The organism is Streptomyces sp. NPDC004111 (assembly GCF_042874215.1).
In the GTDB taxonomy this organism is placed as follows: domain Bacteria; phylum Actinomycetota; class Actinomycetes; order Streptomycetales; family Streptomycetaceae; genus Streptomyces.
In genome coordinates this window covers 1-372,879 of the sequence record NZ_JBIAMU010000004.1, presented here as the reverse complement: position 1 = coordinate 372,879, position 372,879 = coordinate 1, and the positions used below count along the sequence as shown (strand labels likewise).

Annotated in this window: 337 protein-coding genes, 4 tRNA genes, 3 pseudogenes and 1 riboswitch; of the genes and pseudogenes, 151 read left to right on the top strand and 193 right to left on the bottom strand. The window is 72.4% G+C overall.

The window, feature by feature from the left end:
* Positions 1 to 152: 152 nt before the first annotated feature.
* The 5 genes from ACFYVL_RS11385 to ACFYVL_RS11365 all read right to left on the bottom strand — a co-directional run bounded on the left by ACFYVL_RS11385 (position 153) and on the right by ACFYVL_RS11365 (position 8,204).
* A complete protein-coding gene (locus tag ACFYVL_RS11385) occupies positions 153 to 2,105 on the bottom strand; it encodes a PQQ-binding-like beta-propeller repeat protein (protein ID WP_389243191.1) in 1,953 nt (650 codons plus the stop codon).
* 455 nt (positions 2,106 to 2,560) lie between these two features.
* The gene (locus ACFYVL_RS11380) at positions 2,561 to 4,336 is read right to left on the bottom strand and encodes a PQQ-binding-like beta-propeller repeat protein (protein ID WP_389243189.1); all 1,776 of its coding nucleotides are present in this window, start codon (positions 4,334 to 4,336) and stop codon (positions 2,561 to 2,563) included.
* A gap of 314 nt (positions 4,337 to 4,650) precedes the next feature.
* Positions 4,651 to 6,456 carry an ABC-F family ATP-binding cassette domain-containing protein gene (locus tag ACFYVL_RS11375; RefSeq protein ID WP_389243187.1) on the bottom strand — a complete coding sequence of 602 codons (1,806 nt, stop codon included), beginning with the start codon at positions 6,454 to 6,456 and terminating at the stop codon, positions 4,651 to 4,653.
* A 175-nt stretch (positions 6,457 to 6,631) separates the two neighbouring features.
* Entirely contained in the window at positions 6,632 to 7,498 is an 867-nt protein-coding gene (locus tag ACFYVL_RS11370; protein WP_389243185.1) for a hypothetical protein, read from the bottom strand.
* 127 nt (positions 7,499 to 7,625) lie between these two features.
* Complete coding sequence (locus ACFYVL_RS11365; protein ID WP_389243183.1) at positions 7,626 to 8,204, bottom strand: TetR/AcrR family transcriptional regulator; 579 nt, start codon at positions 8,202 to 8,204, stop codon at positions 7,626 to 7,628.
* A 95-nt stretch (positions 8,205 to 8,299) separates the two neighbouring features.
* On the opposite strand from ACFYVL_RS11365, the gene ACFYVL_RS11360 reads away from it, so the two are divergent.
* Positions 8,300 to 8,800 (top strand): FBP domain-containing protein, encoded by a 501-nt coding sequence (locus ACFYVL_RS11360; protein ID WP_389243181.1) that lies wholly within the window; start codon positions 8,300 to 8,302, stop codon positions 8,798 to 8,800.
* Between the two features lie 56 nt (positions 8,801 to 8,856).
* Here ACFYVL_RS11360 and ACFYVL_RS11355 read toward each other — a convergent pair whose 3' ends face one another.
* From ACFYVL_RS11355 to rsmI, 6 genes are all read right to left on the bottom strand, one after another.
* Positions 8,857 to 9,801 carry a 4-(cytidine 5'-diphospho)-2-C-methyl-D-erythritol kinase gene (locus tag ACFYVL_RS11355; protein ID WP_389243179.1) on the bottom strand — a complete coding sequence of 315 codons (945 nt, stop codon included), beginning with the start codon at positions 9,799 to 9,801 and terminating at the stop codon, positions 8,857 to 8,859.
* On the bottom strand, positions 9,798 to 10,673 hold the full coding sequence (gene rsmA / locus ACFYVL_RS11350) for a 16S rRNA (adenine(1518)-N(6)/adenine(1519)-N(6))-dimethyltransferase RsmA (protein WP_389243178.1): 876 nt from the start codon (positions 10,671 to 10,673) through the stop codon (positions 9,798 to 9,800). The genes ACFYVL_RS11355 and rsmA overlap by 4 nt, the downstream gene beginning before the upstream one ends.
* A gap of 222 nt (positions 10,674 to 10,895) precedes the next feature.
* Entirely contained in the window at positions 10,896 to 12,536 is a 1,641-nt protein-coding gene (locus ACFYVL_RS11345; RefSeq protein WP_389243176.1) for a ubiquitin-like domain-containing protein, read from the bottom strand.
* 199 nt (positions 12,537 to 12,735) lie between these two features.
* Positions 12,736 to 13,605: a TatD family hydrolase gene (locus ACFYVL_RS11340; RefSeq protein WP_389243174.1), complete on the bottom strand. Its 870-nt coding sequence runs from the start codon at positions 13,603 to 13,605 to the stop codon at positions 12,736 to 12,738.
* A gap of 129 nt (positions 13,606 to 13,734) precedes the next feature.
* Positions 13,735 to 14,178, bottom strand: a complete 444-nt coding sequence (locus ACFYVL_RS11335) for a hypothetical protein (protein ID WP_389243172.1) — start codon at positions 14,176 to 14,178, stop codon at positions 13,735 to 13,737.
* A gap of 130 nt (positions 14,179 to 14,308) precedes the next feature.
* Entirely contained in the window at positions 14,309 to 15,253 is a 945-nt protein-coding gene (rsmI, locus tag ACFYVL_RS11330) for a 16S rRNA (cytidine(1402)-2'-O)-methyltransferase (RefSeq protein ID WP_389243170.1), read from the bottom strand.
* Positions 15,254 to 15,314: 61 nt separating this feature from the next.
* Between rsmI and ACFYVL_RS11325 the strand changes: the two genes are divergently transcribed.
* From ACFYVL_RS11325 to ACFYVL_RS11310, 4 genes are all read left to right on the top strand, one after another.
* Positions 15,315 to 17,075, top strand: coding sequence for a dolichyl-phosphate-mannose--protein mannosyltransferase (locus tag ACFYVL_RS11325; RefSeq protein WP_389243168.1), 1,761 nt, complete (start codon positions 15,315 to 15,317; stop codon positions 17,073 to 17,075).
* Positions 17,076 to 17,261: 186 nt separating this feature from the next.
* The gene (locus ACFYVL_RS11320; protein WP_389243166.1) at positions 17,262 to 18,896 is read left to right on the top strand and encodes a penicillin-binding transpeptidase domain-containing protein; all 1,635 of its coding nucleotides are present in this window, start codon (positions 17,262 to 17,264) and stop codon (positions 18,894 to 18,896) included.
* Between the two features lie 119 nt (positions 18,897 to 19,015).
* Positions 19,016 to 19,528: a YbaK/EbsC family protein gene (locus ACFYVL_RS11315; protein ID WP_389243164.1), complete on the top strand. Its 513-nt coding sequence runs from the start codon at positions 19,016 to 19,018 to the stop codon at positions 19,526 to 19,528.
* Positions 19,525 to 20,376: an EamA family transporter gene (locus ACFYVL_RS11310; protein WP_389243162.1), complete on the top strand. Its 852-nt coding sequence runs from the start codon at positions 19,525 to 19,527 to the stop codon at positions 20,374 to 20,376. Before ACFYVL_RS11315 ends, ACFYVL_RS11310 begins: the two co-directional genes overlap by 4 nt.
* A gap of 63 nt (positions 20,377 to 20,439) precedes the next feature.
* Here ACFYVL_RS11310 and ACFYVL_RS11305 read toward each other — a convergent pair whose 3' ends face one another.
* The gene (locus ACFYVL_RS11305; protein ID WP_389243160.1) at positions 20,440 to 20,847 is read right to left on the bottom strand and encodes a PPOX class F420-dependent oxidoreductase; all 408 of its coding nucleotides are present in this window, start codon (positions 20,845 to 20,847) and stop codon (positions 20,440 to 20,442) included.
* A gap of 92 nt (positions 20,848 to 20,939) precedes the next feature.
* On the opposite strand from ACFYVL_RS11305, the gene ACFYVL_RS11300 reads away from it, so the two are divergent.
* Together ACFYVL_RS11300 and ACFYVL_RS11295 are read left to right on the top strand one after the other, a co-directional pair.
* Positions 20,940 to 21,503, top strand: coding sequence for an RNA polymerase sigma factor (locus ACFYVL_RS11300; RefSeq protein ID WP_389243158.1), 564 nt, complete (start codon positions 20,940 to 20,942; stop codon positions 21,501 to 21,503).
* Complete coding sequence (locus tag ACFYVL_RS11295) at positions 21,488 to 22,549, top strand: CU044_5270 family protein (protein WP_389243156.1); 1,062 nt, start codon at positions 21,488 to 21,490, stop codon at positions 22,547 to 22,549. The genes ACFYVL_RS11300 and ACFYVL_RS11295 overlap by 16 nt, the downstream gene beginning before the upstream one ends.
* 44 nt (positions 22,550 to 22,593) lie before the next feature.
* On the opposite strand, the gene ACFYVL_RS11290 is transcribed toward ACFYVL_RS11295, so the two are convergent.
* Entirely contained in the window at positions 22,594 to 23,214 is a 621-nt protein-coding gene (locus ACFYVL_RS11290; protein ID WP_389243154.1) for a hypothetical protein, read from the bottom strand.
* A 331-nt stretch (positions 23,215 to 23,545) separates the two neighbouring features.
* On the opposite strand from ACFYVL_RS11290, the gene ACFYVL_RS11285 reads away from it, so the two are divergent.
* On the top strand, positions 23,546 to 24,439 hold the full coding sequence (locus ACFYVL_RS11285) for a D-alanyl-D-alanine carboxypeptidase family protein (protein ID WP_389243152.1): 894 nt from the start codon (positions 23,546 to 23,548) through the stop codon (positions 24,437 to 24,439).
* Positions 24,440 to 24,601: 162 nt separating this feature from the next.
* On the top strand, positions 24,602 to 25,438 hold the full coding sequence (locus ACFYVL_RS11280) for a hypothetical protein (RefSeq protein ID WP_389243151.1): 837 nt from the start codon (positions 24,602 to 24,604) through the stop codon (positions 25,436 to 25,438).
* A gap of 96 nt (positions 25,439 to 25,534) precedes the next feature.
* On the opposite strand, the gene ACFYVL_RS11275 is transcribed toward ACFYVL_RS11280, so the two are convergent.
* The 4 genes from ACFYVL_RS11275 to ACFYVL_RS11260 form a co-directional block, all read right to left on the bottom strand.
* A complete protein-coding gene (locus ACFYVL_RS11275) occupies positions 25,535 to 26,707 on the bottom strand; it encodes a serine hydrolase domain-containing protein (RefSeq protein ID WP_389243149.1) in 1,173 nt (390 codons plus the stop codon).
* Between the two features lie 114 nt (positions 26,708 to 26,821).
* On the bottom strand, positions 26,822 to 27,577 hold the full coding sequence (locus ACFYVL_RS11270) for an energy-coupling factor ABC transporter ATP-binding protein (protein WP_389243147.1): 756 nt from the start codon (positions 27,575 to 27,577) through the stop codon (positions 26,822 to 26,824).
* Positions 27,578 to 28,339, bottom strand: coding sequence for a cobalt ECF transporter T component CbiQ (gene cbiQ, locus ACFYVL_RS11265; protein WP_389243145.1), 762 nt, complete (start codon positions 28,337 to 28,339; stop codon positions 27,578 to 27,580). It lies immediately after the preceding gene.
* 1 nt (position 28,340) lies between these two features.
* A complete protein-coding gene (locus tag ACFYVL_RS11260; RefSeq protein ID WP_389243143.1) occupies positions 28,341 to 29,426 on the bottom strand; it encodes an energy-coupling factor ABC transporter permease in 1,086 nt (361 codons plus the stop codon).
* A 241-nt stretch (positions 29,427 to 29,667) separates the two neighbouring features.
* Between ACFYVL_RS11260 and ACFYVL_RS11255 the strand changes: the two genes are divergently transcribed.
* Positions 29,668 to 30,102 carry an SsgA family sporulation/cell division regulator gene (locus tag ACFYVL_RS11255; RefSeq protein WP_389243141.1) on the top strand — a complete coding sequence of 145 codons (435 nt, stop codon included), beginning with the start codon at positions 29,668 to 29,670 and terminating at the stop codon, positions 30,100 to 30,102.
* Positions 30,103 to 30,273: 171 nt separating this feature from the next.
* On the top strand, positions 30,274 to 33,627 hold the full coding sequence (locus tag ACFYVL_RS11250) for a S41 family peptidase (protein WP_389243139.1): 3,354 nt from the start codon (positions 30,274 to 30,276) through the stop codon (positions 33,625 to 33,627).
* Between the two features lie 33 nt (positions 33,628 to 33,660).
* Here the strand turns inward: ACFYVL_RS11250 and ACFYVL_RS11245 are convergent.
* From ACFYVL_RS11245 to ACFYVL_RS11235, 3 genes and pseudogenes are all read right to left on the bottom strand, one after another.
* A pseudogene (locus ACFYVL_RS11245) lies at positions 33,661 to 34,524 on the bottom strand (SDR family oxidoreductase); the annotation flags it as partial.
* Complete coding sequence (locus tag ACFYVL_RS11240; protein WP_389243440.1) at positions 34,521 to 35,465, bottom strand: alpha/beta fold hydrolase; 945 nt, start codon at positions 35,463 to 35,465, stop codon at positions 34,521 to 34,523. The gene ACFYVL_RS11240 and the pseudogene ACFYVL_RS11245, both read right to left, overlap by 4 nt.
* Positions 35,466 to 35,494: 29 nt before the next feature.
* Positions 35,495 to 37,018 carry a flavin-containing monooxygenase gene (locus tag ACFYVL_RS11235; RefSeq protein ID WP_389243137.1) on the bottom strand — a complete coding sequence of 508 codons (1,524 nt, stop codon included), beginning with the start codon at positions 37,016 to 37,018 and terminating at the stop codon, positions 35,495 to 35,497.
* Between the two features lie 284 nt (positions 37,019 to 37,302).
* On the opposite strand from ACFYVL_RS11235, the gene ACFYVL_RS11230 reads away from it, so the two are divergent.
* Complete coding sequence (locus tag ACFYVL_RS11230; RefSeq protein ID WP_389243438.1) at positions 37,303 to 37,914, top strand: MerR family transcriptional regulator; 612 nt, start codon at positions 37,303 to 37,305, stop codon at positions 37,912 to 37,914.
* Between the two features lie 28 nt (positions 37,915 to 37,942).
* Here the strand turns inward: ACFYVL_RS11230 and ACFYVL_RS11225 are convergent, their stop codons facing one another.
* The gene (locus tag ACFYVL_RS11225) at positions 37,943 to 38,740 is read right to left on the bottom strand and encodes an exodeoxyribonuclease III (protein ID WP_389243135.1); all 798 of its coding nucleotides are present in this window, start codon (positions 38,738 to 38,740) and stop codon (positions 37,943 to 37,945) included.
* Positions 38,741 to 38,795: 55 nt separating this feature from the next.
* Between ACFYVL_RS11225 and ACFYVL_RS11220 the strand changes: the two genes are divergently transcribed.
* Positions 38,796 to 39,281 (top strand): GNAT family N-acetyltransferase, encoded by a 486-nt coding sequence (locus tag ACFYVL_RS11220; RefSeq protein WP_389243133.1) that lies wholly within the window; start codon positions 38,796 to 38,798, stop codon positions 39,279 to 39,281.
* A gap of 119 nt (positions 39,282 to 39,400) precedes the next feature.
* Here ACFYVL_RS11220 and ACFYVL_RS11215 read toward each other — a convergent pair.
* The 7 genes from ACFYVL_RS11215 to galU all read right to left on the bottom strand — a co-directional run bounded on the left by ACFYVL_RS11215 (position 39,401) and on the right by galU (position 45,143).
* Positions 39,401 to 39,474: transfer RNA gene (locus ACFYVL_RS11215), tRNA-Ala, on the bottom strand.
* Positions 39,475 to 39,549: 75 nt separating this feature from the next.
* The gene (glpR, locus tag ACFYVL_RS11210; protein ID WP_389243131.1) at positions 39,550 to 40,803 is read right to left on the bottom strand and encodes a gephyrin-like molybdotransferase receptor GlpR; all 1,254 of its coding nucleotides are present in this window, start codon (positions 40,801 to 40,803) and stop codon (positions 39,550 to 39,552) included.
* Positions 40,804 to 40,933: 130 nt separating this feature from the next.
* Positions 40,934 to 41,524 carry a GNAT family N-acetyltransferase gene (locus ACFYVL_RS11205; RefSeq protein ID WP_389243129.1) on the bottom strand — a complete coding sequence of 197 codons (591 nt, stop codon included), beginning with the start codon at positions 41,522 to 41,524 and terminating at the stop codon, positions 40,934 to 40,936.
* A 26-nt stretch (positions 41,525 to 41,550) separates the two neighbouring features.
* Positions 41,551 to 42,057, bottom strand: a complete 507-nt coding sequence (locus ACFYVL_RS11200; protein ID WP_389243436.1) for a molybdenum cofactor biosynthesis protein B — start codon at positions 42,055 to 42,057, stop codon at positions 41,551 to 41,553.
* Between the two features lie 209 nt (positions 42,058 to 42,266).
* Complete coding sequence (gene moaC, locus ACFYVL_RS11195) at positions 42,267 to 42,746, bottom strand: cyclic pyranopterin monophosphate synthase MoaC (RefSeq protein ID WP_389243128.1); 480 nt, start codon at positions 42,744 to 42,746, stop codon at positions 42,267 to 42,269.
* Positions 42,747 to 42,833: 87 nt separating this feature from the next.
* Positions 42,834 to 44,237, bottom strand: coding sequence for a gephyrin-like molybdotransferase Glp (gene glp / locus ACFYVL_RS11190; RefSeq protein WP_389243126.1), 1,404 nt, complete (start codon positions 44,235 to 44,237; stop codon positions 42,834 to 42,836).
* Positions 44,238 to 44,240: 3 nt separating this feature from the next.
* A complete protein-coding gene (galU, locus tag ACFYVL_RS11185) occupies positions 44,241 to 45,143 on the bottom strand; it encodes a UTP--glucose-1-phosphate uridylyltransferase GalU (protein ID WP_389243124.1) in 903 nt (300 codons plus the stop codon).
* A gap of 87 nt (positions 45,144 to 45,230) precedes the next feature.
* Here galU and ACFYVL_RS11180 point away from each other — a divergent pair, with 87 nt between their 5' ends.
* A complete protein-coding gene (locus ACFYVL_RS11180) occupies positions 45,231 to 45,854 on the top strand; it encodes a 5-formyltetrahydrofolate cyclo-ligase (RefSeq protein WP_389243122.1) in 624 nt (207 codons plus the stop codon).
* Between the two features lie 25 nt (positions 45,855 to 45,879).
* Here the strand turns inward: ACFYVL_RS11180 and ACFYVL_RS11175 are convergent, their stop codons facing one another.
* Positions 45,880 to 48,735, bottom strand: coding sequence for a penicillin acylase family protein (locus tag ACFYVL_RS11175; protein ID WP_389243120.1), 2,856 nt, complete (start codon positions 48,733 to 48,735; stop codon positions 45,880 to 45,882).
* Positions 48,736 to 48,920: 185 nt separating this feature from the next.
* On the opposite strand from ACFYVL_RS11175, the gene ACFYVL_RS11170 reads away from it, so the two are divergent.
* The 6 genes from ACFYVL_RS11170 (at position 48,921) to mscL (ending at position 54,750) form a co-directional block, all read left to right on the top strand.
* Positions 48,921 to 50,480, top strand: a complete 1,560-nt coding sequence (locus ACFYVL_RS11170; protein WP_389243434.1) for a potassium/proton antiporter — start codon at positions 48,921 to 48,923, stop codon at positions 50,478 to 50,480.
* Between the two features lie 348 nt (positions 50,481 to 50,828).
* Entirely contained in the window at positions 50,829 to 52,055 is a 1,227-nt protein-coding gene (locus ACFYVL_RS11165; RefSeq protein ID WP_389243432.1) for an MFS transporter, read from the top strand.
* 66 nt (positions 52,056 to 52,121) lie between these two features.
* A complete protein-coding gene (locus ACFYVL_RS11160) occupies positions 52,122 to 52,481 on the top strand; it encodes an FmdB family zinc ribbon protein (protein WP_389243119.1) in 360 nt (119 codons plus the stop codon).
* 80 nt (positions 52,482 to 52,561) lie between these two features.
* The gene (locus ACFYVL_RS11155) at positions 52,562 to 53,395 is read left to right on the top strand and encodes an S-methyl-5'-thioadenosine phosphorylase (protein WP_389243117.1); all 834 of its coding nucleotides are present in this window, start codon (positions 52,562 to 52,564) and stop codon (positions 53,393 to 53,395) included.
* 149 nt (positions 53,396 to 53,544) lie between these two features.
* Entirely contained in the window at positions 53,545 to 54,126 is a 582-nt protein-coding gene (locus ACFYVL_RS11150; RefSeq protein WP_389243115.1) for an RcpC/CpaB family pilus assembly protein, read from the top strand.
* A gap of 153 nt (positions 54,127 to 54,279) precedes the next feature.
* Positions 54,280 to 54,750, top strand: a complete 471-nt coding sequence (mscL, locus tag ACFYVL_RS11145; RefSeq protein ID WP_389243113.1) for a large conductance mechanosensitive channel protein MscL — start codon at positions 54,280 to 54,282, stop codon at positions 54,748 to 54,750.
* A 22-nt stretch (positions 54,751 to 54,772) separates the two neighbouring features.
* On the opposite strand, the gene ACFYVL_RS11140 is transcribed toward mscL, so the two are convergent.
* The 9 genes from ACFYVL_RS11140 to pflB form a co-directional block, all read right to left on the bottom strand.
* The gene (locus tag ACFYVL_RS11140) at positions 54,773 to 54,976 is read right to left on the bottom strand and encodes a hypothetical protein (RefSeq protein WP_389243110.1); all 204 of its coding nucleotides are present in this window, start codon (positions 54,974 to 54,976) and stop codon (positions 54,773 to 54,775) included.
* 52 nt (positions 54,977 to 55,028) lie between these two features.
* Positions 55,029 to 56,459: a NarK family nitrate/nitrite MFS transporter gene (locus ACFYVL_RS11135; protein ID WP_389243107.1), complete on the bottom strand. Its 1,431-nt coding sequence runs from the start codon at positions 56,457 to 56,459 to the stop codon at positions 55,029 to 55,031.
* A gap of 5 nt (positions 56,460 to 56,464) precedes the next feature.
* Complete coding sequence (locus tag ACFYVL_RS11130; RefSeq protein ID WP_389243105.1) at positions 56,465 to 56,899, bottom strand: hypothetical protein; 435 nt, start codon at positions 56,897 to 56,899, stop codon at positions 56,465 to 56,467.
* Positions 56,896 to 57,621, bottom strand: a complete 726-nt coding sequence (locus tag ACFYVL_RS11125; RefSeq protein WP_389243103.1) for a Rieske (2Fe-2S) protein — start codon at positions 57,619 to 57,621, stop codon at positions 56,896 to 56,898. The genes ACFYVL_RS11130 and ACFYVL_RS11125 overlap by 4 nt, the downstream gene beginning before the upstream one ends.
* The gene (locus ACFYVL_RS11120; protein WP_384342690.1) at positions 57,618 to 58,217 is read right to left on the bottom strand and encodes a 4Fe-4S dicluster domain-containing protein; all 600 of its coding nucleotides are present in this window, start codon (positions 58,215 to 58,217) and stop codon (positions 57,618 to 57,620) included. The genes ACFYVL_RS11125 and ACFYVL_RS11120 overlap by 4 nt, the downstream gene beginning before the upstream one ends.
* A 6-nt stretch (positions 58,218 to 58,223) precedes the next feature.
* Positions 58,224 to 60,512 carry a molybdopterin oxidoreductase family protein gene (locus tag ACFYVL_RS11115; protein WP_389243430.1) on the bottom strand — a complete coding sequence of 763 codons (2,289 nt, stop codon included), beginning with the start codon at positions 60,510 to 60,512 and terminating at the stop codon, positions 58,224 to 58,226.
* Positions 60,513 to 60,583: 71 nt separating this feature from the next.
* Positions 60,584 to 61,762 (bottom strand): MFS transporter, encoded by a 1,179-nt coding sequence (locus ACFYVL_RS11110; protein ID WP_389243101.1) that lies wholly within the window; start codon positions 61,760 to 61,762, stop codon positions 60,584 to 60,586.
* A 45-nt stretch (positions 61,763 to 61,807) separates the two neighbouring features.
* On the bottom strand, positions 61,808 to 62,635 hold the full coding sequence (gene pflA, locus ACFYVL_RS11105) for a pyruvate formate-lyase-activating protein (protein WP_389243099.1): 828 nt from the start codon (positions 62,633 to 62,635) through the stop codon (positions 61,808 to 61,810).
* A 120-nt stretch (positions 62,636 to 62,755) separates the two neighbouring features.
* Positions 62,756 to 65,029 (bottom strand): formate C-acetyltransferase, encoded by a 2,274-nt coding sequence (pflB, locus tag ACFYVL_RS11100; protein ID WP_389243097.1) that lies wholly within the window; start codon positions 65,027 to 65,029, stop codon positions 62,756 to 62,758.
* Positions 65,030 to 65,329: 300 nt separating this feature from the next.
* On the opposite strand from pflB, the gene ACFYVL_RS11095 reads away from it, so the two are divergent.
* Together ACFYVL_RS11095 and ACFYVL_RS11090 are read left to right on the top strand one after the other, a co-directional pair.
* On the top strand, positions 65,330 to 66,532 hold the full coding sequence (locus ACFYVL_RS11095) for a low temperature requirement protein A (RefSeq protein WP_389243095.1): 1,203 nt from the start codon (positions 65,330 to 65,332) through the stop codon (positions 66,530 to 66,532).
* Between the two features lie 510 nt (positions 66,533 to 67,042).
* Positions 67,043 to 67,810, top strand: a complete 768-nt coding sequence (locus ACFYVL_RS11090) for a DUF6227 family protein (protein WP_389243093.1) — start codon at positions 67,043 to 67,045, stop codon at positions 67,808 to 67,810.
* Positions 67,811 to 68,001: 191 nt separating this feature from the next.
* Here ACFYVL_RS11090 and ACFYVL_RS11085 read toward each other — a convergent pair whose 3' ends face one another.
* The 4 genes from ACFYVL_RS11085 to ACFYVL_RS11070 all read right to left on the bottom strand — a co-directional run bounded on the left by ACFYVL_RS11085 (position 68,002) and on the right by ACFYVL_RS11070 (position 74,017).
* Positions 68,002 to 70,146 (bottom strand): fructose-specific PTS transporter subunit EIIC, encoded by a 2,145-nt coding sequence (locus tag ACFYVL_RS11085; protein ID WP_389243091.1) that lies wholly within the window; start codon positions 70,144 to 70,146, stop codon positions 68,002 to 68,004.
* A gap of 142 nt (positions 70,147 to 70,288) precedes the next feature.
* The gene (gene pfkB, locus ACFYVL_RS11080) at positions 70,289 to 71,236 is read right to left on the bottom strand and encodes a 1-phosphofructokinase (protein WP_389243089.1); all 948 of its coding nucleotides are present in this window, start codon (positions 71,234 to 71,236) and stop codon (positions 70,289 to 70,291) included.
* Positions 71,237 to 71,327: 91 nt separating this feature from the next.
* Complete coding sequence (locus tag ACFYVL_RS11075; protein ID WP_389243087.1) at positions 71,328 to 72,089, bottom strand: DeoR/GlpR family DNA-binding transcription regulator; 762 nt, start codon at positions 72,087 to 72,089, stop codon at positions 71,328 to 71,330.
* A gap of 224 nt (positions 72,090 to 72,313) precedes the next feature.
* Positions 72,314 to 74,017, bottom strand: a complete 1,704-nt coding sequence (locus ACFYVL_RS11070) for an MFS transporter (RefSeq protein ID WP_389243085.1) — start codon at positions 74,015 to 74,017, stop codon at positions 72,314 to 72,316.
* Between the two features lie 63 nt (positions 74,018 to 74,080).
* Here ACFYVL_RS11070 and ACFYVL_RS11065 point away from each other — a divergent pair, with 63 nt between their 5' ends.
* Entirely contained in the window at positions 74,081 to 75,061 is a 981-nt protein-coding gene (locus tag ACFYVL_RS11065) for a helix-turn-helix transcriptional regulator (protein ID WP_389243083.1), read from the top strand.
* Between the two features lie 270 nt (positions 75,062 to 75,331).
* Here the strand turns inward: ACFYVL_RS11065 and ACFYVL_RS11060 are convergent, their stop codons facing one another.
* Positions 75,332 to 76,330, bottom strand: coding sequence for an RNA polymerase sigma factor RpoD/SigA (locus tag ACFYVL_RS11060; protein WP_389243081.1), 999 nt, complete (start codon positions 76,328 to 76,330; stop codon positions 75,332 to 75,334).
* A 511-nt stretch (positions 76,331 to 76,841) separates the two neighbouring features.
* Between ACFYVL_RS11060 and ACFYVL_RS11055 the strand changes: the two genes are divergently transcribed.
* A complete protein-coding gene (locus ACFYVL_RS11055) occupies positions 76,842 to 77,858 on the top strand; it encodes a questin oxidase family protein (protein ID WP_389243079.1) in 1,017 nt (338 codons plus the stop codon).
* 28 nt (positions 77,859 to 77,886) lie between these two features.
* On the opposite strand, the gene ACFYVL_RS11050 is transcribed toward ACFYVL_RS11055, so the two are convergent.
* Positions 77,887 to 78,669: a dioxygenase gene (locus tag ACFYVL_RS11050; RefSeq protein ID WP_389243077.1), complete on the bottom strand. Its 783-nt coding sequence runs from the start codon at positions 78,667 to 78,669 to the stop codon at positions 77,887 to 77,889.
* Positions 78,670 to 78,713: 44 nt separating this feature from the next.
* Between ACFYVL_RS11050 and ACFYVL_RS11045 the strand changes: the two genes are divergently transcribed.
* Complete coding sequence (locus ACFYVL_RS11045; protein WP_389243075.1) at positions 78,714 to 79,253, top strand: MarR family winged helix-turn-helix transcriptional regulator; 540 nt, start codon at positions 78,714 to 78,716, stop codon at positions 79,251 to 79,253.
* Between the two features lie 172 nt (positions 79,254 to 79,425).
* Here the strand turns inward: ACFYVL_RS11045 and ACFYVL_RS11040 are convergent, their stop codons facing one another.
* Together ACFYVL_RS11040 and ACFYVL_RS11035 are read right to left on the bottom strand one after the other, a co-directional pair.
* A complete protein-coding gene (locus ACFYVL_RS11040; protein ID WP_389243073.1) occupies positions 79,426 to 80,979 on the bottom strand; it encodes an MFS transporter in 1,554 nt (517 codons plus the stop codon).
* Positions 80,980 to 81,090: 111 nt separating this feature from the next.
* Positions 81,091 to 81,759, bottom strand: coding sequence for a TetR/AcrR family transcriptional regulator (locus tag ACFYVL_RS11035; protein ID WP_389243071.1), 669 nt, complete (start codon positions 81,757 to 81,759; stop codon positions 81,091 to 81,093).
* A gap of 287 nt (positions 81,760 to 82,046) precedes the next feature.
* Here ACFYVL_RS11035 and ACFYVL_RS11030 point away from each other — a divergent pair, with 287 nt between their 5' ends.
* Complete coding sequence (locus ACFYVL_RS11030; protein WP_389243069.1) at positions 82,047 to 83,492, top strand: M6 family metalloprotease domain-containing protein; 1,446 nt, start codon at positions 82,047 to 82,049, stop codon at positions 83,490 to 83,492.
* 156 nt (positions 83,493 to 83,648) lie between these two features.
* Positions 83,649 to 83,721: transfer RNA gene (locus tag ACFYVL_RS11025), tRNA-Arg, on the top strand.
* A gap of 63 nt (positions 83,722 to 83,784) precedes the next feature.
* Here the strand turns inward: ACFYVL_RS11025 and ACFYVL_RS11020 are convergent.
* From ACFYVL_RS11020 to ACFYVL_RS11010, 3 genes are all read right to left on the bottom strand, one after another.
* Positions 83,785 to 85,353, bottom strand: a complete 1,569-nt coding sequence (locus ACFYVL_RS11020) for a DEAD/DEAH box helicase (protein WP_389243066.1) — start codon at positions 85,351 to 85,353, stop codon at positions 83,785 to 83,787.
* 345 nt (positions 85,354 to 85,698) lie between these two features.
* Positions 85,699 to 85,902, bottom strand: a complete 204-nt coding sequence (locus tag ACFYVL_RS11015; RefSeq protein WP_189825182.1) for a cold-shock protein — start codon at positions 85,900 to 85,902, stop codon at positions 85,699 to 85,701.
* A 517-nt stretch (positions 85,903 to 86,419) separates the two neighbouring features.
* A complete protein-coding gene (locus ACFYVL_RS11010; RefSeq protein WP_389243064.1) occupies positions 86,420 to 89,878 on the bottom strand; it encodes a D-alanyl-D-alanine carboxypeptidase in 3,459 nt (1,152 codons plus the stop codon).
* 216 nt (positions 89,879 to 90,094) lie between these two features.
* On the opposite strand from ACFYVL_RS11010, the gene ACFYVL_RS11005 reads away from it, so the two are divergent.
* The 3 genes from ACFYVL_RS11005 to ACFYVL_RS10995 all read left to right on the top strand — a co-directional run bounded on the left by ACFYVL_RS11005 (position 90,095) and on the right by ACFYVL_RS10995 (position 92,503).
* On the top strand, positions 90,095 to 90,856 hold the full coding sequence (locus tag ACFYVL_RS11005; RefSeq protein WP_389243062.1) for a GPP34 family phosphoprotein: 762 nt from the start codon (positions 90,095 to 90,097) through the stop codon (positions 90,854 to 90,856).
* A 363-nt stretch (positions 90,857 to 91,219) separates the two neighbouring features.
* Positions 91,220 to 92,095, top strand: coding sequence for a helix-turn-helix domain-containing protein (locus ACFYVL_RS11000; RefSeq protein ID WP_389243060.1), 876 nt, complete (start codon positions 91,220 to 91,222; stop codon positions 92,093 to 92,095).
* A gap of 201 nt (positions 92,096 to 92,296) precedes the next feature.
* Entirely contained in the window at positions 92,297 to 92,503 is a 207-nt protein-coding gene (locus ACFYVL_RS10995; RefSeq protein ID WP_389243058.1) for a DUF397 domain-containing protein, read from the top strand.
* A gap of 151 nt (positions 92,504 to 92,654) precedes the next feature.
* On the opposite strand, the gene ACFYVL_RS10990 is transcribed toward ACFYVL_RS10995, so the two are convergent.
* Entirely contained in the window at positions 92,655 to 93,494 is an 840-nt protein-coding gene (locus ACFYVL_RS10990) for a hypothetical protein (protein WP_389243056.1), read from the bottom strand.
* Between the two features lie 107 nt (positions 93,495 to 93,601).
* On the opposite strand from ACFYVL_RS10990, the gene ACFYVL_RS10985 reads away from it, so the two are divergent.
* Entirely contained in the window at positions 93,602 to 94,387 is a 786-nt protein-coding gene (locus ACFYVL_RS10985; RefSeq protein WP_389243054.1) for an SDR family oxidoreductase, read from the top strand.
* A 32-nt stretch (positions 94,388 to 94,419) separates the two neighbouring features.
* Here the strand turns inward: ACFYVL_RS10985 and ACFYVL_RS10980 are convergent, their stop codons facing one another.
* From ACFYVL_RS10980 to ACFYVL_RS10965, 4 genes are all read right to left on the bottom strand, one after another.
* Positions 94,420 to 95,562, bottom strand: coding sequence for an ADP-ribosylglycohydrolase family protein (locus ACFYVL_RS10980; RefSeq protein ID WP_389243052.1), 1,143 nt, complete (start codon positions 95,560 to 95,562; stop codon positions 94,420 to 94,422).
* 134 nt (positions 95,563 to 95,696) lie between these two features.
* A complete protein-coding gene (locus ACFYVL_RS10975) occupies positions 95,697 to 97,139 on the bottom strand; it encodes a flotillin family protein (protein WP_389243050.1) in 1,443 nt (480 codons plus the stop codon).
* A gap of 73 nt (positions 97,140 to 97,212) precedes the next feature.
* A complete protein-coding gene (locus ACFYVL_RS10970) occupies positions 97,213 to 97,728 on the bottom strand; it encodes a hypothetical protein (protein ID WP_389243048.1) in 516 nt (171 codons plus the stop codon).
* A gap of 192 nt (positions 97,729 to 97,920) precedes the next feature.
* Positions 97,921 to 100,545 (bottom strand): bifunctional FO biosynthesis protein CofGH, encoded by a 2,625-nt coding sequence (locus ACFYVL_RS10965; RefSeq protein ID WP_389243046.1) that lies wholly within the window; start codon positions 100,543 to 100,545, stop codon positions 97,921 to 97,923.
* 96 nt (positions 100,546 to 100,641) lie between these two features.
* Here ACFYVL_RS10965 and ACFYVL_RS10960 point away from each other — a divergent pair, with 96 nt between their 5' ends.
* On the top strand, positions 100,642 to 101,094 hold the full coding sequence (locus ACFYVL_RS10960; protein WP_389243044.1) for an SSI family serine proteinase inhibitor: 453 nt from the start codon (positions 100,642 to 100,644) through the stop codon (positions 101,092 to 101,094).
* A 22-nt stretch (positions 101,095 to 101,116) separates the two neighbouring features.
* Here the strand turns inward: ACFYVL_RS10960 and ACFYVL_RS10955 are convergent, their stop codons facing one another.
* A complete protein-coding gene (locus ACFYVL_RS10955; protein WP_389243042.1) occupies positions 101,117 to 101,944 on the bottom strand; it encodes a TIGR03619 family F420-dependent LLM class oxidoreductase in 828 nt (275 codons plus the stop codon).
* Positions 101,945 to 102,052: 108 nt separating this feature from the next.
* Between ACFYVL_RS10955 and ACFYVL_RS10950 the strand changes: the two genes are divergently transcribed.
* Together ACFYVL_RS10950 and ACFYVL_RS10945 are read left to right on the top strand one after the other, a co-directional pair.
* Positions 102,053 to 102,415, top strand: a complete 363-nt coding sequence (locus tag ACFYVL_RS10950) for a hypothetical protein (RefSeq protein WP_389243040.1) — start codon at positions 102,053 to 102,055, stop codon at positions 102,413 to 102,415.
* 20 nt (positions 102,416 to 102,435) lie between these two features.
* Entirely contained in the window at positions 102,436 to 104,010 is a 1,575-nt protein-coding gene (locus tag ACFYVL_RS10945) for a CehA/McbA family metallohydrolase (RefSeq protein ID WP_389243038.1), read from the top strand.
* A gap of 218 nt (positions 104,011 to 104,228) precedes the next feature.
* Here ACFYVL_RS10945 and ACFYVL_RS10940 read toward each other — a convergent pair whose 3' ends face one another.
* The 7 genes from ACFYVL_RS10940 to ACFYVL_RS10910 form a co-directional block, all read right to left on the bottom strand.
* Entirely contained in the window at positions 104,229 to 105,818 is a 1,590-nt protein-coding gene (locus ACFYVL_RS10940; protein WP_389243036.1) for an APC family permease, read from the bottom strand.
* Between the two features lie 217 nt (positions 105,819 to 106,035).
* Positions 106,036 to 107,508, bottom strand: a complete 1,473-nt coding sequence (locus ACFYVL_RS10935) for an aldehyde dehydrogenase family protein (RefSeq protein WP_389243034.1) — start codon at positions 107,506 to 107,508, stop codon at positions 106,036 to 106,038.
* A complete protein-coding gene (locus ACFYVL_RS10930) occupies positions 107,505 to 109,247 on the bottom strand; it encodes an amidohydrolase family protein (RefSeq protein ID WP_389243032.1) in 1,743 nt (580 codons plus the stop codon). Before ACFYVL_RS10930 ends, ACFYVL_RS10935 begins: the two co-directional genes overlap by 4 nt.
* A 191-nt stretch (positions 109,248 to 109,438) precedes the next feature.
* The gene (locus ACFYVL_RS10925) at positions 109,439 to 110,563 is read right to left on the bottom strand and encodes an LLM class flavin-dependent oxidoreductase (RefSeq protein ID WP_389243030.1); all 1,125 of its coding nucleotides are present in this window, start codon (positions 110,561 to 110,563) and stop codon (positions 109,439 to 109,441) included.
* A 144-nt stretch (positions 110,564 to 110,707) separates the two neighbouring features.
* Complete coding sequence (locus tag ACFYVL_RS10920) at positions 110,708 to 111,493, bottom strand: SDR family NAD(P)-dependent oxidoreductase (RefSeq protein ID WP_389243028.1); 786 nt, start codon at positions 111,491 to 111,493, stop codon at positions 110,708 to 110,710.
* A gap of 51 nt (positions 111,494 to 111,544) precedes the next feature.
* Complete coding sequence (locus tag ACFYVL_RS10915) at positions 111,545 to 112,492, bottom strand: TIGR03619 family F420-dependent LLM class oxidoreductase (RefSeq protein ID WP_389243026.1); 948 nt, start codon at positions 112,490 to 112,492, stop codon at positions 111,545 to 111,547.
* 90 nt (positions 112,493 to 112,582) lie between these two features.
* Positions 112,583 to 112,906, bottom strand: a complete 324-nt coding sequence (locus ACFYVL_RS10910; RefSeq protein ID WP_389243024.1) for a YkvA family protein — start codon at positions 112,904 to 112,906, stop codon at positions 112,583 to 112,585.
* A 207-nt stretch (positions 112,907 to 113,113) separates the two neighbouring features.
* Between ACFYVL_RS10910 and ACFYVL_RS10905 the strand changes: the two genes are divergently transcribed.
* A complete protein-coding gene (locus tag ACFYVL_RS10905) occupies positions 113,114 to 113,995 on the top strand; it encodes an NAD(P)-dependent oxidoreductase (protein WP_389243022.1) in 882 nt (293 codons plus the stop codon).
* 40 nt (positions 113,996 to 114,035) lie between these two features.
* On the opposite strand, the gene ACFYVL_RS10900 is transcribed toward ACFYVL_RS10905, so the two are convergent.
* Entirely contained in the window at positions 114,036 to 114,581 is a 546-nt protein-coding gene (locus ACFYVL_RS10900; RefSeq protein WP_389243020.1) for a GNAT family N-acetyltransferase, read from the bottom strand.
* Between the two features lie 191 nt (positions 114,582 to 114,772).
* Here ACFYVL_RS10900 and ACFYVL_RS10895 point away from each other — a divergent pair, with 191 nt between their 5' ends.
* Positions 114,773 to 116,608 carry a protein kinase gene (locus tag ACFYVL_RS10895; RefSeq protein ID WP_389243018.1) on the top strand — a complete coding sequence of 612 codons (1,836 nt, stop codon included), beginning with the start codon at positions 114,773 to 114,775 and terminating at the stop codon, positions 116,606 to 116,608.
* A 136-nt stretch (positions 116,609 to 116,744) separates the two neighbouring features.
* On the opposite strand, the gene ACFYVL_RS10890 is transcribed toward ACFYVL_RS10895, so the two are convergent.
* Positions 116,745 to 117,974, bottom strand: a complete 1,230-nt coding sequence (locus ACFYVL_RS10890; RefSeq protein WP_389243016.1) for an amidohydrolase family protein — start codon at positions 117,972 to 117,974, stop codon at positions 116,745 to 116,747.
* A 375-nt stretch (positions 117,975 to 118,349) separates the two neighbouring features.
* On the opposite strand from ACFYVL_RS10890, the gene ACFYVL_RS10885 reads away from it, so the two are divergent.
* The 3 genes from ACFYVL_RS10885 to ACFYVL_RS10875 all read left to right on the top strand — a co-directional run bounded on the left by ACFYVL_RS10885 (position 118,350) and on the right by ACFYVL_RS10875 (position 122,423).
* The gene (locus tag ACFYVL_RS10885) at positions 118,350 to 121,370 is read left to right on the top strand and encodes a BTAD domain-containing putative transcriptional regulator (RefSeq protein ID WP_389243428.1); all 3,021 of its coding nucleotides are present in this window, start codon (positions 118,350 to 118,352) and stop codon (positions 121,368 to 121,370) included.
* Positions 121,371 to 121,564: 194 nt separating this feature from the next.
* Entirely contained in the window at positions 121,565 to 121,714 is a 150-nt protein-coding gene (locus tag ACFYVL_RS10880) for a hypothetical protein (protein ID WP_389243014.1), read from the top strand.
* Between the two features lie 298 nt (positions 121,715 to 122,012).
* Positions 122,013 to 122,423 carry a hypothetical protein gene (locus ACFYVL_RS10875; protein ID WP_389243012.1) on the top strand — a complete coding sequence of 137 codons (411 nt, stop codon included), beginning with the start codon at positions 122,013 to 122,015 and terminating at the stop codon, positions 122,421 to 122,423.
* 54 nt (positions 122,424 to 122,477) lie between these two features.
* Here the strand turns inward: ACFYVL_RS10875 and ACFYVL_RS10870 are convergent, their stop codons facing one another.
* Positions 122,478 to 124,094 carry a FadD3 family acyl-CoA ligase gene (locus ACFYVL_RS10870; protein ID WP_389243010.1) on the bottom strand — a complete coding sequence of 539 codons (1,617 nt, stop codon included), beginning with the start codon at positions 124,092 to 124,094 and terminating at the stop codon, positions 122,478 to 122,480.
* A 112-nt stretch (positions 124,095 to 124,206) separates the two neighbouring features.
* On the opposite strand from ACFYVL_RS10870, the gene ACFYVL_RS10865 reads away from it, so the two are divergent.
* The 5 genes from ACFYVL_RS10865 (at position 124,207) to ACFYVL_RS10845 (ending at position 128,131) form a co-directional block, all read left to right on the top strand.
* Positions 124,207 to 125,355 carry a lipid-transfer protein gene (locus tag ACFYVL_RS10865; RefSeq protein WP_389243427.1) on the top strand — a complete coding sequence of 383 codons (1,149 nt, stop codon included), beginning with the start codon at positions 124,207 to 124,209 and terminating at the stop codon, positions 125,353 to 125,355.
* 6 nt (positions 125,356 to 125,361) lie between these two features.
* A complete protein-coding gene (locus tag ACFYVL_RS10860; RefSeq protein ID WP_389243008.1) occupies positions 125,362 to 125,832 on the top strand; it encodes a Zn-ribbon domain-containing OB-fold protein in 471 nt (156 codons plus the stop codon).
* On the top strand, positions 125,829 to 126,626 hold the full coding sequence (locus tag ACFYVL_RS10855; protein ID WP_389243006.1) for an enoyl-CoA hydratase/isomerase family protein: 798 nt from the start codon (positions 125,829 to 125,831) through the stop codon (positions 126,624 to 126,626). Before ACFYVL_RS10860 ends, ACFYVL_RS10855 begins: the two co-directional genes overlap by 4 nt.
* 139 nt (positions 126,627 to 126,765) lie before the next feature.
* Positions 126,766 to 127,767, top strand: coding sequence for a DUF1648 domain-containing protein (locus ACFYVL_RS10850; protein ID WP_389243004.1), 1,002 nt, complete (start codon positions 126,766 to 126,768; stop codon positions 127,765 to 127,767).
* Between the two features lie 4 nt (positions 127,768 to 127,771).
* Positions 127,772 to 128,131: a GntR family transcriptional regulator gene (locus tag ACFYVL_RS10845; protein WP_389243002.1), complete on the top strand. Its 360-nt coding sequence runs from the start codon at positions 127,772 to 127,774 to the stop codon at positions 128,129 to 128,131.
* Between the two features lie 96 nt (positions 128,132 to 128,227).
* Here ACFYVL_RS10845 and ACFYVL_RS10840 read toward each other — a convergent pair whose 3' ends face one another.
* The 3 genes from ACFYVL_RS10840 to ACFYVL_RS10830 form a co-directional block, all read right to left on the bottom strand.
* Complete coding sequence (locus ACFYVL_RS10840; protein WP_389243000.1) at positions 128,228 to 128,833, bottom strand: hypothetical protein; 606 nt, start codon at positions 128,831 to 128,833, stop codon at positions 128,228 to 128,230.
* Between the two features lie 376 nt (positions 128,834 to 129,209).
* Positions 129,210 to 131,624 (bottom strand): PQQ-binding-like beta-propeller repeat protein, encoded by a 2,415-nt coding sequence (locus ACFYVL_RS10835; protein WP_389242998.1) that lies wholly within the window; start codon positions 131,622 to 131,624, stop codon positions 129,210 to 129,212.
* A gap of 273 nt (positions 131,625 to 131,897) precedes the next feature.
* Entirely contained in the window at positions 131,898 to 132,725 is an 828-nt protein-coding gene (locus ACFYVL_RS10830) for a VOC family protein (RefSeq protein ID WP_389242996.1), read from the bottom strand.
* Between the two features lie 253 nt (positions 132,726 to 132,978).
* Between ACFYVL_RS10830 and ACFYVL_RS10825 the strand changes: the two genes are divergently transcribed.
* Complete coding sequence (locus ACFYVL_RS10825; protein WP_389242993.1) at positions 132,979 to 133,626, top strand: TetR family transcriptional regulator; 648 nt, start codon at positions 132,979 to 132,981, stop codon at positions 133,624 to 133,626.
* Between the two features lie 124 nt (positions 133,627 to 133,750).
* On the opposite strand, the gene ACFYVL_RS10820 is transcribed toward ACFYVL_RS10825, so the two are convergent.
* Positions 133,751 to 134,242 (bottom strand): nitroreductase family deazaflavin-dependent oxidoreductase, encoded by a 492-nt coding sequence (locus ACFYVL_RS10820; protein WP_389242991.1) that lies wholly within the window; start codon positions 134,240 to 134,242, stop codon positions 133,751 to 133,753.
* Positions 134,242 to 135,483: an acyl-CoA dehydrogenase family protein gene (locus ACFYVL_RS10815; protein WP_389242989.1), complete on the bottom strand. Its 1,242-nt coding sequence runs from the start codon at positions 135,481 to 135,483 to the stop codon at positions 134,242 to 134,244. Before ACFYVL_RS10815 ends, ACFYVL_RS10820 begins: the two co-directional genes overlap by 1 nt.
* A gap of 146 nt (positions 135,484 to 135,629) precedes the next feature.
* Here ACFYVL_RS10815 and ACFYVL_RS10810 point away from each other — a divergent pair, with 146 nt between their 5' ends.
* The 4 genes from ACFYVL_RS10810 (at position 135,630) to ACFYVL_RS10795 (ending at position 140,064) form a co-directional block, all read left to right on the top strand.
* A complete protein-coding gene (locus ACFYVL_RS10810; protein ID WP_389242987.1) occupies positions 135,630 to 136,841 on the top strand; it encodes an acetyl-CoA acetyltransferase in 1,212 nt (403 codons plus the stop codon).
* A 214-nt stretch (positions 136,842 to 137,055) separates the two neighbouring features.
* Positions 137,056 to 138,300 carry an FAD-dependent monooxygenase gene (locus ACFYVL_RS10805; RefSeq protein WP_389242985.1) on the top strand — a complete coding sequence of 415 codons (1,245 nt, stop codon included), beginning with the start codon at positions 137,056 to 137,058 and terminating at the stop codon, positions 138,298 to 138,300.
* Between the two features lie 30 nt (positions 138,301 to 138,330).
* Positions 138,331 to 139,068, top strand: coding sequence for a pyridoxal 5'-phosphate synthase (locus ACFYVL_RS10800; RefSeq protein ID WP_389242983.1), 738 nt, complete (start codon positions 138,331 to 138,333; stop codon positions 139,066 to 139,068).
* A 147-nt stretch (positions 139,069 to 139,215) separates the two neighbouring features.
* Positions 139,216 to 140,064 carry a DUF2785 domain-containing protein gene (locus ACFYVL_RS10795; RefSeq protein WP_389242982.1) on the top strand — a complete coding sequence of 283 codons (849 nt, stop codon included), beginning with the start codon at positions 139,216 to 139,218 and terminating at the stop codon, positions 140,062 to 140,064.
* Here ACFYVL_RS10795 and ACFYVL_RS10790 read toward each other — a convergent pair.
* Both ACFYVL_RS10790 and ACFYVL_RS10785 read right to left on the bottom strand, forming a co-directional pair.
* Complete coding sequence (locus ACFYVL_RS10790; protein ID WP_389242980.1) at positions 140,054 to 140,488, bottom strand: Zn-ribbon domain-containing OB-fold protein; 435 nt, start codon at positions 140,486 to 140,488, stop codon at positions 140,054 to 140,056. The two genes, ACFYVL_RS10795 and ACFYVL_RS10790, sit on opposite strands and share 11 nt — an antisense overlap.
* A pseudogene (locus ACFYVL_RS10785) lies at positions 140,488 to 140,936 on the bottom strand (DoxX family membrane protein). The gene ACFYVL_RS10790 and the pseudogene ACFYVL_RS10785 overlap by 1 nt, the downstream one beginning before the upstream one ends.
* Before the next feature lie 223 nt (positions 140,937 to 141,159).
* Between ACFYVL_RS10785 and ACFYVL_RS10780 the strand changes: the two are divergent.
* Complete coding sequence (locus tag ACFYVL_RS10780) at positions 141,160 to 142,362, top strand: flavin-containing monooxygenase (RefSeq protein WP_389242978.1); 1,203 nt, start codon at positions 141,160 to 141,162, stop codon at positions 142,360 to 142,362.
* Between the two features lie 215 nt (positions 142,363 to 142,577).
* A complete protein-coding gene (locus tag ACFYVL_RS10775; RefSeq protein WP_389242976.1) occupies positions 142,578 to 143,342 on the top strand; it encodes a hypothetical protein in 765 nt (254 codons plus the stop codon).
* Between the two features lie 122 nt (positions 143,343 to 143,464).
* Here the strand turns inward: ACFYVL_RS10775 and ACFYVL_RS10770 are convergent, their stop codons facing one another.
* Together ACFYVL_RS10770 and ACFYVL_RS10765 are read right to left on the bottom strand one after the other, a co-directional pair.
* A complete protein-coding gene (locus ACFYVL_RS10770) occupies positions 143,465 to 144,214 on the bottom strand; it encodes an ABC transporter permease (RefSeq protein ID WP_389243425.1) in 750 nt (249 codons plus the stop codon).
* A 58-nt stretch (positions 144,215 to 144,272) separates the two neighbouring features.
* Positions 144,273 to 145,409, bottom strand: a complete 1,137-nt coding sequence (locus ACFYVL_RS10765) for an ATP-binding cassette domain-containing protein (RefSeq protein WP_389242975.1) — start codon at positions 145,407 to 145,409, stop codon at positions 144,273 to 144,275.
* Positions 145,410 to 145,493: 84 nt separating this feature from the next.
* Here ACFYVL_RS10765 and ACFYVL_RS10760 point away from each other — a divergent pair, with 84 nt between their 5' ends.
* The 3 genes from ACFYVL_RS10760 to ACFYVL_RS10750 all read left to right on the top strand — a co-directional run bounded on the left by ACFYVL_RS10760 (position 145,494) and on the right by ACFYVL_RS10750 (position 149,788).
* On the top strand, positions 145,494 to 146,243 hold the full coding sequence (locus ACFYVL_RS10760) for a TetR/AcrR family transcriptional regulator C-terminal domain-containing protein (protein ID WP_389242973.1): 750 nt from the start codon (positions 145,494 to 145,496) through the stop codon (positions 146,241 to 146,243).
* Positions 146,244 to 146,493: 250 nt separating this feature from the next.
* Positions 146,494 to 148,737, top strand: coding sequence for an acetate--CoA ligase family protein (locus ACFYVL_RS10755; RefSeq protein ID WP_389242971.1), 2,244 nt, complete (start codon positions 146,494 to 146,496; stop codon positions 148,735 to 148,737).
* A gap of 244 nt (positions 148,738 to 148,981) precedes the next feature.
* Positions 148,982 to 149,788, top strand: a complete 807-nt coding sequence (locus tag ACFYVL_RS10750) for an enoyl-CoA hydratase/isomerase family protein (RefSeq protein ID WP_389243423.1) — start codon at positions 148,982 to 148,984, stop codon at positions 149,786 to 149,788.
* A gap of 127 nt (positions 149,789 to 149,915) precedes the next feature.
* On the opposite strand, the gene ACFYVL_RS10745 is transcribed toward ACFYVL_RS10750, so the two are convergent.
* Positions 149,916 to 150,986, bottom strand: coding sequence for a hypothetical protein (locus ACFYVL_RS10745; protein ID WP_389242969.1), 1,071 nt, complete (start codon positions 150,984 to 150,986; stop codon positions 149,916 to 149,918).
* 120 nt (positions 150,987 to 151,106) lie between these two features.
* Between ACFYVL_RS10745 and ACFYVL_RS10740 the strand changes: the two genes are divergently transcribed.
* Entirely contained in the window at positions 151,107 to 151,811 is a 705-nt protein-coding gene (locus ACFYVL_RS10740) for a flavin reductase family protein (RefSeq protein ID WP_389242967.1), read from the top strand.
* Between the two features lie 27 nt (positions 151,812 to 151,838).
* On the opposite strand, the gene ACFYVL_RS10735 is transcribed toward ACFYVL_RS10740, so the two are convergent.
* Both ACFYVL_RS10735 and ACFYVL_RS10730 read right to left on the bottom strand, forming a co-directional pair.
* Positions 151,839 to 152,666 (bottom strand): hypothetical protein, encoded by an 828-nt coding sequence (locus tag ACFYVL_RS10735; protein WP_389242965.1) that lies wholly within the window; start codon positions 152,664 to 152,666, stop codon positions 151,839 to 151,841.
* Positions 152,667 to 152,700: 34 nt separating this feature from the next.
* Positions 152,701 to 154,161: an MFS transporter gene (locus ACFYVL_RS10730; RefSeq protein WP_389242963.1), complete on the bottom strand. Its 1,461-nt coding sequence runs from the start codon at positions 154,159 to 154,161 to the stop codon at positions 152,701 to 152,703.
* A 59-nt stretch (positions 154,162 to 154,220) separates the two neighbouring features.
* Between ACFYVL_RS10730 and ACFYVL_RS10725 the strand changes: the two genes are divergently transcribed.
* Complete coding sequence (locus tag ACFYVL_RS10725; RefSeq protein ID WP_389242961.1) at positions 154,221 to 155,435, top strand: GlxA family transcriptional regulator; 1,215 nt, start codon at positions 154,221 to 154,223, stop codon at positions 155,433 to 155,435.
* A gap of 1,317 nt (positions 155,436 to 156,752) precedes the next feature.
* On the opposite strand, the gene ACFYVL_RS10720 is transcribed toward ACFYVL_RS10725, so the two are convergent.
* From ACFYVL_RS10720 to ACFYVL_RS10710, 3 genes are all read right to left on the bottom strand, one after another.
* Positions 156,753 to 157,802 (bottom strand): Zn-dependent alcohol dehydrogenase, encoded by a 1,050-nt coding sequence (locus ACFYVL_RS10720; protein WP_389242959.1) that lies wholly within the window; start codon positions 157,800 to 157,802, stop codon positions 156,753 to 156,755.
* The gene (locus ACFYVL_RS10715) at positions 157,799 to 158,971 is read right to left on the bottom strand and encodes an acyl-CoA dehydrogenase family protein (RefSeq protein ID WP_389242957.1); all 1,173 of its coding nucleotides are present in this window, start codon (positions 158,969 to 158,971) and stop codon (positions 157,799 to 157,801) included. The genes ACFYVL_RS10720 and ACFYVL_RS10715 overlap by 4 nt, the downstream gene beginning before the upstream one ends.
* Before the next feature lie 202 nt (positions 158,972 to 159,173).
* A complete protein-coding gene (locus tag ACFYVL_RS10710) occupies positions 159,174 to 160,091 on the bottom strand; it encodes an SDR family oxidoreductase (protein ID WP_389242956.1) in 918 nt (305 codons plus the stop codon).
* An 86-nt stretch (positions 160,092 to 160,177) separates the two neighbouring features.
* Between ACFYVL_RS10710 and ACFYVL_RS10705 the strand changes: the two genes are divergently transcribed.
* Positions 160,178 to 161,104, top strand: a complete 927-nt coding sequence (locus tag ACFYVL_RS10705; RefSeq protein ID WP_389243421.1) for a cyclase family protein — start codon at positions 160,178 to 160,180, stop codon at positions 161,102 to 161,104.
* Between the two features lie 191 nt (positions 161,105 to 161,295).
* Here the strand turns inward: ACFYVL_RS10705 and ACFYVL_RS10700 are convergent, their stop codons facing one another.
* The 4 genes and pseudogenes from ACFYVL_RS10700 to ACFYVL_RS10685 all read right to left on the bottom strand — a co-directional run.
* The gene (locus ACFYVL_RS10700; RefSeq protein ID WP_389242954.1) at positions 161,296 to 161,832 is read right to left on the bottom strand and encodes an ATP-binding protein; all 537 of its coding nucleotides are present in this window, start codon (positions 161,830 to 161,832) and stop codon (positions 161,296 to 161,298) included.
* 451 nt (positions 161,833 to 162,283) lie between these two features.
* Entirely contained in the window at positions 162,284 to 163,204 is a 921-nt protein-coding gene (locus ACFYVL_RS10695; protein WP_389242952.1) for an acyl-CoA dehydrogenase family protein, read from the bottom strand.
* Between the two features lie 9 nt (positions 163,205 to 163,213).
* Positions 163,214 to 164,362 carry an acyl-CoA dehydrogenase family protein gene (locus tag ACFYVL_RS10690; protein WP_389242950.1) on the bottom strand — a complete coding sequence of 383 codons (1,149 nt, stop codon included), beginning with the start codon at positions 164,360 to 164,362 and terminating at the stop codon, positions 163,214 to 163,216.
* A pseudogene (locus ACFYVL_RS10685) lies at positions 164,362 to 164,544 on the bottom strand (amidohydrolase); the annotation flags it as partial. The gene ACFYVL_RS10690 and the pseudogene ACFYVL_RS10685, both read right to left, overlap by 1 nt.
* 169 nt (positions 164,545 to 164,713) lie before the next feature.
* Between ACFYVL_RS10685 and ACFYVL_RS10680 the strand changes: the two are divergent.
* Entirely contained in the window at positions 164,714 to 166,309 is a 1,596-nt protein-coding gene (locus tag ACFYVL_RS10680; protein ID WP_389242948.1) for a class I adenylate-forming enzyme family protein, read from the top strand.
* 94 nt (positions 166,310 to 166,403) lie between these two features.
* Here the strand turns inward: ACFYVL_RS10680 and ACFYVL_RS10675 are convergent, their stop codons facing one another.
* A complete protein-coding gene (locus ACFYVL_RS10675) occupies positions 166,404 to 166,934 on the bottom strand; it encodes an EF-hand domain-containing protein (protein ID WP_389242946.1) in 531 nt (176 codons plus the stop codon).
* A gap of 116 nt (positions 166,935 to 167,050) precedes the next feature.
* A complete protein-coding gene (locus ACFYVL_RS10670; RefSeq protein WP_389242944.1) occupies positions 167,051 to 167,425 on the bottom strand; it encodes an STAS domain-containing protein in 375 nt (124 codons plus the stop codon).
* Positions 167,426 to 167,674: 249 nt separating this feature from the next.
* Between ACFYVL_RS10670 and ACFYVL_RS10665 the strand changes: the two genes are divergently transcribed.
* Complete coding sequence (locus tag ACFYVL_RS10665) at positions 167,675 to 168,271, top strand: sigma-70 family RNA polymerase sigma factor (protein WP_389242942.1); 597 nt, start codon at positions 167,675 to 167,677, stop codon at positions 168,269 to 168,271.
* Positions 168,268 to 169,728: a zf-HC2 domain-containing protein gene (locus ACFYVL_RS10660; RefSeq protein WP_389242940.1), complete on the top strand. Its 1,461-nt coding sequence runs from the start codon at positions 168,268 to 168,270 to the stop codon at positions 169,726 to 169,728. The genes ACFYVL_RS10665 and ACFYVL_RS10660 overlap by 4 nt, the downstream gene beginning before the upstream one ends.
* Before the next feature lie 42 nt (positions 169,729 to 169,770).
* On the opposite strand, the gene purU is transcribed toward ACFYVL_RS10660, so the two are convergent.
* The 4 genes from purU to ACFYVL_RS10640 form a co-directional block, all read right to left on the bottom strand.
* Positions 169,771 to 170,688: a formyltetrahydrofolate deformylase gene (gene purU, locus ACFYVL_RS10655; protein ID WP_389242938.1), complete on the bottom strand. Its 918-nt coding sequence runs from the start codon at positions 170,686 to 170,688 to the stop codon at positions 169,771 to 169,773.
* Between the two features lie 32 nt (positions 170,689 to 170,720).
* Positions 170,721 to 171,167 carry a hypothetical protein gene (locus ACFYVL_RS10650; protein WP_389243420.1) on the bottom strand — a complete coding sequence of 149 codons (447 nt, stop codon included), beginning with the start codon at positions 171,165 to 171,167 and terminating at the stop codon, positions 170,721 to 170,723.
* Positions 171,168 to 171,342: 175 nt separating this feature from the next.
* Positions 171,343 to 172,941, bottom strand: a complete 1,599-nt coding sequence (locus tag ACFYVL_RS10645; protein WP_389242936.1) for a hypothetical protein — start codon at positions 172,939 to 172,941, stop codon at positions 171,343 to 171,345.
* Positions 172,942 to 173,651: 710 nt separating this feature from the next.
* Positions 173,652 to 175,040 carry a transcriptional regulator gene (locus ACFYVL_RS10640; protein WP_389242934.1) on the bottom strand — a complete coding sequence of 463 codons (1,389 nt, stop codon included), beginning with the start codon at positions 175,038 to 175,040 and terminating at the stop codon, positions 173,652 to 173,654.
* Between the two features lie 335 nt (positions 175,041 to 175,375).
* Between ACFYVL_RS10640 and ACFYVL_RS10635 the strand changes: the two genes are divergently transcribed.
* From ACFYVL_RS10635 to ACFYVL_RS10625, 3 genes are all read left to right on the top strand, one after another.
* A complete protein-coding gene (locus tag ACFYVL_RS10635) occupies positions 175,376 to 176,062 on the top strand; it encodes a bifunctional DNA primase/polymerase (protein WP_389242931.1) in 687 nt (228 codons plus the stop codon).
* Between the two features lie 79 nt (positions 176,063 to 176,141).
* A complete protein-coding gene (locus ACFYVL_RS10630; RefSeq protein WP_389242929.1) occupies positions 176,142 to 177,014 on the top strand; it encodes an ABC transporter ATP-binding protein in 873 nt (290 codons plus the stop codon).
* Positions 177,011 to 178,657 carry a transporter gene (locus ACFYVL_RS10625; protein WP_389242927.1) on the top strand — a complete coding sequence of 549 codons (1,647 nt, stop codon included), beginning with the start codon at positions 177,011 to 177,013 and terminating at the stop codon, positions 178,655 to 178,657. The genes ACFYVL_RS10630 and ACFYVL_RS10625 overlap by 4 nt, the downstream gene beginning before the upstream one ends.
* A 72-nt stretch (positions 178,658 to 178,729) precedes the next feature.
* Here the strand turns inward: ACFYVL_RS10625 and ACFYVL_RS10620 are convergent, their stop codons facing one another.
* Together ACFYVL_RS10620 and ACFYVL_RS10615 are read right to left on the bottom strand one after the other, a co-directional pair.
* Positions 178,730 to 179,608, bottom strand: a complete 879-nt coding sequence (locus tag ACFYVL_RS10620; RefSeq protein ID WP_389243418.1) for an alpha/beta fold hydrolase — start codon at positions 179,606 to 179,608, stop codon at positions 178,730 to 178,732.
* A 544-nt stretch (positions 179,609 to 180,152) separates the two neighbouring features.
* Complete coding sequence (locus ACFYVL_RS10615; protein ID WP_389242925.1) at positions 180,153 to 180,845, bottom strand: metal-dependent transcriptional regulator; 693 nt, start codon at positions 180,843 to 180,845, stop codon at positions 180,153 to 180,155.
* Positions 180,846 to 181,064: 219 nt separating this feature from the next.
* On the opposite strand from ACFYVL_RS10615, the gene ACFYVL_RS10610 reads away from it, so the two are divergent.
* Entirely contained in the window at positions 181,065 to 181,820 is a 756-nt protein-coding gene (locus ACFYVL_RS10610) for an SIS domain-containing protein (protein ID WP_389242923.1), read from the top strand.
* Positions 181,821 to 181,956: 136 nt separating this feature from the next.
* Here ACFYVL_RS10610 and ACFYVL_RS10605 read toward each other — a convergent pair whose 3' ends face one another.
* Positions 181,957 to 183,369 (bottom strand): PAS domain-containing protein, encoded by a 1,413-nt coding sequence (locus ACFYVL_RS10605; RefSeq protein ID WP_389242921.1) that lies wholly within the window; start codon positions 183,367 to 183,369, stop codon positions 181,957 to 181,959.
* A gap of 400 nt (positions 183,370 to 183,769) precedes the next feature.
* Positions 183,770 to 184,396 (bottom strand): pyridoxamine 5'-phosphate oxidase, encoded by a 627-nt coding sequence (gene pdxH / locus ACFYVL_RS10600; protein WP_389243416.1) that lies wholly within the window; start codon positions 184,394 to 184,396, stop codon positions 183,770 to 183,772.
* 349 nt (positions 184,397 to 184,745) lie between these two features.
* On the opposite strand from pdxH, the gene ACFYVL_RS10595 reads away from it, so the two are divergent.
* Positions 184,746 to 185,846 (top strand): citrate synthase 2, encoded by a 1,101-nt coding sequence (locus ACFYVL_RS10595; protein WP_389242920.1) that lies wholly within the window; start codon positions 184,746 to 184,748, stop codon positions 185,844 to 185,846.
* Between the two features lie 196 nt (positions 185,847 to 186,042).
* Here ACFYVL_RS10595 and ACFYVL_RS10590 read toward each other — a convergent pair whose 3' ends face one another.
* The 11 genes from ACFYVL_RS10590 to ACFYVL_RS10540 all read right to left on the bottom strand — a co-directional run bounded on the left by ACFYVL_RS10590 (position 186,043) and on the right by ACFYVL_RS10540 (position 201,191).
* Positions 186,043 to 186,624, bottom strand: coding sequence for a TetR/AcrR family transcriptional regulator (locus tag ACFYVL_RS10590; RefSeq protein WP_389242918.1), 582 nt, complete (start codon positions 186,622 to 186,624; stop codon positions 186,043 to 186,045).
* Positions 186,612 to 187,355, bottom strand: a complete 744-nt coding sequence (locus tag ACFYVL_RS10585) for an enoyl-CoA hydratase family protein (RefSeq protein ID WP_389242916.1) — start codon at positions 187,353 to 187,355, stop codon at positions 186,612 to 186,614. The genes ACFYVL_RS10590 and ACFYVL_RS10585 overlap by 13 nt, the downstream gene beginning before the upstream one ends.
* Positions 187,352 to 188,929: an AMP-binding protein gene (locus ACFYVL_RS10580; protein ID WP_389242914.1), complete on the bottom strand. Its 1,578-nt coding sequence runs from the start codon at positions 188,927 to 188,929 to the stop codon at positions 187,352 to 187,354. Before ACFYVL_RS10580 ends, ACFYVL_RS10585 begins: the two co-directional genes overlap by 4 nt.
* A 59-nt stretch (positions 188,930 to 188,988) precedes the next feature.
* Entirely contained in the window at positions 188,989 to 190,158 is a 1,170-nt protein-coding gene (locus ACFYVL_RS10575) for an acyl-CoA dehydrogenase family protein (RefSeq protein WP_389242912.1), read from the bottom strand.
* Positions 190,155 to 192,101, bottom strand: a complete 1,947-nt coding sequence (locus tag ACFYVL_RS10570; RefSeq protein ID WP_389243414.1) for a biotin carboxylase N-terminal domain-containing protein — start codon at positions 192,099 to 192,101, stop codon at positions 190,155 to 190,157. The genes ACFYVL_RS10575 and ACFYVL_RS10570 overlap by 4 nt, the downstream gene beginning before the upstream one ends.
* A 35-nt stretch (positions 192,102 to 192,136) precedes the next feature.
* A complete protein-coding gene (locus ACFYVL_RS10565) occupies positions 192,137 to 193,741 on the bottom strand; it encodes an acyl-CoA carboxylase subunit beta (RefSeq protein ID WP_389242910.1) in 1,605 nt (534 codons plus the stop codon).
* Positions 193,738 to 195,489 (bottom strand): acyclic terpene utilization AtuA family protein, encoded by a 1,752-nt coding sequence (locus ACFYVL_RS10560; RefSeq protein ID WP_389242908.1) that lies wholly within the window; start codon positions 195,487 to 195,489, stop codon positions 193,738 to 193,740. Before ACFYVL_RS10560 ends, ACFYVL_RS10565 begins: the two co-directional genes overlap by 4 nt.
* Positions 195,486 to 196,280: a TIGR03084 family metal-binding protein gene (locus tag ACFYVL_RS10555; RefSeq protein WP_389242907.1), complete on the bottom strand. Its 795-nt coding sequence runs from the start codon at positions 196,278 to 196,280 to the stop codon at positions 195,486 to 195,488. Before ACFYVL_RS10555 ends, ACFYVL_RS10560 begins: the two co-directional genes overlap by 4 nt.
* 204 nt (positions 196,281 to 196,484) lie before the next feature.
* Positions 196,485 to 197,183 (bottom strand): hypothetical protein, encoded by a 699-nt coding sequence (locus ACFYVL_RS10550; RefSeq protein ID WP_389242905.1) that lies wholly within the window; start codon positions 197,181 to 197,183, stop codon positions 196,485 to 196,487.
* A gap of 147 nt (positions 197,184 to 197,330) precedes the next feature.
* Positions 197,331 to 198,188 (bottom strand): DMT family transporter, encoded by an 858-nt coding sequence (locus ACFYVL_RS10545; protein ID WP_389243412.1) that lies wholly within the window; start codon positions 198,186 to 198,188, stop codon positions 197,331 to 197,333.
* Between the two features lie 171 nt (positions 198,189 to 198,359).
* Positions 198,360 to 201,191 (bottom strand): FAD-binding and (Fe-S)-binding domain-containing protein, encoded by a 2,832-nt coding sequence (locus ACFYVL_RS10540; protein WP_389242903.1) that lies wholly within the window; start codon positions 201,189 to 201,191, stop codon positions 198,360 to 198,362.
* Between the two features lie 195 nt (positions 201,192 to 201,386).
* On the opposite strand from ACFYVL_RS10540, the gene ACFYVL_RS10535 reads away from it, so the two are divergent.
* The 7 genes from ACFYVL_RS10535 to serC all read left to right on the top strand — a co-directional run bounded on the left by ACFYVL_RS10535 (position 201,387) and on the right by serC (position 208,362).
* Positions 201,387 to 203,072, top strand: coding sequence for a sensor histidine kinase (locus ACFYVL_RS10535; protein ID WP_389242901.1), 1,686 nt, complete (start codon positions 201,387 to 201,389; stop codon positions 203,070 to 203,072).
* Positions 203,069 to 203,512 carry a roadblock/LC7 domain-containing protein gene (locus tag ACFYVL_RS10530; protein WP_389242899.1) on the top strand — a complete coding sequence of 148 codons (444 nt, stop codon included), beginning with the start codon at positions 203,069 to 203,071 and terminating at the stop codon, positions 203,510 to 203,512. Before ACFYVL_RS10535 ends, ACFYVL_RS10530 begins: the two co-directional genes overlap by 4 nt.
* Positions 203,509 to 203,889, top strand: a complete 381-nt coding sequence (locus ACFYVL_RS10525) for a DUF742 domain-containing protein (RefSeq protein WP_389242897.1) — start codon at positions 203,509 to 203,511, stop codon at positions 203,887 to 203,889. The genes ACFYVL_RS10530 and ACFYVL_RS10525 overlap by 4 nt, the downstream gene beginning before the upstream one ends.
* A complete protein-coding gene (locus ACFYVL_RS10520) occupies positions 203,882 to 204,535 on the top strand; it encodes an ATP/GTP-binding protein (RefSeq protein ID WP_389243411.1) in 654 nt (217 codons plus the stop codon). The genes ACFYVL_RS10525 and ACFYVL_RS10520 overlap by 8 nt, the downstream gene beginning before the upstream one ends.
* On the top strand, positions 204,532 to 205,806 hold the full coding sequence (locus ACFYVL_RS10515; protein WP_389242895.1) for a cytochrome P450: 1,275 nt from the start codon (positions 204,532 to 204,534) through the stop codon (positions 205,804 to 205,806). Before ACFYVL_RS10520 ends, ACFYVL_RS10515 begins: the two co-directional genes overlap by 4 nt.
* Positions 205,803 to 207,092 (top strand): cytochrome P450, encoded by a 1,290-nt coding sequence (locus tag ACFYVL_RS10510; protein WP_389242893.1) that lies wholly within the window; start codon positions 205,803 to 205,805, stop codon positions 207,090 to 207,092. The genes ACFYVL_RS10515 and ACFYVL_RS10510 overlap by 4 nt, the downstream gene beginning before the upstream one ends.
* A gap of 151 nt (positions 207,093 to 207,243) precedes the next feature.
* Positions 207,244 to 208,362, top strand: a complete 1,119-nt coding sequence (gene serC / locus ACFYVL_RS10505) for a phosphoserine transaminase (protein ID WP_389242891.1) — start codon at positions 207,244 to 207,246, stop codon at positions 208,360 to 208,362.
* 152 nt (positions 208,363 to 208,514) lie between these two features.
* On the opposite strand, the gene ACFYVL_RS10500 is transcribed toward serC, so the two are convergent.
* Positions 208,515 to 209,369: an ABC transporter permease gene (locus ACFYVL_RS10500; RefSeq protein WP_389242889.1), complete on the bottom strand. Its 855-nt coding sequence runs from the start codon at positions 209,367 to 209,369 to the stop codon at positions 208,515 to 208,517.
* Entirely contained in the window at positions 209,366 to 210,409 is a 1,044-nt protein-coding gene (locus ACFYVL_RS10495) for an ATP-binding cassette domain-containing protein (RefSeq protein ID WP_389242887.1), read from the bottom strand. The genes ACFYVL_RS10500 and ACFYVL_RS10495 overlap by 4 nt, the downstream gene beginning before the upstream one ends.
* Before the next feature lie 103 nt (positions 210,410 to 210,512).
* On the opposite strand from ACFYVL_RS10495, the gene ACFYVL_RS10490 reads away from it, so the two are divergent.
* On the top strand, positions 210,513 to 211,331 hold the full coding sequence (locus tag ACFYVL_RS10490) for a TetR/AcrR family transcriptional regulator (RefSeq protein WP_389242885.1): 819 nt from the start codon (positions 210,513 to 210,515) through the stop codon (positions 211,329 to 211,331).
* 600 nt (positions 211,332 to 211,931) lie between these two features.
* Here the strand turns inward: ACFYVL_RS10490 and ACFYVL_RS10485 are convergent.
* Positions 211,932 to 212,954, bottom strand: coding sequence for a WD40 repeat domain-containing protein (locus ACFYVL_RS10485; protein ID WP_389242883.1), 1,023 nt, complete (start codon positions 212,952 to 212,954; stop codon positions 211,932 to 211,934).
* Between the two features lie 109 nt (positions 212,955 to 213,063).
* Here ACFYVL_RS10485 and ACFYVL_RS10480 point away from each other — a divergent pair, with 109 nt between their 5' ends.
* Positions 213,064 to 213,771, top strand: coding sequence for a GDSL-type esterase/lipase family protein (locus ACFYVL_RS10480; protein WP_389242881.1), 708 nt, complete (start codon positions 213,064 to 213,066; stop codon positions 213,769 to 213,771).
* A gap of 173 nt (positions 213,772 to 213,944) precedes the next feature.
* A complete protein-coding gene (locus ACFYVL_RS10475; RefSeq protein WP_389242879.1) occupies positions 213,945 to 214,208 on the top strand; it encodes a hypothetical protein in 264 nt (87 codons plus the stop codon).
* A gap of 20 nt (positions 214,209 to 214,228) precedes the next feature.
* Here the strand turns inward: ACFYVL_RS10475 and ACFYVL_RS10470 are convergent, their stop codons facing one another.
* Entirely contained in the window at positions 214,229 to 214,702 is a 474-nt protein-coding gene (locus ACFYVL_RS10470) for a hypothetical protein (protein WP_389242877.1), read from the bottom strand.
* Between the two features lie 123 nt (positions 214,703 to 214,825).
* On the opposite strand from ACFYVL_RS10470, the gene ACFYVL_RS10465 reads away from it, so the two are divergent.
* Positions 214,826 to 215,323 (top strand): peptidylprolyl isomerase, encoded by a 498-nt coding sequence (locus tag ACFYVL_RS10465; protein ID WP_389242875.1) that lies wholly within the window; start codon positions 214,826 to 214,828, stop codon positions 215,321 to 215,323.
* 247 nt (positions 215,324 to 215,570) lie between these two features.
* Here the strand turns inward: ACFYVL_RS10465 and ACFYVL_RS10460 are convergent, their stop codons facing one another.
* Positions 215,571 to 216,791, bottom strand: a complete 1,221-nt coding sequence (locus ACFYVL_RS10460) for an alpha/beta hydrolase family protein (RefSeq protein WP_389242873.1) — start codon at positions 216,789 to 216,791, stop codon at positions 215,571 to 215,573.
* A 60-nt stretch (positions 216,792 to 216,851) separates the two neighbouring features.
* Entirely contained in the window at positions 216,852 to 217,421 is a 570-nt protein-coding gene (locus ACFYVL_RS10455) for a carboxymuconolactone decarboxylase family protein (protein ID WP_389242871.1), read from the bottom strand.
* Between the two features lie 16 nt (positions 217,422 to 217,437).
* On the opposite strand from ACFYVL_RS10455, the gene ACFYVL_RS10450 reads away from it, so the two are divergent.
* On the top strand, positions 217,438 to 218,016 hold the full coding sequence (locus tag ACFYVL_RS10450; RefSeq protein WP_389243409.1) for a MarR family winged helix-turn-helix transcriptional regulator: 579 nt from the start codon (positions 217,438 to 217,440) through the stop codon (positions 218,014 to 218,016).
* 86 nt (positions 218,017 to 218,102) lie between these two features.
* Entirely contained in the window at positions 218,103 to 219,101 is a 999-nt protein-coding gene (locus tag ACFYVL_RS10445; RefSeq protein ID WP_389242869.1) for an aldo/keto reductase, read from the top strand.
* Between the two features lie 200 nt (positions 219,102 to 219,301).
* Here ACFYVL_RS10445 and thpR read toward each other — a convergent pair whose 3' ends face one another.
* Positions 219,302 to 219,889, bottom strand: coding sequence for an RNA 2',3'-cyclic phosphodiesterase (gene thpR / locus ACFYVL_RS10440; RefSeq protein WP_389242867.1), 588 nt, complete (start codon positions 219,887 to 219,889; stop codon positions 219,302 to 219,304).
* A 72-nt stretch (positions 219,890 to 219,961) separates the two neighbouring features.
* Positions 219,962 to 220,696, bottom strand: coding sequence for a TetR/AcrR family transcriptional regulator (locus ACFYVL_RS10435; protein WP_389242865.1), 735 nt, complete (start codon positions 220,694 to 220,696; stop codon positions 219,962 to 219,964).
* Between the two features lie 291 nt (positions 220,697 to 220,987).
* On the opposite strand from ACFYVL_RS10435, the gene ACFYVL_RS10430 reads away from it, so the two are divergent.
* Positions 220,988 to 222,436: an APC family permease gene (locus ACFYVL_RS10430; protein WP_389243407.1), complete on the top strand. Its 1,449-nt coding sequence runs from the start codon at positions 220,988 to 220,990 to the stop codon at positions 222,434 to 222,436.
* Between the two features lie 162 nt (positions 222,437 to 222,598).
* Positions 222,599 to 224,257, top strand: coding sequence for an amidohydrolase (locus ACFYVL_RS10425; RefSeq protein WP_389242863.1), 1,659 nt, complete (start codon positions 222,599 to 222,601; stop codon positions 224,255 to 224,257).
* Positions 224,258 to 224,491: 234 nt separating this feature from the next.
* Here ACFYVL_RS10425 and ACFYVL_RS10420 read toward each other — a convergent pair whose 3' ends face one another.
* The gene (locus ACFYVL_RS10420) at positions 224,492 to 225,829 is read right to left on the bottom strand and encodes an MFS transporter (protein ID WP_389242861.1); all 1,338 of its coding nucleotides are present in this window, start codon (positions 225,827 to 225,829) and stop codon (positions 224,492 to 224,494) included.
* A gap of 60 nt (positions 225,830 to 225,889) precedes the next feature.
* On the bottom strand, positions 225,890 to 226,327 hold the full coding sequence (locus tag ACFYVL_RS10415) for a MarR family winged helix-turn-helix transcriptional regulator (RefSeq protein ID WP_389242859.1): 438 nt from the start codon (positions 226,325 to 226,327) through the stop codon (positions 225,890 to 225,892).
* Between the two features lie 142 nt (positions 226,328 to 226,469).
* On the opposite strand from ACFYVL_RS10415, the gene ACFYVL_RS10410 reads away from it, so the two are divergent.
* Positions 226,470 to 226,652 carry a toxin-antitoxin system HicB family antitoxin gene (locus ACFYVL_RS10410; protein WP_389242857.1) on the top strand — a complete coding sequence of 61 codons (183 nt, stop codon included), beginning with the start codon at positions 226,470 to 226,472 and terminating at the stop codon, positions 226,650 to 226,652.
* 18 nt (positions 226,653 to 226,670) lie between these two features.
* Here ACFYVL_RS10410 and ACFYVL_RS10405 read toward each other — a convergent pair whose 3' ends face one another.
* Positions 226,671 to 228,134, bottom strand: coding sequence for an NCS2 family permease (locus tag ACFYVL_RS10405; protein ID WP_389242855.1), 1,464 nt, complete (start codon positions 228,132 to 228,134; stop codon positions 226,671 to 226,673).
* Positions 228,135 to 228,334: 200 nt separating this feature from the next.
* Between ACFYVL_RS10405 and ACFYVL_RS10400 the strand changes: the two genes are divergently transcribed.
* Together ACFYVL_RS10400 and ACFYVL_RS10395 are read left to right on the top strand one after the other, a co-directional pair.
* The gene (locus tag ACFYVL_RS10400) at positions 228,335 to 228,613 is read left to right on the top strand and encodes a DUF2530 domain-containing protein (protein ID WP_389242853.1); all 279 of its coding nucleotides are present in this window, start codon (positions 228,335 to 228,337) and stop codon (positions 228,611 to 228,613) included.
* 182 nt (positions 228,614 to 228,795) lie between these two features.
* Positions 228,796 to 231,222 carry an HAD-IC family P-type ATPase gene (locus ACFYVL_RS10395; RefSeq protein ID WP_389242851.1) on the top strand — a complete coding sequence of 809 codons (2,427 nt, stop codon included), beginning with the start codon at positions 228,796 to 228,798 and terminating at the stop codon, positions 231,220 to 231,222.
* Between the two features lie 109 nt (positions 231,223 to 231,331).
* Here the strand turns inward: ACFYVL_RS10395 and ACFYVL_RS10390 are convergent, their stop codons facing one another.
* Both ACFYVL_RS10390 and ACFYVL_RS10385 read right to left on the bottom strand, forming a co-directional pair.
* Positions 231,332 to 234,475, bottom strand: coding sequence for a sacsin N-terminal ATP-binding-like domain-containing protein (locus ACFYVL_RS10390; protein ID WP_389242849.1), 3,144 nt, complete (start codon positions 234,473 to 234,475; stop codon positions 231,332 to 231,334).
* Between the two features lie 235 nt (positions 234,476 to 234,710).
* Complete coding sequence (locus ACFYVL_RS10385; protein ID WP_389242847.1) at positions 234,711 to 235,724, bottom strand: DUF3027 domain-containing protein; 1,014 nt, start codon at positions 235,722 to 235,724, stop codon at positions 234,711 to 234,713.
* 277 nt (positions 235,725 to 236,001) lie between these two features.
* Here ACFYVL_RS10385 and ACFYVL_RS10380 point away from each other — a divergent pair, with 277 nt between their 5' ends.
* The 4 genes from ACFYVL_RS10380 to ACFYVL_RS10365 all read left to right on the top strand — a co-directional run bounded on the left by ACFYVL_RS10380 (position 236,002) and on the right by ACFYVL_RS10365 (position 239,666).
* Positions 236,002 to 237,405, top strand: coding sequence for an MFS transporter (locus tag ACFYVL_RS10380; RefSeq protein ID WP_389243405.1), 1,404 nt, complete (start codon positions 236,002 to 236,004; stop codon positions 237,403 to 237,405).
* 209 nt (positions 237,406 to 237,614) lie between these two features.
* Complete coding sequence (locus ACFYVL_RS10375; protein ID WP_389242845.1) at positions 237,615 to 238,121, top strand: DUF2771 domain-containing protein; 507 nt, start codon at positions 237,615 to 237,617, stop codon at positions 238,119 to 238,121.
* A gap of 17 nt (positions 238,122 to 238,138) precedes the next feature.
* Positions 238,139 to 238,828, top strand: a complete 690-nt coding sequence (locus ACFYVL_RS10370) for a futalosine hydrolase (RefSeq protein WP_389242843.1) — start codon at positions 238,139 to 238,141, stop codon at positions 238,826 to 238,828.
* Positions 238,779 to 239,666, top strand: coding sequence for a 1,4-dihydroxy-6-naphthoate synthase (locus ACFYVL_RS10365; RefSeq protein WP_389242841.1), 888 nt, complete (start codon positions 238,779 to 238,781; stop codon positions 239,664 to 239,666). Before ACFYVL_RS10370 ends, ACFYVL_RS10365 begins: the two co-directional genes overlap by 50 nt.
* 186 nt (positions 239,667 to 239,852) lie before the next feature.
* On the opposite strand, the gene ACFYVL_RS10360 is transcribed toward ACFYVL_RS10365, so the two are convergent.
* Positions 239,853 to 240,236, bottom strand: coding sequence for a cold-shock protein (locus ACFYVL_RS10360; RefSeq protein WP_389242839.1), 384 nt, complete (start codon positions 240,234 to 240,236; stop codon positions 239,853 to 239,855).
* Positions 240,237 to 240,427: 191 nt separating this feature from the next.
* Between ACFYVL_RS10360 and ACFYVL_RS10355 the strand changes: the two genes are divergently transcribed.
* Entirely contained in the window at positions 240,428 to 240,685 is a 258-nt protein-coding gene (locus ACFYVL_RS10355; protein ID WP_389242837.1) for a hypothetical protein, read from the top strand.
* A 138-nt stretch (positions 240,686 to 240,823) separates the two neighbouring features.
* Here the strand turns inward: ACFYVL_RS10355 and ACFYVL_RS10350 are convergent, their stop codons facing one another.
* Positions 240,824 to 241,516, bottom strand: coding sequence for an HAD family hydrolase (locus ACFYVL_RS10350; protein ID WP_389242835.1), 693 nt, complete (start codon positions 241,514 to 241,516; stop codon positions 240,824 to 240,826).
* Between the two features lie 93 nt (positions 241,517 to 241,609).
* On the opposite strand from ACFYVL_RS10350, the gene ACFYVL_RS10345 reads away from it, so the two are divergent.
* The 4 genes from ACFYVL_RS10345 (at position 241,610) to ACFYVL_RS10330 (ending at position 245,764) form a co-directional block, all read left to right on the top strand.
* Positions 241,610 to 242,704, top strand: a complete 1,095-nt coding sequence (locus tag ACFYVL_RS10345; RefSeq protein ID WP_389242833.1) for a FecCD family ABC transporter permease — start codon at positions 241,610 to 241,612, stop codon at positions 242,702 to 242,704.
* On the top strand, positions 242,701 to 243,786 hold the full coding sequence (locus tag ACFYVL_RS10340) for a FecCD family ABC transporter permease (RefSeq protein ID WP_389242831.1): 1,086 nt from the start codon (positions 242,701 to 242,703) through the stop codon (positions 243,784 to 243,786). Before ACFYVL_RS10345 ends, ACFYVL_RS10340 begins: the two co-directional genes overlap by 4 nt.
* On the top strand, positions 243,783 to 244,730 hold the full coding sequence (locus tag ACFYVL_RS10335; protein WP_389242829.1) for an ABC transporter ATP-binding protein: 948 nt from the start codon (positions 243,783 to 243,785) through the stop codon (positions 244,728 to 244,730). The genes ACFYVL_RS10340 and ACFYVL_RS10335 overlap by 4 nt, the downstream gene beginning before the upstream one ends.
* Before the next feature lie 80 nt (positions 244,731 to 244,810).
* Positions 244,811 to 245,764 carry an ABC transporter substrate-binding protein gene (locus ACFYVL_RS10330; RefSeq protein ID WP_389242827.1) on the top strand — a complete coding sequence of 318 codons (954 nt, stop codon included), beginning with the start codon at positions 244,811 to 244,813 and terminating at the stop codon, positions 245,762 to 245,764.
* 168 nt (positions 245,765 to 245,932) lie between these two features.
* Here the strand turns inward: ACFYVL_RS10330 and ACFYVL_RS10325 are convergent, their stop codons facing one another.
* Positions 245,933 to 247,099 carry a hypothetical protein gene (locus tag ACFYVL_RS10325; protein ID WP_389242825.1) on the bottom strand — a complete coding sequence of 389 codons (1,167 nt, stop codon included), beginning with the start codon at positions 247,097 to 247,099 and terminating at the stop codon, positions 245,933 to 245,935.
* Positions 247,100 to 247,332: 233 nt separating this feature from the next.
* On the opposite strand from ACFYVL_RS10325, the gene ACFYVL_RS10320 reads away from it, so the two are divergent.
* The gene (locus ACFYVL_RS10320; protein ID WP_389242823.1) at positions 247,333 to 250,107 is read left to right on the top strand and encodes a helicase C-terminal domain-containing protein; all 2,775 of its coding nucleotides are present in this window, start codon (positions 247,333 to 247,335) and stop codon (positions 250,105 to 250,107) included.
* Positions 250,108 to 250,152: 45 nt separating this feature from the next.
* Here ACFYVL_RS10320 and ACFYVL_RS10315 read toward each other — a convergent pair whose 3' ends face one another.
* Positions 250,153 to 250,707, bottom strand: coding sequence for a VanZ family protein (locus ACFYVL_RS10315; RefSeq protein ID WP_389242821.1), 555 nt, complete (start codon positions 250,705 to 250,707; stop codon positions 250,153 to 250,155).
* A 232-nt stretch (positions 250,708 to 250,939) separates the two neighbouring features.
* Between ACFYVL_RS10315 and ACFYVL_RS10310 the strand changes: the two genes are divergently transcribed.
* Positions 250,940 to 252,595 carry a DNA repair helicase XPB gene (locus ACFYVL_RS10310; RefSeq protein WP_389242819.1) on the top strand — a complete coding sequence of 552 codons (1,656 nt, stop codon included), beginning with the start codon at positions 250,940 to 250,942 and terminating at the stop codon, positions 252,593 to 252,595.
* 156 nt (positions 252,596 to 252,751) lie between these two features.
* Here the strand turns inward: ACFYVL_RS10310 and ACFYVL_RS10305 are convergent, their stop codons facing one another.
* The gene (locus ACFYVL_RS10305; RefSeq protein WP_389243404.1) at positions 252,752 to 253,954 is read right to left on the bottom strand and encodes a glycosyltransferase 87 family protein; all 1,203 of its coding nucleotides are present in this window, start codon (positions 253,952 to 253,954) and stop codon (positions 252,752 to 252,754) included.
* A gap of 337 nt (positions 253,955 to 254,291) precedes the next feature.
* On the bottom strand, positions 254,292 to 254,576 hold the full coding sequence (locus ACFYVL_RS10300; protein WP_389242817.1) for a hypothetical protein: 285 nt from the start codon (positions 254,574 to 254,576) through the stop codon (positions 254,292 to 254,294).
* Positions 254,577 to 255,284: 708 nt separating this feature from the next.
* Between ACFYVL_RS10300 and ACFYVL_RS10295 the strand changes: the two genes are divergently transcribed.
* Complete coding sequence (locus ACFYVL_RS10295; RefSeq protein WP_389242815.1) at positions 255,285 to 257,390, top strand: HelD family protein; 2,106 nt, start codon at positions 255,285 to 255,287, stop codon at positions 257,388 to 257,390.
* Positions 257,391 to 257,485: 95 nt separating this feature from the next.
* On the opposite strand, the gene ACFYVL_RS10290 is transcribed toward ACFYVL_RS10295, so the two are convergent.
* Positions 257,486 to 258,184 (bottom strand): copper homeostasis protein CutC, encoded by a 699-nt coding sequence (locus ACFYVL_RS10290; RefSeq protein WP_389242813.1) that lies wholly within the window; start codon positions 258,182 to 258,184, stop codon positions 257,486 to 257,488.
* 52 nt (positions 258,185 to 258,236) lie between these two features.
* The gene (locus ACFYVL_RS10285; RefSeq protein ID WP_389242811.1) at positions 258,237 to 258,470 is read right to left on the bottom strand and encodes a hypothetical protein; all 234 of its coding nucleotides are present in this window, start codon (positions 258,468 to 258,470) and stop codon (positions 258,237 to 258,239) included.
* 237 nt (positions 258,471 to 258,707) lie between these two features.
* On the opposite strand from ACFYVL_RS10285, the gene ACFYVL_RS10280 reads away from it, so the two are divergent.
* Positions 258,708 to 261,011, top strand: coding sequence for a heavy metal translocating P-type ATPase (locus ACFYVL_RS10280; RefSeq protein WP_389242809.1), 2,304 nt, complete (start codon positions 258,708 to 258,710; stop codon positions 261,009 to 261,011).
* An 81-nt stretch (positions 261,012 to 261,092) separates the two neighbouring features.
* On the opposite strand, the gene ACFYVL_RS10275 is transcribed toward ACFYVL_RS10280, so the two are convergent.
* Together ACFYVL_RS10275 and ACFYVL_RS10270 are read right to left on the bottom strand one after the other, a co-directional pair.
* A complete protein-coding gene (locus ACFYVL_RS10275) occupies positions 261,093 to 261,758 on the bottom strand; it encodes a maleylpyruvate isomerase family mycothiol-dependent enzyme (RefSeq protein WP_389242807.1) in 666 nt (221 codons plus the stop codon).
* Positions 261,759 to 261,796: 38 nt separating this feature from the next.
* Positions 261,797 to 262,624 carry an oxidoreductase gene (locus tag ACFYVL_RS10270; protein ID WP_389242806.1) on the bottom strand — a complete coding sequence of 276 codons (828 nt, stop codon included), beginning with the start codon at positions 262,622 to 262,624 and terminating at the stop codon, positions 261,797 to 261,799.
* A gap of 110 nt (positions 262,625 to 262,734) precedes the next feature.
* Between ACFYVL_RS10270 and ACFYVL_RS10265 the strand changes: the two genes are divergently transcribed.
* Positions 262,735 to 263,658: a LysR family transcriptional regulator gene (locus ACFYVL_RS10265; protein ID WP_389242804.1), complete on the top strand. Its 924-nt coding sequence runs from the start codon at positions 262,735 to 262,737 to the stop codon at positions 263,656 to 263,658.
* Positions 263,659 to 263,719: 61 nt separating this feature from the next.
* Positions 263,720 to 264,397, top strand: coding sequence for a hypothetical protein (locus ACFYVL_RS10260; protein ID WP_389242802.1), 678 nt, complete (start codon positions 263,720 to 263,722; stop codon positions 264,395 to 264,397).
* Here ACFYVL_RS10260 and ACFYVL_RS10255 read toward each other — a convergent pair.
* From ACFYVL_RS10255 to ACFYVL_RS10245, 3 genes are all read right to left on the bottom strand, one after another.
* A complete protein-coding gene (locus ACFYVL_RS10255) occupies positions 264,387 to 264,797 on the bottom strand; it encodes a VOC family protein (RefSeq protein ID WP_389242800.1) in 411 nt (136 codons plus the stop codon). The genes ACFYVL_RS10260 and ACFYVL_RS10255 overlap by 11 nt on opposite strands.
* 120 nt (positions 264,798 to 264,917) lie before the next feature.
* A complete protein-coding gene (locus tag ACFYVL_RS10250) occupies positions 264,918 to 265,124 on the bottom strand; it encodes a hypothetical protein (protein WP_389242798.1) in 207 nt (68 codons plus the stop codon).
* Positions 265,121 to 265,363, bottom strand: coding sequence for a hypothetical protein (locus tag ACFYVL_RS10245; protein ID WP_389242796.1), 243 nt, complete (start codon positions 265,361 to 265,363; stop codon positions 265,121 to 265,123). Before ACFYVL_RS10245 ends, ACFYVL_RS10250 begins: the two co-directional genes overlap by 4 nt.
* A gap of 177 nt (positions 265,364 to 265,540) precedes the next feature.
* On the opposite strand from ACFYVL_RS10245, the gene ACFYVL_RS10240 reads away from it, so the two are divergent.
* The 5 genes from ACFYVL_RS10240 to ACFYVL_RS10220 all read left to right on the top strand — a co-directional run bounded on the left by ACFYVL_RS10240 (position 265,541) and on the right by ACFYVL_RS10220 (position 269,349).
* Positions 265,541 to 266,383: a helix-turn-helix domain-containing protein gene (locus ACFYVL_RS10240; protein ID WP_389242794.1), complete on the top strand. Its 843-nt coding sequence runs from the start codon at positions 265,541 to 265,543 to the stop codon at positions 266,381 to 266,383.
* Positions 266,365 to 266,574 (top strand): DUF397 domain-containing protein, encoded by a 210-nt coding sequence (locus ACFYVL_RS10235; RefSeq protein ID WP_389242792.1) that lies wholly within the window; start codon positions 266,365 to 266,367, stop codon positions 266,572 to 266,574. Before ACFYVL_RS10240 ends, ACFYVL_RS10235 begins: the two co-directional genes overlap by 19 nt.
* 145 nt (positions 266,575 to 266,719) lie before the next feature.
* The gene (locus ACFYVL_RS10230; RefSeq protein WP_389242790.1) at positions 266,720 to 267,541 is read left to right on the top strand and encodes a S1 family peptidase; all 822 of its coding nucleotides are present in this window, start codon (positions 266,720 to 266,722) and stop codon (positions 267,539 to 267,541) included.
* 290 nt (positions 267,542 to 267,831) lie between these two features.
* Positions 267,832 to 268,731 (top strand): hypothetical protein, encoded by a 900-nt coding sequence (locus ACFYVL_RS10225; RefSeq protein ID WP_389242787.1) that lies wholly within the window; start codon positions 267,832 to 267,834, stop codon positions 268,729 to 268,731.
* A 6-nt stretch (positions 268,732 to 268,737) separates the two neighbouring features.
* Positions 268,738 to 269,349, top strand: coding sequence for a GNAT family N-acetyltransferase (locus ACFYVL_RS10220; RefSeq protein ID WP_389242785.1), 612 nt, complete (start codon positions 268,738 to 268,740; stop codon positions 269,347 to 269,349).
* Here ACFYVL_RS10220 and ACFYVL_RS10215 read toward each other — a convergent pair.
* Complete coding sequence (locus ACFYVL_RS10215; RefSeq protein ID WP_389242783.1) at positions 269,346 to 269,579, bottom strand: hypothetical protein; 234 nt, start codon at positions 269,577 to 269,579, stop codon at positions 269,346 to 269,348. The genes ACFYVL_RS10220 and ACFYVL_RS10215 overlap by 4 nt on opposite strands.
* 180 nt (positions 269,580 to 269,759) lie before the next feature.
* Between ACFYVL_RS10215 and ACFYVL_RS10210 the strand changes: the two genes are divergently transcribed.
* Positions 269,760 to 271,073 (top strand): Cmx/CmrA family chloramphenicol efflux MFS transporter, encoded by a 1,314-nt coding sequence (locus ACFYVL_RS10210; protein ID WP_389242781.1) that lies wholly within the window; start codon positions 269,760 to 269,762, stop codon positions 271,071 to 271,073.
* Positions 271,074 to 271,172: 99 nt separating this feature from the next.
* Positions 271,173 to 271,925 carry a DUF4232 domain-containing protein gene (locus ACFYVL_RS10205; protein WP_389242779.1) on the top strand — a complete coding sequence of 251 codons (753 nt, stop codon included), beginning with the start codon at positions 271,173 to 271,175 and terminating at the stop codon, positions 271,923 to 271,925.
* Positions 271,926 to 271,935: 10 nt separating this feature from the next.
* Here the strand turns inward: ACFYVL_RS10205 and ACFYVL_RS10200 are convergent, their stop codons facing one another.
* Complete coding sequence (locus ACFYVL_RS10200) at positions 271,936 to 273,165, bottom strand: serine hydrolase domain-containing protein (RefSeq protein ID WP_389242777.1); 1,230 nt, start codon at positions 273,163 to 273,165, stop codon at positions 271,936 to 271,938.
* 308 nt (positions 273,166 to 273,473) lie between these two features.
* On the opposite strand from ACFYVL_RS10200, the gene ACFYVL_RS10195 reads away from it, so the two are divergent.
* Positions 273,474 to 274,283, top strand: a complete 810-nt coding sequence (locus ACFYVL_RS10195) for a helix-turn-helix domain-containing protein (RefSeq protein WP_389242775.1) — start codon at positions 273,474 to 273,476, stop codon at positions 274,281 to 274,283.
* Here ACFYVL_RS10195 and ACFYVL_RS10190 read toward each other — a convergent pair.
* Together ACFYVL_RS10190 and ACFYVL_RS10185 are read right to left on the bottom strand one after the other, a co-directional pair.
* A complete protein-coding gene (locus ACFYVL_RS10190) occupies positions 274,280 to 274,543 on the bottom strand; it encodes a DUF4031 domain-containing protein (protein WP_389242773.1) in 264 nt (87 codons plus the stop codon). The two genes, ACFYVL_RS10195 and ACFYVL_RS10190, sit on opposite strands and share 4 nt — an antisense overlap.
* Positions 274,540 to 274,911, bottom strand: a complete 372-nt coding sequence (locus ACFYVL_RS10185; RefSeq protein ID WP_389242771.1) for a hypothetical protein — start codon at positions 274,909 to 274,911, stop codon at positions 274,540 to 274,542. The genes ACFYVL_RS10190 and ACFYVL_RS10185 overlap by 4 nt, the downstream gene beginning before the upstream one ends.
* A 202-nt stretch (positions 274,912 to 275,113) precedes the next feature.
* Between ACFYVL_RS10185 and ACFYVL_RS10180 the strand changes: the two genes are divergently transcribed.
* From ACFYVL_RS10180 to ACFYVL_RS10170, 3 genes are read left to right on the top strand one after another with little or no spacing between them, the layout of a single operon-like run.
* The gene (locus ACFYVL_RS10180) at positions 275,114 to 276,049 is read left to right on the top strand and encodes a MurR/RpiR family transcriptional regulator (RefSeq protein ID WP_389243402.1); all 936 of its coding nucleotides are present in this window, start codon (positions 275,114 to 275,116) and stop codon (positions 276,047 to 276,049) included.
* A 50-nt stretch (positions 276,050 to 276,099) separates the two neighbouring features.
* A complete protein-coding gene (gene murQ / locus ACFYVL_RS10175) occupies positions 276,100 to 277,062 on the top strand; it encodes an N-acetylmuramic acid 6-phosphate etherase (protein WP_389242769.1) in 963 nt (320 codons plus the stop codon).
* Positions 277,063 to 277,102: 40 nt separating this feature from the next.
* Entirely contained in the window at positions 277,103 to 278,644 is a 1,542-nt protein-coding gene (locus ACFYVL_RS10170) for a PTS transporter subunit EIIC (protein ID WP_389242767.1), read from the top strand.
* 95 nt (positions 278,645 to 278,739) lie between these two features.
* On the opposite strand, the gene ACFYVL_RS10165 is transcribed toward ACFYVL_RS10170, so the two are convergent.
* Positions 278,740 to 280,164: an alanine/glycine:cation symporter family protein gene (locus ACFYVL_RS10165; protein WP_389242765.1), complete on the bottom strand. Its 1,425-nt coding sequence runs from the start codon at positions 280,162 to 280,164 to the stop codon at positions 278,740 to 278,742.
* 135 nt (positions 280,165 to 280,299) lie between these two features.
* On the opposite strand from ACFYVL_RS10165, the gene ACFYVL_RS10160 reads away from it, so the two are divergent.
* Both ACFYVL_RS10160 and ACFYVL_RS10155 read left to right on the top strand, forming a co-directional pair.
* Positions 280,300 to 280,677 carry a type II toxin-antitoxin system RelE/ParE family toxin gene (locus ACFYVL_RS10160; protein ID WP_389242763.1) on the top strand — a complete coding sequence of 126 codons (378 nt, stop codon included), beginning with the start codon at positions 280,300 to 280,302 and terminating at the stop codon, positions 280,675 to 280,677.
* A complete protein-coding gene (locus ACFYVL_RS10155) occupies positions 280,674 to 281,009 on the top strand; it encodes a helix-turn-helix domain-containing protein (protein WP_389242761.1) in 336 nt (111 codons plus the stop codon). The genes ACFYVL_RS10160 and ACFYVL_RS10155 overlap by 4 nt, the downstream gene beginning before the upstream one ends.
* A gap of 108 nt (positions 281,010 to 281,117) precedes the next feature.
* On the opposite strand, the gene groL is transcribed toward ACFYVL_RS10155, so the two are convergent.
* The 4 genes from groL to thrC all read right to left on the bottom strand — a co-directional run bounded on the left by groL (position 281,118) and on the right by thrC (position 285,372).
* Complete coding sequence (gene groL, locus ACFYVL_RS10150; protein WP_389242759.1) at positions 281,118 to 282,740, bottom strand: chaperonin GroEL; 1,623 nt, start codon at positions 282,738 to 282,740, stop codon at positions 281,118 to 281,120.
* A gap of 338 nt (positions 282,741 to 283,078) precedes the next feature.
* The gene (locus tag ACFYVL_RS10145) at positions 283,079 to 283,282 is read right to left on the bottom strand and encodes a cold-shock protein (RefSeq protein ID WP_005315736.1); all 204 of its coding nucleotides are present in this window, start codon (positions 283,280 to 283,282) and stop codon (positions 283,079 to 283,081) included.
* 474 nt (positions 283,283 to 283,756) lie between these two features.
* A complete protein-coding gene (locus tag ACFYVL_RS10140) occupies positions 283,757 to 284,032 on the bottom strand; it encodes a MoaD/ThiS family protein (RefSeq protein WP_389242757.1) in 276 nt (91 codons plus the stop codon).
* Between the two features lie 53 nt (positions 284,033 to 284,085).
* On the bottom strand, positions 284,086 to 285,372 hold the full coding sequence (gene thrC, locus ACFYVL_RS10135; protein ID WP_389242755.1) for a threonine synthase: 1,287 nt from the start codon (positions 285,370 to 285,372) through the stop codon (positions 284,086 to 284,088).
* Between the two features lie 15 nt (positions 285,373 to 285,387).
* A riboswitch (SAM riboswitch) is annotated at positions 285,388 to 285,515 on the bottom strand.
* Between the two features lie 164 nt (positions 285,516 to 285,679).
* Between thrC and ACFYVL_RS10130 the strand changes: the two genes are divergently transcribed.
* Both ACFYVL_RS10130 and ACFYVL_RS10125 read left to right on the top strand, forming a co-directional pair.
* Entirely contained in the window at positions 285,680 to 286,669 is a 990-nt protein-coding gene (locus ACFYVL_RS10130; protein WP_389243400.1) for a glucosyl-3-phosphoglycerate synthase, read from the top strand.
* Positions 286,670 to 286,769: 100 nt separating this feature from the next.
* A complete protein-coding gene (locus ACFYVL_RS10125; protein ID WP_389242753.1) occupies positions 286,770 to 288,164 on the top strand; it encodes a trehalose-6-phosphate synthase in 1,395 nt (464 codons plus the stop codon).
* A 64-nt stretch (positions 288,165 to 288,228) separates the two neighbouring features.
* On the opposite strand, the gene ACFYVL_RS10120 is transcribed toward ACFYVL_RS10125, so the two are convergent.
* The 4 genes from ACFYVL_RS10120 to ACFYVL_RS10105 form a co-directional block, all read right to left on the bottom strand.
* Positions 288,229 to 288,302, bottom strand: a tRNA-Met gene (locus ACFYVL_RS10120).
* A 68-nt stretch (positions 288,303 to 288,370) separates the two neighbouring features.
* Positions 288,371 to 289,234 (bottom strand): trehalose-phosphatase, encoded by an 864-nt coding sequence (gene otsB / locus ACFYVL_RS10115; RefSeq protein ID WP_389242751.1) that lies wholly within the window; start codon positions 289,232 to 289,234, stop codon positions 288,371 to 288,373.
* A 78-nt stretch (positions 289,235 to 289,312) separates the two neighbouring features.
* On the bottom strand, positions 289,313 to 289,678 hold the full coding sequence (locus tag ACFYVL_RS10110; protein ID WP_389242749.1) for a DUF3263 domain-containing protein: 366 nt from the start codon (positions 289,676 to 289,678) through the stop codon (positions 289,313 to 289,315).
* A 118-nt stretch (positions 289,679 to 289,796) separates the two neighbouring features.
* Positions 289,797 to 291,023 (bottom strand): ABC transporter substrate-binding protein, encoded by a 1,227-nt coding sequence (locus ACFYVL_RS10105; RefSeq protein ID WP_389242747.1) that lies wholly within the window; start codon positions 291,021 to 291,023, stop codon positions 289,797 to 289,799.
* Between the two features lie 319 nt (positions 291,024 to 291,342).
* Here ACFYVL_RS10105 and ACFYVL_RS10100 point away from each other — a divergent pair, with 319 nt between their 5' ends.
* The 5 genes from ACFYVL_RS10100 (at position 291,343) to ACFYVL_RS10080 (ending at position 296,877) form a co-directional block, all read left to right on the top strand.
* A complete protein-coding gene (locus ACFYVL_RS10100; RefSeq protein ID WP_389242745.1) occupies positions 291,343 to 292,251 on the top strand; it encodes an SIS domain-containing protein in 909 nt (302 codons plus the stop codon).
* Between the two features lie 144 nt (positions 292,252 to 292,395).
* On the top strand, positions 292,396 to 293,403 hold the full coding sequence (locus ACFYVL_RS10095) for an ROK family protein (protein WP_389242743.1): 1,008 nt from the start codon (positions 292,396 to 292,398) through the stop codon (positions 293,401 to 293,403).
* The gene (gene nagA / locus ACFYVL_RS10090) at positions 293,403 to 294,566 is read left to right on the top strand and encodes an N-acetylglucosamine-6-phosphate deacetylase (protein ID WP_389242741.1); all 1,164 of its coding nucleotides are present in this window, start codon (positions 293,403 to 293,405) and stop codon (positions 294,564 to 294,566) included. Before ACFYVL_RS10095 ends, nagA begins: the two co-directional genes overlap by 1 nt.
* A gap of 148 nt (positions 294,567 to 294,714) precedes the next feature.
* Positions 294,715 to 295,953: a 1-phosphofructokinase family hexose kinase gene (locus ACFYVL_RS10085; RefSeq protein ID WP_389243398.1), complete on the top strand. Its 1,239-nt coding sequence runs from the start codon at positions 294,715 to 294,717 to the stop codon at positions 295,951 to 295,953.
* A gap of 72 nt (positions 295,954 to 296,025) precedes the next feature.
* The gene (locus ACFYVL_RS10080) at positions 296,026 to 296,877 is read left to right on the top strand and encodes a ketose-bisphosphate aldolase (RefSeq protein ID WP_389242739.1); all 852 of its coding nucleotides are present in this window, start codon (positions 296,026 to 296,028) and stop codon (positions 296,875 to 296,877) included.
* Positions 296,878 to 296,949: 72 nt separating this feature from the next.
* Here ACFYVL_RS10080 and ACFYVL_RS10075 read toward each other — a convergent pair whose 3' ends face one another.
* Together ACFYVL_RS10075 and cdgB are read right to left on the bottom strand one after the other, a co-directional pair.
* On the bottom strand, positions 296,950 to 297,945 hold the full coding sequence (locus tag ACFYVL_RS10075; RefSeq protein WP_389242737.1) for a carbohydrate-binding protein: 996 nt from the start codon (positions 297,943 to 297,945) through the stop codon (positions 296,950 to 296,952).
* A 143-nt stretch (positions 297,946 to 298,088) separates the two neighbouring features.
* Positions 298,089 to 299,768 carry a diguanylate cyclase CdgB gene (cdgB, locus tag ACFYVL_RS10070; RefSeq protein WP_389242735.1) on the bottom strand — a complete coding sequence of 560 codons (1,680 nt, stop codon included), beginning with the start codon at positions 299,766 to 299,768 and terminating at the stop codon, positions 298,089 to 298,091.
* 403 nt (positions 299,769 to 300,171) lie between these two features.
* On the opposite strand from cdgB, the gene ACFYVL_RS10065 reads away from it, so the two are divergent.
* The gene (locus ACFYVL_RS10065) at positions 300,172 to 300,672 is read left to right on the top strand and encodes a flavin reductase family protein (protein ID WP_389242733.1); all 501 of its coding nucleotides are present in this window, start codon (positions 300,172 to 300,174) and stop codon (positions 300,670 to 300,672) included.
* 77 nt (positions 300,673 to 300,749) lie between these two features.
* On the opposite strand, the gene arfB is transcribed toward ACFYVL_RS10065, so the two are convergent.
* Entirely contained in the window at positions 300,750 to 301,178 is a 429-nt protein-coding gene (gene arfB / locus ACFYVL_RS10060) for an alternative ribosome rescue aminoacyl-tRNA hydrolase ArfB (RefSeq protein WP_389242731.1), read from the bottom strand.
* Positions 301,179 to 301,371: 193 nt separating this feature from the next.
* Here arfB and ACFYVL_RS10055 point away from each other — a divergent pair, with 193 nt between their 5' ends.
* The 3 genes from ACFYVL_RS10055 to ACFYVL_RS10045 all read left to right on the top strand — a co-directional run bounded on the left by ACFYVL_RS10055 (position 301,372) and on the right by ACFYVL_RS10045 (position 304,961).
* On the top strand, positions 301,372 to 301,947 hold the full coding sequence (locus ACFYVL_RS10055) for a TerD family protein (protein WP_389242729.1): 576 nt from the start codon (positions 301,372 to 301,374) through the stop codon (positions 301,945 to 301,947).
* A gap of 349 nt (positions 301,948 to 302,296) precedes the next feature.
* A complete protein-coding gene (locus tag ACFYVL_RS10050; protein ID WP_389242727.1) occupies positions 302,297 to 303,082 on the top strand; it encodes a DUF4232 domain-containing protein in 786 nt (261 codons plus the stop codon).
* A gap of 229 nt (positions 303,083 to 303,311) precedes the next feature.
* Positions 303,312 to 304,961, top strand: a complete 1,650-nt coding sequence (locus tag ACFYVL_RS10045; RefSeq protein ID WP_389242725.1) for a M4 family metallopeptidase — start codon at positions 303,312 to 303,314, stop codon at positions 304,959 to 304,961.
* Positions 304,962 to 304,964: 3 nt separating this feature from the next.
* On the opposite strand, the gene ACFYVL_RS10040 is transcribed toward ACFYVL_RS10045, so the two are convergent.
* The 4 genes from ACFYVL_RS10040 to ACFYVL_RS10025 form a co-directional block, all read right to left on the bottom strand.
* Positions 304,965 to 306,434 carry a M1 family metallopeptidase gene (locus ACFYVL_RS10040; protein ID WP_389242723.1) on the bottom strand — a complete coding sequence of 490 codons (1,470 nt, stop codon included), beginning with the start codon at positions 306,432 to 306,434 and terminating at the stop codon, positions 304,965 to 304,967.
* 192 nt (positions 306,435 to 306,626) lie between these two features.
* Positions 306,627 to 307,772, bottom strand: coding sequence for a hypothetical protein (locus ACFYVL_RS10035; protein WP_389242722.1), 1,146 nt, complete (start codon positions 307,770 to 307,772; stop codon positions 306,627 to 306,629).
* The gene (locus tag ACFYVL_RS10030) at positions 307,769 to 308,395 is read right to left on the bottom strand and encodes an ankyrin repeat domain-containing protein (RefSeq protein WP_389242720.1); all 627 of its coding nucleotides are present in this window, start codon (positions 308,393 to 308,395) and stop codon (positions 307,769 to 307,771) included. The genes ACFYVL_RS10035 and ACFYVL_RS10030 overlap by 4 nt, the downstream gene beginning before the upstream one ends.
* A gap of 118 nt (positions 308,396 to 308,513) precedes the next feature.
* Positions 308,514 to 309,071 carry a heme-binding protein gene (locus tag ACFYVL_RS10025; RefSeq protein WP_389242718.1) on the bottom strand — a complete coding sequence of 186 codons (558 nt, stop codon included), beginning with the start codon at positions 309,069 to 309,071 and terminating at the stop codon, positions 308,514 to 308,516.
* 428 nt (positions 309,072 to 309,499) lie between these two features.
* Between ACFYVL_RS10025 and ACFYVL_RS10020 the strand changes: the two genes are divergently transcribed.
* The 3 genes from ACFYVL_RS10020 to ACFYVL_RS10010 are packed head-to-tail and all read left to right on the top strand — an operon-like array spanning position 309,500 to position 311,976.
* Positions 309,500 to 310,783, top strand: coding sequence for a sensor histidine kinase (locus ACFYVL_RS10020; protein WP_389243396.1), 1,284 nt, complete (start codon positions 309,500 to 309,502; stop codon positions 310,781 to 310,783).
* Positions 310,780 to 311,415: a response regulator gene (locus tag ACFYVL_RS10015; protein WP_389242717.1), complete on the top strand. Its 636-nt coding sequence runs from the start codon at positions 310,780 to 310,782 to the stop codon at positions 311,413 to 311,415. The genes ACFYVL_RS10020 and ACFYVL_RS10015 overlap by 4 nt, the downstream gene beginning before the upstream one ends.
* 57 nt (positions 311,416 to 311,472) lie before the next feature.
* Positions 311,473 to 311,976 carry a hypothetical protein gene (locus ACFYVL_RS10010; protein ID WP_389242715.1) on the top strand — a complete coding sequence of 168 codons (504 nt, stop codon included), beginning with the start codon at positions 311,473 to 311,475 and terminating at the stop codon, positions 311,974 to 311,976.
* A gap of 176 nt (positions 311,977 to 312,152) precedes the next feature.
* On the opposite strand, the gene ACFYVL_RS10005 is transcribed toward ACFYVL_RS10010, so the two are convergent.
* On the bottom strand, positions 312,153 to 312,827 hold the full coding sequence (locus ACFYVL_RS10005; RefSeq protein WP_389242713.1) for a pentapeptide repeat-containing protein: 675 nt from the start codon (positions 312,825 to 312,827) through the stop codon (positions 312,153 to 312,155).
* Positions 312,828 to 312,987: 160 nt separating this feature from the next.
* On the opposite strand from ACFYVL_RS10005, the gene ACFYVL_RS10000 reads away from it, so the two are divergent.
* Both ACFYVL_RS10000 and ACFYVL_RS09995 read left to right on the top strand, forming a co-directional pair.
* Positions 312,988 to 314,229 (top strand): NAD(P)-binding protein, encoded by a 1,242-nt coding sequence (locus ACFYVL_RS10000; RefSeq protein WP_389242711.1) that lies wholly within the window; start codon positions 312,988 to 312,990, stop codon positions 314,227 to 314,229.
* Positions 314,230 to 314,308: 79 nt separating this feature from the next.
* Positions 314,309 to 315,322 carry a zinc-binding dehydrogenase gene (locus ACFYVL_RS09995; protein WP_389242709.1) on the top strand — a complete coding sequence of 338 codons (1,014 nt, stop codon included), beginning with the start codon at positions 314,309 to 314,311 and terminating at the stop codon, positions 315,320 to 315,322.
* An 81-nt stretch (positions 315,323 to 315,403) separates the two neighbouring features.
* On the opposite strand, the gene ACFYVL_RS09990 is transcribed toward ACFYVL_RS09995, so the two are convergent.
* From ACFYVL_RS09990 to ACFYVL_RS09980, 3 genes are all read right to left on the bottom strand, one after another.
* Positions 315,404 to 315,874, bottom strand: a complete 471-nt coding sequence (locus ACFYVL_RS09990) for a GNAT family N-acetyltransferase (protein WP_389242707.1) — start codon at positions 315,872 to 315,874, stop codon at positions 315,404 to 315,406.
* Positions 315,871 to 316,773: an aminoglycoside phosphotransferase family protein gene (locus ACFYVL_RS09985; RefSeq protein WP_389242705.1), complete on the bottom strand. Its 903-nt coding sequence runs from the start codon at positions 316,771 to 316,773 to the stop codon at positions 315,871 to 315,873. Before ACFYVL_RS09985 ends, ACFYVL_RS09990 begins: the two co-directional genes overlap by 4 nt.
* A gap of 87 nt (positions 316,774 to 316,860) precedes the next feature.
* Complete coding sequence (locus tag ACFYVL_RS09980) at positions 316,861 to 318,015, bottom strand: hypothetical protein (protein WP_389242703.1); 1,155 nt, start codon at positions 318,013 to 318,015, stop codon at positions 316,861 to 316,863.
* 233 nt (positions 318,016 to 318,248) lie between these two features.
* Here ACFYVL_RS09980 and ACFYVL_RS09975 point away from each other — a divergent pair, with 233 nt between their 5' ends.
* The 3 genes from ACFYVL_RS09975 (at position 318,249) to ACFYVL_RS09965 (ending at position 321,033) form a co-directional block, all read left to right on the top strand.
* Positions 318,249 to 319,658: an NAD(P)/FAD-dependent oxidoreductase gene (locus tag ACFYVL_RS09975; RefSeq protein WP_389242701.1), complete on the top strand. Its 1,410-nt coding sequence runs from the start codon at positions 318,249 to 318,251 to the stop codon at positions 319,656 to 319,658.
* A 159-nt stretch (positions 319,659 to 319,817) separates the two neighbouring features.
* The gene (locus tag ACFYVL_RS09970; RefSeq protein ID WP_389242699.1) at positions 319,818 to 320,609 is read left to right on the top strand and encodes a hypothetical protein; all 792 of its coding nucleotides are present in this window, start codon (positions 319,818 to 319,820) and stop codon (positions 320,607 to 320,609) included.
* Positions 320,610 to 320,619: 10 nt separating this feature from the next.
* Positions 320,620 to 321,033, top strand: a complete 414-nt coding sequence (locus ACFYVL_RS09965) for a hypothetical protein (protein ID WP_389242698.1) — start codon at positions 320,620 to 320,622, stop codon at positions 321,031 to 321,033.
* Between the two features lie 149 nt (positions 321,034 to 321,182).
* On the opposite strand, the gene ACFYVL_RS09960 is transcribed toward ACFYVL_RS09965, so the two are convergent.
* Positions 321,183 to 321,256 (bottom strand) — tRNA-Thr (locus ACFYVL_RS09960).
* A gap of 182 nt (positions 321,257 to 321,438) precedes the next feature.
* Between ACFYVL_RS09960 and ACFYVL_RS09955 the strand changes: the two genes are divergently transcribed.
* The 3 genes from ACFYVL_RS09955 (at position 321,439) to ACFYVL_RS09945 (ending at position 324,161) form a co-directional block, all read left to right on the top strand.
* Entirely contained in the window at positions 321,439 to 322,578 is a 1,140-nt protein-coding gene (locus tag ACFYVL_RS09955) for an ABC transporter ATP-binding protein (protein ID WP_389242696.1), read from the top strand.
* 327 nt (positions 322,579 to 322,905) lie between these two features.
* The gene (locus tag ACFYVL_RS09950; RefSeq protein ID WP_389242694.1) at positions 322,906 to 323,322 is read left to right on the top strand and encodes a hypothetical protein; all 417 of its coding nucleotides are present in this window, start codon (positions 322,906 to 322,908) and stop codon (positions 323,320 to 323,322) included.
* 95 nt (positions 323,323 to 323,417) lie between these two features.
* Complete coding sequence (locus ACFYVL_RS09945) at positions 323,418 to 324,161, top strand: NDP-sugar synthase (RefSeq protein ID WP_389242692.1); 744 nt, start codon at positions 323,418 to 323,420, stop codon at positions 324,159 to 324,161.
* Positions 324,162 to 324,270: 109 nt separating this feature from the next.
* Here the strand turns inward: ACFYVL_RS09945 and ACFYVL_RS09940 are convergent, their stop codons facing one another.
* The 7 genes from ACFYVL_RS09940 to ACFYVL_RS09910 form a co-directional block, all read right to left on the bottom strand.
* The gene (locus tag ACFYVL_RS09940) at positions 324,271 to 325,929 is read right to left on the bottom strand and encodes a DoxX family membrane protein (RefSeq protein WP_389242690.1); all 1,659 of its coding nucleotides are present in this window, start codon (positions 325,927 to 325,929) and stop codon (positions 324,271 to 324,273) included.
* Positions 325,930 to 326,085: 156 nt separating this feature from the next.
* Positions 326,086 to 327,042, bottom strand: coding sequence for a 23S rRNA (guanosine(2251)-2'-O)-methyltransferase RlmB (gene rlmB / locus ACFYVL_RS09935; protein ID WP_389242688.1), 957 nt, complete (start codon positions 327,040 to 327,042; stop codon positions 326,086 to 326,088).
* A gap of 139 nt (positions 327,043 to 327,181) precedes the next feature.
* Positions 327,182 to 328,582, bottom strand: a complete 1,401-nt coding sequence (gene cysS, locus ACFYVL_RS09930) for a cysteine--tRNA ligase (RefSeq protein ID WP_389242687.1) — start codon at positions 328,580 to 328,582, stop codon at positions 327,182 to 327,184.
* A 113-nt stretch (positions 328,583 to 328,695) separates the two neighbouring features.
* Positions 328,696 to 329,100, bottom strand: coding sequence for a PPOX class F420-dependent oxidoreductase (locus tag ACFYVL_RS09925; protein ID WP_389242685.1), 405 nt, complete (start codon positions 329,098 to 329,100; stop codon positions 328,696 to 328,698).
* Between the two features lie 122 nt (positions 329,101 to 329,222).
* A complete protein-coding gene (gene ispF, locus ACFYVL_RS09920; RefSeq protein ID WP_389242683.1) occupies positions 329,223 to 329,723 on the bottom strand; it encodes a 2-C-methyl-D-erythritol 2,4-cyclodiphosphate synthase in 501 nt (166 codons plus the stop codon).
* On the bottom strand, positions 329,713 to 330,492 hold the full coding sequence (gene ispD, locus ACFYVL_RS09915) for a 2-C-methyl-D-erythritol 4-phosphate cytidylyltransferase (RefSeq protein ID WP_389242681.1): 780 nt from the start codon (positions 330,490 to 330,492) through the stop codon (positions 329,713 to 329,715). Before ispD ends, ispF begins: the two co-directional genes overlap by 11 nt.
* 302 nt (positions 330,493 to 330,794) lie before the next feature.
* Entirely contained in the window at positions 330,795 to 331,277 is a 483-nt protein-coding gene (locus ACFYVL_RS09910; RefSeq protein WP_003953493.1) for a CarD family transcriptional regulator, read from the bottom strand.
* A gap of 598 nt (positions 331,278 to 331,875) precedes the next feature.
* Here ACFYVL_RS09910 and ACFYVL_RS09905 point away from each other — a divergent pair.
* Positions 331,876 to 332,571, top strand: coding sequence for a DUF461 domain-containing protein (locus tag ACFYVL_RS09905; RefSeq protein WP_389242679.1), 696 nt, complete (start codon positions 331,876 to 331,878; stop codon positions 332,569 to 332,571).
* Positions 332,572 to 332,690: 119 nt separating this feature from the next.
* Here ACFYVL_RS09905 and ACFYVL_RS09900 read toward each other — a convergent pair whose 3' ends face one another.
* Both ACFYVL_RS09900 and ACFYVL_RS09895 read right to left on the bottom strand, forming a co-directional pair.
* The gene (locus ACFYVL_RS09900; RefSeq protein ID WP_189822183.1) at positions 332,691 to 333,371 is read right to left on the bottom strand and encodes a response regulator transcription factor; all 681 of its coding nucleotides are present in this window, start codon (positions 333,369 to 333,371) and stop codon (positions 332,691 to 332,693) included.
* Entirely contained in the window at positions 333,368 to 334,714 is a 1,347-nt protein-coding gene (locus ACFYVL_RS09895; RefSeq protein ID WP_389242677.1) for a sensor histidine kinase, read from the bottom strand. Before ACFYVL_RS09895 ends, ACFYVL_RS09900 begins: the two co-directional genes overlap by 4 nt.
* A 215-nt stretch (positions 334,715 to 334,929) precedes the next feature.
* Between ACFYVL_RS09895 and phoU the strand changes: the two genes are divergently transcribed.
* The gene (phoU, locus tag ACFYVL_RS09890; RefSeq protein ID WP_389242675.1) at positions 334,930 to 335,607 is read left to right on the top strand and encodes a phosphate signaling complex protein PhoU; all 678 of its coding nucleotides are present in this window, start codon (positions 334,930 to 334,932) and stop codon (positions 335,605 to 335,607) included.
* 189 nt (positions 335,608 to 335,796) lie between these two features.
* Here phoU and ACFYVL_RS09885 read toward each other — a convergent pair whose 3' ends face one another.
* Together ACFYVL_RS09885 and ACFYVL_RS09880 are read right to left on the bottom strand one after the other, a co-directional pair.
* On the bottom strand, positions 335,797 to 335,946 hold the full coding sequence (locus ACFYVL_RS09885; RefSeq protein WP_389242673.1) for a hypothetical protein: 150 nt from the start codon (positions 335,944 to 335,946) through the stop codon (positions 335,797 to 335,799).
* A gap of 163 nt (positions 335,947 to 336,109) precedes the next feature.
* Positions 336,110 to 336,871, bottom strand: coding sequence for a phosphoglyceromutase (locus tag ACFYVL_RS09880; RefSeq protein WP_389242671.1), 762 nt, complete (start codon positions 336,869 to 336,871; stop codon positions 336,110 to 336,112).
* 188 nt (positions 336,872 to 337,059) lie between these two features.
* On the opposite strand from ACFYVL_RS09880, the gene ACFYVL_RS09875 reads away from it, so the two are divergent.
* Entirely contained in the window at positions 337,060 to 338,439 is a 1,380-nt protein-coding gene (locus tag ACFYVL_RS09875) for an MDR family MFS transporter (RefSeq protein WP_389242669.1), read from the top strand.
* A gap of 25 nt (positions 338,440 to 338,464) precedes the next feature.
* Here ACFYVL_RS09875 and ACFYVL_RS09870 read toward each other — a convergent pair whose 3' ends face one another.
* Together ACFYVL_RS09870 and mshA are read right to left on the bottom strand one after the other, a co-directional pair.
* Entirely contained in the window at positions 338,465 to 338,971 is a 507-nt protein-coding gene (locus tag ACFYVL_RS09870) for a YbjN domain-containing protein (RefSeq protein ID WP_389242667.1), read from the bottom strand.
* Positions 338,964 to 340,316: a D-inositol-3-phosphate glycosyltransferase gene (mshA, locus tag ACFYVL_RS09865; RefSeq protein WP_389242665.1), complete on the bottom strand. Its 1,353-nt coding sequence runs from the start codon at positions 340,314 to 340,316 to the stop codon at positions 338,964 to 338,966. Before mshA ends, ACFYVL_RS09870 begins: the two co-directional genes overlap by 8 nt.
* Before the next feature lie 262 nt (positions 340,317 to 340,578).
* On the opposite strand from mshA, the gene ACFYVL_RS09860 reads away from it, so the two are divergent.
* From ACFYVL_RS09860 to ACFYVL_RS09850, 3 genes are all read left to right on the top strand, one after another.
* Entirely contained in the window at positions 340,579 to 341,427 is an 849-nt protein-coding gene (locus ACFYVL_RS09860) for a class I SAM-dependent methyltransferase (RefSeq protein WP_389242663.1), read from the top strand.
* Between the two features lie 357 nt (positions 341,428 to 341,784).
* A complete protein-coding gene (locus ACFYVL_RS09855) occupies positions 341,785 to 342,840 on the top strand; it encodes an NlpC/P60 family protein (protein ID WP_389243394.1) in 1,056 nt (351 codons plus the stop codon).
* Between the two features lie 616 nt (positions 342,841 to 343,456).
* The gene (locus ACFYVL_RS09850) at positions 343,457 to 344,884 is read left to right on the top strand and encodes a PP2C family protein-serine/threonine phosphatase (RefSeq protein ID WP_389242661.1); all 1,428 of its coding nucleotides are present in this window, start codon (positions 343,457 to 343,459) and stop codon (positions 344,882 to 344,884) included.
* A gap of 40 nt (positions 344,885 to 344,924) precedes the next feature.
* Here ACFYVL_RS09850 and ACFYVL_RS09845 read toward each other — a convergent pair whose 3' ends face one another.
* The 3 genes from ACFYVL_RS09845 to ACFYVL_RS09835 all read right to left on the bottom strand — a co-directional run bounded on the left by ACFYVL_RS09845 (position 344,925) and on the right by ACFYVL_RS09835 (position 346,566).
* On the bottom strand, positions 344,925 to 345,260 hold the full coding sequence (locus ACFYVL_RS09845) for a DUF2516 family protein (protein WP_389242659.1): 336 nt from the start codon (positions 345,258 to 345,260) through the stop codon (positions 344,925 to 344,927).
* A gap of 173 nt (positions 345,261 to 345,433) precedes the next feature.
* On the bottom strand, positions 345,434 to 346,051 hold the full coding sequence (locus ACFYVL_RS09840; RefSeq protein ID WP_389242657.1) for a hypothetical protein: 618 nt from the start codon (positions 346,049 to 346,051) through the stop codon (positions 345,434 to 345,436).
* A 23-nt stretch (positions 346,052 to 346,074) separates the two neighbouring features.
* Entirely contained in the window at positions 346,075 to 346,566 is a 492-nt protein-coding gene (locus ACFYVL_RS09835) for a helix-turn-helix domain-containing protein (protein WP_389242655.1), read from the bottom strand.
* 128 nt (positions 346,567 to 346,694) lie between these two features.
* On the opposite strand from ACFYVL_RS09835, the gene ACFYVL_RS09830 reads away from it, so the two are divergent.
* From ACFYVL_RS09830 to ACFYVL_RS09815, 4 genes are all read left to right on the top strand, one after another.
* Entirely contained in the window at positions 346,695 to 347,105 is a 411-nt protein-coding gene (locus ACFYVL_RS09830) for a VOC family protein (RefSeq protein ID WP_389242653.1), read from the top strand.
* 41 nt (positions 347,106 to 347,146) lie between these two features.
* A complete protein-coding gene (locus ACFYVL_RS09825) occupies positions 347,147 to 347,395 on the top strand; it encodes a hypothetical protein (RefSeq protein WP_389242652.1) in 249 nt (82 codons plus the stop codon).
* 243 nt (positions 347,396 to 347,638) lie between these two features.
* Positions 347,639 to 348,013, top strand: a complete 375-nt coding sequence (locus ACFYVL_RS09820) for a helix-turn-helix transcriptional regulator (protein ID WP_389243392.1) — start codon at positions 347,639 to 347,641, stop codon at positions 348,011 to 348,013.
* 10 nt (positions 348,014 to 348,023) lie between these two features.
* Entirely contained in the window at positions 348,024 to 348,458 is a 435-nt protein-coding gene (locus ACFYVL_RS09815) for a VOC family protein (protein WP_389242650.1), read from the top strand.
* A gap of 103 nt (positions 348,459 to 348,561) precedes the next feature.
* Here the strand turns inward: ACFYVL_RS09815 and ACFYVL_RS09810 are convergent, their stop codons facing one another.
* Positions 348,562 to 349,107, bottom strand: coding sequence for a cupin domain-containing protein (locus tag ACFYVL_RS09810; RefSeq protein WP_389242648.1), 546 nt, complete (start codon positions 349,105 to 349,107; stop codon positions 348,562 to 348,564).
* Between the two features lie 149 nt (positions 349,108 to 349,256).
* A complete protein-coding gene (locus ACFYVL_RS09805; protein ID WP_389242646.1) occupies positions 349,257 to 349,634 on the bottom strand; it encodes a MerR family transcriptional regulator in 378 nt (125 codons plus the stop codon).
* Positions 349,635 to 349,698: 64 nt separating this feature from the next.
* Between ACFYVL_RS09805 and ACFYVL_RS09800 the strand changes: the two genes are divergently transcribed.
* Together ACFYVL_RS09800 and ACFYVL_RS09795 are read left to right on the top strand one after the other, a co-directional pair.
* On the top strand, positions 349,699 to 350,961 hold the full coding sequence (locus ACFYVL_RS09800; RefSeq protein WP_389242644.1) for an MFS transporter: 1,263 nt from the start codon (positions 349,699 to 349,701) through the stop codon (positions 350,959 to 350,961).
* A 131-nt stretch (positions 350,962 to 351,092) separates the two neighbouring features.
* Positions 351,093 to 351,731 (top strand): histidine phosphatase family protein, encoded by a 639-nt coding sequence (locus ACFYVL_RS09795; RefSeq protein WP_389242642.1) that lies wholly within the window; start codon positions 351,093 to 351,095, stop codon positions 351,729 to 351,731.
* Between the two features lie 25 nt (positions 351,732 to 351,756).
* Here the strand turns inward: ACFYVL_RS09795 and ACFYVL_RS09790 are convergent, their stop codons facing one another.
* The 5 genes from ACFYVL_RS09790 to ACFYVL_RS09770 all read right to left on the bottom strand — a co-directional run bounded on the left by ACFYVL_RS09790 (position 351,757) and on the right by ACFYVL_RS09770 (position 357,744).
* Entirely contained in the window at positions 351,757 to 352,392 is a 636-nt protein-coding gene (locus ACFYVL_RS09790; protein ID WP_389242640.1) for a TetR family transcriptional regulator, read from the bottom strand.
* On the bottom strand, positions 352,389 to 354,665 hold the full coding sequence (locus tag ACFYVL_RS09785) for a phosphotransferase family protein (protein ID WP_389242638.1): 2,277 nt from the start codon (positions 354,663 to 354,665) through the stop codon (positions 352,389 to 352,391). The genes ACFYVL_RS09790 and ACFYVL_RS09785 overlap by 4 nt, the downstream gene beginning before the upstream one ends.
* A 196-nt stretch (positions 354,666 to 354,861) precedes the next feature.
* Positions 354,862 to 355,722 carry a GntR family transcriptional regulator gene (locus ACFYVL_RS09780; protein WP_389242636.1) on the bottom strand — a complete coding sequence of 287 codons (861 nt, stop codon included), beginning with the start codon at positions 355,720 to 355,722 and terminating at the stop codon, positions 354,862 to 354,864.
* Positions 355,723 to 356,053: 331 nt separating this feature from the next.
* Positions 356,054 to 356,881: an HAD family hydrolase gene (locus tag ACFYVL_RS09775; RefSeq protein ID WP_389242634.1), complete on the bottom strand. Its 828-nt coding sequence runs from the start codon at positions 356,879 to 356,881 to the stop codon at positions 356,054 to 356,056.
* Positions 356,881 to 357,744 (bottom strand): winged helix-turn-helix domain-containing protein, encoded by an 864-nt coding sequence (locus tag ACFYVL_RS09770; RefSeq protein ID WP_389242632.1) that lies wholly within the window; start codon positions 357,742 to 357,744, stop codon positions 356,881 to 356,883. Before ACFYVL_RS09770 ends, ACFYVL_RS09775 begins: the two co-directional genes overlap by 1 nt.
* Before the next feature lie 203 nt (positions 357,745 to 357,947).
* Between ACFYVL_RS09770 and ACFYVL_RS09765 the strand changes: the two genes are divergently transcribed.
* Positions 357,948 to 358,145 carry a hypothetical protein gene (locus tag ACFYVL_RS09765; protein ID WP_389242630.1) on the top strand — a complete coding sequence of 66 codons (198 nt, stop codon included), beginning with the start codon at positions 357,948 to 357,950 and terminating at the stop codon, positions 358,143 to 358,145.
* A 121-nt stretch (positions 358,146 to 358,266) separates the two neighbouring features.
* On the opposite strand, the gene ACFYVL_RS09760 is transcribed toward ACFYVL_RS09765, so the two are convergent.
* Positions 358,267 to 359,112 carry a winged helix-turn-helix domain-containing protein gene (locus ACFYVL_RS09760; protein ID WP_389242628.1) on the bottom strand — a complete coding sequence of 282 codons (846 nt, stop codon included), beginning with the start codon at positions 359,110 to 359,112 and terminating at the stop codon, positions 358,267 to 358,269.
* 235 nt (positions 359,113 to 359,347) lie between these two features.
* Between ACFYVL_RS09760 and ACFYVL_RS09755 the strand changes: the two genes are divergently transcribed.
* Positions 359,348 to 359,533: a hypothetical protein gene (locus ACFYVL_RS09755; RefSeq protein WP_389242626.1), complete on the top strand. Its 186-nt coding sequence runs from the start codon at positions 359,348 to 359,350 to the stop codon at positions 359,531 to 359,533.
* Positions 359,534 to 359,626: 93 nt separating this feature from the next.
* Here ACFYVL_RS09755 and ACFYVL_RS09750 read toward each other — a convergent pair whose 3' ends face one another.
* The 3 genes from ACFYVL_RS09750 to ACFYVL_RS09740 form a co-directional block, all read right to left on the bottom strand.
* On the bottom strand, positions 359,627 to 360,997 hold the full coding sequence (locus ACFYVL_RS09750) for a GNAT family N-acetyltransferase (protein WP_389242624.1): 1,371 nt from the start codon (positions 360,995 to 360,997) through the stop codon (positions 359,627 to 359,629).
* Positions 360,998 to 361,021: 24 nt separating this feature from the next.
* Positions 361,022 to 361,993, bottom strand: a complete 972-nt coding sequence (locus ACFYVL_RS09745; protein ID WP_389242622.1) for an asparaginase — start codon at positions 361,991 to 361,993, stop codon at positions 361,022 to 361,024.
* 79 nt (positions 361,994 to 362,072) lie between these two features.
* Entirely contained in the window at positions 362,073 to 362,690 is a 618-nt protein-coding gene (locus tag ACFYVL_RS09740; RefSeq protein ID WP_389242620.1) for an ABC transporter substrate-binding protein, read from the bottom strand.
* 138 nt (positions 362,691 to 362,828) lie between these two features.
* Here ACFYVL_RS09740 and dtd point away from each other — a divergent pair, with 138 nt between their 5' ends.
* Both dtd and ACFYVL_RS09730 read left to right on the top strand, forming a co-directional pair.
* A complete protein-coding gene (dtd, locus tag ACFYVL_RS09735) occupies positions 362,829 to 363,254 on the top strand; it encodes a D-aminoacyl-tRNA deacylase (RefSeq protein ID WP_389242618.1) in 426 nt (141 codons plus the stop codon).
* 46 nt (positions 363,255 to 363,300) lie between these two features.
* Positions 363,301 to 364,032, top strand: a complete 732-nt coding sequence (locus tag ACFYVL_RS09730; RefSeq protein WP_389242616.1) for a hypothetical protein — start codon at positions 363,301 to 363,303, stop codon at positions 364,030 to 364,032.
* Between the two features lie 6 nt (positions 364,033 to 364,038).
* Here the strand turns inward: ACFYVL_RS09730 and ACFYVL_RS09725 are convergent, their stop codons facing one another.
* Genes ACFYVL_RS09725 through ACFYVL_RS09715 form a run of 3 tightly spaced genes read right to left on the bottom strand, consistent with a single transcriptional unit; the run spans position 364,039 to position 366,107 of the window.
* The gene (locus ACFYVL_RS09725) at positions 364,039 to 365,004 is read right to left on the bottom strand and encodes a YgfZ/GcvT domain-containing protein (RefSeq protein ID WP_389242614.1); all 966 of its coding nucleotides are present in this window, start codon (positions 365,002 to 365,004) and stop codon (positions 364,039 to 364,041) included.
* Between the two features lie 35 nt (positions 365,005 to 365,039).
* Positions 365,040 to 365,477: a Fur family transcriptional regulator gene (locus ACFYVL_RS09720; RefSeq protein WP_389242612.1), complete on the bottom strand. Its 438-nt coding sequence runs from the start codon at positions 365,475 to 365,477 to the stop codon at positions 365,040 to 365,042.
* Positions 365,478 to 365,534: 57 nt separating this feature from the next.
* Complete coding sequence (locus ACFYVL_RS09715) at positions 365,535 to 366,107, bottom strand: FABP family protein (RefSeq protein WP_389242610.1); 573 nt, start codon at positions 366,105 to 366,107, stop codon at positions 365,535 to 365,537.
* A 274-nt stretch (positions 366,108 to 366,381) separates the two neighbouring features.
* On the opposite strand from ACFYVL_RS09715, the gene ACFYVL_RS09710 reads away from it, so the two are divergent.
* Positions 366,382 to 366,648, top strand: a complete 267-nt coding sequence (locus tag ACFYVL_RS09710; RefSeq protein ID WP_389242608.1) for a DUF3099 domain-containing protein — start codon at positions 366,382 to 366,384, stop codon at positions 366,646 to 366,648.
* A 28-nt stretch (positions 366,649 to 366,676) separates the two neighbouring features.
* Here the strand turns inward: ACFYVL_RS09710 and ACFYVL_RS09705 are convergent, their stop codons facing one another.
* From ACFYVL_RS09705 to ACFYVL_RS09675, 7 genes are all read right to left on the bottom strand, one after another.
* Entirely contained in the window at positions 366,677 to 367,039 is a 363-nt protein-coding gene (locus tag ACFYVL_RS09705; RefSeq protein WP_389242606.1) for a DsrE family protein, read from the bottom strand.
* Positions 367,040 to 367,307: 268 nt separating this feature from the next.
* On the bottom strand, positions 367,308 to 367,595 hold the full coding sequence (locus tag ACFYVL_RS09700; RefSeq protein WP_389242604.1) for a DUF1416 domain-containing protein: 288 nt from the start codon (positions 367,593 to 367,595) through the stop codon (positions 367,308 to 367,310).
* Positions 367,596 to 367,641: 46 nt separating this feature from the next.
* On the bottom strand, positions 367,642 to 368,481 hold the full coding sequence (locus ACFYVL_RS09695) for a sulfurtransferase (protein ID WP_389242602.1): 840 nt from the start codon (positions 368,479 to 368,481) through the stop codon (positions 367,642 to 367,644).
* 168 nt (positions 368,482 to 368,649) lie between these two features.
* Entirely contained in the window at positions 368,650 to 368,736 is an 87-nt protein-coding gene (locus tag ACFYVL_RS09690; RefSeq protein ID WP_384346055.1) for a putative leader peptide, read from the bottom strand.
* Between the two features lie 182 nt (positions 368,737 to 368,918).
* Complete coding sequence (locus tag ACFYVL_RS09685) at positions 368,919 to 369,614, bottom strand: DUF2993 domain-containing protein (protein WP_389242600.1); 696 nt, start codon at positions 369,612 to 369,614, stop codon at positions 368,919 to 368,921.
* A gap of 83 nt (positions 369,615 to 369,697) precedes the next feature.
* Complete coding sequence (locus ACFYVL_RS09680; RefSeq protein ID WP_389242598.1) at positions 369,698 to 371,143, bottom strand: hypothetical protein; 1,446 nt, start codon at positions 371,141 to 371,143, stop codon at positions 369,698 to 369,700.
* A 7-nt stretch (positions 371,144 to 371,150) separates the two neighbouring features.
* A complete protein-coding gene (locus tag ACFYVL_RS09675) occupies positions 371,151 to 371,405 on the bottom strand; it encodes a MoaD/ThiS family protein (RefSeq protein ID WP_389242596.1) in 255 nt (84 codons plus the stop codon).
* Between the two features lie 540 nt (positions 371,406 to 371,945).
* On the opposite strand from ACFYVL_RS09675, the gene ACFYVL_RS09670 reads away from it, so the two are divergent.
* Positions 371,946 to 372,749, top strand: a complete 804-nt coding sequence (locus ACFYVL_RS09670; RefSeq protein ID WP_389242594.1) for a winged-helix domain-containing protein — start codon at positions 371,946 to 371,948, stop codon at positions 372,747 to 372,749.
* Positions 372,750 to 372,879: the final 130 nt, after the last annotated feature.

Genomic DNA, 372,879 nt, shown 5'->3' with positions numbered 1-372,879 from the left:
CGGCGTGTGCAACCACACCTCTTGTTGTCGGTTGGCCCGCCCCCGCGGGGGGGGGGGGGGGGGGGGGGGGGGGGGCGGCGCCGGGGGGGGCCGCCCGGGGGGGGCCCCCCCCCCGGCGGCCCCCCCCCCCGACTTGGACCGGTCGGTTCCGGTCAGTGTCCGAAGACGATCGCCAGGTGCTTCTTGCTCGAGTTGCTTTCGCTCAGCAGGTCGTGCGACATGAAGAGCCTGCCGTTCGCGTACCTGAGGTTCTTCAGGTCGAAGGAGAACTCGCGCTCGGCCTCCATCACGGAGCGGTCGGACGGGTTGTCCAGCAGGACCGTCTGCTTGAGGGAGCCGCCGTCGATGCTGACGATCTGGCCGCCCTTGTCGTACGGCGGGGTCTTGTAGACGATCAGGTTTCCGCCGTCCATCTGCAGCGGGTACATCGAGTAGCGCTCGCCGGCGTCGATGCGGTCCGAGGTCGGCTTGCCGGTGGCGAGGTCGAAGGAGACGATCTCGTTGGTGCGGCCGGTGTCGGCGGAGCCGCGGTGCTCCAGGGTCGGCAGGTAGACCTTGTTGTTGCCGACGGCGATCTGCGCGCAGTTCTCGATGTCGTCGAAGTCGCAGTCCGGGTCGTACTTCTCGCCGTCGACCGGGATGCGGGCGAGCTGCTTGCCGGTCTTGGCGTCCACCGAGAAGATGTCGGACATCCCGGAGGTGCCCTCGGCGGAGTCGTTGACGTCGGCGGAGACGACCAGCGGGTTCACCGAGAGCACGTTGGCCTTGTCGGAGCCCGTGGGCATCGTGAAGGTGCTCAGCGGGTTGCCGTCGGCCGGGTTCAGCGTCTGGACGAGGATCTTCGGGGAGTCGTACTCACCGCAGTAGCGGAGCGCGACCAGGCCCTTGGGGCCACCCGCGTATCCCTTGTCCTTGCAGTTGTCACCGGTGGGCTTGGGGCTCCACAGCTCCTTGCCGGTGAGGTCGAACGCGCCACCGCCGTAGAGGGTGGCGGCGGCGACCGTGTTGCCGCTGATGGTGACGTTCTCCATCCGGGCGGGGCGGTCGCCGTTCATGAACTGCTTCTGCCAGAGCAGCTTGCCGCCGACCAGGTCGATCAGGCCGACCTGGTCGCACTGCGCGACCTTCATGTCCGGCTTCTTGGCGCTCTCGAAGAGGATGGCGCCCTTGGTGTTGTCGGCGGTGTTCCAGCGGGAGCTGCCGCAGACCGCGCCCGGGAGGTCGATCTTCCAGAGCTGGGTGCCCTTGTCGATGTCGTACCCGACGACGCTCTTGAGGTGCGGCTTCGCGTACACCTTGTCGGTGATCCAGGAGCCCTTGAACGAGGTCAGGTCCTTGACCGCCGGAATCGGGATCTGGAACTTCACCTTGGACGCCGCGTTGCCCGGGACCTGCTCCTTGCCGGGGCCGTCCGGGGCCTTGGGGGCGGCCGGGTCCTCCTTGCCGCCGCTCTTGCCGCCCTCGGCGGTGCCCGTGGTGCCGCCCGCGGTCTCCTGCGGGTCGTCGCCGCTGGTCGCCTTGTAGACGACGGCGCCGCCGACGATCAGTACGAGTGCCACCACTGCCGCGATGATGATCTTGAGCTGGGTGGTCAGACCGCCACCGCCGCCGTTCGGCGCGGGCGGCGGGGTGGGCGCCTGGGGCGGGTACATGCCGTACGCCGTGGGCTGCTGGCTCGGGTCGCCCTGGCCGCCCGGGTAGCCGTACGGCTGCTGGCCGCCCGGGGGCGGCGGCGTCTGGGCGGAGTGCATGGGCTGGGTGGGCGGCTGGCCCGGGTAGCCGTACCCGGCGGCCGGGGGCGGCGGGGTCTGCGGGGCCTGGGGAGCCTGCGGCGGCTGGCCGGGGGCCTGCGGGTAGCCGTAGCCCGGCTGCTGGCCGGGGGGCGGCGGGGTGGGGGCACCGAACCCGGGCGCGGGCGCAGTGGGCGCGCCGAAGCCGGGGGCGGTGGGGGTCGGGGCCTGGGCCGGAGGCTGGGGGGCCTGGGGAGCCTGCGGGGCCTGGGGGGCCTGGTCCGAGGTGGGGCCGGGCTCCGGGTTCTTGGCGAAGGGCGAGGGAGCGGGGGCTCCGTCACCCTTCGGGGGTTCGTTGGGCGGCGGCTGAGTCATCGGGTTCTACCTCTGGGGGTGGGAACGGTTGGCTGGGCGGTGCATCAAGTTGTTGGGGGGGAGGTGCGCCCCTTCAGGGGCGCGGGGGCCGTGTCGCTGTGCGGTGTGAAGGCCACGCGCCCTTCAGGGGCGCGGGGAACTGCGCGAGCAAGCCTCCACTCACCCGCGCGTGCGCACTGGCCCCTGGCGGGCCCGCCACCGGGGTCCGGGGCGGAGCCCCGGTTTCGGGAAGGGGCGGGGTGGGGTGAGGCCCCGCGCAGCGGCCACTCCGGTACGGAGCCGGGGCCGGGCGGGGCCGGAGGGTTCGGCTCCGCCGGGGGCCGCCCCCTTGCCCGCCCGTCCCGCCCCCGGGGGGCGGCCCCGCCGCCCAAGGGGGCGGGGGCAAGAGGCGCGGCCCCGCCGCCCAGGGGGCTCGGGTGGGCGGCCCCGCTGCCCGAGGGCGGCGGGGCCATGGGTTAGTTGCCGAAGGCGAGGAGGGTCTTGGGCTGTTCGTCGTCCTTGCCGGAGACCCGGTCCGGCGCCAGGAAGAGCCGCCCGCCCTCGTACGAGATCCGCTTCGAGTAGAAGGAGTTCTCCAGGCTGGCCACCGTCTGCGGGTTCTTCAGCACCGATGCCGGGCTGCCTCCCGCCGCGGCAACCTTCACGATCTCGCCGGCCTTCTCGTACGTCGGCTCGGCGTAGGAGAAGACGCTGCCGCCCTCGGTCTTGATCGGCAGCAGGGTGCGGCCTTCGAGCTTCGAGACCCACTTGCGCTTGCCGGTGTTGACGTCGTACGCCCGGATCTCGTTGGAGCGGCCCGCGCCGATGCCGGTGGACTCCGCCTTGCTCGCCACGTACAGCGTGGTCGCGTCGGCGGTGACGCCGGTGCAGCCCTGCAGCGCGCGGTCCAGGATGAGCCAGCCGCACTGCGGGGAGGGGAGCTCGCCCGTCATCTGGGCGGCGGGGGTGCCGTTGGCCTTGAAGAAGGAGACGTTGCCCGCCTTCTTCTCCTTGTTCTCCATGTAGAGGACCAGCGGCTCGACGGAGAAGACCCGCTTGACCTCCCAGCCCGCAGGAACCTTCCAGCCCCACTTGCCCTTGCCGGTCGTCGGGTCGACCTCGCGGACCTGCCCGGTGGCGTCCTTGCCGGTACCGCAGTCGTCGACCGCGATCAGCTTGGTGCCGTTGGACGCGAACGCGTCCGCACCGCACGCGCCGAACTTCAGGTCGCCGAACAGCTTCGAACCGTCGCTGACCCGGAAGGCGCTCACGACACCCATGCGCGCGATGGTGACCGTGTCACCGGCGACCACGAACTCCGGGCTGGTGAGGATGTCGAAGAGGTTCTCCTGCGGGACCTCCTTGCGCCAGCCGGCCTTGCCCGCCTTCAGGTCGACCTGCTGCATCTGGTTGCACTTGGCCTTCTCGGTGTTGTTGTCCTCCACACCGATGACGACCTTGTCGCCCGTGCCCTTCTGCTGGGGCGCCCCGCACACCTTGTTCGGGAACTGCAGCTCCCAGCGCTTCTTGCCGTCCGCGGCCCCGTACGCCGTCATCGTCCTGTAGTACGTCTGGATGACGGTGTCGCCGACGAACCAGGTCGGCATCACCTTGCCGCCGTCCCTCGGCAGGTCGACCGCGTTGACGTGGGTCCACAGGACCTTGGCCTCGCCGGGCTTGCGGCCCGCGTTGAGGTCGGTGCCGGCGTCGCGGCCCGGGGTGTCGCCGCCGGGGCCGCTGCCGTCGCCCCGGTCGGGGGTGGCGCTGCCGCTCGGCTGGGAGGTGCTGGTCGGCTTGGCGACCGGCTCCGGCTCGTCGTCGCCCGACACCAGGTAGATGCCGCCCGCGATCACGATCAGCGCGGCGACGGCCGCGCCGATGATGAGCATCATCTTCTGCTTCTGCGGACCGCCCCCGCCGGGAGCGGGGGGCACCGGGGCGCCGGGGTAGGTCGGCTGGCCCTGCTGCGGGTAGCCGTAACCGGGCGGCGGCGGGGTGCCGGGCTGTCCCGGGTAGCCGTAGCCACCGGGCTGGGTCGGCTGTGCGTACGGATTGTCGGCGGCGGGCGGCGGCCCCTGCGGGTAGCCGTAGCCCGGCTGTCCCGGGGGCGGCGTGCCCGGCATCTGCGGCGGACCCGGCGGCGGCTGCGGTGCTCCGGGAGGCGGACCCTGCGGAACCCCGCCCTGCGGGTTCTGCGGGTCCTGCGGGGCGCCGTAGCCCCCCTGCGGCGGCTGGTTGGGCGGCTGAGACATCAGCACATACCTCTTCACACGGGTGGTCCGCTGCCCGTTCGGTCTCCCCCGCGATTCCGGACGGCGTTACCTCCGGAAAGGAGCGAATCGGACTTGGATCCCGCAGATCTACGTCAGTCGAGCGGGGCTTCTTTCTATCACTGGAGTCACCTCGAACAAGGGGCCGGTCCTCCCCTGTTCCCAAGGGAGGACCGGCCCGTGATGCGCTCGTTATGAGCCCTCTACGCCTTCTCTACTTCCGCGACGGCGACAGACGTGGCCCCCCGTGCCCCACGGGCGCGCAGCCCGTGACGACGCCGTGGCGGCCGTCCGGCTCAGGCGTCCTCGGCCAGTTCGAGCCAGCGCATCTCCAACTCGTCGCGCTCCTCGACCAGTTTGCGCAGTTCGGCGTCGAGCTCGGCGACCTTGGCGAAGTCCGTGGCGTTCTCGGCGATCTGCGCGTGCAGATTCGTCTCCCGGTCGGACATCTTCGCGAGCTGGCGTTCGATCTTCTGGAGTTCCTTCTTCGCGGCCCGTACGTCGCCCGAGGACTTCTCCGGCTTGGCGGCGGGGGCGGCGACGGGCGCCGCGGCGACGGCGGAGGCGATCACCTTCTGGCGGCGCTCCAGGTACTCGTCGAGGCCGCGCGGCAGGTTGCGCAGCGTGGCGTCGCCGAGGAGCGCGAACACCTTGTCGGTGGTGCGCTCGATGAAGAACCGGTCGTGCGAGATGACCACCATCGAGCCCGGCCAGCCGTCGAGCAGGTCTTCGAGCTGGGTGAGGGTCTCGATGTCGAGGTCGTTGGTCGGCTCGTCGAGGAAGAGCACGTTCGGCTCGTCCATCAGCAGGCGGAGGATCTGGAGCCGGCGGCGCTCACCGCCGGAGAGGTCGCCGACCGGGGTCCACTGCTTCTCCTTGGTGAACCCGAACTGCTCGCACAGCTGGCCCGCGGTCATCTCGCGGCCCTTGCCGAGGTCGACCCGGTCGCGGACCTTCTGCACCGCCTCCAGCACGCGGAGGTTCGGGTCGAGTTCACCGACCTCCTGGGAGAGGTAGGCCAGCTTGACGGTCTTGCCGACGACGATCTTCCCGGCGGCGGGCTGTACGTCGCCCTGGGTGCGGGCGGCCTCCGCCAGTGCCCGCAGGAGCGAGGTCTTGCCCGCGCCGTTGACGCCGACGAGGCCCACGCGGTCGCCGGGGCCGAGCTGCCAGGTGAGGTGCTTGAGCAGCACCTTGGGTCCGGCCTGGACCGTCACGTCCTCCAGGTCGAAGACGGTCTTGCCGAGCCGGGCGTTGGCGAACTTCATCAGCTCGGAGGTGTCGCGCGGCGGCGGTACGTCGGCGATCAGCTCGTTGGCCGCCTCGATGCGGTACCGCGGCTTGGAGGTACGGGCCGGGGCGCCGCGGCGCAGCCAGGCCAGCTCCTTGCGCATCAGGTTCTGCCGCTTGGCCTCCTCGGTGGCGGCGATGCGCTCGCGCTCGGCACGGGCGAAGACGTAGTCGCTGTAGCCGCCCTCGTACTCGTGCACCGCGCCGCGCTGCACGTCCCACATGCGGGTGCACACCTGGTCGAGGAACCAGCGGTCGTGGGTGACGCAGACGAGGGCCGAGCGGCGGGACTGGAGGTGCCCGGCGAGCCAGCTGATGCCTTCCACGTCGAGGTGGTTGGTGGGCTCGTCGAGGACGATCAGGTCCTGGTCGGCGATGAGTAGCTTGGCGAGCGCGATGCGGCGGCGCTCACCGCCGGAGAGGGGGCCGATGACGGTGTCGAGGCCCTGTCCGAAGCCGGGCAGGTCGAGGCCGCCGAACAGGCCGGTGAGCACGTCGCGGATCTTCGCGCTGCCCGCCCACTCGTGGTCCGCCATGTCGCCGATGACCTCGTGGCGGACGGTGGCGGCGGGGTCGAGCGAGTCGTGCTGCGTGAGGACGCCGAGGCGCAGGCCGCCGACGTGGGTGACGCGGCCGGAGTCGGCCTCCTCCAGCTGGGCGAGCATCCGGATGAGGGTGGTCTTGCCGTCGCCGTTGCGGCCCACGACGCCGATCCGGTCCCCCTCCGAGACGCCGAGGGAGACGCCGTCGAGCAGGGCACGGGTGCCGTACACCTTGCTGACTGCCTCGACATTGACCAGGTTGACGGCCATGAGTGGGTGCTCCAGGGGGCGGGGGACGAATAGACCTCCCAGCGTAGTCGGAGGTGGGTGGGACGGGGGACGGCGGGCGCCCGGGGTACGGGCAGGGGTCCGGTGCGGGGGTGCCGGCGGCGGCTCGCGCGGGTTCCCGCGCCCGTGGAGGGGCGTGGGAACCCGCGCGGCCGGCTCAGGAGTGCCGGCCGTCGGCCCGGCGGCGCCGTACCGCGAAGGCCGTGCCCGCGGCGGCCACCGCCACCGCACCGCCGATCGCCGCCAGCATCCCCGGCGAGCCGCCCCGCCCGCTCTCCTCGGCACCCGCCTTGACGGCCCCCGACGGTGTGGAGGTCATCCCGGGCCCGGTCGGCCCGTCCGTGCGCGTACCGGCACCGGCACTGGCGCCGGTACGGGTGTCCGGGGCGGCACTGGTGTCCGGGGCCGCACTCGTACTCGCGGACGCCGAGGCCGGGGAGGAGGCGGAAGCCGGGGAAGAGGCTGACGCGGACTCGGACGCCGGTGCGCTCGGTTCCGCCGACGGCGACTCGCTCCCGTCCGGGACCGGGACCGGCGCCGCCGCCCCCAGCATCCTGCCGTCGGGCGCGACCAGCCCCCACACCTTTCCGTCCGGTCCCTTGATCCCGTTGCCCTTGGTGTCGCCCGGCTTCGCGTCGTCCTTGAAGTAGTAGAGCGGCTTCTCGTCGAGGACGACCTGCTTCGTCCTGCCGTCGCTGCCCGCGAGGTCGATCTGGTTGGTCTCGGCGGTGACGTCCGCGGACTTCGTCGGGTAGCCGGTGGCGGCGGGCCAGTTGGCGGCACAGTCGCCGGTGCAGTGGGACTCGTCCTTGGTGTCGCCCGCCCAGGCGTACAGCGCGTTGCCGTTCCTGTCGGCCAGCGCCTTGCCCTCCGAGGTGTCGATGACGGTCAGTTCCACCGGGTCGGTCGGGGTGTCGAGCGCCGCCGCGACACCGCCGCCGAGGGCGAACAGCAGCGTGGTGGCCGCGGCGGCGGCCGATATCCGCGACACGTGGCGGGAGGTGCGGTGCGGTGCGTGGTGCATGGGCTTCGTCCTGCCTCGGGTCGGTGCCACAGGTACACGCACCAGCAGAACCCCGTACCCCACCCACGGCTTGCCGGGTACGGCCGTACGGGGGAGGAGGCACCGCCTGCCGGTGCCCGCGGCCCGCTCACTCCCCGGGCCACCCCGCCAGCGCCACGTGCAGCGCCTCCACGATCCGGCCCCACGACTCCGGCACCCCGCGCGCCGCCGCGAACCCGCCCGCCGCCTCCAGCTGGGCGAAGCCGTGGAAGGTGGCCCGCAGGAGACGGACCGCGTCGGTCGCCGCCGGCTCGGTGAGGCCGTAGCCGCGCAGGACCGCGTACGTCGTCTCCGCGCACCGGCCGGGACCGGTCGCTCCCGTGCGCGCGACCTGCTCCGGGTCCACCCTCACCTGGGTGGCCGCGTACCGCCCCGGGCGTTCGCGGGCGAAGTCGCGGTACGCGTCGGCGTACGCGAGCAGCGCGTCCCGGCCCGCCCGGCCCGCCACCGCCGCCTCGACCCGGTCCGCGAACTCGCCCGCCGCCAGCAGGGCCACCCGTACCCGCAGGTCCTCCAGGCCCCGTACGTGCGAGTACAGGCTCGCGTCCTTCACGCCGAGGCCGCGGGCCACCGCCGACACCGTCAGCCGCTCGAACCCCACCTCGTCGGCGAGGTCCGCCGCCGCCCGCACCACGCGTTCAGCGGTCAGCCCGACCTTCGCTGCCACGCCGCACCACCTTCCCTCCCCCGGCCGTACCGGCCTTGCTCCTAAACCGATTATTCATTTGCCTAGGCCACCTAGGCAGCCGTACCGTCGCTTCCATGAGGGAAGCCACCGAAAACGACATCAGGTCGTCGTTCGTCAACTGTTCCAAGGGCGAGGCCAAGCGGCTGCCCCTGCCCCGCGACCTGGCGGAGCGGCCCTGGGCGGACCTGGACTTCATGGGCTGGCGGGACCTGTCGGCGCCCGACCGCAGCTATCTGGTCACCGAGGACCCGGCCGACGGCAGGCTGTTCGGCGTGACCTTCCGCTTCCCGTCCCGGCAGCGCGGGTTCCTGCACCGCAGCATGTGCGCGGTCTGTCTGACCACGCACCCCGGCAACGGCGTGTCCCTGATGACCGCCCCCAAGGCGGGCCTGGCCGGCCGCCAGGGCAACTCGGTGGGCCTCTACATGTGCACCGACATGGCCTGCTCGCTGTACGTGCGCGGCAAGAAGCTGCCGGAGCCGGGCGGCCGGTTCGAGGAGTCGCTCACCGTGGAGCAGCAGATCGAGCGGACCCGCACCAACCTCTTCTCGTTCCTGGCGAAGCTGACCGACTAGCGGCCGACCGGGCCGGCAGTCGGAGTTCCGGGACCGGCGGGTCCAGGAACGGCAGGTCAGGAAGCGGCCTCGGGGCCCGGAACGGTCGCGCCCAGAACGGTCGCGCCCGGGGCCGGTGCCTCGGCGGGCCGGGCCGCCACGCACGTGCCCGACGCCAGCAGCGCGTCCGCGACCCGTCGCGCCGCCTCCGCGTCCTTGACGAGGAACGCCGTCGTCGGCCCCGACCCGGAGACCAGCGCCGCCAGCGCCCCCGCCTCCGTGCCCGCGGCCAGCGTCGCGGCCAGGGAGGGGCGCAGCGACAGCGCGGCGGCCTGGAGGTCGTTGCTCAGCGCGGCGGCCAGCGCCGTCGCGTCGCCGGTGCGCAGGGCCGCCAGGAGCGTGTCGGAGGCGGCCGGCTCCGGTACGTCCGTACCCGCGGTGAGCCGGTCGAACTCGCCGTACACCGCGGGCGTCGACAGACCGCCGTCCGCGACCGCGAACACCCAGTGGAACGTGCCGCCGACCTCCAACGGGGTCAGCTGCTCGCCCCGCCCCACGCCGAGCGCCGCCCCGCCCACCAGGCTGAACGGCACGTCGCTGCCCAGCTCCGCGCAGATCTCCAGGAGCCGTTCCCGCGGGGTGCGGGTGCCCCACAGCGCGTCGCAGGCCAGCAGCGCGCCGGCCGCGTCCGCGCTGCCGCCCGCCATGCCGCCCGCGACGGGGATGTCCTTGGCGATGTGGAGGTGGACGTCGGGGGCCAGGCCGTGGAGTGCGGCGAGGGCGACCGCCGCACGGGCCGCCAGGTTCGTGGCGTCCAGCGGGACCTGGTCGGCGCCGGGTCCCGTGCAGGTGACGCGCAGCGCGTCGGCGGGGGTGGCGGTCACCTCGTCGTACAGGCCGACGGCGAGGAAGACGTTGGCCAGCGGGTGGAACCCGTCGGGGCGCGGCGCCCCGACCGCGAGCTGCACGTTGACCTTGGCGGGGACCCGGACGGTGACCCCCGTGTGCCCGGTGGCGCTCATGCCTTGGCCTCCGCGATCCGCGCGAACTCCTCCACCGTCAGCGCCTCGCCCCTGGCCTGCGGCGAGATGCCCGCCGCGACCAGTGCCGCCTCGGCGGCCGGGGCCGAGCCCGCCCAGCCCGCGAGGGCGGCCCGCAGCGTCTTGCGGCGCTGCGCGAAGGCGGCGTCGACGACGGCGAACACCTCCTGCCGGGTGGCGGTGGTGCGCACCGGTTCGGCGCGCTTCACGAGGGAGACCAGGCCGGAGTCGACGTTGGGCGCGGGCCAGAAGACGTTGCGGCCGATGGACCCGGCGCGCTTCACCTCGGCGTACCAGTTGGCCTTGACGGAGGGCACGCCGTACACCTTGTTGCCGGGCTTCGCGGCGAGCCGGTCGGCCACCTCGGCCTGGACCATGACGAGGGTGCGCTCGATGGTCGGGAACCGCTCCAGCATGTGCAGGAGCACCGGGACGGCGACGTTGTACGGGAGGTTGGCGACCAGCGCGGTCGGGTCGGCCGGGAGCTCGTCGACCTGCATCGCGTCCGAGTGGACGAGGGAGAACCGGTCGGCCCTGCCGGGCATCCGCGCCTGGATGGTGGCGGGCAGCGCGGCGGCGAGCACGTCGTCGATCTCGACGGCGACCAGCCGGTCCGCCGTCTCCAGCAGCGCCAGCGTCAGCGACCCGAGCCCGGGGCCGACCTCCACGACGACGTCGTCCGCGCGCACCTCGGCCGTGCGCACGATGCGCCGGACGGTGTTGGCGTCGATGACGAAGTTCTGGCCGCGCTGCTTGGTGGGGCGTACGCCCAGGGCGGCGGCCAGCTCACGGATGTCGGCGGGACCGAGGAGGGAGTGCGGCGCCTGCTCGGCGAAAGGTTCAGAGGTGCTCACCGCTCAAGCCTACGGTCCCCCACCCCACCCAAGCCCCCTTGGTCCACCGGGCCACCCCCACCCGAGCCCCTTGGGCAACCGGGCCGCCCCCGCCCGAGCCCCCTTGGGCGGCGGGGCCGCCCCCCGGGGGCGGAACGGGCGGGCAAGGGGGCGGCCCCCGGCGGAGCCGCACGAACCCGCCCCGGACGCCCCCGGCCCCGTACCCCGACCCCGCCCCACCCCCTACAGCTTCTTCCCGCAGTGCGGCCAAGGACTGGCCCCCCTCTGCACATAAAGCTTCTTCGCCCGAAAAGTCTGCTCCGAAGCCGGCGCCTCGTGCGCCGCCCCCGACCCGCCCAGCGACTGCCACGTCTGCCGGTCGAACTGGTAGAGCCCGCCGTACGTCCCCGTCGGGTCCGTCGCCCCCGGCCGTCCCCCGGACTCGCACTGCGCGAGCCCCTCCCAGTTCAGGTGGTCCGCGCCCTCGACCGCCGTCGGCATCGGCTTCGTACCGACCTTGACCACCTGGTCGACCGGCTCGCGCGCGATCTCCTCGGAGTACCTCTTGGGCTTCTGCTTCACCCCGTTGACGGTGCGCAGCACGTAGGTGACCCGGCGCGCGCCCTTCACGCCCGGCCGGACGACCTCCTCCGTCCCCTTGAAGACGGTCGGGTCGTCCTTGCGGATCACCCGGAAGTCGATCGGTTCCTCGACCACCTCCCGGGACCCGGTGATCCGCATGACGGTCACCGTCTGCCCGTCGCGCGGGAAGCTCTCCAGCGGTACGGAGGTGGTGTCCTGGTTGGCGAGCGAGATCCCGGCCTCCTCGACCGCCTCCCCCACGGTGGCCGCGTTGGTGCGGATGGTGCGCTCGCGGCCGTCGGCCATCACCGTCAGGGTGCGCTCGGTGCGCACGTCCAGCGCAAGGCCCCTTCGGGAGATCGGCGAGGAGCGGGAGGCGGAGAGGTACGCGCCCTCCGCGCGCACCCCGAGCTGGCGCAGGGCGCCCTCGACGGTCTGGGCGGTGGTCCACACCTGGCGGCGTTCGCCGTCGAGGTTGAGCGTGACGGGGCGGCCGTAGCGGACCACCACCTCGTCGCCGCTGGCCAGGGTCTGGCCGCGGCCCGGGGCCACCAGGTCGTGCTCGCCGACGGCCACGCCCTCCTTCTCCAGGAGTTCGGTGACGTCGTCGGCGAAGGTGTGCAGGGTGCGCGGGGCGCCGTCGACGATCAGCTCGATCGACTTGTCGTTGGCGACGAACGCGGAGGTGCCGCCCGCGAGGAACGCCACCACCAGCGCCTGCGGCACCAGCTTGCGCAGGGTGTCCGGCCGCTCGCTCCCGCCGCCGCTGCCCGCCGGGGCCCCCTTGCGGCGGCGCGCGGCCCGGCGTCCGTCGGCACGTCCTTCGGCCCGTGCGCCGGCCCGCCCGCCGGCCCGGCCGCCCGCACCCGCGGCCCCGTGGGCGTCCGAAGCCCCGGCGTCCGCTGTCCGCTCCGCGTCCTCGTGCTCGTGCTCGTCCGGATCGGCCCCCGGGGCAACGCCGGTCCGGGAGTCCGGGTGCGCGTCCGGGCCGCCGCCCGGAGCGGCGCCGCCGAGGTCGGGTTCCGAGGCCGGGCCCGGAATGCCACCCGGATGGTCCTGCGCCCAGGTCCCGCCCCCGTGCGGCGACCCCTCGTAGCCGTACGCCGACCCGTAGGCCCCGTACGCGTCCGCCGTCCCTGGGTTCTCGTACGAATCGCGGCCCTCGTACGTCCCGTAGGACGGCTGGTACGTGTCGTACGGCGGGTGCGCCGACCCGTACGGGGCGTCCCCGTACGACTCGCCGTACGGCGCTTCCCCGTACTGCTCCCCGTAGGACAGCGCACCACTTTGCGTATTGCTCACGTCGCTCCCGGTCCGCCCGACCGGCGGGCCGGAGAGGTCCGGGCCGCCTTGCTGCGGGCCGGGACACTAGCGGAGCGGCCGTCACTCTCCAAAGCGGCGCAACTACGCAGGGTTGCTCGACGAACCTCCGTACGAACCCGGGACGCGCCGGTACCGGGGCCGGGACACGGCAAGCGCTTGCGCGCGTCCCCCGGGCGGATCAATAGGCGAACGCACGCGCCGTATTCACTGAGATGGCGGTTGCCATGGCGTCCTCGTCGATGCCCTTGACCGCCGCCATCGCCCGGACGGTGACCGGAACGAGATACGGCGCGTTGGGCCGGCCGCGGTACGGGGCCGGGGTCAGGAACGGGGCGTCCGTCTCGACCAGGACCAGTTCCAGCGGGGCGACGGCGAGGGCGTCGCGCAGCGGCTGGGCGTTCTTGAAGGTGACGGTGCCGGCGAAGGACATGAAGTAGCCCTTCTCGGCGCAGATCCGGGCCATGTCCGCGTCGCCGGAGTAGCAGTGGAAGACGGTCCGCTCCGGGGCGCCCTCCTCCGCCAGCACGCGCAGCACGTCGGCGTGGGCGTCGCGGTCGTGGATGACCAGCGCCTTGCCGTGCCGCTTGGCGATCTCGATGTGGGCGCGGAAGGACCGCTCCTGGGCGGCCATGCCGTCCGGGCCGGTACGGAAGTGGTCGAGGCCCGTCTCGCCGACGCCGCGCACGTGGTCGAGGGCGGCGAGCCGGTCGATCTCGGCGAGCGCGTCGTCGAGGGCGGTGTCCCCGCCGCCGGGGCGGGCGCCCTGCCGCGACCAGCCGTCGGGGTCGCCGAGGACGATGCGGGGGGCCTCGTTGGGGTGCAGGGCGACGGCCGCGTGGATGTTCTCGTGGTGGGCCGCCGTCTCGGCGGCCCACTGGGACCCCTTCACGTCGCAGCCCACCTGGACCAGGGTCGTCACCCCGACGGAGGCGGCCTTCGCGAGGGCCTCTTCGACGGTGGTGTCCTGCATGTCCAGGTGGGTGTGCGAATCCGCGACCGGGACGCGCAACGGCGGCGGCGGGGGCGGCGCGGTCTCTTTGTCGCTCATGCGGTCGATCCTACGAAAGCGGCGCACGCGCACGGCTCACGGCCACCGCATCCCGCGCGCGGCCGACCGTCTCCCGCTCCCGGCGACGCGGTCTCCCGCCGACGCGCGCCGCCCGCCCCCTCTCCCCCCTTAGTGCTTGCGGAAGGGGTGCAGCAGGTCCGAGAGGTGCCAGTGGTGCGGCTCCGCCTGCCGCGGAACCTCGGCCTCCGTCTCCCCGGCCGCGAGCGGACCGGCCACCGGAGCCGCCGCCGGGGCCGTCTTCGCCGGGCGGCGCTGAAGGGCCTGGATGGACGACACCTGGCCGGAGCGCATGATCCGCACGACGGTGCCGCCGCAGTTCAGGCAGGAGGGCCGGGACAGCGGCGAGGGCACCCGCTCCCCGTTCGCACGGTAGACGACGAAGGGGTGGCCGGAACCGTCCGTGTGGTGCTCTATCTCGTACGCCTGCTCCCAGCCGTGGCCGCACTTCATGCACGCGAAGGCGTACGCCTCCTGCACGGTCCCCGCGAGGGATCCGGTGGTCGAGGTCTGTGCGGTCATGCTGCCGGCCGCGCTTTCGGCGATCTCGCTCATGCCAGCTCCTTTCCACTCACCATCCAGTGGACGCCTTTTCGGACCAAAGCGCGACAGGCCTGCCAAAACGTAAGGAGCATTTGACGCCGACCTGAGAAATCAGGTCACCCTCAGGCATTTGCTTTGCATTTCAAGAGCTTCCTTTACTCTCACCACCCCCCGCGCGAGCCGCATTCTTTGCCGCCACGACGGCATCGAACACCTCGCGCTTGGGCAGCCCGGCGTCGAGGGCGACGGCGGCGATGGCCTCCTTGCGCCGCTCCCCCGCCTCCTCCCGCACCCGCACCCTGCGCACCAGTTCCTCGGCGTCCAGTTCGGCGGGCCCGGCCTCGGGGGCTCCCTCCACGACGACGGTGATCTCGCCGCGCACCCCCAGGGCCGCCCACTCGGCGAGCTCCTTCAGCGGGCCGCGCTTCACTTCCTCGTACGTCTTGGTCAGCTCGCGGCAGACGGCGGCCCGCCGCTCCTCGCCGAACACCTCGGTCATCGCGGCGAGGGTGTCGTCCAGCCGGTGCGGCGCCTCGAAGTAGACGAGCGTCCGCCGCTCGTCGGCGACCTCGCGCAGCCGGCCGAGCCGCTCGCCCGCCTTGCGCGGCAGGAACCCCTCGAAGCAGAACCGGTCGACCGGCAGCCCGGACAGCGCGAGCGCGGTGAGCACGGCGGAGGGGCCGGGCACCGCGGTGACCCGGATGTCCTTCTCCACGGCCGCCGCGACCAGCCGGTAGCCGGGGTCGGACACCGACGGCATCCCGGCGTCCGTCACCAGCAGCACCCGGGCGCCGCCCTCCAGCGCCTCCACCAGTTCGGGGGTGCGGGCCGACTCGTTGCCCTCGAAGTACGACACGACACGCCCCGTCGTGTACACACCGAGCGCCTGGGTGAGGCGCCGCAGCCGCCGGGTGTCCTCGGCGGCGATCACGTCCGCGCTCTCCAGCTCCTTCGCCAGCCGCGGCGGCGCGTCCGCCACGTCCCCGATGGGGGTCCCGGCAAGAACGAGGGTTCCCCGGCCGGCGGACCCGGAGGTGGACGCGGGGGCGGGCGCGGGGGCGGGCGCGGGTGCAGTCGATCCAGTCACACCGCCCATCCTCCCAGGGTGGACGGGCGACTCGCACAGCCTCGTTACCTACCATGACCCGGTGACGAGTACCGCGCCCCAGACCCAGCACGGGCGGGCCCCCCAGGAGGACCCGCCCAACTGGCAGCGACGGCTGCGCCGGTTCGGCTACGTGCCGCGCCGTCAGGTGAGCCTGCGGGACCGCCTCGTACCGCCGTACGCCCGCCCGCCCGGCCCCTACCTCTGGTCGGTGCTGCGGATCGGGCCGCACCTGGCCGACCGGCTGGTCCGGCTCGCCCCGTGGGGCGGCCCGCTGCTCGTGACGCTCCTCGCCGCCCTGACCCGGTTCTGGAACCTGGGCAGCCCCAAGGCGGTGATATTCGACGAGACGTACTACGCGAAGGACGCGTGGGCGCTGGTCAACCAGGGGTACGAGGGCAGCTGGCCGAAGGACGTCGACAAGTCGGTACTGGCGAACCCGGACGCGGTACCCATTCCGACCGACCCCGGGTACGTCGTCCACCCCCCGGCCGGGAAGTGGCTGATCGGCTGGGGCGAGCAGCTCTTCGGGTTCACGCCGTTCGGCTGGCGGGTGGCTGTCGCCGTGCTCGGTGTGCTCTCCGTGCTGCTGCTGTGCCGCATCGGGCGCAGGCTGCTGCGCTCGACGTTCCTGGGGTGCCTGGCGGGGCTGCTGCTGACCGTCGACGGGCTGCACTTCGTGATGAGCCGCACCGCGCTGCTCGACCAGGTGCTGATGTTCTTCGTGCTGGCGGCCTTCGGATGTCTCCTTGTCGACCGTGACTGGTCACGTCGCCGGCTGGCGGACGCGCTGCCCGTCGGCGACGACGGGGCGCTGCGCCCCGACGCGCACATCGCCGAAACGCTCCGCCTGGGCCTGCGCCCCTGGCGGCTGGCCGCCGGGCTCTGCCTGGGGCTGGCCTTCGCGACCAAGTGGAGCGGCCTCTACACGCTGGTCGTCTTCTGTCTGCTGACCGTCGTGTGGGACGTCGCCGCCCGCCGCACGGCCGGCGCCCACCACCCGTACAGGGCGGTGCTGAAGCGGGACGTGCTGCCGGCCTTCGTCTCCACGGTGCCGGTCGCCCTCGGTACGTACCTGGTCTCCTGGACGGGCTGGCTGGTCACCGACAAGGGCTACTTCCGCGACTGGGCCAAGGGGCGCGCCGGTCTCTCGCCGGACCACGTCGGGCCGGTTTCGCTGCCGCAGTTCGACATGACGTGGGTGCCGGAGTGGCTGCGCAGCCTGTGGCACTACGAGAGCGAGGTCTACTCGTTCCACATCCAGCTGACCTCGGGCCACACCTACGAGTCGAACCCGTGGTCCTGGATCGTGCTCGGCCGTCCCGTCTCGTACTTCTACGAGTCCCCGCGGCCCGGCACGGACGGCTGTCCGGTCACGGAGACGGAGAAGTGCGCCCGCGAGGTGCTCGCGCTGGGCACGCCGATGCTGTGGTGGGCGGCGGCGTTCGCGCTGCTGTACGTGCTGTGGCGCTGGTTCTTCCGCCGCGACTGGCGGGCCGGGGCGATCCTGGCGGGCGTGGTGGCCGGCTGGTTCCCCTGGTTCCTCTACCAGGAACGCACGATCTTCTTCTTCTACGCGGTCGTCTTCGTCCCGTTCCTGTGTCTCGCGGTGGCGATGATGATCGGCGCGATCCTCGGCCCACCGGGCTCGGACGAACGCCGCCGTTCGATCGGTGCGATCGGCGCCGGGGTCCTGGTCCTGCTGATCGTCTGGAACTTCATCTACTTCTGGCCCATCTACACCGGCACCACGATGCCGATCGACGCGTGGCGGCACCGGATGTGGCTCGATACGTGGATCTAGCCGGGCGGCCGGGCCCGGCGTCCCGGGGACCAAAACCGGATGCCCCTGCCACGTACCAGTCCCATAACGCCCGGCGTACCAGTCCCATAACACCCGGCACCCCTGTCTCTGCCGCCCCGTAGAGTCACTCCCCGATGACTCCCGGGCACCGTGCGCCCGGGGACTCCTGGGGAGGGGACTGCGGACATGCGCAGTGGAGCCAAGGTCGCCGTCGTGGGCGGCGTGTTCGTACTGGTCGCCGGTGGCGTCGGATACGGGGGCTACCAGCTCCTGTCCTCCGACTCCGACGGCAAGGACGGCGGCACGCGGGCGGGCGCCGGTGCCGCGCCGGCCCGCACCGGGCCGCCGACCGCCGACGAGGTGAAGTCCACGGCCAACGACTTCCTCACCGCCTGGGCGAAGGCGGACTCCGCCACCGCCGCCCAGCTGACCAACAACGCCACCATCGCCACCACGGTCCTCTCCGCGTACTCCGAGGAGGCCCGCATCACGGGCCTGAAGATCACCCCCGGTAACCCGGTGGGCGCCAAGGTGCCCTTCACCGTCACCGGCAAGGTCGTCGCAGACGGGCAGCAGAAGCCGCTCAGCTACGCCTCGTCGCTGACCGTCGTACGCGGGAAGACCACCGGCCGGGCGCTCGTCGACTGGGCGCCGGCCGTCGTGCACCCGGACCTGAAGAAGGGCGAGACCCTCAAGACGGGTACGGCGTCCGCCCCGCCCATCAAGGCCGTCGACCGCAACGGCAAGGAGCTGACGAAGGAGAAGTACCCCTCCCTCGGCCAGTTCCTGGACCAGCTGCGCAAGAAGTACGGCGAGCAGTCGCACGGCAAGCCGGGCATCGAGCTGTACATCGCGTCCGAGAACCCGGACGCCCCGGCCCGCACCCTCCTCACCCTCTCCAAGGGGGAGCCGGGCAAGCTGGAGACCACCATCGACGCGGACATCCAGGCCGCGGCCGAGAAGGCGGTGAAGAAGTTCCCGGGCGGTTCGGCCGTCGCACTGAACCGCGGTACGGGGGCGATCCGGGCCATCGCCGACAACACGGCGTCGGGCTTCCCCGCCTCGGTCAGCGGGACCACCGCCCCCGGCTCCACCCTGAAGGTCCTCACGGCGGCGATGCTCCTGGAGAAGGGCATCGTCACGCCCGCCAAGACGGTCGACTGCCCGGCGGACGTCAACTACTACGGCACCCACGTCAACAACCTCAACAAGAAGGGCTACGGGAAGATCCCCTTCTCCCAGGCCTTCGCCGTCTCCTGCAACAGCGCCTTCATCAAGCAGATCGTCGAGGTCAAGGACGACGGCGCGCTGCCCGCCTTCGCCTCCTCCTACTTCGGCGTGGGGGCGGTCTGGAAGACCGGCATCGCCACCTTCGACGGCAAGATGGCACCCGAGGAGAGGGGGCCCGCCGCCACCCAGTACATCGGGCAGGGCAACACCCGGTTCAACCCGCTGAACATCGCGTCGATCACCGCGACCGCCACCACCGGCACCTTCCACCAGCCGTACCTGGTCGCACAGGACCTCGACGACCGCGAGTTCGCGAAGGCCCCCAACTCCCTGTCGCCCGCGACGGTCTCCGGCATCCGCTCGATGATGAGCCTCACCGCCACCAGCGGTACGGCACAGAAGGCGATGTCGTCCGTCAGCGGCAACAAGGGCGCCAAGACCGGCTCCGCCGAACTGGACAACCAGAAGGAGTCCAACAGCTGGTTCACCGGTTACGCCGACGACCTCGTGGCGGCGGCGGCCGTACCGGCCGGCGGTCACGGCGGCGACGCGGCGGGGCCGATCGTGGCCGAGGTCCTCAACGCCCGTTGACGACCGTCAACGACAGTTGATTTATCGACAGTTACTGACCGATCACCGTCGGGTCCCCGGCCACCCACCCCTCGGAACCCGGTCGCACGGCCCGCACGCCGCGCAGTAGCGTGCGGGCCATGAGCACTACCGATCCCACCCCCGTCCACCCCCTGTTCACGGCGGCGCTCCGCGAGGCCCATCTCACCGTCGAGACCCGCCGCTTCCCGGACGGCGTGCGCACCGCCGCGCAGGCCGCCGCCGCGGTCGGCTGCGCGCCGAGCGAGATCGTCAAGTCGCTGGTCTTCACGGCGGACGGGGTGCCGGTCCTGGTCCTGATGGACGGCTCCTCGCGCGTCGACGTCGAGCGGGTACGGGCCGAACTGGGCGCGGCGGAAGTGAAACGGGCGGACGCGGCACTGGTCAGGTCGACCACCGGTTACGCGATCGGCGGCGTACCACCGTTCGGCCACGTCACCAGGACCCGGGTGCTGGCGGACCGGGGGCTGCTGGCGCACCCGGTGGTGTGGGCGGCGGCGGGCGACCCGCACACCGTGTTCCCGATGGAACCGTCCGCACTGATCGCCCAGGCCGGCGCGACCCTCACCGACGTGCGCGAGGACACCACCCCCGCCGGCGGGGCCGCCACGTGACCCCTCTCGTCTGCGCGGCGGTGCTCGTCGCCGCCGTCACGCACGCCAGCTGGAACGCGATAGCCCACCACATCAAGGACCAGCTCCTCTCCTTCACCCTCATATCGGGCGGCGGCCTGCTGATCGGCGCGGTGGCGGCGCTCTTCGTCCCGCTCCCGGCGGCGGAGGCGTGGCCCTACCTGGTCCTCTCCGCCGCGCTGCACGTCGCGTACATGCTGCTGCTGATGCGGTCGTTCACGCTCGGCGACTTCGGCCAGATGTACCCGATCGCCCGGGGCAGCGCGCCGCTCGCGGTGACGGTCCTGGCGGCGCTCTTCGCGAACGAGATCCCCGGCGGCTGGCAGCTGACCGGCGTCGCGGTCGCCTGCACCGGCCTCGTGGGAGTGGCCCTGTGGGGCATCCGCGGGTCCGGCAGGAAACCGCAGTGGACGGCCATCGGCGCGGCACTCGCCACCGGCCTGGCCATCGCCTCGTACACGACGGTCGACGGCCTCGGCGTCCGCGCCTCCGGCACCTCGCTCGGTTACATCGCCTGGCTGATGATCCTCGAAGGGATCTCCATCCCGCTGTACACCCTGTACCGGCGCCGCGCCCGTCTGGCCGCCCAGCTGAAGCCGTACGCGGTCCGCGGGTTCTGCGGCGCGGCGCTGTCGGTCGTCGCGTACGGCCTGGTCCTGTGGGCCCAGACCCGCGCCCCGCTGGCCCCGATCGCGGCCCTGCGCGAGTCGAGCATCATCGTGGGCGCGGCCATCGGCTCGCTGTTCTTCAAGGAACGATTCGGCGCCCCGAGGATCGCGGCGGCGGGCCTGATGGTGGTGGGCATCGGCCTGATGCTGCACGCGAGCTGAGCCCCCGGCCGGGGGGATGCCCGGTGGCGGCCACCGGGTGCACGACGGTGGCCGCCACCCCGGCTACGCCCCGAGGCCGACCACCTTCCGCGGGGTGATGCGCAGCGTCAGCCGCACGGCCTCCGCGGGCAGTCGCAGGTACTCCTCGCCCGCCCCCGGCCCCTCGTACTTCTCGGCCAGTTCGACGGCCAGCCGCCGCCCCTCGTCCTCCGCGACCGCGGCCGAACCCCGTACCTCGACGTAGGTGTCGGTGTCGGACGCCGCGTACACGGTCAGGCTGACCCTCGGGTCGCGGCGGATGTTGCGCACCTTCAGCCGCCCGTCCTGGGTGGAGACGAGCAGGTCGTCACCGTCGCGCCCCACCCAGACCACCGAGGTCTGCGGACTGCCGTCGGCGTTGATCGTGGCGAGGACGGCGACGTTCGGGCCGTCGAAGAGCTTGCGGGCCGTGGCGTTCAGAGAAGTCGACATGCACGTGAGCATACGAACACCGCTTCCCGTCACAGAAGTTCGGTGCGGTGTGTAAGTCCGCGCGGGCCCCCGACACAAGGAAGGTGGAGGGGATGGTGATTCCGATCGACGACGCACAGTCGTACACGGACTCCTACCGGCTGCACTTCGCGGCCGTCGAGTCGTACGTGCGCAGGCGGGTGGGTGCCGACGCCGTGCAGGACGTGGTGGCCGAGGTCTTCACCGTGGCGTGGCGGCGGTGGCACGAGGCGCCCCGGGAGCGGCTGCTGCCGTGGCTGTACGGGGTGGCCCGGCTGACGCTGGCCAACGCGTACCGCGACGAGCGGCGCCACCGGGCGCTCGCGGACAGCCTCACCAGGACGGCGGCGGAACAGGTCGCGGACGACCACGCGGCGGACGTGTCCGCACGCCTGGTGGTCGCGGCGGCGTTCGAGACGATGCGCCCCGCAGACCGGGAGGTGCTGCGGCTGGACGTCTGGGAGGGGCTGGCGCCGCGGGACGCGGCGCTGGTGCTGGGCTGCACGACGGCGGCCTTCCACGTACGTCTGCACCGCGCGCGGCGCCGCTTCCGGCAGGCTCTCGCGGTCACGGAGATCACCGAGGCCCCTCGGCGGCACACGTCAGTTCTCACGGAAGCGGAATGGGGGACCAGGTGAAGGACCACGCGTACCGGACGCTGAAGTCGATCGACCCGGCCGCGGGCACGGACCCGGGCGGGACCGCGCGGGACGGCTGGCGCGCCACCCGCCGCGAGCGCGACCGGGTCCTGGAGCAGGTGCTGCGCACCCACCGCGACATGCCGTCGGCCGCCTCCCGCCCGGCCCGCAGGTGGCGGTGGTCGCTGGGCGGGCTGGCGGTCGCCACCTCGCTCGCGGTGGCGGTGTCGGCGTACACGATGGTCGGCCCCGACCCGCAGCCCGCGCACGCGCTGACGCCGGCCCCCCTCGGCTACCGGGTCGACGACCGGTCGCCGCGGACGGTACTGGGCACGCTCGCCGCCGCCGCCCGCAGGGACACGTACACGCCGCCGGCCGGCGCCACGGTGCGCACCGTGCACGAGAGCTGGTCGCTGTCGACCCGGATCGACGGCTTCCAGGTGCGTTCGGCGATCGTCCCCGAGGAGCGGGAGACCTGGGTCGAGCCCGACGGCTCCCAGCGGTGGAAGGCGCGGACGAAGCCTCCGCAGTTCGCGAACCCCGAGGACGAGGAGGTCTGGGAGGACGCGGGGTCCATCGGTGAGAGCCCCCTCACCTCCGAAGGCTCCTCGCCCTCGCGGGGTTCGGTCCGGCCCGCCCCCGAGGACGCCCGGGGCATGGACAGGTGGCTCCTCGCCGACCATCGGAATCCTGGCAACCCCGAGAAGTCCTCAGGATCGGGCGAACTCTTCGACTCCGTGTCCGCCCACCACCTGACCGAGTTCTGGAACGGACGGCAGCGGGCCGCCCTTCTCGACGTGCTCGCTTCGCGGCCCGACGTCAAGTACCGGGGAACGGTCACGGACCGGGCGGGCCGGACCGGCCGGGCCGTGTACGTCGATTCCGACTACGGCGGCCTGCCCACCCGGCACACCCTGATCTTCGCCCCCGCCGACGGCAGGCTGCTCGCGTACGAGGAAGAACTCACCGAGACCGCCGGCGCGCTCAACGTGAGCGTTCCCTCGGTGACCCTCTATGTGAACTACCTGAGCGCGAAGCCCGAGTGAGGACCGAGTGAGGACCGGCCGTGCGGCGGCCGGTCACCCTCGCGCTAGGCGGCGAGGAAACAGTCCGCCGCGTTGTCGGCATTCGCCCGTGCGTCGGTGGTGTGCGGTGCCTCCACCCACAGCGGGTCGATGCAGGAGTTGTCGTCACCGGCACGGGTCCTGCCGTAGACCCGGATGTTCATCTCGCCCTTGTTCGACCACGACGAGGTCATGTTGACGAACCCGTAGTCGCTGAAGTTCACGAACCTGGTCTTGGGCATGTTCCAGGCCAGCCGGCGGCCTTCCCAGTTCGGGTACTGGTAGAAGCAGTACCAGTCGTTCCCGAACACCTCGGTGGGGCAGTTGTCCGCGGCGAGTGCCGTGCCTTCGCGCTCCCTCGTGGACTCGGGCAGGCCCGCCGCTCGTGCCTGGAGCCTCTGTGCGGCGGGGCTGCTCACCGGGGCCCGCCGCTCGCCGGGGAGGGCGAAGGTCATGATCGCTTCGCCGTCGTGCCAGGCGATCTCGTTGCGGCTGATCTGGACGCCGCCCTCCGACTCCGCGAGGACCTTGTCGATCTCCCGCTGCAGCCCGTCGACCGCCGCGGTCGCGGACGCCTGGGTCGAGCCGAAGACCGTGGCTCCCACCACGACGGCGACACCGATGGAACGTGCACTCCTGCTGAGCATGAGTCCCTCCCCGGCCACGGGCCACGCGCCCGGCAGCCACGATATCCTCACGTGTGCGAGTGTCGGACGTCCAGACGATTTCACCCCAATCACAGGTGTCTCGTTTTCATCAACTGACGCATTTTTCAAGGTGGTTGCGCTTGTACCCCGACGTCACACAGGGGCCACCGACGCCATGACGGCAGCGACGCCGCCCCTCGGGTCCACCCCGCGCCGGTAAGAGAAAGGTAAAGACCCGGGTTTCCGTACATCCATTTGCCCTTCACATGCGTCACACACGCAGGCGACCTCCTCATGTGGCCGCCACTTCAGGGCATTTGGAGCATTTACCTTGAATACTGGCATCAAGGCGATCTGTCGCATATCGGCGACTCTCGTCACCGCCGGGTCGGTCATGGCGGCCGGGGCGTTCGTCGCTCCGGCGGCGCAGGCCGCCGCGCCCAAGGCGCCGTCGATCGTCGCCAAGGGCGGCTTCCTGATGGACGCCGCCTCGGGGCGCACGTACTTCGGGAAGTACGCGGACACCCGGCTGTCCACGGGTTCCACGACCAAGATCATGACCGCTCGGGTGGTGCTCGGCGTCAAGGGCCTCAACCTGGACACCAAGGTCACGATCGACAAGGCGTACAGCGACTACATCGTCAGCCGGGGCGCCTCCTCGGCACGGCTGATCGTCGGCGACAAGGTCAGCGTGCGGCAGCTGCTCTACGGGCTGATGCTGCCGTCCGGCTGCGACGCGGCGTACGCGCTGGCGGACAAGTTCGGTGCGGGCAAGACGCGGGCGGCGCGCGTGAAGTCGTTCATCGGGAAGATGAACGCGACCGCGAGCAGCCTGGGCATGAAGAACACCCACTTCGACTCGTTCGACGGCATCAGCAACGGCGCCAACTACTCGACGCCGCGCGACCTCTCGAAGCTGGCCGCGAACACGCTGAAGAACAACCACTTCCGCGCGATCGTGAAGACCAGGTCGACCACCCAGCGGGTGACCACCAAGAACGGTGGCTACCGCAACATGTCGTGGACCAACACCAACAAGCTGCTCGGCAGCTACAGCGGTGCCATCGGCGTGAAGACCGGCTCCGGCAAGCAGGCCAAGTACTGCCTGGTCTTCGCCGCCACCCGCGGCAAGCGCACGGTGGTCGGCGCGGTCCTCGCCTCGACCAACGAGGTCAACCGGACCGCGGACGCGAAGAAGATCATGGACTACGGCTTCAGGCTCTGACCGGCCGGAATTCCGGCGCGGGAGTCGGCCGAGTCCTCGACCTGGGAATCGGCCGCGGAGGCCGGGGAATCGGCTGACCGGGGGTCGGTGAGCCGACCGGGCAACGGGCCGGTGAGCCTCTTGGGCAGCGGGCCGGTGTGTACGGAGGGTTAGGCTCCGGGGATGTTTCCCGGGAGAACAGCCCCCCGTACGCACCGGCCCGTTCGTCTGCCGCGACGGTCGCGGCTGCTGGCGGGCGCGCTCGGCCTGCTCCTCGCCGTACCCCTCCTCGTCGCCCGCGACGGCGTGCGGGTGAGCACGCAGGACGTTCGGAGGTTCGTGGGGTACGGGCTACTGCTGCCCGCCGACTTCCCCCGGGGCGTCAAGTTCGCCGACAAGCCGCCGTACGGGGGCCCCACGCCCGCCCTGCTCCCGGTGCCCGCGTCCACCGCCCCGAACTGCCACCGCGACCAGAGCGTCCTGGACGACTTCCGCCGACGCGCCGAACGGGACCAGGGCTTCCCCGGCGCCGCCGCCCGGTACTCGACCGGCGACTACGGCGGGATCGCGATGCATGTCGCCCGGCTCCCGGAGGACGGGTTCCGGCGCCTGGCACGGGCCCTGACCGAGTCGCCGCGCAGTTGCGACGGCGTCACGATCCCGGACGACGTGGACGAGCACGGCGGCGGCCGACAGTATGCGATCACCGTCCACGAACGCTTCCGGAAGCTCCCCGCCGTCGGCCACGGTGTCGTACTGGAGCTGGAGCGGTACCTGGAGCCCGGCGCGCCCGCCGACTGGGCGGGCGACGCCGCATGCGTGTACCTGGTCAGGGACGGGGACTACGCCGCTCTGATCACCTCGCGGACCCGTGGCGGCGGTCCGGAGGAGGACAACTACGCACGGCTGTCCGCCAGGACGCTGAACCGGGCCGTCGAACGGCTGCACGGGCTGCACTCCTCCGGCCCGGTGACCCGGCCCGGCCGGCCGCCCGTCGTACGGGCGGAGGGCAGTGGGTGAGAGAACGCGGCGGGCAGCACGTGAAGGAACGCTGCGGACAGCAGGTGAAGGGACGCCGCGGGCAGCAGGTGAGCGACCCGGGTGTGCCGCCCCGGCTCAGGACTTCGCCGCCGCCAGGCTCGCCTTCACCGCGGCGATCAGCGCGGACGCCCGCGGATCCGCGGTGACACCCTTGCGCAGGCCGTTGGTCACGTAGCCCAGCGCGATGCCGGACTCCGGGTCGGCGAAGCCGAGGGAGCCGCCGCGGCCGGGGTGGCCGAAGGAACTGGGGCCCAGCAGCGGGGACGCCGAGCCGTGCAGCATGAAGCCGAGGCCGAAACGGGTGTTGACCACCAGGACGCGGTCGGGGCCCGCCGACTCCTCGGTGCGCGCGAGGGTGAGGGTCGCGGGGGCGAACAGCCGCGGGCCGTCGTCGAGGGGGCCGAGCATCGCCGCGTAGCAGCGGGCCAGCGCACGGGCGGTGGATATGGCGCCGGACGCGGGGAGTTCGGCGGCCCGGTAGGCGGGGTCGTTCTCGTCGGGGAGCGGGTCGATGGCGCCGAAGGCCCGGCTGGTGAGGGAGGCGGGGTCGGCGTAGGCGTCGCTGACGGCGCGCTTGGGGCGGAGCTTGAGGCCGCCGGGGTTCGCGGGCTCCTCGATGCGGTCGAGGCGGCCGACCCGGTGGGCCTCCTCCTGCGGCAGCCCGATCCAGAAGTCGAGGCCGAGCGGGCGGGCGATCTCCTCGGCGACCCAGCGGCCGATGGTGCGGCCGGTGACGCGGCGGACGAGTTCGGCGATCAGGAAGCTGTACGTCTGGGCGTGGTAGCCGTGGTCGGTGCCGGGCTCCCACTGCGGGGCCTGGGCGGCGACCGCACGCGCCCCGGACTCGCCGTCGCAGGCCTCGGCGGGCGTCAACGGGCGGTCCAGGGCGGGTATCGCGGCCCGGTGCGAGAGGAGGTGGCGGACCAGGACGCGTTCCTTGCCGGCCGCCTTGAACTGCGGCCAGTAGGTGCCCACCGGTGCGTCGAGGTCGATCTGGCCGCGCTGGTGGAGGAGGAGCGGGACGGCCGCGGCGATGCCCTTGCCCGCCGAGCGGACGACCTGCGCGGTGTCCAGCGCCCACGGGTCGCCGCCGTCGACGTCGCGGGTGCCGCCCCAGAGGTCGGCGACCTTGTGGCCGTGCCGGTAGACGGCGACGGCCGCGCCGCGTTCACCGCGCTGCTGGAAGTTGGCGACGAACGCGTCCCTGACCGGCTCGAAACCGTCCGCCACCGTGCCCTGGACGTCCACGCACACCACTCCCACTCACACCTGGCACCGACTTGTCCCGCCCCCATATGGTGCAACGCTTCGACCTGCGCCGCTGTCCCGGCCCCCACGTACCCCCCAGGGGCGCCGCCGCCGCTAGGGCACCCGTACCGAACCCGGGTCGAAGCCGAACGGCAGCTCCAGGCGGTGGGCGCGCATCAACCCCTCGTCGAGCAGGAGGTCCTGGGTGCGGCCGTCCGCGGCGACGACGCCCTCGCTCAGCACGACCGCGCGCGGGCAGAGTTCCAGCGCGTACGGCAGGTCGTGCGTGACCATGAGGACCGTCACGTCCAATTCACGCAGAATGTCGGCCAGTTCGCGGCGCGACGCCGGGTCGAGATTGGACGACGGTTCGTCCAGTACGAGGATCTCGGGATGCATCGCGAGTACGGTCGCCACCGCCACCCGGCGGCGCTGCCCGAAGGAGAGGTGGTGCGGGGCACGTTCGGCGAACTCCGCCATCCCCACCCGCTCCAGCGCCTCCCGGACCCGGGCCTCCAGCTCCGCGCCCCGCATTCCGCTCGCGGCCGGACCGAAGGCCACGTCCTCACGGACGGTGGGCATGAAGAGCTGGTCGTCGGGGTCCTGGAAGACGATGCCGACGCGGCGGCGGATCTCCGCGAGGTTCCGTTGGGCGACGGGGAGGCCTGCCACCTCGACCTTTCCCGCACCTGCGGCGAGGATGCCGTTGAGGTGCAGGACGAGGGTGGTCTTGCCCGCGCCGTTGGGGCCGAGCAGCGCGACCCGCTCCCCCTGGCCGATTGTCAGGTCGACGCCGAAGAGGGCCTGGTGGCCGTCCGGGTAGGCATAGGCGAGCCCACTCACCGACAGCGAAGGCTGTTTCGTACTCATTCACCACACCCATCCCGTCACACACACCAACAGCGCCGCCCCCGGCAGCGCCGCCGCTCGTATCCACTGCTCCCGTGACGCGGTGACCTCGTCGATCACCGGCATCACTCCCGTGTACCCGCGGCTCATCATCGCCAGGTGCACGCGCTCGCCCCTCTCGTACGACCGGATGAACAGCGCGCCCGCCGACTTGGCGAGCACTCCCCACTGACGTACGCCCCGGGCCTCGAACCCCCGCGACCTGCGCGCGATCGACATCCGGCGCATCTCGCCGCCGATCACCTCGCCGTAGCGGATCATGAAGGACGCGATCTGCACGAGCAGCGGCGGGAGCTTCAACCGCTGGAGCCCGAGGAGCAGTTCGCGCAGGTCGGTGGTGGAGGCGAGGAGTACGGAGGCGGCGACGCCGAGGGTGCCCTTGGCGAGCACGTTGAACGCACCCCACAGCCCGGAGACGCTCAGCGACACCCCGGCGACCTGCACGCGGGCGCCTTCCGCGACGAACGGCATCAGCACCGCGAAGGCGACGAACGGCACCTCGACCAGCATCCGCGTCAGCACGTGCCGGACCGGCACGCGGGCCACGTACGCGACCCCGGCAAGCAGCACCGCGTACAGCGCGAACGCCCACACCGCCTCGCGCGGGGTGGCGACGACCACCACCACGAAGGCGAGGACGGCGACCAGCTTGCAGTGCGGCGGCAGCGCGTGGACCGGGCTGTGACCGCGCCGGTAGAGGGCGTGCGCGTGACCGGCGCCCATGTCAGCCGGAAACCTTGCCGGAAGTCGACTTCTCGACAGACTCGGGTGCACGTCGCTTGCGGACCGCCCAGAAGACGCCGCTGCCGACGGCGACCGTCACCCCCACGCCGATGACTCCCGCGAGACCGCCGGACAGTCGCGCGTTGTCGACATTCCTGACGCCGTAGTCGGCGAGCGGCGAGTCGGCGGCGGCGTGCTCACGGACGTTCTTGTCGATGCCCTGGTCGGCGGCGACCTTCTCCAAGCCGTCGGGGCTGGCGGACGCGTAGAAGGAGACGACCCCGGCGAGCACGAGGGCGGTCACCAGCCCGGCCCCCCAGATCCTGCGGGCCGACCGGGCGGTGGCGGGCGCGGGCGCGGCGGCCGGTGCGGGGGCGCCGTCGGCGGCGGGCGCGTCGATCAGCTCACCGCCGACCCGCAGCTTCAGCGGCGCGGCCAGGCCGCGGGCGCCGTGCACCAGGTCGGGGCGCACGGCGAGCACCGAGCTGACGGTGAGCGCGGTGATCGCGGCCTCGCCGATGCCGATCAGCACGTGGACGCCGACCATCGCGGTCAGCACCTTGCCGACGGACACGTCCGTGGTGCCGCCGACCGCGTAGACGAGGGTGAAGAACGCGGCGGCGGCCGGCACCGAGAGGAGGGCCGCGACGAACGCGGCGACCGTCACCGACCTGCGGCGCCCGCGGGGCAGCACCTTGAGGAGGCCGCGGAAGACTCCGTACGAGACGAGGACGGTGACCACGCCCATCACCGTGATGTTCACGCCGAGCGCGGTGAGGCCGCCGTCGGCGAACAGGATCCCCTGCATCAGCAGCACCACGGATATGCAGAGCACACCCGTGTACGGGCCGACCAGGATCGCGGCGAGCGCGCCGCCGAGGAGGTGCCCGCTGGTACCGGCGGCCACCGGGAAGTTGAGCATCTGGACGGCGAAGACGAAGGCCGCGACGAGGCCCGCCAGCGGAGCCGCCCGTTCGTCCGCCAGCTCGCGCCGCGCCCCGCGCAGGCTCACGCCGACGGCGGCGGCGGCCACCACTCCGGCAGCCGCGGACACGGGGGCATTGATGAATCCGTCGGGTACATGCATGAGCGGTACTCCCAGGTCTTCCCGCACGGAAATGGGCAACCGTTCGATGATAGGGACTTATTGCAAAGCGGTTGCAAAAGTCCCGGAGGTACAAATACCCACTCCCGGCGCGAAGCAAAATATGGGACATTGGATAGCAAATAAGGTCAATATCAGTTTTTGTGCGTAGGACGACGACGCGCAGCGCCCGGTGACGGCCGCGCGCGGCACGCCAGGACGACGACGTGAAGGAGGCGGGCCGATGTCCCGCACCGCAGGCGAACCGGCCGCAGCAGGGGAACTCGCCGTGTCGGAGCCCGCGAGGTCCGCCTTCGAAGTGCACCTGCGCGGCCGGCTGATCACCGACGCCGCCATCAGCCCGCGCATTCCGGTCGCACTGCGGCACGACCCGGCGGACGACCCGCGCGCGGTGAGCGTCGTACTGCCGACCTCGGACCCCGCCCCCGGACCCGACGGCGGCTCCGACGGCGGCCACCGCCACGACCGCACCGTGTGGACCTTCCCCCGCGCCCTGCTCGAAGCGGGCCTGCGCACCCCCGCCCAGCAGGGTGACGTACGGATCTGGCCGTGCGGCCGGGTCCAGGCGGTCCTTGAACTGCACGCGGCCCGCGGGGTGGCGCTCGTCCAGCTCGACAGCGCCCCGGTGGTCCGCTTCCTGCGCCGCACCTACGCCTGAGGGACCGGCCGCCGCCGCGGTGAGCCGGCCGGCGCCCCGGGCAGTAGGCCGCCGCCCCGGGCAGCCGGCCGGCGCGGCTTCCGTCCCCAGGACGCAGCAGTCGAAGACTTCGCTGTTAAAGATCCGCCCTTACGAGTTGCCGGGGCCCTGGTGCGCGGAAAGCATTGGGGCATGCGAGCGCCCACGAACGACGACGCCGAGCAGCCCTCCGGTCACCGACCGCCCGGTGCGGACCGCCCCGGCCCGGAGCCCGCCGGACCCGCACCTTCCGCCCCCGGGTACCTCCGTTTCCCGCACCTGCACGGCGACAGCATCGCCTTCGTCACCGAGGACGACCTGTGGGTGGCGCCGCTCGCCGCCGAGGGCGAGAAGCCGGGCCGGGCGTGGCGGCTGACCGCCGACCGGACCCGCGTCGGCCACCCGCGCTTCTCGCCGGACGGCAGCCTCCTCGCGTACACGACCTGGCGCAGCCTCGACCCCGAGATCCACGTGGTGCCGGTCGAGGGCGGGCCCTCGCGGCGGCTGTCCTACTGGGGGTCGGTCGACGCACGCGTGTGCGGCTGGACGCCGGACGGGAACGTGCTCGCGGTCTCCTCGCACAACCAGCCGTTCTCGTACTTCTCCTGGGCGTACTCGCTGCCCACCGACGGCAGCCCCGGCGGCAAGCTCCCCTGGGGGCCGGTCTCCGACATCGCGGTCTTCGACGGGCTGCCCGAGTGCGACGGCGAGCGACGCACCCTGCTCCTCACCGGCACCCCGCCGCACGAGCCGGCCGCCTGGAAGCGCTACCGGGGCGGCGCGACCGGCCGCCTGTGGCTGCACGGCGAACGCCTGCTGCCCGACCTGAACGGACATCTGGACAGCCCGATGTTCGTCGGTGACCGGATCGCGTTCCTTTCCGATCACGAAGGCATCGGCAACCTCTACTCCTGCCGCACGGACGGCGGTGACCTACGTCGACATAGCGACCATGACGCCTTCTACGCCCGGCACGCCTCCTCGGACGGCTCGCGGGTGGTCTACCAGTGCGCGGGCGAACTGTGGCTGGTCGACGACCTCTCGCCGGACGCCCGCCCCCGGAAGCTGGAGGTCCGGCTCGGCGGCCCGCGCACCGGGCGGCGCGGCTACCAGGTCCCGGCCTCCGGGCACGTCGGCGGCCTGGCGGTGGACACCACAGGACGGGCGAGCGCGGTGTCGGTGCGCGGCAGCCTCTACTGGCTGACCCACCGCGACGGCCCGGCCCGCACCATCGCCGACACCCCCGGCGTACGGGTGCGGATGCCGGAGATGCTGGGCGCCAGCGGGCAGGTCGCGTTCGTCACCGACACCGAGGGCGAGGACGCCGTCGAGATCGCCTATCTGCCGCGCGCGGCCGGCGCCCGCGCCCCGCGCCGCCTCGCCTCCGGCCAGCTGGGCCGCGTGCACGAGATGGTGGCCGACCCCGACGGCGAGCGCGTCGCCCTCGCCTCCCACGACGGCCGGCTGCTGCTGCTGAACGTGACCGAGGGCGAGGAGTCGCTGACCGAACTGATCCGCTCGATCAACGGTCCGGTCCGCGACCTCGCGTTCTCCCCCGACGGCGCGTGGCTGACCTGGTCGCACCCGGGCATCGGCCGCTCACTGCGCCAGATCAAGATGGCGCGGATCAACGACAGCCTGATCGTGGACGTCACCAACGGCCGATTCGAGGACGAGAACCCGGTCTTCACCAGCGACGGCCGCTACCTGGCGTTCCTGTCCTGGCGCGGTTTCGACCCGGTGTACGACGTGCACACCGGCGACCTCTCCTTCCCGCTCGGCTGCCGCCCGTACCTCGTCCCCCTCTCCTCCGCGACCCCCTCCCCCTTCGCCCTCTCCCCCGACGGACGGCCGGCGGCGGGCGGCCTGGACCCGGACGAGGCCGCCGAGGGCGACGGCACGGTGACCGTCGAGGTCGAGGGCCTGCCCGCCAGGGTCACCCCGTTCCCGGTCGCCGCCTCCAAGTACTCCTCGCTGTCGGCCGTGAGCAGCGGCGGCCTGGTCTGGCTGCGCTGGCCGATCTCCGGCGCGCTCGGCGAGACATTCGCCAACCCGGCCGACACCTCCGGCCGCCCCACCCTCGAACACTTCGACCTCGCCAAGGCCCGCAAGACCGAACTCGCCGACGACCTGGAATGGTTCGCGATCAGCGGCGACGGTACGCGGCTGGTGATCGTCGAGGACGGTGAACTGCGTGCCGTACCCGCCACCGAACGCGCCGACGGCGACTCCACCGTCCACCTCGACCTGCGCCGCATCCTGCACGACGTGGACCCGGGCGCGGAGTGGCGGCAGGCGTACGCGGAGGCCGGGCGCATCATCCGGGCGTACTTCTGGGAACCGAGGATGGGCGGCATCGACTGGGACGCGATCCTCGACCAGTACCGCCCGCTGGTCGAACGCGTCGCCTCCCCCGACGAGTTCGCCGACCTGCTGCGCGAGGTCCTGGGCGAGCTGGGTACGTCGCACGCGTACGTCGCCGCCGCCCGCCGCAACGAGGGCCCGCCGCACTACCAGCGCGCCATGGGCCTGCTGGGCGCCAACTTCTACGTGAAGGAAGGCAACTGGACCCTGTCGCGCATCCTCCCCGGCGACTCCTCCGACTCCAAGGCGCGCTCCCCGCTCGCCGGCACCGGCATCAGGGTCGGCGCGGTCCTCACCCATGTCGACGGCCGTCCGGTGGACCCGCTCGCCGGCCCGTTCCCGCTGCTCGCGGCGGCAGGCGGTACGACGGTCGAACTGACCTTCCTCCCCGAGGTCCCCGAAGGCACCGAGGCCCGCCCGCGCCGGGTCGCCGTCGTCCCCCTTGTCGACGAACGCCCCCTGCGCTACCAGGACTGGGTGGCCAAGCGCCGTGAGGTCGTACGCGACCTGAGCGGCGGCAAGTGCGGCTATCTGCACATCCCCGACATGGGCGGCTCGGGGTGGGCGCAGTTCAACCGCGACCTGCGCCTGGAGGTCTCCCGCCCCGCGCTCATCGTCGACGTGCGCGGCAACGCGGGCGGCAACATCAGCGAGCTCGTCATCGAGAAGCTCACCCGCCGCATCCTCGGCTGGGACCTGACCCGCGACGCCCAGCCCGTCTCGTACGCCTCCAACGCCCCGCGCGGTCCGGTGGTCGCCCTCGCCGACGAGGCCACCTCCTCCGACGGCGACATGATCGCCGCCGCGTTCCGCCTGCTGTCGCTGGGTCCGGTGGTCGGTCAGCGCACCTGGGGCGGAGTCGTCGGCATGACCGGACGTCACCCGCTGGGCGACGGCACGGTCATCACGGTCCCGATGAACGCGGCCTGGTTCGACGAGTACGGCTGGGCGGTCGAGAACCACGGCGTCACCCCGGACGTGTCCGCCCTGCGCACCCCACTGGACTGGGCGGAGGGCCGCTACGCCCAGCTCGACGACGCGGTGCAGGCCGCCCTGGACCTCCTCGCGGCCGCCCCCGCCGCCACCCCGCCCGACTACTCCGACGTCCCCGACAAGCGCCGCCCGAAACTGCCGCCGCGCTAGCGGGCGTCCGCGGCCCAGTTCCGCCGAGGGGTGCCGGGTCGACTCGTCCGCCGCGCCGCCGGCGCCCACCAGACCCTTGTCGACCTCGCCGAGGCGCGGCTCGAAGCGCTTCATCTCCCGCTGGCCGACCGTCCCGATGATCCCCGGCAGGTAACCGCGCACGGACTGCATCCCGCGCAGCCACCACTGCGCGTACACGTGTGCGGAGCGCCGCTCGATCCCGGCCACGATCCGGTCGACGGCCGGCCCCAGCGGGTACGTGCGGTTGGCGGGCCACGGCAGCCGCTGCCGCAGCTCGCGCATCACATCGTTCTGGTCGGCCCCGCGCACCATGTCGGTGTCCGTCCAGGAGAGGTAGCCGACGCCGACCCGCACTCCCTTGTACCCGACCTCCGCCCGCAGACAGTGCGCGAACGCCTCCACCCCGGACTTCGACGCGCAGTACGCGCTCATCATCGGCGCCGGCGTGATCGCCGCCAGCGACGCGATCTGCAGGAAGTACCCCCGGCTCTCCATCAGTACGGGCAGGAACGCCCTCGCCGTCACCGCGCCGCCCACCAGGTTGACCTCGATGACGCGCCGCCACGCCTCCGGGTCCGAGTCGACGAAGGGGCCGCCGGACGCGACACCGGCGTTGGCGACCACGATGTCGACCTTCCCGAACCGCTCCTTCACCTCCTGCGCTACCCGCGCCATCGCCTCGTGGTCGGTGACGTCCGCGTACCACCAGTCGCTCTCGGTGTGCAGCCGGCCGGTCACCTCCTTCAGCTGCTCGGGCTCCAGGCCGACGAGGGCGACGTTCGCACCCCGCGCGGACAGCTTCCTCGCCAGCAGCTCACCGACGCCCCGCGCCGCACCCGTGACGACGGCGACCTGACCCTCAAGGCTGTAGCTCACGCGACTTCCTCCTCCACGCCGGCACCCCTGTTGACGCCCTTGACGACATATCGATTCATCAGTTCCCGGAGCCTGTCGGTGACCAGCTCCGGCGCCTCCACCGGCGACATGTGGCCCACCCCGGTGAGCACCGTCAGCCCCAGCGAGTGCGGCAGCGCGGCCTCGATCTCCCGCGCGTGCACCAGCGGCGTCAGCCGGTCGTCGGTGCCCGCCACCACTGCGGTGGGCACCCGCAGGCCACGTACTCCCGCGGAGAGTTCGACCTCCGCCAGTACGTGCGACCAGGCCACCCGCGCTCCCCGCGGGCACGCGTGCACGATCCGCGCACACCGCGCGACCCTCGCGGGCGACGCCCCGCGGCCCATCGTGGCGTACTTCAGCACGGCCCGGGACACCGGCGTGACCGGCCCGAGCGGCGCCCTCGCACCGAGTACGGCACGGGTCAGCCGCGTCCGCAGCCCACCCGCCCGCAGCGGTACCACCGTCGCCTCGGCGACCAGCCGCGCACTGCCCGTGCTGCACAGCAGCACCGCCGCCGCGTGCTCCACGACACCCGGCCGGCCGGCCGCCGCCATGATCGTCATGCCGCCCATGGAGTGACCCGCCAGCACCGCCCGCTCACCGGGGGCGAGCGTCGCAGCGAGCACGGCCTCCAGGTCGTCGGCGAGCACGTCCGTCGAGTACGTGAGGGACGCGGGCGAGCGCCCGTGACCCCGCTGGTCGTAGGCGACGACCCGGAACTCCTGGGCCAGGTCCCGGATCTGCGCGTCCCAGAAGCGGGTGGAGCACGTCCAGCCGTGCGCCAGCACCACCACCGGCGCGTCGGCCGCCCCGTACACCTCGACGTGCAGCCGCGCCCCGTCGGCGGAGGTGACGGTCAGCTCCCTGCCGACGAGCCCGGGGACCGGACCGGAGCCACGACCGGCCCCCGCGCCCCGCACACCACGCTCCCCACCCGCCTCACGCCCGCTCACGCGACCGCCTCCGCGACCTCGGCGGACTCACCGGCGGGGAGTCCGGCCCGCACCACCTCGTACTCCGCGAGGTTGACCTCCCGGGTCGCCCGCCGGAACTCCGAGGTCGTGCCCGGCCACACGGTCGTGTTGCGGCCGTTGGCGTCCAGGTACCAGCTGTCGCAGCCACCGGTGTTCCACACGGTGCGCTTCATCCGCTCCTGCACCCGGCGGTTCCACGCCCCGACCGCCGACGGCCGCACGGACAGCGCCACCCGCCCGCCGAGCACGTTCAGCTGACGCATGTAGTCGGCCATGTAGTTCAGCTGCGCCTCGATCATCAGGATCATGGACGAGTTCCCCAGGCCGGTGTTCGGGCCGATGATCGTCATCCAGTTCGGGAACCCGGCGGCGCTCGCACCGCGCAGCGACTCCATGCCGCCCTTCCACGCCTCGGCGAGGGTGATCCCGTCGGCGCCCACCACCCGGTCGGCGATCGGCATGTCGGTGACGTGGAAGCCGGTGCCGAAGATGATCGCGTCGACCTCCGTCTCCGTACCGTCGGCAGCCACCAGCGTCGACCCGCGCACCTCACCGAGGCCGGAGGCGACGACGTTCACGTTGTCCTGCGCGAGCGCCGGGTAGTACGTGCTGGACAGCAGGATGCGCTTGCAGCCGATGCGGTACGAGGGCGTCAGCTTGGCCCGCAGCGCGGGGTCCTTGATCGCCTTGGCCATGTTCGCCTTGGCGAGGTTCTCCACGAACCCCAGCTCGCCGGGACGCTTGGTGAACGCCGACACCTGCAGCTCACGGATGCCCCACAGCAGCCGCCGCCGGGCGGTGCCGGTGACCGGCACCTTGCGGTGCAGCCACCGCTCCGCCCCGCTGATCTCGCGGTCCATGCGCGGCATCACCCACGGCGGCGTCCGCTGGAACAGCGTCAGTTCGCTCACCTCGGGCTGGATCGCCGGCACGATCTGGATCGCCGACGCGCCGGTCCCGATCATCGCGACCCGCTTGCCCCTGAGGTCGTAGTCGTGGTCCCAGCGGGCCGAGTGGAAGACCTTGCCGGGGAAGGAGTCGAGGCCGGGGATGTCGGGCGTCTTCGGGTCGGACAGCGGCCCGGTCGCCGAGACGACGACGTCGGCGACGAGGGTCCGGCCGTTCGCCGTCTCGATCTTCCACCACAGCTTCTCGGCGTCCCAGGTCATCATCGTCACCTCGTGGTTGAGGCGGATGTGCGGACGCAGCCCGAAGGTGTCGGTCACCCGCTCCAGGTACGCCCTGATGTGCTCCTGGCCGGAGAAGGTGCGCGGCCACTCGGGGTTGGGCGCGAAGGAGAACGAGTAGAGGTGGGAGGGCACGTCGCACGCGCACCCCGGGTAACTGTTGTCCCGCCAGGTTCCCCCGACCGAGTCGGCCCGCTCCAGGACGACGAAGTCGGTGATCCCCTCGCGCCGCAGCCGGACGGCGGCCCCCAGGCCACCGAACCCGGACCCGATCACCGCCACTCGTACATGCTCGTGCTCGAACTCGGCCATGCCCGACGCCTCCCGCACTCACTTGCTCATCTCACGACTCTGCCAGCAATCACTGGCACGGTTCGGAGCGTAAGGCAGTGGCGTACTGATCGGTAGGGGTAGGACACGACAAGTTACCCGGGGTACGACATAGGCTTCCGGGCGTGGCAGAGGCAGAGAGGTCCCGGAAACCGGGCGAACGGCGCACGGAAGACGACGGACAGCGACACCCGGACGGCGTACCGCGGCACACGGACGGCGGCGGCACCGAACACACCGACCCGGCCGGACCCCGCGAGTACCGCATGGAGGAACTCGCCGCGGCAGCCGGCATTCCGGTACGCACGCTGCGCTTCTACCGGGAGCGCAAGCTCATCCCGCCGCCCCGCCGCGAGGGCCGTATCGCCTGGTACAACCACCACCACCTGGCCCGCCTGCGCACCATCGCCGCCCTGCTCGAACGCGGCCACACCCTCACCGGCATCGCCGACCTCGCCGACACCTTCGACAGCGGCCGCGACGTCGGCGAACTCCTCAGCCTCGGCGAGGTCACCGAGGAGACCCCGGTCCGCCTCACCCCCGAGCAGCTCGCCGACTACTTCGAGGGCGAGGTCACCCCCGAGAACCTCGCCTCCGCCATGGCACTCGGCTACCTCGCCATCGACGGCGACGAGGTCGTGCACGTCAGCCGCCGGCTGCTCGACGTGTCGGCGGCCCTGGTGCGCGAGGGCATCCCCCTCGCGGAGGTGATGGCGGCCGGCCTCGCGGTCCGCGAGCACGCCGACGTACTCGCCCAGATCTTCATCGACCTGGTCACCACCCACGACGCCGACCCACAACGCCTGCGCCCCCTGGCCAAGAGCGTCGTCGAAGCCGAACTCTCCATGGCCCTCGACCGCCACCTGCGCAAGACCTGAACAGGAGGAACAGGCCCGCCCCGCCGCCCTACTCCTTGTAGACCACCGTCACCGGCGCATGGTCGCTCCACCGCTCGCCGTGGCTGGCCGCCCGCTCCACACGCCCCTCCACCGCACGCCCCGCGAGCCCGCCGGTCGCCACTTGGTAATCGATCCTCCATCCTGAATCGTTGTCAAAAGCGCGTCCGCGGTACGACCACCACGAGTACGGCCCCTCGACATCCGGATGCAGCTTGCGGACGACGTCGACGTACCCCGCCTCCTCGAAGACCCGTCCGAGCCACTCCCGCTCCTCGGGCAGGAAGCCGGAGGACTTGCGGTTCGCCTTCCAGTTCTTCAGGTCCGCCTCCTGGTGCGCGATGTTCCAGTCACCGCACACCACGACCTCACGCCCGTCCGCCGCCGCCCGCGCCTTCAGCGCGACCAGGTAGAGCATGAATTCGTCCATAAAGCGATATTTCTCGTCCTGCTTCTCGGTCTCGACCTCCCCCGACGGCAGGTACAGGCTCGCGACCGTCACCCCCGGAAGGTCGATCTCCACGTACCGGCCGCTCGCGTCGAACTCCGCGCTCCCGAAGCCGATCTGCACCCGCTCCGGCTCCTGCCGCGAGTACACCGCGACCCCGGCCCGCCCCTTGGCCTGTGCGGGCGCGAGCACCACGTGCCAGCCCTCGGGCGCCCGCACCTCGTCCGGCAGCTGGTCGGCCTCGGCCCGTACCTCCTGGAGGCACACCACGTCGGCCCCGGTCTCCGCCAGCCACGGTACGAAGCCCTTCTTGGCGGCGGCCCGCAGGCCATTCACATTCACGCTGGTCACAGTGAGCATCCAAAAACCCTACCGACCCTCCGCACCCTTCCCGCGCGCTCGTACGCTCGTACGCATGGAATTCCGTCCCGTCGCCTACGACCACCCCGACGCCGTGAAGCTCAACGCCGACGTGCAGCTCGAATACGCCGAGCGTTACGGCGAGGGCGACCTCACCCCGCTCGACCCCGCGATGTTCACGCCCCCGCGGGGCCTCTACCTGATCGCGTACGACGACGAGGGCTTCCCCGTCGCCACCGGCGGCTGGCGCGCCCAGCGGGCGGGCGAGGAGAACTACGCCGACGGCGATGCCGAACTCAAGCGCATGTACGTCGTCCCCGCCGCCCGCGGCAAGGCGCTCGCCCGCCGCATGCTGGCCCTCCTGGAGACCGACGCCCTCGCGGCCGGCCGCACCCGCATGGTCCTGGAGACCGGCACCGAACAGCCCGAGGCAGTCGCCCTCTACCTGTCCAGCGGCTACACGGCCGTCCCCCTGCCCGACCGCTTCGGCCTCTACCGCCGCACCGACGAGAGCCGCTGCTTCACCAAGCCACTGGTGTAACTCGCATCACACACGACAAGGGGCCGGTCGCCGGACCGGCCCCCATCTCCCCTGCGCACGCGGCACATACGAAAGATCCCGCCCGATCTTCCGATCGGACGGGATCTTTCTTGTTGTTGTGGACCTGTGGGGATTTGAACCCCAGACCCCCTCGATGCGAACGAGGTGCGCTACCAGACTGCGCCACAGGCCCTTGCAACGAGTGAAACTCTAGCACCTCTTCGGGGGTGCTTGGAAATCCGCTCCGGCGCCCCCACCTGCGACGGGCTCACTCATTGGCTGCCCGGGGCCGTTCACCCTCGTCGTACTGGTCGAAGAGCGGGGTGCGCCCGCGGTCGCGGGAGCGGCGCCCGGCCTGCGGGCGCTGCCGGCCCGCACCGGAACCGGAGTCCGCGGCCGCCGGGGCGTCCGCGGCGGGGGCAGCCGGGTCGGCGGTGCTGGAGCGGGCGGAGCTCCAGGTGCCGGGGGCGCCCAGGTCGAGGTCGCCGGTGGCACGCGGCGCGACCGGGGCGGTGACGTACGTCGGCAGCGGGACCGGCACCGGCTCCCAGCTCTCGCCGCGGGCGGCACCGCGCTCGCGCTCGCGCTGCTGGTCGACCCACTCCGCGTGGTCGGTCTGCTCGACCAGGGCCCGGCGGCCGGCCTCCTGCGCGGAGAGCGCGGGTGCGGGCTCCGGCTCGGGCCGCTCGTCGGGGTCGGTGCGGTGGTGCTGCTGGTCGGGGGCGGCCGACTGCTGCTGCGGGGCGGGGCGGCGGACGTGCTCGGTGCGCCGCTCGCGCAGCCGCTGGGCGGCGAGTTCGGCCCGGCGCCGGTCCATGGTGAAGGCGAACCGGCGCTTCTCCTGACCGCGCAGGTGCACGATGTACGCGCTCAGCAGCACGGCCGGGATGCCGGGCGCCCACAGGTAGCGCAGTCCGCCGACCGCGGCGACGATCGCGCCCAGCGTGAAGGCGGCGAAGAGCAGCACGGTGGTGCGCCGGCGGCGGGCGAGCACCTTGCTGCGGCGGGCCCGCTCGACGGAGGACGGCGAGGGGCTCGCGGGGGCGGCCCGCCCGGGGTGCCGGGACTTCTCACGCGCGGGGTGCTGGTCGCGGGCGGGCTCCCGGGCGGCTTGGTCGCGGGCCTGGTGGTCGCGCGCCTGCTGGTCGCGGAGGTGGGACTTCACCTGCTCGCGCGACTGCTCCCTGGCGGCCGGGCGTTCGACCCTGGACCGGGGTGCCGCGAAGGCGCGGACGTCGGCCGAATCGGTCGCCGGGTCCGCACTGCTGGTGTCGTCGGGGTCGCCGTTCTCCGTGCCGTCCCTGCCGCCCGTGCCGTCCGCGTTCGCCGGGTCGCGCTGCTGGAGTTCCTTGGCGTACCGGCGCTCCATGGCCGCGCGTCCGGACAGCAGCCGGATGGCGGTGCTGAAGCGTTCGGTGGGCCGGGCCTCGTTGAGTTCGTCCTGCCTGCGGAGCCACATCGGCACCAAGTAGGCGGCCCAGGCCCCGACAATGACTGCGTAGATCAGGCCGCTGCTGCTCACACCTCACACCGTAGAGGGGGCTGGAGGGGGCCATCTGCCAATTGGGCCGGTGTGTCGGACGTATCTGTCTGATATTCCGAACTTTTTTGACGTTCGGCATTGCAGCCGCGATCGAATTCGAACATTTACTTCATTTCTGGGACGCGGAACGTCGTCGCCACCGACTGAGCACACCCTCCGGAACCTCTTCCGAGGTCAGCGCGAAGACCAGATGGTCGCGCCAGGCGCCGTCGATGTGCAGATAGCGCGGGCGCATGCCCTCCTCGCGGAAACCGAGCTTTTCCACGACGCGGCGGCTGGGGCCGTTCTCCGGGCGAATGCAGACCTCTATGCGGTGCAGGCCGACGTTGCGGAAACAGTGGTCGACGGCGAGGGCGACGGACGTCGGCATCACCCCGCGCCCGGCCACGTCCCGGTCGACCCAGTAGCCGACGTGCCCGGAGCACATCGACCCCCAGGTGATGCCGGCGACGGTCAGCTGGCCGACAAGTCGACCTTGGTACTCGATGACGAACGGCAGCATGCGGCCCGCGTTCGCCTCCGCCCGCAGGTGACGGACCATCTGACGGTACGTCGGCCGGTGCGCGACGGGGCCCAGCGGGGCGGGCGGCGGGATGGTCGCTTCCCAGGGGCGCAGCCAGTCGCGGTTGCGCCGGTTGACCTCGCGCCAGGCCCGCTGGTCGCGCAGCTTTATCGGGCGGAGGGTGATGTCGCCGTCCACCAGCTCTACGGGCCAGGCGGAGCCGTTCAGTTGATGCTCCCGGTGGGCCGCGGGTGGTCGCCGCCCCGGAGCTGGTCGACGGCGTGCAGCAGGATCCGGTCGAGGACGGCGAGCCCGTCGCGGACGCCGCCGGTCGAACCCGGGAGGTTGACGATCAGCGTCCTGCCGCCGCCCGCCACCCCGGCGAGCCCCCGGGAGAGGGACGCGGTCGGGACGTGCGGGCGGCCCTCGGCGCGGATGGCCTCCGGGATGCCGGGGACCTCGTGGTCCAGCACGTTGCGGGTGGCGTCGGGGGTGCGGTCGGTGGGCGAGATGCCGGTGCCGCCGGTGGTGACGATCGCGTCGTACTCCGCCTCGATCCCGTCCCGCAGGGCCGCTTCGACCGGGGCGCCGTCGGGCACCACGCGGGGGCCGTCGACCGTGAAGCCCATCCGGGTCAGGCCCTCGGCGACCAGCGGGCCGCCCTTGTCCGCGTAGACACCGGCGGAGGCGCGGTTGGAGGCGGTGATGACCAGCGCCCGGTAGGGGCGCACGTCGGGTCCCGCGTGCGCCGGTGACCCCGGTTCCTGCGGCTGGTAGCCGAACTCCGACACCGGCCCCGCCACCGCACCGGGGTGCACGTGCGCCTCGGAGGCGGGGGTGTCGGCGTCGGTGGGCGCGTCGGGGGCGAGCACGGTCACCGGGTGGCCCGCGGTGAAGCGGTCGTCGGCGGCCGGCCGCGGGGCCGCGGAGTGCGAGGTGGTCATGAGCGGCTCCAGTCGCCGGACTTGCCGCCGGTCTTCTCCTCGACACGGACGTCGGTGACGATCGCGCCCTTGTCGACCGCCTTCACCATGTCGACCACGGTGAGGCCCGCGACCGCGACCGCGGTCAGGGCCTCCATCTCGACACCCGTACGGTCGGTGGTCCTCACGGTGGCGGTGATCTCCACCGCGTCGTCGGTGACCGTCAGGTCCAGCTTGACGCCGGAGAGGGCGAGCGGGTGGCAGAGCGGGATCAGGTCGGCGGTGCGCTTGGCGCCCATGATTCCCGCGATGCGCGCGGTGGCGAGGGCGTCACCCTTGGGGACGCCCTCGCCCCGCAGCAGTTCGACGACGCGCGGCGCGACCAGGACGCGTCCGCTCGCGCGTGCCGTGCGGGTGGTGACGTTCTTCTCCGAGACGTCGACCATCCGGGCCGCACCCGCCTCGTCGATGTGCGTCAGCCTGCTGTCCGTACTCATGTGATCCGCCTCGCGTTCCGGCGCCGGTCGTTGCCTCGGCAGTCGTTGCCACGGCGCAGCGGCAGACACCGTACCGCCACCGGAGGGTCACTGGGCGAGCAGGACCACCTCGACCTCCGTACCGGGTTCGACGCTCACCGTCTCCTCGGGGACGACCAGCAGGCAGTCCGCGTGGGCGAGGGCGGCGATCAGGTGGGAGCCGGAGCCTCCCACGGGCCTGACCGTGCCCGCCTGCGCGTCGTGCACCCCGCGCAGGAACTGGCGCCTGCCGGCCGGAGAGTTGAGCGGACCGTCCGCATCGAGGGTGGCACGGGCGGTGGGCCGGTGCACGTCCGGCAGGCCCATCAGGGCCCGGACGACCGGGCGGACGAACAGTTCGAAGGAGACGTACGAGGAGACCGGGTTGCCGGGCAGGGCGAGGAGCGGGGTGTGGTCGGGGCCGATCGAGCCGAATCCCTGGGGCTTGCCGGGCTGCATGGCCAGCTTGCGGAAGTCGACACCGCTGCCCGCCTCGTCCTCGTCGCCGACGGAGGACAGCGCCTCCTTGACGACGTCGTACGCGCCGACGCTGACGCCCCCGGTGGTGACCAGGAGGTCGGCGCGCACCAGCTGGTCCTCGATGGTGGCGCGCAGCACGTCGGCGTCGTCGGTGACGGCGCCGACCCGGTAGGCGATGGCTCCGGCGGCGCGGGCGGCCGCGGTGAGGGCGAAGCTGTTGGAGTCGTAGATCTGTCCGGCGGCCAGCTTCTCGCCGGGCTGGACCAGTTCGGACCCGGTGGACATGACGACCACGCGCGGGCGGGGCCTGACCAGGACGGTGGCCCGGCCGATCGCCGCGAGCAGGCCGATCTGGGGCGGGCCGAGGACCGTACCCGCTTCGAGGGCGATGTCGCCGGCCTTCACGTCGCTGCCCGCCGCGCGCACGTGGGCGCGTGCCTCGGCGGGGCGGTGGACGCGGACCTCGCCGGTGGAGTCCTCCGGGTTGGCGCCCGCGGCCCGCATGGCGGTGGCGGGCCCGCCGCCGCTGCCGCCGTCGGTCCACTCCACGGGGACGACGGCCTCGGCGCCCGGCGGCAGCGGGGCGCCGGTCATGATGCGGGCGGCCTCGCCGGGGCCGACCGTGGGCAGTCCCCCGCCCCCGGTGTCCTCGGCGTCGTCATCGTCGAGGTCGCCGGATCCACCACCGGAGCCCGCCGCGACGTCGCCGATCACGGTGAGCACGGCGGGGAACTCCGTGCTCGCGTCGGCGATGTCGGCGACCCGTACCGCGTACCCGTCCATCGAGCTGTTGTCGAAGGGCGGGAGGGCGAGCGGGACGACGACGTCCTCGACGAGGACGCAGCCCTGGGCGTCGGGCAGTTGGAGCTCGATGGGCTCCAACGGGCGGATCGCGCCGAGGACGTCGTCCAGGTGCTCGTCCACCGACCAGAGGTGGTCGGGGCCGCCGTCGCTGCTGTGGGCGTCGGCGGGCGGTGCTTCGGTGGTGCTCACTTGCTACATCTCCTCGGTGACGTAACTGCGAAGCCAGGTCTTGAAGTCCGGGCCCAGGTCCTCACGTTCGCACGCGAGTCTGACAATCGCCCGAAGATAGTCGCCGCGGTCCCCGGTGTCATAGCGCCGGCCCTTGAAGACCACGCCGTGGACGGGGCCGCCGACCTTCTCGTCGGCCGCCAGCTTCTGCAGGGCGTCGGTGAGCTGAATCTCGCCGCCGCGGCCCGGCTCGGTCTCCCGCAGTATCCCGAACACGGCGGGGTCCAGGACGTACCGGCCGATGATCGCCAGGTTGCTCGGCGCCTCGGCGGGCTCGGGCTTCTCGACGAGCCCGGTCACCTTGACGACGTCGCCGTCGGTGGTGCCCTCGACGGCCGCGCAGCCGTACAGGTGGATCTGGGCGGGGTCGACCTCCATGAGGGCGATCACGCTGCCGCCGTGCTGTTCCTGGACGTCGACCATGCGGGCGAGCAGAGGGTCGCGGGGGTCGATCAGGTCGTCGCCGAGGAGGACCGCGAAGGGCTCCTCGCCGACGTGCGGGGCGGCGCACAGCACGGCGTGGCCGAGGCCCCTGGGGTCGCCCTGGCGGACGTAGTGCATGGTCGCGAGGTCGCTGGACTCCTGGACCTTGGCGAGGCGGCCGGCGTCGCCCTTCTTGGTGAGGGCGGACTCCAGCTCGTAGTTGCGGTCGAAGTGGTCCTCCAGGGGGCGCTTGTTGCGCCCGGTGACCATCAGTACGTCGGAGAGGCCGGCCGCCGCCGCCTCCTCGACCACGTACTGGATGGCCGGCTTGTCGACGACCGGGAGCATCTCCTTGGGGGTCGCCTTCGTCGCCGGGAGGAAGCGGGTGCCGAGTCCCGCCGCCGGGATGACAGCCTTACTGATCCTTGGGTGAACCTGAGTCATGTCGGAACGATATCGGCTGGCTCGGGACGGAAGTTCGGCTTCCAGCCTTTTGTTGCCGTACGAGCGAAATGTGAAGGTGAAGTGACCGTGAGTGAAGCGGAGAGGGCAGCAGACGCGACGGCCAAGGCCGCGCTGCGCCGTGAACTTCTCGGCCGAAGGCGCCTCTTGACCGGTGAGGACGCACAGGAGGCGGCCGCGGTTCTCGCCCGCCGGGCCCTGGAGCTGCCCGAACTCGCCGACGCCAAAACGGTCGCCGCGTACGTCTCGGTCGGCCGCGAGCCAGGCACGCGCGACCTGCTCGACTCGCTGCACGCGCGCGGGGTGCGAGTGCTGCTGCCGGTGCTGCTGGCCGACAACGACCTCGACTGGGCGGTGTACGAGGGCCCCCGGGCACTCGCCCCCGCCGGGCGCGGCCTCCTGGAGCCGACCGGCCCCCGGCTCGGGGTGGACGCCGTGCGGGACGCCGGGGCGGTGCTGCTGCCCGGCCTCGCGGTCGACGGGCGGGGAATGCGGCTGGGCCGCGGCGGCGGGTCCTACGACCGCGTACTGGCGCGGCTGGAGCGGGCGCGGGAGGAATCGCCGGACGCCGCCGCGGGTGCCCGGCTGGTGGTGCTGCTGTACGCGAACGAGGTGGTCGCGGAGGTTCCGGTGGAACCCCACGACCACCCCGTGCACGCGGTGGTGACGCCGGCCGGCGTGCGCCGGTTCTGAGCCCCGGCGCGCCCCTGGCCCCGCCCTACTGGGAGGGCTTGTCGCTGCCCTGCCCCGGCTTGAGGAGCAGGGTCTCGGTGGTGCTCTTGTCGACGGCCTGCTTGCTGAACGACCAGTCGAGCAGGTCGCCCTTGGCCCACATGTCCGTCTGGTCGCTGTAGTTCGAGCTGTACGCGTGCCCGGAGGCGCCCGTCAGGTTGATCCAGCGGGACTTGTCGAGGTTGCCGAGGTTGACGACCATGCGCATCGACGGGACCCAGACGACCTCGTAGCCGCCGGCCGCGTTCCAGCCGGTGGCGTTGACCGCGGCCTCGCCGCCGCCCAGGTTCCAGGGGCCGCGGTTGAGCAGGTGCTGGATGAAGCCGGGGCCCTCGGTGCCGAGGGTCTGGTTCTTCAGCGTGAGCTGGTGCAGGCGGCCCCAGTTCCACGTCTTGATGTTCTTGCCGAGCTTGGCGGTCAGCTCCCAGCGGGCGTCCTCCATGGCCCGTGCGAACAGCTCGTCACGGGTCGTGGTGGCCTTGTCCGTACGGGAGGCGGGCGAGGACCACCACGCGTTCTTCTCGTCCTTGACCAGCTTGCGGACGACCTCGAACCAACGGTCGCCGCCGTCGGGCTGCGCCGAGTCGGGCTCGCGCTCGCCGCACTCGCGCTTGGGCTTGGCGAGGTCGTCGACCAGGCCGGAGCCGTCGCGCACGTACAGGCAGGAGCCCTTGACCCGCAGTTCCTTCGGCATCTTGTTGCCGAAGGCGAGCCGCAGGATGTTGCGCCACACGCCGTTGAAGTAGGCGGCGGCGGCCGAGTCGGACTCCTGGGTGTAGTCCCAGCCTTCGAGGAGCTTCTGCGCCTCACGGACGTACGGGTCGGAGACGTCGATCTTCAGCAGGTAGGGCGTCAGCAGCTTGGCGATCTCGCTGCTGTTGTCCATCTGCATGGTGCGCATGTCGTCCGAGCTGATCTTGCCGCCGTCCTTGGTCTTGGACTCGATCAGGTCGTTGATGCGCTGGCTGCGGGCGCCGTAGCCCCAGTCCTCGGTCAGCAGGTAGGGGTACTTCTTGCTGTCGATGACGGCCTGGTTGGCGGTGACGATGTAGCCGCGCCTGGGGTTGTACTCCCACGGCAGCTCGTCCTGCGGGATGAACCTGTCCCAGCCGTTCTTCGGGTCCCAGCCGGCGGCGGGCATCCGGCCGTCCCGGCCGCCGGTGCGGATCGGGATGCTGCCGGGGGCCTGGTAGCCGATGTTGCCCGCGGTGTCGGCGTAGATGAGGTTCTGCGACGGCACCTCGAAGTGGGCGGCGGCTGCCCGGAAGCTCTTGAAGTCCTTGGCCTTGTTGAGCTCGAAGACGGCGTCCATGGACTTGCCCGGCATCAGGGCGGTCCACTTGAGGGAGACCGCGTAGCCGTTGCCGCGGTCGGGTGCGGCGTTGTCGACGGGGGCCTTCTGGCCGACCGACTCCATCTCGCTGTTGCGGTCGGAGACCAGCGGACCGTTCTCCGTGGAGCGGACGGTGATCTTCTTCGGTTCGCCGCCGGCGACCTTGATGGTCTCCTCGCGGGTCCGGAACGGCTTCTCCTTGCCGTCGTACAGGTACGTGTTGTTGACGCCGACCTTCTCCAGGTAGAGGTCGGTGACGTCGGCGCCGAGGTTGGTCATGCCCCAGGCGATGTCCTGGTTGTGACCGATGATCACGCCCGGCATGCCGGAGAAGGTGTAGCCCGCGACGTCGTACTGGCACTGCGCGGAGACCTCGCGGCAGTGCAGGCCCATCTGGTACCAGAGGGACGGCATCTGGGGAGCGAGGTGGGGGTCGTTGGCGAGCAGCGGCTTTCCGGTGGTGGTCTTCGAACCGGAGACCACCCAGGAGTTGGAGCCGATGCCGTTGCCGTTGGGGCCGAGCAGGGCGGGGATCTTGTCGAGGGCGTCGGAGATGCGGGCGAGCTGGGTGTTGACGCCCTGGGCTGCGTTGACGCCGGGGTTGGCGGCGTTGCCGGTGCCGGTTCCGGTTCCTGTGCCTGTGCCCGTGCCTCGGCCGGTGCCCGTACCCGTGCCCGGGTTCGTGCCGGTGCCGGTTCGGGTGCCCGTGCCCGTGCCGCCGTTTCCGGAAGCTGAGCTGCTGCTTCCCGTCTTGGCCTTGTTCTCCTCGACGATCGGCTTGTGCCGGTCGAAGGGGTAGGCCGGGTACAGCTCGTTGATCTGCTTCGCGTCGAGGCGGCTCATCATCAGCGAACGGTCGATCTCGTCCTGCATGTTGCCGCGCAGGTCCCACGCCATCGCCTTGAGCCACGCCACCGAGTCGACCGGGGTCCACTCCTCCGGCGTGTAGTCGGTGGTGAAGCCGAGGGCCGCGTACTCGACGGAGATGTCCTTGTTGGCGCGGCCCTTGAGGTACTGGTTCACACCCGCCGCGTACGCCTGGAGGTACTTCTTCGTCTCCGCCGACAGCTTGGTGTCGTACTCCTGCTGGGCGACCTGTCGCCAGCCGAGCGTGCGCAGGAAGGCGTCGGTCTCGACCTGGCCCTCGCCGAACATCTCCGAGAGGCGGCCCGACGTCATGTGCCGGCGTACGTCCATCTCCCAGAAGCGGTCCTGGGCCTGGACGAAGCCCTGGGCGCGGAAGAGGTCGGTGTCCGAGGAGGCGTAGATCTGGGGAATTCCGTTGGCGTCGCGCTTGACGTCGACCGGTCCCGTCAGGCCGTCGAGCGTCATCTCACCGCTGGTCTGCGGGAACGAGGCTCGCACGGTGCTGACGCTCCAGTACGCGCCGTAACCGATGCCCGCGACAATCGCCAGCACCAGCACGATCACGAGCAGGCGGGCGCGACGCCCCTTCTTCTTCTTGCCGCCGGAAGCGGCTCCGGAAGGGGCTGTTGTGGTGGCGGGCATCGCTGTCCTTCGAGGGGCAGGGTGGTCCTGGAGTGCTGGAGCAACCATAGGCGCAGGCCCGTACCGCTCCCGACTCGGTCTCCGGAACCCCGGGAACAGCGGTTCTGGGCGAGTGCGGGAAAGGCGTTAAGAATGCGTCAAAGATTAGGTAAGGTAATGAAACTACCTCGCCGCCGGCAGGAACGATCCCGCAGGCCCCAGGAAAGGATCGGCCCCTGACTGTCCACCAGCTCAACGAACTCCTGCTCATCAGCGCGGTAGTCCTGCTCGTCGCGGTCGCGGCGGTGCGGATCTCGTCGCGCAGTGGGCTCCCCAGCCTGCTGATATACCTCGGCATCGGCATCGCGCTGGGCCAGGACGGCATCGGCAAGGTCGCGTTCGACAACGCCGAGCTGACCCAGGTGATCGGCTATGCCGCACTGGTCGTGATCCTGGCCGAGGGCGGCCTCGGCACGAAGTGGAAAGAGGTCAAACCGGCGTTGCCGTCGGCCGTCGTGCTCTCGACGGTCGGTGTCGCGGTGAGCGTGGGGATCACCGCGGCCGGTGCGCACTACCTGGTGGGTCTTGACTGGCAGCAGTCGCTGATCATCGGCGCGGTGGTGTCGTCGACGGACGCCGCGGCCGTCTTCTCCGTACTGCGGAAGGTTCCGCTGCCCTCGCGGCTGACGGGTGCGCTGGAGGCGGAGTCGGGGTTCAACGACGCCCCGGTGGTGATCCTGGTCGTCGCCTTCTCCACCACCGGACCGGTGGATTCCTGGTACGTCCTGATCGGCGAGATAGCCCTCGAACTCGCGATCGGTGCCGCCATCGGCCTCACCGTGGGCTGGCTCGGCTCGCTCGGCCTGCGCAGCGTGGCCCTCCCCGCGTCCGGCCTGTACCCGATCGCCGTGATGGCGATCGCGGTGACGGCGTACGCGGCCGGCGCCATGGCACACGGCAGTGGCTTCCTCGCGGTCTACCTGGCCTCGATGATCATGGGCAATTCCAAGCTGCCGCACTGGCCGGCCACCCGCGGTTTCGCGGACGGACTCGGCTGGATCGCACAGATCGGCATGTTCGTCCTGCTCGGCCTGCTGGTCACCCCGCACGAGCTGCTCGACGACATCTGGCCCGCGGTCGTGGTCGGCCTGGTCCTGACGATGGTCGCGCGACCCGCGTCCGTACTGATCAGCCTGCTGCCCTTCCGTACGTCACTGCGCGAACAGATCCTGCTGTCGTGGGCGGGACTGCGCGGGGCGGTGCCCATCGTGCTCGCCACCATTCCGATGGTCGGCGGCGTCGAGGGCAGTGACCAGATCTTCAACATCGTCTTCGTGCTGGTCGTCGTCTACACCCTGGTACAGGGGCCAACCCTGCCGTGGGTGGCCCGCAGGCTGCGTCTCAAGGAGGCACCGGAGGCCGCCGCCGACCTGGGCATCGAGTCGGCGCCGCTGGAGCGGCTGCGCGGTCACCTGCTGTCCGTCGCCATCCCGGAGAAGTCCCGGATGCACGGCGTGGAGGTGGGTGAGCTGCGGCTTCCCGCGGGGGCGGCCGTCACCCTGGTCGTCCGCGACGGGACCAGTTTCGTCCCCATGCCGACGACCGTGCTGCGGCGCGGCGACGAGCTGCTGGTGGTGGCGACCGATCCGGTACGGGACGCCGCCGAACGGCGGCTGCGGGCGGTCGGCCAGGGCGGCAAGCTGGCGGACTGGCTGGGCACGGGCGGGGAACCGGTTCCACGGCCCGTGGCCCGCAAGAACCTCTGAAGGAAAGCCCCCGGACCGAGTTTCCCTGTAGCATGAAGGTGAATTGATCGACCAACTCTGCCTGACGCAGAGCTGGCGCGACCGCACGGCGGCCTGTTTCCCTGCGCCAAGGGGACGCCTGGTATCTACCGCCGGTCCTGCGCAAGAGGACAGCTCTCGGCAGCTCCCGCACGCGCGCGTGCCCCTCGTACGGCTCCCGTACGCGGACCCACGGCGCGTGTGCGGGGAGCGCTACCAGGCGGCAGAAAGGCAAGGGCCGTGACGCACACGGTCACGACCGACACCTCCGAGGGCCACGGCGCGAAGGACTCCGGCCCGGAGGGCACCAAGCGTCCCGGTTACGGGCAGCTGCTCCGTACCCCCGGGGCATGGACGTTTCTCATTCCGGGCTTCCTGGCCAGGCAGCCCTTCGCGATGCTGACCATCGGCATCGTGCTCCTGGTGCAGCACACCACCGGTTCGTACGGCACCGCGGGCATCGTGGCCGCCGTGACCGGTGTCTCCATGGCGCTGTTCGCCCCGCAGAGCGGCAAGCTGGCCGACCGCTTCGGCCAGCGGGCCGTGCTGCTGCCGGGCGTCCTGCTGCACGCCGCGTCCGTCGGCGCACTCACCGCGCTCGCGCTCGCCGACGCCCCGCTGTGGGCGCTGTTCGTGGCGGCCGTACCGGCCGGTGCGTCGGTGCCGCAGGTCGGGCCCATGGTGCGGGCGCGCTGGGCGGCCAAGCTGGACGGCTCGCCACTGATGTCGACGGCCGCGGCCTTCGAGTCGGTGACCGACGAGTTCACCTTCGTGGTCGGCCCGGTGCTGGCCACCGCGCTGTGCACCGGCGTGCACCCGGCGGCCGGGCTGATCGCGGAGGCGACGCTCACCCTGGCGGGCGGCCTGTTCTTCGCCGCGCAGAAGCGCAGCCAGCCGGTACCGAGCCGCAGCGGCGGCGGCGCGCACGAGAAGCACGCCTCCGCGCTGTCCATCCCCGGTGTACGGGTGCTGGCGGTCGCCCTCCTGGGCATCGGCTCCGTCTTCGGCGGCATGCAGGTGTCGATGACCGCGTTCGCCGCGGAGGCCGGCAACCCGGGTATCAACGGTCTCCTGTACGGAATCTTCGCGGGCGGCAACATGCTGGCGGGCATCGTCTGCGGCACCGTCGCCTGGAAGATCGGCCCGCGCCGCCGGCTGCTGGCCGGTTACATCGGTCTGACGCTGTTCGCCTCGGGGCTGTGGGCCGTGCACTCGGCGCCACTGCTGGCCGGGCTCGGACTGCTGGTCGGCCTGTGCATCGCGCCCGCGCTGATCACCGGCTACACGATGGTCGAGACGCTGGTTCCGGCCACCGCCCGCACCGAGGCCTTCACCTGGCTGACGGGTGCGGTGGCGTTCGGGCAGGCCATGGCCGTGACGGTGGCCGGGCGGCTGACGGACGCCTTCGGTTCGTCCGCCGGATTCCTCGTGCCGCTGGGTGGCACGGCGCTGGCGCTGATCGTGCTGGTGACGCTGCGCTCGCGGCTGCTGCCGCCGTCGTCGGGACGGGTGGCGGCACGTGGTGTCGGTCACCGCGTGCCGGTCACGGTGGACTGATTCCGCGGAATACGTCACTATGGACCGTCGTTAGCACTCATCGAGTGAGAGTGCCAGGAGGATCAAGTGCCGACCTACCAGTACCAGTGCACCGCATGTGGCGAAGGCCTTGAGGCAGTGCAGAAGTTCACCGATGACGCACTGACCGTGTGCCCGAACTGCCAGGGGCGCCTGAAGAAGGTCTTCTCCGCGGTCGGCATCGTCTTCAAGGGCTCCGGTTTCTACCGGAACGACAGCCGTGGCTCCTCGTCGAGCAGCACGCCGGCGTCGTCGTCCTCGAAGTCGGGCGCTTCGTCCTCTTCGGGCGGTTCGGACTCCAAGCCCGCGGCGTCGTCGGCATCCTCGACGTCGTCCAGCGGGTCGTCCTCGTCGGCTTCGTCGTCGAGCTCGTCCAGCAGCTCCTCGGGGTCGTCCTCGGCTGCCTGAGTGCCTCAGTTTTCCCGGAGTCCCCGCCGTTCCTGACGGCGGGGACTCCGGCATTTGCGGGCGCGGCTAGGGTGACGGCCATGGTGAACGCAGAGATCGGCGTGATTGGCGGCTCGGGCTTCTACTCCTTCCTGGAGGATGTGACCGAGGTACAGGTGGACACCCCCTACGGCAGCCCCAGCGACTCGCTGTTCCTGGGCGAGATCGCGGGACGGAAGGTGGCGTTCCTCCCCCGGCACGGGCGCGGCCACCATCTGCCGCCGCACCGCATCAACTACCGGGCCAACCTGTGGGCGCTGCGCTCGGTGGGCGCGCGCCAGGTGCTGGGGCCGTGTGCGGTGGGCGGCCTGCGGGCGGAGTACGGGCCGGGCACGCTCCTCGTACCGGACCAGCTGGTGGACCGTACGAAGGCCAGGGCGCAGTCGTTCTACGACGGCGAGACGCCGGTGGGAGGGAAGCTGCCCGAGGTGGTGCACATGTCGTTCGCCGACCCGTACTGCCCCGAGGGGCGCAAGGTGGCGCTGGCCGCGGCGCGCGGGCGGGACTGGGAGCCGGTGGACGGCGGCACGCTGGTGGTCGTCGAGGGGCCGCGTTTCTCGACCCGCGCGGAATCGGTGTGGCATGCGTCGATGGGCTGGTCGGTGGTCGGCATGACCGGGCACCCGGAGGCGGTCCTCGCCCGCGAGCTGGGCCTCTGCTACACGTCGATGACGCTGGTCACGGACCTGGACGCGGGTGCGGAGACCGGTGAGGGCGTCTCGCACGAGGAGGTGCTGAAGGTGTTCGGCGCCAATGTGGACCGGCTTCGTACCGTGCTGTTCGACGCGGTGGCGGGACTGCCGGCCAACGCTTCGAGGGACTGCCTGTGTGCGCACGCGCTGGACGGCATCAAGACGGGCGTCGACCTGCCGTGAGCGGCGTGGCCGCCGTATATCCCCCGCCGGGGTGAGCGGGTTGTCCACAGGCTGAGGTCTGTCCACAGCCCTCAGCAGGATCATTGCCGGACGTGGATCGTGAGGGGTGCTCAGACCGAGCGCCCGTTGCGACCAGGTGGTGATGCTCCATGTCCCCGACCACTCCTTCCGTTCCCTCTCTGCCGCCGCTGCCGCAGGCCCTGCCCGCGCCCGAGCCGCAGGGGGTGCCGGAGTTCGCGCCGTTCCGGGTACGGGGCGGTGGCAGCTGGCACCGGCTACGGCGTGCGGTGCGGCGTCGGCGGCGGGTGATGGCGGCCGGGCTCGCGGTGACGGCCGCCGCACTGGCCGTGTCGGCGCCCCGTGGCCATGAGCGTCCGGTGGCGCTCACGGAGGCCGTTCAGGCCGCCGAACCGTCCGGGCGGGCGCTTCCGCGGGCGGCTCCGCGGGTCGAGCTGGTGTCGGCGCCGGTGCGGATCGCGGATGCGGCGACCGTGGGGTTGTTGCGTCCCGGGGACCGGGTCGATGTCATCGCCGCCGCCGACTCGCCCTCCGCTGGCGGGAGTTCCGCGACGCGGGTGGTGGCGGCTGGGGCGCGTGTGACGCAAGTGCCGGGCGGGCGGGAATCTTCCTCCGCCGACGGGGCACTTGTGGTGCTGTCCGTTCCACGGGCCACCGCCGCCCGACTGGTGGGGGCGGGCGCGACGTCACGTCTGGCGGTGACGCTGTGCTGACGTTTCGCGTGGTGCTTCGTCGTGTGCCGAATTGCACTGACGAACAGTGGGGTCACCGATACGAGTTGACGGATTGGACAGCGGCGACCCGTGCTGCCGTAGGTTTCGGAGGAATTTGCTCCGCCCCCTGCACATGCGAAAAGAGGCTCACTTGTGAGCAACGAGAAGACCAGCCTGCTGGAAGGCTTCAAGGCCTTCCTGATGCGCGGCAACGTGATCGATCTCGCGGTGGCCGTCGTCATCGGCGCCGCGTTCACGAACATCGTGAACTCGATCGTCAAGGGCGTGATCAATCCGCTCGTCGGCGCCTTCGGCACGAAGGACCTGGAGGGGTACAGCTCCTGCCTGAAGGGCACCTGCGCGAAGGGCGCGGACGGCACGATCGACGGCATTCAGATCATGTGGGGGTCGGTGCTCAGCGCGGTCCTGAGCTTCCTGATCACCGCGGCGGTCGTCTACTTCCTGATGGTGCTGCCGATGGCGAAGTACCTGGCCATGCGCGCCGCGAAGGAGAAGGCGAAGGAGGCCACCGAGGAAGTCATGGAGGCCACCGAGATCGAGGTGCTGAAGGAGATCAGGGACGCCCTGGTCGCGCAGCGCGGCTCGGGGCACAGCAACCCGTAGCGCCGCGGTTGCCGCTGTCGGATCAGATGTGGTGCGGCGGCTTCTCGTCGAGGAAGCGGGCGAGGTCCGTCGTGCCGCCGCTGGAGGTGGGCCGGTCGCCCCAGCCCCGGTCCGTGTCGTCCGACGACTGCTGGTCCAGCGGGTCGTCGAAGACCAGCTTGGGCTTGGGCCGCGCTTCCGGTTCGGGGCGGGCCGGGGCGGGGGCGGCGTGGTCGGAGGTGTTCATTCCTCCAGAGTACGGCGGTGACGCCCCCGGCCCGGCAGGGCCGACGGTCCGGTCAGCTGGGAGCCTCGGCGCCCTTGCGGGCGTAGAACCACCAGCAGACGACCAGGCACGTGACGTAGAACCCCACGAACACCCACAGGGAATTCACCACGGGGAAGTTCGCGAACATGGCGGGGATGAAGAAGAAGCCGTAGGCGGCGATGGCGGAGCTGAAGCCGGTGACCGCGCCCGATTCCATCTCGGACTGCTTGAGCGCCGCCGCCCTGGCCTCTTCGCCCTTGCCCTCCGCGTCCTTGAGGTGCTGGTCGCGGAAGATCACGGGGATCTGCCGGAAGGTGGAGCCGTTGCCCAGGCCGCAGAAGAGGAACGCGACCAGGAAGCCGGCGTAGAAGACCCAGAAGTTGCCGTTGTCGCCGCCGTGCGGGAGGGCGCTGATGACGACGACCAGCGCGATGCCCATGCCGACGAAGGACAGCATGGTGACGCGGGCGCCGCCCATCTTGTCCGAGAGCCAGCCGCCGCCCCAGCGGGCGAGCGCGCCGATGAACGGGCCGATCCAGGCGTACGTCGTCGCCGAGTAGTCCGGGTTGATCGGCGTGAACGTGGTGTTGATCAGGTTGGGCAGGGCCGCGGCGAAGCCGATGAAGGAGCCGAAGGTTCCGACGTACAGCCAGGTCATCAGCCAGTTGTGCTTCCGCTTGAAGATGATCTTCTGCTGGCTGAACGGGGCGGCCGCGGTCCTGAGGTCGTTCATCAGGAACCAGGCGAGCAGCGCCATGATGACCAGGAGCGGCACCCAGAGGAACGCGCCGTTCTGCAGCCAGACGTCCTCGCCGGTCTTCTTGCTCTTCAGCGGGCCGCCGGCCGGGGCGAACAGCACCGCGGCGGTGATGACCAGCGGGGCGACCAGTTGGACGACGGAGACTCCGAGGTTGCCGAGGCCACCGTTCATGCCGTTGGCGTTGCCCTTTTCCCGCTTGGGGAAGAAGAAGCCGATGTTCGCCATCGACGAGGCGAAGTTGGCTCCGCCCAGGCCGCAGACCGCGGCGATCAGGCACATCTCCCAGTACGGGGTGCTCGTGTCCTGGAGCGCGAAGCCGAGCCAGAGCATCGGGGCGATCAGGATGATCGTGGAGAACGCGGTGAACTTCCGCTCTCCGTAGATCGGCCCGATGAACGTGTAGAGGATCCGGAAGGTGCCGCCGGTGATGCCGGGGATGGCGGTCAGCCAGAAGAGCTGCGACTTGGAGTAGTCGAAGCCGACGTCGCCGAGCTTGACGACGGTGACCGACCAGACCTGCCAGACGACGAAGCCGAGCATCAGCGCGGGGACCGACACCCACAGGTTGCGCTTGGCGACCTTCTGGCCGGTGGTCCGCCAGAAGGTCTCGTCCTCGGGGCGCCAGTCGTTGATCGTCGTCCCGGGTCTGTACGTGTCGGTTCCCGGCCCGCTGCCGGGCCCTGCGGGGGTTGCTGTCGACATGGGAATCACCGGTCCTTGGGGTCGAGGAGCCAGAGGAGGAGGACGGCCAGGAAGGACAGACACAGGAAGCCCGCACCCCACCAGGCGGTACCGGTGTCGCCCTTCATCCACTCGTTGACGGTGATGGTCAGTGCCCAGAGCTGACCGATGACCACCGACAGGGCGAGCACCAGGCGGGCGGAGAGCTTGGCCGAGCGTTCCGGCTCCTGCTCGGTTCCCGCGCCCGGTCCGGGGCCGGTGTGACGGACCCGGGGGTCGCCGTAGCCGCTGGTGGGTCGGATCTGCGGGTAGCGCTCGTGGACCGGGCGGTTGAGGCGCGGCTCGGCGCTGCCGGGGTGGTAGTCGGGGCGGCGCGGTACTCCGGCGGCCGGGACGGGTTCCGGTGCGGAGTGCGGGCCCGGTCCGGGGCCGGGGTTCGGGGGCGGGGCCGGGGTGGTCATGTCTGCCTCCCCTGTCGGAGGGGCTCGGAGGGTGTCTTCGGGCGGGCGGCGGCGCCGGGGCAGCCGATGCGGGCCGCGAATTCGGGGCGTTCGTCGAGGATCTGGCGGCACAGGCCGGCTTCGACGCTCTCTCCGGAGCGGGTGGTGCCGATCGCCCAGATGCTGCCGTCGATCTCCTCGATGACGACCACCTTGGGCAGCCCGCGGGGCGGCGGGCCGGCGGTGACCTCGCCGGTTCGCGCGTCGAAGACGCCTTCGTGGCAGGGGCAGTAGAGCTCGCCCTCGGTGCCGCGTTCCTTGCGCCACAGGACGGCGCAGGCGAGGTGGGTGCAGACCGCCGAGTAGCCGACGAGGGAGCCGTCCTCCAGGCGGACGGCGACGGCGCGGTCCTCGTCTCCGGGGTAGCGGAAGGAGATCGACTCGCCAGGCGGCAGTCCGTCGGCGATGCGCTTGGCCTTCGGTACGCCGTCGCCCTCGGGTTCGCCGTGCCGGTGCAGCACTCCCCCGGCGACCGCCAGGCCGCCCACGGCGAGGCCGCCGGACACGGTGGCGACGATGCGCAGGTAGTCGCGCCGGGTGGTGAGGGAGTCGGCGCTGAGCCGGTCGTGGAGGGCGGCGCGTGCGTCGTCGCCGTTGGCTTCGCCGCCGCCCGGAGCGTCGGTTCCGGCAGCGCCGGCGGCGGTGTCGGTGGTTCCCGGTGGTGGGGGCTGGACGGTACTCATCGGACGTCGACTCCGTTCACCTCGACGACCGGGAGCCCGCCGGGCACCGGCCACTGGACCTTGTCGGCGGGGACGACCATCGCAACCCCGGTGGAGACCATCACGTCGCCGAACGCGAAGGAGTCGGCGACCTGGACGCCGGGGCGTTCGGCCTGGAGCTCTTCGAGGGTTCCGTAGAAGAGGGCACCGGTCGGGCAGACGGTGGCGCACATGGGGGCGAGGCCGTAGGCGGTGCGGTCGTAGCAGAGGTTGCACTTCATCTGCAGCTTGGCTTCGAGGTCGATCTTGGGGACGCCGAAGGGGCAGGCGTTGACGCAGTTGGCGCAGCCGATGCAGCGGGTGGTGTCGGCCTGCTGCACCACGCCGTCGGCGGTCACCAGGATCGCGTCGGCGGGGCACACCTCGGCGCAGGGCGCGACCGGGTCCTCGCAATGCATGCAGACCGTGGGGAGGGAGGCGACGGACTGGCCCGGGTCGGTGTAGTCGAGGTGGATCATCGACTTGCCGCGGTGCGAGTCGCATTCGCGGCAGGCGGAGACACAGGCCTGGCAGCCGATGCAGCGACCCGGATCAATGAAGATCGTTTTACCCATCATGGCTGGTCAGCTCCTCTCTTCTGCGGTTGCCCGGCCCTGTGGGGCGGTGGGCGGCAGGGGGTCGGTGCGGGACACCTGGGTCTCTGGGTACGCCTGGTGGCCGGGGGCCACCGGCGGCGCGGGCACCTCGTCGATGTGCTCGGCGGGCTCGATGCGGCAGGCGCAGACCTTGTACTCGGGGATCTTCGAGCGGGGGTCCAGGGCGTCGATGGTGAGGATGTTGGCGGCCGTCGGGGCGGGCCAGTGGTACGGGATGAAGAAGGTGTCGGGGCGGATCGCCTCCGTGACGAGTGCCGGGTGGACGGAGCTGCCGCGGCGGGTGACGACGCGTACCGGGTCGCCGTTGCGGAAGCCGTGCGAGGGGTGCACCTCCACCCAGGGGCGCGGGGTCTGTTCGACCAGTGCGCCGAGCCGGCGGGTCTGGTTGCCGGAGAGGAAGTGGGCGACGGTGCGGCCGGTGGTGAGCGACATGGGGAACTCGTCGTCGTACGGGTCCATCGGCAGGTGCCACTCGACGACCTGGAGGTGGATCTTGCCGTCGGGGTGGTACGTCCTGCCGTCCTCGAAGAGGCGGGGGGTGCCCGGGTGCGCGGTGTCCGGGCAGGGCCAGGCGATGCCGCCGGTGTCCTCCAGCCGCTCGTAGGTGATGCCGTAGTAGTCGTTGACGGTGCCGGCGGATGCGACGCGCAGTTCCTCGAAGACCTCGCGGGAGCCGGCGAAGGCGAACTTGTCGCCGGCGCCCAGGCGCTGGGCGAGCTGGCACAGCACCCAGGTGTCCGTGCGTACCCCGGCCGGGGGTTCCTGGGCCTTGTTGTGCTTGACGACGCGGGCCTCCGCGTTGGCCATCACGCCCTCGTCCTCGGCCCAGGTGGTGACGGGGAAGACGACGTGCGCGTTGGCGGCAGTCTCGGAGAGGAAGAAGTCGAACTGGGCGTGGAACTCGGTGGCGTCGTACCCCTCCTTGACCACTCGGTAGTTGGGGAGGGAGACGAAGGGGTTGTTGCAGACGCCGATGAGGCCGCGGATCTCGCCGCGCTGCATCTGCCAGACCATCTCCATCATGGAGGTGCCGGCGGGCGGCAGTTCGGACTCCTCGATGCCCCAGATCTCGCAGATCTGGCGGCGGTGCTCGTCGTTCATGATCGAGCGGCCGCCGGGCAGCATGTCGGACTTCTGGCCGTGTTCGCGGCCGCCCTGGCCGTTGCCCTGGCCGGTGATGGTGCCGTAGCCGGCGCCCGGTTTGCCGATGTTGCCGGTGGCGACGCACAGGTTGATGACGGACAGGCAGTTCTCGACGCCCTGCGAGTGGTGCTCGATGCCGCGGGCGTGCCAGGCCATCGCCTTGCCCGCGGTCGCGAACACGCGGGCGACCTGCTCGATCTGGGCGGCCGGGACGCCGCAGATCTCCGCGGAGCGCTCCGGCGGGTACTCGGCGACCTTCGCCTTCACCTCCTCCCAGCCGGTCGCGGACGCGGCCAGGTACGCCTCGTCGACGAGGTTCTCCCGTACGACGACGTGCAGGACGGCGTTGAAGAACGCCGAGTCCGTGCCGGGTTTGAGGGCGACGTGGATGTCGGCGGTGCGCGCGATGGCCGTCTCGCGGGGGTCGACGACGATCAGCGTCGCCCCGCGGTCGCGCGCGCCCCACAGGTACTGGGTCATCACCGGGAAGCACTCGCCGACGTTGGAGCCGGCGATGAGCAGGCAGTCGGTGAGGAGGATGTCGGAGAAGGGGTTGCCGGCGCGGTCGATGCCGAAGGCGAGTTTGTTGGCGCCTGCGGCGGAGACCATGCACAGGCGGCCGTTGTAGTCGACATGTCGGCTCTTGAGGGCGACCCTGGCGAACTTGCCGACCAGGTACGTCTTCTCCGAGAAGAGGCTCGCGCCGCCGAGCATGCCGAAGGCGTCGTTGCCGTACGTCTGCTGGATGCGGCGCACCTCGGAGGCGGTGAAGTCCAGGGCCTCCTCCCAGGAGACCTCCCGGAACTCCTCGTCGCGGGAGCGCCGCATCAGGGGCGCGGTCAGCCGGTCGGGGTGGTTGATCTGCTGGTAGGCGTTGATGCCCTTGGGGCACAGCCGCATCCGGTTGATGTCGTGGTTGCGGGGTTCGACGCCGAAGACCTTGCCGCCCTTGTCGACCCGCAGGTACATGCCGCACTGCACGCCGCAGAAGCAGCAGTGGGTGGGGACCAGGGTTTCGCCGTTCTGGTCGGCGTGCCACTGGTCTGCGGGGATGCCGCCCGCGTCGCGGAATCCGCGGGTGCCGGGCGGCGCGATGGAGGGGTCCAGCGGGATCCGCGGCCGACTGTGCGGCGCGGCCTGCTGGGCGGTGCGGGAGGCGGGCTGCGGAGCGGGCTGCGGGGACGTCACTTGAAGCCCTTCTTGACGTGCGAGAGGTAGGCGTTGCCGCGCAGTTCGCGCTTGCAGCGCGGGCAGTACTCGGCCCATTGGGCGAAGTCGAGCTTCAGGTCGCGCATGGTCGCTTCGAGGTTCTCGACGTACGGCGCGGTGTCGATCGGGGTGCCGCAGCGGCGGCAGTGGAAGACCTCGTCCTTCTGCCGGGCGGTGTACTTGAACAGCTGCATGCCGACGGCGGCCGGCCGCTGCACGATGTGGAAGAACTTCCCGAAGGGGATGTAGATGAGCGTGAAGACGACCGACACCATGTGCAGGATCGCGAGGAACTCGTAGCCGCCGCCGTGCAGGAAGATCGACGAGAAGGTCAGCAGCAGGCCGGTGACGGAGATGACGATGAGCGCGATGAGCGGCACCAGGTCGTAGGCGAAGCGCTGGCCGGTCATCGCGCCGCGGTCCTTCATCCGGCGCCACAGGAAGTACGAGGCGCCGGGGATGACCAGCACGGCGGCGATGTCCAGGCCGTGGAACATCAGCCAGCCGATGATGTTCGCGGAGTTGAAGCCGAGGACCTTGAAGCCCCAGATCCGCATCTCGTAGCCGGGGCCCGAGCCGGTGCCGGAGGTGAAGGTGAACCACCCCCAGGTGAGGGGGAAGGTGATCGCGGCGGCCAGGATGCAGCCCCAGAAGATGAGCTGGTGGGCGGCCCAGCGGGCGTGCGAGCGGGCGCCGAGGAACTTCTGGAAGCCGAGGTAGGTGGCGATCATCTTCGGCAGGGCGGTGGGTGCCTTGCGGAAGTTCTCCGCCGAGAAGAGGCTGCCCCAGCCCTTCTTGAAGAGGCGGCGGGCGCCGGGGGCGGAGACCCACACGGTGTAGCGGTAGGCGACGCCGAAGGCGAGGAAGACGGTGGCGACCGCGTACGGGAGCAGGGCGGAGTCGAAGTCCCTCAGCATCCGGCTGCCGAAGAAGATGGCGAGGATGAGCAGGAGGGACACGAGCGCCCCGGCGAGGGTGGCGCGGCGGGCCACGGAGGGGCCGGAGGGCGGGGCCGGGGTGGGTGCTGCCGCTGGCCCCGTGCCGTTCCGTTCCGCCACCCCGGCGGCCGCGCCGCCCGCGGCTGTGGCGGTGGCGCCCTCACCGTCGGGGCTGGGGGGCGGAGGGGGCGGGGGGAAGGTGGGAGGCTCGGTCACACGCCCAAATTAGGGCGAATGTGAAGGTTCTGCTGGTTGGGGGACTCAGATGGCGTACAAGCCGTGTGCCGTGAAGATCTCCCGCGCCGCGGCCACCTGCTCCGGCCCGGGGCTCGGCGTGTCGTGCAGGGTGAACTCCTTGCCGAGGGCCTCCCACTTCGCCTCGCCCAGCTTGTGGAAGGGCAGTACGTCCACCCGCGAGACCACCCCGAGGGAGGCGGCGTAGGCGGCGACGCCCTCGATGTTGGCCGGGTCGTCGGTCAGTCCGGGCACCAGCACGAAGCGGACGTGCACCTCCTTGCCCAGGGCGGCGAGGCGCTCGCCGAAGGCGAGGGTGGGCGCCAGTTCGCGGCTGGTGACCTTCCGGTAGGTCGCCGGGTCCCACGACTTGATGTCGAGCAGCACCAGGTCCACGTCGCGCAGCAGCGCGTCGGTGGCGCGGGCGCCGAGGTAGCCGGAGGTGTCGAGCGCGGTGTGCAGGCCGAGCTCGTGCTTGAAGCGGTGGAACAGCTCGCCCGCGAAGACCGGCTGGAGGAGGGGTTCGCCGCCGCTGATGGTGGCACCGCCGCCGGCCGCCCGGATGAACGTCGTGTACTTGGCGGCCTCCGCGACGATGTCGTCCGCCGCGTACCGCTTGCCGTTGCGCATCCGCATGGTGTCGGGGTTGTGGCAGTAGAGGCAGGCGAGCGGGCAGCCGGAGAGGAAGGTGACGAAGCGGGTGCCGGGCCCGTCGACGCCGGTGGACAGGTCCCAGGAGTGCACGGTTCCGCTGATCGGCCGCATGGTGGCGGCACCTGCCGGGGTGGCGCCCGCGGAAAGGGCCGGGGCGGTGGCTCTCACCGGAATGTCGGTTCCGAGCAGTACAGCGGTCATGGCAGGACCTCCTGGGAGGGAAGGCGGTAGGGGTTTCGTACGGCGCCGGGACCGGGTGCGGTCAGGGGGGACTGGTCCTGGCGCCGTACAGCTGGTGGGCTCCGGGCGGAGCCGGGGCTCCTAGAGGGAGCCGTGGAAGGTGCGGTTGATGACGTCGAGCTGCTGCTCGCGGGTCAGCCGCACGAAGTTCACCGCGTACCCGGAGACCCGGATGGTGAGCTGCGGGTAGTTCTCCGGGTGCTCCATGGCGTCCTCCAGCATCTTCTTGTCGAGCACGTTGACGTTCATGTGGAAGCCGTTGCTCGCCATGAAGCCGTCGAGCACGCCGGCCAGGTTGTCGACCCGCTCCTGGGCGGTGCGGCCGAGCGCGTCCGGGGTGATGGTGTTGGTCAGCGAGATGCCGTCCTCGGCGTCGTCGTACGGCAGCTTGGCGACCGACAGGGCGGAGGCGATGTAGCCGTGCTCGTCGCGTCCGTTCATCGGGTTGGCGCCCGGGGCGAACGGGGTGCCGGCGCGGCGGCCGTCGGGGGTGTTGCCGGTCTTCTTGCCGTAGACCACGTTCGAGGTGATCGTGAGCACGGACTGGGTGTGGACGGCGTCGCGGTACGTCGGGTGCTTGCGGATCTTCTTCATGAAGTCCTCGACGATGCGGCGGGCGATCTCGTCCGCGCGGTCGTCGTTGTTGCCGTACGCCGGGTACTCGCCCTCGATCTCGTAGTCGACGGCCAGACCGGTCTCGTCACGGATGACCTTGACCTTGGCGTGCTTGGCTGCCGACAGGGAGTCCGCGGCCACCGACAGACCGGCGATGCCGCACGCCATGGTGCGCAGGATCTCCTGGTCGTGCAGGGCCATCTCGATGCGCTCGTAGGCGTACTTGTCGTGCATGTAGTGGATGACGTTCAGGGCGTGCACGTACGTCTTGGCCAGCCACTCCAGCATCGCGTCGTAGCGCGTCGCCAGCTCCTCGTAGTCGAGGTACTCGCCGGTCATCGGCTCGAAGCCCTCGACGACGAGCTTGCCGGACTTCTCGTCCCGGCCGCCGTTGATCGCGTACAGCAGCGCCTTGGCGACGTTGACGCGGGCGCCGAAGAACTGCATCTGCTTGCCGACCGCCATGGCCGACACACAGCAGGCGATGGCGGTGTCGTCGCCGTACTTCGGGCGCATCAGCTCGTCGGACTCGAACTGGATCGCCGAGGTGTCGATGGCGACCTTCGACGCGTACTCCTTGAAGCCCTTGGGCAGGTGCTGCGACCAGAAGACCGTCAGGTTCGGCTCGGGGGCCGGGCCGAGGTTGTAGAGGGTCTGCAGGGCGCGGAAGGTCGTACGGGAGACCAGCGGGCGGCCGTCCTCGCCGATGCCGGCCATCGACCAGGTCACCCAGGTCGGGTCGCCGGAGTACAGCTCGTTGTACTCCGGGGTGCGCAGGAAGCGCACGATGCGCAGCTTGATGACGAAGTCGTCGATGAACTCCTGCGCCTGCTCCTCGGTGATGAGGCCCTTGTCGATGTCGCGCTGGAGGTAGATGTCGAGGAAGTTGTCGATGCGGCCGATCGACATGGCCGCGCCGTTCTGCTCCTTCACGGCGGCCAGGTAGGCGAAGTACAGCCACTGGACGGCCTCGCGGCCGGTGGTCGCCGGGCCGGAGATGTCGTAGCCGTAGGAGGCGGCCATCGACTTGAGTTCCTTGAGCGCCTTGATCTGCTCGGAGATCTCCTCGCGGTCGCGGATGACGTGCTCGGTGGCCCACTCCTCGCCGAGGCGCGCCTTGTCGGCCTCCTTGGCCGCGATCAGGCGGTCCACGCCGTACAGCGCGACGCGGCGGTAGTCGCCGATGATGCGGCCGCGGCCGTAGGCGTCGGGCAGGCCGGTGATGATGCCGGAGGAACGGCAGGCGCGGATCTCGGGGGTGTACGCGTCGAAGACGCCGTCGTTGTGGGTCTTGCGCAGGTGGGTGTAGATGTCGCGGACCTCGGGGTCGGCCTCGTAGCCGTACGCGTTGAGGGCGGTCTCCACCATGCGCCAGCCGCCGTTGGGCATGATCGCGCGCTTGAGGGCGCCGTCGGTCTGGAGGCCGACGATCAGGTCCTTGTCGGCGTCGATGTAGCCCGGGGCGAAGGCGTCGATGCGCGACGGGGTCTTCACGTCGACGTCGTAGATGCCCTTGGAGATCTCCTCGGGGAACATCGACAGGAGCTTCTCCCACACGGCGGTGGTGCGCTCGGTGGGGCCTGCAAGGAAGGCCGCGTCGCCCTCGTAGGGGGCGTAGTTCCGCTGGACGAAGTCGCGGACGTCGACCGCCTCGCGCCACGGGCCGTCCTGGAAACCGTCCCAGGCCGCCACGGCCTCCCCGGCTTCCCCGCCGACTGTCGCTTCCTGGGTCGCAGTCATGACCACACCTTTCGCTCGTGGCTCGCGTGACGCCTGTGCCGCGTCGCGAATTCCGCTTACTTCATTTGACTCCCGTACACGGCTTCCGGCAGCCCGCATTGGTCCTCAAAACGGGACCATAGGTCCCGACTTCCCTCTCCGAAGCCCTGGTTTAACCGCGCTGACCTGGTCTTTCGTGAAGGACCAAAGCCACATCTTCGCTCGTGAAAACTTTCACAATGTTTTCCCCCGAGGTAATGCGGAGCAACTCTCCGCCGCGTTCCGCGCGCGCCGCGTTGCCTCTTCTGGTCTCGTGTACACATGACCGAGAAGACCACCGTCGGCAGCGGCCTGCTGCGCCGGATGACGTCGCGCAGCCCCGACGAGGGACACCGCGCGGCCACCCCCCTGGAGCTGTTCTTCGACCTGTGCTTCGTCGTCGCCGTCGCCCAGGCGGGGGTGCGGCTGGTGCACGCGGTGGCCGAGGGGCACTTCGCGTCGGGCGTCGCCGGCTACTTCTTCGTCTTCTTCGCCATCTGGTGGGCGTGGATGAACTTCACCTGGTTCGCCTCCGCCTACGACAACGACGACGTGTTCTACCGGGTCGCCGTCCTGGTGCAGATCGCGGGCGTCCTGGTGCTGGCCGCCGGAGTGCCCCGCGCCTTCGACCACGGCAACTGGGCGGTCGCCATCGCCGGCTACGTGGTGATGCGCCTGTCGATGACCTGCCAGTGGCTGCGCGCGGCCCGGCACAACTCGGGTGCGGAACGGTCCATGGCGCTGACGTACGCCGCCGGGCTCACCGTCGTCCAGCTCGGCTGGCTCGCCCTGCTCCTCGTCCCGGCGGACGCACGCCCGTACCTCTTCGTGGTGCTGGCACTGGCCGAGCTGAGCGTGCCGCCGCTCGCCGAGCGGCGTTACCGCAGCTCCTGGCACCCGCACCACATCGCCGAGCGGTACGGGCTGTTCACCATCATCGTGCTCGGCGAGTCCCTCACCGCGGCGACCATCGCCGTGCAGAACGCGCTGGACGAGCACGACGAACTGGGCGAACTGCTGTCGATCGCGGGCGGCGGCCTGCTGATCGTCTTCGCCGCCTGGTGGATCTACTTCGCCAACCCCGCGCAGGAGCGGCTCACCTCCATGAAGCGGGCCCTCCAGTGGGGGTACGGCCACCTGTTCATCCTGGGGTCGGCGGCGGCGATCGGCGCCGGCATCGAGGTGGCGGTGGAACAGGTGACGGGCAAGGCCCACATCTCCGCCGTGGCGGCGACCGCCGCGGTGACCATCCCGACGGCGCTGTACCTGCTCACCGGCTGGTACCTGCAGGCCAGGCACTTCAAGCGGGACGCCGCCGAGCTGGCGCTGATGCCGGTGACGGTGTTCGTCGTGCTCGCGTGCACCTTCCTCGGCACCTGGGGAGTGCTCGCGGCGGGCCTCGTGATGGCACTGTCCGTGACGATCGGGACGCTGCTGTCCGCGCGGCCGGAGTCCGACACCCTGCGCAAGCCGCACCTGACGTGACCTGACGCGTCCGCGGCGACCGGCAGCCCGGCCCCGCTCCCCCGGCCTCCTGGGCCCCGGTCGGCGCGGAGGGCAGGGTTGTACGCCCGGGGCTCCCCGGTGTGCGGGGCGGGCTCGCGGAGACACCGTCCGCCGGTACTCCGATTCCGTACGCCCCCGCCGGGCGGCTTCGCCACGGCCGGCCGCCGCCGGGACTCCTGGCGCGCACCGCCGGGCGGCGGCCGACGGGTTCCGCGGCGCCCGCGGGCGCACCAGAACCGCCGCCCCGAACCTCCCCCCTCCCCCGGCAGCCCCGGCCCCGCCCGCCACTTCGGACAACTCCCGCACCGCCCGGCCCCCACACCCTCTCCGGCCACGGAACCAACCGCCGAACTGACCGAATTCCGGGCCGCTTTACGGGAACCTCCCGTACGCCGTCCTACGTTTTCACCAAACCGGGGCGCGATGTCAGACCCTTTGGCTACTTTGAGTGCAGGAAGCGTTACACGCGGCGACGGCCTGGAGAAGCCCTTGAACGATTCGGACGAGTACGAGAGCGACGGCCTCGAAACCACCGAGGACCACCTCGGGCTGCTCCTGGGCCGCGCGCTGAACTCCTTCGACCTGCCCGACGCGACCGTCGAGCGGCTCGAATCGGCGCTGGCGCACAGCTCCTCGCTGCGCTCCTCGCACCACAGCGCCGGGCTGCGCCGCGCCCTGCACCGGCACACCTTCCTGCTCACCGACGGCTCCTCCCTCACCCTCTGGGAGCTGGTGCACAACGCGGGCCGCGACCGCGGCATCGAGCACGAGCTGTACACCGGGATCGAGGAGGCGCGGCTGGCCGCCAACCGGCTGCCCGGCGCGGCCGGTTCGCGCGCCGACGACCTGCCGCTCTTCCCGGAGTACGCGGAAGGTCCCGACGCCATGGCGGAGCTGCTGGCCCAGCCGCGCAAGGAGGCCCGGCGGGCCTTCGTGCCGGACCGGTCCGCCGATCACGCGCGCCGGGTCCTGCGCCGCGCGGAGAACGCGGACCGGCCGGGCGAGGAGACGGCACGCCGGCTCGCGGACGCCCTGGCCCACGAGATCACGCAGGTCTACGGACGGCAGTACCGCATCAAGGACAGGGAGGTGGGATTCACGCTGTACGAGCACGCGTTCCTGCTGATGGACGGCAGCGAGGCCAGCGTGTGGGAGGTCGAGCACACGGCGACGCCCGACGGACGCCACATGTGCGAGGTCTACGACGCCCAGCAGACGGCCCGCCAGGCGATGGAGCTGCGCGGGCGGGTGTGCTGAGGCGGGCTTGGTACGCCGCGGCGGGGACGAGCGCACCGGGCCGGTCCCGTACGAGGCGGGCCAGTACGAGACTCGCCCCTGCGCGGCTTGCCCGTACGCGGCCGGTCCCCACGCGAGGAAGTCCCGCCCCGTCGTACTGACACGGGGCAGGACTTCCGCACGTACTCGCCTCGTTGGGCGGGCGGTGGGGCTCAGACCGTGGCCGCGGTCCGCTGCTCGGCCGGTGCGGCCGACGTGTCCCCGGCCGCGGTCGTCGTCGCGGCCTCGACGGGCTTCCTGCGCATCCCCTTGAACAGGATGACGAGGGCCGCGCTGACCGCCGTACCCGCGACGATCGCCACCAGGTAGAGCCACGGGTTGCCGATCAGCGGGACCACGAAGATGCCGCCGTGCGGGGCGCGCAGCGTGCTGCCGAACGCCATCGACAGTCCACCGGTGACCGCGCCGCCCGCCATCGCGGCGGGGATGACCCGCAGCGGGTCGGCCGCGGCGAACGGGATCGCGCCCTCGGTGATGAACGAGGCGCCCAGCACCCAGGCCGCCTTGCCGTTCTCCCGTTCGGTACGGGTGAAGAGCCGGCCGCGCACGGTCGTCGCGAGCGCCATGGCCAGCGGCGGGACCATGCCCGCGGCCATCGCGGCGGCCATCACCTTGAGGCTGCCGTCGTTCGGGGTGGCGAGACCGCCGACCGCGAAGGTGTACGCCACCTTGTTGAACGGGCCGCCCATGTCGAAGCACATCATCAGGCCCAGGACGATGCCCAGGATGATCGCGTTGCTGCCGGACAGACCGGACAGCCAGTCGGTGAGTGCCGTCTGCAGCTTGGCGATCGGCTCACCGATCACCAGGAACATCAGGAATCCCACGACGATCGAGGAGATCAGTGGGATCACCACCACCGGCATGATCCCGCGCAGCGCCGCCGGGACGCGCACCCGCTGGATGGCCATCACCACGGCGCCCGCGATCAGACCGGCGGCCAGACCGCCGAGGAAGCCCGCCTTGATCGAGACGGCGATCGACCCGCCGACGAAGCCGGGGACGAGTCCGGGCCGGTCGGCCATGCCGTAGGCGATGTATCCGGCGAGCACCGGCACCAGGAAGGAGAAGGCGAGGCCGCCGATCTGGAACATCAGCGCGGCCCAGCTGGTGCGGTCGCCCCAGGCGAAGTGCTCCATCACGGAGGGCGCCTTGTCGATCTGGTAGCCGCCGAGCGCGAAGCCGAGGGCGATCAGCAGACCGCCGGCCGCGACGAACGGCACCATGTAACTCACACCGCTCATCAGCCACTTGCGCAGCTTCGCGCCGTAGCCCTCCCCCGGCTCGCCCGCCTCTTCGACGGGGGTGCCCTTGGGGGCGGCGGAGGTGGTCTCGCCGCGGGCGGCCTTCTGCCGGGCCTCGGCGATCAGTTCGTGCGGCCGGTTGATGCCCGCCTTCACCCCGACGTCGACGGTCGGCTTGCCCGCGAACCGCTCGCGGTCCCGTACCGGCACGTCGTGCGCGAAGATCACCGCGTCGGCGGCGGCGATGACCGCGGGGTCGATGCGGGTGAAGCCGGAGGAGCCCTGCGGTTCGACGGTGAGTCGCACCCCGTCGCTGTTGCCCGCCTGTTCGAGGGCCTCGGCCGCCATGTAGGTGTGCGCGATGCCGGTGGGGCAGGAGGTGACGGCGACGATACGGAAGGGGGCTTCTGCGGCTGCTGCGGCATCGTCTGCGGCGGGGGCACCGCTCGGTGCGGACGCGGTTTCCGGGGCCGAGGTGGCCGCCGGGTCGGACGGGGCCGACGGGGCCGATGTGGCGTCCGCAGCCGTGGCGCCGGTGGCCGCGGGTGTCACGTCCTCCCCCGCCCCTGTCGCCTCTGCCGCCCCTGCCGTCGCGTTCCCCGCTGCCGCCGGCTCGTCGCCGCGGATCAGCGCGGCGGCATCCTCCGGCGTGCCCACGGCGCGCAGCGCGTCCGTGAACTCCGCGTTCATCAGCTGTCTGGCCAGGCTGGAGAGGATCGTCAGATGGGCGTCGTCCGCTCCGGCGGGGGCGGCGATCAGGAAGATCAGGTCGGCGGGCCCGTCCGTGGCGCCGAAGTCGACACCCGCGGCACTGCGGCCGAAGCCGAGCGTCGGTTCGGTGACGTGCGCGCTGCGGCAGTGCGGAATGCCGATGCCGCCCTCCAGGCCGGTCGGCATCTGTGCCTCCCGCGCGGCGACGTCGGCGAGGAACCCGTCCAGGTCGGTCACCCGGCCGAGCGCCACCATCCGGGTCGCGAGGAGGCGGGCGGCCTCCTCCTTGGTGTCAGCGGCCAGGTCGAGGTCGACCAGGTCCGCGGTGATCATCTGGCTCATCGCGGGCTCCTTCGCACGGATGGGAGGGCAGATACGGAAGGGGCGGCAGGGGAAAACGGTGCTGCGGACACAGCGGGTGGTGCGGGTTCGGGGGGTGCGTCCGCCGGCCGGGCGGGTGCGCGGGCGGCGGTCGTCGGGCGCGTCATGCGGCCGGTTCCGTCAGTACGCGGTCCAGCGGTACGTCGGCGGTGACGGTGACCGCCGCCGGGTCCAGGTCGGACGGGGTCGGCATCACACTACCGGGCAGCTGCACGGCGGCGGCCCCGTGCGCGACGGCCGACGCGAGAGCCCCGGGGCCCTCGCCGCCCGCCGCCAGGAACCCGGCGAGCGAGGCGTCGCCGGCGCCGACGTTGCTGCGTACGACCTCGACCGTGGCGGTCGCGAAGTGCACACCGGCGCCGTCCACCAGGAGCTGGCCGTCCGCGCCCAGGCTGGCGAGTACGGCGCCGGCGCCGAGCGCGCGCAGTTCCTCGGCGGCCTTGACGGCGTCGCCGACGGTCGTGAGGGGGCGGCCGACGGCTTCGGCGAGTTCCTCTGCGTTCGGCTTGACCACGTCGGGGCGTTCCCGCAGGGCGGCGAGGAGCGAGGGGCCGGAGGTGTCGAGGGCGATGCGGGCGCCCGCCGCGTGCGCGCGGGCGACCAGGTCGGCGTACCACTGCGGGGACAGGCCGCGCGGGAGGCTGCCGCAGCAGGCGATCCAGTCGGCGTCGGCCGAGTGGCCGCGGACGGCGGCGAGGAGGGACTCGGACTCGGCGGCGGAGAGTTCGGGGCCGGGTGCGTTGACCTTGGTCAGGGTGCCGTCGGGTTCGGCGATGCTGATGTTGGAGCGGGTCTGCCCGGACACCCGTACCGGTGCGACCTCGATGCGGTCGGCGGCGAGGAGTTCGGCGACGAGGGCGCCCGGGGCGCCGCCCAGCGGGAGGACCGCGACGGTGCGGTGGCCTGCGGCGGCCACGGCGCGCGAGACGTTGACGCCCTTGCCGCCGGGGTCCATGCGGTCGGTGGTGGCGCGCAGGACCTCGCCGCGCGTCAGGACGGGGACCTCGTAGGTGCGGTCGAGGCTGGGGTTGGGGGTGACGGTAAGGATCATCGTCGGCTCACTCGTGGTTTCGCTCGGGTGCCGGTCCGGGTTGGTCGGCGGGGTCGGCCGCGGTTCGCGCGGGCCGGGGCTCGGTCGTACGTCAGACACAGAGCACCTCCACGCCCGCCGCCGCGAGGGCGACCTCGTCCGCCGGGTTGAGGCCGGTGTCGGTGATGAGCAGGTCGATGTCCGTGAGGTCGCCGAAACGGGCGAAGTGCTCCTGCCCGTGCTTCGCGGAGTCCGCGAGCAGCACCACCCGGCGGCCGGCGGCCACCAGCGCGCGCTTGACGGCGGCCTCGGCGAGGTCGGGGGTGGTCAGTCCGTGGGCCAGGGAGAAACCGTTGGTGCCGAGGAAGACCACGTCGGCGCGGATCTCGTCGTACGCCCGCAGCGCCCAGGCGTCGACTGCGGCGCGGGTGCGGTGCCGGACCCGGCCGCCGACGAGGTGCAGGTCGATGCCGGGGTGGTCGGCGAGGCGGGCGGCGGCGGGCAGCGAGTGGGTGACGACGGTGAGCGCGCTCTCCAGCGGGACGGCGCCCGCGAGCCGGACGGCGGTGGAACCCGCGTCGAGCACCACGCTCCCCTCGTCGGGCAGTTCGGCGACGGCGGCGCGGGCGATGCGGTCCTTCTCGTCGGCGGCGGTGGACTCGCGCTCGGCGAGGTCGGGTTCGAAGTCGAGGCGGCCCGCGGGGATCGCCCCGCCGTGCACCCTGCGCACCAGACCGGCCCGGTCGAGGGCCTTGAGGTCGCGGCGGATGGTCTCGGCGGTGACCTGGAAGGTGTCCGCGAGGGACAGTACGTCGACCCGCCCGCCGTCCCGTGCGAGACGGAGGATTTCCTGCTGGCGCTCCGGTGCGTACATGTGGGTTTACGTCCGTTCGATGCCCGAACCTGTGGTTTCTCTGGCAGAGTACGCCCCCGATCCCCGCAAGTAAACACAACCGGGCCCATCCCGGGCACAAACGGACTTTGGTCCTGCCCGAACGGAAAAGCCCGCCCCCGCACTCCTCGGTGCGGGGGCGGGCTTTGGGCGCCTCGACGCCGGGCCGGCCGGGCCGCCGGTGACCGGCGGGCCGCCGACGGCCGTCACGACGTCAGCGCGGGCTCCTTCGATACGTCGCCGGGCTCACCGGCAACGGAAACGGCACCACTCCCGGCACCCCCTCCGGCCCCGCCGGGACCCTCAGCCCCACCGGTCTGCGGCACCTCGTGGCCGGCCGCCTTCTTCGGCAGCGCGAACATCAGCAGGAAGATGGCCAGCAGTACCGCGACCGTCCAGCCCAGCGCGTTCTCGAAGGCCTCGACGTAGGCCGGGCCGACCGGCGGCAGTCCGAAGCGCACCCCGTCGAGCCGGTCGTCGACGACGCCGAAGAAGACCACCGACACCAGGCCGATGCCGAACGCGTTGCCCGTCTGCCCGGTCGTGTTGATCAGCCCGGACGCCGAACCCGCGTGCTCCTTGGGCACCTCGGACAGCACCGCGTCGGTCAGCGGCGCCACGATCAGGCCCATGCCGAGGCCCATCACGATCAGCGGCAGCGCCATCTGCCAGGAGGTGATGTGCGCACCGAAGTGCCTGGCCTCCCAGATGTAGATCAGCATGCCCGCGGCCATGGTCAGCGCGCCGGTCTGCAGCACCTTGCGGCCGAAGCGCGGCACCAGCTTCTGCACCGAGACACCGGCCGCCACCGACACCGCCACGGAGAACGGGATGCCGGTGACGCCCGCGCGCAGCGCGCTCCAGCCCAGCCCGATCTGCATGTACAGCGTCCACACCATGAAGAAGATGCCGCTGAAGACACCGAAGGTGAGCTGCACGGCGATACCGGCGGCGAAGCTCTTCACCTTGAACAGCGACAGTTCCACCAGCGGCGAGCCGTCGCGCCGCGTCTTGTACTTCTCGTACGCGACGAACACGGCGAGCACCAGCAGGCTGCAGCCCATGGACACATAGCCCCACACCGGCCAGTCCAGCTCCCGGCCGCGGGTCAGCGGGTAGATCAGCGCGAGCAGCGCGAGGGTGACCAGCACGACGCCCGGCAGGTCCAGGCGCAGCGCGCGCGGGGCCTTGGACTCGGTGATGAACTTGCGGCCCAGCAGCAGGCCCGCGATGCCGACGGGCAGGTTGATCAGGAAGATCGGGCGCCACTCCAGGCCGAACAGGTTCCACTCGGTGAGCAGCGCGCCGAGCAGCGGCCCGGTCACCGCGCCGAGGCCGACGATCGCCCCGAACAGCCCGAAGACCTTGCCGCGTTCGTGCGCCGGGAAGGTGGCGTGCACGATCGACAGCACCTGCGGGACCATCAGCGCCGCCGTCGCGCCCTGCAGGATGCGGGAGGCGACCAGCACGTCCGGGTTGGCGGCGAACCCGCAGAGCGCGGAGGCCAGGGTGAAGCCACCGATGCCGATCAGGAAGAGCCGCTTGCGGCCGTAGATGTCACCGAGGCGACCGCCGGTGATCAGACCGGCGGCGAACGCGAGCGCATAGCCGGCGGTGATCCACTGGATGGCGCTGAAGGTGGCGCCCAGGCTGTTCTGGATGCTGGGGATCGCGATGTTGACGATCGTGACGTCCACCAGGTCCATGAAGGCGGCGGTCATCACGATGGCCAGCGCGAACCAGCGGCGGCGGTCGGTGGGAGCCGCCCCGGGGCCGGTCGCGGCGGCTCCCGGCGCGGGCTCCGGCGCGGCATCCGGGGCGGTGCCGGGTGCGGCCTTCGTTACGGCGACAGAGGGTGCGGCGGGTATCGGGGACGCCGCCGGAGTCCCCGACGGGGGTGCTGAAGTCATGTCGAAGACGTTAGTCCTCATGTAGGTCACACTGTGGCCCAGTTGCCCGTCATCCTGGGTGTTATGACGGACACACCGGCACGGCTGCTGCAATTGCTCTCGCTGCTCCAGACGCCCCGCGAATGGCCCGGGAGCGAACTCGCCGATCGGCTGGAGGTGTCCCGCCGTACGGTGCGCAGGGACATCGACCGGCTCCGTGACCTGGGCTATCCGGTGCAGGCCACGATGGGCGCGGAGGGCGGGTACCGACTGGTCGCGGGCAAGGCGATGCCGCCCCTGGTGCTCGACGACGAGGAGGCGGTGGCCATCGCGGTCGGGCTGCGGGCCGGTGCCGGGCACGCGGTGGAGGGCATCGAGGAGGCGTCGGTACGGGCGCTGGCAAAGCTGGAACAGGTCCTTCCGTCCCGGCTGCGCCACCAGGTCGCCACCCTCCAGGCCGCGACGATCCCGCTGACCAGCGGCGACGGGGCGAGCATCGATCCGCTGACACTGACGGTGATGGCGGGGGCCGCGACCGGGCACGAGCGGCTGCGGTTCGGCTACCGCGCGGGCGACGGTACGCCGAGCAAGCGGCTGGTCGAGCCCTACCGGCTGGTCAGCACCGGGCGCCGGTGGTACCTGGTCGCGTACGACATCGACAGAGAGGACTGGCGGACCTTCCGGGTGGACCGGGTGAGCGAGCCCTTCGCGACGGGGGCGCGGTTCGTGCCGCGCGGGCTGCCGACGGGCAACGCCGCCGACTTCATCCGGCAGTCGATGCACGCGCTGGGCAACGGGCGGCAGGAGCCGGTGCGGCTGGCGGTGACGTTCGAGGCGCCGGCCGAGTTCGTGGCGGCGCGGCTGCCGGCCTCGCTGGGAACCCCGGTGGCGACCGGCGAGCACAGCTGCCGGATGGAGGCGGACGTCCGGGACTCACTGGAGTGGCTGGGGGTCCGACTGGCCATGGTGGACTGCGAGTTCGCGGTGGAGCAGCCGCCGCAGCTGGTGGACTTCCTGACCTCGCTGGGCGCGCGCATCGGCAGGGCGGTGACCCCGCCGGAGTGACCCCGCGGGAAACCACCGGGCGACCGGACGACCGCACGGCCGCAACGCCGCCCGAGAGGCCCCGTACGGAATCCACGGAGGTGGCGGACGCGCGCACGTACGGAACCCGCAGGCGTCAAGGCCCCTCGAACGTACGGAACCCGCGGGCGTCGAGGGCCCGCGGGCATGCTGATGGGGAGCCCCGGCGCCGGGGGGAGTGCGCCGGGGCTTCTTCCCGGGTAGGACGCAGCGGCCGGTTCGCCCCCGCGTCGTGGTGTGTGGGCCGGGCGGTTACGCCGCCGCGTCGAAGCCCGTGTCGTGGGCCATCTTCTTGAGCTCCAGCAGGGCGTGCTTCTCTATCTGCCGGATCCGCTCGCGGGTCAGCCCGTGCTCCTTGCCGACCTCGGTGAGCGTGCGCTCCCGGCCGTCCTCGATGCCGTACCGCATCTTGATGATGGAGGCGGTGCGCTGGTCGAGCTTGCCGATCAGGTCGTCCAGTTCCTCGCTGCGCAGCATGGAGAGCACCGACTGCTCGGGCGAGATCGCCGAGGTGTCCTCCAGCAGGTCGCCGAACTGGGTCTCGCCGCCGTCGTCGACGGGCATGTTGAGCGAGACCGGGTCGCGCGCCCAGTCCAGTACGTCGCTGACGCGCTGGGGCTTGCTGTCGAGCTCGGCCGCGATCTCCTCGGGCTCCGGGTCGCGTCCGTTCTCACGGTTGAACTCGCGCTGCACGCGCCGGATCCGGCCCAGCTCCTCCACCAGGTGGACGGGCAGCCGGATGGTGCGGGACTGGTCGGCTATGGACCGGGTGATGGCCTGACGGATCCACCAGGTCGCGTACGTGGAGAACTTGAAGCCCTTGGCGTAGTCGAACTTCTCGACGGCGCGCACCAGGCCCGCGTTCCCCTCCTGGATCAGGTCGAGGAGCGGCAGACCGCTGCGCGGGTAGCGGCGGGCGACCGCGACGACGAGGCGCAGGTTGGACCGGATGAACAGGTCCTTGGCGCGCTCCCCCGCCTCGTACAGCGCTTCCAGCTCCTCGCGGGAAGCGGCACCCGCCTCCTTGGAGTCGGCTATTTCGCCGTCGAGGATCTGGCGTGCGTACACACCGGCCTCGATGGTCTGGGACAGCTCCACTTCCTTGGCGGCGTCGAGCAGTGGCGTCCGTGCGATCTCGTCGAGGTACATGCCGACCAGGTCGCGGTCGGCGATCTCCCCGCCTACGGCGCGAACGCTGCTTGCCCGGGTCGTTCCGGTCGAGGACCGACGGGCGACGGCACGGGTTGCCATGCTTGGTGCTCCCTTGCGTGAGTAGGTCGCGTGTGGTGCGGCTGTGGCTGCCGGGATCCCTCTCGGGTTCCCCGCTTCCATTCGATCCAACGGCTGGAATCCGGACAGAATTCCCCTCGGCCGCACTCAATTTCGTGATCTTGCAGTATCCTGTCGCCCCGCCGGGGCAAAAACTTGGTCCAAATCACCATGAAAACGCAGGTCAGGGCAGGTATTGAGGACGGTCCGACGGTGCGCGGCGGTCTTTATGGCCCCTTCACCGGTGAGACGTCCATCACCTTCCGGGCGGCCACTTTCGTGCCCTGCCGGTCGCTCCCGGCCGCCCTTCGACCGTGAAGACGGCGCGGGCCCCCGCAAGGTTGCTCAGGATGCCCCCTCTGCCCCGGATCCGGCATGGATCCGGCGTGCGCGGCGAACGGGCCCCGGGCGCCAGGTACCCCCGTTCCTCCGCCGCACGCCCTAGGTCCCGAGCCCGTTACCGAGCGCCGGGCGGGCGCCTAGTGTCCGGCGCATGGACACCACAGGCACGTACGACGAAGCACTCGTCCGGCTGCACGGCACGGGGCCCGAGCGGCTGGGACGGCTCTCCAACCACGCCCCCATGGCGGTGGAGGCGCTCGCCGCGCACGGCCGCGCGGGCGATGTGCACCGCTGGCTCGACCTGTACGCGGACAAGCTGGAGGAGTTCCCGGGCAGCCACGCCCGGGTGACCGACGACAACTGGCAGGAGGCGCTGGGCGATCCGCGCCGGGCAGCCGACTGGATCGCGTACTTCGAGCGGCTGCTCGCCGAGCGGCCCTGGCGGGACGTGCTGGCCGAGTGGTGGCCGCGGCTGCTGCCCGGCATCGCCGGCGGCTCCGCGCATCCGGTGATCCGGGTCGGGCACGCGGTGCGCAACCTGCGGGACGACGACGGGCGGACGGCGCCCAGGCTGACGGAGCTGGCGCACGGCCTGGGCTACTGGGCGGCCCGGCACCACCGCGCCCCCGAACCGGCGCCGCTGCCGGGAGCGGTCACCGCCGCCGCGGCCCTGGGCTCCGTACCGCCCGTCGACGTACGGGAGGGGAGCTTTCCCGACCGGCTGGCGCGCGTGGCGCGCGTGCCCGTGTGGGCGGCGGCTCCGGCGACGCCCGAGGAGGCCCGCGAGAGGCTGACCGAGCTGGTGCGGGCCGCGGTGCACCGGTACGCGACCCACGGGCACGGCGAGGAGACGATGCTCGTGCACGCCTCGACGGCCCCCAACGCCGTCCTGCGCGTCCTGCCCGCGCTGCCGCGGTCCCTGTGGGTACCCAGCCTGCACACCGCGTGGCGGGTGACGGCCGCGGTGACCGCGATGTACGCGCCCGACGAGCCGGTCGCCTACCGGCCCCGGGCGGCCGGGCTCACCGCGATGGAGGTCTTCGAGCGGGCCGCCGAGCACGGTGACGAGCACGTGGTGAAGTTCGCCGACACCGCCCTCGACGTCGGTGACGAACGCGCCCTGTCGGCGGCCCTGTACGCGGTGGAGATCAGCGAACCGCTGGTCTAGCGCGGCCCGTGGCGAGCGGCCCCGGCCCTCAGCCGAACTGCACCGACCGCTTCGCCAGCCCCATCCAGAACCCGTCGATCACGCTGCGCGCGCCGGCCAGTTCGTCCTCGGCCGCGCCGAGCGTGACGAACAGCGGGGCGAAGTGCTCGGTGCGCGGGTGGGCCAGGGTGCCCGCCGGGGACTTGTGCTCGAAGTCGAGCAGCGCGTCGACGTCGGCGGCGGCCAGCGCCCGCTGCCCCCAGTCGTCGAACTCCGCCGACCAGGAAGGCACCCCGGGGCCGGTGTGCCGCAGGGCCGCCAGGTTGTGGGTGAAGAAGCCGCTGCCGACGATCAGCACCCCCTCGTCCCGCAGCGGCGCCAGCCTGCGCCCGACCTCCATCAGACGCTGCGGGTCGAGCGTCGGCATCGACACCTGGAGCACCGGAACGTCCGCCTGCGGGAACATCTCCACGAGCGGCACGTACGCCCCGTGGTCCAGCCCACGGTCCTCGACGTCCTGCACGGGCAGCCCGGCGCCGCGCAGCAGGTTCCGTACGGACTCGGCCAGCTCGGGCGCGCCGGGGGCGGCGTACCGGACGGCGTAGTAGTGCTCGGGGAAGCCCCAGAAGTCGTAGACGAGGGGGACCGTCCGGGTGGCGCCGAGGGCCAGCGGCGACTCCTCCCAGTGGGCCGAGACGACCAGGATGGCGCGCGGCCTGGGCAGGTCGGCGGACCAGGCGGCCAGTTCGCCGGGCCACACTGGATCATCGGCGAGCGGCGGAGCTCCGTGGCTGAGGTACAGGGCGGGCATGCGCGCGGTGGTGGATGTCATGCGCTCTAGTTTAACTTTCAATGAGGGGCTTTACAGTGGAGCGCATGAGCACATCGAAGAAGGCGGCCCGCAGCACCCGGGCAGGGGTCGGCGCCGCCACCGGACCGCGCTGGCTCAGCGACGAGGAGCAGCGCGTCTGGCGCGCGTACATCCATGCCACCACCCTCCTCGACGACACCCTCGACCGCCAGTTGCAGCGCGACGCCGGCATGCCCCACATGTACTACGGGCTGCTCGTGCAGCTCGCGCAGGCGCCCGGCCGCAAACTGCGGATGACGGAGCTGGCGAAGAACGCGAAGATCACCCGCTCCCGGCTCTCGCACGCGGTCGCCCGGCTGGAGAAGAACGGCTGGGTGCGCCGCCAGGACTGCCCCTCGGACAAGCGCGGCCAGAACGCGTTCCTCACGGACGAGGGGTACGAGGTCCTGCGGGAGGCCGCTCCCGACCACGTGGAACTCGTCCGCCGGGCGATGTTCGACCGGTTGAGCGAGGAGCAGGTGCGGCAGCTCGGCGAGATCATGTGCAGCATCGCCGAGGGCCTGGAGCCCACGGGCACGGGCGCGGACCTGCCCTGGCTGCGGTAGCCCTCTTGCCCGGCTGCGGTGACACGTACCAACGACGTATCCGCACCGCACCGGACGAGGCGGTACGGAGCATCCGGACAGCACTCCGCCCCGGCCCCGCCGCGAGAAGCGGCGGAATCGGGGCGGGGAGTGCCGGCGGAACCGGGACCGTGACCGCCGGCCGAACCGGGTGTCAGTGCGCCACGACGGGGATCCGTACCTCGTCCTCGGCGCCCTGGCCGTCGCCGGACGACACGGTCGTCACTCCGGGCCTGCCCGCCGTGATCAGCGTGAAGGCGATGCCCGCCGAGACGACCAGGATGCCGACGGCCCACCAGATGGCACTGGAGTAGCCGTGCACGGCGGCCTGCGCCCCGAGCAGCTTCGCGGGCAGCCCGTCGGCCGCGTGCGTGAGGGCGTAGTCGCGGGTGGCGCTCACCGCGACGGTGCTCAGCAGCGCGGTGCCGATCGCGCCGCCGACCTGCTGCGAGGTGTTCACCATGGCGGAGGCGACACCCGCGTCGCGCGGCTCGATGCCGTGGGTGGCCAGCGACATGGCCGGCATGAACGCCGTACCCATGCCCAGACCCAGCAGCAGCTGCGCGGGCAGGATCAGACCGGCGTACGAGGAACCGATCTCCAGCTGGGTGAGCAGCAGCATGCCGGTCGCGGCCAGCAGGAAGCCGGGGCCCATCAGCAGGCGCGGCGGCACCCGGGTCATCAGCCGGGCGCCGACCTGGGTGGAGCCCGTGATCATGCCCGCGATCATCGGCAGGAACGCGAAGCCGGTCATGACGGGCGAGTAGCCCTTGATGACCTGGAGGTAGTACGTGAGGAACAGGAACAGTCCGAACATCCCGATGACGGCGAGCCCCAGCGACAGGTAGACCCCGCCGCGGTTGCGCTCCAACAGGACGCGCAGCGGCAGCAGCGGGTGCTTCACCTTCGCCTCGACGGCCACGAAGGCGGCCAGCAGGACGACCGCGGCGGCGAACATGCCCAGGGTCATCCCGGCGCTCCAGCCGTCGGTCTCGGCGCGCGTGAAGCCGTAGACGAGGGAGACCAGGCCGAGGGTGGAGAGGACCACGCCGGGGAGGTCGAGCGGCGAGCGGTTGCGGCCGCCGGCCGGCTCACGGATGAAGAAGTACGCGCCGACGGCGGCGACCACGGCGAAGGGGATGTTGACGAAGAACGTCCAGCGCCAGTCGAGGTACTCGGTGAGGAACCCGCCGAGGATCAGGCCGACGGCACCGCCGCCGCCCGCGATGGCACCGAAGATGCCGAACGCCTTGGCGCGCTCCTTCACGTCGGTGAACGTCACGGCCAGCAGTGACAGTGCGGCCGGCGCGAGGAGGGCGCCGAAGACGCCCTGGAGGGCGCGCGAACCGAGCATCATCGCCTCGCCGGTGGCGGCACCGCCCAGTGCGGAGGCGGCGGCGAAGCCGGTCAGGCCGATGACGAAGACGCGCTTGCGGCCCCACAGGTCGGCGAGACGTCCGCCGAAGAGCAGCAGTCCGCCGAAGGCGAGGGCGTAGGCGGTGATGACCCACTGCCGGTTGGCGTCGGAGATGCCGAGGTCCTGCTGGGCGGACGGCAGGGCGATGTTCACGATCGTCGCGTCGAGGACGACCATCAGCTGGGCGAGCGCGATGAAGACGAGCGCCTTCCAGCGGTTGGGGTCGGCGGCGGGCGCGGGCGCGGGTATCGCGCCGTCCCGCTTGGCGAGGGAGGGGCCTGTTTCAGGCATGGGAGTAGCCACCTTGGGGTGCGAAAGACAGAAAACGGACATGAGCGGCACCCGTGGGGCACTGCCGGTACGTGGTGTGCGGTGGTCCTCGGCGGGGGCGCCGGGACGGGGTCACTGAGGTCGGCGGAGGTCTTCCAGGGTCGCCGGGCTGCCGGGCAGCTCGGATCGTGCGGGTGCTTCCAGACCGTCGAGGAACAGCTGCAGATGACGGTGGACGAACTGGTCGAAGTTGATGCAGCCGCTGCCGGGCAGCGGCCGGGTGAGCTGGGACAGCGCCACCATGAGGTCGCCGACGGCGACGTCGGAGCGGAGCCGGCCGGCCGCGCGGGCGCGGCCCATCAGGTCCTCGACGGCCACTTCCAGGCGTTCGCGGCCGGCGAGCAGGTCGGCGTGCTGCGAGTCGAAGCCCTCGGAAAGCATCGGGCACAGTGCGCCGATCCGTTCGTCGGCGGCCTCGTGGACGAAGCGCCGCAGGGCGCCGAAGGCGTCGCCCCGCTCCTCGGCGATCTCCATGACCGCCGCTTCGGCGCGCTCGGCGGTACGGGCCAGGACCGACACCACCACTTCGTGGATCAGGTCCTCGCGGTCGGGGAAGTTCCGGTAGAGCGTGGCGTTTCCGACCACGGCACGGCGGGCGATCTCGTCGAGGGGCACGTCCGGTCCGTGCTCGACGAACATCTCGCGCGCCGCGGTGACGATGCGTTCCCGGTTGCGCAGTGCGTCGGCACGCGGGCGCGGGACGCGCCGCTGCGCGACGGAGGCACCGGTTTCGCTGACCACCACAACTCTCCCTTCGACTGCCGCTTCCGTACGGGGACGGGGCGGCCCGTACGAAAACGGGGAGGGCTTCCCCACTTTCTGCGGACTCACCTTCAAACGGGGAGACGCTCCCCGTTTATTTCCACCTGCCCCCACTTCCTTCATGTGACCTGAATCACAAGCCGCACCACCTTCGGCCCACCCAACGCGCGCCCCTCCGCCCGTCACCGGAGGGTGAGCGAACAGGAGCAGTCAGGACTGTCCGGGACGGAACGGACAGGGCTGCGTGGAGCGGAAGGCGAAAATCCATGCAGCAGCCGCGCCCCCGCCCCGGCATAACCGGCGGCCCCCGCACCGGCCACGGAACCCCGGCCGGCGGCCCTCTTCCCGGCGGCCGTCGCGGCGGCCCCCGCTCCACCCGCGCCCCGCGCCGCGTCCTCGGCCTCGCCGCCCTGGCCACGCTCGCCCTCACCGTCGTGACCAGCGCGAGCACCCCGCTCGGCGACTCCCGCCACGCCTCCTCGGGCCCGGCCGGAAACCTCCGGGCCGCCGAGGGCTCCGCACGGTCCGTCCGTACGCAGCCGGAGCCCGCGGGGCCGCCCGGCTCGACGGAGGCACTGGAGGCCGCCGTGCAGCCGTGCCGCATCACCGGCACCCGCGGCGTGCAGATGTCGGAGGGCATGCCCACCGCGCCCGGCTACACCCGGTCCACCGGCGAGGTGCGCGCCCTCAACCTGATGATCGACTTTCCGGACGCGCCCGGTCAGGGCACCGCGCTGGCCCGCTTCCAGGAGTTCGCGCCGCAGACCGCCGCCTGGTTCGACGCCAGCAGCTACGGCCGGCTGCGATACGTGCCCCGGGCGCCGATCACCGACTGGCTGCGGATGCCGCTGCCGTTCGCCGAGTACGGGATAGAGCGCGGCGCCCCGTTCGAGCCGGGCTACCAGCGGCTGGTGCAGGACATCGTGACGCTCGCAGACCCCCGGGTCGACTTCTCCGCGTACGACCTGGTGAACATCCTGGTCACCCCGAACGCCGGCCCCTCGGCCCTGGACACGGTCCTGTCCGTCACCTTCTCCGGCAACAGCGAGGCTCCGGTCGCCGACGGCGTCCCGCTGGCCAACACCTCGTTCGTCTACAGCCGCCAGGACGACGGCTCGGGCAGCTACGCGGAGACCGGCTTCCGCGTCCTGCCGCACGAGAACGGCCACGTCTTCGGCCTGCCCGACCTCTACACCCCGGACGGCGGCGGCGCGGTCGGCCACTGGGACATCATGTCCGAGGACTGGGGGGCCAACAACGACCTTCTGGGCTGGCACAAGTGGAAGCTCGGCTGGCTGGACACCCGGCAGGTCGGCTGCGCCGCCCGCCGCGGCACCACCGACCTCACCCTCGCCCCGCTGGCCGCCCCCACCGGTGCCCGCAAGCTGGCCTTCGTACCGCTCTCCGAGACCTCGGGGTACGCGGTCGAGGTGCGCACCCGCGCGGGCAACGACGACGCGGTGTGCAAACCGGGCGTGCTCATCTACCGCGTGGACGCGGACGTGGACACCGGCAACGGCCCCATCACGGTCGCCGACAGCGAACGCAACAGCGGCGGCTGCACCCGCCGCCCCAACGTCCATCTGGAGCTCTCCGACGCTCCGTTCACCCCCGGCACGTCCTTCACCGACAAGGCGCGCGGCATCCGCATCGACGTGCTCGACGCGGACGAGGCCACCGGCGACCACCGCATCCGCGTCACCCGCTCCTGACCCCCGCCCGACCCGCCGCCGGACCAGCGGCCCCACCCCATCCCCCCACGCCCGCCCCATCCGCTAGGCTGTGCTGGGCCGCTCACAGCAGCAGCCCTGGCTCTTGCCCCGCGCAAGGGATCTCCCACCCGGAGGCCCCACGCACCCGCAAGACCGGCCTCCGTAGCTCAGGGGATAGAGCACAGCTCTCCTAAAGCTGGTGTCGCAGGTTCGAATCCTGCCGGGGGCACAGCCCGAAGCCCCCCGACCGCGACCGGTCGGGGGGCTTCTCGGTGTCCGGGGGCGGTACCGGTTACGAGGACCTGCGGATCGCCGCCGCCTTGCGGGCCGCGGCCATTTCCGCGGACTCGCGGCGGCCCCGCGAGGGGGCCGGGGAGCGGCGGGAGCGGGTCGGGCGGCTGCGGGGCTGGTCGGGGGTGGCGGCGCGCTGGGCGGTGGCGCGGACCGGGACGCCGGAGGGGGCCTGGGCACCGGTGATGCGGGTGAGTTCGGCGTCGCCGGAGCGGACCGCGGCCGTGTACGGGGTGACGCCCGCCTCGCGCATCAGCCGGGCGAAGTCGCGGCGCTGGCCGGGGGTCACCAGGGTGACGACGCGCCCGGACTCGCCCGCGCGGGCGGTACGGCCGCCGCGGTGCAGGTAGTCCTTGGGGTCGGTGGGGGGATCGACGTTCACGACGAGGTCGAGGTCGTCGATGTGGATGCCGCGGGCGGCGACGTTGGTGGCGACCAGGACGGTGATCTCGCCCTTCTTGAAGCGGTCCAGCGTGCGCGTGCGCAACGGCTGGGACTTGCCGCCGTGCAGGGCCGCCGCGCGGACGCCGCTGGCCAGCAGGTCGGTGGTGAGGCGGTCCACCGCCTGCTTGGTGTCCAGGAACATCAGGACGCGTCCGTCGCGGGCCGCGATCTCGACGGTGGTGGCGTGCTTGTCGGCGCCGTGCACTTCGAGGACGTGGTGCTCCATGGTGGTGACCGCCCCGGCCGACGGGTCGACGGAGTGGACGACCGGGTCGTCGAGGAAGGTGCGCACCAGCTTGTCGACGTTGCGGTCGAGGGTGGCGGAGAAGAGCATCGTCTGGCCGTCCTCCCGCACCTGCTGGAGGAGTTCGGTGACGTCGGGCATGAAGCCCATGTCGCCCATCTGGTCCGCCTCGTCGAGGACGGTGACGCGGACCTGGTCGAGGCGGCAGTCCCGGCGCTCGATGAGGTCCTTGAGCCGGCCGGGCGTGGCGACGACGACGTCGGCGCCGCGCCGCAGCGCGGAGGACTGCCGGCCGATGGACATGCCGCCGACGACGGTGGCCATGCTCAGCTTCAGGACCTCGGCGTACGGGGTGAGCGCGTCCGTCACCTGCTGGGCGAGTTCCCGCGTCGGTACGAGGACCAGGGCGAGCGGCGCCTTGGGCTGCGCCCTGCGTCCGTACGAGGCCGTGCGCACGAGCATCGCGAGGCCGAAGGCGAGGGTCTTGCCGGAACCGGTGCGGCCACGGCCCAGCACGTCGCGTCCGGCGAGCGAGTTGGGGAGCGTCGCGGCCTGGATCGGGAACGGCTCGGTGACCCCCTCGGCGGCCAGCGCCCGCTGCACCGCGTCCGGCATGTCGAGTTCGGTGAAGGCGGCGACCGGGGGAAGGCCCGGGGTGACCGTCACGGGGAGGGCGAATTCGCCCTTCAGGGTTACCGGGCGGCGGGAACGGCCGCCGTTTCCGGAACCCGGACGGCCACCGGCCGCGTAACTGCCGCCCGTACGGCCGCCGGAGCCCGAGCCGCGCTTCGAGGCGCCGCCACTACCACTCCCGCCGCCATTTCCGCGCTTTCCGGCACTCGTGTCGCGATTCCCGCCGAAGCGGGCATAGTTCGTACTCAACGGAGAATCCTCCTCGATACCGGCACGTATCGAGGAAATCCCGGACCCACCGCAAAGCGGGCCGCATTTCAAGAACGAGCCGAAATGAATGAAAAACAGAAGACGGCCCGGGGCCCTGTCGCACGTTCCGGCGGGACGGCCCGGGGGGCCGGGGGCGAACCCGTGGAACGGCGATCCTGCACAGCTGGGACGATCTTGCGTTCCCGGGGGCCGCGGCCCGGAGGCCGCGTCGCTTCAACAACGAGTGTGACCCATGCATTCCCGGACGCAAAAACGGGCTGGGACCCGCACCCGAGGTGCAGGTCCCAGCCGCGCTGTCACCACTGATCAGGCCGAGGCCAATGATCAGGCGGGGACGATGTTCTCCGCCTGCGGGCCCTTCTGGCCCTGCGTGACGTCGAAGTTCACCTTCTGGCCCTCCTGGAGCTCACGGAAGCCCGAGGTGGCGATGTTGGAGTAGTGGGCGAAGACGTCGGCGCCGCCGCCGTCCTGCTCGATGAAGCCGAAGCCCTTTTCAGAGTTGAACCACTTCACGGTGCCAGTAGCCATGTCAAATCTCCTTCGGGGTAAAGACCCGAGGAACACACACTGTGCGTGCTCCACGTCGCGCGATGATGACCCCGTCCGGGAGAAGAGCACCGGAAATACAAAAGAAAAGTGCGCCCACCGGAAAACGAGTGAATTCCGGGGAGAGCACTTGTAAGTCTTTTCGGGAACCACAACTGCAACTGTGAATAACCGTAGCACGCCGAGAGCATTCCGGCACGGCGAGTATTCACCCGACTTCGCTCCGGTCGCTTCCGTGTGTTCACATCGGCGGTCCGGGGCGCAGTGCGGAGGGAATGTACCCCGGCGATCAGGACGGCAACCGCTCCGGCACGAAGACTTTGCCCGACGATCACTTTCCGGGGCGGCGAGTTCACCCGGGAAACGCGCCGGGCGGGCCGCTCGTGCGGCCCGCCCGGCGTCCCGGGCGCCGTCCCCGGGGTGTCGTCGGCGAGGTGTCCCGGCCGATCTGTCCCTGTCGATGTGTCCGGGCCGAGGTATCCGGGTCGAGGTGTCCCGGTCAGCCCAGCCGGCGCAGCTTCGCGCCGAAGCCCGGTTCCACCAGGTCCGACTTGAGTGCCACCGGCGCCTTCACCTGGCCGGGGCCGGTGCCGACGGTGACCTCGCCGACCACGTCACCGGCCTTCGCCGCGTGCGGCACGCTCTTGCCCTCCGCCGCACCGGCCGCCAGTTCGACCTTCAGACCGGGCCAGCCGACCGCCTTCAGGTCCTTGGTCGCCACGACCGGCGTCTGTCCGCCGAGTCCGTCGTCCACGAACCCGACGACGTCGCCCTTCTTGACGACCGTGGCCGAGGTGACCGTCTCCTGCGCCTTCTCGATCAGCTTCAGGCTGCCGAAGATGGCCTTGTCCAGCTTGTCGTTCAGCACGGCCCCGGTCGTCTGGTTCATGACCGCGCCGATGATCCGGCGCTCCTTGCCGTCGATCATCGTGCTCGCCGTGAACAGCAGGTTGCCGCCCGCCGGAGTGGTCGAGCCCGTCTTGATGCCGTTGACGCCCGGCTTCAGCAGGATCTTGTTGTTGTTGTAGATCGTGCCCGGCAGACCGGGGATCTTGACGTCCGGCATGTCCACGATCTTGCGGAACACGTCGTTCTCCATCACCGCGCGGCCCAGCTTGATCTGGTCGACGGGGGTGCTGACGGTTCCCTTGTCGAAGCCGCTGGAGTCGGTGTACTTCGTGTTGGTCATGCCGAGGTCCTTGGCGGCGGCGTTCATCTTTTCGAGGAACTTCTCCTCCGAACCCGCGTCCCAGCGCCCGAGCAGCCGTGCCACGTTGTTGCCCGACGGGATCATGAGCATCATCAGCATCTGGCGCTGCGTGTACTCCTGCCCCTTCTTGACCTTCGCGGTGGACTCGTCGCCCTTGTTGCCGTCGTCCTCGGCGGCCTGGTCGACGGTGATCTTCGGACCGTCCTGCTTGCCCGTGATCGGGTGGTCCTTGAGGATCACGTACGCCGTCATGGCCTTCGCCATGCTCGCGATCGGGGCGGCCTTCTGCGCGCCCTCCGTGCCCATGGAGCCGACGCCCTCGACCTCGATGGCGGACTGGCCCTCGCCGGGCCACGGCATCTCGATCTTCCCGCCCTCGAAGGTGTACGACGGCGAAGCGGTCAGCGCGATCTTCGGGTCCGGCAGCGGACGGACCATCTGCACGACCGCGAAGACCACCAGCAGGAGCAGGACCAGCGGGGTCCAGATCTTGAGCCGGCGGACGGTGGTGCGGACCGGGGTCTCCGGCGGGGCGGGCTTGTTGGTCAGCTCGGCGAGCAGGTCCAGCGGCGGCTTGGGCGGCAGCGGCTGCTGCTTGGTCAGCTCCGCCTCCGGGAAACCGCCGGGCGCCCGGCCCTGACCGGCCTGCGCGGGAGGCATCGGCGGACCGTCGGGACGCGCCTGCGCCCCGGCCGCCGCACCCACGGAACCGGTGGCCCCGGGCCGGCGCGGCGGCTTCGGCGACCGTACGTCGTCGGGCTTCAGCGGTACGAAGGTGCTGGTGCGCTCCGTGTCCGACTCGGGCCGGGACGTCCGGGAACTCGGTCCGCCCTGCGGGGACTTGGGCGCCTTCGGGTCGGTGGCGGGCAGCTTGAGCATCGCCGTCGGCTGGTCGACCTTGGGCGCCGAGGGGCGCATGGTCTTGAAGACGGCGGTGGCCTGGTCGACGCCGTTGCCGTCATCGCCCGGACGGTCACCACCGGCGGCCCTGCCGGACTTGGCCGGGGTCCCGGACCCGGACTTGCTCCCGGCACCGGAACCGGACCCGCCCTTCGGCTCGGACTCGGCCTGCGCCCCGGTCCCGGAACCGGACTTCGCCGCGGAGCCGGAACCCGACTTGGCGTCGCCCCCGGACTCCGCCGACTCCCCCGCCCCGGCCGACTTCACGGCGGCGGACGCGGCGACAGCGGAAGCGGCTCCCGCGGCCCTGCCGGACGCGGAGGTGGATTTGCCGGACGCGTCGCCGGACTTGCCGGATTCGTCGCCGGACTTGGCCGCTGCCGACTTGGCGGACGCGGAACTGCCGGATGCGGACCCGGCGGACCCGGACCAGCCGGTCGCCGACTCGCTGGACCGGGACGTGGCCCCGGACTCCGGGGCGGACCCGGCCGGTTCGGACGCGGCGGAGCCGGACCTGCCGGACGCCGACGCACCGGACGAGGACGGGGACCCGGACTCGGCCGACCGGCCCGACGCCGCTCCGCCGGACGCGGACCCGGCGCCCTTCCCCGAAGCCGACCGGCCCGACGCGGACTCAGACGCAGACTCGGACTCGGACTCGGACTCGGACTCGGACTCGGCAGAGTCGGTGCCGGAGGCCGAGTCGGGACCGGTGTTCGCGGACCGGTCCTTCGCGGACTTCGCTTCCGGCTTCTCCTCGGCCGTGGACGGCTTGCCGCCCGTGCGCTCGGCGTCCTTGCCGTCGGCTCCCGCGGCAGCCCTGGCGGCCCATGAGGGGGCCTTGCCGGACGGCTTGGACGCGGTCCTCTCCTCGCCCTCCGCTTCCGCGGCGGAACGGTCCTGCGCCGCACTGTCGGCCGTACCGGCCTCGCGAGCCGCGCGGGCGCCCGAGAACGCGGCAGCCGCGATGGCGGCGGAGTTGGCCGCACCGGACTCGTCCCCGGCGAAGTCCGCGTCGGCGTCCGGGGCGGAGTCCGCTCCGGCGTCCGCAGCCGTGTCCGTGCCCGCGTTCCGCTTCGGGGTCTTCGCGGCACCCGCACCAGCGGCCGGGCCGCGGTCGTCCGCAGCCGTCGCGTCGGCGTTCCCGTCCGTCACCGGGCCGTCCCCGGAGTTGTCCCCGGAGCCGTCCTCGGAGTCGTCGGCCGTGGCCACCCACGCCGCAACCGCGGCGCGCAGCCGGGAGTCTCCCGGCTCGGAGCCCTCCACGGGCTCCTCAGCGGCCTGGGAGCGGGATTCCGCTTCCTGCCCCGCCAGGTCGCCCTCCGTGCCCTTGGCGCCCCTCTCGGAGCCCTCCGCGGCGTCCGCCTCGTCCGAGCCGCCGACCGCGCCGCGCGCGCCCGTGGCACCGGCGCCCGCGCCGGCCCCCGCGGCCCCGCCGCCGTCCGCCGCCGGTACCTCGGCACCGGATTCCGCTTCGGCACCCCGGGAAGCACCGGCGGACCGGTCGTCCGGGGCCGTGCCGTCCGCGGCGTCTTCGGCCGCACCGCCGTCGGCCGCGGCGTCCGCCGCCCCGGACCCCGTGCCCGTAACCCTCGGGCGGGTCCTGAAGACGCCCGTGGGCCGGTCCACCTCGTGACGGTCGCGGCCCTCGACGGCTTCCGCCGTGTCCGCGCCCGCCGTCTCGTGGGTGACCTCGTCCGCTTCCGCAGCCGCCTTCGCGTCCGGTGGAACCGACTTCGACGCCTCCGGCGTCCTCTCACGGAACACCGCGAGCCGGGGGTCGCGTTCGCCCGCCGTCTCCCCCGACGACTTCCGCTGCTCCGACCTGTCGGGGGACTCGCCCGCCACCGATGCCTCCTCAACGCGTACGTCTACGCCACACACACCGCAACGGGGCCCGCCCCCGCTGTCCGATCCATGAACCAGTGTCCTGCTACGGGCACCGGCCCCACGTGCTAGACGAGAACGACATACCTACTGGTTCCCGCTCAAAGCACCCAGGCACTCTCGACAGATGAATGTGAGAGGGGTCACCCTGTCATTCATCCACGCGGGGAGGCATGGATGGGCAGGAGCCGCAGAACAATTCCGGAGGAGCTTCTGTTGCTCGCTCTGGACCCGGCAACGGGTACCACAGCGCAGCCGCAGTCGCTCGACCTCGGCCTGGCCGGGGCACAGCTAGTGGAGCTGGCTCTGGCAGGACGGATAGCCCCTGACGGGGATCGTATCGCCGTGGTGATGCCACGGCCGACCGGAGATCCGACACTGGACTCCGCACTGGAACTGCTGCGCCGACGCGGCAGCCCGGTCCGGGCGGTCCACTGGATTGGCGGGCCCCGACTGGGGCTGCGCCAGATCTATCTCGCGCATCTGGAGCGGTGCGGCATGGTGCATGCCGTGTCGGGTCAGATGTGCGGGGTGCTGCCGACGACTCGCTACCAGGCGACGGACACGGCAATCAGCCGGGACATCCGAGCCCGGCTGGACAGCGCGATCCGCACCGGCGTACCGCCGGACCCGCGGACCGCGGCGCTCGCCGCTCTGGCCCACGCGGTCGGTCTCGGCAAGCATCTGTATCCCGGCAACGAGGGCCGGTCGTCGAGGTCCCGTCTGCGGGACCTGATCCGGCACGACCCGATGGGCGGTCTCGTGGCGCACGCCGTGATGGACGTCCAGAACGGGGTGGCCGCCGCGCCACGTCGCGCCGCACCAGGTTCGTCCGCGGGTCCGGGCAGTCCGGCCGGCAGTGGTGGCGGAGCACGTCAGACCGCCTCCGTACCCGTGCAGCCGCACCGCGGCAGCATGGCGCGGGCCGTGGCGCACTGACACGTCGCCGACGGCGGCACCGGCGCGATCGGCGCGCCCTGCGCGGTCGGCGTCGTTCCGCAGGAGCACACGCACACGCACACGCACCAACCGCATCACCGCACCACCGCCGCACCCCACGCGCGGGGCAGTGGACCGGCCGTCCGGACGAGGGCCGGGCCGCCGCCCCGCGCGTGTTCGGCTTCCGCGGCGCGCGTTTCCCGCCCCCGGCGCGGGTTTCCGGCCACGGCGGCCCTCCGGGCTCCTGCGGATGCGTGCCCGTCGCGGCACCCTGTGTGTCCATTCGGCAGCGCGGCCAGGCCGGTTGGTGGCAGTCTGCTGAACAGTAGATACGCGCAGCACGCAGCCGGAGGTGCAGTTCCCGTGGCGTCCCCCAATGTCAATCCCACCGTCAGGCGACGCCGACTGGGCCAGGAGTTGCGTCGCCTCCGAGAGCTCAAAGGCATGACGGCGGAAGGCGTCGCCGAGCGGCTCCTGGTCTCCCAGTCGAAGATCAGCCGGTTGGAGAACGGCCGCCGCAGCATCAGCCCGCGCGATGTGCGCGACCTCTGCGGGGTGTACGAGGTGGAGGACCCCAGGGTGGTCGAGTCGCTGATGCAGATGGCCAAGGACTCGCGCCAGCAGGGCTGGTGGCACGCGTTCGGCGACATCCCGTACAGCGTCTACATCGGTCTGGAGACCGACGCCGACAACCTGCGGGTGTACGAGCCGCAGATCGTGCCCGGTCTGCTCCAGACGCCGCAGTACGCGGAGGCGGTCATCTCCGGCGCGCTGCCCGAGAACCCGCCCGAGGAGTGGGCGAAGCGGGTCGGCGTACGGCTGCGCAGGCAGGAGCGCGTCACCACCAGCACGTCGCCGCTGCGGCTGTGGGCGGTGATCGACGAGGCGGCGCTGCGCCGGGTCGTCGGCGACCGGCACCTGATGCTGGCGCAGCTGGAGCATCTCCAGGAGCTGGCCCGGCTGCCCCATGTGACCATCCAGGTACTGCCGTTCAGGGCGGGCGCCCACACCGGGCTCAGCGGTCACTACGCCATTCTCGAATTCCCCGAGACGTCCGATTCCAGCGTGGTCTACATCGAGGGCGTGACGAGCGACCTCTATCTGGAGAAGACGCCCGACGTGCAGAAGTACACGGGAATGTACGAGCACCTGCGGGCCAAGGCGCTGAGCGTCGAGGACTCGCACCTTTTCATCGAGAAGATCGCCAAGGAGTACGCGAGCGCGGAGCGCGAGGGATAGCCCGCACGAACCGCTCAACACGGGTACGGCCAACGGAGGTTGCGAACCGTACACCTTCCGCATGGGCCAGTGGAAGATCCGCCGGAATATGCCATCCAGTCGAGTGAACGTCCCCTGTGCCCGGAAGAGTTCCGGCGTAGCGTCGATCACGCCAAGCAAGAGCGTTGGCAGCTCACAACGACTGGTGAAGGCGGAACGGACATGGCAATTCTCAAGGGCGCGACGGCCGAGTGGACGAAGTCCTCTTACTCCGGCGGAAACGGCGCGTGCGTCGAAGTGAAGTCCCCGGTTTCGCACGCCATTGACGTGCGTGACTCGAAGGCACCCGAGGGCCCCTCGATCTCCTTCGTCCCGGGCGCGTGGATGTCGTTCATCGCCGAGGTCGGCCAGGGTTCCCTCGGACGTTGATCCCCTTGTCGCCGCGTGCGGCACGCAGTTGATCCGCGTGTGCCGCGGGCACCGACAGAGCAGCGCAACGGAGCCCTCTCGACCGGCCCGCCGTCCTGGCCGAGGGGGCTTTTCCACTCTCCGGTTCCGGCTCCCGATCGTTTGAACCGCCCTACCGAAGTTCGTCGACGTACCGGTCCGTCCCCACCATGGTGGGGATGAACGGTGCCACCAGTTCCACCCGTCCGAGCCCCGCCCCGGCCACCGCTTCGCCGAGTCCGCCGAAGCGTTCCTGCCAGTGTTCGCGAGGATCCTCCTCCAGGAACCACAGCAGCGTGAGCCGGGTGTCGACGCCCTCGACCTGCTTGACGTACGTCATCCGGTCGCCGGGCAGCGGGGTCGGCCGGAAGACCGTGACCATCGCCGCCGGTGAACCGGCGAGCTGCTTGGGCAGGTGCGCCGAGCGCAGCCACTCCACCAGTTCCGCCCGCCGCTGGGGGCTCTCGGCGTCGATCACCTCCAGCACCAGGCCCCGGTAGGGGTGGTCGAGGACGTGGAAGTCGCGCGGTCCCGCGGCTCCGTCGCGGTAGACGGTCGCCTCGTGGTCCTGGAACGCGGTGAAGACATGGGTGCGGGCCTGATGGACCCGGCCGTCCCGGTTGAGCCGCTTGTTGATGCCGACGGTCCACTTCATGTGCTCGTCGTAGCGGCCCTCGGTGATCCAGTACGTGCTGAGGTAGCAGCCGGCGGTGACGGGGTCGGCGACCGCCGACTCGGCCGGGTAGCGCAGGAGTTGCAGGTCGCGGGTGGCGACCCAGCGGCGCCCGGCGTACATCCACGGCATGGCCATCGCGCCCGCCACGAAGTGGTCGTCCTCGTACCAGCGGTTGTAGGCGTACTCCTGGCCCGGGTGCGGCTCGACCATGGTGATCAGGGCGTGGCCGGGCCGTACTCCGTAGGGCCCGACGGCCGCAAGTTCCGCGTAGGTCTCGCTCCGGGTGTCCTCGCTCATGCCCGTCCCCTCCGGCTGGGTGTCCGCACGGGTGTCTTCCCACCCGTACCGAAGACACCTACTCTGACGGTCCGTCAGACATTCGGCCAGAGTCCGGAGGCAACCGCGTGAAGCTCGTCGAGGGAAAGACCGTCGTCGTCTCCGGGGTGGGTGCCGGGCTCGGTCACCAGGTGGCCGCGGCGGTGCTGCGCGACGGCGGCAACGCCGTGCTGGGCGCGCGCACCGAGGCCAACCTCGCCAAGGCCGCCGCCGAACTGGACCCGGACGGCACACGGACCGCGTACCTGCCGACCGACATCACCGACGAGCAGGCCTGCGCGCGGCTGGCCGCCCTGGCGGTGGAGCGCTTCGGCGGCATCGACGCGGTGGTCCACGTCGCCGCGTACGACACCCACTTCGGCGGTCTCCAGGACGCCGACTTCGATGCCTGGCAGCAGGTCCTGGACGTCAATCTGCTCGGCACGCTGCGGATGACGCGCGCCTGCCTGCCCGCGCTCAAGGAGCGCGGCGGCTCGGTCGTCCTCATCGGTACGCAGTCGGCGATCGCCAGCCCCAGCGAGGTGCGGCAGGCCGCGTACGCGGCGTCGAAGGGGGCGCTGACCTCGGCGATGTACTCCCTGGCACGTGAGCTGGGGCCGTCACGGATCAGGGTCAACACGGTGCTGCCGGGCTGGATGTGGGGCCCGCCGGTGCAGGGCTTCGTGGCGTACGCGGCCCAGGCCGAGGGTGTCGAGGAGGCGCGGGTGCGGGAGCGGCTGGACGCGCGGATGGCGCTGCCGGAGATGGCGACCGACGCGGACGTAGCGGACGCGGTGCTCTTCTTCGCCTCGGACCGGGCGCGGGCGATCACGGGACAGCAGCTGCTGGTGAACGCCGGGGAGCTGATGCGCTGAGCGCCGGGAGTTGCCCGCCGGGCGCGGGTCGCTCAGGCGCGCGGGTATCTGGCCAGCCAGCCCGGGGCGCTCGCGGTCGGGCCGTGCAGGGCCGGGCCCTGGGTCATCTCCATCGCGAAGTCGTCGGCGAGCTCCAGGACGGTCGGCCGGCCCTCCAGTTCCGCGAGCCAGCCCGGCGGCAGCGCCGTCTCGCCGTGCAGGGCGCCCAGCAGGGCCCCGCACAGTGCGCCGGTGGTGGCGGAGGCCCCGTCGTGGTTGACCGCCAGCCGCAGTCCGTGCCGGATGTCCTCGCCGACGAGCGCGCAGTACAGGGCGACCGCGAGCACTCCCTGCGGGGTGCGTGCGTCGCCGAGCTCCGCCACCCGCTCCGGGGTCGGCGTGCCCCGGCGCACCGCCCCCAGCGCGGTGTGCAGCGCGTGCGTGACGGGCTCGTGGCCGGGGCGGGTGGCCAGCAGGGCGAGGGTGCGCTGGACGGCGGTGGCGGGGCCCTCGCCGCGGGCCAGCCCGTGCACGAGGACGGCGAGCGCGCCCGCGGCGAGGGTGGAGGCGGGGTGGCCGTGGCTCTGGGCGGCGCACTCGACGGCGAGCTGGAGCACCAGTTGCGGCTCCCAGCCGACGAGCAGCCCGAAGGGGGCGGAGCGGGCGACCGCCGCCGGGTCGGTGGAGTCCGGGTTCCGGGGGTTTTCGAGGGTGCCCATCGTCGGTTCGCGGAAGGCGTTGAGGCATTCGCGGCCGGGCGACCTGCGGGCGTACAGCCACTCCTCGCGGGCCAGCCAGCCGTCCTCGGCGCGGCGCTCGTCGGGGCCCCAGTCGTGCTGGGTGGCGGACCAGCGCAGGTAGGCGCGGTGCAGGTCGGTGGGCGGGTGCCAGGCGCCGGTGTCGCGGCGGACCTGGGCGCGGACGAGTCCGTCGACGGTGAAGAGGGTGAGCTGGGTGGCCGCGGTGACCGCGCCCCGCCTGCCGTACGCGGGTGCCAGGTCGAGGAGCCCGGCGACGCCGTGAATCTCCCGTACGGCGCTCAGCGGCAGGGCGTCGACGGGGGCGCCGAGCGCGTCGCCGATGGCTCCGCCGAGCAGTGCGCCGCGCACCCGGCTGCGGAAGTCCTGCTGCTCCGCGCGGCCCCAGACGGGGTTCGCGGGGGTGGCAGTGTCGGCGGGGACGGCTGTACTGCTCATGGCGCGACACGCTACTTGATCGGTATCCGATCGGCTTGTGACTCCTCAGGTCCCTTACAGGTCCCCACCAGCCACAAGTCGGTCATAGCCGCAGAGCCCGTGTCGAAACCCGACACGGGCTCTGCGGTTCGGGGTCAGTCGGTGATGGAGATCTGACCGTTGCCGGGGTCCGCCGCGGCGGGCTGCGCCGGTACCCGGTCGCCGCCCTTGCCCTTGGCGGCGACCCCCTTCAGGAGTTCCGCGAGGTCGACGCCGGTGGTGGAGCTGAGCAGTTCCATGCCCTGGGCGACGTTGTCGGTGACGGTGCGGGAGAGGCGGGAGGCGCCGTCGGTGGAGATCACCGTCATCTTGTCGACCGCGCTGAGCGGCTCGGACGCCTTGGCGACGACCTGCGGCAGCGCCTCGACGAGCATCTGGATGACGGCCGCGTCGCCGTACCGCTCGAAGGCGTCGGCCTTCTTCTGCATGGCCTCGGCCTCCGCCGAACCCTTCGCGGCGATGGCCGCGGCCTCGGACTCGCCCTCGATCCGGACGGCCTCGGCGAGCGCGGCACGGCGCAGCTTCTCGCCCTCACCGGTCAGCCGGGAGCGCTCGGCGTCCGCCTCGGCCTCCTTGACCTGGCTGATCCTGCGGGCCTCGGCCTCCTGCTCGGCCTGGTAGCGGGCGGCGTCGGCGGGCTTGCGGACCTTGGTGTCGAGTTCGCGGTCGGTCAGGGCGGCCTGGCGCTGGGCGACCTTCTCCTGCTCGGAGAGGACCTCCTGCTGGCGGGCGGCCTCGGCGAGCGGACCGGCGGCGTTGGCCTTGGCGGCGGCGGCCTCGGTCTCGACGCGGATCTCGGCCTGCTTGAGGTAGTAGGTCCGCTCGGCGACGGCGATCTCCTCGGCGGCCTTCAGCCGGGCCTGCTCGGAGGCGCGCTTGGCGATGGCCTCGGCGATGTCGGCCTCCTGGCGGGCGCGGGCGGCCTCGGGCCGGCCCAGGTCCTCCAGGTAGGAGCCCTCGGTGGTGATGTCGTGGATCTGGAAGGCGTCCAGGACCAGGCCCTGCCCGGAGAGGCTGGCCTCGGCCTCCTCGGCGACCTGGCCGGCGAACGCGGCCCGGTCCCGGATGATGTCCTCGACCGACATCCGGCCGACGATGGCGCGCAGCGCGCCGGAGAGCACTTCCTGGGTGAAGCTGACGACCTGGCCCTGCTGCTGGAGGAAGCGCTGGGCGGCGGCCCGGATCGCGTCCTCGTTGCCGCCGACCTTGACGATGGCGACGCCTTCGAGGTTGGCCTTCACACCGCGCAGGGTGACCGCGCCGCGCACCGAGATCGGGATCTGCCGGCTGGAGAGGTCGAGGGTGGACTTCTGCTGGACGAACGGGACGACGAAGACGCCGCCGCCCACCACGACCTTCTGGCCGCTGTTGTCGGTCACGACCCGGCCGGTCACCGGGTCGGTGGACTTCTTGCCGCGCCGCCCGGTGATGATGAACGCCTCGCTCGGCCCCGCGACCTTGTAGCGCGTGACGACGACGAGACCGAGCAGGACGAGGAGTACGACGACTCCGACGACCGCGATGACGACTGGGCTCATGGGCAATCCCTCGTGATGGTTGAGCGGTTGTGTGCGTGCGGGAGGGGGCGCCGGTCCGTGGGGAGGCGGGCGCTCAGCGCTCGACGGGGCGTACGGAGACGGAGGTGGACGACAGCGTCGCCTCGACCCACACGTCGGCGCCCCGGAGCACCGGTTTCTCGCTCTTCGCCGCGTACTTCACCGGCTGGCCGCCGAGGTGGACGAGCACTTCGCCGTACCCGCCGGCCGGGATCGCGGTGACGACCGATCCCGGAGTGCCGACGAGGTCCTCCCCGCGTGGTGTCGCGTCGGTCTGATCCCGCATCAGAGCGCGGCTGAACTTCCAGGTCAGCCAGGCCGCTACGACCCCGGCGACGGCGCCGACCCCCGTTGCGGCGCCGGCACCGAGGCCGGTGGTGCCCAGTGTGATCGCACCACCGAAGCCGAGCATCGCGGTGAATCCGGCGACGACCGGCAGGGAGAGCCATCCGTCGAACAGCCCCTCCAGTGCGGAGAAGCCGTGGAACAGACCCTCCAGCAGTCCGTCGAAGACCAGCGCGAGGAGCAGGAGCACCACACCCGCGATGCCGAGACCCAGAAACAGTGTCATTCCCGCTCCTTCCCCCCGTGCGCGCCGGTTCCTTGACGTAACCGAAGGGTCGCACATCGCACTGACATCCGTCGTTGCCGGATCCCGGCAGTCTTTACGCGTTCTTAATGCCGGACACCCGTGGAACCGCGGTCGCACGAAGGGCGTCGTCGCTGCTGCGACGACGCCCTCCTGTCCCGTCCGGTTGCGCCGTCAGTCGCCCAGTACCGGCAGCAGTTGCGGGAGATGGCCGTCGGAGGCGTGCGCGGCGGCGATCCGCTCCTCGGGCACCTCGCCGTAGAGCGTCGTACGGGGCCGGGAGGGCCGGCCCGCGGCGTCGGCGATGGCGACCAGGTCCTGGATGGAGCGGTACGAGCCGTAGCTCGACCCGGCCATCCGGGAGATGGTCTCCTCCATCAGCGTGCCACCGAGGTCGTTGGCCCCGGACCGCAGCATCTCCGCGGCGCCCTCGGCGCCGAGCTTGACCCAGCTGGTCTGGATGTTGGTGATGTGCGGGTGGAGCAGCAGGCGGGCCATGGCGGTGACGGCCCGGTTGTCGCGGACGGTGGGGCCCGGCCGGGCGATGCCGGCCAGGTACACGGGCGCGTTGGTGTGGATGAACGGCAGCGTCACGAACTCCGTGAAGCCGCCGGTCTCCTGCTGGATGCGGGCCAGCGTGCGCAGGTGGCCGAGCCAGTGCCGGGGCTGGTCCACGTGCCCGTACATCATCGTGGAGGAGGACCGCAGTCCCACCTCGTGCGCCGTCCTGACGACCTCGATCCATTCGGCGGTGGGCAGTTTGCCCTTGGTGAGGATCCAGCGGACCTCGTCGTCGAGGATCTCGGCGGCGGTGCCGGGGATCGACCCGAGGCCCGCCTCCTTCGCGGCGGTCAGCCACTCGCGGAAGGAGAGCCCGGTGCGGGTGGCCCCGTTGACGACCTCCATCGGCGAGAAGGCGTGCACGTGCATGTCCGGCACGCGGTCCTTCACGGCCTTCGCGATGTCGAAGTACGCGGTGCCCGGCAGGTCCGGGTGGATGCCGCCCTGCATGCACACCTCGACGGCGCCGACGTCCCACGCCTGGGCGGCCCGGTCGGCGACCTGGTCCAGGGAGAGGGTGTAGGCGTCGGCGTCGGTGCGGCGCTGCGCGAAGGCGCAGAAACGGCAGCCGGTGTAGCAGACGTTGGTGAAGTTGATGTTGCGCGTGACGATGTACGTCACGTCGTCGCCGACCACGTCCCGGCGCAGGGTGTCCGCGATCCGGCAGAGCGCGTCGAGCGCCGGGCCGTCCGCGTGCAGCAGCGCCAGCGCCTGGGCGTCGTTCAGCTTCGTGGGGTCGTCGGCGGCCTGCGAGAGCGCGGCCTTCAGTTCGCCGTCGACGCGGCTGACGTCGCCGGACAGCTGCGAGGGCACCATGCCGGGTGCCGCCGCCTCGCGCAGCGCCTCCCAGTCGCCGTACACGGCGTCGAAGTCGTCGCGCCGGTCGCCGGTGCGGCCCTCGGTGTCGATGGTGTGGTGCAGATCGGTGCGCCCGCTGGCGGTGAACGCCTCGTCGGGCTCCTGCCAGGGCAGGCCGGTGGGCGTGACGTCCGTGCGGGCGAGCCCGGTCTGCGGGTCGGCGAGCGCGCCCACGTGCGGCAGCAGCCGCGGGTCGAGCCACGGCTCGCCGCGCCGGACGAACTCCGGGTAGATGGTGAGCCGTTCGCGCAGTTCGAAGCCCGACTCGCGGGTGCGTTCGGCGAGTTGGTCGATGTGCGGCCAGGGGCGCTCGGGGTTGACGTGGTCGGGGGTGAGCGGGGAGACGCCGCCCCAGTCGTCGATGCCCGCGCCGATGATCAGCGCGTACTCGTCGTCCACGAGGTTCGGCGGGGCCTGGATGCGGGCCGAGGGGCCGAGTATGTGCCGGGCGACGGCAATGGCCGCCGCCAGTTCCTCCAGCTCGGCGTCCGGCATCCGCCCCATCGCGGTGTCCGGCTTGGCCCGGAAGTTCTGGACGATCACTTCCTGGATGCCGTGGTACGCCCGTGCCGTCCTGCGCAGCGCGAACAGCGAGTCGGCGCGCTCCTCGTAGTTCTCGCCGATGCCGATGAGGATGCCGGTGGTGAAGGGGACGTTGGAGCGGCCCGCGTCCTCCAGCGCGCGCAGGCGGACCGCGGGCTCCTTGTCCGGGGAGCCGTGGTGCGGGCCGCCGGGCTCCGACCACAGCCGGGTCGCCGTGGTCTCCAGCATCATGCCCATCGAGGGCGCGACGGGCTTGAGCCGCTGGAGTTCGGTCCAGGACATGACGCCGGGGTTCAGGTGCGGCAGGAGTCCGGTCTCCTCCAGGACCCTGATGGCCATGGCGCGCACATAGGCGAGGGTGTCGTCGTACCCCTCCGCCGCCAGCCACTCGCGCGCCTCCGGCCAGCGCTCCTCCGGCCGGTCGCCGAGCGTGAACAGCGCTTCCTTGCAGCCCATTTCCGCACCCGCGCGGGCGATCTCCAGCACCTCGTCCGGCGACAGGTACATGCCGTGCCCGGCCCGGCGCAGCTTGCCGGGGACGGTGACGAAGGTGCAGTAGTGGCACTTGTCGCGGCAGAGCCGGGTGAGCGGGATGAAGACCTTCTTGGAGTACGTGATGACGCCCGGCCGTCCGACGGCGTCGAGTCCCGCGTCCCGCACGCGCGCCGCCGACGCGCAGAGGTCGGTGAGGTCGTCGCCGCGCGCCTGGAGGAGGACGGCGGCCTCGGCGGCGTCGAGGGCGACACCGTCCCGGGCACGTTTGAGGGCGCGGCGCATGGAGTTCTCGGTCGGGGGCGTTCCGGTCGGTCCGGTGGGCTGCGCTGCGGAGCTCGTCATCCCCCGAGGATACGTTCGATGCCTGCGTGACATTCGGGACGTGGGGGCGTTAGACGCAGCACACCGAGCTGTCCCTTCCGTCCTTCGGAGACCCGTATGCTGCGCCGTACCGCCGTCCTCGCCCTGCCCGTGCTGGCCCTGCTGACCAGCGCCGCTTCCGCTTCCGCCGTCGCGCACCCGGCGCCCGGCGCGGCGGGGCGGGCCGGGGACCACCTGACCGTCACGCTCACCGGAACGGGTCCCTCCGACGGGGCGTACGAGCTGTTCTGCCACCCCGCGGCCGGCACCCACCCCGAGCCCCAGGAGGCCTGCGACAGCCTCGACGGGGCGACGGTGTGGGGCAAGGACCCGTTCGCACCGGTGCCGCCGGACGCGCTCTGCACGGACGTCTACGGCGGCCCGGAGACCGCCCGCGTCACCGGCGTCTGGGCGGGCCGCCCGGTGGACACGGACTACCGGCGCACCAACGGCTGCGAGATCGCCCGGTGGGACGCGATGCGCCCGCTGCTGCCGCCCACGTCGGGCATGGGCGACGGCGCGGTGCGGTAGGGGCGCACGGGGTGGGCGTGGTTCAGAGGTAGCGCGCGTACTCGTCGAGCGTGCGCAGCACCTCGTCCTCCCCGGCGGGCGGCAGCTGGAGCACCACTTCCCCGATGCCCAACTGCCCGTAGTGCTCCAGCTTGCCGGGGGTCGGCAGCACCGCGTACGGCACGACCTGGAGGTCCGCCGCGTCGCGCCCGGCCGCCTCCCACACCTGGCGCAGCGCCGGGATCGCCTCGCCGAGGCCGCGCCCGCCGATCGGCATCCAGCCGTCCGCGTACTGCGTGATGTGGTCGAACATCTTCGGCCCGGCGGCCCCTCCGACGAGCACGCGCGGGGCGCCGCCGTGCGGCTTGGGGTGCGCCTCGCTGGCCTGCACCGAACCGAACTCGCCCTTGTAGGCGGTCGGTTGTTCGCTCCACAGGGCGCGCATCAGCGCCATCCGGTCGCGCGCGAGGTCGCGCCGGGTCGACCACCGCACCCCGTGGTCGGCGGCCTCCTCCTTGTTCCAGCCGAAGCCGACGCCGAGGGTGAACCGGCCGCCGGACAGGTGGTCGAGGGTGGCGATCTGCTTGGCCAGGTCGATCGGGTCGTGCTGGGCGAGCAGGGTGACGCCGGTGCCGAGCCCGAGCCGCTCGGTGACCGCCGACGCCTGGCCGAGCGCCACGAACGGGTCGAGGGTCCGCCCGTACTCGCGCGGCAGTTCGCCGCCCGACGGGTTGGGCGTCTCCCGGCTGACCGGGATGTGGGTGTGCTCCGGGAGGTAGAGCCCGGCGAAGCCGCGCCGCTCCAGTTCCGTCGCCAGCCGTACCGGTGTGATCGTCTCGTCCGTCAGAAAGATGGTGGCAGCGATCCGCATACAACCTCCTGTGTCGAGCGCCTGTTGGCGGTCACACGGTAGGGCGTACGGTGCCGAAAGCCGAGAGGTCCACGAGGACCCGGCACGGACGGGGAAAGGCGCGCCACCATGCGCATGCACACCAGGACCACCACCACATTCCTGCTGGCCGGCACGTTGCTGCTGGCGGCACCCGCGATGTCGCTGTCTACGGCGGCGGCGACGCCCCGCACGGCGACGGCGAGCGCGGCGAGCACGGGAAGCACGGCGGGCGCGGTCACCGGCCACGCCGGCGCGCACCCGGGCACCGCCGTCGTGACGCGGGCGCAGAGCGGCCTCGCCGACAGCGCCACCGTCTCGAAGTCCAAGCCGAAGAAGAAGAAAAAGAAGAAGAAGGGCTTCGGCGCCGGGCTCATCATCGGCGTGCTCGTGGTGATCGTGCTGGTACTGGTCATCCTGTGGCTGGTCCGCCGCAACCGGCGCAGCACCTGAGTGCGCCAGAATCCCGGCCCATGACTCCATCCGATGTCCCGGCCGAATCCCCTGCCGCCGATGCCGCGGAGAGCCCCGCCGCGGGCTCCGCGCCGACGAGCCGCCGCGCCCTGTTCACCGTGGGTGCGGCGGCGGCGCTCACTCTCGGGACGGTGAGCTTCGCGCGGGCGGCGCCGGGCGGCGGAGCGGGTGCCGCGCCGGGCGACGGGCCGCTGAGCCGGACCGTGTCGGGGACGCTGCCGCCCGGGGCGCCGGACTTCGTGCACCTGCCCTTCGAAGTGCCGCGCGGAATCGGCGAGTTGCGGGTCTCCTACCGCTACGAACGGCCGCCCGTGCCGCCGGGGACGCCGGGCAACGCCCTCGACATCGGCGTCTTCGACGAGCGCGGCACGGCACTGGGCGGCCGGGGGTTCCGGGGCTGGTCGGGCGGTGCGCGCACGGAGTTCTTCCTCCGGGGTGACGCGGCGACGCCCGGCTATCTGCCGGGCCCGGTCCGCCCCGGCACCTGGCACGTGGCGCTGGCGCCGTACACGGTGGCGCCGGGCGGGCTGCCGTACTCGGTGACGATCACGCTCGTGCCGGGGCCGACGGCGCCCACGCCCCGGCCGGTGTACCCGCCACAGCGGGCGGCGGGACGCGGGCGGGCCTGGTACCGGGGCGACTGCCATCTGCACTCCGTGCACTCGGACGGCAGACGCACGCCCGCGGAGATCGCCGCGCTGGCCAGGGCCGCCGGACTGGACTTCATCACCACGACGGAGCACAACACGCCCTCCTCGCACCGGCACTGGGACGGGCTGTGGGGCGACGACCTGCTCGTGCTGACCGGCGAGGAGGTCACCACGCGCAACGGGCACGTGCTGGCGCTGGGCACCGCGCCGGGCACGCACGTCGACTGGCGGTACCGGGCGCGGGACAACCGGTTCGGGCACTTCGCCCGGGAGATCCGGCGGGCGGGCGGCCTGGTGGTGCCCGCCCACCCCCATGCCACCTGTCTGGGCTGCGCCTGGCAGTTCGGGTTCGCGGAGGCGGACGCGGTGGAGGTGTGGAACGGGCCCTGGACGCCGGACGACGAGGTGTCGTTGCAGGCGTGGGACAGGACGCTGGGCCGGGGCGGGCGGTGGGTGCCCGCCATGGGCAACAGCGACGCGCACCGCGATCCGGACCGGGTGGGGCTGCCGCAGACGGTCGTCCTGGCGGACGGCCTGTCGCGCGGGGCGGTCCTGGAGGGGATCCGGGCCGGGCGGTCGTACGTCGCCGAGTCCGCGGACCTCTCCGTCGACCTGCGCGTCACGGGGGCGCGGGGGCGGTCGGCGGGGCTCGGCGAGCGGCTGTCGGTGGCGGCGGGCGAGGCGGTGACGGTACGGCTGGCCGTGACGGGGGCCGGGGCGGACTGGACGACGCACCTGGTGACGGATCAGGGGACGGTGTGCGGTGGGGGTCCGGGCGGTCTCTCGTGGACGACGAGCGGGTCGTACGCGGGGTATGTGCGGGCGGAGGTGAGGCGGCCGGTGCCGGTGGGGGTGCCGGGGGTGGGGTTGCCGGGGGCGGTGGCGGCGTTCACGAATCCGGTGTTCGTGGGGGTGGGGCGGTAGGCGGGGGCCTCCGGGGGCGGTACGGGGGGTGTGCGGTACGGGGCGGGGGCCGGGCGGGGCCGGGTGGTGCGGCTCCGTCGGGGGCCGCCCCCTTGCCCGCCCGTTCCGCCCCCGGGGGCGGCCCCGCCGCCCAAGGGGGCGGGGGTGGGTGGGAAAGGGCGGCCCCGCCGCCCGAGGGGGCTCGGGCGGGGCGAGGGGGCGGGGGCGGGGCGAGGGGGTTAGTCCTGGATGGTGAGGGAGGGGGTTTCTTTGGTGAGGATTTCGCCGCGGAAGAAGGCCGGGCTGCGGCGCTGCATCACCAGCATGATCAGGAAGCCGACCAGGAGCAGGCCGACGCCGATCACGAAGACCGAGCCGACGCCGAAGACGGAGGAGCCGCTGCCGTAGGCCGGGTCCCACATGTCGTACAGCGTCTTGGCGAAGACGCCGGTCAGCAGGGTGCCGCCGAGGACCGGGAAGACCCCCTTGAAGAGCGCGTCGCGCGCGGACTTCGTCAGGTCGCGGCGGAAGTACCAGGCGCAGGCGAACGACGTCAGCGCGTAGTAGAAGCAGATCATGAGGCCGAGCGCGTAGATCGTGTCGACCAGGACGTGCTCGCTGACCAGGGTCATCACCGTGTAGAAGATGCCGGTGGCCACGCCCGCGTGGACGGTGGCGCGCCCCGGGCTCTTGAAGCGGGGGTGCACCCGGGAGTACGAGGCGGGCAGGGCCTCGTACGCGGACATCGCGAGGACCGTGCGGGCGACCGGGATGAAGGTCGTCTGGAGGCTCGCGGTAGCGGAGGCCAGGACGGCGACGAAGAGCAGGATGCCGAGGACCGGGCCCATCACGGGGCCGGCGAGGGCGGCGAAGACGTTGTCGGAGGTGTCCGGGTTGCCGAGGCCCAGACCCTTGTCGCCGGAGCCGACGGCCATCTGCGCGGCGACGGCGGTGGCCAGGTACGAGCCGACGAGGACGACCATCGCGATGAGGGCGGCGCGGCCGGGCGTCTTCTCGCTGCCGGTGGTCTCCTCGTTGGCGGTCAGGCAGGCGTCCCAGCCCCAGTACATGAAGATCGAGAGCGAGAGGCCCGCGGTGAAGGCGGCGAAGGAGCCGACCGAGAAGGGGTTGAACCAGGACCAGGAGAAGTCGAGGCCGCCCGCGAACCCGGGAAGGTCGCTGCCCGCCTTGCTGAAGGCCATCGCGACGAAGAGCGCGAGGACGACGAGCTGGAGGCCGACGAGGGCGTACTGGACGCCCTTGGTGGCGGTCATGCCCCGGTAGCTGACCAGGGTCGCCAGGGCGATCAGGGCGAGGCAGGTGAGGATGTGGACGGCCTTGTTGTCCTCCAGGGCCGCGATCCGGTCGCTGCCGGTCAGCTCGCCCGCCAGCAGCCAGAAGTACGAGGTGGCGACGCCGGCGAGGTTGGAGAGCACGATGATCGTCGCGACCACCAGGCCCCAGCCGCACATCCAGCCGACCCGGGGGCCGAAGGCCTTCACGGTCCAGGTGAAGGAGGTGCCGCAGTCGGGCATGACCCGGTTCAGCTCGCGGTACGCGAAGGCGACCAGCAGCATCGGCAGGAACCCGGCGAGGAAGATCGCGGGCATCTGGAGGCCGACCTCGCCGGCCGTGGAGCCGAGCGTCGAGGTCAGACAGTAGACGGGGGCCACGGTGGAGATGCCGATGACGGCGCTGCCGAGGAGGCCCACGGAGTTCCCGCCGAGGCCCTTGTCGCGTACGCCGTCGCCGGAGCTGTCGGGGGCGCCCCCTCGGGAGACGCCCCTTACCGGGTCTCCGGTCTGCGGCTTCGTTTCCACCTGAGTCATGAACAGGACGTTAAGTCCTGCGGTTTCCACATCCGGAGGACAAAAGTCCGTTACGAAATCCTTGAGTTGAGAGGTACAAATACCTCATGGATCAAGGATATCCAGGGACCAAAGGCCGGATCACCTTCCGAACATCGGCGTGGACCTCTCCTTTCGCCATGCGAAAACCGCAGCTCAACCCGATTTGTCCCGTTTCCAAATTTTCCCGTGCGTTCTCTCACCCCGGCCAGACCACCGCCTGGGTCTCGCTGTACGCGTGCAGGGCGTAGGACCCCACGTCCCGGCCCACCCCGCTCTGCTTGAAGCCGCCGAACGGCGCCTCCATGTTCCGCCCGATGCTGTTGATGCCGACGCCGCCCGCGCGCAGCCGCCGCGCGACCCGGAAGGCGCGGGCCACGTCCCCGGACCACACGTAGTCGATCAGCCCGTAGTCGCTGTCGTTGGCGAGCGCGACGCCCTCCTCCTCGTCGTCGAAGGGCACGACCACGACCACCGGGCCGAAGATCTCCTCGCGGACGATCCGCATGTCGTTCGTGCAGTCGGCGAAGAGGGTCGGCGCTACGTAGAAGCCCTTGTCGAGGCCGGCCGGGCGCTCGCCGCCCGCGACCAGCCGGGCGCCCTCCTTCTTCCCCAGTTCGACGTACGACTCGACCCGCTCGCGGTGCGCGGCCGAGATGACCGGTCCGACGACGGTGCGCGGGTCGGCCGGGTCGCCCACCTTCAGGTACCCGATGTACGCGGTCAGCTTCTCCAGCAGCGCCTCGTACACCGGCCGCTGGACGATCACCCGGGTCGGGGCGGTGCAGATCTGCCCGCTGTAGAAGGAGAAGGTGGTACCGATCCCCATCGCCGCCGAGTCCAGGTCGGCGTCGTCGAAGACGAGTGCCGCGCCCTTTCCGCCCAGTTCCATCAGCTGGCGCTTCATGCCGCGCCCGCAGACCTCCGCGATGGCCCGGCCCACCTGCGTACTGCCGGTGAAGCTGACCATGTCGACGGACGGCGAGTCCACGGCCGTCTCCCCCACCGCGACCGCACGGCCGCCCACCACATTGACCACCCCTGGCGGAACTCCCGCCTCCGCCAGTGCCTCGGCCATCCGGAACACGGAGAGCGGGTCCTGCGGGGCCGGCTTGACCAGCACGGTGTTGCCCATGGCCAGGGCCGGGGCGATCTTCCCCGAGGGGTTGGCCCAGGGGTTGTTGTACGAGGTGATGCAGGTGACCACCCCGACCGGCTGGCGCACCTCCAGCGCGCCGAACACGCCCGCCCTGCCCATCGGGCCCGCCTCGTTGATCTGCGGCGGGATCGCGGTCTCGGTCGGCTCCAGCGCCCCCTTCGCGTACCGCCGGAAGCGCGCCTCGCCGACCGCCACCTGCATGCCGCGCGCGGTCCCGGCCGTCGCCCCGGTCTCCGCCTGCGCCAGGGCGGCGTACGGGGCCGCCTCGCGCCGGATCACCCCGGCCGCGCGGTCCAGGATCGCCGCCCGCTCCTCCGGCTTCGTACGGGACCAGGAGGCGAACGCCTCGCGGGCCGCGTCGGCGGCCTCGCGCACCTGGCCGGGGCTCGCCTCGGGGGCGAGTCCGACGACCTCCTCGGTGGCGGGGTTGATCACCTCGTAGTGCCCGCCCCGGGGCTCCACCCACTCGCCGCCGATGTACAGCCGCTGCTCGTCCGTCGCCCGGTCCGTCACTGGGTGGACACCGTCCTCGTGTCGCGGCCCGAGCGCAGCACCGTGCCCGGCACCGCGCCCGTCACCTGGTCGTCCCGTATCGTCTCGACGCCGTTGACCCGCACCGAGACGATCCCGAGCGCCTTGGAGTCCAGGCGCGGGCTGTCGCCGGGCAGGTCGTGGACGAGGGTGGCGGGCCCGGCGTCGATCCGCTCGGGGTCGAAGAGGACCAGGTCCGCGTGGAACCCCTCCTCGATCCGCCCGCGCCCGCGCAGCCCGAAGAGCCGTGCCGGGTCGTCGGTGAGCATCTTCACCGCCTCTTCGAGACCGACCAGCTTGCGCCCGCGCAGGCAGTCGCCGAGGAATCGGGTGGTGTACGGGGCGCCGCACATCCGGTCCAGGTGCGCCCCGGCGTCGGAGCCGCCGAGCATGACGTCCTCGTGCTCCCAGGTCTCGCGGCGCAGCGCCCAGGAGGCCGGGTCGTTGTCGGTGGGCATCGGCCACAGCACGGTGCGCAGGTCGTCGTTGGCGCAGATCTCGACGAGGCACGCGAAGGGTTCCAGGCCGCGCTCGGCGGCGATGTCGTTGACGACGCGCCCGCTGACGCCCGCGTTGGCCTCGCTGTAGGTGTCGCCGATGACGTACCGGCCGAAGTTGGCGAGCCTGCGGAAGACCCCGGCCTCCTTGGAGCGGGCGCGCCGCAGCATCTCCGCGCGTACGTCCGCATCGCGGAGTTTCGCGATCCGCTCGGGCACGGGCAGGGCGAGGACGTCGCCCCAGCCGGGGATGAGGTTGAGGGCGCAGAAGGTGCCCAGCGACATGTTCATCGGCGTGAGGATCGGCATCGTCAGGGCGACGATCCGGCCGCCGGCCTTGCGGGCGCGCTCGCTGGGTATCAGCTGGCGGGGCACCCGCTCGGGGACGGCGGCGTCGATGGTGAGCACGTTCCAGTTCAGCGGGCGGCCGGCCGCGGCGCTCATCTCGACGAAGAGGTCGATCTCGTCGTCGTCGAACTGGTCGAGGCAGCCGGCCACGATGGCCTCGATCTGGGTGCCCTCGTGCTCGCCGACCGCGCGGGACAGGGCGAGGAGTTCGTCGGGGCGGGCGTGCCGGGAGGCGACGGGTTCGCCGTCCCCGTCGGAGTGGGTGGAGGACTGGGTGGTGGACAGGCCCCAGGCGCCGGACTCCATGGCGTCGTGGAACAGCCGCAGCATGGCGTCGAGTTCGTCGGGGGTGGGGGCGCGGTCGCTGACGGCGTCGGCGCCCATCACGTACCGGCGCAGCGCGCAGTGCCCCACCATGAAGCCCGCGTTGACGGCGATCCGCCCTTCGAGGGCGTCGAGGTACTCGCCGAACGAGGACCAGTTCCAGGGCGCGCCCTCCTCCAGGGCGACCAGCGACATGCCCTCGACCTTGGACATCATCCGCCGCGTGTAGTCGGCGTCCTCGGGCCGGTCGGGGTGCAGCGGGGCGAGCGTGAACCCGCAGTTGCCGCCCGCGACGGTGGTGACGCCGTGGTTGAGGGAGGGAGTGGCGTACGGGTCCCAGAAGAGCTGGGCGTCGTAGTGGGTGTGGGGGTCGACGAAGCCGGGCGCGAGGACGAGGCCGGTGGCGTCCTCGGTGGTCGCCGCGTCCTCGGTGACGGTCCCCGGCTCGGCGACGACGGCGATGCGCCCGTCCCGGATGCCGAGGTCGGCGGTGCGGGAGGGGGCGCCGGTGCCGTCTACGAGGGTGGCGTTGAGGATGAGGTGGTCGAGCATGTGCGTCCCTTCTTGGGGAGGGGTTCTCCGTGCGTCGCGCGGCGCTCGCGCGGGCGGGCGGGTGCGGTTCGCCGGCTTCGGTGTCCGCGGCTTCGACGCGGCCGTTCGCGCGGTTCCCCGCACCCCTGAAGGGGCGCGGGGAACCGCGCGGCCTACCGGCACCGCACCCGGGAGGGGGTTGCCCCCGCCCGTCAGCCCGCCTGGCCCCGCATCCGCGTCGTCCGGTGCACCGGATCCGTGTCGATCTTCGGAATCACGTGCTCCCCGATCAGCCTGATCGTGTTCTTCGTGTCCTCGGGCGACACCCCGATCGGCAGCCCGAACGACAGCTGGTCGGCCCCCGCCTGCTCCCACCTCTTGCACTGCGTGAGCACCTCGTCCGGGTCCCCGCAGATCATCAGCTCCTCGGCGATCAGCAGCTCGATGATCTCCTCGGTGTACTCCGGCAGCAGCTCCGGCCACTCCGGGATGCCCTCGGGGCGGGGGAAGGTGTCGTGGTAGCGGAAGAGCAGCGACTGGAGGTAGTTGAGGCCGCCGCTCACCGCCACCTGCACCGCCTTCTCGTGGGTCTCCGCGCAGATCGCGGTGGACGTCACCATCACGTTGTCGTTGACGAACGCGCCCACCGGCTCGGCGTCCTTCACCGCGTTCTTGTACGACTCGACGACCCACTCCATGTCGGAGACCTTCTGCACGCTGAAGCCCAGCACGCCGAGCCCCTTCTTCCCCGCCATGGCGTAGGAGGCGGGCGAGCCGGCCGCGTACCACATGGCCGGGTGCCCCTTCCCGTACGGCTTGGGCAGGACCTTGCGCGGCGGCAGCGACCAGTGCTTGCCCTGGAAGCCGACGTACTCGTCCTGCAGCCACATCTTGGGGAACTCGGCGATCGTCTCCTCCCAGATCTCCTTGGTGTGGTTCATGTCGGTGATGCCCGGCATGAAGCCGAGGATCTCGTGCGACCCGGCACCGCGCCCGCTGCCGAACTCGAAGCGTCCGCCGCTGAGGTGGTCGAGCATGGCGACCTTCTCGGCGACCTTCACCGGGTGGTTCACCGGTGCCAGCGGGTTGAAGATGCCCGATCCGAGGTGGATGCGTTCCGTGGCGTGCGCGAGGTAGCCGAGGAACACGTCGTTGGCGGAGAGGTGCGAGTACTCCTCCAGGAAGTGGTGCTCGGAGGCCCACGCGTACTTGAACCCTGACCTGTCCGCCTCGATGACGTACTCGGTCTCCTCGATCAGAGCCTTGTGCTCTGCCTCGGGGTCGACCTTGGCGCGCGCGGCGGGCACGTAACCCTGTACGAAGAGACCGAACTCCACGGAAGTTCACCGTCCTTGGGGTGTCGAGTGGTGTGCAATCACTCTTGATCTGACGCATCGTCAGATTTTGATATGGCCGACTGTTCCACCGGCGGGGTGCGCCGTCAATGCCTGACGCTTCGTCAGAAATGGCCGGGGCGGCGCTCAGAGGATGCTGACGCCCGCCAGCCAGCCGCCGTCGATGACGAAGGGCTGTCCGGTGATGTACGAGGAGTCGTCCCCGGTGAGGAAGAGGGCCAGCTTGGCGACCTCCTCGGGCAGGCCGATCCGCCCGAGCGGCACCAGCTTCCGGTAGAGCCCGGCGACGGCCTCCCGCGACTCCTCGGGGTCGGCGGCCGGGTCCAGCGCCGACGGGTTGGTCATCGGGGTGTCGACGGCTCCCGGGCACACGGCGTTCACCCGGATCCCCTTGCCCGCCAGCTCCATCGCGGCGACCCGCGTCAGCCCGAGGATGGCGTGCTTGGTCGCGGCGTACGCGCCCACGTACGCCATGCCGGTCAGCGCCGTGTACGAGGCCGTGTTGACGATCGTGCCGCCGCCGGCCGCCTCGATCTCGGGTGCGACGGTGCGGATGCCGAGGAACGCGCCCACCTGATTGACCTGGATGATCTGCTGGAACTCCTCCAGCGGGGTGCTCACCAGCTCGTTGAAGCGCAGGATCCCGGCGTTGTTGACCAGGCCGTCGATCTTCCCGAAGGCGTCCTTGGCGGCGGTGACGGCCGCCGCCCAGTCCTCCTCGCTGCTCACGTCGAGGTGGACGTAGCGGGCCACGTCCTCGCCCAGCTCGGCCGCCAGCGCCTTGCCCTGGTCGTCGAGCACGTCACCGAGCACGACCCGCGCGCCCTCCGCCGCGAACAGCCTGGCCTCCTGCTCGCCCTGCCCGCGCGCGGCGCCGGTGACGACGACGACACGTCCGTCCAGTTTGCCCATGTGCGTGTCCCTCCTACGGGTCGACCGCCGATCGGCCGCCGGCCGCGCCGGCTACCGGTCGAGGTGCGGAGCCACTTCGGCGGCGAACGCCGCCATCTGGTCGGTGAGTTCGGCTCGGCCGCGGCTGCGGAACCGGACCTGGATCTGGTGCACGCCCATCGCCGCGTACGCGCGCAGCGACTCGGCGAGCGCCTCGGGCTTGCCGCTCAGGGTGCGGCGTCCGACGTCCCAGCCCGCGTCGCCGACGTACAGGGGCTCGGCGATGGCGCCGATCTCCAGCGGGCCGGTGATCCCCGCCTCCTCCCGCAGCCGCCCCAGCTTCGCGATCTGGGCGGGCAGCCGGTCGCGCGGGTCGCCCTGCGGCAGCCAGCCGTCCCCGCGCACGGCGGCCCGGCGCACGGCGGCGGGCGAGGACCCGCCGACCCAGACCGGCACCCGCTCGCGCGCCGGGCGGGGCAGCTGGCCGAGCCCGCTGAACGCGTACCGCTCCCCCGCGAACTCCGGGAACTCCTCGGGGCCCAGCGCCGCCCTCAGCGCGTCGATGGATTCGTCCAGCACCGCGCCCCGCCCGGCGAAGTCGGCGCCGAGCGCGTCGAACTCCTCCTGGACGTGCCCGGCGCCGACCCCGAGGATCAGCCGTCCGCCGCTGAGGTGGTCGAGGGTGGCGTACTGCTTGGCGAGCGCGAGCGGGTGGCGCAGTCCCAGCACCGCGACGTGGGTGAGGAGCTGGACGCGGTCGGTGACGGCCGCGAGGTGCGCGAGGGTCGCCACCGGGTCGTACCAGACGGTGCTCATGCCCTCCGCGAGCCGTCGCGGGATGGCGACGTGGTCGCAGCAGGCGAGGTACGCGAAGCCGTCCCGGTCGGCCTCCCTCGCCACCGCCACCAGGTCGTCGGGGCCGGCGGTCGCCTCCCACGCCTCCGCGTAGATCCGGCTCTGCGACTGGATGGGGAGCTGCATTCCGTACGACAGCCGGCCTTCGGGCAGGACTCGAACCATGAGGACCCCTCGTACGGTCGACCGACGCAACCTGACGAGTCGTCATACTCATACCTGACGGACCGTCAGGCAAGGGGTCCGGCGCCCCGACTATTTCTCCAGCCGCTTCTCCTGCTGCCGCTCGCGCCGCCCCGGCCGCACGCCCGCCTTCTCGGCCGCGGCCTGCAAGGACTGGAGGGCGACCAGCATGATGCCGATGTCGTCCAGATAGACGGGGTCGGGGATCAGGTCGACGGGACTGATCAGATAGACCACCGCCGCCCAGAACAGGAACTTGTTCTCCACCGGGATCCCGGCGTCGGTCAGCAGCTTGCGCGCCTTGACCATCCTCACCAGCACGAACACCGCGCCCACCAGCGTCGCGAGGGCCAGCACCCCCACCACGACCAGCACGATCGTCAACCCGTCACTCATGCGGACTCCTTGCGTCGGCGGGCGGCCCCTCTTCCTCCCGTGTACCCGAACACCGCCCGCACGATCGCTCCACACGCCGGACACCAACGGGTGACACCACCACGCACCTCGGGGTAACCACCCACTATTTAGTGCGTACTTGAGGGCTCCGGGCAGCGATACGAAGGTGGAGGCAGCCCACTCGGGCACATACCTCAAGGAGCTTCTGTGAGCAGCAAGGCACCCGTCACCGTTCTCGGCCTGGGCCTGATGGGCTCGGCGCTGGCCGGGGCACTGGTCGCGGCCGGGCACCCGGTCACCGTGTGGAACCGCACCCCCGCGAAGGCGGACGCGCTGGTGGCGCGCGGGGCGGTGCGCGCCGATTCCGTACGGGCGGCGATCGAGGCCAGTCCGCTGGTCATCGCCTGTCTCCTCGACTACGACTCCCAGCGCGCCGTACTGGAGCCCGCCGCGGGCGCCCTGCACGGCCGCACCTTCGTCAGCCTCACCAACGGCTCGCCCGCCCAGGCCCGCGACACCGAGGCGTGGGTGCACGCGCTCGGCGGCGCGTACCTCGACGGCGGCATCATGGCGATCCCCTCGATGATCGCCGGCCCCCGGGCGTTCATCCTCTACAGCGGGGCGCAGGACCCCTTCGACGCGCACCGGCCGGCGCTGGAGGTGCTGGCCGAGGCGAAGTACCTGGGCACGGACGTGGGCACCGCCTCGCTGTACGACCTGTCGCTGCTGACCGGCATGGACATGATGTTCGCGGGCTTCTTCCACGCGGTCGCGATGGCCACCTCCCACCAGGGGACCACCGCCGTCGGCTTCACGGAACTGCTGGTGAACTGGCTGACGAGCATGCTCCACTCGCTGCCCTCGATGGCCGCCGACATCGACTCCGACGGCCCGCCCGCCTACGAGCAGACCCTCGAACTCATCCTGGCCGCCGCCCGCAACATGGGCGACGCTTCCCGCGAGGCGGGGGTGCGCACGGACTGGTTCGACCGCACGGTGGCGGACGTGGAGTCCCGCATCGCACAGGGCCGCGCGGCCCACTCGGCGCCGGAGGCGGTGCGGCTGCTGCGGGTGGGGTCGTCGGGCTGAGGCCCCGGCCGGACCAAGAGGGCCGTCGGGCTCGCTCCCCTCAGCCCACCCGCCGGGACAGCACCATGCCCGGCCAGGTGCCGGCGAGGAAGGGGTGGGTGGCGGTGAAGCCGCAGCGCTCGTAGAAGGCGACCAGTTCGCCGCCGCCGCCCGCCCAGCAGTCCACCCGCAGCAGGTCGACGCCCGCCTGCCGGGTCACCTCGACGGCGTGCTCCAGCAGTACTGCTCCGATGCCGAGCCCGGCGCGCTCCCGGTCGGAGACCAGCAGCCGGACGTACCGCTCGGGTTCCTCGGCCGTGGGGATGGCCGTCACCTGCGGGTTGGGGCCGGTGGCGATCACCAGGGTGCCGACGGGGACGCCGTCGAGTTCGGCGATGTACGGGTCGTTGTCGGTGGTGTACCGCTGGACGCGTTCCACGCCGCCGGGCTTCTGCGAGTACGGGGTGGTCCCCCACTGCTCGGTGTTGCCGCGCGCGTTCATCCACGCGACCGCGCCGTCGAGCATGTCGAGCACGGCGGGGACGTCGGCGGGGCCGCCGGGACGGATGCGGATGCCGGTTTCGGTGATGTTCGTGGGGGAGCTCATGGGTGCAGCCTAGGCGCGCGGGAGAACGGCCGCCCGGACGGCCGCCCCCGCCCTGCCCGGACCAAAGGCACTCAAGAGGGCCGCAGTTGAGCCGGGCGCGGCACCTGTGATCACCGGGTGGCCGCGCGTCCCCGCAGGCATACTGAACGCGCTGGGGGCGGCGGATCTCGACGGGGAGCGTGGGGCGGCACATGGCGTGGGGAGCGGGCGGCGCGGAACTTCCGGAGCGCATCGGTCAGTACGTCGTGGAGCGCGAGCTGGGCGCGGGCGGCATGGGGACGGTGTACCTGGCCAGGTCACGCGGCGGTCGCAGCGTGGCCGTGAAGGTGGCCCGGCCCGACCTGGCGGCCGATCCGCACTTCAGGGCGCGGTTCCGTGCCGAGGTGGCGGCGGCCCGGAAGGTCGGCGGATTCCACACGGCGCCGGTCGTCGACGCCGACCCGGACGCGCCCGCCCCCTGGCTGGCGACCGCCTACATCGCCGGGCCCACCCTGTCGGCGCTGCTGGCCGAGCGCGGCCCGATGGACGAGCCCCGGCTGCGCGGGCTGGGCGCCGCGCTGACCGAGGCGCTGCAGGCCGTCCACGCCTGCGGGCTGGTCCACCGCGACCTCAAGCCGGGCAACATCATCATGGCCGACGACGGCCCCCGGGTCCTCGACTTCGGCATCGCGCGAGCGGTGGAGTCGACCCGGCTGACCTCCACCGGAGCGGCCTTCGGCACCCCCGGCTACCTCGCCCCCGAGCAGGCCCAGGGCCGGGAGGTGGGCGGCGCGGCGGACGTGTTCGCGCTGGGGGTGGTGCTGGTCGCGGCGGCGGGCGGCAGCGCGTTCGGCGAGGGCGCGCCGATGGGGCTGATGTACCGCTCGGTGCACGAGGAGCCGGACCTGTCCGCCGTGCCCGAGGGGATGCGGGAGGTGGTGGCGGACTGTCTGGCGAAGGACCCGGCGAAGCGGCCCTCGCTGAACCGGCTGCTGGACCTCTTCGCCCCCGAGACGGCACCGCAGGCGGCTCCGGACGCCGCAGCCCGGGACGCCGCGGACCCGGACGCCGCAGACCCGGACGCCGCAGACCCGCACCCGCCGACCGTGCGGGCGCCCGCTGCAACTGCGGGGCCGGTCGGGCCGGGCACCCCGGCTACGTCCGTCACGCCTGCTGCGTCCGTCACGCCTGCCGCGTCCGTCACCACGGCTGCATCCGTCACGTCTGGCGCGTCCGTTGCGCCTGCCGGGCCGGGCACGGCACCGGTACGTCCCGGGCCCGGCCCGGCGGCCGACCCGCGCGGGACGGCCCCGGGCTCCACCGAAGCCGCACCCGGTCCCTCGAACGCCGGATCGTCGCCCGGCCAGGCCCTCGCGGGTGCCGCGACCGTGGCCGCCCCGCGCCCCGCGTCCGGTCCCTCCGACGGGGGTCCGGGAGCGGCGCCCGCTCCCCCGCCGAGGAAGCCCACCGCCCGGTACGTCGCCGGGGCGCTCGCCACCCTGCTCGTGGCCGGCGGCGCCCTGACCGCGTACCTGCTGCGGGGCCAGGGCGGCTCCGACAGCACCTCTTTCCCTCAGGCGAAGTACAAGCTCACGATGGGTTCGTCGGTGCTGGGCGGCAAGTACACGCTGAGCGGGTACCCGGTCGAGAGCAAGGACCCGCTTCCCGACACCGACAAGAGCAGGGGCGTACGGAGCGTCAGCGGCTCCTACTCCGGGAGTTCGGACACCCTGCCGTTCACGGAGCTGACGGTCTCCGGCACGTACGGCCAGTTCAAGAACCCGTTGGCGCACCGGGACTCCGAGCTGGCGGCCGACATCACGCCGAACGAGGAGACCGTCACCGAGCGCAAGAAGGTGCGCGTGCCCGGGTCGAAGATCGAGTTCAGCTGTCTGCGGCTGTCGTCGACGACGGCCGTCACCACCCTGTGCGCCTGGGGCGACTCCAACACGGCGGCGCGCGTCACGTTCGCCGGCTCGTACGGGCTCAAGGAGACGGCGGCGGCGACCCGCAAGGTGCGCGAGGACCTGCTGGAGTCGCTGGGCTGAGGACGGCGGCCCCGGGCGGCACCCCGGGACCGCGCGCAAGAATCCCCGGGCCACGCGGGACAGCCCCGCGCGGGGACACGACCCCGGGTGCCATGGGGTCGCACCCGGGGGCCCGTCCCGCGCTCCGTACGGCGGGTTACGCGCTGCCCGCCCCCGGCCACAGGCCGTCCGGTGTCAGGCCCAGCAGGTCGATCGCGTTGCCGCGCACGATGCGGTCCACCACGTCCGGTGCCAGGTGTCCCATCTGGGCCTCGCCGACCTCCTTCGACTTCGGCCACGTCGAGTCCGAGTGCGGGTAGTCCGTCTCGTACAGGACGTTGCCGACGCCGATCGCGTCCAGGTTCTTCAGGCCGAACGCGTCGTCGAAGAAGCAGCCGAAGACGTGTTCCGCGAAGAGTTCGGACGGGGGGCGGTGCACCTTGTCCGCGACGCCGCCCCAGCCCCGGTTCTCCTCCCACACCACGTCCGCGCGCTCCAGGATGTACGGGATCCAGCCGATCTGCCCCTCCGCGTACATGATCCGCAGCCCGGGGAAGCGTTCGAACTTGCCGCTCATCAGCCAGTCGACCATCGAGAAGCAGCAGTTGGCGAAGGTGATCGTGGAGCCCACGGCGGGCGGGGCGTCCGGCGAGGTCGACGGCATCTTCGAGGAGGAGCCGATGTGCATGGCCACGACCGTGCCCGTCTCGGCGCAGGCCTCCAGGAACGGGTCCCACTCGTCGGTGTGGATGGAGGGGAGGCCGAGGTGCGGGGGGATCTCGGAGAAGGCGACCGCGCGGACCCCCCGGGCGGCGTTGCGGCGGACCTCGGCCGCCGCCAGCCGGGCGTCCCAGAGCGGGATGAGGGTCAGCGGTATCAGCCGGCCCCGGGCCTGCGGGCCGCACCACTCCTCCACCATCCAGTCGTTGTAGGCCTGCACAGAGAGCAGGCCCAGTTCGCGGTCCTTGGCTTCTGTGAAGGTCTGGCCGCAGAAGCGCGGGAAGGTGGGGAAGCAGACCGCCGACTGGACGTGGTTGACGTCCATGTCGGCGAGGCGCTCGGGGACGGAGAAGGAGCCGGGGCGCATCTGCTCGTAGGTGATGACTTCGAGTTTGATCTCGTCGCGGGAGTAGCCGACGGCCGTGTCGAGGCGGGTGAGCGGGCGGTGCAGGTCCTCGTACACCCACCAGTCCCCGATCGGCCCGTCGTCGCCCTTCTGGCCCATGACCGGGGCGAACTTGCCGCCCAGGAAGGTCATTTCCTTCAGGGGGGCGCGGACGATGCGCGGCCCTACGTCGCGGTACTTGCGCGGGAGCCGGTCCTGCCAGACGCCGGGGGGCTCCACCGTGTGGTCGTCCACCGAAATGATCTTCGGGAAGCTGTCCATGTGCATCTCCACCCATCTCCCTGCGCGCGCCGGGGGACTCAGAGGTACGTCGAACGTCGGCAATGTCCGTCACCGTACCGCCGATCTGACGATCCGTCAGGTGGGGGCGAGTGCACTTTCTGCGCACGGACCGTGCACGGAACACCCCAGCCCGCCCCCGAAACTTGAGGTTCCTCTGAGGTTTGTGTACTGACGCACCCCGCATGAGCAAGGCAGACTGAACTAGTACGACAAGTGCCGTAAGGGGCGGTACGAGGCCGGAAGACGCACTTCCGCCCGGCGTACCGGCACGGATTCGGCAAGGGTTCGGCAATGGTCCGGCAAGGGAACGACACAGGCTCGGCAAGGGCGAGGGGGAGTGCGATGGACGACAGCATGTCGAAGGGTTCCGGGGGGACCGAACGCGAGGACACCCCGGCCGCCGGAGGGCTTGAGGGCGAGGACGCCCCGGCCCACGGAGAACCCGCGACGGCTGCCGCCCCGCCCACCGGGGTGCGCTTCAGCGTGCTGGGTCCCGTCCGGGCCTGGCGGGACGGCGCGCACGTGCCGGCCGGTTCGCCGCAGCAGCGCGCCCTGCTCGCCCTGCTCCTGCTGCGCGACGGCCGCACCGCCACCGCCGCCGAACTCATCGACGGCATCTGGGGCGCCGAGCCGCCCTCGCAGGCGCTGTCGGCGCTGCGCACGTACGCCTCCCGGCTGCGCAAGGCGCTCGGCGCCGACGTGCTGGTGAGCGAGTCCGGCGGATACGCGATCCGGCCCGCCGCCGACGCGCTGGACCTGGCGGTGGCGCAGGAGCTGGCCGCCGACGCGGAAAAGGCGCGGGCGAGCGGCGACCGCTGCCTGGCGCGGACCCTGTTCGGCAAGGCGCTGGGGCTGTGGGACGGCGAGGCGCTGGCCTCCGTCCCCGGCCCTTACGCGGAGTCGCAGCGGGTGCGGCTGGAGGAGTGGTTCCTCCAGCTGACCGAGGCGCGGCTGGACCTGGACCTGGAGGTCGGCTGCCACTCCGAGGCCGTACCGGAGCTGACCGCGCTGACCGCCGCCCACCCGCTGCGCGAGAGACTGCGCGAACTGCTGATGCTGGCGCTGTACCGGTGCGGGCGGCAGGCGGAGGCGCTGGCCGTCTACACCGACACCCGCCGGCTGCTCGCCGACGAACTGGGGGTCGACCCGCGGGCCGAACTCTCCCGCCTCCAGCAGCGCATCCTGGCCGCGGACGCGGAACTCGCCCAGCCCGCCGAACCCACCACGGCCGCCGCCCCGGCGACGGTGCGCCCCGCCCAGCTGCCCGCGTCCGTACCGGACTTCACCGGCCGCGACGCCTTCGTCCGCGAACTGGGCGAACGCCTCGCCAGCGCCGAGACGAGCGTCATGGCGGTCTCCGCCCTGGCCGGCATCGGCGGCGTCGGCAAGACGACACTGGCGGTCCACGTGGCCCATGCGGCACGGCCGCACTTTCCGGACGGGCAGTTGTACGTCGATCTCCAGGGAGCGGGCTCGCGCCCGGCCGAGCCGGAGGCCGTGCTGGGCGCGTTCCTGCGCGCGCTCGGCACCCCGGACTCGGCGATACCCGACTCCCCCGACGAGCGGGCCGCGCTCTACCGCTCGACGCTGGACGGACGACGGGTGCTGGTGCTCCTCGACAACGCGCGGGACGCGTCGCAGGTCAGACCGCTCCTTCCGGGTACGGCGGGCTGCGCGGCACTCGTCACCGCGCGGACCAGGATGGTGGATCTCGCAGGCGCCCACCTGGTCGACCTGGACGTGATGTCACCGGAGGAGGCCCTCCAGCTCTTCACCCGGATCGTGGGCGAGGAGCGGGTACGGGCGGAACGCGAGGCGGCGCTGGACGTGGTCGGCGCCTGCGGCTTCCTGCCGCTGGCGATCCGCATCGCGGCGGCGCGGCTGGCGGCCCGGCGGACCTGGACCGTGTCCGTACTGGCGACGAAGCTGGCGGACGAGCGGCGGCGGCTGGACGAGCTGCAGGCGGGCGACCTCGCGGTGAAGGCGACCTTCGAGCTGGGCTACGGGCAGCTGGAGCCCGCCCAGGCACGGGCCTTCCGGCTGCTGGGACTCGCCGACGGCCCGGACATCTCGCTGGCCGCCGCGGCGGCGGTGGTGGGACTGCCGGTGCACGAGACGGAGGACCTGCTGGAGGCCCTCGTCGACACCTCGCTCCTGGAGTCGGCCGCCCCCGGCCGCTACCGCTTCCACGACCTCGTGAGGCTCTACGCGCGTGCGTGTGCCGAGCGGGACGAACAGCTGCCGGAGGAGAGGGAGCTGGCACTGTCGCGGCTGCTGGACTTCTATCTGGCGACAGCGGCCGGGGTGTACGCGCTGGAGCGTCCCGGCGACCGGCTGGTGGACCACCTGGCGGAGACCTCGTACCCCGGCCTGGTCTTCGCCGACCGCCGCGCGGGCGAGGACTGGCTCTACGCGGAGGCGGACCCGCTGCTGGCATGTGCGCACCAGGCGGCGGGCTCGGCCACGGGCACCGCGTCGCTGCGCCGGGCGGCCGACCTGATGTGGGCCGCGCTCGACCTCGGGGAGTCGGGGGCCAACGTCAAACAGTTCGAGTCCACCGCGCGGGTACTGCTGGCGGCGACCCGGCAGAGCGGGGACGAGCGGGCACAGGCACGGGCACTGGTGGCGCTGACGGTCGTGCACCACGCCTCGGGGAGGTTCACCGAGGCGGACCAGGCGGCGGCGGAGGTCGTCCTGCTGTCGCCGGAGGACCAGGACCCGCTGCCGCGCTGCTGGGCCTCCAACGTGCGCGGCATCCTGGCGTACTACCAGAACCGCTTCCCCGACGGGGAACGGCACCTCACCGAGGCGATCGCAAGTTTCCGCAGCATCGGCGACCGGCCCGGCGAGGCGAGCGCGCTGTGCAACCTCTCCCGCAACCACCTCGCCACGGGCCGCACGTCGAGCGCCGTCGCGCTGGCCCAGCAGGGCATCGACATCTACGTGGACATGGGGCACTCCCTGCGCGGTGCGAACGCGCGGTACGCGCTGGGAATGGCGCTGACGGAGGACGGGCGGCACGACGAGGCGACGGCCCAGCTCAACGAGAGCCTGGAGGTGTTCCGCAGCTGCCGTCAGCGGCTGTGGGAGGGCATGACCATCTTCCGGCTCGCCGAGCTGGACCTGGCGTCGGGTCAGCCCGCCCCGGCAGCGGCGAAGGCCGAACAGGCGCTGTCCGTGCTGTACGACATCGGCGGCGAGTGGCGGCGTGCCAACGTACTGAGCCTGCTGGGCCGCGCCCTGCACGGAGTGGGGCAGCCCGGCCGGGCGCAGGTGTGCTGGCGCGAGGCACTGGGCGTCTTCGAGGCCTCGGGCGCCGAGGAAGCCGGGGAGGTCCAGGCCCTGCTCGCCTCCGTCGCACAGCCGGCCGGCTAGCCATTCATCGTTTGTTTATCGCCGTACGGCATCGTCGTCCTTGCCGCATCCGTCGCGTCGGGGGGCAGACGGGCGGCGGCGCCGGGAGGTGCCCGCACAGGGGGTGCGGATGTCTCCTACCGAGCCCTTCCCCCGTGCCCTCGGGCAGGGAAGGGCTCACCCGACCGCTCGAAAACCCATTTTCAGGAGAAGCCATGAGCGACGCCAAGAAGCCCGACACCACGACTCAGGGCGACCAGCACACCACGTCGGAGCCGGTGAAGACGCAGCGCGACCAGCACACCACCACCGAGCCGGCCAAGACCCAGGGTGACCAGCACACCACCTCGGAGCCGGCCAACTAAGAACCGCACCACCGCACGGGGGACCCCGGGGGGGGACACGGGGGCACGGGGGAACGGCCGCGGCGGCGCGGAGGGGGAGCCGTCGCGGCCGTCGTGTTTTCCGCTGCCCGGACCCGCGGTGACCGGCCCAGCATCCGTGTGACATACACGTACAGATCAGACGCAACCAGTACCGCCTTTCCACCCTCCTCCCGTACGAGACAGCAGGATCAGCGCGCGACGAAACCCCAGGCCAGGAGCCCGTTCACCGGCCCGGGGCAGCCGGACCGCACGTCCCGCAAGACCCGGAAGGACCGGAATGACCGCCGACCGCCCCGCCGCGCGAGCAGCTGCCACCGCCGAACAGACCACCGGCGAGCGGCCCGGCTCCGCCGCGGTACCGCTCCTCCCCCGCCCCGACCGCAGCACGGCGGGCCTGCGCGGAGCGGTCGCCCTGCTGACCCCGCACCAGCTGCCGGAGCTGGAGCGCCAGATGGAGGAGTCCCTCTCCCTCTCGGCCCGCACGGGCAGCCTGGCCCCCCTGACCCAGTTCCTGGACGCCTGGGCGGTCACGGTGGAAATAGCCCGCATCCCCTCGGCGGCGTCCCGGCTGCGGGAGGCGGAGTACACGGCACGGGCGGTACGACCGGACGACCCGGCCTGGCGCACGGCGATGCAGGAGATCCAGGACCTGCACGACGCGGCCAGGGAGTCGCTGGGGCTGGGCTGAAGCGCCCTGCGCCCCAGCCCGCGCTCCGGCACACTCCCCGGCCCAGGACCAAGTTCAGCCCCCCGTCCGCCCCCTCAGCTCCCCCTTCACCACTTTTCCGCTCGCGTTCCGCGGTAGTTCGGTGACGAATTCGATCTCTCTGGGGACCTTGTAGTTGGCCATTTCGCGGCGGGACCAGGCGATCACGTCGTCGGCGGTGAGGGTGGTGCCGGGGCGGCGGACCACGTAGGCCTTGCCCACTTCGCCCAGGCGGGGGTCGGGGACGCCGATGACCGCCGCGTCCGCTATCTGCGGGTGCAGGCCGAGGAGCTGTTCGATCTCGGCGGGGTAGGCGTTGAAGCCGCCGACGATGAACATGTCCTTGATCCGGTCGGTGATGCGGAGGTTGCCCTCCTCGTCCAGTACGCCCACGTCCCCCGTGCGGAGCCAGCCGTCGGGGGTGAGGGCGGCGGCGGTGGCGTCGGGGTCCTCGTAGTAGCCCTGCATGACGTTGAAGCCGCGGACCAGGACCTCGCCCGGGGTGCCGGGCGGGGCCGGGGTGCCGTCGGCGGTCTCGACCCGGATCTCGGTGTCGGGGATCGCGCGGCCGGAGGTGTGCGCGATGGTCTCCGGGGCGTCGCCGCGGCGGCACATGGAGACGAAGCCGGAGGCCTCGGACAGGCCGTACGCGGTGAGCACGGTCGCGATGCGCAGCTCCGTGCGGAGGCGTTCGACGAGCTGGAGGGGGACCACCGCGGCTCCGGTGACCACCAGGCGCAGGGCGCTCAGGTCGTGGGAGCCGCGCGAGGGGTGGTCCAGCAGGGACTGGTGGAGGGTCGGGGGGCCGGGGAGGACGGAGATGCGCTCGGCGGCGATGTTCGCGAGCACGGTGTCCACGTTGAACACCGGTTGCGGGATCATCGTCGCGCCCCTGGTCAGACAGGCGATGACGCCGGCCTTGTAGCCGAAGGTGTGGAAGAACGGGTTGACGACGAGATAGCGGTCGCCCTCCCGGAGCCCCGCGAGTTCGGCCCAGATGTCGTACGCCCGCAGCGTCTGCTCATGGGTGATCACCGCACCCTTGGGACGGCCGGTGGTGCCGGAGGTGAAGATGAGGTCCGAGGGGTCCTCGGCGGCGATCTCGCCCGCGCGGGCGCGGACCGTCGCACCGCTCACCTGCTCACCGCCCGCGAGGAAGTCCTTCCAGGTCAGAAAGGCCGACGGGGCCGCGTCGTCGGCGAGGACCACCACGTCGGTGAGGTCGGGAAGGCCGGGCAGGGGCCGCTTCCCGGGCCCCTCGGCCGCCGCCCTGCGCAGCGAGGCGACGTACGACGTGCCGAGGAAGGTGCCGGTGACGAAGAGGAGCCTGGCCCCGGACTTGCGGCAGATGTACGCCGCCTCCGCGCCCTTGAACCGGGTGTTGAGCGGCACCAGGACCGCCCCCGCCGTGACCGCCCCGAGGGCCGAGACGATCCAGTCGAGGCTGTTGGGCGCCCAGATCGCGACCCGGTCCCCGCGCCGGACACCGCGGGCCAGACAGGCCGCCGCCGCCCGCTCGACGCGCTCGCCCAGTTCCGCGTAGGAGATCCGGGTGCGGCCGTCGACCACGGCCTCGCGGTCCCCGTGGTCCGCGGCGGCCTGCTGGACCAGCTCCGGGATGGTGTTCCACTGCATCTGCTTGCCACTTCGCATCGCGAGTACTCCCTACCACCACTAGCTGACTATCCGTCAGATTAGCTGTAGCCTGACGCGCTGTCAGCAGTCAGGACGCTCGCGGAGGTGGCCCCGGATCATGACGGCACGCATGACAGGACTCAAGGACGCGACGGCGATAGTCGGGATCGGACAGACCCCCTTCGCCAAACAACTCCCCCAGAGCGAAAAGGAGTTGTCCTGCCGGGCGATCCTGGCCGCGCTCGACGACGCGGGCATCGACCCGGCCGAGGTGGACGGCCTCGCCTCGTACACGATGGAGGAGACGGACGAGGTCGAGGTGGCCAAGGCCATCGGGGCCGGGGACCTCACCTTCTTCTCCAAGGTGGGCTTCGGCGGCGGCGGTTCGTGCGCGACGGTCGCGCACCTGGCCTCCGCCGTCGCCACCGGCCAGGCGAGCGTCGGGGTCGCCTGGCGCTCCCGCAAGCGCGGGAGCGGGCCGAGGCCCTGGCGCAACACGACGGTGCAGCTGCCGACCCCCGCCCAGTGGACCCGCCCGTTCGGCCTGCTGCGCCCGGCCGACGAGATCGGCATGCTGGCCCGCCGCTACATGCACGAGTACGGCGCCACCCGCGACCACCTCTTCAACGTGGCCCTCGCCTGCCGCAACCGGGCGAACCAGAACCCGGCCGCGATGATGTACGAACGCCCGCTGACCCGCGACATGTATATGACCTCCCGCTGGATCAGCGAGCCGCTCTGCCTCTTCGACAACTGCCTGGAGACCGACGGCGCGCTGGCGTGCGTGATCGTGAGCGCCGAGCGCGCCGGGGACTGCCGCCGCAGGCCGGTGTACGTGCACTCCGCCGCCCAGGGCCTGCCCGCCCAGCACCACGGGATGGTCAACTACTGGAACGACGACCCGCTGACCGGCCCCGCCTGGACCGCCGCCCGCCAGCTGTGGAAGCAGGCCGACTTCGGCCCCGAGGACGTGGACGTGGCGCAGATCTACGACGCGTTCACCCCGCTCATCCCGCTCTCCCTGGAGGGGTACGGGTTCTGCGGGCGCGGCGAAGGGGCCGCGTTCACCGAGGGCGGCGCGCTGGAGAGCGGCGGCCGGCTGCCGATCAACACCGGCGGCGGCGGGCTCAGCGAGGCGTACGTGCACGGCTTCAACCTCATCAACGAGGGTGTGAAGCAGTTGCGCGGCACCTCCACCGCCCAGGTTCCGGACGCGGCCACCTGCCTGGTCACGGCGGGCGAGGGCGTCCCCACTTCCGCTCTGCTGCTGAGGAGTTGACCTGCGATGAGCGTTGCACACGAAGGCCGGGACACCGTCCACGAGGGCCTGCTGAGCCCCGTCCCGGACGACGACGGCGCGCCCTTCTGGGAGTACGCCGCCCGGCGCGAGCTGCGCGTCCAGTCCTGCGCGGACTGCGGGGAGCTGCGCTTCCCGCCCCGCCCGTGCTGCCCGCACTGCCACTCCTTCGCGAGCGACTGGCAGCTGATGAGCGGGCGGGGCACGATCTGGTCGTACGTCGTCCCCCATCCGCCGCTGCTGCCCGCGTACGCCGCCCAGGCCCCGTACAACGCGGTGATCGTGGAGCTGGCGGACGCGCCCCGCGTGCGGCTGGTCGGCAACGTGGTCGCCGAACCGGACGCACGACTGGACTCGGTCGATCCGCAACGGCTGCGGATCGGGGCGAAGGTGCAGGTGGCCTTCACGCGGCTGCCGGACGGGACGACGGTGCCGCGCTGGCTGCTGGAGCGGCCGTGAGCGGGGCCGCGGCGGGCACGTCGTCCGGTGTGCGGGTGGAGCGGGACAAGGAGAGCGGGGTCGCGGTCGTCACGCTCGACCGGCCGGACAGGCTCAACGCGATCGACCTGGCGACCGCCGCCGAACTGGCCGCCGTGTGGCGGGAGTTCCGCTACGACGACACGGTACGGGCGGCCGTGCTCACCGGCGCGGGCGACAAGGCGTTCTGCACCGGCATCGACCGCACGGTCGAGGTGCCGCAGCCGTCGTCCCCGTACTCCGTCGACGACCCCCTGCTGACCATCGGGCCCAAGGCCAACGACCTCTGGAAACCGGTGGTCGCGGCGGTGCGCGGGATGGCCTGCGGCGGGGCGTTCTACCTGCTGGGCGAGGCGGAGTTCGTGGTGGCGGGCCGGAGCGCCACCTTCTTCGACCCGCACACCACGTACGGCATGGTCAGCGCGTACGAGACGGCACTGCTTGCACAGCGGATGCCGTACGGCGAGATCGCCCGGATGGCACTGCTCGGCACGGCGGAACGGATGTCGGCGGGGCGGGCGTACGAGGTCGGCCTCGTCTCCGAACTGACGGCGGACGGAGAGGAGTTGGCCGCCGCCCTGCGCTCGGCCGAGGTGATCGCAGGCTGCCCGACGGAGGCGGTGCAGGGCACGGTGCGGGCGGTGTGGGCGACGAAGGAGGCGGCGATGGCGCAGGCGTTCGCGCGGGCACCGCAGCTGATCGCGCTGGGGAACCTGCCGGCGGAGCGGCAGTCGGAACTGTTCGGGAACCGGAAGGGAGATTTCCGCATTCGCTAGGGACTCGGCGGCGCAGCACCGCGGCACCGCGACATCACAGCATCACGGCGCCGCCCGACCATTGTTCGCCTTGGATGCGAACAACTCCTTTCCTCACCTCCAGTTGTTCTAGTAGTATGCAAACAACTGGAGGTTCACCATGACCCTGCGCACGACTTCGGGACGCCTGCGTCTCCTGGCCCTGGGCGTCGCCCCGTACGTCCTGGCCCTGCTCGTCCACCTCACCGTGTTCCTGGCCGCCCGCGACCGGCTGCCCGACCCCATGGCCAGTCGTTTCGACGCCTCGGGCAGGCCGGTCAGCTATCTCTCCGTGCCCGTGGCGGTGCTCACCGGCATCGGGATGTTCACCCTGCTCGGCGCGGTCTTCGCCTTCGTCGCGCTGAACGTCGCGAGGGGGCGCTCCCGCCCCGGGGGCCTGCGCGGGCTGCTCGCCGTCGGCTGGGGTCTGGCGGCCTTCCTCGGCTATCTGCTGCCGGTGAGCACCGCCGTCCAGCGCTCAGTGGCCGACGCGGCCGACGCCCGCTTCCCGCTGTGGCACCTGGCGGTGGCGCTCGGTGTCGCGCTCGCCGCTGCGGCCGTCGGCTTCCTGCTGGCCCTCGCGCTGCCCGACTCCCCCGCCCAGGACGGCCCCACCACGACGACCGGCCGGATCGACCTGGCGGACGGCGAGGTGGCCAGCTGGTCGCACCGGCTCGGCTCGGGCCCCGCCGTGCTGTCCGCCACGGCCGCCGTCGTCGCGGGGGCGGTGTGCGGCGCGGTGGGGTACTGGCCGGCGGCCGTGCCGCTGCTGCTGGTCGGCGCCCTGATGCTGCTCTTCGTGTCCGCGTACGTGGTCGTGGACCGCCGGGGCCTCACGATCGCCCCCGCGGTGCTGCACCGGCCCGCGCTGCACATCCCCCTGGGCGGCATGAGCACCGCCGACCTCCGCGACATCGACCCCGTCGCGGACTACGGCGGCTGGGGCTACCGGATCAGGCACAATCGCACGGGGCTCATCGTGCGCTCCGGCGAGGCGATAGTCGTCCGGCGCACCAACGGACGGGAGTTCGCGGTCACCGTGGACGACTCGGCGACCGGGGCCGCCCTCCTCGCCACCCTCATCGAACGCCGCGGGACCCACGGGCCCCGAGAAAGCCGCTGACCACATGCTGTTCACACTGGATCCCGCCTCGTCCGTACCGCTCGGCGACCAGATCGCCGCCTCGGTGCGCGGCGCGATCGCCGACGGCACGGTCGAACCGGGCGAACGCCTGCCCGCCGCCCGCGTCCTCGCGGACTCGCTGGGCATCAACGTCCACACGGTGCTGCGCGGCTACCAGCGGCTGCGCGAGGAGGGCCTGATCGAGCTGCGCCGGGGCCGGGGAGCGGTGGTGGTGGACGCGCCGGTGGCACCGGGAAGGGCCCGGCTGCTGGAGCGGATCGGCGACCTGGTCGACGAGGCGCGCAGGCTGGGCATGCCGGAGGAGGACCTGCTGGCGCTGGTACGGGCCAACCTGGCCGACTGAGGACTGGGGGCGGCGGTACACGCACGAGGGCCCCGGTCGCGGCTTGCACAAGCCGCGGCCGGGGCCCCTTCGCGTACCGGACCGGCCGCTCCCGGATCAGGAGCTGCTGCGGGTCACGTTGTTGACCTCGCAACGGCCGATCAGGGACTCGGTGTCCTTCTTCACGTACGGGGTGGCGAAGTCGCGCGACTCGTTCTGGCCCGGGGCGACGAAGAGGATGCTGCCGCTGCGGGTGCCGACGGTGGTGCCGCTGTTCGTGAACTTCACCGTGAAGCGGTAGGTGTAGGTCTGCGAGGAGCTGCTGTTGGTGGCGGAGATGCGCGCCACCAGGCCGCGCGACGGGTCGTACTTGCACTCGGAGATGCGCAGGTCGCGGGAGGCGTTGCCGCTGCCGCCGACGCCGGGGACGGAGCCGACGGTGCCGCTGCTGGAGGAGCTGCTGTCCGAGCTGCCGCTGGAGGACGTGCTGGAGCTGCCGCTGGACGAGCTGGAGCCGTCGTAGCCGCCGGTGGACGCCTGGTAGTCGCCGCCGCTCGACGAGCTGGAGCTGGAGCTGGAGTCGCTGCCCCCGCTGCTGGAGCTGCTGGAGCCGTGGCTGCTGGAACCGCCGCTGCAACTTCCGCCGTGCGAGCCGCGGGCGCCGGTGAGCGCGACCACTGCGATACCGAAGACGGCCACTGCACGGACATGGCGAAGCTTCATGCTTCCAACCCCCGTTGGTTTGGTGCGGTTTGGGACATTCCGGCAGGAATAAATTTCCCGTAAGGACGAGTGCATGACACCCTAGCAGCGCCAGCGTTGCGGCGTAGCCCCGAACCCGGCGGGCCGGGCAGGGGCCCTGACAAGGGCACGGGATCTTCTCAACGGGGTCACAGACGCAGGGCGACACCCCCTCGGTTCCCAGGCCCCTTCAGGGGCGCGGGGAACTGCGCGAGCAACAAACAACGCACCCGCAGGCGAACGACAGCCCCGCGGCCGGCGGCCTGGGGAAGGGGCGGGGCACAGCCCGCCGCAGGCCGGGGCGGCACGGCCCCGGGCCGAGATCCGGGGCCCGGGAGTGGGGGGCGGGCGGCCCGGCCTATCGTGCCGTGCGCCCCGTGGCCGTCCCCTTCACCGCGTCCAACGCGTACACACACCGGTCCTTGCTGCAGGCGTACACGATCCCCGCCTCCGCCACCGGCGACCCCGTGATCTCCCCGCCGGTCTTCAGCTTCCAGCGCAGCTGTCCGCCCGCCGCGTCCACCGTGTACAGACAGTGGTCGGCGGAGCCGAAGTGGACGCGGCCGTCCGCGACCACGGGCGCGCCGACCACCTCCCCGCCCGCCGCGAACCGCCACTTGGGCGTGCCGGTGACCGCGTCGAGCGTGTAGAGCGCGCTGCCGCTGCCGACGTGGACGTGGCCCGCGGCGACCAGTACGGGTTCGATGGACTGCCGGGACTCCGTCGCGATCCGCCACCGGTCCTTGCCGGTGGAGGCGTCCAGGGCGTACACCGTGCCGAGGTAGTCGGCCAGGTAGATGCCGCCGCCCGTGACGGCGGGGCCGGGGGCGAAGGCCGGGGCGGACAGGAAGACCGCCGGGGCCTCGAAGTGCCACCGCACGTGGCCCGACGCCAGGTCGACCGCGAGGACCCGGGTGCCGGCGGAGATGTAGGCGTACCCGTCCTCGGCGGGGGTGACCCGGACCGGGGCTCCCCCGCAGGACGCCGCGTCCCCGATGGGGTACGACCAGCGTTCGATGCCGGAGCGCGCGTCCAGCGCCCGCAGCCTGGCGTCCTGCCACACGAAGACCGTGTCGTCGTGGACGGCGGGCCCGGCCTCCGGGGTCTCGAAGTCGGTCTGGGCGCCGGTGATCTCCCAGAGCTTCTGGCCGTTGGAAGCCTCCCAGGCCTGTACGCCGCCGCCGCGCGTGCCGGTGACGACGGTGCCGCGGGCCGCCTTCAGGGAGTACACCCAGGCGTCGGTCTGCAGCCGCCAGCGCTCGGAGCCGTCGGTCGCGTCCAGGGCGTAGAGCGTGGGCCCGTCGGAGGCGTGTATCCGGCCGCCGGAGACCGCCATCGCCCAGGCCACGTCCCGCGTCTTGAACTGGCGGCGGCCCGAGGCCACGTCCAGCGCGTGCACCTCGAAGGAGGTGACGTACACCAGGTCGCCGGCGACGGCCGGTGTCCCCCACACGTCGTTGGACATCCGGAACCGCCAGGGGCGCCAGCCGGTCGCCGCGGGGCCTTCGGGGGACGCGCCGGGCGCGCCGCCGGGCGGGGGCGACGCGGGCGGTGCGTGCGCCGGGGCCGGTACGCCGTTCAGTCCGCCGGTCATCCCGCCCGGCGGGCGCACCCATCCGGTGGCGGGCCCGGTGGCCTCGGCGACCGCGGCGGCAGCGGCGGCGCCCTGCCCGTCGGCCACCCGGGGGCCGGGACCGATCGGCACCTGCGCCCCGGCGAGCCGGACGGGGCCGTCGGCGTAGGAGGGCGGGGGCGGCGACGCGTGCCCGGTGCGGGGGTCCGCGTAGGAGGGCGGGGGCGGATAGGGCGGCGGGTTCTGCGGGCGCGGCGGCGGCGAGGGGTCGCGCCGGGGTGCGGCGACCGGGGCGGCCGGGGCCCGGCCGCCGCCCCTGCGCTCCTCGATCATGGCGGTGGCCCGGGACGGCAGCCAGGCCGACGCGGTGCCGCTGTCGTCGCCGCCGGAGGAGAAGAGGTGCGGGGCGAGCTGGGCCTGGAGGTCGGCGGGGCTGGGGCGCAGTGCCGCCTCCATGCCCATGCAGGAGTCGATCAGCGGACGGAGTTCGTCCGGGAGTCCTTCGAGGTCGGGACCCTCGCGCAGCAGCATGAAGACGGTCTCGACGGGGTTCGCCCCGTGGAAGGGGGCGTGCCCGGTGGCGGCGAAGACGAGGGTGGAGCCGAGCGAGAAGATGTCGCTCGCCCCGGTGACGCTGCGGGAGTCCCTGGCCTGCTCGGGGGACATGTAGGCGGGGGTGCCCACGGCGACGTTCGTCATGGTCAGGCGGGTGTTGGAGACGCCGGACGCGATGCCGAAGTCGATGACGCGCGGACCGTCCTCGACGACGAGGACGTTGGAGGGCTTCAGGTCGCGGTGGACCAGGCCCGCGCCGTGGATGGACTGGAGGGCCTCGGCGATGCCGGCGGCCAGCCAGCGCACGGCGTTCGCGGGCATCGGCCCGCACTCGTTCACTATTTCTTCGAGGGAGGGGGCGGGGACGTACGCCGTCGCCAGCCAGGGCACCGCCGCGCGCGGGTCGGCGTCGACCACGGCCGCCGTGTAGAAGCCGGAGACCGCGCGGGCCGCCTCGACCTCCCGCGTGAAACGGACCCGGAACAGCTGGTCCTCGGCGAGCTCCGTACGCACCGTCTTGATCGCCACCCGGCGCCCGGACGCGGACCGCGCGAGATAGACGAGCCCCATCCCGCCGGCACCGAGCCGTCCCAGGACCTCGAACGGGCCGATCCGCCGCGGATCGTGCTGCGTCAGCTGCTCCACTTGCCTGCCACCTCCCCGTGCACCGGCCGCAACGCACAGCCCTGTGCAGCGTCTCATCCGCTGGGCACCCCCAGCGGTGCGCTCCCCTGATTCTTCCTGTCTCCCGGCGTGGTGGCTAACCCGGGGCCGGAATGGAGTGTTTCCCCCTAATTCGCCCCTTTCTCCTGATAAACGGCTTCCTTTCCCCGGTGCGCTTCTCCCGACGCCCTCTCCCGGCGCTCTTCATCCCGCAGTCCTTCTCCCGGCACCCTCCCCCGGTGCATTCCCCGTTTCCTACGCCCGCCCGCCCCCGGGGTCCTGCTCCGGCGCCTCCAGCACGGCGAAGACGGCGCCCTGGTCGTCGACCGCGATGGCCATCCGGCCGTAGGGGATGTCGAAGGGCGGGTGCGTGACCCGCCCGCCGAGCCGCTGGACCTCGGCCGCGGTCCGGTCGCAGTCCTCGACGGCGAAGTACGAGAGGAAGTGCGGCGGCAGCTCGGCGGGGAACGCCCCGGAGATGACGGACCGCCCGCCGATCATGACGCTCTCGTCGCCCGGCTCGCTGCCCTCGGGCGCCCAGGCACGGTAGTCCGCCCCGGTCTCCTCGGTGAGGTCGGTGCCCCGGAAGCCGAAGACCGACTCGTAGAAGGCGTCGACCCGCTCCTTGTCCGCCTCGCGCACCAGGACCTCGGTCCAACAGAAGGAGCCCGGCTCGGCGGTCTTCTCGAAGCCCGGGTGGGTGCCCGCCTGCCAGACGCCGAAGACCGCGCCGCCCGGGTCGGCGATCTGCGCCATGGTGCCGAACGGGCCGACCGGCATGGCGTCCATGACGACCTGTCCGCCCGCCTTCTTCGCCCGGGAGACGAGGGCGGCGGCGTCCGGGGTGGCGAAGTAGACGCCCCAGGCGGTGGGCATCCGGCCGTCGGACTTGGGGGCCAGGGCGGCCACGTTCCTCCGCTCCTCGCCCTCGCCGGAGTACGCCTGCGTGTAGTAGCCGTACTCCTTGCCGGCCGGATCGTCGAAGGTCCAGCCGAACAGTTCGCCGTAGAAGCGCTTGCCCGCGGCGACATCGGGGAGCGTCGCGTCGATCCAGCAGGGCACGCCTTCTGCGAATGCGGTCATGGACCGATCCTTCCCGCTCACGGAGATCCCCGCCCGGGGATATCCACCGATGTTGTCCACAGGCTGTTGATAACACTATTGGGGGATGCCGTGGAGCGCCCTCCCACATACCGCCATCCGGTACGAACACCCCAGGAGTGGCCCACAACCCCACGCACCACTCACAACCGGCCGGACACATGGCCAACTCTGGCCGGAAACCCATTTGCACTCGCCGAATCGCGCTCCGATCACCCCTCGGTAAGCTGACGGCATGACAGGACAAGTACGCACCGTCGACGGCCGCGTGGCCGGTCGACGCGGTCAGGCGACGCGGCAGAAGCTGCTCGACTGCCTCAGCGAAATGCTCAGCTCGTCCCCTTACCGGGACGTCAAAGTCATCGATGTGGCACGAAAGGCCGGGACTTCGCCCGCGACCTTCTACCAGTACTTCCCCGACGTCGAGGGCGCCGTCCTCGAAATCGCGGAGGAAATGGCAAAGGAGGGGGCCGGGTTGACCGAACTGGTCTCCGGCCGCTCCTGGGTCGGCAAGGCGGGCTGGCAGACCGCCGAGGATCTGGTCGACGGATTCCTCGACTTCTGGCGCAAGAACGACGCGATCCTGCGGGTCGTGGACCTCGGCGCCGCGGAGGGCGACAAGCGGTTCTACAAGATCCGCATGAAGATCCTGAACTCCGTCACCAACTCCCTTACGGACTCGGTGAAGGAACTCCAGGCCAAGGGCAAGGTCGACAAGGACATCAGCCCGGCGGCGATGGCCGGTTCCCTGGTCGCGATGCTCGCGGCCGTGGCCTCGCACCAGAAGGGCTTCACCACCTGGGGCGTCAAGCAGGCGGAACTGCGGCCGAACCTGGCGCAGTTGGTGCATCTCGGAATTACGGGCAAGAAGCCCACGAAGTAGGCACCGTACGCAAGTACGCGCAGGTACACGAAGGCACCCGTACCGGACGAACCCCACCAAGTCCTGTCACCCGATGGCGGATCACGCATGTGGTCCGCCATCGGCGTACCCGGACCCGCCGCCCTCAGCGCCGCTCGATCCTGAACAGCCGGATCTCCCGCTCGATGCGCTGCTGGTACGTGGCGTACGGCGGCCAGAAGCCGAGCACCGCGCGCCATGCCCGCGCCCGCTCCTCCCCCGCGAGCAGCCGGGCCCGCACCGGGATGTCCCGGCCCTGCCAGTTGATGTCGGCGTCGGGGTGGGCGAGCAGGTTCCCGGTCCAGGCGGGGTGGCCGGGGCGGCCGAAGTTGGACCCGATCAGGATCCAGGTCCCCGCTTCCGGTTCCGGCATGCAGGCCAGCGGGGTCGCCCTCGGCAGCCCGGTCCTCGCACCGCGCGCCGTGAGGATGACACCGGGCAGCATGCGCGCGCTGAGCAGCACCTTTCCCTTGGTGAGCCGGTGCACGGCGCGGTCCATCGCGGGGATGACGTGCGGTGCGACCCGTGCGAAGGCCCGCGTCGAGGACACCTTCCGGATCAGCTTCACACCGGCGCTCGCGCCGGTCGCCGTGGCCATCAGACGGCCTCCGCCCTCGTGCCGTGGCCGCCGTCCGGGCCGCCTGGCCCGTCGCCCTCCCGCGACCGCGGCGGGCCGAAGATGCCCGCCCGGTCCGCGGCATGTCCGCGCAGCCGGTGCACCGGGCCGAACAGCAGCTCGTCGGCCGCCGCCCGCTTGAAGTACAGATGCGCGTCGTGCTCCCAGGTGACACCGATCCCGCCGTGCAGCTGGATCGCCTCCGAAGCCGCGGCCCGCAGCGCCTGAAGGCCCTGCGCGAGGGCCAGCGGGCCGCCGCCCGCCGGGTCCCAGGCCGCGTAGCAGGCGGCCGAGCGGGCCGCCGCGACCTGCACGTACACATCGGCGAGCCGGTGCTTCACCGCCTGGAAGGAGCCGATCGCCCGCCCGAACTGCTCGCGCGCCTTCACGTACTCCACGGTCCGCTCCAGGGCCCGGTCCGCGGCCCCGACCGCCTCGGCGGCGAGCACCGCGGCGGCACCCCGGCCGGTCTCGGCCAGCGCCCGCGCCACCGCCTGCTCCGCGTCCTCGTCGCCGAGCAACTCGGCCTCCACGTCGCGGAACTGGAGGACCGCCTGCGGACGGGTCTCGTCCAGCGACACCTGCCGCACCCGGGCGAGCCCGGCCGCGTCCGCCGCGCGCACCACGAACAGGAGGGTGCGGCTGCGCGCGAAGCCGCCGGTGTGCGCGGCGACCACCAGCAGAGCGGCGCCGTGCCCGTCGAGCACCTGATCGGCCTGCCCGTACAGCGCCCAGCCCTGCGCGGTGTGCCGCGCCTGCACGCCGCCGGAGCGTCCGCCGCCGGCCCACTCGTGGGCGGTGTTGTCGCCGGTCAGCCCGAGTGCGAGGGACAGTGCGCCGCCGGGGACGGCGAGCGTCGCCGAGGTGCGGCCCGCGGCGATGCCGGGCAGCAGGGCGGCGCGCTGGGCCTCGGTGCCCAGCGCCCCGATCAGCGGTGCGGCGAGCACCGAGGTGGCGAACAGCGGGGAGGGCAGCAGCGCCCGACCGGTCTCCTCGCAGGCCAGGACCAGGTCGGCCCAGTCGGCGCCCGCTCCCCCGTGTTCGGCGGGCAGCGCGAGCCCCGGCAGTCCCAGTTCCTCGGCGAGCTGCCGCCAGAGCTCGCGGTCGTACCCCTCGGCGGTCGCTGCGGCGGACTTCACGTCGTCCGGGCCGCAGCGCTTGGTGAGCAGTTCGTGCAGGGTGCGGCGGATCTCGTCCTGTTCCGCGGTGAAGGCGGCGTCCATCTCGTGTGCTCCTCCCCTGATCTGACGGTGCGTCATGTTAGGGCCGGACCCCCTCAATGCCCATAGCCGCGTGCGTACTTGCCCACCGATGGCCGGTCCCTCACCGAGCCGGATCCGGCCGCCATATCTGATGTACCGTCAGATTCATGACTGCTTCCCCGCACACGCCGCGCGACTCCCGCCAGGACCGGAAGGGCGGCCGACGCCGCAGGGTCGCCGTCGCGGGGGTGGCCCTCGCCGACTGCGGCCGGGTCGACGAGGCGACCCCGTACGCCCTGCACGCCCAGGCCGCCCGCCGCGCACTCGCCGACTCCGGCCTGGACCGCTCCGCCATCGACGGCTTCGCCTCGGCCGGACTCGGCACGCTCGCCCCGGTCGAGGTCGCCGAGTACCTCGGACTCAGGCCCCGCTGGGTGGACTCCACCTCGGTCGGCGGCGCCACCTGGGAGGTGATGGCCGCCCACGCGGCGGACGCCATCGCCGCGGGTCACGCCAACGCGGTGCTGCTGGTGTACGGGTCGACGGCGCGCGCGGACATCAAGGCGGGCCGCCGGACCTCGAACCTCTCCTTCGGCTCGCGCGGCCCGCTCCAGTTCGAGGTGCCGTACGGGCACACGCTCGTCGCCAAGTACGCGATGGCCGCACGCCGGCACATGCACGAGTACGGCACGACCCTGGAGCAGCTCGCCTCGGTGGCCGTACAGGCGCGGGCGAACGCCGCGACCAATCCGGACGCGATGTTCCGCGACCCCATCACCGTGGACGACGTGCTCGACGGGCCGATGATCGCGGACCCCTTCACCAAGCTGCACTGCTGCATCCGCAGCGACGGCGGCTGCGCGGTGCTGCTGGTCGCCGAGGAGTACGTACCGGACACGGCGAAGGCGCCCGTGTGGGTGCTGGGGTCGGGGGCCGCGGTGTCGCACACGACGATGTCGGAATGGGACGACTTCACCGTCTCCCCGGCGGCACGGAGCGGCCGGCTCGCCTTCGCCGAGGCCGGGTTGACGCCCGCGGACGTGGATGTGGCCGAGATCTACGACGCGTTCACCTATATGACGCTGGTGACGCTGGAGGACCTGGGGTTCTGCGCGAAGGGTGAGGGCGGGGCGTTCGTGGAGAAGGGGCGGCTGCTGCGGGACGGCGAGCTGCCGGTGAACACGGACGGCGGCGGCCTGTCCGCCTGCCATCCCGGGATGCGCGGACTGTTCCTGCTGGTGGAGGCGGTACGGCAGCTGCGGGGTGAGGCGGGCGAGGGCCAGGTGCGCAAGGCGGGCGGGCGACTGCCGGAGGTGGCCGTCGCCTCGGGGACGGGCGGCTGGTTCTGCTCGGCGGGGACGGTGCTGCTGGGGCGGTGACGGGGGCGGGGGCGCGCGTTCCGGGGGGCTCCCACTCCGGAGTGGGAGCCCCCCGGAGAAACGGACGCACACCCCCCACCAATCGGAATCCCACCCTCCGAATAAATCTATACAGCCGTCATAGACAAGCGTCTTACACACTCGTACAGTCGAGTTGTCGGCCGGTGGAGCACATCCGCCCCGGCCGGACCGACCCGACCACGAGGAGCCCGACATGACGCGCACCAGGAAGCCCGCCCGCACCGTCCTCATCTCCGGCGCGAGCATCGCCGGCCCCGCCCTCGCCCTGTGGCTGCACCGGTACGGATTCGTGCCGACGGTCGTCGAGCGCGCCCCCGAACTCCGCTCCGGCGGCTACAAGGTGGACCTGCGCGGCACCGCCGTCGAGGTGTGCAAACGAATGGGCATCATGGACGAGGTCCGCGCCCGCTCCACGGACATGCGCACGGGGTCCTACGTGGACGCGGAGAACCGGGTGGTGGGCGAGATGCCGGCCGAGTTCTTCGGCGGGCGGGCCGGGGACGACGACGAGATCATGCGCGGCGACCTGGCCGCGATCCTCCACGAGCGGACCCGCGCGGACGTCGAGTACCTCTTCGGCGACTCGATCGCCTCCCTCGCCGAGGACGAGGACGGCGTCCTGGTCACCTTCGAGCACGCGCCGCCGCGCCGCTTCGACCTGGTCGTCGGCGCGGACGGCATGCACTCCCACACCCGCCGTCTGGTCTTCGGCGACGAGGCGCGGTTCGCCCGGCACCTCGGCGCCTACATCTCGATCTTCACCGCGCCCAACGACCTGGAACTGGACCGCCACGAGGCGTACCACGCGCTCCCGGGCAAGCTGGTGTGCGCGTACAGCTCGCGGGGCCAGACCACCGCGAAGAACATGTTCGTCTTCGCCTCGCCCGAGCTGGCGTACGACCACCGGGACACGGCGGCCCAGAAGCGGCTGCTGGCCGACGCCTTCGCCGGGGACCGGGGCTGGGAGATCCCCCGGCTGCTGACGAACGCCGAGTCGGCCGACGACTTCTACTTCGACTCGATCGGCGTGATCGAGACGGACCGCTGGTCCAGGGGCCGGGTGGTGCTGCTGGGGGACGCGGCGCACTGCGCGTCCCCGGCGTCCGGCCAGGGCACGGGTCTGGCCCTGCTCGGCGCGTACCACCTGGCGGGTGAACTCGCGGCGGCACAGGGCGACTTCGAGCCGGCCTTCGCCGCGTACGAACGCCACATGCGGCCGGGCGTCGAGCACTGCCAGCGGTTCGCGGAGAAGTTCGTCGGCGAGATGACGGTCGACCGGAAGTGGAAGATCCGGCTGCGGATGCTGATGATGCGGATGCTGCCGAAGATGCCCTGGCGCAACCTCGTCGCGAAGAAGATCACCCAGGACGTGCAGCGGATGGCGCACGCCGTACCGGTCAAGGAGTACGCGCGGGTGTCCGGCCTCCAGCGGGCCTGACCCCGAACGCCCCAGGGGCACAATCGGCCCATGACGACACACGACGAACCCGGCGCTACGGACGGCGGGCGAGGGGCCGGTGCTCCGGCCCCCGGGCCCGACGACACGGCCGCCCGCGAGTTCCGCGCCCTGCTGCACACGCTCCGGGTCTGGGACGGCGCGGCCCTCCCGGACTTCGACCCCGACACGGCGCCCGACGCGCCCCTGCCGCTGTTCCGCGCCTGGCTGCGCGAGGCGGCGGCGGCCGGCCAGGCGGAGCCGCACACCATGAGCCTGGCCACCGCCGACGGGGACGGCCGCCCCTCGGTCCGTACGGTCATGCTGCACGACGCCGACGAGAGCGGCTGGCACTTCGGCACCCACAGCACCAGCCGCAAGGGCCGCGAACTGGCCGCCCGGCCGGACGCGGCACTCGGTTTCTACTGGCCGGTCCAGGGCCGCCAGGTCCGCGTCGAGGGCCGGGTCGTCTCCGGCACCCCCGAGGAGAGCGCGGCCGACCTGCACGCCCGCTCCACCGGCGCCCTGGCCGCCGCCCTCACGGGCCGGATGAGCGAGGTGCTCGGCTCCCGCGAGGAACTGGCCGAAGCCTCCGAAGCCGCCTGGACCCGCGCCCAGGCCGACCCCGGGGCCCTCTCCCCGACCTGGACGCTCTACACGCTGGCCGCCACGCATGTCGAGTTCTTCCAGGGCGACCCCCGCCGCCAACACGTCCGCCTCCACTACCGCAGAACCACCACGGGCTGGACCCGCGAACTGCTGTGGCCTTGAGGGGGGATAAAGGGGGGTGGGTGGTACGGGCCGGGGCCTGGCGCCCGGGAGGACTTGGTGTTCCGGGGGGCTTGGCGTTCCGGGGAGGCTTGGCGTGCGGGCGGAAAACCCCTGCGGGTTCAGAAGGACGCGCACCATCATGGGCCCATGATCGACAAGTCGTACTGGACCGCCCTGCGGGAGCGGGACTTCGCCTTCCCCAGGGACACCGCGACCGCCGCGCTCGTCCACGCCCTGAAGGAAGCCCTGGCCTCCCCCGACCCCGAGCTCCGCGACGCGCTGGCCTACAGCGCCGCCGCCACCTGGATCGGGGCCGGGGAACTGGACTCCGCGTTGGAGGCACTGGGCGACGCGATGGCCGAGCGGCTCGCCACGCATCCCGAGGTGCAGGCCCGCACCTTCGCGCCGCTCGTGCTGGACTCGATACTCGAACGCACGACGGCCGCACCCCCCGGCCTCGTACGGCCTGCCGCCGTCGACCGCTGGTACCGGGCGTTCGCCGACTGGTACGCGGCCGAACGGGAGACGGAGGGCTGGAGCGACTCCCTCGGCTGGCTGCACGCGGTGGCGCACGGCGCGGACGCCGCCGCCGCGTTCGGCGGCCACCCGGACTGCTCCCCCGCGCGCCGCGAGGAACTGCTCGCGCTGTGCGCCCGCCGTATGACGGCGGACGACGACCGCTGCTCGTACGCACAGTCCGAGGACGCCCGGCTCGCCCGCGCGATCACCGTCGTGCTGCTGCGCCCCGGGCTCACCGCCGAAGCCGCGGTCTCGTGGCTCGACATCGTGGAAGGGGCGCTGGCCGCACCGCGTACGGGCAGGCCCGCGCAGCGGTACTTCAACACCCTCGCCACCCTCCAGAGCGTGCACCTGCACCTGGCCGTGGGCCTTGCCGGGGGCGGGCTGCCGCCGCACGCGGAACCGGTGCGCCTGCGGGTGCTGGAGGTGCTGCGCGGGCGGCTGGGGTGGCTGGGCCGAGGGGCCGCTACCGGGTGATGCGGAAGACCGGGACCGCGTACTGTGCGGGGCCCGGGTCGCACGGGCGGAAGGTCACTTCCAGTTCCGCGCCCACCTTCAGGTCTTCCTCCGCGCAGTCCACCAGCTCCGTCATCATCCGGGGCCCCTCGGCGAGGTCGACGACGGCGGCGACGTACGGGACGCGCTCCCCGAAGGGCGGCAGGTCGTTGCGGTGCACGACCGACCAGGTGTAGAGCGTGGCGCGTCCGCCCGCCCGTTCCCAGGCCACGTCCTCGCTCCAGCAGTACGGGCAGAACTCGCGCGGGTAGTGGTGTGCGCGCCCGCAGTCCGCGCAACGGCGGATCAGCAGCCGGCCCTCGGCCGCCGCCGTCCAGTAGGGGCGGGTGAAGGCGTCGATGTCGGGGGTGGCGGCGGTCGTCGCCGCCGTCCTGGGCGTGGTCATCAGAACAGTCCGATCGCGTGGTCGAGGGGCCAGGTCTGCCAGGGCATGGCGAGGAGGGCGACCAGGGAGATCGGCGCCATCATCGCGTTCTGCCCCTGCTCGGCCCAGTCGTGGATCATCAGGACGAGGTAGAGGAGGTTGAGGAAGAGCCCGCCGACGAGCGCGACCGGGGTGAGGAAGCCGAGCACCAGGCCGAGCCCGAGGGCGAGTTCGGCGTACACACGAGGTAGGCCATCGTTTTCGGCCGAGGTGCGACGACGCTCTCGAACCCCCTCCGCACCACGGGCCACTTGTGCTTGCCCGCGACGTCGGCGGCCCAGGCGATCCCCGTCCCGCGCTCGAACCAGCCCTTCTTGTCCTTGTGGCGCCAGCTCTCCAGCCACCACAGCCCCGGTCCGATACGCAGCACGGCCAGCCACTCCGCGCCGCCGAGCCAGATGGTCTGCACAGGGACGGCCCCCTCCACTCATTTCTGACGGTACGTCAGTTCAGCGGACGGGGCGGCAGGACGCAAGAGGGGTGCAGTGCCGACGAGTTCACCGGTACGGCCGGGACCCACTCGTCCGCGCGTTCGCCAACACACTCCTACGCCACCCTGCGTAATCAATTCGCAACCGATTCCACCCTTGACCGAGACCCATCAAGCGACGGCGCGGTTACGCTCACGACTCATGTCTCCCCTCTCCAACGATCCCGGCATCGCCACCACCAACGACCGCCCCGTGTACGTCGTCGGCGGCGGCCCCGGCGGGCTGGCCGCCGCCGCGGCACTGCGCGCGCGGGGCGTACGGGCCGTGGTCCTGGAGAAGTCCGACCGGGTCGGCGCCTCCTGGCGCAACCACTACGACCGGCTGCGGCTGCACACCACCCGCGCCCTGTCCGGGCTGCCGGGGCTGAAGATGCCGCGCTCCTTCGGCCGCTGGGTCTCGCGCGACAACGTGGTGCGCTACCTGGAGAAGTACGTCGAGCACCACGAGCTGGAGATCGTGACGGGCGTCGAGGTGTCCCGCATCGAACCGGCCGCGGACGGCGGCCCCGGCTGGACGCTGCACGCCACCGGCGGCCGGGTGCTGACCGGTTCGGCGGTGGTGGTGGCCACCGGCTTCAACCACACCCCCCGGCTGCCCGAGTGGCCGGGCGCCGACGCGTACCCGGGCACGCTGGTGCACGCGGCCTCGTACCGCAACGCCGAGCCGTACGCGGGCCGCGACGTGCTGGTGGTCGGCGTCGGCAACACCGGTGCGGAGATCGCGGTCGACCTGGTCGAGGGCGGCGCCTCCCGGGTGCGGCTGGCGGTGCGCACCGCGCCGTACATCCTGCGCCGGTCCACCGCGGGCTGGCCCTCGCAGCGCACCGGCATCCTGGTGAGACGGCTTCCGGTGGGGCTGGTGGACCGGGCCGGCGACGTGGTCTGCCGCGTCTCGGTCCCCGACCTCACCGAGCACGGCCTGCCCCGGCCCACCGCGGGCCTCTACTCGCGGGTGAAGCAGGGCGCCATCCCGGTGCAGGACGTGGGCCTGATCGCCGCGATCCAGGCGGGCCGGGTCGAACCGGTCGCCGCCCTGGAGTCCTTCGACCCGGAGTCGGGCGAGGCGGTGCTCGCGGACGGCACGCGGCTGGCCCCCGACGCGGTGGTCGCCGCGACCGGATACCGGCGCGCACTGGAGGACCTGGTCGGGCACCTGGACGTACTGGACGCCCGGGGCCGCCCGACCGTCCACGGCGCGGCCACCGCCCCGAAGGCCCCCGGCCTCCACTTCACCGGCTTCACCAACCCGATCTCCGGCATGTTCCGCGAGATGGCCATGGACGCGGACCGGATCGCGCGGGCGGTGTCCCGCGGCCTCGCGACGCGCTCCCGGGGCGGGTCCTAGCCCGTACGGCGGAGGCGCCCGGTACCCGTGAACGATGTCCGGGGAAACGGGCGCGGGCGAAGGTCGAGGTGAGGGTCACCGCGTGCACCACGGGTCACGCGGCCACTCACCCACCGGCCAACTCGCCTTCCGTACCGTCCGATCGGAGCCCCGCCGTGCCGAACCCCGCCGTGCCCAGCCCCGCCGTACCGAACCCTGCCGCGCCGAATCCCGCCGTGCGGAACCCTGATGCGGCGAACCCTGCCAGGCTGAGCCCCGCCGGGCCGAGCCCCGAAGTGCCGAGCCGCGCTCTTCTGAAGCGGGCCCTGCGCGTCACCGCCGTCGTGGGCCTGGTGGCCGCCGTCGCCGCGCCGGTCGCGGTGGCGGCCCCCGCGCCCGTACCGGAAGCGGGCCCCACGACGCCCCCGGCCGCAACCGCCGCACTCACCCCCGGCACCACTGGGACCTCTGGCACTGCTGGCACCACTGGGACCGCCGGCACCGCCGGCTCCCCTGCCCCGATCACCGCACCCGGCGCCCCCGGAACGGCCCGGGTCTCCGCCCTCAAGGGGGAGGCGAGGGTGGGTTACGAGGTCGGCGAGGACGAGGTACGGGTGTCCGTGAACGCCCGTTCCACCTACGGCCCCGGCAGCATCCCCACCCGCTCGTGGGGCACCTTCCGCATCTCCCACCGCCAGCAGGGCAAGCTCGCCTGGGGCGAGTTCGCGGTGGACTGCCTCACCACCGGCGGCCCCAACGCCACCGTGACCGGCCGCCTGGTCCGCACCAGCCCGGACCACCCGTGGACGAAGCTCCTGGAGCCGCACACCCGCATGGGCGTCAGCCTCTCCGTCCCCGCGCGGGGCACCTCGTACGTGGGCCTCTCGGGCGCCACGGCCAAGGGCAGTCCCCTGCTGACCCGTTGCATGGCCCCGGCCGCCGACATGCCGGTGATCGAGGGCGGCTACACCCTGCGGGACAGGAAGCAGTCCGCCCGCTGAGGGCCGACGGCCGGTGGGACAGACCGCTCCCGCCCCCTCCCACCTGCTGGGACGGACCGCCCGCTGTCCGGGACGCGCCGACCGCCTTGTGCGGGCGGCCTCGGCGCCTGGCGCACTCCGTCCTAGGCCGTCCGCCGCCTGAAGAGCGCTCCGGTCAGCAGCATCGCCACGGCCAGGATCCCTCCGCACCAGGCGAGCGCCACCCACGGTGTGCCGCCCGCCGGTTCTCCGAGCAGGAGTGCGCGGAGGGATTCGATCATCGGGGTCACCGGCTGCTCCTCGGCGAACCCGTGCAGCCAGACCGGCATCGTGGCCACCGGGACGAAGGCGCTCGACGGGTACGGCAGGAACATCATGAAGAACGTGTAGCCGTTGGCCGCCTCGGGCGTACGGGCGAGGAGGCCCGCCGCCGCCGAGAGCCACGACACCGCGACGATCCACGCGGCCAGCAGGGCGACCGCCGCGGCCCACCCGGCGGGGCCTGCCGAGGGACGGAACCCGATCGCCAGGGCCACCGCGAGAACGATCGCCGTGGCCAGCAGATTGCGGGCGACCGAGGCGGCCACGTGCCCGGCGAGCAGCGGGAGACCACCGATGTCCAAGGCACGGAAACGGTCGACGATCCCGGTCTTCATGTCCTCGGACACCGAGACCGCCGTGGACGCCGACCCGAAGCCCGCGCACAGGAGCAGCACTCCGGGCACGACGTAGGTGACGTACGTGGTGGACGTACCGGTGTCGATGGCGCCGCCGAAGAAGACCACGAAGGTCAGCATCAGCATCACCGGGAGGACGATCGAGGTGATGAGCGCGTCGACGTTGCGGCGCGAGATACGGATCGAACGCCCGGCCAGGACGCTCGCCCGGGTCAGCACGCCCAGCCGGACCGGGGCGCTCGCGCGCGTCGGGGTGCCCGTGCGGGTCAGGGCCTCAGACATGGGTGGTCTCCGTCGGTGGCGTCAGCGGGGACGCCGACTCGGTGAGCGCGAGGAAGACGTCGTCGAGGGTGGCGGTGTGCAGGGCGAACGAGGCGATGTCCGCACCGTCCGGGTCGAGGGCGTCGAGGAGGCTCCGGACGTGGGCGGCGGTGCCGTCCGTGGGGATGCCGACCAGGAGGGCGGCCGGGTCCTGGTGGGTGGCGATGCCCAGTGCGGCGACGCGGTCGTGGGCGGCCCTGCTGGCAAGGGTGAGGTCCAGCCGGTGCCCGCTGACGTGCGACTTGAGTTCGGCGGCGGTGCCTTCCGCGACGATTCGCCCGCCGTCGATGAGGGCGATCCGGTCGGCGAGGCGGTCCGCCTCCTCCAGGTACTGGGTGGTGAGGAACACGGTGGTGCCGCGCCCGCTCAACTCCCGGACCATCTGCCAGAGTTCCTGGCGGCTGCGCGGGTCGAGGCCGGTGGTCGGCTCGTCGAGGAAGAGCACCGACGGGTCGGTGACCAGGGAGGCCGCCAGGTCCAGGCGCCGGCGCATACCGCCGGAGTAGGTGCGCACGAGACGGTCGGCGGCGTCGGTGAGCGAGAAGCGGTCCAGGAGTTCACCGGCGCGGGCGCGGGCGGCGGCCCTGCCGAGCCCGGCCAGCCGGCCGGTCATCCGGAGGTTCTCGCGTCCGGTCTGCGCCTCGTCCACGGCGGCGAACTGCCCGGTGAGGCTGATCCGCCGACGGGCCGCGCGGCGTCCCTCGCGGGTGCCGACGTCGTGCCCGGCGACCCGGGCGGTACCGGAGTCGGCGGTGGTGAGGGTGGCGAGGATGCGGACGGTGGTGGTCTTGCCCGCACCGTTCGGCCCGAGGAGCGCGAACACCTGCCCGGCCGGAACCGCCAGACCGACGCCCCGCAGAACGGGTGTCGCCCCGTACGACTTGGTGAGCCCGGTGGCGAGGACGGTGACCCCGCGCTCGGCGGCCGTCGCGGACGAGGCGGACGAGGCGGAAGCGGAGTCGCGGACGGGGTCGGAGGTGGGGGCGGGTCCGGAGGTGGAGGCGGGGTTGGAGGCGGATGCCACACCAGGGGGCGGCGGAGACGACGGGGACGACGGGGTGGGCACGGCGAGCACGGTGACACCTTCCATCTATTGCGTAAGTCATACGCTTTACTGCGTAAGGGTTACGCATATCTAGGATGGCGGTCAAGGCCGAGGAGGAGGAGCCCCACCGTGAACGAGAGAGACACCGGGCTGCCCGCAAGCCTGGAATCCCTGTGGGGCCTGCGGGAACGCCCGACGAAGGGTCCGCGCCCCACCCTGTCCCTCGGCCGCATCGTGGACGCGGCGGTCGCCGTCGCCGCCGCCGAGGGCGTCGCCGCTGTCTCGATGGGGCGGATCGCGAAGCACCTGGGCTCCTCCCCGATGTCCCTCTACCGGTACGTCGCGGCCAAGGACGAGCTGTACCCGCTGATGGTGGAGTCGGTGACCCCCGAACCCCCGGCCCTCGACGCGGAGACCGACTGGCGGCAGGGGCTGATCCACTGGGCCTCCCGACTCCGGGACGTCTACCGCGAGAACCTCTGGGTGCTGCGCATCCCGGTCTCCGGACCCCCCGTCACCCCGCGCCAGGTCCAGTGGATGGAGCAGGCCCTGGGCGCCATGTCCGCCACCGGTCTCGACGAGGGGGAGAAACTCTCGGTGGTGACGCTCCTCGCCGGCTTCGTGCGGCACGAGACCACGCTGATCGCCGACCTGACCGAGACCTACCGCACCTCCGGAGTGACCGCCGAGGAATCCCTCGCCCGGTACGGCAAGCTGCTGCGCACCGTCACCGACCCGGAGCGCTTCCCCGCCGTGAGCCGACTGCTCGACTCCCGCGAACTGGAAGGGCCGGCGGACCCCGACTACGACTTCCGGTTCGGCCTCAACCGGATCCTCGACGGCGTCGAGGCCCTGATCACCCAGCGCCCCCGCCCCTGACCCCACCCGTTACCCGCCACCGCCCTCACCCCTGGCTCCGCACCCGCCCCGGACACCCCCCACGCAACTCCCGTGCGGGCACGGGTTGGCCGGCTCCGCCATGCGGGCATGAATAACGGAGCGACACCCCCGGAACGGACGGGCGAGTAACCCGCATCTTCCGCACTGTTCCTGACGGACCGTCAATTCAGTAATCTGACTATGCGTCAGTGATTTGACCGTCCCCCAACGGGCAGGAGCGGGCTCAGCGATGCTTGGATCAACGCACGGCACCCTCACCTCCGGTCTCCGCCATCGCGTGGTGGCCTGCGGCGACGAGTCCCGGTCGGCCGCCGTCCACGGCACGGCCCCACGGGCTACCCCCACCGCCGACGACCGGGACGTCAGCGGCCGGCCGCTGCACGCCCCCGTCCCCGACCTCGACCGCTTCTTCCGCCCGGAGTCCGTCGCGGTCGTCGGCGCCTCCGATGCCGAGGGGCGCCCCAACACCGGCATCACCCGCCAGCTCATCGCCTGGGCGGAGCGCGTCGGGGCCCGCCTGCACCCGGTGCATCCCACCCGCGACTCCGTGTTCGGTCTGCCCTGTGCTCCCTCCCTCGCCGACCTGCCCGAGCAGGTCGATCTCGCCGTACTCCTGGTCAAGGACCCCCTTCCGCTGGTCGAGGAACTCGTCGACGCCAAGGTCAGGTTCGCGGTCGCCTTCGCCTCCGGCTTCGCCGAGACCGGGGAGGAGGGCGCTCTCGCCCAGGCCCGGCTGGCCGCCGCCGTCTCGGCCACCGGGTCCGGGCTGCGTCTCCTCGGCCCGAACACCAACCTCAATGCCTTCGAGAACTTCCGCGACGACCTCGAAGGCCCCGCCATCGCGCTGATCACCCAGTCCGGCCACCAGGGGCGGCCCGTCTTCTCCCTTCAGCAGATCGGTGTGCGGCTCTCGCACTGGGCACCCACCGGCAACGAGGCGGACCTCGAAACCGCCGACTTCATCTCGTACTTCTCCTCACGTCCCGAGGTCGGCGCCATCGCCGCCTACATCGAGGGCCTCAAGGACGGCCGCTCCTTCCTCCTCGCCGCCGACCGGGCGGCCCGCAACAAGGTGCCCGTGGTCGCCGTCAAGGTCGGCCGCACCGAGACCGGGGCCCGGACCGCCGCCTCGCACACCGGGAAGCTGACCGGTGCCGACGACGTGGTGGACGCCGCGATGCGGCAGTTCGGGGTGATCCGGGTGAACGGACTGGACGAACTCCAGGACACCGCCGCCCTGCTGGCCCGCGCCCGCGCTCCGCTGGCCGACGGCGTCGCCGTGTATTCGATCTCGGGCGGCACGGGCGCGCACTTCGCGGACCTGGCGACGGCGGCGGGGCTCCGGCTGCCGACGCTGTCCGCCGCCAAGCAGGCGGAGCTGCACGAGTGGATACCGGAGTACCTGGGGGTCGCCAACCCCATCGACAACGGCGGCCACCCGGTCGGCGACTGGCGCGGCCGGAAGATCATCGACGCGATCCTCGCGGACCCGTCGGTCGGCGTGCTGATCTGCCCGATCACCGGCCCCTTCCCGCCCATGAGCGACAAGCTGGCCCGGGACCTGGCGGAGGCCGCCGAGGCCACCGACAAGCTGATCTGCGTGGTGTGGGGGTCGCCGGTGGGCACCGAGGCCGCCTACCGCGAGACCCTCCTCGGCTCGTCCCGGCTGGCCACCTTCCGCACCTTCGGCAACTGCATCACCGCCGTGCGCGCCTATCTGGAGCACCACCGGTTCACGGCCGGCTACCGCTCGCCGTTCGACGAGGCGCCGCGCACACCGTCCCCCTCGTTCCGCAAGGCGCAGGCACTGCTGCGCCCCGGCGAGCAGCTCAGCGAGCACGCGGCGAAGCAGCTGCTGCGGGCGTACGGCATTCGCGTACCGCGCGAGCAGTTGGTGACCAGCGCGGCGGCGGCGGTCCGCTCGGCGGCGCAGGTCGGCTACCCGGTCGTCATGAAGGCCTCCGGCCCGCAGCTCGCCCACAAGACCGAACTCGGCCTGGTCAAGGTCGGTCTGACCTCCGCGAGCCAGGTCCGCGACGCCTATCGCGAGCTGACCGACATCGCCGCCTACGAGGGCATCCCGCTCGACGGAATCCTGGTCTGCCAGATGGTGGAGCGGGGGGTGGAGATGGTCGTCGGGGTGGGCCACGACGCACTCTTCGGGCCGACGGTCACGGTCGGGCTCGGCGGGGTGCTCGTCGAGGTGCTCGGGGACGCGGCGGTGCGGGTCCCGCCGTTCGGCGAGCCGGACGCGCGCGCGATGCTCACCGAGCTGCGGGGCCATCCCCTGCTGGAGGGGGTCCGGGGGTCGCCCCCGGCAGACGTGGACGCGCTCGTCGAGGTCGTCCTGCGGATCCAGCGGATGGCGCTGGAACTCGGCGACACACTGGCCGAGCTGGACATCAACCCGCTGATGGTCCTGCCGCGCGGGCAGGGCGCGGTGGCGCTGGACGCGCTTGCCGTGTGCCGGTGACAGGGGGATCCCCGTCACCGGCACGCTCCACCCGCACGGCACGCCCGTACCCCCGCCCGCGTACACCGCACGCGCCTTCCCACGTGTCTTCGCACGCGCCTTCCCCTGGAGCCGTACACCCATGACTTCCTCCTCAGCACAACCGACGGGCCCGACCGGTCCGACGGACTCGGCCAACTCTCGGAACGCCACGGGAACGACGGACTCACCGAGTCCGACCGACCCGTCACTCTCCGTGCGTTCATTGATACTCCAGGCCACTGACAACGGGGTCTCCTGGATCACCCTCAACCGCCCCGAAGCCATGAACGCCATCACCGCTGACCAGCGAGAACGGATAATTTCGCTGCTTTCCGAGGCTTCCGCCGACCCCGAGATCCGGGCGGTCGTACTGACCGCCACGGGCAAGGGGTTCTGCGCCGGGGCGGACCTGCGGGGCGGCTCGGGCAGTGGCGGGAAGGGGTCGTCGGCCCCGGCCCGCGACCGGGTGCCCGGCGACGTGGCCCGGGTCATCCGGCTCGGCGCCCAGCGCCTGATCACCGCCGTCCTGGACTGCGAGAAGCCGGTGATCGCGGCGGTCAACGGGACCGCGGCCGGCATCGGCGCCCATCTCGCGCTCGCCTGCGATCTCGTCATCGCCGCCGAACAGGCCTCCTTCATCGAGGTGTTCGTGCGGCGCGGGCTGGTGCCGGACGGCGGCGGCGCCTATCTGCTGCCCCGGCTGGTCGGTCCGCAGCGGGCGAAGGAGCTGATGTTCTTCGGCGACGCGTTGCCGGCCGCCGACGCGGAGCGGCTCGGCCTGGTCAACCGGGTGGTACCGGCGGACGACCTGGAGAAGACGGCCCGCGCCTGGGCGGAACGCCTGGCCACCGGCCCCACCCGGGCCCTCGCCCTCACCAAACAGCTGGTCAACGCGTCCCTGGACGCGGACCGCGCGACGGCGCTGGCCGCGGAGGCCGCCGCCCAGGAGATCAACATGACGACCTCCGACGCCAACGAGGGCGTACGGAGCTTCGTGGAACGACGGACTCCGCGTTATCGGGGGCTCTGAGCCCCGTCATAGGGGGCTCGGAGACCCTCGTTGTCGGGGCGGCTCGGAGCAGCCTCCCCGTGGCCCCGGGCGGGCGCACACGGCGGACGCCCCGAGCGATCGGGGCGGCGCGGGCCCCTGACTCCGGTCACCCGCCGCGCTTCCGCAGGATCACCATCAGCCCGGCGTCCGGGTCCCCGAGCGAGGAGAAGAGTTCCGGCACCTGGGCCGTTCCCGTGATCTGCCAGACCACCGGTCCGGGACACCCCTCCAACTCGACCTCCACCCGGTCCCGTTGCGGACCGCGCGCGTCCGCCGCCGTGGTCTCCGGCCGGAACCTCCACGTACCCACCCCGTCGCAGTGCCGCACTCCCGACGCGTCCTGCTCACCCAGCGCACCCGCCCCACCGGACTCCCCCGGCCTACCGGACTCCCCCGACTCACCAGGCCTGTCCGCCCCGTCCGACCCGTACACCTCGTCCGCCCCGTACACCTCGTCGTACGGCATCCGTACGGCGGTCGCCCGTCCGTCCGCGCCGAGCCGCAGCAGCCCCGCGCCGCCCTGCTCGCCCCAGTCCCCGACGTACGCGGCCCGGTCGAGCCGCGGCGGTTCGTACGCGGGGCGGGTCGCCCCGTACGCCAGGAGCGGTACGCACACGCACGCGGTGACCGCGGCGACCCGGCCGACCAGCGCCTTCGCCGTCACCGGCCTGCGGCGGTCCCTGCGGCGGAAGTACCCGACCCCCAGCAGTGCCAGCCCCGCGGTGGCCGCGATCCATCCGGCGATCGGGAGGAGCGCGGCGGGCCGTTCGGGGTCCAGGTCGGCAGAGAGCGGCGCGAGGGGCACCGTCCCGAGGACGGGGAAGACGTGGCAGTTGAACGCCGCGTAGAGCAGCCCGAGCACGGCCAGCGGCGGCAGTGCCCACGCCCACAGCGGCCCGCCGAACCGTTTCACCGCGAGGCGGGCGCACGTCTCCACGGGCAGCACGAGCAGGCACGCGTGGAGCACCGCGAGAAAGGTGAACAGCACGAGGAGGACCAGGGGGCCCAGGGCGGCCGGGCCGCCGCCGACCGTCGGGTCGTAGCGGTCGTCACTCGCGTGCCGGACCGCTTCCACGGCCCCGTAGACGGCCGTCAGCCCCATGGTCACCACGGTGGCCGCCACGCAGCCGAGGGTGGTCCACGTGTCGCTCAGAACTCCGTCGTCCGTCCGCCCCATGGGGTGAAGATATGGCACCCCTCGCGTGAAGAACCGGCCGGGTGGGCAAGGACGTTCGGGGCCCGTCGCACGGCATCCGCCCTTCCCATCTGACGACTCGTCAGTTTCAATGGAGAGGTGATGGGACACGCCGGGATGGCCGCCACCGCCGTCCGATACCTCAGGTCCGTCGGTGCCGCCACGGTTGCCGAGCCGGTCGAGCCGCTGCCACGCCCCGATCTACGGGCCGTGGGGGCGGACGAGCGGCTTCCGCTCGATCCGGGCGAATTCCGGCGCGTGCTCGGGAACTTCGCGAGCGGGGTCACCGTTGTCACTTCACCGGGAACGTCGGGACCGGACGGTGAACCACCCGCCGGGTTCGCCTGCCAGTCCTTCGCTTCCCTGTCGCTGGACCCGCCACTGGTCGTCTTCATGGTGGCCCGTACGTCGACGACCTGGCCCCGCATCGCCCGCGCCGGGGTCTTCTGCGTCAACGTACTGGGTTCGCACCAGCGGGAGTTGTGCCTCGGCTTCGCCCGCAGCGGTGCGGACAAGTTCGCCGGCGTGGAGTACGACCCGGCGCCGGTGACCGGGTCGCCACGGTTGGCCGGGGTGCCCGCCTGGGTGGACTGCACCATCCAGACCGTGCACACCGGGGGCGACCACCTGATCGTGGTGGGTCGGGTGGAAGCGCTGGGAGCGGTGGACGCCGGCGCGACCGAGGCTGCGCCGCTGCTGTTCCACCGGGGCGCGTTCGGGGGCCTCGAAGGCTCCGGGGGCTCCGGGGGCTCCGGGGGCTCCGGGGGCTCCGGGGGCTCCGGGGGCTCCGGGGGCTCCGGGGAGTAAGCCCTAGGGAGCGCCCTCGGGGAGCGGCTACCAGGTGGTCTCGGCCGTCGTCTTTGCGCCGCCGAAGACCTTCACATGGCCGTGGTCGCCGTACTTGGCCCGGCGCCAGTCCGCGAAGGCCTTGGCCTGGGCGTCGCAGGTCTCCTGCTCGGGGCCGCAACCGGAGGCGATGCGGGCCTCCATGACCTTGCTCGTCTCCGGCAGCCGGATCTTCACCATCCGGATGCCCTCGATCAGGGCGTCGTCCGCCTTGGACGGGGTCTGCCGCACATGTGCGGTGAACTCGCCCTTCATGCCGTACCAGCGGTGCGCGCCGACCGTCGGTACGCCGTCGATCCGGGGCGGGCCCGACTGCGACCCGGTCCCCGCATCCGGCCCCCAGCACTCGCTCGGCCCTTCCGGGAGCCCGTCCCCGGAGGCGGCGGGGTCGGAGGTGAGGTCCTCGCCCGCGCCCCCGCCGTCCTCCGAGGTCAGGTCCTCCCCGGTGCCGCCGGTGTCGTCGGAGGTGAGGTCCTCACCGGCGTCCGCGCCGTCGTCCGAGGTGAGGTCCTCGCCCGTGCCGCCGATGTCGTCCGAGGTCAGGTCCTCCCCCGCGCCCCCGGTGTTGTCCGAGGTGAGGTCCTCGCCCGTGCCGCCGATGTCGTCCGAGGTGAGGTCCTCGCCCTCGCCCGGGGCACCGGCCGACGTGGTGTCCGGGGTGCTGCCGTCGGGGCAGACGATGCCGGTTGCCTTCGCATCGCCGGCCGTGCCCGCGCGTTCGGTGCCGCAGGCCGTCAGGGTCGTACCGCACAGGACGGCCACCAGCAGCGCTGTCGCGGCGGCTTTGGTGGGAGGGCGGCCGTGGGTTGCGTTCATGCTGGTTTCCCCCTGTTTCCCCTGGTCAGGGTTGCTATCCTGCCAGGTTTGCGGCCTTCTGGGGGGTCCTGCGGATGACCAGGGCCATCAGGGCCGCCGCCGCGCACAGCGCGCCGGAGGCGTACCAGACCACGTCGTACGAGCCGAAGAGGTCGCGGGCCACCCCGCCGAGGAAGGCGACGACCGCCGCGCCCACCTGGTGCGAGGCCAGCACCCAGCCGAAGACGATCGCACTGTCCTCGCCGAAGTACTCGCGGCACAGCGCGATGGTCGGCGGGACGGTGGCCACCCAGTCCAGGCCGTAGAAGACGATGAAGAAGATCATCGGTGGATGGACGGTGGGCGCGAGGAGCATGGGGAGGAAGAGGAGGGAGATGCCGCGCAGCGCGTAGTAGACGGCCAGCAGGCGGCGGGCCTCGAACCGGTCGGTGAACCAGCCCGAGGCGATGGTTCCGATCACGTCGAAGACGCCGATGACGGCCAGCAGTCCGGCCGCCGCCGTGACCGGCATGCCGTGGTCGTGCGAGGCGGGCACGAAGTGGGTCTTGACCAGGCCGTTCGTCGACGCACCGCAGATCGCGAAGGTACCGGCGAGCAGCCAGAAGGGGCCGGTACGGGCCGCCTTGAACAGGACGGTGACCGCACGCCGGGCCGCGCCCTGAATGGGTGCGGGCTTCGGAACGAAGGACGTGGCGCCGTACGGGGCCAGCCCCACGTCCGCCGGGTGGTCGCGCAGCAGCAGCCATACGAAGGGGACGACGGCGAGCGCGGCGAGGGCGACGGTGATCGCGGCGGGCCGCCACCCGTCGTGCTCGACCAGCCAGGACAGCAGCGGGAGGAAGACCAGCTGGCCGGAGGCTCCGGCGGCGGTGAGGATCCCGGTGACCAGGCCCCGGCGGGCCACGAACCAGCGGTTGGTGACCGTCGCGGCGAAGGCGAGCGCCATCGATCCGCTGCCGAGCCCCACCAGCACGCCCCAGAACAGGACCAGTTGCCAGGCAGCGGTCATCACCACGGTCAGCGCGGAGCCGACGGCTATCACCGTCAGCGCCGCCGCGACCACCTTCCGGATGCCGAACCGGTCCATCAGCGCGGCGGCGAACGGTGCGGTCAGCCCGTAGAGCGCGAGGTTCACGGACACCGCGAAGCCGATCGTGCCGCGCGACCAGTCGAACTCGTCGTGCAGCGGCTCGATCAGGAGCCCCGGCAGCGAGGCGAAGGCCGCGGCGCCGATGATCGTCACGAAGGCGACCACCGCCACGAACCAGGCCCGGTGGACCCGCGGCCGGGGCACCGCCCCACCCTGCTCCACGGGCCCTCCGGCGGCCACCGGTCCTTCTTCGACCGGCGGAGCGTCAACGGCGGCATCCACCTCCGCCCCAGGAGCGGCTCCCGCCCCGGGTATCGCATCGGAAACGGGGACGGCGTCCGGCACGGGCGGTACGTCCTGAACGGGCTGCGCGGGAGGCGTTGTCTGCGTCACGTCCCCCAGCATCCGCATCACGATCACCCCGAACGAGTGGCCCGAAGGACAGCATTCGCTACGATCGGGCCATGACCTCAGACCGCCGCGCCGACGGCCGGACCAACCGCCGGACCGACCCCCGCGCCGACCGCCAGGCCGACCCCCGTGCCGACCGCCGAGCGGACCTCGCCACCGGCGACGCCAAGGACAGCGGCGCGAGCTCCCCGCAGCGCCCCCGTCCGCTGCACCGCATCGCCGTCCTCGCCCTTCCCGAGGTCATCCCCTTCGAGCTCGGCATCCCGCACCGCATCTTCGGCCGCGCCTACGGCCCCGACGGCGCGCCCCTCTACGAGGTCGTCACCTTCGGCACCACGCCGGGCCAACTCATGCCCACCCAGGCCGACTTCTCCCTGTACGTCGAGCACGGCCCGGAGATCCTCGCCACCGCCGACACGGTGATGGTCCCGGCCGCGTACGAGCCGTCGTCGCTCTTCGAGGACGGTGTGCTCCCGGACGAGATCGCCGACGTGTTCCGCCACGTACGCCCCGGCACCCGCATGGCCTCCATCTGCACCGGTGGTTTCGTCCTCGCGGCGGCCGGCTACCTCGAAGGCCGCCCGGCCACCACCCACTGGCACTGGGCGAACCGCTTCCAGCGCCTCTTCCCGTCCGTCCGGGTCGATCCCGAGGTGCTGTACGTCGACGACGGCGACGTCCTCACCTCGGCGGGCGTCGCCGCGGGCATCGACCTGTGCGTGCACATGGTGCGCCGGGACTTCGGGGCCGCAGTCGCCAACGACGTGGCGCGGCGCAGCGTCGTACCGCCGCACCGGGACGGCGGGCAGTCGCAGTACATCCAGCGCCCGGTGCCGGAACCGCAGTTGGCGACCACGACGACTGCCCGCGCCTGGGCGCTGGGCCACCTCCACGAGCCGATCCAGCTCCGCGACATGGCCGAGCAGGAGTCCATGTCGGTACGGACCTTCACCCGGCGGTTCCGCGAGGAGGCGGGCGTGAGTCCCGGTCAGTGGCTGACCCAGCAGCGGGTCGAACGGGCCCGCCATCTGCTGGAGTCGAGCGACCTGTCCATCGACCAGGTCGCCCACGAGTCCGGTTTCGGCACCGCGCAGTCGATGCGCCAGCACCTACAGGCCGCGCTCGGCGTCCCGCCCACCGTCTACCGCCGCACCTTCCGCACGAACCTCACCGACCCCGGCAGCACCGGCGCCCAGAGCACCGGCAACACCACCGGAACCACCGGAACCACCGACGCCACTGCCACCACTGCCACCGCCCCTAGTTGACCTCCGCCGCTCCCCCACCGCCGACACCAGCGTGAGGACGAGGCACAGTCCCGCACCCGTCAGGATCGCGGTCGACGGTGCCGCGACGCTCTGCACCGCGCCCGCCAGCACCGCGCTCGTGGCGTAGCCCGCGCCGACGGCCGCGTACATCATCGAGTAACCGGCGGCGAAGGCGCTCGTGGGCAGGGCGTTGCGGAGCGAGAGGCTGCGGGCGATCTGGACGCAGGACTGGAGCAGCCCGGCCAGCACCAGACCCGCCGCGATCCAGCCGAGGCCCGGGGCCAGCGCGCTCGCGCCCACCACCAGCGCCACCCACACCAGCACCACCAGGGACTGCCGCTCGGGGCTGCCGGGCCAGGTGCGCAGCCCGTACAGGTACGCGCCGATCGCCCCGGCCAGCGAGTACCCGGCGAGCACCGGGCCCGCCCAGCCGATGGCCACGCCGCGCTGTTCCAGGAGTGCGGGGAGCACGAGTTCCGCGAGGGCGAGCAGGGAGAGGCCGGCGGCGCCCGTCACGTACAGCGGCCAGGCGGAGGCGAGCGTACGGGCCATGGACACCCCCTGCCGGTCCTTCTCGTCGGCGGGCCACCCGGCCGGCAGCCCCCACAGCCCGGCCACCGCGACGGCCATGAGCACGGCGGCCAGGTACATCGGCACGACGGGGTCCACGCCGATCGCCAGGGCGGTGGCGACAGCGGGCGAGGCGGCCCACACCCCGTAGTTGAGGATCGCGTCCGCGCTGAACGCCTGCGCCACCGCCGACTCCTCCACGAGTGAGGTCAGCAGGGCGCGCAGCCCGCCGGGCACGGCTCCCGGAGCGGCTCCGGCCACCGCGGCCAGCACCCCGAGCACCACCGGGTGCGCCTGCGCGCAGACGCCCAGTCCGGCGAAGGCGAGCGCGCCCACGCCGAGCCCGGCGGCGAGCGCGGGGCGGGCCCGCCGGGGCTTCAGCCGGGGCCCCAGCAGGGAGGCCCCGACCACTTCGCCGATCACGTACACCGCGGCGAGCGCGGCGCCCACGCTGTATCCGCCCGGCCTCTCGCGCACCAGCAGCACCACGGCGAGCGGCGCCATGGCCACCGGGAGGCGGGCGGTGACGGTGACGCCCGCCAGGACGAGCACGGGCCGGGTCGCGAGGGCGCGGTAACTCATGGTCCGACCCTAGAACCCGCCCCCGGCCGCACCCCAGCCCTTTTCCGCGCCGCGGCCCCGGCCCCGGACCCGGCCCGCACAACGAATCCGCACCACACCCCGCCCCGGACCCGGACCGCGAAGCGAATCCGCACCACGAAACCGCCCCCGCCCCCACCCCTCCCGTCAGAAGGTCAGCACCCCCCGTGCCACCCGCCCGTGGTGCGCGTCGTCCGCGGCCTTCGCGAAGTCCTCGATCGGGTACGTCTCCGTCACCAGTTCGTCCAGCAGCAGCCGCCCCTGCCGGTACAGCTCCGCGTACAGCGGCACGTCGCGCTGCGGCCGGGACGAGCCGTACCGGCAGCCCAGGATGGACTTGTCGAGGAACATCGCGGCGGGCAGGAAGCTCGCCTCCTCCTTGGGCGCCGTCATGCCGAGCAGGACCGCCTGCCCGTGCCGGTCGAGCAGGTCGATCGCGCGGCGGATCAGGGAGGTGCGGCCGACGCACTCGAAGACGTGGTCCGCCCCGGTGGGCAGGATGTCGCGCACCTCGTCCACCGAGGTCAGGAAGTGGGTCGCGCCGAACCGGCGGGCCGGTTCCGCCTTGGCCTCGTTGGTGTCGACCGCGACGATCGTGGAGGCGCCGGCGATGCGTGCGCCCTGGATGACGTTGAGGCCGATGCCGCCGGTGCCGATGACCACGACGCTTTCGCCGAGGCCGACCCTGGCCCGGTTGAGGACGGCACCGACGCCGGTGAGGACGCCGCAGCCGATGAGTGCGGCGGAGGTGAGGGGGATGTCGGAGGGGATCTTCACGGCCTGGACGGCCTTGACCAGCGTGCGTTCCGCGAAGGCCGAGTTGGCGGCGAACTGGAAGAGCGGGGTGCCGCCGCGCGAGAAGGGCTGCCCCGGCATCCCGATGGCCTTGCGGCACATGGTGGGCCGCCCCCGGTCGCACTCCGCGCACGCCCCGCAGCCCGCGAGGGTGGACAGGGCGACGTGGTCGCCGGGCGCGACGTGGGTGACCCCGGCGCCGACCGCCTCGACCACTCCCGCGCCCTCGTGGCCGAGCACGACGGGCACCGGGAAGGGGATGGTCCCGTCGGTCACCGACAGGTCGCTGTGGCAGAGCCCGGCGGCGCCGATCCCGACCAGCACCTCGCCGGGTCCCGGGTCCCGTATCTCCAGGTCGTGGACCACCTCGACCTGTTTCCCGTCGAAGACGACACCCCTCATCGCGATCCCCTCGTTTCCTTCGGCAGGCCGAGCACGCGCTCGGCGATGATGTTGCGCTGGATTTCGTCGGAACCGCCGTAGATCGTGTCGGCGCGGGCGAAGAGGAACAGCCGCTGGGTGCGGTCCAGCGGGTACGAGGGGTCCCAGGCGCCCGCCGCGACGGTCGCGCCCGCCCCCCGTACCTGCATCGCCAGTTCGCCGAGCCGCCGGTGCCAGCGTCCCCAGAGCAGCTTGGCGACGCTGGGGGCGCCCGGGTCGTCGGCGCCCGAGGTGCCCAGGGTGCGCAGGGCGTTCCAGCGCATGACGCGCAGTTCGCTCCACTGGCGTACGAGGGCTTCGCGCAGCACCGGGTCGGTCACCCCCACCGCCAGTACTTCGCCCAGTTCGGCCTCGAAGCCGATCTGCTGGGCGAGCGTGGAGACACCGCGCTCCAGCCCGAGCAGGGCGGTCGCGACGGCCCATCCGTTGCCCTCGCCGCCGACCACCTCCTCGGCCCGCGCCCCGTCGAAGAAGACCTCGTTGAACTCGGCCGTCCCGGACATCTGCCGGATCGGCCGCACCTCCACCCCCTCCTGCCGCAGGGGTACGAGGAGGAAGGACAGGCCGCGCTGCCGGGCCGAGCCCGCTTCGGTACGGGCGAGGACGAAGCACCAGTCGGCGTCCTGGGCGAGCGAGGTCCACACCTTCTGCCCGGTCACCCGGTATCCGTCGCCGTCCCGCACCGCGGCGGTGCGCACCGCGGCGAGGTCGGAGCCGGCGCCGGGCTCGCTGTACCCCTGGCACCAGAGTTCCTCGCCGCGCGCGATGCCGGGCAGGAAGCGGTCCCGCTGGGCCGCGGTGCCGTGCGCGAGGAGGGTCGGGGCGAGCAGGTTCTCCCCGATGTGGCCGATCCTGGCGGGGGCCCGGGAGCGGGCGTACTCCTCGGCCCAGACGACCTGCTGGACGAGCGTCGCCCGGCGCCGTGCGTAGGCGGGGGCGTCCCAGCCGATGCCGATCCAGCCGGCCGCGCCCAGCTCCCGCTCCCAGGCGCGCCGGGCGTCCGTCGCCTCGTGCTCGCGCCCCGGGCCGCCCGCGCCCAAGGCGTGCGCGTAGGGCCCCAGCCGGTCGGCCAGCCAGGCGCGCGCCTCGGCCCTGAAGTCCGAATCGGCCGCGCCGAACGCGAAGTCCATTGCCACTCCCAGCTGTTGAGGACGAAAACCGCACCGACGGGAACCGCACCGGCCGAACCGGCACCGACGGGCACCGCCCCGGCAGGGGACGGCCCAGCAGGGGACGACCCTGCAAGGGACGCCGCGACAGGGGACGCCCCGGCAAGGGACGCCCCAGCAGGAGACGCCCCGGCAGGGAACGGCCCCGCGGCGAAGGCCCCCGCTATCCCGCGTTCGGCCGCTCGCCCCGGCTCGCCGCCTCCCGCATGGCCTCCAGCTGGGCCAGCATCGGCATCGGGTCCGTACCGACCGTTCCGGGCAGGAAGTCGGCGAGGGTCTCGGGGGTCCAGGAGCCGGACTCGGCGTAGGCGGCGCGCAGTTCCCTGGGCTGCGCCCAGACCGCGATCTTGGGTCCGGCCACGGTGTAGACCTGCCCGGTGACGCCCGCGTCCCTGGCCCGTTCGGAGAGCAGGTAGACGACCAGTGCGGCCACGTCCTCCGGCTCGCCGATCTCCTTGAGTTCCATGGGTACGTTGGCGGACATGCGGGTCCGGGCGACCGGGGCCACCGCGTTGGCCGTCACTCCGTACTTGTGCAGGCCGAGGGCGGCGCTGCGGACCAGGGAGATGATGCCGCCCTTGGCCGCGCTGTAGTTGGCCTGGGCGACGCTGCCCTGGTGGTTGCCGCTGGTGAAGCCGACGAGGGTGCCGGTGCCCTGGCGGCGCATCACGGCGGAGGCGGCCCGGAAGAGGGTGAAGGTGCCCTTGAGGTGGGTGGCGACGACCGGGTCCCACTCCTCCTCGGACATGTTGAAGAGCATCCGCTCGCGCAGGATTCCGGCGACGCAGACGACTCCGTCGATACGTCCGTACTCGGTCAGGGCGGTGTCGACGACCCGCTGGCCGCCCGCCATGGTCGAGATGTCGTCGGCGACCGCGACCGCCGTGCCGCCCGCCGCCTCGATCTCCTTGACGACGCCGGCCGCGACCTCGCTGGTGGGCTCGGAGCCCTCCATGGAGACGCCGTAGTCGTTGACGACCACCCGTGCGCCCTGGGCCGCGCACGCGAGGGCCACCGCCCGCCCGATCCCGCGTCCCGCTCCGGTCACCGCTATGACCTTGCCGGTCAAGAAGTTCCCCATCACCACGCCTTCCCAAGGTTTCTGACGGACCGTTAGATTTTAGAACCACCCCGATGCCCCGGCACAAGACCCAGGAGGCTCCGCAAATGCCGCTGCCCGCCGAGTTCCACGAGATCGCCAAGCGCGTCAACAACTGGGGCCGCTGGGGTGCCGACGACGAGATCGGCACGCTCAACCTCATCACCGACGAGGTGGTACGGGCCGCCGCGCGCACGGTCCGCAGCGGACGGCGGGTGCCGCTGGCGCTGCCGCTCCAGCAGGACGGCGTACAGACCGGGATGATTCCCGGCCGGGTGAACCCGCTGCACTCGATGGTGCAGATCAACCAGGAGCTGTTCGGCCCGGGAACGGTCGCCACCAGCGACGACGCGGTGACCATGGGCCTCCAGGCGGGCACCCACTGGGACGCCCTCACCCATGTCTCGCACTCCGGCCGCCTCTACAACGGCCGCCCCGCCGACTCGATCACCCCGCACGGCCGGTCCGCCTTCAGCGGCATCGACAAGGCCCGGCACGTGGTGTCGCGCGGCGTGCTGCTGGACGTGGCGCGGGCACGGGAGGTGGAGCGGCTGGAGGGGGGCCACGCGGTCACGCCCGAGGACCTGGAGGCGGCGGAGGAGCTGGCGGGGCTGAAGGTGCGCGCCGGGGACGTGGTCCTGGTCCGCACCGGCCAGCTGCAGGTGTACCTGTCCGGGGACAAGCACGGGTACGGCTACCCGTCGCCCGGCCTCTCGGTGCGGACCCCGGAGTGGTTCCACGCGCGGGACGTGGCGGCGGTCGCCAACGACACGCTGACCTTCGAGATCTTCCCGCCGGAGATCGAGGACCTGTGGCTGCCGGTGCACGCCCTCGACCTGGTCGAGATGGGGATGCTCCAGGGCCAGAACTGGAACCTGGAGGAGCTGTCGGCGGCGTGCGCGGAGGAGGGGCGGTGGGCGTTCCTGCTCTCGGCGATGCCGGAGCCGTTCGTCGGCGGGACGGGGACGCCCGTTGCCCCGGTGGCGATCCTCTAGCGGTTGCGCCCGCGGCGGGGACCGTGCAGGGGGTGGCCCCCGCCAGCGGCAGCGGCCACCACCCCGATCCGACCCGCATTCGCCGAGGTCCGGCCCCGCACCCTCGGCGTCCCCTCGCAACGAATCGTCTACTCAAGCAAGGGTGAGCAGGCGCTCACCAGGCGTCAACACCGACCCGGCCAAACGCCCCGCTATGCCAGATTTGTGACGGCGCACGACGGCTCGTACAGGCCGTTCCCCGGATTCTCGGCGCGCGCCCCCGCGGGCTCGACAGCCTGCCGGTCGACCTCGCACCAGATCCGTTTCCCGGTGCCCTCGGCCTGCCAGCCCCACCGGTCGGCCAGACCGTCGACGAGTTCCAGGCCGCGCCCGTTGGTGTCCTCGCCCTCCGCGTGGCGCGGCCGGGGCGGGCACGCGCTGACGTCGGCGACCTCCACCCGTACCGTGCAGCCGACGAACGCCCCGGCCGGCCCGCCGGGGGCGGCGCCGGAGCCCGCTTGGGGCGCGCGCCCCAGATCCCCGGGGAACAGCATCCGGAGCACCGCCGGGCAGCCCGTGTGCACGACTGCGTTGGTCACCAGCTCCGAAATGAGCAGGACCAACGTCTCGGCCAGCGGCTCGTCGGCCGCTATTCCGGAACCGACCAGCCGTGACCGCGCCCACCGCCGGGCCCGGCCCACTTCCGCGGGGTCGGCCCCGACCTCCAATTGCACCTGAAGCACCTGCACCGCTCACACCATCCGAACCGGCGGACACAACGCCTCGCGTCTCCACAGGGTCACGGAACGTGATTCCCTTGTGCGACAGCATGGTTGACGTACAGTCACCGCAACAAGCGCTTCAGGCATATTCCAGCGCGAAGGAGTACGCATCCTGCATACTGTGCGACGCACGCTGCGGAGAGTCGAACGTGAGCGCTTGTGGCGCCGTAGTCCGACGCGAGGGACGGTGACCTCGACGCGCTTCGCCCGATCCGGAGCCGCCGTACAGACCGCACCGGGAATCCCGCGCTCCACCACCACTCGCATCTGACGGAGCGTACCGGAGCCCGGGGCCGACTCCGGCCCGTGACGGCTCCCTCGAAGGACACAACCCGATATCGACACAGGGTGACTTCTTCTGCTTGAACAATGATCCGTTCTGCTGAATCTCCGCCCCGATCCGCCCGGTTGATCCCGATCACACCTGATCAGCGGGTTGTCCGGCCGGTTCCGTGAGCAGTGCGTCGGCCAGTTCCCGCTCCAGCCGCGCACGCGAGGGGCCCCGCGCCGCCCGCACCCATGCTCGTTTCAGGTGCAGGTGTACGTCGGACTCCCAGGTGAAGCCCATGCCTCCGCACACCTGGAGGCAGTCGCGGGCGTTGTGCTCCGCGGCCTCGTCGGCGAGCAGCTTGGCCGCCGCGATCTCGGCGCCCGCCCCGGTGACCGCCGCCGCGTGGACTGCGGTGCGGGCCATCTCGGACCGCACCAGCATCTGTGCGCACAGGTGTTTCACGGCCTGGAAGGCGCCGACGGCCTGCCCGAACTGTTCGCGCGTACGGGCGTGTTGGACGGCCAGCTCGACCGTGCGGGCCGCGCTGCCCGCCTGTTCGGCGGCCGTGAGCAGGATCGATTCGGCGGACGGCTCCGGCGGGGCCGCCGCCCCGGCCGGGACCCGGTGCAGCGGGGTGAGCGGGTCGACCGTACGCACCGGGCGCACCGTCCGCGCCAGGGCTTCGCGCTCCAGGTCCCGTACGACGTCGGCGTCCGCGAAGTGCGGGATCAGTTCGCCCACTTGGGCGGTGACCACCACCTCCCCCTCCGCCGCGCCCTTCACGGTGCCCGCCGCCAGATGGGTGTCCACCAGCGGTCCCGGCAGCAGGGCGCGGCCCGCCTCCTCGAAGAGCAGCACCGCCTCCGGGAGGCCGAGCCCGACCCCGCCCTCGGCCTCGGGCAGCCGCAGCGCGAAGAGGCCCGCGTCGCCGAGCGCGCGCCACAGGCCGCGGTCGAGGGTGCCCCGCTCCAGGGCGGCGCGCAGTTCCTCCCGGGGGAAGCGGCGGGCCAGCAGGTCCCGCAGGCCGTTGCGCACGGCCCGCTGGTCGTCGGTGGGTCGGAAGTCCACGGGGGCTGCTCACCGGCCTTTCGGGAGGCCGAGGATGCGCTCGGCGACGATGTTCTGCTGGATCTGGGAGGTGCCCGCGGCGATCGTGTAGGAGAGCGAGGAGAGCCGGTCGAGGTTCCAGCCGTGCGGGTCGTCGAGGTCGAGGGCGGCCGCGGGGCCGAGGACGTCGGCGGCCGTGTCGTAGAGCTGCTGGCGGGCGTGCGAGTAGCGCAGCTTGAAGACGGAGCCGCCGACGCCGGGCACGCCGTGGGCGCCGGCCTCGCTGACGTTGCGCTGGGTGAGGCGCCACAGGACGCCGAACTCGGCGTTCAGACGGCCGAGCCGGCGCCGGATCGCGGGGTCGTCCCAGCTGCCGTTCGCCACGGCCTCGCGGGCCAGCAGGCCGAGGGTGCGGCGGCAGGCGACCACCTCGCCGACGAACGCGGTGCCACGCTCGAAGGAGAGGGTGACCATGGTGACCCGCCAGCCGTCGTTCTCCGCGCCGATCCGGTTGCCGACCGGGACACGGACCTCGTCGAGGAACACTTCCGCGAACTCGGTGGACCCGGCGAGCGTGCGCAGCGGCCGTACCGTCACGCCCGGTGCGTCCATCGGCATGGCGAGCCAGCTGATGCCCTTGTGCTTGGGGGTCTGCGGTGTGACGGGCGTGGTGCGGACGAGGAGTTCGCACCAGTCGGCGACCTCCGCGTGCGAGGTCCAGATCTTGGACCCGGTGACCACGTAGCTGTCGCCGTCGCGGACCGCCCTGGTGCGCAGTGCGGCCAGGTCGGAGCCCGCGTCCGGCTCGCTGAAGCCCTGGCACCAGACCTCGTCGCCGCGCAGGATCGGCGGCAGCCAGCGCTCGCGCTGTTCCGCGGTGCCCTCGGCGGCGATGGTGGGGCCCGCGTGCAGCAGCCCGACGAAGTTGGCGCCGACGTAGGGGGCGCCGGCCCGTTCGGTCTCCTCCAGGAAGATCAGGTGCTGGGTGGGGGTGGCCTCGTGCTGGAGGTCGGCGTACCCGGCGTCGTACAGCATCCGCTGCCAGCCGGTGTCGTACGCCCGCCGGCCGGGCCAGTCGCGGGGGTCGGGGCGGGGCGGCAGCGCGGGCAGCACCCGCGCGAGCCAGCCCCGCAGCCGCACCCGGAACTCCTCCTCCTCGGGCGTGTACGTCAGGTCCATCAGCGCTGCCGGTCCCGGTCGAGGCCGAGGCCGAGCATCCGGATCGCGTTTCCGCGCATCGGCTTGTGGACGGTCTCGTCGTCGGGACCGTGCTTGTCGCGGAAGAAGCGGCAGAGGATCTGCCGGTTGCAGGACGAGGACGGCGGCTCGGGAATCAGGTCACGTACGCCGCCCCGGGCACGGTCGACGCTGATGTTGCGAGGCAGTTCGGTGTGGCCCATCCGGCAGTCCCCTTCGCGTATCTGATGACCCGTCAGAATTTAGGCTAGCGGCGCACCCCTGGACCGACAAGGCACGGCGCCCTACGCTCACGGCTAGTTCTGACGAGTCGTCAGCTTCCGGGAGAGCGCAGTGACTTCACCGCACACCGCCAAGGACGCCGAACGGACCGCCCACGAGCTGGGCGCCTCCCGCACCCTCTGGGAACTGGTCCGCCGCCGGGCCGTACTCACCCCCGACCGCCCGGTCCTCCTCCAGGAGGACCGCACCCTCACCTTCGGCGAACTGCGCGAGCGCTCCGAGCGCGTCGCCGCCGGGCTGTACGGCCTCGGCGTGCGGCCCGGCTCCGTGGTGGCCTGGCAGCTGCCCACCCGGATCGAAACGGTGCTGCTCTCCCTCGCGCTGGCCCGCCTCGGCGCGGTGCAGTCCCCGGTGATCCCCTTCTACCGGGACCGCGAGGTGGGCTTCGCGCTGCGCGAGTCGGGGGCGGAGCACTTCGTGGTGCCCGGTGAGTGGCGGGGCTTCGACCACGCCGCGATGGCGCACCGGCTGTCACTGGCGCTGCCGCGCCCGCTGCTGGTCCTCGCCGCGTACGACGAACTGCCCGACGGCGACCCCGCGGTGCTCCCGCCGCCGCCCGCCGACGGCACCGGGGTCCGCTGGATCTACTGGACTTCGGGCACCACCTCCGATCCGCGCGGCGTGCTGCACACCGACCGCTCGCTGATCGCGGCCGGTTCCTGCCTGGCGCACGCGCTGCGGCTCACCCCGTCCGACGTCGGCTCGGTGGCCTTCCCGTACGCCCACATCGGCGGCCCGGACTACCTGGTGATGCTGCTGCTGTACGGCTTTCCCGCGGTGCTCTTCGAGCAGTTCGCGCTCCCCGGAGCTTTGGCCGAATATCGCCGTCTCGGGGTGACGGTCGCGGGCGGCTCGACGGCCTTCTACACGATGTTCCTCGCCGAGCAGCGCAAGGACCCCGGCCAGCCGCTGATCCCGTCCCTGCGGCTGCTGGCGGGCGGCGGCGCGCCCAAACCGCCGGAGGTCTACCACGCGGTCGTACGGGAACTGGGCTGTCAGCTCACCCACGGGTACGGGATGACCGAGGTGCCCATGATCACAATGGGGGCGCCGGACGACTCCCCGGAGCACCTGGCCACGACCGAGGGCAGGCCGCCGGAGGGGATGTCCGTGCGGATCACGGACCCCGAGGGCAAGCCGGTTCCGGCCGGGGTGGACGGCGAGATCCGGCTGCGCGGGGAGGCCGTCTGCCAGGGGTACCTGGACCCGGCGGCGACGGCCGGCGCCTTCGACGACGAGGGCTACCTGATCAGCGGTGACCTGGGACATCTGACGGCTTCCGGCCATCTGGTGCTGACCGGGCGGCTCAAGGACGTCATCATCCGCAAGGGTGAGAACATCTCGGCGAAGGAGATCGAGGACCTGCTGCACGAACACCCCGCCGTCGCCGAGGCGGCGGTCGTCGGGCTGCCGGACCCGGAACGCGGCGAGCGGGTGTGCGCGGTGCTGGAACTGCGCGCCGGTGAGGGCCCGCTGACGCTCGCGGACGTCGTCCCGTACCTCCGGGAGGCGGGCCTGGCCACGTACAAGCTGCCGGAACAGCTGGAGGTGGTGGACGCGATGCCGCGCAACGAGACGCTGCGCAAGGTCCTCAAGTACCGGCTGAGGGAACGCTTCACCGGAACCGGGGAAGGCGCGGGGACCTGAGGGGCGGTCCGTCGGGACTCCGGAAGCTGAAGTCCCGGAACCGGAACGGGGTCCGCCCCGTTCCGGTTCGATGTGTGGTGGTCAGCCGGGCGCGCTACTGCGGGTCCGGGCCGTCCACCGTGTAGTACAGGGCGAAGGCTTGGAGGGTCTCGTCCTCGGTGATGCGGCCGTCGTTGTCGGAGTCCAGCGCACCGGCCACCTGCTCGGCGACCTGCGTGTCGGCGCCGAGCACGCGCAGCAGCCGGGTGGCCGCCGCGACGGTCACCCCGTCGCCCTCGCCGTCCGACGACGCGGCGATGTCGATCGCCGCGTGCAGGAAGGGCCTGGCGATCTCGGCGAACCTCTTGGGGTTGTCCCGCAGGCGCTTGACCGCGCCCGTCACGAACTCGTCGCGGGTGACCCGCTGGTCGCCGTCCACGTCGGCGATTCCGGCCATCCCCTGCCAGAACGCCTCGGCGCCGCTGTAGAGGGCCTGTCCCTTGTCGCATCGGGCGGTTGTGTTGAATTCGGCAAGGATGGCGGCAGCCGCGGCACTGAAGTCCTCGCGGTCGATGTAGCCGTTGCCGTCCTGGTCGAAGGAGGCGAAACGGGCCGCTGTCTTGCGCTCGTACTCTGCGCTGTCCATGCAGGTGAGCGTACGACGTGGGCGCGTGGACGAGGCAAGTTATGCGGGGAATTCATCCGCGGGGACGGCGGCGGGCGCCGGGCCTGCGGCGGGAAGTGCCGCCGGTGCGGGCCCGGTCAGGCGGACAGGGACTCCGCGGAGTCGTCCACCGCCGTCGCCACGTCCGGGAAGACCTCGAACAGCCGCCGTACGCCGAGGGCCGCGAGCACCCGGTTCACATGGCTGCCGTCCACCGCGCCGCGGGCCGGCAGGATCAGGCGCAGGCTGCCCTGGCAGGAGCGCATCAGTCTGCGGGCCGCGATCAGCACGCCGACCCCGCTGGAGTCGCAGAACAGCACGTCGGAGAGGTCCAGCACCACACGGTGACGGCCGTCCGCGACGGCGTGGTGCACGTGCTGGCGTACGGCAGGTGAGGTCACCAGGTCCAGTTCGCCGGAGATGTGCAGCACGGCCCAGCTGCCGTGCTCTGCCTCTGTCACCTTCAGCGTCACGCGTCGGACCTTTCACCTAACCGGAAGTCAACCTTCCTCATCGCGGCTTCCCTACCGCCCTCCCATGAAACACCGCGTGTCTGTGAGCTCCGTACGCAGGAGGTACGTAATGACCGGATCACTACCATCCCGGACCGCGCCGGGGGCGCACTTGTCGCAAAGGGGCGTGCGCTGTCCGATCCCCGCACTACATTCGAAAGGGCAGGGGTTTCTTCGCGGGGAATGTCGTGCTGGGGGGTTGGGAAGCGGATGCCGAAGGACGCACCGCCGCGCTGGGACCGCAGGATGCAGCAGCGGCTGGCGCGGGGAGAGGCGGCTGCGCTCGGCGAGCTGTACGACCGGTTCGCCTCGCTGGTGCACAGCCTCGCCCAGCGGGTGCTGGACGACGAGGACGCGGCGGACCAGATCACCCGTGACGTCTTCGGGCACGTCTGGGAGAACCCGCAGGCGTACGACCCCAAGGAAGGTTCCATGCGGGCCTGGATCGCCAGGCTCACCAACCGCCGTGCCGTGCACCGGCTGCGCCAGTCCGAAGCGGCGGCGCTCGCGGAGGGCGGGGGCACGGTCGAGGAACTGGAACTGAAGGTGCACCGGGCGGCGGCGGTGGCCCGCGCCGACTACATCGTCACCTCGATGCCCGCGCCCCTGCGGGAAGCCCTGGAGCTGGCGTACTTCCAGCGGCGCGACTACCGGCAGACCGCCCGCCAGCTCGGCGTCACCGAGGACGAGGCCCGCCGCCGGCTCCGGCTCGGCCTCCAGCTCCTCTCCACGGCCAACACGGCCACCACCGGCTACCCGGCCGGCAGCGTCCCCGGGCCGGGCACGGAGCACGGGAGCACCCGGTGAGCCCCACCCCCGACCGGCCCGGCAACGGCGACGACCCGACCCAGGACGCCACTGACGACACCCGCGCGGCGGGCGGCACGGACGGCACGGACGGCAGCACCGGCGCGGACGGCACCGACGGCACCACCGGCGCGGCGGACGGCACGGACTCCGGCACCACCGGTGCGGCGGGCACCGAGGACTCCGGCACCATCGCGGCCGACAACGGCGACGGCGACGGCACCGACGACGGCAGCGGCAGCGGCCTCAGCGAAAGCGACGGCGACCTGAGCGCCCCCGGCGCCGTCCCGGACCTCGGCGACCCCGGCCCCGGCGCCGACATCGCCCCCGACCCCGACCCCGACAGCAGCGGTCTGCGTCACCACCGCACCCTCAAGTCCCTCCTCGGGGCCTGGGCGCTCGCCGCCTGCTCCGTCGAGGAGACGCGGGCCGTCGAGGAGCACCTCACCGAGTGCGCGCCCTGTGCGGACGAGGCGCTGCGGCTGCGGGACGCCGTCGGGCTGCTCCAGGCCGAGCGCGGCCTGGACCTCGACCCGCAGCTCCGCTCCCGGGTCCTGGACACCTGTCTGGGCCGCCGCCCCGCCCGTATCCCGGTGCCCGCCTGGGCACGGCCGTACGACGCGGAGACGGCCCGGCTCGACGCCCTGCTCTCGGACATCGACCCGGCCGAGTGGCACGCGCCGGTGCAGCTGCGCTGGTTCGCGGGCGAGCAGCCGGTCCGCCGCAAGGCGACCGTCGCCGCGGTGATCGGCCATCTGATGGCCGTCGACGGGCTCGTGGCCACCGCCCTCGGCCTCGACGACCCGCTCGCCCCGCACGCCGGTGCGGACCCCGACCCCACCAGCCGTACGGAGGCCTACTGGCAGGGCTCCCACCAGCCGCCCACCCGGGTGGTCCGCACCCCGTGGCGCGAGCAGAGCCACACCCTGCTGCGCACCGCCTCCTTCGCGGGCGGCGGGGCCGCCGACCTGGAGGTGTCCTACGGGGCGTTCTCGCTGCCCCTGAAGGACGCGCTGCTGGAGCGGGCCTTCGAGTGCTGGGTGCACGCGGACGACATCGCACGGGCGGTGGACTACCCGTACGAGCCGCCGTCCGGCGCCCATCTGCACGAGCTGATCGACCTGGCCGCCCGGCTGCTGCCCACCACGCTCGCCGCCCGCCGCCGGGCCGGTCTCGCCCCGCCCGCGCAGGGCCTGGTCACGGCGGGCTCCCCGGGCCGGACCCTGCACCTGGAGGTGGAGGGTCCGGGCGGCGGCGACTGGTGGATCGCGCTCGACTCCCCCGCGGCGGTCGGCTCGCCAGACCACAAGGTGGCGCACATCGCGCTGGACGGCGTCGAGTTCTGCCAGCTCGCCGCGGGCCACGTGTCGCCGCAGGAGGCGGCGGCCGGCCAGCTGGGCGACAAGGAGGCGGTACGGGACGTGCTGTTCGCGGCGGCCTCGCTGTCCCGCCTCTAGCCGGGCCGCGGCCGGCCGGGCGCCGTACGGGTGGAAGCCGTCCTAGTTGAAGACGACCGTACGGTGCCCGTTGAGCAGCACCCGGTGCTCGCTGTGCCACTTCACCGCGCGGGCCAGCGCCTGGCACTCCACGTCGCGGCCGATCGCCACCAGCTGCTCCGGGGTGACCTCGTGGCCGACCCGCTCGACCTCCTGCTCGATGATCGGGCCCTCGTCGAGGTCGGCCGTCACGTAGTGCGCGGTCGCACCGATCAGCTTCACACCGCGCGCGTGCGCCTGGTGGTAGGGCTTGGCGCCCTTGAAGCTCGGCAGGAAGGAGTGGTGGATGTTGATGATGCGGCCACTGAGCTGCTTGCAGATGTTGTCGGAGAGGACCTGCATGTAGCGGGCCAGCACGACCAGCTCGACGTTCTGCTCGGCGACCAGGTCGAGCACCTGCTGCTCGGCGGCGGCCTTGGTGTCCTTCGTCACCGGGATGTGGTGGAAGGGGACGTCGTACGAGGCGACCAGCTCGCGGAAGTCGGGGTGGTTGGAGACGACGGCGGCGATCTCGACCGGCAGCGCGCCGATCCGCGAGCGGAACAGCAGGTCGTTCAGGCAGTGCCCGAACTTGCTGACCATCAGCACGATCCGCATCCGGTCCTCGGCCCGGTGGATCTCCCAGTCCATCCGGAAGGAGTCCCCGACGGCGGCGAAACTGGCCCGCAGCTTCTCCACGGTGACCGGCGACTCGGCGGAGAAGGCGACCCGCATGAAGAACAGTCCGGTGTCGTGGTCCCCGAACTGCCGGCTGTCCTCGATGTTGCAGCCGGTGATGAACAGGTAGCTGGACACGGCGTGCACGATGCCCTGTTTGTCCGGGCAGGACAGGGTCAGCACATAGTGGTCGGAAGCGGCGGGCGCGGATCCGGGGCCGGGCGTGGGGCCGGCCTGGGGATCGGGCGTGGGGTCGTCTCTCATGACCCCAGAGGATCGCACACCGGGACGGATCCTCAGGAAGGGTTCGTCAGCAGCCGAACGGCCTCCAGCGAGCGCGGCGCGGTGTCCGGATCGTCCCCGTCGCTCAGCGCCATCCGCACGTGCGCCTCACGGGCCGCCCGTACCGCCTCCGGCCAGCCGTGATGGGCCATGTACGCGGAGACCGGGGCGTCCGCGCCGACCTGGTGCATGATGCGCAGGACCCGGAGCACGGCGACGTCCACGAGGGCCGCCTCGCCCGAGTCCCTGAATATCGCGCCGACGTACTTCTCGGCGGACCAGTTGTCGAGCCAGGTGTCCTCGACGAGGCGGTACACGGCATCGGTGATGTCCCCGTACCCCTCGACGCCGGCGAGCCAGCACTCCTGGTGGAAGACGGGGTCGGAAAGCATGTGCAGCGCGGAACGCACCTGAGTGCGCCAGCGCCACCACGGCATGTCATTCAGCGGCATGCCGCCCATGGTGGTGGAGCGACGGCCGCGACGGGAAGGGTTCGCTGAAGCTTGCACGATTGCCGATCGTACGGGGGTACGAATCCAACTCGGACAAGCCCCCGCGATTCGGCCTCGATGCCCCGGGGGTGCGGCGCCGGACGGATGACGAATCACACATCCGGCGTCGGTGGCCCCGGCGGGCTCAGAGCTCCGTCGGCTGGTGCTTGGTGAGGCCGTACTTGCCGGCGATCTCGTTCCACGGTCCGACGGCGGCCTGCTTCGCCCGGGACGCGTTGCCGCTCTCGCGGTCGCCCGCCCGGCGCTCCCCGGTCGCCTTCGCCCTGCCCTTGCCGCAGAACTTCTTCTTGTCGCCCCCGACCTTGTCCGCCCAGTCCGCGTAGTGGTCGTCCGCGGCGGCGGAGGACTGCCAGGCCTTGGTCAGCGAGGCGGTGAGCGACGCGTGGTCGGCCAGCTTGTCCACCTTCAGGGCCTGGAGGCGGGTCACCAGCCCGCGGCGCTCCTCGGCGGCGCCGCGCAGGTCACTGGCGGCCTTGGGCAGGCTGTCGCACTTGCCGATGGCGGCGACGGCGTTGATGACGGCGGCACGGCTGTTGTTGCTGTCCGCGAGCAGCTTGTCGAGCGCCTCCGCCTGGGCCTTCGCCGGGTCGGCGGCCTTCTCGGCGGGCGGCTTGGCCGGCAGCGAGCTGTCCGAGGAGACGGTCTTGGTGTCCGCGTCCTTGGTGTCCCCGTCGCCGCCGAAGTTCAGCAGCGCGCCGATGCCGAGCCCGATCACGGAGCAGCCCACCACCACGGCGGCGATCATCGGCACCGCGCCGACCTTGCGCCGCCGGGGCTCGGCGTCCCCGCCGGGCTGCTGGTACTGCTGGTAGCGCGCCTCCTCCTGCTCGGCCTCCTGCTGCCGGGGCGGCAGGAAACGCGGCATCTGCTGGGTGGAGGACGGCGGCTCCGCCGCCTGCGGGGCGGGCTGGGGCTGGGCCTGCGGGGCCTGTGTGCGGAAGAGGCTGTCGAACTCGGCGGGCGGCTGCCGCTCGCCGGGCGCGGCCTGCGGTGCGGGCTGGACGGGCTGCGCGGGCTGGGCCGCGTACTGGGAGTCCGCCGGCACCGGCGGCAGGTACTGGGTGGCGTCCGCGTCCGACCCGGCGGGCGGCTGGAGGGCCTGCTGGCCGAGGAACTGGGTGCCGTCCAGGGGCGCAGCCGGAGCGGTGGCCGGAGGCACCGGGGACACCGGGTTCTCCGGCGGAAGGGCGCCGGGGCCCTGCACGACGGGCGGTATGAACTGGGTGGCGTCCGCGTCACCGCCGGGTGCGGCGGGCATCTCCCAGGAGGGCTGGGCGGACTGCGGGTCCGCGAAGGGCTGCGGGTCCGCGAAGGGCTGCGGGGTGTAGGAGTGGCCGGTGTAGTGCTCACCGGCGGGCTGCTGCGGGATCTGGTGCGGCAGCGGGTGGGCCTGGTGGGGCGGTGCTTGGTGCTGCACCTGCTGCTGGTGCTGCTGCGGTGCTTGGTGCTGCACCTGTTGCTGGTGCTGCTGCGGGGCCTGCGATCCCGTCATCTGCTGCTGTCCGGCGGGCTGTTGGGCCGCCGGGCCCCAGGGCTGGTCCCAGCTCTGGCCCGGCGGCGGAGTCACCTGGCCGGTCCCCTGCCCCGGCGCGGCAGGCCACGAAGGCTGCTGCGGGGGCAGTGCCTGGGAGTACTGCGGGTGGGCCGGGGGCAGTCCCGCGCCCTCGTGTGCGGGGCGGCCAGCGGGATGCTGCGGCTCATCACCCTGTTCGCTCTGCGTCAACGGAGGCTCCTGCCATCGGACCTAGGGGGTCCTCGCCTCAACAGCGAGGGACGGAATCACCGGTTCACGCTACCGGGTGATTCAGGGCCTGTGCCACGTCCCCATGATCGCTGGTCAGCGGTGGCGGGATGGGGGGTGGGGGCTGTAACGAATTGCCGTACGTTGACGCTGATATGGGGCCGGGATTACCCACCGGCCCGACCGCCCCCTACATCCGGCCACCACCGACCGAAGTCCCGCCTGCGGCGGCCGATGCCCCTCCCCGCCCCTTCCCTAAACCGCTCGCCGCGGGGCTGGGGAGTTTTTCTGCGGATGCGTCGTTGGTTGCTCGCGCAGTTCCCCGCGCCCCTGAGTACTCAGGGGCGCGGGGAACTGCGCGGTCGGCCACATCGAAGCCGCGGACGGGCACTCGGCCCCGGAGGGCCCGCCACCCGGGGTCCGGGGCGGAGCCCCGGTTTCGGGAAGGGGCGGGGTGGGGTGAGGCCCCGCGCAGCGGACCCCCGCCCGACGCCGGGCAGCACCGCAGGCCTGACGCACGGCCGCACCGGGCCGTCAGCCACGCCGGGCAGGGCCACGCCGGGCAGGGCAGGGCAGGGCCGGGCAGGGCCGGGTGGGGCCACGCCGGGCCGGGCAGGGCCGGGTGGGGCCGGGTGGGGCCGCGCCGGGGCCGTCCCCAGGGGCCCCGTGCCCGCCCCCCGGGACCGCGAGGACTACGCCGCCTGGGATTCCAGTTTCGCGCCGAACTCCCGCACCGCCGCCTCCTCCCGATACGGCTCCAGCCGCTGCTGGAAGTCCTCCAGGTACTCCGCCCCCCGGTTCGACCTCAGCGTCCCCAGGAGTTCCACCGCCCTCGCTCCCGTGCGGCACGCCTCCTCGATCTCGCGCTGCTGCACCTGTGCCGAGGCCAGCAGGACGAGGCCGATGGCGCGGCGGCGCACCTTGCCCTCGGGGTGGCCGGCCACGCTCTCCCGTGCGCGGCGGGCCGCCGCGTCCGCCTGGCCGAGGTCCCGGTGGCAGTGGGCCAACTCGTCCGCCAGGTATGCCTGGTCGAAGTGGGCGATCCACACCGGGTCGTCCCCCGAGTCCCCCTCGTCGTACGCCAGCTCCATCGCCGCCTGCGCCTTCGCCGCGATCGCCCCGCAGGTCCGTTCGTCGCCGAGCAGTGCGTGGCCGCGGGCCTCCGCCGCGTAGAACATGGCCTCCGTGCGGGGCGTCACCCGCCCCCGCGCGCCCTCCTGCGCCGCACGGGCCAGCTGGGCGATCTCGCGCGGGTTCCCGAGCTGGGCCGCCAGGTGGCTCATGGAGGCGGCCAGTACGTAGCCGCCGTAGCCCCGGTCGCCGGCCGCCTGGGCCAGCCGCAGCGCCTGGATGTAGTAGCGCTGGGCGAGTCCGGGCTGGCCGGTGTCCACCGCCATGTATCCGGCCAGCTCCGTCAACCGGGCGACCGCCGCGAAGAGTTCGCGGCCGGTGGCCTCCCGGTAGGAGCCCGAGAGCAGTCCGGAGACCACGCTGTTCAGGTAGTGCACGACGATCGGGCGCACATGGCCGCTGCCGAACTTGTGGTCCAGCTCCACCAGCGCGGCCGTCGTCGCCCGTACCGCCGCGACGTCGCTCGCGCCGACCCGGGACCCGGCCGTGCGCGCCACCTGGTGGTCGGCGCCGGTGATCAGCCAGTCCCGGCTCGGCTCCACCAGCGCCGACGACGCCACCGAGGAGCCGGAGAGGAAGTCCCGGCGGCCCACGTCGCTGCGCCACAGCTCGCAGACCTGCTCGATCGCGCCGAGCACGGTGGGCGAGAACTGGAGCCCGATGCCGGAGGCCAGGTTCTTGCCGTTGGCCATGCCGATCTCGTCGATGGTGACCGTGCGGCCCAGCTTGCGGCCCAGCGCCTCGGCGATGATGCCCGGAGCCCGGCCCCTGGGCTGCTGGCCGCGCAGCCACCGTGCCACCGATGTCTTGTCGTAACGCAGATCGAGTCCGTGCTCGGCGCCGCACATGTTGACCCGTCGGGCCAGCCCGGCGTTGGAGCACCCGGCTTCCTGGATGAGCGCCTGGAGACGTTCGTTCGGCTGTCGGGCGATGAGCGGCCTGGCTGCCATGTGTACCCCCTGGTGCGGGCGCCGGTGAAGTCAGCGCGGAACCCCTGCGAGGTCCCGCGCGGAGATCACTGCCCTGCGAATATGCAAAGAATGCGAGTGATGCGCATAGATGCAGTAGATGAGGTGGATGACGGCATAGATGCGGAGAGATGACGGAAGACAGAGGTATTGGCCGGTACTTCCGCGCTTCCACGTTGGTGGCTTCCCGCTCCCCGCACCGGTCCCACCTGCGCGCCCCCGCCCGTGCACCGGTGCGCCCCATATGCAGGATCGATGCGCCATCTCCCGCGCGGGCGCGCCCGTAACCGGAGTTGGTGCGCACAGTTGAGTTGTTCGTGGAAGAGACCATCGGAGTCACGGACGTCGACGCAGCCCAGATCCCCCAGCAGCGCGGAGATCAACTGCTGGACAGTGCCGTGCGGTACGCGGAAGAACGGCACTGGGACGTGTTCCCCGGCACCTGGCTGGAGGCCGAGGAAGGGGTCGAGCGCTGCTCCTGCGGCGACGCGGCGTGCGCGGCCCCCGGGGCGCACCCGGTGAAGGGCGACTGGGCGACGCAGGCGACGGGCAGCCCGGTGGCGGCGCGGCGGATGTGGCAGAAGAGCCCGAAGGCCTCGATCCTGCTGCCCACGGGGCGCACCTTCGACGCCATCGACGTGCCCGAGACCGCGGGTTTCCTGGCGCTGGCCCGGATGGAGCGGATGGAACTCACCCTCGGCCCGGTGACCAGCACCCCGGACCGCCGGCTGCTCTTCTTCGTACTGCCCGGCGCGGGCGCCAAGATCCCGGATCTGGTGCGGAAGTTGGGCTGGGTGCCCAGCACGCTGGACCTGGTGGCCCGGGGCGAGGGCGACTACGTGGCGGCCCCGCCGACCCGGATGGGTGCCATGGGTGCCGTGCAGTGGGCGCGCCGCCCCACCCCGGCGAACCGCTGGCTGCCGGACGCGGAGGAGCTGATCAACCCGCTTGCCTACGCCTGTGGCCGCGAGGCCGCCGCGGCCCGCAACAGGGCGCGCGTCTAGGGGCCCCGCACACCGGTCACAACTGCCGGTCAGGCCCTAGGGTGGACCCGTATCACGGGGACCACGAAAGGCAAACGGCATGCCTGACCAGGCATTCGAGCAGGCGGGCGGAGCGCGTACGGCGCCGCCCGCCGCAGTACGCGTCCAGGGGTTGTGGAAACGGTTCGGCGAGCAGGTGGCCGTGGCCGGAATCGACCTGGAACTGCCCGCGGGGAAGTTCATCGGCCTGGTCGGGCCGAACGGGGCGGGGAAGACCACCACGCTGTCGATGGTGACCGGGCTGCTGCGCCCCGATCAGGGGACCGTCGAGATCGGCGGCCACGACGTGTGGCGCGACCCGGTGGAGGTCAAGTCGCGGATCGGCGTGCTGCCGGAGGGGCTGCGGCTCTTCGAGCGGCTGTCGGGGCGCGAACTGCTCGCCTACAGCGGCCGGTTGCGCGGACTGCCCGGGGCGGAGGTCGACAAGCGGGCCACCCAGCTGCTGGACGTCCTGGACCTGGCGGGCTCGCAGCACAAGCTGGTCGTCGACTACTCGACCGGTATGCGCAAGAAGATCGGTCTCGCGGCAGCCCTGCTGCACAACCCGCAAGTGCTGTTCCTGGACGAGCCGTTCGAGGGCGTCGACCCGGTGTCGGCGCAGACCATCCGGGGCGTGCTGGAGCGGTACACGGCGTCCGGCGCCACGGTGATCTTCTCCAGCCACGTCATGGAGCTGGTGGAGTCGCTGTGCGACTGGGTGGCCGTGATGGCCGCCGGCCGCATCCGCGCGCAGGGCACCCTGGCCGAGGTGCGGGGCGACGCGCCGACCCTGCAGAACGCCTTCCTGGAGCTGGTCGGGGCGAACGGCCGCGACGCCGGGGAGAGCCTGGACTGGCTGGGCGGGGGCGGCACCGGACCGGGTGCCGGGGCCGCCGATTCCGGGTCCGGTTCCGGGGCCGGTGCTGCGCGATGAGTGCGGTGGTCACCGGTTCCGCTCCCGGGGCCGACGCCGGGCCGGGAGCCGTGTCGGCGGGGCTGACCCCGCTGTTCGTACGGCTCAAGCTCGCGCTGCTGAAGAACGGGCTGCGGCAGTCGTCCGGGCGCAAGGCCGCGTTCATCACCACCGGAGTGCTGGTGGTGCTCTTCTCCGCGCTCCAGCTGTTCGGGCTGATCGCACTGCGCGGGGTGTCCGCGGCGCCCACGGTGACGCTGCTGCTGGCGCTGCTGCTGGCGCTCGGCTGGACGTTCATGCCGCTGTTCTTCCCCAGCGGTGACGAGACCCTGGACGCGTCGCGGCTGGTGATGCTGCCGTTGCGGCCGAGGCCGCTGGTGCGGGCGCTGCTCGCGGCGTCGCTGGTGGGCATAGGGCCGCTGTTCACGGTCTGCCTCGCGGTGGGCTGTGTGATCGCGGTGGCGCACGGGGTCGCGGGGGCCGTGGTGGCGGTGCTGGCGGCACCGCTGACCGTGCTGACGTGCGTGGCGCTGGCCCGTACCGTCGCGACGGCCAACGTACGGCTGCTCACCAGCCGGCGCGGCCGTGACCTGGCGGTGCTCAGCGGCCTGGTCATCGCGGTCGGCGTCCAGTTGGTGAACTTCGGCTGGCAGCGGCTGAGCCGGACCGGCGGCAGCCTGGAGGTGCTCGATCCGGTCGCCGACGTGGTGCAGTGGGTGCCGCCCGCCTCGGCGGTCGGCGCGGTGCACTCGGCGAGCGAGGGCGCGTACGGGCGCGGGGCGGTCCAGCTGCTCATCACAGCGGTGTTCCTGCTGTGGCTGCTGTGGTCGTGGGAGCGCGGGCTGGTCAAGCTGATGACCACCCCGGACGGCTCGACCCTCCAGGCCGCTTCGGGGCCGGCCCGCAAGGAGTCCAAGGCCGGACTGCTCTCGCGGCTGCTCCCCGACGGACGGACCGCGGCCACCGCGCAGCGGCTGCTGCGCTACATCTGGCGCGACCCCAAGACGAAGGGCGCCTGGGTCTCCTCGCTGGTCATCGGCCTGATCGTGCCGGTGTTCAACGCGCTCCAGGGGACCGGGTCGGTGTACTTCGCGTGCATCGCGACCGGGATGCTCGGGATGCTGACCTTCAACCAGTTCGGATCGGACACCTCGGCGTTCTGGATGATCGCCATGTCGATCTCGACGGTGCGCGACGCGTACGAGGAACTGCGGGCGCGGATGCTGGCGCTGCTGGCCATCACCGTTCCGTACACCGTGCTGGTGGTGGTCGTGACGGCCGCGATCGTCGGGGACTGGAGGTCGCTGCCCGAGGTACTGGGGATGGCGCTGGCCCTGCTCGGGGCGATGCTCGCGGCGGGCATGGTCGCCTCGGCCACCTACCCGTACTCCGTACCGCAGGACAGCACGCACAAGAACGTGTCGGCCGGGCAGGGCTCGCTGGCGTGGATCTCGCTGCTGGGAGGAATCTTCGTGTCGGCGGTGGCCTGCGCGCCGCTGATCGTGCTCACGGTGTGGCTGCACCTGAGCGACGGTCCGACGTGGCTGCTGCTGCCGATCGGCGTGGTGTACGGCGCGCTGGTGGGCTGGGCGGGGCTGAAGGCCGCGGCGCCCCGGGTGGCGCGGCGGCTGCCGGAGATCCTGGCGGCGGTCAGCAAGGGCTGAGCGGCGCGGGGCGAGTGACCGGGACGGGGCGTCCGCTGCGGCGGGCGCCCCCTTCCGTGGGGGCGGGGCCGGTCAGGGGGCCGAGGGGATGAAGTCCGCGGACTCCTCCAGGAAGGGTTCGATGGCGGCGCGCCAGCCCTCCGGCTGGTCGTAGTGGACCAGGTGTCCGGCGTCCTGGACCTCCGCGTAGCGGCCCCGGGGCAGCACCCGGACCATTTCCTGCGCCTCCGCCCGGCCCAGTTCCCCGTCCAGGCCGCGGACGACCAGGGTCGGGCAGGACACCTGCGACAGCTCGTCCCAGTGCGCCTCGTGCACCCAGGTCGCGCGGGACATCAGCATCTGGCGGCGGGAGAACACCGGACGCCAGCCGTCCGCCCGCTCCGCCATCACCTCCGCGAAGAACTCCCCGCGCGCCGGACTCGGCCGCTCCACCCACGGGTCGTCCTCACCGAACCACTTCCGTACGTCCGCGAGCCGGGCGAAGGGCACCGGCCAGGCCTTGAACCAGTCCTCCCACTCCCGCTGGGAGGCGGCCCCCAGGGCCGAGGCGCGCATGTCGCAGACGACCAGGGCGCGGACCAGGTCCGGCCGCTTGGCGGCGAGCTGCCAGGCGGTGAGGGCGCCCATCGAGTGGCCGATCAGGGTCACCGGGGCCAGACCCAGCTGTTCCACGGCCGCCTCCGCGTCGGCGACGTACGCCTCACGCGTGAACGGGCCCTCGGCCGGTTTCTCGCTGCGGCCGTGGCCGCGCTGGTCCAGGGCCACCGCGCGGTGGCGCTCGGAGAGCCAGCGGGCGGTGTCCGCCCAGTGCGAGGAACGGCCCATCAGTCCGTGCAGGAGTAAGACCCCGGGGGCCTGCTCCGGCCCGGCGCCGGCCTTGGGCGGGTCGGCGAACTCCCAGGCGGCAAGGCGTACGCCGCCGGCTCCGGTCACGTCGATGCGCCGCACCATATGGCCTGGCACCCCCTTCTTCGTCCGGTCTCTTCCGGTTCCGGGTGATCGTCGCTGCCTGCCACACCAAGCTATCGAACTCCCATTCGAAAATGCTGGTTCGCCGCGCAAGACCCCACTTTCGAGTGACAGCGCTCAAGGATTGGCTCGCGCTGCCGAGGGGAGATCTTCTGCGGGAGGCGGGCCGCTCGGGGAAGACGGTCCGCGGGAGTCGACCTAGGGAGCTCGGGGCTCCAGGTCGACGCAGGGGAGGACAGGCCCCGGCGCCTCAGGGCGCCGGGGCCCTCCTTGTGCGGTGCGCGCGCCACAGGCCGTGCGTACGACGGGTTGCGCATTCCCGCCTCCTCCCGGCAGCGCTGCGGGCCCGGACGGCAACAGCCCGTGCTCACCTCGTGTGCCCCGGTTCGAGTGCCGCAGACACAGCGTGGCACGCGATCTGCCCGGCCGCTGGCATTCCGGCACGAAAGGGGAAGCCAACTCCCCCACTCATGAAGGAAGTTGACCTTTGGCGCCCCGGAGCGGGCTCCGGGGCGCGAACGGGTCCCTAGCGCTTGGCGACGAAGACGTGCGACGCCGTGTCCGCGTCCAGCTCGGCGGCCTCGCCGCTGCTGCCGACCAGCACGCCGCCGGGCGACTCCGTCACGCTGACCACCGAGCCGGGCTGCACGCCCGCGCGGCGCAGCGTGTACATCAGCTGGGCGTCGGTCTGGATGGGCTCGCCGATCCGCCGCACGACCACCGTCTTGCCCTCCGCGCCCGGCGAGAGGTCGCTGAGGCTGACCATGCCGTCGTTGAGGAACGGGTCCGCCTCGGACTTCTCGCCCAGCTCCTCCAGACCGGGGATCGGGTTGCCGTACGGGGACTCGGTGGGGTGGCGGAGCAGCTCCAGCACCCGGCGCTCGACCGCCTCGCTCATCACGTGCTCCCAGCGGCAGGCCTCCGCGTGCACCTGCTCCCACTCCAGGCCGATCACATCGACGAGCAGGCACTCGGCCAGCCGGTGCTTGCGCATCACGCGCGTGGCCAGCCTGCGGCCCTCCTCGGTGAACTCCAGGTGGCGGTCGCCCGCCACCGTGACCAGGCCGTCGCGCTCCATCCGCGCCACCGTCTGGCTGACCGTCGGGCCGCTCTGGTCCAGGCGCTCGGCGATACGGGCGCGCATGGGGACGACGCCCTCCTCCTCAAGTTCGAGGATGGTGCGGAGATACATCTCCGTGGTGTCGATCAGTCCGGACATGTGTGCCCCTCGATGCTGTGACAGAAAATCGTCCTGCGCTGGCGGTGTCCGGCGGATTTCCGCGGGACACCTCGGCCCGGTTCCAATTCTGACGCATCGCACTGACAACCGTGCCGCGACGGGGCGACGCCGTATTGACAGGCCACTGGTCCAGACCGCAACGTGATCGGCGGCGCGGACGCCGCCTCGGTTCGTCACCCCTGGAAGGGCCCCACAGCGATGAGCGAGAACAAGCTGGCCGATCAGTTCTTCGACGCCGCGATCGGCCTTCTGCACCGGGTGCGCGACGAGGAGGCGGCGGGCATCGCCGCCGCGGGCGCCGCCATGGCGGACACCGTCGCCGCGGGCGGCCGGCTCTTCGCGTTCGGCGCCGGGCACTCCTCGCTGGCCGCGCAGGACGTGGTGTACCGGGCGGGCGGCCTCGCCCTGATGAACCTGCTCGCGGTGCCCGGCGTCGTCGGCGTCGACGTCATGCCGGCCACCCTCGGCTCCGCCCTGGAACGCGTGGACGGGCTCGCGGGCGCCGTGCTGGACAGCAGCCCGGCCAAGCCCGGGGACGTCCTGGTGGTGGTCTCCCTGTCGGGCCGCAACGCGCTGCCCGTGGAGATGGCGATGAACGCGCGGGCCCTGGGGCTGAAGGTCATCGGCGTGACGTCGGTGGCGTACGCGACGGACACCAGGTCGCGGCACAAGTCCGGCACCTTCCTCAAGGACCACTGCGACATCGTGCTGGACAGCAAGATCGCCGTGGGGGACGCGGAGCTGACGGCGGACGGTGTGGAGGCGCCCTTCGCGCCCGCGTCGACCGTGGTCACCTCGGCCCTCATGCAGGCGGTCGTGGCGACGGCGGCGGGTGAGCTGGCGCGGCGGGGGATCGAGCCGCCGATGCTGCGGTCGGGGAACGTGGACGGTGGGCACGAGTGGAACGGGCGTGTGATGAGTGAGTACGGGGACAGGATCTTCTTCCGGCACTGAGTGGGGTGCGGGTCTGCCGGGGGCGTCCGGGGCGGGGTGTTCGGCTCCGCCGGGGGCCGCCCCCTTGCCCGCCCGTTCCGCCCCCGGGGGGCGGCCCCGCCGCCCAAGGGGGCGGGGGGTGGGGCGGGCAAGGGGGTCAGGGGGTGGGGTGGAGGAGTTGGGAGAGGTCGATGGCGGTGGCTACGCGTAACGCGATGTTCTCCGCGTAGGTCGCGTCCGGGCGTTCGAAGGCCGGGCGGGTGGGGCCGCGCAGGAAGGTGACCGTGCCCAGGTTCCGGCCGCGGCTGCGCAGCACCATGCACAGCGCGTGCACCGTGTCCTCGGGCCACTGGCGCTCCGCCGCCCAGGCCCGCGCGTCGGCCCGCGCTCCCGCGCTCGCCCGCACCGCTCCCGACCGGTCGAGGGCCTGGAGGGCCGGGTGGCCCTCCCCGTACCGGACCGGTATCCCCGCCTCCGCGTTGTCCTGGGTGCACGGGCCCGGCTCTCCGGCGGGCGTGGCCGCGACCCGTACCAGCCGGGTTCCCGCCAGTACGTCGATCAGGGCGTGGTCGGCGAACCCGGCGAGCCCGTAGTCGACGTGGGCGGTCGCGGCCTCCATGGGGTCCTCGCACTCGGCGGCCGTCCGGGCCGCCCGGTACAGCTGGTTGCCGCGGAAGCGGAGCCTGGCCGCCTCCTGCTCGGCGGTCTTCGCCTCGGTGACGTCCTGGAAGATCCAGGCCACACCGAGCGGAACCGGCTCCTCCGCGAGCGGGGAGGCGAGCCGGAGGAAGCCGCTGCGCCAGCAGCGCCGCCGCTCGCCCTCCGCGGTGCGCAGGGTGACCCAGAGGTCGACCGGGGCGGGCGGGGTGCCCTCGGCCAGTACGTGCTGGAGGGCGCCCTCCAGTTCGTCGGCGCCCTGCACGACGGTGTCGCCCAGCGGCCTGCCGAGGAGCGCGGTGCGGGTGCCGCCCAGGGCGCGGGCGGCGTGCACGTTGACGACGGTGGGGCGCAGGTCCACGTCGAGCAGCACCACTCCCCACGACGCGTCCTCGAAGAGCACCTCGCTGAGCGCGATGGCGCGCTCCAGGTCGATCTGGGCGTGCACCTCGCCGAAGGCGCTGTAGACCCCGGCCGGTTTCCCGTCGGCGCCCGTCACGGCCGCCGACTGCATGCGCACCAGCACCCGGCTGCCGTCCTTGCGCAGCAGGGCGAACTCGTGGACCTGCCGGCCGCCGCCGCGCATGGCGGCCATCAGCTGCTGGCCGACCTCGTCGGCGTCCGCGCTGCGCACCGCCCAGCCGGCGAATCCGCGCCGCCCCACCGCGTCCCCGGCGCTCCAGCCGAGGATCCGCTCGGCCTCGCGGTTCCAGTGGGTGACGGTGCCGTCCGCGGCGAAGGCGCAGAGGGCCGCGTCCATTCCGTCGAGGAGGGCGGCGAGCAGCTCGGCGCCCGCCACCGCACCCGTCGCACCAGCCGTCCCCGCCGTGTCCCCGGGCCCGGTGGCCGGACCCGCCCCCGGTACCGACTCCGGCTCGGGATCGGTGGTCCCACTGCTCAGAGAAGCACTCACCCGGCACCCCCGCAGGTGGTCGTCCGTGCCGCTGTCCGCCCTGCCGCACGTCGGAGGATCATTCAACTCGAACGTGACGCAGCCCACACCCCCTTCGGGGAAATCGCCGGGGAAACGACGTGCGCCGTTAATTCGGTTGAAGCGCTCCGGCAGCACTCCTAGTGTGTGGCTCACGCTGAAAGGAGGTGATTCGGAAGTGATTTCTTTCCGGACTCGTGAGGTGGCTGCGGGCTAGTTGCCCGTACGTCGCACTCAGTGCGGTACCGGCGCAGCCGGTCCAATCCCAAGCAGTCACCGCCCCGCGGGCTCGCCGGTAAGTCCGGCCGGCCTCCTCCTCGGAGGGGACCAGAGCCCGCGGGGTTCTGCGTTTTCCGGGGCCCCGGCCCCGGCCGGCGGGCGGCTACGGGTTGAGGCGCTCCACCGACCAGGCCCCGGCGCCGTCGCTGACGTACCGCAGCCGGTCGTGCAGTCGGTTCTCGTGGCCCTGCCAGAACTCGACGGTCCGCGGCACCACCCGGAAGCCGCCCCAGTGCGGCGGCACCGGCACCTTCTCGCCCTCGGGGTAGCGCTCCTCCAACTTGGCGTACGCGGCGGTCAGTTCGTCGCGCGAGCCGATCACCTGGGACTGCTCGCTGGCCCAGGCGCCGAGCTGCGAGCCGTGCGGGCGGGTGCGGAAGTAGGCGGCCGTCTCGGCGCGGGAGACGCGTGCCGCGGTGCCGGTGACGACGACCTGGCGGGCGATCCGGTGCCAGGGGAAGAGCAGCGAGAGGTGCGGGTTGGCGCCGAGTTCCTCGCCCTTGCGGGAGCGGTAGTTGGTGAAGAAGACGAAGCCCTCGCGGTCGTAGGCCTTCAGCAGCACGGTCCGCGAGCTGGGGCGGCCGTCCGGGGTGGCGGTGGAGACGATCATGGCGTTCGGCTCGTCCAGGCCGCCCTCGACGGCCTGCTGGAACCAGCGGGCGAACTGGTCCATGGGTCCGGGCGCGAGGGAGTCCTCGGTGAACGGCTCGGTGCGGTACTGCTCGCGCATCACCGACGGATCGGAGGTCACGGGCGGGTCGGGCAGTGCGTAGGAGTCGCCGGCGGAGGCTGCGGCCTCGGCGGCGGGGTCGACGCCGGGCCCGTCGGAATCGGGAAGTGTGTTCGGCACGGGACCATCCTGCCGCAGTCGGCGCAGCCCCAGTCTTCCCACCCTCAACTCCGGTTAATCCTCCTGGAAGTGGGTCGGGGAGTGTGCCTGTTCTCACGCTTCCCCGCATCGGCTGAACCCGCCAAAATCCCCGGTGGAGAGCCTGTTGCTTCCCTACAGCGGGAGTATCGTTCCTGCCTCCCGTCGCTTCCCGCGCACGCCATGCGTACAGATCTTGAGGAGCCGCCTGATGTCCGACTTCGTACCCGGACTCGAAGGAGTCGTCGCGTTCGAAACGGAGATCGCCGAACCGGACAAGGAGGGCGGTGCCCTTCGCTACCGGGGTGTCGACATCGAGGACCTGGTGGGTCACGTCTCCTTCGGGAACGTGTGGGGCCTGCTGGTGGACGGCGCGTTCAACCCCGGCCTGCCGCCCGCGGAGCCGTTCCCGATCCCGGTGCACTCCGGGGACATCCGGGTCGACGTGCAGTCGGCGCTGGCGATGCTCGCCCCCGTCTGGGGCCTGAAACCGCTGCTGGACATCGACGAGGCGACCGCCCGGGACAACCTGGCGCGGGCCGCCGTGATGGCGCTGTCGTACGTCGCCCAGTCGGCGCGCGGGCAGGGCCTGCCGATGGTGCCGCAGAGCGAGATCGACAAGGCCGAGTCGGTCGTCGAGCGCTTCATGATCCGCTGGCGCGGCGAGCCGGACCCCAAGCACGTCAAGGCGGTCGACGCGTACTGGACCTCGGCGGCCGAGCACGGCATGAACGCCTCCACCTTCACCGCCCGCGTCATCGCCTCCACCGGCGCCGACGTCGCCGCCGCGCTGTCGGGTGCGGTGGGCGCCATGTCGGGCCCGCTGCACGGCGGCGCGCCCTCGCGCGTGCTCGGCATGATCGAGGAGATCGAGCGCACCGGGGACGCGCGCGCGTACGTGCGCCAGGCCCTGGACAAGGGCGAGCGGCTGATGGGCTTCGGGCACCGGGTGTACCGCGCGGAGGACCCGCGCGCACGGGTGCTGCGGCGCACGGCGAAGGAACTGGCGGCCCCGCGCTTCGAGGTGGCGGAGGCACTGGAGAAGGCCGCGCTGGAGGAACTGCACGCACGGCGCCCCGACCGGGTGCTGGCCACGAACGTGGAGTTCTGGGCGGCCATCGTGCTGGACTTCGCGGAGGTCCCGGCGCACATGTTCACGTCGATGTTCACCTGCGCGCGGACGGCGGGCTGGTCGGCCCACATCCTGGAACAGAAGCGGACCGGACGCCTGGTGCGGCCGTCGGCCCGGTACGTGGGACCGGGGGCGCGGAATCCGCGTGAGGTGTCGGGGTTCGAGGACATCGTGGGCTGAGTGGTGAGCGGGGGCGTGTCCGGTGCTGCGGGGCCGGGGGCGTCCGGGGCGTCCGGGGCGGCTGGGTGCGGCTCCGTTGGGGGCCGCCCCCTTGCCCGCCCGTTCCGCCCCCGGGGGGGCGGCCCCGCCGCCCAAGGGGGCGGGGGCGGGTGGGAAGCGTGCGGCCCCCGCCGCCCAAGGGCACGGTGGGGCGGGGTTAGTCGGTGAGGGCGGATTGGAGGAGGGTGGTCCATTGGGTGACCACCCGGTCGCGGCGGGCCGTGTCGTCGGTGAGGAGGTTGGCGAGGCCCAGGCCCCGGGCCATGTCGAGGAAGCCCTGGACCAGCTCGCGCACGCCGGGGCGTGACTCGTCGGCGTGCAGCAGTTCCACCGCGATGCGGTGGGTCTCGCGGCCGACCCTCGCCTCCAGTTCGGTGACCCGCGCGTGCAGCTGTTCCTCGTGGGAGGCGGCCACCCACAGGTGCAGGGCGGCCCGGAACAGCGGGCCGGTGTACAGCTCGACGATGGCCGGGACGACCGCCGCCATGTGCTGTCCGGGCAGCGCCCGCAGCGCGGTGGAGCGCTCCTCGGCCACGTACTCCACGGCCGCCGTGAACAGGTCCTCCCGGGTCGGGAAGTGGTGCTGGGCGGCGCCCCGGGACACCCCCGCCCGCTCCGCCACGACGGACACCGTGGAGCCAGCCCAGCCGCGTTCGGCCAGGCAGGAGACGGCGGCCTCCAGCAGTCGCTGCCGGGTGGCGCGGGAGCGGTCCTGTTTGGGGGCGGTCACAGTAGCCATGCGGGGTCCCGTCGTTCGAGGTGCGCGGTCACGCCCTCGCGCGCCTCGGCGGACGCGAACAGCGCTGCCGAGCGTTGTACCAAATCTTCCGCATCCCGGTCGAAAGCGTCCCGCATACCGGCCGTAAGCAGCCGTTTCGACTCCGCGAGTCCCTGCGGGGAAGCCCTCCGCAAGGACTCCAGTACGGGGTCGAGCACGGCGTCCACGTCCGGTGCCGCCTCGGTCAGCAGGCCGATCTCGCGGGCCCGCGCCCCGCCGAACACCTCCCCGGTGAGGAAGTAGCGGGACGCGGCGCGCGGCTCCAGCCGGGTGAGCAGCGGGATGGAGATGACGGCGGGCGCCACCCCGATCCGTACCTCGGAGAAGGCGAAGTCGGAGTCGAGGGTGGCGAAGGCCAGGTCGCACACTGCGAGCAGGCCGAGCCCGCCCGCCCGCGCGTGTCCGTCGACGCGGGCGAGCACGGGTTTGGGCAGTTCGGCGATCTGCCGCAGCAGCGCGACGAAGGCGTAGGGGCTGGCCGGTGTCTTCAGGTCGGCGCCCGCGCTGAAGGTGTTGCCGGTGTGCGCGAGCACCACGGCCCGTACCGCGGGGTCCTTCCCGCAGCGGTCCAGGGACCGGGCCAGTTCGCCGACCAGGGACGCCGAGAGGGCGTTGCGGTTGGCGGGTGAGTCGAGGGTGAGGGTGGTGATCCCCCGGTCGTGCGTGGTGGGTGCCAGGGCCTGCCGTGTCACTGTCGTCGCTCCCTTTCTCGCAGCTCGCGCCGCAGGATCTTGCCGGAGGCCGCCCGGGGCACTCCGTCGGTGAACTCGACGCGGCGCACCTTCTTGTACGGGGCCACGCGCGCGGCGACGTAGTCCAGGACGTCGTCCTCGGTCAGCCCGGGGGCGTGCGGCTGCCGGACGACGTACGCCTTGGGGACTTCGTTGCCGTCGCCGTCGTATACCCCGATCACGGCGGCATCCGCGACGGACTCGTGGGTGAGGAGCAGCGCTTCGAGTTCGGCGGGGGCAACCTGGTAGCCCTTGTACTTGATGAGTTCCTTGACGCGGTCGACGACGAACAGCCAGCCGTCGGCGTCGACGCGCCCTATGTCGCCGGTGTGCACCCACCCCTCGGCGTCGATCATGGCGGCGGTCTCCTCGGGGCGGCCGAGGTAGCCCTTCATGCGCTGCGGGCCGCGGACGGCTATCTCGCCCTCCTCGTCCACGCCGAGGTCCTTGCCGGGTTCGGTGAGGGACAGGATGCGCATCTCGGTGCGCGGGATGAGCTTGCCGACGGTGCCGGGCGGCGGGTTCTCGGCGTCCAGCGGCACCACGTGGGTGCCGGGCGAGAGTTCGGTCATGCCGTACGCCTGGAGGACGGGGCGGATGCCGAGCCGGTCGGCGCAGGCCTTCGCGAGGGCGGCGTCGAGCGGGGCCGCCGCGCTGACGACGTACTCCACGGACGACAGGTCGTAGCGGTCCACGGCCGGGTGCTTGGCGAGGGCCAGGACGATCGGCGGGGCGACGTAGAGGGCGTTGATGCGTTCGTCCTGGATCGTCTTCAGGTACTGCTCCAGGTCGAAGCGCGGCAGCGTGACGACGGTCGCGCCGTGCGACAGGGGGATGTTGACGAGGGCGGTCTGTCCGTAGATGTGGAAGAAGGGGAGCACCGCGAGCACCCGGTCGCCCGGCTTCATCGGGATGAAGGGGTGCAGCTGCGCCATGTTGGTGGCGATGCTGTGGTGGGTGAGCATGACGCCCTTGGGGGCGGCGGTGGTGCCCGAGGAGTACGGCAGTACGGCGACGTCCGTGCGGGGGTCGATGTCGACCCGCGGTTCGGGGTCGGTGCAGGCCAGCAGGTCGAGTACGGAGCGGTGTCCGGGCGCGCTGTCGCAGACCAGTACTTCCTCGACTCCGCCTGCGAGTTCGGCGGCCCGGCGGGCGGTGTCCAGCAGCGCCGAGACGGTGACGAGCCAGCGGGCCGAGGAGTCCCGCAGCTGTTTGGCGAGCTCCTCGGCGGTGGACAGCGGGTGCGCGGTGGTCACGGTGGCCCCCGCGCGGGTGGCGGCGAAGAACACCGCGGGGTAGGCGATCGTGTTGGGGCTGTGCAGGGCGAGCACGTCGCCCTTGCGCAGTCCGGAGGCGGCCAGTGCGGCGGCGATCCGGCGGTGGAAGGTGTCGAGCTGGGCGTAGCTGAGGGTGGTGCCGTTGGTCCCGTCGACGAGGGCGGGGGCGTCCCCGTGCCGGGCGGCATCGCCGAGGACCGCCTCGTGGACGGGAAGTTCTACGTCGGGCACATCGGCGTACTCGCTGTGGAACACCATGGTGGACGGTCCCCTTCGACGCGGTGGTGCGACGGTGTGGAGAAGCAGGATGCGCGCTGTCAGTACGACTTGGGGAGACCCAGGGACTGGTGGGACACGAAGTTGAGGATCATCTCCCGGCTGACCGGGGCGATCCGGGCGACCCGGGCGGCCACGATCAGGGAGGCGAGTCCGTACTCGCGGGTGAGGCCGTTGCCGCCCAGGGTGTGCACCGCCTGGTCGACCGCCTTCACGCAGGCCTCGCCGGCCGCGTACTTGGCCATGTTGGCGGCCTCTCCGGCGCCCATGTCGTCGCCCGCGTCGTAGAGGGCGGCGGCCCTGCGCATCATGAGGCGGGCGAGTTCGAGTTCGATGTGCGCCTGCGCGAGGGGGTGGGCGATGGCCTGGTGGGCGCCGATGGGCGTCTTCCAGACCGTGCGCTCCTTGGCGTAGCCGACGGCCCGGCCGAGCGCGTACCTGCCCATGCCGACGGCGAACGCGGCGGTCATGATGCGTTCCGGGTTGAGCCCGGCGAACAGCTGGAGCAGGCCCGCGTCCTCGTCGCCGACGAGGGCGTCGGCGGGCAGCCGCACGTCGTCGATGACGAGTTCGAACTGCTTCTCCGGGGCCTGGAGTTCCATGTCTATCCGCGCGCGCTGGAAGCCGGGGGTGTCGCGTTCGACGATGAACAGGCAGGGCTTGAGGCTGCCGGTGCGGGCGTCCTCGGTGCGGCCGACGATCAGGGTGGCGTCGGCGATGTCGACGCCGGAGACGAAGACCTTGCGGCCGTTGAGGACCCAGCCGTCGCCGTCGTCGGCCCTGCGGGCGGTGGTGGTGATGCGGTGGGAGTTGGATCCGGCGTCGGGTTCGGTGATGCCGAAGGCCATGGTGCGGCTGCCGTCGGCGAGGCCGGGCAGCCAGGCGGCCTTCTGGGCCTCGGTGCCGAAGCGGGCGATGACGGTGCCGCAGATGGCGGGCGAGACGACCATCATGAGCAGCGGGCAGCCGGCGGCTCCCAGCTCCTCCAGGACGATGGACAGTTCGGTGATGCCGCCGCCTCCGCCGCCGTACTCCTCGGGGAGGTTGACGCCGAGGTAGCCGAGTTTGGCGGCCTCGGCCCACAGGGCGTCGGGGTGGGCGCCGTCGTCGACGACGCGGGTGAAGTAGTCGCGGCCGTAGCGCTTGCCGAGGGCGGCGACGGCGGCGCGCAGGTCCTGCTGTTCCTGGGTCTCGATGACGTCGGTGCTCATGCCTGGGATTCCTCCGTTGCGTCGGTGTCCGGCCGTGCGGCGGGGTCGGCCGGCACGTCGGGGTCCGTCGTGACGACGGCGAGCAGGGTGCCGACCTCGACCTGGCGGCCGGGGGCGGCGTGGAGCGCGGTGAGCGTGCCGGCGGCGGGAGCGGAGATCCGGTGCTCCATCTTCATCGCCTCCAGCCACAGCAGGGGCTGTCCCGCGGTGACCCGGTCCCCTTCCGCGAGCCCTTCGGCGACCCGTACGACCGTCCCCGGCATGGGGGCGAGCAGGGAGCCGGGGGCGGTGCGGGCGGCGGGGTCGGGGAAGCGAGGGGCGAGGTCGAGGGTGTGGGCGCCGGCGGGGGTGTCGACGTGGACGCGGTCGCCGTGCGCGGTGACCTCGAACCGCTGCCGCACGCCGTCCACTTCGAGGACGACGAGGTTGGGTGTCGCGGTGACGACCCGGTCCACGCCGTCGACGGTGTAGCCGTCGCGCCCGCTGCGGTAGCGGACCTCGTGGCCGCCGTAGGTCTTGCTCTGCGGCTGCGAGGGCACGTTGCGCCAGCCGCCGAAGCGGCCGGAGCGGCCGGCGGCGTCGGCGAGTGCGGCGGCCACGGCGGCGAGCCGGCCGCCGGGGGCGGGCCGGGTCAGGGCGTCGAGGTGGCGGTCGTAGAAGCCGGTGTCGAGGCGGGCGGCCACGAAGTCGGGGTGGCGCAGGGAGCGGACGAGGAGGTCCCGGTTGGTGACGGGGCCGTGCAGCCGGGTGCGGGCGAGCGCGTGGGCGAGTCTGCGCACGGCCTCGTGGCGGGTGGGGGCGTGGGCGACGACCTTGGCGAGCATGGGGTCGTAGTGGATGCCGACGGTGTCGCCGCCGGTGTACCCGGTGTCCAGGCGCAGGCCGGGGCCCGCGGGGACGTCCAGGGTGTGCAGCTCACCGGTCTGCGGCTGCCAGCCGGCCGCCGGGTCCTCGGCGTAGAGGCGGGCCTCGACGGCGTGGCCGGTGGCGGCCGGGGGTTCGGCGGGCAGCGGTTGCCCTTCGGCGGTCCGGAGCTGGAGGGCGACCAGGTCGATGCCGAACACGGCCTCGGTGACGGGGTGTTCGACCTGGAGGCGGGTGTTCATCTCCAGGAAGTACGCCCGGCCGCCCTCGTCGACGAGGAACTCGACCGTGCCCGCGCCCCGGTATCCGACGGCCCGTGCGGCGGCGGTGGCGGCCTCGTGGAGGGTCGTGCGCAGGGCGTCGGGGAGGGCGGGTGCGGGGGCCTCCTCGATGACCTTCTGGTGGCGGCGCTGGAGGGAGCAGTCGCGGGTGCCCAGCGCCCACACGGTGCCGTGGTCGTCGGCGAGCACCTGCACCTCGACGTGCCGGCCGCGTTCGACGTACGGCTCGGCGAAGACCTCGCCGTCGCCGAACGCGGACCGCGCCTCGGCGGCGGCAGCGGTCAGCTCGGCGGGCAGGTCGGCCAGTTCGCGGACGATCCGCATGCCGCGTCCGCCGCCGCCGGCCGCCGCCTTGAGGAGCAGCGGCAGGTCGTCCTCGGTCGCCTTCGCCGGGTCGACGGGGGCGAGCAGCGGCACTCCGGCCGCGGCCATCAGTTCCTTGGCGCGGGTCTTGGACGCCATCGCCTCGATGGCCGCGGGGGGCGGGCCGACCCAGACGAGGCCCGCGTCCTGGACGGCGCGGGCGAAGTCGGCGTTCTCGGAGAGGAACCCGTACCCGGGGTGCACGGCGTCCGCGCCGGCCGCGAGGGCGGCCTTCACGACGAGGTCGCCGCGCAGATAGGTGTCGGCGGGCGCCGCGCCCGGCAGCCGTACGGCGGTGTCGGCGGTGCGTGTGTGCAGCGCGTGGGCGTCCGGGTCGGAGTGCACGGCGACGGTGGCGATCCCGGCCTCCGCGCAGGTGCGGAAGACGCGGCAGGCGATCTCGCCGCGGTTGGCGACGAGGAGGGAGTTGATCATGGGTGCCTCACGTCCGGGGCTGGTCATGGGGGGCCTCACATTCGGAAGACGCCGAAGCCGCCGCGTACGCCCTCGACCGGCGCGGTGTGGACGGCGGACAGGCACAGGCCGAGGACGGTGCGGGTGTCGCGCGGGTCGATGACCCCGTCGTCGTACAGCCGCCCGGACAGGAACATCGGCAGCGACTCCGACTCGATCTGCTGCTCGACCATGGCGCGCAGTCCGGCGTCGGCCTCGTCGTCGTACGGCTGTCCCTTGGCGGCGGCGGAGGCGCGGGCGACGATCGACAGGACCCCGGCGAGCTGCTGCGGCCCCATCACGGCGGACTTGGCGCTGGGCCAGGCGAACAGGAAGCGGGGGTCGTAGGCGCGCCCGCACATGCCGTAGTGCCCGGCGCCGTAGGAGGAGCCCGTCAGTACGGACAGGTGCGGCACCCTGGAGTTGGCGACGGCGTTGATCATCATCGCGCCGTGCTTGATGATGCCGCCCTGCTCGTACTCCTTGCCGACCATGTAGCCGGTGGTGTTGTGCAGGAAGACCAGCGGGATGTCGCGCTGGTTGGCGAGCTGGATGAACTGGGCGGCCTTCTGCGACTCCGCGCTGAAGAGCACCCCCTGGGCGTTGGCGAGGATGCCGACGGGGTAGCCGTGCAGGGTCGCCCAGCCGGTGACCAGGCTCGGCCCGTACAGCGGCTTGAACTCGTCGAAGTCGGACCCGTCGACGATCCGGGCGATCACCTCGCGCGGGTCGAAGGGCACCTTGAGGTCGGCGGGCACGATCCCGGCCAGCTCCTCGGCGTCGTACTTGGGCGGCAGGACGGTGAGCGGGTCCGGATCGGGCTGCGCCTTGCGCCAGTTGAGCCGGGCGACGATACGGCGGGCCTGGCGCAGCGCGTCCGGTTCGTCCACCGCGTAGTGATCGGCGAGCCCGGAGACCCGCGCGTGCATCTCGGCGCCGCCCAGCGACTCGTCGTCGCTCTCCTCGCCGGTGGCCATCTTCACCAGGGGCGGCCCGCCGAGGAAGACCTTGGAGCGCTCCTTGATCATCACGGTGTGGTCGGACATGCCGGGCACGTACGCGCCGCCCGCGGTGGAGTTGCCGAAGACGACGGCGACGGTCGGGATGCCGGCGGCGGAGAGCCGGGTGAGGTCGCGGAAGAGCGCGCCGCCGGGGATGAAGATCTCCTTCTGCGACGGCAGGTCGGCGCCCCCCGACTCGACGAGGCTGATGCACGGGAGCCGGTTCTCGAACGCGATCTGGTTGGCGCGCAGGGCCTTCTTCAGGGTCCAGGGGTTGGAGGCGCCGCCGCGCACGGTCGGGTCGTTGGCGGTGATCAGGCACTCCACCCCCTCGACGACCCCGATGCCGGTGACCATGGACGCGCCGACCGGGTAGTCGCTGCCCCACGCGGCGAGCGGCGACAGCTCCAGGAACGGGGTGTCCGGGTCGACGAGCAGCTCGATGCGCTCGCGGGCGAGCAGCTTGCCGCGCCCCCGGTGCCGGGCGACGTACTTCTCGCCGCCGCCCGCGAGGGCCTGGGCGTGGGCGGCTTCGAGTGCGTCGAGCTTGTCGAGCATGGCGGTGCGGTGGGCGGCGTACTCGGGTCCTGCCGTATCGAGGCCCGAGGCGAGCACGGTCACAGGAGTACCTCCGGGATGTCGAGGTGCCGGGAGCGCAGCCACTCGCCGACGGCCTTCGCCTGCGGGTCGAAGCGGGCCTGGGCGGCGACGCCTTCGCCGAGCAGGCCTTCGAGGGTGAAGTTGAGGGCCCGCAGGTGGGGCAGGACGGTGCGGGTGACGGGCAGTTGGGCCGCTTCCGGCAGCAGGTGCCGCAGCCTTTCGACGGTCAGTTCGTGGGCCAGCCACCGCCAGGCCTCGTCGGTGCGCACCCACAGCCCGACGTTGGCGTTGCCGCCCTTGTCGCCGCTGCGGGCGCCGGCGACGAGGCCGAGGGGGGCGCGGCGGGTGGGCCGGGCCCGGTGCGCGGGCAGCGGCCTGGGAAGCTCCGGTTCGGGTACGTCGGCCAGGTCGAGCGTCCGTACCGGCCCGGGGACCGCCAGCTCGCTCCCGTCGGGCAGCACGGCGGTGTGGCCGGTGCCCGCGGCGTCGACGGTGTGCGCCTCGAAGATCCCGTACGGCGTCCCCCTGCCGGGCGGGGCGGTGACGTGGAATCCGGGGTAGCTGGCGAGGGCGAGTTCGACGGCCGCGCCGCTCACGGCCCGCCCGACGGCGTCCTGTTCGGCGTCCCTGACGACCAGCCGCAGCAGGGCGCTCGCCGTCTCCTCGGTGCCGGCGTCGGCCCGGTCGGTCCTGGCCAGCTCCCAGCGCACCTCGGCGGGCCGCTTGGTGCCGGGGGCGTCGAGGGCGTCCTCGATCTGCCCGCGCACCAGGGCCGCCTTCTCCTCGATGTCGAGCCCCGTCAGCACGAACACCACTTCGTTGCGCCACCCGCCGAACCGGGTCACCCCGACCTTGAGGGTGGGCGGCGGTGCCTCGCCGCGCACCCCCTCGATCCGCACCCGGTCCGGCGCCTCGCGCTCCAGCCGTACGGTGTCGAGCCGGGCGGTGGTGTCCGGCCCCGCGTAGCGGGCGCTCCCGGTCTCGTACAGCAGCTGGGCGGTGACGGTGCCGATGTCGACGACGCCGCCGGTCCCGGGGTGCTTGGTGATGACGGACGATCCGTCGGCCCGGATCTCGGCGAGCGGGAAGCCGGGCCGCCGCACGTCGTGGGCGCCGAAGAAGGAGTAGTTGCCGCCGGTGGCCTGGGTGCCGCACTCCAGGACGTGTCCGGCGACGACGGCGCCCGCCAGCCGGTCGTACTCCTCGGGCCCCCAGCCGAACCAGTGCGCGGCGGGTCCGGTGACCAGGGCGGCGTCGGTGACGCGTCCGGTGACGACGACGTCCGCGCCGGCGTCCAGGCAGGCGGTGATGCCGGCGCCGCCGAGGTAGGCGTTGGCGGTGAGGTCGCCGTACTCCGACGCGCGGCTCCACCGTCCGCCCGCCAGCAGGTCGTCGCCGTGGACGTGGGCGACCCGCACCGGCAGCCCGAGCCGCCGGGCCAGCTCGCGCACGGCGGCGGCGAGGGCGGCCGGGTTGAGCCCGCCGGCGTTGGTGACGATCCGTACGCCCCGTTCGTGGGCGAGCCCGAGCCCTTCCTCCAGTTGCTTGAGGAAGGTGCGGGCGTAGCCCCGGGCGGGGTCCTTCATCCGTTCGCGGCCGAGGATGAGCATGGTCAGCTCGGCGAGGTAGTCCCCGGTGAGGAAGTCGAGTCCGCCCCCGGTGAGCATCTCGCGCACGGCGGCGAAGCGGTCGCCGTAGAACCCGGAGGCGTTCCCGATCCGCAGCACGTCGCGGGGTCCCGCGGCGGGGGAGCCGCCGGGCCCGCTCACGAGGCGTCCCCCTTCGGCGCGCGGCCCTTCCCCGGCGGTCCGGCGAAGGCCTGCGCGATGTCCAGCCAGCGGTCGGCGTCGGTGCCCTCCGCGTGCAGGGCGAGGTCGTCCCGGTGCGCCCGCTGCGTGACCAGCAGGCAGAAGTCGAGCGCGGGCCCTTCGACCCGCTGGGCCGCGTCCGCGGGCCCGTACGCCCACAGCTCTCCCCCGGGGCCGGCCAGTTCGACCCGGAACTCCTCCGCCGGTGCGGGGATGCCGCGCACCAGGTAGGCGTAGTCCCTGGCCCGTACGCCGATCCGGGCGACCTGGCGCAGCCGGGCGGTCGGGACCCGCCGCACCCCGAGGGCGTCGGCGATGTCCTGTCCGTGCGCCCAGGTCTCCATGAGCCGGGCGGTGGCCATCGACGCGACGCTCATCGGCGGCCCGTACCAGGGGAATCGCGTCCCGGCGGGGGCGGTGCGCAGCGCCTGCCCCAGCCGTTCGCGGCCGTCGCGCCACCCGGCCAGCAGTTCGCGGGGCGGCAGCGCGGCCCCCTCCTCGGCACCGGCGTCGACGAATCCGTACGGATCCCGCTCCGCCTTGCCGACCTCCTCCCGGAAGGTCTCCGGGTCGGTCGCGGAGAGCAGGGCGACGGCGTCGGTCCAGGCGAGATGGGCGATCTGGTGGGCGACGGTCCAGCGCGGCGCGGGAGTGGCCAGCCGCCACTGGGCGTCCGTCAACTCCCCTACCAGTGCGTCTACTTCACTGCTCTCGTCGCGCAAATCGTCCAGCACGGCGTCGAGTTCGGACACGTAACGCTCCCCTCGGGGCGTGAATGCGTGTCCGGAGCATGGCAGGCGGACGAGAAACAAGCAAGCATGCTTGAATGATGAGCGGCCGATGACGCCGGGTCGCCGAGGGACGGCCACCGGGGCGGGCGCCCCGTACGCACGAACCCCGCCCCGCGCCCGGGGGGGCGGCACGGGCACGGGGCGGGGCGGTTCAGGGGGCGGTGGTCAGCGCGCGGCGGCCGGTACCGGCTCGAAGTCGGGGTTGGTGCGGCAGCCGAGGTTCTCGTAGGTGTTGACCTTGGTGGCCGGGTCGGTCCTCACCAGGTGGAACTTGCAGGCGCTCCTGATGCGGCTGCCGTCGATCCCGCCGGGGAAGTCGATCTCCTTGTTCCACAGGTACGGCGACTGATAGCCGTTGAGGTGGGCGGTGGCGTTGACGTCGATGCCGCCCGGGGCCTCGATCTCGTAGACCCAGCCGGTCCTGGCCGTGCCGTACGTCGCGAACTTCTGCGCCACCCACTTCTCGCAACTGGTGCTGACGTGCGCGGTGTTCTGCCCGCCGCCCTTGACGATGTACTCGGCCAGCGGCGTCAGCGTCTCGCCGCGCGGGGTGAAGCCGTCCTCGAAGAGCTGCGACACGTTCTCCCGGGTGTCGCCGCGCCACAGGGTGTTGGTGTCGTGGCGCCACTCCCAGTTCTCCCGGGCCGCGGCGCGGCGGACGGCGGGGGTGATGGCGGGCGAGGTGGTGGTGCGCCACCAGTCCGTCGCGCGGTACCGCCCGACGGGCCCGCACGGGCCGGTGTCGGGGGCGGGAGCCGCGGTCGCGGCGGCCGGGGGCGCGACGGCGCCCGCGGGGGCGGTGAGGGTCAGCGGAACGACGGCGAGCGAGGCGGCGGCGGTGAGGCGCAGAGCGGCCTTCAGCATGGTGGGAGCCCATCAGACGGTCGACAGAACGGGCTCTTTCTACAACGGACAACGATCAAGAAACCGGGCGAAGCGATTCACCCTCACTCCCCTGGGGGAAGCATCCCGCCGGTACGGGGCGGACCGCACCGCACCGCGCCACCTGCGCTACGCCGAAGGCACCTTCCGCCGCGCCTGGCTCCGTACCGCCCCCACACTCGCCCCGATGACCAGCGCGATGGCCAGCGCGTCCAGCAGCGAGAGCGCCTGGTGCAGCACGAGGAAGCCGGCTCCGGCGGCGATGGCGGGCTCCAGGCTCATCAGCACCGCGAACGTCGGCGCGGGCATCCGCCGCAGGGCGATCAGTTCGAGGGTGTACGGCAGTACGGACGACAGCAGCGCGACCGCCGCGCCGAGCCCGAGCGTCACCGGGTCGAAGAGCTTGCTCCCGGCGCTGACCACGCCCAGCGGCATGCTGATCACGGCGGCCACGCCCAGTGCCAGCGCGAGGCCGTCCGCCTGCGGGAAGCGCCGCCCGGTGCGCGCGCTGAAGACGATGTACGCCGCCCAGCAGGCACCCGCGGACAGCGCGAAGGCGGCGCCCGCCAGGTCCAGCCCGCCGAACCCGGCGACCCCGAGCAGCGCGACGCCCGCCAGCGCGAGCGCGGCCCACAGCACGTTGATCCACTGCCGGGTGGCGAAGACGGACAACACGAGCGGCCCGAGCACCTCAAGGGTCACCGCGGCACCCAGCGGGATGCGCTCGGCGGCCTGGTAGAACAGCCCGTTCATGCCGGCCATCGCCACGCCGAAGACGAGCACCGTGCCCCAGTCGGCCCTGGTGTACCCGCGCACCTTGGGCCGGCAGATGACGAGCATGGCCAGCGCGGCGAGCGCGAGCCGCAGCGCGACGACCCCGGCCGCCCCGGTGCGGGGCATGATGAGGACCGCGAGCGAGGCCCCGAACTGCACGGACAGCCCGCCGGCCACCACGAGCGCCACGGGACCCAGCCCACCGCTGCGCATCCGGCCGCGCAGCCGCTGTCCGCCCTTGCCGGCCGCGAGGACCCCGGCCTCGGCGTCGACGCTGGCTCCGGCGGGAGCCTGAACCTCGTTCACTGTGATGCACCTCTTGTTCACTGGGCTGTACCCCTCATGGTGGCATGCCCGGCGACCCGCTCCGCACGGGTTTTCCTCCTACAGCCCGTCCGCCAGCACCTCCGCCAGGTGGCGGGCGCGGGCCCCTTCGCCCAGGTGGTCCAGCTGGGTCCGGCACGAGTAGCCGTCGGCCAGCACCTCGCCCCCTTCCGGGAGGCCGCGGACGGCCGGGAGGAGCTGGTCCTGCGCGCAGGCCACGGAGACCTCGTAGTGGCCCCTCTCGAAGCCGAAGTTGCCCGCCAGGCCGCAGCAGCCGCCCGCGAGGGGGCCGGTCAGCCCGGCCTTCTCGCGCAGGCGGCGTTCCGCTCCGTCGCCGAGGACGGCGTGCTGGTGGCAGTGGGTCTGGCCGGTGACCGGGCGGTCGAGCCGGGGCGGGGTCCAGTGCGGGGCGTACTCCTCCAGGGCCTGGGCGAAGGTGCGGACGCGGGCGGCGAGGCGGGCGGCCCGCGGGTCGTCGGGGAGGAGTTCGGCGAGGTCCGTCCGCAGGGCGGCGGCGCAGCTGGGTTCCAGGACGACGACGGGCAGGTCGGCGTCGAGGGCGGCCAGTGTGCGGCGCATCACCGTGCGGGCGCGGTCCAGCTGGCCCGTGGAGACGTAGGTGAGGCCGCAGCACAGGCCCGCGCGCGGCAGCCGCACCCGCAGGCCCGCCGCCTCCAGGACGCGTACCGCGGCGATGCCCACCGACGGGGAGAGGTGGTTGGTGAAGGTGTCGGGCCACAGCAGGACGGTGGGGGAAGGGGAGGAGAGGGGGGTGCGGGGGCGGGTGCGGGCCCAGTGGCGGAAGGTGCGGGGGGCCAGCGGCGGGATCGGGCGTTGCGGGGCGATGCCGGCCAGGTGTTTGACGAGGGAGGCGAGCGGCCGGACGGCTGCCGCCGCGTTGGCCTGGCGGGCCAGCGGGGACGCCAGCCGCAGCCATTCCGGCAGCCGGCCCAGGGCGTAGTGGGCGGGCGGGCGCGGGCGGCCCCGGTAGTGCTGGTGGAGGAACTCCGCCTTGTACGTGGCCATGTCCACACCCACCGGGCAGTCCGTGCGGCAGCCCTTGCAGGAGAGGCAGAGGTCCAGGGCGTCCGCGACCTCGGCGGACCGCCAGCCGTCCGTGATCACCTCGCCCGCGAGCATCTCGTGCAGCAGCCGGGCGCGGCCCCGGGTGGAGTGCTCCTCCTCGCCGGTGGCCCGGTAGGAGGGGCACATCACGCCGTCCCCGGCGACGCTCCCGGTACGGCACTTGGCGACCCCGACGCAGCGCCGCACGGCGGCCGAGAAGTCGCCGCCGTCGTGCGGGTAGGCGAAGGCCAGGCCGGGGACGGGAGCGGACGGCAGGACGGCGAAGCGGAGGTTCTCGTCGAGGCGGGCGGGCCGGGCGAGCATGCCCGGGTTCATACCGGCCTCCGGGTCCCAGAGGTCCTTGAAGCGGCCGAAGAGGGAGACCAGTTCGGGGCCGTACATCCGGGGCAGGAGTTCGGCCCTGGCCTGGCCGTCGCCGTGCTCGCCGGAGAGGGAGCCGCCGTGTGCGACGACCAGGTCCGCCAGTTCCTCGGAGAAGCGGCGGAAGGCGGCGACGCCGGGGGCGGTCAGCAGGTCGAAGTCGATGCGGACGTGGATGCAGCCGTCGCCGAAGTGGCCGTAGGGGGTGCCGCGCAGCCCGTGCTCGGCCATCAGCGCCCGGAAGTCGCGGAGGTAACCGCCCAGGCGGGCGGGCGGGACCGCGCAGTCCTCCCAGCCGGGCCAGGCCTCCGAGCCGTCCGGCATCCGGGTCGCCGTTCCGCTGGCGTCCTCGCGGATCCGCCACAGGGCGCGCTGCCCGGCCGGGTCGGCGACGACGGTGCCCGCGACGGCGTCCGCGCCCCGGACGATCTCCGCGGCGCGCTCCCGTGCCTGTGCCGCGTCCGCGCCGCCCGTCTCGACGAAGAGCCAGGCGGCGCCGCGCGGCAGCAGTGCCCGCTCGCGCTCGGGGACCAGGTCGGCGGCCATGCCCTCGACGGTCAGCGGCCCGTACGGCAGGAGGCCCGGTGCCGCCTCGGCCGCCGCGCTCTCGTCGGGGTAGCCGAGCACGGCCAGGGCCCGTGCGCGCGGCGCCTCCACCAGTGCCACCACCGCCTCGGTGACCACGCCCAGGGTGCCCTCGCTGCCGCAGAAGGCGCGGGCGAGGTCGACGCCGTTCTCCGGGAGGAGCGCGTCCAGCGCGTAGCCCGAGATGCGGCGCGGGAGTTCGGGGAATCCGGTGCGCAGCAGGGCGAGGTGCTGCTCGGTGAGGGCGCGCAGTGCGGTGCGCAGGGACTTCGGGGCGGCCTCCCAGCCGCCGCGCGCGAGGGTCAGTTCCTCTCCCCCGTACGTCCGCACGGTCAGCTCGCGCACCTGGTCGGCGGTGGTGCCCCAGGCCACCGAGTGCGAGCCGCAGGAGTTGTTGCCGATCATGCCGCCGAGGGTGCACCGGCTGTGCGTGGAGGGATCGGGGCCGAAGGTGAGCCCGTACGGGGCCGCGGCGGAGCGCAGTTCGTCGAGTACGACGCCGGGGCGGACCGTCGCCGTGCGCGCGGCCGGGTCCAGGTCGAGGATCTGGCGCAGGTGGCGGGTGGTGTCCAGGACGACGCCGGTGCCGGTCGCCTGGCCGGCGATGGAGGTGCCGCCGCCGCGCGGGACGACGGGCACGCCGTGCTCCCGGCAGACCGCCAGCGCGGCGGCGACGTCGTCGGCGTCGCGCGGGGCGACCACTCCCAGCGGGACCCGCCGGTAGTTGGAGGCGTCCATGGTCATCAGGGCGCGGGCGGCGGCGTCGAAGGACACCTCGCCGCGTACGGCCTTGCGCAGATCCGCCGCCAACTCGGTCGCCGCGGAGGCCCGCCCGGTCGTCTCGATCCGTTGTTCAGCCATGGATCCAGCATGCACGGTGCCACGTATCGGACCGAGTTGGGCGACTTGTCCCCCGCACCTGTAAGAAATACGAACAGAAACTTTCCCAACTGATCATCAACTCTCTTATAGTGGGCACGCCTTAAGGCGGACTTTTCGCTTCCGCTCGACCGCCCTGCCGACCTGCCGCTCTCCCCCCAAGAGGCCTGCTTCCTCATGTCCACGCGCCGAGCGTCCGCACTCGCCCTGTCGATCTCGGCGGCCCTCAGCGGCCTGCTGCTCCTGTGGGCGGTGCTGGCCGCCCCCGAGGAGGTGCGGGCGCCGCTGGCCTGGGGCGGCGGGGCCGCCGCCGTCCTGCTGACGGCCGCCGTCACCGTCGCCGCACGCGCCCTCGTACAGGCCCGCGGCGTGCGCGCCGACTTCGCGCGCCGAGGGGCCCGACGGGACGAGGACGCCCGGCGGTTCACCCAGGAGACCGTCCCCGAGCTGGTCGCGAGGCTGCGCGCCGGGGACTCCGCGGACACCGCGCTGGCCGCCACCACGAGGACCCTGGGGGAACTGGACGACGCGCACGCCCGGTCGCTGCTCACCACGCTCGCCACCGAGGTCGGCCGCGGCGAGTCCGCCCGCGCCGCCGCGATGGCCGCCTGCGCGAACGCCGCCGGACGCATGCAGGCCCTGTCCACGAGCATGCTCGCCGACCTCCGCGAGATGGAGCACCGGCACACCGACGAGGACGTACTGGGCGACCTGCTGCACCTGGACCACCGCACCGCCCAGGCCGGCCGCCTCGCGGACAGCATCGCGATCCTGACCGGGGCGCGCTCCGGCCGCCGGTGGGCGAAGCCGATCGTGATGGAGTCCGTACTGCGCGGCGCGATGGGCCGCATCAACGGCTACCAGCGGGTCCGGCTGCACTCCACCAGCGAGGTCGCCGTCGCCGGCCACGCGGCCGAGGGCGTGATGCACGCGCTCGCCGAACTCCTCGACAACGCCGCCAACTTCTCGCCGCCCACCGCCGAGGTCCACGTGTACGTGGAGGAGGTCCCGGCCGGGCTCATCATCACCGTCGAGGACAGCGGCCTCGTGATGAGCGACGTCCAGCTGCGGCGTGCGGAGCGCGCGGTCTCGGCCGCCGAACCGTTCGACCTGACCGGCCTCTCCGGCACCCGGCTCGGCCTCGCGGTGGTCGGCTGCCTGGCCCGCAAGCACCAGCTGAAGGTGTCCTTCCGGCCGTCCGCGCGCGGCGGCACCGGCGCGCTGATGCTGCTGCCGCAGGAGCTCCTGACCCAGCCCGCCACCCCGGTCCAGCGGTACGACACCGGCTCGCTCCGGCGGCCCTCCCCGGCGGAGCTCGACGCCCCGGCGGCCGGGCAGCGGGACGCGGCGCCCGGCACGCGGGACGAGGCCCCGGTACGCGCCGACGACGCGCGCGCGGTGCGCGCCGCCGAGGGCGAACTCCCGGTCCGTGAGCGCGAGACCACCGCGGGCCACTCCCTGGCCGACCGCCCCGCCCCGCCCGGCGAACTGCCCGCCGAGCGGCCCCACCGCCCCGCGGCGGAAGCCCCGGTCCCGGCCCCGGCACCCGTCCCGGCCACCCGCCCGGCACCCGCCGCCCCGATCGCCGAGTCCTCCTCCGAGACCACCGGCGGCATCCCCCAGTTCGGCGAGAGCGGCCTGCCCAAGCGGCGCCGGGGCCGGACCCTCGCCGCCGCGCACCCCTCGGGCCCCGACGCCCCGGCCAGGCCCACCGCGGCGCCCGCCGACCGCAGGGCCGCCACGGCCCGCTTCAGCACGTTCCGCCAGGCCGTCCAGGGCCAGCCGCAACCCCCGGCGGCCCCGGCCCCGACCGACCCCTCCCCCACCGCCACCCCGCACCCGGAAGGCAACGAGAACCGATGACCGCCACCACCGACGAAAAGCTCAACTGGCTGCTGGAGAGCCTCCTGGAGCGCACCCCCGGCGCCCGGCACGCCCTCGTCCTCTCCCGCGACGGCCTCAAGCTCTGCCGTACCCCCGAGCTCTCCGTCGACCGGGCCGACCAGCTGGCCGCCATCGCCTCCGGCATCCAGAGCCTGACGCACGGCGCCTCGATGGAGTTCGGTGACGGCAGCGGCGGCGTGCGGCAGGCGATGGCCGAGTTCTACGGCGGCATCCTGTTCATCGTCGAGGCGGGCGCGGGCGCCCATCTCGCGGTGGTCGCCGACGAGGACTCCGACGTCGGCCTGATCGGCCACAACATGAGCGAACTCATCGAGCAGCTCGGCGAGCACCTGAGCGCCGAGCCGCGCGCCACCGCCGCCGGGCCGGACAGGAACGCCGACAGCACCCTCTCCGCATGAGCACGCCGGGCCAGGCACGCGCGCCCCGTCCCGGCCGTGACGACTCCCCCGACCGGCTCTACACCGTCACCGGGGGCCGCAGCCGCACCCACTCGGACGCGTTCGACCTGGTCACCCTGGTCGTCGCGGAGTGCGACCCGACACCGGGCATGCAGTCCGAGCACGCGGCGATCCTGCGGATGTGCGACTACCCGATCGCCGTCGTGGAGATCGCCGCCGAACTGGGCCTGCCCGTCGGCATCACCCGCATCCTCCTCGCCGACCTGCTCGACACCGGCCGGATCAGCGCCCGTCACCCGCGCTCGGCACCGGAATCCGCTCAACTCCCCGAACCCGAACTCCTGGAGCAGGTGCTCGTTGGCCTCCGAAATCTCTGATGCGAGGACCCCGGCCGCGGACCCCACCGCGCCCGGCAGGTCCCACCTGTCCCGTACCGCCGACAACGGTCTCAAGATCGTCATCGTGGGCGGCTTCGGTGTCGGCAAGACCACCCTGGTCCGCTCCGTCAGCGAGATCCGTCCCCTCAACACCGAGGAGACGATGACGCGAGCCGGCGAGGGCGTCGACGACCTGGCAGGCGTCAGCACCAAGTCCTCGACCACCGTCGCCTTCGACTTCGGCCGGATATCGGTCAACGACCGTACGGTCCTCTACCTGTTCGGCGCCCCCGGCCAGGAACGCTTCTGGTTCCTCTGGGACCGCCTCTTCTCCGGCACGCTCGGCGCGGTCGTCCTGGTGGACACCCGCAGGCTCGCCGACTCCTGGTACGCGATCGACCGGCTGGAGCACCACGGCACCCCGTTCGTGGTGGCCCGCAACGACTTCGGCGGACCGCAGCACACCGACGCCCAGGTCCGCGAGGCGCTCGACCTGCCCGCCGACGTACCGATGGTCACCTGCGACGCCCGGGACCGCGAGTCCAGCAAGAACGTGCTGATCACGCTCGTCGAGTACCTGCACGCCCGGTCGACCGCCGCCCGCGGGCCGTCCGTACCCACTCCGCGAGAAGGCGCAGCCCTGTGACGACCACCCCGCCCCCGGGCTGCCCCGCCCACGCCCCCGGCTCCGGGGCCGTCCCGCTCTCCGGGCCGCGCTTCCAGACCGACCCGGTCGCCCTCTACCGCGAGATGCGCCGCGAGCACGGCCCGGTCGTGCCGGTCACGCTGCCCGGCGACATCCCGGCCTGGCTGGTCACCGGCTACCGCGAACTGCACCAGCTCACCTCGGACCCGGCGCTCTTCTCCCGGGACTCCGAGCTGTGGAACCAGTGGGACCGCATCCCCGCGGACTGGCCGCTGCTGCCGATGATCGGCCACCGCCAGCCCTCGATCCTCTACACGGTCGGCGAGCGCCACACCCGCCGCGCCCAGGTGATCAGCGACGCGCTGGAGGGGGTCGACCCCTTCGAACTCAAGCGGTACGCCGAGCAGTTCGCGGACGGACTGATCGACGCGTTCTGCACCAAGGGCGAGACCGACATCATCAGCCGGTACGCGATGCTGCTCCCGGTCCGGGTGCTGGCGAAGATCTACGGCATCCCCGACGAGCAGGGCCCCGGCCTGGTCGAGGCGCTCAACGACATGATCGACGGCCGCGAGCGGGCGCTGGCGGGCCAGCAGCACATCACCCAGACCATGACCGGTCTGCTCGCCACCAAGCAGGCGACGCCCGGCCAGGACGTGACGTCCCGGATGCTCGCCGACGCCGACGCCCTGGGCCCGGACGGCTTCAGCCCGATGGAGGTCCTCCAGGACCTGATGGTGATGATGGCCGCCGGCCACCAGCCGACCGCCGACTGGATCGGCAACACGCTGCGCCTGATGCTCACCGACGACCGCTTCACCGCCTCCCTGTCCGGCGGCCGGCACAGCGTCGCCGAGGCCATGAACGAGGTCCTCTGGGAGGACACCCCGACGCAGAACGTGGCGGGCCGCTGGGCCGCCCGGGACACCCGGCTCGGCGGCCGTGCCATCGCCGCGGGCGACCTCCTGCTGCTCGGTCTGGCCGCCGCGAACGGCGACCCCCAGGTCCGTACCGACGCGTCCGTGCTGACCGGCGGCAACAACGCGTTCTTCTCCTTCGGCCACGGCGAGCACCGCTGCCCGTTCCCTGCCCAGGAGACCGCCGAGGTCATCGCCAGGACCGCCGTGGAGGTGCTCCTGGACCGGCTGCCGGACATCGACCTGGCCGTACCGGCGGCCTCCCTCACCCGTCGCCCGTCCCCCTGGCTGCGCGGACTGACCGCGCTGCCGGTGACGTTCACGCCCACTCCCGCCCTTGGAGGCACCGTATGACCGAGACGACCGGAGCTTCCGGCGCGCTGTCCTGCCCCGTGACGGGTGCGACCGCGGCCGGTCCCGCCGCCGAACCGATAGCCCTCGACCCGTTCGTGGGCGACCTCGTCGGCGAGGGCGCCCGGCTGCGCGAGGCCGGTCCGCTGGCCCGTGTGGTGCTGCCCGGCGGCGTCCCCTGCTACGCGGTCACCCACCACGCCGAGGCCCGCGCGCTGCTCACCGACTCGCGCGTGGTGAAGGACATCGAGCACTGGAACGCCTGGCAGCGAGGCGAGATCGCGATGGACTGGCCGCTGATCGGCCTGGTCAACCCGGGCCGCTCGATGCTCACCGTGGACGGCCCCGAGCACCGAAGGCTGCGGCTGCTGGTCGCGCAGGCGCTGACCGTGCGCCGGGTCGAGCACCTGCGCGGCAGCGTCGAGGCCATCTCCAACGGGCTGCTGGACGCCCTCGCCGAGCAGCAGCCGGGCACGCCCGTCGACCTGAAGGCCCTGTTCGCGGCGCCGCTGCCGATGAAGGTCGTCACCGCGCTGATGGGCGTCGAGAAGGTGGTCAGCCCGCGGCTCACCGCGGTCTTCGACCGGTTCTTCTCCAGCGAGACCGAGCCGGGCGAGATGCCCAAGGTGCTGGCCGAGATCGACACGATCTTCACCGAGGTCGTCGCGGAGAAGCGCGCCAACCCGGGCGACGACCTCACCAGCGCGCTGCTCAGCGCGTCGGAGGAGGGCGACCGGCTCACCGAGGAGGAGATCCTCAACACGATCAAGGTCATGATCATCGCCGGTCACGAGACGACGATCAGCCTGATCCTGCAAGCCGTGATCGGCCTGGAGACCCACCCCGAGCAGCGCGCCAAGGTGCTGGCCGGCGAGGTCCCGTGGGAGAACGTCATCGAGGAGACCCTCCGCTGGTCGACCCCGACCTCCCACGTCCTGCTGCGCTACGCCACCGAGGACATCCCGGTCGGTGACGCGGTGCTGCCCAAGGGCGAGGCGCTGGTCATCTCCTTCGGCGCGATCGGCCGCGACGAGCGCGTGCACGGCGACACCGCCGAGGACTTCGACATCACCCGCGAGACCGTGAAGCACATCAGCTTCGGTTACGGCCCGCACGTGTGCCCGGGTGCCGCCCTGTCCCGGCTGGAGGCGGCCGTCGCCCTCCCCGCCCTGTACGCCCGCTTCCCCGACCTGACGCTCGCGGTCGACGCCTCCGAGCTGCGCAACAAGCCGGTCGTGACGCAGAACGACCTGGTCGAGGTCCCGGTCCACCTGCACAAGCAGGCCTGACGGGTCCCTTCGCGGGGCCCGTGCGCGGGAACCCCGCGAAGGCGTTCGCGGGATCTCTCGTACGAACGCACACCACGAGCCGGAGTGTCGGTCGTCTCATCCGCCGGACGGATGTCACTACCGCCCCCCGGAAGCGGCTACGCTCCGGCTCGTGGCTGATATCCAGATTCCCGCTGACATCAAGCCCGCCGACGGCCGTTTCGGCGCGGGCCCCTCCAAGGTACGGACGGAGGCGCTCGACGCGCTTGCCGCCACCGGCAGTTCACTGCTGGGTACGTCCCACCGCCAGGCCCCGGTCAAGAACCTGGTCGGTTCGGTACGGGACGGCATCCGCGCCCTCTTCTCCCTGCCCGAGGGGTACGAGGTCGTCCTCGGCAACGGCGGCTCGACGGCCTTCTGGGACGTCGCCACCCACGGCCTGATCGAGTCCAGGTCGCAGCACCTCTCGTTCGGCGAGTTCTCCTCGAAGTTCGCGAAGGCCGCCAAGCAGGCGCCGTGGCTGGCGGACCCCTCCGTCATCGCCGCCGACCCGGGCGACCACCCCGAGCCCGTGGCGGAGGCGGGTGTCGACGTCTACGCGTACACCCACAACGAGACCTCCACGGGTGTCGCGGCCCCCATCAAGCGGGTCGCGGGCGCGGACGAGGGCTCCCTCGTCCTGGTGGACGCCACCTCCGGCGCCGGCGGTCTGCCCGTCGACATCACCGAGACCGACGTCTACTACTTCGCCCCCCAGAAGTCCTTCGCCGCCGACGGCGGTCTGTGGCTCGCCGCCTTCTCCCCGGCGGCCCTGGAGCGCGCGGCCCGCGTCCACGCCTCCGGCCGGCACGTCCCGGAGTTCTTCTCGCTGCCCACGGCGATCGACAACTCCCTCAAGAACCAGACGTACAACACGCCCGCCCTCGCCACCCTCTTCCTGCTCGACGAGCAGCTGAAGTGGATCAACGGGCAGGGCGGTCTGGACTGGGCGGTCTCCCGCACCGGCGCCTCCTCCACGGCCCTGTACTCCTGGGCGGAGAACTCCAAGTACGCCACCCCGTTCGTCACCGACCCGGCCAAGCGGTCGCAGGTCATCGGCACGATCGACTTCGCCGACGAGATCGACGCGGCGGCCGTCGCGAAGGTGCTGCGCGCGAACGGCGTCGTCGACACGGAGCCGTACCGCAAGCTGGGCCGCAACCAGCTGCGGATCGCGATGTTCCCGGCGATCGACCCGGCGGACGTGCAGGCGCTGACGGCGTGCGTCGACTACGTCATCGAACAGCTCTGACACCGCCCAGCGGCACCTGAGCAAGCGGCCCCGCCCCCCGATCGGGGGGCGGGGCCGCGGTTCGTCGTACCCGGGACCGCGGTTCGTCCTGCGCGGGGCCGCCGTTCGCCCTGTGCGGGGCCGCCGTTCGCCCTGTGCGGGGCGGGCGGCCGTTACCTGCTCAGGCGCTGGAACCTGCGTACGGCCAGCGGCAGGAAGAGGGCCGTCACCAGGACCGGCCACACCACCGCCATCAGCAGCGCGTTCTCCTCCACCCAAGTGCCCCCGCTGGCAACCGGATTGCCGAAGAGTTCACGCGCCGCGGTGACCGTCGAGGACACCGGGTTCCAGGCCGCGACCGTGCCCAGCCACCCCGGCATCAGGGACGGGGCCACGAAGATCGACGAGATCATCGTCAGCGGGAACGCCACCGCGTACAGCCCGCCCGCCGCTTCCGGCGTGGGGATCAGCAGGCCCAGCCACACCCCCACCCAGATCAGGCTGAACCGCAGCAGCAGGAGCAGTCCGAAGGCCGCCAGGGTCTCCCCGGGCGTCCCGTCCGCCCGCCAGCCGATCAGCAGTGCCGTCACGGCCAGGATCGCGAGTTCGGCAGCGGCGATGACCAGGTCGGCGAGACCGCGCCCGGTGGCGACCGCCGAGGGGGCCATCGGCATGGACCGGAAGCGGTCCACCACCCCCTTGGACGCGTCGTTCACCATCGCCATCGTCGTCCCCATGAATCCGAACGCCATCGTCGAGGCGAACATCCCCGGCATCAGGAACTCCCGGTAGTCGCCGCCGCCGGGCACGGCCATCGCCCGGCCGAAGACGAATCCGTACAGCAGCACGGAGACGATGGGGAAGCCCAACTGCCAGAGGATGGAGACCGGTTGGCGCTGGTAGTGGGTCAGGCTGCGGCGGGCGACGTTGAGGCCGTCGGCCACCGCCCAGCGCAGCCGGCCGATTCCGCCGGACGCGTCCGGCACGTCCAGATCCACATCCACGGTGCCCGTGTGCAAGGTGCTCATGCGGCTGCCTCCCCCGTCTTCGTACCGCTCTCCGTACCGCTCTCCATGCCGTCCTCCGTACCGCTCACCGAACCGCTCTCCGTGCCGCTCGCCGCCGCGCCGTGGCCGGTCAGCCGCAGGAACACGTCGTCCAGGCTCGGCCTGCGCAGACCGATGTCCGCCACCGCGACCCCCTCGTCCTGGAGGGTCCTGGCCACCTCGGTCAGCGCGGCCACCCGGTCGCCGACCGGCGCGTGCACCCTGAGCGCCGTACCGTCGCTCTGCGGTTCCGCCCCGGACACCGCGGCCACCACCTTCACGACCGCTTCGAGGTCCTGCGCCGATTCCGCCACCACCTCGATCCGGTCCCCGCCGACCCGGCTCTTCAGCCCGTCGGGGGTGTCGTCGGCGATGGTGCGGCCCCGGTCGATGACGGTGATGCGGGAGGCGAGCCGGTCGGCCTCCTCCAGGTACTGGGTGGTGAGCAGGACGGTCGTACCGCCCGCCACGAGCTTCCGTACGGAGTCCCAGACCTCGTTCCTGCCGCGCGGGTCGAGGCCGGTGGTCGGCTCGTCCAGGAACAGCACGTCCGGGGCCAGGATCATCGAGGCCGCCAGGTCGAGCCGGCGGCGCATGCCACCGCTGTATCCGCCGACGCTCTTGTCCGCGGCCTCCGCGAGGTCGAACCGGTCCAGCAGTTCGACGGCCCGCAGCCGGGCGCGCCGCCCGCCGAGGTGGAAGAGCCTGCCGAACATCTCCAGGTTCTGACGTCCCGTCAGCACCTCGTCCACGGCGGCGTACTGACCGGCCAGACCGATCCTCGCCCGCACCCTTCGCGGATCGCGGGCGACGTCGAGCCCGGCGACCTCGGCCCGCCCCCCGTCGGCCCTCACCAGCGTGGCGAGCGTGCGGACCGCGGTGGTCTTGCCCGCCCCGTTCGGCCCGAGCAGGCCGTGCACCGTGCCGGACCGCACCTCCATGTCGAAGCCGTCCAGCGCGCGCTTGTCGCCGTACACCTTGCGGAGCCCTTCCGCACGTACGGCGCATTCGCCCTCGGTCATGGCGTACCCCTTCCCCTCAAACTGGGTACACCGTACCCTAATTCGAGTACGGCGTACCCAGTTTTGCGCCGTGGGAGTTCCCGACGAGAAATAAGGTGAGGTCATGACAGACACGACGGACCCGCACGGGACGGACCGCACGGAGGAAGCCACCGGCCCGGACGGCACGCAGGACCCGGCCGCCACCCGCGTCGCGGCGCTGCGGCCCAGCCTGGAGCTGCTCTGGGGCACCGGCGCGCGCCCGGCCCGCGGCCCCAAGCGCGGCCTCTCGCTGGAGACCATCGTCGAGACGGCGGTCCGCATCGCCGACACCGAGGGCCTGGAGACGCTGTCCATGCGGCGCCTCGCGAACGAGCTGGGCACCGGGGCGATGTCGCTCTACCGGTACGTCCCCGGCAAGACCGAGCTGCTCGACCTGATGCTGGACCGCGTCCAGGGCGAGAGCGCCGACACGCACAACCCCGCCGCGGCAGCGGACTGGCGCGAGGCCGTCTCACTGCTCGCGCACGGCCACCTCGCCCTGTACCGGCGCCACCCGTGGCTGCTGAGGGTCAGCCAGACGCGGGCGCTGCTGGGCCCGAGAACGCTGCGCGGCATGGAGGTCTCGCTGACCGGGCTGCGGGGCATGACCGGCATCACCGACCCCGAGGTGATCTCGGTGATCATCGCGGTGCAGAGCTTCGCGATGGGCATCGCGCGTACGGAGATCGAGGCGCGGGAGGCGGTGGAGGAGACGGGGCTCGACCACGAGACGTTCTGGCGCAGCCAGCAGCCGTATCTGGAGCGGGCGATGGTGAGCGGGGAGTATCCGGTGATGGCGTCGCTGTCGGAGGACGCGTTCGCCGACTTCGACCACTTCGGCTTCGGTCTGGAGCGCATCCTGGACGGAATCCAGTCCCTCATCACCCAACGCCACCAATAACCCCCACCCCTTTGGACAGCGGGCCCGCCCCACCCGAGCCCCCTTGGGCGACGGGGCCCGCCGCCGCCTCCTTGGGCGACGGGGCCGCCCGCTCGCTCCCCCGCCCCCTTGGGCGGCGGGGCCGCCCCCCGGGGGCGGAACGGGCGGGCAAGGGGGCGGCCCCCGGCGGAGCCGAACCCCTTCCGGCCCCGCCCGGCCCCGGCCTTGGTCCCGCTCCGTACCGGAGTGGCCGCTGCGCGGAGCCTCACCCCACCCCGCCCCTTCCCGAAACCGGAGCTCCGCCCCGGACCCCGGGTGGCGAGCCGAGGAAGGGTGGGTGCGCACCGCGCGGGAGGAGTGGGGTTGCTCGCGCAGTTCCCCGCGCCCCTGAGGGTGGCGAGCCCGCCAGGGGAGAGTGCGCACGCGCGGGAGGAGTGGGGCTGCTCGCGCAGTTCCCCGCGCCCCTGGCGGTGGCGGGCCCGCCAGGGGCCAGTGCGCACCGCGCGGGCGGGTGGGGCCTGCTCGCGCAGTTCCCCGCGCCCCTGAGGGTGGCGGGCCCGCCAGAGGAGAGTGCGCACGCGCGGGAGGAGCGTGGTTCCCCGCGCCCCTGGAAGGGCGTCCCTACTTCCCGCCCCGCTTGCCCCTGAGGCTCGCCCAGGCCAGGAGGGCCACTCCCAGGACCGCCAGGACCGCCATTCCGCTCGCGGACAGGCCCTCGCCGTCGGCCGGTGCGGGGGTGGCCCCCGTGCGGCCCGGGGGCGGGGTGGCGGAGCCGTCCGGGGAGGAGGGGGCGGACGGGTCCACCTCCAGCCTCGTCACCGCGCTCCGCTCCCCCTCCGCCCCGAAGAGCAGCCCCTTGCCGTCCAGGGTGTACGTCACGGACTCCGACTGGCCCTGGTAGCCGATGCCCAGCGAGCTGCCCTCGCCGAGGTCGCGGCCACCGTCCTTCCAGTCGTACACGTCGGCCCCCAGGTACGACCTGAGCACCAGCCGCTTTCCGTCCGGGGAGAACGCCCCGTCCGTCACCCACGGCACGTCCGCGATCTTGCGGAAGACGTTGGTCCGCCCGGTGGTCAGCTTCTGCGGCCCCTCGTAGAGGCCCGCCCCGCTCTCCTCCTTGCTGGCGATGTACGCCCGGCCCGTCGTCGGGTGCACCATCAGGGCCTCCGCGTTGCGCGCGCCGTCCGCGTACTTCACGTCGTACTGCGCCGCGTCCACCGTCTGGTCCTTCAGCACCTTCGGCTCGGGGAAGCGGTAGATCCACACGTGGTCCCACTTGCCGCCCAGGTTGTCGCCGATGTCACCGACGTACACCGCCCCGTCGGGCCCGACCGAGATCGCCTCCATGTCCCGCGGCTTGCCGACCCCGCGCAGGGTGATCCGGGCGACCGTCTCGCCGGTCCTCCCGTCGACGGCGTACACGTAGGGGCCGTCCTGGTCGTTGTGCGTCCAGTACACGCCGGGGTGTGCGCGGCTGGCCGCCAGGCCGCTGGACTCGGTGATCCGCGGGTCCTTGATCACGAACCCGCCGTCCTCGTCCGCCGCGGCGCCGGGCGCACCGGCCAGTACGGCCGCGAGGGCGGCGACCACGGCAACGGACCACGTACGGCCACGAGAAGCACGAGAGGCACGAGAAGAGCGCATGCGGTCCAGTCTCCCAAGCCGTCCGCCCCGCGCGGCCGTCCCGCCGCCCCGGCTCCGCGTGTCCAGCATCACGGTGCGGCCCCCGCGGAAGATCCCCGATGATGATCGGATGCGCAGCTTCCTCTTCGTCGGCGACTCCATGACCATCGGCTGTCCCGGCGACTTCACCTGGCGCTACCGCATGTGGCAGCACCTGGAGGCGACGCTGCCCGGGGAGTACGAGATCGTCGGCCCCCGGGAGACGCTCTACGACCCCGCCACCGCGGCCCCCACCTCGCTCGCGTACGCCGCCGAGGACTTCCCGGCGCCCGCCCGCCGCCACCTGGCCGGCTGGGGCGAGGGCTGGCTGCACATGGCGCCCGCGATCCGCGCGGCCGTCGAGTCCACCGGCGCGAACACGCTGCTGGTCTCCCTCGGCCTGATCGACCTCGGCTTCTACACCAACGCCGAGCAGACCGCCGAGAACCTCGACCTCTTCCTCACCGAGGCCCGCGCCGCCGACCCGCGCGTCGCGATCGTCGTGCACCCGGTCATCCCGAACGTCCGCGCCGAGCGGGACGCCCCGTTCGCCGCCGCGTGCGCCCGCTTCAACGAACTCCTCGCCAAGACGGTCGCCGACCGCGACGAGTCCCGCTCGCCCCTCCTGCTGGCCACGCCCCACCCCTCGTACGACATCCGTGACGACACCTACGACGGCACCCACCCGGGTCCGACCGGCGAGCGGAAGCTGGCCGCCGCCTTCGCGGACGCCATGCGCCAGGCGTGGGGAGTGGGGGACCAACTCACCGACGTTAGAGGGACGTTGGCCGTACGTTAGGCGGCTTTGGCAGAGTTCCCCGGGTGCCGGGCCCCGGCGCCCGCGGTCCGACGCGCGTGGTACGCGTCCCCGTGGACGCCCCGGCAGGTGCGCCGCGACACGCCCCCGATCGCGGCGCACCACTCACCCCCGAGGCCCGGCCCCGGCCCGGTGTGCCGCATACTCCTCGCACCATGAACTCGCCCCCACCGCCCGGCACTCCCGGCGCTCCCGGCCCCTCCGGCACACCCCGCACCCGCCGCGGCGCGCCCCGCGCCCGCGCCGTCCAGCCGGAGATCACGTACACCAACTGCCGCCGCTGCGGCACCGAGATAGCGGGGCTGGACGGCCGGTACGCGTGCGGCGTCTGCGGCTGGGCGAACCACTACTCCGAGGGCTACCACCCGCTGCCCACCGCCCGCGACGACCCCGACTGGACGGGCCCCAACTGCCGCTGAGGCGGGGCGGACCCGGCACGTCAGCGGAAGCGGGCGGAGAGCCAGGGCGACAGCATGTCGCGCGGCACCATCTCCTTGTACGTCTCGTCGCCCGGCAGCGGGACGATCAGCCAGTAGCCGGGCGGGAAGATGCGGCCCTTCACGTACGCCAGGCCGCCGTAGACGGAGCGCAGGAAGGCGGGCACGGACTCCCGGGGCACGTCCGGCACCTCCACCTCGTCGACCACCACCTTCGCGTCCCCGTCCGCGTACAGCCGCACGCTCACCGCGGGCGATCCGCTCAGCTCCACGTACGCGTCGTGCGGCAGCGCGCCGCCCGGGTCGGTGACGGCGAAGACCCCGGCGTCGGTGCGCCGGCTGACCTGGTCGGCCCCGATGTCGTCACTGACCCGCACGCTCCGCCCGTACTCCGCGGCGATCTCCCGGACGGCCGCCACGGCCGCCTCGGTGGACGCCGGTCCCGGTCCGCCCGGTCCGCCCTGTTCGCCCGCCATGCCTCGACTCCTCTCCCACGAGCACACCCCCGAGCAGCTCCAGGTAGACAACCGTATAGACTCTGACCTGCGTCGATGGAGCCCGGGTCGCTCGCTTTCGCCAAGGGATGTCAGGATTGTCCCATGGCACTTCAGACGTACTTCGACATCACCATCAACGACGAGCCCGCGGGCCGCATCACCTTCAATCTCTTCGAGGACGTCGTCCCCAAGACGGTCGAGAACTTCCGCGCCCTGTGCACGGGCGAGAAGGGCTTCGGCTACGCCGGTTCCGGCTTCCACCGCGTCATCCCGGAGTTCATGCTCCAGGGCGGCGACTTCACGCGCGGCGACGGCACCGGCGGCAAGAGCATCTACGGCGAGAAGTTCGCGGACGAGAACTTCCAGCTCAAGCACACCAAGCCGGGTCTGCTGTCGATGGCCAACGCGGGCCCCGACTCCAACGGCTCGCAGTTCTTCATCACGACGATCGTGACGTCCTGGCTGGACGGCAAGCACGTCGTCTTCGGCGAGGTCGCCAACGAGGAGAGCATGGAGCTGGTCAAGAAGATCGAGGCCCTGGGCTCGCAGAGCGGACGCACCAAGGCGAAGATCACCATCGCCGCCGCCGGCCAGCTCTAGTCGGCCGCCCCGCCGTCACGGCCCCACCCGTACGGCACGCGGCACGGCGCACACCCGTCGCACCGCACCCGCTTCGCCCGGAGGGCCCGGCGCCACGCACCCGTGGCACCGGGCCCTCCGGCGCGTTCCCCGCCATCCCGGCCCGCCGCCCCCTCGGCGGCCCCGGACGGCCCGCACCCGGTCTGCCGCCCCGGGCGCCCCGGCGGGTCCGCGCCCGTCGGCGCCGGTCCGCATCCCGCCGCCCCGGCTACGGCGCGTGGAAGGTGACCTCCGGGTTGTCCGCGGTGGGCCCGTCCAGGACGGGGGCCCGCATACCGCGCAGGTGGCGGTCGAAGAAGGCGCCCGTGTAGGTCACGGTGATCTCGCCCGAGCGCTTGCCCGACAGCGGGGCGCCCGGGTCGACCACCCCGGCCTGCCCGCCGAGCACCGGTACGTCGTTGAACGAGAAGTGACCGGTCCCGGCGACCGTCAGCCAGCGCTTCCAGCCGTCCATCCGCCCCCACGCCTCGCGCCACTTGCCGCCGCCGTCGGGGCGGTGGGTGGCGTCGGTGCCGAGGAGGAGGAAGGGGCGTCCGTCCATCCCGGCGCCGGGGAGGTCGTCGAAGAAGCCGCCGTCGAGGTTGGCCCCGGCCTTGATGCGGGGGTCCCGGGCCATGGCGACGGCGGCACTGTTGCCGCCGATCGAGTGCCCGGCCATGCCGATCCGCCGCGCGTCGACCCGGTTCCCGAAGGCCCTGCCGAGCTCGCCCTCGCCGCCGAGCAGGCGGTCGAGCAGGAAGGAGACGTCGGCCGCCCTGCCCTCGGGCACCCGCCCGGTGATCCTGCCGTCGCAGGCGGTGCAGGGGAGCGTGCGGTCACCCGGGAAGGTGGTGCCGAACGACTCGTACGCGTGGTCCACGAGCGCGACGACGTACCCGCGGCTGGCCAGCTCCTCGGCGAGCACGGTGAGCGTGCCGCGGTGCAGGGTGAAGCCGGGCGAGAGCACGACGAGCGGGTGCCTGCCGTCCAGCGGGCGGGCGTCGGTGCGGGAGTTGGTGCGCGCCCCGCTGACCGTGGCGGCCGGGAAGTCGGGCCGGTTGATCCCCTCCACCAGCGCCTCCGCCTCCCGCTCGCCGAGGTACGGGGCCGGTCCGCTCCCGGTGCCCGGCCGCGCCGGGTAGTGCACCGACACCATCAGCTCGCGCGCCCCGGCGGCCGGCTCCCACGGGTCGCTCCGGCCGGTGTCCACGAGGTGGAACACCTGCTTGCCGACAGCGAAGGCGCCGGTGGGCTCGGGCAGCCGCAGCGTCCGCGCCGTCGCGGAGCCGGCCGGCGCGCCGCCCCGCCCGGCGCCCACGAACGCGCCGCTCGCCCCGGAGGCGTCGGGTGCGCCCGCTCCCGCGGAGGCCGCGGGGGCGGCGAGGGCGAGGGCCGCGACGGCTGCGGCGGAGGCGACGAGGCGGCGGTTGCGCTTGCTGTTTCGGCTCATGGAAGGACCGTACGAAGCGCACCCCGGGCCCCGCCCCTGCCGAAAGTAAGGAGCGGCCCCCTACGAAACAGCTGCTTCCGCTTCCTCTTCTCCTTCGGAGGTCCCGTGCTCCACGAGCCGGTTGGCGAAGGTCGACAGGGTGTAGGTGCCGATGCCGAGGACCACTTCGAGGGCGTTGCGCGGGGTGTACCCGTGCGCGTAGAACGCCTCCAGCTGGTCCGCGCGCACGTCACCTGCCGTGTCCATGACCGCGTGCGTGAACACCCGTACCGCCTCCCACTCCGGCTCGGCCAGCGGCCTCTGCTCGGCGAGGGCGGTCACCAGGGCGGCCGGGGCCCCGAGCTTCTCCAGCTTCCCGGCGTGCATCCGTACGCAGAAGCCGCACTCGTTGCGGGCCGCGACGGTCATGATCAGCACCTCGCGGGCGACCGGTTCCATCGTCACGCTCTCGAACAGGGCGCTCAGCCGCAGGAAACCGTTGAGCAGCTCGGGCGAGGCGGCCTGCTTGGCCACCAGCGGCGGCAGGAATCCGAAGTTCTGCACCACCCCTTCCATGGCCCGCCGGGATGCGGCGGGGGCGGAGTCGACGGTGTGCGCGGCGAAGCGCGGCGAGGTACGGGTGTCGGGCACGGAACCATCCCCTAAAATCGACAACATGGTTGACGAAAAGAAGGTAAACCGGGTTGTCGATTCTGGCAAGGGCACCGTCCCGGACCGGGAGCCGTCGCGACGGCAGCCCGCCGGGCCCGCCGCCGCCCCTGTCGACCCCCCGGGCCACGAGCTCCCGCTGCTGCTCGTCGCGGGGTTCCGGACCCTGATCGACCGCCTGCACGCCGAACTCGCGACCCAGGGCCACCCCGACGTACGCCCCGCCCACGGCTTCGCCATGCAGGCGATCGGACCGGCCGGGGCCACCGCGTCCGAGCTGGGCCGCCGGCTGGGCGTCTCCAAACAGGCCGCGGGCAAGACCGCCGACCGGCTGATCGCCCTCGGCTACGCGACGGCGGCCCCGGACCCGGCCGACGCCCGCCGCAAGGTCCTGCGGCTGACCCCGCACGGCATCGACGCCCTCACCCGCTCGGCGGCGATCTTCGCCGCCCTCCGCGCGGAGTGGGCGCACACGCTCGGCCCGGACCGCGTCCGCGACCTGGAGGACATGCTCCGCACGGTGGTGCCCCCGGCGGACCGCTTCCAGCTGGACACGGCGAGCTGGCTGAGCGGCTGACCGGTCCGCCGGGCGGCGGCACCACGCCCCCGCCCGCCCTCCGCCCCCTTGCATGGAGTCCGCTCCAAGGCGTTGGCTTGTGTCCCATGAAGTACACACAGCTCGGACGCACCGGACTCAAGGTCAGCCGTCTCGTCCTCGGCACGATGAACTTCGGTCCCCAGACGGACGAGGCCGACAGCCACACGATCATGGACGCGGCCCTCGCCGCGGGCGTCAACTTCTTCGACACCGCGAACGCCTACGGCTGGGGCAACAACAAGGGCCGCACCGAGGAGATCATCGGGTCCTGGTTCGCCCGGGGCGGCGGCCGTCGCGACAAGGTCGTGCTCGGCACGAAGGTCTACGCGAACATGGCCGGGGACGGCGAGGCCCCCTGGCCCAACCACGACAAGCTGTCCGCCGTGAACATCCGGCGCTCCGTCGAGGCCAGCCTGAAGCGGCTGGGGACCGACTACATCGACGTGTACCAGTTCCACCACGTCGACCGCTCGACCCCCTTCGAGGAGATCTGGCAGGCGGTCGACGTCCTGATCCAGCAGGGCAAGGTCCTCTACGCCGGTTCGTCGAACTTCGCCGGCTGGCACATCGCCCGCGCCAACGAGACCGCCCGCCGGCTCGGCTCCTACGGGCTGGTCAGCGAGCAGTGCCTGTACAACCTCGCCGAGCGGCGCGCCGAGATGGAGGTGATCCCGGCGGCCCAGGAGTACGGGCTCGGGGTCATCCCGTGGTCGCCGCTGCACGGCGGCCTGCTGGGCGGGGCGCTGCGCAAGGAGCGCGAGGGCGGCGGGGCGCGCACCGCGTCGGGCCGGGCCGCGGACGAGCTGGCGAAGCCCGCCGTACGGGCCCAGGTGCAGGCGTACGAGGACCTGCTGGAGAAGCACGGCGTCGAGCCCGGCGAGGCGGCCCTCGCCTGGCTGCTGACCAGGCCCGGGGTCACCGGACCGATCGTCGGCCCGCGCACCGCCGACCAGCTCGCGTCCGCGCTGCGGGCGGTCGAGCTGGAGCTGTCGGCGGAGGTGCTGACGTCCCTCGACGAGATCTTCCCCGGGCCGGGGGCCTCGCCGGAGGCGTTCGCCTGGTGAGCCCGGCGGGCCTGGTGGGCCGGTGAGCCCGGTGGGTCACCGCCGCCCGGCCGGGCGGCGGGGGACGGTCCGGGTCAGTTGCCCGCGATGGACGCCGCCGCGATGACGACGAACATGAGGACCAGGACGCCGGCCATGATCTGGTTGCGGATTTTGGGATTCACGGTATCGAGCGTAACCGCAGTGCCCGGCGGACCGGCTCACCGGCCCAGGGGCCAGGCGGCGACGGTCTCGTAGCGCGGCCGGCCGCCGCCCGGTCCGTGCTCGGGCAGGTTGCTGCGTACGAGAGCCAGCTCGTCCACCGTCCACGGGGTGCCGGCGAAGGGGGCGAGGGCGGCGAGGTAGGGACCGAGGTCCGGCTCCGCCGCCCGCGCCCGCTCGCCGTGCCTGCGGGTGCGGGCCAGGGTGAGGTGGGGCCGGAACGGAAGTCCGGTGTCCGGCTCGGTACCGGCCTCGCGGGCGGCGTCGGCGGCGGAGGCCGCGAGCCGCCGGAGGGCACCGGTGTCGCCGCCCGCACCGGCCCACAGGGCCCGCCCGCCGAAGTGTCCGCCGCCCTTGAGCGACAGCCGGAACGCCCGCGCCTCCCCCGCCGCACGGGCGAGCGCGCGCTCGAGCGGGGCGACCCGCTCCTCCTCGACCTCCCCGAGGAAGGCCAGCGTGAAGTGCCACCCTGGCCGCCCGGTCCAGCGAAGCGCCCCGGCACCCTCGATCGCGGTCAACCCATCGACGAACAGGCCCAGTTCACCGACGGCGGCGGGCGGCGGCAGCACCGCGACGAAGAGTCTCATGCGGCCATTGTGGCCACCGGGGCGTCCCACGACACGCGCCCGTGGTGATCGCGGACCCGACCCGGCGGCGGGTCAGCGGCCCGCCCGGTGGGCGAGATGGGTCCCGATGGCGTCCAGCACCAGGTCCAGCGCTCCCTCGAACGCCGAACCGGCCATCACCGGCAGGTGCTCCCGTACCGCGAAGAGGTGCGGGTACTCCTGCGGCGAGACGCCCTCGTACACACTCGACGCCCACGCCTCCGCGTCCGCCTCCTGCTGCTCGGGACGCAGCCCCTGCACCGCCGCGTCCAGGGCGGCGTGACCCAGGACGGTGTCGATGAAGGCGTGGTAGTGGCGCACCGCGGACGCGTCGTCGAAGCCCGCCGTGCGCAGCAGGCCCACTCCGGTGTCGATGGCCCGCTGCTCGTGCGGCCTGCGCGTCACGCGGAAGCCGCTGAGCAGGGCGACCCTCGGGTGGCGCTGTGCCGAGCGGTAGGCCCGCAGGCCGAACTCCCGCAGTGAGGAACGCCAGCTGGCGGGGTCCGGGTCGGGGGTGAAGCCGGCCATCGTCTCGCCGATCAGCCGGTCGCCCAGCGCGAGGTGGAGGTCCTCCACCGAGCGGAAGTAGCGGTAGACCGCGCTCGGGTCCGCCCCCAGCGCCTGGCCCAGCTTGCGCATGGTCAGCGCTTCTGCGCCGTGCTCCTCGACGAGGGCGAGCGCCTTGTCGACGATGGAGTCCGCGGACAGGACCGCGCCGGAGCGGGTCGGCCGCCGGCGTTTGCGTTCCGTGGGGATCCGGGTCCCGCCGTCGCCGTTCGCCGCCGCCACTGTGCCGTCCCCTCGCCCCGCGCCTCGCCCGCGCCCGGTCCGCGCCGCACACCCGTGCCTCGTACCGCGCCGTGCCGTCCGCCTTCTGCCGTCCGCCAGTTAACCACCGCGGCACCGGACCGCATTACGTCAACGCCATTGACATAAGCCTGACGGCGCCTGTTTCATCGGCGCACACCACCAGCCGCCATGACCCCCGCAGGAGTGTGCGCCGTGCCCCCGAACACGCAGCAGCCACCGTCGCCGACGCAGCCGCCCGCCCTGCGCCGCTCCCTCGGCGTCAAGGACGGCATGGCCATCGCCGCCTCCAGCACCGCCGCCACCACCAGCATCGGCATCGGCATGGGGACGCTCGCCGCGTACGCGGGACGCCAGACGCCGGTCCTGCTGCTCCTCGCGTTCCTGCCGATCGCGGGCATCGCCCTCGCCTACTCCCGGCTCAACCGCACCGAGCCCAACTGCGGCAGCAGCTACACCTGGGTGGGCCGCTCGCTCGGCCCCTGGCCCGGGTTCCTCACCGGGTGGGTCGTCCTCGTCGGCACCATGATCTTCATGGCCTACACCGGGGCCGTGACCGGCTCGGTCATCCTGCAGTTCCTCAACAAGCTCGGCCTCGAATCCGCCTTCGGCATCGCCCTGGACCCGTCCTCCACCGGCATCAGCACCGTCGTCGGCCTGGTCGCGCTCGTCGCCGTCACCGTCACCGCGATCACCGGGGTGCGCGGCGCCACCCGGCTCCAGCTCGCCCTGCTGGTCTTCGAGTACGTCGTCCTGGTCGTCTTCTGCGGCTGGGCGATCGTCGTCGGCGACCAGCCGTTCTCGCTGTCCTGGCTCAACCCCTTCGAGATCGGCTCCGGCCAGTCGCTGGCCCAGGGCCTGGTGCTGGCCGTGTTCATCTTCTGGGGCTGGGACGCGGCGTTCAGCGTCAACGAGGAAAGCAAGGACCCGCGCGACGCGGCCCGGGGCGGCTTCATCGCGCTCCTCACCATGCTCGGGCTCTTCCTCTTCGCCTCGATCGCCTTCCAACGCGTCATGAACACCGGCGAGTTGGTGGAGAACGGCCCGCAGGCCCTCACCTTCCTCGGCTCGCACCTCGCCGCCGAGCCCTGGGCCTCGCTGCCGCTGGCCGCCCTGATGTGCTCGGCCTTCGCCTCGCTCCAGTCCAGCGTCATCCCCACCGCGCGCGGCAACCTCGCGATGGGCCGCGACCGTACGCTCGGGAGGATGTGGACCCGGATCCACCCGAGGTTCGGCACCCCCGCGATCGGCACCCTCGTCCTGATGGCCATCGCGGCCGGGATCTCCGTGCTCGCGGTCGGCATCCCCAAGCTCAACGACATGATCCTCACCGCCGTGAACTCCATCGGCCTGACCGTCTCCCTCTACTACGGGCTGACCGCCATCGCCTGCGCGGTCCGCTTCCGCGGCTCGCTGCGCGCGGGCCCCCGGGAGGCGCTGGCCGCCGTGCTCGTGCCCGCCGCGAGCGGACTGGCCCTCTTCGGCCTCGGCGGCTACCTGGCCTACACCTACGCCACGATGAGCGACCACTTCGAGGCCAGCCCGGACAACGGCTGGTTCATGCTGACCATTCCGGCCGTGGTCGTCGGGTCCGGCCTCGTGGCCGCGGCCGTCGCCAAGTGGGTACGGAAATCCCCGTACTTCACCCCCGAGGGACGCGGCCGGGGCACCGACCCGGACGCGGTGGTCCTGCCGATGGACCGCACGGCCACCCCGCTCTGAGGCAACCGTCCGCCACCCACGAGGCTCCTCGGGTACGGGACCCCCGAAGGCCCCGCACTCCGGGCCCAGGACCCCGCGCCGACACACGCCCCCACACACACCCACGACACCCGCGCCGACCGCACACCCCCGCACCACCCCGAACCGCAAGGAGCACCCCGTATGCCGACCTTCGACCAGCCCGCCGACCTCGTCCTCACCGGCGGCCCCGTGCACACCGTGGACGCGGCGCGCAGCCGGGCGACCTCCGTCGCGGTGCGCGGCGGCCGGATCGTCGCCGTCGGCCACGACGAGGTGCGCGATCTGATCGGGTCCCGCACCCGGGTCGTGGACCTGGCGGGCAAGCTGCTGCTCCCGGGCTTCCAGGACGCGCACGTCCACCCGGTCGGCGGCGGCGTCGAGGCGGGCCAGTGCGACCTGACGGGCGCGGTCACCGCGGACGAGTACCGGGAGATCATCAGCGGGTACGCCGACGCCCACCCCGACGCGGAGTGGATCACCGGTGGCGGCTGGTCGATGGAGGCCTTCCCCGGCGGCACGCCCACCCGCCGGTTCCTGGACGCGCTCGTCCCCGACCGGCCCGTGTACCTGGTCAACCGCGACCACCACGGTGGACTCGCCAACTCCCGGGCGCTGGAGCTGTGCGCGGTCGACGCGGACACCCCGGACCCGGCCGACGGCCGGCTGGAGCGGGACGCCGACGGCGTGCCCACCGGGATGCTCCAGGAGGGCGCGATGGGCCTGGTGGCCCGCCGGGTCCCCGCGCCGGGCCCCGACGAGCTCCTCGCCGGACTGCTCCGCGCCCAGCGGCTGCTGCACTCGCGGGGCGTCACCGCCTGGCAGGACGCCCTGCTCGGCGCGCACGCCGGGATGGCCGACCCCTCCCCCGCCTACGCGCGGGCGGCCCGGGACGGTCTGCTCACCGCGCGCGTGGTCGGCTCGCTGTGGTGGGACCGGGCCAGGGGCGAGGAGCAGTTGCCGGAGCTGCTGGCCCGGCGCGAGGAGCTGACGATCGGGGACCGGCTGCGCGCCACCACCGTGAAGATCATGCAGGACGGGGTCGCGGAGAACCACACCGCGGCGATGCTCGGCCCGTACCTCACCGCGTGCGGCTGCGCCTCCGACAACTCCGGGATCTCCTTCATCGACCCCGAGCGGCTGCGCGCGTACGTCACCTCGCTCGACGCGGCGGACTTCCAGGTGCACTTCCACGCGCTGGGCGACCGGGCGGTGCGGGAGGCGCTGGACGCGGTCGCGGCGGCCCGTAAGGCCAACGGGTGGCGCGACACCCGTCCGCACCTCGCGCACCTCCAGGTGGTGCACCCCGACGACGTCCCCCGGTTCCGGGAACTGGGCGCGAGCGCCAACATCCAGGCGCTGTGGGCCGCCCACGAGCCCCAGATGGACGAGCTGACCATTCCGTTCCTGGGCGCGGAGCGGGCCGCCCACCAGTACCCCTTCGGGGACCTGCTGCGCAGCGGGGCGACGCTGTGCGCGGGCAGCGACTGGCCGGTCAGCAGCCCGGACCCGCTGGAGGCGCTCCAGGTGGCGGTGACGCGGCGGGAGCCGGGGGCGGCGGAGGGGACGCCGGTGTTCCTGCCGGAACAGCGCATCGATCTGGGCGCGGCGGTCGCGGCGTACACGGCGGGCAGCGCGTACGTGAACCATCTGGACGACACCGGGTCGATCCGGGTGGGCGCTCTCGCGGACCTGACGGTCCTGGACCGGGACATCTTCGCGGGGCCGGCGGAGGGGATCGCGGAGGCGCGGGTCGAGGGGACGTACGTGGGGGGTGTGGAGGTGTACGCGGCGGAGGGGTGAGGGGTGGGCCTCCGGCGGGGCGGAGTGGGGGTGCGGCTCCGCCGGGGCGTCCGGGGGTGGGGGTTCGGCTCCGCCGGGGTGGACGGGGCCGGAGGGTTCGGCTCCGCCGGGGGCCGCCCCCTTGCCCGCCCGTTCCGCCCCCGGGGGGCGGCCCCGCCGCCCAAGGGGGCGGGGGCGGGGTGGGGGCGGGGGGCTAGGGCGGGCCCCGTCGCCCCAGGGGGGCGGGGGCGGGGGTCAGGCGACTGCTACCAGGTCTTTGTGCTTGGCCGCGCGGGCGCTGGGGACCAGGGTCAGGTGCTGGTGGCCCCTGCGCAGGTCCAGCTTGGGGCGCAGGCCGCCGACGCGGCACAGCAGCAGGCCGATTCCGGCGGCGGCGAGTGCGGAGATCACACCGCCCGCCGCGAAGCCGACCCGGGCACCGTAGGTGTCGGTGACCCAGCCCAGCAGCGGCGCTCCCAGCGGGGTGCCGCCGGTGAAGACCATCATGAACAGGGCCATCACCCGCCCCCGCATCGCGGGATCGGTCGCCATCTGGACGCTGGAGTTCGCGGTGACGTTGACCGTCAGCCCGAACATGCCGATCGGCACCATCATCACGGCGAACAGCCAGAACTCCGGCGCGAACGCCGTCACCAGTTCCAGCACGCCGAACAGCAGCGCCGCTCCCACCAGCAGCCGCAGCCGCGAGGTGCCGCGCCGGGCCGCGAGCAGCGCACCCGCCAGCGAGCCGGCCGCCATCAGGGTGTTGAGCAGGCCGTAGGTCCCGGCGTCCCCGTGGAAGACGTCGTCGACGAAGGCCGAGAGCCAGATCGGGAAGTTGAACCCGAAGGTGCCGATGAAGCCGACGAGGACGATCGGCCAGATCAGCTCGGGCCGCCCGGCCACGTACCGCAGGCCCTCGCGCAGCTGTCCCTTGCCGCGCGGGGTGCGCTCCACCTTGTGCAGCTCGGAGGTCCGCATCATCAGCAGACCGGCGATCGGCGCGAGGAAGGACAGGCCGTTGAGCAGGAAGGCGTAGCCGCTGCCGACGGCGGTGATCAGGACACCGGCGACCGCGGGACCGACCAGCCGGGCCGACTGGAAGTTCGCGGAGTTCAGGCTGACCGCGTTGCGGATCTGGTCGGGGCCGACCATCTCGGCGACGAAGGTCTGCCGGGCCGGGTTGTCGACGACGGTGACCAGACCGCCGACGAAGGCGGTCGCGTAGACGTGCCACACCTCGACGTTCCCGGTCAGGGTGAGTGCCGCCAGCGCGAGGCCGGTGAGTCCCATCGCGGACTGCGTCGCCAGGAGCAGGGGACGCTTCGGCAGCCGGTCGGCGAGCACGCCTCCGTACAGGCCGAACAGCAGCATGGGAAGGAACTGCAGGGCGATGGTCAGACCGACGGCGGACGCCGAGCCCGTGAGGGAGAGAACCAGCCAGTCCTGGGCGATGCGCTGCATCCAGGTGCCGGTGTTGGAAACGACTTGCCCGCTTGCGAAGAGCCGGTAGTTCCGGTTCCTGAGCGAGCTGAACATGGAAGTAGGTGCGGTCGGTGCGGGGGCGGAGTCTGCTCCGGTTCCCGTACTCAAAGTGGGTTCGCCTCCTTGGCGGCGCGCGGGGTCGTGTGTGCCCCCTGGGGCCCGGGTGGGCTACAGGTGGGCGAGTTTCTCCAGGACCGGGGCGGCAGCGCGCAGCTTCGCCCAGTCGTCCTCGTCCAGACCGTCGGCGAGATGGGCCAGCCAGGCGTTCCGCTTGCGCCGGCTCTCTTCGAGCATGGCTTCGGCGGTCTCGGTCTGGCGGACCACCTTCTGGCGGCGGTCGTCGGGGTGCGGTTCGAGCCTGACCAGCCCCTTGGCTTCGAGCAGCGCGACGATGCGGGTCATCGACGGAGGCTGGACGTGCTCCTTGCGGGCCAGCTCCCCGGGGGTCGCCGAACCACAGCGGGCGAGGGTGCCGAGCACCGACATCTCGGTGGGGCTCAGCGACTCGTCGACTCGCTGGTGCTTCAGGCGCCGGCTCAGCAGCATGACTGCGGAGCGGAGGGCGTTCACGGCGGCGGCGTTGTCGCCGTGGGACAGGTCAGGCATGTTTGTTAGCGTAACTCATTACCCACTCTAAAGACCACCTGAATCACAGGGGGCGTGCCGAGGGTGGCCGACGTCACCCGTAAGGGTGAGCTGGGGCCGAAAAGTGACGCACGGCCCGGGAGCACCGGCCGACCCTGGGGAGATGGACTCATCGGTGCTCAGCCTGCGCATAGACGCTGATCTCCACGACCGGCTGCGCGAACGGGCCGCGAAACGAGGAATGAGCGTCCAGGACTATGTGGTCCGGACGCTCATTCGCGACGACTTCGACGAGCGGTTCAAGACCGCGGTCGACGAGACGGAGAAGTTCTACGGGGCCGCCTAGCCGAGGGGGGAGGGCGGGTTACGTCAGGCCCAGGGCCGGCATCAGGTAGTAGAAGGCGAAGACGGCCGAGACGCAGTACATCGCGACCGGCACCTCGCGCCCGCGGCCCGCGGCCAGCCGCAGCACGCAGAAGCTGACGAAGCCGATGCCGATGCCGTTCGTGATCGAGTACGTGAACGGCATCATCAGCATCGTCAGGAACGCCGGCACCGCGATCGTGTAGTCGGACCAGTCGATGGCCCGGACCGAGCCGGACAGGATCAGGAAGCCGACCGCGAGCAGTGCCGGGGTGGCCGCCTGCGACGGGACCATCGTGACCAGCGGGGTCAGGAACAGGCCGACGGCGAAGAGACCGCCGGTGACCATGTTGGCCAGGCCGGTGCGCGCGCCCTCGCCGACGCCCGCGGTGGACTCCACGAAGCAGGTGGTGGCGGAGGAGGAGGTGCCGCCGCCCGCGGCGACCGCGAGGCCGTCGACGAGCAGGACCTTGTTGACGCCGGGCAGGTTGCCCTTCTCGTCGGTCAGCTTGGCCTCGTCGCCGACCGCGAGGATGGTGCCCATCGCGTCGAAGAAGCAGGAGAGCAGCACCGAGAAGACGAACAGGAGGCCGGTCAGCAGGCCGACCTTCTCGAAGCCGCCGAACAGGCTGACCTTGCCGATCAGCCCGAAGTCGGGCATCGCGACCGGGTTGCCGGGCCACTCGGGCGTGGTCAGGCCCCAGCTCTTCACATCGGCGACGGCGTTGATGATCATCGCGAGGACGGTCATCACGACCATCGAGATCAGGATCGCGCCGGGCACCTTGCGGGTCAGCAGCGCCAGCGTGAGCAGCACGCCGAGCACGAAGATCAGGACCGGCCAGCCGACGAGGTGGCCGCCGGTGCCGAGCTGGAGCGGGACGGTGGTGTGCGCGGCGTCCGGCATCCGGGAGACGAAGCCCGAGTCGACGAGGCCGATCAGCATGATGAACAGGCCGATGCCGATCGCGATGCCCTTGCGCAGCCCCAGCGGCACCGCGTTCATCACGCGCTCCCGCAGTCCGGTGGCGACCATCAGCATGACGACGACACCGGCGAGGACGACCATGCCCATCGCGTCGGGCCAGCTCATCTTCGGCGCGAGCTGGAGGGCGACGACGGTGTTGACGCCGAGGCCGGCGGCCAGCGCGATCGGGACGTTGCCGATGACGCCCATCAGGAGGGTGGAGAGGGCGGCGGTCAGCACGGTGGCGGTGACCAGCTGGCCGTTGTCGAGCTGGTGCCCGTACATGTCCTTGGCGCTGCCGAGGATGATCGGGTTCAGCACGATGATGTACGCCATCGCGAAGAAGGTGGCGAGACCGCCGCGCAGCTCGCGGGCGACCGTCGAACCCCGCTCAGTGATCTTGAAGAACCGGTCGAGTCCGTTGACCGGCCCCTGCGGCTGCGAGGGCTTCGGTGCGGACGACTCGGCGGCGTCCACCGGGGAGCTGGCGGGGGGCATGCATGACCTCACGGGGAGACAGGAGCGGGGCGAAATCCGGTCTGACTTGGAGGTTTAAACGAACGGAACCAGTCAAACCAAAGCAGATTCAGTATGAATGCATAAGGGGAAGATCGGTATCTCCGCGCGTAGACCCCTGTGCGGACAGGGCCGTCGGCCTTGCCGCGACCCCTCACCGGGTGCGGCCTACACTGACTCGCATGGCGAAGTGGACAGCGCAGCACGAGGCACCCGAGCCCCTGGAGGGGCCCGTCGTCGGCACCATCGTCGGCGGCACGGTCATCTGGTTCGTGATCTTCCTCGGGCAGGCCGCGTTCTACGGCTGGTTCGCCGACCGCGACCTGGTCTGGTGGTACTGGACCCCGCTGGCCGGCGCCGGACTCGGCCTCATCGGCATCTGGTACGTGCGCGGACGCGACGCGGCGCTCAAGCGGTTCGCCGCGGAGAAGGCGGAGCGCGAAGCGGCCGGTTCCGCCTGAACCGGCCGGCCCCCTCCGGTCACCTGGGCCTCCCTTAGCACGGCCGGGCCCGGTTCCGTCATGCTTTAGCAGACACCGGGAAGTGCCTTTGTACGACCTTTGGCCTGTCCTCATCCTGCCGAGGCATGATCTTGCCGCTGTTCGACGGGTGAACGCGTACTTCCACCCGTACCGTCGAACGCATGACACACATTGACGCGGGCTCGGAGCTCGACCCCGTACACCCGGTGGGACCACCCGACGGCGCACCGGCCGTGGCCGTGGCGACGCGCACGAGAGGGCTCACCGCCGCCGAGGTGGCGGAGCGGATAGCGCGCGGTGAGGTCAATGACGTCCCGGTGCGCAGTTCGCGTTCGACGGCGGAGATCGTCCGGGGCAATGTCTTCACCCGCTTCAACGCGATCATCGGCGTGCTCTGGGCGATCATGCTCGTCGTCGCGCCCATTCAGGACAGCCTGTTCGGCTTCGTGATCATCGCGAACACCGGCATCGGCATCATCCAGGAACTGCGCGCCAAGAAGACCCTGGACGGGCTCGCGGTCATCGGCGAGGCCAAGCCGACGGTGCGCCGGGACGGGGTCGCCGCCGAGATCTCCACCTCCCAGATCGTGCTCGGCGACGTCATCGAACTGGGACCGGGCGACAAGGTGGTGGTCGACGGCGAGGTCGCCGAGGCCGACAACCTGGAGGTCGACGAGTCGCTGCTGACCGGCGAGGCCGACCCGGTGCTCAAGAAGCCGGGCGACCCGATGATGTCCGGCTCGTTCGTCGTCGCGGGCGGCGGCGCCTTCACCGCGACCAAGGTCGGCCGGGAGGCGTACGCGGCACAGCTCGCCGAGGAGGCCTCGCGCTTCACGCTCGTCCACTCCGAGCTGCGCAGCGGTATCTCCACCATCCTCAAGTACGTCACCTGGATGATGGTCCCGACCGCGCTGGGGCTGATCCTCAGCCAGATGTTCGCGAAGGAGAACGCCTTCGCGGACTCCGTCGCCCGCACCATCGGCGGCATCGTCCCGATGATCCCCGAGGGCCTGGTCCTGCTGACCTCCGTCGCCTTCGCGATCGGCGTCATCCGGCTCGGCCGCAAGCAGTGCCTGGTGCAGGAGCTGCCCGCGATCGAGGGGCTGGCCCGCGTCGACGTCGTCTGCCTCGACAAGACGGGCACCCTCACCGAGGGCGGCATGGACGTCACCGAGCTGCGCCCGCTGGGCGGCGCGGACGAGAGCTACGTGAAGCAGGTGCTCGGGGCGCTCGGCGAGTCCGACCCGCGGCCGAACGCCAGCCTCCAGGCGATCAAGGACGCCTACCCGGACGAGGCCGAGTGGCGGGTGCTGGAGTCGCTGCCCTTCTCCTCCGCCCGCAAGTACAGCGGTGCCTCCTTCAGCGACGGCACCGGCGAGAACTCGACCTGGCTGCTCGGCGCCCCGGACGTCCTGCTGCCCGAGGGCGACCCCGCGCTCGCCGAGATCGACGAGCTGAACGCCCAGGGGCTGCGCGTGCTGCTGCTCGCACGGGCGGCCGGCGAGCTGGACGACCCGCAGGTGTCGGCGGGTGCGACGGCGACCGCGCTGGTCGTGCTCGAACAGCGGCTGCGCCCCGACGCGGGCGAGACCCTCGCCTACTTCGCCGACCAGAACGTCGCCGCGAAGGTGATCTCCGGCGACAACGCGGTGTCGGTGGGCGCGGTGGCCGGCAAGCTCGGCCTGCCCGGCGCGGAGAACACCGTCGACGCGCGCACCCTCCCCAAGGACCAGGCCGAGATGGCCAAGGTCCTCGACGAGAACGCGGTCTTCGGCCGGGTCACCCCCCAGCAGAAGCGCGACATGGTCGCCGCCCTCCAGTCCAAGGGCCACACGGTCGCCATGACCGGCGACGGCGTCAACGACGTACTGGCGCTGAAGGACGCCGACATCGGCGTCTCGATGGGCTCGGGCTCGGAGGCCACCCGCGCGGTCGCGCAGATCGTCCTCCTCAACAACAGCTTCGCCACCCTCCCCTCGGTGGTCGCCGAGGGCCGCCGGGTCATCGGCAACATCACCCGGGTCGCGACCCTCTTCCTGACGAAGACGGTCTACTCGGTGCTGCTGGCCATCCTCGTGGTGTGCACCCAGGTCGACTACCCGTTCCTGCCGCGCCACCTGACGCTGCTCTCCACCCTGACGATCGGTGTCCCGGCCTTCTTCCTGGCCCTCGCGCCGAACAAGGAGCGGGCCAAGCCGCACTTCGTGCGCAGGGTGATGCGGTACTCGATCCCCAGCGGCATCATCGCCGCCGCCGCGACCTTCACCACGTACCTGCTGGCCCGGTCCCACTACACCGGTGCGGACGCGCTGGCGGCGGAGACCAGCGCGGCGACGCTGACGCTGTTCCTGGTCGCGATGTGGGTACTGGCGATCATCGCCCGGCCGTACACCTGGTGGCGGATCGGCCTGGTGGCCACGATGGGAGTGGGCTTCCTGCTGGTGCTGGCCGTGCCGTGGCTGCAGAACTTCTTCGCGCTGAAGCTGGTGGGCACGACGATGCCGTGGACTGCCGTCGGCATCGCGGTGGCCGCCGCCGTACTGCTCGAAGCGGTCTGGCGCTGGGTCGGCCGGAAGTGGCCCGCCTGACGCCCTGAAGCCCCGCCGCCCCCTTGGGCGGCGGGGCCCCTCGGGGGCGGAACGGGCGGGCCAGGGGGGCGGCCCCCGGCGGAGCCGACCCCCCGACGCCCCCGCTCCCTCAGTCGAACCAGCGGTCCCGCGACAACTCCCCCGTCCGCGTCGGATCCTCCAGCAGCGCCGCCACCTCGAACCTCCGCGGCCACTCCCCCGCCGCCCAGGCCAGGCCCGCCGCCACCCCCTCCAGCGTGGCCGCGTGGATCACGCCGTCGGGCGTCCGCCGCCAGTCCAGCTCGACGCCCCCGGCCCGGAGTTCGTCGTGCTCGCGGTAGACGTCCGGGGTGTCGGGGCCGAGCAGGACCCGCACCGCGGCCGGCACCTCGTGCTCCGTACCGGCCTCCGCCACCTCCGCCGCCACCGTCTCGCTGACCCGCCGCACCTGGAGGAGCTCGGCCAGCGCCGCGGCCAGCGCCGGGGCCACCGGCAGCAGCGGCAGCCCCCCGGTCAGCGGCAGCAGGTCCGGCACGTCCGCGATCAGCGCCTCGCCCGCGTCCACCACCGCGAGGTCGCCGTCGACGACCACCCGCAACTCGTCGGGCAGCGTGACCTGTTCGGGGTCGAGCGCCGCCAGCGCCGTGTACAGCGCGTGCAGCTGCCGTTCGGTCAGCTCCGCCGCCGGGTCCGTGAGCCGGGCCAGCAGCTCGGCGGCCCCGCCCGGCTCGGCGAGCAGCGAGGCCAGCGTCGTCCGTACGCCCAGGGCCCGGAGCACCTGCTCGTCGTCGAAGCCGGTCGCGTCCGCCTCGTCGTACAGGCCCTCCAGGAGTGCGTCGCCGCCCGCGGCGAGCAGTCCGGCGGGCCGGCGGCCGTCGAGCACCGGGTGGTCGCGCAGCCACCAGGCGGTGTACGGGCGCACCGAACGGGTGGTGCCGTCCGGCAGCAGCACCCGCACCTGCTGGGTCAGCGCGTCCCGCAGCGGCGGCTGCGCGAGCAGCGCGAGGGCCTGCGGCCACTTGTCGTCGTCGACCAGATCGAGGTCGCGGACCGCGACGATCTCCGTGGCGACCGGCGGTACCGGGGTGTCCGGCAGCTGGTCGAGGAGGTCCTCGCACCACACGTCGACGGCGTCGAGCAGCCCGGCGTCGTCCGGCTCGGCGTAGTCGGAGTCCCGGGGCTCGAACTCGTCGGGGTCGAGCACGACGTCCGTCGCCCGTACGAGCGCGAAGGTCGCCAGCACACCGCAGGCGGCCAGGGTCCGCTCGCCCCAGCGGTCGGCCAGCTCCTGCTCCACGAGCGCCAGTTCGCCCTCCCGCATGATCCCGGCGAAGGCGCTGCCGGGAACCACCAGCTCGCCGGCGGGCGAGGTCTCGCCGTCCTCGTCGGGCAGGGCGAGCGCGCCGAGCCAGGGCTCGTCGCCGGGCGCCAGTTCGGCGTCCCTGACCAGGCCCAGCACCGTCTCCACGAGTTCGTCGGCGTCGAGCGCGTCCTCGTCCCACAGGTCGGCCCCGTCGAGCGAGGCGGCGACGGCCGCCCGCACCTGGGGGGTGGTCAGCACGGCGCGGGGCGTCGCCGGGAGGGCGCCGAGCTTCTCCAGCAGGGGGTGGGCGGCGTCGGCGTGGGCGACCCGCAGTCCGAGCCGGGCGAGCTGTCCGGCGGCCTCGGGGGTGGAGTCGGGGAGCGGCAGCAGGACCTGCCGGGGGCCGATCGCGGTACGCCCGTTGGCGAGCGGCACCGGGAGCCCCGCCAGCCGGTCCGGGTCGATGCCGGCGAGGGACTCGTACAGCCGCCGCCACCAGTCGGGGGCGCGCTCGGCGCCCGCGATGCGCTCGATGGCGTCGCCGAGCGGCAGCCGTCCGACGCCCAGGGTCCGCAGTTCGGCCCGCCGCTCAAGACCGGCGGGCAGCAGCGTCGGCAGGACCTCGGCGAGGACCCGTACGGTCTCCTCCCCCGCCCCTTCGACGACCTCCGCCTCGAACGGGCGCAGCGCGGGCTGCTCCTCGGTGGGCGCGGCGGGCAGCAGGAACGCGACGCGCGGCAGCCGTCCGACGACGGCGGCCCGCAGCGCCCCGTCCAGGGCGCCCTTGCCGAGCGGCCCCGGCACCAGGTCGATGGTCCCGGTGCCGACCGGCTGCCAGCCGCCGAGCAGCTCGGCGTAGGCGTCGGCGGCCCGCTCGACGAGGAAGTCGGTGAGCGGGCCCGGTGCCGGGTGGCGCCGGGTGGGGTCGAGCGGGAAGGAGGCGATGAGGAGGGCGGGCACGCCGAGCGGTTCGTCGGTGGGCGTCGGCGCGTGCACGACAGCGGCGGTACGGGGCGGCAGCGGCGCGCCCTCGCCGTCGACGGGCACCGCCCAGGTGAGCGACCAGTGGGGCCGCAGCCGCTCCTCGACGGGCCGGTCGGCGAGCAGGTCCCGGCCGAGGGCCCCGGCGGCGGCGTGGGTGCGCCAGCGGGTGGTGCGGGCGCCGGTGCCGTCGGCGCCGGTGTCCCGGATGTGGACGTACGGCCCGTGCTCCTCCCGGGACAGCGTGCGCACCCCTTCCGGGGTCTCCACGACGACCTCGGCCAGGCCGGGCAGGGTCAGCAGCAGGGCGTCGTCGACCGCCGCCAGCAGGTGCTCGACCAGGGCCAGGGCCGCCGGGTCGCGCAGCGGCAGGATGACGACGGTGTCGTACCCGTCGGGAGCGGTGCCCTCGGCGGGCAGCGGAAGGCGCAGCAGGGGTACGTGCCCGTCCCGCCGCCGGATCTCGTCGGCGAGGCCGGGACTGTCCAGGGCCGCCTCGTCGGCCATCCCCCTGGCCTCGGCGAGCGACCAGCGCACGCCGCCGTGCCGGCCGACCACGGCGGGCTCGTCGCTGACCGCGAGCACGGCGGCGAACCCGACGCCGAAGCGGCCGACGGCGGTGTCGGTGTCCGCCCGCTTGGCGGAGGCGCGCAGGGTGCTGAGGGACTCGGCCCCGGCGGCGTCGAGCGGGGCGCCGGTGTTGGCGGCGGCGAGCACGGCGGGGGCGTCGGGGGTGGCCGGGTGCAGGGTGAGCCGCAGCCGGCCGGCCGTGCGGGCGCGGGCGGCGGCGTCCGCGGCGTTCTGGGCGAGTTCGACGACGAGGCGGTCGCGGTAGCCGCCGAGGGCGAGGTCCTCCTCGGCGTTGGCGTCCTCGCGGAAGCGGACGGGGGTCGCGGCCCACGCGTCGAGCACCCCGCGCCGCAGACGGGCGGTGCCGAACGGGTCGCCGGGGGTGGTGGGATCTCCGCCGTCGGGGGCCGGGACGCTCACGGGGTGCTCCGCTCTGTGGGGTGTGTGCGGCGTGAAACGTATCGCGCTGGGGCGGTGCCCCTGCCCGAGCGGCCGTCATCCACACGTGCCCCCGGGGCGGCGGGCCCTCCCGGGCCGGGTGCCCGTCCGCGGCCCGTACGTGCCCGCTCGCGCAGTTCCCCGCGGCAGCGGTTCAGGGAAGGGGCGGGGAGGGGCACAGCCTGCCGCACCCCGGCCGGACAGCCCCCCGCGCCGCCTAGGAGTGGCCCAGGTCCTCCGAAGCCGGGTCCACCGCTCCCGGCACCGACCCGCCCTCCGGGTCCGGCCGCAGCGGAAACGCGTCCACCGCCATCGAATCCAGCACCGGCCCCGCCGGCTTCGGCGTCTTCGGCATGACGGCCGCCTCCGAGTGCCCCCCGCAGCCGTACGACAGCGAGACCACGTGCCCGTCGGCCGGTCCGAACTCGTTGGCGCAGATGCCGAAGGCCTGGCCGAGCGAGCCGGAGACCGGGACCAGGAACGCGCAGGAGACGCACGCGGCCGGGGCCGCCTGGGCCATCGGGGTCTTCGCCCCGTACTCCTCGTCCCAGCGGTCCGCCGCCAGGTGCAGCCCGTACCGCGACAGCACACGGGCCCGGCGCATGCCGAGCTCCTCGGCGACCGAGGTGATCGAGCCGCGCGCCGGAGCGGGCGTCACGGTCGCCACCGGAGCGGCCAGTTCCGCGTCCTCGGTGTCCGCGACCTCCGCGAGTGCCTCCGATGCGGGGGCCACCGCGGACCCCACCGGGGCCGCGGCCCGCGGAGCCGACGCTCCCGGGGCCGCCGGCCGTGCGGCGTACTCCTCCGCCGCCAGGACCGAGTTCGGCGGCGGCTCGTCCTCGCCGGTCCAGCCCGGCTCCAGCCGCAGGTCGTCCGCCTCGGTGGGCAGCAGGTCGCCGGGGCCCATGTCGCCGGGGCGCAGCCGCTCGCTCCACGGCACCCATTCGGGTGCGGCGAGGGAGTCGGGGCCGGGCAGCAGCACCGTCTCGTCCAGGGTGACGATCTTCGCGCGGGAGGCCCGCGCGACCGTCACGGCCCAGCGCCAGCCCCGGTAGCCCGGTTCCTTCGCCTCGAAGAGATGGGTGACCACCCGGTCGCCCTCGGCGAAAAGAGTGACGTGCTCGCCGACCACTCCTGGGAAGGCTGCCTCCTCGGCCGCCTCGCGTGCGAGGTCTACCGCCTCGGCGCACAGGCGGTCGGGGGTACGGCTTCTCGTCGTCGCAGCACTCACAGGTCTCGCTTCTCTCCTACGCCGTATCACGGGTGCGCCTGCCGATGACGATGTAGATGTACGAGCCGCGGGCGGAGCGGACCTGAGGGCCGCGTCGACGTCCGCGCCCGACTACCTGCCTCGGGCACACCTTCCGCCATCCATTCTGCGGGATCGCTGAGAGGCGCGCGGCCGAGTACAACCGCCGGTGGCGCGCTACGCACGCTACCCCCTCTGCCGCCCCCATCCCACCTGCACGTCCGAATCCTGGTTCGGGTCGGGTGGTGCCCGCGTGCCGTTGGGGCACTATTGCGGGGTGGCTACCGCACGGTCGTCGTCTCGGTCGTACGTCCCAACTGGGCCGCTGCGCAAGGCGGGTCGGGCGGTCGGTCGCGCCCTCCACCTGCCGTTCACCGGTACGGCCAAAGGGATCCGGCGTGCCACGCACGCCCACGGGGCCGGTGAGTCGGGCCTCGGAAAGCTGATCGAACTGCACGCCGTGAACGGCGCGGGCGACGTATTGATCACAATCGCACTCGCCTCCACGGTGTTCTTCTCCGTCCCCACCGACGAGGCCCGCGGCCGGGTGGCGCTCTACCTCGCGATCACCATGGCGCCCTTCACCCTTCTCGCCCCCGTCATCGGCCCGCTGCTGGACCGGCTGCCGCACGGGCGGCGGGCCGCGATGGCGGGCGCGATGCTGGCGCGGGCGGTGCTGGCGCTGGCGATGTCGGGGGCGGTCGCGACGGGCGGCATCGAGCTGTATCCGGCGGCGCTGGGCGTGCTGGTGGCGTCCAAGGCGTACGGGGTGGTCCGCAGTGCGGTGGTTCCCAGACTTCTCCCGCCGGCGTTCTCGCTGGTCAAGGCGAACTCGCGGGTGACCCTGGCGGGGCTGCTCGCGACGGGTGCGGCGGCGCCGATCGGTGCCGCGCTGCAACGTGTGGGGCCCGCGTGGCCGCTGTACGGGGCGTTCCTCGTCTTCGTGGCGGGCACCTTCCTCGCCTTCTCGATGCCGGGCAAGGTCGACTCGGCCAAGGGTGAGAAACGCGCGCATCTGGCCTCCGACCACCCGGGCGAGGAAGAGGCTCCCGAGCGGCCCGGCCGGGGGCTGCGCGACGTGGGCCCCTCGGTGGTCCACGCCCTCCAGGCCAACGCGGCCCTGCGCGCCCTCTCCGGCTTCCTGATCTTCTTCCTGGCCTTCCTGCTGAGACAGCACCCGCTGGACGGCCGCAGCGCGGCGGTCTCGCTGGGCATCGTGGGCGTCGCCGCCGGGCTCGGCAACGCGGTGGGGACGGCGGTCGGGGCGTGGCTGAAGTCCCGTGCGCCGGAGCTGATCATCGCGACGGTGCTGGCGGTGGCGCTCGGGGTGTCGGTGCTGACGGCCGTGTTCTTCAGCGGGCTGCTGGTGGCGGTGCTGGGCGCGACGGCAGGGCTGTGCCAGGCGCTGGGCAAGCTGTCGCTGGACGCGCTGATCCAGCGCGACGTGCCGGAGGCGGTGCGCAACTCGGCGTTCGCCCGTTCGGAGACGTTGCTCCAGATGGCGTGGGTGGCGGGGGGTGCGATCGGCATCGCGCTGCCGTTGGTGGCGCATCTGGGGATGGCGGTGGGGGCGGCGCTGGTGGCCCTCGGTGTGCTGCTGTCGGCGAGGGGGCTGCTGCGGGCGGCGGGGAGGAGGACTTCGGGGGGGCGGGTGCTGAGGTGAGGGGTGGGGGGGTGGGGCCGTGCGGGTGCGGGTCTGCCGGGGGCGTCCCGGGCGGGAAAGGTGCGGCTCCGCCGGGGGCCGCCCCCTTGCCCGCCCGTTCCGCCCCCGGGGGCGGCCCCGCCGCCCAAGGGGGCGGGGGCCGGGGGGGGTGGACACCCCGGGAAACACCCGGGCGCGGTGGTGGTCGGTTCGGGCGATAGCCTTCGCGCATGACCGTTGCGCTGTTCTCGGGCAAGGCCCGCCGTACCACCGCCGCCCTGGCTGTCGCCTCCGCAGGGCTGCTCGTCCTCTCCGCCTGCGAGAAGCCGACGCCGCTCGCGACCGTGACCGTGGGTTCGGACTCGGTGCACGCCGAGGCCACCTGCTACGAGGACGGCAAGGGGCTCGGCGAGAAGGCCTTCACGTCCTGCATGACCAAGAAGGCCACGGAGACGATCGACGCCTCGACCGGCGACACGCTCCGCATCGGGGTGGACCCCGAGGTCGCCGAGGACGGCTGGGTGCTGTTCGTCAACGGCCGTCCGATCGACGCCGAGACGTCGAAGAAGACGTACCGCACGGTGAAGGCCGAGGACATCCTCACCCAGGAGGGCCAGCCCAACCAGATGGGCCAGGCCCAGAAGGTCGCGCTCAAGGAGGCGCAGCTGACCATCGGCCAGATCAGCGGCAAGGAACTCGCCGGCATCTGGCACTTCAAGGTCAAGCGCGCCTCCTGAACAGGCGCCCCGACCCCGTGAACATCCTCGTAGTGACCGCGGTCCCCGCCGAGCGGGACGCGGTCACGCGTGCGTTCGGGCCGGACGAGAGCGCGGTGACCGTGCTGGCGGGCGGGGTCGGCCCCGCCGCAGCCGCCGCCTCGACCGCCCGCGCACTGGCCACCGGTACGTACGGCCTGGTCGTCTCGGCCGGGATCGGCGGCGGGTTCGCCCCGGTCGCGCCGCTCGCCTCGGTGGTCGTCGCGGACGCGGTCGTCGCCGCCGACCTGGGCGCGGAGACGCCCGAGGGGTACGTGCCGGTCACCGGGCTCGGCTTCGGGACCGTGGAGCACCGCCCGCCCGCCGCGCTCGTACGGGCCCTGGCGGACGCCACCGGAGCGACGACCGGCACCGTCCTGACCGTCTCCACCGTCACCGGCACCGCCGCCCGCGCCGCCGAACTGCGCGCCCGGCACCCGCGGGCCGCCGTGGAGGCGATGGAGGGGTTCGGGGTGGCGGAGGCCGCCGCACTGTTCGGGCTGCCGGTGCTCGAAATCCGCGCCGTCTCCAACGCCGTCGGGCCGCGCGACCGCGACGCCTGGCGGATCGGGGACGCGCTCGCCGCCCTGACCGGCGCCTTCGGGAAGCTCAGGGCCGTCACGGAGGGTTGGACACCACATGAGCACGACGCACACGAACACGGCCACGGAGCCGGCGGGCCGGGCTGACGCGCTGAGGATCGCTTACTCGCCCTGCCCCAACGACACCTTCGTCTTCGACGCCTGGGCGCACGGCCGCGTCCCCGGCGCCCCCGCGCTGGACGTCACCTTCGCGGACATCGACCTCACCAACGGCATGGCCGAGCGCGGCGAGTTCGACGTGCTCAAGGTGTCCTACGCGGTGCTTCCGTGGGTTCTCGACCAGTACGCGCTGCTGCCGTGCGGCGGGGCGCTCGGGCGCGGCTGCGGGCCGCTCGTGCTGACCCGCGACGGGGACGTGGACCTCACCGGCAGGACGGTCGCGGTGCCGAGCGAGCGCTCGACGGCGTACCTGCTGTTCCGGCTGTGGGCGGCGGACGTCGTGCAGGGCGAGGTCGGCCGGATCGTGGTCATGCCGTTCGACGAGATCATGCCCGCGGTGCGCGACGGGCGGGTGGACGCCGGTCTCGTCATCCACGAGGCGCGCTTCACCTACCAGCGCTACGGGCTGCACAAGCTGGCCGACATGGGCGAGCACTGGGAGGCCACCACCGGGCTGCCGATCCCGCTCGGCGCGATCATCGCCAAGCGGTCGCTGGGCGAGGAGCGGCTGCGGGCGCTGGCCGGGGCGGCCAGGGCGTCGGTGCGGATGGCCTGGGACGATCCGTCGGCCTCGCGCCCGTACGTCGCGGCGCACGCGCAGGAGATGGACCCCGCGGTCGCCGATCAGCACATCGCGCTCTACGTGAACGAGTTCACGGCCGACCTGGGCGAGGACGGCTACGCGGCGGTGCGCGGCCTGCTGGAGCGGGCGGCGACCGAGGGCCTGGTGCCGCCGCTGGGTCCGGACGCCCTGAGCTTCCCGTAACGCCGCCGCTGGGTCAGGGCGCCCTGAACTTTCCCGTAAGAGCGCTCCCGGGCCGGGTCCCGCCTCCGTACGAAAGCGGGCGCACCGGCCCGGACATGGACCCGGGCCCAGGAATTCCGGTCCTTCCGGCTCCTGGGCCCGTACGTCCTTCCGCCGAGCCGACCCGCCGCCGGGCGGGCGGGGCGGCTATACGTCGAGCTGGTCGGCGACCGCGCGCAGCAGGCCGGCGATCTTCTTGCCCGCGGCCTTGTCGGGGTAGCGCCCGCGCTCCAGCTGCGGGGTGATGTTCTCCAGCAGCGTCGTCAGGTCCTGCACGATCGAGGCCAGCTCGTCCGGCTTGCGGCGCTGGGCCGCCGCGACCGAGGGGGTCGGGTCGAGGACCGTCACCGACAGCGCCTGGTCGCCGCGCTGACCTGCGACCACACCGAATTCGACGCGCTGGCCGGGCTTGAGGCTCTCCACACCTGCCGGAAGCACGGAGGAGTGGACGAAGACGTCGCCGCCGTCGTCGCGCGAGAGGAAGCCGAAGCCCTTTTCGCCGTTGAACCACTTGACCTTGCCGGTAGGCACCGTCTGTCCTCGTCCTCGTACTCGTCGGGTCCGGAAAGCCGCGAAAACGGCTCCGGATAGCACTACAGCGGGTCTTCACCGACCCGCCACTCACCAGGCTAATGGTCCTCACGCTGCTGACAAGAGCTGCCGGAGCCCGGCCGACGCCTTCCCCCGCACCGGCCCCCGGGGCAGGGAACTACCCTTGCCGGGTGAGCAATGAAACCAAGAGGGACCGGGCCGAGGCCGCCGGGGCCGGGGATCGGCTGGTTCGCGTCGGCGGGATCGTCTTCTTCGTCGGGGCCGTCGCGACGCTGGTGACGTTCGTGCCGATGTTCCTGGGAACCGAGCCGTTCCCCTCGATCGCGTACGCGGTGTGCATGTTGATGGGTGTGGGCTTCGTCATCGCCGCGGCGGGCGTGCTGCGCTCGATCGCGGTCCAGCGCAAGCAGGCACGCGGCGGCGCGTAGCCCCCGCGGCCGGGTGCCCCGGCGGCACCGTCGGCCGGATACCGCCGATGCCCGCGGTGCCTCCCGTGCCCGTGATGCCGCCCGTGGCCGTGGTGCCGCCCGTGCCTGATGCCGCCCGTGGCCCGGGGCCAGGGGCGGCTAGGCCGCAGCGCCGGCGCCCAGGTGCCGCGTCAGCCAGCCCGCGAAGCCCGTCAGGTCCGGGAGGATCACGTCGGCGCCGGCCTCCTGGAGGGCGCGGGCGTCGTAGGGGCCGGTGGTGACCGCGACGGACAGGGCCTCGGCGGCGCGGGCGCCGCGGACGTCGCCGAGGTGGTCGCCGACGTAGACGGTGGCGCCGTGCTCGCGCAGGGCCAGGGCCTTGCCCTCGGCCCAGACGTTGCCGATCACCGCGTCCACCTCGATGCCCAGGTGCTCCAGGTGCAGTTTGGCGTTGGGCTCCCACTTGCCGGTGACGACGACCGCCCGGCCGCCCGCCGCCCGTACCGCGGCGACCGCCTCGCGGGCGCCCGGGAGGGCCGTGCTGGGGGTGATCGCGTACTCGGGGTAGAGCGCGCGGTAGCGGTCGGCGATCTCCTCGATCCGGTCGGCGGGGAACCAGTTGGCGATCTCCTGCTCCAGCGGCGGGCCGAGCCGGGAGACGACCAGGTCGGCGTCGATCGGCACCCCGGTCTCGGCGGTGAGCCGCTGGTAGGCGGCCTTGATGCCGGGGCGGGAGTCGATCAGCGTCATGTCGAGGTCGAAGCCGACGACGGGGCCACCGGGGGCCAGGGGGCCGGTGGAATCGGCGGGTTCGTCGGACACCGGATGCGTGTGGTGTGCATGCGTACTCATGCAGGCCATTGTGCCGGGGCGCCGCCGAACCCCCCGGTCGTACACTTAGGGCCGCCTAAGTTGCCTGCTCAGGCTCCGAGATCAGCCTTCGAAATGGGACCGATGCCGACCGCCGCCCCTCCCGTGTCCGGGTCATCCCCGCCGCCCGCCCGGCCCGCCCCGTCCGTGTCGCCCCCGGCGCGGCCCCGTCGTGCAACGGTGACGCGGCGGATCGGCTGGACGGTGGCGGCCGTGGTGTCGCTCGCCGTCGCCGTGCTGCTGAGCCTCGCCGTGGGGGCGCGCGGCATCGCGCCGTCGACCGTGTTCGACGCGCTGCTGCACGGGGGCGACAGCCCGGACGCCGAGGTGGTGCGGCAGATGCGGGTGCCCAGGACCGTGCTGGGGATCATGGTGGGGGCCGCGCTGGGCCTCGCCGGGACCGCGCTCCAGGGCATCACCCGCAACCCCATCGCCGACCCGGGCATCCTGGGCATCAGCCAGGGCGCCTCGGTCGGGGTGGTGCTGGCCATCGCGTTCGCCGGGGTGCACACGCTGACGGGGTACGTGTGGTTCGCGTTCGGCGGCGCGGCCGTCGCCTCGGTCGCGGTGTACGCCGTCGCGTCCCGCGGGCGCGGCGGCGCGACCCCGGTGAAGCTGGCGCTCGGCGGTGCGGCGATCAACGCGCTGCTGGTGTCCGTGACGATGGCGGTACTCACCACGAGGGCCGCAGCGATGGACGAGTTCCGCTTCTGGAACGTGGGGGCGCTGGCCGGGCGCGGCTCCGAGATCGTCGGCCAGGTGTGGCCGTTCCTGCTGGTGGGGGTGGTGCTGGTGCTGGCCGTGGCACGCGGCCTCGACGCGCTGGCGCTCGGTGAGGACGTCGCGAAGGGGCTCGGGCAGAACGTGGCCGCGGTCCGCGTGGTGGGCGGGCTCGGCGCGACCGTGCTGACCGGGGTGGCGGTGGCCGCCGCCGGTCCGATCGCGTTCATCGGGCTCGCGGTGCCGCACATCGCCCGCGCGATCGTGGGCAGCGACCACCGGTGGACGCTGCCGATGGCGGCCGTGACCGGTCCCGTGATGCTGCTGGTCGCCGATGTGGTGGGCCGGATCGTGTTCCCGCCGAGCGAGGTCCCGGCGGGTGTGATGACGGCGCTGATCGGGGTGCCGTTCCTGGTCACGCTGGTGCGCCGGAAGGCGGTGCCGGCATGACGGCGACCACGGCGTCCGTCCGGGCCGCCTCCCGTACCCGTCCGGCCGGGTACTCCCTGGTCCGCGCCGGTCGCGCCTCGTTCCTGCTGCACCGCAGGGCCGCCCTGGTGGGGGCGGGTCTCGCGGTGCTGCTCGCGGCGGTCTGCGTCGCGTACCTGTGCGTCGGCGAACGCTTCGTACCGCCCGGCGAGGTGCTGCGGGTGCTGCTGGGCATGGACTCGCACAGCGGGCTGGTGGTGGGGACGCTGCGGCTGCCCCGGATGACCGTCGGGCTGCTGGTCGGGCTCGCCTTCGGGGTGGCCGGGGCGCTGATCCAGACCGTCGCGCGCAATCCGCTGGCCAGCCCGGACATCATCGGCATCAGCCAGGGGGCCGGTGCGCTGACCGTCGGCGCGATGATCTTCGGGGTCACCTCGGCCGGGGTGCTGCCGTACCTGTCGGTCGCCGGCGGGGTGCTCGCCGCGGCGCTGGTGTACGTGTTCGCCTGGCGCGGCGGGCTGCACGCGACGAGGTTCGTCCTGATCGGGATCGGCTTCGCCATCGCCCTGAAGTCGGTCACCCAGCTGTTCCTGACCAAGGGCGACTATCTGGTCGCGCAGCAGGCGCAGATCTGGATGACCGGTTCGCTCAACGGGCGCGGCTGGGACGAGGCGACCGTCCTGGGCTGGGTGCTGCTGGTGCTGCTGCCGGGCGTGGCGTGGGCCGCGCGGGCGCAGCGCACCGCCGCCATGGACGACGACACCGCCGTGGCGCTGGGCGTACGGCTCGGGCGGGTGCGGCTGGGGCTGGTCGCGCTCGGGGTGGTGCTGGCGTCGGTGGCGACGGGGGCGGCCGGTCCGGTCGACTTCGTGGCGCTGCTGGCCCCGCAGATCGCCCGCCGGATCACCCGGACCGCGCAGATCCCGCTGGTGTGCTCGGCGCTGCTGGGTGCCGTCATCGTGGTGTCCGGGGATCTGCTGGCCCGCCGGCTGTTCTCGCCCACCGAGCTGCCGGTGGGCGTGCTGACCGCCGCCGTCGGGGCTCCGTATCTGATCTGGCTCATCGTGCGCGGGCACGGCGGGCGCAATGGAGGCAAGGCATGAGTTCCCAGTCCGCCCCTTCGACCGCTTCCGGCACACGGCTGCGGGCCGCCTCGCTGACCCTGGGGTACGAGGACCGGACCGTCGTCCGCGAACTGGACCTGGCCGTTCCGGACGGGCGGGTGACCGTCATCGTGGGCCCCAACGCCTGCGGCAAGTCGACGACCCTGCGGGCGCTCGGCCGGCTGCTGAAGCCGCAGGGCGGCTCGGTGCTCCTGGACGGTACGGAGCTGGCCCGCATCCCCACCAAACGGATCGCCCAGTCGATCGGGCTGCTGCCGCAGACGCCGGTGGCCCCGGAGGCGATCACCGTCGCCGACCTGGTCTCGCGCGGCCGGCAGCCGCACCGGGCGTGGTGGAAGCAGTGGTCCGAGGAGGACGAGCGGGCGGTGGTGGACGCCATGGCGCGCACCGACGTGAGCGAGCTGGCCGACCGCCCGGTGGACGCGCTCTCCGGCGGTCAGCGCCAGCGCGTGTGGATCGCGATGGCGCTGGCCCAGGAGACCGATCTGCTGCTGCTCGACGAGCCGACGACGTACCTCGACATCGCCCACCAGGTGGAGGTGCTGGACCTGGTGCGCCAGCTGAACCGGGAGCAGGGCCGCACCGTCGTCGTGGTCCTGCACGACCTGAACCAGGCCGCCCGGTACGCCGATCACCTGGTGGCGATGAAGGCGGGCGTGATCGTGGCCGAGGGGCCGCCCGGCGAGGTCGTCACGGCGGACCTGGTACGGGAGGTGTTCGGGCTGGAATCGGTCGTGGTGCCGGACCCGGTGACGGGTTCGCCCCTGGTGGTGCCGGGGGCGCCGTGGGCCGGTGGCGGGTCGGGGGCGACCTCGCTCGCGGGCTCCGACGGGAAGGCCGGTACGACGTCTCACGCGGCCCAGGACGGGGAAGGGGAACCGGACTCCTCTCCGCCCGCTCTCCGAAAGGCACCCACCTCATGAAGCCCGTGCAGCCCGTGAACTCCGTGCCGCCTTCGCCGCACCGCAGCCGCACCCGACCCCGTAGGCGCCCGAGGGCCGCCGTGCCGCTCGCCCTCACCGCCGTGGCCGCGCTGGCGCTCTCCGCCTGCTCCTCCTCCGGCGGTCCCGACTCCGGCTCGGCGTCGGGCGCGGGGCAGGGGACGCGCACCGTCCGCACGGCCATGGGCGAGGTCGAGGTGCCGAGGGCGCCGAAGCGCGTGGTCGTCCTGGACACCGCCGAACTGGACTCGGCGATCACACTCGGCGTCAGGCCGGTCGGCTCCACGCACGCCGACGTCAAGTCGGGGTTCCTGAGCTACCTCCCCCCGGACAAGGTCGCCGGCATCAAGGACGTCGGCGAGATGATGACCCCCAACCTGGAGGCCGTCGCCGCGCTGGAACCGGACCTGATCCTCACCAGCAAGGTCCGCCACGAGGACAAGTACGACGAGCTGAAGGCCATCGCCCCGACGGTGATGACCGAGGGCACCGGCTTCCCCTGGAAGGAGAACTTCCAGCTGCACGCCGAGGCCCTGGGCAGGCAGGCGGAGGCGAAGCGGGTGGTCGCCGCGTACACCGCGCACGCGGCGAAGGTGACCGAGGCGGTCGGCGGCAAGGAGAAGGCAGCCGCGACGAAGGTCAACGTGGTGCGCTTCGTGGAGGGTGCGGACATCCGCATCTACGGCAGGCGGAACTACATCGCGACGGTGCTCGCGGACGTCGGCCTGGGCCGCCCGCCGATCACGGACAGGGCGAAGGACGGCTTCTCGTACGACGTGAGCCCGGAGAAGATCGACCTGGCGGGCAAGGACGCGGACGTCCTCCTCCACTCGACGTACGGCGACCCGGCCAAGGCCAAGCAGACCGCGACGCTGAACTCGGCGCTGTGGAAGTCGATCCCGGCGGTGAAGGCGGGCAAGGTCTTCGCGGTCGACGACCAGCTGTGGATCCAGGGCATCGGCTACACGGCCGCCGACAAAATCCTCACCCAACTCCAATCCCACCTCACCCCCTAACCCACCCCACCCCCGCCGCCTTGGGCGGCGGGGCCGCCCCCCGGGGGCGGAACGGGCGGGCAAGGGGGCGGCCCCCGGCGGAGCCGCACCTCATGTCCCGCCCACCCCTGCGGAGCCGCACGCCCCCGCCCCGGACGCCCCCCACCCCTTCCCCCCGGCAGGGCCCCCTCACCCACCAATCCGCCGCGCCCTCCACACCAAATAAACCGCCGAAACCACCGCCGCCGTCCGCACCAGCACCGGCCACAACCCCGTCAACGCATCCGTCAGCGCCCCCTCCGCCTGCATCGACAGCTGCTCCCCCCACCGGCCCTGGCTCCGGCCCCACAGCCACACCGCACCGCCCGCCGCGACCAGTCCGGGCAGGCCCAGGACCGCCCACTTCGCCTCCGCGCGCGACAGCTTCCGCGACAGGTACGCGAGGAGCCAGCCGCCCGCGAGCACCAGCAGGTTCCCCACCACCGCCCCCGCGACCAGCAGCACCGCCGCCAGCAACAGGAACGGACTGCCGCGCGGCACCAGCGGGGCCCGGACCGGCAGGTCCTCCTCCGCCTCCTCGGCGTCCCGCGCCGCCTTCTTCCTCCCCGCCACGGGCGCCCGCCGCCGCGCCCGGCGGTCGGCAAGCCGTCGCAGCACACTGCGCTCGTCCTCGCCGGCGTCCTCGGTGGCCGCCCCGCCCTCGCCGTCCTTGTCCCCGTCCCCGTCCTCGTCCTCGTCGTCCTCCGGCGGAGGCTTGAGTATCTCGGGGATCTCCACGCCGCCGGTGAAGCCGGGCACGGAGGTGCCGAGGCCGCCGAAGGGGCCGGGATCGGCCCGCCACCACTCCTCCGGGCCCTTCCCCGGCGGGCCGAGTTCGTCCGTACCGGCGACGTGCGGCCCGGTGGGGAACGGCTCCGGACCCGAGGGCCCCGCCCGCCCGGTCGGCGCCTTCTCGAAGCCGACGGGCTCCTCCGCCCCCTTCGCGCCCCGGCCGTCCCGCGCGCCCCAGCCGTCCGCCGCCCCCCGGCCGTCGCCCCTGTCCTCGCCGGCCGCCGACGATCTGCGCTGGCGGGGCAGCACCCGCCGGGAGGTGCGCGAGGAGAGCACCTCCTCCACGCCGCTGCCGCCCGCCGCCGCCTCGACGATCTCGTCCGGCGTGCCGAGCCTGCCGAGGATGCGCTGCACGGCGGCGGCGCTGTCCGGGCCGCCGATGGCCTTGGCCCGCTGCCGGTCGATCTCGGTGCGCAGCGAGGACACCAGGCGCATCCGGTCGCCTGAGGTGAGCTGCTGTTGCTGGGCGAGGTCACCGACCCGGCTCAGATAGTCGAAGACCAGCTGGTCGCTCTCGATGCCCACGACGCCGTCCGTCCCCTGCTCCCGCAGTCAGTGCCCTGCCCGGCCATGTTCGTGCCCCTGCCCCGTCCGGCCCGTGCTTGCCCTGCCGTTCGGGCGTTTCCGGATGATTACGGTCGTTCCGGTCCCGGTGCTCGGCAAGTGCCCGCCGGTCACGAGCAGTTGCCGGTCCGCCCTGCTCCGACGTTAGCGCCTGCCGCGCCGGGCCGGGTCGCGCAGACGCTACCGTGGGGCGGATGGGGACCAGCGAGCTCGACCGGGAGGCGCACGTGCCCGAAGGAATCACCACCGGCGGCCGGGCCGCCGGTACGCAGGCGGGCACGTCCGGCACGCCCGAAAGCACGGCGGGCGGCGGCACGGCGGGCGGCGGCACGCCCGGCGGCACCGCACCCGCCGGCAGCTCCCCCACCGCACCCCGCACCCTCGCCGAGGCGCTCCGCACCCGGGACGACGCCTCCCTCGCCGGGCTGCTGCGCGCCCGGCCCGATCTGCTGTCGCCGGTGCCCGGGGACCTCGGGCTGCTGGCCACCAGGGCCGGAACCCGGGCCTCCGTCGTCCGCGCGCTGGAGCGGCTCGACCGGTTCGCGCTGCAGACCGCCGAGGCGCTCGCGGTGGCGCCCGATCCGGCGACGTACGACATGCTCCGGGCCCTGATGAGCGGTGACGAGGGCGACCGCGCGGTCGAGGCGGCGCTGCCCGGCGCCGTACGGATGCTGCGCGAGCAGGCCCTGCTGTGGGGCGCCGACGACCGGCTCCGGTTGGTGCGCACCGCGCGCGAGCTGCTCGCGCCGTCGGCCACCCACCCGTCCCCGACCGGGCTCGGCCCGAGCGTCGCGGAGGCGACCGCCGGGATGTCCCCGACCCGGCTCCAGGGCATCCTGGCCGCCATCGGACTGCCCACCACGCACGACCCGGTGTCCGCCGTACAGGCGCTGACCTCGCTGTTCACCGACCGCGCACGGATGGACGCGCTGCTCGACACCGCGCCGTCGGACGCGCTGACCGTGCTGGACCGGCTGGTCTGGGGACCGCCGTACGGCGAGGTCAGCTCGGACCCGGCGCCGCCGGTGCGCTGGCTGCGGGACCACGGGCTGCTGCTGCCGACCAGCGCGCGCACCGTCGTGCTGCCCCGCGAGGCGGCCCTGCACCTGCGGGCGGGCCGCGCCCACCGCACCCCGGAACCGGTTGCTCCGGAGCTGGTCGCGGCGTCGGAGCACACCCGGAAGATGGTCGATCTGACGGCGGCGGGGCAGGCGTTCGGCGCGCTGACGACGGTCGAGGACCTGCTGAAGGACTGGGACCGGGGCGGGCCCCCGGTACTGCGCTCGGGCGGGCTGAGCGTCCGTGATCTGAAGCGGACCGCGGCGGCCCTGGACCTGCCGGAGCCGACGGCCGCTTTCTGGCTCGAACTCGCTTACGGCGCCGGGCTGTTGGCGTCCGACGGGGAGGCCGACGAGCGGTACGCGCCGACGCCCGCGTACGACGCGTGGCTCGACCTGCCGCCCCAGGAACGCTGGTCCCGTCTCGCCGCCGCCTGGCTGCGCGGCACCCGTACGGCGGGCCTGGTCGGCGGCCAGGACGCGAAGGGCCGCACGCTGTCCGCGCTGGGCCCGGACCTGGACCGCTCCTCGGCACCCGAGGTGCGCCACCGGGTGCTGGCACTCCTCGCCGCGCCCGGCCTCCCGGAGGGCACCGCCCCCGACCCGGACTCCGTCCTGGCCCGGCTCCGCTGGGAGCGCCCGCAGCGCGGCGCCACCGGCGACCTGCGCACCCGCCTCGCCCTGTGGACGCTCTCCGAGGCGGAACTGCTGGGCGTGACCGGCCGGGGCGCGCTCTCCACGCACGGCCGGGCACTCGCGGGCCTGGCCGACGAACCGGCCTCTCCGGCCTCCCCGGGCTCCCCGGCCTCCCGCGACTCTTCGGGCTCGCCCAGTACCGACACCGCAACCACCCCCACCCGGACCACCCCCACCCGCACCCTCCCCACCGATACCGAGTCCGCCGCGCACGCGCTGCGGGCGGCCGGGCTGCTGGCCCCGCTCATCCCGGAGCCGCTCGACCACGTACTCCTCCAGGCGGACCTGACGGCCGTCGCGCCGGGGCCGTTGCGGCGCCCGCTCGCGGAGATGCTGGCGGTGCTGGCAGACGTGGAGAGCCGGGGCGGGGCGACGGTGTACCGCTTCACACCGGGGTCGGTGCGCCGGGCGCTGGATTCCGGTCAGGCGGCGTCGGACCTGCACGCCTTCCTGGCGGAACACAGCCGTACGCCGGTACCGCAGCCGCTCAGCTACCTCATCGACGATGTGGCGCGCCGCCACGGGCATCTGCGGGTGGGTTCCGCTTCCTCGTACGTACGGTGCGACGACGACGCGGTGCTGGGCGAGATCCTCGCCGACAAGCGGTCCGCCGCGCTCGGCCTGCGCCGCCTCGCCCCGACCGTGCTGGCCGCGCAGACGGAACCGGTGGCGCTGCTGGACGGGCTGCGCGCGATGGGCTTCGCGCCGGCCGCGGAGTCGGCCGCCGGGGACGTGCTGATCACCCGTGCGGACGCCCGCCGCACCCCGGCCCGCACCGCCCCGGCCCCGGTGCCGGAGGGCCCGCCGGTACCGGACGAGACACTGCTGGGCGCGGCGCTGCGGGCGATCCGCGCGGGGGACATGGCGGCGAACGCGGTACGCAAGGAAGCGCCGGGGACCGGCGGCACGGGCGCCCCGGACTCCGGGACCGGCGCGGGAGCCCCCCACGGGCCCCACGGCGCGGGCGGCTCCTCCGCCCTCCCCCGCACCTCCTCCGCCGAGACCCTCGCCACCGTCCAGGCCGCCGCCCTGACCGGCTCGGCCCTGTGGATCGGCTACGTCAACGCGGACGGCGCCGCCAGCCAGCGGGTGATCGCACCGGTACGGGTGGAGGGCGGCTTCGTGACGGCGTACGACCACACGGCGGACGAGGTGAAGACGTACCCGCTGCACCGGATCACGGGCGTGGCGGAACTGGCGGACGACCCGGTGTGAGGCGGGGCGGCGACGCCGGACCACGGGTGGCGCGGGGGTGCCGCCTCACGCGGGCCGCGGCGAGTCCTCGACGGGACCGCCCGCCGTGGCACCGCCCGCCGTGCCACTTCCCGCTCCCGCCGCGGTGCCGCCCGCTGCCTCCGGCTCGTTCCGGTACCGGCGGCGGTGCACCACCCGGCCCAGCCGCCGCCCCAGCACCAGGTAGCCGAGCAGCGCTCCCGCCGTATTCATGATCACGTCGTCGACGTCGAAGGCCCGCCCGGTGACGATGGCGCCCTGCGTCAGCTCGACGAGCACCATCACGGTGACCGTCATCAGGAACATCCGCAGGAACCGCAGCCGCCGCGACCCGACGACCGGCAGCAGCACGCCGAAGGGGACGCCGAGCAGGATGTTCCCGCCGACCTGCTTGCAGGCGGCGAGGAAGGAGTAGTCCTGGAGGTACTGCCGCAGGGAGGCGCCCGGCCTGAGGTTGGAGTGCACGAGGTCCGCGGAGGCGGGCGAGGGGACGAGGGTCAGCTTCGCGAGGACGACGGCGAAGGCGACGAGGGCGACGAAGCCGAGGGCGATGGCGGCGATCCGGAAGAGGACCCAGGGCAAGGGGGTACGGGGTCGGGGGCGGCCAACTGCCTTGATTCCACTGATACGTTCGGCTCCCGCAGTCATGCCGATCCCTTTACCCCCCATTCCCCTCCCTACGCGACCCCCTCCGCCACGGCCCCGCATCCCGTGGGCACAGGGGCCGCTCCAGGAGGCGGGGGCGGGGCGGGCGGCGGTGAAGGGTGGGGGTGTGCGGCACACTGGAGGTTTGGCCTCTCCGAAAGGCACCCGCGTGAACGGACCCCTCATCGTCCAGAGTGACAAGACCCTCCTCCTGGAGATCGACCACGACCAGGCTGACGCCTGCCGCCGCGCCATCGCCCCGTTCGCGGAGCTGGAGCGCGCGCCGGAGCACATCCACACCTACCGGCTCACCCCGCTCGGCCTGTGGAACGCCCGTGCCGCCGGGCACGACGCCGAGCAGGTCGTGGACGCCCTGGTCGAGTTCTCGCGGTACCCGGTGCCGCACGCGCTGCTGGTGGACGTCGCCGAGACGATGGCCAGGTACGGCCGCCTCACCCTCTCCAAGCACCCCGTGCACGGCCTCGTGCTGACCAGCACGGACCGGCCGGTCCTCGAAGAGATCCTGCGGTCGAAGAAGATCCAGCCGCTGGTCGGCGCCCGGCTCGACCCGGACACCGTCGCCGTGCACCCCTCCGAGCGCGGCCAGATCAAGCAGACGCTGCTGAAGCTGGGCTGGCCCGCCGAGGACCTGGCCGGTTACGTGGACGGCGAGGCGCACCCGATCGAGCTGGCGGAGGACGGCTGGAGCCTGCGCCCGTACCAGAAGCAGGCCGTGGAGGGCTTCTGGCACGGCGGCTCCGGTGTCGTCGTGCTCCCCTGCGGTGCGGGAAAGACCCTGGTCGGGGCGGGTGCGATGGCGCAGGCGAAGGCCACCACCCTGATCCTGGTGACGAACACCGTCTCGGCCCGCCAGTGGAAGCACGAGCTGGTGAAGCGCACCTCGCTGACCGAGGACGAGATCGGCGAGTACAGCGGTACGAAGAAGGAGATCCGCCCGGTCACCATCGCCACCTACCAGGTGCTGACGACCCGGCGGAAGGGTGTGTACCCGCACCTGGAGCTGTTCGACTCCCGGGACTGGGGTCTGGTGATCTACGACGAGGTGCATCTGCTGCCGGCCCCCGTCTTCAAGTTCACCGCCGACCTCCAGGCGCGGCGGCGGCTCGGGCTGACGGCGACCCTCGTACGGGAGGACGGCCGCGAGTCGGACGTCTTCTCGCTCATCGGACCCAAGCGGTTCGACGCCCCGTGGAAGGAGATCGAGGCGCAGGGCTACATCGCGCCCGCCGACTGCGTGGAGGTACGGGTCAACCTGACGGACTCCGAGCGCCTCGCGTACGCGACCGCCGAAGCGGAGGAGAAGTACCGCTTCTGTGCCACGACGGCCACCAAGCGGAAGGTGACGGAGGCGCTGGTCGCCAGGCACAAGGGGCAGCAGACCCTGGTGATCGGCCAGTACATCGACCAGCTCGACGAGCTGGGCGAGCATCTGGGCGCACCGGTCATCAAGGGCGAGACGCCGAACTCGCAGCGGGAGAAGCTGTTCGACGCGTTCCGGTCGGGCGAGCTGAACGTGCTGGTCGTCTCGAAGGTCGCGAACTTCTCGATCGACCTGCCCGAGGCGACGGTGGCGATCCAGGTGTCGGGCACGTTCGGGTCACGGCAGGAGGAGGCGCAGCGGCTGGGCCGTGTGCTGCGTCCCAAGGCGGACGGGCACGAGGCACGCTTCTACTCGGTGGTCGCGCGCGACACCATCGACCAGGACTTCGCCGCCCACCGGCAGCGGTTCCTGGCGGAGCAGGGATACGCGTACCGCATCGTCGACGCCGACGACCTCCTCTCCTCCCCCGAAGAAACCCCCTAACCCGCCCCCTCCTCCCCCCGCCGTCCCCTTGGGCGGCGGGGCCGCCCCCGGGGGCGGAACGGGCGGGCAAGGGGGCGGCCCCCGGCGGAGCCGAACGCCCCCCGCCCCGGCCACCCCCGGCCCCGCACGCCGCACTCCGCACACCGCACCCGCCACTCAGCTCCCGGTCCGGAACCCCAGAACCGAAGCCCCCGTACCCGCACCCGACCCTGTACCCGACCCCGTACCCGCGTCCCCCACCTTCTGCACCGGCAGCACCCCACTCCCCCGCACGCCCCCGCTCCTCAGCTGCCACGCCAGCCACCCCATCAGCGCCAGCCCCAGCATCGGGTACGGCGACAGGCCCGGCTGCTGCCACCACGGCAGCTGCACGTCCAGGTCGCCCTTGTGCGGAATGACCCAGAAGCTGCGGCAGGTGAACAGCACCGCGAGCACCGCCGCCGCGCGGAAGCGGCGTTCGCCCGCCAGCAGGGCCAGCAGCGGCACGCACCACACCCAGTGGTGCGACCAGCTGATCGGCGAGACCAGCACCATCGTGAGCGCGACGACGACGATGCCCCACTCCTCGTGCCCGCTGCGCACCGCCCGGCGGGCCAGCCACAGTCCGGCGAGCCCGACGACGGCCGCGGTCGCGAACCACACCACGCCCGGCTCCATGGTGTGCATGGCGCGCGCCAGCATCCCCTGGAGGGACTGGTTGTCGACGATCCAGACCTTGCCCACCCGTTCGGTCTCGAACATCCGCCGGGTCCAGAAGTCGAGGCTCGCGGACGGCAGCACGAGGATGCCGAGGAGGACGGTGGCGGCGAACGAGGCCAGCGCGGTGAGGCCGTTCCTGATCCGGCCGGTGACCAGCAGGTACACGATGAAGATGGCCGGGGTGAGCTTGATCCCGGCCGCGATGCCCAGCGCGACGCCCTTGCCGAGGGCGCCCTTGGGCCGGGTCAGGTCCCACAGGACCAGGCAGGCCAGCGCGAGGTTGATCTGCCCGAACACGAACGTCTGGAAGACCGGCTCCAGCCAGATCGCGAACGCGGTCGCGACGAGGATCAGCTCGGGCCGCCGGGGCAGCTTGGCGAAGCGCCAGGAGAGACGTACGAGGAGGGCGAGAAGCCCGATGTTCCCGACGAAGAAGCACACTTTCATGGCGGTGACGGGAATCCACGTCGTCGGTACGAAGAGGATCGCCGCGAACGGCGGATAGGTGGCCGGCAGCTTCCACTCGGTGGTGACGAAGTCGTACAGGCTGGTGCCGTCGACGACGGCCTGTCCCTCCGCCCGGTAGACGAGGGTGTCGCCCATCGGGACCCGGGTGGCCAGGAAGAGCGCGGTGAGCGCGGCCACGGAGAGGACCAGCAGGGCTCGGGCACCGAACAGGGCGCGGGGGCTCACTGCGCGGGGGGCGGCGGCGGTGCGCGGGCTCGGGGACCCGGGCAGGCGGGGATCGGGGGCGCGGGGCGTCTCCGAGCGGGGCTCCGTCACACGGGAGCTCACGCGGTCGGCGGCGCGGGCTTTCTCGGTCCGGTCAGTCGTCACGCGGCAACCCTATGAGGCTTCTCCGTGCAGGCACCACGGTATGTAGGGGCCGGGCCATGTCGGCGCGTTCGCGGACTTCGGCGGGGGCGTCGTCGGACGACGGACCCGACGGGGCCGCGCGCGGGTACGGCGCCGAACCGTCCCGGGCCTCGTGCGGGGGTTACGCGCGGTTGTGCTGCTGCTGGGGTACGGAGTGCGCGGTGCGGTCGGCGGAGGCCGTGCCGGGGCCGCGGCCGTCGGCCCAGGCGTCGCGCTCGTTCCTCCAGTCGTCCGCGTGGTCGCCCAGCAGGACCACGCTGACCGCAGCGCCCGTGAAGACGCGGACCGCGCGCAGGGCGCGGGTGGCGAAGTGGGATTTGCCCGTGACCGCGGTGGCGCCGGAGTGCCGGGGGGACGCCGTGGTGCGGGGGCCTGTCATCGCTGGTGTCGCTGTTGCTGTGCTCATACATCCATGGTGGCTGCGGTGGTGCGGCGGGGCATCGGACCAAGGGGTGAACCGGGCCTTCCTGGGCCTCCACCCAGAGGCTGACCTCGTACCCCTGGCTCACCCCAGGGTCTTACGGGGTGGGGGCCTCCCGGGGGGGGTGTGGGAGCGGGGTTGCCGGGGGCGTCCGGGGTGCGGGGGTGCGGCTCTGCCGGGGGCATCCGGGGCGGGGGTGCGGCTCTGCCGGGGCGTCCGCGGTGGGGGTGCGGCTCCGCCGGGGTGGGCGGGGGCGAATGTGCGGCTCCGCCGGGGGCCGCCCCCTTGCCCGCCCGTTCCGCCCCCGGGGGCGGCCCCGCCGCCCAAGGAGGCTCGGGCGGGGCGGCACCGCCGCCCAAGGGGGCGGGGGAGCGAGCGTGCGGCCCCGCCGCGCAAAGGGACGGGGGCGGCACCGCCGCCAAGGGGGCAGGGCGGGGCGGCGGTGTAATTTGCTCGCTCGTGGGGGGTGGCGCCGTTAGAATCTCTGCTTCCCCCGCCTCCCTCCCGGAGCGCGCGCGTCGTCCGGACGGAAACCGGGCGGCAGTCAGACGTGACCCCCGCCGAGCCGTGCCGCACACCCGGCCCGCCCCGGTCCCCGCCCGTCGGCCCGCCTCCGCGGTCCGGCCGGCCGGACCCCGGCCCGCCGCAAGGAACCCGGCTGCCCGGCCTGCTCACCCAGCCGGAGGCTTCACCGTGCCCGCGCACGCATCCGCAGTACCCGCCGACCTCTCGCCCGACGACCCGCTCTCGCGCGAGCGCGCCCATCTCGCCGCCTCCCGTTCCGCCCTGCGCGCCATGCGCGAGGACGTCGAGAACCTGGACATCCGGGACGTCACCGCGAACTGGGTCAACTCCCTCGTCCTCACCGCCCAGATCGAGGACCGCATCAAGGCCCTCGCGGACCTCTCCCACACCCCGCTGTTCTTCGGCCGCCTCGACTACCTGCACACCGTCGGCGCGGAACGGGCCGAGGGCACCCCGGGCGAGCACTTCTACATCGGCCGCCGGCACGTCCACGACTCCGACGGCGAGCCGATGGTCGTCGACTGGCGCGCCCCGGTCTCGCAGCCGTTCTACCGGGCGTCCAAGAAGGACCCGCAGGACGTCGGGCTGCGCCGCCGGTTCGGTTACACCGCGGGCGAGTTGACCGCGTACGAGGACGAGCACCTGTCCGACCCGTCCGACGCCGACGACCCGCTGACCAGCAAGCTCCTCCAGGCGGAGATCGAGCGTCCGCGCGTCGGTCCGATGCGGGACATCGTCGCGACGATCCAGCCGGAGCAGGACGAGATCGTCCGCAGCGGACTGTCGGGCTCGGTGTGCGTGCAGGGCGGTCCCGGTACCGGGAAGACCGCCGTCGGTCTGCACCGGGTCGCCTACCTGCTCTACGCCCACCGCGAGCGCCTCGCCCGCACCGGCACCCTGGTCATCGGCCCGAACCGTTCCTTCCTCCACTACATCGAGCAGGTCCTCCCGGCGCTGGGCGAGTTGGAGGTGAAGCAGGCGACGGTCGACGACCTGGTCACCACCGACGGCGAGGGCGTACTGCTGGAGATCCGCGGTACGGACGAGGCGCCCGCCGCCGTCGTCAAGGGCGACGCGCGGATGGCGGAGGTGCTGCGCCGGGCGATCCGTTCGCACGTGACGATGCCCGTCGAGCCGGTGGTGGTCGTGCGCGGCTCGCGCCGCTGGCGGGTCCCGGCGTACGAACTGGAGGAGATGGTCCGCGAGTTGCTGGCCCGGGACATCCGTTACGGCGCGGCCCGCGAGGCACTTCCGCGGCGCATCGCCCACCAGGTGCTGGTGCGGATGGAGGAGGCGGGGGAGGCACCGGACGACCGGGTGCAGGACGCGGTGGCGCGCACCCCCGCGGTGAAGCAGGCGGTCAAGGCGATCTGGCCGCCGGTCGACCCGGCGAAACTGGTGCTGCGGCTGCTCGCCGAGCCGGAGTTCCTGGCCGCGCACGCGGAGGGCGTCCTCACCGAGGAGGAGCAGCGCACGGTCCTGCACGCCAAGCCGGCCCGCAGCGTGCGGTCGGCGAAGTGGTCGGCGGCCGACGCGGTGCTCATCGACGAGGCCCGCGACCTGGTGGAACGCACCCACTCGCTCGGCCATGTCGTGCTCGACGAGGCGCAGGACCTGTCGCCGATGCAGTACCGGGCGGTGGGGCGGCGGTGCAGTACGGGCTCGGCGACGGTGCTCGGCGACCTGGCGCAGGGCACCACGCCGTGGGCGACGGGCAGTTGGGCCGAGGCCCTGCACCACCTGGGCAAGCCGGAGGCGGTCCTGGAGGAACTCACGGCGGGCTTCCGCGTCCCCCGCGACGTCATCGCCTACGCGTCGCGGCTGCTGCCGCACATGTCGCCGGGGCTGACGCCGGTGACGTCGGTACGGGAGAGCCCGGGGGCGATGTCCGTCGAACGGGTCCCCGACGGGGCCGACCTCGACGCGGCCGTCGTCGAGGCGTGCGAGGCGGCGCTGCTGCACGAGGGGTCGATCGGCCTGATCGCGGCGGACGCGCGGGTGGCGTCGCTGGCGAAGGCGCTGGAGGCGGCGGGGCATGCGCCGCTGTCCCCGGGCGAGGAGACGACTGCGGCTTCCCGGCTGACCCTGGTGCCCGCGTCCCTGGCCAAGGGTCTGGAGTACGACTACGTGGTCCTGGACGAACCGGCGGCGGTTGTGGCGGGGGAGGCGGATGAGCGGACGGGTCTGAGGCGGCTGTACGTCGCTCTGACCCGAGCGGTCTCCGGCCTCACCATCCGCCACACGACCCCCCTGCCGTCCCCCTTGTCCCCCTGACCCCCGGGTCTCCCAACCGGCGGCTGCCGCCGCGCGGACGCGAGCGTGGCGTGCCCCTTCAGGGGGCGGGGGGGCACGCCACACCGCCGCCCGTGTTACGGGTTGAGGGTGGTGTGCCAGGTTTCTACCGCGCGGGGGCACACCGGCTCCCCCCAGCCCCCCGGCCTCGCCGCCCCGCCGATGTGGAACGCGTTGATCCCCGCCCCGAGCAGCACCGGCAGGTGATCGAGCCGCAGCCCGCCCCCCACCAGAATCTGCGCCGCGTACCCCGGCTCCCCCGACCGCCCCGCCTCGGCGAGCAGCGTGGGGAGGCCCGCGTCGACCCCCTCCGCCGCGCCCGCCGTCAGGTACGTGTCCAGGCCCGGCAGGTCCGCCAGCGACTTGCGGACCGCGTCCCGGTCCGCCGCCCGGTCGACCGCCCGGTGGAACGTCCACCGGCACCCGTCCAGTTCCGCCACCAGCCGCTCGACCGCGACGAGGTCCGCGTTCCCGTCCTCGTCGAGGAAGCCGAGTACGAACTCCTCCGCGCCCTCGGCCCGCAGTGCCCGCGCTTCGGCGACGAGCGCGTCCATGTCCTCGCGGGATCCCGCGGAGAAGCCGTCGGCCGCCCGCAGCATGACCCGCAGCGGGATGTCCACGGCGGCGCGGATCGCGGCGAAGGTCTCGCGGGGCGGGGTGAGCCCGTCCGCGGCCATGTCCGTGACCAGTTCGAGCCGGTCGGCACCGCCGGACTGGGCCGCGACCGCGTCCTCGGCACTGAGGGCGATCACCTCCAGGACTGCACGCTCACTCATGGGGTTCCGCTTCCTTCACCGTAGATCCCGCTGGTCTAGTCCAATATCAAGACTAGTTGCCCAGCGCCCCTCGCGCATCACCCCCGTGCGCACCGTGATCGGCCGACTTCCCCCCGTGCGGCCCACCCCCTTCGCCCGGCGCGCCCGGCGGCGCCTCCCCCGGGGCCTTCGCGGGCTTCTCCTCGGTGGCCACCACCGGATCGATCGCACTGCCGATCCCGTACGCGCCTCCGAACGTCACGGCCAGCACCAGCGCGTACGCGGCGACCCTCGGTCCGTTCCCCATGGCACGACTCCCCTTCCCTTGTTCCGTATGCGGTGAAGCAGTTCGACCATACCCCCAGGGGGTATGAAGTCAATACTTGCGCCCCATAGGGCAGGGGGGTATACATGAACCCAGCAGCCGATACCCCCAGGGGGTAACAGGCGGCCGGCAGGCAGAAGGACCGGACCGAGCAGCAGGGCTGGAAGCCGGAGCCGAAGGCCCGAGAGAGAAACAGAAACCGTCACCCAGGGAGTGGTCATGACCGTCCAGACACCGGCATCCGCGCCGTCGCCCGAAGCGGCGGCGCCCGCCCACGTCGAACTCGCCATCGGCGGCATGACCTGCGCCTCCTGTGCCGCCCGCATCGAGAAGAAGCTCAACCGCATGGAGGGCGTGGAGGCCACGGTCAACTACGCCACCGAGAAGGCGAAGATCGCGTACGACGGCGACAGCACCGAGGTCGCCGACCTGATCGCCACCGTCGTGAAGACCGGCTACTCGGCCAAGGAGCCCGCCCCGGTGAAGCCGGCCGCGGCAAACCCGGCGGCGGCCGACGGCGGCACGGAGGACGAGGAGGACGACGACCCCGCCCTCGTCTCGCTGCGCCAGCGCCTGATCACCGCCGTCCTGCTCGCCGTCCCGGTCGTCGCGATGGCGATGATCCCGGCGCTCCAGTTCGAGTACTGGCAGTGGCTGTCGCTGACGCTGGCCGCGCCGGTCGTGACGTACGCGGCCTGGCCGTTCCACCGGGCCGCCTGGACGAACGCCCGGCACGGCGCCGCCACCATGGACACCCTGATCTCCGTCGGCACGTCGGCCGCGTTCCTCTGGTCGCTGTGGGCGCTGTTCTTCGGTACGGCGGGCATGCCCGGCATGACGCACCCCTTCGAGCTGACCATCGCCCGCAGCGACGGCGCCGGGAACATCTACCTGGAGGCGGCGGCCGGAGTCACCGCGTTCATCCTGGCCGGCCGCTACTTCGAGGCCCGCTCCAAGCGCAAGGCGGGCGCCGCGCTCAAGGCACTGCTCCAGCTCGGCGCGAAGAACGTCACCCTGCTGCGCGACGGCGAGGAAGTCACCGTCCCCACCTCCGAGCTGAAGCCCGGCGACCGCTTCCTGGTCCGCCCCGGCGAGAAGATCGCCACGGACGGCAAGGTCGTCGAGGGCACCTCCGCGGTCGACGCGTCGATGCTGACCGGCGAGTCGGTGCCGGTCGAGGTCGGCGTCGGCGACAGCGTCACCGGAGCGACCCTCAACGCGGGCGGCCGGCTGGTCGTCGAGGCCACCCGGGTCGGCGCGGACACCCAGCTCGCCCGGATGGCCAAGCTGGTCGAGGACGCGCAGAACGGCAAGGCGGCGGCCCAGCGCCTCGCCGACCGGATCTCCGCCGTCTTCGTCCCGGTCGTCATCGCCCTGGCCCTCGGCACGCTCGGCTTCTGGCTGGGCAACGGGTCCGGCCTCACCGCCGCCTTCACCGCCGCCGTGGCCGTACTGATCATCGCCTGCCCGTGCGCCCTCGGCCTGGCCACTCCGACCGCCCTCATGGTCGGCACCGGCCGCGGCGCCCAGCTCGGCATCCTGATCAAGGGGCCGGAGGTCCTGGAGAGCACCCGCAAGGTCGACACGATCGTCCTGGACAAGACCGGCACCGTCACCACCGGCCGCATGACCCTGCTCGACGTGCACCTCGCCGAGGGCACCACCGAGTCCGACGTACTGCGCCTGGCGGGCGCCCTGGAGAACGCCTCCGAGCACCCCATCGCGCAGGCCGTCGCCGCCGGTGCCGCCGAGCGGCTCGGCGAGCGCCTGCCCACCCCCGAGGACTTCGCGAACGTCCCCGGCCTGGGCGTCCAGGGCGTCGTCGAGGGCCACGCGGTCCTGGTCGGCCGCGACAAGCTCCTCACCGAGTGGGCGATGTCCCTCCCGGTGGCCCTGGAGCGGGCCAAGGCGGAGGCCGAGGCGGCCGGCCGCACCGCGATCACCGTCGCCTGGGACGGCGAGGCACGGGCCGTCCTCACGGTCGCCGACGCGGTCAAGGAGACCAGCGCGGAGGCGATCCGCCGGCTGAAGGCGCTCGGCCTCACGCCCATCCTCCTCACCGGCGACAACAAGGCGGTCGCCGAGTCCGTCGCCGCCGAGGTCGGCATCGGCCAGGTGATCGCGGAGGTCATGCCCGAGGACAAGGTGGACGTCGTCAGGAAGCTCCAGTCCGAGGGCCGTTCCGTCGCCATGGTCGGCGACGGCGTCAACGACGCGGCGGCCCTCGCCCAGGCCGACCTTGGTCTGGCCATGGGCACGGGCACGGACGCCGCGATCGAGGCGGGCGACCTGACCCTGGTCCGCGGCGACCTGCTGGCGGCGGCCGACGCCATCCGCCTCTCCCGCCGCACCCTCGGCACCATCAAGTCCAACCTCTTCTGGGCCTTCGCCTACAACGTCGGCGCGCTGCCGCTGGCCGCGATGGGGCTGCTGAACCCGATGATCGCGGGAGCGGCGATGGCCTTCTCGTCGGTCTTCGTCGTCGGCAACAGCCTGCGCCTGCGCCGCTTCAAGGCGGCCTGACCCGCACCGACCCGCACCGGAGGGCGGCTCCCGGAGGCATCTGGCCTCCGGGAGCCGCCCTCTCCCCTGTGCGCGCCGGGCTCAGTCGAAGAAGGCCAGCCGCTTCTCCTCGACGCCCTCCAGGCGATACCGCGTCCCGGTCAGCGGGCGGGTCGCGAAGAGACGGATCAGGGTCGGCAGGTCGCCGGCGTACGACGCCTCCGCGTCCCCCGCGCCCAGCCGGTACGTCTCCCCCAGGTCGGTCAGCTCCGCGCGCAGCGCGGGCAGTTCGCGGACGTACGTCAGGTGCGCGAGGAGTTCCACCGCGGGCCGCGCCCCCGCCCCGCCGTACGCGTCGCCCACCCCCCACGCCTCCCGTACGTCGCCGGTGTGCACCCACTCCCCGAGGGCGATGCCGTCGAGCCGGCCGTCCCAGGCGCCCATCACGGCGCCCGCCGCCGCGTACCCGTGCTCCAGTTCGTCGAGCAGGCGGGACAGCGGCCAGTCGGCGCGTTCGGCGATGTCGCGGTCGTTGGACTCGGGCGAGAAGACGCCCTTCTCGTACCGTTCGTCGATCACCCGCTTCAGCGCGGCCGAGCAGTGGGCGACCACGTGCCGCACCGTCCAGCCGGGGCAGCAGGTCCGTATCGCGAAGTCCTCCTCGGTGGCGCGGGACCTCAACAGGGCGAGGAACGGCTTGAGTTCGGTGTGCAGCAGCCGCTCGGGGAGCCCGGCGTCACGCTCTTCGAAAGCCCTTGGTGTCGTCATGGGCCCACGCTAGCCAGCCGGGCGGCCCGCCCGCCCCCTCACGCGTCGAACGCGGTGTCCCGGGTCGTCTTCTCCCAGGCGTGCACCTCGTCGCGCACCCCGTCCAGGTGGCCCAGCACCGCGTCCACCGCGTCCGCGCCCAGCGGCAGCCGCAGCGGGGTCGTTCCGGCGTCCAGGGCGGCCAGGATCGCCCGTGCGGCCTTCGCCGGGTCGCCGGGCTGGACGCCGTCGCTCGACTCGATCATCCGCCGGGTTCCCCCGACGGTCTCCTGGTACGCCGCCGTCTCCTCGCTCGCGCTGAAGCCGCCGAACAGACCGGTCCGGAAGGATCCCGGCTCGACGACCAGCACCTTGATGCCGTACGGCGCGACCTCGGCGGCGAGCGCCTCGCTCATGCCCTCCAGGGCGAACTTGGTCGCGCTGTACGCCCCGAAGCCCGCGAAGGACAGCTGTCCGCCCATGCTGCTGAGCTGGACCACCGCGCCCGAGCGGCGTTCGCGCATGTGCGGCAGGACGGCCCGCACGAGGGCGGCCGGGCCGAAGAAGTGCACCTCGAAGAGCGACCTCAGCTCCGCGTCGCCGGTCTCCTCGACGGCACCGACGTGGGTGCGGCCTGCGTTGTTGACCAGTACGTCGATGCGTCCGTGGCGGTCGACGACGTCGGCCACCACCGCGTCGATCCCGGCGATGTCGGTGACGTCGAGCCGGACCGCCTCGACCTGCCCGGCGTGGGCGGCGACCAGGTCGTCGAGGGTTTCGGTGCGGCGGGCGGTGGCGACGACCGTGTCTCCCGCGGCCACCGCCGCCTCGGTGATCGCACGCCCGAAGCCGCTGCCCGCACCGGTGATCAGCCAGACCTTGCCCATGATTCGCGTTCCTCCCGTCGGCCGGGCCCCGTTGCCGGACCCGTTCTCGGCACCGAGCTTCACCCACCGTCCCCTCCCCGGTCCAAGACCCTTCGTGATAACCATCGGACATGCATCACCGCACCGAGGTCCACACCCGCGATCTGGGCTACTTCCTGGCTGTCGCAAGGGAGTTGAGCTTCACGCGCGCCGCCGAGTCGCTGTACGTGTCGCAGCCCGCACTCAGCAAGCAGATCCGCCAGCTGGAACGCACCCTGGGAGTGCGGCTGTTCGCCCGCGACCGCCAGCAGGTGCGGCTCACCCCGGCGGGCGAGACCCTGCTCCCGCACGCCGAACAGACCATGACCGCCTGGCAGTTGGGCACCTCCGCACTGGAGGAGCTGCGGCTGTCGACGGCCTCGCAGCTGCGGATCGGCATGAGCAACAGTCCGGGCCGGGGCGGGCTGCTGCCCGCGATCCGCTCCCGCTTCACCGCCGAGCATCCGACGACAACGCTGTCGCTGCGCCAGGTCGACTGGTCGGACCCGTCGGCGGGGCTGTCCGACGGCACGAGCGACGTGGGGTTCGTCTGGCTGCCGCTGCCGGACCAGTCGCGGTACTCCCATGTGGTGCTCGCCGAGGAGCCCCGCATGGTCGCCCTCCCCGCGGGCCACCGGCTCGCCGGCCGCCCCTCGGTGCGTTTCGCGGAGTTCGCGGACGAGCCGTTCCTGGCCCTGCCCGCCTCGGCGGGGCCGCTGCGCGACTACTGGCTGGCCACCGACGCCCGCGACGGCTCCCCGCCGAAGGTCGGCGCGGAGGTGTCCGGCCCGGACGAGACGTACGAGGCGCTGGTGGCCGGTGAGGGCGTGGTCCTGGTCGCCTCCGGCAACGCGCCGCTGCTGCTGCGCGGCGACGTGGTGACGGTGCCGGTCCTCGACATCGGCCCGTCGCACTTCGCGCTGGCCTGGCGCAGGAACGACGACCGCCCGCTGGTCGCGGCGTACGTGCGCGCGGCCCACAGCGCACGGGGCAGCGGCCCCCACGCAGGGACCTGAGCCCCCGCATCCGGCAGGGGGCACGCCGCGGTGCCCCGGCCGGAGGCGGCAGACTGGCCGTATGACGCAGCCGTACGACGAAGCAGCCCTGCTCCGCCGGTGGACGACCACCGTCGACGCACTCCGGGCGGCCGGCCCCGGGGAGCCGGCCGGGGCCGGGGCCGCCACCGACCCCGCCCCGTACGCCGCCAATCTCCTCGCCCGCTGGTCGGAGCCCCAGCGGCACTACCACACCACCACCCACCTGGCCGTGGTCCTGGGCCACCTGGACACCCTCGCCGACCACGCCGCCGACCCGGACGCGGTGCGGCTGGCGGCCTGGTTCCACGACGCGGTGTACCTGCCCGAGCGGGACACCAACGAGGACCGTTCCGCCCGCCTCGCCGAGCGCGCGCTGCCCGAGCTGGGGCTCTCCGCCGGGCTGACGGCCGAGGTGGCGAGGCTGGTGCGGCTGACCGTCACGCACGACCCGGACCCCGACGACACCAACGGCGAGGCCCTCTGCGACGCCGACCTGGCGATCCTGGCGGCGCCCCCGGAGGCGTACGCGGCCTACGCCTCGGCGGTCCGCGCCGAGTACGCCTTCGTGCCGGACCCCGACTTCCGCACGGGCCGGGCCGCCGTGCTGAGGCAGCTGCTCGCCCTGCCGCGCCTGTTCCGCACCCCGTACGGCACCCGGAACTGGGAGGACGCGGCCCGCCACAACCTCTCCACGGAGCTGACCCTGCTCACCCCGTAGCGGAGGTCTCGGCCCGCTCCCGGGCGCTGCGCAGCACGCAGAACTCGTTGCCCTCGGGGTCCGCGAAGACCACCCAGCCGCTGCCGTCCGGCTCGCGCCGGTCGTGCAGCAGGGTGGCGCCGAGCCCGAGGTAGCGGGCCACCTCGTCGTCCCGCCGGGTGTCCGGCTGGAGGCAGAGGTGCACCGGGTTCTTGGCGGCCGGTCCGCCCGCCGTGCCGTTCTGCCGCTCCGGGACCTCGGCGAAGTACAGGTGCAGTCCGTTCGGCAGGGCGATGCTCGCGGTGGAGTCGCCGGGCAGGTCGCGTGCGTCCATGGGGTGCCCGACGACCCTGCTCCAGAAGGAGGCCAGCTCGTACGCGTTCCCGCAGTCGAACGCCACGTTGAACACCATCGCGCCCATCGGTCCCAGCCTTTCGCTCGGGCCCCGGTCGCCCCGTTTGGCCCGGGTTGCCGGACGGAGCCTATGCGCGGGCGTACGCGATCAGCACCCGCCGGGGTGCGGGCGGCCCGGGAAGCGCCCCTACGGCAGCACGGTGGGGACCGTGCTCGGGTGCTCCGCCCGCTGGTGTCTGCGCAGCAGTACGTTCATGTCGGTCTCCGCGCTCCCGTCGAACTCGGCACGTGCCACCGCCCTGCGTACGCCGAGGTCGGTGCACCGCGCGCATCCGGGGACCGGCTCCGGCGGGCGGGCGATGTCGTAGCCGTCCCCGGGCACCGGCCCGCTCACCGCACACCGCCGGAACGGTCGTTGGCCGCGCGGATTCCGGCGCTCAGCCGCTCGGAGAGGGTGGCCTCGCGCAGCCACCCCGGCTCCGCCTGCCACTCCCGGCCCCCGCCGACCGGCCGGAGCATGGCGTACGGGCCCGCCTTGCCCCGGTACTCGGCGACCTTGTCCGCCACCCGGTCGTAGACGAGTGTTCCGGCCGGGAACGGCGACGCTGCCGGCCCGTGGTGTTCCGCTTGCATGGGTGCACGACTCCTTCTCCGCCAACTTCCGCGCGCGGCACATCCGTTGAACTACGCTGCGTGTTCGTGGCGTAACGAGCATCGCCCACGGGCAGGGTCCGGATACCGGATACCGGCCGTGCTTCCGCCCGCCGGACGGCAAGTTCCACACCTTCCACCTCCACGGAGGCCCACGCGATGCCCACGAGACGAGTGGTCACCGGCCGGAGTCAGGAACCGCGTCGGCGCTTCGTCGAGGAGCTGCGCCGCCTGCGCACCGAACGCGGCGACAGCCTGCGCAAGCTGGGCGACGTACTGGGGTGGGACTGGTCGCTGTTCGGCAAGATGGAGAGCGGGGAGACGCTGGGCGGCCCGGAGGTGGTCCAGGCGCTGGACCAGCACTACGGGACCCCGGGTCTGCTGCTGGCCCTGTGGGAGCTGGCGGTGGGCGACCCGACGCAGTTCCGCGAGCAGTACCGGCGGTACATGGCGCTGGAGGCGGAGGCGTTGAGCCTGTGGCACTACGCGGTGAGCGCGCTGCCCGGTCTGCTGCAGACGGAGGACTACGCCCGCACCCTCCTGTCGGCGGGCGGGCTGACCGGCCAGGAGCTGTCGCGGCAGGTCGAAGCACGCCTGGGACGGCGCGAGTTGCTGGAACGCGAGGGAGCACCTCCGTTCCGCACGATCCTGTCCGAGGCGGTCCTGCGCACCTCGCTGGACGACAGGCCGGCGTGGCGACGCCAGCTGGAACACCTGCTGGAGATGAGCGACCGCCGCAATGTGACGGTCCACGTGGTGCCGTACGCGGCGGGACTGCACGCCCTGACGAACACGACGACGATGTTCCTGCGCACGCCGAGCGGCCACACCGTGGCGTGGGTCGAGACCGGCTACTCGGGCAGCCTCGTGCAGGAAACTGCCTCGGTCGAGAAGCTCCAGCTCAAGTACGATTCGGTCCGGGACGTGGCTCTCTCCCCGGCGGCGTCGCGGAAGTTCATCACGAGGATGTCGGAGGAAGCAGAGTGTCCCCCATCGATCTGAACACCGCTGTCTGGCGCAAGAGCTCGTACAGCAACCAGGACGGCGGCGAGTGCGTCGAGATCGCCGACCACTTCCCGAACGTCGTCCCCGTCCGGGACAGCAAGAACCCCCACGGCCCCGCACTCCTCGTCGGACCCCGCGCCTGGGCGTCCTTCGTGACCGCGCTCAAGGGCGCGGACCTCTCCGCCTGACCTGCGGGAAAGGGGGCGGGGGATATCCCCACCGGCGTCCCACCCGCTACCGGGACCACCTGTTGACCTGCTGGCCCCGTGGTCCGAACGATCTCCACCGCAGAGGCTGAACACGTAGGAACTCCCCCACCAGAAGGAACTCTTCGTGTTCAGCCTGAAGTCGTCCGGCCGCCGGGCCGCCCGTACCGCAGCCGTCGGCGTCCTCGCCGTCGCCGCCTGTTCCACCCTCATGGCCAGCAGCGCCGAAGCGATCGTCAACGGCCGTGATTCCACGGAGCGTTACCCGTTCATGGCGGTGATTCCGGAGTCCGCGCCGAAGCACGGCGTCCTCGACGGCAACTGCGGCGCATCCCTGATCGACCGGCAGTGGGTGCTGACCGCCGCGCACTGCGTCACGGGCGACGGGCTCGAACTGGAGGGCACCGTACGGATCGGCAGCGAACACCGGAAGTCCGGGGGCACGGTCCGCGGGATCGACCGGACCTTCGTCCACCCCGGGTACCGCAACGGCGAGAACAAGACCGCCAACAAGGACGACATCGCCCTGGTGCGCCTCGACCGGCCGGTCGCCCAGCAGCCCGTCAAAATCGCGGACCGGGCGGGCGGGCCCGGCACCCGGACCCGGCTCGTCGGTTTCGGCACCACGGTCGACGGCGAGATGAAGTTCGCCGAACGGCTCCAGGAGCTGGACACCCGGCTGGGCGCCAGGTCCGAGTGCGCCCCCGGGTACGCGAACAGCACCCGGCTGTGCACGATCAGCCTGAAGCCGGGGGCCATGGCGTGCTCCGGGGACTCGGGCGGCCCGCAGCTCCAGAAGGGCCGCCACGACAAGTGGGAACTCGTCGGCGTCACCTCGGGACCCGGCGCCCGGAACGTGCCGTGCTCGGGCGGCCCCGGGCTCTACACCAGCGCACCCGCCTACGCCGACTGGATCCACCGGACCATGCGGCACAACGGCGGCCACTGACCACCCGGGCGGGGGGCGAGACTCGGGACCCCAGGGTCCAGACGCTTTCTCTGAGGAATGGACGGTGAGGCCTTTCCCGGCCACCCACCCCGTCGCGGGCGCCCGCACACGCGGGCGCCCGCGCGGGGGCCCAACTTGCCGCACAGGCAGGCGACATGACCTTTCGTGATCGTGTCGCGACACACCGCTCCGGGCGTGTACGGTGCGTCACGACAGACAGAACGACCCCCGTGGGTGCTGGAACACCACACAGGGGTCTGACCACGCGAGACCTCCCTATAGGACCCCTCATGGCTGTTGCGCAGCTTAGTCGCGCCCCGTACGCGCCCGCACACCCGATGGCCACACCCGGTTTCGGAAAACGCTCGGCGCCGGACCAACTCCCGCACCACCGCGCCGACTTCTCCCACCTGCCCGCCCGCGAGGCGGCCATCGCCGGGTACATCGACCGGTTGCCGGACGGCGCGGACATCAGCATCAAGACCCTGGCCAGGGAGATCGCCGCCTACGGCCAGTGCGCCGTCGCCAGCGCCCTCCGCCGCCTCTCCGCCGCCGGTCACCTGCGGCGTTTCCGCGAAGCGCTGTGGGAGGAGGGCGGCAGCGCGAAGTGGGTGCAGCGCACCTACTTCTCCCGGACCCAGCGCCCGGACGCCTGGTGGCAGTCCTTCGTGCGCGACGAGAGCACCACGGACACCACCCCGGCTCCCGGCACCGCCGACGACGGCTCCCCCGAGGGCCTGGAGCGGCAGGCGTACGAGGCACTGGCGGAGCTGTCCCACCAGGTGCCGCAGCTGACGCTCTCCGAGAACGCCTGCCGGGAGCTGGCACCGTACGCGGCGGAGTGGCTGCGGCGCGGGGCGTCCCGGGACCGGTTGCAGCGGGCGCTCGGGCAGGTCGTCCCGGTGAAGGTGCACAGCCCCTTCCACTTCGTGCGGTCAAAGCTGCTCAAGGAGCTGCCGCCGGTGCTGCCCGCGCCGAGACAGGGCGTACGGGCCATGGAGTGCACCGGCTGCGGCGCTCCCGGGGAGCCCGCCGCGCTGCCCGGCGGCCTGTGCCGCCCGTGCCGCAGCGAACCGTACGAACGCGACGGCACGGGCCTGCCCTCCGACGTGGTCCACGGCAAGGCCCGCCGCATCCGGCACGACCTGCGGGAACGGGGACGGGAACGCGGCGGTCGCGCGGACCGTTGACCGGGTATGCCGGACGACCACGACTCCACTCCCGTACGCCCCATTTCGCAGACCGACGTACCCGTCGCGGTCGACACCCTCGCCCGCGCCTTCGCCGACTACCCCTTCACCCGGCACGTGATCGCCGCCGACAACCACCAGGAGCGCATCCGCCGCTTCCAGGAGCTGTGCCTGACGCGCCTGGGGATGACGTACGGACGGGTGTGGGTCGGCGGGGACGGCCGCGCGGTCGCCGTGTGGGCGACCCCCGACCAGGACCCCTCCCCCGCCCTCGCCGAGCTGGCGGCGGCCCTCGGTGAACTTGCCGGGGACCGGGCCGCCGCCTTCGCGTCGGCGGAGCGGGCCATCGCCCCGCACCGGCCGCAGGAGCCGGTCTGGTTCCTGAACACGGTCGCGGTCGCGCCGGAGGCCCAGGGCCGGGGACTGGGCGGCGCGGTGCTGACCCCCGGCATCGAGGCCGCGTCGCTCGCCGGGCACCCGGCGTTCCTGGAGACCTCCAGCGAGCGGAACGTCGCCTTCTACGAGGGGCTCGGCTTCCGGGTGACCGCCGACATCGAACTGCCCGACGGCGGCCCCCGCACCTGGTGCCTGCGCAGGGACCCTCGCAGGCCGCGCTAGGTGCTCGAACTCTCCGCGCCGCAGCCCGCCCGCAGCAGCGCGTCCGTCAGCCGCTGCGCCGTCGGTACGTCGCAGCGGCCCAGGTCCACCAGCGGCGCGGGCACGTCACGGGCGCAGGAGCCCGGGTCGAGGGCGAGCGAGGGCAGGTGCAGTCCGACGTCCGCGAGGGCGGCGCGGAGCGCGCGGATCGTTTCTTCGGCGGCGCGGATGTCTGGTTCCGTAGTCGTCATGATCCATATCTCTACCGTCCGTATGGTGCTTATGCATCAGGGGAGTTGAAAGCCTCGTCAAGTGGTCGATTTGGGTGATCGGGCGGTACGGGAATGGCAGGCTTGGGCAGATTGTTGAACGCTGTTATGCCCCCCTCCGATCAGACGCCTCCGTCGCGTCCGTCGCGCACCCGCGCCCGTATGCCCCTTGCCGTCTACATGCTCGGCCTCGCCGTCTTCGCGCTCGGCACGAGCGAGTTCATGCTGTCGGGGCTGCTGCCGCCGATCGCCGCCGACATGGACGTCACGATCCCGCAGGCCGGACTTCTCATATCGGCCTTCGCGATAGGCATGGTGATCGGCGCGCCGCTGCTGGCAGTGGCGACGCTGCGGCTGCCGAGGCGGACCACGCTGATCGCCCTGATCACGGTCTTCGGTCTGGGACAGGTGGCGGGCGCGCTGGCTCCCACGTACGAGCTGCTCTTCGCGTCCCGGGTGGTGAGCGCGTTCGCGTGCGCGGGCTTCTGGGCGGTCGGCGCGGCGGTCGCCATCGCGATGGTGGACGTGGGCTCGCGGGCCAAGGCCATGGCCGTGATGATCGGCGGGCTGAGCATCGCCAACGTGCTGGGCGTACCGGCGGGCGCGTTCCTCGGCGAGCACCTGGGCTGGCGCTCGGCGTTCTGGGCGGTGGGCGCCGCCTCGGCCGTCGCGCTGGTGGGTGTGGTCACGCTGATCCCCCGCATCCCGCTGCCCGACGAGCGCCCGCAGCTGAAGAAGGAGCTGGGCATCTACCGGGACCGGCAGGTCCTGATCTCCGTCGCCATCACCGCGCTCGCGGCCGGCGGCGTCTTCTGCGCCTTCAGCTACCTGTCGCCGCTGCTCACCGACGTGGCGGGGCTGGACTCGAAGTGGGTGCCGTGGGTGCTGGCGCTGTTCGGCTTCGGCGCGCTGGCCGGTACGACGGTGGGCGGCATGATCGCGGACGCGCGGCCGTTCGGCGTGCTGCTGGGCGGCATCAGCACGTCCACGGTGCTGCTGGCCGCGCTGGCCCTGTTCGGCGGCACGGCGGCGGTGGCCGTCACCCTCTCCTTCGCCCTCGGCTTCTCGGCGTTCTTCACGGCCCCGGCGCTGAACGCCCGGATGTTCAACGTGGCGGGCGCCGCCCCGACCCTGGCGGGCGCCACCACCACGGCGGCCTTCAACCTCGGCAACACGGGCGGCCCGTGGCTCGGCGGCACGGTGATCGACGCGGGCTGGGGCTTCTCGTCCACGGCGTGGGCGGGAGCGGGCATGACGGTGGTCGCGGTCGCCCTGGTGGCCCTGGCCCTGCGCTGGCAGCGGACGGACGGCCGATCGCGGGTGATCGCGGCGGGCGGCTCGGAGCGGGTGCGGGAAGCGGGCGCGGAGGCGGCAGCGGCGGGCGGCTCGGAGCGGGTGCGGGAAGCGGGCGCGGAGGCGGCAGCGGCGGCCCCCGCGGCGGGGACGGGCCCGGGGCTGCCCGGTCCGCCCCAGTAACTCCGCATCCCCCTCCCCAACGCTCCCCCGTTCCTCCCCACACGCGCGCCCACAATGGCCTGCACATGGCAACCGCCACCGTCCAGCACCAGGAGCACCATGCGCCGCGTCCGCCTCCGTCGTACCGCCCCGCTCGTCGCCACCGTCCTCGCGGCGGGACTGACCGCGACCGCCTGCGGCAGCGACGGCTCCGACAGGGCGACCGGCACTCCGGCGCCCGCGCAGTCCTCGGCGTCCTCGACCCCGTCGGCGCCGGCCACGCCGCCGGGCGGCAGCGGTGGCGGCGGGATCGCCGCGTCCGCCAATTGCACGACCGACGGGCTCTCCTTCGCGGTGGCGCCGGGGAGCGGCGCGCAGTCGGTGGGTTCGCCGGGTGCGGTCGTCATCAACCTCACCAACAAGGGCACCGCGCCCTGTGCCATGAACGGCTACCCGGGAGTGGACCTGGTGGGCGCGCCCACCGGGACGCTGACCGACGGGAAGTGGTCGCTGGGCCGCCAGACCTCGGCCCAGCCCCGCTCGGTCACCCTCCGCCCGCGCGCCACGGCGACCTTCACGATCACGTACCTCCCGTACACGGCGGAGGGCAACAGCCCCGACAGCGAACTCAAGGTCACCAAGATGGTGATCACCCCGCCGAACGAGACGCGGAGCACGACGCTGGCGTGGGACTTCCAGCCGGTACTGCTCCAGGACGGGGCGACGCATCCGGGGACGTACGTGGGCCCGGTCGACCTGCGCAGCCGGAACGGGGGGTCGGTGGCGGCGGTCCCCAGCAGGAAGAAGCCGACGGCGGGAAAGGCGAAGCCGGCCTCGGGCACGAGCAAGTCCCGCCCCCGCAAATCCCACTGACCCCGCGCCCCTACGCCTCCAGTGCCTGGTAGACCGTCGTCCAGAAGTCGTGGAACGCGTGTGCCGAGTTCGGCACGGACATGCCGACCTGGGTCAGCAGGATTCCGGTGAGACCCTGGGCGGGGTCGGCGTACGTCGACGTACCGCTGCCGCCGTCCCAGCCGAACTGCCCCACCGACGCGTAGTCCCCCCGGAAGGTGCGGACCGCCATTCCGATGCCCCAGCCCCCGTGCTGGCCCTGGCCGAAGGACATGTGCACGTTGTCGGTGGCCATCGCGTGCCGGACCGCCTGCTGTTCGGCGGTGAGGCGGTTGGTGGTCATCAGCTCGACGGCGGGGCGGGACAGGATCCGCTCCCCCTCGTGCACACCACCGTTCAGCAGCATGCGGAAGTACGCGTGGAAGTCGTCCGCCGTCGACACCAGCCCGCCGCCACCGCCCTCGAACGCCGGCTGCGCGCTCCAGCGCCCGCCCTTCGCCGAGTCCCACACGTGGAACTCGCCCGTCTGCGGGTCCGGCGCGTACAGCTCGGGAAGGCGGTCGATCTTGTCCTCGGGCACGTAGAAGCCGGTGTCCTTCATGCCGAGCGGCGCGAACAGCCGCTCCCGCAGGAAGTCCCCGTACGACTGGCCAGTCACCCGGGAGACCAGCACGCCCAGCAGGTCGTTGCTGATCTGGTACTGCCAGCGCTCGCCCGGCTGGTGCATCAGCGGCAGTTCGCCGAGGCGCCGCATCCACTCGTCCGGACCCGGCATCGGCTCCGGCAGGTTCGGCGTGAGGCCCCGCTCGAAGATCGCGTTCATGATGGGGGCGCCCAGCGCCGTCAGGTCCATGCCGAGACCGAAGGTCGACGTCAGCAGGTCCCGCACGATGATCGGCCGCTTGGCGGGCTCCGTCTCGTCCAGCGGGCCGTCGATCCGCTTGAGCACCTTGCGGTCGGCGAGTTCGGGCAGCCACTCCTCGACCGTGTCGTCCAGCCGCAGTCTGCACTCGTCGACCAGGATCATCGCCGCCGCCGCCGCGACCGGCTTGGACGTGGAGGCCATCCGGAAGATGGTGTCCCGGCTCATCGCGGCGCCGCCGTCGTGACGCATGGTGCCGAGCGCCTCGACGTGCGTCTCGTCGCCCCGGCTGACGAGTGCGACCAGCCCGGGGATCTTCCCGGAGTCGACGTGCCGCGCCAGCACCTCGCGCATGGTGCGCAGTCCGGCCTCGGAGAAGCCGCCGTGGTTCTTGCTCATGAGGAAACCCCTTGGTCTCGGACCGCCGGTGGCGGCAGGGAAGCGGCTGCCCGACCGGGCCCCGCAGTCGTTCGGGAAGTTCCGAACGAGTACGAAGCTACATTGCGTTCACCGATCGGTCAACGATTGATTTGCGAGCAAGTCCCCTGAGATTTAGGGCTTCTTGGGTTCCATTGCAATGAGATTGGGGGTGAACGCAAAGGCAGGCAGTGGGGCGATATTGCAATGGGGTCGGGTCGGCGCATACCGTTCGGCGAGGTGCCGGCGGACCCCCGTCGGCAGAGATTCCCAGAGGGAGGACCCCGCCCATGCCCGGAGGCAGGCTCACCACCGAGGACCGCCGGCTGATCGCCGACGGCCTGGCCGAGGGCCTCGGATACGCGGAGATCGGCCGCCGGCTGGACCGGCCCGCCTCGACCGTGATGCGCGAGGTCACCCGCAACGGCGGGCCCGAGGGCTACCGGGCCCACCGCGCCGAGGAGGCCACCCGGGACCGCGCCCGGCGCGGCAAGCAGGCCCCCGCCCGGACCCCGGCACCGCGGGCCGACGACGACGGCGCCCACGGCCGCGACCCAGGGGCGGTACGGGAGTTCACCGAGTCGTACACCGATCTGCTGGAGCAGCAGGGGCTGCCCCGGATGATGGCCCGGGTGCAGGCCTGCCTGTACAGCACGGACTCCGGCGCGCTCACCGCCGCCGAACTCGTCCAGCGGCTGCGCGTCAGCCCGGCCTCGGTCTCGCACGCCGTGGCGTTCCTCGAACAGCAGGGGATGCTCAGGCGGGAGCGGCCCGCGGGCAGCCGCAGGGAGCGCTACGTCATCGACGACGACTTCTGGTACCGCTCCCTGACCGCCGCCGCGGAGATGAACGACACGCTCGCCGTCGCCACCCGGCGCGGTGCCGACGTCTTCGGGGCCGACACTCCGGCGGGCGCCCGGTTCGCCTCGTCCGTCGAACTCCTGGTCCTGCTGAACAAGGCGTTCCGCCAGGTCGCGGCCGACTACCGCCGGACCGTGGCCGAGCGGGGGGCGGGCGAGGGCGAACAGGCCGCGGGCGAGCAGTCCGCAGGCGAGCAGGCTACGGGCGAGCAGGCTACGGGCGGGGGCGGCCCGGCCTAGCCCGTGAACTTCCTGCGCCGCAGCCCCGCCTCGGTGATCCTGCGCACCAGTTCCTTGCTGCCGATCTCGCGCGCCCCGGCCGCCACCGCGTCCCCGTACCGCTCGGCGGGGACGTCGTAGTGGTCCCGTTCGAAGGCTCGCGGCGGGCAGCCGATGGACGCCGCGAAGGCGTGCAGTTCCTCGTACGAGACATCGCTGACCAGGTGCGACCACAGGCGGCCGTGGCCCGGCCAGGTCGGCGGGTCTATGTAGAGGGTCATGGGCGCAGCCCGCCGACCGGGGCCACCGCCACCACCGTCTTGGTGCACACCCAGTGCGGGTCGGGGCCCAGCTCCGGCTCCACCTCCAGCGCGTGCGCGTCCTCGCACACCGGGCACAGCGGCCACCGGCCGTACTTCTCCAGCAGCGCGTCCTGCACGTCCTGGGCGATCAGCCCGGCGACGAACTCCACGCCCTCGGGCCACTGCTCCACCCACCACCGGCGGTGCGCCACCGCGTCCTCGACGAACGACACGATGTCCGCCTCCGCCACGTCGCGGGCGGCGAGGTCGGCCATCACCAGGGCGCGGGCGGTGTGCAGCGCCTGCTCCAGGGGGGCGGTGGGGTCGGTGGCGTCAGTGTGGTCCATCCCCCCATTGTCACGCGCCGCCGCCGCGGGCCGCCCCCGCCGCATCCCGCCCCGCCACCACCACGGGCCGCCTCCGCCGCATCCCGCCCCGCCTCCGCCGCCGCCGCCCACGGCATCCCGCCGCACGGCCCCGCCAGGTCGGGACCTTGGGCCCCTTGACCCCGCCCCGCTCTGAAAATACCTTTCAGACGTGAGCAAAACCGTGAAGGAAACTTCCAGCCAGCCGACGCCGACCGCACCGCGGACCGCGCCCCAGGCCCCGGCACCCGCCGCCCTGGCCGCCAAGGTCCGTACCCTCGCCCCCTCCATGACCCGCTCCATGCAGCGCGTCGCGGAGACCGTGGCGGGCGACCCGGCGCGCTGTGCGGCGCTGACCGTGACCGGTCTCGCCGAGCTCACCGGCACCAGCGAGGCGACCGTCGTACGGACCTCCCGCCTGCTCGGCTACCCCGGCTACCGGGACCTGCGGCTCGCGCTGGCGGGTCTGGCCGCGCAGCAGGAGTCCGGCCGGGCCCCCGCCGTCACCGCCGACATCGCCGTGGACGACCCGATCGCCGACGTCGTCGCCAAGCTGGCGCACGACGAGCAGCAGACCCTCGCCGACACGGCGGCGGGCCTGGACACCGTCCAGCTCGGCGCCGCCGTCACCGCGCTGACCGCCGCCCGGCGCGTCGACATCTACGGTGTCGGCGCCTCCTCCCTGGTCGGCATGGACCTCGCGCAGAAGCTCCTGCGGATCGGCGTCATCGCGCACTCGCACACCGACCCGCACCTCGCCGTCACCAACGCGGTGCAGCTGCGCACCGGCGACGTCGCCGTCGCGATCACCCACTCCGGTGCCACCAGCGACGTCATCGAACCCTTCCGGGTCGCCTTCGAGCACGGCGCGACGACGATCGCCGTCACCGGCCGCCCCGGCGCCCCCGTCACCCAGTACGCCGACCACATCCTGACCACCTCCACCGCCCGCGAGAGCGAGCTGCGCCCGGCCGCGATGTCCAGCCGGACCAGCCAGCTCCTCGTCGTGGACTGCCTGTTCGTGGGCGTCGCCCAGCGGACGTACGACACCGCGGCCCCCGCCCTGGCCGCCTCGTACGAAGCCCTCGCCCACCGGCACGACCCACGAACCACGCGCTGAACGCGCCCTCCGGACCCCCCACCCCGCACCAGCAGAGAAAGCCGCGCACCATGACTGCCACCGACCGGACCGACCGCACCTACGGTGAACTCCGCGCCCAGCTCGCCACGTTGACCACCGAGGCGTTCCGTCCCGAGCTCGCCGAGATCGACCAGCTGCCCACCGCCGAACTGGCCGCGCTGATGAACGGCGAGGACGCCACCGTCCCCGCCGCCGTCGCCGACCGGCTGCCGCAGATCGCCGCCGCCATCGACGGCATCGCGGAGCGGATGGCACGCGGCGGCCGGCTGATCTACGCGGGCGCCGGCACGGCGGGACGGCTCGGCGTGCTGGACGCCAGCGAGTGCCCGCCCACCTTCAACACCGACCCCTCCGAGGTCGTCGGCCTGATCGCGGGCGGCCCCTCCGCCATGGTGAAGGCCGTCGAGGGCGCCGAGGACAGCAAGGAGCTGGCCCGCGCGGACCTCGACGCGCTGAAGCTCGGCCCGGACGACACCGTCATCGGCATCTCCGCCTCCGGCCGCACCCCGTACGCCATCGGCGCCGTCGAGCACGCCCGCGCCCGGGGCGCCCTCACCGCGGGCCTGTCCTGCAACGCGGACAGCGCGCTGGCCGCCGCCGCCGAGCATGGCATCGAGGTCGTCGTCGGCCCCGAACTCCTCACCGGCTCCACCCGGCTGAAGGCGGGCACCGCCCAGAAGCTGGTGCTCAACATGATCTCGACGATCGTGATGATCCGGCTCGGCAAGACCTACGGAAACCTGATGGTCGACGTCCGCGCCTCCAACGAGAAGCTGCGCGCCCGCTCCCGCCGCATCGTCGGCCTCGCCACCGGCGCCTCCGACCCGGAGATCGAGGCCGCCCTCACCGCCACCGACGGGGAGGTGAAGAACGCGATCCTGGTGATCCTCGGCGACGTCGAGGGACCCACCGCCAAGGCCCTGCTCGACGACGCGCACGGCCACCTGCGCGCGGCCCTGGCCGCCGCCCGTACCCGTACCTCCTCCGCCTGAAGGCGGAACTCCCACCCCCCGCACAGCAAGGCCACGCACCATGAGCACCACGGAAAACAAGAACCGCGCCGCCGCAGCCGCGATCCTTCCGCTCGTCGGAGGCGCCGACAACGTCGAATCGGTCGCCCACTGCATGACCCGCCTCCGGCTGGGTCTGCGCGACCGCTCACTCGTCCAGGACGAGGCGCTGAAAGCGCTGCCCGCCGTCATGGGCGTGGTCGAGGACGACACGTACCAGATCGTCCTGGGGCCGGGCACGGTCGCCCGGGTCACCCCGGAGTTCGAGGCGCTGATCGAGGAGCAGAAGAGCAGCGGCCCGGCGCCCGTCCAGGACGCCGCCCCCGCCGACTCCTCCGAGCACAACCGCTCCGCCGAGGAACTGGCCGCTCAGGGCGCCGCGATCAAGGCCGCGCAGAAGGCGAAGAACGCCACCCCGTTCAAGCTGTTCCTGCGCCGCATCGCGAACATCTTCGTCCCCCTGATCCCGGCCCTGATCGGCTGCGGCATCATCGCCGGCCTCAACGGCCTGCTGATCAACCTGGGCTGGCTGACCGGCGTCACCCCGGCACTGGCCGCCATCGCCTCCGGCTTCATGGCGCTGATCGCCGTCTTCGTCGGCTTCAACACCGCCAAGGAGTTCGGCGGTACGCCGATCCTGGGCGGCGCGGTCGCCTCGATCATCGTCTTCGCGGGCGTCGCCAAGATCACGGTCTTCGGCCAGGCGCTCGCCCCCGGCCAGGGTGGTGTGCTCGGCGCGCTGGGCGCCGCCGTCCTCGCGGTGTACGTCGAGAAGTGGTGCAGGAAGTGGGTCCCGGAGTCGCTGGACGTCCTGGTCACCCCCACCCTGACCGTGCTGATCTCCGGACTGGTCACCATCTTCGGGCTGATGTTCGTCGCCGGTGAGATCTCCACCGCCATCGGCACCGGCGCCGACTGGCTGCTCGCCCACACCGGTGCCTTCGCCGGCCTGGTCCTCGGCGGCTTCTTCCTCCCGCTGGTCATGCTCGGCCTGCACCAGGCGCTGATCCCGATCCACACCACCCTCATCGAGCAGCAGGGCTTCACCGTCCTGCTCCCCATCCTGGCGATGGCGGGGGCCGGCCAGGTCGGCTGCGCGGTCGCGGTCTACCTGCGGCTGAAGAACAACCACTCCCTGCGCAACACCATCAAGTCCGCCCTCCCCGCCGGAATCCTGGGCGTCGGCGAGCCCCTCATCTACGGTGTCTCGCTCCCGCTGGGCCGCCCGTTCGTGACGGCGTGCGCGGGCGGCGCCGCGGGCGGCGCGTTCATCGGCCTCTTCTCGATGCTCGGCGACAAGGTCGGCTCGACCGCGATCGGCCCGTCCGGCTGGGCCCTGTTCCCGCTCATCCAGGGCAACCACGGCCTGGGCACCACGATCGCGATCTACGCGGGCGGCCTGCTCGTCGGCTACCTGGTCGGCTTCCTCGCCACGTACTACTTCGGCTTCACCAAGTCGATGCTGGCGGAGCTGAACGCCCCGGCGGCCGACGCGGCGATGGCCCCGCCGACCGGTACGGACGCCCCGGCCGCCAGGAAGACCGAGGAGCCCGCCGGGGTCTGACCCGGGCCCTGCCTCCGTCACCTCCCCCAACACCACGCGAGAGCGGTGCTCCCACCCGGGAGCACCGCTCTCGCTCTTCCCGCCCCGTACGCGGGCTACTTCTCCCAGCACTCCACCCGGGGCAGCTCCGGCATCCGGTCCCGGACGAACAGCGGGTCGATGCCCATCCGGCGCTGTTCCCGGTAGTCCTCCATCAGCCGGAACGCGATCCCCGACAGCGGGACGATCGCCACGAGGTTCACCAGCGCCATGAACCCCATCGAGATGTCCGCCAGGTTCCACACGATCGACACCGACCCGAACGCGCCCAGGAACACCACCGCCAGCACCAGCACCCGGTAGACGGGCAGCACCCACCGCTTGTCGTCGCCGGTGATGAACTCGATGTTGGACTGGCCGTAGTAGTAGTTCCCGATCATGGAGCTGAAGGCGAGCATGAAGACGACCACGGTCAGCACGTGCCCCGACCAGTTGCCGAGCGAGGAGGTCAGCGCGTTCTGCGTGAGGTCCGCGCCCTGCCGGGCGCCGGCCAGCTCCGGGTTGCTGGTCAGGATGATGAACGCGGTCATCGTGCAGATCAGGATGGTGTCGAAGAAGACGCCCAGCGACTGTACGAGGCCCTGCTTGACCGGGTGCGAGACCTCGGCCGCGGCGCCCGCGTTCGGCGAGGAGCCGAGCCCCGCCTCGTTGGAGAACATGCCGCGCCGGATGCCCTGCTGGAGCGCGGTGCCGAAGGCGCCGCCCGCGACCTCGCGGAACCCGAAGGCACCGCCGACGATGTCGGCCAGCACCCGGGGCACGTCGTTCAGGTTGAGCAGCACGACCGCCGTGCCGAGCAGCAGGTAGAGCACCGCCATCACCGGCACCAGCACCTGCGTCACGCTGCTGATGCGCCGTACGCCGCCGAAGACCACCAGCCCGAGCAGGACCGCGAGCCCGGCGCCCACCACCGGCTCCCGCCAGGTGGAGTCCGCGCCGCCGAGGGAGTTCCCCGCGACCGCGACGATCGTGTTGGCCTGCACCGCGTTGAACACGAACCCGAAGGTCACCGTGATCGTCACGGCGAACAGCACACCCAGCCACCGCTTCCCGAGCCCCCGCTCCATGTAGTACGCGGGCCCGCCGCGGAAGGTGCCGTCGTAGTCGCGCACCTTGTACAGCTGGGCCAGCGCCGACTCCACGAACGAGGACGCGGCGCCGACCGTCGCCATCACCCACATCCAGAAGACCGCCCCGGGCCCGCCGAGCGTGATCGCCGCGGCCACGCCCGCGATGTTCCCGGTGCCGACCCGCGCCGCCGCGGAGATGGTGAACGCCCCGAACGACGACACCTGCTTGCGCCCCTGCGCGTCCGGCGCCGCCTTGTCGCTCAGCACCCGGAGCATCTCCGGGAACATCCGCACCTGGACCGCCCGCGACCGGACGGTGAAGTAGAGCCCCGCGCCGATCACCAGCGGGATGAGCAAATAGCTCCAGAAGCCGTCATTGATGTCGACGATCACCGAATCCAGCGTGTCCATGCGCCTCAGCTTCGACGCGAACCCCCAGCTCAGCCACCTGGGAACGCCACTGGGGCGGTACTTCGCATCACTCGATGCAGTGACGGCTGCACCAGTCGGCCCATTATGCTGTCAATGACATAAAGCGTGCGCGCCATGGACGAGCCCCACGTGATCGAGCTGGAACCGGAGGTACGCGCGTGGCTGGAGCTGCTGCCGGGCAAGTCGTACCGCAAGGTCGAGGAGTACGCCGACCTCTTGGCCGTCCTTGGCACACACATGCCGATGCCGTTCGCACGCCCGCTGCGCGACGGCGTGTTCGAGCTGAGGCCCACACTCAACGGCGAGGCGACGAGGATCACCTACTGGTTCGCACCGGATCGGCGGATCGTGCTCCTCACCGTCTTCCGCAAGACCCGGATACGGGAGACCTCACAGGTGGATCGAGCTTTGGCCGCCCGTAAGGTGTGCGAAGGCTCGCACGGCCCGGCTCATGTGACGTACAGCCGTGGCGTGAAAGGGGACGACTCATGAACCACACACGTTGGAAGCTGGCACGTGAGAAGGAGCTTTCCGAGGGGTGCTCCGAACCCGCCGAGGTCACGGCCGAACGCGCCGAGACGCGGTTGGCGATGGCCTTCGCCAAGGCCGTGTACGACCGCCGGAAGGAACTCGGGCTCTCACAGACCGAGGTCGCCGAGCGCTCCGGACTCACTCAGGCCAAGATTTCCCGCATCGAGGGCGCGGATACGGTGCCCACCCTGCCGCTGCTGCGTCGGCTGGCTGCGGCGATGGACGCTTCCCTCAGCATCGCACTCGATGCCGAGCACGAGGAAGTGACGTTCACCGCGCGCTCGGCCGCGTAGGTTCTGCGGGCTGCATCCAGCGCCCGTGACATGCCCGAGGGCGGTACCCCCTGTGCAGGGGTACCGCCCTCGGTATGTGCAGGACCGGCAATCAGCCCGGAGGAGGGACTAGAAGTCCATGTCCCCGCCCGGCATGCCACCCGGGGCGGCAGCGCCGGCCTTCTCGGGCTTGTCGGCGATGACGGCCTCGGTGGTGAGGAACAGCGCGGCGATCGACGCGGCGTTCTGGAGGGCGGAGCGGGTGACCTTCGCCGGGTCCAGGATGCCCTCGGCGATCATGTCGACGTACTCGCCCGTGGCGGCGTTCAGACCGTGGCCGACGGCCAGGTTGCGCACCTTCTCCACGACGACGCCGCCCTCAAGGCCACCGTTGACGGCGATCTGCTTGAGCGGGGCCTCCAGGGCCAGCTTGACGGCGTTGGCGCCGGTGGCCTCGTCGCCCGTCAGCTCCAGCTTCTCGAAGACCGCGGAGGCCTGGAGGAGAGCGACGCCACCACCGGCGACGATGCCCTCTTCGACGGCCGCCTTCGCGTTGCGGACGGCGTCCTCGATGCGGTGCTTGCGCTCCTTGAGCTCGACCTCGGTGGCGGCACCGGCCTTGATGACGGCCACGCCGCCGGCCAGCTTCGCCAGACGCTCCTGGAGCTTCTCGCGGTCGTAGTCCGAGTCGCTGTTCTCGATCTCGGCGCGGATCTGGTTCACGCGACCGGCGACCTGGTCGCTGTCACCGGCACCGTCGACGATGGTCGTCTCGTCCTTGGTGATGACGACCTTGCGGGCGCGGCCGAGCAGGTCGAGGCCCGCGTTCTCCAGCTTGAGGCCGACCTCCTCGGAGATGACCGTGCCGCCGGTGAGGATGGCGATGTCGTTCAGCATGGCCTTGCGGCGGTCGCCGAAGCCCGGGGCCTTGACGGCGACGGACTTGAAGGTGCCGCGGATCTTGTTCACGACCAGGGTGGAGAGCGCCTCGCCCTCGACGTCCTCGGCGATGATCAGCAGGGGCTTGCCCGACTGCATGACCTTCTCCAGCAGCGGAAGGAGGTCCTTCACGTTGCCGATCTTCGAGTTGACGATGAGGATGTACGGGTCGTCGAGAGCCGACTCCATGCGCTCCATGTCGGTCGCGAAGTACGCCGAGATGTAGCCCTTGTCGAAGCGCATGCCCTCGGTGAGCTCAAGCTCCAGGCCGAAGGTCTGCGACTCCTCGACCGTGATGACGCCTTCCTTGCCGACCTTGTCCATGGCCTCGGCGATGAGCTCGCCGATCTGGGTGTCGGCGGCGGAGATGGAGGCCGTCGAAGCGATCTGCTCCTTGGTCTCGACATCCTTCGCCTGCTCCAGGAGGGCGGCGGAGACGGCCTCGACGGCCTTCTCGATGCCACGCTTCAGGGCCATCGGGTTGGCACCCGCGGCGACGTTGCGAAGACCCTCGCGGACCAGCGCCTGCGCGAGGACGGTCGCGGTGGTCGTACCGTCACCGGCGACGTCGTCCGTCTTCTTCGCGACCTCCTTGACGAGCTCGGCGCCGATCTTCTCGTACGGGTCCTCGAGCTCGATCTCCTTGGCGATGGAGACACCGTCGTTGGTGATCGTGGGGGCGCCCCACTTCTTCTCAAGGACGACGTTGCGGCCCTTGGGGCCAAGGGTGACCTTGACGGCGTCGGCGAGCTGGTTCATGCCACGCTCGAGGCCGCGCCGGGCCTCCTCGTCGAACGCGATGATCTTGGCCATGTGAAGTGGTCCTCCCAGGACGGGGTGGATTTCTCCGGACCGGGGGTTCGGTGCCCGCGACGGACGGCCCGCGGGAGCGGGGGATTCCTTACCCCCGGCCCCTTGGGCCTCACCGGACCTGGTCCAAGTTCTGTCACTCTCACTGGGAGAGTGCTAACGCCAATGATTAGCACTCGCCCTAGGAGAGTGCAAGCGACTACCACAGATCCCGGACTCCGCAGCATGCCCGGGGCCGGACGCACCAAGGGCCCGTACCCCTGATGACGGGATACGAGCCCTAGGTGCGTGAGTGCTGATGAAGTCGCTGAAGCGTGCGTCGGTGGCCGATCGCGCCGAGATCAGACGGCGAGCTTGACCATGTCCGCCTGCGGACCCTTCTGGCCCTGCGAGATCTCGAACTCGACTCGCTGACCTTCTTCAAGGGTGCGGTAGCCGTCCATCTGAATCGCGCTGTAGTGGACGAAAACATCCGCACCACCGTCGACCGCGATGAAGCCGTACCCCTTCTCCGCGTTGAACCACTTGACGGTGCCCTGAGCCATGCCTAACTCCCCTATTACTGGCCCTTGCGCGAGGCCGCACTTCGCGGACCCGGGTCAGACCCCACCCTCCGACAGATGCGCGGAAGATGTGCGCCGTAGCGCGTCGACCGCGGCTGAATGTATCTGCCCAACTGCCCTCTGCAACAGGTCAATTGGACGAGAATTCTGGGCAGGCCTGATCGGCCGGATCGGTCAACTGCCAACGTTCTCGGGCAAGTCGGGCCGGACATAGCGTGCGTTTCGGTGACAAAGGACGCGAACACACGGGAGCCATCTTGTCGCGTTCTCATATGCGCGAGGCACGGTCGGGCGACAGGGCTTCCCCTACTCTACCTCTTTCAACCATGCAGAATTGCCCCCTCCGCTTGTGAGCGGAGGGGGCAACTTGGGTTAACGCGGGGCGCGTCGGGGGCGCGTGCACTCCCCCGGGCGGACGGCTCTACGGACGGCCGGGCCTTGGGCCGCGGCCGGCGCTCAGCCTCCGGCGACGGCCGGGATGATCGAGACGCCGGCGCCGTCCGGGGTGGCCGTCTCCAGGCCGCTCTCGAAGCGCACGTCGTCGTCGTTCACGTACACGTTCACGAAGCGGCGCAGCTTGCCCTGGTCGTCCAGGACGCGGGCGGCGATGCCGGTGTGGTTCTTCTCCAGGTCGGCGATGACCTCGGCGAGGGTCGCGCCCTCGGCGGTGACCTCGGCCTCGCCGCCCGTGTACGTACGGAGGATGGTGGGGATGCGGACCTTGACGCTCATGGTGTTTCTGCCTTCCGGTGCGTACGGGATTCAGCGGCTCTGGGGCCCGGGACTCAGCGTGCCAGTCCGGCGTCGCGGAACGCGTCCAGGCTCGGCCGGATGGTCGCGGAGGGGCCGGTCGTCGGGGCCACCGCGTCCAGCGTCTTGAGGCCGTCGCCCGTGTTGAGCACGACGGTGGTGAGCGCCGGGTCGAGCAGACCGGCCTCGATCAGCTTCTTGGTGACGCCGACGGTCACGCCGCCCGCGGTCTCCGCGAAGATGCCCTCGGTGCGGGCCAGCAGCTTGATCGCGTCGACGACCTGCTCGTCGTTCACGTCCTCGACCGCGCCGCCGGTGCGCCGGGCGATGTCCAGGACGTACGGGCCGTCGGCCGGGTTGCCGATCGCCAGGGACTTGGCGATGGTGTTCGGCTTCTGCGGGCGGACCACGTCGTGACCGGCCTTGAAGGCGGTGGAGACCGGCGAGCAGCCCTCCGCCTGGGCGCCGAAGATCTTGTACGGCCTGTCCTCGACGAGCCCGAGCTTGATCAGCTCCTGGAGCCCCTTGTCGATCTTGGTGAGCTGCGAGCCCGAGGCGATCGGGACGACGATCTGGTCCGGCAGCCGCCAGCCGAGCTGCTCGCAGATCTCGTACGCGAGGGTCTTGGAGCCCTCGCCGTAGTACGGGCGCAGGTTGACGTTGACGAAGCCCCAGCCCTCGCCGAGCGGGTCGCCGATCAGCTCGGAGCAGAAGCGGTTCACGTCGTCGTAGTTGCCCTCGATGCCGACCAGCTCGCCCCCGTACACGGCGGCCATGACGACCTTGCCCTGCTCCAGGTCGTGCGGGATGAACACGCAGGAGCGGAAGCCGGCCCGCGCGGCGGCGGCGCCGACCGCTCCGGCCAGGTTGCCGGTGGAGGAGCAGGAGAGGGTGGTGAAGCCGAAGGCGCGGGCGGCCTCGACGGCGATGGCGACGACGCGGTCCTTGAAGGAGTGCGTCGGGTTGCCGGAGTCGTCCTTGACGAACAGGCCGCCGGTGACACCCAGTTCACGGGCCAGGTTGTCGGCCTTGACCAGCTTCGTGAAGCCGGGGTTCAGGCTGGGGTGCTCGGCGACGTCCGCCGGGACGGGGAGCAGCGGGGCGTAGCGCCAGATGTTGTCCGGGCCGGCCTCGATGCGCTTGCGGAGCTCCTCCGGGTCACCGGCGGGCAGGTCGTACGCCACTTCGAGGGGGCCGAAACAGAGCTGGCAGGCGAAGATCGGGCCGAGCTCGAAGCGCTCGCCGCACTCGCGGCACGACAGGGCGGCGGCGGGGCCGAGGTCTACGGCGGAGGTGGCGGCTTCAGTGGTCTGCACAGCCATGATGGCGAGGTCCTTTCCTCATCTTCCCCGTGACGGCTTTCGCCACGAGACGGAATTGGCACCTTCCCCACCTGACCTCGCGGTCGGCAGGGGGGTTGCCGGGACTTCAACGGGCCGTTTCCCTCAGTCCCTCTGGATGAGCGCTATGACTCCGGGGCTCCGCGCGAGCGGTCCCGGGTGTTTGTACGCGGCATCGACCCCGACATGCGACGGTCGTCCGCGTTGTTCAAGACTGTAACCGAACCCCCGGACGCCTGAGGAAGACGTCCGGACCGCGAGATGGATCACAGAGTCGGGAGTGACAGGCGTGCTGGAAGAGGTGGAGCGCTGGCTGGGCGCGCGGTCCTGGGCCGCCGCCGACCGCCCGCTGGACCTGCTGCTCGCCGCGAAAGCGGCCCGGGGCACCACCGTCAGCGTCGTCCTGCCCGCGCTCGACGAGGAGGCGACGGTCGGCCGGATCGTGACCACCGTCCGCGCGGAGCTGATGGGCCCGGAGGCGGGCGGCGGGGGCGTGCCGCTGGTGGACGAGCTGGTGGTGATCGACTCGGGCTCCACCGACGGCACCGCGAAGGCGGCGGCCGGGGCCGGGGCCCGGGTGGTGCACCGGGACGACATCCTGCCCCGCATCCCGGCGGTGCGCGGCAAGGGCGAGGTGCTGTGGCGGTCGCTGCTGGTCACACGGGGTGACGTGGTCTGTTTCGTGGACGCGGACCTGCGGGACTTCAGCTCCACGTTCGTGTCCGGGATCGTCGGGCCGCTGCTGACCGAGCCCGAGGTGCAGTTCGTGAAGGCGACGTACGACCGTCCGCTCGGCTCCGAGTTCGACGGGCCCGCCGCCGGGCGGACCGCGGGGCAGGGCGGCCGGGTCACCGAGCTGATGGCGCGCCCGCTGCTCAATCTGCACTGGCCGCAGCTGGCCGGATTCGTACAGCCGCTGGGCGGTGAGTACGCGGCCCGCCGCAGCCTCCTGGAGCGGCTGCCGTTCCCGGTGGGGTACGGGGTCGAGCTGGGCCTGCTGGTGGACTCGCTGCACACGGTGGGCCTGGACGCGCTGGCCCAGGTCGACGTGGGGGTGCGCAAGCACCGCCACCAGGACGGCCAGGCACTCGGACGGATGGCGGCCTCCATTTACCGTACGGCCCAACTGCGTCTGTCCCGGGGTCACTTGATCCGTCCGCAGCTCACCCAGTTCGAGCGGGACGGCGACACCTTCGTGCCCCGTACACACCCTGTGGACACGGAGGAGCGGCCCCCGATGCGCGAGATCGCGGAGTACGAGGCGCGGCGGGCGGCGTAGCCGGCACAGGAGGGAAAAGCCAACACACTCCGGCAAACCCCGACAAACAGGAATGGCCGCCCACGTTTGAGGGAATCCCTGACGGGCTAGGTTTCGGCACATGGCTGCCCAGATCCTTGTCGCGTCGAATCGCGGACCCGTCTCGTACACGCTCGACGACGGGACCGGGGCGCTCGACGCCAGACGCGGCGGGGGCGGCCTCGTCTCCGGCCTCAGCGCCATCGGCTCCGAGGGCGCCCTGTGGGTCTGCTCGGCGCTCGGCGACGGGGACCGCGAGGCGGTGCGCCGCGGAGTCTCCGAGCCCGGCGTCCGGATGCTCGACATCGACGCCGCCACCCACGCCGACGCGTACAACGGCATCGCCAACTCGGTGCTGTGGTTCGTCCACCACCTGCTCTACCAGACTCCGCTGGAGCCCGTCTTCGACGCGGAGTTCCGCCGCCGGTGGGCCTCGTACGAGACGTACAACCAGGCCTTCGCCCAGGCGCTGGCCGAGGAGGCGGCGCCCGGTGCCGTCGTCCTCGTACAGGACTACCACCTGTGCCTGGTCCCCGGAATGCTCCGCGCCCGGCGCCCCGACCTGCGCATCGGCCACTTCTCGCACACCCCGTGGGCCCCGGTCGACTACTTCCGCCTCCTCCCCGACGACATCGCCGAACAGCTGCTGCGCGGCATCCTGGGCGCGGACCGGGCGGCGTTCCTGACCCGGCGCTGGGCGGACGCGTTCACCGCGTGCGCGCTGAACGTACTGGGCGAGGAGGCCCTGGACGGCAAGCGGATCGGGGTGCACGGGCTCGGCGCCGACGCGGACTTCCTGCGCGAGCGCTCCCGCCGCGACGACGTGGCGGAGCGGTCGGCCACCCTGCGCGAGCAGATCGGCACCGACCCCGAGGGCCGCCCGCGCCGCACCGTGGTGCGCGTCGACCGCACCGAACTCTCCAAGAACATCGTGCGCGGCCTGCTCGCCTACGAACACCTGCTGGCCACCCGCCCCGAGTGGCACGAGCGCGTGGTGCACGTCGCCTTCGCCTACCCCTCCCGCCAGGACCTGGCGGTCTACCGCGACTACACGGCCGAGGTCCAGCAGGTCGCCGACCGCGTCAACGGCACCTACGGGACACCGGGCTGGACGCCGGTCGTCCTGCACGTCAAGGACGACTTCGCCCGCTCCCTGGCCGCCTACCGGCTCGCCGACGTGGCCCTGGTCAACCCGATCCGCGACGGCATGAACCTGGTCGCCAAGGAGGTCCCGGTGGTCTCCGACGACGGCTGCGCACTGGTGCTGTCCCGGGAGGCGGGGGCGTACGAGGAACTGGCCGACGACGCGATCACGGTCAACCCGTACGACGTGACCGGCACGGCGCAGGCCCTGCACGAGGCGCTGTCCATGGAGCCGGGCGAACGCGCGGAGCGCACCAAGCGCCTCGCCGCCGCGGCCACGGCGCTGCCGCCGCAGCAGTGGTTCCTGGAACAGCTGGAGGCGCTGCGGTCCTGACCGGGGCCCGCCGAACGCGCCTGGGGCCCGGAACTCTGTCGAGTTCCGGGCCCCAGGTCTTCAGTAGCGGGGACAGGATTTGAACCTGCGACCTCTGGGTTATGAGCCCAGCGAGCTACCGAGCTGCTCCACCCCGCGTCGGTGAACACGACAGTACGTGGTTTCCGGTGCGGTGGGAAATCGATTCCGCGCGGCCGGGCCCCGGACTACTGCCCGGCACCCTCTCCCGGCTGCCCCGCCGCGGCCACCGCGTCCGCCAACCAGCCGAGGAACGCGGCCACTTCGGCCGGTCCGGCCAGCGGCAGGTCCGCCTTCTCGGCCAGCTCGGGCACGGCCGTGCCGCTGCACACCAGCAGACCCGGGACGCCGTCCGAGCGGAGCTTCTCGACGGTGGCGTACGCGGGCAGGTCTCCGAGGTCGTCGCCCGCGTACACCACGCAGGTCGCGCCGATCTCCCGCACGTAGTCCGCGAGGGCCACCCCCTTGTCGACGCCCGGCGGCCTCAACTCCAGTACCAGACGGCCCGGTTCGAGGATCAGTCCGTGCCGGGCGGCCAGCTCGGCGAGCGGTGCGCACAGGGCGTCGAAGGCGGCCTGCGGGTCGCTGGAGCGGCGGGTGTGGACGGCGACGGCCTGCCCCTTCTCCTCCACCCAGGTGCCGCGCCAGGCACCGTGCGCGTCCAGCACACCGGGCAGCTCGGCACGGGCGGCGGCGATACCGGGGTGCGGGGCGGGGGCGCGGACCGTGCCGGTCACGGCCTCCCAGCGCTCGGCCCCGTAGTGCCCGAGCACCACGAGGTGCTCCAGGCCGGGGACACCGGCGAGCCCGCCGTACCGTACGGCGACCCCGGCGGGCCGGCCGGTCACGATCGCCACGGAGGCGACCTGCGGGGCGAGCGCCGCCAGCGCGGGCACGGCGTCGGGGTGGGCGCGGGCCCGCTCGGGGTCCGGCACGATGTCGGCGAGCGTGCCGTCGAAGTCGAGTGCGACGAGGGCGCGTTGGGGCGCCGCGAGGAGGGCGGCGAGTGCTTCGCGGCCGGATTCGGTGGACGGTTCGAAAAGAGTCCCCATGGCCCCGACCCTACCGGGGCCGGGTCCCCGGGCACACGCCGCGCCCGTGCGGGGCGGGGTCCGGCGGGAGTGCCGTGGTCAGTGGCGTTCGCGGCGTTCGGCGCGGACCCGGCGCAGCCGGTGGACGGTCACCGGGTCGTGCGCCTCGGCCCGGACGTCGTCCAGCAGGGCGTTGAGGATCTGGTAGTAGCGGGTCGGCGAGATGTCGAGCTGCTCGCGGACGGCACGCTCCTTGGCACCGGGCCCCGACCACCCCTGCCGCTCCACGGCCAGCACCGCCAGCTCCCGCGCGGACAGCGGGGGCCGGCCTGCGGGGGCGGATCCCGCGGCGGGGGCGGGGGCCGGGGCCCGGTCGGCGGCGGGGGCACCGGCGGCAGAGGTACCGGCGGCGGGCGGGCTGGCGGGGTCAGTGGCGGGCGCCTCGCCCTCGTCCTCGTACGGCATACGTCCCAGCCTAGGCGGGACCGGCCCGGACCGGACGGGCCCGGCCCGGACCCGGGCCGTGACGGCTCCGGTCCGGGCCGGGGGTGCTCCTGGGCCGGGGCCCTCCCGGGAGGGGGCGCTACTGGGCGCTGTCCGTCGCCACGGCCTCGCGGTGGAGGATGCCGAGCACGCCGCCCGGCGTGTTCCCCGGCTCGACCGCCTTGCCGATCTGCTTCTTGATGTTCTCGCTGACCTTCGCCCACGAGGTCTTGCCCACCGGGTACAGCTGCGAGGTGGGCATCGCGTCGAGGAACTTGCGGGTCTTGCGGTGCTTGCTGTCGGCGGCCATCTTGTCGGTGGCGGTGATGGTGACCGGCTGGAGGTCGAACTCGTTGGCGAAGGCCAGCACGTTCTCGTCGTTGTACGCGAAGTCGAGGAACTTGCCGATCTCCTTGCGGTGACCGTTCTGCTTGAAGCCCATCATCCAGTCGGCGACGCCCATCGCCGGGCGGGCGGAGCCGTCCTCGCTGGGCAGCGGCACCATCTCGTACTTCACGCCGTTCTTCTCGGCCTGCTGCATCAGCGACGGGTGGCCGTTGATCATGCCGACCTCGCCCTTGGCGAAGGCCTCGAAGGCGGCCTTGCGGTTGAGCTTGCCGGGGGCGACCGGGCCGGTCAGACCGGGGCCGACCAGCTTGTCCTTGAGGAAGGTGAAAGCGCCGATGTTGTCGGCGGAGTTGATCGAGTAGGCGCCGATGTCGTCGGTGTAGCCGGAACCGGCGGCCAGCATCCAGTTCATCGTCTCGGCCTGCGCCTCCTCGGGGCCCAGCGGCAGCGCGAACGGGTACTTCACGCCCTCCTCCTTGAGCGCCTTCGCGTCGGTGGCGATGTCGTCCCAGGTCTTGGGGGCGCGCTGGATGTTGGCCTTCTCGAAGAGGTCCTTGTTGTAGAACATCAGCCGGGTGCTGCCGACGAACGGCATCCCGTACTGCATCAGGTTCACCTCGCCGGCCTTGGCCAGCGGGGTGAGGAAGTTGGCCTGGGTGGGGATGGAGAGCAGGTCCTCGACGCTGTAGAGCTTGTCGCCGGCCACGTAGTCGGCGTACGCGCCGATCTGGGCGATGTCGGGGGCCTTGCCGCCCTTGACCATCTCGGCGACCTTGCGGTCCACGTCGTCCCACGAGTAGATCTCGACGTCGACCTTGACCTTCGGGTTCTTCTCCTCGAAGGCGCGGGCGAGGTTGCTCCAGTACTTCTTGGTGCCGTCGCCGCCGTCGAGGTTGTAGTCCGCCGCGACGAACTTGAGCGTCACGTCGTCGGAACCGCCGATGCCGATGCTTCCGCAACCCGAGACGGTCGTTGCCATAGCGAGTGCGGCTATCGCCGCGGTCAGACCCAAGTAGCGCCGCTGCACAGCCCGTTCCACCCTTTTTGCCCAGTTTGATGCATATCTTGCGCGAGTGATTCGGGAGCCTTTGTGAGGCCGACGCCGTGCCACGTGCGCACTTGTCCGTATGAGTTGCGATTTTCGCCCATGCGCGACCGCGAGGTCTACACCACTTGGGTATCTCTTACGCAACACCTTCCGCAAATCGCGTACGGGCTGCTAAGCAGGGCGGGACCAAGGTCATTGAGGTCAGCACCGCCGCACTACGCCCGATTTATGTACATGAGGAGTCTCCGGCATGTCCCGCACCGCAGTTGAGATTGCCACCCAGCCCACCTGTTGGCGGCGCGCCGCCGAGTACGCGACCGGCTTCGAAGGACTTCCCCTGCCTGGTGAGCGCGTTGCGGTCACCGGCTGCGGCACCTCGTGGTTCATGGCGATGGCGTACGCGGCCCTGCGCGAGGCCTCGGGCCAGGGCGAGACCGACGCGTTCGCGTCGTCCGAGTTCCCGACCGGCCGCTCCTACGACCGTGTGGTGGCAATCACGCGCTCGGGCACCACCAGCGAGGTGCTCGCCCTCCTCGGCGAGCTGCGCGGCAAGGTCCCCACGCTCGCCCTCACCGGCGACCCCAAGACGCCGATCATGGACGCGGCGGACGTCGTCGCCGTACTGGACTGGGCGGACGAGGAGTCGGTCGTCCAGACCCGCTTCGCGACGACCGCCCTGGCCTTCCTGCGGGCCGGCCTTGAGCGGAGCGGCCGGCTGGCGGACGGCGTGAAGACGGTCGAGGCCGCGGCCGTGGACGCGGAGCTGGCCATCACCGAGCCGCTGCCGGAGGCGGTCACCGCCGCCGAGCAGTGGACGTTCCTGGGCCGCGGCTGGACGTACGGCCTCGCCCAGGAGGCCGGGCTGAAGATGCGCGAGGCGGCGGGGGCGTGGACCGAGTCCTACCCGGCGATGGAGTACCGCCACGGGCCGATCTCGATCACCGGTCCGAACCGGGTGGCGTGGATGTTCGGCACGCTGCCGGAGGGGCTGGCGGGGGACGTCACCGCCGTCGGCGGCACGGTGGTCGCCAACGAGTCCGCGGACCCGATGGCGGACCTGATCCGCGCGCAGCGGCTCGCGGTGGTGCTCGCCGAGTCGAAGGGCTACGACCCCGACCACCCCCGCAACCTCTCCCGCAGCGTAATCCTCACCCCCTGATCCCCACCTGCCCCCGGACGGCCCCGCCCCCCTCGGGCGGCGGGGCCGTCCATCGAGACAGGTGCGCGCCGCCGGAGAGGTACGCCGCGACGCCCCCCGTGAGTGGACTAGACCTGTCCGGGGTTGACGCGCGACACTGGCCCGGTGAAACACGTCATCGCCCTCGATGTGGGCGGCACCGGAATGAAGGCCGCCCTGGTCGGCGCCGACGGCACCCTCCTGCACGAGGCCCGTCGCCGCACCGGCCGGGAGCGCGGCGCCGACGCAGTCGTCGAGTCGATCCTCGCGTTCGCCGAGGATCTCCGCGCGCACGGCGAGGAGCACTACGGCGAGAGCGCGGCGGCGGTCGGCGTCGCCGTACCCGGCATCGTCGACGCCGAGAACGGCATCGCCCTGTACGCCGCCAACCTCGGCTGGCGCGACGTCCCCCTGCGCGCCCTGCTCGGCGAGCGGCTCAGCGGCCCCGACCGGCCCCCGGTCCCCGTCGCCCTCGGCCACGACGTCCGCACCGGCGGCCTCGCCGAGGGCCGGATCGGCGCGGGCAAGGGCGCCGACCGCTTCCTCTTCGTACCGCTGGGGACCGGCATCGCCGGGGCGATCGGCATCGAGGGCACCATCGAGGCCGGCGCCCACGCCGGCGCCGGCGAGATCGGCCACATCGTGGTGCGCCCCGGCGGCGTCGAGTGCGGCTGCGGCCAGCGCGGCTGCCTGGAGCGCTACGCCTCCGCCTCCGCCGTGTCCGCCGCCTGGGCGGCGGCCGCCGGCGACCCGGAGGCGGACGCGGCCGACTGCGCCAAGGCCGTCGAGAGCGGCGACGAGCGGGCGACCGCCGTCTGGCACGCCGCCATCGACGCCCTCGCCGACGGCCTGGTCACCGCGCTGACCCTGCTCGACCCCCGGACGATCATCGTCGGTGGCGGTCTCGCCGAAGCCGGGGAAACCTTGTTCGTACCGCTCCGTGCCGCCATCGAGGAACGCGTCACGTTCCAGAAGCTGCCGACGATCGTGCCGGCCGCGCTCGGCGACACGGCGGGCTGTCTGGGCGCGGGCCTCCTCGCCTGGGACCTGCTCGCCACGTACAACGACAACCAGCGCACCCCCCACCCCACCATGCGCAACGACGTCATGGACACCACGGAGGTATCCGACTGATGGCCAGCAGCAAGGTTCAGGTCCTGTCCGGCGCCAAGGTGGTGCTCCCCACCGGCACCGTCGACGGTGGCCGGGTCATCGTCGACGGCACGAGGATCGCGGGAGCGCTCCCCGACGGTGCCGCGCCCGAGTCCCCCGCCCGTGACCTGTCCGGACACTGGATCGTGCCGGGCTTCGTCGACATGCACGTGCACGGCGGCGGCGGCGCCTCCTTCACCTCCGGCACGCCGGAGGAGGTGCTGCGGGGCGTACGGACGCACCGCGAGCACGGCACGACCACGATGGTCGCCTCCACCGTCACCGGCGAGATGGACTTCCTGGCCGCCCGCGCCTCGCTGCTCGCCGAACTGGTCCAGCAGGGCGACCTGGCCGGCATCCACTTCGAGGGCCCGTTCATCTCGCCGTGCCGCAAGGGCGCGCACAGCGAGGCGCTGCTGCGCGACCCCGACCCGGCGGACGTGCGCAAGCTGATGGACGCGGCGCACGGCACCGCGAAGATGTTCACGCTGGCCACCGAGATGACCGGCGGCCTGGACTCCGTACGGCTGCTCGCCGAGCACGGCGTGATCGCCGCGATCGGCCACACGGACGCCACGTACGAGCAGACCGTCGCGGCCATCGACGCGGGCGCCACCGTCGCGACCCACCTCTACAACGCGATGCCGGCCATCGGCCACCGCGAGCCGGGCCCGATCGTCGCCCTGCTGGAGGACGAGCGGGTCACCGTCGAGCTGATCAACGACGGCACCCACCTGCACCCGGCCGCCTTCGAGCTGGCCTACCACCACGCGGGCGCCGACCGGGTCGCGCTGATCACCGACGCGATGGACGCGGCGGGCTTCGGCGACGGGCAGTACCAGCTCGGCCCGCTGGCGGTCGAGGTGCGCGACGGGGTCGCCCGGCTCGTCGAGGGCGGCTCGATCGCGGGCTCGACCCTCACCCTGGACACCGCGTTCCGCCGCTCGGTCACCATCGACGGGCTGCCGGTCGAGGACGCCGTACGGTCCCTGTCCGCGAACCCGGCACGGCTGCTGGGCATCGACGACAAGGTCGGTTCGCTGGAGCCCGGCAAGGACGCCGACCTGGTCGTGCTCGACGCGGAGTTCAAGATCGCGGGCGTGATGCGCAAGGGCGAATGGGTCATTGAGCCCCAAGTAGGCTGATTTTAGCCCGAATTGCTCTCCCAAATTGATACGAAGTGGCTGGCCCCGCCCCCTGGGCCAGCCACTTTCTTTTTGGCATGATCCCCGTGGCAGGACGTACAGAAAGCGCTTTCTACAGAGTCACTGGGGGTGAACGCGGATCGTGTCCATGATCCTTACGGTCACGCTGAACACCGCACTCGACCTCACCCACCACGTCCCACAACTGGTGCCGCACACCTCCCACCGGGTCACCGCCGTCACCGAGCGGCCGGGCGGCAAGGGCCTGAACGTGGCCCGGGTACTGGCCGCCCTGGGCCACGAGACGGTCGTCACGGGCTTCGCCGGGGGCCCGACGGGCGAGGTACTGAGGGGACTGCTGGCCGCCGAGGCGGCCGAGGCAGCCGAGGCCGCGAGGGCAGCCGGGAGAGCCGGGGCAGCCCGCACCGACCGGACCGCCGGGGCAGGTGGGGCGGGCACGGGAGCCACCGGGTCCGCAGGGTCCACCGGGTCCACTGCGGGCACAGCGGCCACCGGGGCCGCCGAGGCAGGCGGGGCCGCCCGGGTCACCATGGCCACCGGGGCCACCGGGGCCATTTCAGCCACAGCAGCCACCAGCGTCACGCACGCCACGGGGAACACCGGCGCCGCTGCGGGCCCGGACTCCCCCGGCATCCCGCCCGTGCGCCGCCTCGCGCCCATCGACGCCCTCGTCCCCATCTCCGGCAACACCCGCCGCACCCTCGCCGTCGTCGACGGCTCCACCGGCGACACCACCCAGCTCAACGAGCCCGGCCCGACCGTCTCCCCCGCCGAGTGGGACGCCTTCCTCGCCTCGTACGACCGGCTGCTCGGCGGCGCGCGGGCGGTGGCGCTCTGCGGCAGCCTGCCGCCCGGCATCCACGTGGGCGCTTACGCGGACCTGATCCGCCGGGCCCGTACGGCGGGCGTACCGGTGCTCCTCGACACCAGCGGCGAACCCCTGCGCCGGGGCATCGCCGCCCGCCCCGACCTGATCAAGCCGAACCTCGACGAACTGGCCCAGCTCACCGGCTCCCGCGAACCGCTGACCGCGTCCGCGGACGCCCGGCGCCGGGGCGCCCACTCGGTGGTCGCCTCCCTCGGCCCGGACGGCATCCTCGCCGCCACCGAGTCCGGCACCTGGCAGGCGCACCCGCCGGCCGCGATCAGGGGCAACCCCACCGGTGCGGGCGACTCGGCGGTGGCCGCGCTGCTGGCGGGCCTGGTCGAGGACCTGCCCTGGCCGCAGCGGCTGGCCCGCGCGGTGGCCCTCTCGGCGGCCACGGTGGCAGCTCCCACGGCCGGCGAGTTCGACGCGGAGACCTACGCGTCGCTGCTCCCCCAGGTCAAGGTCACCGAGCCCACGTCCGCCCACGGACCCGTCTGAGCGGACCGGGCGCCCCGCACGCCCGCCCCGCCCGACTCCCCCTGTCCCACCCCGCCCAAGGATTGGCACCACATGCCCCTGGTCACCACCGGCGATCTCGTCACCGACGCCGCCTCCGCCTCCCGCGCCCTGGCCGCCTTCAACGTCATCACGCTGGAGCACGCCGAAGCCATCGCCGCGGGCGCCGAGCAGGCCGGGAACGCGCCCGCCGTGCTCCAGATCTCCGAGAACGCCGTGAAGTTCCACGGCGGCAACGTCCTGGCCGTCACCGCGGCAGCCGCCGCCGTGGCCCGTGCGTCCGCCGCTCCCCTCTCCCTCCACCTCGACCACGTCGTCTCGGTGGACCTGCTGCACGCCGCCCACGAGGCCGGTTTCAGCTCGGCCATGTTCGACGCGTCGAAGCTCTCCTACGACGACAACGTGAAGGCCACCGCCGAAGCCGTCCGCTGGGGCCACGAGCGCGGCATCTGGATCGAGGCCGAACTGGGCAAGGTCGGCGGCAAGGACGGCGAGGCCCCGCTCGACGCCCACACCCCGGGGGTGCGGACCGACCCCCAGGAGGCCGCCGCCTACGTCGCCGCCACCGGGGTCGACGCCCTCGCCGTCGCGGTCGGCTCCTCGCACGCCATGACGGAGCGCACCGCGGCCCTGGACCACGCCCTCATCGCCGAATTGCGCGACGCCGTCCCGGTCCCGCTGGTGCTGCACGGCTCCTCCGGCGTCCCGGACGACGAGATCCGCCGCGCGGTCGCCGCCGGCATGGTCAAGATCAACGTCGGTACGGCCCTCAACACGGCCTTCACCGGCGCGGTCCGCGGCTATCTGGAGGCCAACCCCACCACGGTCGACCCCCGCAAGTACCTGGTACCGGGCCGCGAGGCGATGGCCGCGACGGTCACCCACTTCCTGCGGACGATCGGCTGACCGCTCGCCCCGTACGCACCAGTGCCCCGCCGGAAACCTCTTCCGGCGGGGCACTGGTGCGTTCCGCGAGATCTACTGCTGCTTCAGCTCGACCCGGTCCAGGTTGACCTCACAGCCCGCCGGACACGAGATCACGAAGGTGTTCTCGCCCTTCGTCGCGGTCACCGTGGCCCAGGTGTTCGTCCAGCCCTTCTGCCAGTCGCCCTCTGCGGCGTTGGCGAAGTTGTCCATCCGCAGCCCGGTCCCGTGCGGCTTGCCGTTGACCGACAGGTCGGCCTTGGCGTTCTTGCCCGGCACCCCGTAGTCGACCGACAGCTTGTACTGGCCGGCCGCGGGCACGTTGACCTTCCAGGTCGCCGAGGACCCCGGTGCGGTCAGCGGTACGTACGCACCGCTGTCGGACCGCGCCCCGGTGATCGTCTTGTCCGTGCTCAGCCCCGGGGACAGCGTCAGCTCCCCCGCCTGGGCCTTCGGCAGCTCCGCCGGCGGCTCCTCGGTGTCCTTGCTGGGCTCCTTCGACGGCGAAGGGTCCTCGGACTGCGACTGGCCGCCGGTCGCGCCGGCGTTCTGGCCGCCCGCCTGGTCGCCCTTCTCGTCGCTCTTGCCGAAGTACAGCGCCGCGCCGATGCCGATCACCACGGCCGCCACGACCGCGATGGCGCCGATCAGCAGGCCGCGGGTGTTGGGGCCGCGCCCGCGCCCGCCGTGGCCCTGGTCGCCGTGCGGCGGGCCCTGCCGCGGCGGCGCACCGCCGGGCACCGTCTCGGGGGCCGCGTAGTGCGCGTTGGGCTGCCCGTACTGCGACTGCCCCTGCTGCTGCTGCGGGAACGGCTGGGTGGCCTGCGTCTGCTGGCCGTAGCCGCCCTGCTGCTGTCCGTACTGGCGCTCGCCGACGGCCCGCACCTGGTTGTACGACGTCCTGGGGACCCCCCGCGAGCTCGGGCCCGGGTAGCCGTAGCCGCCGCCCGAGCTGGGCGGCTGAGCGCCCGCCGCACGTCCGTCCTCGTAGAGGTAGCCGAACGGGTCGTCGTCCTCGGGCGTGCTCGCTCCGTTGTTCCCGGCCGTCATCCCAGCGTCACTCCTCACCATGTTCGCCAGCGTCGCCGACCGGGCGAGCCTACCTGCTGCGGGCGAACCGCCTTCGGGCCGTTGGCCCCTGCACCTGTCCCCGCACCCCTGCGCGCGCCCGGCGGACACCGCCGCCGGCGACGCTATCCGGCCCGCCTGTGCGGCTTGGACCGCGACCGCTTCTCGATGTACATGCGCTGGTCGGCGGACTGCAGCACCTCGTCGACGGACATGCCGCACTCGGCCCAGCCGATGCCGAAACTGGCGCCCACCCGCACCGCCCGGCCGTCCACCCGGATCGGCGGAATGATCGCGTTCCGCAGCCGGACCGCGAGGTCGGCGGCGTCCGCGCTGCCCAGACCGTCCGCCAGCACCACGAACTCGTCGCCGCCGAGCCGAGCGACGGTGTCCCCGTCGCGGACGCAGGTGGTCAGCCGCCGGGCGACCTCGATCAGCACCGCGTCACCGGCGCCGTGGCCGAAGCGGTCGTTGATCGACTTGAAGCCGTCGAGGTCGCAGAAGAGGACCGCGAGCCCCTTCGTGCCGTCGTCCGCGTACCCGTCGGCCGTCGCGGCCCCGCCCTCGGGCGGTGCGACCGTGTGCACGTGGTGGTCGTAGAACCCGGGGTCGCCCTCGCCCATCGGGTCCCCGAAGAAGCCGTCGTCGTACGTCACGCCGTCGCCGTAGACGCCCTCGTACGCCGCGTCCAGGGCCTCTACGGCGGTCGCCCGCACCGCGTGCGGCCGACGGCACAGCCGGGCGCTCAGCCGGGCACGCAGTTCCGCGCTGTTGGGCAGCCCGGTGAGGGAGTCGTGCGAGGCCCGGTGCGCGAGGTGCAGCTCGTGCCGCTTGCGCTCCTCGATGTCCTCGACGTGGGTGAGCAGGAAGCGGGGGCCGTCGGCGGTGTCGGCCACCACCGAGTTCCGCAGCGAGACCCAGACGAAGGTGCCGTCCCTGCGCTGGAGGCGCAGCTCGGCCCGGCCGCCCTCCGCCGAGGTGCGCAGCAGGGTCCCCACGTCCTCGTGGTGGACCAGGTCGGCGAAGGAGTAGCGGCGCATCGCGGAGGCGGGGCGGCCCAGCAGGCGGCACAGCGCGTCGTTGGTGCGCAGCAGCCGCCCGTGCTGGTCGCCGCCCATCTCCGCGATGGCCATGCCGCTCGGCGCGTACTCGAAGGCCTGCCGGAAGGACTCCTCGCTGGCGCGCAGGGCCTGCTGCTCGCGCTCCAGCCGGACCAAGGCACGCTGCATGTTGGACCGCAGCCGGGCGTTGATGATCGCGATGGCGGCCTGGGAGGCGTACATCGTGAGGGCCTCCTGGGCCCACGCGCCGGGGCGGCGTCCGCCGCGCGGCCGGTCCACGGAGATGACGCCGATCAGCTCCCCGTCGCCGCCGGAGGCGTACATCGGGGCGTACAGCCGGTCGCTGGGGTGCCACTCGTCGGCGAAGCGCGGTTCGGGGCCCTCGGTGTGCCACTGCGGCACGTCGTCCTCCATCAGCACCCAGCCCTCGGTGTGCGGGATGAAGTGGAGGTCGCCCCACCGCTCGCCCATCGACAGCCGGCGCTCCCAGGAGTTGCGGGAGCCGACGCGGCCGGTGATCAGCGCCTCGGCGGCGGTGTTGCCCGCGAAGGCGGCGACCACCAGGTCGCCGTCCGGGCGCACCAGATTCACGCAGGCGAGTTCGTACCCGAGGCCGGCGACGATGCCGTCGGCGACGGCCTGGACGGTGTCCGACAGGCTGCGTGCCGTGTTGAGATCAGCGACCACCCGGTGCAGTTGCCGCAGGGTCGCAAGGCGGACGTACGGCTCCGACTCGGCCTCCATGACCCGCTCCCCGAAACCTCGACAGCAACGACAGCAACTCCAGGCTTCTCATCGTCCGATTGCCACCGCCACTGAATCACAGCGCGCTCCTCCGCCGGTACACAGGGTCAACAATTACCCCTCTCTGTGACTCAAGTCACAAGCTCCGAGCGGAAGTTGACCTCTGCCATATGGGAGCGCTCCCGCGCTGCTCACAGCAGGTGCATGGCCGAAAACGGACATCGACCGGAAGGTTTCTGGCCGGAGGACCTAGGTCCCGTCTGGTCCCTATGTCCGATGTGCCGAGGACATGGTGCCGCCTAGCGTTGATCATGTGTTCCAGACGACAGAAGCCACCCCGGAAACCACCCCTCAGGGCGCCGTCCCTTCGCCCCGCCCGCCCGCGACCCCGCATCCTGTGGGGGTGAGCAATGACGAGTTCCGCGCGGCGATGGCCCGCTTCACCGCGGGCGTGACGCTGGTGACCGCGCACGACGAGGACGGCGGTCCGCGCGGCGAGGACGTCGGCATGACGGCCACCGCGTTCATGTCGGTGTCGCTGGACCCGCCCCTGGTGATGGTCTCCCTGCGCAACGGCTCCCGGATGGACGACCTGCTCGCCGAACAGCCGCTGTGGGCGGTCTCGCTCCTCGCGGAGAGCCAGCGCCACATCGCGGGCCGGTTCGCCATGAAGGGCCGGCTCAGCGACCGGCTGCTCTTCGAGGACATCCCGTGGAAGCGGGGCGAGGTGTCCGGCTCGCCGCTGGTCGGCGGTGCGCTGGCGACGGTCGAGTGCCGTACGGAGCAGCGGGTGGAGGCGGGCGACCACACGCTGGTGATCGGCCGGGTGCTGTCGGTGGAACTGCCGAGCGCGGACGGCGGCCCGCTCACCTACTTCCGGGGCAGGTACCGGCAACTGGCGTGAGGGCGCGGCGTGCGGCCCGGAGCGGACTCGGGCGGGCGGCGTGCGGCGCTTGCGGTGTGCCGCCCGGGGCGGTGGGGCTAGTCCCAGCCCTTGCCCGAGCGTCCACCCTTGGTCTGGCTGCGCTGCTTCTTCTCGCGCAGCCGCCGCTCGTTGATCCCCCGGGGGATCTTCGTCGCGCGCCGCGGCTTCGGCGGCGGGGCGCTCGCCTCCGCGAGCAGCGACGCCAGGCGCACGGCGGCCGTCTCCCGGTTCCGCCACTGCGAGCGGTGCTCGGAAGCCCGTACGGACACCACGCCGTCCACCAGCCGTCCGGCCAGCCGCTCCAGCGCCCGCGCCTTCCACACCTCCGGCAGCGCTTCCGTGCGGGCGAGGTCGAAGCGCAGCTCCACCTGGGAGTCCGAGGTGTTGACGTGCTGTCCACCCGGCCCCGACGACCTGGAGAAACGCCACATGAGCTCCGCCTCGGGAAGGGAGACGGAGCCGCGGATGATGTAGGGCCCGGACATGCGTCCATAGTCCCCGCTTCCGGGCCGCCCCGTCACACCCTTTTCGCCGCCCCCGCCGGGCGCCCCCGCGCACATCCGGGCAAAGAAAGTAAAGAAACCCGGAACTCGGCGGGCACCTGTCCGCGTTAGAGGTGGTGACGGTAGCTTCGGCACTCGCGGCGAAGCCCGCACACCACGAGGAAAGGGACATCCCATGGCAGTCAGCCTCAGCAAGGGCGGCAACGTCTCGCTCACCAAGGAGGCCCCGGGCCTGACCGCCGTGACGGTCGGTCTCGGCTGGGACGTCCGCACGACGACGGGCACCGAGTTCGACCTCGACGCCTCCGCCATCGCGGTGAACCAGGCGGGCAAGGTCTACTCCGACGCCCACTTCGTCTTCTTCAACAACAAGGCGACCCCGGACCAGACCATCGTCCACACCGGCGACAACCGCAGCGGTGAGGGCGAGGGCGACGACGAGCAGATCAACATCAACCTCGCCGGCCTGCCCGCCGACGTGGACAAGATCGTCTTCCCGGTCTCGATCTACGACGCGGAGTCCCGCTCGCAGAACTTCGGCCAGGTCCGCAACGCCTTCATCCGCATCATCAACCAGGCCGGCGGCGCCGAGATCGCCCGCTACGACCTGAGCGAGGACGCCGCCACCGAGACCGCGATGGTCTTCGGCGAGCTGTACCGCAACGGTGCGGAGTGGAAGTTCCGCGCGGTCGGCCAGGGCTACGCGTCCGGCCTGACGGGCATCGCCCAGGACTTCGGCGTCAACGTCTGAGTTCCGCACGACTGTTGAGGAAGCCCCTGGCCGGGTGCATACGGCCGGGGGCTTCCCCCTTTCCCGCTGCCCGGCACTCCCGCGCCCGAGCCGCCTCCGGGTGAAGAGCCCCGGGGCCGGCCGTTCTCGGAGCAGGCGTTCTCGGGGCAGGCGTTCTCAGGGCAGGCCCTGAGGTCCGGGCACGGAGTGGTGGCGTCCGTGTTCGCGGTCCGTAACGATCCCGCGCGGCGTGCGGGCCCGGCGGTCCGGCGTGGGCACATTCCCGGTGTCGGCCGGACGGCGGACCGTTCGGGCCCTGCCGAAGAGGCGCGAGGTGCCCGACGACACACGAGGACGTACGGGGATCACCATGCGCGCTGCCCGCGGGAACAAGTACGGGAAGATCTGCGCCCTGGGAGTCGTGGCCGCCGCCGCGCTCCTGACGACGACCGCCTGCCAGGAGGGCGGCGGCGGTACCGGAGGCGGGGCCGCGGGGCCGCCCGCCGCCTCGGACGTACCCGGTGGCGGGCAGTCGGCTCCGCCGTCCGACGCCCCGGGTCCGGGCAGGCCAGGGGTGGGGAGCACGGGCGGGAGCACCGGCCCGAGTGCCCGTACGGGTACGGGCGGAGGCAGTGGCTCCGGCGGGGCCGACGGCAAGGGCGGCGACGCGGGCGGCGAGTCCGGGACCGGCACGACCGGGGGCGTGCCCGCCGACGGCAGGGGCACCACCGCCTGCACCCACCGCGACGTCAGGATCACCTCGACGATGTATCCGCGCGACGAGGTCCAGCACCTGCTCCTGACCGCCACCAACACCGGTGACAAGCCCTGCACGCTCTACGCCTATCCGAACGTCGTCCTCAACACCGTGGCCCGCGACGTGGGTCCGATGGAGTCCACGCCGCGGGCGACCGCCACGATCGGACCGAAGCAGAAGGGGTACGCGGGGCTGTTCCTCTTCCGGGGCGGCGACCCGACGGACAACGTGAGCGCGGCGAGCATCGAGCTCGTGTCGGCCGACTCCTCGACCCCCTCCGGGGACGGAATCGACTTCCCGATGCCCGACGGCGGTTTCGTGAACGTCGGCCCCAACCCCGCCGTCACGTACTGGAACCTCGACCGGCGCGCGGTGGAGAAGTTCCTGTTCGCCAAGTGACCGCGGGTAACGGGGTGTTCGGCCTCGGTGAACCGCCCGGAGGGCATTCACCCCGTACCGCCGCTGCCTCACACCAAATCCGCAACCTCAACAAAAGCGTTCCATGAACGGCAAGCAATGGTCAAAGAGTTGTGAGGTATTTGTCGGCAACCGATCATCTCTGGCACTGAAGTGTCACTCTCACATCGCTCAGCCTCTAACCCCCCACGGATCGAGTGATGGAGAGCGCATGACCCCCCACGTTTCACGCAAGAGCTCTGCCCGCGTCACCAAGCGTGCCGCCGCCCTCGCGGCGGCGGCCGCGATGGTCGTCGTCGGAGTGCAGGCCGGTGCCGGTACCGCCACCGCCGCTCCCGAGAAGGCGCAGGCGCCCAGCGCGTCCGCCGCCGCCGCGGCCGTCCGGGCGAACGACATCAAGTCCGCCCAGGCCGACGCCGCTTCGGTCGCCAGAGCTCTGGGCCTCGGCGCCGGTGAGAAGCTCATCGTGCGCGACGTCATCAAGGACGCCGACGGCACCGTGCACACCCGTTACGACCGCACCTTCGACGGCCTGCCCGTCCTCGGCGGCGACCTCGTGACGCACGTCGCCAAGGGCGGCAAGCTCAAGAGCATCGACAAGGCGACGGACGCGAAGATATCCGTGCCGACCACCACGCCGAAGCTGAAGTCGGCCGCCGGTGCGCGCAAGGTGATCTTCGCCGTCAGCGGCAAGCCGACCCTCGCGTTCGAGACCGTCAAGAGCAGCGTCAAGAAGGACGGCACGCCGAGCCGGCTGCACACCATCACCGACGCGGCCACCGGCAAGACCCTCTACTCGTTCGACGAGATCGACGACGGCTTCAAGGCCGGCAAGGCCCCGAAGGCCCCCGCCAAGGGCGGCTCCGGCGTCAAGCTGAAGGCCGGCAGCGGCGCCAGCATGTACAGCGGCGAGGTCGCGCTGACCACCACCAAGGGCGGCTCGGGCTTCGAGCTGACCGACGGCGAGCGCGGCGGCCACAAGACGTACGACCTCAAGGGCGGCCAGTCCGGCACCGGCACGCTCTTCACCGACGCCGACGACAAGTGGGGCAACGGCAAGGCGGACGACGCCCAGACCGCCGCCGTCGACGCCGCCTACGGCGCCGCCATGACCTGGGACTTCTACAAGGCCGAGCTGGGCCGCAACGGCATCGCCGGTGACGGCAAGGCCGCCTACTCCCGCGTCCACTACGGCAAGGCGTACGTCAACGCCTTCTGGGACGACAGCTGCTTCTGCATGACGTACGGCGACGGCATCGGCAACACCCACCCGCTGACCGCCATCGACGTGGCCGGCCACGAGATGAGCCACGGCCTGACCGCCGCGACCGCCAACCTGGAGTACGCGGGCGAGTCCGGCGGCCTCAACGAGGCCACCTCGGACATCCTGGGCACCGCCGTCGAGTTCTTCGCGAAGAACACGACGGACGTCGGCGACTACCTCATCGGCGAGAAGATCGACATCAACGGTGACGGCTCGCCGCTGCGCTACATGGACAAGCCCAGCAAGGACGGCCAGTCGCTGGACTACTGGGACGAGAAGGCGGGCGACGTCGACGTCCACTACTCCTCGGGCATCGCCAACCACTTCTTCTACCTGCTGGCCGAGGGCAGCGGCGCCAAGGAGATCAACGGCGTGAAGTACGACTCGCCCACCAAGGACGGGTCGAAGGTCACCGGCATCGGCCAGGAGAAGGCCTACAAGATCTGGTACAAGGCCCTCTCGACCTACATGACCTCGACCACCGACTACAAGGCCGCCCGCGAGGCGACCCTGAAGGCGGCGACCGACCTGTACGGGGCGGACGGCGTCGAGGCCAAGACGGTGGCCGCGGCCTGGACCGGCGTCAACGTCAAGTAACGCTCAGCCGTTGGGAGTGGCGGGCCTCTCGCCTCCGTAGAGCCACGTCTCCCAGACCGCCGACAGATCCGCGTCCGTCCTCTTCTGGACGAACGCGGTGAAGTCGGCGGTCGACGCGTTTTTGCCCCGGTGGGCGGCGGGCCAGTCCTCCAGCAGCTCGAAGAAGGCGTCGTCGCCGATCGCCTGGCGGACCTTGTGCAGGACCATGGCGCCGCCCTCGTAGACCGGCGCTTTGGACACCTGCTTCGCGGTGGGCGGGGCGGCGGGCGGGAACTCCCAGTTGTCGTCGTCCTCGAAGGCCGCCACGAACGCCTCCTGGGCCGTGTCGCCGCCCTCGTCCTCGTCCCACATCCACTCCGCGTACGTCGCGAAGCCCTCGTTGAGCCACATGTCCCGCCAGTCCTTCGGCGAGACGGAGTTGCCGAACCACTGGTGGGCGATCTCGTGCAGCTGGGCCTCGTCGAGCGAGGCGCCCTCGCCGTCGGTGACGCCCGCGTACACCGGCTTCGTCTGCGACTCCAGCGCGTAGCCGACGTCGCCCCGCCCGCGCGTGACCACCGACCCGATGGAGTCGAAGGGGTACGGGCCGAAGTAGGTCACCGCCCAGTCCATCAGCTCCGGGATCTGCTTGCGCAGCGCGAGGCTCTTCGCGTCGACGGACTCCTCCGCCGCCGCGTACACCGGCACGGTCCGCTTCGGCGTCTCGCCGTCCGCCCCGAACTCGGCGGTCGCCTTCCCCTCCCACACGTTGAACGTGCCGATCGACAGCATCGCGAGATAGCTGGCCATCGGCTCGCGCATCCGCCAGTCGAAGGTGGTGCGGCCGTTCGCGGTGGTGGGCGGGTTGCGCAGCTCGCCGTTGGAGATGGCCGTCCGCCCCTGCGGGACGGTGACCTTGATGTCGTACGTCGCCTTGTCGGAGGGGTGGTTGTTGCCGGGGAACCACGCCATCGAGCCGGACGGCTGGCCCACCGCGACCGACAGTTTCCCGTCCGCCGACCGCAGCCAGCCCTCGCGGGCGCCGTCGGTGTTGGTGACGGGGCGCGGGGTTCCGGAGTAGCGGACGACCGCCTTGAAGGTCTCGCCCGCGCGCAGGTCGTGCCGGGGACGCAGGGTCAGCTCGCTGCCCGCCTGGTTCACCGCCGCCCGCTCGCCCTCGACGGTCGCGCTGTCCGCCGTGAGCCCGGCCAGGTCGAGATTGAACGCGCTCAGTCCCTGGGTCGCCTTCGCCGTGATCTCCGCGGTGCCCTTGAGGTGGTGGGCGGCGGGGTCGTAGTCGAGGTCGAGGGCGTAGTGCGAGACGTCGTAGCCGCCGTTGCCGAGCTTCGGGAAGAGCGGGTCACGAAGCCCGTGCGAGCCGGGGGTACCGGTGACGGGGTCCGACTGGGTGCAGGAGGTGAGGGCGAGGGCGGCCACCGCGGCGGTGGCGAGGGTGAGGTGGCGGCGGGTGCGGTGGTGGGGCGAGGACTGCATCCGGCGAGTTTATGGGGGCGGGAGATCGGGGTGCGGGTCCGCCGGGGTGGGCGGGGCAGGGGGGTGCGGGTCCGCCGGGGCGTCCGGGGTGCGGGGGTTCGGCTCCGCCGGGGGCCGCCCCCCTTGCCCGCCCGTTCCGCCCCCGGGGGGCGGCCCCGCCGCCCAAGGGGGCGGGGGCGGGGGCGGAGTGGGTTACAGGACCACGACCCCCAACGGCCGCACCCCCGCCGCCACCTTCCGCTTCGTGCCGTCGCCCAGGTTCACCACCGTGATCCCGTCCCAGGAGCCCTCCCGGGTGAAGCCGCCCGTGACGTACGCCGTGCGCCCGTCGCGCGAGACGGCCACGTCCTCGTGGGGACCGTCCAGCGGGACGACGCGTTCCGAGCCGTCGGGTGCGCGGACCGTCAGCGACGCGTCCTCGTCGTCGCCGCCGATCGGGCCCGTGCCGACGACCAGCAGAGTGCCGTCCGGGGTGATCGTGGTGCCGTGCTGGTGGGTGTTGGCGGTCATCGGCTCGACGGTGACGCGCCCGGTGCGCGGGTCCAGCACGGCGAGGCGCTCGCCCTCGAAGGGCAGCAGGAGGCGGCCGTCGGACGGGCGTACGGCGGCGTAGTGCGGCTTGAGCCAGGAGCCCAGCCCGCCCTCCGTGCCGTACGGCGCGACTTCGAGGCGGCGGGCGCGCAGCGTGTCGGTGGCGACGGCCGTCACGTCGTACGAGTCGTGCCCGGTGGCGTACACCTCGCGGCCGTCGGCCGAGACGTCCACGTCGAAGGGGCGGCGGCCGACGCCGACGGTGTCCACGACCTTCCGGGTGGCGGTGTCGACGACCTCCAGCACCCCCTTCGCGTCCGGCACGTTGACCCCCACGTACACCCGCGTGCCGTCGGGCGAGAGCGCGATGCCCATGCCGCCCGCCCGGTACTCGCCCATCTCGGCGGGCCCCTCCGCCTTCGTCGCGTACGCGATCCGGCCCAGGCTCTCGCGGGTCCGGGTGTCCACCACGGCGACCCCCTCGGCGGTGGCCACCCACGCCCGCCCGTCCGCGCCGACGACCAGCCCGTACGGGGCGGTGCCGACCTCGACCGAGTCGACCGGCCCCTTCGCCGGGTCGACGAACGTGACGGTGTCCGCGTCGAAGTCCGCGACCAGGAGCGTGCCGGACGGGGTGGGTGTGGCGGCCGGTACGGAAGGGGTGACGGAGGCGGTACGGGGGTGCTCCGGGGCGCTCTCGGCGGCCCCGGCACAGGCGGTGAGGGTGGTGAGCAGGGCGAGGGAGAGCACCGCGAGGGCGTGCCGGGGCCCCTTACCGCCGGGGCCCGGGTGGGTGTCCGTACTCATGCCTGCGCCTTCCTCAGGAGTGCCGTGATCACGTCGAAGCCGCGGCGTTCGGCGTGCTCCAGGGGGGTGGTGCCGTCCTGGTCCGCGAGGTCGGGGACGGCCCCCGCCGCGAGCAGGAGTTCCACGACCTCCTGGTGCGGCCGGCCGCCGTCGCCGAGGATCACGGCCTCCAGCAGCGCCGTCCAGCCGAGCCTGTTGACGTGGTTCACGTCGATGTCCGTCTCGGCCAGCACGGCCCTTACGTATCCGACGTGACCGCGTTCGCTCGCCGGGATCACCGAGATCCCGCCGAACCGGTTGGTGAGGGTCAGGTCGGGGTGGGCGGGCAGCAGCACGCGCATCATGGCGACGCTGCCCGTGACCCCGGTGACCAGCCAGGCGCTGTCCTCGCGCCGGTCCTGCGCGTCCGGATCGGCCCCGGCCGCGACCAGCAGCCGGGCGGCCTCCACATGACTGCCGAGCGAGGCGAGCAACAGCGGTGAGCGCAGTTCCTCGTCGCGGGCCTCGACGCGGGCACCGGCCCGCAGCGCGTCCCGCACCCCGTCGACGTCGCCGGTGCGGGCGGCGTCGAGCAGGAGACGGTCGGCGGCCGGGGCGTGGGTGCCTGTGCCTGGATCAGTCATGGGAGGGCCTTCCTGCGGGTGCTCGTACGTGCGCGCGGGTCCTACGGCGCGTACTTCCTGCCGTCGCGTGCGTCCTGCGGCACGTACTTCCTGGCGTCGCGTGCGTCCTGCCGGGGTGTTACTTCCCCAGCGCCGCGACGCCCGCCTGGGCGAACTTCTCGTCCAGGTCGCCGCTGGGCGCGCCCGCGACACCGATGCCGGCGACCGGAGCGCCCTTGGCCTGGACCGGGGCGCCGCCGGCGAGGAACAGGGTGCCGGGGATGTCCTTCAGGTTCGGGGCCTGGGCGAGGCGCTTGGCCAGCTCGGAGGTGGGGGCGTTCCAGGAGACGGCGGTGTAGCCCTTCTTCACGGCCGACTCGGGCGACTGCGGGCCGGCGCCGTCGCCGCGCAGGGTGACGATGGTGTTGCCGTTGCGGTCGACGACGGCGACGGACACGCGCTGGTTGTCCTTCTTCGCGGCGTCGAGCACGGCCTCGGCGGCCTTGGTGGCGGCGGCGACGGTGAGGTGCGTGGACTGCTGGAGGTTGCGGTTCGAGGTGTCGGCCTTCACGGCGGCGACGGACTCGGCGGCCGGCGCGGAGGCGCTGGCGGACACGGCACCGAAGGTACCGGCACCGAGGACGGCGACGGCGGCGGCACCGGTGAGGACGCGGGTGCGGAGGGAAAGCTTCTTCATGGTGTGCTCCAGGGCTGCGGTACGGAAGGAGAGGGAGGAGGGAGGGCGGCGGGGGAGCCGCTCTCCGTCCTGCAACCAATCCTGGGTCCGCGCACCCCTGGGTACGGTCGGTGCACCGGCTGCTCCCGGCGGCCCGGCCGGTCGACCCGGGGGTCAGCCGATCGGTTGATGCGGGGGTGGTCCCGGTGGGTCAGGATGGGCATGTACGTGCTGTTCAGAGCCGGTATGTACGCAGTCGGGACACGGGCGAGGAGCACACGGTGCGGCAGGACGAGGGCGCGGGCCGGACCGGACCCGAAGCCGAAACCGGAACCGGACCCGGACGGCACGACCGTACGGACCGGGCCGCCCGGATCCCCGGAGCTCCGTCCCCGCGCACCGGCACCCCCGCCGACCCCGACCCCGACGCCCGCTGGCTCACCCTCGTCATGCACGTGGCGTTCTTCCTGCTGCTCGGCGCCTCGCTGGCCCGCTTCCTGCTCCGGCACCCGGGCGAGGCCCGCACCCCGTGGATCATCGGCCTGAGCATCACGCTCGCCGTACTGCACGTACTGCTGTACGTCCTGGGGCCGGACGGCGCACGGAGCGGCCGGGGACGCGACCGCGGCCGTAAGAACGGACGCGGACACCCCGGACACCCGGGCCGCCCCACCCGCACCCGCCCCACCGCAGGCACCGCACACACCGCCCGGACCACCGGCACCACCCACCCTGCCCGGACCACCCACCCCACCGCCCACCTCCTCCTCGCCGCCGTGGTCGCCGTCTGGATGGTCCTCGTCGTCCTCGCGCCCAGCTTCGCCTGGTGCGCGGTCCCGCTCTTCTACACCGGGCTGCGCACCCTGCCCGCGCGTACCGCGCTGGCCCTGGTGGCGCTGCTCACCGTGTTCGTGGTCGCCGCCCAACTCCAGCTCGCGGAGGACGGGTTCGATCCGAACCTGGTACTCGCGCCGCCCGCGGTGGCGGCCATCGCCGCCGGGATGTTCGTGTACATGCAGCGGCAGACGGCCCGTCAGCGCGCCCTGATCGACGACCTCATCCGCACCCGCCGCGAACTCGCCGCCACCGAGCGCCGCGAGGGCACCCTCGCCGAACGCCAGCGCCTCTCCATGGAGATCCACGACACCCTCGCCCAGGGCCTGTCCAGCCAGCAGATGCTGCTCCAGGCCGCCGACCGCACGTGGGACGCGGATGCGGCGACCGCCCGCCGGCACGTCCGTACCGCCACCTCCATCGCGGAACGCAACCTGGCCGAGGCCCGCCGTTTCGTGCACGACCTGGCTCCGGCGGACCTGGCCGAGGCGGGGGCCAGGGGCGGCGGGCTGGAGGAGGCCCTGCGGGCGGTCGCCGCCCGCGAGAACGCCCGCTTCCACATCGACGGGACGGCCCCCGCCGTCCCCCTCCCCGACCGGGTCCAGTCGGCCCTGCTCCGGATCGCCCAGGGAGCGCTGGCCAACGTGGCGGAACACGCGAAGGCCACCACCGCGGCACTGACCCTGACCTACCTGGATGATCAGGTGGTCCTCGACATCGCGGACGACGGCCGTGGCTTCGACACCACGGTGCCACCGGGCCCCACGGGCGTACGCGGCCACGGCCTGCCCGCGATCCGCGCCCGGGTCCAGCAGCTCGGCGGCAGCCTGGCCGTCGAGTCCGCCCCCGGCGAGGGCACGGTCCTGTCCGCCGCGATCCCCCTGGAGCCCCAGCCATGACGACACCCGCCACTCCCGTACGGGTCCTGCTGTGCGACGACCACGTGGTGGTACGGGCCGGGCTGCTCGCCCTCCTCAGCAGCGAACCCGACATCGAGGTCGTCGGCGAGGCGGGCAACGGCGAGGAGGCCGTCGCGATGGCTGCCAAGCTGGCCCCCCACGTCGTACTGATGGACCTCCAGCTCGGCGCGGGCATCGACGGCGTCGAGGCGACCCGCCGGATCGCGGGCACGGGCCCGCACGTCCTGGTCCTCACCACGTACGACACGGACGCCGACATCACCCGCGCGATCGAGGCGGGCGCGACCGGCTACCTGCTGAAGGCGGAACGCCCGGAGGAACTGTTCGCCGCGATCCGCTCGGCCTCCCAGGGCCGTACGACGCTGTCCCCGCCGGTCGCGAGCCGGGTGATGGCCCAGATGCGGGGCACCGGCCGCCCCACCCTCACCGACCGCGAGTCGGACATCCTGGCCCAGCTGGCCCACGGCCTGGGCAACCGGGAGATCGCACGGGCCCTGTTCATCAGCGAGGCCACCGTCAAGACGCACCTGGGCCGGATCTACGCCAAGCTCGGAGTGGACACGAGGGCGGGAGCGGTGTCGGTGGCGAAGGAGCAGCGGCTGCTGCCGTGAGGGGGGAGGCGGGCACGGCCTCCTCGGGCCGGCCCGTGCCGTGCGACCATCGGGAACGTGCTCGACATCGGTTACTCCCTCTCCCGCCGCTTCCCCGATCCCCCGCAGACGGACTACCGCCGTGCGGACGTACGGGCGCTGCGGCACGACCTGTTCTGCGGGGACGTGTACCTCGCGGACGTCAAGGCGGACCGGGAGGTTTCCACAGCCTGGGGATGGGTGCCGGTGCTGGACTTCGCGTGGGCGCTGTGCGACATCGTGGAGCAGCTGGACCAGGACCCGCGCGGCAACCGCTCGGCGCACCGGCAGTACGCGGAGATCGACTTCACGGAGTCGACGGACCGGATGCTGTTCGAGCGGCGCTTCGGGTGGGTGGACGTGGAGGCGGACTGGATGCCGGCGGAGGAGGCACCGCTGACCTTCGGCCATCGGCTGCTCCGTCGCGAGGCGCGGGACTTCCTGCACGATCTGGTGGCGGACCTGACGGACATGCACGAGGGTCTGGGCGACAACCCGGCAATCTGGACACTGTTGGGACGCTTCCCGCGAGTGGATTCCTGAGGGGCGCGGCCGGGGTTTTCCTGCGGGAGCGTCGTTGGTTGTCCGCGCGGTTCCCCGCGCCCCTGAAGGGGCGCGCGGAACCGCGCGAGCGGCCACATCGAAGCCGCGGATACGCACCCGGCCGTGGAGGGCACGCCGCCCGTGGGCCGGCAGGGGGCCGCAGCGCACCGGCGTGCCTACCCCTCCACCCGAACCCCCAGCTCCGCCGCGAACACCCCCGCCAGATCCATCAACTGCACGGGACTGATCACCGCCCCCCGCAGCCGGTCCACGCCCCGCGCGATCTCCAGTCGCGCCACCGTCCGCAGGTCCACGTCCCGCATCGCCGCACCGCTGAAGTCGACGCCCTGCAGCACGCAGTCCCGGAACTCCACCCGCTCCAGCTTCGCGTCCATGAAGTCCGGTTCGACGAGCACGCACCCCTCGAACACCACGTCCTTCAGCCGCGACTTCCGCAGGTTCAGGTAGTCGATCTTGCCGCCCCGCACCACCACCCTCTCCAGCACCGAACCGTGCAGCTGCGTCCCGCCCAGCCGGGCGTCGACGATCTCCACGTCCCGCAGCGACGCCTCCGCCAGGTCCGTGCCCACGCCGCGCACCCTGTCCAGGACGCAGTCCAGCACCCGTGCCCTGCCCAGCCGGGTCTCGTCCAGCACGACCCCGTACAGCCCGCAGTCCATGAACCGCGACCCGCGCCCCTCCTGGCCGGTCAGGTCGCAGTCCCGGAACTCCAGGCCGTCGTAGTCCCCCTCCGTCTCCAGTCCGCCGTCCGCGAAGGGCGTCAGCTCGGGCAGCCGCACCTCCGCCCGCCGCACCGCAGGGACCTGCTTCTTCCTCGCCTCACGTGCCATCTCCCCATGCTGCCCCACCCCACTGACAACCCCGCGGCACTCCGGCCACCGCCCCGTGCCACCGCCCCATGTCACATCCCGGGCCTCCCGATCCGTCCCCCTGACGAAGGCACGCAACGCGAAGAGCTCCCACCGACCCACCCGCCCCGGGAGGCCCCCCATGCAGCTCACCGTCATCGGCTCCGGCCTGGCCGGTCTCACCTCCGCCATCACCGCCGCCGAGTCCGGCACCCCCGTACACCTCCACGAGGCCCACCACACCCTCGGCGGGCGCGCCCGCACCGCCACGGGGGCGTACCGGACCAACGAGGGCCCGCACGCCCTGTACTCGCGCGGCCCGCTGTGGACCTGGCTCCAGCAGCGCGACCTCGTCGGGCCGTCCGCCGCCGTCCCGCTGCGGGCCGCCGCCCGCACCCGGTTCCACCGGGACGGCGCCCTGCGCCGGATGCCGCCGCTCGCCGTGCTGCGGCTCGGCCGCAGGCAGGCCGGGGACGCCCCCGTCGACACCGACTTCCGCACCTGGGCCGCCTCCCTGGTCGGCGAGCGCCACGCCGAGTTCGCGGCCAACGCCATCGGCGTCGCCGTCTTCCACCACGACCCCGGCGCGCTCTCCGCCCGCTTCGTGCAGGAGCGGCTGCACCGGGTGCTCGCCATGCCGCCCGAGGCCAGGTACCCGGTGGGCGGCTGGGGTGCGGTGGTGGACAGGATGGCCGCGCACGCCCGTTCGCTCGGGGTGCGGATCGAGACCGGCTCCCGCTTCACCGGCTCCGAACTCGCTGACGCCGCCGCCCGCGGCCCGGTGGTCGTCGCGACCTCCCTCGCCGCCGCCCGGCACCTCCTGGACGACGACTCGCTCACCGGGCCGAGCGGCCGGACCGCCCTCCTCGACCTCGGACTGCGCACCCGGCGCGGCGACGCGTTCATCGTCAGCGACCTGGACGCCCCCGGCTGGATCGAGCGCTTCACCGCCCAGGACCCCTCCCTCGCCCCGGCCGGCGAGCAGCTCGTCCAGGCCCAGTTCCCGCTCGCCCCCGGCGAGTCCAGGTCCGCCGGCATCGCCCGCGCCGAACGTCTCCTCGACCTCGGTCTCCCCGGCTGGCGCTCCCGCGTCACCCACCGCTCCGAGGCGCTGGCCACCGGCCGTACCGGCGCCCTCGACCTGCCCGGCACCACCTGGCGCGACCGCCCCGCGATCGACCGCGGCAACGGCATCCACCTGGCGGGCGACCAGGTCGCCGCCCCCGGCCTGCTCGCCGAGGTGTCCCTCAACAGCGCCCTGGAAGCCACCTCCCTCGCCCTGCGGAACGCCCGCCTCCAGCAGCTCGGCGGCACCGGCCCGGCGGACCGCCCCGCCCGGTGGTCCGCGCACTCCTCCGGCCGCCTTGACCTCAAGAGCGCTTGAGGTACGAGAGTGATCACCGAGTCGCCGGTACGACGCCCACCCGGGCGGTCGGCACGGCGCCCGGACAGGGGAGTTGACCATGCACGCCATCCGCCTCCACGCCTTCGGCCCGGCCGAGAACCTGAGTTACGAGAAGACCGAGGACCCGGTCCCGGGCCCCGGCCAGGTCCGGATAGCCGTCACGGCGTCCGGCGTGCACCTCCTGGACACCGCACTGCGCAAGGGCATGCAGGGCCCGTTTCCGGCACCCGCCGAGCTGCCCACGATCCCCGGCCGCGAGGTGGCGGGCACCGTGGAGTCGCTCGGCGAGGGCACCGACCCGTCCTGGCTGGGCAGGCGCGTGGTCGCCCACCTCGGCATGAACCCGGGGGGCTACGCCGAGCTGGCCGTCACCGACGCCGCCAAGCTGCACCCCGTGCCCGACTCCCTGGACGACGCCGCGGCCATCGCCATGATCGGCACCGGCCGCACCACCCTCGGCATCCTCCAGTTCGCCGAGGTCGACGCCTCCACCGTCGCCCTGGTCCCGGCCGCGGCGGGCGGCATCGGCACCCTCCTCGTCCAGTACGTGAAGAACGCCGGGGGCACCGTCGTCGGTCTGGCGGGCGGCCCCGCCAAGGTGGCCGCCGTCGAGGCGAACGGCGCGGACCTCGCCGTCGACTACACCCGCCCCGACTGGACCGGCCGTGTCGCCGCGTTCCTCGCCTCGCGCGGCCTCGACGGCGCCACGGTGGTCTTCGACTCGGTCGGCGGCGACACCGGCCGCGCCGCCGTGGACCTCCTCGCCCCCGGCGGCCTGCACCTGGTCTTCGGCTGGTCCGGCAAGGGGCCGCACGACGGCGAACCGCTCACCTTCACCGAGGCCGAGCTCGCCGCCCGCGACATCACCTCCGAGCAGGTGCTCGGCCCGCCGATGTTCGCGAAGGTCGGCACCGACGACCCGCTGCGCACCCTGGAGACCCGCTCCCTGGCCCTGGCCGCGTCCGGCGAACTGCGCCCCGCCGTCCAGCGCTACCCCCTCGCGGAGGCCGCCAGGGCCCACCACGACCTGGAGAACCGGGGCACGGTCGGCAAGGTCGTCCTGGTCCCCTGAGCATCCCGGCACCAACGGGCCCGGCGGGGGGCGCGTCCGGGCGGGGACCCCGGGGCGCCCCCGCCCGGACGCGCCCCCGCCTCAACTCCCCAGCTTCTCCAGCGCGTCGTCGGTGAGCCGGTACACGTCCCACTCCTCCTGCGGACGCGCGCCCAGCGCCTCGTAGAAGTCGATGGACGGCCGGTTCCACTTCAGTACCGACCACTCCAGCCGCTGGTACCCGCGCCGCACGCAGGTACGGGCCAGCTCCGCCAGCAGTGCCTTGCCGTGGCCGCCGCCGCGCGCGGACGGGCGTACGTACAGGTCCTCCAGATAGATCCCGTGCACCCCGCGCCAGGTCGAGAAGTTCAGGAACCACACCGCGAACCCGACGACCTCGCCGTCCGGCGTCTCGGCGATGTGCGCGTACGCGGCGGGGGCCGGCCCGAACAGGGCGTCCCGCAACTGGTCCTCGGTGGCCCTGACCTCGTCGAGGGCCTTCTCGTACTCGGCCAACTCCCTGATCATGGCGAGGATCTCGGGCAGGTCGTCCACGGTGGCGTTGCGAATCATGCGCGCAGGTTATCCGGGCCGCCGCGCAGCAGCCGGGCCACCGCCACGTCGTCCTCGTCCAGCCCCTCCCCGTCCGCCACCGACCACAGCGCGTTCTGCAGGATCCGGCCCAGCGTCCAGGCCTTCGCGCGCTCCCGGTCCAGCCCCATCACATCGGTCATCGCGTCGAAACGCCACCGGGTGTCGGCCGGGTCGAAACGGTTGTTGAGGGCCGGCCACAGGTCGAACCCGGGGTCCCCGGCCAGCGGCTTGGGGTCGATGGCGACCCAGCCGCCGCGCCCCGCGAGCACGTTCTCGAAGTGCAGGTCCCAGTGCAGCAGGGCGTCACCGGGCTCGTCCATGACCTCCCGCACCGCCGCCGCGCAGTCCGCGACCAGCCGCCGCTCCGCCGGGTCGGCGAGGGCCCGCAGCGCGTCGGGGGTCTCCGCCACCATCCCGGCCGCGACGTCCCCGAGCCGCCGCATCCCGGCCGGTGCCGGTACGGCGTTGAACCGGGCCAGCATCCCGGCGATGACGAGCACGCCCCGCCGGGTGTCCGGCTCGTCGTCGAGGGAACGGCCGGAGTCCAGCCGCTCCAGCAGCAGCGAACCGTTGCGGGGGTCGTCGTCCAGTACGTGCACGGCCCCGAGGTCCGCCCAGGCCCGCAGCGCGTCGGCCTCGCCCGCGCTCTCCTCGTTGACCGCCTGCAGCTTGAGGGCGGCGGGGGTGCCGTCCGCACGCCGCACGGGCAGCACGAGCGCCGCCATGCCGTGCATCGACGGCCCGTCGACGGTCAGCTCCCAACGCCCGAGCATCTCCGCCGCGAGCCCGGGGAGCGACTCGATGAACGCCCGCCCGGCCTCGCCCTCGTACTGGATCTGCGTGGCGGCCAGTTCTTCCGGAACCCGAATCTCGATCACCCGACCGACCCTACGGCTGCGCCCCCGGCCCCCGCACACGCAATTCCCCCGCACCACTGCCCCCGAGCCGCACCGCCGCCGCCCCTGCTACCCCCGTCCCCCGCACGCCCCCATCGCCGCCTGCCAGAACTCCAGGCCGCGCACCGCCTCGTGGCGCAGGCGCCGCCCGCTGCCCGCGGTCGGGCGCAGCCGCGCGTAGGCCTCGCGCAGTTCCTCCGCCACCGTCTCCGTCAGGCCCGCGAGGCGTTTGCCCACCATCACGTCCCAGTCGACCGCGCCCGGCCCCCGGCCCTCCCGGTGCAGTTCCACCAGGGGCAGCCGGCGGCCCACCGCCCACACCACCAACTGCGGTGCGTCCCGCCACAGATGGGCGTGTCCGTACCGCTTGCCGCGGGCCATCCGGCCCACCACGTCCCGCACCTCACGGGCGATCACCACCGCCCGCAGCACCCCCACCGCCTCGGTGTGCTCGTTGAAGACCGTCCGGTACGCCGCCTGGCCCCGCTCCGCCCACAGCCGTTCGCGGCCCGCCGCCGTGCCCGCCGCGTGCGCCACCTCCAGGCGCGCACCCGGGGCCAGGCAGGCCAGCGCCGCCGTCGCCTCCTCCACCGTCAGGCACGTCCCGGACGCGCCACCGTCCCCGTACGGCTCGCGCGCCTCACCGCGGCGTACCAGGAACCGCACCCCGTCGTCGCGGAACTGCCGCATCACCCGCAGCAGGTTCGGGTCCCGCACCAGCTCGTCCTGCGCGGTCGCCGCGTTGCGCCGGCGGTCCTCGGCGTCCAGCTCGCCCCGCACCACTTCCACCGCCGGCCCCGTCACCACCTCCAGCCGCACCACCGACTGCCGCAGCCGGTCCACCGGCATCCCGTCCGCGACGGCCCGCTCCAGCACCCCCAACCGCTGTACGCCGTCCAGCACTTCGGGCACCGCGATCTGCACCACTCCCCGGTTGCGGGTCCCGGCCGGGTCCCACCGCACCAGCTCGGCACCCAGCACCACGGACCCCACCACCCCGAAGTCCCAGGGCCGCTCCCACAGCAGCTCCGTCAGCTCCCGGTTGGCCGCGCTGCCCTCCAGGAACCCGCGCCGGCCCCCGTCACCCCACTCCCGCTCCACCAGCTGGTCCGCACCCACCCACACCAGCCACCGCTGGTCACTGATGCGCTCGACCCTCTCCGGTCTCAGGGCCGGCCCCACGAAATGCGCGGGCACGGGCGTCGGAACGAGCTGCGGCGGCAAGAAAAGAACATCGGTCACACCCCACCCAACGCCCGCACCACCCCGCAGGTCGCGCCCGTCCCACACCCGACAGTCCGTCGAGGACCAGGGCCACCACACCCACCGAACCGCCCATTGCCGCACCGCACCCCCGCCCGCTAGCGTCCCGGCACCACCCCTGAGCAGCCACGACCCCAGCCGCCCGGACCGGGGCAGCCCCCGCGAGCGGTACGCCGAACAGGACGAAGGCCAGCATGAGCAGCACCAGCAACGCCCCGACCACCAACGGGGGAATCTCCTACTGGTACGCCGACGAGGGCATACCCGCCCCTCGCGAGCCCCTCGGCGGCGACACCACCGCGGACGTCTGCATCGTCGGCGGCGGCTACACCGGGCTGTGGACGGCGTACTACCTGAAGAAGGCCGTCCCCTTCCTCGACATCACGGTGCTGGAGGCGAAGTTCTGCGGCTACGGAGCCTCGGGGCGCAACGGCGGCTGGCTCTACAACGGCATCGCCGGCCGCGACCGGTACGCCGCGCTGCACGGCCGCGAGGCCGCCGCCCGCCTCCAGCAGGCCATGAACGACACGGTCGGCGAGGTCGTGGACACCGCCGCGGCCGAAGGGATCGATGCGGACATCCACCGCGGCGGCGTACTGGAGGTGGCCTACACCCCGGCCCAGCTCGGCCGGCTGCGCGCCTTCCACGCCGCCGAGCTGGCCTTCGGCGAGCAGGACCGCGTGCTGCTCGGCGCCCGGGACACCGCGGCCCGCGTCAAGGTCGCCGGAGCGGTCGGCTCCACCTGGACCCCGCACGGCGCCCGCCTGCACCCCGCGAAGCTCGTCAAGGGCCTGGCCGACACCGTCGAGGCCCTCGGCGTCACCCTCCACGAGTCCACGCCGGTCACCGCCATCGAGCCCAAGCACGCCCGCACCCCGTACGGCACGGTCCGCGCCCCGTACGTCCTGCGCTGCACGGAGGGCTTCACCCCCACCATCAAGGGCCAGAAGCGCTCCTGGCTCCCCATGAACAGCTCGATGATCGTCACCGATCCCCTGCCCGCCGACCTGTGGGAGACCATCGGGTGGGACGGCCGCGAGAACCTGGGCGACATGGCCCACGCCTACATGTACGCCCAGCGCACCGCCGACGACCGCATCGCGATCGGCGGCCGGGGCGTCCCGTACCGCTTCGGCTCCCGCACCGACAACGACGGCCGCACCCAGCCCGCCACGGTGACGGCCCTGCGCGAGATCCTCGTCCGCTTCTTCCCCACCCTCGCCGGGACCCGCGTCGCCCACGCCTGGTCCGGCGTCCTCGGCGTCCCCCGCGACTGGTGCGCCACGGTCTCCCTGGACCGCTCCACCGGCCTCGGCTGGGCCGGCGGCTACGTCGGCTCCGGCGTCGCCACCACCAACCTCGCCGCCCGCACCCTCCGCGACCTCTTCCTCCAGGACTCCGGCCAGGGCGGCGAGACCGACCTCACCACCCTCCCGTGGGTCAACCACAAGGTCCGCAAGTGGGAACCGGAGCCCTTCCGCTGGCTCGGCGTCCAGGGCATGTACGCCGCCTACCGCGAGGCCGACCGCCGCGAACTCACCGCCCACTCCGCCGACACCCACCCGATGGCCCGCCTGGCGGACCGGGTGTCGGGGCGGCACTGAGGCAGCGCCCGGGACCCGGACCTTCCCGAGCCGCGTCCCGGGCTCCGAGCGCCGGACGCCGGGCGGCGCAGGGCCGACGAAATGCCGGATAGCCTGCCAACTCCGCTTTCAGCGGGATCAGTTGACAGGCTGACCGGCACACCCGGTCGGATCGGGGAAATGATCATGGAGCTGGCCCGGACGGCGATCGGACTTGTCGCCGCCTTCACCGTGCCCACCGCTTTCAACTGGCACTCCAAGCGGCCGTGGCACGCCATCTTCTTCACGCTCGTCTACGGCCTTCTCACCGTGGCATCGTCCGGGGTCACCCGGAAGGAAGCCGTCGCCCTCCTCTCCGTCGCCCTGGCCGCCGCCTGCCTGGCGGTACTGAGCGGACCGGCCACCTGGAAGTTCCCGAACCCGAAATCCGGCTGGACGAAATTCCGCACGGCGGTAATCCGGCGGGCGAACCCGTCCAAGGTTCAGTACGCGGTGGCCGCGGTGGGAATGGCCGCCGCCCTGGTCCCGTTGATCCTCGGCATCGGCCCTGTGCTGCGCTTCGTACGGCAGCAGGTGATCGGGGACGCGAAGGTGGTGATTACGGTCTCGGGACTGCTGATCGCCGTCTTCGGCTGCCAGCGGCTGATCAGCCGGGTCGTCCGGCCGCTTATCGGCAAGATCAAGGAGAAAATCGAGTCGTCCGAGTTCGACGAAAGCGTCGAGGACTTCATCAAAGCGGGACCGCACGTCGGATGGATCGAGAGATTTATTCTTTTCGCATTCCTGGTTTCGGGCAACCCGGCCGCCGCCGCACTCGTGGTCACGGCGAAATCGCTGGCCCGATTCCCGGAGATCCAGCAGGCGGAGAAGCTCGTCGGTGACTACTATCTGCTGGGCACGCTCGTCAGCGTCGCGGTGGCTCTCGTCACTTCGGGCGTCACCAGAATGGCTCTGGGGATGCCACCCATCTAGAAGGAGCACCATGGCACTGCGCGATCACCCGCTTTTCCGGAAATTCATCTCCTTGCATCTCCCGGCTGGAGATTACGTGATCGCCGGCAGTGCCCCCATGCTGGCCCACGGAATGAACAGAACAATTGGCGATATCGACATCGTGGCCCGAGGAAAGGCATGGAAAGCAGCCCTGGAACTCGGCCCGGCAAAAAGATCCCCGCTGGGCCCGGCCCAACGCATTGTTCTTTTCGGCGGAGAAATAGAGATACTCGACGGCTGGTTCGGCTACTCCGTGGATGCGCTGATCGAGGAGGGGGAAGAAATCGAGGGACTCAGTTTCCTGCCCCTCGCCAGAACAGCGGAATGGAAGAGCGCCCTGCGCCGGGACGTGGACCTCGCGGACATCGAGTCCATCAGGGAGTTCCTGTCCGCAGCGCCCTGAGGAAGCCCGCCCCCGCCACCGGGCACCGCGGCACTCCCCCGCCCCCCAGGGGCCACCCGGCAGCACCCCAGCGCCGCCCCGCTTCCGCCGAACACACCGCTGCACGCAAAACGCCAGGTCAGACGAGGTCTGGCCTGGCGCGTGCACAGAGCCCCCTATCGGATTCGAACCGATGACCTACGCATTACAAGTGCGTTGCTCTGGCCAGCTGAGCTAAGGAGGCGCGTCCGAGCAGTCTAACCGGACCCCCGCCCCCCACGGCCAGCACAATTCACAGGCCAAGGGTGCTGACAGATCCCCGTCCCCCGGGTAGCGTCGCAGTCGGTCCACTAATTGGACCAGACCACTTCACTCCCTTACTCGGATCGTCCGGCACGTTCCTGCCGGTGAAGGAGACGCATCGCCATGGCGACAGTCACGTTCGACAAGGCCACCCGCATCTACCCGGGCTCCACCAAGCCCGCCGTGGACCAGCTGGAGATCGCGATCGAGGACGGCGAGTTCCTCGTCCTCGTCGGCCCGTCCGGCTGCGGAAAGTCCACCTCCCTGCGCATGCTCGCGGGCCTGGAGGACGTGAACGGCGGTGCCATCCGGATCGGCGACCGCGACGTCACGCACCTGCCGCCGAAGGACCGGGACATCGCCATGGTGTTCCAGAACTACGCGCTCTACCCGCACATGACCGTCGCCGACAACATGGGCTTCGCCCTCAAGATCGCCGGCGTCAACAAGGCCGAGATCCGCAAGAAGGTCGAAGAGGCCGCGAAGATCCTCGACCTCACCGAGTACCTCGACCGCAAGCCGAAGGCGCTCTCCGGCGGTCAGCGCCAGCGTGTCGCCATGGGCCGCGCCATCGTCCGTGAGCCGCAGGTCTTCCTCATGGACGAGCCGCTGTCGAACCTCGACGCCAAGCTCCGCGTCTCCACCCGTACGCAGATCGCGAGCCTCCAGCGCCGCCTGGGCATCACGACGGTGTACGTCACCCACGACCAGGTCGAGGCCATGACCATGGGCGACCGCGTCGCGGTCCTCAAGGACGGTCTGCTCCAGCAGGTCGACTCGCCGCGCAACATGTACGACCGCCCGGCCAACCTCTTCGTCGCCGGCTTCATCGGCTCCCCGGCCATGAACCTGGTCGAGGTCCCGATCACCGACGGCGGCGTGAAGTTCGGCAACAGCGTCGTCCCGGTCAGCCGCGAGGCCCTGTCCGCCGCCGCCGACAAGGGCGACACCACGGTGACCGTCGGTGTCCGCCCCGAGCACTTCGACATCGTCGAGCTCGGCGGCGGCGACGCCGCCAAGTCGCTGTCGAAGGACACCAAGGACGCCCCGGCCGGTCTGGCCGTCTCCGTCAACGTCGTCGAGGAGCTCGGCGCCGACGGTTACGTCTACGGTTCCGCCGAGGTCGGCGGCGAGCACAAGGACCTGGTGGTCCGGGTCAACGGCCGCGCCGTCCCCGAGAAGGGCACCGAGCTGCACGTCGTGCCGCGTCCGGGCGAGATGCACGTCTTCTCCACCAAGACGGGCGAGCGCCTCACCGACTGACCCGCCGGTCTGCGGACCCGGCTCCGGATTCCGGTGCCACGATCCGCCGTCGCCCCGGGCGACGAAACCGGTCGAGCGGCGTTCGGTCGGCCCGTGGCCAAGTGACCTGAGGGGCCCCGCACTTCGGTGCGGGGCCCCTCGCGCGTCCGCTTGGCAGCATCCGGTGTGTCCGCAGGCCAGCCGCCCACCACTGTCGACAAATACCCCGGCACACTGGGCATTTCGATCTCTGTGCGTCAACCCGTCATTCGAAAAGGGACCTCGAACCTTCCCCCGTGAGGGTGACTGAATGTCGCCAAATCGTCACCGGCCGCTACGCTCACTCGCGTGACCCACACAGCACGCCGCATCGGCCGAACTCTCGCCCTCGTCCTGCCCGTCGTCCTGGTGCTCTCCGGGACCCTCGCCGTCACCCGCGTCCCGTGGGTCGCCGGCACTCCCGAGTCCCAGATCCTGACCGCGTCCGCCGAGGACGTGTCCACCAAGGCCAAGTCCCGTGCCCCGCAGGATATTCTGCGCGACCGACTGCTGCTGGAACTTCAGGAGAAGGACCCGGGCGTGGCGCTCACGCACCTCCAGCGCGAGGTCGAGCGCCGCCCCTCGCTGGCCAAGCACTGCATGTCCATCGCCCGTGCGCTCGGCCGTGCCGCAGTCTCCCACTACGGTCCCACACGCGCGCAGTCCTTCTCGCGCCCCGTGTGCGACACGTCCTTCGCCTCCGGCGTCGCGCACCACCACGGCTGACCGCGTCCGTCCCCGCGTACAAGGCGAAGATCCCACGAAGACGACGGCCCTGTCCGTGACCCGCGGCGCCCCGGGCGCCGCATATCGTCCTCCGCATGACCTCCACGCCCGCCCCCGCGTCCACGACGCCCACGCAGGCCGTTGTCCTGGCCGGCGGCCAGGGCTCGCGACTGCGCCCCTACACCGACGACCGCCCCAAGCCGATGGTCGAGATTCCCGGAACCGGGACTCCGATCATCGGCCATCAGCTTTCCTGGCTGGCGGCGGAAGGCGTCACTGACGCCGTCGTCTCCTGCGGCCACCTCGCCGAGGTCCTCCAGGACTGGCTCGCCGAGCACGCCTCCGCACTCCCCCTGCGCGTCACGACCGTCGTCGAGACGGAGCCGCTGGGCCGAGGGGGCGGCCTCAAGTACGCCGCCCGGCACCTCCCGCACCCCGAGCAGCCCTGGTACGCCACCAACGGCGACATCTGGACCCGGTTCTCGCTGCGCGAGATGGCCGCCTTCCACGCCGAGCGCGACGCCACCGCCACGCTCGCCCTGGCCCGCCCCCGCATCCCCTGGGGCGCCGTCGAGACCGACGCCTTCGGCCACATCACCGACTTCATCGAGTCGCCGCCGTCCCCGTACCTGATCAACGCGGGCGTGTACGTCTTCTCCGCCGCCTTCACGGCCCTCCTGCCGGACCTCGGCGACCACGAGCGCACCACCTTCCCCCGCCTCGCCCGCTCCCGCAGCCTGGCCGGCTTCCCGCTCCCCCAGGGCGCCTACTGGCGTGCCATCGACACCGCCAAGGACCTCACCGAGGCCGCCAAGGAACTCGCCGCCGACGGGCGTTGAAGGCCACGGGAGCGCGGCGGTACGCCCGTCCCGGACCCGGCACACGCGTAAGGGCCCGGCACCCACAGGTGCCGGGCCCTCACGCGTGTGTACGTCATCGGACGACGGGCTAGCCGAGCAGGCCGCCGATCACCTTCTCCTTGGGCGCCCCGCCGGAGGAGCCCCCGTCGTTCCCGCCGCCGGAGCCGCCCGAGCCCGAGCCGCCCGAGCCGGAACCGCCGGAGCTCGAACCGCCGCTGTCGGAGCCGCCGTTGCCGCCGCCGCTGGAGGTGGGTCCGGCGGAGGTGGTGGCGGGCGGGCCCGCGGTGGTCGCGGCCGGGCCGCTCTCCCGGGTGGGCGTGCGGCCCGTGCTGCCGCGGGTCTCGCTGGGTCCCGCCGTCGCGCCCGCCGTGGCGGTGGCGCGCGGGCTGCCGGTGCTGCTGGGCCGGGACGACGGGGTCGCCGAACCGCTGGCCCTGGGCGACGGCGTCTGCTTGCGCGGCCCCTCGGTGGGACGCTGCGCGCCGGGCTCCTTGGGGAGCGGCCGGCCGGGCAGGTGGTTGACCGGGTCGTCCTCCGGGCCGGGCACGACGACCTCGGCGGACCGGACCGCACCGCCCAGCGTGGAGCCGACCAGCAGGGTCAGACCGACCACCAGGGCCACCATCAGGAAGCCGCGCCGCAGCACCCGCCGCCGCAGCTCCCACACCTCGCTGCGCGGGCCCAGCGTGCGCCAGGCCTCGCCCGCGAGCCGGGAGTCCAGCGAGTACACCGGGGCACCCGCGATGATCAGCGGCGACCAGGCGGCGAGGTAGATGATGTCCGGTGCGTCGTACGCCGGGACGCTCTTCCAGCTCACGGTCAGCAGCAGCGCCGCGGAGAGCAGCGTCCCGATGACGCCCGCGACCCGCTGCCACAGCCCCAGCACCGTCAGCACGCCGACGACCACCTGGAGGAACGCCACGCTGAGCCCGGCGCCGACCGGGTGCTGGAGCGCGAAGTCCCGCAGCGGCTCGGCGAGCGCCCACGGGTGCAGCGAGTTGAGCCACTTGACCATGGAGCCGCGCTCGCCGCCGTCGAAGAAGACGGGGTCGCAGAGCTTGCCCATGCCGGCGTAGATGGAGATGAAGCCGAGGAAGACCCGCAGCGGCAGCAGCACCACGCCGAGGTTCATCCGCCGGTCGGGATAGAAGGAGTGCCTGGCCCGCCCGTCGCCGCGCGGCGCGCTCTCCTCCGGGTCCTCGTCGTCGTACGGGGGCTCCTCGCCCTCGTAGTGGTCGTACGCGCCCTCGGCCTGCCGCATTCTCGGCAGCATCCTGGTCTGCGGCCCGCCCTCGGCGGAGCCGTCGACGACCGGGTTCTGCATGGTCTCGTCGGGGGCCCCGACGCGCGGGATGAGCTGGGTGGCGCCCGTGTCGAGGTCGTCGGTGCCGGGGCCGTCGAACGGGTCGGTGCGGGTCGCGGTCGAATTCCGTACCGCCTGCAGCAGCCCGCCCGCGCCGGGGTCGCCCGGCGCGGACTTCCCCGACCACACGACGGGCGTCCGGCGGCGACCGGCGGCACCGGCCGCCGCACCGCCTGCCGCGACCGCCCCGGCCCCGCTCAGCGCCGGAATCATCGCGGTCTGAGCCAGGGCACCCCGCGCTCCTGAGGAACGCGCGGCGCTCGGCGCGAGCTGCACGCGGAAACTGGCGTGGTTGACGATGACCTGCGCCGGGTCGCAGGGCACCTTGACCATGCTCAGTGCGGGCTGATCGTCGAACCCGGGTGTTCTGGTGTCCACACTCATCTAACCGAGTGATGTGTGTTTAGGACACTGCCTTGACGCTGCCGATCTGTCCGAGACCCGTCAAATCGGCACGTTCTCCCGGACCTCGCAGGTCACGGCGGCACGACGAAAAGGGCCCCGGATCGTCTCCGGGGCCCCTTAGCGCAGTACTGCCCGCTACTTGCGGCGACGCGCCGTCTCGTACAGCACGATCCCCGCCGCGACGCCGGCGTTCAGCGACTCGGCGCCGCCCGGCATCGAGATCCGCACCCGGTAGTCGCAGGTCTCGCCGACGAGCCGGCCCAGGCCCTTGCCCTCGCCGCCGATGACGATGCAGACCGGACCGGCCAGCTGCTCCAGGTCCTCGACCTTGTGCTCGCCGTCGGCGGCGAGGCCGACGACCGTGACACCGGCCTTCTTGTACTCCTCCAGCGCCCTGGTCAGGTTGGTGACCCGGGAGACCGGCGTACGGGCTGCGGTGCCGGCCGAGGACTTCCAGGCACCGGCCGTCATGCCGGCCGCGCGCCGCTCCGGCACGACCACGCCGTGGCCGCCGAACGCGGAGACGGAACGGACGATGGCGCCCAGGTTGCGCGGGTCGGTGACGCCGTCGAGGGCGACGACCATCGGCTCCTCGTGGTTGTCGTACGCGGCGTCCAGCAGGTCCTGCGGGTGCGCGTACTCGTACGGCGGGACCTGGAGGACGACGCCCTGGTGGTTGAGGCCGTTGGTCATCCGGTCCAGCTCGGCGCGCGGGGCCTCCATGAGGTTGACCTTGCCGCGCTCGCCGGCGAGCTGGAGGATCTCGCGGACCCGCTCGTCGTTGTCGATGTACTGCTGCACGTAGAGGGTGATCGCGGGGACGCCGTCACGCAGGGCCTCGTAGACCGGGTTGCGGCCGACGACCATCTCCGAGGTGCCCTTGCTGCCGCCGCGGCGCGGGGCGGGGCGGCGGGCCAGGGCGTGCTTCGCCTTGGCGTTGGCGAGACGGTTCGCCTTGTGCTTCTTGCGGTCCTCCGCCTTGGGGGTCGGGCCCTTGCCCTCCAGCCCCTTGCGGCGCTGGCCGCCGCTGCCGACCTGCATGCCCTTCTTGTTGGACGTGCGGCGGTTCCTGCGTTGGCTGTTGCCGGCCATGATGACTACCTGTTTCCTGTGGATCCTGCGATCCACACGGTGATGCAGATCGTCAATGCGTACGTAAATGAAGTGTGCCGCCCGGGGCTCCGGGCGGCACATCGGACGGCCCCTTCACGGGCCCTGCTCGCCAAAGCCCCTAGCGGGGCCCGAGCGTCCACCTCGGTCCCGACGGGCTGTCCTCGATGACCAGCCCGGACTGCTGGAGCTGGTCGCGGATGGCGTCGGCCGCCGCCCAGTCCTTGCGCTCGCGCGCGGACTGACGCTGGTCGAGCACGAGGCGTACGAGGGTGTCGACCACCCCGTGCAGGTCCTCGCCGCGGTCGGACTCGCCGGCCCAGTGCGCGTCGAGCGGGTCCAGGCCGAGGACGCCGAGCATGGCCCGGACCTCCGCGAGCCGTGCGACGGCGGCTTCCTTGTCGTCGGCGGCGAGGGCGGAGTTCCCCTGCCTGACCGTGGTGTGGATGATCGCGAGTGCCTGCGGGACACCGAGGTCGTCGTCCATGGCCTCGGCGAACGCGGGCGGCACCTCGGCCGCGGGCTCGACGACGCCCCCGGCCTTCTCCACCACCCGCTGGACGAAGCCCTCGATGCGCGCGAAGGCCGACTCCGCCTCGCGCAGGGCCTCCTCGCTGTACTCGATGGCGGAGCGGTAGTGCGGCGTACCGAGGTAGTAGCGCAGCACGATGGGGCGCCAGTTCTTGACCATCTCGCTGACGAGGACCGAGTTCCCGAGGGACTTGGACATCTTCTCGTTGGCCATGGTGACCCAGTGGTTGTGCACCCAGAAGTTGGCGAAGCCGTCGCCGAACGCCTTGGCCTGGGCGATCTCGTTCTCGTGGTGCGGGAAGATCAGGTCGATCCCGCCGCCGTGGATGTCGAAGGCCCCGCCGAGGTACTTGTGCGCCATGGCCGAGCACTCCAGGTGCCAGCCGGGACGGCCGCGGCCCCAGGGGGACTCCCAGCTCGGCTCGCCGGGCTTCTCGGCCTTCCACATGGCGAAGTCGCGGGGGTCGCGCTTGCCGGTCTCCCCCTCGCCGGAGGGCTGGAGGAGGTTGTCGAGGTCCTGGTTGGAGAGCTGGAGGTAGCCGTCGTACGAGCGCACGTCGAAGTAGACGTTGCCGTCGGCCGCGTAGGCGTGGCCGCGCTCGATGAGGCCGCGCATCATCTCGACCATCTCGGTGATGTGGCCGGTGGCCCGGGGCTCGTAGGTGGGCGGGAGGCAACCGAGGGCGTCGTAACCGGAGTTGAAGGCGCGCTCGTTCTCGTACCCGATGGACCACCAGGGACGGTCCTGCTCGGCCGACTTCTTGATGATCTTGTCGTCGATGTCGGTGACGTTGCGGATGAAGGTCACGTCGTAGCCGCGGTGGGCGAACCACCGCTGCATGATGTCGAAGTTCAGTCCCGACCTGATGTGCCCGATGTGCGGAGCGCTCTGCACGGTGGCGCCACACAGGTAGATCGAGACACAGCCCGGGACGAGCGGGGTGAAGTCACGCGTCTGCCGGGCGCTGGTGTCGTACAGGCGAATAGTCACGCCACAAGGGTACTGAGTGTTTCGGGCGGCGCGGGCCGGTCCCCGCCCCGGTTACGCATCGGGATACGTAGCGCCGGGGCGGGCCGCGGCCCCTCGGCGGAGGGGCCGGAACCTCAGATGCTGCCGACGATCTTGCGGGCGCTGACCCGGACGACGACGCGGGTGTCGTCGTTGACGGACGACGGGTTGAACTCCGCGTACTTCTTGCCGGTGTACTTGAGCGACAGCTCGTCGATCAGCTCCTGGCCGCCCTCGGTGGTCAGCTCGGCGCTGCCGCGGATCTCGGCGTAGCTGTACGGGGCGTCGAAGGGCTGGACCAGCACGGTGACCCGGGGGTCGCGGCGCAGGTTCTTCTCCTTGCGGCGGCCGACGGTGGTGGAGAACAGCACGTCGTCGCCGTCGCGCTTCACCCAGACCGGGGAGACCTGCGGGCTGCCGTCGGGCTGGATGGTGGCCACGTTGATGAAGACGGGGCTGTCGAGCAGTGCCTTGAGCTGGTCGCTGAGTGCGGCAGACATGGACGTCGTCCTTCCGGGTTCGGATGCTGTGGTCCTACGTCTACCCCGCCGCCCGCCCGCCATGGCGCAGGCGACGCGCGGCGACCCGCCGGAGCGCGGGGCCGCGCTCCGGCCGGACGGGGTCAGGGGCGGTAGACCAGGGCGGTGGCGATGGCGGCCAGTCCCTCGGCGCGGCCGGTCAGCCCGAGGCCGTCGCTCGTGGTGCCGGAGACCGACACCGGCGCCCCGACCGCCGCGCTCAGCACCTTCTGCGCCTCTTCGCGCCGCTTGCCGACCTTGGGCCGTACGCCCACGACCTGCACGGCCACATTGCCGATCTCGAAGCCCTCGGCCCGTACGATCCGGGCCGCCTCGGTCAGCAGGGTCACGCCGGACGCCCCGGCCCACTCCGGGCGGCCGGTGCCGAAGTGCGCGCCGAGGTCGCCGACCCCGGCGGCCGAGAAGAGCGCGTCGCACGCGGCGTGGGCGACCACGTCGGCGTCCGAGTGGCCGGCGAGGCCGAACTCCTCGTCCGGCCAGTGCAGCCCCGCGCACCACAGCTCGCGGCCTCGCTCGAAGGCGTGGATGTCGGTGCCGATGCCCACCAGGGGGATCACCGGTCGGGTGGGGTGCTCAGAAGCCATCGTTGGCCCTCCTCCTCGCGAGTACCGCCTCGGCCAGCACCAGGTCCAGCGGGCGGGTCACCTTGAACGCCTCCTCGTGGCCGGGCACCACCACGACCGGCTTCCCGAGCCGCTCGACCATCCCGGCGCAGTCGGTGGCGCCCTCGCCGGCGGCGGGGACGGTCTCGTGGGCGTGCGTCAGGACGGCCCGGTCGAAGCCCTGCGGCGTCTGCACGGCGCGCAGCAGCGCGCGCTCGGGGGTGGCGACGACCGGCTCGGGCGTCCCGTCGGTGCGGGGTTCGACCTGCTTGACGGTGTCGGCGAGCGGCAGCGCGGGCACCACCGCGGGCGCCCCGCCACGTACCGCCTCGATCACGCTGTCGACGGTGTCCACCGGGACCAGCGGCCGTGCCGCGTCGTGCACGAGTACGACACGGACGTCGTCGGGCAGTACGTCGAGGCCGAGCTTCACCGACTCCTGGCGGGTGTCGCCGCCGGGCACGACGAGGAACTCGGTGCGCTCGGGCAGGGCGTGCTCGTAGGCGTCGAGCATCGCCTTGACCTCGCCCGCACCGTCCGAGGGGGCGACCACGACGACCAGCGCGACGTACCGCGAGGCGGCCATGGCGCGGACGGCGTGGATCAGCATCGGTGTCCCGTTGAGGGCGCGCAGCGCCTTGGGGGCGCCGGGGCCGAGCCGTATGCCGCGGCCCGCCGCGGGGATCACGGCGGCGGTACGGCCCGCCGGACCGCCGGGGGAAGCGCTTGCGGGGATGTCTTCGACTGTCATCGGCTACTCCGGAGGTTTGTCGCCTCGTCCGACATGGGTATGGCCTCAGCGTGCCGCGCTGCGCTCTGACCGGCCCCTTCCGTGACAGCCGTCCAGGGAGCCGCACCGGCACTTCAACAACACCGCGGCTCATCGCTACGGCAGCGCATGGGATCACCGCACGCGGGAACGATCTTTGCAGAGTCTTCGGATAAAAAGATGCCGCGATGTCCGCCGGCGGACTGCGGACACAGTCAACCGGCGGACATCGCGGCATCACAACAAATCAAACACGCGTACGCGCGAGGGCGCACACGTGCGAGTTACGACGCGAGAACCTCGTCCAGCAGGGCCTCGGCCTTGTCCTCATTGGTGTTCTCCGCGAGGGCCAGCTCGCTCACCAGAATCTGGCGCGCCTTCGCGAGCATGCGCTTCTCGCCGGCGGAGAGACCGCGCTCGCGCTCACGACGCCACAGGTCGCGCACCACTTCGGCGACCTTGATGACATCGCCAGAAGCGAGCTTCTCCAGATTTGCCTTGTACCGACGGGACCAGTTCGTCGGCTCTTCTGCATACGGTGCGCGCAGCACCTCGAAGACCCGGTCCAGCCCGTCCTGCCCGACCACATCGCGAACGCCGACGAACTCCGCATTGTCCGCCGGTACACGAACCGTCAAGTCGCCCTGGGCGACCTTGAGCACCAAGTAGGTCTTGTCCACGCCTTTGATCTGGCGAGTCTCAATGGCCTCGATCAGCGCGGCCCCGTGATGGGGATAGACCACGGTGTCGCCAACCTTGAACGTCATGTGACAGGTACCCCTTCCGTGGCTATCCAGAGTAACACGGAAACTGCTTGTTCTGAATGGCGTTTCCGCAGGTCAGGGCATATCTCGGGGCTTGACAACTACAACAGGAACGTGCTGCGGCAGGCTTCCGGAAGACGGTATTCGCAGGTGGGAGCGGCTCTGCGGGCGACGAGAAACGCGTACGTTACACGCACCACAGGGGCTCCGGGAGGGGCGAGAAGTCCTGGTTTGCCGGGTTCCACGAAGTGAAGTTCGTCTACTCCGTTCGGAGATCGCTCACTCGTACGGAGGCAATCCCGAATTGATCAACGTTCGGGGCCGGTACGCGGTTGATCAATTCCCGCCGTCTCGCATTCCCCTCGAATTCAAGCCATTGAACCCTGCACGGAATACCGCCACTCACGTGCCCGTCCGCGACGCTCCCCACCGCCCCGGCGCATCGCACGGCTCACCGGGGGCGTGCCGTCCGCTCCGGGCTCCGGCATCGTGTCGACCCGGCAGGTGAGGAGGCGGGTCGGGTGCGTCACGCCGGGAGCGGCTCGGTAATCTAAACGGGCATCACGTCCCTGCCCGTAACGTCCAAGGAGTTGCCGCCGCCGTGAGCCGCAGCCTTCGACGCGGCGCTCTCGCCGCTACCGCCCTCGCGTTCTCGATCGCCTCGCTCGCCGCATGCGGTGCTGGCAACGACGCACAGACGCTGGCCATCAAGCCGGACAACGCCGCGATCTCCGTCGACAACGGCCAGCTCAAGATCCAGAACGCCATGGTGATCACCCAGCCCCGCGAGGAGGCCAAGGGCCACGCCGTCGGCGAGGGTCCCGCGGTCGTCGCCGCGACGGTCTTCAACAACGGCGACAAGCCGCAGACCCTGGACGAGATCAAGCTCGGCGGCTCCGCCGCCAAGGTGAAGCTGACCCCGGCCAAGGGCGAGACCGGCAAGATCACCGTGCCGGCCGGCGGCTCCGTCGTCATCGGCGGCAAGGACAACGCGTCCGCCGTCGTCGAGAACGGCCGCGAGGCCGCGCAGAACGGCAACGCCCAGCCCGTCACCTTCAGCTTCAGCGAGACCGGCAACGTGACGCTGCGCGCGTTCGTCATCCCCGCGGTCGGCCACTTCGAGGGCTTCGGCCCGGACAAGCTCCCGGTCACCCCGTCGGCACCCGCCTCCCCGTCCCCCGGCGCGACCACCGGTGCCACCCCCGGCGCCAGTACGGGCGCCACCCCCGGAGCCAGCACGGGTGCCACCCCCGCCAAGAACAGCCCCTCGAACACCGCCTCCGGCGCCGCACGCTGACGTTCGCGGCACTGCTCAACGACAAGGGCCCCGCCGGGATCGCTCCGGCGGGGCCCTTGTCGTACGTCCCGGCCGTCCTCGGCCGCGCAGGTCGTGCGCGGCCGGGACGGCGGGCCGGTCTAGGGCTCGAACTTGTAGCCCAGGCCGCGCACCGTGACCAGGTAGCGCGGGGCGCCCGGGTCGGGCTCGATCTTGGCGCGCAGCCGCTTGACGTGCACGTCGAGGGTCTTGGTGTCGCCGACGTAGTCCGCGCCCCAGACCCGGTCGATGAGCTGCATACGGGTCAGCACGCGGCCCGCGTTGCGCAGCAGCATCTCCAGGAGGTCGAACTCCTTCAGCGGGAGGTCGATCTTGGCACCGGCGACGGTGACGACGTGGCGGTCCACGTCCATCCGGACCGGGCCCGCCTCCAGGGCCGCCGGCGTGACCTCCTCCGGCTCGCCGCGGCGGCGCAGCACCGCGCGGATGCGGGCGATCAGCTCGCGGGAGGAGAAGGGCTTGGTGACGTAGTCGTCGGCTCCTATCTCCAGGCCGACGACCTTGTCGATCTCGCTGTCCTTGGCGGTGACCATGATCACGGGAACGTTGGAGCGCACGCGCAGCTGGCGGCAGACCTCGGTGCCGGGCAGGCCCGGCAGCATCAGGTCCAGGAGGACGAGGTCGGCGCCGTTGCGCTCGAACTCGTCGAGGCCGTCGGGGCCGGTGGCCGCGATCGCGACCTCGAAGCCCTCCTTGCGGAGCATGTAGGACAGGGCGTCGCTGAAGGATTCCTCGTCCTCGACGACGAGCACTCGGGTCACGGAAGGACCTCCGGGGCAGGGGTGTTCTCTCGGATGGGGGTCTCGTAGGTACCGCGGCCGGCGGCGACGCTGCCGGCGGCTTCGTCATCGGCGGTCACGTCGTCACCGGCGTCGTCGAGCTCGTCGACGTCGTCGGGTCCGACGAGGGGGCGGCCGGGGGTGTGTTCCACCCTGGCCTCCCTGACGGAGCCCGCTTCGGGCAGCCGCAGGGTGAAGGTGGAGCCCTGGCCCTCGGAGCTCCACACGGTGACCTCCCCGCCGTGCGAGGCGGCCACGTGCTTGACGATGGCCAGGCCCAGGCCCGTACCACCGGTGGCGCGGGAGCGGGCCGGGTCGACGCGGTAGAACCGCTCGAAGACCCGCTCGCGGTCGCGCTCGGAGATGCCGATGCCCTGGTCCGTGACGGCTATCTCTATGAGGTCGCCGCCGGGGGCCGGCACCCGGCGGGCGGCGATGCCGACGCGGGTGCGGGCGGAGCTGTAGTTCACGGCGTTCTCGACGAGGTTGCCGAGGGCGGCGGCGAGCTGGCCGCGGTTGCCCCAGACGTGCAGTCCCGAGGTGCCGCCGGCCTGCATGGTGATCTGTTTCGTGGAGGCCGTGTGTCGGCTGCGGTCGATGGCCTCGGCGACCAGTTCGTCGACGCGGACCGGCTCCGAGTCCTCCAGCGGGTCGTCGTTCTGCACCCGGGAGAGATCGATGAGCTCCTGGACCAGTGAGGTGAGCCGGGTCGCCTCGATCTGCATCCGGCCGGCGAAGCGGGTGACCGCCTCGGGGTCGTCCGAGGCGTCCATGACGGCCTCGGAGAGCAGCGAGAGCGCGCCGACCGGGGTCTTGAGCTCGTGGCTGACGTTGGCGACGAAGTCGCGTCGTACCGCTTCGATCCGGCGGGCCTCGGTGAGGTCCTCGACCAGCAGCAGTACGAGCCGGGAGCCGAGCGGGGCGACCCGCGCGGACACCGCCAGGGCCTCGCCCCGGCCGGTCCCCCGGCGCGGCAGGTCCAGCTCGACCTGGCGTATCTCGCCGTCCCTGCGGGTGTCGCGGGCCATGTGCATCATCGGCTCGACCGCCAGTTTCCCGCCCCGGACCAGGCCCAGGGCGTACGCCGCGGAGCTGGCCTTCACCACGTTGTCGCTCTCGTCGAGGACGACCGCGGAGGAGCGGAGCACGGAGAGGACCGTGTCCACGCCGGGCGGCAGCGTGCCGTTGGGCTCGGGGCGCAGGGCGGAGGAGCGGGTGGGCCTCTTCTGCTCGCGTTCGCTCCAGCGGAACGCGAGCATCGCGATGATGCCGGTGCACAGTCCGGCTATCGCTGCTGCTGCGGCCACTGCCGCGTTCACGTCCATGTGCACAAGGTTATGCCTGGTCACTGACATGGCCCCAAGCGAATGGGTGTCGCCTCGAACGTTCGTCGCCCAGAGTTCACCAAGGGGATGGTGCTGGTTCACTTGGTCGGCCGTAACCGGACGCGTACCGGACAGATGGTGGGAATGTGGGGGCCGGAGCCCCGCCAGACCCCGGAAATCACCACTGCGCCAGAAGTCAGGAAGTAGGGACACCCATGCGGGACGCGTACCACGAGGAACTGGACTCGATAGGCGAGGACCTGGTCGAGATGGCCCGCCTCGTCGGGTCCGCGATAGGGCGGGCCACCACGGCCATGCTCGACGCCGACCTGAAGCTCGCCGAGAGCGTCATCGCCGCCGATCAGAAGGTGGACGACCTCCAGCACGACCTGGAGGCGCGCGCCATCGCCCTCCTCGCCCGGCAGCAGCCGGTCGCCACCGACCTGCGCATCGTCGTCACCTCGCTGCGCATGAGCGCGGACCTGGAGCGCTCCGGCGACCTGGCGCAGCACGTGGCGAAGCTGGCCCGGCTGCGGTTCCCGGCCACCGCCGTACCGCACGACCTGCACGCGACCATCCTGGAGATGGGGCAGCTGGCACAGCGCCTGATGGCGAAGTCGGCCGAGGTCATCATCACCAAGGACGTCGACCTGGCGCTCCAGCTGGAGCAGGACGACGACGAGATGGACCTGCTGCACCGCACGCTCTTCCAGCACCTGATGGACGACCGCTGGAAGCACGGCATCGAGACCGCCGTCGACGTCACCCTGCTGGGCCGCTACTACGAGCGCTTCGCGGACCACGCGGTCTCCGTCGCCAAGCGGGTGGTGTACCTGGTGACGGGCGAGCACGCGGACGAGATCCAGGCGGCGCCCCAGCCGGACACCGCGTGAGGCGGGGCATACCGCGTGAGGCGTACCGGGTGACCTGAGGCCCCCCGTGGGCCGGCATCCGTCCCGCGGGCCCTTCCGTCCGGCCGGGGCGGAGCGCGCACGGACCTGTGCCCCGCACGAACCCCACCGGGTCCGTGCGGGGCACAGGTGCGTTCGCGCCGTGGCCGGCTGGTGCGCGCGACGCTGCCGTCAGCCGCAGCCGCCGCCGCACTGGCACGGGGCGCCGGACTGACATCCGCAGGAGCAGCCGGATCCGCAGCCGCACGCACCGAGCAGCACAAGGGCGGGCACTTCGACGGACCGCTCGACGGTGGTCTCGGGTGCGGGGGAATCTGCCATGGGGTTCCTCCTCGACGGCCGGTGGGCGGAGACGTCCGCCCTTAGCCCATTGCACTGCCGCCCCTGAGGGCGCGTCAACGGCGCACGCGGGCACACGGGTTCGCACAGCACAGGACCCCCACCGCGCACGTGCGGTGGGGGTCCTGCGGGTGGTGCGGGCGGGCTACTTCTTCTTGCCCTGGTTCTTGACGGCCTCGATGGCGGCGGCGGCCGCGTCCGGATCGAGGTACTTGCCACCCTTGGTGAGGGGGCGGAAGTCGGCGTCGAGCTCGTAGTAGAGCGGGATGCCGGTCGGGATGTTCAGGCCGGAGATCTCCTCGTCGGAGATGCCGTCGAGGTGCTTGACCAGACCGCGGAGGCTGTTGCCGTGGGCGGCGACCAGCACGGTCTTTCCGTCGAGCAGGTCGGGGACGATGCCGTCGTACCAGTACGGCAGCATGCGCTCCACGACGTCCTTGAGGCACTCGGTGCGCGGGCGCAGCTCCGAGGGGATCGTGGCGTAGCGGGCGTCGGCCGACTGGGAGAACTCGGTGCCGTCTTCCAGGACCGGCGGCGGGGTGTCGTACGAGCGGCGCCACAGCATGAACTGCTCCTCGCCGAACTCGGCGAGGGTCTGCGCCTTGTCCTTGCCCTGGAGGGCGCCGTAGTGGCGCTCGTTCAGGCGCCAGCTGCGGTGGACCGGGATCCAGTGGCGGTCCGCGGACTCCAGCGCGAGCTGGGCGGTGCGGATGGCGCGCTTCTGGAGCGAGGTGTGCAGCACGTCGGGAAGCAGGCCCGCCGCGGTGAGCAGTTCACCGCCCCGTACGGCTTCCTTCTCGCCCTTCTCGGTGAGGTTGACGTCCACCCAGCCGGTGAACAGGTTCTTCGCGTTCCATTCGCTCTCGCCGTGGCGGAGGAGGATCAGCTTGTACGGTGCGTCGGCCATGCGTACGAGCGTAATGGACATTCGGGGTGCCTCGCGCGCGCACGGGCGGGGATCGGGGGGTGCGGGTCCTCGGACCGCCGATTGAGGACCTTCGTCAATCGAGTGGCGGGTGGGAGGACCCGGTACGTAAGTTGCGCATATCCGTTGAGGCACTTACATCCCTGGGGGGAACGATGTCCGCGAAGGGGATGTCCCGAGTCGGCCCGAAGGTCCCGAAGCGTCCGAAGGGCCCGGTCCTGGCGCTGCGGGAGAGCGTCTCGGGGCTGCCCCGGGCGTTCTGGTGGCTGTGGACGAGCACGCTGGTGAACCGGCTGGGGGCGTTCGTCGCCACCTTCATGGCGCTCTATCTGACGCTGGAGCGCGGCTACTCGGCGACGTACGCGGGTCTGGTCGTCGCGCTCCACGGACTCGGCGGCGTCGTCGCCTCACTGGTCGCCGGGGTGATGACGGACCGGCTGGGCCGTCGCCCCACGATGCTGATCGCGCAGCTCTCGACGGCCTTCTCGGTGGCGCTGCTCGGTTTTATGGAGCACCCGGTGGCCATCGCCGCCGTGGCGTTCCTGGTGGGCATGGCGTCCAGCGCCTCGCGGCCCGCCGTGCAGGCGATGATGGCCGACATCGTGAAGCCCGAGGACCGGATGCGGGCGTTCTCGCTGAACTACTGGGCGATCAACCTCGGGTTCGCCGTCTCCTCCGCGGGCGCCGGCTTCCTCGCCGAGTACAGCTATCTGGCGGGCTTCGTCATCGAGGCGGTGATGACGCTCTTCTGCGCGGTCGTCGTCTTCGTCAAGCTGCCGGAGTCCCGGCCGGAGCGGACCGTGGCGGAGCAGGCCGACGAGGCGGGCGTGGGTCTGGGGACCGTGCTGCGGGACGGTCGCTTCATGGGCATGGTGGGGCTGTCGTTCCTGGTGTCGCTGATCTTCCAGCAGGGGTACGTGGCACTGCCGGTGGCGATGGGTACGGACGGCTTCAGCAGCGCCGACTTCGGTACCGCCATCGCCGCCAACGGCGTACTGATCGTGGTGCTCCAGATCCCCGTGACGCGGTTCATCGAGAAGCGCGATCCGCGCCGGCTGCTGATCGTCTCCTCGCTGCTCGCGGGGTACGGGTTCGGGCTGACCGCGTTCGCCGGGTCGCTCGCGGTGTACGTGCTGACGGTGTGCGTGTGGACGCTGGCCGAGATCATCAACGCGCCCACCCAGACCGGCCTCGTGGTACAGCTGTCGCCCGTGCACGGGCGCGGGCGCTACCAGGGGATGTACACGATGTCCTGGTCGGTGGCGGCACTGACCGCCCCGCTGATGGGCGGCTACGTGATCGACCGGTACGGCAGCGGCTGGCTGTGGGGCGCGTGCGCGGTGATCGGGATGGTGGCGGCGGCCGGGTACTGGCTGCTGATGCGGGACCTGCCGCAGGCGCGGGGGACGGACGAGGATGTCCCGGTGGCGGAAGGGGCTCCCGTGACCGGGGGCGTCCCCGTGTCCGAGGGTCTCTCCGTGCCCGAGGCCGTCGCGGTGGCGGACGAGAAGGCCGTCACCAAGTCCTCCGAGGTCACCCCGGCCGCGTAGCTCCGCCGGCCGTCCCGTGGGGAGTTCAGTCGCGCGGCCGGGTCAGGTGCGCGAAGGCGTCCAGGTTGCGGGTGGACTCGCCGCGGGAGACCCGCCAGGCGTACTCCTTGCGGATGGCGGACGCGAAGCCCAGTTCCAGGAGGGTGTTGAAGCTGCCGTCGGCGGCTTCGAGCACCGAGCCGAGGAGGCGGTCGATCTCGTCGGGGGTGACGGCGGCCAGCGGGAGCTTGCCCGCCAGGTAGACGTCGCCGAGCGGGTCGATCGCGTAACCCACTCCGTACAGGCGCAGGTTGCGCTCCAGGAGCCAGCGGTGGACGGCCTCGTGGTTCTCGTCGGGGTGGCGGATCACGAACGCGTTCAGCGAGAGGGAGTGCTGCCCGATGATCAGCGAGACCGTGGTGGAGAGCTTGCGGGTGCCGGGGAGCTTGACGACGTAGGAGCCCGGCTGCGGGCTCTCCCACTCCAGTTCGGCGTCCTTCAGGGTCGTTTCGAGGACTTCCCGTGCGTCCGCCGTGTCCGCTTTCTCAGCCATGGTGCGAGCGTACGTGACGGCGGTGTTCGTGCATCGCCGCGGTGTAGACGTCCGCGGTGGCCGACGCGGCGGTGTCCCAGCCGAAGGCCTGGGCGTGCCGGGCAGCGGCCTCGCCCATCCGGGCGGTGAGTTCCGGGTGGTCGATGAGGCGGCGCAGGGCACGCGCGTACGCGGCCGGGTCGTGCCCCTCGATGAGGAATCCGGTGCTCTGGTCCCGCACCGCGACCGGCAGCCCGCCGACCGCGGCGGCCACCACCGGGGTCCCGGTGGCCTGCGCCTCGATCGCGACCAGGCCGAAGGACTCGCTGTAGGAGGGCATGACGAGGGCGGAGGCGGCGCGGAACCAGTCCGCGAGGCGGTCCTGGCCGACCGGCGGGCGGAAGCGGACGACGTCCGCGATGCCCAGTCGCGCGGCCAGCTTCTGGAGCTTCTCCGGCTTGGCCATGCCGCTGCCGCTGGGCCCGCCGACCACGGGGACGACGAGTTTCGTACGGAGGGTGGGGTCCTCGGCGAGGAGGACGGCGACCGCGCGGAGCAGGATGTCGGGGGCCTTGAGGGGCTGGATGCGGCCCGCGAAGAGCGGGACGAAGGCGTCCTGCGGGAGGCCGAGCCGGTCCCGGGCGGCGGCCCGCCCATCGGCCGGACGGAAGCGTTCCAGATTCACCCCGGGGTGGACGACGGCGACGTGGCCGGGGTCCGCCTCGTAGAAGCGGACCAGTTCGTCGGCCTCCTCGGCGGTGTTCGCGATGAGGCGGTCGGCGGCGCGCACGATCTGGGTCTCGCCGATGACGCGGGCGGCGGGCTCGGGGGTGTCGCCCTCGGCGAGCGCGGCGTTCTTGACCTTGGCCATGGTGTGCATGGCGTGCACCAGGGGGACGCCCCAGCGCTCGGCGGCGAGCCAGCCGACGTGCCCGGAGAGCCAGTAGTGGGAGTGCACGAGGTCGTAGTAGCCGGGGCGCTGTCCGGCCCAGGCCTGCATCACGCCGTGCGTGAAGGCGCAGAGCTGCGCGGGCAGCTCCTCCTTGGCGAGGCCCTCGTAGGGGCCGGCGTCGATGTGGCGCACCAGGACGCCGGGGGCCAGCTCGACGGATGGGGGCAGGCCGCCGGTGGTGGCCCGGGTGAAGATCTCGACCTCGATGTTGATCGCCGCGAGGCGCTTGGCCAGCTCGACGATGTACACGTTCATGCCGCCCGCGTCGCCGGTGCCGGGCTGGTGCAGCGGTGAGGTGTGCACGCTGAGCATGGCGATCCGGCGCGGCTTGCGCGGGGTGGTGCCAGGGAGCCGCAGCCGGGGCGGGGCCGCCGCGGCCAGTGTGCCGGTGAGTCGGGAGACGTACTGGCTCACGTCGACTGTCCTCCTCGACTGGGGCAGGCTTTCACGGGGCGGTCGGTGGTCGGGCGGTCGTACGGGTCCTGCGGCGGTGCGGTTGCGCGGCGGTACGCGTGCGGTGGTGCGGTCCGTGCCCGCCGGCCTGCCGCGGGCACGGCGGAACGGGGCGTCACCGCCCTGTCCAAGGGGGTGAACAGCGGAATTCCCTGGTCCATTTCCGTTTTGCCAAATCATTACGTTGCGCTCCCGGCACTCTCGCCCCGCTTACGCTCGTTCCATGGCTTCCCGCACGTCCCCCTCGCGCCCGGTCGGCGCCGTCACCCGCGGGACCACCAACCCGAACCGGCTGCGCCGGATGGACCGCTGGATCGCCGCCGTGCACGGCCCCGAGCTGCTGCGCACACCGGGGGCGGTGGCGGTGGACCTCGGTTACGGGGCCGCCCCGTGGACCGCGGTCGAACTGCTGGGACGGCTGCGCGGCGCCGCGCCCGCGGTCGAGGTGGTCGGCATCGAGATCGAGCCCGCCCGGGTGAGCGGTGCGAAGCCGTACGAGCGGGAGGGGCTCACCTTCCGGCACGGCGGCTTCGAGGTGCCGCTGGACGGGGGCCGGCGGCCGATGCTGATCCGCGCGGCGAACGTGCTCCGACAGTACGACGAGGAGCAGGTGGCCGCCGTCTGGGAGCGGCTGCGCACCCGGCTGGCCCCGGGCGGGCTGCTGGTGGAGGGGACCTGCGACGAGATCGGGCGGCGGCACGTGTGGGTGGCGCTGGGCGCGGAGGGGCCCCGGACGGTGACGTTCGCGACCCGGCTGGGGTCGCTGGACCGCCCCTCCGACCTGGCGGAGCGGCTGCCGAAGGCGTTGATCCACCGGAACGTGCCGGGCGAGCCGGTACACGCGTTCCTGCGGGACTTCGACCGGGCGTGGGCGGCGGCGGCGCCGTTCGCCTCGCTGGGGGCGCGGCAGCGGTGGATCAGGGCGGTGCGGGACCTGTCGGCGGACTGGCCGCTGACCGGACCGCACTCCCCCACCGGGCACGCGGCGGCGGACGGGGAGCGGCGGTGGCGGCAGGGCGAGGTGACGGTGCGCTGGGAGGCGCTGGCTCCGCGGGGCGTCGCTTACGAGTGAGGGGCGGCGCGGCGCGGCGGAGGGCCGTGTATCGGTGAGGGCGAGAGGGCGGAAGGCCACGTACCGGTGAGGGTGAGGGGCCGGAGGGCCACGTACCGGTGAATAACGGGGGACTTTCGCGGTGGGGGCCGCATTCGGGGAACGGGAAATCGATCTCGTTCGTCGGACGGGTGTGGAGGGAAGGACCGGAAGGTTCTTGGGGGTTGCGAGGGGAAGTCGTTGCCGCCTCTGTCGCTTTCGCGGGCGGCGTGGCAGCATCGCCGGAGCGTCACCAAGTTACTGACGGTAAATCAGATTCGATGTGGATTTCGACTCTTCGACTTGTTCCGGGGGGAGCTCATGAACCGACACCACCGTGTGCACCGGCGCCACCGTGCCACGACCGCGCTCGCGCTGATCTGCGCCCTGAGTGTGCTCGTGCTGCCGGGGCAGGCGTCCGCCGATCCGGCTCCGCCGCCGTCGGCCGGGGGCGAGGGTGACAAGAGCCTGGACCAGGTGCGAAGAGAGATAGACGAGCTGTACCGGAAGGCGGCCGTCGCCACCGACGCCTACAACCTCGCCGAGGACCAGGCGCAGGATCAGTCCGGCGAGATCGTGAAGCTGGCCCGGTCGATCGTGGCGGGCGAGCAGCGCATCGAGAAGCTCAAGGACCGGCTCGGCGCGCAGGCCCGCGCGCAGTACCGGACGGGTGGGGTGCCCCGGAGCGCCCAGCTGATGCTCAGCGGGAACCCGGACCTCTTCCTGCGGGGCGCGGGGCAGTTGAAGCAGGGGCAGCAGGCGGTCAAGCGGATGCTGGACGAGATGACCCGCACCCAGGAGGACCTGCGGACGTACTCGAAGGACGCCAGCACCGAGTGGACGAAGCTGGAGGCCAACCGCAAGCGCAAGGAGAAGGCGCAGAAGGAGGTCAAGAAGCAGATCGACGCCGCCGAGAAGCTGGAGTCCAGGCTGGAGGCGAAGGAGCGGGAGCGGATGCTCCAGCTGGAGCGGGACGAGCAGTACCGCGCCCAGTCGGCCTGGCTGAACTCCGGTGCGCTCAAGGGCGGCAAGGGCGGCGCGGCAACGTCGCAGGGCCGGCAGGCGATCACGTACGCCACGGCCCAGATCGGCAAGCCGTACATATGGGGTGCGGAGGGACCCGGCGGCTTCGACTGCTCCGGGCTCACCCAGCAGGCGTGGGCGGCGGCGGGACGGGACATACCGCGCACGTCGCAGGAGCAGTGGCGGCTGCTGCCCAAGGTCCCGGTCTCGGCCATGCGGCCGGGCGACCTGATCGTGTACTTCTCCGACGCGAGCCACATCGGGATGTACCTGGGTGACGGAGCCATCGTCCACGCACCCCGACCGGGGCGGAACGTGACGATCGCGGGCGCGGGCTCGATGCCGATACTCGGCGTGGTCCGACCGGGCTAGCACCCGAAGCCGCCCACGAACGCTCCCCCTGACGGGGCCTCCCGCGCGGCACCTCCACGCACGGCACCCCGCCCTGCGGCACCTCCCCTGGCGGAGGATCCCGCGCGACACCCCGCCCCGCGGCACCGCCCTTGGCGGAGGGTCCCACGCGGCACCCCGCCCTGCGGCACCTCCCCGCGTGGGCGCTCCCTCGCGGCACCGTCCTGGCGGGCGCCCGTCGCGGGCGCTCCCCGGCAAGGCGTCCCTCGCCGGCGCTCCCTCGCGGCCCGCGCCGCGTCCCGTCCGCGCCGCGTCCCGTCCGCGACGCGTCTCCCCCCTCTTTCGCCCCTTCGCCTCTCCTTTCGCTCCCCCGGCTCCGCCCTCGTCGGTGCCCGCTTTCGGGGGCCGTGGGGTGGGGTGATGTTTGTCATGGACAGGGGTGGGGGGTACGGGCGCCTGATGCATGGCGGGAAGCGGCTTATGCCTGGGCAGGGCCGGGTGAACGGAGCGGCATATGACCGGGGCGGATTCGTGAACGGCATTCCGTTGCGGCCCCGGCTACCGCTATGGTCCCCGTTTGGCGGGACGTCGCTCGGCGTCCCACCGTGCCCTCGGGGGGAGGGAAGGAACCGAACCGATGCCCGTACCCATACCGCGGCAACGAGCAGTACCTGCCGCGGAGAGCGGTCAGGCCGGCCCGTACCACCACATGTCCGGCCAGCAGCAGACCGACCTCACGCTGCTGGTGATCGAGAACGACCCGGCGGACGCCTTCGCCGTACCCGACCTGATCGACTCGGCGAACGGGACCAAGGTGCGCGTCCGCACCGCCCGCAACCTCACCGAGGCCGGGCGGCTGCTCACCGACGACGTGCACTGCGTCCTGCTGGACCTGGATCTGCCGGGCTGCGGCCACTGCGCCGAGTGCCAGCAGGACGCCGGAGCGGCCGACGGGCCCGTGCTGGGCGCGCTGGGCGACGTACTGCGGATGGCCCCCGGCCACGCCGTGCTGGCGCTGACCCCGCCGGACCGGGCGGAGCAGGCGGCAGCCGCCGTACGGGCCGGCGCACAGGACTACCTCTTCCGCGACGAGCTGGACGGCCGGCTGCTGAGCCGTGCCATCCGGTACGCGGTGGAGCGCAAGCGCGCCGACACCGCCTCGTACAAGCTGGCCGAGTCGAGGCTGCACGCCCAGGAGAACGCCCGGCTGGAGCGCGGCCTGCTGCCGACCCCGCTGCTGGACGGCTCGGACCTGCGCTTCGCGGCCCGCTACCGGCCCGGCCGGTCCCGCGCGCTGCTCGGCGGCGACTTCTACGACACCGTCCGCACCCCGGACGGCACCGTCCACGCGATGATCGGCGACGTCTGCGGCCACGGCCCGGACGAGGCCGCGCTCGGCGTCGAGCTGCGCATCGCCTGGCGTGCGCTGACCTTCGCCGGGCTGTGCGGGGACGAACTGCTCTCCACCCTCCAGCGGGTTCTGGAGCACGAGCGGGAGAGCGAGGAGATCTTCGCGACGCTCTGCACCCTCGACATCGCGCCGGACGGCCGCCGGGCCGGGCTGTGCCTGGCCGGCCACCCGGCACCGCTGATCGCCCGCCAGGGCCGGCCGGCCCAGCTGATGCCGTACGACGACGGGGGCCCGGCCCTCGGTCTGCTGCCGCGCGCCCGCTGGCCCCGCCAGCAGGTGGAACTGGGCGGCGCCTGGAGCGTGCTGATGTACACCGACGGCCTCATCGAGGGGCGCGTCGAGGGCAGCGAGACCGGGCGGCTCGGCCAGGACGGCATGGTCGAGATGATCAACCGTCAGCTGTCCGAGGGGCTGCGCGGCGAGGACCTGCTCGACGCGGCGGTCACCCGGGTCCGCGACCTGAACGGCGGCGAACTCACCGACGACGTGGCCGTCCTGCTGCTGGACCGGGACCGTGACAGGGACCGGGTTCGCGACGGCGAGCGGCCCGCGGGAACACCCGAAGCGACCGGCACCCCCGGCACCCCCGGGAACGGCGAAGGCCGGGCGCCCGGCAAGGGGCACCCGGCCACGGTTCGGCGTCCGGCCTGGTGAGCGACCGCCCCCGCGTCCGGCGGGCGGCGGTGCGGGCGGCTCAGCGACCGCCGTTGTAGGGACCGTACGGTCCGTCGCTGCTGCTGCCTCCCCGGCGACCGCCGCCGCCGGACACCTGCCGCAGCGCGGGCCGCACGTCCACCAGGAAGACGATGGACGCGACGAGTCCGGCGATCTGGAGGAAGAAGATCCCCAGGAAGTTCACCAGGACCGTGACGCCCAGCATGATCAGCCAGAAGTTCTTGGTCTGCTTGTCGGCCGCGCGGTAGGCGTCGGCGCGGGCCATGGCCGCGAGGACCAGCGCGGCCACCGCGGTCACGGTGAAGACCAGGCCGACCACGAACCAGAGTCCGATATCGAATCCATCACGCAACATGCCGAGCACCGCCTCATCAGGTTTGACCGTCACTTGACCGTCTCGCCCAAGGTACCGAAACGACGGACCGGGCACCCTGGGGCGACCCGGCCCGTCGCATCGGACCACGGGGGCCCGGCCGTTCGGCTCCTACGGGCGGAGCAGCAGGGCCGCCCCGCCCGTCCGGTCCGGACCTACTTGTCGTCGGCCTTCGCGGCGGCCTTGTCGTCGGCGGTCTTCTCGTCGGCGGCCGGAGCCGTCTTCTTCGCCGCCGTCTTGCGCGCCGGGGCCTTCTTGGCCGCCGGGGCGTCCTCGGCGGCAGCGGCCGAAGCCTTGGTCTGCGACTTGGTCCCGGACTCGGCACCGGACTTCGGCTCCGGGTCCGGCTCGACGGCGACCGCGATCTCGTTGATCTCCTCGGCGGCCTCGCCGCGCCACTGCTTCACGGCCTGCTCGCCGTGCTCGGCGACCTTCTCGTAGGTCTCGCGGGCCTTGACCGCGTACTCGGCGGCCACGCCCACGCCCCGCAGCGCGAGGTCCTGGGCGGTCTCGCCCAGCTTCTTCAGGTCGGTGTCGAAGGAACCGATCACCTCGGTGAGCTTCGCCTGGAGGACGGCCTGCGCCTCCTTGGCCTGCGAAGTCACCTTCTCCTGCACGACCTTGGGGTCGCTCTGGCGCACCTTCTCGAAGCGCTCCGGCGCCTCGTCGGCGAGCTTCTTGGCCTGCTGCACGGCGAGGTCGGCCGTACCGGCGAAGAAGTAGAGGGGGGTCGGGTCGGCGAGGGTCTTGCGCAGGTCATCGCTGATGGCCATAACTGTGGTCCTCCCGGATCGCATCAGTGTGAGGGTGGGGCGGCATCGCCGTCGGCACCGCCATTGGCGCCGGAAGCGTCCTCGTCGCGCACGTCGATGTGGTGCGCGGCGTCGTTGTCCGCATCGTTCTTCGCGGTGCCCGCGTCCCCCGCGGCCTCCGCTGCCGCTTCCGCGGCGTTCTCCTTGCGGAAGGACTCGTAGATCTGGAGCAGCACCTGCTTCTGCCGCTCGTTGATCGAGGGGTCGGCCAGGATGACGGCGCGCGTCTCCAGCTCGTCCCGGTCCTTCTCGTCGAGGATTCCGGCCTGCACGTAGAGCGTCTCGGCGGAGATCCGCAGCGCCTTGGCGAGCTGCTGGAGGATGTCCGCGCTGGGCTTGCGCAGGCCGCGTTCGATCTGACTGAGGTACGGATTGGACACCCCTGCGGCGTCGGCGAGCTGCCGCAACGACAGCTGCGCGTTGCGCCGCTGCTCGCGCAGGTACTCCCCGAGGTTGCCGACGTTCAGTGATGCCATGCCCCGATGGTGCACCCACCTTGCTAACTTTTGCAAGCGGGTGCTTGCAAAAGTGTCCCAGCGCACAGCGCGCCCTTCGGTCAGGAATCGAGAAGCGCGGGCCGCCCGGCGTACTTAGCCTGACGGGCATGGACATCAGCATTCACACCAGCGCCCTGCCCCACGACGACCCGGACGCGTCCGTGGCGTTCTTCCGCGACGCCCTCGGCTTCGAGGTCAGGAACGACGTGGGCCAGGGCAAGATGCGCTGGATCACCGTCGGACCGGTCGGGCAGCCCGGCACCTCCATCCTGCTGGCGCCGCCGGCCGTCGACCCCGGCATCACCGAGGACGAGCGCCGCACCATCGCCGAGATGATGGCCAAGGGCACGTACGGCTGGATCCTGCTGGCCACGCCCGACCTCGACGGCACCTTCGCGAAGGTGCGGGACGGCGGGGCGGAGGTGGTCCAGGAGCCGACGGAGCAGCCGTACGGCATCCGCGACTGCGCCTTCCGCGACCCGGCGGGCAACCTCATCCGTATCCAGGAAGTGCGCTGACCGGTCAGCCAGGCCCGTCCGTCCCGGGGGAGGAACCCACCGTGTGCAATCCCGCCTGGGCGCACGCGCGCATCGCCGCGCAGCGCCTGCACGACCTCGCACGTCTGCGCAGGATCCGCGACCGGATCGACCGTGACTGCGCACACCCGCTGGACCTCGTGGCACTCGCGCGCGATGCGGGGATGCCGGCCGGGTGCCTGGCCCGGCAGTTCGCCGCGGAGTACGGCGAGTCCCCGTACGACTTCGTGACCAGGCGCCGCACCGAGCGCGGCGTGACGCGCGCGGCGTGACGCGCGCGGTCTGAGGGGCCGTACGGAGAAGCGACCCGAGAGGCCGCGCACAGCCGCACACAGCCGCGCACAGGGGCGTCCCGCCTGAATTGCTCAGGTGGGACGCCCCTTTGGGCTGTGCGGAGGGGCGGTCCGGGCGGGAGTCGTGAACCGGGTGCCGTCCGGCCCGGCCGCTGCTACGTTCGTGCCGTGGCAGCCCTCCCGCTCGAAGACCTCGTCCGGCTCCGTCGCGCGCGCGACCGGATGGACCGCGACTACGCGCAGCCCCTGGACGTGCCCGCCCTCGCCCAGGGCGCCCTCATGTCCGTCGGCCACTTCCAGCGCAGCTTCCGCACCGCGTTCGGCGAGACCCCGTACAGCTACCTCATGACCCGCCGCATCGAGCGCGCCAAGGCTCTTCTGCGCCTCGGGGAGCTGTCCGTCACGGACGTCTGCATGGCCGTCGGCTGTACCTCGCTCGGCTCCTTCAGCTCCCGTTTCACCGAACTGGTCGGCGAGAGCCCGAGCGCGTACCGGGCCCGCGACCACCGGGACGGCGCCGCCGTTCCAGCCTGCGTGGCCAAGATCCACACCAGGCCGGTCAGGAACGGAGAAGCGCGGAAGGCCGCCGGCTCCTAGCGTTGAGGGCATGGAAAACAACCAGAACACCCAGGTCAGCCTCGCCCAGTGCTTCATCGCCGTCGACGACGCCGAGAAGGCGCTCACCTTCTACCGCGACGCGCTCGGCCTCGAAGTGCGCAATGACGTCGGCTACGAGGGGATGCGCTGGCTGACCCTCGGCTCGCCCGCCCAGCCGGACGTCGAGATCGTCCTGGAGCCCCCGCTCGCCGACCCGAACGCCTCGGAGGCCGACCGCAAGGCGGTGACCGAGCTGATGGCCAAGGGGATGCTCCGGGGCGTCATCTTCCGCACCGAGGACGTCGACGCCACCTTCGAGCAGATCCGGGCCGGTGGCGGCGAGGTCCTCCAGGAGCCGATGGACCAGCACTACGGCGTCCGTGACTGCGCCTTCCGCGACCCGGCCGGGAACATGATCCGGTTCAGCCAGCCGCAGAAGCGGTAACGCCGCCGGTCCGCGGACACCCGGACGGCACCGGTACCGGCATCGCGCCGGAACCGGTGCCGGACCCGTAGGTGGCACCCCCGGACCCCGCGGGGCAGACCCCTCAGCGCCCGTTCGCCAGCGCCTCGCGCCACACCGGGCTGTCGACGTAGTGGTTGTCGTACCGCTCGGAGGAGTCCTTGATCTCCTGCGGGCTCGCCTCGCCGCGCATCACCCGGCCCAGCAGCCGGAGGTAGTCGAAGCGGGGCATGCCCGGGGTGAAGACGAAGAGCACGTCGGCCGTGGCCCCGGGCGCGGCGGCGAAGGCGTGCGGGGTGTGCGGCGGCACGAGGAGGAAGTCGCCCTTCTCCAGGGTCTGCACCTCCTCGTCGACGAGCACCTGGAGGGAGCCGTCGATGACGAAGAACAGCTCGGAGGCCCGGGTGTGGAAGTGCGCGGGCGCGCCGACCGCACCGGCCGCGAAGGTGGAGCGGTAGCTGGTGACCGTGCTGCCGTCGGTGCCGCAGTCCGCGAGCAGGGTCATCACGCTGCTGGGGTCGCTGGTGGTCTCGGCGGTGGCGGCCCGGGTCAGTACGGGCCGGGCGGCGGCCGGGACACCGGAAGCGGCGGCGGTGACGGTAGCGGTGGTGGTGTTCTGGATCGCGTTCATGCGGAGTACCCCCCGTTCAGAGCCGTTCTCACGACTGCTCTCGTGGCCCCGGTCGCGGCTTTTCCCGCGTGTTCCCGTTGCCCTGCGAGAACAACTCTAGGCAGCGGAAAGACCCTCCGCGGGGTGCATTCGGCGACCTTTTCGATGGGTCAATCAGCACTCCCGGCCACCACCGGCCGCACCGCCTCCAGGTACTCCGCGATGGCGTCCCGGTTGCGCCGCAGGCACTCCACCCGGGCCGTCATCCGCTCCAGCTCCCCCTCCAGCGTGGCGAGCATCTCGGGGGTCGCGTCGGGGAAGTGGATGGTGCGGGGCTTGTCGAGGCAGGGCAGGATCTGTTTGATGATGCGGGTGGGCAGACCGGCGTCGAGCAGTCCGCGGATCTGGGCGACCCGGTCGACGAAGCGCTCGTCGTACTCCCGGTAGCCGTTGGCCGCGCGTTCGGCGGCGATGAGGCCCTGCTCCTCGTAGTAACGCAGCAGCCTCCGGGGCGTGTTGGTCAGCTCCGACAGCTCACCGATCCGCATGTGACCCACCTCACACTCGCTCGCGTTGACCCTCACATGGATGTGAGGGTTCGACGATAACCGCATGGCAACCACACACACCACAGCAGGTGTTCAGCGGCCCGCGACCCCAACTCCCGCACCCCGGCAACGACTTCCGCTCGGCGCGCTCCTCGCCCTGGCCACCGCCGTCTTCATCACCAGCCTCACCGAGACCCTGCCCGCCGGACTGCTGCCGGCCATGAGCGGCGACCTGGGGGTCAGCGAGTCTGCCACCGGCCAGACCGTCACCGTCTACGCCATCGGCACCGCCCTCACCGCGATCCCGCTGACCGCGGCCACCGCAGCCTGGCGGCGCAAGCACCTGCTGCTGACCGCGATGGCCGGCTTCGCCGCCGCCAACACGGTCACCGCCCTCTCCACCGACTACACCCTCACCATGGCGGCCCGTTTCGTCGCCGGTGTCGCGGCGGGACTCGCCTGGGCGCTGCTCGCCGGGTACGCCCGCCGGATGGCCCCCGTACACCTCCAGGGCAAGGCCATCGCCATCGCCATGGCGGGCATCCCCGTCGCCCTGTCGCTGGGCGTTCCCGCGGGCACCTTCCTGGGGAAGGCGACCGACTGGCAGACGGCGTTCCTCGCGATGACCGCCCTCACCCTGGTCCTGCTCGGCTGGATCGCCGCGGTGGTCCCCGACTTCCCCGGCCTGCCGCGCCGTACCGGCTCCGCGGCGCCCGGCGAGCGCCCCGCGAAGTCCCCCGGCGTGCTGAGCACCCTGCGCGTCCCCGGCGTGACCCCGGTCCTGTTCGTCACGCTCGTCCTCGTCCTCGCACACACCGTCCTCTACACCTTCATCGCCACCTTCCTCGCCGAACTGGGCATGGGCGGCTCCACCGACCTCGTCCTGCTGGTCTTCGGCGGCGCCTCCCTGCTGAGCATCTGGATCGTCGGCGCCCTGATCAACCGCCGGCTGCGCGCCCTGACGATCGGCGCCACGCTGCTCATCGGGGTCGCCGCCGCCCTCCTCGCGCTGCTCTCGGACAGCACGGCGACGGTGTACGTCGCGGTGGTCCTGTGGGGTCTCGGCTGGGGCGGCGCCCCCACGCTGCTCCAGACGGCGGCGGGCGACGCGGGCGGCGAGCACGCCGACGCCGCGCAGGCCATGCTGGTGACGCTGTGGAACGTGGCCATGGCGGGCGGCGGAGTGGCCGGCGGCATCCTGCTCGGGGCGCTCGGCTCGACGTCCTTCCCGTGGAGCGTGCTGGTCCTGCTGGTGCCGGTGCTGCTGGTGGTGCTGGCGGCCCGCACCCACGGCTTCCCCAGGAGCCGTACGGAGCAGCCCGCTTGAGCCACTGCCGCCCCGGCCCGCCGCCCCCCGTCCCCCGGACCGCCCACTCCTCCCCCGCCACCGTTCTCCCCCCTCGCCCCGGCCCGTCCTCACCGACCGGCCGGGGTTCGGCGTCGGCTACCCTGCCCGCCATGGACACGCCCCAGCCCCGCTACCTGTACATAGCCCGGCACGCCGAGGCCACCGACGACGAGACCGCCCTCACCGGAGCGGGCCGCCGGCAGGCCGCGCTCCTCGGCAGGCGGCTGCGCGACGTGCCCTTCTCCGCCGTGCACCACGGCCCGCTCGCCCGCACCACGCAGACCGCCCGGCTCGTCGCGGAGCAGCTGGACCGGCTGCCCGCCGACGCGGCGCCGCGGGCGGCGGAGCACGCCGGGGACTACGTACCGTACGAGCCGGTACGGGAGGACTTCCCCGACGGCATCGACGCCGACCGCTACCTCGACTTCGTCGCGGCCGTCCCCGCCGACGAACGCGCCCGGGGCACCCGCCTCGCCGAACAGGCGGTACGCGCGTACACGGGCCCGGTCGACGGCAGCGAGCCCCGGCACGAGCTGCTCGTCACCCACAACTTCCTCGCCGCCCACCTCGTACGCGCCGCCCTGGACGCCCCCGACTGGCGCTGGCTCGGCCTCAACTTCGCCAACGCGGCGCTCACCGTGATCCGTTACGCGCCCGGCCGCCCGGACACGGTGCTCCTCTTCAACGACACCGGCCACCTCCCCGCCGAACTGCGCTGGACGGGCTTCCCGCCGGAACTGCACATCTGACCCGGCCCGCGCCGAACCCGCCGCCCTACAGCCCCAGCCCGCCCCTGAGCTGCCCGAAGGCCAGCTCCGCCGCCGCCACGGCCGCCGCCTCCACCTCGTCGGCGCTCTCGCCCTCCTCGATCCGCCGCCAGTTCCGCTCGGCGAGGGTCCGCAGGACGACCACGATCTGCCCGGCGGCGAGCTGCGCCCGCAGGTCCCCGCCGAGCGCGTCGCTCAACGCGGCCTCGGACCGCCGCGTGTACACGAACAGCCGCGCCACCAGGCTCGGCGTCCCGTACAGCAGCCGCTGGTAGGCGAGCACCCGGGGGTCGTCGCAGAGGCCGGTGATCGGGTCCCGCGCGGCCAGCCGCTCCCGCAGGTGCCGCTCCAGGGCGTCGAGCGCGCCGACCCCCGCCCGGCCGCCCGCGGTCACCACCCGTGCCGACTCGTCCTCGTGGTCGGCGAACCGGTGCAGCGCGAGGTCCTCCTTGGCCGGGAAGTAGCGGAACAGCGTCGGCTTGGAGACCTCGGCAGCAGCCGCCACCTCGGCCACGGACACCGCGTCGAACCCCCGCTCCAGGAAGAGCCCGATCGCGGCCTCGGAGATCGCGGCGTAGGTCCGCCGCTTCTTCAGCTCCCGCAGGCCGGGGGCCTGTCCCGCAGCCGCACCGGACTCACTCACGAACTCAACCCCTGCCCACCTGGGACGCACCGGACGGCCATCCTAGGCAGGTCGGACCCGCCCGCCCCGCCGGGCGGCCGGTCCTCCTGGTCCCGGCGGACCAGGGCCACCGCGAGGTAGGGGTTGGCCACCCGCGGATGGCGCAGCCCCAGCATCTCGGTGACCGTGCTCAGCGTCATCGCGTACGAGTCCACGGCGCGCTGCACGTTCGGCGCGTCCAGCTCCGTGCCCGTGACCAGCCGGTCGAGGTCGATGTACGCGGAGCGGACCAGCTCGATCCGGCGGTAGGCCCGGACGTCGCGCTCCCAGCCCACGGTGTACCGCGGGTCCAGGACCCGCCGCCAGCGCTTCAGCATGCGCTTGCGGACGGCAGTGCTGTGCGGGGTGAGGTGGAGGTGGCGCACCAGGTCGTAGAGCGGGTCGCCGACCACCGCCATCTCCCAGTCGATCAGGGCGAGTTGGCCGGGCCGTCCGGCGCGGACCAGGTTCCACGGGTTCAGGTCGCCGTGCAGCAGGACGGGGGCGCGCGGGGTGACCGTGCGGCGGTCCAGGATCTCCCGGAGTCCGGCCGCCGAGGGCAGCCCCAGCTCCCCGGCCAGCCGCAGCGACTTGTCGGGGAGCCGGCCCACGAGGTCCACCAGCTGGTCGGCGAGCCAGTGGTAGAAGCCGCCGGGCTCCAGGCGCGGCATCAGCGGGCCCACGTCGACCCGGGTCAGCGCGGCCAGCTGGTCCACCAGGTCGTCCGCCTCGTGCCGCAGCAGCCCGTCCACCGGGTGCTCGGGCGGCCGGCCGTCCAAGCCTCCGTAGGAGTGCACGACGAACGGTCCCGCGGGCACGCTCTCCCCCCGGGCCAGCACCCGGGGCGCCCGGACGCCGTCCGTCTGGCCCAGCGCCGCCAGCACGATGGACTCGTCGTTGAAGCGGCGCTCCCGGCGGGTGGCGGAGGGCAGCCGCCGGCGTACGACGACGGACCGGCCCCCCTCCCGTACGACGGTGTTGCGGTGCCCGGTGCCCTTCAGCACCTGCTCCCCGGCCGCCTCCCGCTCCGCCACCAGCACCTCGTCGACGGCCTGCTCGGAGATGGCGCCGCAGCTCACCCAGCGGACCGCGGACGGACCCTGCCCGGCGAGGCCGTTGCGGCGGGTGCGGGCCGCGTGCCAGCGGCGCAGCATCTCCGCGATCGCGGGCAGTTCCGCCACCCGGGCCAGCCGCAGCGGCCCGGACGCCGCGAGCAGCGCGCCGCGCACCGCCCGCGCCGCGTCCTTCAGCCCCACCGGCTCCCGCTCGGCGCCCAGCGAGCGCGCCGCCCGCATGACGTCGGGGTAGACGGACTGGGCGCGTTCGAAGTCGAGGTAGTGGCCCAGGTCCCGTTCCATCCCGGCCGCGGCCTCGGGCCTGATCCGCCGCATGGCGCCCGCCCAGGCCAGCCGCACCTCGGCCACCTGGTCCGCCGGGTACTTCATCCGCACGAGGTGGGTGGCCAGGTCGTGCAGCGGGTCGCCGAAGCTGGCGAGCTCCCAGTCGACGCAGATCAGCGGCGGAGCACCGTGGTACGAGAAGATCACGTTGTCCCGGTGCAGATCGGTGTGGAGCAGGCTGAACGGACGCCGGGTCATCCGCGGCACCCGCTCCGCGAACGCCGGCATCGCGTCGTCGGGGATGTCCAGCGCCCTGAACAGGGTGCCGAACTCGGTCCAGTTGGCCTGCCTGACGTCCCGGTCGATGAGCAGTGCGAGGTGGCGCAGGAACGACCGGGTGTCCCCGTCGCGCGGCCAGTCGGCGGGCAGCGGGGGCAGGTCGTCCCGGCGTACGACGACCATCTCCGCCAGCAGTTCGGCGAGTCCCTCGATCAGCAGGGAGTCGACCGGCTTGCCGTTCTGGCAGACGCTGGAGAGCGGGACGCCCTCGACGTAGCTGAGCACGGCGGACTCCGCGTTCCTGGCCAGGCACTGCGGCACGTTCAGCAGCGCGCCCTTGAGGGCGTCGAGCACCTGGGACTCGTCCTGCCAGGTCCGCACGACCACCGGCAGTACGTCGGGCGCCCGCAGCCGCACGGTGACCGGGGTGCCCGTCGGCTGGCCCACCACGCGGGCCATCGGCCCGGTGAGCGGCACCAGGAAGTTGTGGTGGTGGAAGCCCCGGGTCATCTCGCCGTGCAGGGTCGCCTTCGACACGAAGGACTCGTACACGGACGCCGCACCGCCCTCCGGTACGAGTGTCCGTACCGCGCCCGGCCCGCGCGCGTCGAGTACGGCCGTCGGGAAACCATCCACACACCGCTCCCGCAGATTGCACAGTGACATCAGCAACGACATCAGGGGCGGCCAGATTAGTGGCAGAGCACCACCGGAGCGCGTCGAGTCCGCGCGATGGCGGGGGTGTGCGCGTCAGGGCGCCGAACCGGTGCCCTTGGCATGGCACGGGCGGCCGAGAGTCAGCCGCGCGTACGGCGAACAGCGGCGCGGACCGTCAGTCCGGCTCCGCGAGCAGGTCCCAGACGGAGTCGAACCACTCCTGCGACTCCTCGACGAACCGGGAGCCCGTCGAGTGCGGGTCGGCGTCCCGGGCGTAGCTGAACAGCGGCGCCCGCAGGCCGAGCACGTCGATGGTGTCCAGCTCCGTGCCGTCCTCCAGCTGGATGTCCCGCTTGACCAGCTTGTAGAAGCCCTGGAGGGCGATGGCCCGGTTGAAGAGGTAGAGCTTGCTGTGCGGGGCGAGCGGGACCCGGCGGATGTCGACGGACACCTCAGGCACGAGCCGGTCCCGGCGGAGATCGCTCAGGGCCCCCTTGATCACCTTGCTGTGCAGGTCGCTGAGTTCGTGCATGCGCCGGGCGAGCCGCGCGTCGGACTCACCGCCCTTGAGCTTCGGGTAGGGCATCGGCATCTGCTCGTCGGGGAGCAGCAGCCGCAGGGCGATGCGGCGGGGGCTGATCCGCTTCTCCCGCACCCTCAGCGCCTGGGTGGACATGTGGGTACTCAGGGTCTGGGAGGTGAGGCTGAAGACGTCGAGCGCGACCTCCTCGGCGTCGAACGCCTGCCCCACCACGGTCTGCAGCAGCCCCGGGCCCGTCCCCGCCGAATGGATGCGCTGCACCTTGACGACCTTGGTGCCGCTGCCCTGCCTGGTTTCGATCCAGCCCTCGCTGACGAGTTCCCGGAACACCCGCTGGATGGTGTCCCGCGAGACGTCGTACCGCTCGGCCAGCTCCCGTTGCGGAGGCAGCAGCGAGCCCACCGTGTACGTGCCGTCCGACATGGCCAGTCGCAGCGCCTCCGCGACACGGCGGAACGCGTCTCCCCCTATGTCACCCCCGGGCGCACTCGTCATGCCCAGAACGTACCTCTCCCAGAGCCAGATCACTCCAATTGCGCGGCAACGAGGGAAAGTTGGCATGCTCGCGTTAGTGGATCTGACGGCACGGGAACCACCCTTCCAAGCCAATCAGTCCAATTGGCAGGCAGATTGCCACGGGAGGGATCCGATCTCATGCAACTTCTCAGCCTTCTGGCCGACTCCTTCTCCCAGTCCTACGAGGGTCAGATCTTCGCCCTCGGGCTGTTCACCGGCGTCTACCTGCTGAACAGGAAGCCACGCTGACCAGTCCAATGCGGACCGGTGGCTTCCCACGGCCCGCCCACCCGGCCGCCGACCGGTCCGCTCAGCCCCGCTCCACCAGTCCGAGCACCTCCGCCAGCGTGTCCACCACCGTCTCCGCCCCCGCCCGGCGCAGCCGCGCCACCCGGTACTCGTCCTTCGCGTAGCCGAGGAAGGCGACGCCCGCCCGCTGTGCCGCGTACAGGTCCGAGGGGGTGTCGCCGATCATCAGGGACTTCGCGGGGTCGGCGCCCAGGGCGCGCAGGGCACGGTTGAGGCAGTCGGGGTCCGGCTTGAGGCGCGCGAGGTCGGTGGTGCGGCCGTACACATGGCGGTCGAAGCACTCCGCCAGGCCGCGCCGCTCCACGTAACGGGTCACCGCCAGCGGGGAGTTGTTGGTGGCGACGGCCAGCGGGACGCCGCGCGCCGACCACCGGCGGATCAGTTCGTCCACGTACGGGGTCGGCGCCGCGGACGCGGTGGCGTGCAGCTCCTCCTCGGTCAGCGCCTGTTCGAGTCCCCGTACGACGGCACTGTCCTCGGGGTGCAGGGAGCCGACGGCTCTGAGCACCGCGTGCGGATCCCGCCGCTCCGCCTCGGCGAGCGGGACCACGATTCCCCGCTCGGTGAGCCAGCCGATCAGCCTCTCGGCGATGTGGGGTGCCCGGTGACCGGCGAAGAGTCCGCAGATCGGGCCGTCGAAGTCGAAGAGCACGCAGCTGGCGCCGGTGATCGCGTGCGCCGCCCGCTCAAGCGCCGGCGCCACCTGTCCGAAGTCGGCGTTCGCGTGGGTGGCCGGGCCCGCGGCCGGGTCCGCGGTGGGCTCCGCAACCGGTTCGGAGACCGGGTCCGTGGTCAGGTCCGTGGTCAGGTCACTGGTTTTTGGGGTCACTAGCCGAGTGTGAGGGGCGAGGTGATCGTGTTCCAGAGTGCGTCGAACCATTGTGCTGATTGCTCGACGAACGCCTCGTCGCGCGGGCCGAGCCTGCTGTCGAAGCCGAAGAGCACCGACTCCGTGCCCAGCGCGTCGTACATCTCCAGATTGGTGTCCTCGATCTCCTCCTCCCGCTTGGCGACCGCGTAGTAAGCGAAGAGGGCCTCGGCCCGGTTGAGCACGTACAGCTTGACCGGCGGGGTGAAGGGGAGCGCGCGGAACTGCACGTCGACCTCGATGCCGTGCGAGCGGCGGAGGTTGAGGAGGTTGTGCCGCAGCACCTGGCCCTGGGCGTTGCGCTGGGTCAGCCAGCGCTGGTGGACGAGCTTGGACTCGTCCTCCAGGCCCTTGGGGAAGGCCAGCTCGATGTTCCGGGCGGGGAGCAGGATCCGGGTCGTGATGCTCCTCGGCTTGACGCGGTTCTCGTGGATCAGCCGCAGCGGTTCCGACAGGGCCAGCATCAGGGACTCCGCCGTCAGGCTGAGCGCGTCGATGCACACGTCCTCGGCCGCCAGGGCGTGCGCGATCCGCGGGCCCAGGGCGCTCACCGTCGGCTGCGGCTGGCCCCGCGTCGGGTCCCCGCCCGCCGCTAGGGGGGACTTCTCCGCCACCCGGGCCGGGGCTCCCCGTCTCGCCTCGGTGAGCAGTCCCTCGCCGTGCAGGATGCGCAGCGCCTGGCGGACGACGCCCCGCTCCACGCAGAACTCCTCGGCCAACTTCGACTGGGTCGGCATGTGGTCGCCGGCCTTCAGCTCTCCCTTGCGGATGCGTTCGCGCAGGGTGTCGGCCACTTCGTTGGGCGAGCGCTTTCTGTCGTTCATGGCGTTGCTCTCCTGACTCACACCCCAAAGCTACAACTCGCAGCCATCTAGCGGGAGTTGTTTGCAAGTTGTTTATGGATCGCGACCAAGTGGGGACAACTTCAGTGTAGTTGGTTGGCAGTTGGCCAGCCTGGCAGGGGCAGCGTCGCCTCCCCGCCGCCCCGCCCCACTCACACGCCACTCACGCCCCGAGGGAGGGACCCGTGCCTGTCCTGCTGTTGCTCTCCACCTTGTTCGTGCTGGGATTCGAGAAGTTCGTGGAATGGCGGTACGGGGCTCCCGGCGCCATCGGCATCCTGCTGATCGCCATCGGGGCCAAGGCGAAGAGCCCCGCGTGCGCGGGGGTCGGCGTCACCGTAGTGGCCCTCCAGGTGTTCGGACCCTACGGGGTGCGCGGCTGAACCGAGCCGCACCCCTCCTGGAGCCGTGCCCCCTGCCCCCCTGGAGCCGCGCCCTTCCCTGAGCCGCGTCCCGGCCGAGGGCGCCTTTCCCGAAGCCGCGCCCCCGCCGAAGCCGCGTCGTTCAGAGCCCCGCCGTCAGCGTCAGGTCCTGGCTGATCGTGTTCCAGATCGAGTCGAACCACAGCTGCGACTGCTCGACGAACGTGCCGTCCCGCCGGCCGCCCGTCCGCTGCGAGAACGGGAAGAGCATCGACCGCGTGCCCACCGTGTCGTACATCTCCAGCTGCTCCTGGTCGTCGAACTGCTCCTGCTGCTTGGTGATCATGTAGTACGCGAACAGCGCCTCGCTGCCGTTGAGCAGGTAGAGCTTCACCGGGGGCGTGAACGGCAGCGCGCGGAAGGTGACGTCCACGTCGATGCCGTGCGTGCGCCGCAGGTTGCGGAGGTTGTGCCGCAGCACCTGCCCCTGGGCGTTGCGCTGCGCCAGCCAGCGCCGGTGCAGCCGCTCGTCGCTGCCGTCGGCCACCGGGGTCGGGAACGCCAGGTCGATGTCCCGGCTCGGCAGCAGCACCCGCACGCTCACCCGGGCCGGCCGCACGTGCCCCTCGTGGATCAGCCGCAGCGCCTCCCCGAACCCCAGCGTCAGCGACACCGCCGTCAGGCACAGCGCGTCGATCTCCACGTGCGGGGCGCGGAACGCCTCCGTGATCCGCGAGCCCAGCGCGACCATCGTGGGCTGGGGCGGGGCGGCACGCGGGGCGAGGGCGGCGGGCGCGTCGTCGGCGATCGTCGCGGGCGACCCCTTGGTGACGTTCACCAGCAGCCGCTCCTCCTGGAGGATGCGCAGCGCCTGCCGGACCGCGCCCCGCTCGACCCCGAACTCCTCGGCCAGCTGGGCCTGGGTGGGCATGCGGTCACCCGGTCGCAGCTGCTTGGCCCTGATCCGGGCCCGCAGCTCGTCGGCCACCTCTCGGTGCGACCTTTTCCGACCGTTCACGGCAGCGCCAGCTCTGGTCACAACCAAAACACTACAACTTCACGACATCTAAAGGGAGTTGTCTGCGCACCTGGTTAAAAGTTCTTGAGTCATGGGGACAACCTTGAAGAGTTGGCTGCCAAGTCGGAGTAGATGGCTCAACTTCGAACCACCAGCCGCCTGTTGGTAACAGATTTACCATCCTCATCTCCAAGGAGTGATCACCATGCCTCTCGTCGCACTCCTCACTCTTGGCGCCTACTTCGTCGGCGAAATGATCGAGGGACGCTTCGGACTCCTCGGTGTCGCAGCGGTCGGTTTCCTCACCGTCGGCGTCAAGACGAAGAACACCTTCTGCCTGGGCGTCGGTTCCATCGCCCTCGTGATCCTCGGCCAGTCCGCCTTCAACTGACCGGAGCGCGGCGGCCCCGCACACCCCTCCGGGCCGCAGGCCCGGGAGGAGGAACCAGGGACCGCCGACGCTCCGCCAACTCCTGCCAAGAACTCAGAAGATGTCCGGGCACCAGGGCTCGCGCGCGGTCCGGAACAGCGCGTCCACCCGGACCGCCGTCCCCGGCCGCACCTCCTCGACCAGGCCCAGCGCCACCATCCGCGCCGCCGACCGGCCACCCAGGTACAGCGCCCCCAACTCCCGCACGTCCAGCTTCAGTTCGGGCTCCTCCTCGGTGGGCACGCAGCGGGCTTCACCGTCCGGCGACACCGAGAGCCGGAACCGGCCCCCGGCCAGCCGCAGCCGGTCCGCCACCTCCAGCACCACCGTCCGCTCCCCGGCCGCCCCACCGGCCCCGGCGAACCCGTCCGCCTCCGCGTACGTCCGCGCCTCCAGCGCCCGTACGACGTCCAGCACCCGCACCCACAGCCAGTCCGCCGACGAGACCACCCTGGCCGCCCTCGGGTCGGGCAGCAGGTCCGGCAGCAGGTCGTCCGGCGCCCGGTAGCCGGTCCGTACCTTCGCCACCCAGTCGATCGAGCACAGGAACCGCCACAGCGCCCGCTCCGCCGCCGGGGTGGTCGCGATCAGATCGCTGACGCTCACCGTGTTCAACGGCTGCTTGGCGTCGCCCCAGTTGTCGTCGGCCCGGTAGACGACCAGGCCCTCCACCTCGCCGCCGGCCGACTCGGGCGCCCGGTAGACCGCGTGGAAGGCGGGCTTGTACGGCTCGAAGGAGTACGACGTCAGCCCGGTCCGGTTCTCCCACCAGGCGGCGCTCCGGTCGATCGCGCCGTGCTGCCCGGCCCGGAACCGCTCGTGCAGCTCGGGGCCCGTCTTGCGGACGTCCGCCGCGTCGACCAGGTCGATCCGGCCGCCGCACTCGGGCGCCGCCCACCGCCGGTCGAGCCCGGTGCGGTGCGTGTCGATCTCCCAGGAGGCGAGCGAGGTCGCGTGGCCGAAGCCGTACCGCCCGTAGATCGGGTACTCGGCCGCGATCAGCGTCGAGACCACCTCGCCGCGCTCCCTGGACTCCGCCAGGTCCGCCCGGATCATCCGGCTGAGCAGCCCGCGCCGCCGGTGCGTGGGCGTCACGGTCACGCTGGAGACCGCGCTCGCCTGCACGATGCGCCCGCCGGGCACGGTGAGCTGCTGCGGGAAGGAGCGGTACGTCGCCACGCACCTGCCCGCGTCGAAGGCGCCGCGGGCCCGCTCCAGGACGGTGCGCGACAGCCGCAGCGCGAGGTCCTCCTCGCTGTACTGGGCGGTCAGCAGGAAGCCGGTGTTGTTGGCCCGCGCCCAGCCCGGGTAGTCGGCCTCGGTGAGGGTCCGCACCTCGACGGACCCGGCGTCCGGGGCGGGCGGGGCTGCGGTGTGCGCGGGGTCGGAGTCGGGGGCGGGAGCAGGGGCGGCGTGGGCACTCATGCGCCCACGCTAAACACACCCCGTTCAGAATGTCGCCCGGATTTCGCCGACCCTCGCCGGGCCCCCGAACAGCGGCGCCGCACCGATCCGGTCCACCACGTCGCCCGTCACACCGAGCACCGCGAGCGCCCTGGCCAGGACGGGTCCCAGCGCCCGTCCCGCCCCGTCGTCGATCTTGAAGGCGAGGGCCCGGCCGTCCGGCAGCGCCACCGCCTGCACCGCCTCGGCACCCATCTTCGACAGCACGCCCGGCACCTCGGTCATCAGCCAGGTGTCGGGGCGGCGGGTGCCCGCCACGTACTCCGGGTGGGCCCGCATGGCGTCCGCCACCCGGCGCTCCGGGGAGCCGGGCTCGGCGAGCACGAAGTGGCGGAAGGCGCGGGCGAGACCGGTGAGGGAGACCGCCATCAGCGGGGCGCCGCAGCCGTCCGTGCCGACGGCACTGACCTGCTCGCCGCTGGCCCGCTCCACGCACTCCAGGACCAGCTGCTGGAGGGGGTGCGCCGGGTCCAGGTAACCGGCGGTGTCCCAGCCGTTCGCCCGGCAGGCGGCGATCATCGCGGCGTGCTTGCCGGAGCAGTTCATGGTGACCCGCTCGCGGACGTGGCCCGCCGCCAGGTACGACTCGGCCTCCACGGGGTCCAGCGGCAGGTCGGGCGGCGTCTGGAGGTCGGCCTCGGTCAGCCCGTGCTCGCTGAGCATCTTGCGTACGAGGTCGAGGTGGAAGCTCTCGCCCGAGTGGCTCGCGGCGGCCAGCGCCAGGCGCTCCCCGGAGAGGTCGAGACCGGCCCGCAGAAGGGCCGCGGCCTGCATGGGCTTGTTGCTGGAGCGGGGGAAGACGGGAGTGGTCACGTCGCCCACGGCGAGCTCCACGCCGCCGTCCGCCGCCAGGATGACCAGCGAGCCCCGGTGATGGCCCTCGACGAAGCCGGATCGGACGACTTCGGCGAGAACCGGAGGTATGCCGGGCGCTGCGGTGGTGCTGGTGGAGGTCATCGTCGACTGGGCCTTCCGGACGGATCGCGAACGGGGATCCGCCCGTACCGGGAACCGGCCCGGATCGCGGGAGCGGACCTCAGTGGAGCAGATCGTCTACTTGTGCTTCGCCTTCACGGTACCTGCGGGCGATCTCCGCGCTGCAATCGTCGGCGGTGCGCTGGAGCTGCTGCCGCTGCCGGGAAACCTGCTGCTCATAGCCGATGAGGCGGCGCATACCCGCGTGCAGCTCTTCGTCCGTCCGGGCGTCGAGGTCGGACAGCTCGACCTCCGCGAGCATGTCTCCGGCCAGCCGCCGGTACTCCTCGTTGCGCGGTGTCGACAGCGTCACGTGCCGGGCGGAGGACCGGTGCTGCGAGGGGCTGTCGGCGAGGATCTCGGAGAGCCGCTCGACCACCGGCGACTGCGGTTCGCCCCGCCGGCCCAGCTCGGCGCGGAGGATGTCGATCCGGCCGTGCAGCAGCCGCCGTACGTAGCTGAGGTCGGCCTCGTCCCGCTGGGCGTCCTTGCGCAGGCTCCGCAGCCGGGGCAGCCCGAGCGCGGAGAGGTCGGGCCGGGAGTGCGGCGGGAGTACCGGTGCGTCCCCGCCGTACGCGCTGTGCGCGGTACGTGGCGCGGGTGCCCGGACCGCCTCCGCCGTGGGTGACATTTGCATCGGTACGGGACCGGACCCTCGCCCGGTGCCAGAAGTGCTCATGAATTTCCGTCCCCTCGAACGGTGCGGCGCACCGCCTTGCCCCGCATCGTGCCACTCCTACCCGTATCAATGCAGGCACACTGCACCCGTATGGCCCTTGTACGGGGCAGGTCGCGGGGGAAGGGCATCATGGTCCCCATGCGAGCTGTGGTGCAGAGAGTGGACGGCGCGAGTGTCGTCGTCGGCGGCGAAACGGTCGGCGAAGTCGTCGGCGAGGGCCTGTGTGTCCTGGTGGGAGTGACCCACGAGGACACCCCGGAGAAGGCGGCACAGCTGGCGCGCAAGCTGTGGTCGGTGCGGATCCTCGAAGGCGAGAAGTCCTGCTCCGACGTAAATGCACCTCTTCTCGTCATTTCTCAATTCACCCTGTACGGGGACGCCCGCAAGGGCCGCCGCCCCACCTGGAACGCCGCGGCCCCCGGCGACGTCGCCGAGCCGCTGGTCGACGAGGTGGTGGCGCAGCTGCGGAAGCTGGGGGCGACGGTGGAGACGGGCAGGTTCGGTGCGGACATGCGGGTTTCCTTGACGAACCACGGTCCGTTCACGGTATTGATCGAGGTCTGACAACCGTCCGACGGGGGCGGCACGCACGGCTTGGGGGTTCCGTTCGATGCGCGAGCGCGCGCTTTTCCGTACCAGTTTCCGCACTGCCGGACACCTCGCCTGCGTGCTCGCGCTGACCGTGGGGGCGAGCGCCTGCGCCGCCGATCCGCCACCGCTGACGCAGTCGCCCGAGCCGCTGGGCGAGAGCACGCTCCGGGACGCGGTCCTGGACACCAAGGAGACGGCCAAGTTCCGCGTCTCCACCCCGATGATGACGGAGAACTCCGGCCAGCTGCTCTGGCGCACCGAGGAGAAGGCCTGCGCCCCGCTGCTGGACACGATCGGGCGCGGCGACTTCGACGCCGTCCGCTCGGTGCACGCCTCGTTCTGGTTGGACCCCGGCGACGTACGCCCGACGGCACTGACCTTGGGCTCCTACCGGCCCGGCGGCGCCAAGAAGGCGATGGAACAGCTCGAAAAGGCCCTGACCTGCAAGCCGTTCCCGGCCGTCGGGCCGATGAACCGGCGTTACGAGGTGACGGTGCAGCATCTCGACGGGCTGCGCGCCGGGGAGGAGAGCCGCCGCTTCGCCCTGGACATGGTTCCCGCCGACAGCCGCGACCCGCACCTCGTGCACGAGGTGAACGCCGCCCGCGCCGGCAACCTCACCACTCTCACCGTCATCGAGGTGACCCTCTCGGGCGGGCTGCCCGACCAGAGGCCGACGCTGGGCCCCGACGGCGTGACGGAGTTCCTCCAGCGCCAGTACCAGAAGCTGAACCGCCCGCCGGAGGTGTAGCGCGCCCTACGGCTCGACGACCACTTCCTGTGCCGCCGCCGTGTCCCCCGCCAGCAGTTCCGCGTCCACGGCCACGTTCCGCTTGACCAGGGCGAGGGCGATGGGGCCCAGCTCGTGGTGGCGGGCGGAGGTGGTCACGAAGCCGATCTGGCGGCCCTCCGCGCCGTCCGCGGCCAGCCGGATCGGGGTTCCGGTCGGCGGCAGGTGCACCTCGCTGCCGTCCAGGTGCAGGAAGACCAGCCGGCGCGGCGGCTTGCCGAGGTTCTGGACCCGGGCGACGGTCTCCTGGCCCCGGTAGCAGCCCTTCTGGAGGTGTACGGCGCTGCCGATCCAGCCCAGCTCGTGCGGGATGGTGCGGTGGTCGGTCTCGAAGCCGAGGCGGGGGCGGTGGCCCTCGACGCGCAGCGCCTCGTACGCGAGCACCCCGATCGCGGGTCCGTGCCCGGCGGCGAACTTCTCCAGGTCCGCGCGCGGCAGGAAGAGGTCCCGGCCGTGGGCGGTCTCCCGTACGACGACCCCGGCGGGCACCTCGGCGATGGAACCGGCGGGCAGCCAGACGACCGCGAACTCCTCGGTGCGGTCCGCGACTTCGACGCGGTAGAAGAACTTCATGCTCTCCAGGTACGCGATCAGGTCGCTCTGCGTACCCGGTTCGACGTGCACCCAGGTGGTCTCGCCGTCGTCGACCAGGTAGAGCGCGTGCTCGACGTGGCCGTTGGCGGTCAGTACGAGGGCCTCGGTGGCCCGGCCCGCGGGCAGCTCCGTCACGTGCTGGGTGATCAGCAGGTGCAGCCAGCTGAGCCGGTCGGCGCCGCTGACGCCGATGACGCCCCGGTGCGAGAGGTCGACGAAGCCGGAGCCGTCCGCGAGCGCGCGCTGTTCCCGGAACAGGTCGCCGTAGTGCGCGGCGACTCCTTCGTCGCGCCCCTCGGCGGGAACGGCTCCGGGCAGGGCAAGCAGGGGACTCGTCATGGTCCCCAGCCTACGACTCGCCCGCGGTCCGCCGGCTATCCGGCGTCCGTCCCCTTCTTCGCCGTGCAGGCGGCGCACACCCCGAAGATCGCGAAGTGCTTCATATCGGTCTCGAAGCCGAACTCGCCGCGCAGCTTCGCGATGAAGTCCCCGGCCACCTCGACGTCCGCCTCGATGACGTCGGAGCAGTCCCGGCACACCAGGTGCAGATGGTGGTGCCGGTCGGCGAGGTGGTAGGTCGGCGCGCCGTGCCCCAGATGGGCATGGCTGACCAGGCCCAGCTCTTCGAGCAGTTCCAGGGTGCGGTAGACGGTCGAGATGTTGACCCCGGACGCGGTCCTGCGCACCTCGGCGAGGATCTCGTCGGGCGTACCGTGCTCCAGCGCGTCCACGGCCTCCAGCACGAGCTGCCGCTGCGGGGTCAGCCGGTAGCCGCGCTGCCGCAGGTCACTTTTCCAGTCGGTGCTCACCACACCGCCAGTCTAGGCAGCGCGGCGAGCGTCCGTCCGTACTCGTGCGGCCCGTGCGGCTCAGCGGAAGAAGGCGATGCCGTCGTCCGGCAGGTCGGGCAGGTTCTTCGCCATGGCCTCGACCTCCTCGGGGGTGACGGTCTTCTTCAGGTGCGCCGACATGTAGGGGCGCAGCTCGACCTCGGGGGTGGCCTTCTCGCCGACCCACATCAGGTCGCTCTTCACGTACCCGTACAGGCGCTTTCCGCCGGTGTACGGGCCGGAGGCGGCGGTCCGCGCGACGGCGTCGGTGACCAGGTCGATCTGCGGCTTCTGGGCCGCCAGCTCGCCGTACCAGATCTCGACGACACCGCTGTCGCGGGTCATGACGACCTCGACCTTGCGGTCCTTGTCGATGCGCCAGAAGCCGGACTCGGTCTCCAGGGGCTTCACCTTGTTGCCCTCGGCGTCGAGGATCCAGGAGTGCGAGACGTACTCCAGGAAGTCGCGGCCGTCGTGGCTGAAGGTGACTTCCTGGCCGAAGTTGGCCTTCTCCTGGCCGGGGAAGTCGGTGACGCCCGCGCCCGTCCACTTCCCGAGGAGGAAGACGAGGGGGACGAGGTCCGGGTGCAGGTCGGACGGGATCTCGATCATGAGTGGCTCAGGCGATCTGTGTGGAGGGGTGGCGGCTCGCTGCCCGGTACTGGCTAGCGCTGGCCCTGGTAGAGCTTCTTCACGGTCAGACCGGCGAAGGCGAGGACGCCGACGCAGACCAGGACCAGCAGGGCGGAGAAGAAGGCCTCAAGCACGTGGTGCTCCTTGCGAGGATCGAGGTGTGAGTGGTGGACCGGGCCTCAGCTTAGTCGGCATGGGCCGGGCGCTCTCGGTGAGGTTCGTCGCGCGGGGCCCGCCGCCGTACGGTGGAGGTATGTACGCACGTCGCCGACGCGGCTACTTCCTGATGATGGGGACGTGCCTGTTCCTGTTCGTCAGTGCGTGCGCCCTGGTCCGGCTGTGGTCGGTGCCGGTGGCGGTGGGCATGTGTGTGGTCGCGGCACTGATTCCGCCGTTCGCGGCGATGGTCGCCAACCGCAAGGGGCCCGAGGACCGCTGGTGGGACGACACGACCGGGGACGAGCGGTCGGACGACTGGTGGGACGAGCTGGACGGCCGCGGCAAGCGGGACCGTTCGTGACCGCCCGCCGCGCCGCGGGGTCCCGGAGCTAGTAGACGAGTGCCTGCACGCCGTCGCCCATGATCTCGCTGACGAACACCTGGGCACCGGCGATCCGCACGCCGTCCAGTACGCCGTCCTCGGTGATCTCCCGGCGGGCCGCGCACTGGGTGCACAGGGTGATCCGGCCGCCCGCGAGGACCGAGTCGATCAGGTCGGGCAGTGGCGCGGCGTGCGGCAGCTCGAACTCCGCCGCCTTCCCCGGCACCGCGAACCAGGACGACTCCCCGGTCAGCCAGAGCGACACCTCGACCCCGCTGGCCACCGCCACCGCCGCCACGGTGAACGCCTGCGAGCACCGCTCCGGGGCGTCGGCCCCCGCGGTCACCTTGATCACGAGCTTCTTCGACATACGGGAACCCTAAGGGCCAGGAGGGGGAAGGGACGGACCACCACCGGGTGGCCCCGGCGGCCGGAGTCCGGCGCGAGGGGCACGTGAGGGAACGGACCGGAGGGCCGCACCCTCGTCACAGGTATGGCGTCCAACCCCCTGCGGGTGCGGCCCTCCGGCCGGTTCGGGACCCGGGCGCCGCACCGGCACCGGCGGACAAGGTCCGGCGCGGCGGCCCGAGGCCCGGGAGGCGCCCCCGGCGCCGAGCGGCGCGAGGGGTGCGTCAAGGTCAGACCGCGATGGCGACCTCCGCCAGACCGCCGGTCTGCGCGACGACCGTACGGTCCGCCGTGCCGCCCGGGACCAGCGCGCGCACCGTCCAGGTGCCCTCCGCCGCGTAGAAGCGGAACTGGCCGGTGGCGGAGGTGGGGACCTCGGCCGTGAACTCGCCGGTCGAGTCCAGGAGACGGACGTAGCCCGTCACCGGCTCGCCGTTCTTGGTGACGCTGCCCTGGATGGTGGTCTCACCGGGCTTGATGGTCGAGGCGTCGGGGCCGCCGGCCTTCGCTCCACACATGTGCGTGACTCCTTGGGGTGAAGTGGTCTGTTCGGCTGAGCCGTGCTTACTTGTTGGCGCCGAGCTCGATCGGGACGCCGACCAGGGAGCCGTACTCGGTCCACGAGCCGTCGTAGTTCTTGACGTTCTCGACACCGAGCAGCTCGTGCAGCACGAACCAGGTCAGGGCCGAGCGCTCACCGATGCGGCAGTACGCGATGGTGTCCTTCGCCAGATCGACCTGCTCGGCCTCGTAGAGGGCCTTGAGCTCCTCGTCGGACTTGAAGGTGCCGTCGTCGTTGGCGTTCTTCGACCACGGGATGTTGCGGGCGCTGGGCACGTGGCCGGGGCGCTGCGACTGCTCCTGCGGGAGGTGCGCCGGGGCGAGCAGCTTGCCGCTGAACTCGTCGGGCGAGCGGACGTCGACCAGGTTCTGGGTGTTGATCGCCTTGACGACGTCGTCGCGGTAGGCGCGGATCGACTCGTCCTGCGGCTGGGCCTTGTACGAGGTGGCCGGGCGGGACGGGACCTCGGCGACCAGGTCGCGGGAGTCCAGCTCCCACTTCTTGCGGCCGCCGTCGAGGAGGCGGACGTCGCCGTGGCCGTAGAGCTTGAAGTACCAGAAGGCGTAGGAGGCGAACCAGTTGTTGTTGCCACCGTAGAGGACGACGGTGGTGTCGTTGCCGATGCCCTTCTCGGACAGCAGCTTCTCGAAGCCGGCCTGGTCGATGAAGTCGCGGCGGACCGGGTCCTGGAGGTCCTTGGTCCAGTCGATCCGGATCGCGTTGCGGATGTGGTTCTTCTCGTACGCGGCGGTGTCCTCGTCGACCTCGACGACGGCAACCTTCGGGTCGTCCAAGTGGGCCTCGACCCAGTCTGCGTCTACCAGTACGTCGCTGCGGCTCATGGTGTTTCTCCTCCGGGGCAGTTGCGGCGGGGCTGTGCGCGGGGGTGTCCGGGGTACGGCGGCGGGGCCGTGGGTACGGCGTTCTCGCGGCACGGAAAATGCGGAGTGAGGGCGCAAATCGCCCTGGGGAAGCGGGAGTTCGGGCACTCGGCCCGTCCGGGATCCCGCTCAGGCGGCGCGGCGACAGAGCATGGCGGCGACGCGGCACAGGTCTACTGCCCGCCGCTTCGTGAGATCCGCCTGTCGCTGCTGCATGGGTCCGATCGTAGGGACGTACGGGCGGGCATGTCACCGGTGTGTCATATGTCGAGACGAGATCGTCCGCCAAGTGGGACGAAAGAAGGGGCCGGGACAGTGGTCCCGGCCCCCCGTACCGCTGCCGCGGCGCCCTGTCCTGCGGACTGGACGGCTCCGTCTCGCTATCCGGCCAGGTCCCGCTATCCGGCCAGCCGGACATTGGTGCCGGTGACACCGATCTCCACGCCGGACTCGGTCGGGGTGACCTTGTCCAGCTTGAGGCCGTTCGGCAGGCCGCCGATCTGCCGGACGAAGTCGGTCTTCTTGCGGATCATGCCCTCGATGCCGGGGATGCCCTGCCCGGGGACCTCGTCGGCGCGCACCGAGATCGCCCTGCCGCCGTCCCTGAGGGTCACCGTGGACAGCACGCTGCGGGAGATCTCCCGGCCCAGCACGGAGACCGTGCCGGTCACCTTGACCTTGCCGTTCTGGCCGTAGCCGACCTTGACGTCCTTGTCGCCCGCCGCGCGCGTCAGGTCCGCGTAGCTGATCGTCGCGGTGCCGGAGGCGCTGGTGGCGGTGGCGGAGGAGAAGTTTCCGGAGAGCACCACGTCGTGCAGCTCGGCGGTCATCCGGCCGAGCCGCAGCCGCTTGCCGTCCGCGTTGGCCTCGACGCCGTCGATCGTGACGTCGACCTGGTCGAGCTCCTTGGAGAGGATCTGGGTGAGGAAGGGGAAGCCCTTGATGTCGATCTGCGGCTCGCCCGAGAGTCCCTGGCTGGTGCGGACCTTGGCCGCCACCTCGGACTCGGCGTAGTTGACCGCGAGGCGGTCCACGGCGACGAAGATGCCGCCGAGGATCACGCCCAGAATCAGCAGTATGCGAAGTGCGCGCATTCGGTGTTTCCCCCACCCGCGTTCGTTGGCCCCGTACTGACGGTGAGCCTAACCGGTGAGGTCCACACCAATCGTGGACCGGATCAGGCGAAGGCCCGGCCCAGCATGTAGACGACGGGGGCCGCCGCCGCGAGCGGCAGCGCCACCCCGGCGGTCATGTGCACGAACTTCGAGGGGTAGTCGTACGCCGCCACCCGCAGCCCGACCAGCGCGCACACCCCCGCCCCGAGGCCGATCACCGCTCCGCCGCCGCCGAGCCCGGTGGCCCCGCCTGCCGCGATGCCCGCACCCGTCGCGGCGAGCAGGGCGACGGCCAGCGAGGCCGGGGTGGGCAGCGGCAGCGCACGCGCGACGGTGGCCGCGGCGACCGCCGCGCCGCCGACCGTCGCGGCCTTGCCGTCGGCCGCCAGGAACCCGGAGGCGACCACGGCCAGGGCGGCCGAGGTGACGCCCGCGGTCAGGGCGTACATCCGCTCGTCGGCGGGCATCCGGTTGCGCAGGTGCAGAACGACGGTGAGCAGCACCCACACGCCGAGCGTGCCCAGGATCGCGGCGGGCGCGTGCACGGTGTCGACGGCGAGGATCGCGACGTCCGCGACCAGACCGCCGAGGAACGCGAGCGCGATGCCCTGCCGGGCGGGCCACATGCCGTTCAGCCGGAACCAGCCCGCCGCGGTGACCGCCTGGAGCAGCACCACGGGCACGACGGCCGCGAACTGCCCGAAGAGCGCCGCCACCGCGATCAGCACACCGAGCACGCCGGTCAGCAGCGCCGGCTGGAAACCGGGGTCGATGATCGGCGACCGGCCCTCGGCGCGGGCGCGCTGGGCGTCGGTGATCCGCACGTTGCCGCGGGTCGCGGGCGAGCTGTAGGCGGGCCCGGACTCCGTGTCGTGCGGGGCCCGGCCCTGCGGTGCCGCGTGGTGGGGCTGGGCGTCCGCGGGGTGCGGGGCCGCCCCGCCGTGCACGGGCTCCGGCTCGGCGGGCGCCGGGGAGGGGACCTCGGGCGGCAGCGGGTACGAACCGGAGGGAGCCGCTCCGTTCTGCGGCGGCAGATAGGCGGTGTCGGCGGCGGCCTGCGGGAACTGCGGCTGCGGCTGCGGCTGGGCCGGATTCTGCGGCCGGTGCTGCGGCTGGGCCTGCGCGGCCGGGCGCTGCACCGGCTGGTACTGGGTGTCCCAGGTCTGCCCCTGCCAGCTCTGCGTGAGGTACGGGTCGTGGGCGGCCTGCCCCGCCCCGCCCGCCCCGCCGGCGTCCGGGAAGCGCTGCTCCGGGTGGGGCTGCTGCTGTCCGTGGGAGGCGTCCGCGCCGTACGAGGAGTTCCCGTGGGAGGAGTTTCCGTAGGAGGCGTCCCCGTAGGAGGTGCTGCCGTACGACGCGTCCGGGTAGGAGGGGGCGCCGTGGGGCGGATTCCCGTACGACGGGTCGCCGTAGGACGCGTCCCCGTAGGAGGGGGTGCCGTACGAGGAGTCCCCGTACGAACCGCCCTCGTACGGATACGGGTTGTCGCTGTTCCGGTTGCTGCTCATGGTCCGGTCACCCTCCTGCGAACGGCGGGAGCACCTCGACCGTGCCGCCCTCGGCCAGCCGTACCGTCCCGTGGTCACGACTCCCGACGGGGTCGCCGTCGATCAGGAACGAGCACCGCTGGAGAACGCGCACCAGCTCCCCCGGGTGCTGCGCGCGGACCGCGTCCAGCGCCTCGGCGAGCGTCTCGGCCGCGTACGGCTCCTCGCCGGTACCGGCAGCGGCCTTGGCCGCCGCCCAAAAGCGGATGGTGCCCGCTGCCATAGCGGCGCTCCTTTCGTCAGCTGTCCATGATGGGCCATCCGGGCCCCCGTCCCGTCGACCACACGGCGCCGCCCCCGTCACCGCGCCCCCCGGCCACGCCCCGGCGTGCTTCCGTGCGCCCCTCGTGCCCGCTCGTCCCCGGCCGTCCGGCGTCTTCCCCGGACAGCCCCCTACCGCCGGTACGGAGGGTGATGCGCCGGTGTGCGGGCGTGACCAAGCGCACGGCCGGACGCTGCGCCGGTTGGGCTATTCTGCTGGGCAGAGGACTCGGGCAACGCTGCCCCCGGGTCCTTTTGTGCTTTCCGGAAGACCTAAAGCTCTCGGAAAGAACAGGGCAAGAGAGCAGGAAAACGGGCAGGTCGGACCCCGGGGCGCGGGGGTCGGCCGCCTAGCAATGAACGCAGTGAGCAGTACGAAGCAGTGCCGTAAACGTCCTCGCAGGGACCGAGGAGGAACCGACGTTATGGGCGAGCGAACCGTGCACCAACCGAAAACGACGACTCAGCGCAAGAAGCGGGCAGGGCGAGCAGGTGGGGCGCGATGAGCTCCCTGCTGCTCCTCACCAACGCCCTCCAGCCGTCGACGGAGGTGCTTCCCGCCCTCGGCCTGCTGCTGCACAACGTGCGGGTCGCCCCCGCCGCGGGCCCCGCACTCGTGGACACCCCGGGTGCCGACACCATCCTCATCGACGGCCGCCGCGACCTCCCCCAGGTGCGCTCGCTGTGCCAGCTGCTGCGCTCCACCGGGCCCGGCTGTCCGCTGATCCTCGTGGTGACCGAGGGCGGGCTGGCCGCCGTCACCGCGGACTGGGGCGTGGACGACGTACTCCTGGACACGGCGGGACCGGCCGAGGTCGAGGCGCGGCTGCGGCTGGCGACCGGCCGCCAGCACCTGGGCGTCGACGACATCCCCACCGAGATCCGCAACGGCGACCTGACGGTGGACGAGGCGACGTACAGCGCCAAGCTCAAGGGGCGGGTCCTGGACCTGACCTTCAAGGAGTTCGAGCTGCTGAAGTACCTGGCGCAGCACCCGGGCCGGGTGTTCACCCGGGCACAGCTCCTCCAGGAGGTCTGGGGCTACGACTACTTCGGCGGCACCCGCACGGTGGACGTGCACGTACGGCGGCTGCGCGCCAAGCTCGGCGTCGAGAACGAGTCGCTGATCGGCACCGTCCGCAACGTCGGCTACCGCTTCGTCGTGCCGGAGAAGAGCGACCGGGCGGCCGAGGAGGCCAAGGCGGGCGGCACGGCCGGCAAGAACGGCAGCCGGGAGGCCGAGAAGGCGCGGGCCCGCGCGTCCGCCTCGGTGGCCAGGTCGGCGAAGGCCCCGACGACGGACTGAGCGGCACCGGCCCGGGGGGGGGGGGGGGGGGGGGGGCGCCCCGGGGGCGCGGGGGCGGGCGCGGGGGCGGGGGGGGGGGGGGGGCGGGGCCCGCCCCCCCCCCGCCCCGGGCGGGGGGGGGGGGGGGGGC

Bases quoted from the DNA above. Each gene is read 5' to 3' on its own strand.
- ACFYVL_RS11385 (WP_389243191.1), bottom strand. From the start codon at position 2,105: ATGACTCAGCCGCCGCCCAACGAACCCCCGAAGGGTGACGGAGCCCCC.
- ACFYVL_RS11380 (WP_389243189.1), bottom strand. From the start codon at position 4,336: ATGTCTCAGCCGCCCAACCAGCCGCCGCAGGGGGGCTACGGCGCCCCG.
- ACFYVL_RS11375 (WP_389243187.1), bottom strand. From the start codon at position 6,456: ATGGCCGTCAACCTGGTCAATGTCGAGGCAGTCAGCAAGGTGTACGGC.
- ACFYVL_RS11370 (WP_389243185.1), bottom strand. From the start codon at position 7,498: ATGCACCACGCACCGCACCGCACCTCCCGCCACGTGTCGCGGATATCG.
- ACFYVL_RS11360 (WP_389243181.1), top strand. From the start codon at position 8,300: ATGAGGGAAGCCACCGAAAACGACATCAGGTCGTCGTTCGTCAACTGT.
- ACFYVL_RS11355 (WP_389243179.1), bottom strand. From the start codon at position 9,801: ATGAGCGCCACCGGGCACACGGGGGTCACCGTCCGGGTCCCCGCCAAG.
- ACFYVL_RS11340 (WP_389243174.1), bottom strand. From the start codon at position 13,605: ATGAGCGACAAAGAGACCGCGCCGCCCCCGCCGCCGCCGTTGCGCGTC.
- ACFYVL_RS11335 (WP_389243172.1), bottom strand. From the start codon at position 14,178: ATGAGCGAGATCGCCGAAAGCGCGGCCGGCAGCATGACCGCACAGACC.
- ACFYVL_RS11320 (WP_389243166.1), top strand. From the start codon at position 17,262: ATGCGCAGTGGAGCCAAGGTCGCCGTCGTGGGCGGCGTGTTCGTACTG.
- ACFYVL_RS11315 (WP_389243164.1), top strand. From the start codon at position 19,016: ATGAGCACTACCGATCCCACCCCCGTCCACCCCCTGTTCACGGCGGCG.
- ACFYVL_RS11305 (WP_389243160.1), bottom strand. From the start codon at position 20,847: ATGTCGACTTCTCTGAACGCCACGGCCCGCAAGCTCTTCGACGGCCCG.
- ACFYVL_RS11300 (WP_389243158.1), top strand. From the start codon at position 20,940: ATGGTGATTCCGATCGACGACGCACAGTCGTACACGGACTCCTACCGG.
- ACFYVL_RS11295 (WP_389243156.1), top strand. From the start codon at position 21,488: ATGGGGGACCAGGTGAAGGACCACGCGTACCGGACGCTGAAGTCGATC.
- ACFYVL_RS11290 (WP_389243154.1), bottom strand. From the start codon at position 23,214: ATGCTCAGCAGGAGTGCACGTTCCATCGGTGTCGCCGTCGTGGTGGGA.
- ACFYVL_RS11280 (WP_389243151.1), top strand. From the start codon at position 24,602: ATGTTTCCCGGGAGAACAGCCCCCCGTACGCACCGGCCCGTTCGTCTG.
- ACFYVL_RS11270 (WP_389243147.1), bottom strand. From the start codon at position 27,577: ATGAGTACGAAACAGCCTTCGCTGTCGGTGAGTGGGCTCGCCTATGCC.
- cbiQ (WP_389243145.1), bottom strand. From the start codon at position 28,339: ATGGGCGCCGGTCACGCGCACGCCCTCTACCGGCGCGGTCACAGCCCG.
- ACFYVL_RS11260 (WP_389243143.1), bottom strand. From the start codon at position 29,426: ATGCATGTACCCGACGGATTCATCAATGCCCCCGTGTCCGCGGCTGCC.
- ACFYVL_RS11255 (WP_389243141.1), top strand. From the start codon at position 29,668: ATGTCCCGCACCGCAGGCGAACCGGCCGCAGCAGGGGAACTCGCCGTG.
- ACFYVL_RS11250 (WP_389243139.1), top strand. From the start codon at position 30,274: ATGCGAGCGCCCACGAACGACGACGCCGAGCAGCCCTCCGGTCACCGA.
- ACFYVL_RS11235 (WP_389243137.1), bottom strand. From the start codon at position 37,018: ATGGCCGAGTTCGAGCACGAGCATGTACGAGTGGCGGTGATCGGGTCC.
- ACFYVL_RS11230 (WP_389243438.1), top strand. From the start codon at position 37,303: ATGGAGGAACTCGCCGCGGCAGCCGGCATTCCGGTACGCACGCTGCGC.
- ACFYVL_RS11225 (WP_389243135.1), bottom strand. From the start codon at position 38,740: ATGCTCACTGTGACCAGCGTGAATGTGAATGGCCTGCGGGCCGCCGCC.
- ACFYVL_RS11220 (WP_389243133.1), top strand. From the start codon at position 38,796: ATGGAATTCCGTCCCGTCGCCTACGACCACCCCGACGCCGTGAAGCTC.
- moaC (WP_389243128.1), bottom strand. From the start codon at position 42,746: ATGAGTACGGACAGCAGGCTGACGCACATCGACGAGGCGGGTGCGGCC.
- galU (WP_389243124.1), bottom strand. From the start codon at position 45,143: ATGACTCAGGTTCACCCAAGGATCAGTAAGGCTGTCATCCCGGCGGCG.
- ACFYVL_RS11175 (WP_389243120.1), bottom strand. From the start codon at position 48,735: ATGCCCGCCACCACAACAGCCCCTTCCGGAGCCGCTTCCGGCGGCAAG.
- ACFYVL_RS11155 (WP_389243117.1), top strand. From the start codon at position 52,562: ATGGTGAACGCAGAGATCGGCGTGATTGGCGGCTCGGGCTTCTACTCC.
- ACFYVL_RS11150 (WP_389243115.1), top strand. From the start codon at position 53,545: ATGTCCCCGACCACTCCTTCCGTTCCCTCTCTGCCGCCGCTGCCGCAG.
- ACFYVL_RS11140 (WP_389243110.1), bottom strand. From the start codon at position 54,976: ATGAACACCTCCGACCACGCCGCCCCCGCCCCGGCCCGCCCCGAACCG.
- ACFYVL_RS11135 (WP_389243107.1), bottom strand. From the start codon at position 56,459: ATGTCGACAGCAACCCCCGCAGGGCCCGGCAGCGGGCCGGGAACCGAC.
- ACFYVL_RS11130 (WP_389243105.1), bottom strand. From the start codon at position 56,899: ATGACCACCCCGGCCCCGCCCCCGAACCCCGGCCCCGGACCGGGCCCG.
- ACFYVL_RS11125 (WP_389243103.1), bottom strand. From the start codon at position 57,621: ATGAGTACCGTCCAGCCCCCACCACCGGGAACCACCGACACCGCCGCC.
- ACFYVL_RS11120 (WP_384342690.1), bottom strand. From the start codon at position 58,217: ATGATGGGTAAAACGATCTTCATTGATCCGGGTCGCTGCATCGGCTGC.
- pflA (WP_389243099.1), bottom strand. From the start codon at position 62,635: ATGACCGCTGTACTGCTCGGAACCGACATTCCGGTGAGAGCCACCGCC.
- pflB (WP_389243097.1), bottom strand. From the start codon at position 65,029: ATGACTGCGACCCAGGAAGCGACAGTCGGCGGGGAAGCCGGGGAGGCC.
- ACFYVL_RS11095 (WP_389243095.1), top strand. From the start codon at position 65,330: ATGACCGAGAAGACCACCGTCGGCAGCGGCCTGCTGCGCCGGATGACG.
- ACFYVL_RS11085 (WP_389243091.1), bottom strand. From the start codon at position 70,146: ATGAGCCAGATGATCACCGCGGACCTGGTCGACCTCGACCTGGCCGCT.
- pfkB (WP_389243089.1), bottom strand. From the start codon at position 71,236: ATGATCCTTACCGTCACCCCCAACCCCAGCCTCGACCGCACCTACGAG.
- ACFYVL_RS11075 (WP_389243087.1), bottom strand. From the start codon at position 72,089: ATGTACGCACCGGAGCGCCAGCAGGAAATCCTCCGTCTCGCACGGGAC.
- ACFYVL_RS11070 (WP_389243085.1), bottom strand. From the start codon at position 74,017: ATGACTTCAGCACCCCCGTCGGGGACTCCGGCGGCGTCCCCGATACCC.
- ACFYVL_RS11065 (WP_389243083.1), top strand. From the start codon at position 74,081: ATGACGGACACACCGGCACGGCTGCTGCAATTGCTCTCGCTGCTCCAG.
- ACFYVL_RS11060 (WP_389243081.1), bottom strand. From the start codon at position 76,330: ATGGCAACCCGTGCCGTCGCCCGTCGGTCCTCGACCGGAACGACCCGG.
- ACFYVL_RS11055 (WP_389243079.1), top strand. From the start codon at position 76,842: ATGGACACCACAGGCACGTACGACGAAGCACTCGTCCGGCTGCACGGC.
- ACFYVL_RS11050 (WP_389243077.1), bottom strand. From the start codon at position 78,669: ATGACATCCACCACCGCGCGCATGCCCGCCCTGTACCTCAGCCACGGA.
- ACFYVL_RS11045 (WP_389243075.1), top strand. From the start codon at position 78,714: ATGAGCACATCGAAGAAGGCGGCCCGCAGCACCCGGGCAGGGGTCGGC.
- ACFYVL_RS11040 (WP_389243073.1), bottom strand. From the start codon at position 80,979: ATGCCTGAAACAGGCCCCTCCCTCGCCAAGCGGGACGGCGCGATACCC.
- ACFYVL_RS11030 (WP_389243069.1), top strand. From the start codon at position 82,047: ATGCAGCAGCCGCGCCCCCGCCCCGGCATAACCGGCGGCCCCCGCACC.
- ACFYVL_RS11015 (WP_189825182.1), bottom strand. From the start codon at position 85,902: ATGGCTACTGGCACCGTGAAGTGGTTCAACTCTGAAAAGGGCTTCGGC.
- ACFYVL_RS11005 (WP_389243062.1), top strand. From the start codon at position 90,095: ATGGGCAGGAGCCGCAGAACAATTCCGGAGGAGCTTCTGTTGCTCGCT.
- ACFYVL_RS10995 (WP_389243058.1), top strand. From the start codon at position 92,297: ATGGCAATTCTCAAGGGCGCGACGGCCGAGTGGACGAAGTCCTCTTAC.
- ACFYVL_RS10990 (WP_389243056.1), bottom strand. From the start codon at position 93,494: ATGAGCGAGGACACCCGGAGCGAGACCTACGCGGAACTTGCGGCCGTC.
- ACFYVL_RS10980 (WP_389243052.1), bottom strand. From the start codon at position 95,562: ATGAGCAGTACAGCCGTCCCCGCCGACACTGCCACCCCCGCGAACCCC.
- ACFYVL_RS10975 (WP_389243050.1), bottom strand. From the start codon at position 97,139: ATGAGCCCAGTCGTCATCGCGGTCGTCGGAGTCGTCGTACTCCTCGTC.
- ACFYVL_RS10970 (WP_389243048.1), bottom strand. From the start codon at position 97,728: ATGACACTGTTTCTGGGTCTCGGCATCGCGGGTGTGGTGCTCCTGCTC.
- ACFYVL_RS10965 (WP_389243046.1), bottom strand. From the start codon at position 100,545: ATGACGAGCTCCGCAGCGCAGCCCACCGGACCGACCGGAACGCCCCCG.
- ACFYVL_RS10960 (WP_389243044.1), top strand. From the start codon at position 100,642: ATGCTGCGCCGTACCGCCGTCCTCGCCCTGCCCGTGCTGGCCCTGCTG.
- ACFYVL_RS10955 (WP_389243042.1), bottom strand. From the start codon at position 101,944: ATGCGGATCGCTGCCACCATCTTTCTGACGGACGAGACGATCACACCG.
- ACFYVL_RS10950 (WP_389243040.1), top strand. From the start codon at position 102,053: ATGCGCATGCACACCAGGACCACCACCACATTCCTGCTGGCCGGCACG.
- ACFYVL_RS10945 (WP_389243038.1), top strand. From the start codon at position 102,436: ATGACTCCATCCGATGTCCCGGCCGAATCCCCTGCCGCCGATGCCGCG.
- ACFYVL_RS10940 (WP_389243036.1), bottom strand. From the start codon at position 105,818: ATGACTCAGGTGGAAACGAAGCCGCAGACCGGAGACCCGGTAAGGGGC.
- ACFYVL_RS10930 (WP_389243032.1), bottom strand. From the start codon at position 109,247: ATGCTCGACCACCTCATCCTCAACGCCACCCTCGTAGACGGCACCGGC.
- ACFYVL_RS10920 (WP_389243028.1), bottom strand. From the start codon at position 111,493: ATGGGCAAACTGGACGGACGTGTCGTCGTCGTCACCGGCGCCGCGCGC.
- ACFYVL_RS10915 (WP_389243026.1), bottom strand. From the start codon at position 112,492: ATGGTTCGAGTCCTGCCCGAAGGCCGGCTGTCGTACGGAATGCAGCTC.
- ACFYVL_RS10910 (WP_389243024.1), bottom strand. From the start codon at position 112,906: ATGAGTGACGGGTTGACGATCGTGCTGGTCGTGGTGGGGGTGCTGGCC.
- ACFYVL_RS10900 (WP_389243020.1), bottom strand. From the start codon at position 114,581: ATGAGCTCCCCCACGAACATCACCGAAACCGGCATCCGCATCCGTCCC.
- ACFYVL_RS10895 (WP_389243018.1), top strand. From the start codon at position 114,773: ATGGCGTGGGGAGCGGGCGGCGCGGAACTTCCGGAGCGCATCGGTCAG.
- ACFYVL_RS10890 (WP_389243016.1), bottom strand. From the start codon at position 117,974: ATGGACAGCTTCCCGAAGATCATTTCGGTGGACGACCACACGGTGGAG.
- ACFYVL_RS10885 (WP_389243428.1), top strand. From the start codon at position 118,350: ATGTCGAAGGGTTCCGGGGGGACCGAACGCGAGGACACCCCGGCCGCC.
- ACFYVL_RS10880 (WP_389243014.1), top strand. From the start codon at position 121,565: ATGAGCGACGCCAAGAAGCCCGACACCACGACTCAGGGCGACCAGCAC.
- ACFYVL_RS10875 (WP_389243012.1), top strand. From the start codon at position 122,013: ATGACCGCCGACCGCCCCGCCGCGCGAGCAGCTGCCACCGCCGAACAG.
- ACFYVL_RS10870 (WP_389243010.1), bottom strand. From the start codon at position 124,094: ATGCGAAGTGGCAAGCAGATGCAGTGGAACACCATCCCGGAGCTGGTC.
- ACFYVL_RS10865 (WP_389243427.1), top strand. From the start codon at position 124,207: ATGACAGGACTCAAGGACGCGACGGCGATAGTCGGGATCGGACAGACC.
- ACFYVL_RS10860 (WP_389243008.1), top strand. From the start codon at position 125,362: ATGAGCGTTGCACACGAAGGCCGGGACACCGTCCACGAGGGCCTGCTG.
- ACFYVL_RS10850 (WP_389243004.1), top strand. From the start codon at position 126,766: ATGACCCTGCGCACGACTTCGGGACGCCTGCGTCTCCTGGCCCTGGGC.
- ACFYVL_RS10845 (WP_389243002.1), top strand. From the start codon at position 127,772: ATGCTGTTCACACTGGATCCCGCCTCGTCCGTACCGCTCGGCGACCAG.
- ACFYVL_RS10840 (WP_389243000.1), bottom strand. From the start codon at position 128,833: ATGAAGCTTCGCCATGTCCGTGCAGTGGCCGTCTTCGGTATCGCAGTG.
- ACFYVL_RS10830 (WP_389242996.1), bottom strand. From the start codon at position 132,725: ATGACCGCATTCGCAGAAGGCGTGCCCTGCTGGATCGACGCGACGCTC.
- ACFYVL_RS10825 (WP_389242993.1), top strand. From the start codon at position 132,979: ATGACAGGACAAGTACGCACCGTCGACGGCCGCGTGGCCGGTCGACGC.
- ACFYVL_RS10820 (WP_389242991.1), bottom strand. From the start codon at position 134,242: ATGGCCACGGCGACCGGCGCGAGCGCCGGTGTGAAGCTGATCCGGAAG.
- ACFYVL_RS10815 (WP_389242989.1), bottom strand. From the start codon at position 135,483: ATGGACGCCGCCTTCACCGCGGAACAGGACGAGATCCGCCGCACCCTG.
- ACFYVL_RS10810 (WP_389242987.1), top strand. From the start codon at position 135,630: ATGACTGCTTCCCCGCACACGCCGCGCGACTCCCGCCAGGACCGGAAG.
- ACFYVL_RS10805 (WP_389242985.1), top strand. From the start codon at position 137,056: ATGACGCGCACCAGGAAGCCCGCCCGCACCGTCCTCATCTCCGGCGCG.
- ACFYVL_RS10800 (WP_389242983.1), top strand. From the start codon at position 138,331: ATGACGACACACGACGAACCCGGCGCTACGGACGGCGGGCGAGGGGCC.
- ACFYVL_RS10795 (WP_389242982.1), top strand. From the start codon at position 139,216: ATGATCGACAAGTCGTACTGGACCGCCCTGCGGGAGCGGGACTTCGCC.
- ACFYVL_RS10790 (WP_389242980.1), bottom strand. From the start codon at position 140,488: ATGACCACGCCCAGGACGGCGGCGACGACCGCCGCCACCCCCGACATC.
- ACFYVL_RS10780 (WP_389242978.1), top strand. From the start codon at position 141,160: ATGTCTCCCCTCTCCAACGATCCCGGCATCGCCACCACCAACGACCGC.
- ACFYVL_RS10765 (WP_389242975.1), bottom strand. From the start codon at position 145,409: ATGGAAGGTGTCACCGTGCTCGCCGTGCCCACCCCGTCGTCCCCGTCG.
- ACFYVL_RS10755 (WP_389242971.1), top strand. From the start codon at position 146,494: ATGCTTGGATCAACGCACGGCACCCTCACCTCCGGTCTCCGCCATCGC.
- ACFYVL_RS10745 (WP_389242969.1), bottom strand. From the start codon at position 150,986: ATGGGGCGGACGGACGACGGAGTTCTGAGCGACACGTGGACCACCCTC.
- ACFYVL_RS10740 (WP_389242967.1), top strand. From the start codon at position 151,107: ATGGGACACGCCGGGATGGCCGCCACCGCCGTCCGATACCTCAGGTCC.
- ACFYVL_RS10735 (WP_389242965.1), bottom strand. From the start codon at position 152,666: ATGAACGCAACCCACGGCCGCCCTCCCACCAAAGCCGCCGCGACAGCG.
- ACFYVL_RS10730 (WP_389242963.1), bottom strand. From the start codon at position 154,161: ATGCTGGGGGACGTGACGCAGACAACGCCTCCCGCGCAGCCCGTTCAG.
- ACFYVL_RS10725 (WP_389242961.1), top strand. From the start codon at position 154,221: ATGACCTCAGACCGCCGCGCCGACGGCCGGACCAACCGCCGGACCGAC.
- ACFYVL_RS10720 (WP_389242959.1), bottom strand. From the start codon at position 157,802: ATGAGGGGTGTCGTCTTCGACGGGAAACAGGTCGAGGTGGTCCACGAC.
- ACFYVL_RS10715 (WP_389242957.1), bottom strand. From the start codon at position 158,971: ATGGACTTCGCGTTCGGCGCGGCCGATTCGGACTTCAGGGCCGAGGCG.
- ACFYVL_RS10710 (WP_389242956.1), bottom strand. From the start codon at position 160,091: ATGGGGAACTTCTTGACCGGCAAGGTCATAGCGGTGACCGGAGCGGGA.
- ACFYVL_RS10705 (WP_389243421.1), top strand. From the start codon at position 160,178: ATGCCGCTGCCCGCCGAGTTCCACGAGATCGCCAAGCGCGTCAACAAC.
- ACFYVL_RS10690 (WP_389242950.1), bottom strand. From the start codon at position 164,362: ATGGACCTGACGTACACGCCCGAGGAGGAGGAGTTCCGGGTGCGGCTG.
- ACFYVL_RS10675 (WP_389242946.1), bottom strand. From the start codon at position 166,934: ATGGACAGCGCAGAGTACGAGCGCAAGACAGCGGCCCGTTTCGCCTCC.
- ACFYVL_RS10665 (WP_389242942.1), top strand. From the start codon at position 167,675: ATGCCGAAGGACGCACCGCCGCGCTGGGACCGCAGGATGCAGCAGCGG.
- purU (WP_389242938.1), bottom strand. From the start codon at position 170,688: ATGAGAGACGACCCCACGCCCGATCCCCAGGCCGGCCCCACGCCCGGC.
- ACFYVL_RS10650 (WP_389243420.1), bottom strand. From the start codon at position 171,167: ATGGGCGGCATGCCGCTGAATGACATGCCGTGGTGGCGCTGGCGCACT.
- ACFYVL_RS10640 (WP_389242934.1), bottom strand. From the start codon at position 175,040: ATGGCAGCCAGGCCGCTCATCGCCCGACAGCCGAACGAACGTCTCCAG.
- ACFYVL_RS10630 (WP_389242929.1), top strand. From the start codon at position 176,142: ATGCCTGACCAGGCATTCGAGCAGGCGGGCGGAGCGCGTACGGCGCCG.
- ACFYVL_RS10625 (WP_389242927.1), top strand. From the start codon at position 177,011: ATGAGTGCGGTGGTCACCGGTTCCGCTCCCGGGGCCGACGCCGGGCCG.
- ACFYVL_RS10620 (WP_389243418.1), bottom strand. From the start codon at position 179,608: ATGGTGCGGCGCATCGACGTGACCGGAGCCGGCGGCGTACGCCTTGCC.
- ACFYVL_RS10615 (WP_389242925.1), bottom strand. From the start codon at position 180,845: ATGTCCGGACTGATCGACACCACGGAGATGTATCTCCGCACCATCCTC.
- ACFYVL_RS10610 (WP_389242923.1), top strand. From the start codon at position 181,065: ATGAGCGAGAACAAGCTGGCCGATCAGTTCTTCGACGCCGCGATCGGC.
- pdxH (WP_389243416.1), bottom strand. From the start codon at position 184,396: ATGCGCGAGCAGTACCGCACCGAGCCGTTCACCGAGGACTCCCTCGCG.
- ACFYVL_RS10595 (WP_389242920.1), top strand. From the start codon at position 184,746: ATGTCCGACTTCGTACCCGGACTCGAAGGAGTCGTCGCGTTCGAAACG.
- ACFYVL_RS10590 (WP_389242918.1), bottom strand. From the start codon at position 186,624: ATGGCTACTGTGACCGCCCCCAAACAGGACCGCTCCCGCGCCACCCGG.
- ACFYVL_RS10580 (WP_389242914.1), bottom strand. From the start codon at position 188,929: ATGGTGTTCCACAGCGAGTACGCCGATGTGCCCGACGTAGAACTTCCC.
- ACFYVL_RS10575 (WP_389242912.1), bottom strand. From the start codon at position 190,158: ATGAGCACCGACGTCATCGAGACCCAGGAACAGCAGGACCTGCGCGCC.
- ACFYVL_RS10570 (WP_389243414.1), bottom strand. From the start codon at position 192,101: ATGATCAACTCCCTCCTCGTCGCCAACCGCGGCGAGATCGCCTGCCGC.
- ACFYVL_RS10550 (WP_389242905.1), bottom strand. From the start codon at position 197,183: ATGCTGAAGGCCGCTCTGCGCCTCACCGCCGCCGCCTCGCTCGCCGTC.
- ACFYVL_RS10545 (WP_389243412.1), bottom strand. From the start codon at position 198,188: ATGCGCAGCGGTGGGCTGGGTCCCGTGGCGCTCGTGGTGGCCGGCGGG.
- ACFYVL_RS10540 (WP_389242903.1), bottom strand. From the start codon at position 201,191: ATGGCTGAACAACGGATCGAGACGACCGGGCGGGCCTCCGCGGCGACC.
- ACFYVL_RS10535 (WP_389242901.1), top strand. From the start codon at position 201,387: ATGTCCACGCGCCGAGCGTCCGCACTCGCCCTGTCGATCTCGGCGGCC.
- ACFYVL_RS10530 (WP_389242899.1), top strand. From the start codon at position 203,069: ATGACCGCCACCACCGACGAAAAGCTCAACTGGCTGCTGGAGAGCCTC.
- ACFYVL_RS10525 (WP_389242897.1), top strand. From the start codon at position 203,509: ATGAGCACGCCGGGCCAGGCACGCGCGCCCCGTCCCGGCCGTGACGAC.
- ACFYVL_RS10510 (WP_389242893.1), top strand. From the start codon at position 205,803: ATGACCGAGACGACCGGAGCTTCCGGCGCGCTGTCCTGCCCCGTGACG.
- ACFYVL_RS10500 (WP_389242889.1), bottom strand. From the start codon at position 209,369: ATGAGCACCTTGCACACGGGCACCGTGGATGTGGATCTGGACGTGCCG.
- ACFYVL_RS10495 (WP_389242887.1), bottom strand. From the start codon at position 210,409: ATGACCGAGGGCGAATGCGCCGTACGTGCGGAAGGGCTCCGCAAGGTG.
- ACFYVL_RS10490 (WP_389242885.1), top strand. From the start codon at position 210,513: ATGACAGACACGACGGACCCGCACGGGACGGACCGCACGGAGGAAGCC.
- ACFYVL_RS10485 (WP_389242883.1), bottom strand. From the start codon at position 212,954: ATGCGCTCTTCTCGTGCCTCTCGTGCTTCTCGTGGCCGTACGTGGTCC.
- ACFYVL_RS10480 (WP_389242881.1), top strand. From the start codon at position 213,064: ATGCGCAGCTTCCTCTTCGTCGGCGACTCCATGACCATCGGCTGTCCC.
- ACFYVL_RS10475 (WP_389242879.1), top strand. From the start codon at position 213,945: ATGAACTCGCCCCCACCGCCCGGCACTCCCGGCGCTCCCGGCCCCTCC.
- ACFYVL_RS10470 (WP_389242877.1), bottom strand. From the start codon at position 214,702: ATGGCGGGCGAACAGGGCGGACCGGGCGGACCGGGACCGGCGTCCACC.
- ACFYVL_RS10465 (WP_389242875.1), top strand. From the start codon at position 214,826: ATGGCACTTCAGACGTACTTCGACATCACCATCAACGACGAGCCCGCG.
- ACFYVL_RS10460 (WP_389242873.1), bottom strand. From the start codon at position 216,791: ATGAGCCGAAACAGCAAGCGCAACCGCCGCCTCGTCGCCTCCGCCGCA.
- ACFYVL_RS10445 (WP_389242869.1), top strand. From the start codon at position 218,103: ATGAAGTACACACAGCTCGGACGCACCGGACTCAAGGTCAGCCGTCTC.
- thpR (WP_389242867.1), bottom strand. From the start codon at position 219,889: ATGAGACTCTTCGTCGCGGTGCTGCCGCCGCCCGCCGCCGTCGGTGAA.
- ACFYVL_RS10430 (WP_389243407.1), top strand. From the start codon at position 220,988: ATGGCCATCGCCGCCTCCAGCACCGCCGCCACCACCAGCATCGGCATC.
- ACFYVL_RS10425 (WP_389242863.1), top strand. From the start codon at position 222,599: ATGCCGACCTTCGACCAGCCCGCCGACCTCGTCCTCACCGGCGGCCCC.
- ACFYVL_RS10415 (WP_389242859.1), bottom strand. From the start codon at position 226,327: ATGCCTGACCTGTCCCACGGCGACAACGCCGCCGCCGTGAACGCCCTC.
- ACFYVL_RS10410 (WP_389242857.1), top strand. From the start codon at position 226,470: ATGGACTCATCGGTGCTCAGCCTGCGCATAGACGCTGATCTCCACGAC.
- ACFYVL_RS10405 (WP_389242855.1), bottom strand. From the start codon at position 228,134: ATGCCCCCCGCCAGCTCCCCGGTGGACGCCGCCGAGTCGTCCGCACCG.
- ACFYVL_RS10400 (WP_389242853.1), top strand. From the start codon at position 228,335: ATGGCGAAGTGGACAGCGCAGCACGAGGCACCCGAGCCCCTGGAGGGG.
- ACFYVL_RS10395 (WP_389242851.1), top strand. From the start codon at position 228,796: ATGACACACATTGACGCGGGCTCGGAGCTCGACCCCGTACACCCGGTG.
- ACFYVL_RS10375 (WP_389242845.1), top strand. From the start codon at position 237,615: ATGACCGTTGCGCTGTTCTCGGGCAAGGCCCGCCGTACCACCGCCGCC.
- ACFYVL_RS10365 (WP_389242841.1), top strand. From the start codon at position 238,779: ATGAGCACGACGCACACGAACACGGCCACGGAGCCGGCGGGCCGGGCT.
- ACFYVL_RS10350 (WP_389242835.1), bottom strand. From the start codon at position 241,516: ATGAGTACGCATGCACACCACACGCATCCGGTGTCCGACGAACCCGCC.
- ACFYVL_RS10345 (WP_389242833.1), top strand. From the start codon at position 241,610: ATGGGACCGATGCCGACCGCCGCCCCTCCCGTGTCCGGGTCATCCCCG.
- ACFYVL_RS10340 (WP_389242831.1), top strand. From the start codon at position 242,701: ATGACGGCGACCACGGCGTCCGTCCGGGCCGCCTCCCGTACCCGTCCG.
- ACFYVL_RS10335 (WP_389242829.1), top strand. From the start codon at position 243,783: ATGAGTTCCCAGTCCGCCCCTTCGACCGCTTCCGGCACACGGCTGCGG.
- ACFYVL_RS10320 (WP_389242823.1), top strand. From the start codon at position 247,333: ATGGGGACCAGCGAGCTCGACCGGGAGGCGCACGTGCCCGAAGGAATC.
- ACFYVL_RS10300 (WP_389242817.1), bottom strand. From the start codon at position 254,576: ATGAGCACAGCAACAGCGACACCAGCGATGACAGGCCCCCGCACCACG.
- ACFYVL_RS10290 (WP_389242813.1), bottom strand. From the start codon at position 258,184: ATGAGTGAGCGTGCAGTCCTGGAGGTGATCGCCCTCAGTGCCGAGGAC.
- ACFYVL_RS10285 (WP_389242811.1), bottom strand. From the start codon at position 258,470: ATGGGGAACGGACCGAGGGTCGCCGCGTACGCGCTGGTGCTGGCCGTG.
- ACFYVL_RS10280 (WP_389242809.1), top strand. From the start codon at position 258,708: ATGACCGTCCAGACACCGGCATCCGCGCCGTCGCCCGAAGCGGCGGCG.
- ACFYVL_RS10275 (WP_389242807.1), bottom strand. From the start codon at position 261,758: ATGACGACACCAAGGGCTTTCGAAGAGCGTGACGCCGGGCTCCCCGAG.
- ACFYVL_RS10270 (WP_389242806.1), bottom strand. From the start codon at position 262,624: ATGGGCAAGGTCTGGCTGATCACCGGTGCGGGCAGCGGCTTCGGGCGT.
- ACFYVL_RS10265 (WP_389242804.1), top strand. From the start codon at position 262,735: ATGCATCACCGCACCGAGGTCCACACCCGCGATCTGGGCTACTTCCTG.
- ACFYVL_RS10260 (WP_389242802.1), top strand. From the start codon at position 263,720: ATGACGCAGCCGTACGACGAAGCAGCCCTGCTCCGCCGGTGGACGACC.
- ACFYVL_RS10255 (WP_389242800.1), bottom strand. From the start codon at position 264,797: ATGGGCGCGATGGTGTTCAACGTGGCGTTCGACTGCGGGAACGCGTAC.
- ACFYVL_RS10245 (WP_389242796.1), bottom strand. From the start codon at position 265,363: ATGCAAGCGGAACACCACGGGCCGGCAGCGTCGCCGTTCCCGGCCGGA.
- ACFYVL_RS10240 (WP_389242794.1), top strand. From the start codon at position 265,541: ATGCCCACGAGACGAGTGGTCACCGGCCGGAGTCAGGAACCGCGTCGG.
- ACFYVL_RS10225 (WP_389242787.1), top strand. From the start codon at position 267,832: ATGGCTGTTGCGCAGCTTAGTCGCGCCCCGTACGCGCCCGCACACCCG.
- ACFYVL_RS10220 (WP_389242785.1), top strand. From the start codon at position 268,738: ATGCCGGACGACCACGACTCCACTCCCGTACGCCCCATTTCGCAGACC.
- ACFYVL_RS10215 (WP_389242783.1), bottom strand. From the start codon at position 269,579: ATGACGACTACGGAACCAGACATCCGCGCCGCCGAAGAAACGATCCGC.
- ACFYVL_RS10210 (WP_389242781.1), top strand. From the start codon at position 269,760: ATGCCCCTTGCCGTCTACATGCTCGGCCTCGCCGTCTTCGCGCTCGGC.
- ACFYVL_RS10205 (WP_389242779.1), top strand. From the start codon at position 271,173: ATGCGCCGCGTCCGCCTCCGTCGTACCGCCCCGCTCGTCGCCACCGTC.
- ACFYVL_RS10200 (WP_389242777.1), bottom strand. From the start codon at position 273,165: ATGAGCAAGAACCACGGCGGCTTCTCCGAGGCCGGACTGCGCACCATG.
- ACFYVL_RS10195 (WP_389242775.1), top strand. From the start codon at position 273,474: ATGCCCGGAGGCAGGCTCACCACCGAGGACCGCCGGCTGATCGCCGAC.
- ACFYVL_RS10190 (WP_389242773.1), bottom strand. From the start codon at position 274,543: ATGACCCTCTACATAGACCCGCCGACCTGGCCGGGCCACGGCCGCCTG.
- ACFYVL_RS10185 (WP_389242771.1), bottom strand. From the start codon at position 274,911: ATGGACCACACTGACGCCACCGACCCCACCGCCCCCCTGGAGCAGGCG.
- murQ (WP_389242769.1), top strand. From the start codon at position 276,100: ATGACTGCCACCGACCGGACCGACCGCACCTACGGTGAACTCCGCGCC.
- ACFYVL_RS10170 (WP_389242767.1), top strand. From the start codon at position 277,103: ATGAGCACCACGGAAAACAAGAACCGCGCCGCCGCAGCCGCGATCCTT.
- ACFYVL_RS10165 (WP_389242765.1), bottom strand. From the start codon at position 280,164: ATGGACACGCTGGATTCGGTGATCGTCGACATCAATGACGGCTTCTGG.
- ACFYVL_RS10160 (WP_389242763.1), top strand. From the start codon at position 280,300: ATGGACGAGCCCCACGTGATCGAGCTGGAACCGGAGGTACGCGCGTGG.
- ACFYVL_RS10155 (WP_389242761.1), top strand. From the start codon at position 280,674: ATGAACCACACACGTTGGAAGCTGGCACGTGAGAAGGAGCTTTCCGAG.
- groL (WP_389242759.1), bottom strand. From the start codon at position 282,740: ATGGCCAAGATCATCGCGTTCGACGAGGAGGCCCGGCGCGGCCTCGAG.
- ACFYVL_RS10145 (WP_005315736.1), bottom strand. From the start codon at position 283,282: ATGGCTCAGGGCACCGTCAAGTGGTTCAACGCGGAGAAGGGGTACGGC.
- ACFYVL_RS10140 (WP_389242757.1), bottom strand. From the start codon at position 284,032: ATGAGCGTCAAGGTCCGCATCCCCACCATCCTCCGTACGTACACGGGC.
- thrC (WP_389242755.1), bottom strand. From the start codon at position 285,372: ATGGCTGTGCAGACCACTGAAGCCGCCACCTCCGCCGTAGACCTCGGC.
- ACFYVL_RS10125 (WP_389242753.1), top strand. From the start codon at position 286,770: ATGGCTGCCCAGATCCTTGTCGCGTCGAATCGCGGACCCGTCTCGTAC.
- otsB (WP_389242751.1), bottom strand. From the start codon at position 289,234: ATGGGGACTCTTTTCGAACCGTCCACCGAATCCGGCCGCGAAGCACTC.
- ACFYVL_RS10110 (WP_389242749.1), bottom strand. From the start codon at position 289,678: ATGCCGTACGAGGACGAGGGCGAGGCGCCCGCCACTGACCCCGCCAGC.
- ACFYVL_RS10105 (WP_389242747.1), bottom strand. From the start codon at position 291,023: ATGGCAACGACCGTCTCGGGTTGCGGAAGCATCGGCATCGGCGGTTCC.
- ACFYVL_RS10100 (WP_389242745.1), top strand. From the start codon at position 291,343: ATGTCCCGCACCGCAGTTGAGATTGCCACCCAGCCCACCTGTTGGCGG.
- nagA (WP_389242741.1), top strand. From the start codon at position 293,403: ATGGCCAGCAGCAAGGTTCAGGTCCTGTCCGGCGCCAAGGTGGTGCTC.
- ACFYVL_RS10085 (WP_389243398.1), top strand. From the start codon at position 294,715: ATGATCCTTACGGTCACGCTGAACACCGCACTCGACCTCACCCACCAC.
- ACFYVL_RS10080 (WP_389242739.1), top strand. From the start codon at position 296,026: ATGCCCCTGGTCACCACCGGCGATCTCGTCACCGACGCCGCCTCCGCC.
- ACFYVL_RS10075 (WP_389242737.1), bottom strand. From the start codon at position 297,945: ATGACGGCCGGGAACAACGGAGCGAGCACGCCCGAGGACGACGACCCG.
- cdgB (WP_389242735.1), bottom strand. From the start codon at position 299,768: ATGGAGGCCGAGTCGGAGCCGTACGTCCGCCTTGCGACCCTGCGGCAA.
- arfB (WP_389242731.1), bottom strand. From the start codon at position 301,178: ATGTCCGGGCCCTACATCATCCGCGGCTCCGTCTCCCTTCCCGAGGCG.
- ACFYVL_RS10055 (WP_389242729.1), top strand. From the start codon at position 301,372: ATGGCAGTCAGCCTCAGCAAGGGCGGCAACGTCTCGCTCACCAAGGAG.
- ACFYVL_RS10050 (WP_389242727.1), top strand. From the start codon at position 302,297: ATGCGCGCTGCCCGCGGGAACAAGTACGGGAAGATCTGCGCCCTGGGA.
- ACFYVL_RS10045 (WP_389242725.1), top strand. From the start codon at position 303,312: ATGACCCCCCACGTTTCACGCAAGAGCTCTGCCCGCGTCACCAAGCGT.
- ACFYVL_RS10040 (WP_389242723.1), bottom strand. From the start codon at position 306,434: ATGCAGTCCTCGCCCCACCACCGCACCCGCCGCCACCTCACCCTCGCC.
- ACFYVL_RS10035 (WP_389242722.1), bottom strand. From the start codon at position 307,772: ATGAGTACGGACACCCACCCGGGCCCCGGCGGTAAGGGGCCCCGGCAC.
- ACFYVL_RS10030 (WP_389242720.1), bottom strand. From the start codon at position 308,395: ATGACTGATCCAGGCACAGGCACCCACGCCCCGGCCGCCGACCGTCTC.
- ACFYVL_RS10025 (WP_389242718.1), bottom strand. From the start codon at position 309,071: ATGAAGAAGCTTTCCCTCCGCACCCGCGTCCTCACCGGTGCCGCCGCC.
- ACFYVL_RS10020 (WP_389243396.1), top strand. From the start codon at position 309,500: ATGCACGTGGCGTTCTTCCTGCTGCTCGGCGCCTCGCTGGCCCGCTTC.
- ACFYVL_RS10015 (WP_389242717.1), top strand. From the start codon at position 310,780: ATGACGACACCCGCCACTCCCGTACGGGTCCTGCTGTGCGACGACCAC.
- ACFYVL_RS10005 (WP_389242713.1), bottom strand. From the start codon at position 312,827: ATGGCACGTGAGGCGAGGAAGAAGCAGGTCCCTGCGGTGCGGCGGGCG.
- ACFYVL_RS10000 (WP_389242711.1), top strand. From the start codon at position 312,988: ATGCAGCTCACCGTCATCGGCTCCGGCCTGGCCGGTCTCACCTCCGCC.
- ACFYVL_RS09995 (WP_389242709.1), top strand. From the start codon at position 314,309: ATGCACGCCATCCGCCTCCACGCCTTCGGCCCGGCCGAGAACCTGAGT.
- ACFYVL_RS09990 (WP_389242707.1), bottom strand. From the start codon at position 315,874: ATGATTCGCAACGCCACCGTGGACGACCTGCCCGAGATCCTCGCCATG.
- ACFYVL_RS09975 (WP_389242701.1), top strand. From the start codon at position 318,249: ATGAGCAGCACCAGCAACGCCCCGACCACCAACGGGGGAATCTCCTAC.
- ACFYVL_RS09970 (WP_389242699.1), top strand. From the start codon at position 319,818: ATGATCATGGAGCTGGCCCGGACGGCGATCGGACTTGTCGCCGCCTTC.
- ACFYVL_RS09965 (WP_389242698.1), top strand. From the start codon at position 320,620: ATGGCACTGCGCGATCACCCGCTTTTCCGGAAATTCATCTCCTTGCAT.
- ACFYVL_RS09955 (WP_389242696.1), top strand. From the start codon at position 321,439: ATGGCGACAGTCACGTTCGACAAGGCCACCCGCATCTACCCGGGCTCC.
- ACFYVL_RS09945 (WP_389242692.1), top strand. From the start codon at position 323,418: ATGACCTCCACGCCCGCCCCCGCGTCCACGACGCCCACGCAGGCCGTT.
- ACFYVL_RS09940 (WP_389242690.1), bottom strand. From the start codon at position 325,929: ATGAGTGTGGACACCAGAACACCCGGGTTCGACGATCAGCCCGCACTG.
- rlmB (WP_389242688.1), bottom strand. From the start codon at position 327,042: ATGGCCGGCAACAGCCAACGCAGGAACCGCCGCACGTCCAACAAGAAG.
- ACFYVL_RS09925 (WP_389242685.1), bottom strand. From the start codon at position 329,100: ATGTCTGCCGCACTCAGCGACCAGCTCAAGGCACTGCTCGACAGCCCC.
- ispF (WP_389242683.1), bottom strand. From the start codon at position 329,723: ATGGCTTCTGAGCACCCCACCCGACCGGTGATCCCCCTGGTGGGCATC.
- ispD (WP_389242681.1), bottom strand. From the start codon at position 330,492: ATGACAGTCGAAGACATCCCCGCAAGCGCTTCCCCCGGCGGTCCGGCG.
- ACFYVL_RS09910 (WP_003953493.1), bottom strand. From the start codon at position 331,277: ATGACGTTCAAGGTTGGCGACACCGTGGTCTATCCCCATCACGGGGCC.
- ACFYVL_RS09895 (WP_389242677.1), bottom strand. From the start codon at position 334,714: ATGGACGTGAACGCGGCAGTGGCCGCAGCAGCAGCGATAGCCGGACTG.
- phoU (WP_389242675.1), top strand. From the start codon at position 334,930: ATGCGGGACGCGTACCACGAGGAACTGGACTCGATAGGCGAGGACCTG.
- ACFYVL_RS09885 (WP_389242673.1), bottom strand. From the start codon at position 335,946: ATGGCAGATTCCCCCGCACCCGAGACCACCGTCGAGCGGTCCGTCGAA.
- ACFYVL_RS09880 (WP_389242671.1), bottom strand. From the start codon at position 336,871: ATGGCCGACGCACCGTACAAGCTGATCCTCCTCCGCCACGGCGAGAGC.
- ACFYVL_RS09875 (WP_389242669.1), top strand. From the start codon at position 337,060: ATGTCCCGAGTCGGCCCGAAGGTCCCGAAGCGTCCGAAGGGCCCGGTC.
- ACFYVL_RS09870 (WP_389242667.1), bottom strand. From the start codon at position 338,971: ATGGCTGAGAAAGCGGACACGGCGGACGCACGGGAAGTCCTCGAAACG.
- ACFYVL_RS09860 (WP_389242663.1), top strand. From the start codon at position 340,579: ATGGCTTCCCGCACGTCCCCCTCGCGCCCGGTCGGCGCCGTCACCCGC.
- ACFYVL_RS09850 (WP_389242661.1), top strand. From the start codon at position 343,457: ATGCCCGTACCCATACCGCGGCAACGAGCAGTACCTGCCGCGGAGAGC.
- ACFYVL_RS09845 (WP_389242659.1), bottom strand. From the start codon at position 345,260: ATGTTGCGTGATGGATTCGATATCGGACTCTGGTTCGTGGTCGGCCTG.
- ACFYVL_RS09840 (WP_389242657.1), bottom strand. From the start codon at position 346,051: ATGGCCATCAGCGATGACCTGCGCAAGACCCTCGCCGACCCGACCCCC.
- ACFYVL_RS09835 (WP_389242655.1), bottom strand. From the start codon at position 346,566: ATGGCATCACTGAACGTCGGCAACCTCGGGGAGTACCTGCGCGAGCAG.
- ACFYVL_RS09830 (WP_389242653.1), top strand. From the start codon at position 346,695: ATGGACATCAGCATTCACACCAGCGCCCTGCCCCACGACGACCCGGAC.
- ACFYVL_RS09820 (WP_389243392.1), top strand. From the start codon at position 347,639: ATGGACCGCGACTACGCGCAGCCCCTGGACGTGCCCGCCCTCGCCCAG.
- ACFYVL_RS09815 (WP_389242650.1), top strand. From the start codon at position 348,024: ATGGAAAACAACCAGAACACCCAGGTCAGCCTCGCCCAGTGCTTCATC.
- ACFYVL_RS09810 (WP_389242648.1), bottom strand. From the start codon at position 349,107: ATGAACGCGATCCAGAACACCACCACCGCTACCGTCACCGCCGCCGCT.
- ACFYVL_RS09805 (WP_389242646.1), bottom strand. From the start codon at position 349,634: ATGCGGATCGGTGAGCTGTCGGAGCTGACCAACACGCCCCGGAGGCTG.
- ACFYVL_RS09800 (WP_389242644.1), top strand. From the start codon at position 349,699: ATGGCAACCACACACACCACAGCAGGTGTTCAGCGGCCCGCGACCCCA.
- ACFYVL_RS09795 (WP_389242642.1), top strand. From the start codon at position 351,093: ATGGACACGCCCCAGCCCCGCTACCTGTACATAGCCCGGCACGCCGAG.
- ACFYVL_RS09780 (WP_389242636.1), bottom strand. From the start codon at position 355,722: ATGACGAGTGCGCCCGGGGGTGACATAGGGGGAGACGCGTTCCGCCGT.
- ACFYVL_RS09770 (WP_389242632.1), bottom strand. From the start codon at position 357,744: ATGAACGACAGAAAGCGCTCGCCCAACGAAGTGGCCGACACCCTGCGC.
- ACFYVL_RS09755 (WP_389242626.1), top strand. From the start codon at position 359,348: ATGCCTCTCGTCGCACTCCTCACTCTTGGCGCCTACTTCGTCGGCGAA.
- ACFYVL_RS09750 (WP_389242624.1), bottom strand. From the start codon at position 360,997: ATGAGTGCCCACGCCGCCCCTGCTCCCGCCCCCGACTCCGACCCCGCG.
- ACFYVL_RS09745 (WP_389242622.1), bottom strand. From the start codon at position 361,993: ATGACCTCCACCAGCACCACCGCAGCGCCCGGCATACCTCCGGTTCTC.
- ACFYVL_RS09740 (WP_389242620.1), bottom strand. From the start codon at position 362,690: ATGAGCACTTCTGGCACCGGGCGAGGGTCCGGTCCCGTACCGATGCAA.
- dtd (WP_389242618.1), top strand. From the start codon at position 362,829: ATGCGAGCTGTGGTGCAGAGAGTGGACGGCGCGAGTGTCGTCGTCGGC.
- ACFYVL_RS09730 (WP_389242616.1), top strand. From the start codon at position 363,301: ATGCGCGAGCGCGCGCTTTTCCGTACCAGTTTCCGCACTGCCGGACAC.
- ACFYVL_RS09725 (WP_389242614.1), bottom strand. From the start codon at position 365,004: ATGACGAGTCCCCTGCTTGCCCTGCCCGGAGCCGTTCCCGCCGAGGGG.
- ACFYVL_RS09715 (WP_389242610.1), bottom strand. From the start codon at position 366,107: ATGATCGAGATCCCGTCCGACCTGCACCCGGACCTCGTCCCCCTCGTC.
- ACFYVL_RS09710 (WP_389242608.1), top strand. From the start codon at position 366,382: ATGTACGCACGTCGCCGACGCGGCTACTTCCTGATGATGGGGACGTGC.
- ACFYVL_RS09705 (WP_389242606.1), bottom strand. From the start codon at position 367,039: ATGTCGAAGAAGCTCGTGATCAAGGTGACCGCGGGGGCCGACGCCCCG.
- ACFYVL_RS09700 (WP_389242604.1), bottom strand. From the start codon at position 367,595: ATGTGTGGAGCGAAGGCCGGCGGCCCCGACGCCTCGACCATCAAGCCC.
- ACFYVL_RS09695 (WP_389242602.1), bottom strand. From the start codon at position 368,481: ATGAGCCGCAGCGACGTACTGGTAGACGCAGACTGGGTCGAGGCCCAC.
- ACFYVL_RS09690 (WP_384346055.1), bottom strand. From the start codon at position 368,736: ATGCAGCAGCGACAGGCGGATCTCACGAAGCGGCGGGCAGTAGACCTG.
- ACFYVL_RS09685 (WP_389242600.1), bottom strand. From the start codon at position 369,614: ATGCGCGCACTTCGCATACTGCTGATTCTGGGCGTGATCCTCGGCGGC.
- ACFYVL_RS09680 (WP_389242598.1), bottom strand. From the start codon at position 371,143: ATGAGCAGCAACCGGAACAGCGACAACCCGTATCCGTACGAGGGCGGT.
- ACFYVL_RS09675 (WP_389242596.1), bottom strand. From the start codon at position 371,405: ATGGCAGCGGGCACCATCCGCTTTTGGGCGGCGGCCAAGGCCGCTGCC.
- ACFYVL_RS09670 (WP_389242594.1), top strand. From the start codon at position 371,946: ATGAGCTCCCTGCTGCTCCTCACCAACGCCCTCCAGCCGTCGACGGAG.